The organism is Streptomyces sp. NPDC051561, assembly GCF_044454195.1.
GTDB lineage: Bacteria > Actinomycetota > Actinomycetes > Streptomycetales > Streptomycetaceae > Streptomyces.
Map to the genome: position 1 here is coordinate 397,556 of NZ_JBITDM010000002.1, position 422,929 is coordinate 820,484.

377 protein-coding genes, 4 pseudogenes and 1 riboswitch are annotated in these 422,929 nt (G+C 70.8%); of the genes and pseudogenes, 150 read left to right on the forward strand and 231 right to left on the reverse strand.

The window, feature by feature from the left end; all coding sequences use genetic code 11:
* Positions 1-126: 126 nt before the first annotated feature.
* From ACIA73_RS06115 to sigE, 5 genes are all read right to left on the reverse strand, one after another.
* Positions 127-801 carry a hypothetical protein gene (locus ACIA73_RS06115; RefSeq protein WP_399437084.1) on the reverse strand — a complete coding sequence of 225 codons (675 nt, stop codon included), beginning with the start codon at positions 799-801 and terminating at the stop codon, positions 127-129.
* Between the two features lie 278 nt (positions 802-1,079).
* The gene (locus ACIA73_RS06120; protein WP_399437085.1) at positions 1,080-1,592 is read right to left on the reverse strand and encodes a sec-independent translocase; all 513 of its coding nucleotides are present in this window, start codon (positions 1,590-1,592) and stop codon (positions 1,080-1,082) included.
* Between the two features lie 117 nt (positions 1,593-1,709).
* Positions 1,710-3,512 (reverse strand): trypsin-like peptidase domain-containing protein, encoded by a 1,803-nt coding sequence (locus tag ACIA73_RS06125; RefSeq protein WP_399437086.1) that lies wholly within the window; start codon positions 3,510-3,512, stop codon positions 1,710-1,712.
* Positions 3,513-3,635: 123 nt separating this feature from the next.
* Positions 3,636-4,649, reverse strand: coding sequence for a zf-HC2 domain-containing protein (locus ACIA73_RS06130; RefSeq protein ID WP_399437087.1), 1,014 nt, complete (start codon positions 4,647-4,649; stop codon positions 3,636-3,638).
* Positions 4,646-5,422 (reverse strand): RNA polymerase sigma factor SigE, encoded by a 777-nt coding sequence (gene sigE / locus ACIA73_RS06135; RefSeq protein ID WP_399437088.1) that lies wholly within the window; start codon positions 5,420-5,422, stop codon positions 4,646-4,648. Before sigE ends, ACIA73_RS06130 begins: the two co-directional genes overlap by 4 nt.
* A 152-nt stretch (positions 5,423-5,574) precedes the next feature.
* Between sigE and ACIA73_RS06140 the strand changes: the two genes are divergently transcribed.
* Entirely contained in the window at positions 5,575-6,240 is a 666-nt protein-coding gene (locus tag ACIA73_RS06140) for an O-methyltransferase (RefSeq protein WP_399437089.1), read from the forward strand.
* 170 nt (positions 6,241-6,410) lie between these two features.
* Here ACIA73_RS06140 and ACIA73_RS06145 read toward each other — a convergent pair whose 3' ends face one another.
* Complete coding sequence (locus tag ACIA73_RS06145) at positions 6,411-6,578, reverse strand: DUF3117 domain-containing protein (protein WP_003966491.1); 168 nt, start codon at positions 6,576-6,578, stop codon at positions 6,411-6,413.
* Positions 6,579-6,902: 324 nt separating this feature from the next.
* On the opposite strand from ACIA73_RS06145, the gene ACIA73_RS06150 reads away from it, so the two are divergent.
* Positions 6,903-7,703, forward strand: a complete 801-nt coding sequence (locus tag ACIA73_RS06150) for an enoyl-CoA hydratase/isomerase family protein (RefSeq protein WP_399437466.1) — start codon at positions 6,903-6,905, stop codon at positions 7,701-7,703.
* Between the two features lie 12 nt (positions 7,704-7,715).
* Here ACIA73_RS06150 and ACIA73_RS06155 read toward each other — a convergent pair whose 3' ends face one another.
* Both ACIA73_RS06155 and ACIA73_RS06160 read right to left on the reverse strand, forming a co-directional pair.
* Complete coding sequence (locus ACIA73_RS06155) at positions 7,716-8,372, reverse strand: DNA-3-methyladenine glycosylase I (RefSeq protein ID WP_399437090.1); 657 nt, start codon at positions 8,370-8,372, stop codon at positions 7,716-7,718.
* Positions 8,369-8,896, reverse strand: coding sequence for a DivIVA domain-containing protein (locus ACIA73_RS06160; RefSeq protein WP_399437091.1), 528 nt, complete (start codon positions 8,894-8,896; stop codon positions 8,369-8,371). The genes ACIA73_RS06155 and ACIA73_RS06160 overlap by 4 nt, the downstream gene beginning before the upstream one ends.
* 178 nt (positions 8,897-9,074) lie before the next feature.
* On the opposite strand from ACIA73_RS06160, the gene folP reads away from it, so the two are divergent.
* The gene (folP, locus tag ACIA73_RS06165; protein ID WP_399437092.1) at positions 9,075-9,935 is read left to right on the forward strand and encodes a dihydropteroate synthase; all 861 of its coding nucleotides are present in this window, start codon (positions 9,075-9,077) and stop codon (positions 9,933-9,935) included.
* 193 nt (positions 9,936-10,128) lie between these two features.
* Here folP and ACIA73_RS06170 read toward each other — a convergent pair whose 3' ends face one another.
* Both ACIA73_RS06170 and dapE read right to left on the reverse strand, forming a co-directional pair.
* Positions 10,129-10,914: a TIGR00730 family Rossman fold protein gene (locus ACIA73_RS06170; RefSeq protein WP_399437093.1), complete on the reverse strand. Its 786-nt coding sequence runs from the start codon at positions 10,912-10,914 to the stop codon at positions 10,129-10,131.
* A 69-nt stretch (positions 10,915-10,983) separates the two neighbouring features.
* The gene (gene dapE / locus ACIA73_RS06175) at positions 10,984-12,063 is read right to left on the reverse strand and encodes a succinyl-diaminopimelate desuccinylase (protein WP_399437094.1); all 1,080 of its coding nucleotides are present in this window, start codon (positions 12,061-12,063) and stop codon (positions 10,984-10,986) included.
* A 129-nt stretch (positions 12,064-12,192) separates the two neighbouring features.
* On the opposite strand from dapE, the gene ACIA73_RS06180 reads away from it, so the two are divergent.
* On the forward strand, positions 12,193-13,194 hold the full coding sequence (locus ACIA73_RS06180; protein WP_399437095.1) for a hypothetical protein: 1,002 nt from the start codon (positions 12,193-12,195) through the stop codon (positions 13,192-13,194).
* A gap of 373 nt (positions 13,195-13,567) precedes the next feature.
* Positions 13,568-14,032: an ATP-binding protein gene (locus tag ACIA73_RS06185; protein WP_399437096.1), complete on the forward strand. Its 465-nt coding sequence runs from the start codon at positions 13,568-13,570 to the stop codon at positions 14,030-14,032.
* A 165-nt stretch (positions 14,033-14,197) separates the two neighbouring features.
* Here the strand turns inward: ACIA73_RS06185 and dapC are convergent, their stop codons facing one another.
* Both dapC and fdxA read right to left on the reverse strand, forming a co-directional pair.
* Entirely contained in the window at positions 14,198-15,295 is a 1,098-nt protein-coding gene (gene dapC, locus ACIA73_RS06190) for a succinyldiaminopimelate transaminase (protein WP_399437097.1), read from the reverse strand.
* Positions 15,296-15,542: 247 nt separating this feature from the next.
* Positions 15,543-15,863, reverse strand: a complete 321-nt coding sequence (fdxA, locus tag ACIA73_RS06195; RefSeq protein WP_014154250.1) for a ferredoxin — start codon at positions 15,861-15,863, stop codon at positions 15,543-15,545.
* 143 nt (positions 15,864-16,006) lie between these two features.
* Here fdxA and ACIA73_RS06200 point away from each other — a divergent pair, with 143 nt between their 5' ends.
* The gene (locus ACIA73_RS06200; protein WP_399437098.1) at positions 16,007-17,005 is read left to right on the forward strand and encodes a GNAT family N-acetyltransferase; all 999 of its coding nucleotides are present in this window, start codon (positions 16,007-16,009) and stop codon (positions 17,003-17,005) included.
* Between the two features lie 18 nt (positions 17,006-17,023).
* Positions 17,024-17,893, forward strand: a complete 870-nt coding sequence (locus ACIA73_RS06205; protein WP_399437099.1) for a tetratricopeptide repeat protein — start codon at positions 17,024-17,026, stop codon at positions 17,891-17,893.
* Positions 17,894-17,968: 75 nt separating this feature from the next.
* On the opposite strand, the gene ACIA73_RS06210 is transcribed toward ACIA73_RS06205, so the two are convergent.
* The 22 genes from ACIA73_RS06210 to ACIA73_RS06315 form a co-directional block, all read right to left on the reverse strand.
* Entirely contained in the window at positions 17,969-18,613 is a 645-nt protein-coding gene (locus ACIA73_RS06210) for a response regulator (protein ID WP_399437100.1), read from the reverse strand.
* Positions 18,610-19,875, reverse strand: a complete 1,266-nt coding sequence (locus ACIA73_RS06215) for a sensor histidine kinase (protein WP_399437101.1) — start codon at positions 19,873-19,875, stop codon at positions 18,610-18,612. The genes ACIA73_RS06210 and ACIA73_RS06215 overlap by 4 nt, the downstream gene beginning before the upstream one ends.
* A complete protein-coding gene (locus tag ACIA73_RS06220) occupies positions 19,872-20,609 on the reverse strand; it encodes an ABC transporter permease (RefSeq protein ID WP_399437102.1) in 738 nt (245 codons plus the stop codon). Before ACIA73_RS06220 ends, ACIA73_RS06215 begins: the two co-directional genes overlap by 4 nt.
* Complete coding sequence (locus tag ACIA73_RS06225) at positions 20,606-21,514, reverse strand: ABC transporter ATP-binding protein (protein WP_399437103.1); 909 nt, start codon at positions 21,512-21,514, stop codon at positions 20,606-20,608. The genes ACIA73_RS06220 and ACIA73_RS06225 overlap by 4 nt, the downstream gene beginning before the upstream one ends.
* Positions 21,515-21,667: 153 nt before the next feature.
* Positions 21,668-23,923, reverse strand: coding sequence for a hypothetical protein (locus ACIA73_RS06230; protein WP_399437104.1), 2,256 nt, complete (start codon positions 23,921-23,923; stop codon positions 21,668-21,670).
* A 206-nt stretch (positions 23,924-24,129) separates the two neighbouring features.
* Complete coding sequence (locus tag ACIA73_RS06235) at positions 24,130-24,510, reverse strand: DUF6113 family protein (protein WP_399437105.1); 381 nt, start codon at positions 24,508-24,510, stop codon at positions 24,130-24,132.
* Positions 24,507-25,400, reverse strand: a complete 894-nt coding sequence (gene mshB, locus ACIA73_RS06240) for an N-acetyl-1-D-myo-inositol-2-amino-2-deoxy-alpha-D-glucopyranoside deacetylase (RefSeq protein ID WP_399437106.1) — start codon at positions 25,398-25,400, stop codon at positions 24,507-24,509. Before mshB ends, ACIA73_RS06235 begins: the two co-directional genes overlap by 4 nt.
* A gap of 130 nt (positions 25,401-25,530) precedes the next feature.
* Positions 25,531-25,725 carry a hypothetical protein gene (locus ACIA73_RS06245; protein WP_398422716.1) on the reverse strand — a complete coding sequence of 65 codons (195 nt, stop codon included), beginning with the start codon at positions 25,723-25,725 and terminating at the stop codon, positions 25,531-25,533.
* A 276-nt stretch (positions 25,726-26,001) separates the two neighbouring features.
* The gene (locus tag ACIA73_RS06250) at positions 26,002-27,054 is read right to left on the reverse strand and encodes a hypothetical protein (protein WP_399437107.1); all 1,053 of its coding nucleotides are present in this window, start codon (positions 27,052-27,054) and stop codon (positions 26,002-26,004) included.
* Positions 27,055-27,350: 296 nt separating this feature from the next.
* A complete protein-coding gene (locus ACIA73_RS06255; protein WP_399437467.1) occupies positions 27,351-28,454 on the reverse strand; it encodes an ABC transporter ATP-binding protein in 1,104 nt (367 codons plus the stop codon).
* 1 nt (position 28,455) lies between these two features.
* Complete coding sequence (locus tag ACIA73_RS06260) at positions 28,456-29,430, reverse strand: ABC transporter ATP-binding protein (protein ID WP_399437108.1); 975 nt, start codon at positions 29,428-29,430, stop codon at positions 28,456-28,458.
* Between the two features lie 14 nt (positions 29,431-29,444).
* Complete coding sequence (locus ACIA73_RS06265; RefSeq protein ID WP_399437109.1) at positions 29,445-30,431, reverse strand: ABC transporter permease; 987 nt, start codon at positions 30,429-30,431, stop codon at positions 29,445-29,447.
* Positions 30,424-31,347 (reverse strand): ABC transporter permease, encoded by a 924-nt coding sequence (locus tag ACIA73_RS06270; RefSeq protein WP_399437110.1) that lies wholly within the window; start codon positions 31,345-31,347, stop codon positions 30,424-30,426. Before ACIA73_RS06270 ends, ACIA73_RS06265 begins: the two co-directional genes overlap by 8 nt.
* Before the next feature lie 39 nt (positions 31,348-31,386).
* Positions 31,387-33,003: an ABC transporter substrate-binding protein gene (locus tag ACIA73_RS06275; protein ID WP_399437111.1), complete on the reverse strand. Its 1,617-nt coding sequence runs from the start codon at positions 33,001-33,003 to the stop codon at positions 31,387-31,389.
* 59 nt (positions 33,004-33,062) lie between these two features.
* A complete protein-coding gene (locus ACIA73_RS06280; protein WP_399437112.1) occupies positions 33,063-33,680 on the reverse strand; it encodes a GNAT family N-acetyltransferase in 618 nt (205 codons plus the stop codon).
* A gap of 115 nt (positions 33,681-33,795) precedes the next feature.
* Positions 33,796-34,941 carry an ABC transporter ATP-binding protein gene (locus tag ACIA73_RS06285; RefSeq protein ID WP_399437113.1) on the reverse strand — a complete coding sequence of 382 codons (1,146 nt, stop codon included), beginning with the start codon at positions 34,939-34,941 and terminating at the stop codon, positions 33,796-33,798.
* Positions 34,934-35,989 carry an ABC transporter ATP-binding protein gene (locus ACIA73_RS06290; protein ID WP_399437114.1) on the reverse strand — a complete coding sequence of 352 codons (1,056 nt, stop codon included), beginning with the start codon at positions 35,987-35,989 and terminating at the stop codon, positions 34,934-34,936. The genes ACIA73_RS06285 and ACIA73_RS06290 overlap by 8 nt, the downstream gene beginning before the upstream one ends.
* Before the next feature lie 11 nt (positions 35,990-36,000).
* A complete protein-coding gene (locus tag ACIA73_RS06295; protein ID WP_399437115.1) occupies positions 36,001-36,948 on the reverse strand; it encodes an ABC transporter permease in 948 nt (315 codons plus the stop codon).
* Positions 36,941-37,870 (reverse strand): ABC transporter permease, encoded by a 930-nt coding sequence (locus ACIA73_RS06300; RefSeq protein WP_399437116.1) that lies wholly within the window; start codon positions 37,868-37,870, stop codon positions 36,941-36,943. Before ACIA73_RS06300 ends, ACIA73_RS06295 begins: the two co-directional genes overlap by 8 nt.
* 123 nt (positions 37,871-37,993) lie before the next feature.
* The gene (locus ACIA73_RS06305; protein WP_399437117.1) at positions 37,994-39,616 is read right to left on the reverse strand and encodes an ABC transporter substrate-binding protein; all 1,623 of its coding nucleotides are present in this window, start codon (positions 39,614-39,616) and stop codon (positions 37,994-37,996) included.
* A gap of 558 nt (positions 39,617-40,174) precedes the next feature.
* Positions 40,175-42,079, reverse strand: a complete 1,905-nt coding sequence (typA, locus tag ACIA73_RS06310; protein ID WP_399437118.1) for a translational GTPase TypA — start codon at positions 42,077-42,079, stop codon at positions 40,175-40,177.
* Between the two features lie 326 nt (positions 42,080-42,405).
* The gene (locus ACIA73_RS06315; protein ID WP_399437119.1) at positions 42,406-44,766 is read right to left on the reverse strand and encodes an ABC transporter family substrate-binding protein; all 2,361 of its coding nucleotides are present in this window, start codon (positions 44,764-44,766) and stop codon (positions 42,406-42,408) included.
* A gap of 334 nt (positions 44,767-45,100) precedes the next feature.
* Between ACIA73_RS06315 and ACIA73_RS06320 the strand changes: the two genes are divergently transcribed.
* From ACIA73_RS06320 to ACIA73_RS06350, 7 genes are all read left to right on the forward strand, one after another.
* Positions 45,101-45,409, forward strand: coding sequence for a hypothetical protein (locus ACIA73_RS06320; RefSeq protein WP_399437120.1), 309 nt, complete (start codon positions 45,101-45,103; stop codon positions 45,407-45,409).
* 167 nt (positions 45,410-45,576) lie between these two features.
* Entirely contained in the window at positions 45,577-46,431 is an 855-nt protein-coding gene (locus ACIA73_RS06325) for a hypothetical protein (protein ID WP_399437121.1), read from the forward strand.
* Complete coding sequence (locus ACIA73_RS06330; RefSeq protein WP_399437122.1) at positions 46,431-48,422, forward strand: fumarate reductase/succinate dehydrogenase flavoprotein subunit; 1,992 nt, start codon at positions 46,431-46,433, stop codon at positions 48,420-48,422. The genes ACIA73_RS06325 and ACIA73_RS06330 overlap by 1 nt, the downstream gene beginning before the upstream one ends.
* On the forward strand, positions 48,419-49,189 hold the full coding sequence (locus tag ACIA73_RS06335) for a succinate dehydrogenase/fumarate reductase iron-sulfur subunit (protein WP_399437123.1): 771 nt from the start codon (positions 48,419-48,421) through the stop codon (positions 49,187-49,189). The genes ACIA73_RS06330 and ACIA73_RS06335 overlap by 4 nt, the downstream gene beginning before the upstream one ends.
* Before the next feature lie 57 nt (positions 49,190-49,246).
* Positions 49,247-50,113, forward strand: coding sequence for an arylamine N-acetyltransferase (locus tag ACIA73_RS06340; RefSeq protein ID WP_399437124.1), 867 nt, complete (start codon positions 49,247-49,249; stop codon positions 50,111-50,113).
* Positions 50,114-50,299: 186 nt separating this feature from the next.
* Positions 50,300-52,372 carry a TPM domain-containing protein gene (locus ACIA73_RS06345; RefSeq protein WP_399437468.1) on the forward strand — a complete coding sequence of 691 codons (2,073 nt, stop codon included), beginning with the start codon at positions 50,300-50,302 and terminating at the stop codon, positions 52,370-52,372.
* A gap of 185 nt (positions 52,373-52,557) precedes the next feature.
* A complete protein-coding gene (locus tag ACIA73_RS06350) occupies positions 52,558-53,268 on the forward strand; it encodes a PspA/IM30 family protein (protein WP_399437125.1) in 711 nt (236 codons plus the stop codon).
* A 5-nt stretch (positions 53,269-53,273) separates the two neighbouring features.
* On the opposite strand, the gene ACIA73_RS06355 is transcribed toward ACIA73_RS06350, so the two are convergent.
* The 6 genes from ACIA73_RS06355 to ACIA73_RS06380 form a co-directional block, all read right to left on the reverse strand.
* Positions 53,274-55,991, reverse strand: a complete 2,718-nt coding sequence (locus tag ACIA73_RS06355) for a SpoIIE family protein phosphatase (RefSeq protein ID WP_399437126.1) — start codon at positions 55,989-55,991, stop codon at positions 53,274-53,276.
* 190 nt (positions 55,992-56,181) lie between these two features.
* A complete protein-coding gene (locus ACIA73_RS06360) occupies positions 56,182-56,619 on the reverse strand; it encodes an ATP-binding protein (RefSeq protein ID WP_399437469.1) in 438 nt (145 codons plus the stop codon).
* A gap of 158 nt (positions 56,620-56,777) precedes the next feature.
* Positions 56,778-57,188, reverse strand: a complete 411-nt coding sequence (locus ACIA73_RS06365; RefSeq protein WP_399437127.1) for a (deoxy)nucleoside triphosphate pyrophosphohydrolase — start codon at positions 57,186-57,188, stop codon at positions 56,778-56,780.
* A 101-nt stretch (positions 57,189-57,289) separates the two neighbouring features.
* Positions 57,290-57,466: an SPOR domain-containing protein gene (locus ACIA73_RS06370; protein ID WP_399437128.1), complete on the reverse strand. Its 177-nt coding sequence runs from the start codon at positions 57,464-57,466 to the stop codon at positions 57,290-57,292.
* Between the two features lie 313 nt (positions 57,467-57,779).
* The gene (locus tag ACIA73_RS06375) at positions 57,780-58,532 is read right to left on the reverse strand and encodes a GntR family transcriptional regulator (protein WP_399437129.1); all 753 of its coding nucleotides are present in this window, start codon (positions 58,530-58,532) and stop codon (positions 57,780-57,782) included.
* A gap of 175 nt (positions 58,533-58,707) precedes the next feature.
* Positions 58,708-59,565 carry a DUF4190 domain-containing protein gene (locus ACIA73_RS06380; protein ID WP_399437130.1) on the reverse strand — a complete coding sequence of 286 codons (858 nt, stop codon included), beginning with the start codon at positions 59,563-59,565 and terminating at the stop codon, positions 58,708-58,710.
* Positions 59,566-59,764: 199 nt separating this feature from the next.
* Here ACIA73_RS06380 and ACIA73_RS06385 point away from each other — a divergent pair, with 199 nt between their 5' ends.
* Positions 59,765-60,631: an isocitrate lyase/phosphoenolpyruvate mutase family protein gene (locus ACIA73_RS06385; protein WP_399437131.1), complete on the forward strand. Its 867-nt coding sequence runs from the start codon at positions 59,765-59,767 to the stop codon at positions 60,629-60,631.
* A 16-nt stretch (positions 60,632-60,647) separates the two neighbouring features.
* On the opposite strand, the gene ACIA73_RS06390 is transcribed toward ACIA73_RS06385, so the two are convergent.
* The 4 genes from ACIA73_RS06390 to ACIA73_RS06405 form a co-directional block, all read right to left on the reverse strand.
* A complete protein-coding gene (locus ACIA73_RS06390; protein ID WP_399437132.1) occupies positions 60,648-62,477 on the reverse strand; it encodes a sigma-70 family RNA polymerase sigma factor in 1,830 nt (609 codons plus the stop codon).
* A 311-nt stretch (positions 62,478-62,788) separates the two neighbouring features.
* Positions 62,789-63,019, reverse strand: a complete 231-nt coding sequence (locus ACIA73_RS06395; protein ID WP_399437133.1) for an exodeoxyribonuclease VII small subunit — start codon at positions 63,017-63,019, stop codon at positions 62,789-62,791.
* A gap of 123 nt (positions 63,020-63,142) precedes the next feature.
* Positions 63,143-64,354 carry an exodeoxyribonuclease VII large subunit gene (gene xseA / locus ACIA73_RS06400; RefSeq protein WP_399437134.1) on the reverse strand — a complete coding sequence of 404 codons (1,212 nt, stop codon included), beginning with the start codon at positions 64,352-64,354 and terminating at the stop codon, positions 63,143-63,145.
* A gap of 9 nt (positions 64,355-64,363) precedes the next feature.
* Positions 64,364-65,917, reverse strand: a complete 1,554-nt coding sequence (locus tag ACIA73_RS06405; protein ID WP_399437135.1) for an APC family permease — start codon at positions 65,915-65,917, stop codon at positions 64,364-64,366.
* Between the two features lie 79 nt (positions 65,918-65,996).
* On the opposite strand from ACIA73_RS06405, the gene ACIA73_RS06410 reads away from it, so the two are divergent.
* A complete protein-coding gene (locus ACIA73_RS06410) occupies positions 65,997-66,998 on the forward strand; it encodes a 4-hydroxy-3-methylbut-2-enyl diphosphate reductase (protein WP_399437136.1) in 1,002 nt (333 codons plus the stop codon).
* A gap of 65 nt (positions 66,999-67,063) precedes the next feature.
* Complete coding sequence (gene ppgK, locus ACIA73_RS06415) at positions 67,064-67,801, forward strand: polyphosphate--glucose phosphotransferase (RefSeq protein ID WP_399437137.1); 738 nt, start codon at positions 67,064-67,066, stop codon at positions 67,799-67,801.
* Positions 67,802-67,891: 90 nt separating this feature from the next.
* Here ppgK and ACIA73_RS06420 read toward each other — a convergent pair whose 3' ends face one another.
* A complete protein-coding gene (locus tag ACIA73_RS06420) occupies positions 67,892-68,566 on the reverse strand; it encodes a DUF6542 domain-containing protein (protein WP_399437138.1) in 675 nt (224 codons plus the stop codon).
* 237 nt (positions 68,567-68,803) lie between these two features.
* Here ACIA73_RS06420 and ychF point away from each other — a divergent pair, with 237 nt between their 5' ends.
* The gene (gene ychF / locus ACIA73_RS06425) at positions 68,804-69,892 is read left to right on the forward strand and encodes a redox-regulated ATPase YchF (protein WP_399437139.1); all 1,089 of its coding nucleotides are present in this window, start codon (positions 68,804-68,806) and stop codon (positions 69,890-69,892) included.
* A gap of 474 nt (positions 69,893-70,366) precedes the next feature.
* Here ychF and ACIA73_RS06430 read toward each other — a convergent pair whose 3' ends face one another.
* Together ACIA73_RS06430 and ACIA73_RS06435 are read right to left on the reverse strand one after the other, a co-directional pair.
* On the reverse strand, positions 70,367-71,494 hold the full coding sequence (locus ACIA73_RS06430; RefSeq protein ID WP_399437140.1) for an ABC transporter permease: 1,128 nt from the start codon (positions 71,492-71,494) through the stop codon (positions 70,367-70,369).
* Complete coding sequence (locus ACIA73_RS06435) at positions 71,491-72,501, reverse strand: ABC transporter ATP-binding protein (RefSeq protein WP_399437470.1); 1,011 nt, start codon at positions 72,499-72,501, stop codon at positions 71,491-71,493. Before ACIA73_RS06435 ends, ACIA73_RS06430 begins: the two co-directional genes overlap by 4 nt.
* A 193-nt stretch (positions 72,502-72,694) precedes the next feature.
* On the opposite strand from ACIA73_RS06435, the gene ACIA73_RS06440 reads away from it, so the two are divergent.
* The 4 genes from ACIA73_RS06440 (at position 72,695) to ACIA73_RS06455 (ending at position 77,934) form a co-directional block, all read left to right on the forward strand.
* On the forward strand, positions 72,695-74,131 hold the full coding sequence (locus ACIA73_RS06440; protein ID WP_399437141.1) for a histidine kinase: 1,437 nt from the start codon (positions 72,695-72,697) through the stop codon (positions 74,129-74,131).
* 124 nt (positions 74,132-74,255) lie between these two features.
* Positions 74,256-74,912, forward strand: coding sequence for a response regulator (locus ACIA73_RS06445; RefSeq protein WP_399437142.1), 657 nt, complete (start codon positions 74,256-74,258; stop codon positions 74,910-74,912).
* A 259-nt stretch (positions 74,913-75,171) separates the two neighbouring features.
* Positions 75,172-77,088, forward strand: a complete 1,917-nt coding sequence (locus ACIA73_RS06450; protein WP_399437143.1) for a transglycosylase domain-containing protein — start codon at positions 75,172-75,174, stop codon at positions 77,086-77,088.
* A gap of 255 nt (positions 77,089-77,343) precedes the next feature.
* On the forward strand, positions 77,344-77,934 hold the full coding sequence (locus ACIA73_RS06455; protein ID WP_399437144.1) for a malonic semialdehyde reductase: 591 nt from the start codon (positions 77,344-77,346) through the stop codon (positions 77,932-77,934).
* 100 nt (positions 77,935-78,034) lie between these two features.
* On the opposite strand, the gene ACIA73_RS06460 is transcribed toward ACIA73_RS06455, so the two are convergent.
* Entirely contained in the window at positions 78,035-78,568 is a 534-nt protein-coding gene (locus ACIA73_RS06460) for a DUF4245 domain-containing protein (protein WP_399437145.1), read from the reverse strand.
* 300 nt (positions 78,569-78,868) lie between these two features.
* Between ACIA73_RS06460 and glpX the strand changes: the two genes are divergently transcribed.
* Positions 78,869-79,900, forward strand: a complete 1,032-nt coding sequence (gene glpX, locus ACIA73_RS06465) for a class II fructose-bisphosphatase (protein WP_399437146.1) — start codon at positions 78,869-78,871, stop codon at positions 79,898-79,900.
* Positions 79,901-79,977: 77 nt separating this feature from the next.
* Here glpX and ACIA73_RS06470 read toward each other — a convergent pair whose 3' ends face one another.
* Both ACIA73_RS06470 and ACIA73_RS06475 read right to left on the reverse strand, forming a co-directional pair.
* On the reverse strand, positions 79,978-80,361 hold the full coding sequence (locus ACIA73_RS06470; RefSeq protein ID WP_399437147.1) for a WhiB family transcriptional regulator: 384 nt from the start codon (positions 80,359-80,361) through the stop codon (positions 79,978-79,980).
* Positions 80,362-80,549: 188 nt separating this feature from the next.
* Complete coding sequence (locus ACIA73_RS06475) at positions 80,550-81,287, reverse strand: DUF1707 domain-containing protein (RefSeq protein WP_399437148.1); 738 nt, start codon at positions 81,285-81,287, stop codon at positions 80,550-80,552.
* Positions 81,288-81,488: 201 nt separating this feature from the next.
* On the opposite strand from ACIA73_RS06475, the gene ACIA73_RS06480 reads away from it, so the two are divergent.
* Positions 81,489-83,180, forward strand: a complete 1,692-nt coding sequence (locus ACIA73_RS06480) for a fumarate hydratase (protein ID WP_399437149.1) — start codon at positions 81,489-81,491, stop codon at positions 83,178-83,180.
* A 234-nt stretch (positions 83,181-83,414) separates the two neighbouring features.
* The gene (locus ACIA73_RS06485; RefSeq protein WP_399437150.1) at positions 83,415-84,731 is read left to right on the forward strand and encodes a hypothetical protein; all 1,317 of its coding nucleotides are present in this window, start codon (positions 83,415-83,417) and stop codon (positions 84,729-84,731) included.
* Here the strand turns inward: ACIA73_RS06485 and ACIA73_RS06490 are convergent.
* Positions 84,706-85,632 (reverse strand): NAD(P)-dependent oxidoreductase, encoded by a 927-nt coding sequence (locus ACIA73_RS06490; RefSeq protein ID WP_399437151.1) that lies wholly within the window; start codon positions 85,630-85,632, stop codon positions 84,706-84,708. The two genes, ACIA73_RS06485 and ACIA73_RS06490, sit on opposite strands and share 26 nt — an antisense overlap.
* Positions 85,633-85,693: 61 nt before the next feature.
* Here ACIA73_RS06490 and ACIA73_RS06495 point away from each other — a divergent pair, with 61 nt between their 5' ends.
* Complete coding sequence (locus tag ACIA73_RS06495) at positions 85,694-86,029, forward strand: winged helix-turn-helix transcriptional regulator (protein ID WP_399437471.1); 336 nt, start codon at positions 85,694-85,696, stop codon at positions 86,027-86,029.
* Between the two features lie 192 nt (positions 86,030-86,221).
* A complete protein-coding gene (locus tag ACIA73_RS06500; RefSeq protein WP_399437152.1) occupies positions 86,222-86,749 on the forward strand; it encodes a hypothetical protein in 528 nt (175 codons plus the stop codon).
* An 88-nt stretch (positions 86,750-86,837) separates the two neighbouring features.
* Here the strand turns inward: ACIA73_RS06500 and ACIA73_RS06505 are convergent, their stop codons facing one another.
* Both ACIA73_RS06505 and ACIA73_RS06510 read right to left on the reverse strand, forming a co-directional pair.
* Positions 86,838-87,101: a DUF397 domain-containing protein gene (locus ACIA73_RS06505; RefSeq protein ID WP_399437153.1), complete on the reverse strand. Its 264-nt coding sequence runs from the start codon at positions 87,099-87,101 to the stop codon at positions 86,838-86,840.
* Complete coding sequence (locus ACIA73_RS06510) at positions 87,098-87,919, reverse strand: Scr1 family TA system antitoxin-like transcriptional regulator (RefSeq protein WP_399437154.1); 822 nt, start codon at positions 87,917-87,919, stop codon at positions 87,098-87,100. Before ACIA73_RS06510 ends, ACIA73_RS06505 begins: the two co-directional genes overlap by 4 nt.
* Before the next feature lie 171 nt (positions 87,920-88,090).
* On the opposite strand from ACIA73_RS06510, the gene ACIA73_RS06515 reads away from it, so the two are divergent.
* Both ACIA73_RS06515 and ACIA73_RS06520 read left to right on the forward strand, forming a co-directional pair.
* Complete coding sequence (locus ACIA73_RS06515) at positions 88,091-88,552, forward strand: ATP-binding protein (RefSeq protein ID WP_399437155.1); 462 nt, start codon at positions 88,091-88,093, stop codon at positions 88,550-88,552.
* A gap of 381 nt (positions 88,553-88,933) precedes the next feature.
* Complete coding sequence (locus ACIA73_RS06520; protein ID WP_399437156.1) at positions 88,934-89,857, forward strand: helix-turn-helix domain-containing protein; 924 nt, start codon at positions 88,934-88,936, stop codon at positions 89,855-89,857.
* Positions 89,858-89,888: 31 nt separating this feature from the next.
* On the opposite strand, the gene ACIA73_RS06525 is transcribed toward ACIA73_RS06520, so the two are convergent.
* From ACIA73_RS06525 to ACIA73_RS06535, 3 genes are all read right to left on the reverse strand, one after another.
* Positions 89,889-90,308 carry an SdpI family protein gene (locus tag ACIA73_RS06525; RefSeq protein WP_399437157.1) on the reverse strand — a complete coding sequence of 140 codons (420 nt, stop codon included), beginning with the start codon at positions 90,306-90,308 and terminating at the stop codon, positions 89,889-89,891.
* 124 nt (positions 90,309-90,432) lie between these two features.
* On the reverse strand, positions 90,433-91,314 hold the full coding sequence (locus ACIA73_RS06530) for a trypsin-like serine peptidase (protein ID WP_399437158.1): 882 nt from the start codon (positions 91,312-91,314) through the stop codon (positions 90,433-90,435).
* 67 nt (positions 91,315-91,381) lie between these two features.
* Positions 91,382-92,941, reverse strand: coding sequence for a ricin-type beta-trefoil lectin domain protein (locus tag ACIA73_RS06535; RefSeq protein ID WP_399437159.1), 1,560 nt, complete (start codon positions 92,939-92,941; stop codon positions 91,382-91,384).
* 107 nt (positions 92,942-93,048) lie between these two features.
* On the opposite strand from ACIA73_RS06535, the gene ACIA73_RS06540 reads away from it, so the two are divergent.
* The 4 genes from ACIA73_RS06540 to ACIA73_RS06555 all read left to right on the forward strand — a co-directional run bounded on the left by ACIA73_RS06540 (position 93,049) and on the right by ACIA73_RS06555 (position 99,115).
* Positions 93,049-94,464, forward strand: a complete 1,416-nt coding sequence (locus ACIA73_RS06540; protein WP_399437160.1) for a class II fumarate hydratase — start codon at positions 93,049-93,051, stop codon at positions 94,462-94,464.
* Between the two features lie 110 nt (positions 94,465-94,574).
* Entirely contained in the window at positions 94,575-95,264 is a 690-nt protein-coding gene (locus ACIA73_RS06545) for a DUF402 domain-containing protein (RefSeq protein ID WP_399437161.1), read from the forward strand.
* Positions 95,265-95,539: 275 nt separating this feature from the next.
* Entirely contained in the window at positions 95,540-97,498 is a 1,959-nt protein-coding gene (locus tag ACIA73_RS06550) for a SpoIIE family protein phosphatase (protein WP_399437162.1), read from the forward strand.
* Between the two features lie 129 nt (positions 97,499-97,627).
* Complete coding sequence (locus tag ACIA73_RS06555) at positions 97,628-99,115, forward strand: catalase (RefSeq protein ID WP_399437163.1); 1,488 nt, start codon at positions 97,628-97,630, stop codon at positions 99,113-99,115.
* A gap of 185 nt (positions 99,116-99,300) precedes the next feature.
* Here the strand turns inward: ACIA73_RS06555 and ACIA73_RS06560 are convergent, their stop codons facing one another.
* Positions 99,301-101,643 carry a transglycosylase domain-containing protein gene (locus ACIA73_RS06560; RefSeq protein ID WP_399437164.1) on the reverse strand — a complete coding sequence of 781 codons (2,343 nt, stop codon included), beginning with the start codon at positions 101,641-101,643 and terminating at the stop codon, positions 99,301-99,303.
* Positions 101,644-101,968: 325 nt separating this feature from the next.
* Between ACIA73_RS06560 and ACIA73_RS06565 the strand changes: the two genes are divergently transcribed.
* Positions 101,969-102,931, forward strand: coding sequence for an SPFH domain-containing protein (locus tag ACIA73_RS06565; protein ID WP_399437165.1), 963 nt, complete (start codon positions 101,969-101,971; stop codon positions 102,929-102,931).
* A complete protein-coding gene (locus ACIA73_RS06570) occupies positions 102,928-103,227 on the forward strand; it encodes a hypothetical protein (protein WP_399437166.1) in 300 nt (99 codons plus the stop codon). Before ACIA73_RS06565 ends, ACIA73_RS06570 begins: the two co-directional genes overlap by 4 nt.
* 63 nt (positions 103,228-103,290) lie before the next feature.
* Here ACIA73_RS06570 and ACIA73_RS06575 read toward each other — a convergent pair whose 3' ends face one another.
* The 5 genes and pseudogenes from ACIA73_RS06575 to ACIA73_RS06595 form a co-directional block, all read right to left on the reverse strand.
* Positions 103,291-103,830, reverse strand: a complete 540-nt coding sequence (locus tag ACIA73_RS06575) for an FtsX-like permease family protein (RefSeq protein WP_399437472.1) — start codon at positions 103,828-103,830, stop codon at positions 103,291-103,293.
* Positions 103,831-104,709: 879 nt separating this feature from the next.
* Positions 104,710-105,654, reverse strand: a pseudogene (locus ACIA73_RS06580) (FtsX-like permease family protein); the annotation flags it as partial.
* Positions 105,651-106,349, reverse strand: a complete 699-nt coding sequence (locus tag ACIA73_RS06585; protein ID WP_399437167.1) for an ABC transporter ATP-binding protein — start codon at positions 106,347-106,349, stop codon at positions 105,651-105,653. The pseudogene ACIA73_RS06580 and the gene ACIA73_RS06585, both read right to left, overlap by 4 nt.
* The gene (locus ACIA73_RS06590; protein ID WP_399437168.1) at positions 106,346-106,870 is read right to left on the reverse strand and encodes a PadR family transcriptional regulator; all 525 of its coding nucleotides are present in this window, start codon (positions 106,868-106,870) and stop codon (positions 106,346-106,348) included. The genes ACIA73_RS06585 and ACIA73_RS06590 overlap by 4 nt, the downstream gene beginning before the upstream one ends.
* 115 nt (positions 106,871-106,985) lie before the next feature.
* The gene (locus ACIA73_RS06595; RefSeq protein ID WP_399437473.1) at positions 106,986-107,945 is read right to left on the reverse strand and encodes a hydrogen peroxide-inducible genes activator; all 960 of its coding nucleotides are present in this window, start codon (positions 107,943-107,945) and stop codon (positions 106,986-106,988) included.
* A gap of 167 nt (positions 107,946-108,112) precedes the next feature.
* Here ACIA73_RS06595 and ACIA73_RS06600 point away from each other — a divergent pair, with 167 nt between their 5' ends.
* The 3 genes from ACIA73_RS06600 to ACIA73_RS06610 all read left to right on the forward strand — a co-directional run bounded on the left by ACIA73_RS06600 (position 108,113) and on the right by ACIA73_RS06610 (position 110,900).
* Positions 108,113-109,696 (forward strand): recombinase family protein, encoded by a 1,584-nt coding sequence (locus ACIA73_RS06600; RefSeq protein WP_399437169.1) that lies wholly within the window; start codon positions 108,113-108,115, stop codon positions 109,694-109,696.
* Positions 109,697-109,759: 63 nt separating this feature from the next.
* A complete protein-coding gene (locus ACIA73_RS06605) occupies positions 109,760-110,314 on the forward strand; it encodes a peroxiredoxin (RefSeq protein WP_399437170.1) in 555 nt (184 codons plus the stop codon).
* 52 nt (positions 110,315-110,366) lie between these two features.
* Positions 110,367-110,900, forward strand: a complete 534-nt coding sequence (locus ACIA73_RS06610; protein WP_399437171.1) for an alkyl hydroperoxide reductase — start codon at positions 110,367-110,369, stop codon at positions 110,898-110,900.
* A gap of 95 nt (positions 110,901-110,995) precedes the next feature.
* Here ACIA73_RS06610 and ACIA73_RS06615 read toward each other — a convergent pair whose 3' ends face one another.
* The 5 genes from ACIA73_RS06615 to ACIA73_RS06635 all read right to left on the reverse strand — a co-directional run bounded on the left by ACIA73_RS06615 (position 110,996) and on the right by ACIA73_RS06635 (position 116,766).
* Complete coding sequence (locus ACIA73_RS06615; RefSeq protein WP_399437172.1) at positions 110,996-111,754, reverse strand: hypothetical protein; 759 nt, start codon at positions 111,752-111,754, stop codon at positions 110,996-110,998.
* Entirely contained in the window at positions 111,751-113,097 is a 1,347-nt protein-coding gene (locus ACIA73_RS06620) for an AI-2E family transporter (RefSeq protein WP_399437173.1), read from the reverse strand. Before ACIA73_RS06620 ends, ACIA73_RS06615 begins: the two co-directional genes overlap by 4 nt.
* Before the next feature lie 131 nt (positions 113,098-113,228).
* A complete protein-coding gene (locus ACIA73_RS06625; RefSeq protein ID WP_399437174.1) occupies positions 113,229-113,972 on the reverse strand; it encodes a transglycosylase SLT domain-containing protein in 744 nt (247 codons plus the stop codon).
* A gap of 384 nt (positions 113,973-114,356) precedes the next feature.
* A complete protein-coding gene (locus ACIA73_RS06630; protein ID WP_399437175.1) occupies positions 114,357-115,679 on the reverse strand; it encodes a PhoH family protein in 1,323 nt (440 codons plus the stop codon).
* Between the two features lie 325 nt (positions 115,680-116,004).
* Complete coding sequence (locus ACIA73_RS06635; RefSeq protein ID WP_399437176.1) at positions 116,005-116,766, reverse strand: isoprenyl transferase; 762 nt, start codon at positions 116,764-116,766, stop codon at positions 116,005-116,007.
* 132 nt (positions 116,767-116,898) lie between these two features.
* Here ACIA73_RS06635 and mgrA point away from each other — a divergent pair, with 132 nt between their 5' ends.
* A complete protein-coding gene (gene mgrA / locus ACIA73_RS06640) occupies positions 116,899-117,945 on the forward strand; it encodes an L-glyceraldehyde 3-phosphate reductase (protein WP_399437177.1) in 1,047 nt (348 codons plus the stop codon).
* Positions 117,946-118,257: 312 nt separating this feature from the next.
* Here the strand turns inward: mgrA and ACIA73_RS06645 are convergent, their stop codons facing one another.
* Positions 118,258-119,367, reverse strand: a complete 1,110-nt coding sequence (locus ACIA73_RS06645) for a chemotaxis protein (protein WP_399437178.1) — start codon at positions 119,365-119,367, stop codon at positions 118,258-118,260.
* A 164-nt stretch (positions 119,368-119,531) separates the two neighbouring features.
* Complete coding sequence (locus ACIA73_RS06650) at positions 119,532-120,338, reverse strand: prepilin peptidase (RefSeq protein ID WP_399437179.1); 807 nt, start codon at positions 120,336-120,338, stop codon at positions 119,532-119,534.
* Positions 120,339-120,429: 91 nt separating this feature from the next.
* On the opposite strand from ACIA73_RS06650, the gene ACIA73_RS06655 reads away from it, so the two are divergent.
* A complete protein-coding gene (locus tag ACIA73_RS06655) occupies positions 120,430-120,855 on the forward strand; it encodes a DUF192 domain-containing protein (RefSeq protein WP_399437180.1) in 426 nt (141 codons plus the stop codon).
* Positions 120,856-120,898: 43 nt separating this feature from the next.
* On the opposite strand, the gene ACIA73_RS06660 is transcribed toward ACIA73_RS06655, so the two are convergent.
* The gene (locus tag ACIA73_RS06660) at positions 120,899-121,516 is read right to left on the reverse strand and encodes a DUF1707 domain-containing protein (protein WP_399437181.1); all 618 of its coding nucleotides are present in this window, start codon (positions 121,514-121,516) and stop codon (positions 120,899-120,901) included.
* Positions 121,517-121,647: 131 nt separating this feature from the next.
* On the opposite strand from ACIA73_RS06660, the gene ACIA73_RS06665 reads away from it, so the two are divergent.
* The 3 genes from ACIA73_RS06665 to ACIA73_RS06675 all read left to right on the forward strand — a co-directional run bounded on the left by ACIA73_RS06665 (position 121,648) and on the right by ACIA73_RS06675 (position 123,603).
* Positions 121,648-122,292: a hypothetical protein gene (locus tag ACIA73_RS06665; protein ID WP_399437182.1), complete on the forward strand. Its 645-nt coding sequence runs from the start codon at positions 121,648-121,650 to the stop codon at positions 122,290-122,292.
* A gap of 244 nt (positions 122,293-122,536) precedes the next feature.
* The gene (locus ACIA73_RS06670; RefSeq protein WP_399437183.1) at positions 122,537-123,001 is read left to right on the forward strand and encodes a hypothetical protein; all 465 of its coding nucleotides are present in this window, start codon (positions 122,537-122,539) and stop codon (positions 122,999-123,001) included.
* Between the two features lie 32 nt (positions 123,002-123,033).
* Positions 123,034-123,603 carry a GNAT family N-acetyltransferase gene (locus ACIA73_RS06675; RefSeq protein ID WP_399437184.1) on the forward strand — a complete coding sequence of 190 codons (570 nt, stop codon included), beginning with the start codon at positions 123,034-123,036 and terminating at the stop codon, positions 123,601-123,603.
* Positions 123,604-123,681: 78 nt separating this feature from the next.
* On the opposite strand, the gene ACIA73_RS06680 is transcribed toward ACIA73_RS06675, so the two are convergent.
* Positions 123,682-124,383: a DUF6585 family protein gene (locus tag ACIA73_RS06680; protein WP_399437185.1), complete on the reverse strand. Its 702-nt coding sequence runs from the start codon at positions 124,381-124,383 to the stop codon at positions 123,682-123,684.
* A gap of 195 nt (positions 124,384-124,578) precedes the next feature.
* On the opposite strand from ACIA73_RS06680, the gene ACIA73_RS06685 reads away from it, so the two are divergent.
* Positions 124,579-126,105 carry an alpha/beta fold hydrolase gene (locus ACIA73_RS06685; protein ID WP_399437186.1) on the forward strand — a complete coding sequence of 509 codons (1,527 nt, stop codon included), beginning with the start codon at positions 124,579-124,581 and terminating at the stop codon, positions 126,103-126,105.
* A 95-nt stretch (positions 126,106-126,200) separates the two neighbouring features.
* Here ACIA73_RS06685 and ACIA73_RS06690 read toward each other — a convergent pair whose 3' ends face one another.
* Complete coding sequence (locus tag ACIA73_RS06690) at positions 126,201-127,295, reverse strand: serine hydrolase domain-containing protein (protein WP_399437187.1); 1,095 nt, start codon at positions 127,293-127,295, stop codon at positions 126,201-126,203.
* A 113-nt stretch (positions 127,296-127,408) separates the two neighbouring features.
* Here ACIA73_RS06690 and ACIA73_RS06695 point away from each other — a divergent pair, with 113 nt between their 5' ends.
* Positions 127,409-127,948 carry an HAD domain-containing protein gene (locus tag ACIA73_RS06695; protein WP_399437188.1) on the forward strand — a complete coding sequence of 180 codons (540 nt, stop codon included), beginning with the start codon at positions 127,409-127,411 and terminating at the stop codon, positions 127,946-127,948.
* A 27-nt stretch (positions 127,949-127,975) separates the two neighbouring features.
* Here ACIA73_RS06695 and ACIA73_RS06700 read toward each other — a convergent pair whose 3' ends face one another.
* The 4 genes from ACIA73_RS06700 to ACIA73_RS06715 form a co-directional block, all read right to left on the reverse strand.
* The gene (locus tag ACIA73_RS06700; RefSeq protein ID WP_399437189.1) at positions 127,976-128,104 is read right to left on the reverse strand and encodes a hypothetical protein; all 129 of its coding nucleotides are present in this window, start codon (positions 128,102-128,104) and stop codon (positions 127,976-127,978) included.
* 100 nt (positions 128,105-128,204) lie between these two features.
* Complete coding sequence (locus tag ACIA73_RS06705; RefSeq protein WP_399437190.1) at positions 128,205-129,107, reverse strand: hypothetical protein; 903 nt, start codon at positions 129,105-129,107, stop codon at positions 128,205-128,207.
* Positions 129,108-129,206: 99 nt separating this feature from the next.
* Entirely contained in the window at positions 129,207-129,425 is a 219-nt protein-coding gene (locus ACIA73_RS06710; protein ID WP_399437191.1) for a hypothetical protein, read from the reverse strand.
* A gap of 49 nt (positions 129,426-129,474) precedes the next feature.
* Entirely contained in the window at positions 129,475-130,329 is an 855-nt protein-coding gene (locus ACIA73_RS06715) for an NAD-dependent epimerase/dehydratase family protein (RefSeq protein ID WP_399437192.1), read from the reverse strand.
* A 180-nt stretch (positions 130,330-130,509) separates the two neighbouring features.
* On the opposite strand from ACIA73_RS06715, the gene ACIA73_RS06720 reads away from it, so the two are divergent.
* A complete protein-coding gene (locus tag ACIA73_RS06720; RefSeq protein ID WP_399437193.1) occupies positions 130,510-131,358 on the forward strand; it encodes a helix-turn-helix transcriptional regulator in 849 nt (282 codons plus the stop codon).
* Positions 131,359-131,386: 28 nt separating this feature from the next.
* On the opposite strand, the gene ACIA73_RS06725 is transcribed toward ACIA73_RS06720, so the two are convergent.
* The 3 genes from ACIA73_RS06725 to ACIA73_RS06735 all read right to left on the reverse strand — a co-directional run bounded on the left by ACIA73_RS06725 (position 131,387) and on the right by ACIA73_RS06735 (position 133,422).
* The gene (locus ACIA73_RS06725) at positions 131,387-131,821 is read right to left on the reverse strand and encodes a VOC family protein (protein ID WP_399437194.1); all 435 of its coding nucleotides are present in this window, start codon (positions 131,819-131,821) and stop codon (positions 131,387-131,389) included.
* A 95-nt stretch (positions 131,822-131,916) separates the two neighbouring features.
* A complete protein-coding gene (locus tag ACIA73_RS06730; RefSeq protein WP_399437195.1) occupies positions 131,917-132,648 on the reverse strand; it encodes a hypothetical protein in 732 nt (243 codons plus the stop codon).
* Between the two features lie 327 nt (positions 132,649-132,975).
* The gene (locus ACIA73_RS06735) at positions 132,976-133,422 is read right to left on the reverse strand and encodes an anthrone oxygenase family protein (protein WP_399437196.1); all 447 of its coding nucleotides are present in this window, start codon (positions 133,420-133,422) and stop codon (positions 132,976-132,978) included.
* Between the two features lie 101 nt (positions 133,423-133,523).
* On the opposite strand from ACIA73_RS06735, the gene ACIA73_RS06740 reads away from it, so the two are divergent.
* Entirely contained in the window at positions 133,524-134,102 is a 579-nt protein-coding gene (locus tag ACIA73_RS06740; protein ID WP_399437197.1) for a TetR/AcrR family transcriptional regulator, read from the forward strand.
* A gap of 63 nt (positions 134,103-134,165) precedes the next feature.
* On the opposite strand, the gene ACIA73_RS06745 is transcribed toward ACIA73_RS06740, so the two are convergent.
* A complete protein-coding gene (locus tag ACIA73_RS06745; protein ID WP_399437198.1) occupies positions 134,166-134,852 on the reverse strand; it encodes a helix-turn-helix domain-containing protein in 687 nt (228 codons plus the stop codon).
* Between the two features lie 63 nt (positions 134,853-134,915).
* On the opposite strand from ACIA73_RS06745, the gene ACIA73_RS06750 reads away from it, so the two are divergent.
* Positions 134,916-135,737, forward strand: coding sequence for an NAD(P)H-binding protein (locus ACIA73_RS06750; RefSeq protein WP_399437199.1), 822 nt, complete (start codon positions 134,916-134,918; stop codon positions 135,735-135,737).
* Between the two features lie 17 nt (positions 135,738-135,754).
* On the forward strand, positions 135,755-135,895 hold the full coding sequence (locus ACIA73_RS06755) for a hypothetical protein (RefSeq protein WP_399437200.1): 141 nt from the start codon (positions 135,755-135,757) through the stop codon (positions 135,893-135,895).
* A gap of 34 nt (positions 135,896-135,929) precedes the next feature.
* Here the strand turns inward: ACIA73_RS06755 and ACIA73_RS06760 are convergent, their stop codons facing one another.
* The 3 genes from ACIA73_RS06760 to ACIA73_RS06770 all read right to left on the reverse strand — a co-directional run bounded on the left by ACIA73_RS06760 (position 135,930) and on the right by ACIA73_RS06770 (position 138,221).
* Positions 135,930-136,895: a VOC family protein gene (locus tag ACIA73_RS06760; protein ID WP_399437201.1), complete on the reverse strand. Its 966-nt coding sequence runs from the start codon at positions 136,893-136,895 to the stop codon at positions 135,930-135,932.
* A 103-nt stretch (positions 136,896-136,998) separates the two neighbouring features.
* On the reverse strand, positions 136,999-137,349 hold the full coding sequence (locus tag ACIA73_RS06765; RefSeq protein WP_399437202.1) for a hypothetical protein: 351 nt from the start codon (positions 137,347-137,349) through the stop codon (positions 136,999-137,001).
* A gap of 380 nt (positions 137,350-137,729) precedes the next feature.
* A complete protein-coding gene (locus ACIA73_RS06770; protein WP_399437203.1) occupies positions 137,730-138,221 on the reverse strand; it encodes an ATP-binding protein in 492 nt (163 codons plus the stop codon).
* 228 nt (positions 138,222-138,449) lie between these two features.
* Here ACIA73_RS06770 and ACIA73_RS06775 point away from each other — a divergent pair, with 228 nt between their 5' ends.
* Positions 138,450-139,301, forward strand: coding sequence for a helix-turn-helix domain-containing protein (locus tag ACIA73_RS06775; RefSeq protein ID WP_399437204.1), 852 nt, complete (start codon positions 138,450-138,452; stop codon positions 139,299-139,301).
* A gap of 11 nt (positions 139,302-139,312) precedes the next feature.
* Positions 139,313-139,504, forward strand: coding sequence for a hypothetical protein (locus tag ACIA73_RS06780; RefSeq protein ID WP_399437205.1), 192 nt, complete (start codon positions 139,313-139,315; stop codon positions 139,502-139,504).
* Positions 139,505-139,508: 4 nt separating this feature from the next.
* Here the strand turns inward: ACIA73_RS06780 and ACIA73_RS06785 are convergent, their stop codons facing one another.
* From ACIA73_RS06785 to ACIA73_RS06850, 14 genes are all read right to left on the reverse strand, one after another.
* Positions 139,509-139,799: a hypothetical protein gene (locus tag ACIA73_RS06785; RefSeq protein WP_399437206.1), complete on the reverse strand. Its 291-nt coding sequence runs from the start codon at positions 139,797-139,799 to the stop codon at positions 139,509-139,511.
* 86 nt (positions 139,800-139,885) lie between these two features.
* Positions 139,886-140,563 carry an OmpA family protein gene (locus ACIA73_RS06790; protein ID WP_399437207.1) on the reverse strand — a complete coding sequence of 226 codons (678 nt, stop codon included), beginning with the start codon at positions 140,561-140,563 and terminating at the stop codon, positions 139,886-139,888.
* 7 nt (positions 140,564-140,570) lie between these two features.
* On the reverse strand, positions 140,571-141,170 hold the full coding sequence (locus ACIA73_RS06795) for a hypothetical protein (RefSeq protein WP_399437208.1): 600 nt from the start codon (positions 141,168-141,170) through the stop codon (positions 140,571-140,573).
* Positions 141,171-141,202: 32 nt separating this feature from the next.
* Positions 141,203-141,820, reverse strand: a complete 618-nt coding sequence (locus ACIA73_RS06800; protein ID WP_399437474.1) for a pilus assembly protein TadG-related protein — start codon at positions 141,818-141,820, stop codon at positions 141,203-141,205.
* Entirely contained in the window at positions 141,817-142,125 is a 309-nt protein-coding gene (locus tag ACIA73_RS06805; protein ID WP_399437209.1) for a hypothetical protein, read from the reverse strand. Before ACIA73_RS06805 ends, ACIA73_RS06800 begins: the two co-directional genes overlap by 4 nt.
* A 143-nt stretch (positions 142,126-142,268) precedes the next feature.
* Complete coding sequence (locus ACIA73_RS06810) at positions 142,269-143,333, reverse strand: response regulator (protein WP_399437210.1); 1,065 nt, start codon at positions 143,331-143,333, stop codon at positions 142,269-142,271.
* Between the two features lie 57 nt (positions 143,334-143,390).
* Complete coding sequence (locus ACIA73_RS06815) at positions 143,391-145,013, reverse strand: sensor histidine kinase (protein ID WP_399437211.1); 1,623 nt, start codon at positions 145,011-145,013, stop codon at positions 143,391-143,393.
* 5 nt (positions 145,014-145,018) lie between these two features.
* Positions 145,019-145,918 (reverse strand): DUF5936 domain-containing protein, encoded by a 900-nt coding sequence (locus ACIA73_RS06820; RefSeq protein WP_399437212.1) that lies wholly within the window; start codon positions 145,916-145,918, stop codon positions 145,019-145,021.
* 20 nt (positions 145,919-145,938) lie between these two features.
* Positions 145,939-146,874 (reverse strand): type II secretion system F family protein, encoded by a 936-nt coding sequence (locus tag ACIA73_RS06825; protein ID WP_399437475.1) that lies wholly within the window; start codon positions 146,872-146,874, stop codon positions 145,939-145,941.
* 84 nt (positions 146,875-146,958) lie between these two features.
* Positions 146,959-148,302 (reverse strand): CpaF family protein, encoded by a 1,344-nt coding sequence (locus ACIA73_RS06830; protein WP_399437213.1) that lies wholly within the window; start codon positions 148,300-148,302, stop codon positions 146,959-146,961.
* Between the two features lie 249 nt (positions 148,303-148,551).
* Positions 148,552-148,965, reverse strand: a complete 414-nt coding sequence (locus tag ACIA73_RS06835) for a TadE/TadG family type IV pilus assembly protein (RefSeq protein ID WP_399437214.1) — start codon at positions 148,963-148,965, stop codon at positions 148,552-148,554.
* Positions 148,965-150,608 carry an AAA family ATPase gene (locus ACIA73_RS06840; RefSeq protein ID WP_399437215.1) on the reverse strand — a complete coding sequence of 548 codons (1,644 nt, stop codon included), beginning with the start codon at positions 150,606-150,608 and terminating at the stop codon, positions 148,965-148,967. The genes ACIA73_RS06835 and ACIA73_RS06840 overlap by 1 nt, the downstream gene beginning before the upstream one ends.
* Before the next feature lie 148 nt (positions 150,609-150,756).
* A complete protein-coding gene (cpaB, locus tag ACIA73_RS06845; RefSeq protein WP_399437216.1) occupies positions 150,757-151,482 on the reverse strand; it encodes a Flp pilus assembly protein CpaB in 726 nt (241 codons plus the stop codon).
* Positions 151,483-151,591: 109 nt separating this feature from the next.
* The gene (locus ACIA73_RS06850; protein ID WP_399437217.1) at positions 151,592-152,458 is read right to left on the reverse strand and encodes a hypothetical protein; all 867 of its coding nucleotides are present in this window, start codon (positions 152,456-152,458) and stop codon (positions 151,592-151,594) included.
* A gap of 467 nt (positions 152,459-152,925) precedes the next feature.
* Between ACIA73_RS06850 and ACIA73_RS06855 the strand changes: the two genes are divergently transcribed.
* Entirely contained in the window at positions 152,926-153,960 is a 1,035-nt protein-coding gene (locus ACIA73_RS06855; protein WP_399437218.1) for a chitinase, read from the forward strand.
* A gap of 116 nt (positions 153,961-154,076) precedes the next feature.
* Here the strand turns inward: ACIA73_RS06855 and ACIA73_RS06860 are convergent, their stop codons facing one another.
* The 6 genes from ACIA73_RS06860 to ACIA73_RS06885 form a co-directional block, all read right to left on the reverse strand.
* Positions 154,077-155,411 (reverse strand): Nramp family divalent metal transporter, encoded by a 1,335-nt coding sequence (locus ACIA73_RS06860; RefSeq protein ID WP_399437219.1) that lies wholly within the window; start codon positions 155,409-155,411, stop codon positions 154,077-154,079.
* Positions 155,412-155,536: 125 nt separating this feature from the next.
* Complete coding sequence (locus tag ACIA73_RS06865; RefSeq protein ID WP_399437220.1) at positions 155,537-155,971, reverse strand: hypothetical protein; 435 nt, start codon at positions 155,969-155,971, stop codon at positions 155,537-155,539.
* A gap of 46 nt (positions 155,972-156,017) precedes the next feature.
* Positions 156,018-157,514 carry a GntP family permease gene (locus ACIA73_RS06870; protein WP_399437221.1) on the reverse strand — a complete coding sequence of 499 codons (1,497 nt, stop codon included), beginning with the start codon at positions 157,512-157,514 and terminating at the stop codon, positions 156,018-156,020.
* A gap of 278 nt (positions 157,515-157,792) precedes the next feature.
* Positions 157,793-158,203: a RidA family protein gene (locus ACIA73_RS06875; protein WP_399437222.1), complete on the reverse strand. Its 411-nt coding sequence runs from the start codon at positions 158,201-158,203 to the stop codon at positions 157,793-157,795.
* Positions 158,200-159,012 carry an IclR family transcriptional regulator gene (locus tag ACIA73_RS06880; protein ID WP_399437223.1) on the reverse strand — a complete coding sequence of 271 codons (813 nt, stop codon included), beginning with the start codon at positions 159,010-159,012 and terminating at the stop codon, positions 158,200-158,202. Before ACIA73_RS06880 ends, ACIA73_RS06875 begins: the two co-directional genes overlap by 4 nt.
* Positions 159,009-160,076, reverse strand: a complete 1,068-nt coding sequence (locus ACIA73_RS06885; protein ID WP_399437224.1) for a sugar kinase — start codon at positions 160,074-160,076, stop codon at positions 159,009-159,011. Before ACIA73_RS06885 ends, ACIA73_RS06880 begins: the two co-directional genes overlap by 4 nt.
* A gap of 63 nt (positions 160,077-160,139) precedes the next feature.
* Here ACIA73_RS06885 and ACIA73_RS06890 point away from each other — a divergent pair, with 63 nt between their 5' ends.
* From ACIA73_RS06890 to ACIA73_RS06925, 8 genes are all read left to right on the forward strand, one after another.
* Complete coding sequence (locus ACIA73_RS06890; protein ID WP_399437225.1) at positions 160,140-161,429, forward strand: amino acid deaminase; 1,290 nt, start codon at positions 160,140-160,142, stop codon at positions 161,427-161,429.
* A gap of 10 nt (positions 161,430-161,439) precedes the next feature.
* Positions 161,440-163,047: an amidohydrolase family protein gene (locus tag ACIA73_RS06895; protein WP_399437226.1), complete on the forward strand. Its 1,608-nt coding sequence runs from the start codon at positions 161,440-161,442 to the stop codon at positions 163,045-163,047.
* A gap of 233 nt (positions 163,048-163,280) precedes the next feature.
* The gene (locus ACIA73_RS06900; RefSeq protein WP_399437228.1) at positions 163,281-164,492 is read left to right on the forward strand and encodes a pyridoxal phosphate-dependent aminotransferase; all 1,212 of its coding nucleotides are present in this window, start codon (positions 163,281-163,283) and stop codon (positions 164,490-164,492) included.
* Between the two features lie 177 nt (positions 164,493-164,669).
* Positions 164,670-165,053 carry a hypothetical protein gene (locus ACIA73_RS06905; protein ID WP_399437229.1) on the forward strand — a complete coding sequence of 128 codons (384 nt, stop codon included), beginning with the start codon at positions 164,670-164,672 and terminating at the stop codon, positions 165,051-165,053.
* 138 nt (positions 165,054-165,191) lie between these two features.
* Positions 165,192-166,313, forward strand: a complete 1,122-nt coding sequence (locus ACIA73_RS06910; protein ID WP_399437230.1) for a hypothetical protein — start codon at positions 165,192-165,194, stop codon at positions 166,311-166,313.
* Positions 166,313-167,491 carry a toxic anion resistance protein gene (locus ACIA73_RS06915; protein ID WP_399437231.1) on the forward strand — a complete coding sequence of 393 codons (1,179 nt, stop codon included), beginning with the start codon at positions 166,313-166,315 and terminating at the stop codon, positions 167,489-167,491. Before ACIA73_RS06910 ends, ACIA73_RS06915 begins: the two co-directional genes overlap by 1 nt.
* An 8-nt stretch (positions 167,492-167,499) precedes the next feature.
* Positions 167,500-169,083, forward strand: a complete 1,584-nt coding sequence (locus ACIA73_RS06920; RefSeq protein ID WP_399437232.1) for a substrate-binding domain-containing protein — start codon at positions 167,500-167,502, stop codon at positions 169,081-169,083.
* Positions 169,070-169,759 (forward strand): hypothetical protein, encoded by a 690-nt coding sequence (locus ACIA73_RS06925; protein WP_399437233.1) that lies wholly within the window; start codon positions 169,070-169,072, stop codon positions 169,757-169,759. Before ACIA73_RS06920 ends, ACIA73_RS06925 begins: the two co-directional genes overlap by 14 nt.
* A gap of 404 nt (positions 169,760-170,163) precedes the next feature.
* On the opposite strand, the gene ACIA73_RS06930 is transcribed toward ACIA73_RS06925, so the two are convergent.
* Positions 170,164-171,996, reverse strand: coding sequence for a phosphoenolpyruvate carboxykinase (GTP) (locus ACIA73_RS06930; RefSeq protein ID WP_399437234.1), 1,833 nt, complete (start codon positions 171,994-171,996; stop codon positions 170,164-170,166).
* Positions 171,997-172,259: 263 nt separating this feature from the next.
* Here ACIA73_RS06930 and ACIA73_RS06935 point away from each other — a divergent pair, with 263 nt between their 5' ends.
* Both ACIA73_RS06935 and ACIA73_RS06940 read left to right on the forward strand, forming a co-directional pair.
* The gene (locus ACIA73_RS06935) at positions 172,260-172,943 is read left to right on the forward strand and encodes a hemolysin III family protein (RefSeq protein ID WP_399437235.1); all 684 of its coding nucleotides are present in this window, start codon (positions 172,260-172,262) and stop codon (positions 172,941-172,943) included.
* 402 nt (positions 172,944-173,345) lie between these two features.
* Positions 173,346-173,978 carry a TetR/AcrR family transcriptional regulator gene (locus ACIA73_RS06940; protein ID WP_399437236.1) on the forward strand — a complete coding sequence of 211 codons (633 nt, stop codon included), beginning with the start codon at positions 173,346-173,348 and terminating at the stop codon, positions 173,976-173,978.
* Positions 173,979-174,009: 31 nt separating this feature from the next.
* Here ACIA73_RS06940 and ACIA73_RS06945 read toward each other — a convergent pair whose 3' ends face one another.
* Positions 174,010-176,094 (reverse strand): thioredoxin domain-containing protein, encoded by a 2,085-nt coding sequence (locus ACIA73_RS06945; protein WP_399437237.1) that lies wholly within the window; start codon positions 176,092-176,094, stop codon positions 174,010-174,012.
* Positions 176,095-176,244: 150 nt separating this feature from the next.
* Here ACIA73_RS06945 and ACIA73_RS06950 point away from each other — a divergent pair, with 150 nt between their 5' ends.
* A complete protein-coding gene (locus ACIA73_RS06950; protein WP_399437238.1) occupies positions 176,245-179,517 on the forward strand; it encodes a tetratricopeptide repeat protein in 3,273 nt (1,090 codons plus the stop codon).
* 97 nt (positions 179,518-179,614) lie between these two features.
* Here the strand turns inward: ACIA73_RS06950 and ACIA73_RS06955 are convergent, their stop codons facing one another.
* Both ACIA73_RS06955 and mca read right to left on the reverse strand, forming a co-directional pair.
* Entirely contained in the window at positions 179,615-179,893 is a 279-nt protein-coding gene (locus tag ACIA73_RS06955) for a hypothetical protein (protein WP_399437239.1), read from the reverse strand.
* Entirely contained in the window at positions 179,894-180,775 is an 882-nt protein-coding gene (mca, locus tag ACIA73_RS06960; protein WP_399437240.1) for a mycothiol conjugate amidase Mca, read from the reverse strand.
* A 175-nt stretch (positions 180,776-180,950) separates the two neighbouring features.
* Between mca and ACIA73_RS06965 the strand changes: the two genes are divergently transcribed.
* Entirely contained in the window at positions 180,951-181,391 is a 441-nt protein-coding gene (locus tag ACIA73_RS06965; protein ID WP_399437241.1) for a DUF4307 domain-containing protein, read from the forward strand.
* 176 nt (positions 181,392-181,567) lie between these two features.
* Entirely contained in the window at positions 181,568-182,065 is a 498-nt protein-coding gene (greA, locus tag ACIA73_RS06970; RefSeq protein WP_399437242.1) for a transcription elongation factor GreA, read from the forward strand.
* Between the two features lie 132 nt (positions 182,066-182,197).
* On the opposite strand, the gene ACIA73_RS06975 is transcribed toward greA, so the two are convergent.
* From ACIA73_RS06975 to ilvA, 3 genes are all read right to left on the reverse strand, one after another.
* Positions 182,198-183,061: an ABC transporter permease gene (locus ACIA73_RS06975; RefSeq protein WP_399437243.1), complete on the reverse strand. Its 864-nt coding sequence runs from the start codon at positions 183,059-183,061 to the stop codon at positions 182,198-182,200.
* The gene (locus tag ACIA73_RS06980; protein ID WP_399437244.1) at positions 183,058-184,062 is read right to left on the reverse strand and encodes an ATP-binding cassette domain-containing protein; all 1,005 of its coding nucleotides are present in this window, start codon (positions 184,060-184,062) and stop codon (positions 183,058-183,060) included. Before ACIA73_RS06980 ends, ACIA73_RS06975 begins: the two co-directional genes overlap by 4 nt.
* 146 nt (positions 184,063-184,208) lie before the next feature.
* A complete protein-coding gene (ilvA, locus tag ACIA73_RS06985) occupies positions 184,209-185,432 on the reverse strand; it encodes a threonine ammonia-lyase (RefSeq protein WP_399437245.1) in 1,224 nt (407 codons plus the stop codon).
* Between the two features lie 235 nt (positions 185,433-185,667).
* On the opposite strand from ilvA, the gene ACIA73_RS06990 reads away from it, so the two are divergent.
* The 3 genes from ACIA73_RS06990 to ACIA73_RS07000 all read left to right on the forward strand — a co-directional run bounded on the left by ACIA73_RS06990 (position 185,668) and on the right by ACIA73_RS07000 (position 187,088).
* Positions 185,668-186,171, forward strand: a complete 504-nt coding sequence (locus ACIA73_RS06990) for a MarR family winged helix-turn-helix transcriptional regulator (protein ID WP_399437246.1) — start codon at positions 185,668-185,670, stop codon at positions 186,169-186,171.
* A gap of 165 nt (positions 186,172-186,336) precedes the next feature.
* Entirely contained in the window at positions 186,337-186,837 is a 501-nt protein-coding gene (locus ACIA73_RS06995; protein ID WP_399437247.1) for a sigma factor-like helix-turn-helix DNA-binding protein, read from the forward strand.
* Positions 186,834-187,088, forward strand: a complete 255-nt coding sequence (locus ACIA73_RS07000; protein WP_399437248.1) for a hypothetical protein — start codon at positions 186,834-186,836, stop codon at positions 187,086-187,088. Before ACIA73_RS06995 ends, ACIA73_RS07000 begins: the two co-directional genes overlap by 4 nt.
* Before the next feature lie 34 nt (positions 187,089-187,122).
* Here the strand turns inward: ACIA73_RS07000 and ACIA73_RS07005 are convergent, their stop codons facing one another.
* On the reverse strand, positions 187,123-188,280 hold the full coding sequence (locus tag ACIA73_RS07005) for a cystathionine gamma-synthase (protein ID WP_399437249.1): 1,158 nt from the start codon (positions 188,278-188,280) through the stop codon (positions 187,123-187,125).
* A gap of 254 nt (positions 188,281-188,534) precedes the next feature.
* On the opposite strand from ACIA73_RS07005, the gene ACIA73_RS07010 reads away from it, so the two are divergent.
* The 4 genes from ACIA73_RS07010 (at position 188,535) to msrA (ending at position 193,455) form a co-directional block, all read left to right on the forward strand.
* A complete protein-coding gene (locus tag ACIA73_RS07010; RefSeq protein WP_399437250.1) occupies positions 188,535-189,638 on the forward strand; it encodes a hypothetical protein in 1,104 nt (367 codons plus the stop codon).
* A 164-nt stretch (positions 189,639-189,802) separates the two neighbouring features.
* Positions 189,803-191,455 carry a M48 family metalloprotease gene (locus ACIA73_RS07015; protein WP_399437251.1) on the forward strand — a complete coding sequence of 551 codons (1,653 nt, stop codon included), beginning with the start codon at positions 189,803-189,805 and terminating at the stop codon, positions 191,453-191,455.
* A gap of 14 nt (positions 191,456-191,469) precedes the next feature.
* Positions 191,470-192,561 carry a hypothetical protein gene (locus tag ACIA73_RS07020; protein WP_399437253.1) on the forward strand — a complete coding sequence of 364 codons (1,092 nt, stop codon included), beginning with the start codon at positions 191,470-191,472 and terminating at the stop codon, positions 192,559-192,561.
* 192 nt (positions 192,562-192,753) lie between these two features.
* Positions 192,754-193,455 carry a peptide-methionine (S)-S-oxide reductase MsrA gene (msrA, locus tag ACIA73_RS07025; protein ID WP_399437254.1) on the forward strand — a complete coding sequence of 234 codons (702 nt, stop codon included), beginning with the start codon at positions 192,754-192,756 and terminating at the stop codon, positions 193,453-193,455.
* On the opposite strand, the pseudogene ACIA73_RS07030 reads toward msrA, so the two are convergent.
* The 3 genes and pseudogenes from ACIA73_RS07030 to ACIA73_RS07040 form a co-directional block, all read right to left on the reverse strand.
* A pseudogene (locus ACIA73_RS07030) lies at positions 193,353-193,586 on the reverse strand (DUF6879 family protein); the annotation flags it as partial. The gene msrA and the pseudogene ACIA73_RS07030 sit on opposite strands and share 103 nt — an antisense overlap.
* Positions 193,587-193,688: 102 nt before the next feature.
* Positions 193,689-195,020 (reverse strand): alpha/beta hydrolase family protein, encoded by a 1,332-nt coding sequence (locus tag ACIA73_RS07035; protein WP_399437255.1) that lies wholly within the window; start codon positions 195,018-195,020, stop codon positions 193,689-193,691.
* An 8-nt stretch (positions 195,021-195,028) separates the two neighbouring features.
* Positions 195,029-196,543 (reverse strand): MFS transporter, encoded by a 1,515-nt coding sequence (locus ACIA73_RS07040; protein WP_399437476.1) that lies wholly within the window; start codon positions 196,541-196,543, stop codon positions 195,029-195,031.
* A gap of 272 nt (positions 196,544-196,815) precedes the next feature.
* Here ACIA73_RS07040 and ACIA73_RS07045 point away from each other — a divergent pair, with 272 nt between their 5' ends.
* Positions 196,816-197,751 (forward strand): TetR/AcrR family transcriptional regulator C-terminal domain-containing protein, encoded by a 936-nt coding sequence (locus tag ACIA73_RS07045; RefSeq protein ID WP_399437256.1) that lies wholly within the window; start codon positions 196,816-196,818, stop codon positions 197,749-197,751.
* 29 nt (positions 197,752-197,780) lie between these two features.
* On the opposite strand, the gene ACIA73_RS07050 is transcribed toward ACIA73_RS07045, so the two are convergent.
* Positions 197,781-198,128 (reverse strand): DUF1330 domain-containing protein, encoded by a 348-nt coding sequence (locus ACIA73_RS07050; protein WP_399437257.1) that lies wholly within the window; start codon positions 198,126-198,128, stop codon positions 197,781-197,783.
* A 121-nt stretch (positions 198,129-198,249) separates the two neighbouring features.
* Here ACIA73_RS07050 and ACIA73_RS07055 point away from each other — a divergent pair, with 121 nt between their 5' ends.
* Positions 198,250-198,720 (forward strand): GNAT family N-acetyltransferase, encoded by a 471-nt coding sequence (locus ACIA73_RS07055; RefSeq protein ID WP_399437258.1) that lies wholly within the window; start codon positions 198,250-198,252, stop codon positions 198,718-198,720.
* Positions 198,721-198,884: 164 nt separating this feature from the next.
* Here ACIA73_RS07055 and ACIA73_RS07060 read toward each other — a convergent pair whose 3' ends face one another.
* Complete coding sequence (locus tag ACIA73_RS07060) at positions 198,885-200,150, reverse strand: Ig-like domain-containing protein (RefSeq protein WP_399437259.1); 1,266 nt, start codon at positions 200,148-200,150, stop codon at positions 198,885-198,887.
* A 440-nt stretch (positions 200,151-200,590) separates the two neighbouring features.
* Between ACIA73_RS07060 and ACIA73_RS07065 the strand changes: the two genes are divergently transcribed.
* Entirely contained in the window at positions 200,591-200,905 is a 315-nt protein-coding gene (locus tag ACIA73_RS07065) for a hypothetical protein (protein ID WP_399437260.1), read from the forward strand.
* A gap of 65 nt (positions 200,906-200,970) precedes the next feature.
* On the opposite strand, the gene ACIA73_RS07070 is transcribed toward ACIA73_RS07065, so the two are convergent.
* The 5 genes from ACIA73_RS07070 to ACIA73_RS07090 form a co-directional block, all read right to left on the reverse strand.
* Positions 200,971-201,576, reverse strand: a complete 606-nt coding sequence (locus tag ACIA73_RS07070; protein ID WP_399437261.1) for a MarR family winged helix-turn-helix transcriptional regulator — start codon at positions 201,574-201,576, stop codon at positions 200,971-200,973.
* 70 nt (positions 201,577-201,646) lie between these two features.
* Positions 201,647-203,302 (reverse strand): DHA2 family efflux MFS transporter permease subunit, encoded by a 1,656-nt coding sequence (locus tag ACIA73_RS07075; RefSeq protein ID WP_399437262.1) that lies wholly within the window; start codon positions 203,300-203,302, stop codon positions 201,647-201,649.
* A 159-nt stretch (positions 203,303-203,461) separates the two neighbouring features.
* Entirely contained in the window at positions 203,462-205,027 is a 1,566-nt protein-coding gene (hutH, locus tag ACIA73_RS07080; RefSeq protein WP_399437477.1) for a histidine ammonia-lyase, read from the reverse strand.
* A gap of 64 nt (positions 205,028-205,091) precedes the next feature.
* Positions 205,092-206,858, reverse strand: a complete 1,767-nt coding sequence (locus tag ACIA73_RS07085; RefSeq protein WP_399437263.1) for a sensor histidine kinase — start codon at positions 206,856-206,858, stop codon at positions 205,092-205,094.
* Complete coding sequence (locus tag ACIA73_RS07090) at positions 206,824-207,501, reverse strand: response regulator transcription factor (RefSeq protein ID WP_399437264.1); 678 nt, start codon at positions 207,499-207,501, stop codon at positions 206,824-206,826. The genes ACIA73_RS07085 and ACIA73_RS07090 overlap by 35 nt, the downstream gene beginning before the upstream one ends.
* A 95-nt stretch (positions 207,502-207,596) precedes the next feature.
* Here ACIA73_RS07090 and ACIA73_RS07095 point away from each other — a divergent pair, with 95 nt between their 5' ends.
* Entirely contained in the window at positions 207,597-208,979 is a 1,383-nt protein-coding gene (locus tag ACIA73_RS07095; protein ID WP_399437265.1) for a DUF2079 domain-containing protein, read from the forward strand.
* Here the strand turns inward: ACIA73_RS07095 and ACIA73_RS07100 are convergent, their stop codons facing one another.
* The gene (locus tag ACIA73_RS07100) at positions 208,980-210,161 is read right to left on the reverse strand and encodes a helix-turn-helix domain-containing protein (RefSeq protein WP_399437266.1); all 1,182 of its coding nucleotides are present in this window, start codon (positions 210,159-210,161) and stop codon (positions 208,980-208,982) included.
* Positions 210,162-210,706: 545 nt separating this feature from the next.
* Here ACIA73_RS07100 and ACIA73_RS07105 point away from each other — a divergent pair.
* Positions 210,707-211,105 (forward strand): ATP-binding protein, encoded by a 399-nt coding sequence (locus ACIA73_RS07105; RefSeq protein ID WP_399437267.1) that lies wholly within the window; start codon positions 210,707-210,709, stop codon positions 211,103-211,105.
* Between the two features lie 109 nt (positions 211,106-211,214).
* Here ACIA73_RS07105 and ACIA73_RS07110 read toward each other — a convergent pair whose 3' ends face one another.
* The 5 genes from ACIA73_RS07110 to ACIA73_RS07130 form a co-directional block, all read right to left on the reverse strand.
* Complete coding sequence (locus tag ACIA73_RS07110; RefSeq protein WP_399437268.1) at positions 211,215-212,003, reverse strand: class I SAM-dependent methyltransferase; 789 nt, start codon at positions 212,001-212,003, stop codon at positions 211,215-211,217.
* A gap of 327 nt (positions 212,004-212,330) precedes the next feature.
* Entirely contained in the window at positions 212,331-213,533 is a 1,203-nt protein-coding gene (locus ACIA73_RS07115; protein WP_399437269.1) for a diguanylate cyclase domain-containing protein, read from the reverse strand.
* Positions 213,534-213,617: 84 nt separating this feature from the next.
* Positions 213,618-214,424, reverse strand: a complete 807-nt coding sequence (locus ACIA73_RS07120; protein WP_399437270.1) for an enoyl-CoA hydratase/isomerase family protein — start codon at positions 214,422-214,424, stop codon at positions 213,618-213,620.
* Positions 214,425-214,501: 77 nt separating this feature from the next.
* Complete coding sequence (locus ACIA73_RS07125) at positions 214,502-215,695, reverse strand: adenylate/guanylate cyclase domain-containing protein (RefSeq protein WP_399437271.1); 1,194 nt, start codon at positions 215,693-215,695, stop codon at positions 214,502-214,504.
* 223 nt (positions 215,696-215,918) lie between these two features.
* The gene (locus tag ACIA73_RS07130; RefSeq protein ID WP_399437272.1) at positions 215,919-216,797 is read right to left on the reverse strand and encodes a biotin--[acetyl-CoA-carboxylase] ligase; all 879 of its coding nucleotides are present in this window, start codon (positions 216,795-216,797) and stop codon (positions 215,919-215,921) included.
* A 154-nt stretch (positions 216,798-216,951) separates the two neighbouring features.
* Here ACIA73_RS07130 and ACIA73_RS07135 point away from each other — a divergent pair, with 154 nt between their 5' ends.
* From ACIA73_RS07135 to ACIA73_RS07150, 4 genes are all read left to right on the forward strand, one after another.
* Complete coding sequence (locus tag ACIA73_RS07135; RefSeq protein ID WP_399437273.1) at positions 216,952-218,553, forward strand: acyl-CoA carboxylase subunit beta; 1,602 nt, start codon at positions 216,952-216,954, stop codon at positions 218,551-218,553.
* Between the two features lie 65 nt (positions 218,554-218,618).
* On the forward strand, positions 218,619-218,825 hold the full coding sequence (locus tag ACIA73_RS07140; RefSeq protein ID WP_399437479.1) for an acyl-CoA carboxylase epsilon subunit: 207 nt from the start codon (positions 218,619-218,621) through the stop codon (positions 218,823-218,825).
* A gap of 94 nt (positions 218,826-218,919) precedes the next feature.
* Entirely contained in the window at positions 218,920-219,048 is a 129-nt protein-coding gene (gene mmpB, locus ACIA73_RS07145; protein ID WP_399437274.1) for a morphogenic membrane protein MmpB, read from the forward strand.
* A gap of 76 nt (positions 219,049-219,124) precedes the next feature.
* Positions 219,125-219,727 carry a Maf family protein gene (locus tag ACIA73_RS07150; RefSeq protein WP_399437275.1) on the forward strand — a complete coding sequence of 201 codons (603 nt, stop codon included), beginning with the start codon at positions 219,125-219,127 and terminating at the stop codon, positions 219,725-219,727.
* 30 nt (positions 219,728-219,757) lie between these two features.
* On the opposite strand, the gene ACIA73_RS07155 is transcribed toward ACIA73_RS07150, so the two are convergent.
* A complete protein-coding gene (locus tag ACIA73_RS07155) occupies positions 219,758-220,264 on the reverse strand; it encodes a hypothetical protein (RefSeq protein WP_399437276.1) in 507 nt (168 codons plus the stop codon).
* A 470-nt stretch (positions 220,265-220,734) separates the two neighbouring features.
* Between ACIA73_RS07155 and ACIA73_RS07160 the strand changes: the two genes are divergently transcribed.
* The gene (locus tag ACIA73_RS07160; RefSeq protein WP_399437480.1) at positions 220,735-222,489 is read left to right on the forward strand and encodes an acetyl/propionyl/methylcrotonyl-CoA carboxylase subunit alpha; all 1,755 of its coding nucleotides are present in this window, start codon (positions 220,735-220,737) and stop codon (positions 222,487-222,489) included.
* A 457-nt stretch (positions 222,490-222,946) separates the two neighbouring features.
* Entirely contained in the window at positions 222,947-223,513 is a 567-nt protein-coding gene (locus ACIA73_RS07165) for a TetR/AcrR family transcriptional regulator (RefSeq protein ID WP_399437481.1), read from the forward strand.
* A gap of 56 nt (positions 223,514-223,569) precedes the next feature.
* Here the strand turns inward: ACIA73_RS07165 and ACIA73_RS07170 are convergent, their stop codons facing one another.
* Both ACIA73_RS07170 and ACIA73_RS07175 read right to left on the reverse strand, forming a co-directional pair.
* The gene (locus tag ACIA73_RS07170) at positions 223,570-224,544 is read right to left on the reverse strand and encodes a DeoR/GlpR family DNA-binding transcription regulator (RefSeq protein WP_399437277.1); all 975 of its coding nucleotides are present in this window, start codon (positions 224,542-224,544) and stop codon (positions 223,570-223,572) included.
* A 148-nt stretch (positions 224,545-224,692) separates the two neighbouring features.
* Positions 224,693-226,132, reverse strand: coding sequence for an NAD(P)H-quinone dehydrogenase (locus ACIA73_RS07175; protein ID WP_399437278.1), 1,440 nt, complete (start codon positions 226,130-226,132; stop codon positions 224,693-224,695).
* Positions 226,133-226,395: 263 nt separating this feature from the next.
* Here ACIA73_RS07175 and ACIA73_RS07180 point away from each other — a divergent pair, with 263 nt between their 5' ends.
* The 3 genes from ACIA73_RS07180 to ACIA73_RS07190 all read left to right on the forward strand — a co-directional run bounded on the left by ACIA73_RS07180 (position 226,396) and on the right by ACIA73_RS07190 (position 229,729).
* Entirely contained in the window at positions 226,396-226,833 is a 438-nt protein-coding gene (locus ACIA73_RS07180) for a gamma-glutamylcyclotransferase (protein ID WP_399437279.1), read from the forward strand.
* Between the two features lie 133 nt (positions 226,834-226,966).
* Positions 226,967-227,776, forward strand: coding sequence for a purine-nucleoside phosphorylase (locus tag ACIA73_RS07185; protein ID WP_399437280.1), 810 nt, complete (start codon positions 226,967-226,969; stop codon positions 227,774-227,776).
* Between the two features lie 243 nt (positions 227,777-228,019).
* A complete protein-coding gene (locus ACIA73_RS07190; protein WP_399437281.1) occupies positions 228,020-229,729 on the forward strand; it encodes a phospho-sugar mutase in 1,710 nt (569 codons plus the stop codon).
* A gap of 212 nt (positions 229,730-229,941) precedes the next feature.
* On the opposite strand, the gene ACIA73_RS07195 is transcribed toward ACIA73_RS07190, so the two are convergent.
* Together ACIA73_RS07195 and ACIA73_RS07200 are read right to left on the reverse strand one after the other, a co-directional pair.
* A complete protein-coding gene (locus ACIA73_RS07195) occupies positions 229,942-230,868 on the reverse strand; it encodes an MBL fold metallo-hydrolase (RefSeq protein WP_399437282.1) in 927 nt (308 codons plus the stop codon).
* A 94-nt stretch (positions 230,869-230,962) separates the two neighbouring features.
* Positions 230,963-231,553, reverse strand: a complete 591-nt coding sequence (locus ACIA73_RS07200; protein ID WP_399437283.1) for a cysteine hydrolase family protein — start codon at positions 231,551-231,553, stop codon at positions 230,963-230,965.
* A gap of 152 nt (positions 231,554-231,705) precedes the next feature.
* Here ACIA73_RS07200 and ACIA73_RS07205 point away from each other — a divergent pair, with 152 nt between their 5' ends.
* The gene (locus ACIA73_RS07205) at positions 231,706-232,719 is read left to right on the forward strand and encodes a GlxA family transcriptional regulator (protein ID WP_399437284.1); all 1,014 of its coding nucleotides are present in this window, start codon (positions 231,706-231,708) and stop codon (positions 232,717-232,719) included.
* A 24-nt stretch (positions 232,720-232,743) separates the two neighbouring features.
* On the opposite strand, the gene ACIA73_RS07210 is transcribed toward ACIA73_RS07205, so the two are convergent.
* The 6 genes from ACIA73_RS07210 to deoC form a co-directional block, all read right to left on the reverse strand.
* Positions 232,744-233,049 carry a hypothetical protein gene (locus ACIA73_RS07210; protein WP_399437285.1) on the reverse strand — a complete coding sequence of 102 codons (306 nt, stop codon included), beginning with the start codon at positions 233,047-233,049 and terminating at the stop codon, positions 232,744-232,746.
* Positions 233,046-233,492: a hypothetical protein gene (locus ACIA73_RS07215; protein ID WP_399437286.1), complete on the reverse strand. Its 447-nt coding sequence runs from the start codon at positions 233,490-233,492 to the stop codon at positions 233,046-233,048. The genes ACIA73_RS07210 and ACIA73_RS07215 overlap by 4 nt, the downstream gene beginning before the upstream one ends.
* Before the next feature lie 8 nt (positions 233,493-233,500).
* Entirely contained in the window at positions 233,501-234,376 is an 876-nt protein-coding gene (locus ACIA73_RS07220; protein WP_399437287.1) for a hypothetical protein, read from the reverse strand.
* Positions 234,377-234,619: 243 nt separating this feature from the next.
* The gene (locus ACIA73_RS07225; protein WP_399437288.1) at positions 234,620-235,528 is read right to left on the reverse strand and encodes an aldehyde dehydrogenase family protein; all 909 of its coding nucleotides are present in this window, start codon (positions 235,526-235,528) and stop codon (positions 234,620-234,622) included.
* On the reverse strand, positions 235,521-236,957 hold the full coding sequence (locus ACIA73_RS07230; RefSeq protein ID WP_399437482.1) for an aldehyde dehydrogenase family protein: 1,437 nt from the start codon (positions 236,955-236,957) through the stop codon (positions 235,521-235,523). The genes ACIA73_RS07225 and ACIA73_RS07230 overlap by 8 nt, the downstream gene beginning before the upstream one ends.
* Positions 236,957-237,919 carry a deoxyribose-phosphate aldolase gene (gene deoC / locus ACIA73_RS07235; protein ID WP_399437289.1) on the reverse strand — a complete coding sequence of 321 codons (963 nt, stop codon included), beginning with the start codon at positions 237,917-237,919 and terminating at the stop codon, positions 236,957-236,959. The genes ACIA73_RS07230 and deoC overlap by 1 nt, the downstream gene beginning before the upstream one ends.
* A 213-nt stretch (positions 237,920-238,132) precedes the next feature.
* On the opposite strand from deoC, the gene ACIA73_RS07240 reads away from it, so the two are divergent.
* Positions 238,133-238,837 (forward strand): PH domain-containing protein, encoded by a 705-nt coding sequence (locus tag ACIA73_RS07240; RefSeq protein ID WP_399437290.1) that lies wholly within the window; start codon positions 238,133-238,135, stop codon positions 238,835-238,837.
* Positions 238,838-238,904: 67 nt separating this feature from the next.
* Here the strand turns inward: ACIA73_RS07240 and ACIA73_RS07245 are convergent, their stop codons facing one another.
* Positions 238,905-239,312, reverse strand: a complete 408-nt coding sequence (locus ACIA73_RS07245; protein ID WP_399437291.1) for a hypothetical protein — start codon at positions 239,310-239,312, stop codon at positions 238,905-238,907.
* A gap of 132 nt (positions 239,313-239,444) precedes the next feature.
* Between ACIA73_RS07245 and ACIA73_RS07250 the strand changes: the two genes are divergently transcribed.
* Positions 239,445-240,146, forward strand: a complete 702-nt coding sequence (locus ACIA73_RS07250; RefSeq protein ID WP_399437292.1) for a uridine kinase — start codon at positions 239,445-239,447, stop codon at positions 240,144-240,146.
* Positions 240,147-240,378: 232 nt separating this feature from the next.
* Here ACIA73_RS07250 and ACIA73_RS07255 read toward each other — a convergent pair whose 3' ends face one another.
* Positions 240,379-241,206, reverse strand: a complete 828-nt coding sequence (locus tag ACIA73_RS07255) for a SigE family RNA polymerase sigma factor (protein WP_399437293.1) — start codon at positions 241,204-241,206, stop codon at positions 240,379-240,381.
* Between the two features lie 225 nt (positions 241,207-241,431).
* Between ACIA73_RS07255 and afsQ1 the strand changes: the two genes are divergently transcribed.
* The 5 genes from afsQ1 (at position 241,432) to ACIA73_RS07280 (ending at position 245,407) form a co-directional block, all read left to right on the forward strand.
* On the forward strand, positions 241,432-242,109 hold the full coding sequence (gene afsQ1 / locus ACIA73_RS07260) for a two-component system response regulator AfsQ1 (protein WP_185028289.1): 678 nt from the start codon (positions 241,432-241,434) through the stop codon (positions 242,107-242,109).
* Entirely contained in the window at positions 242,106-243,725 is a 1,620-nt protein-coding gene (locus ACIA73_RS07265; protein ID WP_399437294.1) for an ATP-binding protein, read from the forward strand. The genes afsQ1 and ACIA73_RS07265 overlap by 4 nt, the downstream gene beginning before the upstream one ends.
* Positions 243,725-244,369, forward strand: coding sequence for a hypothetical protein (locus tag ACIA73_RS07270; protein WP_399437295.1), 645 nt, complete (start codon positions 243,725-243,727; stop codon positions 244,367-244,369). The genes ACIA73_RS07265 and ACIA73_RS07270 overlap by 1 nt, the downstream gene beginning before the upstream one ends.
* A 175-nt stretch (positions 244,370-244,544) precedes the next feature.
* Positions 244,545-245,105 carry a VanZ family protein gene (locus ACIA73_RS07275; protein ID WP_399437296.1) on the forward strand — a complete coding sequence of 187 codons (561 nt, stop codon included), beginning with the start codon at positions 244,545-244,547 and terminating at the stop codon, positions 245,103-245,105.
* Between the two features lie 101 nt (positions 245,106-245,206).
* On the forward strand, positions 245,207-245,407 hold the full coding sequence (locus ACIA73_RS07280; RefSeq protein WP_398417384.1) for a PspC domain-containing protein: 201 nt from the start codon (positions 245,207-245,209) through the stop codon (positions 245,405-245,407).
* On the opposite strand, the gene ACIA73_RS07285 is transcribed toward ACIA73_RS07280, so the two are convergent.
* Positions 245,350-245,835 (reverse strand): ATP-binding protein, encoded by a 486-nt coding sequence (locus ACIA73_RS07285; protein WP_399437297.1) that lies wholly within the window; start codon positions 245,833-245,835, stop codon positions 245,350-245,352. The two genes, ACIA73_RS07280 and ACIA73_RS07285, sit on opposite strands and share 58 nt — an antisense overlap.
* A 167-nt stretch (positions 245,836-246,002) precedes the next feature.
* Positions 246,003-247,178, reverse strand: coding sequence for an adenosine deaminase (locus ACIA73_RS07290; RefSeq protein WP_399437298.1), 1,176 nt, complete (start codon positions 247,176-247,178; stop codon positions 246,003-246,005).
* Between the two features lie 103 nt (positions 247,179-247,281).
* Here ACIA73_RS07290 and ACIA73_RS07295 point away from each other — a divergent pair, with 103 nt between their 5' ends.
* Both ACIA73_RS07295 and ACIA73_RS07300 read left to right on the forward strand, forming a co-directional pair.
* Positions 247,282-248,028: an alpha/beta hydrolase gene (locus tag ACIA73_RS07295; protein WP_399437299.1), complete on the forward strand. Its 747-nt coding sequence runs from the start codon at positions 247,282-247,284 to the stop codon at positions 248,026-248,028.
* A 113-nt stretch (positions 248,029-248,141) separates the two neighbouring features.
* Positions 248,142-249,197 carry a calcium:proton antiporter gene (locus tag ACIA73_RS07300; RefSeq protein WP_399437300.1) on the forward strand — a complete coding sequence of 352 codons (1,056 nt, stop codon included), beginning with the start codon at positions 248,142-248,144 and terminating at the stop codon, positions 249,195-249,197.
* Here the strand turns inward: ACIA73_RS07300 and ACIA73_RS07305 are convergent.
* Positions 249,187-250,236, reverse strand: a complete 1,050-nt coding sequence (locus tag ACIA73_RS07305) for a LysR family transcriptional regulator (RefSeq protein ID WP_399437301.1) — start codon at positions 250,234-250,236, stop codon at positions 249,187-249,189. The genes ACIA73_RS07300 and ACIA73_RS07305 overlap by 11 nt on opposite strands.
* Positions 250,237-250,298: 62 nt before the next feature.
* On the opposite strand from ACIA73_RS07305, the gene ACIA73_RS07310 reads away from it, so the two are divergent.
* The 3 genes from ACIA73_RS07310 to ACIA73_RS07320 all read left to right on the forward strand — a co-directional run bounded on the left by ACIA73_RS07310 (position 250,299) and on the right by ACIA73_RS07320 (position 253,726).
* Complete coding sequence (locus ACIA73_RS07310) at positions 250,299-251,618, forward strand: MFS transporter (protein ID WP_399437302.1); 1,320 nt, start codon at positions 250,299-250,301, stop codon at positions 251,616-251,618.
* Positions 251,619-251,833: 215 nt separating this feature from the next.
* On the forward strand, positions 251,834-252,487 hold the full coding sequence (locus tag ACIA73_RS07315) for a L,D-transpeptidase family protein (RefSeq protein WP_399437483.1): 654 nt from the start codon (positions 251,834-251,836) through the stop codon (positions 252,485-252,487).
* 111 nt (positions 252,488-252,598) lie between these two features.
* Positions 252,599-253,726, forward strand: coding sequence for a sigma-70 family RNA polymerase sigma factor (locus ACIA73_RS07320; protein WP_399437303.1), 1,128 nt, complete (start codon positions 252,599-252,601; stop codon positions 253,724-253,726).
* 39 nt (positions 253,727-253,765) lie between these two features.
* On the opposite strand, the pseudogene ACIA73_RS07325 reads toward ACIA73_RS07320, so the two are convergent.
* Together ACIA73_RS07325 and ACIA73_RS07330 are read right to left on the reverse strand one after the other, a co-directional pair.
* Positions 253,766-253,948, reverse strand: a pseudogene (locus ACIA73_RS07325) (hypothetical protein); the annotation flags it as partial.
* Between the two features lie 136 nt (positions 253,949-254,084).
* Positions 254,085-254,933 carry a DUF6597 domain-containing transcriptional factor gene (locus ACIA73_RS07330; RefSeq protein WP_399437304.1) on the reverse strand — a complete coding sequence of 283 codons (849 nt, stop codon included), beginning with the start codon at positions 254,931-254,933 and terminating at the stop codon, positions 254,085-254,087.
* A 95-nt stretch (positions 254,934-255,028) separates the two neighbouring features.
* Between ACIA73_RS07330 and ACIA73_RS07335 the strand changes: the two genes are divergently transcribed.
* Positions 255,029-255,616 (forward strand): TIGR03086 family metal-binding protein, encoded by a 588-nt coding sequence (locus ACIA73_RS07335; RefSeq protein ID WP_399437305.1) that lies wholly within the window; start codon positions 255,029-255,031, stop codon positions 255,614-255,616.
* Positions 255,617-255,632: 16 nt separating this feature from the next.
* Here ACIA73_RS07335 and ACIA73_RS07340 read toward each other — a convergent pair whose 3' ends face one another.
* From ACIA73_RS07340 to ACIA73_RS07350, 3 genes are all read right to left on the reverse strand, one after another.
* On the reverse strand, positions 255,633-257,195 hold the full coding sequence (locus ACIA73_RS07340) for a mannosyltransferase family protein (protein WP_399437306.1): 1,563 nt from the start codon (positions 257,193-257,195) through the stop codon (positions 255,633-255,635).
* 344 nt (positions 257,196-257,539) lie between these two features.
* Positions 257,540-258,829, reverse strand: a complete 1,290-nt coding sequence (locus tag ACIA73_RS07345; protein WP_399437307.1) for a thymidine phosphorylase — start codon at positions 258,827-258,829, stop codon at positions 257,540-257,542.
* Between the two features lie 143 nt (positions 258,830-258,972).
* Positions 258,973-259,317, reverse strand: a complete 345-nt coding sequence (locus ACIA73_RS07350) for a hypothetical protein (protein ID WP_399437308.1) — start codon at positions 259,315-259,317, stop codon at positions 258,973-258,975.
* A 95-nt stretch (positions 259,318-259,412) separates the two neighbouring features.
* Here ACIA73_RS07350 and ACIA73_RS07355 point away from each other — a divergent pair, with 95 nt between their 5' ends.
* Positions 259,413-259,634 (forward strand): DUF397 domain-containing protein, encoded by a 222-nt coding sequence (locus ACIA73_RS07355; protein WP_399437309.1) that lies wholly within the window; start codon positions 259,413-259,415, stop codon positions 259,632-259,634.
* Positions 259,635-259,751: 117 nt separating this feature from the next.
* The gene (locus ACIA73_RS07360) at positions 259,752-261,779 is read left to right on the forward strand and encodes a protein kinase (RefSeq protein ID WP_399437310.1); all 2,028 of its coding nucleotides are present in this window, start codon (positions 259,752-259,754) and stop codon (positions 261,777-261,779) included.
* 86 nt (positions 261,780-261,865) lie between these two features.
* Here ACIA73_RS07360 and ACIA73_RS07365 read toward each other — a convergent pair whose 3' ends face one another.
* The 10 genes from ACIA73_RS07365 to ACIA73_RS07410 all read right to left on the reverse strand — a co-directional run bounded on the left by ACIA73_RS07365 (position 261,866) and on the right by ACIA73_RS07410 (position 274,452).
* On the reverse strand, positions 261,866-262,258 hold the full coding sequence (locus tag ACIA73_RS07365; RefSeq protein WP_399437311.1) for a cytidine deaminase: 393 nt from the start codon (positions 262,256-262,258) through the stop codon (positions 261,866-261,868).
* Positions 262,255-263,547, reverse strand: coding sequence for an ABC transporter permease (locus ACIA73_RS07370; RefSeq protein ID WP_399437312.1), 1,293 nt, complete (start codon positions 263,545-263,547; stop codon positions 262,255-262,257). The genes ACIA73_RS07365 and ACIA73_RS07370 overlap by 4 nt, the downstream gene beginning before the upstream one ends.
* Positions 263,544-264,656, reverse strand: coding sequence for an ABC transporter permease (locus ACIA73_RS07375; protein ID WP_399437313.1), 1,113 nt, complete (start codon positions 264,654-264,656; stop codon positions 263,544-263,546). The genes ACIA73_RS07370 and ACIA73_RS07375 overlap by 4 nt, the downstream gene beginning before the upstream one ends.
* Positions 264,653-266,371 carry an ABC transporter ATP-binding protein gene (locus ACIA73_RS07380; RefSeq protein ID WP_399437484.1) on the reverse strand — a complete coding sequence of 573 codons (1,719 nt, stop codon included), beginning with the start codon at positions 266,369-266,371 and terminating at the stop codon, positions 264,653-264,655. Before ACIA73_RS07380 ends, ACIA73_RS07375 begins: the two co-directional genes overlap by 4 nt.
* Positions 266,372-266,723: 352 nt before the next feature.
* Positions 266,724-267,770, reverse strand: a complete 1,047-nt coding sequence (locus ACIA73_RS07385; RefSeq protein WP_399437314.1) for a BMP family protein — start codon at positions 267,768-267,770, stop codon at positions 266,724-266,726.
* A gap of 286 nt (positions 267,771-268,056) precedes the next feature.
* Positions 268,057-269,292, reverse strand: a complete 1,236-nt coding sequence (locus ACIA73_RS07390) for an amidohydrolase (protein WP_399437315.1) — start codon at positions 269,290-269,292, stop codon at positions 268,057-268,059.
* Between the two features lie 136 nt (positions 269,293-269,428).
* Positions 269,429-270,517, reverse strand: a complete 1,089-nt coding sequence (locus ACIA73_RS07395; protein ID WP_399437316.1) for a hypothetical protein — start codon at positions 270,515-270,517, stop codon at positions 269,429-269,431.
* A gap of 4 nt (positions 270,518-270,521) precedes the next feature.
* Positions 270,522-271,505 carry an N-acetylneuraminate synthase family protein gene (locus tag ACIA73_RS07400; protein ID WP_399437317.1) on the reverse strand — a complete coding sequence of 328 codons (984 nt, stop codon included), beginning with the start codon at positions 271,503-271,505 and terminating at the stop codon, positions 270,522-270,524.
* 11 nt (positions 271,506-271,516) lie between these two features.
* Positions 271,517-273,022, reverse strand: coding sequence for a cytidylyltransferase domain-containing protein (locus ACIA73_RS07405; RefSeq protein WP_399437485.1), 1,506 nt, complete (start codon positions 273,020-273,022; stop codon positions 271,517-271,519).
* A gap of 122 nt (positions 273,023-273,144) precedes the next feature.
* Positions 273,145-274,452 carry a DUF6716 putative glycosyltransferase gene (locus tag ACIA73_RS07410; RefSeq protein ID WP_399437318.1) on the reverse strand — a complete coding sequence of 436 codons (1,308 nt, stop codon included), beginning with the start codon at positions 274,450-274,452 and terminating at the stop codon, positions 273,145-273,147.
* Positions 274,453-274,679: 227 nt separating this feature from the next.
* Here ACIA73_RS07410 and ACIA73_RS07415 point away from each other — a divergent pair, with 227 nt between their 5' ends.
* The 4 genes from ACIA73_RS07415 to ACIA73_RS07430 all read left to right on the forward strand — a co-directional run bounded on the left by ACIA73_RS07415 (position 274,680) and on the right by ACIA73_RS07430 (position 278,219).
* Positions 274,680-275,717 carry a glycosyltransferase family 2 protein gene (locus ACIA73_RS07415; RefSeq protein WP_399437319.1) on the forward strand — a complete coding sequence of 346 codons (1,038 nt, stop codon included), beginning with the start codon at positions 274,680-274,682 and terminating at the stop codon, positions 275,715-275,717.
* On the forward strand, positions 275,717-277,105 hold the full coding sequence (locus ACIA73_RS07420) for an alpha-2,8-polysialyltransferase family protein (RefSeq protein WP_399437320.1): 1,389 nt from the start codon (positions 275,717-275,719) through the stop codon (positions 277,103-277,105). Before ACIA73_RS07415 ends, ACIA73_RS07420 begins: the two co-directional genes overlap by 1 nt.
* A gap of 30 nt (positions 277,106-277,135) precedes the next feature.
* Entirely contained in the window at positions 277,136-277,606 is a 471-nt protein-coding gene (locus ACIA73_RS07425; protein WP_399437321.1) for a cytidine deaminase family protein, read from the forward strand.
* A 178-nt stretch (positions 277,607-277,784) separates the two neighbouring features.
* On the forward strand, positions 277,785-278,219 hold the full coding sequence (locus ACIA73_RS07430) for a nitroreductase family deazaflavin-dependent oxidoreductase (RefSeq protein WP_399437322.1): 435 nt from the start codon (positions 277,785-277,787) through the stop codon (positions 278,217-278,219).
* 13 nt (positions 278,220-278,232) lie between these two features.
* On the opposite strand, the gene ACIA73_RS07435 is transcribed toward ACIA73_RS07430, so the two are convergent.
* Complete coding sequence (locus ACIA73_RS07435) at positions 278,233-278,964, reverse strand: TetR/AcrR family transcriptional regulator C-terminal domain-containing protein (RefSeq protein WP_399437323.1); 732 nt, start codon at positions 278,962-278,964, stop codon at positions 278,233-278,235.
* A gap of 61 nt (positions 278,965-279,025) precedes the next feature.
* On the opposite strand from ACIA73_RS07435, the gene ACIA73_RS07440 reads away from it, so the two are divergent.
* Complete coding sequence (locus ACIA73_RS07440; protein WP_399437324.1) at positions 279,026-280,570, forward strand: FAD-dependent oxidoreductase; 1,545 nt, start codon at positions 279,026-279,028, stop codon at positions 280,568-280,570.
* Here the strand turns inward: ACIA73_RS07440 and ACIA73_RS07445 are convergent.
* The 3 genes from ACIA73_RS07445 to ACIA73_RS07455 all read right to left on the reverse strand — a co-directional run bounded on the left by ACIA73_RS07445 (position 280,509) and on the right by ACIA73_RS07455 (position 284,084).
* The gene (locus ACIA73_RS07445) at positions 280,509-281,492 is read right to left on the reverse strand and encodes a nitroreductase/quinone reductase family protein (protein WP_399437325.1); all 984 of its coding nucleotides are present in this window, start codon (positions 281,490-281,492) and stop codon (positions 280,509-280,511) included. The genes ACIA73_RS07440 and ACIA73_RS07445 overlap by 62 nt on opposite strands.
* 565 nt (positions 281,493-282,057) lie before the next feature.
* Positions 282,058-283,236: a hypothetical protein gene (locus ACIA73_RS07450; RefSeq protein WP_399437326.1), complete on the reverse strand. Its 1,179-nt coding sequence runs from the start codon at positions 283,234-283,236 to the stop codon at positions 282,058-282,060.
* A complete protein-coding gene (locus tag ACIA73_RS07455; RefSeq protein WP_399437327.1) occupies positions 283,236-284,084 on the reverse strand; it encodes a sigma-70 family RNA polymerase sigma factor in 849 nt (282 codons plus the stop codon). Before ACIA73_RS07455 ends, ACIA73_RS07450 begins: the two co-directional genes overlap by 1 nt.
* Positions 284,085-284,767: 683 nt before the next feature.
* On the opposite strand from ACIA73_RS07455, the gene ACIA73_RS07460 reads away from it, so the two are divergent.
* Together ACIA73_RS07460 and ACIA73_RS07465 are read left to right on the forward strand one after the other, a co-directional pair.
* Entirely contained in the window at positions 284,768-287,527 is a 2,760-nt protein-coding gene (locus ACIA73_RS07460; protein ID WP_399437328.1) for a CDP-glycerol glycerophosphotransferase family protein, read from the forward strand.
* On the forward strand, positions 287,520-288,677 hold the full coding sequence (locus tag ACIA73_RS07465; RefSeq protein WP_399437329.1) for a glycosyltransferase: 1,158 nt from the start codon (positions 287,520-287,522) through the stop codon (positions 288,675-288,677). The genes ACIA73_RS07460 and ACIA73_RS07465 overlap by 8 nt, the downstream gene beginning before the upstream one ends.
* A 132-nt stretch (positions 288,678-288,809) precedes the next feature.
* Here the strand turns inward: ACIA73_RS07465 and ACIA73_RS07470 are convergent, their stop codons facing one another.
* From ACIA73_RS07470 to ACIA73_RS07480, 3 genes are all read right to left on the reverse strand, one after another.
* Positions 288,810-289,409 (reverse strand): hypothetical protein, encoded by a 600-nt coding sequence (locus ACIA73_RS07470; RefSeq protein ID WP_399437330.1) that lies wholly within the window; start codon positions 289,407-289,409, stop codon positions 288,810-288,812.
* 144 nt (positions 289,410-289,553) lie between these two features.
* Positions 289,554-290,063, reverse strand: coding sequence for a hypothetical protein (locus ACIA73_RS07475; RefSeq protein WP_399437331.1), 510 nt, complete (start codon positions 290,061-290,063; stop codon positions 289,554-289,556).
* A 225-nt stretch (positions 290,064-290,288) separates the two neighbouring features.
* Positions 290,289-292,022: a glycoside hydrolase family 20 protein gene (locus ACIA73_RS07480; RefSeq protein WP_399437332.1), complete on the reverse strand. Its 1,734-nt coding sequence runs from the start codon at positions 292,020-292,022 to the stop codon at positions 290,289-290,291.
* Positions 292,023-292,201: 179 nt separating this feature from the next.
* Here ACIA73_RS07480 and ACIA73_RS07485 point away from each other — a divergent pair, with 179 nt between their 5' ends.
* The 5 genes from ACIA73_RS07485 to ACIA73_RS07505 all read left to right on the forward strand — a co-directional run bounded on the left by ACIA73_RS07485 (position 292,202) and on the right by ACIA73_RS07505 (position 296,465).
* Complete coding sequence (locus tag ACIA73_RS07485; RefSeq protein ID WP_399437333.1) at positions 292,202-292,822, forward strand: 2-oxo-4-hydroxy-4-carboxy-5-ureidoimidazoline decarboxylase; 621 nt, start codon at positions 292,202-292,204, stop codon at positions 292,820-292,822.
* 214 nt (positions 292,823-293,036) lie between these two features.
* Positions 293,037-293,417, forward strand: a complete 381-nt coding sequence (gene sdhC, locus ACIA73_RS07490; protein ID WP_399437334.1) for a succinate dehydrogenase, cytochrome b556 subunit — start codon at positions 293,037-293,039, stop codon at positions 293,415-293,417.
* 8 nt (positions 293,418-293,425) lie between these two features.
* On the forward strand, positions 293,426-293,905 hold the full coding sequence (locus ACIA73_RS07495) for a succinate dehydrogenase hydrophobic membrane anchor subunit (RefSeq protein WP_399437335.1): 480 nt from the start codon (positions 293,426-293,428) through the stop codon (positions 293,903-293,905).
* 23 nt (positions 293,906-293,928) lie between these two features.
* Positions 293,929-295,683 (forward strand): succinate dehydrogenase flavoprotein subunit, encoded by a 1,755-nt coding sequence (gene sdhA, locus ACIA73_RS07500; protein WP_399437336.1) that lies wholly within the window; start codon positions 293,929-293,931, stop codon positions 295,681-295,683.
* Positions 295,683-296,465, forward strand: coding sequence for a succinate dehydrogenase iron-sulfur subunit (locus ACIA73_RS07505; protein WP_399437337.1), 783 nt, complete (start codon positions 295,683-295,685; stop codon positions 296,463-296,465). Before sdhA ends, ACIA73_RS07505 begins: the two co-directional genes overlap by 1 nt.
* A gap of 81 nt (positions 296,466-296,546) precedes the next feature.
* On the opposite strand, the pseudogene ACIA73_RS07510 reads toward ACIA73_RS07505, so the two are convergent.
* The 4 genes and pseudogenes from ACIA73_RS07510 to ACIA73_RS07525 all read right to left on the reverse strand — a co-directional run.
* Positions 296,547-298,730: pseudogene (locus tag ACIA73_RS07510) on the reverse strand (alpha-N-acetylglucosaminidase); the annotation flags it as partial.
* Positions 298,731-298,929: 199 nt separating this feature from the next.
* Positions 298,930-300,495, reverse strand: coding sequence for an ABC transporter substrate-binding protein (locus ACIA73_RS07515; protein WP_399437338.1), 1,566 nt, complete (start codon positions 300,493-300,495; stop codon positions 298,930-298,932).
* 161 nt (positions 300,496-300,656) lie between these two features.
* Complete coding sequence (locus tag ACIA73_RS07520) at positions 300,657-302,042, reverse strand: metallophosphoesterase (RefSeq protein ID WP_399437339.1); 1,386 nt, start codon at positions 302,040-302,042, stop codon at positions 300,657-300,659.
* 133 nt (positions 302,043-302,175) lie between these two features.
* Positions 302,176-302,436, reverse strand: coding sequence for an SCO4848 family membrane protein (locus tag ACIA73_RS07525; protein WP_399437340.1), 261 nt, complete (start codon positions 302,434-302,436; stop codon positions 302,176-302,178).
* Positions 302,437-302,650: 214 nt separating this feature from the next.
* Between ACIA73_RS07525 and ACIA73_RS07530 the strand changes: the two genes are divergently transcribed.
* Positions 302,651-303,889, forward strand: coding sequence for a D-alanyl-D-alanine carboxypeptidase family protein (locus tag ACIA73_RS07530; RefSeq protein ID WP_399437341.1), 1,239 nt, complete (start codon positions 302,651-302,653; stop codon positions 303,887-303,889).
* Here the strand turns inward: ACIA73_RS07530 and ACIA73_RS07535 are convergent.
* Positions 303,837-304,781 carry a YihY/virulence factor BrkB family protein gene (locus ACIA73_RS07535; protein WP_399437342.1) on the reverse strand — a complete coding sequence of 315 codons (945 nt, stop codon included), beginning with the start codon at positions 304,779-304,781 and terminating at the stop codon, positions 303,837-303,839. The genes ACIA73_RS07530 and ACIA73_RS07535 overlap by 53 nt on opposite strands.
* Positions 304,782-304,952: 171 nt before the next feature.
* Between ACIA73_RS07535 and ACIA73_RS07540 the strand changes: the two genes are divergently transcribed.
* The gene (locus tag ACIA73_RS07540; protein WP_399437343.1) at positions 304,953-306,368 is read left to right on the forward strand and encodes an FAD-binding protein; all 1,416 of its coding nucleotides are present in this window, start codon (positions 304,953-304,955) and stop codon (positions 306,366-306,368) included.
* 38 nt (positions 306,369-306,406) lie between these two features.
* Positions 306,407-307,162: a decaprenylphospho-beta-D-erythro-pentofuranosid-2-ulose 2-reductase gene (locus ACIA73_RS07545; RefSeq protein WP_399437344.1), complete on the forward strand. Its 756-nt coding sequence runs from the start codon at positions 306,407-306,409 to the stop codon at positions 307,160-307,162.
* Between the two features lie 61 nt (positions 307,163-307,223).
* On the opposite strand, the gene ACIA73_RS07550 is transcribed toward ACIA73_RS07545, so the two are convergent.
* Positions 307,224-307,805, reverse strand: a complete 582-nt coding sequence (locus tag ACIA73_RS07550) for a 2'-5' RNA ligase family protein (protein WP_399437345.1) — start codon at positions 307,803-307,805, stop codon at positions 307,224-307,226.
* Between the two features lie 172 nt (positions 307,806-307,977).
* Positions 307,978-308,988: a tryptophan--tRNA ligase gene (gene trpS, locus ACIA73_RS07555; protein WP_399437346.1), complete on the reverse strand. Its 1,011-nt coding sequence runs from the start codon at positions 308,986-308,988 to the stop codon at positions 307,978-307,980.
* A gap of 94 nt (positions 308,989-309,082) precedes the next feature.
* On the opposite strand from trpS, the gene ACIA73_RS07560 reads away from it, so the two are divergent.
* Both ACIA73_RS07560 and rocD read left to right on the forward strand, forming a co-directional pair.
* Positions 309,083-309,766, forward strand: a complete 684-nt coding sequence (locus tag ACIA73_RS07560; RefSeq protein WP_399437347.1) for a hypothetical protein — start codon at positions 309,083-309,085, stop codon at positions 309,764-309,766.
* Positions 309,767-310,023: 257 nt separating this feature from the next.
* Positions 310,024-311,286 carry an ornithine--oxo-acid transaminase gene (gene rocD / locus ACIA73_RS07565; protein ID WP_399437348.1) on the forward strand — a complete coding sequence of 421 codons (1,263 nt, stop codon included), beginning with the start codon at positions 310,024-310,026 and terminating at the stop codon, positions 311,284-311,286.
* Positions 311,287-311,325: 39 nt separating this feature from the next.
* Here rocD and ACIA73_RS07570 read toward each other — a convergent pair whose 3' ends face one another.
* Together ACIA73_RS07570 and ACIA73_RS07575 are read right to left on the reverse strand one after the other, a co-directional pair.
* Positions 311,326-312,516, reverse strand: a complete 1,191-nt coding sequence (locus tag ACIA73_RS07570) for a glutathionylspermidine synthase family protein (RefSeq protein WP_399437349.1) — start codon at positions 312,514-312,516, stop codon at positions 311,326-311,328.
* A 74-nt stretch (positions 312,517-312,590) separates the two neighbouring features.
* Positions 312,591-312,908: a hypothetical protein gene (locus tag ACIA73_RS07575; RefSeq protein WP_399437350.1), complete on the reverse strand. Its 318-nt coding sequence runs from the start codon at positions 312,906-312,908 to the stop codon at positions 312,591-312,593.
* 329 nt (positions 312,909-313,237) lie between these two features.
* Between ACIA73_RS07575 and ACIA73_RS07580 the strand changes: the two genes are divergently transcribed.
* Positions 313,238-313,696 carry an STAS domain-containing protein gene (locus tag ACIA73_RS07580; RefSeq protein ID WP_399437351.1) on the forward strand — a complete coding sequence of 153 codons (459 nt, stop codon included), beginning with the start codon at positions 313,238-313,240 and terminating at the stop codon, positions 313,694-313,696.
* A 112-nt stretch (positions 313,697-313,808) separates the two neighbouring features.
* Here the strand turns inward: ACIA73_RS07580 and ACIA73_RS07585 are convergent, their stop codons facing one another.
* A complete protein-coding gene (locus ACIA73_RS07585) occupies positions 313,809-315,290 on the reverse strand; it encodes a PLP-dependent aminotransferase family protein (protein WP_399437352.1) in 1,482 nt (493 codons plus the stop codon).
* 47 nt (positions 315,291-315,337) lie between these two features.
* Here ACIA73_RS07585 and ACIA73_RS07590 point away from each other — a divergent pair, with 47 nt between their 5' ends.
* Together ACIA73_RS07590 and ACIA73_RS07595 are read left to right on the forward strand one after the other, a co-directional pair.
* Entirely contained in the window at positions 315,338-315,838 is a 501-nt protein-coding gene (locus ACIA73_RS07590; protein WP_399437354.1) for a carboxymuconolactone decarboxylase family protein, read from the forward strand.
* 87 nt (positions 315,839-315,925) lie between these two features.
* Positions 315,926-316,597, forward strand: a complete 672-nt coding sequence (locus ACIA73_RS07595) for a formylglycine-generating enzyme family protein (RefSeq protein ID WP_399437355.1) — start codon at positions 315,926-315,928, stop codon at positions 316,595-316,597.
* Positions 316,598-316,614: 17 nt separating this feature from the next.
* Here the strand turns inward: ACIA73_RS07595 and ACIA73_RS07600 are convergent, their stop codons facing one another.
* Both ACIA73_RS07600 and ACIA73_RS07605 read right to left on the reverse strand, forming a co-directional pair.
* A complete protein-coding gene (locus ACIA73_RS07600) occupies positions 316,615-316,794 on the reverse strand; it encodes a DUF397 domain-containing protein (RefSeq protein WP_399437356.1) in 180 nt (59 codons plus the stop codon).
* 3 nt (positions 316,795-316,797) lie between these two features.
* Positions 316,798-317,646 carry a helix-turn-helix domain-containing protein gene (locus ACIA73_RS07605; protein WP_399437357.1) on the reverse strand — a complete coding sequence of 283 codons (849 nt, stop codon included), beginning with the start codon at positions 317,644-317,646 and terminating at the stop codon, positions 316,798-316,800.
* A gap of 231 nt (positions 317,647-317,877) precedes the next feature.
* Here ACIA73_RS07605 and ACIA73_RS07610 point away from each other — a divergent pair, with 231 nt between their 5' ends.
* Positions 317,878-318,306, forward strand: coding sequence for an ATP-binding protein (locus ACIA73_RS07610; RefSeq protein WP_399437358.1), 429 nt, complete (start codon positions 317,878-317,880; stop codon positions 318,304-318,306).
* 212 nt (positions 318,307-318,518) lie between these two features.
* On the opposite strand, the gene ACIA73_RS07615 is transcribed toward ACIA73_RS07610, so the two are convergent.
* From ACIA73_RS07615 to ACIA73_RS07665, 11 genes are all read right to left on the reverse strand, one after another.
* Entirely contained in the window at positions 318,519-319,502 is a 984-nt protein-coding gene (locus ACIA73_RS07615) for an ABC transporter substrate-binding protein (protein WP_399437359.1), read from the reverse strand.
* A complete protein-coding gene (locus tag ACIA73_RS07620) occupies positions 319,499-321,463 on the reverse strand; it encodes an ABC transporter permease (protein WP_399437361.1) in 1,965 nt (654 codons plus the stop codon). Before ACIA73_RS07620 ends, ACIA73_RS07615 begins: the two co-directional genes overlap by 4 nt.
* A 67-nt stretch (positions 321,464-321,530) precedes the next feature.
* A complete protein-coding gene (locus ACIA73_RS07625) occupies positions 321,531-322,634 on the reverse strand; it encodes a glycine betaine/L-proline ABC transporter ATP-binding protein (protein ID WP_399437362.1) in 1,104 nt (367 codons plus the stop codon).
* Entirely contained in the window at positions 322,634-324,244 is a 1,611-nt protein-coding gene (locus ACIA73_RS07630; protein WP_399437363.1) for a GMC family oxidoreductase, read from the reverse strand. The genes ACIA73_RS07625 and ACIA73_RS07630 overlap by 1 nt, the downstream gene beginning before the upstream one ends.
* Before the next feature lie 411 nt (positions 324,245-324,655).
* Entirely contained in the window at positions 324,656-326,155 is a 1,500-nt protein-coding gene (locus ACIA73_RS07635) for an aldehyde dehydrogenase family protein (protein WP_399437364.1), read from the reverse strand.
* A gap of 249 nt (positions 326,156-326,404) precedes the next feature.
* A complete protein-coding gene (locus tag ACIA73_RS07640; RefSeq protein WP_399437365.1) occupies positions 326,405-326,740 on the reverse strand; it encodes a hypothetical protein in 336 nt (111 codons plus the stop codon).
* Positions 326,741-326,904: 164 nt separating this feature from the next.
* Positions 326,905-327,672, reverse strand: a complete 768-nt coding sequence (locus tag ACIA73_RS07645; protein ID WP_399437366.1) for a hypothetical protein — start codon at positions 327,670-327,672, stop codon at positions 326,905-326,907.
* A 684-nt stretch (positions 327,673-328,356) separates the two neighbouring features.
* A complete protein-coding gene (locus ACIA73_RS07650; protein ID WP_399437367.1) occupies positions 328,357-328,779 on the reverse strand; it encodes a hypothetical protein in 423 nt (140 codons plus the stop codon).
* Positions 328,763-330,544 carry a hypothetical protein gene (locus ACIA73_RS07655; RefSeq protein ID WP_399437368.1) on the reverse strand — a complete coding sequence of 594 codons (1,782 nt, stop codon included), beginning with the start codon at positions 330,542-330,544 and terminating at the stop codon, positions 328,763-328,765. The genes ACIA73_RS07650 and ACIA73_RS07655 overlap by 17 nt, the downstream gene beginning before the upstream one ends.
* Before the next feature lie 318 nt (positions 330,545-330,862).
* A complete protein-coding gene (locus ACIA73_RS07660; RefSeq protein ID WP_399437369.1) occupies positions 330,863-331,015 on the reverse strand; it encodes a hypothetical protein in 153 nt (50 codons plus the stop codon).
* A gap of 63 nt (positions 331,016-331,078) precedes the next feature.
* Positions 331,079-331,405, reverse strand: coding sequence for a hypothetical protein (locus ACIA73_RS07665; RefSeq protein ID WP_399437370.1), 327 nt, complete (start codon positions 331,403-331,405; stop codon positions 331,079-331,081).
* Positions 331,406-331,442: 37 nt separating this feature from the next.
* Between ACIA73_RS07665 and ACIA73_RS07670 the strand changes: the two genes are divergently transcribed.
* Positions 331,443-332,402 (forward strand): phosphotransferase family protein, encoded by a 960-nt coding sequence (locus tag ACIA73_RS07670; RefSeq protein WP_399437371.1) that lies wholly within the window; start codon positions 331,443-331,445, stop codon positions 332,400-332,402.
* On the opposite strand, the gene ACIA73_RS07675 is transcribed toward ACIA73_RS07670, so the two are convergent.
* The 5 genes from ACIA73_RS07675 to ACIA73_RS07695 form a co-directional block, all read right to left on the reverse strand.
* On the reverse strand, positions 332,353-333,159 hold the full coding sequence (locus tag ACIA73_RS07675; protein ID WP_399437372.1) for a hypothetical protein: 807 nt from the start codon (positions 333,157-333,159) through the stop codon (positions 332,353-332,355). The genes ACIA73_RS07670 and ACIA73_RS07675 overlap by 50 nt on opposite strands.
* Before the next feature lie 186 nt (positions 333,160-333,345).
* Complete coding sequence (locus ACIA73_RS07680) at positions 333,346-334,335, reverse strand: malate dehydrogenase (RefSeq protein ID WP_399437373.1); 990 nt, start codon at positions 334,333-334,335, stop codon at positions 333,346-333,348.
* A 339-nt stretch (positions 334,336-334,674) separates the two neighbouring features.
* A complete protein-coding gene (locus tag ACIA73_RS07685; protein ID WP_399437374.1) occupies positions 334,675-336,051 on the reverse strand; it encodes a DUF2690 domain-containing protein in 1,377 nt (458 codons plus the stop codon).
* A gap of 413 nt (positions 336,052-336,464) precedes the next feature.
* A complete protein-coding gene (locus tag ACIA73_RS07690; protein WP_399437375.1) occupies positions 336,465-337,568 on the reverse strand; it encodes a helix-turn-helix domain-containing protein in 1,104 nt (367 codons plus the stop codon).
* Positions 337,565-338,377 carry a peptidoglycan-binding protein gene (locus ACIA73_RS07695; protein WP_399437376.1) on the reverse strand — a complete coding sequence of 271 codons (813 nt, stop codon included), beginning with the start codon at positions 338,375-338,377 and terminating at the stop codon, positions 337,565-337,567. The genes ACIA73_RS07690 and ACIA73_RS07695 overlap by 4 nt, the downstream gene beginning before the upstream one ends.
* Positions 338,378-338,716: 339 nt before the next feature.
* Between ACIA73_RS07695 and ACIA73_RS07700 the strand changes: the two genes are divergently transcribed.
* Entirely contained in the window at positions 338,717-339,178 is a 462-nt protein-coding gene (locus tag ACIA73_RS07700) for a hypothetical protein (RefSeq protein WP_399437377.1), read from the forward strand.
* Between the two features lie 139 nt (positions 339,179-339,317).
* On the opposite strand, the gene ACIA73_RS07705 is transcribed toward ACIA73_RS07700, so the two are convergent.
* The gene (locus ACIA73_RS07705) at positions 339,318-340,076 is read right to left on the reverse strand and encodes a DUF3017 domain-containing protein (protein ID WP_399437378.1); all 759 of its coding nucleotides are present in this window, start codon (positions 340,074-340,076) and stop codon (positions 339,318-339,320) included.
* 31 nt (positions 340,077-340,107) lie between these two features.
* The gene (locus tag ACIA73_RS07710) at positions 340,108-340,977 is read right to left on the reverse strand and encodes a bifunctional methylenetetrahydrofolate dehydrogenase/methenyltetrahydrofolate cyclohydrolase (protein ID WP_399437379.1); all 870 of its coding nucleotides are present in this window, start codon (positions 340,975-340,977) and stop codon (positions 340,108-340,110) included.
* A gap of 255 nt (positions 340,978-341,232) precedes the next feature.
* On the opposite strand from ACIA73_RS07710, the gene ACIA73_RS07715 reads away from it, so the two are divergent.
* A complete protein-coding gene (locus ACIA73_RS07715; RefSeq protein WP_399437380.1) occupies positions 341,233-341,826 on the forward strand; it encodes a hypothetical protein in 594 nt (197 codons plus the stop codon).
* A gap of 297 nt (positions 341,827-342,123) precedes the next feature.
* Here the strand turns inward: ACIA73_RS07715 and purH are convergent, their stop codons facing one another.
* Complete coding sequence (gene purH, locus ACIA73_RS07720; RefSeq protein WP_399437382.1) at positions 342,124-343,680, reverse strand: bifunctional phosphoribosylaminoimidazolecarboxamide formyltransferase/IMP cyclohydrolase; 1,557 nt, start codon at positions 343,678-343,680, stop codon at positions 342,124-342,126.
* On the reverse strand, positions 343,677-344,354 hold the full coding sequence (gene purN / locus ACIA73_RS07725) for a phosphoribosylglycinamide formyltransferase (RefSeq protein ID WP_399437383.1): 678 nt from the start codon (positions 344,352-344,354) through the stop codon (positions 343,677-343,679). Before purN ends, purH begins: the two co-directional genes overlap by 4 nt.
* 303 nt (positions 344,355-344,657) lie before the next feature.
* Between purN and ACIA73_RS07730 the strand changes: the two genes are divergently transcribed.
* On the forward strand, positions 344,658-345,542 hold the full coding sequence (locus ACIA73_RS07730; protein WP_399437385.1) for a hypothetical protein: 885 nt from the start codon (positions 344,658-344,660) through the stop codon (positions 345,540-345,542).
* A gap of 162 nt (positions 345,543-345,704) precedes the next feature.
* On the opposite strand, the gene ACIA73_RS07735 is transcribed toward ACIA73_RS07730, so the two are convergent.
* Complete coding sequence (locus tag ACIA73_RS07735; protein WP_399437386.1) at positions 345,705-347,822, reverse strand: DUF6350 family protein; 2,118 nt, start codon at positions 347,820-347,822, stop codon at positions 345,705-345,707.
* Positions 347,823-347,974: 152 nt separating this feature from the next.
* Here ACIA73_RS07735 and ACIA73_RS07740 point away from each other — a divergent pair, with 152 nt between their 5' ends.
* A complete protein-coding gene (locus tag ACIA73_RS07740) occupies positions 347,975-349,783 on the forward strand; it encodes a helix-turn-helix domain-containing protein (protein WP_399437388.1) in 1,809 nt (602 codons plus the stop codon).
* Between the two features lie 150 nt (positions 349,784-349,933).
* Here ACIA73_RS07740 and sucD read toward each other — a convergent pair whose 3' ends face one another.
* The 6 genes from sucD to ACIA73_RS07770 form a co-directional block, all read right to left on the reverse strand.
* The gene (gene sucD, locus ACIA73_RS07745; protein WP_399437389.1) at positions 349,934-350,818 is read right to left on the reverse strand and encodes a succinate--CoA ligase subunit alpha; all 885 of its coding nucleotides are present in this window, start codon (positions 350,816-350,818) and stop codon (positions 349,934-349,936) included.
* Positions 350,819-350,839: 21 nt separating this feature from the next.
* Positions 350,840-352,021 (reverse strand): ADP-forming succinate--CoA ligase subunit beta, encoded by a 1,182-nt coding sequence (gene sucC / locus ACIA73_RS07750; RefSeq protein WP_399437390.1) that lies wholly within the window; start codon positions 352,019-352,021, stop codon positions 350,840-350,842.
* Positions 352,022-352,245: 224 nt separating this feature from the next.
* Positions 352,246-353,481, reverse strand: a complete 1,236-nt coding sequence (locus tag ACIA73_RS07755) for a vWA domain-containing protein (RefSeq protein WP_399437391.1) — start codon at positions 353,479-353,481, stop codon at positions 352,246-352,248.
* Positions 353,478-355,949: a DUF5682 family protein gene (locus tag ACIA73_RS07760; protein ID WP_399437392.1), complete on the reverse strand. Its 2,472-nt coding sequence runs from the start codon at positions 355,947-355,949 to the stop codon at positions 353,478-353,480. The genes ACIA73_RS07755 and ACIA73_RS07760 overlap by 4 nt, the downstream gene beginning before the upstream one ends.
* Positions 355,946-357,082 (reverse strand): AAA family ATPase, encoded by a 1,137-nt coding sequence (locus tag ACIA73_RS07765; RefSeq protein ID WP_399437393.1) that lies wholly within the window; start codon positions 357,080-357,082, stop codon positions 355,946-355,948. Before ACIA73_RS07765 ends, ACIA73_RS07760 begins: the two co-directional genes overlap by 4 nt.
* A gap of 158 nt (positions 357,083-357,240) precedes the next feature.
* A complete protein-coding gene (locus tag ACIA73_RS07770; protein ID WP_399437394.1) occupies positions 357,241-357,714 on the reverse strand; it encodes a hypothetical protein in 474 nt (157 codons plus the stop codon).
* Positions 357,715-357,847: 133 nt separating this feature from the next.
* Here ACIA73_RS07770 and ACIA73_RS07775 point away from each other — a divergent pair, with 133 nt between their 5' ends.
* A complete protein-coding gene (locus ACIA73_RS07775) occupies positions 357,848-359,221 on the forward strand; it encodes an SWIM zinc finger domain-containing protein (RefSeq protein ID WP_399437395.1) in 1,374 nt (457 codons plus the stop codon).
* A gap of 152 nt (positions 359,222-359,373) precedes the next feature.
* Entirely contained in the window at positions 359,374-360,993 is a 1,620-nt protein-coding gene (locus tag ACIA73_RS07780) for a DUF5691 domain-containing protein (protein ID WP_399437396.1), read from the forward strand.
* A gap of 179 nt (positions 360,994-361,172) precedes the next feature.
* On the opposite strand, the gene ACIA73_RS07785 is transcribed toward ACIA73_RS07780, so the two are convergent.
* On the reverse strand, positions 361,173-361,586 hold the full coding sequence (locus tag ACIA73_RS07785; RefSeq protein WP_399437397.1) for a cobalamin B12-binding domain-containing protein: 414 nt from the start codon (positions 361,584-361,586) through the stop codon (positions 361,173-361,175).
* 420 nt (positions 361,587-362,006) lie between these two features.
* Between ACIA73_RS07785 and ACIA73_RS07790 the strand changes: the two genes are divergently transcribed.
* Both ACIA73_RS07790 and ACIA73_RS07795 read left to right on the forward strand, forming a co-directional pair.
* On the forward strand, positions 362,007-362,825 hold the full coding sequence (locus ACIA73_RS07790) for an esterase/lipase family protein (protein WP_399437398.1): 819 nt from the start codon (positions 362,007-362,009) through the stop codon (positions 362,823-362,825).
* 270 nt (positions 362,826-363,095) lie between these two features.
* Positions 363,096-364,715, forward strand: a complete 1,620-nt coding sequence (locus tag ACIA73_RS07795) for a M23 family metallopeptidase (RefSeq protein ID WP_399437399.1) — start codon at positions 363,096-363,098, stop codon at positions 364,713-364,715.
* Between the two features lie 97 nt (positions 364,716-364,812).
* On the opposite strand, the gene pcrA is transcribed toward ACIA73_RS07795, so the two are convergent.
* Complete coding sequence (gene pcrA, locus ACIA73_RS07800; protein WP_399437400.1) at positions 364,813-367,296, reverse strand: DNA helicase PcrA; 2,484 nt, start codon at positions 367,294-367,296, stop codon at positions 364,813-364,815.
* Between the two features lie 268 nt (positions 367,297-367,564).
* Positions 367,565-367,733, forward strand: a riboswitch (cyclic di-AMP (ydaO/yuaA leader).
* Between pcrA and ACIA73_RS07805 the strand changes: the two genes are divergently transcribed.
* Positions 367,731-368,960 (forward strand): NlpC/P60 family protein, encoded by a 1,230-nt coding sequence (locus ACIA73_RS07805; RefSeq protein WP_399437401.1) that lies wholly within the window; start codon positions 367,731-367,733, stop codon positions 368,958-368,960. (Overlaps the previous riboswitch by 3 nt.)
* A gap of 49 nt (positions 368,961-369,009) precedes the next feature.
* Here ACIA73_RS07805 and ACIA73_RS07810 read toward each other — a convergent pair whose 3' ends face one another.
* Entirely contained in the window at positions 369,010-369,363 is a 354-nt protein-coding gene (locus ACIA73_RS07810) for a hypothetical protein (RefSeq protein WP_399437402.1), read from the reverse strand.
* 374 nt (positions 369,364-369,737) lie between these two features.
* Between ACIA73_RS07810 and ACIA73_RS07815 the strand changes: the two genes are divergently transcribed.
* Positions 369,738-370,805 (forward strand): NlpC/P60 family protein, encoded by a 1,068-nt coding sequence (locus ACIA73_RS07815; RefSeq protein ID WP_399437403.1) that lies wholly within the window; start codon positions 369,738-369,740, stop codon positions 370,803-370,805.
* Between the two features lie 105 nt (positions 370,806-370,910).
* A complete protein-coding gene (locus ACIA73_RS07820) occupies positions 370,911-371,078 on the forward strand; it encodes a hypothetical protein (RefSeq protein WP_399437404.1) in 168 nt (55 codons plus the stop codon).
* 47 nt (positions 371,079-371,125) lie between these two features.
* Here the strand turns inward: ACIA73_RS07820 and ACIA73_RS07825 are convergent, their stop codons facing one another.
* The 3 genes from ACIA73_RS07825 to ACIA73_RS07835 all read right to left on the reverse strand — a co-directional run bounded on the left by ACIA73_RS07825 (position 371,126) and on the right by ACIA73_RS07835 (position 374,378).
* Positions 371,126-372,244: an alpha/beta hydrolase gene (locus tag ACIA73_RS07825; RefSeq protein ID WP_399437405.1), complete on the reverse strand. Its 1,119-nt coding sequence runs from the start codon at positions 372,242-372,244 to the stop codon at positions 371,126-371,128.
* Between the two features lie 125 nt (positions 372,245-372,369).
* On the reverse strand, positions 372,370-373,062 hold the full coding sequence (locus ACIA73_RS07830; RefSeq protein WP_399437406.1) for a LuxR C-terminal-related transcriptional regulator: 693 nt from the start codon (positions 373,060-373,062) through the stop codon (positions 372,370-372,372).
* A gap of 11 nt (positions 373,063-373,073) precedes the next feature.
* Complete coding sequence (locus tag ACIA73_RS07835; protein ID WP_399437407.1) at positions 373,074-374,378, reverse strand: PspC domain-containing protein; 1,305 nt, start codon at positions 374,376-374,378, stop codon at positions 373,074-373,076.
* A 153-nt stretch (positions 374,379-374,531) separates the two neighbouring features.
* On the opposite strand from ACIA73_RS07835, the gene ACIA73_RS07840 reads away from it, so the two are divergent.
* Entirely contained in the window at positions 374,532-376,067 is a 1,536-nt protein-coding gene (locus ACIA73_RS07840) for a PspC domain-containing protein (RefSeq protein ID WP_399437408.1), read from the forward strand.
* A gap of 156 nt (positions 376,068-376,223) precedes the next feature.
* Here ACIA73_RS07840 and ACIA73_RS07845 read toward each other — a convergent pair whose 3' ends face one another.
* From ACIA73_RS07845 to guaA, 4 genes are all read right to left on the reverse strand, one after another.
* Entirely contained in the window at positions 376,224-376,748 is a 525-nt protein-coding gene (locus ACIA73_RS07845; RefSeq protein ID WP_399437409.1) for a DoxX family protein, read from the reverse strand.
* Between the two features lie 86 nt (positions 376,749-376,834).
* Complete coding sequence (locus ACIA73_RS07850) at positions 376,835-378,100, reverse strand: hypothetical protein (protein ID WP_399437411.1); 1,266 nt, start codon at positions 378,098-378,100, stop codon at positions 376,835-376,837.
* 218 nt (positions 378,101-378,318) lie between these two features.
* Positions 378,319-379,125 (reverse strand): class II aldolase/adducin family protein, encoded by an 807-nt coding sequence (locus ACIA73_RS07855; RefSeq protein WP_399437412.1) that lies wholly within the window; start codon positions 379,123-379,125, stop codon positions 378,319-378,321.
* Positions 379,126-379,265: 140 nt separating this feature from the next.
* Entirely contained in the window at positions 379,266-380,843 is a 1,578-nt protein-coding gene (gene guaA / locus ACIA73_RS07860; RefSeq protein ID WP_399437413.1) for a glutamine-hydrolyzing GMP synthase, read from the reverse strand.
* Positions 380,844-381,203: 360 nt separating this feature from the next.
* Between guaA and ACIA73_RS07865 the strand changes: the two genes are divergently transcribed.
* Entirely contained in the window at positions 381,204-381,509 is a 306-nt protein-coding gene (locus ACIA73_RS07865; protein WP_399437414.1) for a chorismate mutase, read from the forward strand.
* A gap of 441 nt (positions 381,510-381,950) precedes the next feature.
* Positions 381,951-383,057 carry an LPXTG cell wall anchor domain-containing protein gene (locus ACIA73_RS07870; protein WP_399437415.1) on the forward strand — a complete coding sequence of 369 codons (1,107 nt, stop codon included), beginning with the start codon at positions 381,951-381,953 and terminating at the stop codon, positions 383,055-383,057.
* Positions 383,058-383,179: 122 nt separating this feature from the next.
* On the opposite strand, the gene ACIA73_RS07875 is transcribed toward ACIA73_RS07870, so the two are convergent.
* The 7 genes from ACIA73_RS07875 to ACIA73_RS07905 form a co-directional block, all read right to left on the reverse strand.
* Positions 383,180-385,126: a GMC oxidoreductase gene (locus tag ACIA73_RS07875; protein ID WP_399437416.1), complete on the reverse strand. Its 1,947-nt coding sequence runs from the start codon at positions 385,124-385,126 to the stop codon at positions 383,180-383,182.
* A 74-nt stretch (positions 385,127-385,200) separates the two neighbouring features.
* On the reverse strand, positions 385,201-386,817 hold the full coding sequence (locus tag ACIA73_RS07880; RefSeq protein ID WP_399437417.1) for a succinic semialdehyde dehydrogenase: 1,617 nt from the start codon (positions 386,815-386,817) through the stop codon (positions 385,201-385,203).
* A 121-nt stretch (positions 386,818-386,938) separates the two neighbouring features.
* Entirely contained in the window at positions 386,939-388,585 is a 1,647-nt protein-coding gene (locus ACIA73_RS07885; RefSeq protein ID WP_399437418.1) for a serine/threonine-protein kinase, read from the reverse strand.
* A 127-nt stretch (positions 388,586-388,712) separates the two neighbouring features.
* Positions 388,713-390,395 carry a serine/threonine-protein kinase gene (locus ACIA73_RS07890; RefSeq protein ID WP_399437486.1) on the reverse strand — a complete coding sequence of 561 codons (1,683 nt, stop codon included), beginning with the start codon at positions 390,393-390,395 and terminating at the stop codon, positions 388,713-388,715.
* A 285-nt stretch (positions 390,396-390,680) separates the two neighbouring features.
* Positions 390,681-393,722, reverse strand: a complete 3,042-nt coding sequence (locus ACIA73_RS07895) for a protein kinase (protein ID WP_399437419.1) — start codon at positions 393,720-393,722, stop codon at positions 390,681-390,683.
* 210 nt (positions 393,723-393,932) lie between these two features.
* Entirely contained in the window at positions 393,933-396,065 is a 2,133-nt protein-coding gene (locus ACIA73_RS07900) for a serine/threonine-protein kinase (protein WP_399437420.1), read from the reverse strand.
* Positions 396,066-396,317: 252 nt separating this feature from the next.
* Positions 396,318-398,024 carry a glycerol-3-phosphate dehydrogenase/oxidase gene (locus ACIA73_RS07905; RefSeq protein WP_399437421.1) on the reverse strand — a complete coding sequence of 569 codons (1,707 nt, stop codon included), beginning with the start codon at positions 398,022-398,024 and terminating at the stop codon, positions 396,318-396,320.
* A 311-nt stretch (positions 398,025-398,335) separates the two neighbouring features.
* Here ACIA73_RS07905 and ACIA73_RS07910 point away from each other — a divergent pair, with 311 nt between their 5' ends.
* Together ACIA73_RS07910 and ACIA73_RS07915 are read left to right on the forward strand one after the other, a co-directional pair.
* Positions 398,336-399,598 (forward strand): nucleotide sugar dehydrogenase, encoded by a 1,263-nt coding sequence (locus ACIA73_RS07910; RefSeq protein WP_399437422.1) that lies wholly within the window; start codon positions 398,336-398,338, stop codon positions 399,596-399,598.
* A gap of 125 nt (positions 399,599-399,723) precedes the next feature.
* Complete coding sequence (locus tag ACIA73_RS07915) at positions 399,724-400,320, forward strand: hypothetical protein (RefSeq protein WP_399437423.1); 597 nt, start codon at positions 399,724-399,726, stop codon at positions 400,318-400,320.
* Positions 400,321-400,405: 85 nt separating this feature from the next.
* On the opposite strand, the gene ACIA73_RS07920 is transcribed toward ACIA73_RS07915, so the two are convergent.
* From ACIA73_RS07920 to ACIA73_RS07935, 4 genes are all read right to left on the reverse strand, one after another.
* Entirely contained in the window at positions 400,406-401,533 is a 1,128-nt protein-coding gene (locus ACIA73_RS07920) for a GuaB3 family IMP dehydrogenase-related protein (RefSeq protein ID WP_399437424.1), read from the reverse strand.
* Between the two features lie 103 nt (positions 401,534-401,636).
* Positions 401,637-403,139 (reverse strand): IMP dehydrogenase, encoded by a 1,503-nt coding sequence (guaB, locus tag ACIA73_RS07925; protein ID WP_399437425.1) that lies wholly within the window; start codon positions 403,137-403,139, stop codon positions 401,637-401,639.
* 177 nt (positions 403,140-403,316) lie between these two features.
* Positions 403,317-403,904 carry a sigma-70 family RNA polymerase sigma factor gene (locus tag ACIA73_RS07930; RefSeq protein ID WP_399437426.1) on the reverse strand — a complete coding sequence of 196 codons (588 nt, stop codon included), beginning with the start codon at positions 403,902-403,904 and terminating at the stop codon, positions 403,317-403,319.
* Positions 403,905-404,147: 243 nt separating this feature from the next.
* Positions 404,148-404,759: a response regulator transcription factor gene (locus tag ACIA73_RS07935; RefSeq protein WP_003948568.1), complete on the reverse strand. Its 612-nt coding sequence runs from the start codon at positions 404,757-404,759 to the stop codon at positions 404,148-404,150.
* 330 nt (positions 404,760-405,089) lie between these two features.
* On the opposite strand from ACIA73_RS07935, the gene ACIA73_RS07940 reads away from it, so the two are divergent.
* Positions 405,090-405,467 carry a WhiB family transcriptional regulator gene (locus ACIA73_RS07940; protein ID WP_399437427.1) on the forward strand — a complete coding sequence of 126 codons (378 nt, stop codon included), beginning with the start codon at positions 405,090-405,092 and terminating at the stop codon, positions 405,465-405,467.
* A gap of 252 nt (positions 405,468-405,719) precedes the next feature.
* Here ACIA73_RS07940 and ACIA73_RS07945 read toward each other — a convergent pair whose 3' ends face one another.
* Positions 405,720-406,616, reverse strand: a complete 897-nt coding sequence (locus tag ACIA73_RS07945; protein WP_399437428.1) for a LysR family transcriptional regulator — start codon at positions 406,614-406,616, stop codon at positions 405,720-405,722.
* A gap of 83 nt (positions 406,617-406,699) precedes the next feature.
* On the opposite strand from ACIA73_RS07945, the gene ACIA73_RS07950 reads away from it, so the two are divergent.
* The 3 genes from ACIA73_RS07950 to ACIA73_RS07960 all read left to right on the forward strand — a co-directional run bounded on the left by ACIA73_RS07950 (position 406,700) and on the right by ACIA73_RS07960 (position 409,781).
* Positions 406,700-407,374: an MOSC domain-containing protein gene (locus ACIA73_RS07950; RefSeq protein ID WP_399437429.1), complete on the forward strand. Its 675-nt coding sequence runs from the start codon at positions 406,700-406,702 to the stop codon at positions 407,372-407,374.
* Positions 407,375-407,485: 111 nt separating this feature from the next.
* Complete coding sequence (locus ACIA73_RS07955; protein ID WP_399437431.1) at positions 407,486-408,997, forward strand: multicopper oxidase family protein; 1,512 nt, start codon at positions 407,486-407,488, stop codon at positions 408,995-408,997.
* A gap of 10 nt (positions 408,998-409,007) precedes the next feature.
* On the forward strand, positions 409,008-409,781 hold the full coding sequence (locus ACIA73_RS07960) for an SDR family NAD(P)-dependent oxidoreductase (RefSeq protein ID WP_399437432.1): 774 nt from the start codon (positions 409,008-409,010) through the stop codon (positions 409,779-409,781).
* Between the two features lie 22 nt (positions 409,782-409,803).
* Here ACIA73_RS07960 and ACIA73_RS07965 read toward each other — a convergent pair whose 3' ends face one another.
* Entirely contained in the window at positions 409,804-411,384 is a 1,581-nt protein-coding gene (locus ACIA73_RS07965; protein WP_399437433.1) for a right-handed parallel beta-helix repeat-containing protein, read from the reverse strand.
* Entirely contained in the window at positions 411,381-413,222 is a 1,842-nt protein-coding gene (locus ACIA73_RS07970) for a DUF2264 domain-containing protein (RefSeq protein WP_399437487.1), read from the reverse strand. Before ACIA73_RS07970 ends, ACIA73_RS07965 begins: the two co-directional genes overlap by 4 nt.
* Positions 413,223-413,405: 183 nt before the next feature.
* Between ACIA73_RS07970 and ACIA73_RS07975 the strand changes: the two genes are divergently transcribed.
* The 5 genes from ACIA73_RS07975 to ACIA73_RS07995 all read left to right on the forward strand — a co-directional run bounded on the left by ACIA73_RS07975 (position 413,406) and on the right by ACIA73_RS07995 (position 419,041).
* Positions 413,406-414,548, forward strand: coding sequence for a substrate-binding domain-containing protein (locus ACIA73_RS07975; protein WP_399437434.1), 1,143 nt, complete (start codon positions 413,406-413,408; stop codon positions 414,546-414,548).
* A gap of 137 nt (positions 414,549-414,685) precedes the next feature.
* Positions 414,686-416,011 carry an ABC transporter substrate-binding protein gene (locus ACIA73_RS07980; RefSeq protein ID WP_399437435.1) on the forward strand — a complete coding sequence of 442 codons (1,326 nt, stop codon included), beginning with the start codon at positions 414,686-414,688 and terminating at the stop codon, positions 416,009-416,011.
* 8 nt (positions 416,012-416,019) lie between these two features.
* A complete protein-coding gene (locus ACIA73_RS07985) occupies positions 416,020-417,027 on the forward strand; it encodes a carbohydrate ABC transporter permease (protein ID WP_399437436.1) in 1,008 nt (335 codons plus the stop codon).
* A complete protein-coding gene (locus ACIA73_RS07990; RefSeq protein ID WP_399437437.1) occupies positions 417,024-417,941 on the forward strand; it encodes a carbohydrate ABC transporter permease in 918 nt (305 codons plus the stop codon). Before ACIA73_RS07985 ends, ACIA73_RS07990 begins: the two co-directional genes overlap by 4 nt.
* A 50-nt stretch (positions 417,942-417,991) precedes the next feature.
* Positions 417,992-419,041: a hydroxyacid dehydrogenase gene (locus ACIA73_RS07995; protein WP_399437438.1), complete on the forward strand. Its 1,050-nt coding sequence runs from the start codon at positions 417,992-417,994 to the stop codon at positions 419,039-419,041.
* A 111-nt stretch (positions 419,042-419,152) separates the two neighbouring features.
* Here ACIA73_RS07995 and groL read toward each other — a convergent pair whose 3' ends face one another.
* Together groL and groES are read right to left on the reverse strand one after the other, a co-directional pair.
* Positions 419,153-420,778 (reverse strand): chaperonin GroEL, encoded by a 1,626-nt coding sequence (groL, locus tag ACIA73_RS08000; protein WP_399437439.1) that lies wholly within the window; start codon positions 420,776-420,778, stop codon positions 419,153-419,155.
* Positions 420,779-420,907: 129 nt separating this feature from the next.
* A complete protein-coding gene (gene groES, locus ACIA73_RS08005; RefSeq protein ID WP_399437440.1) occupies positions 420,908-421,216 on the reverse strand; it encodes a co-chaperone GroES in 309 nt (102 codons plus the stop codon).
* Positions 421,217-421,529: 313 nt separating this feature from the next.
* Here groES and ACIA73_RS08010 point away from each other — a divergent pair, with 313 nt between their 5' ends.
* Positions 421,530-422,009, forward strand: coding sequence for a DUF6234 family protein (locus ACIA73_RS08010; protein ID WP_399437441.1), 480 nt, complete (start codon positions 421,530-421,532; stop codon positions 422,007-422,009).
* 51 nt (positions 422,010-422,060) lie between these two features.
* Here the strand turns inward: ACIA73_RS08010 and ACIA73_RS08015 are convergent, their stop codons facing one another.
* Entirely contained in the window at positions 422,061-422,747 is a 687-nt protein-coding gene (locus ACIA73_RS08015; protein ID WP_399437442.1) for a polysaccharide deacetylase family protein, read from the reverse strand.
* Between the last annotated feature and the right edge of the window lie 182 nt (positions 422,748-422,929).

A 422,929-nucleotide genomic window follows, 5' to 3' on the forward strand; every position in this document is an offset into this window, starting at 1 on the left:
ACACCCCCCTCGTTGGCGCCCCCCGGCCCCCCCGCCCCCCCCCCCCCCCCCCCCCCCCCCCCCCCCCCCCCCCCCCCCCCCCGCTCTGGGCGTACGCCGTGCTCTCGCGCGTCTTTCGTGCGCGCCCTAGGCGTACGTCGTGATGTCCTTGACCACCGAGAAGCCCAGGCCGTACGCGCTCATGCCGCGCCCGTACGCGCCCAGGTGGACGCCCTCCCCTGTGGACCCGGCGAGTACCCAGCCGTACTCGGACTCGCGGTAGTGGAACGGCGTCGGCACTCCGTCGACCGGCAGCGACAGCGCGGACCAGTCGGGGCCTTCGAGGTCGTCGGCCAGCTCGAAGGAGACCTCGGTCTGCTGGTCGAGCCAGTTGTCGCGCATCGAGTGGTCGAGCTGCGCGGGCCAGGTCTGCGACAGCAGTCCGGATCCGGCGAGCCAGGCGGCGGACGACACCGAGGTGGCCTCCAGCGTGCCGGTGCCGTCGCCACTGCGGCGTACCGGGTTGGCGGCGACCGTGACCACGACAGCGAACCGTTCCTTGTCCGGCCCCTCCTCCCCCGAGGTCTTTATGGTCGGCTCGTCGCCGTGGCCCACCGCACCGTGCTGCACGGTGCCGTCGGCGCCGTCGGTGACCTGCATCAGCCAACGCGGCCCGGTGAAAGCCTCGTCCAGTCCGTACCAGGGAAACGGGGCGCGGAGATAGCCGTCGACCGTACGCCGGGTTGCCGGCACCCCTTCCGCGGTGGACCCACCGGGCGCACCGGAATTCCCCTGCGCCCCTACCCGACTCGTCGTCTCCATCTGCCCGGCCGCCTCCTCTGATCGTCAGGGTCCGGAGCGGCCCGCCCCCCTCGGGCGTCCTGCAAGCCGGACAGATGGAGGATAGCCACACCGGTCGTGGACGGCGGGCAGGGCCGGGGGTTGACGCAGGTGTTTCCGGAAACGCAGTAACAGATGACAGCTGACAGATATTGAAATCTGTCATCTGTTATCTGAAATCTGCCACCTGGGAGCTTTCAGCTGAGATCTGTCAGGTGATATCTGCCAGTTGATATCTGTCATCCGTCAACCGACGGATGTCAGGTCGCGTCCGGGTCGAACAGCGGGCGGTCGTCCTTGCGGAGGTTCGCCGGCTCCTTGTCCGTCGGCTCCTTGCTGAGGTTCGCCGCTCCGGCGGGCTTCTTCAGCAGGTCGGGGGCCTCGGAGGAGGCTTCGGCGGGGGCGTCGTCCTTGGTGAGGTTGGCGCGGCCGCCCGGCTTGGAGCGGGTGTTCACCGCCTCCGTCACTTCCTGGAGTTCCCCGCGCAGGTCGAAGCTCTCGCGGATCTCCTTGAGGCCGAGGTCGTCCCCGCCGTGCTCCGCCAGCTGCTTGCGGACGAAGTTCTTGGGGTTGAGGTCCTCGAACTCGAAGTCCTTGAACTCCGGGCCCAGCTCGTTGCGGATGTCGTCCTTCGCGCTGTCCGAGAAATCACGGATCTTGCGGATGAAGCGCGTGGTGTCCTGGATCAGCTTCGGCAGCTTGTCCGGGCCGAAGATGAGCACGGCGAGGACCGCGAGCGTCAGCAGCTCAAGTCCGCCTATGTCTGTGAACACCTTGCAGCTCCTTGGATTCTCCGGGCGCGTTCCACGGTACCCGCCCCAGCTGTCCGGACGGTACCTTCAGGTGACACCCATGTGCCGTCCGCGCGGCCGTTGCGGATTCCCGGCTTCTCAGGAGTCCCCGGCCGAGCCCAGCGTGAGGGACACCTCGCGATCCGTGCCGTCGCGTCGCACGGTCATCCGCAGCAGCTCGCCGGGCTTGCGCGAGCGGATCTTGACGATCAGCTCCTCCCCGCTGTGCACGCGCTGGCCGTCGACCTTGGTGATCACGTCACCGGGCTTGATGCCCGCCTTCGCGCCGGGGCCGCCGGGGGTGACCGAGGGAGTGTTGTCCGCACCCTTGTCGCCGACCTGCGCGCCGTCGCCGGTGAACTTCATGTCGAGCGAGACACCGATCACCGGGTGGGTGGCCTTGCCGGTGTTGATGATCTCTTCGGCGACCCGCTTGGCCTGATTGATGGGGATCGCGAAGCCCAGTCCGATGCTGCCGCCCTGGCCGCCTTCGAGGCCGCCGCCGCTGTCGGGGCCACGGATGGCGCTGTTGACGCCGATCACCCGGGCCTGGGCGTCGACCAGCGGGCCACCGGAGTTGCCCGGGTTGATCGGGGCGTCGGTCTGCAGGGCGTCGACATAGCTGACGTCGCTGCCGTCCCCCTTCTCGCCGCCCGCGGTGATCGGCCGCTGCTTGGCGCTGATGATGCCCGCGGTCACGGTGTTCTGGAGGTCGAAGGGGGCGCCGATCGCGACCACCGGATCGCCGACCCGGACGTTGTCCGAGTTGCCGAGCGGCAGCGGCTTGAGGCCGGAGACGCCCGAGACCTTGACGACGGCGAGGTCGTATCCGCCGTCCTTGCCGACGAGTTTGGCCTTCGCGGTCTCACCGCTGCTGAAGGTGATGGAGATGACGCCCGAGGTCCCGGCCGGTTCCACCACATGGTTGTTGGTGAGGATGTGGCCCTGGTTGTCGAGCACGAAGCCGGTGCCGGTGCCCTTGCCGCTGGGGCCGCTGACGTGGAAGGTCACCACGCTGGGCAGGGCGCTGGCGGCGATGCCCGCGACGGTGTCCGGAGCGCGGTCACCCGCCGCCTTGGAGGCCTGCGGGAGCTTGACCGGGTTGTTGAGCCCGTTGTTCCGCTCGATGTACGCACCCACGCCGCCACCGATTCCGCCGGCGAGCAGGGCGATCAGCAGCGCCCCGACGAGCAGCCCCCCACGCCCCCGCTTCTTGGGAGCCGGCACGGCAAACGTCAGCGGCTGCTGCGGCGCGGCACTCCACGGGTCGTAACTCAGCCACTGCGACGGCGGATACGGCTGAGGCTGCCCGTGCTGGTGGGGTTGCGGCTGCTGCGGAGGCTGCGGGTGCTGCTGAGGGGGCTGGTGGGCCGGGACGTGGTGCGGATGCGGTGCGCTGAACTGCGGCGCCGCGGGGGCACCCTGGCCCCCGGACTGAGCATGAGGAGGAGGCACCTGGCCGCCGTGCCCCTGAGTCGGCTGCGGGGGCGGCACCTGCGTGCCGTGGGCCGGCGTCGGCCGCTGCACCGGCGGCGCGGGGGCCCAGGGCCCGGGGCCCCCGTAGGGCGGTGTGCCGTACGGGTCGGGGTCGTGCAGGGGCTTCGGCCGCTCCTGCACGGGGGCAGCCGGGGCCGGGGCCACCGGGGCCGGGGCGTCATGGGGCTCCGGCGGTATATCGCGTGGCGGGGCGGGCGTGGTGTCCGGGTAGTGCCCGGCCGGGCCCTGGAGGTCCGGTCGGTCCGCCTGCGTATCCCCCGCGTCCCCGTCCACCCGGTTCCCACCGTCACCCGCGCCCGTCGGGCCGTCGGCTGCCCGAGCCGGGTCGGCCTGGCTGCCGGGCCGCCCGGGTTCGGGGCGGCTCCACCACTTTGCCCGTGGTCCGGCGGACTTCCCCTCGTCCATGCTCTCCCCGCAACTGCCCTCGGTCCGTACGGGAATCCGTACGGAACCTTCTCTCCGCGCCCGTGGCGGGCACCCCTTCCCTGGATTCAACCAGGTTTGCGATTGCGTGCGCAGAGGGCCGGGTCAGCGGCCGGGAGAAACCGCGAGCCCGGGAGTCACCGGAACGGCCAGGTGGCTGGGCGCCGTCGGCGGGGCGGTGACCGGTGCCGTGGGCGCCGGACGTATCAGCGAGGGCGCGGAAACGTCTTGCGGATAGGCCGGGAAGGAGCGCGTCCGGTACTGCCCCGACGGGCCCTGCCCGGTGCCGGGTGACTGGCTCTGGGCGAGCGCGATCGGGAAGATCCTCAGCCCGGTGCCGTACGGAGCCGGAGGGGCCGTGGGCGCACCCGAGTTGGTCGCGCTGCCCCCGGTGGAGGAGAGGGTCGTCACACCGCTGTCCGCACCGAACGTGCTGCCCGTACTGCTCGTGCCCGCGCCGACGCCGGTGGCACCGCCGCCGTTGCGGCGGCTGCTGTCGGTGCCGCTGGCCGGGGTCGCGGCCCTGGCCGGGGCGACGCCGCCGGTGCGCTCGCCCCGCACCGAGGGGGCACCGCCGTCCAGCGGAAAGGTGCCGCCCAGTGCGATGGCCGCCATCGAGACGGCGCTGGCCGCGGCGAAGGCGAACCTGCGCTGCTTGCGCGCGCCGCCCCGCTCGCTATCCGGCCGGCCTACCTCGTGGATACGGAAGCCCCGGTCACCGGAGCCGCCGGGGAACATGCCCCGGTGGGCGCTCGGTGCCTCGTAACCGATCCGGCCGCCGAATCCCGGTCCGTCGTCCGTCCCGAAGACCCCGAGGGAGGAGTCGCCGAATCTTCCCCGTCCGAACGGCCCGTCCTCTGCCGAGTCGTCCTCGTCGGCGGAACCGCCGGGAAGGCCCTGGAGACGGGCCAGGAAGCCCTCGGAGGGGCCGGGGGACGCGGTCTGCGCGAACACGTCCTTGAGCCTGCGCTGGGCGTCCGCCTCGGCCTTGCACTTGGGACAGGTCGCCAGGTGGGCCAGGACCCGCTCCCGCGAGTCGTGGTTCAACTCGCCGTCCACCAGTGCGGCGAGACGGTCCCCGAGGTGCTGCTCCGCCGGGGTGGGTCGTGATCCGCTCACCCGAGTCCGCCCTCTCCGACCGCCGCCGGGAAGCCCTCTCCCGTACCCACGGAGGCCATCGCGCGCTGCTCGGCGCGGGCTTCGGGGGAACGGTGCTTGAGCGCCTTGCGCAGGTGGGAGCGGCCGCGGTGGATGCGGCTGCGCACGGTCCCGAGCTTGACGCCGAGCGTGGCGGCGATCTCCTCGTAGGAAAGACCCTCGATGTCACAGAGCACGACCGCGGCGCGGAACTCGGGCGCGAGGGTGTCCAGCGCCTGCTGTACGTCCGCGTCGAAGTGGGTGTCCTGGAACGCCTGCTGGGGCGAGGGGTCGCGGCTGGGCAGCCGCTCCGCCGCGTCGTCGCCGAGCGAGTCGAAGCGGATGCGCTGCTTGCGGCGCACCATGTCCAGGAAGAGATTGGTCGTGATCCGGTGCAGCCAGCCCTCGAAGGTGCCGGGCGTGTACGTCGACAGCGAGCGGAAGACCCGGACGAAGACTTCCTGCGTCAGGTCCTCGGCGTCGTGCTGGTTGCCGGTGAGGCGGTACGCCAGGCGGTAGACGCGAGTGCTGTGCGTGCTGACGATCTCCTCCCAGGTGGGAGGGGTCCACGCCTCTTCAGCGTCAGAGAACTCTGCGAAGGTCGCCGTGGTGGAGGCGGAACGGTCAGCGGTGTCGGTCACGGATTTCGGCTCGCCCGCAGACCTGAGAATGCGCCGAAGCACCCCTCTCCGATCACCGGCCGCAGCCGCACCTCCCCTGTCGGCTCTGGTGGTGTCCAGTGGAGCCCCTACCATAACCACCTCGCCCGTTAGCTCCGGATAAGAGTCTTTGCGTGAATTTTGGGACCGATGCCGGTCCCGCTTCCTGTGATCCATCGGTCCCCCCTGTCCCCTCATAACGACCGGTCCCATCTGCGAGTTCCCGACTCCAGCGGATACAGTCACCGTTGCGCCAACTACGGGGACAGGAGAGGGTCATTACCGCCAACCGGCAGACGAGCTGGGCGTTCGCCGACGCCTTTGTCGCCGAGGACGACACTCTGCGCTGGGCCCGGGACCGGGCCCGGGACGCGGGCGTGCCCTCGGTGTCCCCGGGCACCGGCGCCGCGCTGCGGCTGCTGGCCGGGACCGCGGACGCCAAGGCCGTCGCCGAAATCGGTACGGGCACGGGCGTGTCCGGCATCTATCTGCTGCACGGCATGCGGCCCGACGGCGTGCTGACCACCGTCGACATGGAGCCGGAGCGGCAGACCTTCGCCAAGCAGGCGTTCCGCTCGGCCGGCTTCGCCGGGAACCGGGCCCGCTTCATCCCCGGCCGCGCCCTGGACGTACTCCCCCGTCTCGCGGACGGCGGATACGACCTGGTCTTCTGCGACGGCGACCGGCTGGAGTCGCTGGACTACCTCGCCGAATCGTTGCGCCTGCTGCGCCCCGGCGGTCTGGTCTGCTTCGCGGGCGTCTTCGCCGAGGGCCGCACCGTCGACTCCGCCGCCCAGCCCGCCGAGGTGCTGCGCCTGCGCGAACTGCTGCGCACGGTGCGGGAGTCGCAGGAGCTGGTGTCCTCGCTGCTGCCGGTGGGCGACGGGCTGCTGTGCGCGGTGCGGCGAGGCTGAGGCCCGCCCCGCGCCCGTACGCACACGCCGTGAGGCCCCCGCCGCCGTACGCACGCGGCGGCCGTACGCACGTGAAAACATCACGCACTCGAAAAACACCACTGCCCCGGTCATGCTCGCGCATGGCCGGGGCAGTGGAGAGATGAGAGCGCTATTCCGCCTTCAGGCAGTTAGCCGACGACCTTCTTCAGGGCGTCGCCGAGTGCATCGGCCTCGTCCGGAGTCAGTTCGACGACAAGTCGACCGCCGCCTTCGAGCGGAACGCGCATGACGATGCCCCGCCCCTCCTTGGTCACCTCGAGCGGGCCGTCGCCCGTTCGCGGCTTCATGGCCGCCATGCTCGTTCCCCTTCCTGAAACCAGCTCACGCAGCCGACAACCCAGGTGTCACCGGCATCGAACACATTGCTTCCAGGCCATTATCCCGCATCGTTGGACCCAATGACCAACATCGGTTGGCATCGCTTGTGCAACGCGCAGCCACAAAACCACTCAATTCGGCGATCAGGCTGCGATACTTCGCCGCTTCTCACCCGTCGCGGGGGTCGGATTGTTTGACGCAGCTCACATGTCCAGGGTGCGAGATCTCCGCCATGCTGGCCTGTGCATGCCCATCGGCATGCGTTTTGCGGACGTGCTGGACGTGCTGAGGGGATGACGACGATGGCCGACACCGTGCTCTACGAGGTGACCGACGGACTCGGGACGATCACGATCAATCGTCCCGACGCCATGAACGCGATGAACACCGAGGCCAAGGTCGCGCTCCGGGAGGCGGTGCGGGCCGCGGCCGCCGATACGGCCGTACGGGCGGTGCTGCTCACCGCGACCGGGCGGGCCTTCTGTGTCGGGCAGGACCTCAAGGAGCACATCAACTCGCTCACCGCCGACCGCGAGGCCGGCACCGGGCAGACCATGAGCACCGTGCAGGAGCACTACAACCCGGTACTGCGGGCGCTGACCGAGATGCCCAAGCCGGTCGTCGCCGGGATCAACGGGGTCGCGGCCGGGGCGGGCTTCGGGTTCGCGCTCGCCGCGGACTACCGGATCGTCGCCGAGACCGCGTCCTTCAACACTTCTTTCGCCGGGGTCGCTCTGACGGCGGACTCGGGTGTGTCCTGGACGCTGCCGCGGCTGATCGGGCAGGGGCGCGCCGCCGACCTGCTGCTCTTCCCGCGGACGATCTCCGCGCAGGAGGCCTTCGAGCTGGGGATCGCCAACCGGGTGGTGCCGACCGCAGCCCTCGCGGCCGAGGCGACCGCGGTGGCGCGGGCGCTGGCCGAGGGGCCGACGGTCGCGTACGCCGCGCTGAAGGCGTCGCTGGCGTACGGGGCCGATCACTCGCTGGCCGAGACGCTGGAGAAGGAGGACGAACTCCAGACCCTGGCGGGCGCGTCGGAGGACCACGCGATCGCGGTACAGGCGTTCATCGACAAGGCGCGGCCGAAGTATCTGGGGCGCTGAGAGCCTCCAGGGTCACGCCTTGCCGCCGCCTCCCCGGGCCACGCACGTCGCGAGGTGGTCGTCGACCAGGCCGCACGCCTGCATCAGGGCGTAGGCCGTGGTCGGGCCGACGAAGCGGATGCCGCGCTTCTTGAGGTCCTTGGCGAGGGCGGTGGACTCCGGGGTGACGGCGGGCACGTCCGCGAGGGTGCGGGGAGCCTTGCGGCGCTTGGCCTCGGGGGCGTACGACCAGATCAGCCGGTCGAGTTCGCCCTCGGGCCAGCCGGCGATGACGCGTGCGTTGGCGAGGGTCGCCGTGATCTTGGCGCGATTGCGGATGATCCCGGGGTCGGCGAGCAGACGGGTCGCGTCGGCGTCGGTGAAGGCGGCGACCTCGGCGATCTCGAAACCGGCGAAGGCGGTACGGAAGCCCTCGCGGCGGCGCAGGATCGTCAGCCAGGACAGACCGGACTGGAACGCCTCCAGGCACAGGCGCTCGTAGAGGGCGTCGTCGCCGTGGACCGGACGGCCCCATTCGGTGTCGTGGTAGGCCGTGTAGTCCTCGGTGGCCAGGCCCCAGGGGCAGCGGAGGGCGCCGTCGGGGCCGGAGGTGGCGGCTCGGGGGTCGGCGGGTGTGGCCGGGGGCTTGGTGGCGGGCTCTGCCGAGGACTTGGCGGCGGGTGTGGTCATGGCTTGGGCTCCTCGGTCGGGCAGGGGCCGGATTCCGGTTCGATGCCGGGGGCTGGTTCCGGTTCCGGGGCCGGTGCCTTGGTGAGGCGGGTTCGCGGCTCCGCGTCCTGTACGAGGCCGGCTTCCGGTTCCGGTGGCCGTACGGGATCCGGTTCCTGCTCGGTCAGGAGCTGGTCCGTGGCGGCCGGGGCCGGCTGCGCGAAGAGGTCGGGGCCGCCGACGGAGGTGGCCTGGGCGCCTGCGAGGGCGGCTTCCAGTTCGGCGATACGGGAGTCCCGCTCAGCCAGTTCGGCGCCGACCCGGCCCAGTACGTCGTCCACGTCCGCCATCCGGTAGCCGCGGGGGGCCAGCGGCAGCCGCAGTGCCTCGATGTCGGCGCGGCCGACCGGGCGGGAGAGCGGAAGCGGATCGGTGAGGTGATCGGGGGCGGCCTCCGGGAGGGGCCCGTCGTCACCGCCACCGACGACGGCGAGCGTCACGGCGGCGACGACCACCACCATCGCCAAGAGCAAGAACCAGAACACGATCGTCTCCCCGGGCCACACCGACACTTGAAAGTCCTGAGCGTTCGAACATCAGGAACGACCTGATCGGAAGTCGGAAACCTTCCGGCCCTGATCGTGCCATGCGGGTACGACAGTTAAGGTCGCAGACGGCCTGCCGGAGGTGCGGCGGGCGCCCGTCACGAGGAGGAATGTTCGGATGCTGCGGCTGGGACGGCGTGTTTTCGAGACGCATGAGCCGGTGATCATGGCGATCGTGAACCGCACCCCGGACTCCTTCTACGACCAGGGAGCCACCTTCCGCGACGAGCCCGCGCTGGCCCGCGTGGAACAGGCGGTGTCGGAGGGGGCCGCCATCATCGACATCGGAGGGGTCAAGGCGGGCCCCGGCGAGGAGGTGAGCGCCGAGGAGGAGGCGCGGCGGACGGTCGGTTTCGTCGCCGAGGTGCGGCGGCGGTATCCGGACGTGGTGATCAGTGTGGACACCTGGCGGCACGAGGTCGGCGAGGCGGTCTGCGAGGTGGGCGCGGACCTGCTCAACGACGCGTGGGGCGGGGTGGATCCCAAGCTGGCGGAGGTCGCGGCACGCTACGACGTCGGGCTGGTGTGCACGCACGCGGGTGGGGCCGAGCCGCGGACCCGGCCGCACCGGGTGACGTACGAGGACGTGATGGCGGACATTCTCGATGTCACGGTGGGGCTGGCGGAACGGGCGGTTTCGCTGGGGGTGCGGCGGGATGCGGTGATGATCGACCCGGGGCACGACTTCGGGAAGAACACCCGGCACAGTCTGGAGGCGACCAGGCGGCTGGGGGAGATGGCGGCGACGGGGTGGCCGGTGCTGGTGTCGTTGTCCAACAAGGATTTCGTCGGGGAGACGTTGGACCGGCCGGTGAAGGAGAGGGTGATCGGGACGCTGGCGACCACGGCGGTTTCGGCGTGGTTGGGGGCGCGGGTCTACCGGGTGCATGAGGTGGCGGAGACGCGGCAGGTGTTGGAGATGGTGGGGGCGATCGCGGGGTGGCGGGGGCCGGCGGTGGCGCGGAGGGGGTTGGCGTAGTCCGGGGGGCGTTACCGGTGGCGTGGGTGGGCCGGGGCGGGTGGGTGCGACTCCGTCGGGGGCCGCCCCCTTGCCCGCCCGTTCCGCCCCCGGGGGGCGGCCCCGCCGCCCAAGGCGACGACGGCATAGCGAGCGGGGTGAGGCCCCGCCGCCCGAGCGGGCCGGGGATGGCGAGAGGCGGCGGGGCCGGGGGTTACTTGCCGGTTTCTTTGGTTACCAGGGCTACTGCTTCGTCCACGTCGTCCGTGACGTGGAAGAGGAGGAGGTCCTTGGCGGAGGCCTTGCCCTGGGCGATGACCGTGTCGCGGAGCCAGTCGATCAGGCCGCCCCAGTAGGCCGTGCCGAAGAGCACGATGGGGAAGCGGGTGACCTTGCGGGTCTGGACCAGGGTGAGCGCCTCGAAGAGTTCGTCGAGGGTGCCGAGGCCACCGGGGAGGACGACGAAGCCCTGGGCGTACTTCACGAACATCGTCTTGCGGACGAAGAAGTAACGGAAGTTGACGCCGATGTCGACGTGGCGGTTGAGGCCCTGCTCGAAGGGGAGCTCGATGCCCAGGCCGACGGAGACGCCGTTGGCCTCGCGGGCGCCCTTGTTGGCGGCCTCCATGGCTCCCGGACCACCGCCGGTGATCACGGCGAAGCCCGCCTCCACGAGGGCGCGTCCGATGCGTACCCCCGCGTCGTACTCGGGCGTGTCCTCCTGGGTCCGTGCCGAACCGAACACGCTGATCGCGCTGGGGAGTTCGGCCAGTGCGCCGAAGCCCTCCACGAACTCCGACTGGATGCGCATGACCCGCCAGGGGTCGGTGTGCACCCATTGCGTGTCGCCGCCCTCGGTGTCGAGGAGGCGCTGGTCGGTGGTGCCGGGCTGGATCTGTTCCCGGCGGCGGACCACCGGTCCGAGCCGCTGTTCCTCGGGCGACCGCAGCGTCTCCTCGGGTGCCTCTTCGGGCGTCAGGCCCTCTTCAGGATGCGTCATGCCGTACTCCCTCCGCTGCCGTGCGTTGTCCGGTCAGGTTAGGTCCCCGGATGTGACGAACGGTGAAATTCAGGCCGACAGCCAGGCGTGGAGTCGTTCCTCGGCCTGATGAATCCTGGCGATCTCGACGTGCTCGTCCCGCTTGTGGGCGAACAGCGGGTCACCGGGCCCGTAGTTGACGGCGGGGACGCCGACCGCGCTGAAGCGGGCCACGTCGGTCCAGCCGAACTTGGGCTTGGCGGTGCCGCCGACCGCCTTCATGAAGGCGACCGCGGAGGGGTGCGAGAGGCCGGGCATGGCCGCCGGGGAGTGGTCGTCGATGACGAACTCGGCGATGTCGCAGTCGGCGAAGACCTCGCGGACGTGGGCGATGGCCTCGTCGCCGGAGAGGTCGGGGGCGTAGCGGTAGTTGACGGTGACCGTGCAGGCGTCGGGGATCACGTTCGTGGCGACGAAGCCCTCGATCTTCACCGCGTTGAGGCCCTCGTGGTATTCGAGTCCGTCGATGACCGGGCGGCGCGGGAGGTACCCGGCGAGCTTGGCGAGGATCGGGCCCGCCTTGTGGACCGCGTTGGAGCCCATCCAGCTGCGGGCGGAGTGGGCGCGTTCGCCGGTCGTGCGGAGCAGCACACGCAGGGTGCCCTGGCAGCCGCCCTCGACCTCGCCGTAGGAGGGTTCGAGGAGGATCGCGAAGTCGCCGGCCAGCCAGTCGGGGTGGGCCTCGGCGAGGTGGCCGAGGCCGTTGAGGTGGGCGGCGACCTCCTCGTTGTCGTAGAAGACGTAGGTGAGGTCGCGGTTGGGGTTCGTCACCGTGGCCGCCATACGGAGCTGGAGGGCGACCCCGGACTTCATGTCACTCGTCCCGCAGCCCCACAGCACGCCGTTCTCGTCCAGGCGCGAGGGGACGTTGCCGGCGATCGGGACGGTGTCGATGTGCCCGGCGAGGATCACGCGCTCGGCGAGGCCGAGGTCGGTGCGGGCGACGACGTTGTTGCCGTACCGGTCGACCCTCAGGTGCGGGAGGGCACGCAGGGCCTGCTCGATGGCGTCGGCGAGGGGCTTCTCGGTGCCGCTCACGGACGGGAAGTCGACGAGCTGCGCGGTTACCCCGGCGGCGTCGCGGCTGAGGTCAAGAGTGTTCTCGGGCATACGTCCGACCCTAATCCCCCGCCCGTCCGGCCCCCCGGAATCCTCTTCCCCCTTCCGTCGCCACTCCGCCGAATCCTTCCCTCCGCTCCGGCGGACGGACTGGTGTGCGGGCTCCAGTACCTTGGCTGTGTGCCTCAGCTCCCCCCTCACTCCCCGCTCCGTGGCCGTCCCCTTCGCCTTGCCGCAGGTGTCGTCGTCCTGCTGGCGCTGGCCGGATACGTGGTGGCTCAGTACCTGGGCGGCAAGCCCGCCGACACCCGTTGCGTCGTACGCGGCGGGGACGGTGCGCAGGACAGCGGCGCCCGGTACCAACTGACCGCCGAGCAGGCCGAGAACGCCGCGGTGATCTCCTCCGTCGGCACCCAGCGGGGCATGCCGGAGCGCGCGGTGACCATCGCCCTGGCCACCGCCCTCCAGGAGTCCGCGCTGCGCAACATCCAGCACGGCGACCGCGATTCGCTCGGCCTCTTCCAGCAGCGGCCCTCGCAGGGCTGGGGCACCGGCGAGCAGATCCTCGACCCCGCGTACTCGGCGGCCCGCTTCTACCAGCACCTCACCGAGGTCCCCGGCTACTCGCGGCTGCCGCTGACGGTGGCGGCCCAGCGGGTGCAGCGCAGTGGGTATCCGCAGGCGTACGCGAAGCACGAGCCGGACGCGGCGCTGCTGGCTTCGGCGTTGACGGGCCGTACGCCCGCGTCTCTTTCGTGTGACGCGAGTGCGGGGGCGGCGGACGGCGCGACCGGGGATCCGGCGAAGGTACGCAAGGAACTGACCGGGGCGTTCGGGCCGGGGGTGGTGCCGCGGGAAGGAGCGGCGGGGGCACCCGCGGCGGCGAAGGGGGCCGGGGACGCGAAGGTGGTCGTCGTTCCCGTGGCGGGAGCCAGGGCGGCGGGTCCGGGTTCAGGTTCGGGCTCTGATTCCGGTTCCGGTTCCGGTTCCGGTTCCGGTTCCGGTGAGGAGCGGGGCTGGGAGTTGGCGCACTGGGCGATGGCGCACTCGGCCGAATTGCGGATCACGCGGATCGCTTACGCGGGGCGTGAGTGGAGTACGCAGCAGGCGAAGCAGGGGTGGCGTCGGGTGGCACCCGGGAGCGCCGGGACCGGAGAGGTCCGGATCAGCACGGGCCGGTAGGGGCAACAGCCTCGGGCAAATGACCGATAACGGGCAGATCACCCCGCGGTCACCACTCGATCACTGGGCGATCATCCGTCCACCCATTCACCCGAAGGGGGCGGTCCGGCCTCCAGGAACGGTCGCCCGGACCAGCTATGGGCACGCCCCGCCCCAGCAGCCCGGATCCCTTGGGAATCAAGGGGAGCGGGACCTTCGCCGCACCTCACCCTCTTTCGCGGATGCGAGCTGTTTGCCCGTCTTTATGCACAGCAGATTATGCGCCGCATTGCAAACTCTTTACCTCGCCGCACCGCAACCTCTCCCCTCCCCCGAGCGGTTGTCATGGCGTCTCAACCACACGACACCATGTCTTCTCCCGCTAAGGAGCACCATGTCCCTCCCCCTGGCTCGTCGGATTGCCCGTGCCGCACTGCTCGGCGCCGCAGGCGCGGTGTCCGTGGTCGGTGCCGCCGGAGCGGCCAGCGCAGCCGACCTTCCGGCCACGCCGAACCTCGGTGGCCTGACCGCGCTGGACGGCGCCGGTCTCGGTGACACCGTCGACGGTGCGTCGCAGAAGGCCTCGAACGTGGCGGGCGACACCAGCAGCGCTGCCGTGAAGAAGGCCGTCCCGGCCGCCGGCAAGACCGTAGGCAAGGCCGGCAAGACGGCCACCCCGGCCGCCCAGAAGGCCGCCGGCGACATCGCGGGCAGCACCGGTGACGTTCTCGGCGAGACCGCCAAGACGGCGACCGAGGGCGGCCTGCCCACCGGTGGTCTGCCCACCGGCGCCCTGCCGACCGGTGGCGGCCTGCCCGGCGCCGGCACCCTCCCGGTCCAGGGCCTGCCGCTCGGCTAGTCCGCGGCACCCAGCACAGCCATACGCACGGAGGGGCCCCGGGAGCACGAACTCCCGGGGCCCCTCCGTGCGTACAGCCCCTCCGCGCGCGTACGGCCCGGACCTCGCATGTACGGCCCGGACCTCGCACGTGGCCAAGATCTGCGCACGTACGGCCAAAAAAGATCAGGTCAGCCGTGCGACCGCCGCCGCCACCCGCTCGTCCGTGGCCGTGAAGGCGACCCGGACGTACTCCGCGCCCGCCTCGCCGTAGAAGTCGCCGGGCGCCACCAGAATGCCCAGTTCCGCGAGGTGCGCCACCGTCTCCCAGCAGCTCTCGCCACGGGTGACCCAGAGGTAGAGGCTCGCCTCGCTGTGCTCGATGCGGAAACCGTGGGCTTCCAGGGCGGTGCGCAGTGCGGTGCGCCGGGCCGCGTACCGCGCCCGCTGCTCGGCCACATGGGTGTCGTCGCCGAGGGCGGCGACGGTGGCCGCCTGCACCGGGGCCGCGGTCATCATGCCGCCGTGCTTGCGGAGTTGGAGCAGATCGCCCAGCACACCCGCGTCGCCCGCGATGAAGGCCGCGCGGTAGCCCGCCAGGTTGGAGCGCTTGGAGAGGGAGTGGACGGCGATGACGCCGTCGAAGGAGCCGCCGCAGACGTCCTCGTGCAGGACCGAGACCGGGTCGGCCTCCCAGCCAAGCTCCAGGTAACACTCGTCGGCGACCAGCAGCACGCCGTGCTCACGGGCCCAGGCCACGATCCGGGTCAGCTCGTCCTTGCCCAGGACCTTGCCGGTCGGGTTGGACGGCGTGTTGAGCCAGAGGAGCCCCAGGCGGGTGGGGTCGAGGTCGGCGATCGGGTCGTCGTAGACCACTGATTCGGCGCGGGCCAGGCGGGCGCCGACGTCGTACGTGGGGTAGGCGAGGCGGGGGAAGGCGACCTGATCGCCCTCGCCGAGGCCGAGCTGGGTCGGCAGCCAGGCCACCAGCTCCTTGGATCCGACCACCGGCAGGACGTTGGTGTGCGCCACGTCCTTGGCACCGAGTCGCTGCGCCACCCACCGCACCAGCGCGTCCCGCAGCTCGACCGTGCCCCAGACCGTCGGATAGCCCGGCGAGTCCGCGGCCGCGACGAGGGCCTTCTGGATCAGCTCGGGGACCGGGTCGACGGGGGTGCCCACCGAGAGGTCGACGATGCCGTCGGGGTGGGCCGCGGCCGTCTTCTTGTACGGCTCCAGCTTGTCCCAGGGGAAGGTGGGCAGGCGGTCGGTGACTGTCGACACGGGCGGGTCACTTTCTCGTGCGTACGGCTAAGTGCGACGGGCTGCTCCGGTCCGGGTACGGCGGGCTGCTCCGGTCCGGGTGCGGCGGGCCGCTCCGGGTGCGACGGGCGTACAGCTGCGTGCACCGGGCGTGCAGCTGTACGAGGTGGTCGCACAACTGCCTGAGGCGGGGTCCGGGAAACGCCTCGGTCCCGTACGGCGGCCAAGGCCGTACGGGACCGGGGCGACGCTCTGTGCCGCGCAGCGCCTACTGGTTCTGCGGCGGCAGTGCTGCGATGAAGGCGTGGTCGCGCTCGATCAGGCCGAGCTTGGAGGCACCACCGGGCGAACCGAGATCGTCGAAGAACTCGACGTTCGCCTTGTAGTAGTCCTTCCACTCCTCCGGAGTGTCGTCCTCGTAGAAGATGGCCTCGACCGGGCAGACCGGCTCACAGGCACCACAGTCGACGCATTCGTCCGGGTGGATGTACAAGGACCGGGAGCCCTCGTAGATGCAGTCGACCGGGCACTCCTCGATGCACGCCTTGTCCTTGACGTCGACACAAGGCTGCGCGATGACGTAGGTCACGCTGTCGTTCCTCCTCGATAGGGCGCGGCGGGCCGAGCTCTCCGGCTCCGTCCACGGGCGCGCGGGAGCGCGGCGTCGTGCGATGCCCGCACCTAGTATCTCCGTTCCCTGACACGATCCGAACAGGAGGGGTGGGCAGAGCTGTGGAATTCACTGCCGGCGGACAACTTGAGGTGCGCCTGACGCCGGAGGACGTGGGCAAACGGGTATCAGTCCGGCGCCTGACCGGGGCGTCCACTGCGGGCGAGCGCTTCACCGACGTGGTCGGGGTGCTCGCTTCGTGGGACGCCGGTGTGCTCTCGATCACACGAAGGAGTGGCGAGACGGTACGGGTCGACGCGTCCTCGCTGGTCGCGGCGAAGGTGGTGCCCGCGGCGCCCGCGCGGCGACGTGGCCCGGCGGCGAATTTCACCGAACTCGCGGGCGTCACGGCGCGCGCCTGGCAGCCGGTGGAGAGCGAGCCGCTCGGGGGGTGGACGCTGCGGGCGTCGCGCGGATTCACCCGGCGGGCGAACTCGGTGCTGCCGCTCGGGGACCCCGGCATGCCGCTGGACGAGGCCCTGCCGTACGTCCGCGAGTGGTACGCGGAGCGAGGTCTTCCGGCATACGTCCAGGTGGGCACCGGGGCCGAGGGGGCCCAGGAGGTCCTGGCGGCCGAACTGGACTCGCGGGGCTGGGTTCTTGAGGTGTCGGCGGAGGTACGGATCGGGGCGCTGGCCCCGATCGGCGACCTGGACACCGGTGACTGGCAGGTGACGCTGGGGCGGGCGGCGGACGAGGCGTGGATGTCGCGCTACCAGCGGTCCGGGGAACCGGCGGCGCATGTGGCGCAGGTGCTGGAGGGCGGGCCCTCGGTGTGGTTCGCGACCGTGGCGGGCGCGGAGGGGGGTACTCCGGCCGCGATCGGGCGGTGTGTGGTGGACGGGCGGTGGGCCGGGTTCGCTGCCGTCGAGGTCGATCCGGCGTACCGGCGGCGGGGACTCGCCAGGGCCGTGATGGCGGTACTGGCACGCCGGGCGCTCGACGAGGGGGCGTCTGCGGCGTGGCTCCAGGTGGAGTCGGACAACCAGGGGGCGCGTGCGCTCTACGACGGGATGGGTTTTGCGACCCACCACCGTTACCACCACTACCGATCTGCGTAGGGCGGGTACGAGGAAGACATGCGCGAGGACACTCCGATGAACCCGGGCGACGGCGAACCGCCGGACTGGCGAAGGCAGTTCGCCGAGGAGGCGCGGGCCGAGAAGCCCGATCTGGCGACGCTGTGTCTGCTGATCGGCGCGGTGGCGGACCCCGCTCTCGGGCAGCCCGGACTGGACGAGGCGCAGATCGAGCTGGACCGGCTGGCCGGACTGCTGCCGTTCCGGCCTGCCGGACCCCGGTCCTGGGCCACCGCTCTGGCCGAACTCCTGGGCGCGGGCTGCGGTTTCGAGGGTGCCCCTGGCGACTACCGCCGACTGGGCTCCTCACTGCTGCCGGAGGTGCTGCGGCGGCGCCGGGGGCTGCCGATCCTGTTGTCGGTGGTGTGGATCGAGGTGGCCAGACGGGCCGGGGCGCCGGTGTACGGGGTGGCCCTGCCGGGGCACTTCGTCGTCGGGTTCGGCACGCCGGGCGGCGGAACCGGGGAGGGGGTGCTGGTCGACCCCTTCGACGGGGGGCGGCTGTTGACCGGGGCGGACGCGGAGCTGCTGGTGGCCGGTGCCACCGGGGAGCCGCTGGATCCGGCGATGCTGCGGGCGGCGGACCCGCTCGACATCGTGCTGCGGATCCTCAACAACATCCGGGCCTGGGCGTCTGCCCGCCCCGAGCGCACGGACGTCCAGCTGTGGGCGGTGGAACTGTCGCTGCTGCTCCCGGCGCACCCGGCCCGACTGCGGTACGAGAGGGCGCAGTTGCTGGTCCAGCGGGGCGACTTCCTGGGCGGGGCAAGGGAGTTGGAGGGTTACGCCGAGGTGGTGGAGGCCGTGGAACCGGCGACGGCGGAGACGTTGAGGGGGCGGGCGAAGGCGGCTCGGGCCCGGCTGAACTGAGACGCTCACGCCCGGGCCCGGCTGAACTGAGAGAAGCTCACGCCGCCGGTTGACCCCTCCCCCCACCAGCTTTGCTCAGAGCCATCCCTTCTCCCTGGCCACCCGTACCGCTTCCGCCCTGTTGCGGGTGGCGAGTTTCTGGATGGCGGTGGAGAGGTAGTTGCGGACGGTGCCCTGGGAGAGCTGGAGGGTGCCGGCGATCTCGGCGTTGGTGGAGCCGTCCGCGGCCACCCGCAGGACGTCGCGTTCCCGGTCGGTGAGGGGGTTGGCGCCCTCGGCGAGGGCGGCTGCCGCCAGGGTGGGATCGATGACGCGTTCACCGGTCAGGACCTTGCGGACGGCGGCGGCGAGTTGGGCTGCCGGGGCGTCCTTGACCAGGAAGGCACGGGCGCCCGCCTCCATCGCCGTACGGAGGTAGCCGGGGCGGCCGAAGGTGGTGAGGACGACGATCTTCACCTCCGGGAGCTCCGCGGTGAGCCGGGCGGCGGCCTCGATGCCGGTCATGCCGGGCATCTCGATGTCCAGCAGCGCCACGTCGACGCCCGCTTCCCGGGCCGCCGCCAGCACCTCGTCACCGCGGGCCACTTGGGCGACCACTTCGATGTCCGGTTCCAGGCCGAGCAGCGCGGCCAGTGCCTCGCGGACCATCGACTGGTCCTCGGCGAGCAGCAGCCGGATCGGGGCGGGGCTGGGGGTGGGGGTGGGGTTTCCGCTGGTCATGAGGCGGATCCTAGAGGGGCCGTGGCGGTGAGGGTGAAGCCGGGAGACGCGGCGGTGGTGCGGACGGCACCGCCGACGGCCGCGAGGCGTTCGGTCATGCCGGTGAGGCCGTTGCCGGGTGAGTGGGCGGGGGTTCCCCTGCCGTCGTCCTGGACGGTGAGTTCGACGAGGGGGCCGTCGAGGGTCTGGGCCGCGCGGAGGCGGACCGTACAGTTCCGGGCGCCACTGTGCCGTACGACATTGGTGACCGCCTCGCGCAACGCCCAGGCCAGGGCTTCTTCGGTCCGCGGGGGTACGTCGGCGAGGTCGTCCGGCAGCCGGGCGGGGACCTGGGCGGTGATGCCGGAGGCCGCCAGCGCGGTGCGGGCGCCCGCGAGTTCGGCCGGGAGGGTGGCACGGCGGTAGCCGCTGACCGCTTCGCGTACGTCGACCAGGGCCTGTCGGCTGACCCGTTCGATGTCGGCGACCTGCTGGGCGGCCTGTTCGGGATGGTCGGGGAGCATCCGGCCGGCCAGTTCGCTCTTGATGGTGACCAGCGAGAGGGAGTGGCCGAGCAGGTCGTGCAGGTCGCGGGCGAGGCGCAGGCGTTCCTCGTTGGCGGCGAGCTGGGCGACGGTGGCGCGGGCCTCGCGCAGTTCGATGGTGGTGCGGATCAGGTGGCGCACGCCGGTCATGGTGAATCCGGCGAGGAGGGCGGCGAGGGCGCTGCCGGTGAGGGAGTCCACCGTTCCGCCTTCGTACAGGCCGATCAGGCACATCAGCAGGGTGGCCGCGGGCACGATCCAGCGGGCGATCGCGAACGGCAGGGAGACGCCGGCCGACACGGCGACGTACACGAAGAGGACCAGCCAGGGCGGGCCGAGGGTCAGTGACAGCATGGCGGCGAGCACGCTGAGGGTGGACAGGACGACGACGGTGGCGCGGCGGGCCAGCGGACTGCTGCTGTTGTAGCGGAAGACCAGGGCGAGGTAGACGCCGATGAAGGCGAGCAGTCCCAGGGTGCCCGCCACCAGGGCGGGCGTGGTGTGGCGGCCGGTCAGCAGGTCGGTCACCGGGGCGCTCATGAAGACCAGCCAGACGCTGACGAACAGCAGCTTGGTCAGGATCTGGCGGCGGCTGGTGGGGCGGACGCCGATCGACGCGAAGGCCTGCTCGCCCTCCGCGTCGAAGGGGACGTTGTCGGTGCCGCGCGGGGGCATGCCGGGACCCGGCGCGGTGGGGGTGCCACCGGCCGGGCCTTCGGGGGTCGGGTGGGTGCTCACGCCTTCAGGGTGTCCTTCCGGTACAGCCAGGCCGCTCCCGCGGCGAACAGTACGAAGTATCCGGCGAGGGTCAGCACGTCCTGGGCAGTGGGGGCGCTGCCGAGTACGACCGACTGGCCGAGTCCGGCGTAGGCGTGGGTGGGCAGCCATTGGGCGATGTCCTGGAGCCACTGGGGGTAGACGGTGGCGGGCATCCACAGGCCGCCCAGGATGGAGAGCCCGAAGTAGATGATCATCGTGACGGGGCGGACCGCGTCGCCGCTGACCAGGTAGCCGAGGGCGACGCCGAGCGCGGCGAAGCAGAGGCTGCCGATCCAGATCACGGCGGTGAGGGCGATCCACCGCCAGGCCCCCAGGTGGACGTCCTTGGTGAGCGAGCCGACCACGAAGACGATCACGATCGAGGGGAGGGTGACCACGGCCGCCCCGGCGATCTTGGCGAGGACATAGCCCCGGCCCGGCAGGGTGGTGAGCCGCAGCTGGCGGGTCCAGCCCTTCTCGCGCTCCTTGGCGATGCGCTCGCTGTTGCCCATCAGTACGGCGGTCAGGGCGCCGAAGGAGGCCATGGCGACGACGTAGAACGCGCCCATGCTCAGGTCGGTGTGCGGGACCTTTCCGTTGCCCTGCGGGCCCGCGATCATCAGGAAGAGGGCCGAGGGGTAGATGATCGAGAAGAAGAGGAACTTCTTGTTCCGCAGCGACCTGCGGATCTCCAGGGAGATGAGCGCCTTCATGCTGCTGCGGCCTCCTCGGCCTCGGTGATCGCGACGAACGCCTGCTCCAGGCCGAGCCCGGAGACTTCGAGGTTGTGCGGGTAGAAGCCTCGCGAGTAGAGCGCGTGGACGGTCTCGTCGGCGTCGTGGGACTGGATGCGGACGGTGCGGCCGGAGACGTCGAGCCGGGCGAGGGCGGGGAGTTTTCGCAGGCCGGCCTCGTCGAGGAGGTGCGGGTCCAGGTCGAAGGAGACCCGGCGGGCGCCCGCCTTGGCCTTGATCTCGGCGGCGGTGCCGTCCGCGAGCAGCCGGCCCCGGTGCAGGACCAGGACGCGGTCGGCGACGGCGTCGGCCTCTTCGAGGTAGTGGGTGGCGAACAGGACGGTGCGGCCCTGGTCGGCCTCCTCGCGCATGGTGGCCCAGAAGGCGTGCCGGGCGGAGACGTCCATTCCGGTGGTGGGTTCGTCCAGGACGATCAGGTCGGACGCGCCCGCGGTGGCGAGGGCGAAGCGGACGCGCTGTTCCTGGCCGCCGGAGAGTTTGTTGACCATACGGTCGGCGAAGGAGGCGACACCCGCGCGGGCCATCACGTCCTCGACGGCGTACGGCCTCGGATGCAGCGCACAGGCGAGGGCTACCAGTTCGCGCACCCGCACCTCCTCCATCAGCCCGCCGCTCTGCAGCATCGCGCCGACCCGGCCGGTCGCGATGGCCTCCCGGGGCGTACCGCCGAAGAGGGAGACGGTGCCGGAGTCGCTCTGGCGGAGGCCGAGCAGCAGGTCCAGGGTGGTGGACTTGCCCGCGCCGTTGGGGCCCAGGAGGGCGACGGTCTCGCCGGGGTGGAGGTCCAGGGAGAGACCGGCCACGGCCTGCACCTGGCCGTAGGACTTGCTCACCCCGTCGAAGTGAACCGCTGTCGTTGTCATGCTTCAAGCATCGCGAGCGGCGCCCCCGCGCGGCAGAGACGTCCGTCCGGTCCTCCCCATGACGGATGTCACGGCCGCGCCCATGACGAAGCCCCCGTCCCGGTGCGGGAACGGGGGCTTCCAATAACACAGCGAGGTTGAACTACCGCTGATTCAGGACGACTTGGCGCCGATGGTCTGGGTGCGCTCGGTCCTGGTCTTGCCGACCAGGGCGACCCGCATCGCGTCGCGGACGTCCTCCATGGTGACCGGGCGCTGGGCACCGTCGGCGCCGGTGACCAGGGCGCCGTCGAACGCGCCGTCGCTCAGCGTCCTGATGGCCTCCAGGTCGTAGACCTCGACCAGCTTTCCGTTGACCGCCTTCATCGACAGGATCTGCGGCAGCGACTTCGCCGGGCCGAACTCGATGGACTTCACACCGGCGACGATCTTCACCTTGGCGGACATGGCCGGCTCGGCGAACTCCTTCATGGCGCGGTCCAGTTCGGCCTGGGTGATGGTCGGCTGCTTGGCGGTGACCGGCAGTTCGACGGGGACGGTCTTCCCGCTCTGCACCTGTGCGCGGTAGGCGTCGCGGACCTTCGCCATCGACGCCTTGACGTCAAGTGCCTTGCCGGGCTTGCCCGGTACGGCGGTGGCCTTGTTGGGGGCGAAGGTGATGGTGCCGTCGGACGCGGTGCCCGAGGTGCCCGCCAGCGAGTTCAGCGCGACGCTCAGCTTCTCCTCGTCGACCGGGATGGCCGGCTCGGCGACGCGCTCGCCGCCGAAGAGCGAGCCGACCACGGAGACCGGGTTGTAGTCGGTGCCCGAGGCGCCGCGCACGGTCTCCTGGCCGTCCAGGGACAGGCCCGCGTTGCCCGGGGCCAGTTCGGTCTTCTTGCCGTCGACGACCAGCTGGAGCGGCAGCGCGGCCCGCTTGCCGAGGGCCGCGTCCAGCTTGACGACGGCCTCGTCCTTGGTGCCGCCGCCGATGTCGACACCGAGGACCGTGGTGCCCTTGGGTACGTCGGAGTGGTTGAGCAGCAGTCCCGCGCCGTAGACACCACCGGCGATGACGACCGCACCGGCCGCGAGCAGGACCAGCTTGGACCGGCCCTTCTTGGCGGGGGCGGCGGGCTTGGGCGCGGGCGGCGGAGCCTGCTCGTCGCGTACCGGGCCGCCGGGGGCGCCGGGCCCGAAGGCGGAGGCGCCGGGCGGGTCGGGCAGCCGGGGGGTGAGGTTGGGGCCGTTCGGGAACGCGGGGCGCGGGCCCTCGGGCTGGACCACCGGGACACCACTGGTGAGGGTGTCGCCGGAGACGTATCCGGGCGGCGTCATGGGGCCGGGGCCCGGAGTGCCGGGGCCGGGGCCCGTGCCGAGGCCGGGGAGGTCGTCGCGCGGGTCGGTCTGCGGGGTGAGCACGGCGGTGTCGTCGGTCATCCCGGCGGCGCCGTACGGGGCGGTGCCCGGCTTCGTCCCGTACGGGGACTCGGCGGCGGGGCCGGACCGGGACGTGGGACCGCCGGGGGTGGCGCGGCCGCCCGGGGCCGAGGGACCACCCGAGGCCGAGGGACCACCCGGGCCCGTAGGACCGCCGACCGGACCGGACTTCACCTCGGGCCAGGGGCTCGATCCACCCGAAGCGGAGGGCGAAGCGGAAGGCGCACGGGGGCCCTTGGGCGTGAGTGTGCTGTTACCGGTGGCCGGGCCCGTGGTCGGGCCGGACGGAGCGCCGGCGTCCGGGGAGGCGGCGCCGTCCGTGAAGTAGGGCAGCCCGTCGCGCGGTGCGTCGGCCGGTGCCCCCGCGTCCGGCGCGCCGGACTGGCCGGAGGCCGAAGGCTGGGGCGTGACAGGGGACTTGCGGGGCGAGAACCAGTCGCTGGTCTTCTCGTCGGCCCCACCGGATCCGGAACCCGAAGCGGAATCCCCGGCCGGACCCGCATCCCGCACCGTGGCACCCTGCACACGCGTCGGCAGCGGCGGCTGCCCGGACCCGTTCGGCGGGCCGTCGGCCGACGGCCCGGCCGCGGGCCGGCCGGCCGAACCGACTGCGGAGGGTGCGGCGGACAGCGGCTCGGACGGCGGCCACGCCATCTCGCCGGTGGTCTCGGAGTCACCGCGGGCAGCGCCGCCGCCCGACCCCCCGTCAGCTTCGCCGTCCGTCATCGGCTTGCGCATGACGACCGGCGGAATGGGCCGCGATCCGGGGATGTTGATCCGGATACGGGTCGTCAGGGTCGTCTCGGTCCTGGGCTCGTCCGACTCAGGCACCTGAGCGGGCTCGTCGTCCTTGCCCGCGCCGTTGAGGCCGTCCTGGCCCTCCGGCTGCGAGGGGTACGGACCGGCCCCGTACGGCGGCGTCCCCGAGGGGTACGCGGTTCCGCCGCGCCCCTGCGCGCCGGAGGACGAACTGTCAGTTTCACGACTCAAGGCAGGTTCTCCCGGTTGGCTCCACCGCTCGTTCTCTTGACCATGTGCTGCGGGCGGCTCGGCGGCGCGCACCACCATACTGGCCGCCGTCACCGCACCACCCCGCGGCCGTGGCAAGCGTGATGCCCGCACGGCCGCCGGAGTCCGGCCGGTGATCGGGGTTCCCGGTCCCGGTCCGAGCGGAAATCACAGAAGGAAGTGGTACGTCAGTTGCCAAGTCGGGCGGTGGAGACGCCCGGTTGCGGCAACTGCGGCATGGTGGCACAGATCACAGCCAGTGCGATGCCGCCGATGAGAAAGACGCTCGACGCGGTGGAACCGCCGATCAGGAGGTCCCCTTCACCACGGCCCAAGGTGACCAGCAGTACGGCGGCCACCCAGCCGATGGCGGGGGCCAGCGCACCACTGCGGGTGCCCAGCGCGTACGTACCCCCGTAGAAGAGGCAGCCCGCGGCGAGCAGCGCGAGCAGCAGCCCGAGCGGCATCAGGGCGCCGTGGAGCAGGGCGCCCGCGAGGCCGGTGAGGGTGCCGGCCACGAGGAGCGCGACGTACACCGGCAGACGCCTCCAGTTGATGTCGAGGGTCATGACGCGGCCCCCGTGACCGGAGCGAAGAGGTCGCTCTCGCGCTCCTCGTCCTCGTGGCGGGGCGGCAGCACCCGCTCGTAGTACTCGGTGGTGAAGACGGGCTGGGCCAGCTGGTTGGAGAGCAGGAACCAGGGCTCGTGGACGCTGATCTGGGTGGCGTGCGCGCGCATCGCGGCAGCCTTCGCGGCGCCGTACGCCGAGCCGTCGATCTCGGTGGTGAGGTGCTCCTCGTCCACCACTCCGGGAACGTCGTCGACCGGGGCGATGCCGGGGAAGCCGGGGTCCTCCTCGCGCAGGCGGGCGAAGGCGGCCTCGGCCACGGGGCGGGGCACCCGGTTCCAGTACACCTTTTCCACCGCGTGCGGAACGCCGAAATCCGGCCGGTAGGTGGGCTCCGCGGCGAGTTCCGCGGCGCGCATCGCGACCCGGTGCGCCTGGATGTGGTCGGGGTGGCCGTAGCCGCCGTCCGGGTCGTAGGTGATCAGCACCTGGGGGCGCACCTCGCGGATCACCTCGACGAGGTACGGGGCGGCGGAGTCGACCTCGGCGTGCCAGAAGGCGCCCTCGCGGTGGTTCTGCGGGGCGCCCATCATTCCGGAGTCGCGGAAGTGGCCAGGGCCGCCGAGGAAGCGGTGGTCGCTGACGCCCAGCTCCTTCATGGCGGCGGCCAGCTCCAGCGCCCGGTGCGGGCCGAGGGTGTCGTCGCGGTCGGCGGCGAGGTGGGCGAGGCCCGGCGGGATGATCTCGCCCTCCTCGCCCAGGGTGCAGGTCACCAGGGTGACGTGCGCGCCCTCGGCCGCGTACTTGGCCATGGTGGCGCCATTGTTGATCGACTCGTCGTCGGGGTGCGCGTGCACCAGGAGCAGGCGACGGGTGGGGAGCGAGGTCATGGGGCCAGCGTACGAGGTCCGGTCCGCGGTTCCCCAGGGGCGCCGCGATCCGGGGGACGGCCCGGATCGCGGCCCGGGGCCGGTGTCCGGACCCCGGCTCCCGGGAACGCGGCGGACCGGAAGCGACGGATCAGAAGTGGAAGCCGCCCAGGACCCCCGCCACATTGGTGGTGACGTCCTTGATCGTGGGGGCGATGGACGAGCTGGCGAGATAGAACCCGAGCAGCATGCAGACCACCGCGTGTCCGGCCTTCAGTCCGGACTTCCGGACCAGCAGGAAGACGACGATCGCCAGCAGCACCACCGCCGAGATCGAGAGTGCCATGGCGGTTCACCTCCACTTGAGTACGGTCGGAACATGGGCAGCACGACAGGTACCAGCGGGTCTATACCCACCTAGCGCTACGGATCATAACTATCCGCATCCACGCATTGATCGGTGCACGGCAGCACGAGGGGCGCACAGGGGGCGGGTAGTTGGTGATCGTGGCCGGAAATCGCCGCTCCTGGAGACGGAGTTGAGGGCGCGGGGCGGCGGGTGTGCGCCCCTGGCGCCCTGCTGTGGGCCGGCGGAGGTCGGCTGTCGGCCCTGTGGAGGGGGTTACCAGCCCGGGGGGCGCGAGGAGGGCGGGGGCGGGCCGAAGCCGCCGCCCGGGCCGCCCGGCCCTCCCGTGCCGCCGTGGGGGCCCGGGGGGCCGTATCCGTAGCCGTCGTAGACGTTGGGGGCGAGCCTGGGGCCGCCGGTCACCGGCTCGCCGCGCCGGGCCAGGACCAGGGCCGCCACTCCCCCGAGCAGCAGGGCGCCCACCCACCAGGCGACGGTGAGCTGCTCGACCGGGCCGAGGCGGCCGAACTCGGTGAACAGGTCGGCGTCGACCGCGACCGAGACCCCGGACGCCCCGGTCATCGCCAGCAACGCGGCTCCCACCAGCCCCAGCGGTCGTGAGTGCACCGCGCCGAGGAGTGCGCCGAGGGCGGCGGTCAGCGTCACGGCGGTGACCACCAGGGCGGCCCAGCCCGCGGGCATGCCCAGGAGTTGGAGGGCCCCGCCGCTGCCGGTCAGGCGCTCGGCGTACAGCGAGAAGGGGCCGGGGGTCTGGGTGTAGGCGTAGACCTCCCAGGCGGCGGTGATCACCCCGGCGGTGCCGAGCAGCAGGAACGCGGTGATGCCGACGCCGCGGGTGGGGCGGGTGGGCCCGGTGCCGTGACCGCGGGCCGGGCGCCTGCCCGCCGCGACCAGGATCAGCAGGGCGGCGGCCAGACCGAGCGCCACGAAGGTGGAGACCATCGCCCACATCCGCAGTCCGTGCGGATACACCTCGGCGAACCCGTCGGCCCACAGGGTGGGGGCGCGCACGGCAAGGGTGAGGAATCCGGTCACGCCGAGGGCGGCGGCGGCCACGGGTGAGCGGGGTACGGCGAAGGCCACGACGACGTAGACGCACAGCAGTACGAGGTCGGGGAGGGTGGTGGCGGTGAGGAAGCGGTCGGGGCCGCTGCCGGCCCAGGCCCACCAGAGGCGGGTGGGCTCGTCGACGAGGCGGAGGTCTCGGGCTATCCAGAGCCCGGTGAGCAGGGCGAGGAGGAGGCAGAGTCCGCTGCCGGTGAAGCGGGCGGCGCGTGCGAGTGACTGAGGGTGCCCCGTCGGGTCCATGGGGTCAATGGTCCACGCTGGTGCGGGAGTTGAACAGGGGGTGGGGTGACCGGCCGGGGCGACATGGCGCACCCCGGCCGGCCGACGGCACCCGCACGGCCGCACGGGGAACAGCCTGGGGGGTGGGCGTGTCGGGGGTGGGTCGGGGTGGTTGCCTCGGCGTTACGGGGTCGGGGGTGGGCCGGGGCGGGTGGGGGTGCGACTCCGTCGGGGGCCGCCCCCTTGCCCGCCCGTTCCGCCCCGGGGGCGGCCCCGCCGCCCAAGGGGACGGCGGTGGAGCGAAGGGGGGCGGCCCCCTACCCCGGGACCACTACGCGTTCTTCTGCGAAGTGGCAGGCGGAGTCGTGGGCGGCCGGGGTGGTCGTGTTCTGGAAGACGGCGGGGATCGCGAGCAGGGGGACCTCTTGGGCGCAGCGGTCCTGGGCCTTCCAGCAGCGGGTGCGGAAGCGGCAGCCGGAGGGAGGGTTGGCCGGGGAGGGGACGTCTCCGGAGAGGATGATGCGGTCGCGGCGTTCGCGGGCCGAGGGGTCCGGGACCGGGACGGCGGAGAGGAGCGCCTGGGTGTAGGGGTGGGTGGGGTGTTCGTAGATCTCCTCGTCGGTGCCGATTTCGACGAGGCGCCCCAGGTACATCACGCCGACCCGGTCGGAGATGTGGCGCACGATCGAGAGGTCGTGGGCGATGAAGACGTAGGAGAGGCCGAATTCCTGCTGGAGCCCCTCCAGCAGGTTGATGACCTGGGCCTGGACGGAGACGTCGAGTGCGGAGACCGGTTCGTCGGCGACGATGATCTCCGGGTTGAGGGCGAGCCCCCGGGCGATGCCGATGCGCTGGCGCTGGCCGCCGGAGAACTGGTGCGGGTAGCGGTTGATGTACTCGGGGTTGAGGCCGACCACGTCCAGCAGGTCCTGGACCTTGCGGCGGCGGTCCCCCTTGGGGGCGACCTCCGGGTGGATCTCGTACGGTTCGCCGATGATGTCGCCGACCGTCATCCGGGGGTTCAGCGAGGTGTACGGGTCCTGGAAGACCATCTGGATGTTGCGGCGGACCGCCTTCAGCGCGCGCCCGGACAGCTTGGTGATGTCCTCGCCCTTGTAGCGGATGGCGCCCGCGGTGGGGTGCTCCAGCTGGACCAGCATCTTGGCGACGGTGGACTTCCCGCAGCCGGACTCGCCGACGACGCCGAGCGTCTCGCCCGCGCCGAGGTCGAAGGAGACACCGTCGACGGCCTTGACCGCGCCGACCACCCGCTTGCGGACGATGCCCTGGGTGAGCGGGTAGTGCTTGACCAGGTCCCGCACTTCCAGGATGGGTTCGCCCTTGAGCACCGGTGCGACCGGTGAGACCGGCGCCGTGCCGGGCGCGGAGGCCTCCGTACCGTCCTCGTCGAATTCGACCATGTCAGCCACGGAGCGTCTCCTTCCAGAAGTGGCAGGCGCTCCGGCGGCCCTCGGCCACGTCGAACAGCGGCGGCACGTCGGTCCGGCAGATGTCCTGGGCCATCGGGCAGCGCGGGTTGAAGGCGCAGCCCGGTGGGATGCGGAGCAGGTTGGGCGGCAGGCCCTTGATCGCGTACAGCTCCTGGCCCTTCTGGTCCAGGCGCGGGATCGATTCGAGGAGGCCCTGGGTGTACGGGTGGGCGGGGTTCTTGTAGATCTCGTGGACGGGCGCGGTTTCCACGATCCGGCCCGCGTACATCACCGCGATCTTGTCGGCGACGTCGGCGACCACGCCGAGGTCGTGGGTGATGAGGATCAGGCCCATGTTGAGTTCGCGCTGGAGCTCGGCGAGCAGGTCCATGACCTGGGCCTGGACCGTCACGTCGAGCGCCGTGGTCGGCTCGTCCGCGATGATCAGCTTCGGTTCCAGCGCGAGCGCCATCGCGATCATGATGCGCTGGCGCATACCTCCGGAGAACTGGTGCGGGTACTGGCCGACCCGCTCCTTGGCGGCCGGGATCCGCACCCGGTCCATCAGTTCGACGGCCTTGGCCCGGGCGTCCTTCTTGGACATTCCCCGGTGGACGACGTACATCTCGCCGAGCTGTTCGCCGACGCTCAGCACCGGGTTGAGCGAGGACAGCGCGTCCTGGAAGATCATGGCCATCCTGGCGCCGCGGATCTTCCTGCGCCGGTCCTCCTTGATCGTGAGGAGGTCCTCGCCCTCGAAGAGGATCTCGCCCTGCGGGATGCGTCCCGGCGGCATGTCGAGGATGCCCATGACGGCCTGTGCGGTGACGGACTTCCCGGAGCCCGACTCGCCGAGGACGGCCAGGGTCTCGCCCTCGTCGACGCTGTAGTCGACCCCGTTGACGGCCTTGACGATGCCGTCGCGGGTCTTGAACTCCACGTGCAGATCGCGTACTTCGAGCAGCATGTCAGCAGCACCCTCTATCGCAGCTTGGGGTCGAGGGCGTCGCGCACCGCGTCGCCGAGCATGATGAACGCGAGGACCGTGATGGCGAGCGCACCGGCCGGCCAGAGCAGCATGTGGGGCGCGTTGCGGACGTAGGCGGAGGCCGAGGAGATGTCGATGCCCCAGGAGACGGTGGGCGGCCGCAGACCGACGCCGAGGTACGAGAGCGTGGCCTCCAGCGCGATGTAGGTGCCCAGCGCGATGGTGGCGACGACGATGACCGGGGCGATCGCGTTCGGCGTGATGTGCCGCAGCAGCATCCGGGAGTTGCCGGCGCCGAGCGCCCTGGCCGCCTGGACGTAGTCGTTCTGCTTGGCGGTGATCACCGAGCCGCGGGCGATACGGGCGATCTGCGGCCAGCCGAGCAGCACGATGAAGGTGACGACCGGCCAGACGGTGGTGCCCTTGACGACGGACAGGTAGACCAGACCGCCGAGGACCACCGGGATCGCGAAGAACACGTCGGTGATCCGGGAGAGCAGCGAGTCGAACCAGCCGCCGAAGAATCCGGCCAGCCCGCCGAGCAGCGAGCCGAGCAGGGCGACGCCGAGGGTGGCGCAGACGCCGACCGTGACGGAGGCGCGGGCGCCGTACACCGTCCGCGTGTAGACGTCGCAGCCCTGGCCGTTGAAGCCGAAGGGGTGGCCCGGCTCGGAGCCCTTCTGGGCGTCGGCGAGGTTGCAGGCGAGCGGGTCGCCGGAGGCGATGACCGAGGGCCACAGCGAGATGAACACCAGGAACGCGATGATCAGCCCGGAGACGATGAAGACGGGGTTGCGGCGCAGGTCGTGCCAGGCGTCCGACCAGAGGCTGCGGGCCTTGTCGCCGCCCCGCTGCTCGTGCCCGGGGGGCTTCTCCAGGCTGGTGCCCTCGGAGACCGCGAGGTCCATCGCGCCGCCGGCGCCCGCACCGGAGAGGGCGCCCTCGTCGCGCGGGGTGTTCGGGTTCTTGGGCTCAGGCATACCGGATCCTCGGGTCGAGAACGGCGTACAAGAGGTCGACGATCAGGTTCGCCACCAGGAAGACCAGGACCAGGACGGTCACGAAGCCGACGACGGTCTGCGAGCTCTGCCGGACGATGCCCTGGTAGAGCTGGTAGCCGACGCCGTGGATGTTGAAGATCCGCTCGGTGACGATCGCACCGCCCATCAGGGCGCCGATGTCGGTGCCGATGAAGGTGACCACCGGGATCAGGGAGTTGCGCAGCAGGTGCCGGGAGATGACCCGGCGGCGCGGCAGGCCCTTGGCGACGGCGGTTCGTACGTAGTCGGCACGGGCGTTCTCGGCCACCGAGGTACGGGTGAGCCGGGTGACGTACGCCAGTGAGACCGACGCCAGGACCAGCCCCGGGATCAGCAGTTCGTCGAAGGTCGCGGCCGGGGAGACGGCCGGTTTGATCCAGCCCCACTTCACCCCGAGCAGCAGTTGGAGCAGCAGACCGGTGACGAAGGTGGGGATGGAGATGACCACGAGGGTCAGCAGCAGCACCCCGGTGTCGATGGGGCGGCCCCGGCGCAGTCCGGTCAGGACACCGAGGCTGATGCCGATGACGACCTCGAAGACGATCGCCACCACGGTGAGGCGGGCGGTGACCGGGAAGGCGGTGGCCATCAGCTCGGTGACCGGCTGGCCGTTGAAGGCGCGGCCGAAGTCACCGGTGAACAGGTTGCCCATGTAGATCAGGTATTGCTGCCACACCGGCTTGTCGAGGCCGAAGTCCGCCTGGAGCTGTGCGGCGGTCGCCGGGTCGCACTTGCGGTCGCCGCACAGCCCTGCCACGGGGTCGCCCATGACGTTGACCATCAGGAAGATCAGCAGGGTTGCGCCGAAGAAGACCGGGATCATCTGGAGCAGACGCCGGATCACATAACGTCCCATGAAGGGCTCCCGTGGTCGTTGGTGGGTTCCCTGCGAGGGTCAGTTGACCTTCATCTGGTTGTAGACCGGGATGCTGAACGGGTTCAGGGCCACGTTCGTGGTGCGCTCGGAGTAGGCGGCGCTGCCGTTCTGGTACCAGAGCGGAATGGCGGCCATCTGCTCGGCGAGGACCTTCTCGGCGGCCTGGAAGGTGGTGGTGGCCTTCGCGATGTCGGTCTCCGCGTTGGCCGCCTTCAGCAGGCCGTCGAAGGCCTTGCTGGAGAACTGGCCGTCGTTGGAGGAGGCACCGGTGGCGTACAGCGGCTCCAGGAAGTTCTGGATCAGCGGGTAGTCCATCTGCCAGCCGGCCCGGAAGGGGCCGGTGAACTTCTGCTGGCTGGCCTGGCTGCGGAAGTCGGCGAAGGTGCCGATCGGGTTGCCGACGCAGGCCTTGTTGTTGTCGAGCGCGTTGTTGATGCTGTTGCAGACGGCGTCCACCCACTCCTTGTGGGAGCCGGTGTCCGCGTTGTACGAGATCGACATCTGGCCGCCGGGGATGCCGCCGCCCTCGGCGACCATCTTCTTGGCCTCGGCCGCGTTGTACTCGCAGGAGGCGCCGCACAGTCCGGCCTTGTAGCCGCCCGCCGCGCCGAGCACCGGCGAGGTCCAGTCGGTGGCGGGGGTGCGGGTCTTCTGGAAGATGGTGTCGGTGATCTGGGCCCGGTTGATCGCCATCGACAGGCCCTTGCGGACCTTCTCGGAGCCGGGCTTGTTCCAGTCGGCGTCGTAGAACGGGAAGGCGAGGGTCTGGATGATGCCCGCCGGGGTGTTGAGGTAGCGGCCGCCGAGGTCGTTCTTGACGTTCTTGAGCTGGGCCGCGGGCACGTCGTCGAGCAGGTCGAGGTTGCCGGCCGTCAGGTCGGTGTAGGCGGTGCCGTAGTCGGTGTAGACCTTGAGGTCCACGCCCTCGTTCTGCGCCTTGTCGGTGCCCGGGTAGTCCGCCCACTTGCGCAGGCTCATCACCGAGCCCTTGTCGTAGGACTTGATGGTGTACGGGCCGTTGCCGACCGGCGTCTGCAGGTAGCTGTCGTGGTCGTCGAAGAAGACCTTGGGCAGCGGGGCGAACGCGGCGTAGCCGAGGGTGTCGGGCCAGGTGGAGAACTTCTGGGTGAGCTTGACGGTGAACGTCTGCTCGCCCGTGACCTTGAGGCCGGAGAGGGTCTCGGCGGAGGGCTCGCCCTTCTCGGGGTGCACCTTGTCGTAGCCCTCGATGTAGCCGAAGAAGGGCGCGTTCTTCTGCTTGTTCTTCAGGTGGGCGCCGTAGTTCCAGGCGTCCACGAAGGACTTGGCGGTGACCTTCTCGCCGTTGGAGAACGTCCAGCCGTCCTTGACGGTGACGGTGAAGTTCTGCGAGTCGGTGGTGTCGATCTTCTCGGCAAGCATGTCCTCTGCCGCGCCGGTCTTCGGGTTGTACCGCTTGAGGCCGCGGAACAGCATCTCCAGGACCTTGCCGCCCTGGACCTCGTTGGTGTTCGCGGGCTCCAGGGGGTTCTGCGGGTCTCCCCACGACGCGCTGAGCACACCCGCCTCGCCGCTGCTCCCGCCACCGCAGGCGGTCGCGGCGAGTGCTACGGCGGCCGCGACCGCGGCCCACTTGGCGTGCCTGGCTCCGCGCATGGAGTACCTCCTAGAGTCCCAAAGACGACTTAGGGACTCATATCACCCCATACGCAGCGTTATCGCATGTTCACCGCGTCCGTCCGCGCGTCACCCCCCCCGATCGCGGGCGCCGGGTCCGTCGCCAGCCGGGCGTGCACGTGCATGTCGTGGTGCGCGCCCGGGGCCGGGGCGGGAAGTCCGCCGCGGGCGGTGCCCTCCAGGAGGTAGCCGGAGCGGACGGCGACCCGGCAGGACGCCTCGTTCGCCACGGCGTGGCCGAGTTCGATGCGGTGCAGGGCGAGACGCTCGAAGCCCCAGCGGGTGCAGAGTTCGACGGCCCTGGTGACCACGCCCCTCCCCCGCGCCTCGGGCAGCAGCCAGTAGCCGATGCCCGCGCACTCCCGCCGGAACTCGATCTTGTGCAGGCCGACCGCCCCGAGCACCTCGCCACTCGCCTCGTCGGTGACGCAGAACTGGGCCAGGTCCCCCCGCTCCCACCCCTCGGCCCGCGAGCGTACGTACGCCAGCGCCGCCTCCTCGTCCACCGGCTCCCCCGGCTCCCAGCGCCGGACCTCCGGGTCGCCCAGCCCGCGCAGGATCGCCGGAACGTCCCGCTCGGTCCAGGCCCGCAGCCGCAGCCCGAGCCCGGAGAGCTCGGCGAAGGTCAGGGGGGAGGCCGCCGCGCCTCGGATCATGGCTGTACCTGCTTCCTCATGTGTACGTACGGGACGGAGAACGGGCGCCGCCCCCGGCCCCGACGAATCGGGGACGGGGGCGGCGCCCGGAAAGCGGAGGCAACGCGGTCGGTGCTCAGACCGCGTGCACCACGTCCTTCTCCTCGGCGAAGTGGCACGCCGACTCGTGTGCGGCCGGGGTGTCCTGGCCGACGAAGCGGGTCGGGATGGCGAGCAGCGGCTCCTCCTTGGAGCACTTGTCCTCGGCCTTCCAGCAGCGGGTGCGGAAGCGGCAGCCCGACGGCGGGTTGGCCGGCGAGGGCACGTCGCCGGTGAGGATGATCCGGTCGCGGTGTTCGCGGGCGGTGGGGTCCGGGACCGGGACCGCCGACAGCAGCGCCTGGGTGTAGGGGTGCGTCGGGTGGTCGTAGATCTCCTCGTCGGAGCCGATCTCCGCCATCTTGCCCAGGTACATCACACCGACGCGGTCGGAGATGTGCCGGACGATGGACAGGTCGTGCGCGATGAAGAGGTAGGACAGGTTGAACTCGTCCTGGAGCTTCTCCATCAGGTTGATCACCTGCGCCTGGACGGACACGTCCAGGGCCGAGACGGGCTCGTCGCAGATGATGATCTCCGGGTTGAGCGCGAGGCCGCGGGCGATGCCGATGCGCTGGCGCTGACCGCCGGAGAACTGGTGCGGGTAGCGGTTGATGTACTCCGGGTTGAGACCGACCACGTCCAGCAGGTCCTGGACCTTCTGCCGGCGCTGGCCCTTGGGAGCCACCTCCGGGTGGATGTCGAAGGTCTCGCCGATGATGTCGCCGACCGTCATACGCGGGTTCAGCGAGGTGTACGGGTCCTGGAAGACCATCTGGATGTTGCGGCGGACGGCCTTCAGCGCGCGCCCGGACAGCTTGGTGATGTCCTGGCCCTTGTAGAAGACCTCGCCCGCGGTCGCCTTCTCCAGCGTCATCAGCAGCTTGGCGACGGTGGACTTGCCACAGCCGGACTCGCCCACGATGCCCAGGGTCTCGCCCTGGTACAGGTCGAAGGAGATGCCGTCGACGGCCTTGACCGCGCCGACCTGCTTCTTGAAGAGGATGCCCTGGGTCAGCGGGAAGTGCTTGACCAGGTTGCGGACCTGGAGGATCGGCTCGCCCCGCTCGGCCGGCCGCTCGATCGCCGCGACCGCGGCGGTCTCGCTGGCGGCGTCGAGCACCTCGACCTCGGTCGTGTTGGGGGTCGCGTCCACGGCCTCGGTCTTGTTGAGGTCAGCCATGGAGCTGCTCCTTCCAGAAGTGGCAGGCGCTGCCACGGCCGGCCAGGTCGACGCCGTCGCGCGTGGTGACCTGCACCAGCGCGGGGACGTCCGTACGGCAGATGTCCTGTGCCTTGGGGCAGCGCGGGTTGAAGGCGCAGCCGGCCGGCACGCGGGTCAGGTTGGGCGGCAGGCCCTTGATCGCGTACAGCTCCTGGCCCTTCTGGTCCAGGCGCGGAATCGAGTCCAGCAGACCCCGGGTGTAGGGGTGCGCGGGGTTCTTGTAGATGTCGTGGACCGGTGCGGTCTCGACGATCCGGCCCGCGTACATCACCGCGATCTTGTCCGCGACGTCGGCGACCACGCCGAGGTCGTGGGTGATCAGGATCAGGCCCATGTTGTACTCGCGCTGGAGCTCGGCCAGCAGGTCCATGACCTGGGCCTGGACCGTCACGTCGAGCGCGGTGGTCGGCTCGTCCGCGATGATCAGGTCCGGCTCCAGGGCCAGTGCCATGGCGATCATGATGCGCTGGCGCATACCGCCGGAGAACTGGTGCGGGTAGTCGTTGACCCGCTCCTTGGCGGCCGGGATGCGCACCCGGTCCATCAGCTCGATGGCCTTGGCCTTGGCCGCCTTCTTGTCCAGCGCCTGGTGCACGCGGAACATCTCGGCGAGCTGGTAGCCCACGGAGAGCACCGGGTTGAGCGAGGAGAGCGCGTCCTGGAAGATCATCGCGATCTTCTGGCCGCGGATCCTGCGCCGCTCCTCGTAGCCCATCTTGAGCATGTCCTGGCCGCGGAAGAGGATCTCTCCCTGCGGGATGCTGCCCGGCGGCATGTCCAGGATGCCCATGATCGCCTGCGCGGTCACGGACTTGCCGGAGCCGGACTCGCCGAGGACGGCGAGGGTCTCGCCGGCGCTGACGCTGTAGTTGACGCCGTTGACGGCCTTGACGATGCCGTCGCGGGTCTTGAACTCCACATGGAGGTTACGGACGTCGAGCAGCGGACCGCTGTCTTCGCCGGACGCTCCGGGGGCGGGAACCGCCGCTGTATCGATGATGGTCATGTACGCCTCCCTCAGCGCAGCTTGGGGTCGAGGGCGTTGCGTACCGCATCGCCGAGCATGATGAACGCGAGGACGGTGATCGACACCATGACCGACGGGACGATCAGGACGAAGGCCGCGTTACGCAGCTGTTCCTGGCCCGAGGAGATGTCGACGCCCCACGAAACGGTGGGCTCTGCCAGACCGATACCGAGGAAGGACAGGGTGGCCTCCGCCGCGATGTATCCGCCGAGTGCGATCGTCGCGACGACGATCACCGGGGCGATGGCGTTGGGCACGATGTGCTTGAGCATGATCCGGGTGGTCGAGGCGCCGAGCGCCTTGGCCGCCATCACGTAGTCCGCGTTCTTGATGGTGAGCACCGAACCGCGGGCGACACGGGCGATCTGGGTCCAGCCGAGGAAGGCGAGGGCCAGGATGACCACGTACAGCTTGCGGTCCTCGAACGAGGTCAGGACGACCATCGCGCCGAGGATGAACGGAACGCCGAAGAAGACGTCGGTGATACGGGAGAGGATCGTGTCGATCCAGCCGCCGAAGTAGCCGGCCAGCATGCCGACCACGGTGCCCAGGACGGTCACGATCGCGGTCACGCAGATCGCGACGGCGATGGAGGCACGGGCGCCGTAGATGACGCGGGCGTAGATGGAGCGGCCCTGGACGTCGTAGCCGAACCAGTCCTCGCCGAAGAAGTTGCCCCAGTTCGGCTTGCCCAGGTAGTGCTTGGCGAGGTCCGCGTAACGGGGGTCGGCGCTGGTGAACAGGCCCGGTGCTATCGCCATCGTCAGCAGCACCACGATCAGTACCGCGGAGACCACGAACATCGGGTTGCGCCGCAGGTCGTGCCAGGCGTCGGACCAGAGGCTGCGCGGCTTGCCGACCTTGGGTACGGCGGACTCGGCGGCCGGCGTACCGGTGGCCTTGGTGTCCTTGTCGGTCACTTCGAGTGCCTCAGGCATAACGGATCCTCGGGTCCAGGACCGCGTAGAGCAGGTCGACGATCAGGCTGGCGACAAGGTAGACGACCACGATCAGCGTCACGATGCCGACGACGGTGGCGCCTTCACGGTGCTTCAGCGCGTCGAAGACCGCGTTGCCGACGCCCTTGACGTTGAAGATGCCCTCGGTCACGACGGCGCCGCCGAGCAGCGCACCCAGGTCGGTGCCGAGGAAGGTGACCACGGGGATCAGCGAGTTGCGCATCAGGTGCACACCGATGATCCGGCGCTTGGGCAGCCCCTTGGCGACGGCGGTGCGCATGTAGTCCGCGCGCAGGTTCTCCGCGACCGAGGTACGGGTCAGTCGGGCGACGTACGCCAGTGAGAGTGAGCCCAGCACCACAGCGGGCAGCAACAACTCGTCCCACGAGGCGACTTCACTGACGTTCGGATCCACCCAGCCGAGCTGGAAGGCGAAGGTGTACTGCATCAGGAAGCCCAGGACGAACGAGGGGACCGAGATCAGTACGAGGGTGAAGAGGAGCAGTCCGCGGTCGCGCAGTGTGTCGGCCTTGAGACCGGCGAAGATGCCGATCGAGATGCCGAGCACGACCGTGAAGGTGAAGGCGAACAGGGCCAGCCGTACGGTGACCGGGAACGCGTCCGTGATGACATCGGCGATGGGCCGGCCGCTCGCGATCTGCGTGCCGAAATCGCCCTGGAACAAGTTGCCCAGATAGTTCGCGTACTGGTGCCAGAGCGGAAGATCGAGACCGAGGTCCTTCTTCATTGCCGCGATCTGCGCCGGGTCGACCGTCTGCTCTCCCGCGAGCGCGCGCACGGGGTCGCCGGGCAGCGCGTACATCATGGCAAAAACGAGCAGGGTGGACCCGATGAAGACCGGGATCATCTGGAGCAGTCGCCGCGCGACATAACGCCCCATGTTTGCCTCCGTGTGAATACTGCGGCGCAGGGGCCGCTCCCGGGATGTGGGGAGCGGCCCCTGGGCCTACCGCCAGTGCGGTGGCGGGTTACGGCCGAGTGGGGATGGGCCCGTGGGCAGTGACTACTTGACGGTGACGTCGGTCACGTTGTAGTCGCCGTGGAAGTCGACGGTGACGTTGTCGACTGCCTTGGAGTGGCCACCGTTGGTGCGGTACTGCCACAGCGGGATGGCCGGCATCTTCTCCAGGAGGAGCTTCTCGGCGTCCTGGTAGGCCTTGACCGAGTCCTCCAGGGACTTCGCGTTGTCGCCCTTGCGGAACGCCGCGTCGATGTCCTTGTCGGAGAAGCGGCCGTTGTTGGACTCGGCCGTCGTGTCGTACAGCTCGCGCATGAAGTTGGCGTTGATCGGGTAGTCGGCCACCCAGCCACCGCGGTAGAACGCCTTGACCTTGTCGGCGTCACGCGCCTCCAGGTCGGTCTGGAAGTCCGGCTTGGCGTCGCCGACGCAGTCCACGCCGGTGGCGTTGCGGATCGACTCGCAGACGGCCGTGATCCACTCCTTGTGGCCACCGTCCGCGTTGTACTGGATGGTGAGCTTGTTGCCGGGGACGCCACCGTTCTTGGTGACGAGCTCCTTGGCCTTCTTCGGGTCGTACTTGAAGATGTCCGTGCCGAGGTCCTGGTTGCCCTGGACGCCGCTCGGCGTGAAGCTGGTGGCCGGCTTGCGGGAGCCGTTGAGGACCGTCTTGGTGATGGTCTCCCGGTCGATGGCCATCGACAGGCCCTGCATGACCTTCGGGTTGATGCCCTTGAAGGTCGGGCTGTACATGGCGGGGACCAGGGACTGGATCGCCGCGTACTCCTGGTCGATCGCGCGGTCGCCGAGGTCCTGCTTGTACTTCGGCAGGTCCTTCGGGCCGACCTGGCGGATCATGTCCAGGTTGCCGGACAGGAGGTCCTGGTACGCGGCCTCGACGGTCGCGTAGTTCTTGAAGAGGACACCCTTGTTCTTGGCCTTGTTCGGGCCGAGGTAGCTCTCGTTGGCCTTGACCTGGATGAGCTTCTTGTGGTTCCACTTCTCGAAGATGTACGGGCCGTTGCCGACCGGCGCCTGAGCGAAGGCCTTCGGGTCGTTGTAGAAGACCTTGGGCAGCGGGGCGAAGGTGGCGTAGCCGAGCTTGTACTCGAAGTACGGAACCGGCTTGCTCAGCTCGATGGTGAAGGTGGTCTCGTCGACGACCTTCAGACCCGACATCTTGTCGGCCTTCGGCTCACCCTTGGCGACGTTGACGTCCCCGTAGCCCTTGATGTCGGAGAACCAGACAGCGTTCTGCATCTTGTTCTTGCTGTTGGCGTACCAGTTCCACGCGTTGACGTACGACTCGGCCGTCACGGCCTCGCCGTTGTGGAACTTCCAGCCCTTCTTGAGCTTGACGGTCCACGTCTTGGAGTCGGTCGACTTCACCGACTCGGCGTTCGTGTAGACGATCGCGCCCTTGGCGTCGAAGTCGAGCAGCTGCGTGAACAGCGACTGGATGACGTAGCTGCCGAGGGACTCGTTCGTGTCCGCGGGGTTCAGCGGCTTCTGCGGCTCGCCGACGTCGATCGAGACATAGCCCGCGGGCTTGCCCTTCTCGGTGCCACCCTTGCTGCCGGTGTCGTCCTTCGAACCACCGCAAGCCGTCACGGCCATGGCCACGGCTATTGCGCCTGCAGCCCACTTGGCACTCTTGGCACCGCGCATGGGTTCCTCCTCATGAGTCCACTGATCACTTAAGAAGGGGCCCGAGTGCACTCGCCGACACCCCTGACGGCGAGAATTTTCAGTACCCCAGTGTGCTCGTGAGTCGGCGCTCCCCACAGCGCATGACCCATTGACCCGAGCTCAATGGAGCCAACTATTAAGTACGTCCGGACCGTAAACCACACTTAAAGGGTCTCGTTTTGACAACATCACTTGCCCCTCAGTGACCGAAATCCGGACAAAATGAGTCCAGACAGACACCCCCGAAACGGACTGTTAACGCAACTTCCGGAGAGTGTTGATCGATATCCGGACACTCGGGTCATGAAAACGACTTGACCGGCCGTCGCCCGAGGGGCAGTTGGATCTTGGCCGGAGATCGGCCCGGCGACCTTCGCGACGGCCGGCGCACGGGGTGGGCACGCGCACCGAGAGCCCTTGGCCCGGCACCCAGCGTGATCGCCGAAGGCCCGGCACCCCGAGATGATGCGGGGTGCCGGGCCTTCGGTCAACAGGTCCGCCGGGCAGCCCCGTTGAGAGGCTGCCCGGGGTCTGCTGCTAGCGCTTGGCGCGCGAAGCCGTACGACCGCGCTCCTTGGCGTCCAGGACGACCTTGCGGATGCGCACGGCCTCCGGGGTCACCTCGACGCACTCGTCGTCACGGCAGAACTCCAGCGACTGCTCCAGCGAGAGCTTGCGCGGCGGCACGACGTTCTCGGTCGTGTCCGCGGAAGCCGCACGCATGTTGGTGAGCTTCTTCTCCTTGGTGATGTTCACGTCCATGTCGTCGGCGCGCGAGTTCTCGCCGACGATCATGCCCTCGTACACCTCGGTGCCGGGGTCGGTGAACAGGACACCGCGCTCCTGGAGGTTGATCATCGCGAACGGCGTGACCGTACCGGAGCGGTCGGCGACCAGGGAGCCGTTGTTACGGGTGACCAGCGGGCCGAACCACGGCTCGTGGCCCTCGTGGATGGAGTGGGCGATGCCCGTACCACGGGTGTTGGTCAGGAACTCCGTACGGAAGCCGATGAGGCCGCGGGACGGGACGACGAACTCCATGCGGACCCAGCCGGAGCCGTGGTTGGCCATGTTGTCCATCCGGCCCTTGCGGACGCCCATGAGCTGCGTGACCGCGCCCATGTGCTCCTCGGGGACGTCGACCGTCATGCGCTCGACCGGCTCGTGCACCTTGCCGTCGACGAGCTGGGTGACGACCTGCGGCTTGCCGATGGTCAGCTCGAAGCCCTCGCGGCGCATCTGCTCGACCAGGATGGCCAGCGCGAGCTCACCGCGGCCCTGGACCTCCCAGGCGTCGGGACGCTCGGTCTCCAGGACGCGCAGCGAGACGTTACCGATCAGCTCGCGGTCCAGGCGGTCCTTGACCTGGCGGGCGGTGACCTTGCGGTCCTTGACCGCGGACTTGGCGTCCGCGCCCTTGCCGGTGCCGCCGCGGCCGACCATCGGCGAGTTGTTGGTGCCGATGGTCATGGAGATGGCCGGCTCGTCGACCGTGATGAGCGGCAGCGCGACCGGGTTCTCCGGGTCGGCCAGCGTCTCGCCGATGGTGATGTCCGGGATACCGGCCACGGCGCAGATGTCACCGGGGCCCGCGACCTCGGCGGGCTTGCGGGTGAGCGCCTCGGTCATCATCAGCTCGGAGATGCGGACGTTGGAGACGGTGCCGTCACGCTTGATCCAGGCCACGGTCTGGCCCTTGCGCAGCTCGCCCTGCTCGACGCGGAGCAGCGCGATGCGGCCGAGGAAGTTGTCGGCGTCGAGGTTGGTGACGTGCGCCTGGAGCGGCGCGTTGTCCTCGTACGTCGGGGCCGGGACGTGCTCCAGGATGGCGGAGAAGAACGGCTCCAGGCTGTCGCTGTCCGCGGGGACGGTGCCGTCCGCCGGCTTGGTCAGCGAGGCGACACCGTCACGGCCACAGGCGTAGACGATGGGGAACTCGATCTGGTCCTCGTCCGCGTCCAGGTCCAGGAACAGGTCGTACGTCTCGTTGACGACCTCGTCGATCCGGGAGTCCGGGCGGTCGGTCTTGTTGATGCAGAGGATCACGGGCAGCCGCTGCTGGAGCGCCTTGCGGAGCACGAAGCGGGTCTGCGGCAGCGGGCCCTCGGAGGCGTCGACCAGCAGGACGACCGCGTCCACCATCGACAGGCCGCGCTCGACCTCACCGCCGAAGTCGGCGTGGCCGGGGGTGTCGATGATGTTGATCGTGACGACGTCGCCGCCGTCCTTGGGGTGGTACTTGACCGCGGTGTTCTTGGCCAGGATCGTGATGCCCTTCTCACGCTCCAGGTCATTCGAGTCCATCATGCGGTCGTCGAGGCTCTCGGCGGCGTGCGCGGCGAACGCGCCCGCCTGCTTGAGCATGGCGTCGACGATGGTCGTCTTGCCGTGGTCGACGTGGGCGACGATGGCTACGTTACGGATGTCGTGGCGCGTGGGCATGGGTTGCTTAACGCTTCTCTCGATCGTGGGATTGGCGTCTCGTTCCTCGTACGCCCACCGGGCGGACGCGCCACGGCTAACCCCCATGGTACGGGGCGGCTGCGGGACGGGCTTCCCGGGCGATCGGTCGTGCGTGCGCAGGGGGCTGCTATGAGGACTGGCGCCGGGCCTGTGCGAGGGGTGGGGGGAATGCTTGAGTCCGGGTCAGGGAGTCGTATCCGACCTTGCCCGCCACGGAAGTGACGGGCAAGGAATTTGAGCTGATTCTGAGCCGATTCTCAGATCCCGAGATGGCCTGTGACCTGCGGCTCAGCCCTTATGTGCGCTTACTTTGTGGCATCCCCCGCCGAACCGGACTTCTTGAATCCGATGTCCTGGTAGCGGGGTGCGGCGAAACCGAAGGCACCCGCGTTCACCACCGTCGGCTTCACCGCGACCAGCTCCGGGCGCTGGAAGAGCGGAATCGAGCCGGCCGCCGCCCAGATCCTGGCGTCGGCCTTCTTCACCAGCTCCCGGGCGGCCTCGTCGTCCAGCTCGCCGGCGGCCTGGTCGAAGAGCTGGTCGATGTGGTCGGTGCCGACCCGGCTGTAGTTCTGCTCGACGGTCAGCGAACCGTCGGCGGCGGGCTCGGGCTTGGCGAAGATCGGCCGCCCGTCGGTCGCGGGGTAGGCGGTGCCGGGCCAGGAGTAGAGCGCCAGGTCGAAGTCGCCGGAGGCGATGTAGTCCTTGAAGTAGCTCCGGTCCTTCACCAGGGTCGTCTCGGTCCGTACGCCGACGGCGTCCAGCATCTTCGAGATCCGGGTGCCGACGGTACGCAGCGGGGCCGACTCGGGGTCGGCGGGCAGCACGAAGCGCAGGGTCAGCGGCTTGCCGTCCTTGGCGACCAGCCGGGAGGCACCGGCCGCGCCGCGGGCTGCGGGTGCGCCGGCCCGGACGGCCGCGGGGGCCGCGGTGCCGCGCGGGGCGTACGCACCGGCCATGCCGCCCTTCTTCTTCTCCTGTGCCTCGGTCTTGCTGTCGGAGCTGTCTCCGCGCTCCTCGCGGACACCGGTGCGCCGGTCCAGCCCGAGGGTGTGCCGGGGGCCCGCCGCGGGCGCCAGGATGTAGACACCGGTCTCGGTGCGGAAACCGTGGATGCCGGTCTCGGTGCGGAAGCCGTTGATGCCGGTGTCGGTGGGCTTGCCGTCGTCGGTTCCGGGCTTGTCGTCGCCGACGATGTAGAGCCCCTCGTCGGAGGCCGCCTCGTCGCCCTGGCCCTGCTTCCCGGACTGTTCGCGCTTCTTCTCCGCCTCCGAGGTGCTGCCCGCGTTGGTGCCCTGCTTGCGGACGGGCGTCCCGCCGGGCTTCCAGCCGGCCTCGGCGAGCAGGGTCTGCGCGGCCTGGGCGTCCTGGCCGCCGAGTGCGCTGCTGCCGTCGGCGTACGCCTGCTGCCCGGCCAGCGCGAGGTGGCTGCCGAGCGGGGCCGCGGGTAGCCCCAGCGGCTTCAGTACGGCGTCGGCGAGCTCCTGCCGGTTCAGGGCGCGGGCGACCGCGCGGCGGACCCGGTCGTCCGCGAGGGGGCCCGAGGCGCCGTTCAGGGCGAGCTGGGTGTAGGCCGGTTCCAGGGACTTGCGGACGGAGAAGCCGCGCAGGGCGCGCTGCTCGGCGGCGTACTTCTGGGTCTGCTCACGGGCCTTGGCACGGGCCCACTGCTCGGCCTCGGCCTGCTCCTCGTCGACCGCGCCGTTCGCCCGTGCCCAGGACCGCAGTGCCTGGGAGCCGGTGACCGTGGAGCCGGGGCCGTGGGCGACCGGGGGCTTGCCGCCGTCCTTGACGGCGCGGGCGATGCGCTCCATCGCGCCCCGGTCGACCTCGGCGAGGTCGAGGCGGCCGGCGGCCAGGGCGGCGGCGCGCTCCTCGCGGGGCACCGCGCGCAGCACCAGCCGGTCGAGCTTGGCGGGCTTGCCCCACCAGCGCGGGTTGCGGGCCAGGACGACCGAGCCGTCCTTGCGGTCCACCTTCCACGGGCAGAAGGGGCCTGCCGTGGACTTCAGTCCGGTGCGGGCACCCTCGTTGAAGGCCTGCGGGGTGCCCATCACCTCCTTGGGATACAGCGGGGTGAACAGGGCGCGCCAGTCGGCGTACGGCTTGGCGAAGGTGACCTTGACCTGGAGGTCGTTGGCGCCGCGCTCGATCTTCTCGATGCGCTCGTACCCGGCGTTGCGGGCGGTCCAGTACGCGGAGTCCTTGCCGCGCAGTGCCCGCCACTGGGCGACGAAGTCGGCGGCGCCGATCTCCCGGCCGTCGCCCCACACCGCCTGCTGGTTGATCTTGTAGAGGACGACCTGCTTGGGCTCGCGCTCGATGACCGAGGCGTCCTCAAGGAAGTCCGGGTTGCGCTGCGCGTTCCCCTGCTCGTCAGTGACGAACAGGGCGGGCATCACGGCGGCGGCGATGCGCGCGGTGGTGGAGTCGGAGTCCGCCTGGAAGGTGTTGAAGGTGGCGGGCACCGAGTCGACGGCCCAGTGCAGGGTGCCGCCGTCGGCGACCTGCTCGCGGTCCACGGCGGCGAGATCGGCCGCCACCGGCGTCACCCCCGCGGCGTCGTCGTCCTCGGACCCGCCGCATCCGGTCAGCACCGGGAGGGCGAGCACCCCCGTGGTGAGGAGGGCGACACCACGACGGGCGCGCGCAGAGACGTCGGACATGGCTGGACCTCCAGGCTGACCGGCCCTCTCCTACCGGAACGGGCCGTTAACTTCACTTTTGGGGGCTTATTGAGCTGATCACATTTGTGGGTACTGCTGGCCCACTGAAAGGGACCTCGCGCGGGAGGTGGTGCCGACACGTCGGGCATCCGGGGAAGCCCACCCGTGCGGCCCAACGGGCGGATCCGGGGGTGTCGCGCGGGTGCGGGGAGGGGCGCACGGGGCGGGCGCGCTTCGCGCGGGGCGGTACGCACCCTTCACAACAGAGATGTGACGCGCGACACTCGCAGGCGCATGAACGTTGCCGACCGCACTGCGGAAGTGAGAGCAATTCATGTCCCTGCACGATGAGTTGACGGACATTCAGCAGTGTCTGGACCGGCTCGACGGAGCGGTTTCGAGGATGTCCCGCGAGGTCGGGGACGGCTTGGAGCTGCGGCGGGTCCGGCTGGACGCGGCGCATCTGCGCGAGAGTGTCGCGCTGTTGGGCGCGGTGGGTCAGGGGGGCCTGGGGCCGCCTCCACAGCCGCCGCCGGGTCCTCGGCCGGAGCTGATCACGATCCCGGACGCGCCGTACGACAGTGCGCTGTGGACGGACTCGGACGACGAAGGCCTCGGAGTCAAGGACCGGCACGCACCGTAGGCGCAGGTGAGCGGCGGGGGGGGTACATCGGGTGCGACTCCGTCGGGGGCCGCCCCCTTGCCCGCCCGTTCCGCCCCCGGGGGGCGGCCCCGCCGCCCAAGGGAGCGGCGGCACAGCGGCCCCCACCCCCACCCACACCCACCCAACCGCCCCCGCTGGAGCCCCCGTTGGCCACAGGCACAGACCCCTCAGCACGCGCCGCAGGCAACGGCGCACCCGACTCCGGCCCACACACCGGCGTCCACTCCCCGACCCGCCCCAGAATCACCGCCCGCCACCTCCGCACCGACCGGTGGTGGCTCTCACCCGCGCTGACCGCCGCCGGCCTCCTCGCGTTCGTCGTCTACTCGACCTGGCGCGCCTTCGCCAATGACGACTACTACGCGGCCCCCTACGTCTCCCCCTTCTACTCCCCCTGCATCGCGGAGAACTGCATCCCCATGAAGGGCGGCCCCAACTGGGAGATCTTCGGCTCCTGGTGGGGCCTCTCCCCCGCCCTGCTCATCCTGATCTTCCCGCTCGGCTTCCGCCTGACCTGCTACTACTACCGCAAGGCCTACTACCGGGGCTTCTGGGCCTCGCCCCCCGCCTGCGCGGTCGCCGAACCGCACAAGAAGTACTCCGGCGAGACCCGTTTCCCGCTGATCCTGCAGAACATCCACCGGTACTTCTTCTACGCCGCGGTCCCGGTCGCCGGCATCCTCACGTACGACACCGTCCTCGCCTTCCGCGACGAGAACTACGAGTGGGGCCACATGGGCCTCGGCACCCTCGTCTTCCTGATCAACATCGCGCTGATCTGGGCGTACACCTTCTCCTGCCACTCGTGCCGGCACATCATCGGCGGCCGCCTCAAGCACTTCTCCAAGCACCCGGTGCGCTACCGCCTGTGGGGCTGGGTCGGAAAGCTGAATGACCGTCACATGCAGCTCGCCTGGGCGTCGTTGCTCAGCGTGGCGCTCGCGGACTTCTATGTGTTTCTTGTCTCGTCCGGCGCTTTCGACGACCCGAGGTTCTTCTGATGACACAACTGGAACGCCAGGACTGGGACGTCGTGGTGGTCGGCGCGGGCGGAGCGGGACTGCGGGCCGCGATCGAGGCGCGCGAGCGGGGCGCCCGTACGGCGGTGATCTGCAAGTCGCTGTTCGGCAAGGCGCACACCGTGATGGCCGAGGGCGGCATCGCCGCGTCCATGGGCAATGTGAACTCGGGCGACAACTGGCAGGTGCACTTCCGGGACACCATGCGCGGCGGGAAGTTCCTGAACCAGTGGCGGATGGCGGAACTCCACGCGCGGGAGGCTCCGGACCGGGTCTGGGAGCTGGAGACCTGGGGCGCGCTCTTCGACCGCACACCGGACGGGCGGATCTCGCAGCGGAACTTCGGCGGCCACGAGTACCCGCGTCTCGCGCATGTCGGCGACCGTACCGGGCTGGAGCTGATCCGCACCCTCCAGCAGAAGATCGTGCAGCTTCAGCAGGAGGACTTCGCCGCGACGGGCGACTACGAGTCGCGCCTGAAGGTCTTTCAGGAGTGCACGGTCACAAGGGTGTTGACCGTTCCGGTCACCGGCTCCGCCGCGGGCGAGGAGCGCGTCTCGGGGACGTTCTGCTACGAGCGCGAGTCCGGCCGGTTCTTCGTGCTGCGGGCGCCGAGCGTGGTGCTCGCCACCGGCGGTATCGGCAAGTCCTTCAAGGTGACGTCGAACTCGTGGGAGTACACGGGTGACGGACATGCGCTGGCCCTGCTGGCCGGGGCGCCGCTGCTGAACATGGAGTTCGTGCAGTTCCATCCGACGGGGATGGTCTGGCCGCCTTCGGTGAAGGGGATCCTGGTCACCGAATCGGTGCGCGGCGACGGCGGCGTACTGAAGAACTCCGAGGGCAAGCGGTTCATGTTCGACTACATCCCCGACGTCTTCAAGGAGAAGTACGCGGAGTCGGAGGCCGAGGGTGACCGCTGGTACGAGGACCCGGACAACAACCGGCGTCCGCCCGAGCTGCTCCCCCGCGACGAGGTCGCCCGCGCCATCAACTCCGAGGTCAAGGCCGGGCGCGGGACGCCGCACGGCGGGGTGTTCCTGGACGTCTCGACGCGGATGCCCGCCGAGACCATCCGGCGCCGGCTGCCGTCCATGTACCACCAGTTCAAGGAGCTGGCGGATGTGGACATCACGGCGGAGGCGATGGAGGTCGGGCCGACCTGTCACTACGTGATGGGCGGGATCGCCGTCGACTCGGACACCGCGGCGACCCGCGGGGTGCCGGGGCTGTTCGCGGCCGGGGAGGTGGCCGGCGGGATGCACGGCTCCAACCGGCTCGGCGGGAACTCGCTCTCCGACCTGCTGGTCTTCGGACGGCGGGCCGGGCTGTACGCCGCCCAGTACGCGGCCGAGCACGCCGGGCCGCTCCGGCCCGAGGTGGACGAGGAGCAGGTGGACGCGGCGGCGGCCGAGGCGCTGCGCCCGTTCAGCGCGGAGGGCCCCTTCAGCGCGCAGGACGCCGCACAGGACTCGGTCACTCCGGGCCGCCCGCCGGAGAACCCGTACACCCTCCACCAGGAACTCCAGCAGACCATGAACGACCTGGTCGGGATCATCCGGCGGGAGGCCGAGATGGCCGAGGCGCTGGAGAGGCTGGCCGAGTTGCGGGTACGGGCGCGACGCGCCGGGGTGGAGGGGCACCGCCAGTTCAACCCGGGCTGGCACCTCGCCCTGGATCTGCGCAACATGCTGCTGGTCAGCGAGTGCATCGCCCGCGCCGCCCTGGAGCGCACCGAGAGCCGGGGCGGTCACACCCGCGAGGACTTCCCCGCGATGGACAACGCCTGGCGGCCGGTGAACCTGCTGTGCCGGCCCACGGACCCGACCGGCGGGCTCGCGGCCACCGACCCGGTGCGCGGGCAGATCGAGCTCGTACGTACGACGACCGAACCCATCCGCCCGGACCTGCTCGCCCTCTTCGAGAAGGAGGAGCTGGTCAAGTACCTCGCCGAAGAGGAGCTCTACGAATGACGTCCTACAAGGCCAACTTCCGGGTCTGGCGGGGTGATGCGGACGGGGGCGGCCTGGAGGACTTCTCGGTCACCAGCAACGAGGGCGAGGTCGTCCTCGACCTCATCCATCGCCTCCAGGCCACCCAGGCACCCGACCTGGCGGTCCGCTGGAACTGCAAGGCGGGCAAGTGCGGTTCGTGCAGTGCGGAGATCAACGGGCGGCCGCGGCTGATGTGCATGACGCGGATGTCGACGTTCGAACCGTCGGACACGATCACCGTGACGCCGCTGCGGGCCTTCCCGGTGGTACGGGATCTGGTGACGGATGTGTCGTTCAACTACCACAAGGCGCGGGAGGTGCCGGCCTTCGTGCCGCCGAAGGGGGTGGCGGCGGGCGAATACCGGATGCAGCAGGTGGATGTGGAGCGGTCGCAGGAGTTCCGCAAGTGCATCGAGTGCTTCCTGTGCCAGGACACCTGTCATGTGGTGCGCGACCACGAGGAGAACAAGGAGTCCTTCGCCGGGCCGCGCTTCCTGATGCGGGTGGCGGAGCTGGACATGCATCCGCTGGACGCGGCGGAGGAGTCCGGGCTCGACCGGAAGAAGTCCGCCCAGGAGGAGCACGGGCTCGGCCTGTGCAACATCACCAAGTGCTGCACGGAGGTGTGCCCGGAGCACATCCGGATCACGGACAACGCGCTGATTCCGCTGAAGGAGAGGGCGGTGGACCGGAAGTACGATCCGCTGGTCTGGCTGGGGAACAAGATCCGGCGGCGGGGGGAGTGAGCGTGGCGGGAGAGGTGGAATAGCTCCGGGGCGGGGCGTGCTGCATTCTGCATGACCATGTGGAGCAGTGAAGAACTCGATCTCGACGGCTATCTCGCCCGGATCGGGTACGAGGGGGACCGCACCCCCACCCTGGAGAACCTGCGTGCCCTGCACCGGGGCCATGTGCTGTCGCTGCGGTGGAGCAATCTCTCCTCGTACCTCTTCCAGGACGTCCCCCTGGACCTGCCCACCCTCCAGAACAAGATGATCACCCACCGGGGCGGCGGTTACTGCTACGAGCACGTGACGCTGTTCGCGGCGCTGCTCGAAGCCCTGGGCTACCGGTTCTTCGCGGTGCAGGGGCGGGTGGTGATGGGTGCGCCCGAGGACAAGATCCTGCCGACGACGCACGCGATGCTGGTGGTGGAGTTCGGGGACGGGCGCCGGTGGCTGGCCGACGTCGGTTTCGGCTCCAGCATGCTGGAGCCGATGGAACTGGTGGAGGGGCCCGAGGGCGTCGAGGCGAAGCAGGACGCGTGGAAGTACTGGCTGCGGCAGCAGGAGGTCACGCCGGGGGCGGTGGGCTTCGCGCTGCATCAGCCGGCGCTCGGGGCGGAACCCGGTGGGGACGGCTGGATGGTGCGGCACACGGTGGTGCTCACCCCGCAGTACCCGGTCGACTTCCGCACCGCGAACCACTTCGTGGCGACCAGCGCGCACTCGCCCTTCAGCAGCCGGCTGTTCGTCCAGCGGGTGCTGCCGGAGGCCTCCCACACCCTGGACCGTCTGAAGCTCTCGACAGTCCGCCCGGGGTCAGGGCTCCCGCCCGAGGTACGGGAACTGGAGGCCGGGGAGGTGCCGGAGGTTCTGCGGGAGGTCTTCGGGATCGAGCAGAGCGAGGGCGAGGCGAAGGTACTGGTCGAACGGCTCTCGGGGGCCTGAGGGGGCTGCGGCTCCGGCCGGCCACTCCCCCGGCCCCCGCCCAGGTCGCGACCCCCACAACCCCGGCATAGCCTCACAAAGGTGACGCCCTCCGAGAGTCGTAGCGGAATATCCGGCGCAGCCAAGGCCCGCCCCCTCGCGGGCAGGGCCGCGAGGCTGGCCGCGGCGATGGCTGCCGCCTGGGCCATGACCACCGCCCCGGCCGCGCACGCGGCGGACGGCGGCGACCCCCCGGCCGCCGCCCCCCGGCCCCCCGCCGAAGACCCCGGGCCGCTCTCGGCCGACGGCCAGATCACCGACAGGGCGGGCGCACTCGGCAACAAGCGGGGAGCCGTCGCCACGGCCCTCAACCAGCTCTACACCGAGCACCGGATCCAGCTCTTCGTCGTGTACGTCCGCGACTTCTCCGGCCGCGCCTCCCAGAGCTGGGCCGACACCACCGCGTCCCGCAACGGCCTCGGACGGGACGACGTACTGCTCGCCGTCGCCACCCAGGACCGGCAGTTCGCCTACTCCGTGGGCAATGACTCACGCCTCACCGACGCCCAGCTCGCCGACGTCTCCGACACCGCGATCAAACCCGCCCTGCGGCAGAACGACTGGGCGGGAGCGGCCATCGGCGCCGCGAACGGTTACGGCGCGGTCCTCTCCGGAAGCCCGGTCCCCACCCCCACGATCACCCCCGGCACCCGCGACACCGGCGGTGAGGACGGGGTGGCGGGCGACCTGGTGCTTCCGGTGGTGGCGGTGGGCGGCGCGGGCGCGCTGGCGGCGTACGCGTACAGCAGGAGGAAGAAGAAGGATCAGAGGGAGGGGAAGAGGGAGGGGGCGGGGGCTGCGGGGCCTGTACTCGTTCCGCTGGCCGAGTTGGATACGCGGGCCAGGAAGGCGCTGGTGGAGACCGATGACGCGGCGCGGACGAGCGAGGAGGAACTCGGCTTTGCCACGGCGCAGTTCGGGGAGGAGGCCGCGCGGCCGTTCAGTGAGGCGCTGGACTGTGCGAAGGGGGAGCTGACCGCCGCGTTCCGGATCCGGCAGCAGCTCGACGACGCGTTTCCGGAGGACGATCCGACCAAGCGGCGGATGCTGGACGAGATCCTGACGCGGTGTGCGGAGGCCAACCGGCGGCTGGACGCGGAGTCGGAGGACTTCGACCGGCTGCGGGAGCTGGAGCGCAACGCGCCCGCCGCACTGGAGAGCGCGGAGGCGGCCTTCCGCGAGCTGACCGGAAGGACGAGTACCGCCGAGGCCACCCTCACCGCCATGACTGGGCGTTACGCCGATTCGGCCGCGGCCCCCGTGGCCGGGCATGTCGAGCAGGCCAAGGACCGGCTGGTCTTCGCGACCACCAACCTCAACCAGGCCCGCCAGTCATTGGTGGCGGGCGACAACAGCAAGGCGGCGGTGTTCGTACGGGCCGCCGAGGGCGCCGTCGACCAGGTGGGCACCCTGGTGGACTCGGTGGAGCGACGGGCACTCGAACTGGCAGAAGCCGCGGGCAAGCTGGAGGGTGCGCTGACCGAGACGGAGACGGATCTGGCCGATGCCGGAGGGCTGGTCGGGGGTACGTCGCCGGGCACCGGCACCGCCGATCTCCAGGGGCGCATCGCCCGCGCGCAGGCCGTCGTCCGTGACGTACGCCAGGAAGTGCAAGCGGGGCGCTACGACCCGATCGACGCCCTGCGCCGGGTCGAGGAGGCGGATGCCGCGCTCGACGAGGCACTGTCCGGGACGAGGGAGCGGGAGAACGCGTCGCGGCGGGCCCGGGACCTGCTCGGGCAGGCGACGCTGACCGCCCGCGCCACGATCGGCGCCGCCGCCGACTACATCTCCACCCACCGGGGCGCCGTCGGCAGCCACGCCCGCACCCGGCTCGCGGAGGCCCAGCGCCACCTGGAGCAGTCCGCCGCACTGGCCGCGGACGACGACGCGTCGGCCGCACTCACCGAGGCGCAGCAGGCGGACTCACTGGCCCGGCAGGCGCAGGAACTGGCCCAGCGGGACGTCCAGGGGTACGGCGGAGGCGGCTTCGGTGGAGGCGGAGGCCGGGGCGGGGGCGGCCAGGGCGGCGGTCTCAACGGCGCGGTCCTCGGCGGCATCATCCTGGGCGGCATCCTCAACGGCGGCCGCGGCGGCGGTGGTTACGGCGGCGGAGGATTCGGAGGGGGCGGCTTCGGCGGCGGTGGCTTCGGCGGTGGGCCCGGCAGCTTCGGCGGTGGGGACACCAGGGGGCGGCGGGGCGGTGGCGGCCGGTTCTAGAGACGTGACCCCCGCCGGCGTACTCGCGGATCCCCCGTCGGCGTACCCGCCGATCCGCCGGCGACGTACCCGCAGATCCATCCACAGACCGTCCGCCGACCATTCGCAGTCCATTCGACGACCCACGCACAGGTGACCGGACACCCGGAAGCCGGAACACGTCCTCACGACCTCAGGAGCACGCCATGTCCAAGCAGTCCATCCTCGGCCGTGTCACTCAGCTCGCCAAGGCAAACATCAATGCCCTCCTCGACCAGGCCGAGGACCCGCAGAAGATGCTCGACCAGCTGATCCGCGACTACACCAGCAACATCTCGGAGGCCGAGGAGGCCGTCGCCACCACCATCGGCAATCTGCGGCTGCTCGAACAGGACCACCGCGAGGACGTGGACGCCGCCAACGAGTGGGGCGGGAAGGCACTGGCCGCCAGCAGGAAGGCGGACGAGCTGCGCACGGGCGGCTCGGCGGCGGAGGCGGACAAGTTCGACGGCCTGGCCAAGGTGGCGCTGCAACGGCAGCTCCAGTCGGAGAAGGAGGCGAAGACCGCCGAGCCGACGATCGCTTCGCAGACCGAGGTGGTCACCGGGCTCAAGGACGGCCTCACCAGGATGAAGTCGAAGCTGACCGAGCTGACGTCCAAGCGCGACGAGTTGGTGGCCCGCGCCAAGTCCGCGCAGGCGCAGAACACCATGAGCGACGCGGTGAAGAACATCAACGTCCTCGACCCGACCAGCGAGTTGAGCCGCTTCGAGGACAAGGTGCGGCGCGAGGAGGCGCGGGCGCTGGGCAAGCAGGAGCTGGCCGCCTCGTCCCTGGACGCACAGTTCGAGGAGCTGGACAGCCTGGGCGACGACGCGGAGATCGAGGCCCGGCTGGCCGCGCTGAAGAGCAGGTAGACCGTTCAGTACATGCTCAGCAGCTGCTCCACACTCAGCTCGGCCGCACCCTCCGACTCCCCGTCGGGCAGGGCGAGTTCGAACCAGACCGTCTTGCCCCGGGGGGTGCGCCTGGCCCCCCACGCCGCACTGAGCAGCCCCACCAGCTGGAGCCCCCGGCCGCCCTCGTCGGTGTCGCGGGCGCGGCGCCGCCTGGGCTGGACATGCCCGGCGTCCCACACCTCGCAGACCAGGGTGCGGTCGCGCAGCAGCCGGAGCCTGACCTCGCCCTCGCCGTACCGCAGGGCGTTGGTCACCAGCTCGCTGACCAGCAACTCCGTGGTGTCGACCAGGTCTTCGAGGTCCCAGGAGACCAGCTGGGCGCGGGCCAGTTCGCGGGCCCGGCCCACCGAGCGGGGTTCGCGCGGCAGCCGCCAGTCACCGACGGCCTCGGCGGGCAGCCCCTGGATGCGGGCCATCAGGAGGGCGATGTCGTCCTCGCCGTGGCGGGTGTCCAAAGTGGTGAGGACGTGGTCGCAGACGTCTTCCAGCGACCGGAAGGGGCCGCCGCGCGGCGGTGTCGTCGCGGGATGCTCCCCGGGCGACGGGCGGGCGGGCCCCGACATGGCGGTACGGAGATCGCGCAGCCCTTCGTCCAGCGGGTGCTCGCGGGACTCGACCAGACCGTCCGTGAAGAGCGCCAGCAGCGACCCCTCCGCCAGCTCGACCTCGACCTCCTCGAAGGGTTCGCCGCCCACTCCCAGTGGCATTCCCGGCGGTACGTCGAGGAGCAGTGGCTCCTCCCCCGGCTCGACCACCATCGGCGGCAGGTGGCCCGCGTTGGCGAACGTACATCGACGGGTGACCGGGTCGTAGACCGCGTAGATACAGGTCGCGAGGTACACCTCGGAGAGATCGGCCTCGCGGGACTTGTTGGTGGCGCGGGAGGCCTGCTGGGCGCCGCTGGGGGTGCCCAGGCCACGGGCGATCTCGTCCAGGGCGGAGAGCACCTCGGCCGGTTCGAGGTCGAGCAGGGCCAAGGTCCTTACGGCGGTGCGCAGTTCGCCCATGGCGACGGCGGCGCGCAGACCGCGTCCCATGACGTCGCCGACGACCAGCGCGGTGCGGTGGCCCGGCAGCTCGATGACGTCGAACCAGTCGCCGCCGACCTCGGTGGCGGTGTTGCCGGGGAGGTAGCGGCAGGCGATGTCCAGGCCGGCCGCCTCGGGGTCGCCGGGGGGCAGCAGGCTGCGCTGGAGGATCAGTGCGCGCTCGTGCTCGCGGCGGTAGAGGCGGGCGTTGTCCATGCAGACGGCGGCCCGGGAGGCGAGTTCGGTGGCCAGTGCGCGGTCGCGTTCGCCGAAGGACTCGCTGCCCTTGGTACGGGAGAACTGGACGAGCCCGATCACGGTGTCGTGCGCCACCATCGGCACGGCGAGGGTGGAGTGCACCAGGTCGCCTTCCTCGCCCTGCACCGCCCTGGCCCGGCCGGTGCGCAGCGCCTTGGCGCAGGGCGTCCCGGACGGATAGCGGTGCACCGCGCCGACGGTGATGTCCGCCGGGTCCTCGCCGGGGCCCACGCAGCCGGGTGCGGCGAGAGGGGCGTCGGAGACGGCGCTGGAGAAGGCGACCCTGCGGAGTTCGGCGCTGCCGTCGGTGACTCCGGGCGGGGACTCGTCGCCGGTGAGCAGACCTTGGTAGAGGTCGACGGAGGCGAGGTCGCAGAAGCCGGGGACGGCGACGTCGAGGAGTTCGCGGGCGGTGGTTTCGAGGTCGAGGGAATTGCCTATGCGGGCGCCCGCCTCGTTGAGAAGGGCCAGATTGCGCCGGGCGTCGGCGGCCTCGCGGGTGGCCCGCTGGCGGCGGGTGACATCGGTGGCCAGACCCGCGACGCCGATGGGGCGGCCGGATCCGCTGTGCACCCGGTAGAGGTTGACCGACCAGTGGCGGCGCTCGTCGGAGCCGGGTTCGGTGCCGCTGATCTGGATGTCGGTGATGGATTCGCCGGTGGCCAGTACCCGGGCGAGCGCGTCGGCCACCCGGTCCGCCTCGGGCGGCGCCAGGTAGTCGTGGACGGTACGTCCGCGATGGTCCTCGGCGGCGCCGCCGAAGACGGTGGCGAAGCGGCGGTTGGTGCGCAGCACGGTGAGGTCCGTACCGAACAGCAGGAAGCCGAACGGAGATTGACCGAAAATGGCCTGTGAGGCGGCCAGGTCGGTTTCGATCCGGCGCAGTGCCGTGACATCCACCACGAGGCACACCGCACCCCGCGCACCGGCCGCGGTCTCGCTGGGCATCACATAGATCTCGGCCATGCCCTCGGCGCCGCCGACACCCACCGCGGTTTCCGGCATCCGGAACGGGACCAGGCCCGTCCACTCCTTGCCGTCGAGGATCTCCGCCACCTGTTCGTGGCCGCGCGCGCGGTACTCCGGGTCCACGAAGACCTGCACCGGGTCCCGGCCCACGACGTCCCGCGAGGGCATCCCGAAGAGTTCCTCGGCCCGACGGCTCCACTGCTCGACCCGGCCGTCGGGGCCGAGCGAGAAGGACGCCATCCGGATGTAGTCGTAGATCGACCCGGGCGGGCTGCTCTGCCAGAGGGTGCCGCCGGACACACCCGGGGCGCCCGGGGAAACCGGAACGCCCGGGGCGTCGCCCGTCGCACCGACCGCACCGGGAGCACCCGGGGCGTTGTACGCCCCGTCTCCGGGCTGTCGGCCCTCGGCTGGTATCTCGTTCACACGACCGTCCCCTCCAGCTCACCTCACCGGAACCGGCCTTGACCGCAGTATTCAGCACTACGGCCCCAACCGGCACGGCGTTCACGATCGCGACGTGCTCCCGGCGCTCACCCGGCCCTTTTCGGCCGGATTCGTCACCTGATCCGTACCCCAGCGGGGCTGTCGTGATCGCTCAAGTCCCTTCACACTTCTAACCGGGCTGGGCCAGCTCGAACCACACCGTCTTGCCGGTCTTTCCGCGCCGGGTCCCCCAGCGCTGTGCGGAGCACGCCACCAGCTGGATTCCGCGCCCTCCCTCGTCGTCGGGGCCCGCCGCTCGCTCACGGGGCGGATCCGGAAGCGGATCCGACACCTCCACCCGCAGGACGGCAGGGGCCCCTTCGGCGGTTCCGGGAAGGGGTACCGGGGTGGCGAGCCTCACCAACCGAACGTCGATGGGCCCCGAGGCGTGCCGCAGGGAATTGGTCACCAGCTCGCTGACCAGCAGCACGCTCACATCGCTGACCTCGTCGAGACCCCAGAGGGCCAGGGTGTCGCGGACGGCGTGCCGTGCGGTGCGGACCGCGTTGGGCTCGGCAGGAAAGGTCCACTCGGCGCAGGCGCCTTCAGTGTCGAGCACGCCGACCACATCCCAGAACAGCAGCAGCGGACCCCAAAAAGGAACATCCCATTTCGGGGGGTTAATCAGCACATACCCGATATCGGAGCCCGGCTACCCAGCGAATAGGCGCACTGTGGCACGAACGGCGTACGGACTCCCCCGTGCGCCGCGCCCTGTTGCCCCGTTCAGCCCTCTGCGGGACTCCCCGTACGCAGCAGCCGCACCGCTTCGGCGACCGCCGGGCGGTCCTGGTCAAGCCAGTTCACCGTGTCGCGCTCCTCGGGGGCGAGCCAGCGCAGTTCGTCGTGGTCCTCCAGCGGACGGGGGTCGCCGGAGAGCAGCCGGGCGGTCCACACCTGAAGGACGTAACCGGGTTTCAGCGGCCACTCGCCGGGGATGCGCTCCAGGGGCTCGGCCTCGATGCCCAGTTCCTCGCGCAGTTCCCGCACCAGGGCCTGCTCGGGCGTCTCGCCCGGTTCGCACTTGCCGCCGGGCAGCTCCCAGCGGCCGGCCAGCTCGGGCGGGGCGCTGCGGCGGGCGGCCAGCAGTCGCCCGCGGTGAAAGAGGGCTCCGCCCACGACCAGTCGTTCCGTCATGGGGCGGAGCCTAAGCCGTGGTGGCCGGCCGCCCCGCATCGCGTCCGGGGCCGAGACCGATCCCCGTTACCGATCCCGTTACCGGCCCCGGGACCGGGGTCTCAGGTCCGCTTCGCCGCCTGTTCGATCAGATAGAGCTGCTTGTGGCCGCGCTGGTCCAGCATTTCGGCGCGCCGCTCGGCCTCCGCGCGCGTGGCGTAGGCGCCGACGCGGTAGCGGTTGCCGTTGTCGTCCTGCCGCACCACCAACCACGGAAGCCGGTTTGCACCGTCGTTCATCGCGCGCCTCCGTCCGCCGGCGTATACGCCGTCAAGGATCCCCAGGAAACCTCAGTACGCATATGCCCGAGCCTACGCCTGACCTTTACTCACCGGATATGACTTTTCACAAAGAGACACCGATCTGGCCAAGAAGCACAGGTGGGTTGACGAAGCAATGACGACAACGGGGGCGCATCCTTGTGGATGCGCCCCCGAGGGAACCCAACTTACCGCTCTGCATACCCGGTTGGCACCGGAATCGCTGTGGCCGGCCCGGCCCGCAGGGCTCGTTCGGTCCGCGGCGTACGCCTCAACTCACCTCACTGAGCCGTCATTTCACCGGCAGGTGGTAGGCGACCCGGTACCGGTCGGCCGGAACCACCAGGTCGGCCGTCTCCACCGCCCGGCCCGAGGCGTAGTACGTCCGCTCGATGACCAGCACCACATGCCCCGGCACACCACCCAGTTCGGCCAGCTCCTCCGCCAGCCCCGGCCGGGCACCGACCTCCTCCGCCACGTTGTCCACCACGACATCGATGGCGGCCATCCGCTCGACCACCCCGCAGCCGCCCAGCGGCCCCTCCTCGGGCAGCATCACCGGGGTGCGCCCGGTGACCGCGAGGGGCTCCCAGGAGGTGGAGAGCATCATGGCCTCGCCCGCGTCCCGGTAGACGTACCGGGTGCACATCACTCGGTCGCCGGGCTCGATGCCGAGCCGTGCCGCGACCGCCTCGGGCGCCGGGGTCTGCTCGCTGCGCGATGCCCAGGTGCCGCGCGCCCCCTCGGCGGCCTGCTCCTGCTTGAAGGGCGTGGTGGAACCCGCACCGCGGTAGGCGGAGCGGGACACACTGCGCGGGACCGGCCGCTCCCTGACGTACGTCCCCGAACCGGAGCGCCCCTCGACCAGGCCCTCCGCCATCAGCACCTTCCGCGCCTCCAGCGCCACGGTGTCCGAGACGCCGTAGACCTCGCGGATGCGCGCCTGCGAGGGGAGCCGGGTGTGCGGCGGCAGCTTCCCGTCGGCGATCTGCTCCCGGAGGTCCCTCGCCACGCGCAGATATGCCGGCTGCTCACCGAATGTCACTGGCCACTCCCATCAGGTTGACAGACAGCAACAGCGTGGCAACCGTGGGTTGTTCAGCACAAGCAAAGGCCAGAGTTTCACTCGATGTGATGATTCGGCTTTACCCAGGCATGTTTCCCCGGGTAAGGCGCGCGGGGGTGCGAGCCCCTCGCGCCCCTGGTTTCCCGGGGGCCTCTCAGACCTCTTCGCCCACATCACCTTCGATGGCCCCACCGGTGTCTCCCGTACCGCCGGTGTCACCGGTGTCCCCCGTACCGCTGCCGCGAAGCGATCCGGTGAGCTTCTTGCCCGACTCGTTACCGAAGACGCAGGAGACTCCCCGGTCACCGAGCCGCCACCCGCGCCGGTCCGGCATCAGATAGAACGAGTCCACGTCGACCGTGCCGCCGCCGACGTACTTGTCCTGCGCGGTGGCGCACCGGGTGTCGGCGATGGCACCGATCTTGGCGTCGCCGGGGTACTCCGAGGAGTCGGGCAGCCTGAAGGTGCCGAACACCTCGCTGTCGTGCGGCCCCGCGCAGTCAACGACCTCGACGTCGTAGGTGGTGCCCTCCAGCGATCCGTCGGGGGTGTTGAAGCACTGCCCGGTGCGCAGCTTCTCGACGGACTGGCCGCCCTTCGCCGCCTCCTCGAAGCCCTTCTTGAAGTCGGAGATCCCGCCGGTGAGGAGGGTGACCAGGACCAGCACCACGCTGAGCGAGGAGAGCACGATGCCCGCGACCGCCAGTCCCTTGCCGCCGTCGCCGCGCTTCCTGATCTGATTGAGGGCGACGATGCCGAGGATCAGGCCGAGCGGCGGGACGCAGCAGACGATGCCGGTGACCAGGGAGGCGATGGCCAGCCCGTTGGTCTTGGGCGCGGCGGGCGGCATGCCGTAGGGCTGAGGGGCGCCGTAGGGCCCGCCGCCGTAGGGCTGCTGCGGGCTGCCGTAGGGCTGGGAGCCGTACGGGGGCTGCTGCCCGTAGGGGCCGGGCCGGGGCGGCCGCTGCGGCTCGTTCCAGGGCTGCTCGGGGGGCGGCGGCGGTATCGCCATCGGTACGGTGCTCCTCGTCGGGGTGGTGCGGGGGGTGCCGGGCGAATCGTACGTGCCGGGTGTGACACCGGGCCGGGGCCGCTCGCCGGGGTGCGGCGCGGGAGCCGGGGCAAAGGCCGAGACCGGGGCGGAGGCCGAGGCCTAAGGTGATGTCGGAAAATCGCCTGCCCCGCAAGCCGCGAGCTGCTCAACTGTGCCCATGACTTCACCGACCGCACAGCCCGCACCCGCACAGCCCGCATCCGCGCAGCCCGTATCCGCCCAGCACGAGAAGGCCACCCTCCTTCACTCCCTGCACCGCACCCCCGGTGCCCCGCTGCTGCTCCCCAACGCCTGGGACGTGGCCAGTGCCCTGGTGATCGAGCAGGCCGGGGCGTCCGCCGTGGCCACCACCAGCGCGGGGGTCGCCTGGAGCCTGGGGTTCCCGGACGGTGACGCGCTCGACCGGGACCGTGCGGTGGAGCTGATCGCCCGGGTCGCGGCGGCCGTGCGGGTGCCGGTGACCGCCGACATCGAGGGCGGGTTCGCGGAGAGTGCCGAGGGCGTCGGCGAGACGGTCGCCGCGGTGATCGCAGCGGGCGCGGTCGGGGTGAACCTGGAGGACGGCAACCGTACGCCGATGGAGCAGACCGGCCGGATCGCCGCCGCCAGGGCCGCCGCCGACAAGGCCGGCATCCCGCTCTTCCTCAACGCCCGGATCGACACCTTCCTGTTCGGCCTCGGCGAGGAGTCGGGCCGCCTCCAGGAGACCATCGGGCGGATGCACGCCTATGTCGGCGCGGGCGCCGACGGCGTATTCGTCCCCGGCGTCACCGACCCGGAGACCATCGCCGCACTGGTCGCGGCCATCGACGTACCGCTGAACCTGCTGGTGGGCCCGGGCGCCCCCACGGTCGCCGAGCTGGCCGAGCTGGGGGTGTCCAGGATCAGTCTGGGCGGGGCGGTGTCGGGCGCCGCGTACGCGGTGGCGCGCCGCGCCACCGAGGAGCTGCTGACGGCGGGAACGTACGAGTCGGTGGCGGGCGCGGTGCCGCACAACGACCTCAACTCGCTCTTCCAGAGGTGAGGTTGATCAGGCGGGGCTAGCGGGCGCCGAACACCTGGGTCCAGTGCGGGCCGCCGGAGGGGCCGGCGATGCCGATGCCGACCTCCTTGAAGGCGCAGTTGAGGATGTTGGCGCGGTGCCCCGAGCTGTTCATCCAGGCCTCCATGACCTTGGCAGGGGTGGACTGACCTGCGGCGATGTTCTCGCCGTAGGTCATCCACCTGTACCCGGCGGCGGTGATCCGCTTGCCGGGGTCGGTGCCGTCCGGACTGGTGTGGTCGAAGTAGCCGCGGGCGATCATGTCCTCGGAGTGCCGCTGGGCGGCGGTACGCAGCAGGCCGTTGCTCGTCACCGGTGAGCAACCCCCCTTTGCCCGCTCGGAGTTGAGCAGGGCGATGACCTCCTGCGCGGGCCCTGCGGGAGCGGGCGGCGGGGCCGGCTTGTCGGGAGCCTTGGTACGGGTGGGCTTGGGCGCCGGCGGCGGGGCGGGCCGCGAGCTGGTCCGGGTGGGGGTGGGCGTCTTGCGGGTGACGGTGGCGCTCGGCGAGGCCGTGGCGGTGGGCGACGCGGTGGTCGCCGAGGGCGCGGGGCTGCTCGCGCTGGGGAGCGCCGGGGCGGAGGTCCGGGCGGCGTCGGCCACCGCGGTGCTGGGTTCCTTGTCCGTGCCGCCGGAGAAGAGCTGGTAGGCCCCTGTGCCACCGCCGACGAGGAGCAGCACGACTGCGGCGCCCGTGACTTGGCGGCGTCGACGGGAGCGCCGACGACGGAGGTCGGTGCGGGTGGGGCCGGTGGGTATGGGGGCGGTGGGGGTGCCGTGGGTGTCCGGGGTGCCGTGCATGTTCGGGTGGGCTCCTGCGAAGGGGTCGGTACCGGGGGTGGGGTGGCCGGTCGGAGTGGGGCCGGAGTGCGGCGCGAGGGACGGGTGCGGGGCGAGGGTGGGGTCCGGGGCGAAGGTGGGGTCCGGGTGCGGGGGCCCGCCGGGGTGGGGGGACGCGTACGGGAAGGGTTCCGGGTACGGGGCCGGGTGGGCGGGGGACGTGTGGGCCGCGGTCTCCCAGGTCCCGGCCGCGCCCCCCTCACGTATCGCCGACCGCACCAGTTCCACCAGCACACCCGCCACCGGCACCAGCCCGAACCCGGCGAGCAGGCCCTCGGCCGGGACCAGTCCGCTGCGATGGCCCGCACACACCGCGCACTCCTTCGCGTGCCGCGATATCCGCTTCCGCCAGAGGGCGGACGGCGCGCCGTCCCACGGCGCGATCACATCCCTCAGCTGCCCGCACAGCGGCACCGCGGCCAGTGCCCGCACCACCACCCGGGCCGCCTCCAGCTGGGCCTTCATCCGCTGCACCCGCACGGCGGTGTGGTCCGGCGCCAGTTCCAGGGCGGTCGCCACCTCGGCCCTGGTCAGTTCACCCGCCGCTTCCAGCCACCACAGGGAGAGCAGCGCGCGGTCGTCGGCGTCCAGCCAGCGAGTGGCCTCCACGGTCTCCCTGCGCTGACCGGAGAGCCCCATCCGCACCAGGGTCAGCCCGACGAAGTCGGCGTCGGGGTCGGCGAGTTCGCGCCCCTCCGGCAGCGGTGCACCCACCGGCTGCTGCTCGCGCTGCCAGTGCCGGCGCACCTCGTTCATCGCGATGGCCACCAGCCACGACCGGAAACTCTCCGGGATGCGCAGGGCGGGCAGCCCGTCGAGCGCCCGCAGCATCGTCTCCTGCACCACGTCGTCGACGTCCGTGTGCCCGTTCAGCGCCCGGCCGACGATGTTGTAGACGAGCGGCAGATAAGAGGCGACGAGCGCGTCCTGCGCCTGCGGATCCCCGCTCTGCGCCGCCACGATCGTCGCGACTCCGTGTTCCCTGTTCACGGTCTCCCGCCCCTTCTCCGCCAGCTCGGTCCTACGGCATCTTGCTCCACGCCATGGGAGACCGGGGGCGGATGGCCCCATAACAAAAATCACCCCCTGGACTTCATCGAAGAAGTCACCTGGGGGCGGAGGCCCGGAGTGCCAGGCCAGGGACGCGAGTGATTACTTCAGGGGCGTGAGGAACTGCGCGATCAGCCACCACGCACCCGTGGGTCCCCACCAGCCCCGCGGCCAGCGGTTCAGGAAAGGGGCGTGGAGGGGCAGACCCCACAGACCCCGCAAATCCCACAGACCCCGCCGTCGGCGCGACCTCAGCCCTGCTCGCCCTCGCCCTCCCCCAACGCCGCGTTCAACCGCGCCCGAGCCCCCTCCAGCCACCGTCGGCACACCTTCGCCAGCTCCTCCCCCCGCTCCCAGAGGGCCAGCGACTCCTCCAGGGTCGTGCCACCCATCTCAAGGCGCCGCACCACCTCGATCAACTCGTCCCGCGCCTGCTCGTAACCGACTTCGGTCCCGGCTCCGGCTTCGTCCGTCTTCGCCATGCGATTCACCTTATGTTCGAGGCCCGACACCAACAGCAGAGCTGCTCAACAGCAACGGGACAGATCAACAGCAACAGCAACAGGGCAGCTCAACAGCACCCGCACGCCCCACCCGCCTCACCCTCACTCCACCACCCGCACCACAAACTCCCCCTCCGCCACCCGCGCCCGCAGCTCCTCGCCCCCGGCCACCTCCCCGGCCGCCCGCACCACTCCCCCGTTTCCCTTCTGCAACACCGCGTACCCGCGCTCCAACGTCGCCGCCGGCGACAACGCCACCACCCGCGCCCGGGTGTGCGACAGCTCCGAGTCCGCCCGGTCGAGCAGGTGCCCCAGCGTCCGCCTGCTCCGCGCCACCAGCGCGTCGACCTCCGCCTCCCGCTCCTCCACCATCCGCTGCGGCCGCTCCATCACTGGCCTGGCCAGCGCGGACGCCAGCCCCCGCTCCTCCCGGTCGAGCAGCCCCTGCACGGTCCGCAGCGCCCGGTCGCGCAGTCCCTGCACCCGGTCCAGCTCCTCACCCACGTCCGGTACGACCTTCTTGGCCGCGTCCGTGGGCGTCGAGGCCCGCAGGTCCGCCACCAGATCCAGCAGCGGTGAGTCCGGTTCGTGGCCGATGGCGGAGACGACCGGGGTACGGGCCGCGGCCACCGCCCGTACCAACTGCTCGTCGGAGAACGGCAACAGGTCCTCCACACTGCCGCCGCCCCGCGCCACGATGATCACGTCGACCTCGGGCAGCGCGTCCAGTTCCTTGATCGCCTGCACGACCTGCGGCACCGCGTGCACCCCCTGCACCGCCACCTGCCGTACCTCGAAACGGACGGCCGGCCAGCGCCGCCGCGCGTTCTCCAGTACGTCCCGCTCGGCGGCCGAGGCACGCCCGGTCACCAGGCCGATCAGCTGCGGCAGGAACGGAAGCTGCCGCTTGCGGTCCAGCGCGAACAGCCCCTCCCCCGCCAAGGACTTCTTCAACTGCTCCAGCCGGGCGAGCAGTTCACCGATCCCGACCGGCTTGATCTCGGAGGCCCGCAGCGAGAGCTGCCCCCTCGGCGCGTACCACTCGGGCTTCGCGAGCACCACGACGCGCGCACCCTCCGACACCACGTCGGCCACCGCGTCGAACACCTGCCGGTAGCAGGTCACCGACACCGAGATGTCGTGCGACGGATCGCGCAGCGTCAGAAAGACCACCCCGGCTCCCGGCCGCCGGGACAGCTGGGTGATCTGTCCCTCGACCCAGATCGCACCGAGCCTGTCGATCCATCCCCCGATCAGCCGGGAGACCTGACCGACCGGCAGAGGAGCATCCGCTGACGACGTATTGAGAGCCATGTACGAAGGCTAGCCGCGACCACCGACAACAGCCCCGGGCCCAGCCCCCGGACCGGCCCCGGATCCCGCACCGGCGCCAGCCCCCGGACCGGCCCCCCGCCTCCCCCGCTGAGCCACCAGCACCGCCAGCCCCACCACCAGCCACACCGCTCCCACCAACTGCGCGGTCCTGCTCGCCTCGAAGATCACCGCGAGCGCGATCGCCGCACCGGCCACCGGCACCAGCACATGCCGCCACCACACCGGCGGCCCCTCCTCACGGCGTACCGCGAACCAGCCGATCACCGAGGCGTGCAGCAGCACGAACGCGGTCAGCGCGCCGATGTCCACGACCGACACCAGGTGGTCCATTCCGTCACCGCGCCTGGCCGCCCAGACGGCCGCCACCAGCGTGACCACCGCTGCCAGACCGAGCGCCACCCTCGGCACCCCGGACTTCGCGTCCACCTTGGCCAGCACGCCCGGCAGCCGCCGCTCGCGCGCCATCGCGAACAGCAGCCGCCCGGCCGCCGCCTGCCCTGCCAGCGCCGCGAACGCCGCCCCGATCGCCTTGCTCACCGCCACCAGATCGTGCAGCCACGCCCCCACCGCCCCGTCCACCGCGTCGTAGAACGCCGTCCCCTGCTTCGACGGATCGGCGGCGAGATCGGCCGCCGAGACCGGCGAGAGCAGCGCCACCAGATACGTCTGTACGACGAAGAGCACGCCGACCAGCACCAGGCACAGCAGCACCGCCCTGGCGACCTTCGCGGAACCCCCGGTGACCTCCTCGGCGAAGGAGGCGATCGCGTCGAAGCCCAGATAGGAGAGCACCGCCACCGAGACCGCGCTCAGCACGGCCGCCAGCGAGAAGGACCCCATGGACCCGTCACCGGTCAGCGGCGACAGCCAGTCACGGGCAGCCCCGTTGCGTACCAGCACCACCACCGCCGCCACCACGAACACCACCAGCACGGCGATCTCCAGCGCGAGCACCGCGAAGCCGACCCGGGCGGCGGCCCGCACGCCCCACATGTTGAGCGCGGTCGTTACCAGCACGGCGATCGCCGTCCACACCCACTGCGACACCGACGGAATCAGCGCGTGCAGGGCGATCCCGGAGAAGAGGTAGGCGACCGCCGGGATCAGCAGGTAGTCGAGCATCGCCATCCACCCGGCGACGAATCCGGGGCCCTCACCGAGCGCCGCCCGCGCATAGGCGAAGACGGAACCCGCCTGAGGGACGACGCGGACCATCTGCGCGTAGCTGAACGCGGTGAACGCCATCGCGATGGTCGCGACGAGATAGACCAGGGCTACGGCGCCGTGCGACTTGGCGTCCAGGGTGCCGAAGACGCCGACCGGGGCCATCGGGGCGATGAACAGCAGCCCGTACACCACCAGGTCCCGGAAAGTGAGGCTCCGCTTGAGCCCCGGGCGCCCTGCCCCACCGGTGCCGCCGACGCCATCCACCGCACCGACACCGACTGCTCCACCCACACCACCCGTGCCGCCGTCCCCACGCCTCTCGCCGGCGCCACCCCCCTCGGTGGCTCCTGTCTGCCCGTCAGCGGTCCCCGGCATCTTTCCTCCGCACGTTTGTCGGCTACCCGCTCAGTCTTGCCCCCTGGCTGATCTTTGGCCTGTCGGGCACGGCCTTACGATGGGAGGCATGACTTCTACGCCTGCCCGCCCGTCTGCCAAGCGTGTGCTGCTTGCCGCTCCCCGCGGCTACTGCGCGGGCGTGGACCGCGCCGTCATCGCTGTTGAGAAGGCCCTTGAGCAGTACGGTGCGCCGATCTACGTCCGGCACGAGATCGTCCACAACAAGTACGTCGTCCAGACCCTGGAGAAGAAGGGTGCGATCTTCGTCGAGCAGACGGCGGAGGTCCCCGAGGGCTCCATCGTGATGTTCTCCGCGCACGGCGTCGCCCCGACCGTGCACGCCGAGGCCGCCGAGCGGAAGCTCGCGACGATCGACGCGACCTGCCCGCTGGTCACCAAGGTGCACAAGGAAGCCGTCCGGTACGCGAAGGACGACTACGACATCCTGCTGATCGGCCACGAGGGCCACGAGGAGGTCATCGGCACCTCCGGCGAGGCCCCCGACCACATCACCCTGGTCGACGGCCCCGAGGACGTCGCCAACGTCACCGTCCGCGACGAGTCGAAGGTCGTCTGGCTCTCCCAGACCACCCTCTCGGTCGACGAGACGATGGAGACGGTCGACGCCCTCAAGTCCAAGTTCCCCAACCTCCTCTCGCCGCCCAGCGACGACATCTGCTACGCCACCCAGAACCGCCAGATCGCGGTGAAGAAGCTGGCCGAGGACGCCGAGCTGGTCATCGTGGTGGGCTCCAAGAACTCCTCGAACTCGATCCGCATGGTCGAGGTCGCCCTGGACGCCGGCGCCCCCGCCGCGCACCTGGTGGACTTCGCCGACGAGATCGACGAGGCGTGGCTGGAGGGTGTGACGACGGTCGGCCTGACCTCGGGCGCCTCGGTGCCTGACGTGCTGGTCGACGGCGTACTGGAGTACCTCTCCGAGCGCGGTTACGGCGACGTGGAGACGGTGAAGACGGCCGACGAGTCGATCACCTTCTCGCTGCCGAAGGAGCTCCGCCGCGACCTGCGCCAGGAGGCTGCCGCGCTCGGCAGCAAGTAGTCGTTGAGAGGTCCTTCTTCCGTACCCCTCCGGTGACTGTCAGTGGTCCGTCGTACCGTGGATCCATGAACGTCTTCGGAGTGGACATCGGCGGTTCCGGCATCAAGGGCGCTCCCGTGGATCTGGAGCGGGGCGACCTGGCCGAGCCGCGGCACAAGGTGCTGACCCCGCACCCGGCCACGCCGGACAGCGTGATCGACGGCGTCAAGGAGGTCGTCGATCACTTCGGCTGGTCGGGCCCGGTCGGCATCACCTTCCCCGGCGTCGTCACGGACGGCATCACACGCACGGCGGCCAATGTCGACAAGGGCTGGGTGGACCTGGACGCCCGGGACCTGCTCGGCAAGCGCCTCGGCCTGCCGGTCACCGTGCTGAACGACGCGGACGCCGCGGGCGTCGCCGAAATGACCTTCGGCGCGGGCGCGAACCGCAAGGGCACCGTCTTCCTGCTCACCTTCGGCACCGGCATCGGCAGCGCCCTCTTCCTCGACGGCAAGCTGGTCCCCAACACCGAGCTGGGCCATCTGGAGCTGCACGGCCACGACGCGGAGAAGCACGCGTCGACCAAGGCCAAGGAGGACGAGGACCTGTCCTGGGAGCACTGGGCCAAGCGCGTCACCAAGTACCTGGCCCACGTCGAGATGCTCTTCTCCCCCTCCCTCTTCATCATCGGCGGCGGGGTCAGCCGCAAGGCCGACAAGTTCCTCCCCCTCATCGAGGGCATCCGGGCCGAGATCGTCCCGGCCCAGCTGCAGAACAACGCGGGGATCGTCGGAGCGGCGATGGCCGCGGCGAAGAGGTAGCGCCGGCGGCACCGAGAAGGCCCTTGCGCGCCTGTTCGCCTGCGCGCCTTCCGCCGCCCGTTCGCTTACTCGCTGCCGCCGCCCGTTCGCTTACTCGCTGCGCGGCCGCTGACGGCGTACGGCGGCAGGCTTGGGGCGTGTCCGTACGTCGCCGGGGGCGGCCTGCGGGCGGGACCCGGCCGCGGCCACCGCGGGCACCTCGGCGGCCGCCGGTGCCACAGCGGCCGGGGCGTGCGCACGGGCGCGCCTGCGCTGTCCCACCAGCCGGATCTTCCGTACGCCCACGATCAGTCCGGCGCCGAGCGTGCCCCCGTACAACCACCCCGCATGCACGGCCAGCGCGGTCACCACGGCCATGAACCGGCTGCCCACCCCGTCGCTGCCGCCCGCGATGGGCACCAGTCCGCAGACGAAGGCGATCGGCAGGCTGACCGGTGCGGTCACCAGGTCGGCGGGCCGCACCCACAGCGCGGTCAGCACGCTGACCGGCAGGAACAGCACGCCGTACACCACTGGCGACCCGTCGAACAGCAGCCGGTCGAGCAGCGCCAGCACCACCATGCTCAGCGAGGCGAACAGCCCGCCGCCGAGCCCGGTCAGCCGGGGATTGGGCAGCCGCCGCAGTGCGAGCACCACCGGCGCCACCGGCCGCGCGGGCCGTACGCTCCCCCGGTAGACGGTCGAGGTCTCGGCGGTGACCCCCTGCGCGGCGATGTGGTGCGGCCGGCGCTGAGGGGGGCGGGGACGGGTCCTGGGTTGCTCCACCGGACCAACGTAGGTCGCCGGACTGACGGATTCCGGGCTTGGACACGCCCTTTGGACGAGCTTGGGCTTGAGTTCGAGGGCGTACGGGAGCGGAACGGGCGCCGCAGGCGTGAAAGCGGGTCCAAAGCACCACGTCCCGCCCCGTACGACACCCTCACGCACCGCCCGTAAACTGGGGGATCGGTCGGCCCACTCCGGGCCGGTGCCACCCCCTCTCCGCTACGGGAAGTCGCCAACGTGTCGCTCACGATCGGAATCGTCGGTCTGCCGAATGTCGGCAAGTCGACCCTGTTCAACGCCCTGACCAAGAACGACGTGCTGGCGGCCAACTACCCGTTCGCCACCATCGAGCCGAACGTCGGCGTCGTGGGCGTCCCGGACCCCCGCCTGGCCGTCCTCGCGGGCATCTTCAACTCCCAGAAGATCCTCCCCGCCACGGTCGACTTCGTCGACATCGCCGGGATCGTCCGCGGCGCCTCGGAGGGCGAGGGCCTCGGCAACAAGTTCCTCGCGAACATCCGTGAGTCCGACGCGATCTGCCAGGTCATCCGCGCCTTCAAGGACGAGAACGTCGTCCACGTCGACGGCAAGGTGTCCCCCAAGGACGACATCGAGACGATCAACACCGAGCTGATCCTCGCCGACCTCCAGTCCGTCGAGAAGGCCGTCCCGCGCCTGACCAAGGAGTCCCGCCTCCAGAAGGAGAAGATCCTGGTCCTCGCCGCCGTCGAGAAGGCCCAGAAGATCCTGGAATCCGGCGAGACCCTCTTCTCCGCCGGCATCACCAAGGGCACCGAGACCGGCGACCTGCTCCACGAGCTGCACCTCCTCACCACGAAGCCGTTCCTCTACGTCTTCAACGTCGACGAGGACGAGCTGGTCGACGAAGACTTCAAGAACGAGCAGCGCGCGATCGTCGCCCCCGCCGAGGCCATCTTCCTCAACGCCAAGATCGAGTCCGAGCTCATCGAACTCGACGACGACGAGGCCCTCGAACTCCTCCAGTCGATGGGCCAGGAAGAGCCCGGCCTGGCCACCCTCGGCCGCGTCGGCTTCGACATCCTCGGCCTCCAGACCTACCTCACGGCAGGCCCCAAGGAGACCCGCGCCTGGACCATCCCCAAGGGCGCCACCGCCCCCGAGGCCGCCGGTGTCATCCACACCGACTTCCAGAAGGGCTTCATCAAGGCCGAGGTCATCTCCTTCGCCGACCTGGTCGAAACCGGGTCCGTCGCCGAAGCCCGCGCCAAGGGCAAGGCCCGCATGGAGGGCAAGGAATACGTCATGCAGGACGGCGACGTGGTGGAGTTCCGCTTCAACGTCTGAGGTTTTCGAACAGTGGCCCCCTGATCTGCGTCTTCGCGGTTCAGGGGGTCTTTCGCGTTCCGGTGCGGTGGAATTCCTGCGGAATGTTCAAGGGTGCGATTCGCGAGATGACCGGATGGATTCCCGCAGGTCAGGGCACTATGGGGGCTGCGACTTGGCGCCGTTCGGGAAACGTACGCTGGATTCCGGCTGGACGGTGCTGATCGATGAGCCAGTGTCTACTTGGTCACGGACCAGGAGATGGTGATCCTGGCGGCTCGATACCACTACTGAGTACGGCAGCACGCCAGGAACCCGTGCCGGCCCTCCTCCGGATCAAGCGTGGTCGGCCGATCGCCACGACACGCCCTTTCCGGCGGCTGGAACCTGGCTGGATCCCTATGTGAGTGGTTGCGCGCCTGCGGGCTCGCAGTCGGCGAGGGGCCGGCTCCTTCGGGAGTCGGCCCCTCGTGCTGTGCGGACGTTGCTCGTGGGTCACAGGAGGCGCTTGCGGGTCCATGGGACGAGGAAGGCGACGAGGGCGACGGTGAGGGTGAACATGATGCCCGCGCCGAGCCACTGCATGGTGGGCATCTGGGAGACCGGGAGGTAGTCGATGGCCCGGCCGACGATGTGGTGGGAGTCCAGGCAGGCGGCGTGGGCCTGAGCGTTGTCCAGTTTGTCGGTGCAGGTGAGCCAGTCCAGGCGCTCGCCGGAGCTGGTGAGGAAGGAGGTGCCCTGGCCCTGTTGGATGGCCTCGGCGGGCAGCTTCGGGAGGGCGGAATCGGGGCCGGCTCCGTGGTGGGTGGTGGCGGTCACGAGGTGGCCCAGGTCCAGCTTGAAGCGTCCCCAGAGCAGGCTGATGGCTCCGATGATGCCGAGAGTGACCACCATCGACACCAGTGTGCGGCGCAGCAGTACGCCGACGGTGACACCGACGGTGAAGGTGAGCAGGGCGTAGGCGACCGGCATGATCCCGGTGACGTTGAAGATGGCGGCGCTGGTCCACTCCAGGACGTCGGTGCGCCCCCTGACCGGGGTCCACCACCAGCGGAACACGATGCCGAGCAGGCCGGTGCACAGGGCGATCAGCGCGGCGGGCAGAGCGAACTTCATGGTGAGCCAGCGCAGTCGGCTGACCGACTGCGCGGTCACCAGCTTGGCGGTGCCGGTCTCCAGGTCGCCCGCGACGAGTGGGGCGCCGAGGAAGACGCCGACCAGGATCGGGGCGTAACCGAGGAAGTCCCCGGCCTGGGTCAGCCGGTCGAGGTAGGTCTCGAACTCGGCGGGCAGGCCGCCGGACCCCTGGGGGAGCGAGTCCAGGTAGTCCGTCATCCGGTCGCGCAGGAAGACCATGGCGGCCACCCCGATGAGGGTGAGGGCGATGAGGGTCCAGAACGCGGCGCGGTGCTGGCGCCAGACCAGCCAGGCCGTTCCGCCGAGGCGGAGGGGGCCGGACTTCGGGGGATTCGGTCCGCCGCTCGGGTGCCCGGCAGGGGGCTGGTGGGTTTGGTGGGGCTCATAGATCTCGTGGGTCTGATTGGTCTGCTGAGGCTGGTGGGCTCGCTGGGCCTCCTCGGCCTGCTCGGCCTGATTGCCCTGGTCGCGGAGGTGCGTGGTCATGCGGTCACAGCCTTCTGCCGGTCGTGGGTGAGGATGTCGTGGATGTCGCCGACGCGGGCGCTGGGGGCGATCAGCGGGGGTGCGTCGGGGGCTTCCAGATAGGCGAGCAGCAGTTCCTCCAGGGTGGGCGGTTCGGCCTGGGTGCCGTACTCGACCGGTCCGCCGAGGCGTGCCAGGACGCCGGGACGGCCTTCGCCAGGACGCCCTTCGCCAGGGCGGGAGTCACGGGATCCGATGACCGTGTGCGGCGCGAGGGCGGCGGGCGAGCTGTTGGCCGGGGCGGTGAACAGGGCGTGGGCGGCGCGGAGTTCGCTGACCTCGCCCGCGAGGCGCAGGCCTCCGTTCGCGATCACGAGGAGGTAGTCGCAGATGTACTGAAGCTCGGCGAGCATGTGGGAGGAGACCAGCACCGTGGTGCCGTGCTGGGCGGCCTCCGTGATCAGGGTCGCCATCAGTTCGCGGCGGACCAGCGGGTCCAGGTCGGACATCGGCTCGTCGAGGATGAGCAGGTCGGGGCGCTTGCCGAAGGCCAGGGCGAAGGCGACCCGGGTGCGCTGCCCGCCGGACAGGGTGCCGATCTTCGCTTCCATCGGCACCTGGCCCGCGCGGACGATGCCCTCCGCGATCCCCTGGTCCCAGCGGGGGTTGAGCTCACGGCCCAGCCGCAGCGTCTCGGCCACGGTGAAGCGCCGGAACAGCGGCTTCTCCTGGGTCAGGAACGCCGTGCGCAGCACCGCCTCCCGCGTCCCCGGTTCCGCGCCGAACACCCGCAGGGAGCCCGTCGTCGGCCGGATCATGTACGTGGCGAGGCTCATCAGCGTGCTCTTGCCGGCGCCGTTGGGGCCGACCAGGCCGCACACCCGGCCGGCCGGCAGCCGGAAGGAGACGTCCCTGAGGGCCCAGCCGCGCCGGTACTGCTTGCCGAGCCCACGGGCTTCGACGGCCGACTCGCCGCCGGGGTGTGCGTAGCCCGTCCCGGTTCCGTGCTGCGTGGGTGAATGGCCCATGGGGGACGCCGAGGGGGGCCGGACCGTGGTCATGACATGCTCCCTGTGGGGTGAAACCTGTGTGGTGGGAGGCGGGTGCCGCCCGGTGGACACCACTCTTCCCAGCCGTGTCGCACGGCGGATCGGGAGAAAGACGGATCATGCGCGGCCGGCTACGACTTTCGGCCGGTCGGCAGGAGGGACGGTGAGCGGGATGACCCGGGCAACGCACTCGGCGGCCACACCCACGGCGGCTGAGGGCACGACCAGACCCTCGGCGGCGGAGGCCACGGCCACACCCTCGGCGGCTGGAGGCACGGCCAGCTCCACAGCGGCGGGGAGCACGGCCAGATCCACGGCGGCGGAGGACGCCGCACCCGCAGGGGACGCAGCCGCACCCGCAGTGGCCGCAGGGGACGCAGCCGCACCCGCAGTGGCCGCAGGGGACGCGGCCACCCGCACAGCCGCGAAGCACAGGGACCGCACGCGCCCACTGCCCCCCATCGCCTGGCTGCTGCTGGTCGGCGGGCCGCTCGCTCTCGTCCTGCTCGACTGGACGGGTGGCCTCTACTGGGCCGACGGCGAGGGCCTCATCGTGGCCAAGGTGGCCGGCGTCGCGCCCGCCGTCGCACTCGTCGTCCTCTCGCCCCGGCTGGGCAGCCGGGCGCTGCCGAGGGCCGCCGGTGTCCTCGCCCTCGTGTCGCTGTGCATCTCGGTCCTGCTGCACTTCCGGATGTCGGTCGGCTCAATGGCGCTGGGATTCGCCGAGCCGGCCTGCCTCGGGTGGCTCCTGCTGGAGACCGCCCGGCGCGGAAAGCCGTCGTGGGCGGCACCGGCCGCCCTCCTGCTGTGCACGGCGATCGTGCTGCGGCCGGTGTCGGTCAACGCGAAGCAGTCGACGCTCATCGTGTCGCTGCTGTACGCCCTGGGAGCTGTCACAGCACTGGGTATCGGCCTGGGCATACGGCTGCTCCGGCAGGACCGGCGGCGGCAGGCGGCGGCTCTCAAGCTGGAGCAGCGCGCGGAGTTCGCCCGGGACCTGCACGACTTCGTCGCCCACCATGTCACCGGCATCGTGGTCCAGGCACAGGGCGCCCAGGCGGTCGCGGACCGGCGGCCGGAACTGGTGCCTCCCGCGCTGCGGCGGATCGAACAGGCCGGCTCGGAGGCACTGACCTCGATGCGGCACATGGTGGGGATGCTGCGCGCCGCCGACGGTGAACTGGCGCTGACCCCGCTGGCGGGCATCGGCGAACTGCGCGCCCTCGTCGAGGAGTTCTCGGCCGTCGGCGGTGCCCGGGCGCACCTCGCCCTGGAGGGAACCTTCGACGATCTACCGGTGGAGGTGACCACCACCGCACACCGGGTGGTGATGGAAGCCCTCACCAACGTACGCAAGCACGCCCAGGGCTGCACCGAGGTACGGGTCCGGGTGGAGCGCTCGGGCGAGCGGCTGACCGTCCGGGTCAGCGACGACGGACGGTCCCGTCACGCCTCCGGAATCGGTGGTTCCGGGGGCTTCGGGCTGAAGGGCCTGGCCGAGCGGGTGGACCTGATCGGCGGCACCATCCAGGCGGGCCCGACGACCGGGGGCGGCTGGGGCGTCGAGGCGTCGCTGCCGGTGGCCCCGGCGGGGGTGGCCGCGCGATGACCGTCCCTCACGTCCCACAACAGGCCCTGCCCACAACACAACAGGCACTCCCCACAACACAACAGGCACTGCCCACAACAGGAGTGACCACAACAGATGTGACCCCAACAGGAGTGACCACCCCATGACGATCCGAGTACTCCTCGCCGACGACCAGGCCATGGTCCGCGCCGGGTTCGCGATGATCCTCGCCGCCGAGGACGACATCGAGGTCGTCGGCGAGGCCACGGACGGGGTGCACGCCGTGGAACTCGCCGAGCGCCACCGGCCCGACGTCGTCCTGATGGACATCCGGATGCCCCGCATGGACGGACTGGAGGCGTTGCGCAGACTGACCCGCCCCGGCACCGTGAACCCGCCGAAGGTCGTCGTGGTCACCACCTTCGACGACGACGAGTACGTCCAACGCGCCCTGGCCGACGGCGCGTCCGGCTTCCTGCTCAAGGACTCGGGCCCCGCCCTCCTCGTCGAAGCCATCAGAGCCGCCTACTCCGGCGAGGCCCTGGTCAGCCCCGCCATCACCGTCCGGCTGCTGCGCCGCCTCCGCCCCACCACCCCCACCACCCACGAGCCGCACACCGCCCTCTCCGCCCGCGAGACGAGCCTCGTCCGCCTGGTGGCCCGAGGCCTGACCAACGCCGAGATCGCCACCGAACTCACCATCTCGGTCGGCACCGTGAAAACCCACCTCGGTAACGTCCAGAGCAAACTCGCCGCCCGCAACCGCGTCGAGATCGCCGCCTGGGCCTGGGAGTCGGGCCTGGTGAACGGCCGGGATTAGAGCCCCGGCAGAGACAACCTCCGCCCCGTCGAACCCCTCATTCCATATATCCGCGTCAGAACGCCGCGGGCCGTGACCGAGGAGTTGCCGGAGCATGGTTTCCCCCACCCACACACGCGCACACGGCGCCGAGTCCCCACGTCGCAAGAGGGTCGGCGCGGGCCGGGAGAAGGGCGGGCGGGGGCGGAGACGGGTGGTGGTGGGGCGCCGGAGGAAGGGGGCGAAGTCGCGGCCGGCGAGGGTGGGTTGGCGTAGGTGGGTGCCGACACGGCGGATGGTGCTGGGTGGGTTCGGGGGTGGATTCGCGCTGCTGGTGGGGGTCTTCGTCTTCGGTTATGTGAGCGTGGACATTCCGTTGGAGAACGCGCAGGCGCGGAAGCAGTCGACGGACTATCTGTGGGCGGACGGCAGCCATATGGTGAGCGTCGGGTCGGTCCACCGGCGTGACATCTCCCTTTCCGAGATACCCGATTCGGTGGAACAGGCGGTGGTCGCCGCCGAGAACGACACGTTCTACGAGGACCTGGGGATCTCGTTCTCCGGGCTGGGCCGGGCCCTCAAGTCGGCCTTCGCGGGTGGTGAGGTGCAGGGCGGTTCCACCATCACCCAGCAGTATGTGAAGAACACCTATCTCACGCAGGAGCAGACGCTCACCCGCAAGGCCAAGGAATTCTTCATCGCGCTGAAGGTGAGCAGGGAGAAGGAAAAGGGTGAGATTCTCCAGGGGTATCTGAATACGAGTTACTTCGGGCGCAACGCGTACGGGATCCAGGCGGCGGCCCGTGTCTACTACGGGATTCCGGCGAAGGACCTCGATCCGAGCCAGGCGGCCATGCTTGCCGCGCTGCTCAAGGGTGCGGAGGAGTACGACCCGGCGGGCAGTGACGCCAACCACCAGCGTGCCGTGCAGCGTTGGGCGTGGATCCTGGACCGGCAGGTGCAGCTGGGGAAGATGCCGCAGGCGCAGCGGGACTCGTACAAGATCTTCCCCGAGCCGCAGAAGGAGACCCGTCCGACCAGCCTCGGCGGCCAGACCGGCTATCTGGTCGACATCGCCAACAAGCACATCAAGAAGGCGTCCGGGCTGACCGGAAAGGACCTCGCGCGCGGGGGCTACCGCATCCGGACCACCTTCGAGAAGGGCAAGGTGCGGGAGCTGGAGGAGTCGGTGAAGCGGGCCCGGGCGAAGGGGCTCGACCCGAAGAAGCGCAAGGAGGACCAGCACGTCGAGGTGGGGGCGGCCACGGTGCGGCCCTCCGACGGGGCGCTGGTCGCCGCGTACGGCGGCGAGGACGCGGTCCGGCGGTTCAGCAACAACGCGGACACGGCAGGGGTTCCGGCGGGGTCGGCGTTCAAGCCGTTCGTGCTGGCGGCGGCCCTCGAACACGGCACCTCCGACAACCGGTTCGTCAGCTCGAACAGTTTCTACGACCGTTCCGGCATCCGTAACCCGGACGATCCGATGCTGCCGGCCGAGATGCGACTGCTGGGACCGCAGGCCGCGGCGGTCGCCCGCGCGGACCGCACCAGCCTGCGCGAGGTGCTGGCCGAGGGCGGTGGCAGGGTCACCTTCACCCGGCTCAGCAAGGACGTCGGCCCGCAGACGGTCAAGGCCACGGCGGTCGCGGCCGGTCTGCACGAGGCGAGCATGCCGCACCCCGAGGCCAAGGACTTCCCCCGGGGCACCTCCACTCCCAGTGCGATCCGGATGGCGTCCGCGTACGGGACCTTCGGCAACGGGGGCGACAGCTTCGAGCCGTACTCGGTGACCAAGGTCGAGACGGAGGGCCGCGAACTCCCCGGATTCGGGAAGCCGAAGCCGCGCCACGCCCTCCAGCCGAAGGTGGCCGCCGATGTGCAGCAGACCCTGCGCGACATCGGCAGGTCCGCGATGTCCCGCACGGCGCTGACCCCCGAGGAGCGGTACTCGCTCGGCCCCGTCGCCGCGGGCCGGACCGGCAGTGACGACTATCTCCAGTCGGCGTGGTTCGTCGGCCGGACGCACGAGCTGTCGACGGCCGTCACCCTCTTCCGCACCAAGCCCGACGTGCCCCAACTGCTGTCGATGCGCAATGTCGGCGGCCCCCGCGCGGACAACGGCAACGACCTCGCCCTGCGGATCTGGGAGAGGTACACCCTCGCGACGACGAAACCGGGCACGGAGCCGGGCTGGTAGACGGGTCGACAGAGCGGCCGGTGGGCGAGCCGGAAGCCGGGGGCGGCCGACGGGAATGCCCGCCGGCCGGCCGGCGTTGCGCCGGTACCGTCCCCGCCGGGGTCGGCGGGACCTTCTGGTGGCGCACCGATGAGGCACCCATGAGGCTCCGATGTGACCCCGGCCACGATCATCACGCATTAGTTGAAACTTAACCTAATGCTGATCTACGGTGATGTCATCGCTTGATCCACCGCATTCTGGAAGGCACCACGCATGTCCCTCGTTCTTGACCCCGCCGCCCAGGACCTCCTCTTCCGTGAGGCCCGCACCGCCAACACGTTCACCGACGAGCCGGTGACCGAGGAGCAGGTCCAGGCGATCTACGACCTGGTCAAGTTCGGCCCGACCGCGTTCAACCAGTCGCCGCTGCGCATCACGCTGGTCCGCTCCCCCGAGGCCCGCGAGCGCCTGGTGGCCCACATGGCCGAGGGCAACCAGCCCAAGACCGCCGCAGCCCCGCTGGTCGCGATCCTCTCCGCCGACAACGAGTTCCACGACGAGCTCCCGGCCCTGCTGCCGCACTTCCCGCAGGCCAAGGACATGTTCTTCTCGGAGCGTCCGGTCCGCGAGCAGGCCGCGCTGGTCAACGCCACCCTCCAGGCCGGCTACTTCATCGTCGGCGTCCGCGCCGCCGGTCTGGCCGCGGGCCCGATGACCGGCTTCGACTTCGCCGGTGTCCAGAAGGAGTTCCTGGACGACGACCACACCCCGCTGATGATCGTCAACATCGGCAAGCCGGGCGAGGACGCCTGGTTCCCGCGCTCCCCGCGCCTGTCGCTGGACGAGGTCATCACGACCGTCTGAGCCCGGTAACCCCCAGGGGTACGCCGAAGGGGCCGCCGCACCGGATCGGTGCGGCGGCCCCTTCGGCGTACCCGCGAAGAAGAACCCGAGGGCCGCCCCCTCAGCCCTGCTTCGGCTTGAGGGACGTCGCCATCAGCTCCAGGTTCGCGTCCGAGGCGGTACCCAGGACGACCGTGGTCGCGTTCTTGTCGGCGCGGACCAGGGCGTCGTACTTCTCGCCCTTCCACACCTGCCAGGACGCTCCGCCGATCTGCTTGGTCCGCCCGGTGTTCTTGGCGCTCATGGTGATCTTGGGCACGTACTTGGCCGGGTCGGCGGTGGACTGCTCGACCGCGACGTACTCCTTCTGCGGGTCGAGGAACCCGAGGTGCCAGGCCTTGCCGTCGGGGCCCCGGTACGTCACCGAGGTCGCGCGCCAGTCCTTGGGCAGACCCTGCGGGGCCAGCACCGGGTACGGGGCGGACCGCTGCGCCGTGCTGAGCTCGACGCGGTAGTCGACCGTCTGGAGGGGGTCGGCGTCCTCGTCGTGCGGGATCACCGTGTAGACGACGGCGACCACGCCGCCGATGACCGCCATCGAGAGCACCATGTCCCGGATCTTCTGATTGCCACGCTTCGCTGCCACGTGTTCCATCGTCCCCCATGCCCCCGGTCACCCGGCAGGGAGCCCCCGCCCGACAACCCATGACATCGCGATTCAAACCCCCGGGCGGCCCGGGGCGTGCCCGATATGCCGCTCATACGTGCCCCGCTCTGCTCATTTTGTCGATGTACGGATAGAGTCACAGGACCGTCCACACCGTCTTCACCCCGGAGCACACCCGGATCGCACCCGGATTCGCACCCGGGCCACCTCCGGATCACGTCCCGGATTCCCGGCCGTCGCCGCAGCCGGACAGAGACAGCCGTCGCCGTACAGAAAGGTCCGCATCCGATGACCGAGCACCAGCTCCCGTCGCCGCTCGAAGTCGCCCCCGAGGCCCCCGACCGCAACCTGGCCCTCGAACTGGTCCGCGTCACCGAGGCCGCCGCCATGGCCGCCGGCCGCTGGGTCGGCCGCGGCGACAAGATCGGCGCGGACGGTGCGGCGGTCAACGCCATGCGCACCCTGGTCTCCACCGTCTCGATGAACGGCATCGTCGTGATCGGCGAGGGCGAGAAGGACGAAGCCCCGATGCTGTTCAACGGGGAGCGGATCGGCGACGGCACCGGCGCCGAGGTCGACATCGCGGTCGACCCGATCGACGGCACCACGCTGAACGCGAAGGGCATGCCCAACGCGATCGCGGTGCTGGCCGCCGCCGACCGCGGGACGATGTTCGACCCGTCGGCCGTCTTCTACATGGACAAGCTGGTCACCGGCCCCGAGGCCGCCGACTTCGTCGACATCAACGCCCCCGTCTCGGTCAACATCCGCCGGGTCGCCAAGGCGAAGAACTCCACCCCCGAAGACGTCACGGTGATGATCCTGGACCGTCCCCGGCACGAGGGGATAGTGAAGGAGATCCGGGAGACCGGCGCGCGCATCAAGTTCATCTCGGACGGCGACGTCGCCGGTTCGATCATGGCGGTACGCGAGGGCACCGGCGTCGACCTGCTGATGGGCGTCGGCGGCACCCCCGAGGGCATCATCAGCGCCTGTGCGATCAAGTGCCTGGGCGGCACGATCCAGGGCAAGCTCTGGCCCAAGGACGAGGCCGAGAAGCAGCGCGCGCTGGACGCCGGTCACGACCTGGACCGCGTGCTGCACACCAATGACCTGGTCAGCGGCGAGAACGTGTTCTTCGTCGCCACCGGCATCACCGACGGCGAGCTGCTGCGCGGCGTCCGCTACCGCTCGGCGACCGCCACCACCCAGTCCCTGGTGATGCGCTCCAAGTCGGGCACCATCCGCCAGATCGACTCCACGCACCGCCTCTCGAAGCTGCGCGCGTACAGCGCGATCGACTTCGACCGCGCCAAGTAGGGTCCGCAGTAAGACAGTTGGGGCGGTCACCTCCGATGAGGTGACCGCCCCGACTCATGCGTACGTACGCCGCGGGCTCAGCCCGCGATGCGGTGGTCCCCCGCCCCGGGGGCCGTCTGGAGCTCTATCTCCCGGCGGCGCCGCCTGGCCAGCACCACCCGGCGCTCGGCCGCGGTGAGCCCGCCCCAGACGCCGTACGGTTCGGGCTGGAGCAGAGCGTGCTCCCGGCAGAGCATCATCACGGGACAGCGGGCGCAGACCCGCTTCGCGGCCTCCTCACGTGCCAGCCTGGAGGCGGTCGGCTCCTTCGACGGGGCGAAGAACAGCCCGGCTTCGTCCCGGCGGCACACCGCCTCCGTGTGCCATGGGCCGGCCTGGTCCCGCTGATCACGGACCGGTGCCGGCGCGCGCTGCGCGGGCACGGCGGCGACCTGCAAGGACTGATGCGGCGGTTGCAGCACGGTCTACTCCTGACGACGGCTTCGCGAGCGAGCGACGATGCAGCAGTCCCTACCCGCTGTGCGCACGCCTAAGCACAGGGTTTCGAACCATGTCCAGTACGCCTCGGGCGTGTTGGGGCCCCATCGGGGTCTTTTCACGCGCCCCGGCGCCGGTGCTGGGCCATCCGACCAGCGCCCCGATGCACCGATCAGTGCCCGAGGTGCTTGCGCAACCGGTCGTGGAGGTCGGCGATGAGCTTGCCGCGCTTTGGCTTGGCCTCGATGTTCCCGAAGACCGAGAGGCCGTTGACGACCACGACGGGGGCTTCGGGGTCGGCGGACTCCAGGGTGCGGACCTCGAAGTTGCCGAAGATCCCGTTGCCGTTGCCGCGCAGCGTGATGTTCTCCGGGACACGGACCTCCACATTGCCGAAAATGGAGGTCGCGTTGATGGTGGTGAGCCGCTGGGCGAACAACGCCTCGGTCAGGTCGATCTCGATGTTGCCGAAGAGCGAGAAGGCGTTGATGCGGGAGGCGACCCGCCAGCGGCCCTTGCGGGTGGAGCTGCTGAAGATCGCGACCAGGCTCTCGGCGGGCCGGTCGTCCTGGCCGCTGTCGTACGAGGCGGACGCGGACGGGGCCGGGGACTGGGGCCGGGCGCCGGGCACCGGCAAGTCCCGTACCAGCGGCTCCAGTTCGGCCACGGTCTTGGCGCGGTAGACGGCGTCGATCCGCTCGCCGTGCTCCTCCGCGTCCAGTCTGCCCTCGGCCATGGCCTCGCGCAGGATGTCGGCGACCCGGTCCCGGTCGGCGTCGGAGGCGCGCAGCGAGGGGGCCGACGCGGACTGCGGCACCGGCTCCGCGAACTCGGGCAGGGACTGTGGCACCGGCGGCTTGGCGGGCTGCGGTGCCGGCAGGGGCGGCTGAGGCTTCTTCTCAAGGTCCACCCCCTCACCGTACCCAAACGCGATAGATCGCGACTACCCCCCAGCACCCGGCATCCGGCGCCCCGCACCCGGGGCCCGGCCCTCCCCCACTGAGCCTTACCTCACTCACACCGGAGCCCGCGACCGTTCTACGCTGGTGGGCGCGCCGTACCAATGGAGGTACGAGCACGCCGTCTGCCTGCTTAGTGAGGAATGGCCGAAATGCCAGAGTTCGCGTACTCCGATCTGCTGCCGCTGGGAGAGGACTCCACGCCGTACCGGCTGGTGACCTCCGAGGGTGTGTCCACCTTCGAGGCCGACGGGCGTACGTTCCTCAAGGTGGAGCCCGAGGCGCTGCGCACCCTGGCTGCCGAGGCCATGCACGACATCTCGCACTACCTGCGCCCCGCGCACCTCGCCCAGCTGCGCCGCATCATCGATGACCCGGAGGCCTCCGGCAACGACAAGTTCGTCGCCCTGGACCTCCTCAAGAACGCGAACATCGCGGCGGCCGGCGTGCTCCCGATGTGCCAGGACACCGGCACCGCGATCGTGATGGGCAAGCGCGGCCAGAACGTACTGACGTCGGGCGAGGACGAGAAGGCCCTCTCGCACGGCATCTTCGACGCGTACACCAAGCTCAACCTGCGCTACTCGCAGATGGCCCCGCTGACCATGTGGGACGAGAAGAACACCGGCTCCAACCTCCCCGCGCAGATCGAGCTGTACGCGACCGACGGCGGCGCCTACAAGTTCCTCTTCATGGCGAAGGGCGGCGGCTCGGCCAACAAGTCGTTCCTCTTCCAGGAGACGAAGGCGGTGCTCAATGAGGCCTCCATGATGAAGTTCCTGGAGGAGAAGATCCGCTCGCTGGGTACGGCCGCCTGCCCGCCGTACCACCTGGCGATCGTGGTCGGCGGCACCTCCGCCGAGTTCGCGCTGAAGACCGCGAAGTACGCCTCCGCGCACTACCTGGACGAGCTGCCCTCCGAGGGCTCCGAGACCGGGCACGGCTTCCGTGACCAGGAGCTGGAGCAGAAGGTCTTCGAGCTGACGCAGAAGATCGGCATCGGCGCCCAGTTCGGCGGCAAGTACTTCTGCCACGACGTACGCGTGGTGCGCCTCCCCCGCCACGGGGCCTCGCTCCCCGTCGCGATCGCCGTGTCCTGCTCGGCGGACCGTCAGGCCACCGCGAAGATCACCGCCGAGGGCGTCTTCCTGGAGGAGCTGGAGAAGGACCCGGCGCGCTTCCTCCCGGACACCACGGACGAGCACTTGGACGAGGACGGGGACGCCCGCGGCGAAGCCGCTCAAGGACCGGTGCGGATCGACCTCAACCGCCCCATGGACGAGATCCTCGCCGAGCTGACCAAGTACCCGGTCAAGACCCGCCTCTCGCTCACCGGCCCGCTGGTCGTCGCCCGCGACATCGCGCACGCCAAGATCAAGGAGCGGCTGGACGCGGGCGAGGAGATGCCGCAGTACCTGAAGGACCACCCGGTCTACTACGCCGGTCCTGCCAAGACCCCCGAGGGCTACGCCTCCGGCTCCTTCGGCCCGACCACGGCCGGCCGGATGGACTCCTACGTCGAGCAGTTCCAGGCGGCCGGCGGCTCCAAGGTGATGCTGGCCAAGGGCAACCGGTCCAAGCAGGTCACCGACGCCTGTGACGCACACGGCGGCTTCTACCTGGGCTCCATCGGCGGCCCGGCCGCGCGCCTCGCGCAGGACTGCATCAAGAAGGTCGAGGTCGTCGAGTACGAGGAGCTCGGCATGGAGGCGGTCTGGAGGATCGAGGTCGAGGACTTCCCCGCGTTCGTCGTCGTCGACGACAAGGGCAACGACTTCTTCACCGCGCCCGCCGCACCCCCGCTGGTCACGAGCATCCCGGTACGGGGCCCCGGCCTGGCGTAACCGCCACGGCCGACCGGCCCTGGCCCACCCGCCCGGCGCGACCCACCCGCCCGGCGCGACCCACCCGGCGCGGCTCCCCCGCCCCGGCGCGGTCCTCCCGCAATCGGACCACCCCCCGCAATCCTCCGATTGCGGGGGGTGTTTGCGTGTCCCAGGGTGGGTTCATGATCACTTCTGCGCTGATTCCGGCCTGAGCCGCCCATGATGCCGTCGCGCACTTCGAGGCGTTCCGATGTGCCGACGCCCGGCTGGGTGCGGAAGGCGGGGCGGCTGAACCTCCTGTTCCTGGGAGTGTCCGTGACGGCGGTGGTGCTCTGCGGGCTCCGGTTCTTCGGCGGTGACGCCCGGCCGGGGCACACCCTGCGGGAGGGGTGGGCGCCGTTCGTGGTGGCCTGTGCGCTGGTGGCGCTGTTCGGGGCGGCGGCGGTGTTCAAGCCGTACCGGATGACGCTGCACCGGTGTGCGTGGATGGCGGCGGTGGCGAGTCTGGTCTTCCTGACCGGTATCGCCACCGTCTGGCAGCTGGTCTCCGGCGACCGGGTGACGGACACCATCGTGGGCACGCCCGTGATGAACGACCGCGATGTCTCCGCGCACTTCGGCAAGACCCTGCCGGGCGTGCAGCTGCGGAAGATCCCCACCGGTCTCTTCATCCAGGGCGCCAAGTTCACCGGCCCGCAGGAGGTCGAGGTCAGCGGCTATGTCTGGCAGCGGTACGGCAAGGGCGTACCCGAGTCCAGCATGGGCGTCGTCTTCCCGGAGGCCCCCGACGGCTACGAGCTGACCGACGCGTACGACACCACCAACACCGAGGGGCAGCGTCTCAAGGGCTGGCACTTCAATCTCACCCTCCGGCAGAAGTTCACCTACCGGCAGTACCCGCTGGACAAGCAGAACATCTGGCTGCGCCTGTGGTCGAGGGCGAACTTCACCAATGACGTGCTGGTGCCCGACTTCGCCTCGTACCCGCCCTGGCAGTACGGCAGGATCGGCCTCGACCAGGACACCCTGACGTCGGGCTGGAACCCGTACTTCACCGGCTGGAGCTTCGGCCAGCACGACTACACGATGACGCAGGGCCTCACCGACTGGAACAAACCCTTCAAGTCCGCGCCCGAGCTGTACTTCAACATGGGCATGGAGCGGGAGTGGGCCGGCCCGCTGACCGGCCGGCTCATCCAGTCGTTCTTCATCTCCGCCGTGATGTTCCTGACCCTGTTCGTGAACACCCGCGACGACAGCAAGAATCCGCGCTACGGCTTCTCGACCTGGACCGCGATCTCCTTCGCGGTGACCGTGCTGCTGGTCGTGGTCGTCGACCAGCAGCAGATCCGGGAGATCGCGGGTGATACGTCGCTGACGTATCTCGAATACTTCGCCATCGCCCAGTATGTGGTCATCACCGGCGTCTTCGTCAACGCCATCCTGATCGGCTCGGACACCAAGGTGCGGGCGCTGGAGTGGCGGGACAACATGCTGCCGACGCTGTTGTACTGGCCGGTGCTGCTGGGGCTGTTCTTCGCGTTCACGCTGTTGGTGTTCGCGACGTGAGGTCCCCCTCCCCCGCGATCGTGCCCATCATCCGCAGGACGCCCTGGCTGCCGTAGCCGTCCGCGACGGTGCGGTCCGCGAGCGCCTGGGCGGCGCGGAGCACCGAGGCGTCCAGGCCGGACTCCTCCGAGGCGTGGGCGATGTGGGCGAGTGCGGTGGCGGTGGACCTCAGGTCGCTCACGTCGTCCTGGTAGTCCCCCGCGTCCGCGGCCTTCGCCATGTCGTCGATGGTGCTCGCGAGGAGGTTGCCGATGTTCTTGGCGTACGGGGCCAGCTCGGTGGCCGCGACGCCCTGGGAGCGCGCGAGGGCGAAGCTGTGGACCAGCCCGCTGACGGAGGTCCACCAGAGGTCGAGCAGGGCCACGTCGTAGGAGGCGGCCCCGGCCGGGTCCGCACCGAGGTAAGTCGCCGTACCCGCAAGGGCGTTGAGGGTGGGCAGGTGCGTCTCGTAGACGTCCCGGGGGCCACTGTGGAGGAAGACGGCATCCGGAGTGCCGATGGTGTACGCCGGGGTCATGATCGCGCCGTCGAGGTACGTCACCCCGTGCGCCTCGGCCCAGCCGGCGGCCTCGCGGGCCCGGCCCGGGGTGTCAGCGGTGAGGTTGAGGACGGTACGGCCCCTGGTGGCGTCGCCCGCCGCGTCCAGGACGGCGAGGGCGGCGTCGTAGTTGAGGACGCAGACCACGATCAGCTCGGCGGCGCGTACCGCTTCGGCGGGGTCGGCGGCGAGCACGGCACCTCGGGCGACGAGGGAATCAGCGCGGGACGCGGTGCGGTTCCACACAGTGGTGGGGTGTCCCGCCGCGAGGAACGCCCCGGCGAGGGCTTGGCCCATCGGGCCGAGACCGAGGACGGTGACGGGGGGTTTGGCGGGGGTGACGTGATCGTCGGGGGCGCTCATGATGGTCTCCAGGCGTGGTGAACGTACGTAACGGACGGGCAGGAGTGGCGAGTTGAGGAACATGCCGTATCAGTGCGGGCTGGACGCCGGCATAGACGTGGTCGACGGCAAGTGGAAGGTGCTGATCCTGTGGGAGCTGCACGAGCGGCCCCGGCGCTTCGGTGTGATCCGGCGCGGGCTGCCGGGAATCAGCGAAAAGGTCCTGGCCCAGCAACTGCGTGAGCTGGAAACCGACCTGGTGGTACGCCGCAAGGCCTACACGGACAGTGCGGTGCCACGGGTCGAGTACTCACTGACCGACTTCGGCCAGGAGCTGCACAAGGCACTGGAGCCGCTGGGGGCGTGGGGTCGGCGCCGCATGGAGGTACTGGCAGAACTGAGGGAGGAAGCCTCCTAGGAGGTGGGAGCCGGGCCCCCGCTGCGGGGTTGCCCTCAGCCTCTCCCGGACGAATGTGCCGCTCAAGTACGCACTAATTAGTGGGTGGTTACCTCGGCGTAAGGGGTGTGGGCGGGCAGCGGGGAGGGCCGGATTCGATCACGGCCGAATCTGCTCTACCCGGAAGGGCCTGCACCGGAGAAGATCTCCGGCATGGCCGATTCCGCCCTCTGGTTCTCATCGCTGACCGCCGGCACCGCAGTCCTGGCGAGCTGGGTGACCAGCCGGGGCACGGCGCGAGCCGCCAGGATCCAGGTGACTGCCGCAGAGCGGATGCAGCGCTCCGCCCGGGTGAGCGAGGTGCGGCGCTCCGCCTATGTGAGTCTCATCGAGCAGGCTCACAAGATGGCCGAGCTGTACTGGGCGGTGTCGGACATCAGCGCATCGGGGGGCACCCGCGCGGAGCAGGTGCCCGCACTCAAGGAGATCCGGGCCAGCCTCCGCGAGGAGTACGGGCGCCTGCGCCACTGCATATGGGTGATCAGCCTCGAAGGCCCCGACGAGGTCGCCGAGGCTGCGGAGGCACTGCGCCTCGCCACCAGGCCGCCCTACCGGGTGCTCGCCGCATCGATCGCGGGCAGCCCGGGAGCGCTGGAGACCTTCGACCAGTGTTACGCCCCCTTCTGGGACTCCGTCCTGGCCTTCGTCTCGACGGCGCGGGCTGCGGTGCACGATCTGTGACCTGGGCGTCCGGCGGGTGCCGTCAGAAAAGTGGGACACCCTCCGCCGAGAATGCCCCACTCTTCCGCGCACCCGCCTGGGCACCCGTTCAGACGGTCGACGCCGCCGCGAACGCCGCGAACGCCGCCCACGCGGCGGGCTTCACATCGAAGGTCGGGGACGCACTGCCGAGCTTGCTGTCCCGGACGTGGACGTCGGAGCAGGCGCACGTGGCGACCTCGACGCAATCGCCGCCCTGGTTGCCGCTGTACGACGACTTGTGCCAGCCGTACGCGACCTCGATGCAAGCGCCGCCTTCGTTGCCGCTGTAACTCGACTTGAACCAGGCCGAGTTCGGGGGTCGATTTTTCATAGTTCTCCAGCCAGTTTCTCGATGAACGCAAGCGATTCGGGAGCTCGGAGGGCCTGCGACCGGATCATCGCATACCGCTGATCGAGCGCGTTGACCTCTTTCGCCGTCGTGTAGAAGGCCGACCCGCCGCCCTGCCACTCGACGTACGCGAGCGACTGATCCTCGGCGGTGTCCAGCAGCGTCATGAAGCCGTCGAGACCCACATGAGTCTCGACATCGGTCGGCATGACGTGGATGGACACATTGCGCGTCCGGCCGCACTCCGCGATGTGGAGCAACTGGCTGCGGTGCACTTCCCTACCACCGATCGGCCGCCGCACAACGTGCTCTTCGATCACAAACACAAGCGTGGGAGGAGGCTTGCGGCCGAGGAGTGACTGCCGGTCAAGGCGGCCCTCGATGTTGGCCTCGATCTCCTCGTCCCCCAGCAACGGAATGCGGGCACTCAGCACCGCACGGGCATGTGCTTCTGTCTGAAGCAGGCCATTGATGGACAAGGCGTCATACGCGTACAGCCGCTTCACCAGCTTCTCCGTATCCGCGTACCGCTGGAAGAAATGCGGATACCGGAGGACTTTCAGCTTGCTGGTGATGGCGACCAACACGCCATCCGCCTCTAGGGCGTTGTCAATCGCCTGGACATACTCGGGCTGCGGCTTCTGCTTGCCCGCCTCGATCTTCTGCACCAGCGACTCCGAGTAACCGGCCGCCAGTGCCAGCGCCGCCTGCGACATGCCGCGCCGTTCTCGCAGCGACGCCTGTTGGAGTCCGAAGACCGTCCAGATGATCGGGTACTCGTCGCTCTGATCCCTCGTCACATCGACTCCCCACCGTTCCTTGCCCGTCGCTCCACCGCACCCCACCGGGTCCGTACGGGAAATTGATGACTCCCCACCGAACGCCCATCGGACACCGGGCCCGTCCACACCGTTGTTGTCTGCGAGCGGATGGGGTACCGACGGTAGTCGCCCGGTGACAGGGTTTTACCCATGAAAAGCAGATCTGCGCTTCCTCAACTACCAGTATTCGAACAGGAGTTGAGGGCATCCGCGCGTCAGGCGGCGCGAGGGTTCCCCACCGAGCCCGCCTCGGTGAAGAGGGCCCGCGACCTCACCCGAAGCACACTCGCGGCCTGGCGGCTTCCCGCAGCCGTGGACGACGCGGTCACGGTGGTCTCGGAGTTGATGGGGAACGCGGTCCGGCACGCGGCCGGGGAGCGGGTGGAGTTGGTTCTCACGCACGGGGGCGGGCTGCTGTTGGTCGAAGTACGCGACGGGGGCGCGCGTCCGCCCGTACCCGCCCGCCCCACGGGCGACGACGAGAGCGGCCGGGGCCTCCAGCTGGTGCACGCGCTCGCGAGTGACTGGGGCTGGCTGCCGCTCCGGGGCGGAGGCAAGGCGGTGTGGGCACTGCTGGAGGCCCACCACGCGGCGGCGGGGTGCGGCGCATGAGGAGCAGGGCGCGGGCGGAGCTGCGGCGGTTGATCACCGAGTACGGGTGCGACGGAATGCTGTATCTCGAACACGGCGATCAGGACAGGGGTTTCCGCAGGTCCGACCGGGTCGTGGAGAACCCCGATCCGGTGACCGCCGACGTACAAACACTTAACCACTCAGCGATAGAAACCCCTGCCCAACCGCCGTTTTAAGCGTGCGGGAGGGCGCATGCGCGAGTGGCCACCCGTTTGGGTGATTGGGTCAAGTTTGGTGCAGTGAAGGGGAATTGGGTCGCTAGGGTCGCGCAAAGACCTCACAACCAAACAGAAGCGGCCTCAGCCGGGACTCTGAATCCCGGCCAAGGCCTCGCCACAGTAGGAAGCAGAACCCTTCCCCATGGTTGAAAAGAACCTTAGCCCGCGCGCGGGCGTCCATCATGTGAAGTACCGCCACACCGACCGGTTCACGGTCGTCGGCAACCACCTCTCCCAGCACGCCGAACTGTCGCTGACGGCCATCGGCCTGGCCGTGCACATCCAGTCGCTGCCCGACGGGAAACGCATCGGCATCAAGGAGCTGACGGAGAAGTTCCCCGAGGGCGAGCTGCGGATCGCCGCCGCGCTGCGGGAGTTGGTGCTGTACGGATACCTGGAGCGGGTGCGGCGGCGCGGTGCGGACGGCAGGTTCGTGACCTGTACGACGTATTTCGAGCATCCCTCGATGAAGCTGCGCGCGGAGTTCGCGGTACTTCCGCCTCCGCCTCCGCCTCCGCCCGCGCCCGCACTCGCACCCCTGCCCGCACCCTCATCGGAGGACACAGAGCCCACGCAGGAGATCCGCCTCTCCCCCACCCCTCTCCGCCTGCCACTGCCCGTGCCGCGCACAGAGGTCACACCCGATCGGCTGCGGACCGCCCACAAGGTGCTCGCCGAACTGCGGACGCACGACCCCCGACTGCTGCTCTCCGCGCGGGACGTCGAACGCCTCGCCCCGGCCGTGTGCGCATGGCTGGAACGGCACTTCTCGCCGTTCCACGTGCAGGACGTGCTGGTGAAGGGGCTGGGAGAGGGGCCGGTACGGCACCCGGCGGGGCTGGTGGAGTGGCGGCTGTCCGAGCTGTTGCCGTACGAGTCGCTGGAGCCGCCGCGCCCGCTCTACGGCACCCCGCCGGTGGTGGAGCGACGCGACCCGCTCCAGACCTGCGAGAGCTGCGGACTGGCCTACCGGGCACCCGAACGCGGCGGCCTGTGCCGCACCTGCCAGGAAGAGTCGGACGCGGACCTGGCGGCCTTCGTCCGCGCGGGCGGCCTCGCGTCCTGAGCGGGGCCTGCGGGGAGTACGGGGAGTCGAGTCAGCGTGACGCCTCCCGTTTCACCGCCGTGTTGCCCCGGAGGGTGCCGATCATCAGCAGGCACACCGAGAGTGCCGTCCCGCCGGTCACGGCAGCGAGGAAGGCCATCGGCTTGCCCGGCAGTGCGAAGGCGAGTGCGCCCCCCAAGGCCATCGCGGCCCCACCCGCGTACGACCACGGGGCGGCGACCCGGTGCATCGTGGCCCAGGCCGCGTCGCTGGACAGGGACCACTTGGTCCGGAAGCCGTAGAGGTGGTTGCGGTGGACCGTGCCGTGCGCGCCCTGCCACCCCAGGAAGAGCAGCAGCAGTCCCCCCAGGACCAGGGTGCCCCCACACAGCACCAGCACCCCGAGCGGCATCGGCTCGTTCGTCGCGAGCGCCACCGCCAGGATCTCCCCGGCCCCGCTCTCCCCGTGCATGCCCTCAACTCCTCATATGGGTCTCCCCCATGAGAGTGCACCCCTGCCGCCACCACAGTGCCCCCGCCCGGCAGCGAAGCCAGCACTGTCGCTGCCCGGCAGGGGCACATTTCCGATCAGCGGCTCAGAGCCGGGACTGGGTGTTGTAGAGGCCCTTCGCGGTCGCGTCCAGCACCGCGCCCCAGGCCACCTCGGCCTCCCCTCGCGGGCGGGAGCTGGTGACCGCGACCTGGATGTCCTCGCCGTTGGCGGTGCGGGCGTACCAGGGGCCGCCGCTGGCGCCGTTGGTCATGCGGCAGGGGCGCAGTTGGCTGCCGCCCAGCAGGCGGTCGTCCTTGACGGGGGTGGCGCGGGACTCGCAGTACTGGAGGGATTCGCCGTCGTACGGCTTGACGTAGGGGTAGCCGAGCGCGGTGCGCGGACCCGCCGGGCCGTGGCCGAAGATCGCCCGGCGGGCGCCCACCACGTCCTGGACGTGGCGGCCCTTCTCGTCGCGGGCGAGGGTGACGAAGGCGAAGTCGGCCTTGTGGTCCTCGGAATTCTTCCAGGCGTCGGCGACGCCGACCGAGCGGGCCGGGTAACTGCCGTACGGCTTCTGACCGTTGGCGTAGCCGGGGACGAAGAGGAGGGATTTCATGGCGCCGCCGACCGCCTTGAGGTGGACGCAGTGACCGGCGGTGGAGATGACGTCGCGGTTCTTGGCATAGACGACGGCTGCCGTGCAGGTGGCCTTCTGGCCGCCGGGCAGGACCATGAAGAGGCGGCCGATGTGGGCGACGGGCGCGGTGGAGCGGATCCAGGGGACGCCGTCCGGGGGGCGGGGGGCGGCCGGCGCCCGGAGCCCGTCCAGCGGAGACGTCGAGGCGGCCTCGCGCATGCGTTCCGGGGTCCAGTAGGCGCGGGTGGCCTCTGTGCCGTCCACGGGAGAGGGAGAGGGAGAGGTGGGCGTCAGGAGGGTGGCGGTCGCGGCCAGGGTCGCGCCGGCCAGCGTGAGTGCGGTGATCATGCGGTGAACGTAAGGGCCCGGTCCCTCGCTCGCGCGGCGGACCGGGCCCCTACGGAGGTGGATCAGGTCACGCGAACTGCTGGCTCGCCGAGCCGTCGCACGCCCTCAGCCTCAGCGGCTCCTTTGCCGCCGACAGGGTGACGCAGAGGGTGGTCGCGGCGGCCGGGCGCAGGGTGCCGGACTGCCGTACGAACTTCTGGTTGGCCGCGCCCGAGCAGTTCCACAGGACGAGGCCCGCGCCGGGCTCGTACTTGGCGCCGGGTACGTCCAGGCAGCGGTCGTGGCTCAGTTCGGTACGCAGTGACCTCTGGGTGTCGTCGTACCACCAGCCCTGGTTGCGGCCGCCGTGGCAGTCCCAGCCGCCGACCGCGGTGCCGTTGCGGGTGACGGAGCCGGGGGCGTCCAGACAGGTGCCGGTGGCCGCGTTCTTCAGTGGCCGGAACTTGTCGTCCCAGGCGCCGGTGGTCAGGACCGGCTGTCCGGTGGAAGCCGGGTCCGCGCAACTGCCTTCACGTACAGGCGCGTTGTAGAGCTGGGTGAGGCAGGAGGCGAAGGCGGCGTGGCCTCGGATGTTGGGGTGGAAGGACTGGCGGACCGAGTTCGCGTCCGGCGGGCCCGGCTTGCTCAGGTCGATGTACAGGCCGCGCGCCCAGGGGTCCTCGCTGCACACCTCGTGGCCCTGGAAGAGGCGCGAGTTGTCGAGGTACGTCGCTCCGGTGGACGTCGCCGCCCTGCGCATCCCGCGTTCGAAGGCGGGCACGGCCACATTGCGGCCCCAGGCGGTGTCGGAGTCGTAGCCGAGGCCGCCGCAGGCGACCTTGCCGGGGAAGTTCGGGTTGTCCTTGAAGTCGGGGCCGATCGGGCTCGGGTAGCCCATCACGACCAGCTTGTAGTCGCCGTCCGCGTACCCGGCGTTGGTCATGGTGGTCTTCAGGTCGCGGACGGTCTGCTCGACCTTGGGGACCAGGGCGTCGACGCGGGCCTGCCAGCCGCCCGCGTACTTGGACTCGCAGGGGCCCTGGAGGGTGAGGTAGCGGGTCACGCAGTCGGTCATGACCGGGCCGAACTGGAGGTCGTCGTTGGCCCCGGCGACCAGCACCACCATCTTGATCCTGGTGTTGCGGGCCTTGATGGCGAGGTTGTCGCTCTGGACCAGCTCGTCGGCGTACTGCTTGCTGCCGCCGATCTTGATGTTTCCGCTGTAGCCGCCGGAGCAGGAGACGTTGTACGTCACATCGGCGGCGATGGCGGTCTTGTGGATCGCGGCGTCGGGCGAGCGGTGGCACCAGTTGGTGGGGCCGTTGGTCGGGGCCTCGTAGGTGCCGGTGCCCTCGCCGGAGATCTCGCTGTCGCCGAGCGAGATCAGCCCGGTCTTGCGCTCGCCCATCGGCCGCTCGGCCGGACTGCCGTACAGCTTGGTGGCCTCGGCCGCGCGGATCGCCTCCAGCTCGGGCGGGAGCGGGGTGGAGGCCTGTGCGGAGGGTGCGACGAGTGCCTGTGCGGAGGGTGCCTGTACGGCGGCGTACGCGGCGGTGGTGGTCGTGGCCGACAGTCCGCCGAGCGCCGCCGCCGTCGCGGCGACGGCCGCGACGGAACAACGGAGGGTTCTGTGCCTGGTGCGCGCCATTGCGCCTCCCCGGTTGGTTGTTACCCGAGGTATTTACTGGCCGGTAGTCGAGATGGGAATACCCACAACCGGACAACTGCTCAACTTTTACAGGAGGTACGACAACGATGACGACCGACGAGAACCAGGGCGAGAACCGGGGCGAGTACCGGATCGAGCACGACTCCATGGGCGAGGTGCGCGTCCCCGCGCACGCCAAGTGGCGCGCGCAGACCCAGCGGGCCGTGCAGAACTTCCCGATCTCCGGGCAGCGCCTGGAGCGCGCCCACATCGAGGCGCTGGCGCGGATCAAGGCCGCCGCCGCCAAGGTCAACGCCGAACTGGGCGTCCTGGACAAGGACTTGGCGGGCGCCGTCGCGGACGCGGCGGGCGAGGTGGCCCGTGGCGACTGGGACGAGCACTTCCCGGTCGACGTCTTCCAGACCGGCTCAGGCACCTCCTCCAACATGAACATGAACGAGGTCGTCGCCACCCTCGCCACCGAGCGCCTGGGCTCCCCGGTCCACCCGAACGACCACGTCAACGCCTCGCAGTCGTCCAACGACGTCTTCCCGTCCTCGATCCACATCGCCGCCACGGCCGCCGTGACCGCCGACCTGATCCCGGCCCTGGAGCACCTGGCGGCCTCCCTGGAGCGCAAGTCCGCCGAGTTCGCGGACGTGGTGAAGTCGGGCCGTACGCACCTGATGGACGCCACCCCGGTGACCCTGGGCCAGGAGTTCGGCGGGTACGCGGCAGCCGTCCGCTACGGCGTCGAGCGGCTGCACGCCTCCCTCCCCCGCCTCGCCGAACTCCCCCTCGGCGGCACCGCCGTGGGCACCGGCATCAACACCCCGCCCGGCTTCTCCGCCGCCGTGATCGCCGAGGTCGCCCGCACCACAGGACTGCCCCTCACCGAGGCCCGCGACCACTTCGAGGCGCAGGGCGCGCGGGACGGCCTGGTGGAGACGTCGGGCCAGCTCCGTACCATCGCGGTGTCCCTCACGAAGATCGCCAACGATCTGCGGTGGATGTCCAGCGGCCCGCGCACCGGACTGGCCGAAATCAATCTCCCGGACCTCCAGCCGGGCTCCTCGATCATGCCGGGGAAGGTCAACCCGGTCGTTCCGGAGGCCGTGCTGATGGTCGCCGCCCAGGTGACCGGAAACGACGCGACGGTCGCCGTGGCGGGCGCGGCCGGCAACTTCGAGCTCAATGTGATGCTCCCGGTGATCGCCAAGAACGTCCTGGAGTCGGTCCGGCTGCTCGCCAACTCCACCCGGCTGCTCGCCGACCGCACCATCGACGGCATCACCGCCAACCGTGAGCGGGCCCTGGAGTACGCCGAGTCCTCGCCGTCCGTGGTGACCCCGCTGAACAAGTACATCGGCTACGAGGAGGCGGCCAAGGTCGCCAAGAAGTCGGTGGCCGAGCGCAAAACCATCCGCGAGGTGGTCATCGAGGGCGGATACGTCGAGCGGGGCGACCTCACGGAGGAGCAGCTCGACGCGGCCCTGGACGTACTGGGCATGACCCGTCCGTAATCGGCCATCAGGGATCAGAACAAGCCACACCCGGGGCGCCGCACCACGCGGCGCCCCGCCCCGTGATCCAAATCGCTGCGGCCCCCACCTCATCCTCCTAAAATCCGCTCATGACAGAGCACGTGGATGTGAGAAGCAACGGCGGCACCGCGAAGGACCGATGGGCGCCCGGGGAGCAGATCCTCTGGCGGTACCGGGACAACGCCTCCCCGCACATCCACATCTGCCGTCCGGTGACCGTCGTCCAGGACACCGCCGACCTGCTCGCGGTGTGGATGGCGCCCGGCACCGAGTGCGTCAAACCGGTCCTCTCGGACGGCACCTCGGTGCACCAGGAGCCGCTCGCAACCCGCTACACCAAGCCCCGCACCACCACCACGTCCCAGTGGTTCGGCACCGGCGTGCTCAAGCTGGCGCGGCCCGGTGACCCGTGGTCGGTGTGGCTGTTCTGGGACCGGGGCTGGCAGTTCAGGAACTGGTATGTGAACCTGGAGGAACCGCAGGTCAGGTGGGCAGGCGGGGTGGATTCGCTGGACCACTTCCTGGACATCGCGGTGGGGCCCGACCGGCGCTGGCAGTGGCTGGACGAGGACGAGTTCGCCGAGGCGCGGCGGGTCGGACTGCTGGACGAGCGGACGGCCAAGGGCGTACGGGAGGCGGGCAACGCGGCCGTACGGCAGATCGAGTCGTGGGGGGCGCCGTTCGCCGACGGGTGGGAGAACTGGCGGCCGGAATCCGGGTGGGCGGTGCCCGCGCTGCCGGATGACTGGGACCGCACCCCGGCGCACATGACGACGTGAGACTCTTGATGCGCCCCCAGGGTCCAACCGTAGGATCGTCCTCCGGAAGGCTGCGTACCGGATAGGGCGGGAAGCAACTACCGGGCGTGGAGCAGGACCTGACCGTATGTCACTACAGGGGGTGGATCTGTGAAGCGATGCGTGAACCCGCACGGAAGCGCGCCGGACTCTGTAACGTTCACAGGCCACCTTTCTGTCGACGCCGCCCGCAGAGCGGGTATATCGCCTTCAGCGATTGCATCGCACAAGCTCCCCGGACGGACGGAAACCCACGCGTGACGGAGCAGCAGTCCACCTCGCACGAAGGCCGGCAGCCCCTGGTTGCCGGGCCGCACGAACGCACCCGGCCCCGGCAGGAAGAGGGACCCCAGGAGGAGAGCGCGGCGGCTGCTGCCACCGTGCCCACCCCCGCGGGCCCCGGCCGGCCCGGTGGCCCCGGCCGCCCTTCCGGACCGGGCGGGCCCTCCGGCCCGGCCGAGGGGAGCGCTCCCGGCCGGCCGCCGGTGGGACCGGCCCGCACCGAGGGCGACCGGCTGCGCTTCGTCGGCGCCGCCACCCGCAGGATCGCCCGGGGCATAGACCTGGACGAGATCGTGCTGGGCCTGTGCCGGGCGACCGTGCCCACCTTCTCGGACACGATCCTGGTGTATCTGCGGGACCCGTTGCCGGTCGGCGACGAGCGGCCCGCGGTGCCCTTCGTGATGCGGCTGCGGCGCACCGATCGGCTGCGGCCCAGTGATCTCGGGGAGCTGGTGCCCGGCGAGGAGCTGGACGCCTCGCTGGGCGAGGGTTCGCCCGCGCAGCAGCTGTGCCCGGTGCTGTCCGGGGGCGCGCTGGCGGAGGTGCTGCGAGGGGTACGTCCGGTCTTCGGCGACGCGTCGGCCGCCCGGATCGCACTGCCCGAACTGCTCGGCGCGGACTGTTCGCTGCCGGACGGCCGGCGCGCGATACTCGCCCCGCTCCGGGGCCGCCGCCGGGTGATCGGCGCGGCCGTCTTCCTGCGCAGGCCGGACCGGAACGCGTTCGAGGGCAACGACCTCCTCGTCGCCGCCCAGCTGGCCACCCACACCGCGCTCGGCATCGACAAGGCCGTGCTGTACGGGCGTGAGGCGTACATCGCGGACGAGTTGCAGCGCACCATGCTCCCCGACTCGCTCCCCCGCCCCACCGGCGTGAAGCTCGCCTCCCGCTATCTCCCGGCCGCCGAGACCGCCAGGGTCGGCGGCGACTGGTACGACGCGATCCCGCTGCCGGGCAGCCGGGTGGCGCTGGTGGTCGGCGACGTGATGGGCCACTCGATGACCTCGGCCGCGATCATGGGCCAGTTCCGGACCACCGCCCAGACCCTCGCCGGGCTCGACCTGCCCCCGCAGGAGGTCCTGCACCATCTGGACGAGCAGGCCCAGCGCCTGGGCACCGACCGGATGGCGACCTGTATGTACGCCGTCTACGACCCGGTCTCGCACCGGATCACCATTGCCAACGCCGGCCATCCGCCGCCCATCCTGCTCCACCTGGGCGGCCGCGCCGAGGTGCTGCGGGTGCCGCCCGGCGCCCCGATCGGCGTCGGCGGCGTGGACTTCGAGGCGGTCGAGCTGGACGCCCCCGCCGGGGCCACCCTGCTGCTCTACACGGACGGTCTGGTGGAGTCCCGGCTGCGGGACGTCTGGACCGGCATCGAGCAGTTGCGGGAACGCCTCGCCGCCACCGCGCAACTGACAGGCCCGGACCACCCGCCGCCCCTGGAAGCCCTCTGCGACGACGTACTGGACATGCTCGGACCCGGGGACCGGGACGACGACATCGCGCTGCTGGCCGCCCGCTTCGACGGGATCGCGCCGAGCGACGTGGCGTACTGGTTCCTGGAACCGGAGGAGCAGGCTCCGGGGCGGGCGCGCAGGCTGGCCAGGCGGGCACTGGAGCGATGGGGCCTGGAGGAGCTCAGCGAGTCGGTGGAACTGCTGGTGAGCGAGGTCGTCACGAACGCCGTCCGGTATGCCGAACGGCCGGTGACGCTGCGGCTGCTGCGCACCGACGTGCTGCGCTGCGAGGTCGGTGACGATTCGCCGCAGCTGCCGAGGCAGCGCAGGGCGCGGGACACCGACGAGGGCGGGCGCGGGCTGTTCCTGGTGAACCGGCTGACGCGGAAGTGGGGGGCGACCCGGCTGAGCAGCGGAAAGGTGGTCTGGTTCGAGCTGGGACTGCCCGGCGGCGCACCGGATCAGCGGGGCTGAGCGGCGTACGGTCAGGATCCGGTCCAGGGATGGACCGGGTCCAGATGTTGCCGACGTCGTGTCGGAGCGGTTGACTGGGGCAGTCGGACGTAGCGACCCATTCCCCCACCGATCTCCGGGAGGACGCTCGTGACCGAGGTATCCCGCAAGGCCCAGGCGCCCGGCAAGGGCCCCGAAACCGCTCCGTACACCACCAACAACGCCGGCATCCCGGTGGAGAGCGACGAACATTCGCTCACCGTCGGGCCCGACGGGCCGATCCTGCTCCAGGACCATTACCTCATCGAGAAGATGGCCCAGTTCAACCGCGAGCGGGTTCCCGAGCGGGTGGTGCACGCCAAGGGTTCCGGCGCCTACGGCACCTTCGAAGTAACCAATGACGTCAGCCAGTTCACCAAGGCGGACCTGTTCCAGCCGGGCAAGCGGACCGACATGCTGGCCCGCTTCTCGACGGTCGCCGGTGAGCAGGGCTCGCCTGACACCTGGCGCGACCCGCGCGGCTTCGCGCTCAAGTTCTATACCGAGCACGGCAATTACGACCTGGTGGGCAACAACACCCCGGTCTTCTTCGTCCGTGACCCGATGAAGTTCCAGGACTTCATCCGCTCGCAGAAGCGCACACCCGACAGCGGGGTGCGCGACCACGACATGCAGTGGGACTTCTGGACCCTGTCGCCGGAGTCGGCGCACCAGGTGACCTGGCTGATGGGCGACCGGGGCATCCCCAGGACGTACCGGAACATGGACGGCTTCAGCTCGCACACCTACATGTGGGTGAACGCGGGCGGCGAGCGGTTCTGGGTGAAGTACCGCTTCAAGACCGAGCAGGGCATCGAGTTCTTCACCCAGGAAGAGGGCGATGCGATGGCGGGGAGCGACGGTGACGTGCACCGCCGGGACCTGTTCGACTCGATCAAGCGGGGCGATCACCCCAGCTGGAAGCTGTACGTCCAGGTGATGCCGTTCGACGACGCACCCGACTACCGCTTCAACCCCTTCGATCTCACCAAGGTGTGGCCGCACGCGGACTACCCCGAGATCGAGGTCGGCCGGATGACCCTCAACGAGAACCCCGAGGACTTCTTCGTCCACATCGAGCAAGCGTCGTTCGAACCCTCGAACATGGTTCCCGGTATCGGTCCGTCGCCGGACAAGATGCTGCTCGGCCGGCTCTTCTCGTACCCGGACACCCACCGCTACCGGATCGGCCCCAACTACGCGCAGCTGCCCCCGAACCGCCCCCGGTTCCAGGTCAACTCGTACGCCAAGGACGGCCCGATGCGGTACGAGCCCTCGCGGGCGAGCGCGGTGTACGCCCCGAACTCGTACGGCGGCCCGGCGGCCGATACCGCCCGCTTCGGCGAACCGGCGGGCTGGCAGACGGCCGGCGAGATGGTCCACCACGCGTACACCCTGCACAGCGAGGACGACGACTGGGGCCAGCCCGGCACCCTGGTCCGCGACGTCCTCGACGACGCGGCCCGCGAACGCCTGGTCGGCAACATCGCCGGCCACCTCGCCGACGGCGTGAGCCGCCCGGTCCTGGAACGGGCGTTCACCTACTGGCGGAACGTGGACAAGGAGCTGGGCGAGCGGGTGGCGGCGCGGTTCCACTAGGGAGCTCGGCTCTGCGGCTCCTGCTCCTGACTCCTGCTCCTGCTCCGTTACGACGACGGCGGGCCCCACCCTCGATGGGTGGGGCCCGCCGTCGTCGTACCTGTCGTACCTACCGTCGGCCGCTCACGTAACCGCTCACGTAACCGCGCACGTAGCCGCGCACGGGTACCGCTACGGCCGACCGGCTACGGCTTTGGTGGCCACTGGCCGCCGCCGTCGCCGCCGGCGTCGTTGCCACCGTTGGCGTCACCGCCGGTGTCGTTGCCGCCGTTGGCGTCGCCGCCGGGGTCGGTGCCCGGATCGGTGCCGGGGTCCGTGCCCGGGTCGGTGCCGGGATCAGTGCCGCCCTGGCCGCCGTCCTGACCGCCGTTCTGGCCGCCGTTGGCGGGGGGCAGCGTCTGGGTCGGCGGGGTGGTCTGCTTGGGCGGTTCCGGAGTGTGCTGCGGGGGCTTGGTGGGCTCCGGCGGCTCCGTCTCCTCGGGCTCGGTGGGGGTCGGGGTGGGGGTCGGGGTCGGGGTCGGCGTCTGGTAATCGGCACCCTCCTTGACCTCCAGGTCGAACTCGGCCGCCTTGTCCTTCGCGCTCAGCGCGCCCAGCGTGTAGTCACGCCAGATCTGGGCGGGGAAACCGCCACCGTTGGCGCGGCCCGCGTGGGCGGTGCCGGTGAGGGTGACCTGGGCGCCGGTCTTGGGGTCCTGGCCGAAGAGGCCGACGGCGGTGGCCAGCTTCGGGGTGTACCCGGTGAACCAGGCGGAACGGTTGTTCTCGGAGGTACCGGTCTTGCCCGCAGCCTGGTACTCGTCGCTGTCGGCCTTGCGGCCCGAGCCGTCCTTCATCACGTTCTGCAGGACGGAGGTGACGGTGTCGGCGGTCTCCCGCTGGAGTCCGTCGGCGTCCTTCATGCCCGGCGGGACGATGTCCTCGCGGTCCTTCTGCTCGGCCTTCTTGACGATCGACGGGGTGATCGTCCTGCCGTGGGCGGCCAGCGAGGCGTAGGCGCCCGCCATGTCCATGGTGTTGGCCCGCATGGTGCCCAGCGACATCGCCGGGTTGGCGCCGAAGTCACCGCGGTCCTGCATGCCCGCCCGGAGCGCGGTCTCCTTGGTCAGCTTGGGGCCGACGTCCACGATCATCTGCGCGAAGACGGAGTTGATCGACTTGGCCATGCCCTCCTGGACGGTGACGTCGCCGTAGCTCCGGTCGTCCTCGTTCTCCGGGGCGAACGGGACCTCGCCGCCGACGGTCTTGCGCTTGCTGGTGCCGTCGTAGACCGTGTTGGCGGTGATCGGCTCGCCGTCCTGGGTCTCCGAGCCGTTCTCCAGGGCCGCCGCGAAGACGAACGGCTTGAAGGTGGAGGCGGGCTGGTAGTCGGTACGGGTCGCGTTGCTGACCTGGTGGGTCAGGTACTCCGCACCGCCGTACAGCGCGACCACCGCGCCCGTCTTCGGGTCGACGGAGGTGGCACCGGCCTGGACGTTGGCGTCCTGCTTGTTGCCCTTGCGGTCGAGCTTGGACTCCAGCTGCCGCTGGACCGCCTTCTCCAGTGCCTGCTGACGCTTCTTGTCGATGTTGAGGGTGATCGTCCAGCCGCCGGCCGCGAGCTCCTTCTCGTCGATCTTCTCGCGCACCATCAGCTGCTGCTTGGCCGCTTCGACGAGATAGCCGGTCTGCCCCTTGAGGCCCGGGTCGGACTGCACAGGCAGGGGCATCGGGAACTTCATCCCGGCCCGCTTGGCCTGGTCCAGCTCGCCCATCTTCACCATGTTGTCCAGCACGTAGTTCCAGCGGTCCATGACGAGCTTCTTGTTCGTCGGGGTCGCGGTCAGTACGTCGTAGCTGCTGGGCGCCTGGAGCAGCGCGGCCAGATAGGCGCCCTGCTCGACGGTGAGCTTCTTGGCGTCGGTCCGGTAGTACGCCTGGGCGGCGGCCTGGATCCCGGCGGCGCCACGGCCGTAGTAGCTGGTGTTGATGTACCCGAGGAGGATCGTCTCCTTGGAGTACTTGTCGTCCACCTTGAGCGAGATCACCAGCTCCTTGAGCTTGCGGGATACCGTCTGCTCGCTGGTGAGGTAGTAGTTCTTCACGTACTGCTGGGTGATCGTCGAGCCGCCCTGCTTGCCCTTGCCCGAAAGGGTGTTGAGCAGGCCTCGGGCGGTGCCCTTGAAGTCGATGCCGTTGTCTTCGTAGAACGACATGTTCTCGGCGGCGACGAAGGTCTTCTGGACCTTCTCGGGGATGTTGTCCAGCGCCACGTTCTCGCGGTCGTACGACCCGGCGGTTCCGGTCCGCGCCAGGATCGAGCCGTCGCTGTACTTGTAGACGTTGCTCTGGGTCTTCGCCGAGGCGTTGCCCGGGGGTATCTCGATCAGCATGTACAGGGCGGCGAAGCCCGCCATGCCGAGCAGGCAGAGCCCGAAGAACGTACCGAGCACCTTCTTGATGGTGAAGAAGCGGCGTATGCCTTTCTTCTCTCCCTGTGCCCGGCGCGACCCACGCTGCCGGGCCCTTCGCGCATCCGCACGGCCCATTGGTCAGTTGCTCCGCTTCTTGAGACTTCGCTCGCCATACTCGCCGGGTCAGCTAGGAAAGCTAACACCGCCGATCGGGACAAAAAGGCGCCAATCACGCTTTTTACGGGCGTGACAATCAGCACCTCCCCTCAGGGAACCGACGAATGGGAAGGCCAGAAGGTTGCCGTGCGTGAAAGAAGTTGAGGAAAGTCGTCCGGTTTACGTCCGTATGTGGTCGACACGTGGCCGACGCGACGGTATGCAGTCGCGCCGAACCGCGATAAAGTGATATCACTTTGCTAGACCGAGCAAGGTACGGACGGACAGAGAAACGGGGATCCTCATGTCGACCACCTCCTCCCACAGCCCGGGGAACACCCCCGCGGACGACACCGCGGACAGCCTCCCGGAGATGCCCGCGCCACGGGTCACCGAGTTCCCGGCGCACAGCATCGGCGGCGGACTCGCCCTGCTGCTCGGTCTGCTCGGCATCGTCGTCGCGGCCGGTCTGATCGCCCTGGGCGTCGCCGTCACCGCGGTCGGCGGGAAGGTCGCGCTGATCGTCGCCGGCATCCTGCTCTTCTTCGGCGCGCTGCTCGCGATGAGCGGACTGAACATGGTCTCGCCCGGCGAGGCACGCGTCGTCCAGCTCTTCGGCCGCTACCGGGGCACCATCCGCACCGACGGCCTGCGCTGGGTGAACCCGCTCACCACCCGTAACAAGATCTCCACCAGGGTCCGCAACCACGAGACCGCCGTCCTCAAGGTCAACGACGCGTACGGCAACCCGATCGAGCTGGCCGCGGTCGTGGTCTGGCGGGTCGAGGACACCGCGCAGGCGCTCTTCGAGGTGGACGACTTCCTGGAGTTCGTCTCCACCCAGGCGGAGGCGGCGGTACGGCACATCGCCATCGAGTACCCGTACGACGCCCACGAGGAGGAGGGCCTGTCCCTGCGCGGCAACGCGGAGGAGATCACCCAGAAGCTGGACGTCGAGCTGCGCGCCCGGGTCGAGGCGGCCGGTGTGCACATCATCGAGTCCCGCTTCACCCACCTCGCGTACGCTCCGGAGATCGCCTCCGCGATGCTCCAGCGCCAGCAGGCCGGCGCAGTGGTGGCGGCCAGGAAGCTGATCGTGGAGGGCGCGGTGGGCATGGTCGAGCAGGCGCTCGCCCGGATCTCCGAACAGGACATCGTCGAACTGGACGAGGAGCGCAAGGCGGCCATGGTGAGCAACCTCCTGGTGGTGCTGTGCGGCGACCGCGCGACCCAGCCGGTCATCAACACGGGTTCGCTCTACCAGTGAGTGACACCGGATCCGGGCCCGCGGCGGACCCGGCGGAAGGCGGCCCCGAGGACTCCCCCGAGGACGTACCGCCGTCGGCCAAGCCCCGCAAGGAGCCGCGCAAGCAGGTACTGCTGCGGCTCGACCCCAAGGTGTACGACGCGCTGTCCCGCTGGGCCTCGGACGAGCTGCGCAGCGCCAACGCCCAGATCGAGTTCCTGCTGCGCAAGTCGCTGCTGGACTCGGGCCGGCTGCCGAAGAACACCGGGCCGCTGCCGCGCAGGGGGCGCCCGCCGAAGGACGCGGCCCCGGAATAGCGCGACGAGGGGGCTGCCGTACTCACCCGTACGGCAGCCCCCTCGTCGTTCAGGCACCCGGTCTCACTCCGTTCGCAGCCCGTCCGGCCGCATCAGCCGCCACAGCGGCGGCAGGCTGAGCAGGCCGACGAGGAGGACCACTCCCCCGCCGATGCCCGCCATCGCGGCGACCCCGGCCCAGTCGACGGCGAGCCGGACGTCGCTCATCCTGAGCAGGACCAGACCGAGGCCGACCCCCACGGCCACCGCGAGCACCAGCCCGAGGACCATCGGGACGGCGGTCTGCCACAGCACGGACCGGCCGAGCGTGGACCTGCGGGTGCCGAACGCGACGAGCACCGAGAGCAGCTTGCGGCGCTCGCGCAGCTGCTCCAGCTGGGAGACCAGCAGGCTGACCCCGATCAGCAGCAGTACGCAGGCAGCGCCCGCGTACAGCGCCTTCTGGACGGTGGCGAAGCGCCGGTCGCTGACGCTCGCCGTCGTGTTGTACGCGCTGACGTTCGGGTCTGCGGCGGCGAGTACGTTGCGCACCCGCTCGATGGCGTCCGGGTCGGCCGGATCGACCTTCACGTACACCGAGTACGCCAGGCTGCCGGGGGCCATCCTCGGCAGTGCGCCGGGGGTGGCGAGCAGTCCGCCGCGCTTGCCGCCGCCGGGGTCCGGGATGGCCTGGGCGGCACGCACCTGTGCGGGCAGGGTCCACCGGACGGGCGGCGGGTTGCTGACGGCGTTCCCGGTCCTGGGCATGCCCTCGAACTCCTCGGGCCGCAGGACGACCGTGCGGCCGGCCCCGAAGACGTCCGAGGGTGCGGGCCGGTCCGCACCGGTGGCGGCGAAGACGTCCCCGTCCTTGCAGGTGGGGAGCTTCGCCACCTCGCGCAGGGTGGCGCAGTCGGCGACGGTGACCTCGTCGCGCTCCTTCGGCGACTTGGCCCGGTCGCCCATGCTGACCGCGCCGAGTCCGATGTACTGCCGCACGCCCTCGGTCCGGGCGATGTCGGCGCCCAGCCGGTCGGCGTTGCGTGCGGCCGGGCTGGACTCGGGAATGACGGTCGACAGCTGGGCGCGGCCCGGGTCGGCGCCTGTCTCCGTGACGTAGCGGTCGTCGATGCCGCCCAGCAGCATGTGCAGGGCGATGGCCCCGGCCACCGCGACGGCGATGCCGTTGACCGTGCGGGCGGCCATGGCGCCGTTCAACTGGAGCCTGCGGACGGCGAGTTGCCAGGAGGGGGTGCCTCCACCGAGACGGGCGACGAAGGCTTCCACCAGCCAGGGCAGCAGCGCGGTGACGCCCAGCAGGATCAGGACGGTGCCGCCGATCAGTTTGGTCTGGTCGACCGGAACTCCGGTTCCCTGGCGGACCAGGGGCACCAGCAGGGCGAGTCCTCCGGCCGGCAGCAGCAGCCGCCACCACAGCCTGCGGCGCACCGGCCTGGCGGTGCGGACCACGCCCAGGGGTTCGATGACGACACCGCGCAGCGCCAGGAGCGCCACCCCCACGGCGGCGGCCGGGACTGCCAGGACCACCAGGACCACCAGCGCGGGCGCCGGGGTCAGGTCCGAGGGGAAGAGTCCGGCTCCGGCGGCGCCGAAGGTGATCAGACCGGCCATCGAGCGGGCGAGGAGGAAGAGCCCGGCACCGACCGCGAGTCCGAGCAGTGCGCCCGCGAGCGCCTCCCCGGCCGCGACCAGCCGCACCGTACGGCTGTCCGCGCCCACCAGGCGCATCGCGGCCAGTCTGCGGTCGCGCCGCTCACCGCCGAAGCGGACGGCGGCCGCGATGAACACCCCGATGGGTACGAGCAGGACGACGAAGGTGACCACGATCAGCAGGAGCAGGGTGGGGTCGTACGCGAGATGACCGCGTGCGGTGAAGCCCGCGACGCGGGACACCCCGGGGGTGTCCGCCTTCAGTGTGGAGTCGCCCCGGTAGTAGGCGAGTTCGGCGGGGCCGAACAGCCCCTCGTCGCCGATGACGGCGGTGACCTTGCCGGGCAGCCGCTCGCGCAGCAGTCTGCCGTCGTCGGACTTGAGCAGGGTGTCGAGCGCGGGCGAAACGGCGAGTTCGCCGTTACCCGGGTATGCGGCGAGACCCGGCGGCAGCGGTACGTCGGCCCCTTCGGGCTTGACGAGTCGGCCGCGCACACCGGCGTCCCGGTACTGGGTCTCCGCGTTGGCGATGAGCAACGTGCCCCGTCCCGCCCCCGCGCTGCCCCCGGCGGGCATCTCCATTCGGGAGGCGTTGCGGTCGTCGCGTGCCGACATCGCGTGCGGCACGGCCACCGAGACCAGCAGCAGCGTCACCCCAAGCCCGACACCCAGGGCGGTCAGCGCGGTGCGCACCCACCCCTCACGCCCGCCGCCCAGGGCGAAGCGCATGCCGAGCCCCAACGCCCGTGCGATCTCGGCGGGCTGCCCCTTGCTCATACCGCGTACTCCGTACTGCGTGACTTGCCGTCCCGTACGACGACCTCGCGGTCGGAGTAGGCGGCGACCCGCGCCTCGTGGGTGACGAGCACGACGGCGGCGTTGGTGGAGCGGGCGGCCTCGGTGAACAGCTCCATCACCCGCTCCCCGTTGAGGGAGTCCAGCGCACCGGTCGGTTCGTCGGCGAAGAGCACCCGGGGGCCGGTGACCAGGGCGCGGGCCACGGCGACCCGCTGCCCCTGTCCGCCGGAGACCTCGCCGGGCCGCTTGGCGGCGAGGTCGTCGACCTCCAGCTTCCGCATCCAGCCGAGAGCCTGCTGTTCGGCCTCGCGGCGCTTGACGCCGTTCAGCCTGAGCGGCAGCGCGACGTTCTCCACGCAGGTCAGCTCGGGCACCAGCTGCCCGAACTGGAAGACGAAGCCGAACTCACTGCGGCGCAGGGCGCTGCGTTCGCGGTCGGGCATCGAGGACAGTTCGCGGCCCTGGTAGCTGATGGACCCCGAGTCCGGGGTGACGATCCCGGCGAGGCAGTGCAGCAGCGTCGACTTGCCGGACCCCGAGGGGCCCATGACGGCGACGACCTCACCGGGGTGGATGGAGAAGTGGGCGCCGTCGAGGGCGGGGGTGGCGCCGTAGGTCTTGTGCAGGTCGGACGCGGCGAGGAGGGACCCTGCCGGTATCGCGGGGGGCTTCACTTGCGTACCTCCGCGGCGAGGCGGTCGAGCCGGGCACCTGTCAGTTCCAGCCAGCGCAGGTCCGCCTCCAGGTGGAACAGGGCGTGGTCGCAGACCAGTTGGTCGGCGAGGTCGCCGCCGCGCTTGCGGTCGGTGAGGACGCGCATCAGGCGCAGGTGTTCGGCGCGCTGCACGTCGAGGAGGTCGGCGGCGCCGCGGCCGGTGAGGAGCGCCAGGACGACCTTGGTGTACAGGGTCGACTGGAGGTACGGCTCGGGCTTCTCCGGCTGCGCCAGCCACTGCTCGACGTCGGTGATGCCCGCGTCGGTGATGGCGTACGTCTTGCGCTCGGGGCCGCTGCCCGGCTCGGTTCCGTCGACTTCGACGAGGCCGTTCTTGAGGAGCCGGGACATGGTCGAGTAGACCTGGCCGTAGTGCAGCGGCCGGTCGTGCCCGAATTTTTCGTCGAAGGTCCGCTTGAGGTCGTAGCCGTGGCGGGGGCCCGCCTCAAGGAGGCCGAGCAAAGTGTGCCCGATTGACATGCGGAGCACTGTACACGGCGTGTATACGTGGGGTGTATAGCCGAAGTGCATAGCTGCTGCGGAGGCGCGTTCCGGGCTTACGGGGTGGGGGTTGCCCGCGCGGTTCCTCGTGCCCCTAGAGGCACACCCGCACCGGCAGCCCCCCGACCGCCCCCCTCAACGCCCCTGCGAACTCCTCGAACTCCTCACCCCTGGCCGCGCCTGCCCGCATCGCCAGCGCGATCCGGCGTGACGGGGCCGGGGACGCGAACTCCCCGGTCACCAACGCCACGTTCCGCGACGTCTCCACCTCCACCGCCGTACGCGGCAACAACGTCACCCCCAGCCCACCCGCGACCAGCTGCACCAGGGTGGAAAGGCCGGCCGCCGTCGTCGTCACCGGCACCCCGTCCCCCCGCCCCGCCTCCCGGCACACATCCAGCGCCTGATCCCGCAGACAGTGCCCCTCGTCCAGCAGCAGCAGATCCAGTTCCCGCAGCGACTCCCGCGGGATGTCGGCCCGTCCGCCCAGCCAGTGGTCCGCCGGAGCCACCAGTACGAAGTCCTCCTCGTACAAGGGGAGTTCCAGCACGCCCGGAACCCCCAGCGGCACCGCGAGCAGCAGCAGATCCAGCCGCCCCGCCGCCAGCCCCTCCAGCAGCGACGAGGTCTGCTCCTCATGCACCTGAAGATCCAGCTCCGGATACCGCTCGTGCACGAGCCGCAGCACGGTCGGCAGCAGATACGGCGCCACCGTGGGAATCACCCCGAGCCGCAGCACCCCGGTGAACGGCGCCCGCACCGCCTCCGCCTCCTCCAGCAGCGCCCCCACCGCCGCCAGCACCACCCGCGCCCGTACCGCCAGCCGCTCCCCCGCCGCCGACAGCAGCACCTTGCGCGTGGTCCGCTCCACGAGCTGCACACCCAGCGCCTCCTCCAGCGCGGACACCGCCCCCGACAGCGCGGGCTGACTCATCCCGATCGCGGCTGCGGCGTCCCGGAAGTGCAGCGACTCGGCCACCGCGACGAAGGCCCTGAGCTGGGCGAGGGTGGGCTGCTTCTTGGCGTTGCTGGCGGCGATGACTGTGCTCCGTATCGATGGTTCGGCATACGTACCGAAATCCGAACAGACACCCGAGCGGACCACCGTTCGGATCTCTCTTCCCCGCAGAGAAGAACGTTCGACCCCAGGTGGCGTTTGGCATATCAACCCACCGCATCAAGCGCACCGGGACCCACACGAACCACCAGGGGGCGGGATCCATGATCACAGTTGGCGCGTATGTCCGCATGTCCCAGGACGACGACCTCGGCAGCCCGGAACAGCGCCGCGAGGGAGTCCTGCGCCAGGCCGAGGACTGCGCCGCCCTCGCCCGGGAACGCGGTCTGCTGATGGGCAAGGTGTACGAGGACAACGACACCTCCGCTTTCAAGGAGCGCAGACACCGCCCCGCCTTCGAGGAGTTGCTGCACGATCTCGCGGACGGCGTGGTCGACGGCGTGATCGTGTACGCCCTGGACCGGGTGGCCCGGCAGCCCCTTGACCTGGAGCGGCTGATCGAGGTGTACGACCTTTCACGGCGCCCACTGGTCTTCGCAAGTTGCGTCGAAGCCTTCTGCCTGTCGGACGAGGAGGGACAGATGGCCGCCCGCCACCAAGTCCTGGTGGCCCTCGCGGAGAGCCAGAACATGTCCCGCCGCATCGCCCGGGTGAACAAGGCCCGCGCCGCCACGGGCAAGGCCCATCTGGGCGGGCGCCGCCCCTTCGGCTGGCAGCAGGGCGGCGCACGCGTCGACCCGACCGAGGCCGGTCTGATCCGCAAGGCTTACGCGGACCTCCTCGGCGGCGCGCTGATCGGCCACATTCGTGCGGACTGGATCGCGCAGGGCCTCCGGCCCCGCACCCGGGAAACCTCTGAGGGCCGCCCCCGCCCGCTCTCTCACGGCACGGTCCTGTCGCGGCTGGTGAACCCCCGGCTCTGCGGCTACCGCGCCTACGCACCCCAGACCTTCCGCGAGAGCGAACGGCGCGCCCTCTGGCTGCCCGACCACCTCGTACGCGCCGCAAGCGGCGAACCGGTGACCGGTGACTGGGAGACCATCGTCACCGTGGAGGAGTGGGAGCAGGTCACGGCCCTCCTTCACCAGCGCAAGCAGGACCGCGCCATGCCGCCACGGAGCACCGCACCCTCCCACCTCCTGTCGGGCATCGCCCGGTGCGGCAACTGCGGAGCTGCCATGTATCCCACGGACTACGTCAAGGGAACCCCGGCCCACTCGCGGCACGGATTCCGCTACTGCTGCCTGCCCAGCAATGGCGGGTGCGGGTCGTGCTCACGGGTCGGCCCGTCAACGGACACCGTCGTGGAGGCGGCTCTGCTCAGCCGTCTGCACCAGTCCCTCCACGAGCCGTATCCGCAGTTCGCGCCCGGCGTGTACGGGCAGTTGCGCACATCCCTGCGCACCCGCACTCACCTCGGAGAAGCCCGGCAACGCGGGGAGCTGACAGCGGCCGACCTCCACGCGCGGCTCGACGCCCTGCGGGTCCACAACGCGCCCCACCTGGTCGAGCTGCACAGCTCCATGGCCGGACACCGCCGGACCCTCGCACGCTTCGGCGAAGCCGCCGAGCGATGGGACGACCTCGATGTCCAGCAGAAGCGTGCTCTGCTCCGGGAGACAGCGACGCACGTGGTCATCCGCCCTGCGGGACGAGGCAAGCGGTTCGACCCGGACAAGATCGAAGTCACCTGGCCGTCTGGACCGACACTCGACACCGATAGGGCGTGGCAATCAAAGTCCACTCTTAAGCCGATTTCACTGATCAGTGACTCCATGGCAGGCTGATCACAGTCCAACCCTGTAGAAATGCCGCGAAGCGGCCTTTCCTCTCCGTCCAAGAGGAGCCCCATGCTTACCGTTGGTGACAAGTTCCCCGAGTTCGAGCTCAACGCCTGTGTCTCGCTGGAGGCCGGCAAGGAGTTCGAGCAGATTACGCACAAAACGCATGAAGGTGCCTGGAAAGTATATTTTTCGTGGCCGCTTGACTTCACCTTCGTATGCCCGACCGAGATCGCTGCCTTCGGCAAGCTGAACGACGAGTTCAAGGACCGCGACACCCAGATCCTCGGCTTCTCCCTGGACTCGGAGTTCGTGCACCACGCTTGGCGCAAGGACCACGCCGATCTGCGTGACCTGCCGTTCCCGATGATGTCCGACATCAAGCGTGAGCTCAGCTCGGACCTCGGCACCCTGGGCGCCGACGGCCTGCCGATGCGCGCCGTCTTCATCGTCGACCAGAACAACGAGATCCAGTTCTCCATGGTCACCGCCGGTTCCGTAGGCCGTAACCCCAAGGAGGTCCTCCGGGTCCTCGACGCGCTCCAGACCGACGAGCTGTGCCCGTGCAACTGGAGCAAGGGCGACGAGACCCTGGACCCGGTCGCGCTCCTCTCGGGCGAGTAAGAACCCCGGCAGACAGCCCGACCGTACGGACCACAGAACGGAACGATCTGACATGGCTCTCGACGAACTCAAGTCCGCCATACCGGACTTCGCCAAGGACCTGCGCCTGAACCTGGGCTCGGTCATCGGCAACAGCGACCTCCCGCAGCAGCAGCTGTGGGGCACCGTACTGGCCTGCGCGATCGCCTCGCGCTCGCCGAAGGTACTGCGTGAGCTGGAGCCGGAGGCGAAGGCCAACCTCTCCCCCGAGGCGTACACGGCCGCCAAGTCGGCCGCCGCCATCATGGCGATGAACAACGTCTTCTACCGCACCCGCCACCTGCTGTCCGACCCGGAGTACGGGACGATGCGGGCCGGCCTGCGGATGAACGTCATCGGCAACCCGGGCGTCGAGAAGGTCGACTTCGAGCTGTGGTCCCTCGCGGTCTCCGCGATCAACGGCTGCGGCCAGTGCCTGGACTCGCACGAGCAGGTGCTGCGCAAGGCGGACGTCTCCCGCGAGACCATCCAGGAGGCCGTGAAGATCGCCGCGGTCATCCAGGCGGTCGGCGTGACCATCGACTCCGAGGCCGTCCTCGCGGAGTAGCGGAGCAGTACGTACGTGAAGGGGCCCGCCGGCATCGCATGCCGACGGGCCCCTTCACGCGTACCGGCCCAGGCGCACCGGTCCAGGCGCACCGGCTACTTCTTGAGCACCGCCATGAGCTCCCGCATGTCGCTCTCCATCAGCTTCGGCACCCCCGTGTAGTCCGGCTTGAGATCCTTCGGGTCCACATCCGACACGTTGTCGCTGAAGTCGACGTTCCCGGCGACCGACAGCGTGAGGACCACGCCCCCGTCCTGGACCACCAGGCGCAGGTCCGCTTCCAGGTAGCCGTGCTCCGGGGCCGTCACGAAGAAGGCCCGGTCGCCCAGCCCGGCAACCGAGGTCACCACGGGATCGTCGGCACCGTACCGGCCCGAGGTGAGCCGGGCTCCCAGTTCCGGTCCCGGATCGGTCTTCAGGTGCTCCTCGACCAGCAGCTCGGCCGTGTACGTCGTCACCCTGCCCGCGGTGCGCGCCCCGGACGACTTCAGCCCCATGTGGCACTCGGTCCTGCGGAAGGCCGGGTCGTCCGACCGGTCGGTGGCGTCCGTGGGCCGGTACCTCTCCCCCAGCCTCTTGCTGATCCCGCTCAGCGGCACCTTGTCGCAGGACTCCGCCGTGATCCGGTATCCGCGCTGGTCCGGGCCCTGGTCCCGGAACGCGTAGAGCCCGCCTGCCCACACCGCCGACGCCACGACCGCCCCGCCCAGCGCCCACACCCACGGCAGCTTCGCCAGCGACCGCGCACGCTCGCCCAGCGAGGGCCCCTCGCGTTCGGGGGCGCCGCCCTCGTCCAGGAGTTCGGGGTGCGGGGCGCCGCCCGGTCCCCCGACCAGTTCCGGCTCGGATATCACGCGGGATCGGTGTCCGTGGTGCGGTCCTGTGCGGCGGGGGAGCCCGGCGCCGGGGTCGGCGCGACCTCGTGTGCGGTCGCCCCGTGCGGTTTGGCCGAGGCCCGCAGCGCGCTCTCCTTGGAGTACGCCCGCAGATAGCCGACCGCCGTGTTCAGCACGGCGACCAGCGGTACGGCGACCACCGCGCCGCCGATGCCGGAGACCAGTCCGCCGGCCGCCACCGAGAGCACCACGGCGAGCGGGTGCACCCGTACCGCACGGCCGAGGATGAACGGCTGGAGGATGTGGCCCTCGATCTGCTGCACCGCGAGCACCACGACCAGTACCCACAGCGCGTTGAACGGACCGTTGGCGACCAGTGCCACCACCACCGCGAGGGCGCCGGAGATCACCGCACCGACCAGCGGGATGAACGCGAACAGGAAGATCAGTACGGCGAGCGGCACCGCGACCGGCACATTGAGGAAGTACAGGCCGAGCCCGATGAAGATGGCGTCGATCATGGCCACTATCACCGTCCCGCGGACGTACGCGGTGAGCGTGTGCCAGGCGCGCGGGCCGGCGCCCGCCATGCCCGGACGGGCCTGCGCGGGAAGGAGCTTGAGGGTCCACTGCCAGATCTTCTTGCCGTCGTAGAGCAGGAAGAGGGTGGAGAACATCGCCAGGAGCAGGCCGGTCATCATCTCCAGCAGGACGGTGACGCCCTGGAGCCCGGCGGTGGTGAGCTGCTGGGTGTTGGTGCCGACGGCGTCGCTGAGGTTCTTGGCGATGTCGTTGATCTGCTGCTCGGTCACGTGGAACGGGCTGTTGAGCAGCCAGTCCTTGGTGTCGCCGATGCCCTGCTGGACCCGCTGGGCGAGGTCGTCGGCGTTGTCCATGATCTGCCAGACCACGAACCAGCCGATCAGTCCCATGATCACGAAGCCGAGTCCGGCCGTGAGCACGGTGGCGAGCGCGCGCGGTACGCCCTTGTTGCGCAGCCAGGCCACGGTCGGCTGGAGGAGTGCGGTGATCAGCAGGGCGGCCATGAAGGCGAAGGCCACCAGCTGGACCTGACTGATGATCTGGCCGAGCACCCAGATGGTGCCCGCGAGGACCAGCAGTCGCCAGCCGGCCTCGGCCGCGACCCGCATGCCCCAGGGGACGGCGTCCACGGGGTCCGGCCTGGCTGCTATGGCCGGCGCGTAGTCGGGCGGCGGGGGTACGTGATCGGGCACCTCGACCTCCGGAACGGCAACTGAGTCGGGATCGTGCTGGGCCTGCGCCCGCTTCTCCTCCAGCCGCTCTCCCATATGGGTCAGCCGGGCTCCGAGACCGCCGAGCCACCCCGGTGTCTTCGACATGATGCTTCCTCTTCCCCCCACGGCGCCCCCCGGGCGAATTTGTCGACCTGACGGTACACGTGCGAAGCCCCCCACCGTAGGACGGTGGGGGGCTCCGTGAGGTTGAGCGCCGCTGCGAGGACCCGGGGGGCCTAGTACCAGCGGTTGTCCTGCCAGAAGTCCCAGGCGCCACAGGGGCTGCCGTAGCGGACGTTCATGTAGTTGAGGCCCCACTTGATCTGGGTGGCCGGGTTGGTCGCCCAGTCGGGTGCGACGTCGGCCATCTTGCTGCCCGGGTTCGCCTGGACCAGGCCGTAGGCGTCCGAGGTGGGGTTGTCGGCCTGGTAGTTCCAGGTCGACTCGTGGTTCACGATCGTGCTGAAGCACTGGAACTGGTCGGCCGGGACGATGCCCCGGGCGATGGCCTTGACCTCGGCGACCGTGTAGGAGGACTTCACGGGGCCGATGGGGGCGTCCGCGCGCTCGGTGGAGCGGCTGGCGACCTCTTCGGCGATCTCGCGGTCCTTGGCCTCCTTCTCGGCCTTCTCCTCGGCGGCCTTGTCGTCGGCCGCCTTCTTCTTCGCCTTGGCGTCGGAGGCGGCCTTCAGACGGGCCGATTCCTCGGCGGTCTTCTTGGCTGCCTCGTCGGCGACGGCGGCCTGGGCGTCGGCCTGCTGGGTCAGCGACTGGGTCGCGACCTGGGCCTGCTGGCCGACCGGGATGTCCATGAGGAGCGTCGAGTCGGCGGCGGCTGCCTCGAAGTTGTTGTCGCCCGACGACTGAGGGTCGCCCGATGCGACGCCCACGACGGCGCCGACTGTGGTGACCGCGGTGGCGGAGGCCACTGCGAATCCCCGAACCGAAATCCGGCTCACACGGTTTCCTTCCAGCAGCATCCGACTGGTGACCCTCGCGGACGCAATCGCACCCCTGGCGCGGGCCTCCCTGCGTGCTGTGTCACGGGAGGCACTGACCCGGTGGGCAACTCCCGTGGGAGTGCTCCGTGTTACTCGGGCGGCATACGGCAAAGCTGTTGAATTGTGTGGTGTTGCACCTCTGGAGGTGCAGGTGTGCCGTATGCGGGGCCTGACGGAAGCAAGACTCTGCCGGATCGCCGGGCAGGTAATCAATTCTTGGTTACGTGTGAAACGTCACACCGCGTTTGTGGCCGGTGTTTTACGGAAGTACCCGCGCGGCACGACGCCGCCCGGCTAGGCTCTCGCGTTTCCCGCGAGTCCGGCCGGGCGGCGCCAACTGCTGTGCGGCTCGTACCCCTTGGGTCAGTGGTGCCCGTCCTCCAGCATCTCGGTCACCAGGGCGGCGATCTGTGAACGCTCGGACCGGGTGAGGGTCACGTGCGCGAACAGCGGGTGTCCCTTGAGCTTCTCGACGACGGCGACGACACCGTCGTAGCGCCCGACCCTCAGGTTGTCGCGCTGGGCGACGTCATGAGTCAGGACAACCCGGGAATTAGCCCCGATCCTGGACAGAACCGTCAACAGGACGTTCCGTTCCAGCGATTGGGCCTCGTCCACGATCACGAACGCGTCGTGCAGCGAGCGCCCCCGGATGTGGGTGAGCGGGAGGACCTCCAGCATCCCGCGCCCGAGCACCTCCTCGATGACCTCCTTGCCCGCGACCGCCGACAGGGTGTCGAAGACGGCCTGCGCCCACGGCGACATCTTCTCGGCCTCGGAGCCCGGCAGGTAGCCGAGTTCCTGGCCGCCGACCGCGTACAGCGGACGGAAGACCATCACCTTCTTGTGCTCCTGCCGCTCCAGTACGGCCTCCAGGCCGGCGCACAGCGCGAGCGCGGACTTGCCGGTACCGGCCCGTCCGCCCATCGACACAATGCCGACCTCGGGGTCGAGGAGGAGGTCCAGGGCGATCCGCTGCTCGGCGCTGCGGCCGTGGATGCCGAAGGCACCGCGGTCGCCCCGTACGAGACGGACGTTGCCGTCCGGGGTGACCCGGCCCAGCGCCTTGCCCCGCTCGGACTGGAGGACCAGGCCGGTGTGCACGGGGAGGTCCGCCGCCTCCGGGACGTACACCCGCTCCTCGGTGAAGAGGAGGTCCACCTGGTCGGCCTCCAGGGTCAGCTCCGCCATCCCGGTCCAGCCGGAGTCGGTGATGGCGAGTTCGGCCCGGTACTCCTCGGCGAGCAGGCCCACCGAGGACGCCTTGATGCGCAGCGGCAGGTCCTTGGAGACGACGGTGACGTCGTACCCCTCGGCCTGGAGGTTTCGTGCGACTGCCAGGATCCGTGAGTCGTTGTCCCCCAACCGGTAGCCGGCGGGAAGTACGCCGGGATCGGAGTGGTTGAGCTCGACACGGAGCGATCCGCCGAGGTCCCCGATCGGAATCGGGGCGTCGAGACGGCCGTGCCGGATGCGGTAGTCGTCCAGCATGCGCAGGGCCTGCCGGGCGAAGTAACCGAGTTCCGGATGGTGCCGCTTGGCCTCCAGTTCGGTGATGACCACGATCGGGAGCACGACTTCGTGCTCCTCGAAGCGGGTCATGGAGCTGGGGTCGGCCAGCAGGACGCTGGTGTCGAGAACGTAGGTGCGCCTGTCGGGAAGGCGGCGCTTAGAGCTGTTCACCACGGAAGGACGTACCCCCTCGGACTGAGGTTGGGGTGCGACGACGTCGCGCGCGGAGGGACCGGGCAGGAATCCGCGAAGCGCGGACCGAGCACCGGCCCTCGCATCGCCACTGAGTCGTCCGCGCGGAATGGTGCGCGGTCGTCCTGGTGCAAAGGGCCTCCCGGGCGAGCGGCATCGAGCCGCTCACTGAGATGCGGCGTCCGTGGACCGGGCGCCGACCTGGAGGTGGTATTCCCTCGAACACGCGCGGCCATGCCTGGTCATGGCCAGGGCATATGACGTCGTTTCACGCGTATGCGGTACGTCGGGTGGGTACGGGCGGCGGTCAGGATCCGTAACGCCGGTGCCTGGCCGCGTAGTCACGCAGTGCGCGCAGGAAGTCGACCTTGCGGAAGGCGGGCCAGAAAACCTCGCAGAAGTAGTACTCCGAGTGGGCGCTCTGCCAGAGCATGAACCCGGAGAGCCGCTGCTCACCACTGGTGCGGATGACGAGGTCCGGGTCGGGCTGGCCGCGGGTGTAGAGGTGTTCCGAGATGTGCTCGACGTCGACGATCTCGGCGAGCTCCTCGAAGGAGGTGCCCTTGTCCGCGTGTTCGAGGAGCAGCGAGCGGACCGCGTCGGCGATTTCCTGGCGGCCGCCGTAGCCCACGGCGACGTTCACCAGTATTCCCTTGTTGCCCGCCGTCGACTGCTCGGCCTCCTTCAGTACACCCTGCGTACGGGCGGGAAGGATGTCCATGGTGCCGACGTGGTGCACCCGCCAGCGGCCGTCCGCGGCGAGGGCCTCGACGGCGCCCTCGATGATGGAGAGCAGCGGGAGGAGTTCCTTGTCGGGGCGGTCGAGGTTCTCCGTGGAGAGCATCCACAGCGTCACCACCTCGACGTCCGTCTCCGCGCACCAGCCGAGCAGTTCCTGGATCTTGCTGGCACCGGCCTTGTGACCCTGCTCGGTGGTGCCGCCCGCCGCCTTCGCCCAGCGTCTGTTGCCGTCGAGGATGACGCCGATGTGCTTGGGCACCTGGGCGTGGTCGAGGCGTCCTTCCACGCGGCGTGCGTAGAGCCGGTACACCAGGTCGCGCAGGTTCACAGCGTTTCACCCTCTCGTCTTTCCGGGCCCGGGAAGTCTGCGGTTTTCCGGGGGGCCCGAGCGCGCCACATTACTGCGCACGGGTCACCTGGGCCCAACCCGGTCTGTGAGGAGTACGTACGTGATAGGGAGATGTGCGTGACTGACGACTCCTTGCACTACCGCCCCGCCGACCACCGCTACGACACCATGGAGTACCGGCGCTCGGGCCGCAGTGGCCTCAAGCTCCCCGCGCTCTCCCTGGGCCTCTGGCACAACTTCGGCGACGACCGCTCGATCGACTCGCAGCGCGCGATCCTGCGCCGCGCCTTCGACCTCGGCGTCACCCACTTCGACCTGGCGAACAACTACGGCCCGCCGCCCGGCTCCGCCGAGTCGAACTTCGGCAAGATCTTCGCCCAGGACTTCGCCCCGTACCGCGACGAGCTGATCGTCTCCACCAAGGCGGGTTACGGGATGCACCCCGGCCCGTACGGCGAATGGGGTTCGCGCAAGTACCTGATGTCCTCGCTCGACGCCTCGCTGAAGCGGATGGGCCTCGACTACGTCGACATCTTCTACTCGCACCGCTTCGACCCGGACACTCCTCTTGAGGAGACGATGGGCGCACTCGCCTCGGCCGTCCAGCAGGGCAAGGCGCTGTACGTAGGCGTCTCCTCCTACAACAGCGAGCAGACCGCCGAAGCGGCCCGCCTGCTGCGGGAGATGGGCGTACGTCCGCTCATCCACCAGCCCTCGTACTCGATGATCAACCGCTGGACCGAGGACGACGGCCTGCTGGACACCCTGGAGGAGGCCGGCATGGGCTGCATCTCCTTCGTGCCGCTCGCGCAGGGGCTGCTGACGAACAAGTACCTCAAGGGCATTCCGGAGGGCTCGCGGGCCACTCAGGGCAAGTCCCTGGACCCGGACCTGCTGAGCGAGGAGGTGGTGCGCCGCCTCAACGGCCTGAACGACATCGCCACCAAGCGCGGCCAGTCCCTGGCCCAGCTCGCGATCGCGTGGGTGCTGCGGGACGAGCGGATGACGTCGGCGCTCATCGGGGCGTCCAGCGTGAAGCAGCTGGAGGAGAACGTGGCGGCGCTGGGAGCTCCCGCGCTCACCGAGGCGGAACTGAAGGAGATCGACTCCTTCGCCGTCTCCACCCCCGGCACGAACATCTGGGCCGGACGGGGCTGAGGAGCACCCGTGGGGGTGCGGATGCGTACTGAGGCACCCCGGAAATGAAAAAACGGGCCGGTCCGTGGGGGGGATACGGACCGGCCCGAGGGGGGGTTTCCACCATAACCCTTCGTAAGTGATGCCGCGCACCAAGCGGCGAAATAATTACTCTCCGCAATCGGGGATGTGCGCCACGCAAGGGGCTAAATCCCTTGTGCCACTTGGCATCCGGGGTGTTTTCGGCGGATCGGCGGCGGGCCACGACTTCCACCGTTCGGGGGTGTGGCCCGTGTCGCCGGATTGACGTTTCTGCACCGGGTGGTAACCCGGTCAGTACCGCAGCGCCGCCGCGAGGCCGTCCGCCTCGGCCAGTTCGCCGTCGGCGACGAAGGTGACCGCACCGTCGGCGGCCAGGACCATTTCGACGAGCGAGTCGACGATGTCGTCCTCGGCTCCCTCGGTCCCGGGCTCGGTCAGCACCAGGGAGGCGCGGACGGCGCCCTCGACCTCTTGTGGCCTGGCGGTGATCAGCAGCGACTCCTCGACCACCAGGTGGCCGACCCGTCCTTCCCTGGCGGCCTGCCAGCAGTCCTGCGCGCCGGCCGCGTACCGCTTGCCGCTGCGGGCCGCGTCGAGCGCCTTCATCGCCTCCTCGGCGTCGATGGCGGCGAGCTGGGCGCGGGCCGGGGCGAGCTGCTCGACCAGCTCCGGGGCGGTGGTGTGGAGCAGTCCGCCGACCTCCAGATCGGCGGCGAGCACCGCACCGTGCTTGGAGAGCTCGCGGTAGGTGGCGATGTGCTGACGCAGCCCGACCACCACCACCGGAAGCACCGCTTCCTGGAGCAGCGGGGTGAGCTTGCGGTCCGCCTCGGTGAGCATGTTGCGGAAGTCCTGGGTGGCGCCGTGGTCGCCGGTCCTGTTCGGGGGGCCGTCGCGGTCCGCTCCCGAGGAGATGACCGGAAATCCGGCCTCCGCGTGGTCGAGCTCGTTCAGCTCGTACCCGACGCCGTGCCACAGCCGGACCTCGCCGGTGGACAGGATCAGCGCGAGGTAGGGGATCTGGCGGGCGGAGGCGGCGACCAGGTTGCGCGTCAGATAGGTCTCGCCGATCACGATCCGCTCCGGGACGGTGGCGCTGACCAGGTACGTCCTGGCCTCGTCGGCCGACGCGTACAGCACGAGCCCTTCCAGGAAGTGCTCCGGGTCCAGCGCGTCCGCCGCCTCGTTCAGCTGCTGGACGACGGCGACGGCCTGGTCGCGGCCGATCCGGGGGTCGTCGAGCAGGCGCTTCTCGGCCTCGGAGAGGAGGTTGCGCAGCCGGATGTGGTCCTGCTGGTTCTCCGGCCGGTGGCGGTGGGTGGGGAGGGTGATGGAGACCGCCGGGTAGGGGCGCGGGCGGCGCAGTTCGGCAAGCAGGTCCGACTCGTCCTCGTCACTCATGGGGCACTCCACTCGGGCCGTGGGGGTGGGGTCCGGGGCCGTCCGAGGTCGTGGGGACAGCCCTCTCTAGTGGCAATTTCTCACGAATGCCCTCATCCCGCCCCTGGGGTGGGGCCGTTTCCGGCCTTCGCCGAGAGCGTCTTCAGCCCGCGCCGAGGGCGCCGTCAGCCCGCACCGAGGGCGCCGATGAGGAGGCCGGCCCAGGTGCCGGTGAGCATGAAGGGGCCGAAGGGGATGGCGGTCTTACGGCCGCCCCTGCGGGTGATCATGAGGCCGACGCCGTACAGCGCCCCCAGTACGAATCCGGCCAGTGCGCCGACGAACAGCACCGGCCATCCGTACCACCCCAGCGCCACGCCGATGCCGAGTGCGAGCTTCACGTCGCCGAAGCCCATCCCGTTGGGATTGACCAGGAAGAGCACGAAGTACGTCGCCCCGAGGCCGGCCCCGCCGATCAGCGCGGACACCCAGGACCCGCCGTCCCCCGGCAGCAGCTCGGCCGCCCCCAGCAGCAGGACGGCCGCCCCCGCCAGCGGAAACGTCAGTACGTCCGGCAGCCGGTGCACCCGCCGGTCCACGACCGCGAGCAGCAGGGCGAAGGGCGCGAGCAGCAGCCACACGGCGAGCTCGGGGCGCGGGCCGGTGGCGGCGGCGAGGGCGGCGCAGACGGCGGCGGCGACGAGGACGTACCGGAGGGTCTTGAGGGCCGGGGCGGGGTGTGGGGTTGGTGCGGGGGGCGTGGCCGGGGTGGGGGCCGGGGCTCCCACCGGTACCGCCGTCGCGCACCGTGCGCACCGTGCCGTGCCGATCCAGCCGCGCGCCGGGCCGTGGAACGCGTGCCCGGCGGGGCACGTCCGCCGCCACTCCTCCTCCGGCTCAACTGCCAGCCGGTACGCGGCCCGTGGCACCAGGAGTCCGGCGGCGGCGCCCCAGAGCGCGGCGGCCACGGTCAGCACACCAGTGACAAGCACCCGGCCAACCCTAGGCGGGAGCGGGGGTGGGGGGCATGGGCCCGTGGGCCCAAGGCGTCCGGATACGGAGCACCGGGATACGGTGACCGCCATGGGGCGCCAACAGGGTTATCTCCGCCAACAGGGTTATCTCGACGGGCACTTCGTGATGTCGGTCGGCGAGGGCGAGGGGCGGGCGTCTCAGGACGTGCGGGTGCCGCCGGTCGTGCGGGTGCCGCTGGAGGTGGCCGCCTCGGCCCGTGCGCGTTCGCGCGGGCTGTTGGGGCGTACCGGTATCGAAGGGGCTATTCTGCTGACCCGGACCAGCAGTGTGCACACGCTGGGGATGCGATTCGCGATCGACGTGGCCTTCCTGGACCGGGAGTTGAGGGTGCTCGCGGTGCGGACCATGCCTCCGAGTCGCCTCGCGCTCCCCCGCCGGGGCGCCCGGCACGTGATGGAGGCCGAGGTGGGGTCGTGGGCCCGGTGGGGAGTGCGGCCGGGAGTGTCCGTACGCGTCGCGGGCCCGGCGGCGTAACCCTCCAGGCGTCCCCGGCCCCCGGGCCCCCCGGCGGGCGGCGTCAGCCCTGTTCGCGGCGGATCTTGCGGCGTTCCAGCGCGTTGCGGTGGCGCACTACGACGCCCGCCATCCCCGGCGTCCCCACCAGCCGGATCAGCGGTGCTCCCGGTTCCCGTTCGCCGACGGTACGGTCGCGGAGTTTGCCCGCGCCGGGTTCCAGGCCTTCGGCGTCGAGGCCCCACCCCTCGGGGACGACCAGGGTGACCCCGGCCATCTCCCCGTACACCTCCACCTCGATCTCCCGCAGCCGCACCTCGGCGCGGGTGAAGTCGATGCGTACCCCGGCCATGCCCGCGTGCGCGACGATCCGGGAGGGCACCTGCCACCTGCCTTCGCGGACGGCCCCGTACATGCCGCCCTTGAGGACCAGGGGCTCGCCCGCCGACGGGGCGACCAACCCGAGGGCGTCGTGCCCCTCAGGAACCAGGTCCTCCACCAGTGGGCCGAGTTCGGCGACCGTCTTGGCGCCGAGCGCGAGGCCGAGGCGTTCGTCGAGCTCTTCGAGGTCGATGCGGCCTTCGGCGGCCGCTTCCCGGAGCTGTTCGACGATGACCTCGCGGTCGGCGTCGGAGGCGCGAAGCGGCTTGCGGGCGGGAGTTGCGGCGGGTTCGGCGGTCATGGTGCCGATGATACGAAGTGCTCGCGTCCGGGCTCCTGCGGTCAATGCCGGACACCCGTTACGGGGCCCGGGGCGGGCTGTGTAGGTTGCCGGATGAATGCACTTGGTGAAGAGATGAAGAGGTACGTGTGATGGGCTCCCGGAGAATCTGGGCGGGCGTGGCCTCGGCCGCGCTGCTGCTGACCGTGTCGGCGTGCAGCGGCGACTCCGGGACGGGCGGGAACGGAGGCGCTTCCGGTGACGGCGGGAACGGCGACCGGGCCTCCGCCGCCCAGGCCCAACTCTCGGACCCCGACACCCCGTTGAGGAACGTCAAGGCTCTGGACGACGCCCTGCTCCGCGCCAAGGACCTCCCCAGGGGCTGGGCCGAGGACGCCCAGGGCGACAACGGCGGCATCAAGGCCCAGGCCGCCTCCTGCGAGGGGCCGTGCGACGGCCTGACCTTCGAGGGTGTCGGTAATTACCAGGACTCCACCGGCGCCCTGGTCGGCACCAGCGTCAAGGCGTACGGCAGCAAGGCAGCGGCCCAGGCCGGATACACGGAGGAGAGCAAGCTCGCCGAGGACGCGCACAAGGAGGACGGCGCCCCGGTCGGCAACGCGTACACCTATGTGAAGTCGGGCGAGAGCGACGACAGCGCGCTGCGGGTGCTGCACTTCCGGGTCGGCACGGTGGTGGTGGCGGTTTCGCAGGAGTACCGGAGCAAGGACACCGAGGGCCTGGAGCGCTTCGCGGCGGACCAGGCGAAGCGACTGGAGGGGGCGCTGCGGGGGTGAGGGGGCGCTGCGGGGGGTGAGGGGTCGCTGCGGGGGTGAAGGGGCGCTGCGATCGTCCCGCATCCCCCTCGTGCGGGACGGGGGTCCTCCGCCCCCGGCGAGCCCGGCCGGGACCGGCCAGGCCCCGCACCACCAGTAGCACCGGAGGCACGGGGCACACCGCGCCACCACGCCCCCGTACCGCCGCTCCGACGGCCGTGCGGGGGCGTTCCCGTGCCCCCGCACGGCGAGTAACGTCCCGTACATGGCCGGCCGGATGCGCCGCGTGTTCAGCCCCGCCACCATCGGCGTTCTGGTGGCATTGCTGGTGGTGGCCGGCTGCCTGTCGGCGGCGGCCAGGGAGTGGCGGGCGGGGGATCTCATCGATGCCTCGCCGCTTCGGGTGACGGGTCGGATCACATCGGCCGCGCCGCGCGACAGCGGTACGGAGTTCTACGTCAACTACCGTGTGGGCAGGCGGAGTTACCGCACCGACACGACCACCCTCAGCCTTGAACGCCTCTCCCCCTCCCCCTCGGTCGGCGCCGCCGTCCCCCTGGAGGTGGCGGCCGCCGATCCTTCCGTGGCGCGGGTCCGGGGCGCGTCCTCGCCGGACGAGAGCCTGCCACCCGCGTTCCTCTTCGGGGCGGGGTGCGGGGTGGTGTGGCTGGCGACCGCGTTCCGGGCGGCGGTACGCAAGAGGGGGCAGCGGCGGGGGAAAAAGGGCTGAGCACCGGGACGTCACCGTATGAGAATCGGACCATGCCGATCTTCCTGGAGACCGACCGCCTCGCCCTGCGCCCCCTGACCGGCGACGAGGCCGACGTCGAGCGCCTCTACGCACTGGACAGCGACCCCGAGGTCACCCGCTTCCTCACCGGCGGCCGCCCCACCTCTCGCGAGACGATCCGGGCGGACATCATCCCCCGCCATCTCCACACCCACCCCTGCACCGGCACCCGTGGCTACTGGTCGGCCGAGGAGAAGGCCACCGGGACCTGGCTGGGCTGGTTCGAGTTCCGCCCGCTGAGCGAGGAGAGCCCCGCCGCAGTCGAACTCGGATACCGCCTCAACAGGGCTGCCTGGGGCCGGGGTTACGCCACCGAGGGCTCCCGCGCGCTGATCGACAAGGGGTTCACGGAGCACCCCGGCCTGGAGCGGGTCACCGCCGACACCATGGCCGTGAACCTCGGCTCCCGCCGCGTGATGGAGAAGTCGGGCCTGACCCTGCTGCGCCACTTCACCGCCGACTGGCCGGACGTCATCGAAGGTTCGGAGCACGGCGAGGTCGAGTACCAGCTCACCCGCGAGGACTGGGAGCGCAACCGCTGACCTCCTCTCCCCTCTCCCTCCTCCCGCCCCCCTCACTCTTCCCGCCCCTCCCTCCCTCCCGCCCTCCCTCCCGCCACTTCAGCCGGACGCCGACCCGGACATGTGGTGACAGAGGGAGTAGAAGACCTTGAAGTTGGGGATGTGCGCGATCATTTCCGGGTCGATGGCACTGCGTCCGCGCGCGTTGTCGAAGTTCACCCGGCCGTCGTACGTCGTCACCTTGGCCACCTCCGCCCAGGTCGCTCTGCGTTTGCGTGTGATGATCCCGTTCGGGCCGAGCTTGAACTCGCCGAAGTCGAGGGTCTCGCCGCGCTGGAGGCGGGCGGCGTCGAGCGGCAGCTGGACCTGGGTGATGCAGGTGTCGAGGTAGGTGCCCCAGTCATTGGGGTAGTAGAAGGCGGCGCCGTTGACGACGTCCTCGAAGCCGATCATCTGCCGGGTGCTCCTGGGGATGGCATTGATGCCGGGCCCGATGTTCACGCCGTCGCCGCGCGGGTCGAGGAGGGTGTAACGAGCGTCCGTCAGACCGCCGTTGAGGGTGCGGTGGTACGACAGGACGCGGGTGTCCCGCCATCCGAACGCGCCCTCGTACCCCTCGTCGCCCCCGGTCACCGTCACTCCGCCCACATACAGGGTGAGCCGCCAGTCCCGGAACCTCCCGTGTCCGAGGCCCTGCGGCGGGGAGTAGGTGTAGCCCTTCCATTCGCCGAGCCCCGCCTGCTGGGCAAGCGCGGTTGATCTGGCGGAGGGGGGCTGGGAGGTGGGGAGCGGCTTGGCCACGAGAGGTCCTCAAAGTCGACTGAGATCAAGGTAATTGACAGATACATGGTCAGCGAGGGATTGCGCGGCCACCACGGAGGCCACCTCCGGGGCACCCCCCGGGGGCACCCCCGGGACCGCCCCTGGGGTTACCCCCACCCCAACCCACCAGCGGTCCGCATGTCCAACTGGCACCCCAGCAACCAGAGTTGCCCCATGACCAAGACCACCACCCGCACCGCCCTCGCCCTCCTCCTCTCCACCTCCGCGACCGCCGCCACCCTCGGCGCCACCTTCGCCCCTACGGCCACGGTAGCCCCCGCCACCTCCCCGCTCACCGCCTGGCGGGCCTGCGCCACCACCGAGGGCCCCACCGGCCAGGAGTGCGCGGAACTCACCGTCCCGGTCGACCACTCCGACCCCACCGGCCCCACCCTCACCCTCGCCGTGACCCGTGCGGTCAGCACGAAGGCGTCCGAGCGGCGCGGCACCCTCGCGGTGCTTCCGGGCGGCCCCGGGGGCTCCGGGGTGCAGAAGCTCACCTCGAAGGGCAAGGCGCTTCAGCAGCAACTGGGCGGCCGTTACGACCTGGTGGCGTTCGACCCGCGTGGCGTCGGCGGCAGCACCAAGGCCCACTGTGGAATCGCCGAGACGGACCGGCACCTGGTCAACCAGCGCTCGTGGCCGTCCGCTGACGGACGTATCGACGAGAACATCGACCGCTCCCGCCGGATAGCCGAAGCCTGCGCCCGCAACGGTGGTCCGCTCCTGCGCAGCTTCTCGGCCGAGAACGAGGTCAAGGACCTGGAGAGCCTGCGGATCGCGCTCGGCGAGCGGAAGCTGTCGACGTGGGCGACGAGTTACGGTGCGTACGTCGGGGCCGTCTACGCCACCCGCTACCCGCACCGCACCGACCGCTGGGTCCTGGACAGCGTCGCCGACCCCAACCCCCGCCTCCTCAACCGGGGTTGGATGGCGAACACTTCACGCGGCACCGAGGACCGCTTTCCCGACTTCGCCGCGTGGGCCGCCGACCCGGCCCGCACCACCCCCACCGAGGACCTCCGGCTGGCCACCACCCCCGCCCAGATCCGACCGCTCTTCCTCCGGCTGGCCGCCCAACTCGACCGCACACCACGCCAGTCGACCACCCCGGGCGTTCCGCTCACCGGCAACCGGCTGCGCCAGTCCCTCCAGGTCCAGCTCTACAGCGACAAGTCCTTCCCCGGCCTCGCCCGGATGATGAAGGCGGCCCTCGGCCCGGCGGGCACCCCCGCCGGTACGCCGGTCCTCACCCCCGAGATCACCGGCCCGACGTCCGACGCCGACGCCTCGGTCGTCATGGCCGGCGTCTGCAACGACACGGCCTGGCCCACCGACGTCTCCTCCTACCCCCGGGCCGTCGCCCGCGACCGCGCCCGCCACCCCCTGACCGCCGGTATGCCCGCCAACGTCAGTCCCTGCAACTTCTGGAAGCCCTCCCCCACCCACACCCCGACCCGCATCACCGACCGGGGCCCCTCCAACATCCTCATCACCCAGAGCCTCCGTGACCCCACCACCCCGTACTTCGGCTCCCTCAAGCTGCGCCAGGCGCTCGGCCAGCGAGCCCGGATGATCGCCAACGACGCCGGCGGCCACGGGATGTACCTGGCCAACGGGACCGCCTGCGGCGACCGCGCGGTCACGACGTTCCTCCGGGAGGGGATGCGGCCGGCCACGGACATCCGCTGCGGCAAGTGACGTCAGGGGTACGGGGAGGAGCGCGGCCCCCTCGGCGCGGGCGGCGCCCCTCCCCGTACCCCCTCGGTGCGGGCACCGTCTCTCCCCGTAACCCCTCACCCCGCTTCCCCCACCTCTCCCACTTCTCCCACCTCTCCCACCGCCTCCTCCACCCCCACCAGCAGCTTCTCCACCTCGGCACCCCACCGCGAGCTGACGACCAACTCCCGCGCCGGGTCGACCCAGAGCAGATGAGCGCCCCCGTTTCCGCGCGCGCAGCGACCGGTCCTCGAAGCTCCGGGCCAGACCGTCCGGTGATCGTTCAGCCACCACGACAAGCCGTAGTTGTCCTTGACGGGACAGGGCGTCCACATCTCCCCGACCCACTCCCCGGACACCACCTGCCGCCCGCCCCACCGCCCGCCGCGCAGACAGAGCTGTCCGATCCGTGCCATGTCCAGCGCACTGATCCACAGCCCGCCGCCCCAGTGCGCGCCCCCGGAGACCACCTCCAGCCGGCGCCCGCCGACCTCCACCACCGAGTTCTCGTACCCGTGCCACGACCAGTCCCCCGAGGCTCCGATCGGGTCCATCACCCGCTCCCGCAGCACCTCGGGCAGCGGCCTGCGCAACAGCACGGTCAGTGCCAGAGCCGCCAGATTCACCCGTACGTCGTTGTACGCCCAGCCCTCGCCGGGCGGCCCACCCGCCGACTCCGTACCCTCGCGGGTGCTCTGGGCGTCGACCCGGGTGGGCTTGTCCCAGAGTTCCCCCTCCCACTGGCTGGTCTGGTCGAGCAGGTGCCGCCAGGTGACCGCCCGCCCGTGCGCGCCCCCGAACTGCGGCAGGTCGACACTCTCCCGTACCGCCTCGTCCAGCCTCAACAGCCCGTCGTCATAGGCCACTCCGGCCGTCAGCGCCAGCACGCTCTTGGTCGCGCTGTACGCCATCTCGACCCGCCCCGGCTCCCCCCACCCGGCGAGCACGACCCCACGGCGCACCACGACTCCGCTCGCCCCTCCCCCGTCGAGCAGCGGCCCCACCACCTCCCGGTGGGAGGCGTCATCGACCTGCGCATCGAGGTACGCCGCCATGTCCCCCACCCCCAGAACCGACCGCGCGGCCTGCTCCGCCACCACCTCCGCCAGCCGCTCCTGGTCCACCCCCGCCCAAGCGCCTCCGCCCTCGACACCCTCCCCGAAGCTGCCCACCCACCCACCCCTTGCTCGCCACCGAGACCCCGGCCCATCCTCACGCCCACCACCCCTATCCCAAGATCGTCCGCCTGACCAGCCCCCTCTTGCCGGAGCGCTACGGTTCCGGCGTGACCTCACCTCCGCCCCTCCTCTTCCTCGATGTCGACGGCCCCCTGATCCCCTTCGGGGCGACACCCCGGCAACTCCCCGACGGCTACCCGACGTACCAGCCCACCCACCACTCCCCAGCAGCCGACGCCCACCCCCTGATCTCCCGGATCAACCCCGCCCACGGCCCCCGCCTGCTGGCCCTGCCCTGCGAGCTGATGTGGGCCACCACCTGGATGGCCGACGCCAACGACTGCGTGTCCCCCTGGCTCGGCCTGCCCGAACTACCAGTGGTCGACTGGCCGGACCCCTCCGACGAGGACACCAGCGGTGGCCTCCACTGGAAGACCCGGGCCTTGGTCGACCGCGCGGCGGGACGACCGTTCGCCTGGGTCGACGACGAGATCGGCGACGCGGACCGCGCATGGGTCGAGTCGCACCATCCGGACCGTGCGCTACTGCTGCGCGTGGATCCTCAACTCGGGCTCACCGAAGCCGACTTCGGCACCCTGGAGGGCTGGTTTCGTCGGCGGCCCTCGGGCGAAGCCCGGGAGGCGTAGCTGGTCACGTCAGTGGGGCGCGCGCCATCAGGCGGGCGGAGCCGGGGGGCCCCGCGCCTCCCTGCCCGGGGTGGTGATGTCGGTGACGCCGTGCAGGATCGCCACCACCTCGTACTGTCCGGGGTCCGACCACACCTCGCGCCAACTCGTGGGCACGCAGGCGTGTTGCGCGAGGCCGCCCATGCTCAATGGTTCCGTGTCGATGCACGCGTGCCGGAGGCCGGTCGCCGCGCCTCGCGCCGGGCTGTCGCGGGCACTACGCGGATCCGTACCCCGGCTCGTAGGGGAGGGGGCGGCCGGTGACGGCGTCGAGGAGGACGCGGTCGCCCAGGGGGCGGGTCAGCTTGACCGTCACTGACTGGATCAGCCCCTGCTTTGCGCAGAGTTCCTCGTTCTCCCGCTCCTTGACGGAGGGCGAGAGGACCACGCTGCCGGCTGTCTCCAGTACGTCGACGACGGCGCCGTCGTCGCAGGCGCCGTGCAGGGCGATCACGGTCAACGAGCGTGCGTCCGTGGTGATTTGGCTCAGGTGGTGGAGGGGGACGCCGAGTTCGCCGCTCGCGTCGTCGATGGGTGGGCGGGGCGGCTTGGACGGGAGGACGGCGGCGTACTTCAGGGGTGTGTCGTAGCCGGCCAGGGTGAAGTGCCAGGCGGGGACGGTGGCCGGGCCGCGGGTGGTGGTGAGGGTCATGGTGCCCGGCTTCACTCCGGTCACCGTGAGGTGCGGGTCGTCGGCCGCGCGGTCGCCGGTCCCGCCGTTCCTTCCTTTCAGGGCTTTCAGCGAGTCCTCCACCCTCTGGAGAGAAAGGGTGAGCGTCTTCTTGGCGCTCGCCGCCCACGTCACGTGGCCGGCCTTGGGAAGGGTGGCGTTCAGCTTGCCCGACGGAATCAGGCTGCGGCCTCCCCAGGCGTGCTCGTCGGCCTTGTTACGGAGTCCACCTCGCGGGAGCTGGAACACGTCCTCCATGGGGTGGTATCCGCCCCGCCACTCCGCCGCCGCGGCCGACCCGTCCCAGGCCTCGGCCACCTGCCGGGCGCGCTCCGCCGGCCGCTGCGCGTGGTCGTCGCTCCCGGCGCAGGCGGAGGTGGCGCCCAGGCACGAGGCAAGCAGGAACAGGGCCACGGGTCTGCCGGTGGAACGGGACGACCTGACGCGCATGCGAACTCCCGGTGGTGTGACGGAGGGATGGTGTGATGGCTCGCTCCGTCTGACGCGTCCACCCCGGGTCGGGTTTCACCCGGCGCGGGAGGAGCGGGACTACTCCGAGGGCGGCGGCGTGCGCGGCGTACGGCCCGCCGACTTCAGCTGCCGTACACCCAGCACCAGCGCGGCCGCCCCCGTCACCGCGCTCACCACCCCCGCGACCTGGCTCGGCCCCTCCAGATCGGCGACCAGCACCCACGCCAACAGCCCCGCCGCCACCACCGCGCCGACCCCGGCCAACGCCCAGCAGAACGACCTCAGTCCACCTGTCATGCGGCCAGTCTCGCGTAATGGGGGTGCGAGGGCGGAACCGGAGCGCCCCCTACAGCACCCCCGCCTCCCGTGCCGTCCACACCGACGGGATCAGCGGGCGGTAGCCGAGTTCGTGGCGGATGCGGGTCGTGGACATCACGCTGTGCCAGGGGTCGGCGGCCTCCTTGTCGTACGCCTCCTGCGGGATGGGTGTGCCGTGGAGCTGGTAGAGGTCGACCGTGGTGACGGGGGTGTCGTCGGCGATGTTGTAGACGCCGTGCGCCCCGGGGGCGTACAGCAGGCGTCGCAGGCCCTGGGCGACGTCGAGATGGTGGCCCATGTGCAGGCGTTGCAGGGCGGGCCAGTGGAGTGCCCATTGCATGACGTCGGTGAGGTGCGGGTCGCCGTCGCCGTAGACGAAGGGCAACCGTGCGATACGGAGATCATCGAGGCCCTCCACGGCCCCGAGCGCACGCTCCGCCTCCCACTTGGACTCGGGGTAGGCGCCCCAGAGCTGACCGCCCGGCACCGTCTCGTCGCTCTCGACCAGCATCCGGCCGCGCCCGGCGCCGTACACGAGCCCCGTGCTGACCTGCACGAACCTCCGCACACCCGAAGCCACCGCGGCCCGCCCCAGCTCGACGGCCGCGTCCCGGTTGACCGCCCACGCCTCCTCGTCCGGCACCCCTCGGAACGCCGCGGCCACATTCACCACCGCGTCCGCGCCCGCCGTCGCCTTGGCCAGCGCCTGCCCGTCGCGCAGATCGCCGACCACCACCTGGGCGCCGAGCTCCGCGAACCGCTCGCCGCGTGCCGCGTCCCGCACCAGTACCCGCACCTCGTCGCCGGGCGCCGCGCTCTGCAACAGCCGCGGTACGAAACGTCGCCCGACCTGCCCCGTCGCACCCGTCACCAATGTCAGCATGGCCGCCTCCTCGTTGTCATAGCCAGTCGTGGCCAGTGGTGGCCGTGTCCGACTCGCTGCCGTAGCCGGTCGTAGCCATGTCCGAAGCGTGCGCGGCCGACGGCAGCGGCGGGAGGGACGCGGTTGTCCAGGGACCGGCGCTCCCTGGCTACGCGTCCCGCCCTGACGCATCCTCGTAGCGTGAACCGCACCGAACTCGCCGACTTCCTGCGCCGTGCCCGCAGCCGCCTGGCCCCCTCCGACGTGGGCCTGAGCGCGGGTCCGCGCCGCCGCACCCCCGGTCTGCGCCGCGAGGAGGTCGCGCAGCTCACTGGCATGTCCACGGACTACTACACCCGCCTGGAACAGCGCCGCGGCTCGCACCCCTCCCGCCAGATGCTCACCGCACTGGCCCGCGCCCTGCGCCTCACGGACACCGAACGCGACCACCTGTTCCACCTGGCCGGCCAGGAACCACCGCGCTCCGGCGGCTCCTCGGACCACGTCCGCCCGGGACTGCTGCTGATCCTGGACCGGCTGTACGACCTCCCGGCGTCGGTGCTCAACGACTGGGGCGGGGTCCTCGCCCAGAACGCGATGTCGATCGCGCTCACCGGCGACCACACCGGCCGCAACCTGATCCGCCACTGGTTCACGGACCCCGGCGCGCGGGACCTCTTCCCTCGCGAAGCGCACGAGCGGCACGCCCGCACCCACGTGGCCGGCCTGCGGTCGGTCACCGCGGCCCGCCCCGACGCCCCTGGCCCCGCCGCCCTGGCCTCCGAACTCCGCGCCAAATCGGCGGAGTTCGCATCCCTCTGGCAGTCCCACGAAGTCCTCACGCGCCGCCCCACCACCAAGCGGTTCCTCCACCCGGTGGTCGGCACCCTCGACCTCGACTGCGAGGTCCTGCTCAGCGGCGGCCACGACCAGCTTCTCGTGGTCCACTCCGCCCGGCCGGGCACGGCCACTTACGAGCGTCTCGAACTCCTGCGGGTGGTCGGGCTCCAGGACCTGAGCCCGAGCCCGACCCCGCCCCCGACCCCGTGAGGGAACCGGCGGCTGCCCCTCGGTCGAGTCAGTCGAGGCAGAACTCGTTGCCCTCGATGTCCCGCATGTTGATGCACGACTCGTTCTCCTCGTCGGCGTACAACACCTGATCGCACACCGCCCCGAGGGCGACCAGGCGGTCGCATTCCGCCTGGAGGACGGCGAGGCGTTCGGCGCCGACCAGACCGGTGCCGGCGCGGACGTCGACGTGGACGCGGTTCTTCGCGGTCTTGCCCTCGGGCACGCGCTGGAAGTAGAAGCGGGGTCCCGCGCCGGTGGGGTCCTGAGCCACCGCCCACGCGTCCCGCTCCTTGGGCGGGAGTGATGCGTGGTACTCCTCCCAGGTGCCGAAGTCATCCGGCACGGAAGGGAGTTCATACCCCAGCACCTCGCACCAGAAGCGGGCAACGCGCCCCGGCGACGCACAGTCGAAGGTGATCTGGACCTGCCTGAGAGTTGTCATCGGGTCAACCTAGCGGGGGTGCCGGGGAGCGGTGACGCTGGGGAGTGGTGACGTGGGGACGAGGGTCTGCCCGGGTGACCTGGAGTTCTGGCTGTTCAGCTGGAGTTCTGGCTGTTCAGGGTCCGCAGCCGTTCCGCGGTGCGGGTCAGTACCCGCTTGGCAGGTGGGGAGTCCGGGCCGTAGGAGGCCTGCGACAGGTCCCAGCCCGAGAGGCTGACGAGGGCGACGTAGTTGCCCTCGCGGAGCAGGTAGAGCGCCTCGTCGCTGCTCAGCAGGTCGGCGGCGAAGAGTTCGGGGATGCGGGCCCGGTGCAGGCCGATGCTGCGGTCGCCGAGTTCGGGAGGCAGGGGGAGGGATTGCGTCGCGACGGTGAGGACCGGGTTCTCGCCGTTCTCGCGGAGGACGGGGATCTCCAGGCCGGAGCAGGTCAGGGGGGCGTCGACCATGGCCCTGGTCAGGCGGTTGATTTCCGCGTCGGGGAGGTGGGCCACCTGGATGCTGAGCTGGAGGTTGCTGTCGGTGAGGAAGTTGGCGTACGCCGCGGGGCGGATCTCGTCGGACTCGACCCGCAACCGCCAGTCCCGCAGGGTGCTCTCGTCGCGGTAGCACTCCGCGCTGAGGGACTGCGGCACCTCGGTCACGTACTCCTTCGTGGGGAGCGACGGGTCGCTCGGCTTCCACAGGTTGCCCAGGGCGGCCAGGGTGGGCAGACCGTACCGCCGGAGGTCCTTGGAGGGGGCCTGGCCGGAGTGGGTGACGAGGAAGGGGGTGGCGACCAGGAGCGCGAGGGCTGCTACGGCGAGACGTACGGAACGCACAGAGCGCACGGAAAGCACGGAAGGCACGGGACGTATTCGCCGGGGGGCTCGTGAGTGCGCTTCGTCGGAGGGCATCCGTGGATCGTATGCATGCGCCGCGCGGGCCGCCCCGACTTCCGGGCCGGGCATGCCGGGGTGCGGGACGGGGAGGGTTCAGACACAGGCTCTCAGTCGATGGTCGATGGGCGTCACCGGGTCGTTGACCGGGCGGCTGGACCCCGATGGGTCTGCCGGGGAGTACATGCATTCAGCGGTGCCCATATCGCATGAAAAATTCACGAAGACAGGCAAAAACGCCCCATACGGGGCGTTCTCGTCTTCACCGGGCCGGTGGGCTCAGGAGAGGGCGGTTGCCAGCAGGGCGAAGGCGGCGATGATGACGGCGACGCGGACGTAGTGGAAGCGGTCCCAGCGGGCCGACTGCTCCTTCCAGTCCGCGGGCCGGTTCTCGGGGGTCCAGGTCTTGCTCCGGTTGTTGATCGGGACGAGCAGCAGGATCGACATGACCACGCTGACGATCAGCAGTGCGGCGGCGATGACGACGAGGCCGGAGCCGGGTTCGTTCCATCCGGTGATGGCCCAGACCGCGCTCAGGGCGAGCGAGGCGAAGTACCAGAAGGGCATCAGCGCGCCGAGCATCCGGCCGCCGTGGGCGCGGCCGAGCTGGCCGCTGTCCTCCGGGAGCGCGCCGAGTATCCGGTTGACGATGAAGGCGACGGAGAACTCCACCCCCACCATCAGGCCGACGAACACGGTGGTGAAGACCTCAAGTGCGTTGAGCATGACGGCCCCTCTGCAGATGCTGGAATCTAGCGTTGCTAGGTGATGGAGGTGACGCTAGTACTACTGCCGCTTGTTTGTCTAGCGGTGCTAGGATCCGAGTTATGTCGGTCAAGGAACGCAAGGAACGTGAACGGGCGGCCCGTGAGCGCCTCATCGTGGCGACGGCCCGCGAACTCGCCGAGCAGCAGGGCTGGGACGCGGTCACCACCCGCCGGCTCGCCGAGCGCATCGAGTACAGCCAGCCCGTCCTCTACAGCCACTTCCGCGGCAAACGGGAGATCATCGGCGCCGTCGCCATGGAAGGCGCCACCGAGATGGCGGCGGCTCTGCGCGCCGCGGTCGCCACCGCCGATGCCCCGCGTGAGCGGGTCTCCGCCCTCGCCCGCGCCTATCTCGACTTCGCCGCCCGCAACCCGGCGGTCTACGACGCCCTGTTCCAGCTCGACGGCGGCCTCGCCTTCGCGCACGAGGACACTCCGGAGCCGCTGAAGGACGCCTTCGCCGCACTCCTTGAGACACTCGGCGAGGTCGCCGGGGACGGGGTCCACCCGGGGCTGTTCACCGAGGTGTTCTGGGCGGCACTGCACGGCCAGGCCACCCTGACCCGGGCGGGACGGCTGCCGCCGGAGGAGACCGCACGGAGGGTGGAGCTGGTGGTGGAGCGGCTGGCTGTGCTCTGACGTACCGGACGGGCGTGGGCCGCCCCTCCCCCGTACGAGCCGTGATGCTTCCGGTCCTCGGCCTCAGGCGGTGCACGCGGTCGCGGCGGGGCGTCGCCCAGCGGCGAACGCCGCCGGTGGGACACCCATGAAGTGCCGGAACTCGGCCGTCATGTGGGACTGGTCGTAGTAGCCGGCCGTCGCGGCGATGTCCGACCAGCGGCCCGCGTCGGCCGCGAGCACGGCGCGCACGCGGGCGATGCGTGCGAAGCGCTTCGGGGACAGGCCGGTGGCGTCGGTGAACAGGGCGTGCAGGCGGCGCTCACTGAGGTGCAGCCGGGCGGCGGTCTCGGTGACGGTGGCGCCGACCAGGAGCCGCGCCGCCTCCTCGACCCGCTCCGACGGCTCCGGAAGCCCGGCCAGTGCTTCTTCGAGTGCGGTGGCGGGGTCGGCGGCGAGCTGGTCGACGTCCAGGCCGTGCAGTTCAGCGAGCGGCAGTACGCGGTCGGCGAGATCCCGCAGCGGACGGCCGAGCAACGCCTGGGCCCGGCCCGGCCGCATGCGCACCCGCACGCACGAGTGGCCGGGCGCGGCGGCGTGATAGGCGGCCTGGGTACGGGGCCCCATGACGACCAGTTCGCGCTTGTCCGTACGCAGCAGAAGCGTGGTGGCGTGATCGGGTACGTCGAACCCCGGCGAAGCGTCCGCCGTGGCGACCTCGATCCCGCTCACCCAACGCCCGAGCGAGCGCGGCACGTTGAGAGAACTCACCCGCCCCACGATAGTGCCGAAACTTCCTATTCCGAGGTGGGAGGTCACTGTCATCGTCGGAACATGATTCTTGTAACCGGTGCCACGGGCACCGTCGGTAGCCACGTCGTCCGCCTGCTCACCGATCAGGGCGTGCCGTTCCGGGCGATGTCCCGCCGCGAGCTGCCCGGCGGGGTACGGGCCGACTCCTGGGTACGGGCCGACTTCGACGACCCGGCGTCGCTGGCGCGTGCGGTGGCCGGTGTCGACACGGTCTTCCTCGTCTCCGTACCTCCCGTCCCGACCCCGGACCACGACCTCGCCCTGCTGACAGCCGCACGGGCGGCGGGCGTCCGCAAGATCGTCAAGCTGTCCGCCATCGGCAGCGGCGAGCGGTTCGAGGGGTCGACCGTCGGCGCCTGGCACCTCGCCGCCGAAGAAGCGATCGAGGCCAGCGGGCTCGCCTGGACGATGCTCCGCCCGACGAGCTTCGCCTCGAACTTCCTGTGGCACCGCACGCCCATCCTGGCCGGAGACCCGCTACCCAACCTGACCGGCGACTCCCAACAAGCCGTCGTCGACCCGAGGGACGTCGCCGCAGTAGCCGTCACCGCCCTGACCAGCGACGGCCACAACGGCCACCGCTACGACCTGACCGGCCCCCAACTGCTGACCTTCCCGGACCAGGCGGCGATCCTGGAGGGCGTCCTCGAACGCCCAATCAAGATCGCCGACGTGCACGCGCTCGACCAACTGCCGCCCGCGATGGCCACTGGCGTCGGCTGGGCACGCGCCGGTGGTGCGTCCTACGTCACCGCCCACGTCCCGCAACTGCTCGGCCGCCCGGCGGGCACGTTCGAGCAGTGGGTTCGCGACCACCGGGAGGCGTTCGCGGCGACGCCGTAACCCGGGCTGCGGGAGGGGTGATCCTCGGGACCGGCGGAATCAAGAACTGCACCTGCGGGCAGAAGCAGACAACGATGACGAGCACCAAGGCACGTACGACCGCGCTGATCACCCCCGTCGAGCAGGACGCCCAGAACGAAGCGAAGGCGTTCGCCTAGGGCGGGCGGGCAAGACCACTCGCCGACTGCTTGATCAGCTCCTCCAGGGCGCCGTTGACGGTGGCCGCCTCGGTCCTGGTACCTCCCGGAAGATCAGAGCTGCTCCGAGGGCCGCTCCGGCCGGAACGAAGAGTTCCGCTCGGCCCGTCTCGCGTACGGGAAGTCCGTTCTCTGCAAGCAGCGCACGCACCCGCGCGAGGTCAGGGACGGAAACCGTGCAGGCGACGAGCGCCGGGAGCGCGGGCGGATCCTCACCCGGCAGCAGCTCTGGGAGATCGGCCTCGGTCAGGAGGGTGACCGGCCCCTCCGTGGGGATCGGCCCGCCTAGATATCGCTCGTACCGCTCGCGAAACAAGGGGAGTTGACCGTCAGGTACGCACAGCACCGCCTCGACGAGGTCCTGGGCGCCGTTGGGGTGGTCGAGGTGACGGGTGTGCTGGAATTCGGGGTCCAAGTCGGCGACGACGCCGACCCGCCCTTCCGGCGCACCGCCGAACTCCAGGTAGCGGACGGGCTCCGTGCGCGTCCCCTCGGGCGTCTCGACCGGTCTGCCGACGGTGTTCACCCCGCCGTGTCCTACGCCGCCAGCGGTGAGCCGGTTCCCCGTGCCGTCGATGTCCGGCGAGGAGAACATCAGGATGTGGAGCCCTTCGAAGCGATCGCACCATCCGCCGAGCTGGGCGCTGGTCTCCTCGATCCGCGCCATGACCAGGGAGAGCTTCTCCGGCGGCACCTGGAGCGGAACGATCCGCGCGTCGGGCGGGAGGCCCGCCGCGTCCCCAGGCCTCACCGGCGTCACCAACTCGATGAAGCTCCGGGAGAAGTCGGCGTGGGTGTTCGCTGTCCCGAAGGGCTCCGGCGCGGCACCCTCGCGGGGTGCCAGGGCCGGCACGCTGGGCGGCGGAACACGAAATCCGAGCCGACGGTAGAGCGCTATGGCCTGTGCCATGTCGCTGACCACGTGACCAACGTGATGTAAGCGTGCGATGTCATGAGGCATGACCTCACCGTAGGCCGAGAAATAGAGGCCGGTGGCGGCTCGCGCACCGAATGGCGCTCGACCTGATGCGCGAAGTGGCCCGGGTGATCGGCTCTGACGAACCCTAGAGTCGGCGTTGTGCCGTCTCGACGCTGTCCTCACCACTGGTGTTGAACGCGATGGCGGCCTGTGGCGCATGGCGGTGGATCAGATTCACGATCTGCTCGAAGAGCGGAAGCAACTGCTCCGTCTTGCGGATTCCGGCCCCGACAACCACCACGTCCCAGGCACGCTCGGCCAACGACGCGACGAGCGTGGGCTCGGCCGACTCGCCGAACACGACCAACGTCATGGCGGCTTCGATGCCGTGCTCCCCGAACCGGGTCAGCTCCCGGTCCAGGGCCGCACGAAGGCCCTCCGCGTCGACGCCGGGTATTGCCTGCGGGTCATAACCAACAACAAGTACGCAAGACATGCGGCCAACCTACTCACGCCTCTCCGAGCATGACCCGCCGGACAGGACAGGACAGGACCGGATCGCGATGGCCGGCTTCGACGACGCAGCCGGCTTGTGGCGTTGGCTGCGGGGGACTTTCGGAGAGTGCGGGGGCCGGTGGGGGCGGGCTGAAACACCCCCACCGGGAAGGTCAGGCGGCGTTGGCGGGCGAGGGCGAGGGCTCCGCAGTGGGTGCGGATGTGACGCCCCTCTGCTTGCCCTTCCGACGAAGCCGACGGTCTTGAGCACCTTGCCCCTCTGTTCAGTACGCAGCACAGCCTGAACAGCGGGTCCGTGCCGAGCTTTCGCTCGCGGTGGACCGGGTCGGGTGTCCCATTCCGCGAGGAGGAGCGCGGGAGTCAACTGGGGAGGTTCACCCAAGTCTTGGTGCCTTGGTGGGGTGGGGTGGAGGGGGTGATTCCCCATTCGCCGCCCCAGTCTTCGACGGTGACGGAGAGGAGCCAGAGAGAGCGGATGCGGCGGGTGGTGCAGACGGTGCGGGTGTCGGGGTCGAGGTGGGGTGGGTGCTGGTCCCAGAGGACGAGGCGGAGGATGTCGTCGCGGTGGCGGAGAGAGAGGTAGAGGTCGGTGTGGGGGGCGAGTCTGGCGGCCGTCGCGATGAGTTCGGTGATCACGAGGGTGGCGGCGAGGGTGTGGCGGTCGAGGTGGTAGGCGTCCAGGGCGGCGGCCACGGCGGTACGGGCGATGGCGGCGGACCGGGGCTCGGCGGGGAGGGTGACGCTGAGCGCGAGGGCGTCTGCCGGGTTCTCGTCGGGTGGGTCGAGGGCCGGGCAGAGCGGTGGGTTGCTGGGCGGCGAGTAGTCCGGCGACAAGCTGAGGGTGATCGACATTGAACACACGCTCCCTTGAGTGAGGGCGAAGTCGGCTGCACCGGTGCGTGGACGAGTGGTGGCAATGTCGCCTTGCGGCTGGGCGCGGCAGGGCGGTGCGCTTCCAACTCGGTTGCGTAGCTGGTGCGTTACTGAATGTAGAGCATCAGGGAGTACGTGTACTACCTTTGACGGGAAGCGTCACTCCATAGGTGGACCTCCCTCCGACCGCCGGGGCAGACTGACCCCATGCCGCCGAGGAGCACACCCACCGAACGTCAGCGACGACTCGGAGCCGAGTTGCGCAAGATGCGCATAGCGGCTGGCATGACCACCGAGTACGCCGCCGGGCTGCTCGGCGTACCGCGCACCAACGTGCCGAACATGGAATCCGGCAGGTCCGGCATCAGCTCTGACCGCGTGCGCACGCTGGCCTGCAACTACGGCTGCGCTGACCAGAGTTACGTCGACGCGCTGGCCGACATGGCCGGGCGGGCCGAGAAGGGCTGGTGGGAGGCGTACCGGGGCAAGCTGCCCACCTCGTTCCTCGACATCGCGGAGACCGAGTGGCACGCGCGCTCCCTGCGCATCGCGCTGTCCGTCCACATGCCCGGCCTGCTGGACACCGAGGAGCACGCCCGCGCCGTGTTCGACCAGGTGATTCCTCCGCTACCGACGGCCGACATCGATGTACGGCTCGCGCATCGCATGGACCGCAAGCGGGTTCTGGAGCGGCCGAATCCTCCGTCCGTCGACCTGGTCGTCCACGAGGCGGCGCTGCGCATGGAGTTCGGCGGAACCGAGGTCACCCGCAAGCAACTGGCCCACCTACACGCCGTATCGGAGCAGGAGAACGTGACCGTGCGGGTCATCCCGTTCAAGGCGGGCGGATTCCCCGGTGCCGGTCAGTCGATCACGTACGCCGAGGCCGCAGCCCCACAGCTCGACACCGTGCAGTTGGACAGCACCCACGGTCCCGAGTTCATCGACTCGGAGATGCAGCTCCACAAGTACCGCGCCCAGCTCGACCGGATGCGCGAAGTGGCTCTCTCGCCCGACGCGTCCCGAGACTTCATCCAGACCTTGGCCAACGACCTCTAGGAGATTCCGCCGTGCCCCTCATCAACTGGGACGAACCCTTCTGCGGCGAAGGAGCCAACTGCTTCCGGCTCGGGACGGATGAGGAGGGCAACGGGTACATCGCCGTACTCGGGCAGGAGGACACCCCGCTGACCGACACCCGCGAGGCTCTGCGGAATCTGATTCTCGACATCAAGGCGGGCAAGGCGGACCACCTTCTCTGACCGGTCAGGATGGCAACGTCTGGTGGCCGGCCAGGCAGAGGCGGAAGCGGGTCTGGTCCTCGGGCTCGATGAAGACCTGCTGGCCCCAGTGGGCGGTGAGGCGGGCGGCCACCTCGATGAGGCGGCGGCGTTCCTCCGGGGTGTGGGCCGGGTAGCGGGCCCAGCCGTCGTCGGCGATCTTGTTGCCGAGTTCGGTGAAGAGGAGGTTGCGGTAGCGGGCTTCCTCTTCGGCGCTGAGTGGAGTGGGCGCGTCCGGGGCGGGCTGGTGCCGGACGTTGCGGAGGTCACGGGTCACGGTGGGGCTCGCTTTCCGTGGGGGAAGAGAAGAAGGGACGGACCCGGATGGTAGTCCGGGTCCGTCCCTTCGTGGTGCCGGTTTGGTCAGGTGCTGGGGGAATCGGCCGCGTTGGGGGCTTCGCCGCGCGGGAAGGTGACTTCCACTCGGCGGTTCTTCTTGCGGCCCTCTTCGCTGGAGTTGTCCGCGATCGGGTAGTCCTCGCTGTAGCCGCGGACCTCGAAGGTGACGTCGGAGCCGAGGGTCTTGGCGAGTTCGTTCTGGACCATGTCGGCGCGCTTCTTCGAGAGCACCTTGCCGTGCTCGTAGGAGCCGAGGTCGTCGGTGAAGCCGAAGACGCGGATCTTGGTCGCCTTGTTGGTCAGCGCCTCCTGGGCGATGGCCTTGATGCGCGAGGTCGCCTCGGGCTGGAGCTTGGCGCTGTCCTTGGGGAAGAGGACCTCGGCCTGGAGGGCGAACTTGACGTCGGAGTTGGTGTCCTCGCGTCGTTCCTCGCCGCCGAGGTCTTCGACGATGGACTTGATGTCGAGGACGCGGGCGGGGGCCAGGGTGGCGCCCTCGCTCATCTTCAGACCGGGCGCGTTGGCGTCGATCTTGGGCGGCGGCGACGTGGTCGTACTGCCCGGGGGCGTGCTGGGGCCGTCGCCTGCCGGTGGGGTGGGATCGGCGTGGGCCCCGGTGGCGGAGAGCGCCAGGACCAGGGCGGTGGCCGAGAGGGTCGCGGCCCATGCGGCTGGGCGACCTCGGGAGTGGATTACAGACATGTGCTGCTCAGCCCTCCGAGATCTCGATGGTGGCGGGGGGCATGTCGGCGATTTGGAAGTCGACCTTGGTGGCGGTGGTGGGGGGCGCCGGGAACTGTGCGTAGAAGGTCTTCTCTTCGCCGCGCTTAAAGCCGCCTGAGAAGTTGGTGCAGAGGCAGCGGCCGTCGGTGTCGCGGAGGATCAGGTACTTCTTCTTACCCGCTCGGTCTACCAGGGCGGCACCCGCCATTGAGGCAGAGTTAGCACGCAGTTCTTTCTCATCTCCGCGCCAGTTGGTCGGATTCCAGGCTCCGTCTTTTCCGTTTACCGCCTTGCCCGTGACAGTGACGAAACCCGCGGAATCCCGTACGGCAGAATTGACCACCAGTGTGTGACCATCTCCGTTCTTCACCTCGGCCAGGACGTTGTCGCCTGCTGGCGGCTGCGCCGAGGTTTCCTGCGGTTTCGCGTCGGGCTTCTTGTCCGGCGTGGGTACAGAAGAGGCCGACGTGTTCGGCTTCTCGACGCCAGGGTCACCGCCGCATCCGACCACCGAGACGGCCAGACCAGTCGTGATCGCTACAGCGGTCAGTGCCCTTCGGGCCTTCGTGGTGTGCCGCATGCTCATCAACAGCTCTTCCTTTGCTTGTCGTTCGCTCGCTACTTGACCAGATGGACGGAGAAGAGATCCTTCGGCTCGGGCAGCAGGCCGGGGAATTCGACGATCTTCTTGGGGTCGATCGTCCAGACCATGCCGTCCTTGCAGTGGACGAACACCAATTTGGTCGGGTCGCTCTCCGGGCCGATGATGCACCGGGGCTCAATCACCGCAGTAGCTTTCGCCTTGGCGTGCTTGTTCTCCGTACCGGGGATGACGGAATCGCCCACTGTGAAACGTGTTTCGATCTCTACCGAACGGGTGGCGAACCCCTTGGAGGAGAGACCCATATTGGGGCCGCCAATGAGGTTCGAGTCGTTCTGGTTGGCGAGTGCCGTCGCACTTCCCGCACCGTTGGCCACGGGCCCTTCACCAGTCAGCCAGATCAACCACATCGCGGGATTGGCAATGTCCCGGAAGAAGTTGTCGGTCAACTCGTCCCGGGACTCCTGGGCTGCGGCAAGTGCAGATGCGTCGGCAGCAGACTGACCGCCACTGCGAGCAGAGGCGGCCTGGGCGAAGGCGAAGAGCGCAAACGCGACAAAGAGCAGGAGCCCCACCACCATGATGTAGATGGGGAACGCCTGCCCTCGGTCGCCGCTTGCGCTGCTGGCGATCAGCCGCCGACGATGTCGTCGACCGCGTCGCTGATTGCCTCCGAGATCGTGGTGTCCAAGTCCAGCTCGTTCACCGCGACCACGATCAGCGCGATGATGACGACCAGGCCCGCGTACTCCACCACGCTCGCGCCACGGTCCTGGCGCTCCCGCATGTTCTGGACGGTGGCCTTGCTCCACATGGTGAGCGAGATGTACGCCTTGGTCATCTGAGTCTTCATGATGTGGCCCTCCGGGTCGGAACGTCTGTTGGTCAGCAGCGCCACCCGCGTCCCCGTCGGCGTCCCGGCCGGTCTCGCTTGCGACACCAGAAACGTACGTCCAAGAGGGGGATTCCCCTGAGGGCCCCTGGGCCCAACTGCGGGCCCAAAGGGGGAGTTGGGCCCCACGGCCCACCGCACCCACCACCCTCACGGCTACGCCGGCCTCGTCTTCCCGCACCATCAGTCGCTCAGCCACGACCGATCACCCCTCCCCCGTTGAAACCGCTGCTGCCGTTGCCGCCCCTCGCCGTCCTGGTCCCGATCCACATCGCGATGGCTTCGCTCCGGCTGACACTGTGCAGCTTTGCGAAGATGCGGTTGATGTGGTTCTTGACCGTTTTCTCGCTGATGAAGCAGGTGGCGGCGATTTGCTGATTGCTCATACCGGCTGCTATCAGGTCCATGACCTCCACCTCCCTCGAACTCAGTCCAAACTGCTGCCTGTTGACCGTACCCGGCTCAGGCCCCGCCGGATAATGTGCCACAGCCGGTTGCGATTGCGAAGGGGTTTGGTGATGTCGATCAGAAGTTGAGACAGGTGGCCCCGGATCGCGGTGTGCGGTGTCCGGGGCGATTGCGCTGCGACCGGTGTAAGGGACGCCTGTGGAGTAGACCGAGCCGAGGCCCTCGGGTAGGGGGCGTACGTCCTGGCCCGCCTGGTTGCCTGCCCGCACGTGGGCGAGCAGGGCGTTCTGGGCGGAGGTGGTGAAGTAGGCCCGCCCGGCCTTCAAGTCACGGACCGCGCTGATCAGTTGCTCGGCGGTGAACTCGCCGTGGACCACATATCCACCCGCGCCGAGCCGCAGCGCCTCCTGCACGATCTCGCTCTCGCGGCTGTACGTCAGCATCATCACCGGGGCGACCTTCACCAGGTGCGGGAGGGCGGAGATGCCGTCGACACCCGGCATACGGACATCCAGGAGGACGACGTCCGGGCGGTGGTTCTGGGCGGCGGCCAGGGCCTCTCGGCCGTCGGTGGCCTCTGCGACGACCTCGATGTCGTCTCGGGTGCCGAGGAGGGCAGTGAGACCGGCCCTTACGACGGGGTTGTCGTCGGCGACGACCACTCGTAGGACGGGTGGGGGGCCGAAGAGGTCGTACGAGGACTCGGGGGGGATGGGGAATGCCGCCGCCGGAGGGGGGACGGGGATTCCGTTGGGGGTGTGTTCCGAGCGGGGAACCACCGAGTGTGACGAGGTGTGGGTCGAGGGAACGGTTTGGGGGCCTGAGCGGTAGGGGCTTGGGTCCGGCATGGTGCGGCCTCCTCTCGGAGTTGGGGGACGGGGGTTTGGTGGGGCGGGAGCGGTGGCTTAGGTGGGCCAGAGTGGGGTTTGGGCGGGTTGGTGGTCAGGGGTGGGCCGGGGCGGGAGGGGTGCGACTCCGTCGGGGGCCGCCCCCTTGCCCACCCGTTCCGCCCCCGGGGGGCGGCCCCGCTGCCCAAGGGAGCTACCGGGAGCGGGGAGGGGAGGCGGGCCCTGCTGCCCAAGGGGGCTACCGGGAGCGGGGAGGGGAGGCGGGCTCTGCTGCCCGAGGGGGCTACCGGGGGTGGAACTACCGGGGGTCGCCGGGGACCGGCCCAGGGCGGAGGTGGGGAGTTCCAGGCGGACTTCGGTGCCGTTGTGGCTTCGGCCTCGGCCGATGCGGATGCGGGCGCCGATTCCGGCGGCTCGTTCGACCATGCCGACCAGGCCGAAGTGGCCGGCCTTGCGGAGGTCTTCGAGGTTGAGGGAGGAGGGGAGGCCCAGGCCGTCGTCGAGAATGCTGAGCTTCAACATGCCGTTGGATACGCCCAGTTCGAGGGTGACGCGGGCGGCTCGGGCGTGGCGGTGGCTGTTCTCCATGGCTTCGGAGGCGATGGTGATCAGAGGGCGGGCGACGGCGCTGGGGACGGCGGGCACCGGTGCGTCGCCGGTGGGCAGGAGGGTGGCGCGGACTCCCGTACGGGAGGAGAAGTCGGCGACCCGGGCGGCGAGCTCGGAGGCGACGTCCACTCCCCCGCCCTCGTAGTCGGCCTGGCGGCGGAGGTCGGAGAGGATCTCCCGGGACTCCGCTGCCGCGCGGCGGGCCGAGCGGGCGACCATGCCTGCCTGGTGCTTGACCGTGAGCGGGTCCATGCGGTCGGCGGACTGGGCGAGGGCGTCGGCGGAGAGGGCGACTCCGTGCAGGGTCTTGGCGACGGAGTCGTGCATCTCGCGGGCCAGGCGGGCGCGTTCCTCGTCGACGGCGCCGGTGACCGCCAGGCGGGCCTTGGCCTCGGAGAGGGCCTGGGTGGCTTCGCCGAAGCGGAACATCAGGTTGCGGAGGGTCACGCCGATGACTCCGGCAGCGACACAGAAACCGCAGATGAGGAGGGTGGCGGTGGGACCGTTGAGGCGGGCGGACCAGGCACCGTACGCGAGGGCGAGAAGCAGGATCTGGACGGCGGCGAAGATGCCCGCGCCGCGCCAGCCGTAGAGCAGGCCCGCGAGGAGGGGGGTGCAGACCGTGGCGTAGCCGAGTACGGAATCGGGGGACGCGGTCAGCAGGAGTACCGAGCCGAAGACCAGGTCGGCGGCCATCAGCGAGCGGTACTTGATGAGGAGAGGGGCGAAGGTCTCCCAGTCGCGGAGCATCGCGTAGGCGCCGACGAAGGTGACGATTATGGCGCCGCCTACGAGCCAGGAGCCGAACTGGCCCTGGGCGCGGTTCAGGGCGAGCGGGGCGCCGATGGCGATCATCGCGAGGCGGAAGGCGAAGACCTGGCGGCAGAGGGCCTGGAGTGCGTTGATCTGGATGGGGAGGCTGGGCGCGGGTACGTCGTCGGAGAACGCGGAGGCCGGTAGGGCGGCGGCGCGGTCGTCGGGGTCGCCGTGCAGGTGGCTGTCCACGGTGGAGGGCCCGGTGTCCCGCCGTCGGAGCTTCGCCGTGAACGCGGTCAGCGTGGTGGGGGGCATGGGCATCAGCCGCCGAAGATCGAGCCGACGTCCGCGCCGGATCCGAGGAACATGTTCGCCACGATCAGGATCAGCGTGGCCGGGACCATGAAGACGAGGGTGACCACCGTGGTCTTGGGGATGGCCTTGGCGGCGCGGCGCCGGGAGTTCTGGGCGTCGGTGCGGCGCATGTCGTTGGCGATCTGGATGAGGGTGTCGGCGATGGGGGCACCGAGTTCCTCGCCCTGCTGGAGCGCGGTGACGAACTGCGAGACCTGCTCGGACTCGTTGCGCTTGCGCATCTCCTCGAAGGCGATGCGGCGGCTGACGCCCATGTCCATCTGGCGCAGGGTGATGCGGAGTTCGTCGGCCCACGGGCCTTCGTACTTCTCGGCGACCCGGTCGAGCGCCTGACGGAAGCCGAGGCCCGCGCTGACGACGACGGCGAGTACGTCGAGGAAGTCGGGGAGGGTGCGTTCAATGACGTCCTTGCGGGCGCGGATGGCCTGCCAGATCAGCAGGTCGGCCGCGAACCAGCCGTACGCCAGGCAGAAGACGGCGAACAGGTTGTAGCCGCTGATCAGGCAGAGCAGACCGGTCAGACCGCCGAAGATGCCGTACGCGGCACGCCTGGCCGCATAGCGGTCGAGGGTGAGACCGCCGGGGTTGCCGGCCATGTCGATCTTGCGGCGCTTCTTGTCGACGAGCTTGGGGCCCATCGTGGAGAGCACGGTGGGGGCGAAGCGCATGCCCGCCCGGTCGATCGCCGAGTCCTTGGCGGAGACGCGGGACGCGCCGATCTCCAGGGCTATGGCGAGGTCGGTGGGGACCTTGGCCTCTGCGCGGTAGAGCTTGATGCCGTAGGCGATTCCGGCGACGCTCAGGCCGACCACCAGGGCGAGGCCGAGGCCGATGAGTGCTGACATTTCCTTTTCTCCCCGTCCCCTCAGACGTCGATCTTGCCGATGCGGCGCATGGCCACGAAGCCGAGTGCGTACAGGGCGACCGAGACGGCGACGACGATCTGGCCGATGGGATGGCCGGTCATCTTCTCCATGGAGCCCGGGGTCATCGAATTCAGCATGATCATGGCGCCGAGGCCCATCAGCGGGACGGTGTACGCCGTCGCGTTGACCTCGGAGAGCATGGTGCGGACCTCGCGCCGGGTCTCCTTGCGTTCCTCAAGGGTCTCGGTGAGGTTGCGCAGCGAGCCGACGACCGTACCGCCCGCCTTGTTGGAGAGGACCAGGGTGGTGACCAGAACGACCAGTTCCCGGGAGGGGAGCCGGTCGGCGAGCTCACCGAGAGCCTCGTCGATCGAGCGGCCGACCGCCAACTGGTTCGCCACGGTGGCGAGTTCCTCGCCCGCCGGGGCCTCCAGCTCCTCCGCCGCCATGCCGAGTGCGGTACGCAGGGCCAGGCCCGCCGCCGTCGCGTTGGCGAGGATGCGGGACAGGTCGGGGAGCTGGTTGATGAAGGCTTCGATGCGCTTCTGGCGCTGCCAGTTGAGGAAGGTGACCGAGGACCAGATGGCGACCACGGCGGCGATCGGACCGAAGAAGGGAGCCAGGACCGAGGTGGCGATCAGCCAGAGTCCGGCGGCGCCCACCACGACGTACACGAAGAACTCGCCGGGGGTGACGTCCAGCCCGGTGGCGGAGAGCCTGAGCTGGAGCTTCTTGCCGAAGGTGGTCTTGCGGAGGCGGCGGTCCACTCCCCGGAAGTAACGGCTGCGGCCGGTCTCGGTGGCGGCGGTGAGGGCGAGGCGGTTCTCCAGGGCGGCGCGCTCGGCTCGGCCCGACGAGAAGATGTGCAGGCCGATGGTGGCGAGCACGCAGGTGAGGAGCGTGGCGCCGACGGTGAGCAGGGCGGGGTTGCTCAGCTCGCCGAAGACGGCGGCCAGCTCTGTGGGTGCCGGCCCGGTGGGTGCTGTGGGTGCGGTGGATTGGGTGACCATGGCCGGTACCTACTGAGCCTCTCGGACGTAGAGCGAGTCTTGGAGCGGGTCGTTCTGGACGCCGAAGGCAGGCGGGATCGGCTCGTTGGTGAGGTAGAGGCGTTCCGCGATGCGGCGGGGCAGCGGGAGGTGCTCGAACTGGCCGTGCACCAGGCGGTCCGGGCTCATCGGCTGGGCGTTGAAGCGGGAGACCGTGGCGATCTGGAACTGTTCGCGGCCGTGGGACACCAGGATGACGATCTCGGTGATCTTGCGGGAGCCGTCGGCCATGCGGCTGAGCTGGACGATCACGTCGATGGCGCTGTTGATCTGGTCCTTGAGCGCCTCGAAGGGGATCTCCACCTCCGACATGGAGCCCAGGGTCTGGAGACGCATCAGGGCGTCCTGGGCGCTGTTGGAGTGGACGGTGGCGAGGGAGCCGTCGTGGCCGGTGGACATGGCCTGGAGCATGTCGAGGGTCTCGCCGCCTCGGACCTCACCGACGATGATGCGGTCGGGGCGCATACGCAGGGAGTTGCGGACGAGGTCGCGGATGGTGATCTGGCCCTTGCCCTCGACGTTGGGGGGCCGGGTTTCCAGGCGGATGACGTGGGCCTGCTGGAGCTGGAGTTCGGCGGCGTCCTCGACGGTGATGATGCGCTCGTGGTCGGGGATGAGGCCGGAGAGGGCGTTGAGCAGGGTGGTCTTTCCGGAGCCGGTTCCGCCGGAGACGATGAGGTTGAAGCGGGCCCGGACGAAGGCGCTCAGGAGCATGAGCATGTTGTGGTCGAGCGTGCCGAGGGCGATCAGCTCGTCGAGGCGGTACGCCTTGGGGAACCGGCGGATGGTGAGGGTGGCGCCGGTGAGGGAGAGCGGCGGGATGATGACGTTGACGCGCTCGCCGGAGGGGAGGCGGGCGTCGACCATCGGGTTGGACTCGTCGACGCGGCGGTTGACGGTGGAGACGATGCGCTCGATGGTCTGCATGAGCTGCTCGTTGGAGGCGAAGCGCATGGGGAGTTGTTCGACCCGGCCGGCGCGCTCGACGAAGATGGAGTCGGGGCCGTTCACCATGATTTCGGTGATGGAGGCGTCTTCGAGGAGGGGTTCCAGGACGCCGAGTCCAAGGGCTTCGTCGACCACCCGGCGGATGAGCTGGGAGCGCTCGGAGGTGGAGAGGACGGGGCCTTCGCGGCTGATGATGTGGCCCAGGACGCGCTCCAGGCGGGCCCTTCGCTCGGCCGCCGCGAGGCTGGACATCTCGGCCAGGTCGATTTCTTCGAGGAGTTTGGCCCGGTAGGTGGCGACCAGGTGGCCGTCCTCCCGCCCCCCGGAGTTTTCCTCGGGGGCGGCGATGCGTTGCCGCAGGCTCATGGGGCGGGCTCCTTGGGTGGGGCGGGTTGCTGTACGGGTCCTGCGGGGGTACGGGGTCGGGGTGGGCCGGGGTGGGTGGGGTGCGACTCCGTGGGGGGCCGCCCCCTTGCCCGCCCGTTCCGCCCCCGGAGGGCGGCCCCGCCGCCCAAGCGGGCTACCGGGGGTGGGAGGGAAGGGCGGCCCCGCCGCCCAAGCGGGCTACCGGGGGTGGGAGGGGGCGGCCCGGTCTGCCGTCGGGGCGGGGTCGGGTTAGTCGTCGGAGGGCATGGAGACGGATTTGGTGATGGTGGCTACGTCGAAGACGGGGATGAGGGCGGGGACGGTGACGGTGGCGGTGGCGGTGACGACGTCGCCGCCGAAGCAGGTGACGTCGGTGCGGTTGGCGAGCCAGCCACTCATGGATTCGCGGGCGGCGGCCTGGCACTGGCCCCGGGTGTCCTCCTGGGACTCGACCCGGGCGGCTGCCCGCGCTGCGGAGCCCGCCTGGCTGGCGGCGTAACCGACGAGGCCCAACTGGAGGGCGGCCACGGCTATCAGGAGGAGAAGCGGAAGAAACCCCGCGAATTCGAGCGCGGCCACACCTTTGTCGCGGTCGGGGCCGGTCATGGCCCGGAGGCGGGTGCGGAGGGAGGCGCGGAGGGCCAACTCGGGTGCGTTCGGCATTAGTTGCCTCCTTCCAGGGCGGCGCCGGCCTCGCCGTCCGTGTCCCAGCCGAAGTTGCCTGCGCCGGGGAAGAGGATGGGGGTGGTGAGGGTGACGCGGGCCTTGTAGAGGTTGCCCTCGGGGTTGCAGGTGGCGTTGCTGACGTCCCAGGCTCCGGGGAGGCGTTCGCGGATGGCGGCCTGGCATTCGGGGACGCCGGAGCCGCCGTCGCCGTATGCCGCCGTGCCGGCGCGCGCGCCCTCGTCGGCCGCGTTGCCCGCGAGGGAGTACGTGTAGCCCCAGACGGCGGCCTGCCACATGATCACCATGACGATGAGGATCAGCGGGAACATTCCGGCGAGTTCGGCAGTGACCGCGCCCCGGTCGCCGTGCTCCCGGTGGTCCCGGTGCTCGCGGTCCTTTCGGCCTCGCAGGCCGATCGAGCCGCGGTCGTTGTGTTTGGAGTTGCGGCCTCTGCCGCCCGACGATTCCGTGGTTTTCACGAGTCCCAGCTCCCCTGCGAGTGCCCAGAGTGCTTGCTTGACCGTGCTCCGACTGTCGAGGTCCTGAAGGCGGCCGGCGTCGGCTGCCGACTGGAGTTCCTTGTAGTGGGACGGGATCGCACTGCGGGCGACCCGGGTGCCGGTGATCTTCTCGACCAGGGGCGGCTGGATCTCGGTGTTACGGGTGTGGCGGTTGACGACGGTGGTGGTCTCCTCCGCCTTGCGGATCTGGAGGCGGTCCCAGAGGCGGACCATGCGCTTGGCGGCCCGTACCGCCACGACGTCGGGGGTGACGACCAGGATGGCCTGGTCGGCCATTTCGATCGCGGCGGCGTTGGCGCTGTTCATCTGTGTACCGCAGTCGACGACCACGATCTCGTAGCGGTTGCGGAGAGCGCTGACCACCTGGCGGGCGACCCGGTCGGTGACCTCCTCGCCGCGTTCGCCCTCGGCGGGGGCGAGCAGCAGGCCGAGACCGGTGGCGTGGGTGTAGAGGGCGTCCTGGAGGACGCGGGGGGAGATGTCGGAGATCCCGGCGAGGTCCACGATGGAGCGGCGGAACTGTACGTCGAGGTAGGAGGCGACGTCACCGGACTGGAGGTCGAGGTCGACCAGGGCGACGGTACGGCCGGACGCCCTTGCCGCGAGGGCGAGTTGGACGGCGCACAGGGTGGCGCCCATGCCGCCCTTGGCGCCGGTGACGGTGACCACGGTGCCGCCGGGGCCCGAGAAGACGTCGGGGCCCGCGCCGAGATGGCGGCGGACGCCGACGGACCAGGAGGCGGCGTTCTGGACCCGGCCGGCCAGTTCCTCGTAACTGAGCGGAAGGCCGACGAGGCCCCGGGCGCCGGAGTCCATGGCGGCGGTGAAGAGATGGGGGCTGGCGTCCGCCGAGATGAGGACGACGCCGACGGCGGGGAAGCGCAGGGCTACCTCGCGGATCAGCTCCAACGCGGGGACCGGGCCGATGCGTTCGTGGACGAGGACGACCTCGGGCAGCTCGTCCAGGGACTCCTGGGCGAGGCGCGCGAGGGTGTCCAGGAGCGCGGTCGAGTCCGTGACCGGGTTCGCGGGTTCGGCGTCCGGGAGCTGGCTGAGGAGGGTGATGACGGCGCGGGCGGCGTCCGGGTCGCCCACGGCGGGGAGGATGCGGGTCGTCATGGGGCCGTCCTCACGTTGGGCCGGGGCGGGTGGGGTGCGACTCCGTCGGGGGCCGCCCCCTTGCCCGCCCGTTCCGCCCCCGGGGGGCGGCCCCGCCGCCCAAGCGGGCTGACGAGGGCGGAGGGGGTCGTGGTGGCCGTGGGGTGCACTACTTGTCCCCGGGGAGGTTGTAGATGCGGTCGCGGGGGGTGATGTTGGGGTCGCTGCCGTCGGGGATGCGGGCGAGGCGGACGTGCTGGGCGAAGGATTCGGAGTAGGCGACCCGCTGCGCGTCCAGGGTGGTGAGCGCGAAGGTGATCGGCACGGCTTCCTTCGCCTTGCGGCTGGCGTTGCGCTCGGTGGGCTTGGGCTCCAGGGCGGTGATCTTGCCGACGTCGATGACGCGCGCGCCGGAGACGATGACGCGGGACTCGGCGTTGCCCTTGATGCCCTGCGCGCCGACGACGCCGTCGAAGGTGGCGTAGATGTTGACCCGCGAGCCAGGAGTGATCTTGCCGGCGACGCCCGTCTCGGCGTCGATCATGATGGCGATCTCCTGCTCCCCCTCCTGGAGTTGGGGCTTCCTGACCAGCATGTCGGTCTGGAGGAGCGAGCCCGCCTTGAGCTGGGTGACGGCGATCTTGCCGCGGATCTCGGCCATGTCGGTGATCGCGTTCTGCGAGAGCCAGCGTTTGGGCATCTCGACCTTCTCGAACTGGGCCTCGGTGAGGGTCCGGTACGGGGCGACGTCGCCCTTCAGCCGGTACGCGGTGACCTCGGGGCCGACCTTGGAGTTCACGTCGCGGATCACCGAGAGCACGCCGACGAACGCGCCGATGGCGCACAGGACCGACAGAAGCAGCAGGATGATGCCGCGGCGCTGGCGTGAGTTCATTGTGCGTGCAACCTCGATCAGGAACGTCGGAGCAGGTCAACTGACTGTGCGGAACAGAACAACGGACATTGCGGACCACGGACTTGGAGCGTGGTGGTGCCCGTGGGCGTTACGTGGACCCACGGTTCAGGACACCGGCGGCGTGCTTTTGGTTCTCGGCAGGGGCCACCGGGGCGGAACAGAATCCGCAGCGGTCCCCTATCAGCTGTATTCCGCACCAGTGGCACTGCTCGCGCCGTACCGAGGACACCAGTTGGTAGAGGACCGAGATATCGGGCAGGAACGCCGCGAACTCGACCACCTTGGGCGTCCCCCACCAGGCGGCGGACCCGGCGGGCAGCCCGACCTCGTGAGCGGTCTGGATCTTCCAGGAGGGCGCGAGGGTGTCGGTGACGTACGTGGAGCTCAGCTGACCCCGCCCGAAGGCGAGTTGGGTGGAGAACTCCGGTCCGGCCAGGGTCTCCTCACCGCCGACCTTGATCAACTGCGGTTCGGGATTGGCCAGTACGGCGAACTGGGCGCCCGGCATCCAAGACTTCGCGTGCGCCTTCAGGCTGACCGGAATGCGGTCCAGCTTGGCGACCGTGCCGAGCAGGGCGCCGGCGTACACGTAGTGCGAGAGCAGCCGGGCCGCGGAGGCGACGACACCCGCGCTGAAGTCACAGATGGAGAGCTGGCGGAGCTGGCGGGCGAGGACGGCCACCCCGAGCGGGGGCAGGTCCAGCTTGAGCAGGGCGATGCGGTCGGTCTCCAGGACGGAGCGGACCGCGTGCATGCGCCGTTCGTGGGCGGCCGGGATCGAGGCCGGGTAGAGGGCGACGACGTAACCGTGCCGCTCCAGATGGACGTTCATGTCGGCGAGCGCGGCGTCGAAGGACTGGGCGCTCGGTGGCTGGAGCACGGCTGCCGTCGGGGTCTGGTGATCGCTCGGACTCAGTACCAGGTCGGCACTGGTCACGGCTATCGCTGTCGGCACGTCGATGTCCCCGTTCCCCGTCGCACGCCTACTGCACGTCGCTCACCTGTGGCGCTTGTTGCCGTTCGCTCGCCCGTTCCCCTCACATGTGCTGCCTCAGCACTTTAACCACGTCATACGTGGTAGAGAACCGCTTCCATGGATCCCGCACGCCTCCGTAACTGACTTGAGTCGCACAGAAGTTGCCTCACGGAGCGGGTTCATCCCACTCCGCTTAGATACCGGAAGGCGGGATGACAGCATGTCGTGAATGGGCTACCGCTTGTGATCATGGGTTCCGTTTAGGACCAGCGGGAGAGACTTTCCGGCCATACTTCAGGCCCCGGGGGCCGGTGATCCGCTTGACATCGGGAGGGGGGCGAACAAATTTTGGGTATTCCGTCCCGTCGCACCCGTTTTGGAGCCATCAAGTGGTCAGAACCCTCCGCCGCCGTCCTCACTCCCCTTCCCGGTTCGCGGTCGGCGCCGTGGCGACGACCGTAACGGCCGTGCTGGTGGGGGTGTTGGGGGCGTGTTCGGACGGGGGCGGCGGGGGTAACGGGGGCGGGGGCAATGGGGGCGGCAGCAAGGAACCCGTCCGGAAGGCCGCCGGGGCGCCCCAGGTCCCCGCGCACGCGCTCACCGGCTACTGGCAGAACTTCACCAGCGAGGGCACCAAGGCCCAGAAGCTGTCCGAGGTCCCCGACGCGTACGACATCATCGCGGTCTCCTTCGCGGACGCCGCCGGGAAGGACGCCCCGAGCGGCGAGGTCGGCTTCGAGCTGGCCTCGGACGCGCTGGGCGGGTACACCGTCGACGAGTTCAAGGCGGACATCAAGGCCAAGCACGACAAGGGCAGGATGGTGATCGTCTCGGTCGGCGGCGAGCACGGCACGGTCGAGGTGAAGGACAAGGCGGCCGCGGACCGGTTCGCGGCCTCGGTGCACCGGCTGATGACGGTGTACGGCTTCGACGGGGTCGACATCGACACCGAGAACGACGGCTTCGAGGCCGAGTTCATGATCGACGCGCTGAAGTCGCTGCGCGCGAAGGCGGGCGAGCGCTTCGTGCTGACGATGGCCCCGCAGACCGTCGACATGCAGGACACCAAGAGCGAGTACTTCAAGGCCGCGCTCGGCACCAAGGACTTCCTGACGGCTGTCAACACCCAGTACTACAACAGCGGTTCGATGCTCGGCTGCGACGGCGAGTCCTACCAGCAGGGCTCGGTGGACTTCATCGTCGCGCTCGCCTGCATCCCGCTGAAGAGCGGCCTCGACCCGTCCCAGGTGGGCCTCGGCCTGCCCACCAACAAGGACAGCGCCGAGGCGGGTTACGTCGAACCGGCGACGGTCACCCGGGCGCTGGACTGCCTGACCAGGGGCACCGGCTGCGGCAAGTTCAAGCCGGAGAAGACGTACCCGACGCTGCGCGGGGCGATGGCGTGGTCGACGAACTGGGACGCGACGTACGGCAATGAGTGGTCGAAGGCGGTCGGGGGGCATGTGCGGCGGCTGCCGTAGATCCATGCGCTCCTGGGGTACGCCGGAGGGGCCCACCGCGGGTGTGCGGCGGGCCCCTCCGGTTTCGTACCACTCAGTCTTCGTACCACTCGGTGTTCGTACCACTCGGAACGGTCTCAGAACAGGTCGATGATCTGCTGCACGCACAACACCACGAACAGCAGCCCGCTCACCGCGAGCAGCACATTGCTGAGGATGCCGTTGCGCCACTCGGACGGCGTGCGCGAGGAGTTGAGCAGCCAGAGCAGGGTCAGCGCGAGGAACGGCATGAAGAACGCGCCGAGCACGCCGTAGACCACGACCAGGCCGAACGGCTGGTCCAGCCAGAGCAGCGCCATCGGCGGGAAGGTCAGCCAGAGCGCGTACGCCCGGAACGGGACGGACTTCTCGCGCTTGCCCTCCGCGACCTCGGCCGCGGCGCCCGCCTCGACCGGCACCCCTGCCCGCTCCTTGCGGAACCGCTCCACGAAGTCCGCGAACATCAGGCTCACCCCGTGCCACACCCCGATCAGGGACGAGAAGGAGGTGGCGAAGAAGCCGACGAGGAAGAGCTTGGCGGTGGTCGCCCCGAAGCGCTGTTCCAGGATCTTGCCGAGATCGATCAGCCCCTTGTCGCCCTTGGTGAGCGCCAGGTGGGAGGAGTGCAGCAGCTCGGCGCCGACGATCAGCATGGCGACGACGAAGATGCCGGTGGTGATGTAGGCGACCCGGTTGTCGAGGCGCATCACCTTCATCCAGGAGGAGTTGGTCCAGCCCTTGGCGTTCACCCAGTAGCCGTACGCGGCCATGGTGATGGTTCCGCCGACGCCGCCGATGAGACCGAGGGTGTAGAGCAGCGACCCGTCCGGCAGGACCGGCGCGAGGCCCGCGAAGGACTTGCCGACGGACGGGCCGACCCGGATCGCGACGTACACCACGACCACGAACATGACGCCGACCAGCACCGTCATGACCTTCTCGAACACCGCGTACCGGTTGAACCAGACGAAGGCCAGTCCGATCACACCGCAGAGGATCGCCCAGAACTTGAGGCTCGGCCCCTCCGGGAAGAGCGCCACGATCGGCAGGGCGGAGGACGACATGGCGGTCGCGCCGTAGATGAAGCCCCAGATGACGACGTAGATCGCGAAGTACCAGGTGGTCCACTGCCCGAGGGTGCGCCATCCTTCGAAGAGGGTGCGTCCGGTGGCCAGGTGCCAGCGGCCGGTGGCCTCGGCCAGTGCGATCTTGACGACGCAGCCGATGACGGCGGCCCACATGAGCGTGTAGCCGAACTTGCTGCCCGCGATGAGGGTGGCGACGAGGTCGCCGGCGCCGACACCGGTGGCGGCCACGACGATGCCGGGACCGATGTACTTCCAACTGGATTTACGAGGGCTGCCGGCGGCGGTCTCCGGGGGCGCCGTACCGCCAACTCCCCGGCTGCCACTGCCCTGCACACTGTCCGCCATGCTGCCGTACCTCCCGCTCGTCCCCCTGATGAACTTCGATCACCAAAGCGGGCGGGGACGGTGAGATGCAAGGGGCCGGGCCGATTCGTCTCCGGATCGCAGTACCGGATCGCCGTCGTGGCTGGTCAGTGCGGGCGGTAAACGCTGATGACATACGAAATCTCGGCCAGCCACCGCTGGAGGATCTGCGCCTTGCGGGCATCCACCACGCACTCGAAGAAGCGGCCGTCGGGCAGGATCACCGCGACCATCAGCATCTGTCCGGCGGGGCTGGGCCGGAACTGGACGTTGCTCAGGTCCCGCCAACCGAAGTCGATCGTGCGGCCGTTGGCCTCGAAGGAGACACCGGCGGAGTCGATGACAACGGCGCGGTGCTTGTCGGCGGCGAGGAAGTCGGGGCCGGGGGGCGGGGGTGCGGGGGCGCCGTAGGCGGGGGCCGGGTTGTTGTACGGGTGGGGCTGGGGGGTTTGGTGCGGGTGGGGCTGGGGGGTTCCGTACGGGGTGCTCGGGGGACCGTACGCGGGGGGCGGCGGGCCGAACCCGTCCGGGGGGAGAGACATGGTGGCCAGTATGGCGGGCGGGGTCGTCGGACCCCGCCCGCCCCCGCTAGAGGACCAGCGTCAGGAGGGCCGCGACCGCGAAGCCGGCGACGGAGAGGACGGTTTCGAGGACGGTCCAGGACTTCAGGGTGTCTCGTTCCGAGATGCCGAAGTACTTGGCGACCATCCAGAAGCCGCCGTCGTTGACGTGCGAGGCGAAGATCGAACCGGCCGAGATCGCCATGATGATCAGGGCGAGCTGAGGCTGGGAGAGGTCCTGGCCTTCGACCAGGGGGACGACGATGCCGGCGGTGGTGACGATGGCGACCGTTGCCGAGCCCTGGGCGACCCTCAGGACCACCGAGATCAGGTAGGCCAGGACGATGACGGGGAGGCCGACGTCGTTGAAGGTCTTGGCGAGGGCGTCGGCGATGCCGCTGCCCTTGAGGACCGCGCCGAAGATGCCGCCCGCGCCGACGACCAGAAGGATGTTGCCGATCGGCTTGAGGGAGGCGGTGGAGACCTGTTCCAGGGACTTGCGCGACCAGCCGCGGCGGATGCCGAGCAGGTAGTAGGCGAGGAACAGGGCGATGGTGAGGGCGACGAAGGGGTTGCCGAAGAACTCGATCACCGAGCGGAGGGTGGACTCCGCCATGGAGATGGAGGAGAAGGTGGCGCCCAGGATGAGGACCAGGGGGGTGCCGATGATGGCGAGGACGGTGCCGAGGGAGACCGGGGTCTCGCGGGGCTCGATGCCGGAGGCCTGCTGTTCGGCGACGACTGCCGCCTTGGCGTCCTCGGCGGCCTCGACCATGTCCTGCGGGACGGGGACGAAGATCCGCTTGCCGATCCAGGCGCCGTACGCCCAGGCGGCGAGGACGGCCGGGATGCCGACCACGATGCCCATCATGATGACCCAGCCGAGGGACACCTTGAACAGGCCGGCCGCGGCGACCGGGCCCGGGTGCGGGGGCAGGAACGCGTGGGTCATCGAGAGACCGGCGAGCAGCGGCATCGCGTAGAGGAGCACCGACTTGCCGGAGCGCTTGGCGGCGGCGTAGACGAGCGGCGCGAGGACGAAGATGCCGACGTCGAAGAAGACCGGGATGCCGAAGATGAGGCCGGTCATGCCCATCGCGAGGGGGGCGCGCTTCTCGCCGAAGAGGGCGAGCAGGCGGGAGGCCAGTACCTGGGCGCCGCCGCTGACTTCGAGGATCGCGCCGAGCATGGTGCCGAGGCCGATGATGATCGCCACGTGGCCGAGGATGCCGCCCATTCCGGATTCGATCACGGAGGGGATGGCGGACTTCTGGACCGTGCCGAAGAGCTCGGTGACGGAGAGTCCGGCGGCGAGGCCGACGGCTATGGAGACCGCCAGGAGGGCCACGAAGGGCTGGAGCCTGATCTTGATGATCAGGAGGAGGAGCAGGGCGATACCCAGGGCGGCCACGGTGAGGAGGCCGGGGGTGCCGGGGATCAGGGTGAGGAGGCCGCCGGTGTGGGGCGTCTTGGGTGGGTCGGCGGCGGCGAGGGGGAGGAGGGAGAGTGGTGCCGTGAGGTGCATGTGCGGTCAACTCCGGTCGGTCCGGGGGGACTTCGGGGCAGGGAGGAGCACGGGACGGCGGTCCGCGGTGGGGGAGGCGGGGTGTCGTACCGGGGTGCATGCGGGTCAGCGGGGGTGGGGTGTGGTGCGGGGGTACGGGGGCGGGGTGGGCCGGGGCGGGCGGGGTGCGACTCCCTGGGGGCCGCCCCCTTGCCCGCCCGTTCCCCCCCCCGGGGGGGGCGGCCCCGCCGCCCAAGCGGGCTGAGGTAATGCGGGGCCGCGGGGAAGGGAGAAGGGGCTCAGCCCAGGACCGCGAGGGCGTCGATTTCGATGAGGAGGCCGGCGGGGAGGCCGACGTAGACGGTGGTGCGGGCGGAGGGGGCTTCCTTGAGGTCCGCGAAGTACTCGTTGTAGAGCGCGTTGAGCTCGGCGAAGTGCGAGGTGTCGGTGAGGTAGACGCGCATCATCATCACGTCGTCCCAGGTGGCGCCGCCCTCTTCGAGGATCGCCTTGACGTTGGCGAAGGTCTGGAGGGTCTGCTCGCGCAGGGTGGGACCGGCCGGGGTGGGGGCCTGGCCCTCGACGGCCGGGAGGAAGCCGACCTGACCGGCGACCTGGAGGATGTTGCCCTTGCGCACACCGTGCGAGAACCTGGCCGGCGGGGCGGTGTGGGTGGAGGGGGTGAGCGCGGTCTTTTCGAGCTTGGTCATGAACTTGCCTTTTTCTGGGGAGTGTCGGGGGAACCGGTGGTGTGGGACACGGCTCCGGAGGGAGATTCCCCGGAGCCGGAGTATTCGCGGCTGATGGCTTCAGCGGTACGGCGGACCAGCGGGAGGAGGGTGAGGAGTTCCTCCGCGGTGACGACCACATTGGGCGCGGACATCGACATGGCGGCGATCACCTTGCCGTCCGCACCCCGGATGGGGGCCCCGATGCAGTTGATGGACTCCTCGTGGCCACCGAGGTCGGTGGCCCAGCCCTGCTCCCGCACCAGGGTCAACTCGCGCAGGAACGCCGTGGAGTTGAGGATGGAGCGGGCCGTGTACCTGGGGTATTCGAGCTTCTCGGCGATGGCGCGCCGCTCCGGCTCGGGGAGGTCCGCGAGGAGGAGCTTGGCCACGGCGGCGACGGTGATCGCGACCGGTTTGCCGATGCGCGAGTACATCCGCACCGGGTAGCGGCTTTCCACCTTGTCGATGTACAGAACCTCACCCTCCTCGCGCACCGCGAGGTGGATGGTGTGCCCGCACTCGGCGTTCAGCTCCTGGAGGTACGGGTGCGCGATGTCCCGTACGTCCAGGTTCTCCACCGCCTCCTGGGCGAGTGCGAAGAGGCGCGCGCCGAGGCGGTAGCGCTGGTCCTGCTGGCGGTGGACCAGGCCGTGCTCGTGGAGGGTGCGGAGCAGGCGCAGGGCGGTGGACTTGTGGACACCAAGCCGCTCGGCGACCTGACCGAGGTCGGCGGGACCCTGCGCGAGCAGGGGCAGGATGCTGAGTGCGCGGTCGACTGTCTGACTCATGCCGTACGTACCTCCTGATGCTGCCGACCGGTCCACCCGGGGCCGAGACGAAGTGTCTCCCAGGCGTCGGGGGCGAGTGCGGCCAGTTGATCCGCGTGGGCGCGGACGGGGGGTTCGGCCACGTCGCCGGGGACGGTGAGCGCGGCGGCGGCCATCAGGTGGCCGTGCCGCAGCCGCAGCGGTACGTCGAGATCGCGGAGGGTCGCGGAGAGGAACCCGGCGGCGAAGGCGTCGCCCGCCCCGACCGGGGCCACCACGTCGACCACGGGTGCGGGGACGGCGTACACCTCCCCCTCCCCCACGAAGGCCGTCGCGCCCGACGCGCCCTGCTTGACCACCAGGACCGCCGGTTCCGGCAGCGCCGCGCGGACCGCGTGCACCCCGCCCCGTATCCCCCAGGCAGCCTCCGCCTCGTCCTCTCCGACGAAGACCAGGTCCGCGCGGCGGGCCAGGTCGAGGAGTACGGAGGCGCCGTCGCAGTCCGGACCCTCGCCACCGGCCGGGCCCCACAGGCTGGGCCGGTAGTTGACGTCGAAGGAGAGGAGGGGGCGGCCGGCCGAGGGCTCGCACAGGGTGCGCATCAGGGCGAGGCAGTCGGGCGAGAGGGCGGCGGTGATGCCGGAGAGGTGGAGGATGCGGGTGGCGTGCACGGACGCGCGCGGGACGGTGTCCGGGGACATGGCGGAGGCGGCGGATCCGGCCCGGTAGTAGACCACCTCGTGGTCGGCGTCCTCACGGTCGTCGGCCGTGCGGAAGTAGACACCGGTGGGGCGGTGCGGGTCGCGGGTGACGGAGGTGACATCGACCCCGTACGCCCCGATCGCTTCGAGGAGGTGGGTGCCGAAGCCGTCCGCACCCACCCGGCTGACCCACTTCGCCGCATGCCCGGTCAGGGCGAGCGCGCAGGCCACATTGGACTCGGCGCCGCCGATGGTGCGGCCGAAGGACGGGACGTCGGCGAGACGTCCCGGGCGGGAGGGGAGGAAGGTGACCATGGACTCGCCGAGACAGGCGACGTCGGTGGCTCCTGGCTGTTGTGCAGGCACGGCTCGGATGTTAGACATCGGTGAGCGATATACGCAATGGCCGTTGCATTATTTGCAACGGTCTGGAGGGAGGCACCCGCCATGGGAGTTACGTCGGACGCTGTGCAGCGGCTCGCGCAGGAACCCGTGACCCACCGCTTCAAGGCGCTCCCGCCGGACGCGGAGGCCGCCGGTCTCACCGTCGGCGCACTGGCCGCCGAACGCCGCAGCGTCTTCGACGGCGGTTTCACCACTCCCCTGCTGGCCCTCTCCGCCGAGTCCCTCGACCACAACCTGGCACTCCTGGAGACCTACGCCGAGCGCCACTCCCTGGCCTTCGCCCCGCACGGCAAGACCTCCATGTCCCCGCAGCTCTTCGAGCGCCAACTGGCGCGCGGAGCCTGGGGAATCACGGCCGCCGTCCCGCACCAGGCGCGGGTCTACCGGGCGTACGGAATCCAGCGGATCTTCCTCGCCAACGAGGTCGTCGACGCGGCCGCGCTGCGCTGGATCGCGGGCGAGCTGGACGCCGACCCCGACTTCCGGATGGTCGTGTACGTCGACTCGGTGCGCGGCGTCGAGCTGATGGACGAGGCGCTGCGCACGGCCGGGGCCTCGCGCCCGCTGGACGTGGTGGTGGAGCTGGGCGCCGGCGAGGGCGCGCGCACCGGGGTCCGTACCGTCGCGGAGTGCGGGGAGGTCGCCGACGCGGTGGCCGCCACCGGCACGCTGCGGCTGGTGGGTGTCGCCGGGTACGAGGGCGAGGTGCCGCAGGCGGACGGCGAACGGGTCCGCACCTGGCTGCGCCAACTGGTGTCGCTGGCGCGGGAGTTCGACCTCCGCAGGCGGTTCGACGGGGTCGACGAGATCGTGATCAGCGCGGGCGGCAGCGCCTGGTTCGACGCGGTCGCCGAGGTCTTCGCTCAGATCCCGGAGCTGTCGCGGCCGGTGCTGAAGCTGCTGCGCTCGGGTGCGTACGTCTCGCACGACGACGGCCACTACAAGGAGCTGACCCCCTTCAACCGGGTACCGGAGGAAGGCTCGCTGCAGCCCGCGTTCCGGCTGTGGGCGCAGGTGGTGTCGCGGCCGACCCCGGCGCAGGCCTTCATCAACGCGGGGAAGCGGGACGCGGCGTACGACCTGCATCTTCCCGAGGCCCAGGTGGTCCGCTCGGCGCGCGACGGCAAGATCCGCCCGGCGGACGGGATCGCCGTCACCGGCCTCTCCGACCAGCACGGCTGGCTGACCACGGACGCGGGCGCACGCCTGGAGGTGGGCGACTGGGTCGGTCTCGGGATGTCCCACCCGTGCACGATCTTCGACAAGTGGCAGCTGATTCCGGTGGTGGACGCGGACGGCACGGTCGTCGAGTTCGTCCGCACGTTCTTCTAGGAGGGTTGTCGTGGATCTCGCAATACGTGGGGCACGGGTCGTCGACGGGTCGGGCGGGGAGTCGTACCTCGCCGACGTGGGCATCACCGACGGCCGCATCACCACCATCGCCCGTGGCGAACGGCTGACCGCCCGGCGGGTGCTGGACGCCGACGGGCTCGCCCTCTCCCCCGGCTTCATCGACATGCACGCCCACTCCGACCTGGCACTCCTGCGCGACCCCGACCACAGCGCGAAGGCCGCGCAGGGGGTCACCCTGGAGGTCCTGGGGCAGGACGGGCTCAGTTACGCCCCGGTGGACGACCGCACCCTCACCGAGGTCCGCGCGGCGATCACCGGCTGGAACGGTGACGGCTCGGACATCGATTTCGACTGGCGCACGGTCGGCGAGTACCTGGACCGCCTCGACCGCAACTTCGGCGGACAGGGCATCGCGGTCAACGCCGCGTACCTGATCCCGCAGGGGACGGTACGGATGTACGCCGTCGGCTGGGACGACCGGCCCACCACCCCCGAACAGCTCGCCCTGATGCGGCAGTTGGTCGCGGAGGGCATGGAGCAGGGGGCGGTCGGCATGTCGTCCGGGCTGACCTACACGCCTGGCATGTACGCCGACGACGCCGAGCTGACCGAGCTGTGCCGGGTGGTGGCGTCGTACGACGGCTACTACTGCCCGCACCACCGCTCCTACGGGGCGGGCGCGCTGGCGGCGTACGAGGAAATGGTGGAGCTGACCCGCAGTGCGGGCTGTGCGCTGCACCTGGCGCACGCCACCATGAACTTCGGCGTGAACAAGGGGAAGGCACCGGACCTCCTCGCCCTGCTGGACGCGGCACTGGCGGGCGGGGCGGACATCAGCCTCGACACCTACCCCTACACCCCCGGCTGTACGACGCTGGCGGCGATGCTGCCGAGCTGGGCGAGCGAGGGCGGGCCCGAGGCGATTCTGGGGCGGCTGCGGGACGACGGGACGGCGGAGAAGATCCGCCACCACCTGGAGGAGATCGGGTCCGACGGGTGCCACGGGGTGCCGATCGAGTGGGACACCATCGAGATCTCCGGGGTGTCGGACCCGGGGCTGGCGGGATGCGTCGGCAAGACGATCGCGGATTCGGCGGTGGCACGCGGCGAGACGCCGTGGACCACCGCGCGGCGGCTGCTGCTCAACGACCGGCTCGGGTCGACGATCCTTCAGCACGTCGGGCACGAGGAGAACGTGCGGGCGATCATGCAGCACCGGGTGCACACCGGGGGCAGCGACGGAATTCTCCAGGGCTACAAACCGCACCCGCGCGCCTATGGCACCTTCCCGCAGTATCTCGGCCGCTACGCAAGGGAGTTGGGAATCCTCTCCCTTGAGGAGACGGTCGCCCATCTGACGTCCCGGCCGGCGGCCCGGCTGCGGCTGGCGGACCGGGGGCTGGTGCGGGAGGGGTACCGGGCGGACCTGGTGCTCTTTGATCCGCAGACGGTGGCGGCGGGGTCGACCTTCGAGGCGCCGAGGACCCTGCCGACCGGAATTCCGCATGTGCTGATCGACGGGAAGTTCGTGATCGAGGACGGGCGTCGCACGGACGTGCTGGCGGGGCGGGCGGTGCGGAGGGCGACGAGGACATAAGAGGTGCCCGGGGGCGGCCGGCGCCTCGCCGCGGGGGGCGTGATGTATGCCACCCGGGCGGGGCGCGGCGGGTGGATTCTTAGCCGACCGGTGGGCGGGCCCTGAGTTTCGGCGGGCCGGGGCGGGCGTGCACTTTGCGATGGAAGACGTGAAGTGGGCGGTTCCCACGATGGTGGGGGGAACGGGTACGTAATCCCGGGCATGGCTGGTCACACGCCCGTAAGCTCGCCGTCATGCAGGTGATCCAGTCAACGAAGCTCGCCAACGTCTGTTACGAAATCCGGGGACCGGTGCTTGAGGAGGCGATGCGGCTGGAGGCGGCCGGACACCGCATTCTCAAGCTGAACACCGGGAACCCGGCGGCCTTCGGGTTCGAGTGCCCGCCCGAGATCCTGGAGGACATCCTCCGCAATCTCGGCACGGCGCACGGGTACGGGGACGCGAAGGGGCTGCTGTCCGCACGGCGGGCGGTGATGCAGCACTACCAGACCAAGAACATCGACCTCGACGTCGAGGACATTTACCTTGGCAACGGGGTCTCCGAGCTGATCCAGATGTCGATGCAGGCGCTGCTCGACGACGGCGACGAGGTGCTGGTCCCGGCGCCGGACTATCCGCTGTGGACGGCGTCGGTCTCGCTGGCCGGCGGTACGGCCGTGCACTACCGGTGCGACGAGCAGGCCGACTGGATGCCGGATCTCGCGGACATCGAGCGGAAGATCACGGACCGCACCAAGGCACTCGTCATCATCAACCCGAACAATCCGACGGGTGCGGTGTACGACGACGAGATGCTCCGGGGGCTGACGGAGATCGCTCGCCGGCACAACCTGATCGTGTGCTCCGACGAGATCTACGACCGCATCCTGTACGACGGTGCGACGCACACGCCGACTGCGGCGATCGCTCCCGACCTGATGGTGCTGACCTTCAACGGGCTGTCGAAGAACTACCGGGTGGCCGGGTACCGCAGCGGCTGGATGGCGGTGTGCGGGCCCAAGGCCCACGCCTCCTCCTACATCGAGGGTCTGACGATCCTCGCCAATATGCGGCTCTGCGCCAACATGCCCTCGCAGCACGCGGTGGCCACCGCACTCGGCGGGCGGCAGTCGATCGACGATCTGGTGCTGCCCGGCGGGCGGATCCTGGAGCAGCGGGACACGGCGTACGACCTGCTCACCCGGATTCCGGGCGTGACGTGCGTCAAGCCGAAGGGGGCGCTGTACCTCTTCCCGCGCCTCGACCCGAAGGTCTACAAGATCAAGGACGACCGGCAGATGGTCCTGGACCTGCTGCGGGCCGAGAAGATCATGGTGGTGCACGGGACCGGGTTCAACTGGCCGGAGCCGGACCACTTCCGCGTGGTGACGCTGCCCGCGGCGGCGGAACTGGCGGACGCGGTGACCCGGATCGGGAACTTCCTGGAGGGTTACGGGCAGCACTGAGGGCGCCCTGTGCCGGGAGTCGCGCTCCGGCGGCACCCCTCTTCCGGCCTTCTGCTCGGACACCTCCCCACGGCCCTCTGTTCCGGTCCCTCCCCCACTTTCCTGACTTCGGTCAACTTTAGACACGTTCTAAGCTAGGATGGTCTCCTGTCGCTCGACGCCAGGAGGCCATCCGTCATGTACGAACCGATCCGCACCAAGTCGGTCCACTCCATGGGCGCCGACGACTCCCGCTATCCGCACCGCTCGCGCGAGGAGGAGCTGGACATCCAGCTCGCCGGGCACCTGTCGGCACTGCTCGCGGTGACCGACGAGCTGGGCCTGGACGCCGAGGCCGACCGGATCGCCGTACAGGTGGCCCGGCTGCGGGGCGCCCCGCCGGCCAGGCATGCGGGCCACCGCCGTGACACTCCGGCGTCCCTGCACCGCCGCGCCCACGCCCTGGCCGGACGCGCCCTGGTCGTCGCCGCCTCCCGCGCGGACACGGCCGCCGCGATTCTCGCCGCCCAGCGCATGGACGCCCACTCCGCCGCGACCGAGGCACCGGTCGCCACCCCCTGATCGGCCCCGGCCCGCGCCCGCGGAGGCGCGCGGGCCGGGTGCCACCCCCTCCCCCGCCCCGGCATCCCCGAAGGGCCCGCTCCGGTTGCGTTCCGGGATCGGACGTACACCCCGCGTTCATCCAAGTCCGTCCGGAATGTGGGTTTCCGGGAGCACTCTGCGGGTGTGAGACGCATTCTGGGAATCGTCCTGGCGGTGCTGTTGGTCGGCGGTGTGGCAGTGGCCGTCGTGGCAGGTCGCGGTGAACAGGGCACGGGCACAGGCCCGGGCACGGCAACGAAGACCGTGCGTGGAGTGGTGGGGTCGGAGAAGGCGGAGTTCTTCGCCGACCCCGAGGTGGTGGAAGCCCTTGCTGCCGAGGGTTACACCGTGAAGGCGGAGACTTCGGGCTCTTGGGCCATGGAGCAACTGCCCCTGAAGGGCTATGACTTCGTGTTTCCGGCGAGCAAGGGGCCGGCCGACGAACTGCGGAGGAAGACGGGGGCGGGCGGGGGGCCGATACGGCCGTTCTACTCGCCGCTGGTGGTGGTCGCGCACGGGAGCGCCGCGAAGGTGCTGGCCGATGCGGGTCTTGTGACGTTACGGGGGAAGAGCTCCGGGACGTTGCGGATGAAGCGGTTTCTGGACGCGGCGGGCCAGGGGCGGACCTGGCAGCAGCTCAAGGGGGCTGAGAAGTACGGGGAGTTGGGCGGCACGGTGTTCGTGTCGACGACGGATCCGGGGGCTTCGAGTTCGGGAGCGTTGTATCTGGCGGCCGCTTCGTACGTCGCGGACGGCGGGCGGGTGGCCGACGGGGACGCGGCGGTGGGGCGGACGGCTCCGCTGCTGCGCCGGCTCATCTCCGTACAGGGGGCTCAGCAGACCAGCAGTGACGCACCGTTCCGGGACTTCGTGAGCGGGGTGGGCAATCCGCTGGTGCTGGTCTACGAGTCGCAGGTGGCTTCCCTGCTGATGAAGCGCCAGGGGGCCGGGGACCTGGTCGTGCTGTATCCGGACACGACGGTGAGCAGCGACCACACGGTGGTGCCGATTACTCAACTCGGGCGCGAGGTCGGGGAGTTGCTGGTGAGTGACGCCCGGTTGCGGAAGCTGGCCGTGCGGCACGGGTTCCGGCCGCAGGGGGCGCCGGGTGAGTTCGCGGCGGCGACCGCGCCGTACGACGCACATCTGAATCGGACGTTGAGCGGAGTGCGCCAGGCGCCCGTGCCCACCTCGGTGGTGCTGCACGCACTGGCCCGGCGCGCACAGGGGGGTTCGTGATGACGACAGCCGAGACACCGCTGGTGCTGACACCGCCGGAGCCGGTGGCGCCGGTGCGGGTGGAGCAGGCCGCCGGGCTGGTACCGGTGGACGCGGGCGTACGGGAGGAGATGGCGCGGCGGGCCGCCGAGTACGTGGACTCGCTGGCCGGGCTGGACGCGCGGTCACCGGAGTTCGCGTCGCGGATCGGGGAGATCGCCACGCTGGGAGGCGGCGAGATCCGGGGGGCCGCACAGCAGTCGAACCGGATGCTGGACCGGACCCTCAGGTCCCTGGCGGGCGAGGGCGAGGACGCGCAGACACGGGTCGGCTCCTCGCTGGCCGAACTGCGGCGCACGGTCGAGGACCTGGACCCGAGGGACAGTCCGGCGCGTGGCGCGAGGAAGCTGCTCGCGAAGCTGCCGGGTGGCAATCGGCTGCGGGACCACGTCGCCAAGTACGCCTCCGCACAAGCGACGTTGAACCGGATCGTGGGGTCGCTCAAGGGCGGCCAGGACGAGCTGCGGCGCGACAACGCCGCGCTGCACACCGAGCGGGGGCGCCTGTGGGACACCATGGGCAAGCTCCAGGAGTACGTGGTGCTGACCGAGGCGCTGGACGCGGCGGTCGAACAGCGGGTGGTGGCCGTGGAGACGGCCGGGGACGCGGGGCAGGCGGACGCGCTGCGGGTCGATGTGCTGTTCCCGGTGCGGCAGAAGCAGCAGGATCTGCTGACGCAGCTGGCCGTGTGCGCCCAGGGATACCTGGCCATGGATGTGGTGCGGCGCAACAACGACGAGCTGATCAAGGGCGTCGACCGGGCCGCGACCACCACCGTGACCGCGCTGCGGATCGCCGTGATGCTGGCCGCCGCGCTGGAGAACCAGAAGAAGGTGGTCGAGCAGGTCAACGCCCTGCGCGGGACGACCGAGGGGCTGATCAGGGACAACGCGACGATGCTGGGCGACAGGAGCGGGGAGATCCAGCGGATCGCGGCCGATCCGGCGGTGGGCGCGGAGACCCTGCGGGTCGCGTTCCGGGAGATCTTCTCGACGCTGGACACCATCGACACGTACAAGCTGCGGGCGACCGAGGCGATGGCGACGACGGTGGAGTCGCTGTCGGGCGAACTGGCGGCCGCCAGTGATTACTTGGAGCGCTCGCGCAACCGCGAGTCCGGCGAGGGGCGTCCGCGGTGAGGCCTGCGGTGAGGGGACGTGCGTGGGCGGGCGCCCTGGCGCTCGTACTGCTGGGGGCGGCCGGCTGCTCGGGAGACGGCGGGGGCGGGGGCGGTGCGCCGCCCGATGACCGGTCGGCACGGGCCGGCACGCTGCGGGTGCTGGCGTCGAGCGAGCTGGCCGACATGGCTCCGGTACTCGAAAATGCCAGGCGCAGTACGGGAGTTGAGGTACGTCCCACCTGGACCGGGACGCTCGACGCGGTCGAGCAGATCGCTTCCGGGAAGGCGGACGGGGCGTACGACGCGGTCTGGCTGTCGTCCAACGACTCGCTGCGGCTGCGGCCGGAAGCGGCCGGGAGGCTGACCTCGGAGACCTCGGTGATGACCTCGCCGGTGGCGATCGGGGTGCGGGACTCGGCCATCCGCCGGCTGGGGTGGTCGACGGACCGGGTGAGCTGGGCGGATGTGCACCGGGCGGTGGCGCAGAAGCGGCTGACGTACGGAATGAGTGACCCGGTGCGTTCCCACTCGGGCTTCGCGGCGCTGGTTTCGGTGGCCTCCGCGCTGTCCGGGGCGCAGGGGGCGCTGAGCGACGCGGACGTGCGGAAGGCGGCGCCCCGGATGAAGGAGTTCTTCGCCGGGCAGGAGCTGACCTCGGGTTCCTCCGGGTGGCTGGCACAGGCGTACACCCGGCGCGGGAACGTGGACGCGCTGATCAACTACGAGTCCGTACTGCTGAGCATGGACCGGGACGGCCGGAGCGACCGGGACGGGCTGACCGTGATCCGCCCCAAGGACGGGGTGGTGACGGCCGACTACCCGTTCTCGACCCTGACTTCGGCGTCCGCGCGGGCCAAGGAGGACGGGGCGAAGCTGACCGGGTATCTGCGGTCGGCGGCGGCGCAGCGGGAGCTGGCGTCGACGACGTTCCGGCGGCCGGTGGTCGGGGCGACCGGTGCCGCCGACCGGCGGGAGCTGCCGTTCCCGGGGTCGCGGTCGGTGGCGGACGGGCTGCTCGCCTCGTACGAGAACGTACTGCGGCGGCCCTCGCGCACCGTGTACGTGCTGGACACCTCCGGGTCGATGAGGGGCAAGCGGCTGGAGGAACTGAAGGACGCGCTCGGCCGGCTGACCGGGACCGCCGGTTCCCCGGTGGGGCGGCGGTTCCGGGATCGTGAGGAGGTGACGCTGATGCCGTTCGGGTCGGCGGTCAAGGAGGTGGTGCGGCAGACGGTGGACCCGGTGCGGCCCGCCGCCGCACTCGACGCGATCCGGGGGGCCTCGCAGGCGCTGGAGGCAGCGGGCGGCACCGCGATCTACAGCAGTCTGCGCGAGGCGTACGAGCGGCTGGGCCCGCGCGGCGCCGCCTTCACCAGCGTCGTGCTGATGACGGACGGCCAGAACACCGGCGGGGCGTCGGCTTCCGACTTCGACGCGTACTACGCGGGGCTGCCCGCCGACCGGCGCGGCACCCCGGTGTTCCCGGTGCTGTTCGGGGACTCCGACCGCAAGGAGCTGGAGCACCTCGCCGCTCTGACCGGAGGGCAGCTCTTCGACGCGCGGTCGGGGTCGCTGGACCGGGCCTTCGAGGAGATCCGTGGATACCAGTAGGCGGCGGGTGTCGCGGGACAAGGGGCGGGTGTGGCGGTACGTGGAGTCCGGCAGGAACCTCGCCGGCTGCGCGGGCGGCCTCGCCGGGCTCGCGCTGACCTTCACCGGGGTGTCCGGGGCGTACTGGCCGCTGGTCGTCGTCGGACTCTACGGGGCGGGCGCGCTGATCGCCCCGCCCGAGCGGCTCGCCGTACCGCACTTCCCCGACGCGGCCGAGCAACTGGGGGTTCTGCGCGAGGACTTCGGGCGTTTGCGGGAGTACGTGGCTTCGGTGGAGCTGCCGCCCGCCGCGCACGGGAGGGCGGTGGAGCTGGACGGGCTGCTCGGCGCGCTGCTCGGCCACGAGGAGTGGGCGAGCGACCCGGACGGGTTCCATGTGCTGACGCGGGCGGTGCGGGAGGACGTGCCGGAGGCGGTGGACACGTATCTGCGGGCGCGGTGGTGGACCCGGTTCACGGCGTCGGGTGAGCCACCGGAGCGGCTGCTGGAGCATCAACTGGGTTTGGTGCAAAGGGAGTTGGCGGGGGTGGCGGAGGGGCTGCGGGACGCGGTGGAGCGGCAGCGGGAGTCGCACACCTATGTGCTGGAGGAGCGGAGTGACACCGGGGGTGGGGGTGCCAGTGGGGCCGGGCTGCGTGGTCCTGCCGGGAAAAGGAGGCGGCCCCCGATGCCGTGAGGGGGCTCCGGGGGCCGTGCCGCTGCTCGTTCCGGTGGGATCCCACAGGTCAGGGCGGATTCGTGACGATGCGAGTCGCGGCTTTCCACACCCCGGCCGGGTGTTCGTGCACCCGGCCGGGGAGAGGTGGCCGGCGCCGGGGGACAGGCCCGGCGTCGGCACGTACAGCGGAAGCCGTTCGACGGGCTTCCGGAGCGGTGGTCCCGGCCGCGCACGCCATTGTGCGGGGGCCGGTCTCACCACAGTGGAGGGGGCCGAGGGTCGGCCCGGGTACTGCGGCAGGCTGGAGTCAGTCCTGGTCCTGCGGCAGGGCTGGAGTCAGTCCTGGTACTGCGGCAGGGCTGGAGTCAGTCCTGGTACTGCGGCAGGGCTGGGGTCAGTCCTGGTCCTGCGGGGCGCCGGGGTCAGCCCAGGCGCTTGACCAGCGCGCGGTACTCGTCCCACAGCTCCTTGGGGGCGTGGTCGCCGAAGGTGTTGAGGTGCTCGGGGACCAGGGCGGCCTCCTCGCGCCAGGCCTCCTTGTCGACGGTGAGGAGGAAGTCGAGGTCGGCCTCGGGGAGGTCGAGCCCGTCGGTGTCGAGGGACGCCATGGTCGGCAGGATGCCGATGGGGGTCTCGACGCCGTCCGCCTTGCCGTCGAGGCGCTCGACGATCCACTTCAGGACGCGGCTGTTCTCACCGAAGCCGGGCCACACGAACTTGCCCGCGTCGTTCTTGCGGAACCAGTTGACGTAGTAGATCTTCGGCAGCTTGGACTGGTCCTTGTCGGCGCCGACCTTGACCCAGTGGTTCATGTAGTCGCCCATGTTGTAGCCGCAGAACGGCAGCATGGCGAACGGGTCGCGGCGCAGCTCGCCGACCTTGCCCTCGGCGGCGGCGGTCTTCTCGGAGGCGACGTTCGCACCGAGGAAGACACCGTGCTGCCAGTCGAAGGACTCGGTGACCAGCGGGACCGCGGTGGCGCGGCGGCCGCCGAAGAGGATGGCCGAGATCGGCACACCCTTCGGGTCCTCCCACTCCGGGGCGATCGTCGGGCACTGGGCGGCCGGGACGGTGAAGCGGGCGTTGGGGTGGGCGGCCGGGGTGGCGGACTCCGGCGTCCAGTCGTTGCCCTTCCAGTCCGTGAGGTGGGCGGGCGCCTCCTCGGTCATGCCCTCCCACCAGACGTCGCCGTCGTCGGTGAGCGCGACGTTGGTGAAGACGGAGTTGCCCCAGAGGGTCTTCATGGCGTTGGCATTGGTGTGCTCGCCTGTGCCGGGCGCGACGCCGAAGAAACCGGCCTCGGGGTTGATCGCGTAGAGGCGGCCGTCCTCGCCGAAGCGCATCCAGGCGATGTCGTCGCCGACGGTCTCGACCGTCCAGCCGGAGATCGTGGGCTCCAGCATGGCGAGGTTGGTCTTGCCACAGGCGGACGGGAAGGCGGCGGCGACGTACTTCGACTCACCCTGCGGGGGCGTCAGCTTGAGGATGAGCATGTGCTCGGCCAGCCAGCCCTCGTCGCGGGCCATCACGGAGGCGATGCGCAGCGCGTAGCACTTCTTGCCGAGCAGGGCGTTGCCGCCGTAGCCCGAGCCGTAGGACCAGATCTCACGGTCCTCGGGGAAGTGCGAGATGTACTTGGTGGTGTTGCACGGCCACGGGACGTCGGCCTCGCCCTCCTGGAGGGGGGCGCCCAGGGTGTGCACGGCCTTGACGAAGAAGCCGTCGGTGCCGAGCTCGTCGAGGACGGCCTGGCCCATGCGGGTCATGGTGCGCATCGAGACGGCGACGTACGCCGAGTCGGTGATCTCCACGCCGATCGCGGACAGCTCCGAGCCGAGCGGCCCCATGCAGAAGGGGACGACGTACATCGTGCGGCCGCGCATCGAGCCGCGGAAGAGGCCCTCCTGGCCGTCCTTGCCCTGGAACAGCTCCCGCATCTCGGCGGGGGCCTTCCAGTGGTTGGTCGGGCCCGCGTCCTCCTCCTTCTCGGAGCAGATGAAAGTCCGGTCCTCGACGCGTGCGACGTCGGAGGGGTCGGAGGCCGCGTAGTAGGAATTCGGGCGCTTGGTCTCATCGAGCTTCTTGAACGTGCCCTTGACGACGAGCTCTTCGGCCAGCCGGTGGTACTCGGCCTCGGACCCGTCGCACCACACGACACGGTCGGGCCGGGTGAGGGCTGCGATCTCGTCGACCCAGGAGAGAAGCTCCTGGTGGTTGGTGGGGACGGTGGTGGGAGCCGCGATGTCGCGCGCCACGATTGCTCCTAAACGAGGGAAGTGTTGGTTTCTGCCCCGTGGGGGCTGCGACCCGGATGCTTCACTTTTGTTCCCTGGCGCTCATCCGGTGCCGACCGCACTCATTTGATCATCGGGGTGATCCGCCCATATGTCCAGGGGGCCGCACACGTGAGCATCGCCACTACGTCACAAGTGGGGCGGCAAGCCGACGTCGACGTGAGCATTGCCACTCATCTCCGCTCACAGCCGGAACTTACGGAACCGTAGGTAGCATTCCTGGCATGACGTCGTCGCATGCCGTGCCCGCGCAGGTAACCGAGATCGACCCGCATCCGATCAAGCCCCGGCTGCGTGGCTGGCTGCACGCCGGCATGTTCCCGGCGGTCGTGATCGCGGGCATCGCGCTCATCGCGCTCGCCGACTCCACCAGAGCGAAGATCGCGTGCACCGTCTTCGTCCTCACCGCGTGCATGCTCTTCGGCGTGAGCGCCGTCTACCACCGGGGCACCTGGGGCCCGCGCGGCGAAGCCGTACTGCGCCGCCTGGACCACGCGAACATCTTTCTGATCATCGCGGGCACCTACACACCGCTCACGCTGCTGCTGCTCCCCGAGGAGACCGGCCCGACGCTGCTGTGGGCGATCTGGCTGGCGGCCGGCGCGGGCATCGCCTTCCGGGTCTTCTGGGTCGGCGCCCCGCGCTGGCTCTACACCCCCTGCTACATCGCGATGGGCTGGGCCGCCGTCTTCTTCCTGCCCGACTTCATGCGGGCGGGCGGCGTCGCGGTGCTGGTGCTGGTGGTCGTCGGCGGGCTGCTCTACAGCGCGGGCGGTGTGATCTACGGCCTCAAGCGCCCCAACCCGTCACCGCAGTGGTTCGGCTTCCACGAGGTCTTCCATTCCCTCACCCTCGCCGCGTTCGCCGCGCACTACGTGGCCATTTCGCTGGTGGCCTATTCGTCCTGAGCCCCAGATCCTCTCCGGCCCCGAGCCCCGGCCCCTCCCGGCTCCCGAGCCCAGGGCCCTCCCCGTACGACGCAGTGGCCGTGGCCTCGACGCCGCGGCCACTTGCCATGCCAGCACCGCCACCACGATCAGCACCACCCCGAGCACCGCCCCCGCTCCCCCGAGCAGGAAGCCCAGTACACACAGCACCGCCACCGCTCCGGTCAGCGCGTTCACGATTCTCCTCATGTCCGCCTCCTTCTCCGTACGCCTGCCTCCGCTTGGGCCCTCACTCCGCACGTCTGTCGCAATTTCACGGACCGTTCACCTACCCACAACGCATCGTGACATGCCGCACTGACAACCAGCACTGACAATCAGCACTGCCCCTCCAGGCCCGCGAAGATGGCCGACAATGGCGCCATGCCCGCCGCGCGCACCTCCCCCAGCACTCCGGAAACCCGCCCCGGCCTGCGCGAACGCAAAAAGATCAAGACCCGCGCGGAGATTCGGCGGGCCACCTTCCGGCTGGTCTCCGCCCAGGGCTGGGACGCCACCACGATCGACCAGATCGCCGAGGAGGCGGAGTTCTCTCCCAGTACCGTGCTGCGCTACTTCCCGGTGAAGGAGGACATCGTCCTCACCGACGAGTACGACCCGGTGATGGAGAGCGCACTGCGCTCGCGCCCCGCCGATGAGCCACTGCTCCAATCGGTGCGCGCGGTGGTGACCGCCGCGATGCGCAGATCGCTCGACGAGCATCCCGACGAAGTGCTCCTGCGCACCCGCCTGATGCTGGAAGTGCCCGCCGTAAGGGCCCGCATGGTGGAGAGCGTGAGCGTCACCAGCCGCATGCTCTGCCGGGTGATCGCCGAACGCACCGGCCGCGACGCGAACGAGCTGGAGGTCCGCATCTTCGCCACCGGCCTCCTGGCCGCCGTCCTGGAAACCACGCTGTACTGGGCCGAACGGGGCCAGCGCGACGACCTGGTGGACCTGATCGACCGCATGCTCCGCACCTTCGAGGAGGGGGGCCTCAGCCGCATCGACGGCTGAGACCCTGCGTCCCCCCTCCCGGAGCCCGCGCCTAGACCCCGGCAGCCCCCACCTGCTCCGCCAGCACCCCCGGGTCCGACGTCGGCGCCGCACACACGAAGTGACGGCAGACGTAGGCCCCGGCCGGCCGGTCCGCCAGCAGCGGGAACTCACCGGCCGCCGGGTCACCGAAGGCCACCACCGCACCCGGCGCCGTCCCCAGCAGCGCCGTCCGGTGCAAGGCCTTCGCGGCCGGGTCGGCGGACGACCCCACCACGGCGATCTCCCGGGGCCCGTCCAGCGCCGCCTCGGCCACCGCGAGACCCCACCCGATGAACCGCGGGGCCCGCGACCCCAGCGCCTTCACCACACCGAGCGCCCCCTCGGCCGCCTGCCGGTGCGCCTGGGACCCGGTGTGCGCGGCGTACGACAGCAACGCCCCCGCCGCCGCCGTCCACCCGGAGGGCGTCGCGTTGTCCGTCGGGTCCTGCGGCCGCCGGATCAGCTTCTCCGCGTCGTGCGCGGTGTCGTACAGCGACCCCTCCTCCCCCACGAACCGCATCAGTACGTGGTCGAGCAGGAAGCCCGCGAACTCCAGCCAGGCACCCTCCCCGGTGACCGCGGCAAGCGCGAGGAAGCCCTCGGAGACGTTCGCGTAGTCCTCCAGCACACCGGCGTTGGCGCCGACTTGGCCGTCCTTGGAGGTGCGGGACAGCCGGGCGTGATCGTCCAGGTGGAGGCGTACGAGAAGGTCGGCGGCCTCCGTCGCGCGCTCGACGAGGTCGGGGCGGTCGAAGTAGGCGCCGGTCTCGGCGAGGGCCGCGATGGCCAGACCGTTCCAGGAAGCGACCACCTTGTCGTCCCGGCCGGGCGCGGGACGCTGCGCACGGGCGGCGAGAAGGCGCGTACGGATGGACTCGACACGCTCGGCGTCGGCCACCACCCCGTCCCCCTGCGGGAGTTGAAGCACCGAGGCACCCTCCTCGAAGGTCCCCTCCGGAGTCACCCCGAAGTACGCCGCCGCCAGCCCCGCGTCCTCCTCCCCGAGCACCTCACGCAGTTGCTCCGGCGTCCACACGTAATAGACGCCCTCGACATGCCGCCCGGTGCCGTCATCGCTGTCGGCATCCAGCGCCGAGGCGAACCCGCCCTCGTTGGTGCGCAGTTCGTCGACCAGGAAGTCAGCGGTCTCCAGCGCGACCCGGCGCGCCAGGTCGGAGCCTGTGGCGCGCCACAGGTGGGCGTAGACGCGGCAGAGCAGCGCGTTGTCGTAGAGCATCTTCTCGAAGTGCGGGACCACCCACTCACGGTCCACCGAATAGCGGGCGAAGCCGCCGCCGAGCTGGTCGTAGATGCCGCCGCGGGCCATCGCCTCACAGGTGTCGGAGGCCATTTGCAGGGCACCCTCGGAGCCCGTGCGGGCCGCGTGCCTCAGCAGGAACTCCAGCACCATGGACGGCGGGAACTTGGGTGCACCCCCGAATCCGCCGCGCGCCGCGTCGTACTCCCTGGTCAGCCCGAGCAGCGCGGCGGCCAGGTCCTCCTCGCCGGGGAGGCCGGAGGAGGCGAAGGCCAGGGAGCGCTCGCCCAGATCCTTGACGATCTTCCCGGCGACCTCGTCGACCTCGCTCCTGCGGTCGGTCCAGGCGGCCCGCACACCGTCCAGGACCTGCGGGAACGACGGCATTCCGTGCTTGGGCTCGGGCGGGAAGTACGTACCGAAGTAGAAGGGCTCGGCGTCCGGGGTGAGGAAGACGGTCATCGGCCAGCCGCCCTGCCCGGTGGCGGCCTGGACCGCCTCCATGTACACGGCGTCGACGTCCGGGCGCTCCTCGCGGTCGACCTTCACCGGGACGAAGTTCTCGTTCATCAGGGCGGCCGTCGCCTCGTCCTCGAAGGACTCGTGCGCCATCACGTGACACCAGTGGCAGGAGCTGTACCCCACGCTCAGCAGCACCGGCACCCCGCGTCGCCGCGCCTCCTCGAAGGCCTCGGGCGACCAGGGCCACCAGTCGACCGGGTTGTCGGCGTGCTGGAGGAGATAGGGGGAGGTCTCGTGTCCCAGCCGGTTGCGGGCGGGGGCGGTGGGCTGCGCGTCGGGGGCGGTGGGACGGTCCGGGCTGCTGCTGTTCGGCATGATTCCCATCCTGCCCCAGGTGGCGCGGGGCAGCCCGGTGCGCCGCCGCTCCCTGCCCGGCCTGTGCCTTTCTTCCCGGTCCCTCGCATCCCGACCCGTCTGGCAGGACACTTGACACATCCGGGCAGGTGCTTGGCGAGGGGGACGCACATGAGGGAAGACCATCGGGCTGAAGCGATGCGGCTGTTGGAGCGGGCCGTCGAGGAGGAAGTGCGGCGGTCGGGCGGGCGGACCGACGGGCGGGCGCTGCTGGTGCGGGCGCGCGGGGTGCTGGACGAGCTGGCCGCTCCGGCGGCCGAGGAGTACGCGGCGTACGTACGGGCGCTGGACGCGGCGGGGGCCGGGCATCAGCCCCTGTCGGAACGATTCAGCAGGGCGAGTGTAGGAACTCCTGTGCTGGTCACGGGAGTTGCGGCGATCAGCGCCGCGGTGGCGGATCTGGCCCTGGGGACGGCGACCGGGACGGCGTTCGCCGTCGGGGCCGTGGTGGCCGTCGCCGGGGCCGGGGCCACGGTCGCCAAGGTGACCGCCTCGCACTGGCCGGCCGCGCACCGGCGGGCGGGTGCGCTGGGGCAGCCGGGCGGGCCCGAGCAGCTGAAGTTGCAGTGGCTGACGGCGCTGGAGGTGCGTGGGGTACGCCCGTACCTCGACCAGCAGCGGATGCTGGCGGCCGCGTCACGGGGGCCGTCCACGACCAGGAAGCGGGCGCCGGGGCAGCTCGTCGGGACGGCCGGCGGCGGCAACCGCAGTGCGGCGGCCCGGCGCAGGACCGTACTGGAGCAGTCGTTCGGTCATCTGCCGGACGTGGAGGGGCCGTTCGCGGGGCGCCGGAGCGAGATGGCGCAGATCGCGCAGTGGGTGCACGCGGCGCGGGCGCACACCGAGACCCGGCCGACCGTGGTGGTGCTGTACGGGCAGCCGGGGTCGGGGCGTTCCACCCTGGCCGTGCGGGCGACGCATCAGCTGCGGGACCAGTTCCGGGGCGCCTGCGTGGTGGACCTGCGCAGCGGCGCACCGGGTCGCACCGAGACGCCGCGCCCCACCCGCGACGCCCTGCTGCACCTCCTCAACCGGCTCGGCGCACCGCGCGACCAGCTCCTCTTCCGCGAGCCGAGGTCCGAACGGGCCAACCAGGAACAGCAGTTGAAGCGCCTGGTGGAGCTCTACCACCAGCACCTGACCGGGCTGCCGGTCACCGTCGTACTGGAGGACGCCAGCGACCCCGAGCAGGTGCGGACGCTGATCCCGGAGCGTTCGGACAGTCTGGTGCTGGTGACCGCGCGAGGTCCCCTCGACCTGCCCGCCGACACCCCCGCCTGGGTGCACCAGCTGGCGGTCGATCCGCTGGACGAGGCGGGCGCCGAGGAGCTGATGCGGTTGGAGGCGGTCGAGCCGGACGGACGGTACGGGCTGTACGACGGCGAAGCGGCGGACCGGATCACCCGGTTGTGCGGCGGGCTGCCGCTGGCGCTGCGTATCGCCGCCTCCTCGCTGGCCGGGCGGCGCAGTGCGCGCAACCTGGCCGCCGACCTCGACGTGTACGGGCCGCTGGACGCGATCGGTCCGGTGGACCGGGCGCTGTCACTGCGCTACGCCGACCAGTCCGAGCAGGGGCGGCGGCTGCTGCGGCGGCTCTCCCTCGCCGGGCGGGCCAGCCTGGGCGGGGCGGCGGCCGCCGCCCTGCTCGCCACCGACGAGCAGGAGGCCAGGCGGCTGCTCGCCGAGCTGGCCGGGGCAGGGCTCATCGACCACGTCCGCGGCAGCCGTTACCGGCTGCACGACCTGGTCCGCTCCTTCGCGTACACCCGCCTCATCGACGAGGAGGAACCCGCGGAGCGGACCGCCGCGCAGGAACGTCTCATCCAGAACTACGGCGAGCTGGCCGACTCCGTGATCCGCCTGGTCGACGGCAAGAACTCCACCCGCGCCGACCATTTCGGCCCGCACGGCTTCACCTCCCTGGACTCGGCGCTGCGCTGGCTCGACGACGAGTCCTCGTTCATCACGGCGGCGCTCAGGCACGCCGAGGGCGTCGACCAGGGTCTCGTACTCAATCTGCTCGGCGCACTGTGCGACTACTGCCTGCTGCGCGGCGACCTGTACCGCCTCGGCGAGATCAGCGAGCTGACGCAGGCGGTCGATCAGGGCCTGCTCGTACGTTCCGTGCAGTGGCGGACCGGCATCGCGGCCCGCCAGCTGGGCGAACTCGACAAGGCCCGCACCACTCTGTCCTCGGTGGTCGACCTCTACTTCGAGGCGCAGCACGAGGCGGGCGCGGCACGGGCGCTGGGCTCGCTCGGCATCACCCTGCATCACCAGGGCAACCTCCCCGAGGCCGCCGCCAAGCTGAACGAGGCCCTGGACCTCCAGTCCGCCCCGTCCCTGGCCGGCGACCGCGCCTGGAACCTGCACGCACTGGCCGCCGTCGAACGCGACCGGGCCAATCTCACGGTGGCGCAGGAACTCCTCACCGAGTCCCTCGCCCTGCACCGCGAGAGCGAGTCCCTGCACGGGCAGGCGTGGGCACACTTCCAGCTCGGGCAGGTCTATCTGCGTATGGGTGAAGTGGCGCGCGCCGAGGCGGAGTTGGGGGCCGGTCTCGATCTGTACGGGCGCACCCAGGACTCCCGCGGCGAGGCGTGGGCGATGACCCAGCTGGCCCGCGCACGGCTGGTCGCGGGCGATCCGGACCCGGCCGTGGACGGCCTGCGCCAGGCCCTTTCCCGGCACCGCGACAACGAGGACGCGCGCGGTGAGGCCTGGACCCTCTACTACCTGGGCCAGGCCCTGGAGGAGCGCGGCGATCACGATCAGGCGGTACGGGAGCTGGAGCGGGCCCGGACGATGTTCTCCCGGATGCGGGACGTGTACGGGCTGGCCTGCGCCCGGCACCACTCGGGCCGGGTGACCCGCGACCAGCGGGCGGTCCAGACCGGGAACCTGCGCAACTCCGGATTCGCCAGGCAGCTGCTGACGGACGCCCGGCAGGACTTCCGGCGGATCAAAGTCGCCCACGGAGAGGCGTGGACCGTCCTCGAACTGGTCGTCATCGACGCCGGCAACAGCCGCCCCGGCCAGGCCCTCTCGCTCTGCGACGAGGCGATCACCCTGTTCGGTTCGTACGACGACCGACGCGGCGGCGACTGGGCCCGCTTCCTGCGCTGCACCCTGCTGCCCTACACGGACCCGGCAGGTCCGGAGGCCGGCACCCAGCGGGCACTGGCCGAACTCGCCGGCCTGCCGGCAGACCCCCACCCGACCAGGGACGACCGCCTCGCCGACTGCGCGGAGGCCTACCGCGCGGTACTGGCGCGGGGACCGGACCCCGCTGCGGGATGGCAGGCATGGCGGCTGGGCATGGTGCCGAACCGGCATTCACGGGAGGTGATGGGGGTGCCGGTGGGGGCGGTGAAGTCGCCCTGAGGAGCAGTGGCTCCTCAGCCCCGCGGGCCGTCGGCAGCACCCGGCGGAGTCGCACCCCACCGGCCCCGGACGGCCTCCGCCCCCGTACCCTCCCCGCCTACTTCTCCGGCTCGGCCTTCTTCACCGAGGCCGCCGCCCCCTCCGGGGAAGGTGCCGCGTCCGTCGGTGAGGCCTTGGTCTCGCGCGAGCCGGACTCCGGTGCCTCCTCGAAGGAGACCCGCCCCATGTGCCGGTTCATCGACTTCATCAGCGCCCACACTCCGAGCGCCAGCGCCGCGAACACGAGGAAGCCGAGAATGCCCGGCGTGACCTTGTTCTTGTCGAAGGTGTCGGCGGCAAGCGGGACGTACTGAGTCATTGCCTGGGAAACGTTCACCTACACAGTGTCGCGGATGCCCGCGAAGAGGTCTGCCTCGGGGAGGGAGGTGGGCACCAGAGCCTTTGCCAGTTCGTACTCCTCGGTCGGCCAGATCTCCCGCTGGACGTCCAGCGGGATGCGGAACCAGCCGCCGTCGGGGTCGATCTGCGTGGCGTGCGCGAGCAGCGCCTTGTCGCGGATCTCGAAGAACTCGCCGCAGGGCACGAAGGTGGTCAGGGTCCGCTCCTCGCGCTCGAACTCCTCCCAGCGCTTCAGCCAGTCCCCGTACGGCGACTCCATGCCGCGGGCGAGCAGCGCCTCGTGCAGGGCGACCGTGCGGGGCTTGTTGAAGCCCTGGTTGTAGTAGAGCTTCAGGGGCTGCCAGACCGGGCCGAACTCCTCCTCGGAGAAGGCCGCCGGGTCGCCCGCACCCTCGAACGCCACCATCGTGATCTTGTGGGTCATGATGTGGTCGGGGTGCGGGTAGCCGCCGTTCTCGTCGTACGTCGTGACGACCTGCGGACGGAACGCGCGGATGGACCGCACCAGGCGGCCGGCCGCCTCGGTCACGTCCTCCAGGGCGAAGCAGCCCTCCGGAAGCGGCGGCAGCGGGTCGCCCTCGGGCAGCCCGGAGTCGACGAAACCGAGCCACTCCTGCTTGACGCCGAGGATCTCGCGGGCCTCGTCCATCTCCCGCTGGCGTACCTCGTGGATGTGCTCCTCGATGTACTTGTCGCCCTGGAGCTTCGGATTGAGGATGGAGCCGCGTTCGCCGCCCGTGCAGGTCACGACGTGGACGTCCACCCCCTCGGACACGTACTTCGCCATGGTGGCCGCACCCTTGCTCGACTCGTCGTCGGGGTGGGCGTGCACGGCCATCAAGCGCAGCTGTTCAGACAAGTTCTTGGTCCTCGGTGATCGGGGCGCCCTCGGTGATCCGGCGCGCATAACAGGGGTCGTCCCGCAGGGCCGTCGATGAGGGGCGGGGGTCGGGCGACGGGTGGGCGGCTTCTATAGTGACCGAACCGGGGGCGGGAATTATTCCTGGACCCTGGGTACAGCGGAGGATCATCACATGAACGCGGTACGTGACGGAGCGACGGGCCCCGCCGGTGTGCCCGAGGGCCGTTACGGCCGCTCGGCGGGCACCGCCGACCAGCAGGCGGACCGCAAGCTGAAGATCCTGGGCGCGGTGCTCGGGGCGCTGCTGCTCCTCCTGGTCGGCTGGATCGGGTACGGCTACATCTCCAAGCAGCAGATCAGCGCCGAGATGATCAAGTTCGACCTGAACTCGTCGCAGACCGAGGTGCGGGTGCACCTGGAGATCCGCAAGGACGCCGACGCCACCGGTACGTGCACGGTGCGCGCGATCGCCGAGAGCGGCGCGGAGGTCGGCCGCAAGGACGTCAGGATCACTCAGCGGGGCGTGAGCCGGATCGACGAGATCTATCCGATCCGCACGACGGCGAAGGCCACCAGCGCGGAGTTGCTGAACTGCACTCCCGACCAGCCGTGACGCGGCGCCCCCGATACCCCTCTGACCAGCGCTGACCTGCATTGATACAGCTCTGACAGTTTTACTCCTCCCCCTCGGGGCATCGAATTGTTAGGCTCGTGGTTTCGCCCGCCCGTGGAGGCACATCCTTCTGGGGTAGGGCGATGCTTTGTTATCCGTAACTTCGAGGAGCACCTGTGACCCAGACCAGCGACGACGTCACCTGGCTGACCCAGGAGTCGTACAACAAGCTCGTGGAAGAGCTGGAGTACCTGTCGGGTCCGGCGCGCGGTGAGATCACTGCGAAGATCGCTGCTGCCCGCGAGGAGGGTGACCTCCGGGAGAACGGCGGGTACCACGCGGCCAAGGAGGAGCAGGGCAAGCAGGAGCTCCGCATCCGCCAGCTGAAGCAGCTCCTGGAGCGCGCCAAGGTCGGCGAGGCCCCGTCCACGAGCGGTGAAGCGGCTCCCGGCATGGTCGTGAAGATCGCCTTCGACGGCGACGAGGACGACACCATGACGTTCCTGCTCGCCTCCCGCGAGTACCCGACCTCCGACATCGAGACCTACTCGCCGCAGTCCCCCCTCGGCACGGGCGTGATCGGCAAGAAGGTCGGCGAGGACGCCGAGTACGAACTGCCGAACGGGAAGAAGGCCATGGTCCGCATCCTGGAGGCGACGCCCTACCAGGGCTGAGTTCGCTCACGAGTTCACGGGCTGTCTTCGCCGTACGTACGGCAGTGCCCCCGGCCGCCACTGCTGGCCGGGGGCACTGCCGTGTGCGCTCGTGGGTGGGTGACCGGCGCGGGGTGGCCGGGCGGTGGCCGGTCAGGCGGTGGCCGAGCGGTACTTGCGGACGGCGAGGGTCCGGAAGACCAGGATGATCAGGATCGACCAGATCAGGGACGCCCAGACCGGGTGTTCCATCGGCCAGGCTCCGGTGACGGAGACCGGCCTGCCCTCGATGGTGTTGCCGAAGAGCTCGCGGGCCGCCTGCACGGTGGCGCTGAACGGGTTCCACTCGGCGACGTGCTGGAGGAAGGGCGGCATGCCGTCGACCGGCACGAAGGCGTTCGAGATGAACGTCAGCGGGAAGAGCCAGATCAGCCCGCCGGAGGTGGCCGCCTCCGGGGTGCGGACGGAGAGGCCGATCAGGGCGCCGATCCAGGAGAAGGCGTATCCGAGCAGGAGCAGCAGGGCGAAACCCGCCAGCACCTTGGGTATCGCCTCGTGGGTGCGCCAGCCGATCAGCAGCGCCACCACGGCCAGTACGACCAGGGTGAGCGCGGTCTGTACGAGGTCGGCGAGGGTGCGGCCGGTGAGGACCGCGCCACGGGCCATGGGCAGCGACCGGAAGCGGTCGATGAGGCCCTTGTGCATGTCGTCGGCGATGCCCGCTCCCGCGCCGGCTGTCGCGAAGGTGACGGTCTGCGCGAAGATGCCCGCCATCAGGAAGTCTTTGTATGCCTGGGCGCTGCCGGCCGGGGCTCCGGGGATGTTGATCGAGCCGCCGAAGACGTACGTGAACAGCACCACGAACATGACCGGCTGGATGACCCCGAACAGGATCATCTCGGGGATGCGCATCATCCTGATCAGATTGCGCTTGGCCACCACGAGCGAGTCGGTGACCGACTGGGTGAAGGCGCTCTTCGTCAAAGGCGCCGGTGTGCGTTCCGCAACGATGCTCACTTCTTCGCCACCTCTCGCAGCGCCTTGTCCTCGGTCGCGCCCTCCGACTCCGCGTCGTCGACCTCCGCCGCATGCCCGGTCAGCGAGATGAACACGTCGTCCAGGGTCGGCCTGCGCAGTCCGATGTCGTCGATCTCCACGCCACGGGCGTCGAGTTCGCGGATGACCTCGGCGAGGAGTTTGGCGCCGCCGGTGACCGGGACGGTGAGTTTGCGGGTGTGGTGCTCGACCTTGGTGCCGCCCTTGCCGAAGCCGCGGAGCACCTCGTCGGCGAGGGCGATGTGCTCGCGTTCGTGGACGACGACCTCGATGCGTTCGCCGCCGGTGCGGGCCTTGAGCTGGTCGGAGGTGCCGCGTTCGATGACCTTGCCGTGGTCGATGACGCAGATGTCGTGGGCGAGGTGGTCGGCCTCCTCCAGGTACTGGGTGGTGAGCAGGAGGGTGGTGCCGCCGGCGACCAGGTCCTGGATCACTTCCCAGAGTTGCTGGCGGTTGCGCGGGTCGAGGCCGGTGGTGGGCTCGTCCATGAACATGACCGGCGGGGAGACCACCAGGGCCGCCGCGAGGTCGAGGCGGCGGCGCATGCCGCCGGAGTAGGTCTTGGCGGGGCGGTCGGCGGCGTCGGCCAGGTTGAACCGCTCCAGCAGCTCGGCCGCGCGGACCTTGGCCGCCTTGGCGGGCATCTGGTAGAGCCTGCCGACCATCTGGAGGTTCTCGCGGCCGGTGAGGTATTCGTCGACGGCGGCGAACTGGCCGGAGAGGCCGATCGAGCGGCGCACGTCGTTGGGGTGCTTCAGTACGTCGATCCCGGCGACCACGGCCTTGCCGCTGTCGGGCTGGAGCAGGGTGGTGAGCACCCGGACGGTGGTGGTCTTGCCTGCCCCGTTCGGCCCGAGCAGGCCGAGGACGGTGCCCTCCGGGACATCGAGATCGACGCCGTCCAGAGCCTTTACGTTGCCGAAGGTCTTGACCAGACCCTCGGCGTAGATGGCGCCTGGCATAAGGGTTCCCCCATAGGTGTGGGTGGGTTCCTACGCGAAATTTTAGGTTTGCCGGACGGCATCCGCCCGGCGAGACCATGACGAGAGAGCGCGAGACACACCATAACGCGATACATCGCGTGCGGGGAGGGGTTGGTTACACCGCCCTACGACACGACCAGATACCCCGCGTTCACCAACGCCTCCCGTACCTCCGTGCAGTGCTTCGGCCCCTTCGTCTCCAGCTGCAACTCGACCTCCACCTCCGTGAGTCCGAGCCGCGGGTCGGTCCGTGCGTGACTCACATCAACGACGTTAGCGTCCGCCACTGACAACACCCCGAGGAGATGCGCGAGCGCCCCCGGACGGTCCGTCAGCCGCAATCTCAGTGACAGATACCGACCGGCTGCGGCCATTCCGTGCCGCAAAGTGCGCTGCATCAGGAGGGGGTCGACGTTTCCGCCGGAGAGGACGGCGACGACCGGGCCCTGGAACGACTCGGGGCGGCTGAGGAGGGCGGCGACGGGGCTGGCGCCCGCCGGTTCCACGACCAGCTTGGCGCGTTCCAGGCACAGGAGGAGGGCGGAGGAGAGTTCGTCCTCGCTCACCGTGCGCACCTCGTCGACGAGTTCCGCGATGATCTCGAACGGTACGTCGCCGGGGCGGCCCACCTTGATCCCGTCGGCCATGGTCTGGAGACGGTCGAGAGAGGTGGGCCGGCCGGCCGCGAGGGACGGCGGGTAGGCGGCCGCACCCTCCGCCTGTACGCCGATGATCCTGACGTCCGGGCGCAGCGCCTTCACCGCGACCGCGACGCCCGCCGCGAGACCGCCGCCGCCGATCCCGACCAGGATGGTGCGCACCTCGGGGCACTGCTCCAGGATCTCCAGGCCGACGGTGCCCTGACCGGCGATGATGTCGGGGTGGTCGAAGGGGTGGATGAAGACCGCGCCGGAGTCGCGGGCGTACTGCTGGGCGGCGGCCAGCGTCTCGTCGACGACCTGCCCGTGCAGCCTCACCTCCGCGCCGTACTCCCGGGTGGCCGCCACCTTCGGCAGGGGTGCGCCGACCGGCATGAAGACGGTGGAGCGCACTCCGAGGAGGGACGAGGCGAGGGCGACGCCCTGGGCGTGGTTCCCGGCGCTGGCGGCGACGACGCCGGCCGCACGCTCCTCCGGGGAGAGCCCGGCGATGCGGATGTAGGCGCCGCGCAGCTTGAAGGACCCGGTGCGCTGGAGGTTCTCGCACTTCAGGTGGACGGGGGCGCCGACCAGGCGGGTGAGGTAGCGGCTGCCCTCCATGGGGGTGCACCTGGCGACCCCGGAGAGCATCTTCTGTGCCCCGCGCACGTCGTCCAGGATCAAGGCGGGTGCGTGGCTGCGGTAGTTCATGGCCGTCAGTCTGGCAGCCGGGGTGGGCCCGGGCTCGCCCGGGAGCGGGCGGGGGCGGCCCTTCCGGTGCGGGAAAGCCGCACGTCAGGCCGGGATTTTCGGGCCTGGGCCGGTCCGGTGGGGTACTTCGGTCACCCGAGTTATCCACAGGTTTGCGCAGCGCAGGTACGGGCAGGGCGGCATCCGCGTACCCTTGGCCCACCAACCCGACCGACGCACGAAGAGAGCCCGAGCCATGCCCCCGACCCAGGACATGACGACCGACCCCGCCGCCGGTCTCCTCGATGCCCTTCAGCACCAGGTGGCCGTCTTCGCCCGGCGTGCGGAGCAGACCCGCCTCGGCGGCGTCGGCCAGGTCCGCAATTCGATGGACCGCGCCGCGTATCTGCTGCTCAACCGCCTCGACCAGGAAGGCCCGATGGGCGTCAAGGCGCTCGCCGCGGGCATGGGCATCGACTCCTCGACGGTGACCCGGCAGGTCGCACCGCTGGTCGACGGCGGTCTGGTGAAGCGCACCTCGCACCCGGAGGACGGGCGCGCGGTGGTGCTTCAACTGTCCCCGCGCGGGCAGGCCCGGCTGGACGAAGTGCGTTCCTCGCGGCGTGAGTTGATGGCGCAGGTGACGGACGGCTGGAGCGAGGACGAGCGGGAGGCGTTCACCACGCTGCTGACCCGGTTCAACTCGGCGCTGTCGGCCCGGCAGTCGGCGAGCACGGGCGAGGGTTCGCCCGCTTCCTGACCCCGTCGCGAGCGGCTTTCCGGCCCGGTCGCGGGCGGCTTTCCGGCCCGTTCGCGCAGGCTCGCGCCACCAGCCTCATGATTTGTGCAGGCTCGCGCCGCCAACCTCTTGACCTGGTCTGCCCCCTGTCCTCATATGAGGACGTGAGGACAGTCTGGAGGCACGGTGCGCGAGCGTGAGGCGGTCCAACAGCGGCGCCACGCCAAGGAGTTCGAGGCTTTCGTCGCAGGTGCGGCGGGCCGGATGCTGCATGCCGCGACCCTGCTGACGGCCGAGCCCGCGGACGCCAACCCGCGCGCCCAGCAGCTCCTTGCCGCCTCCCTGGCCACCACGTACGCCCGCTGGGAGGGGCTGCGCGGCGAGGACCCGTACGACCGCACCCGCCAGGAGCTGTCCGCCCGCTTCGCCCGCACCGCCTGGCACCACCGGGCCTGGCGGCGCCGGGACCGGCGCGGCGGACTGCTGGAGTCGCTCACCCCGCAGGAGCGGCTGATCGTGGTGCTGCGGCTGTACGAGGGCGTCCAGGAGGAGCAGACCGCCGCCCAGCTGGGGCTGCCCGTCCAGCGGGTGCGGGCCATCTGCGCCCGCGCGGTGTCCCAGGTGTACGACGAGCACCGGGGCGTACGGAAAAGGGCGGCGCGGCAGGAGGCGGTGGCCGCGCCGTGAGCATCCGCAGGCAGAAGGAGGACGAGGTGCGGCTGCTCCTGGAGCAAACGCCGCACCCCGTCGTACCCGCGGATCTGCTGCCACGGGCGACGGAGCGCGGCGAACGCAGACAGCGGCGGCGCCGGATGGTGCGGCGGTTGTGGTGGGTGCTGGCGGTACTGGCGGTGGCGGCGTTCCTGGTGTGGGCGTCGATCGCCCAGCCGTGGCTGGCCCCGCCGTCGAACAGCACGCCGCCGGTGGAGGGCTTCTAGCCTCCCCCGCACCACCACTACCCGCCCGACTCTCCTATCCCAGCGCCTGCTTGAGGTCCGCCAGGAGGTCGTCGCCGGACTCGATGCCGACCGAGAGCCGCACGAGGTCGCCGGGCACCTCCAGCGCGGAACCGGTCACCGAGGCGTGCGTCATCCGGCCCGGGTGCTCGATCAGGGACTCCACCCCGCCCAGCGACTCACCGAGCGTGAAGAGCCGCGCCCGGTTGCACACCTCGACCGCCGCCTCCTCGCCGCCCTTGATCCGGAAGGACACCATGCCGCCGAAGGCCTTCATCTGCTTGGCGGCGGTCTCGTGCCCGGCGTGCTCGGGGAGCCCCGGGTAGAGGACCTGGGTGACCTTGGGGTGCGCGGTGAGCATGTCGGCGACGCGGGTGGCGTTCTCGCTGTGGCGGTCCATCCGGACGGCGAGGGTCTTGATGCCGCGCAGTACCAGCCAGGCGTCGAAGGGGCCGGCGACGGCGCCCATCGCGTTCTGGTGGAAGACCAGTTCCTCGGCGATCGCCGCGTCGTTGGTGACCAGCGCGCCGCCGACGACGTCCGAGTGCCCGCCCATGTACTTGGTCGTCGAGTGCACCACGACGTCGGCGCCCAGCGCGAGCGGCTGCTGGAGGTAGGGGCTGGCGAAGGTGTTGTCGACGACGAGGCGGGCCCCGGCCGAGCGGGCGATCTCGGCGACGGCGGCGATGTCGGTGATGCCGAGGAGGGGGTTGGAGGGGGTCTCCACCCAGATGACCTTGGTACGGGGGGTGAGCGCGGCCCGTACCGCCGCCGCGTCGGAGGTGTCGGCCACCGACCACTCGACGCCCCAGCGGGCGATCACCTTGGCGAAGAGGCGGAAGGTGCCGCCGTACGCGTCGTTGGGGATCACCACGTGGTCGCCGGGCGAGAGCAGCGTGCGCAGCAGGCAGTCCTCGGCGGCCAGTCCCGAGGCGAAGGCGAGGCCGCGCCGGCCGCCCTCCAGGGCCGCGAGGTTCTCCTCCAGAGCGGTGCGGGTGGGGTTGGCGCTGCGGCTGTACTCGTAACCGCCGCGCAGACCGCCCACCCCGTCCTGCTTGTAGGTGGACACCTGGTAGATCGGCGGGACGACGGCGCCGGTCAGCGGATCGGCGGTGTTGCCGGCGTGGATGGCGAGGGTCTCGAAGGCGCGCTCCGCGCCGTTGTCGTGGCTCATGGGGCCGAGGGTAGTTCGCTGACCGGGGCGTCACGTCCGTATCCGGCCGAGGTGAATCCGTGGGTGGCCGCCGCGGAGCCGTTCGGCAGCCCGTCGCGGACCCGTTCGGCAGCCCGTCGCGGGACCCGTTGCCGGCCGCCGCGGAGCCGTCCCGGAGCCGTCGCCGGACGTCGCTGATCCGTGGGCGGCCGTCGCAGGCCCGGTCGCCGGCGGCCACCCGTCCGCCGCCGCCCGCCGTCCGGGACAATGGCCGTATGGAGATTCTCTGGTTCCTGATCGCGGCGGTCATGCTGGGCGCCGCCCTCGGCCCTTTCCTGATGCGCAGGAGGGGCGGTATCCGGCTGGCCGCGCCCGGGTCGCCCGACGCTGCGGACCCGGAGGAGTACGGGTTCGTACGGCAGGAGGAGCTCGACGTCCGTCTGCCCGGCCCCGACCAGGACCTCCTTGACGTACTGGACGTCGTACAGCGCACCCAGGACTGGCGGGCGGCCTCCCAGCTGCTGGCCGGGACACCCAAGGAGGGTGAGGTGCGCTGGCAGCGGGTGCAGTCCTTCGCGGGCGCCGCGTCCCTGGAACTGGCCCAGCGTCCTGGCGAGGGCGGGCGATGGCTGCGCGACTGGCGCTCCGAGGCGCCGAAGGACGCGGGGGCCGCACAAGTTCACGCAGAATTCTTGGTGCAGCAGGCCTGGCGGTCCTCGTCCTCCGGCAAGGACGACTTCCGGATCATCCTGGAGGAGGCCAAGGCGCTCTGTGCGCAGGCGGCGCTGCTCGCTCCCGGTGACCCGGTTCCGTACATCATCGAGCTTTCGATCGCGCGCGGACTCAGCTATCCGCGACCGGAGTTCGACCAGCTGTGGGCGAAACTGATCGACCGCGCACCGACGCATCTGGGGGCGCACCTGGTCGCCCTGCACTACCTCTCGGAGAAGTGGCACGGCTCGCGCGCCGAGGCGGACACCTTCGCGACCCATGCGGCGTCGCGCGCCCCGCAGGGTTCACTGCTCGCCGCCCTCCCCCTCTTCTCGGTCTACGACCATCTCCCCGACGTCATCCTGGTCAGCAGCTTCTACCAGAGCGCGGTGGTGTCCCGGGCCGTGGAGGGCGCCCTCTTCGCTGTGCACGCCGCACGCCCGGACGACCCGATGCTGGCGCACGTCCGCCACATGCTGATCCTGTTCCTGGTGCGTTCGGAGCGGTGGGCGGAGGCGGTCAAGCAGGTGGTCGCCGTGGACGGCTATGTGGGCGCCCTGCCCTGGACCCACAACCCGGACCCGGCCGCCACCTACACCGTGCACCGCAACCTGGCGGTGGCGGGCTACGAGTCCAACGGGGGAAACCCGGCGACACTGCGCGGGTGACGGCCGGCGGTGGCATCACAGCCCCCTTCCTCCCCAAATCCCCACAACTCCCGCACGCCCCACCCCTTCCCCCCGCCAACTCCAGTCCCCGATAATCTCCGGCTCCCCCCACCGCGTATCTTTACGAGGCTCTTATCTCTGTTCCCGTGGGGGGATCCGTCCGGATGGGCTCTTCTCTGCGCGCCCTGCGCGCGCTCCTGTTGCTGGCCGGTTTCTATCTGGTCGGCTTCGCACTGCTCGGCTCGCTGGTCGCCGTCGCCTGGGCGGCGACGGTGTGGACGACCGCCGCGGTGTTCCTGAAGCTGTACGTCGTCACGGCCCTGGTGGCGTTCCCGGTCCTGCGCAGCATGTTCCAGTTGCGCCGGGCCTCGCGGACCGGCGTGGACCGTGCCGGCCTGCGCGTCACGCCCGCACAGGAGCCCGAACTGTGGTCTCTCGTAAGGGAGTTGGCGTCTTCCACCGGCACCCGGGCCCCCGACGAGCTGTACCTCGACGGCGAGGTGAACGCCTCCGTCCAGGAGGACTCCCGCTTTCTGGGGCTGCGGACCGGCACCCGCCGGATGTATCTGGGCGTCCCCCTGATGTCCGGGCTGACCGAGCCGCAGCTGCGGGCCGTGCTGGCCCACGAGTTCGGGCACTTCGGCAACCGGGACACCCGATACGCGACGATCACCCTGCGCGGCCGGGAGAGTGTGGTCCGTACCGTCTCCGCCCTCCACGAACGCTCCTTGGCCAAGGTCGCCAAGGAGACCGCCAAGCAGCGCGAGAAGCAGGCGAAGGCCCTCGCCAGGGGCCGCAAGCCCAAGTCCCATGACCTCAACCTGGGCTCCGCGGGTCTCACCTACCGGCTGGCCGCCCGCCCGTTCCTCGCCTACGGCGGCTTCTACCTGCGCTCCTCGCTGGGCGTGGGCCGCGCGCAGGAGCTGGCCGCCGACCTCACGGCCGTACGGGTCGCGGGCCGCGACGCCACCGCGTCCGCGCTGCGGGAGATACCCGTGCTGGACTCCGCACACGACTTCTACCTCTCCGCGTACGCCACCGTGGGCGCCGGGGCGGGGCTGCTGCCGCCCCGGGGCGAGATGTTCGGCGGGCTGCACCAGTTGATGGCGGCGCGGGCCGGAGAGATGGCGGAGCTGCGGGCCGCGATCCCGCACCAGGAGCAGTCGCCGTACGACTCCCATCCGCCGATCGCGGAGCGGGTGGCGCGCATCGAGGCGCTGCCCGCCGACGCCTGGTCCGCGTACGCCGCCGAGGCCGCCCCCGCCACCGGCCTGCTGCGCGACCTGCGCCGCACCCTCGTCGACCTGGAGGACGCGGTACTGGCCCCCGAGACGCTGGCGATGCGCCGGGCGGCGAGCTGGCCCGACCTGCTGAGCGAGGGCATGGCCGCCCACTACGCGGACGAGGCGCGCCCGCTGCGCGAGGCGACCGCCGAACTCACCTCCACCCGGGGCGACTTCACCGACGTACTGGACGCGATCGACAAGGGAATGCTGTGGCAGCTCGCCGACCGCCTCCCCAAGTCCCCCGAGGCGGCGGCCGCCCAGGGCCGGGTGGCCCGCGAGCTCACCCGCCCGGTACTGCGCGAGTGCCTCTCCCGGCTGGCCGTCCTGCACCTGCTGCACACGGGCCACGCCCAGTGGCACCTGTCCTGGTCCCAGACCCCCCGCCCGGTCTTCCCCGAGGGGTACGAGGCCCAGCTGACCTCCGCCCTGAACGCGGCGATCGCGGACCACCCGCGGACCACTCCCCTTCGCGACCTCGCCTCGTCCCCCTCCCCTGTCTCCCCCGCCTCCTCCCCCTCCCTCTCCTCCTGAAGGAACCACCCCCCATGCTCCGCCTCATAGTGATCGTGGTCGTCGTGACCGCGGTCTGGCTCATCGTCCGCGCCCGCACCACCCCCTCCATCGGAGCCGAACTCAGCGACTCCAACGGCAAGTTGTCCAAGCGCGCCGCCGCGCTGGGCCTGCTCCCCAAGACGCACCTCAACACCGAGCTCTCCTGCCCGCCCGACCCGTCCCTGGTCGCCCTCTGCCAGTCGGCCCGCTCCGGTGACTGGCGGCCCGCGTCCCACGCACTCGCGCTCACGCTGCACCACCGCGACTGGCACCGCCGTACCCGCGTCGCCTCCGCACTGGGCGAAGCCGCGGCCGTGGACGACACCTGGCTGCTGGCCTGGGAGCAGGAGGCCCCCAACGATCCGGGGGCGGCGCTGGTACGCGGCGACGGCTCGGTCACCCTGGCCTGGCAGATCCGGGGCGGCGGCTGGGGCTCCACGGTCGGCCAGGAGCGCGCGACGGCCTTCCTGCGCACCGCCGAGCACGCCCAGCAGGAGCTGCGGCGCGCGATCGCCCTGGCGCCGGGCGACCCGACCCCGTACAGCAGCCTGATCTGGACGGTCACCGCGCTGGGCGGTTCGCACGACGAGCTGCGGGCGGTGTGGGCGGAGCTCAAGGCCTCCGCCGACCCGTACGACTACCACGCGCACCATGCGGCACTCCAGTACTGGTGCCGCAAGTGGCACGGCTCGGAGCCGCTGGCCACCGGGTTCGCCACGGGTGCGGCGGGCGGCGCCCCGGCCGGCACGCTGCTCGGCATGCTGCCGCTGATCAGCTGGTACGAGCACGAGGACGACGACGCCAAGGACGACGACTTCCGCCACCCGGTGCTGATCGCGGCCGTGGACTGGCTCCTCACGGATGTGGCGGCGGCCCCGCCGACGCACCCCAGCCTGGCGTCCGCCCGCCACCTCCTCGCCTACTTCCTGGTCCGCCAGCGGCGGTACGAGGCGGCCCTCGAACAGTTCCGGCTGGTCGACGGCTATGTGGACGCGGCCCCGTGGCGGTACTTCGGTGACCCGGCGGGGATCTACTGCGCGACGCGCGAGGTGGCGGTGAAGGGCGCTGCGAAGGGGCGCGGCTAGCGGCCGACCGGCGGCCAGGGGAATCCCAGCCGCCCACCGGACGTCCCACGGCCCGGGGAATCTCAGCCGCCCACCGGACGTCCCACGGCCCGGGGAATCTCAGCCGCCCACCGGACGTTCCCCCCATGCGGGGCATCCCAGCCATGCACTGCGCCCTACGTACACACCACCCCGCCCGCCTGGAGGAACCCCATGCTCTTCGGCCGTACGCCGCAGCTCCCCACCCCCGAGCAGGCCCTGAAGGGCCGCGCGACCCCGGAATTCGAGGTCCCCTCGCGGCACACGGTCCTCGGCAACCCGCTCCTGGGCCCCTACCCCGCCCACCTTGAGGTCGCGGACTTCGGCCTGGGCTGTTTCTGGGGCGCCGAGCGAAAGTTCTGGCAGACCAAGGGCGTCTGGACGACCCTGGCCGGTTACCAGGGCGGCTCCACCGTCAACCCGGCGTACGAGGAGGTCTGCTCCGGCCTGACCGGCCACACCGAGGTCGTCCGAGTCGTCTTCGACCCGGCCGTCACCTCCTACGCCGCCCTCCTCAAGCTCTTCTGGGAGTCCCACAACCCCACCCAGGGCTTCCGCCAGGGCAACGACGTCGGCACCCAGTACCGCTCCGCGATCTACACCCACACCCCCGACCAGGCCGCCATCGCCGAGGCCTCCCGCCAGGCCTACCAGGAAGTCCTCACCGGCTCCGGCTTCAAGACCATCACCACCGAAATCCTCCCGGCCGCCGACAACCCCTTCTTCCCGGCCGAGCCCTACCACCAGCAGTATCTCGACAAGAACCCCGACGGCTACTGCGGCATCGGCGGCACAGGCGTCACCCTGGCCGCCCCCTTCGAAACCAACTGGGGTGTGTCCTGCCCGACCGGAATCGCCCCGGCACCGGAGGCGTAGGCGACGGGGGCGTCGCCCATGAAGAGGTTCCACATGACCAGGCGTCCGTCGAACAGCCAGAAGTCGTTGCCCGGCAGGGCGAGATCGGATGCCATGCGCCGGGGCAGCCAACGGACCTCCTCACCTGCGGCTCCCCGGGCCCCTGCCGGCGGTGGTCACGGACGTACCCGTACCGGACGAGTTCCTTCTTCGTTTTCTTGTGCACCCCGGTCTTCAGCCCCACGCCGGTGGGGCTACGTCCCGGTCGGGAAGGTTCGGGCCACGTCCAGGACGGAGTGCTGGAGGACGCCGAAGTGGTCGGCGGTCGGGCCGTGGTCGATGACCTTGACGGGGACGCCGCGCTGCTTCAACTGGCGTGCGCAGCTGTGGGTGTTGCCGATCGGGGCCTCGTGATCACCGGAGGCGCTGTAGAGGGTGACCGGGACGGGGGACGTCCAGGCGCAGGAGGTGTCGATGCGGCGGATGGCGGCGAGGAAGGGGCCGGACGGGTTGCGGAGCTGCTCGTACCAGGCGTCGGTGAAGAGTTCGCGGAGTGAGCCAGGGAGTTGGGGGATGATCTCCTCTTCCTTGTGGGTGCCGTCGAAGAGGGCTTCGGCGCGGGCCGCGTAGGGGGCGCGGAAGGCTTCGGCCGGGTCGCGGTAGAGGGGTGGGGTGCTGAGGGGGTTCTGGGCGGTGATCACGTACGAGAGGAGCAGTACGGCCGCGCGGCCGGGGACCGTGCCCGCCAGCATGGCCGGGATCTCCTCGTTGAGGATGTCGTACGGGCCGGCTCCGGAGCGCAGTCCGGCAAGTCGGGCGTGCGGGACCTGGCCGGCGGCGACCGCCCGGCCGACCGACATCGCGACCTGGCCGCCCTGCGAGAAGCCGACGGCGTAGGTACGGGGGGACAGCCGGGGGCCGACGGCGGGGAGGGTGCGGACCGCCCTCAGGAGGTCCAGGGTGGCGGAGACGGAGGACGCGTTGTCCATGAAGGGATGACGGCCGGGGCCCTCGCCGAGGCCGAGGTAGTCAGGGGTGAGGACGGCGCGGCCGCCCGCCGCGAACAGTTGGGCCGCGGTGCCGTCCGGTCCCTGCGGAGATACCGAGGGGGCGCGGCCGCGGAAGGTCATGGAGCCGTGGGTGTGGAGGACGGTGGGGAGGGGGCGGTGGGCGCGGGGGCCGTTGGGGACGGCGGGGAGGGAGAGGAGGCCGGAGGCGGTGGTGGGGGTACCGGGGGTGCCGTTGGTGGCGGCTGCGGTGGTGCGGTAGATGAGGCGGTAGGTGGTGACGTGGTAGCGGGTTACGGCCAGCATCTCCGCCTCGGTCCCCTTGAAGCCGTGGGTGAGGGCCGTTTCGACGATCTGGGTGCGGGTGCGGGTACCGAGTGGGGTGATCGACACCACGCGGGCGGGGCGCGCGGTGGCGGTGGAGGGTGACACGGGCGGGGAGGCCGCTGTGGACGGGTCCGGCGGGGCGGCTCCCGCCGGGGCGACGGCGAGGGCCGCGAGTACCGCCGCCGCCCCCGCCGCGATCGTTCGCGTCGCCCAACTCCCGTACGCTGAGGCTCTCTTGGTGGTTGTACGCACCTGTGGGGTCATACCCCACAGGACGACTCGACAGGTACGGACGGTTGAGCCGGTTCGCTCGGTTCGCCCTTGCCGTCGCCCCGGTTCCGCAGCACCGTGAAGGCGAATCCCGCCGCCAGCAGCATGAAGACGGCCGCGCCCAGGGCCGCGTGGTTGAGGCTGTGGGTGAAGGCCTCGCGGGCGGTGGTGAGGAGTGACTGCGCCTGTACGGGCGGGAGTTGCTGGGCGGCGGCGAGTGCCCCGCCCAGGGTTTCCCGTACCGTGTCGGGGCCCGGCACCGAGCCCGCCCCCATGTCGCGGGTGTAGACCGCCGCGCCGATGCTGCCCAGGATCGCCATGCCGAGTGCGCCGCCGAACTCGGTGCCCGACTCGACGACCGCGGCTGCCGCGCCCGCGCGCTCCGGCGGGGCCGCGCCCAGGGCCATTTCGTTGGCGAGGGTCATCGCGGTGATGATGCCGCCGACGTAGATCGCGGAGCCGGTGAGGACGAACCACAGCGGGGAGTCCACCCGGACCTGGGTCAGCCACAGGAAGCCCGCCGTGGCGAGCACGAAACCGCCGGTGATGACGTACGCCCGGTCGATCCGGGAGGCCAGCGCCGCTCCCACCGGGGCGCACAGGAACGCCGCTCCCGACGGCACCAGACTCCACAGCGCGGCCTCCAACGGCCGCATTCCCAGGACGGACTGGAGGTACTGGTTGAAGAAGACGGAGAAGCCGATGGTGGCGAACATGGCGAGGATGTTGGTCAGGACCGCCCCGCCGAAGGCCCGGCGCCGGATCAGCGCGAGGTCGATCATCGGGTGGCCCCCGGTACGGGCCAGGGCCCGCTGGCGGCGGACGAAGAGCAGACCGACGGCGACGCCCACGGCGACGTACAGCAGCGGAAGGGCCTCGATACCGGACTTCGCGATCTCCTTGATGCCGTAGACGACGGGCAGCACGGTGGCCAGCGACAGCAGTGCGCTGAGTGCGTCGAAGCGGGGGCGCTCGGGGCTCTTGAACTCGGGGAGGAGGAAGGGGGCGAGGGCCAGGAGCAGCAGCATGGCGGGGAGGTTGATGAGGAAGAGCGAGCCCCACCAGAAGTGTTCGAGGAGTACGCCGCTGAGGACCGGGCCGAGCGAGATGCCCGCCGCCATCACCGCCGTCCACAGGGTGACGGCCTTGGTGCGCTGGCCGGGGTCACGGAAGAGATTGCGGATGAGGGCAAGGGTGGAGGGCATCAGGGTGGCGCCGCCGATGCCGAGCAACGCCCTTACGGCGACGAGCATTTCGGGGGTCGATGCGTACGCGGCCGCCACGGATGCCGCACCGAAGGCTATAGCGCCGCAGAGGAGGAGCTTGCGTCGGCCGATGCGGTCTCCGAGGGCGCCCATGGTGATGAGGAGACCGGCCAGGACGAAGCCGTAGACGTCCAGGATCCAGAGTTGCTCGGTGGCGCTGGGGGCCAGGTCCTGGCTGATGAAGGGAATGGCGAAGTAGAGGACGGAGACGTCCATGGAGACCAGCAGGAGGGGCAGCATCAGGACGGCGAGTGCGGTCCACTCCTTACGGCTCGCGAGGGGTGGGACGGCTGGGGTAGGTGGGCCGGCGGGGTTCGGGTGGGTGGGCGTGGTGGTCACGGTGGGCTCCTCGGAGTGGGTGTCTGTACGCCGTACGCGGTGCGCTGCGTACGACATAAACAGCCCCTGTGGAGGGTGGCAATGAGTGACCTAGTGCACCGCAGCGCAGGTTCAGCCGGGCGGGCTGGGTATGGGTTGGTGCACTAGTGCACAGGCGGCGGTACGCTGCCCCGATGACCGCCACCCCCTCGGCCTCGGCCCGAATCGCCGACGAGCTCCGCCGCCGTATCTCCTCCGGCGACCTCTCCCCCGGCGACAAGGTGCCCTCCACCCGGCGGATCACCCAGCAGTGGGGTGTCGCGATGGCGACCGCGAGCAAGGCGCTGGCCGCGCTGGCACAGGAGGGGCTGGTGCGGGCGGTGCCCGGCATCGGCACGGTCGTGGTGGGGCCGGCGGGCCCGTCCGCGCGCCACGACCGGACACCCGGCGGACTGACCCGGACCAGGATCGTGCGCACCGCGCTCGTCCTCGCGGACACCGAGGGCCTGGCCACGCTCACCATGCGGCGGGTGGCGACCGAACTCGGGGTCTCCACCATGGCCCTGTACCGGCACGTTCCCGGCAAGGCGGACCTGGTGCATCTGATGTCGGAGGCGGTGTTCGCCGAGCGGCCGCTGGAGGGACCGGGCGGCGACGGCAAGGGCGAGTGGCGGTCCGAACTCGCTTATGCGGCAGGCTGGTTGTGGCAGGTTTATGTGCGTCACCCGTGGATGGCGCAGGCCATGGCGTCGCTCACCCGGCCGAACGCGGCCCCGGAGGCGATGCGGTACACGGAGTGGGTGCTGCGCGCGCTGAGCGGGCAGGGTCTGAGCTCGCACGAGATGCTGTACGCGCACCTCACCCTGTTCGGGCACGTCCAGGGGCTGGCCGCCGCGATCGAGCTGGAGAACCGGGCCCGGCAGGACACCGGGATGTCACCGGAGGAGTGGATGGCCTCCAACGAACCGCGCGCGGAGGCCGTCCAGGCTGCGGGGGGCTATCCGATCCTCGGCCGGCTCTTCGAGCAGGACGAGTTCGAGCTCGATCTGGACACCCTTTTCGAGTTCGGGGTGGGGCGGATCCTGGATGGGGTGGAGGTGCTCATCTCCCGCAAGAGGAAGGCGGGTTGAGGTGGGAGCGGGCCGGGGCGGGCGGGGGCTTACGCCTGGGCCTCGCGTATCTGCGCCGCCGTGACCCCCGCGTCGTAGCCCTCCCCGACGCCCTCCACCAGGATGATGTCGCCGGGCAGGTGGCGGGTGCGCAGCGGGATGATCTCCTGGTAGTCGGCGGACTTGTACCAGCCGCGCGCCGCCTCCATGTCCGGGAAGGCGACCAGCACGGGGGCGCCGTGCCACTTTCCCTCCACCACCTCGTGCTGCTTGAAGTGGACGAGGAAGCGGCCGCCGAAGGGGGCGAAGGTGTCCTGGATGCGCTCCATGTAGCGCAGGACCTCCTCGTGGAGAGGACCGTCGACGGGGCCGATGTGGGCGATGGCGTACGCGGTCATGATGTCCTCTTTCGGCGGGTGAGGGACGCTTTTCGGCGGGTAAGTGGCGTTGTTGTGCGGTGAGTTACAGCTTGCCGGAGGGCGGGGCGCACGTCGATTACCCCGGAGGTAGGTTGTCCGGATGGATCTTGTGAGTGGTGGAGAGCGGTTCGCGTTGCGCCCGGCCACCGAGGGGGACGCGGAGGCCGCCGCGAACGTCTGGCTGCGGTCGTACGACGCCGCGCTGCCGAGTGTGCGGCGGGCGCACGACGACGACGGGGTGCGGGCGTGGTTCCGGTACGTCGTGGTGCCGGAGTGCGAGACCTGGGTCGCGGAGGACGGCGGCGGTGCGCTGGCCGGGGTGATGGTGCTGGACGAGGCCGGGATCGATCAGCTCTATCTGGAACCGGAGCGTCGCGGGCACGGGCTCGGCGACCTCTTCGTCGCGAAGGCCAAGGAACTGCGGCCCGGCGGGCTGGAGTTGTGGACGTTCCAGGTGAACGAGAGCGCCCACCGCTTCTATCTGCGCCACGGCTTCACCGAGGCCGAGCGGACGGACGGCTCCCGCAACGAGGAGCGGGAGCCGGACGTCCGGTTCGTCTGGCAGCCGTAGGGGCTGGAAGACGTGGAGCCCGGGAGTCGTGGAGCCCGGGTGCCGTGGAGCCCGGGAGTCGTGGAGCCCGGGGAACGCCGAAGGCGGGCGCCACCCACGTGACGTGGGTGGCGCCCGCCTTCGTACACCCGCCGTCGTGCGGCGGGAGAGGCCGGGGGGGCGAATCAGACCGCCGAGCCCGCCTTCCAGGCCGACCAGTCCAGGTTCCAGCCGTTGAGGCCGTTGTCCGGCTTGATGGTCTTGTCCGGGGAGTTCTTCACGATGACGACGTCGCCGACGATCGAGTTGTTGAAGAACCACGAACCGGGGGTGTTCGGGTCGTTGGCGCCCTGGGCGTCCTGGAGGCCGACGCAGCCGTGGCTGGTGTTGGCGCTGCCGAAGATGCCCTTGCCCCAGTAGTTGCCGTGGATGAAGGTGCCCGAGGTGGACAGCCGCATGGCGTGCGGGACGTCCTTGATGTCGTACTCGCCCTTGCCGTCGTCGTCCGTGAAGCCGACGGTGGAGCCGTCCATCCGGGTCTCCTTGAACTTCTCGGAGATCACCATCTTGCCGTTGTACGTCGGGTTGTCGGGCGAGCCGGCCGAGATCGGGATGGTCTTGATGACCTTGCCGTCCTTGGTGACGGTCATCTGCTTGGTCTTGGCGTCGACGGTGGAGACCTGGTTGCGGCCGATGGTGAAGTTCACCGTCTTGTCCTGGACACCCATCACGCCGTCCGCGCCCTCGACGCCGTCGAGATCGAGCTTCATGGTGACCTCGGAGCCGCCCTTCCAGTAGTCCTGGGGGCGGAAGTCGAGGCGCTGGGAGTCGAACCAGTGGCCGACGACCTCCTGGCCACTGCTGGAGGTGACGCTGACGCCCTCCTGGACGGCCTTCTTGTTGGTGATCGGCTTGTCGAAGCGGATCGAGACCGGCATGCCGACGCCGACCTTGGAGCCGTCCTCGGGGGTGAAGTTGCCGATGAAGCTGTTCTTCTGGGAAACGGTGGTGAACGACCGGTTCTCGTGCGCAGAGCGCTTGTCGGCGTCCACGGCGGTGGCGCTCAGCTTGTAGACGGTGGCGCGCTGGAGGCGGCCGTCCGGCTTCCAGCTGGTGCCGTCGGCGGAGATGCTGCCCTTGACGGCGGTGCCGTCGGCGGCGGTCAGCTTGACCTCGGTCAGCTTGCCGTCGGCGACGGTGACCTTGGCGTCGTTGTTGATGCCGACGTTGGTGGCGCCTGCCTTGGGGGTGATCTCTATTCGGGCCTTGGAGGTGTCCTTGGCGGCCGCCGCGTCGGACTGCTCCTGCGACTTCTTCGGGGTGTCGGCCTTCTCGCCGTCACCGTCGCCGTCCCCGCCGCAGCCCGAAAGCACCAGAACGCCGCCGAGCAGCGCGGACGCGACTGTCAGACCCCTGCGTCGCTTGCTGTTCGTGATCACACGCTTCTCCATCGTCGCCGATTCCCCACGATCTCCCCGGGGCTGCTGCCCGGGTACCCCGGCAGCATGCCGCCCAGGCCCTGACGGGCAGCACTTCCCCTGTCAATGCTGTAGCAACCCCAAACGGGGCGCCATGGTTCCACTTCCAGCGAAAGTGTGGGCAACGCCACTGCCGGGGGCCTATGCCATTCAGCACGCTCAGTTCCGACGCTACGCCGTCCCTTTTGCCCCTGCCAGGGCGGGGTCATACGAGTGCGAGAGGGCGGAGGGATGGATTCCGAGGTAGGTGGGGAGACCCTTCGTACCCCTTTCCTCCCGGTACGAGGGGGCGGAACACAGAGTTCCACCTCCACATCCCTTTCCTCGGGCACGCTGCTTTCATTAGCATCGGCGCGCACGACCAATTCGCGAGTGCCCCAAGTTCGCGAGTGCCTTCAAGGGGGATCGATACCGTGTCCGCACTCCGACCGCTGCTGACCGCCACCGCCGCCGGTGGACTGCTGGCCGCGCTGTGGTTCGTACCGTCGGCGAATGCGACGGGCGAGACCCCGGAGCAGGCACGCCATGTCGAGCAGGTCCAGCAGGCGCAGGACCGTGCCGGTGCCGGCACTGCCCCCGCTTCCGCTTCCGCCGAGCTCGCCCTCGCCGACACGGGCAGCGTCGACACCACGCCCTACCTCATCGGAGGTACGGCGTTCCTGGGGATCGGCGCGGGCTTCGTGACGTACTCGGTGCGGCGGAGGGGCGCGGGCGGCGCACTGACCTGAGGGCAGGGGCTCGGAGGGCAGGGGCTCGGAGGGCAGAGGCGCTGAGGTCAGGGGCGCCGAGGTCCCTACCCCTGTTGCTCCTCGTCGAGCGCGGCCAAGTGCTCGTTCAGCGTCACGTGCAGATCGCCGAGGAACTCCTCGAACTGCCGCAGCTGTTCGGCCGGGTAGCGGGACAGCATGGCGTCCATCCGTTCACCCAGTGGCCGGAAGAACTCGTCGGTGAGCTGCTGTACGTGCTCGCTGCCGCGCAATGTGACGATGCGGCGGTCCGCGTGCTCACGGCTGCGGACGATGTGCCCGGCCTTCTCCAGCCGGTTGAGCAGGGCGGTGGTGGCGCCGGAGGAGAGGGAGATGCGTTCGCTGAGGCGGGCCGGGGAGAGTGGGGCGCCGCGCTCCTCGCCGTACAGGATCTGCACGAGGGCGTCGGCGTCGGTGGTGTGCAGGCCCAGCCAGGTGGCGAACCTGCGACCGACCTCCTGGTAGTCCGCGCCGTACAGCCGCAGGCCCTCGGTGAGGCGGTCGCGCTGCTCGGCGAGAGGGCCGGGGACCTCGCCCTCGGTGGGGCGGATGCGGGGGCGGTCGTCGTGGCGTCGTGAACCCCCGGGCGGGGCCGGCGCCGGGTCCGTGGGGCGTGCTGCGTCCTGCGGCCGTACCGCGTCCGTCGCGTCCATCGGTGCAGTCCGCTCCCTCTCCCGTGCCGGCGTCGCCGGGTGGTCACCGGTCCCGCTTCTCCCCGTCAACCTACCGGCCGCCGCCCGCCGGGCTCTCTTCCAGGTTCTCCGTCGCCGAGGTCGCCGCGTGGACCCCCGCCGAGGGGATCAGCGCGGTGGCGATCAGCCCGAGGACGACGAAGCCTGCCGCGACGTATCCCCCCAGCGTGATGCCCTCGGTCATGGCCCAGCGGGCGGCGTCGGCGACCGGGGCGGTCCGCGGGTTCTGGGCGAGCGGGCCGATGGCGGCGCCCGCGCTGTCGGTGACGGCCCGGGTGAGCCCGTCGGCGTGCGCCGCGGGCATCCCCGCCGCGTCCAGCTTGTCGTTGAGTTTGCTGCCGAGGGTGGTGAAGAACAGCGTGGTCAGTACGGCGATGCCCAGCGCCGACCCCAGCTGCCGGAAGGCGCTCTGGATGCCGGAGCCCTGCCCCGCGCTCTGCTCGGGGATCTCGGCGAGCACCACATTGGTCACCTGCGCGGTGGCGAAGCCGACTCCGATTCCGTACAGGAAGAGCACCAGCGCGACCGTCCACCACGGGCTGTCGGTGGCGGCGATCAGTCCGAGTCCGGCCAGCCCCACGACTTCGAGGGCGAGTCCGATACGGAGCTGGGAGAGCGCCCCCAGCTTGGCGGCCAGCCCGAAGCTCGCCCCACTGGCGACGAAGCTGCCGATCGCGATGGGCACCAGGGCGAGCCCGGCCTGTACGGCGCTGTAGTCCAGCGTGAACTGGAGCCACAGCGGCAGCACCGCCACGATCCCGAACTCGCCGAGGCCGATGATCAGCGTCGCCACGTTGCCGTTGCGGAAGGACGAGATCGAGAACAGCCGGACGTCCATCAGGGCACGGGAGGGGTCGTCGCTCCTGGTCAGAGTCCTCTGCCGGGTGACGAAGGCGGCCATCGCGGCGACGGAGAGCAGCAGCGCGACGAGGACGGGCGAGGGTCCGCCGGTCCAGTGGAAGCCGAACAGGTCCAGGGGCCGGGTGGTGGTGATCCAGCCGTACGTCCGTCCCTCCACCAGCCCGAAGGCGAGCAGCCCGAGGCTGAGGACGGACAGGATCGCACCGATGACGTCGATACGGCCCTTGGTGCGCGGGGACGGGGCCAGGTAGAGCACCGCGCCGGCCACGATCAGCGCGGAGAGCGGGACGTTGATGCCGAACGCCCAGCGCCAGGAGGCGTGTTCGGCCAGCCAGCCGCCGAGCAGCGGGCCGAGTGCGGAGGCCGCGCCGATGGTGGAGCCCCAGACCGCGAAGGCCTGGCCACGGGCCTTGCCGGTGAAGGTGGCGTTGAGGAGGGACAGGGAGGTGGGCAGGATCATCGCCCCTGCGGCGCCCTGGAGGAAGCGGGCGGCGATCAGGAGGCCGCCGTTCGGGGCGAGGCCGGCGAGGACGCTGGTGACGCCGAAGAGGACGGTGCCGGCGATGAAGATGCGGCGGGCCCCGATGATGTCCGCGAACCGGCCGACCAGCAGGAGGAGCGCCGCGAAGACGATCGCGTAGGACTCCTGGATCCACTGCGCCTGAACGGAGTTGACGTCCAGGTCCTCGATGACCGAGGGGACGATCACATTCACGATCGTCGTATCCACCACGATGAGGGCCACCCCCAGGGCGATGGCGATGAGACCCAGCCAGCGGGCGAGGGGGGTGGCGGACCGGGCGGGGGGTGGAGTTTGCGCGCTCAAGATTCCTCCATCGTGAAGTAATTCCACGGTGAAGGTAATTTGTGGGCGCGCGGAAGTCAAAGGCTCGGGCTGCTCCGGTACGCCGAAGGGGCGCCCGACAGCTCGCCGGACGCCCCTTCGGACTGCGTAACCCTGGTCCTGCCTACCGCCTACCGCCCATTACGCCAGCACACCCGTCACCGGCTCCACCGCCGCCACCAGCGCCCCGCTGCGCACGAACCCGTCCGCCGCCGCCAGATCCGGCGCCAGGAAGCGATCCGGGCCCGGCCCCTGCACACCCGCCGCCCGCACCGACGCGATGACCGCCTGCGACGCCGGCGCCGGCGTCAGCCCGTGCCGCAGTTCGATGGCCCGCGTCGCCGCGTAAAGCTCCACAGCCACGATCCGCGTCAGATTGTCGATCGTCGTACGGAGCTTGCGCGCCGCCGACCACCCCATCGAGACATGGTCCTCCTGCATCGCGGAGGACGGGATCGAGTCCACCGAGGCCGGGTTCGCGAGCCGCTTCATCTCGCTGACCAGCGCGGCCTGGGTGTACTGGGCGATCATCAGACCCGAGTCCACGCCCGCGTCGTCGGCCAGGAACGCCGGCAGCCCGTGGCTGCGGTTCTTGTCGAGCAGCCGGTCGGTGCGCCGCTCGGCGATCGATCCGAGGTCGGCGGCGGCGATGGCCAGGAAGTCCAGGACGTACGCGACCGGCGCACCGTGGAAGTTGCCGTTCGACTCCACCCGCCCGTCGGGCAGCACCACCGGGTTGTCCACCGCGGCCGCCAGCTCCCGCTCGGCGACGGTGATCGCGTACGAGATCGTGTCGCGCCCCGCCCCCGCCACCTGCGGCGCACACCGCACCGAGTACGCGTCCTGGACGCGCGGCGCGTCGTCCTGGTGGTGCCCGGTCAGCTCGGATCCGGCCAGCACCCGCAGCATGTTGTCGGCGGACGCGCCCTGCCCGGGGTGCGGGCGGATCACGTGCAGCTCGGGCGCGAGCACCTTCTCGGTGCCGAGCAGCGCCTCCAGGCTCAGCGCGGCGGTGATGTCCGCCGACGTGTACAGCCGCTTCAGGTCGGCGATCGCCATGATCAGCATGCCGAGCATGCCGTCGGTGCCGTTGAGGAGGGCGAGCCCCTCCTTCTCCTTCAGCTCGACGGGCACGATCCCGTGCTCGGCCAGCAGCTCACCGGCCGGGCGTACGACGCCGTCGGGGCCCTCCGCGTCGCCCTCCCCCATCAGCGCCAGCGCACAGTGCGACAGCGGCGCGAGGTCGCCGGAACAGCCCAGCGAGCCGAACTCGTGCACCACCGGCGTGATCCCGGCGTTCAGGACGTCGGCCATGGTCTGCGCGACCTCGGGGCGTACACCGGTGTGCCCGGAGGCCACCGTCTTCAGCCGCAGGAACATCAGGGCCCGCACCACTTCGCGCTCCACCCGCGGACCCATGCCCGCCGCGTGCGAGCGCACGATGTTGCGCTGCAGCTGCGCCCGCAGCTCGTGCCCGATGTGCCGACTGGCGAGCGCGCCGAACCCGGTCGAAACCCCGTACACCGGCTCGGGCTTGGCGGCCAGCGCGTCCACGATCTCCCGTGCGGCGGCCAGCGCGGCGACGGCCTCGGTGGAGAGTTCGATCCGGGCGTTGCCCCGGGCCACCGCGATGACGTCGTCGACGGTGGTACCGGAGGTGCTGAGCACGACCGTGGCGGATGTTCCGGGAGCGGCGAGGGTGTGCATATCCATATTCAGGAGCCTACGTTTTGAATGCCCGCCTGTCACTAGTGGTGGGCGGGTTGAACCCTTACCCGGCCGAGGTCGGCTCCGGCGCCCAGCTCTGCGGCGGGGTGGACTCCGGGACCTCCTGCACGGACGGTGCCGGGACCGGGCTCGGAGTGCCCCCCACCCCGTCCGGCCCCTGCGGACCCCTGCTCATCGCCGTCGCGAAACCCACCACCAGCAGCGGAACGGCGACCGCGACCGCTGCCGCCACGAACCATCCGGGGATACGCCGCCGGGCCGCGTCCGGCACTTCCTCCGCACCGGATTCCGGCTCCTCCCGCACCGCTCCTACGGGCAGTTCCACGATGAGCACCGCGCCGCACCCCTGCTCCCGCTCGCCCACCACCAGCGTCCCGCCCTGCCGCGTCGCGATCTCGCGCGCGATGGCGAGGCCGAGGCCCGCGCCGCCGCCGTCGGCCCGGGTACGGGAGTCGTCGAGGCGGGTGAAGCGTTCGAAGACGCGCTCGCGGTCGGCGGGCGGGATGCCGGGGCCGTCGTCCCGCACTTCCACCCGCACGGTCCGGCGTGCGGCGTCCGTACTCAAAACGGCCTCGACCTCGCTGCGGGCATGTCGGCAGGCGTTGTCGAGGAGGTTGCGCAACAGCCGCTCCAGGCGGACCGGGCTACCGGTGAGGGGCGGCAGGGCGACGGGGGCGGTGCAGGTGACGCGCAGCGCCCCGTTGCGGCACAGGTGGCGCAACTCTTCGACCAAGTCACTTGCCAGATCGTCGAGCTGGACGCTCTCGTCGGCATAAGGGGCGGGGCCGTCGATCCGGGTGAGCAGGAGGAGGTCATCGGTGAGGTGCTGGATCCGCGCGATGTCGGCAAGGGCGCCGCGTACCGTGTGCGGCCAGTCGACGCCTTCGGGGTGGGCGAGCGAGGACTCCAGGGAGGCGCGGAGGCTGGCGATGGGGCTGCGGAGCTCGTGCGAGGCGTCGGCGACGAAGCGGGCCTGCCGGTCGGCGGCGGACTGGAGGCGGTCGAGAGTGGCATTGAGGGTGCGCGCGAGCTTCTGGAGGCCGCCGCCGATGGCGGGCACCGGAACGCGGCGGTCCAGGGAACGGGCGGTGATGTCGGCGAGTTCGGCGCGCATGGCCTCGACGGGGCGCAGCGTGAGGCGGCCGGCGGCCCAGCCGGTGACGACCAGGACCAGCGTGCCGCCGGTGAGGAGCAGCCACAGGGTGTGGCCGTTGTCCTCGACATAGGTCGGCATACGGTCCCATGGCTGTACGACGCCCCACACCACCCCCGCCGCGACAATCACCGCACCGAGCGCAACGGGCGCCCGCCACACGCCCTTCCGCCACGGCACGAGCCGGCCCAACGGGTCGGCCGCCACCCACGCGGCGAAGACCACGACCAGCGTGGTCACGGGCACGGCGAACCCGAAGCCGGTACGCAGGGCCGCGGCGGGGGTGTCCCACGGAGCGTGCTGATTGAAGTGCTCGGCCCAGACGGCGTGCGCCCGCAGCATGGCAGCGGTCACTCCGCCCGCCACCAGCGCCACCCGCCACCGTCGCGCGACGCCCCACACGGCTCCCCCGACGAGCAACGCCCCGCCCGGCACCCCGAACCAGGTCATCCCCTGGACGACGGGCCACAGGCGGCGGAACGGGTCGGTGGAGGGGCCCCACCCCGCGACCCGGTCGGCGATCAGCCAGGCGGCAGCGAGAAGGGCGGTAACGAGCCCGGCGGCGCACCCCGCGACGAGGGCGGTCCGGAGCCGAAAGTGGCCTCCCCGCTCACCCCGCCCCTCACCCACCATCGCCCGCCACCCGGTATCCCCCACCCCGCACCGTCCCGATCGCCGCCCTCCCGAACGGGACGTCGATCTTCTTCCGCAGCGCACTCACATACACCTCGACGATGTTGAGGTCGCCTTCGTACGACGCGTCCCACACCTCGTCCACCACGTCCACCTTGGGCACCACCTCCCCCGCTCGCCGTGCCAGACACTCCAGCACCGCGAACTCCTTTCCCGTCAGAGGTATTCGGGTCTCCCCCCGCCCGCACTCCCGCCCCGCCGGGTCCAGCCACAGATCCCCGAGCCGCAGCACACTGCCCCGCTTGGCCCCGCCCCGCCGCAGCAGGGCGCGCAGCCGCGCCTCCAGCACCACGTACGAGAACGGCTTCGCCAGATAGTCGTCCGCGCCCGTGTCGAGCGCCTCCGCCTCGTCGTACTCCCCGTTCTTGGCCGTCAGCATCAGGATCGGGGTATCGATCCGGGCCCGCCGCAGCCGCTCGCACACCCGGTAGCCGTTGAGGCCGGGCAGCATGATGTCGAGGACGATCGCGCTGTACGGATACTCGGTCGCCCGCCACAGTCCGTCGAGGCCGTCGTGCGCCACGTCGACGGCGTACCCGGCCGCGCCGAGCCCCCGTTTCAGGGACGCGGCGAGACGCTCCTCGTCCTCCACCACCAGCAGTCTCATGCCTTTCAGTATTCACGGGTGCCGGCCCGGGTTCCTGAAGATCACTTCAGCCGGCTTCAGCGTCGTCTCAGCAGGTGGCGGCCATGCTCCCGGGCATGCCGAGCCCCTTTCCGCGTCTCGTTCCCCCGCCGGAGCAAGAGACGTCCGCCCGAGCCCTCCGTGGTGGTGCGCGGCTCCCCGCCCCCGGAGCCCGGGGAGCCGCAGCCCTCACCGCCGTGCTCGCCTTTCTCGCGTACACCGCCTACGCACTCCGGATGCACGCGAGCTTCCGCACCACCGGCTACGACCTCGGCATCTTCGGCCAGGCGATCCGCTCGTACGCCGAACTCGCCCTCCCCGCCTCGGAGATCAGAGCCACCACCGGCCCCGACCCCGACACCCCCTTCCCCCTCCTCGGTGACCACTTCCACCCCCTCCTGGCCGTCCTCGCCCCGCTCTACCGCCTCATCCCTCACGTCGAAACCCTGCTCGTCGCGCAAGCGGCCCTCGCCGCCTGGTCCGTGTACGTGGTGACCCGCGCCGGGGGCCGCCGGATCGGGGTCGCGTACGCGCTCTCCTGGGGCGTCCAGAAGCTGATCGGCTTCGACTTCCACGAGGTGGCCCTCGCACTGCCGCTCCTCGCACTGTCCCTCGCCGCGTACCGCGACGGTCGCTGGCGGGCGTGCGCGGCGTGGGCGGCGGGGCTCGTCCTGGTCAAGGAGGACCTGGGTGCGACGGTCCTCGTACTGGGTCTGCTGCTGCTCCGCCGCAACCGGAGGGCAGGACTGGCACTGTGCGTACTGGGGCCGGCGGCGGCAGCCCTGGCCGTCCTCGTTGTCCTCCCGCACTTCAACCCCAGCGGCGGCTACACCTACCTCTCCACCCCGGGTGGCGCGACCACCGGCATCCCGTCCGGCCTGGACACCAAGGCCACCACCCTGTTCGTCCTGCTCCTCCCCACCCTCTTCCTCGTCCTGCGCAGCCCGCTGATCCTGCTCGTACTCCCCACCCTGGCCTGGAGGTTCGCCTCCTCCAACCCCATGTACTGGGACACCGACCACCACTACTCGGCCGTCCTGATGCCGATCCTCTTCTTCGCCCTGACAGACGCCCTGGACCGCCCGCACCCACCGATCCCCCACGCCCGCACAGCAGTTGTCACAGTCGCCGCCCTGCTGTCGACCGCCCTGCCCCTCGCCGAGTCCCTGCGCCCCTCGTACTGGCAGGACCCGCCCCGCGCCGCCGCGGCCCGCCAGGCGCTCGCCCATGTCCCCGACGGCGCCCGGGTGGCCACCACGAACCGCCTCGCCCCCCACCTCACCGACCGGACGACGGTCTACCTCCACCTACCGGGCCGCCCGGACGCGACGGTCGACTGGATGGTGCTGGACCTGACGGACACCACGTTCTCGGCGGACCCCCCCGATGCGTCCCAGCAGGGCTTCCGCCCGGTGTACGAGCGGGAGGGGTATGTGGTGCTGCGCCGCGGGGCCAGGTAGCTACTCCGCCAGGCCGCTTCTCTTCGCCATGGTCATGAGGTGGGGGCGTGCCCTCTGGTGGAGGACGAAGAGGACCCGGATCACTTCCCTGGCCATGGGGTGCACTTCGGTCATCTGCGGGGCGACGCCGAATGCCTTCTCCAGGGCTTCTTCCGCTCCGGCGTAGTCCTTGGTGTCGAGCCGGGCTCGGGCTATGTCGATGTGCATCCGGCCCAGCCGGTTCGGGGTCAGTGTGGTGGGAGGCGTCCGCAGGAGGCTGCCTCCCATGCTTGCGGCTCTGCCCGGCTCCCCGAGTTCGATGTGGGCTGCCAGTTCGTAGAGAGCCGTATTTTCCTGCCCGAAGGTCAGGTTGTGTTTCAGGATGTCGCGCGGAATGCCCCGCGCATGGCGCTTTGCCTTCTGAAGATGGTCCTCCGTGGCGCCGGCGTCCCTGTGGCGGGAAGCGAGGACGACTCCTCGAAGGTGCAGCGAGCCCAGGGCGAGTGCGCGAGCGGGGCTGCCGTCGCCCGGTGCGCTTTCGTACCGGCTGATGGCTCGTTCGACGATGGCGAGGCCGTCTTCGTACTGTCCGGCGGACTGGTAGGTACCGGCTTCGTTCCAGGCCGCTGACACCTCGGCTCCCGGGTTCCAGGTTTGCTGTGCCGCCCAGGCCTGACGAGAGACGATCATGTCGGCCAGGTCCGGTTGCGACAGGCGGTGGGCGGCCGCGTACGCACATCCGTACACATCGCTCACCTGAGTCCAGGCGCCCGCTTCTCCTGGTGACGAGAGAGCCGCGGCAGTGACTTGCCCCAGAAGCTGGGGAAGCAGCCCGAGCAGTTCCAGGTACCGGGTTTCGGCCCGGAGCTTCATTGCCCTGTCGACATCGGCCGCCAGCAGGGCGGGGTCGGGGACGTCCTCCTTCGGGAGGGTGTACCTGCGTACCGCGCCCCGAAGGTCGTTCAGAAGATCGGCCTGTTCGGACGGGCCGAGGAACGGCTGACCGTAGATCCGTTGGACCGGGACGTGCATCGCCTTGGCGAGGGCTGCCGCGACCGGTGGGGTCGTCGGCCTGACCCCGACCTCAATCTTGGTCAGGTACGACACGGAGATGCCTGCCAAGCGGGCCAGCTTGGCCTGTCCGAGCCCTCTGGCCTTACGCAGGACGGCAACGTTCTCGCCGGGTGCGGGGGTGCTCTCCATGTACTTACTCTTCCACGCCTGAGCGCCCTGGCTCACTCAAAGCCCTTTCGGACGGCCTCAGTTGTGAAAGAGCTGTGCCAGCTGATCCTGGATGTGCGGAGTTGACTGGTCCGACAAGACAGAGACCCCCGCGACGCGCGAACGTCCGGGGGCGTGGCCAACGCTTACGAGGAGCGTCAGCGTGCGAAATCCTATCGTCCAACTCTTCGAACTGCTGAGGCGGTTCCTGCCCCGGGTGGCTGGAGGGCACCGACTGGCGCAGCGATCGGCGCCCGGGCCGACGCCCCGCCGCCTGCGCGTCGTGATCTGCCGTACCGTGCCCCCTTTCGACCCCGTCCACTTCCCTCCACTCCGCTCAGCCACCGGGGCCCTCGTGCGGTCGCGCGCGCAGATCGAGTACGAGCGGTGGGTTCGGGTGAACCAAAGGCTTCAGCAGCGACGGCGGCGGGAACTCCTGCTCGCCCTGCACGGCATCGACACCGGGCCCCCCGTGAGCCGGATCCACAGAGCGGTGGCGACCCGATGACAATTAGGAGAGCGAGGGCGTGGTGGTCCTGCGCTGGGGGTACGGGCCGCGCGAGATCGGTACGGCACGGGCGGAACTCCGTAAAGTGCTGGCGAGTTGGGGCACGGCGGCATCCGTCGAAGACTCCGCACTCCTGGTGCTCTCCGAGCTTCTGACCAACGCGCAGCGGCACGGCCGCATCCCGGGCCGGGAGGTCGAGACCCGCTTCCTGCGGCTGAACGGGGGAGCCGGGGTCCGACTGGAGGTGCACGACACCTCGCCCAGGCGGCCCGCACCGGGGGCGCCGGATCCGTACTCCTGCGAGGGTCGCGGCCTGCTGCTGGTCGACGGGGTCGCCGACCGGTGGGGCGTCAACGACCGGAGCGGCCCCGGCAAGACGGTCTGGGCCGAGTGCACGGCGGATGGAGGTGCCATGTGACAGGGCCTCGGGGCCGTGGCCGACGCGGACCCGGATGTGCAGGGGGCGGTAGCCGGTGGGGCAGGGGGCGTCGGGGGTGCGGGTGTGGCCGACCGGGGCGTAGGAGAAGTCAGACACGGCGGAAGAGTGCGGCCCAGAGGAAGCTCTCGCCGAAGCGGGGGGAGTCGGCGGGCTCGTCGTGCATGCGGCGGAGTTCGACCTCGGTGAGGCCGGGGACGGTGGTGAAGATGTCGCGGAGGGCTTCGGGGGTGTAGGCGAGGCCGCCGTGGAGTTGGGGGGCGGCGGCGCCGTAGAGGTCGGCGTCGGGGAGTTCGCAGCCCATGCCGCCCTCGCCGGCCGCGAAGCAGGTGAGGGAGAAGTGGCCGCCGGGGGCAAGGAGGCGGCCGATCAGGGCGAGGTAGGGGATGCGGCGGTGCGGGGGGAGGTGGTGGAAGCAGCCGGAGTCATGGATGAGGTCGTACGGTCCGGACAGTTCACCGGCGCTGAGCAGGAAGGCGTCGCCCTGGTGGAGTCGGAGGCGGGAGCGGACCTCGGGGGTGGCTTCGGCGGCGCGCTCCTGGGCCCAGGAAATGGCCGTCGGGGAGAGGTCGACGGCGTCCACGTCGTACCCGGCGGCGGCGAGGTGGAGGGCGTTGCGGCCGGGGCCGCAGCCGAGGTCGAGGGCGCGGCCCGCGGGGCGCAACAGGCCGCTCGCCAGGTACGAGGCCAGGTTCTCGTCCGGCTTGGAGACGAAGAAGGGGACGGGCTTGTCGCGGTCCGCGTAGAAGCTGTCCCACCAGTCGGAGGCGTCGTCCGTCCAGCGGTCGGCCTCCTTGGCGAAGAGGCCGTCGAGCAGGTCGAGTACGTCGTCGACGGTGCGGATGCCACGGGCGTGGGTTTGGGTATGGATGTGGTTCACAGAAGCCCCCCGGCGGGTGTCATGGTGATAGGTGAATTTTACGAGGGGGGAAGGGAAAAGGCCAGGTCAGAGGACTTATGGGGGTGGTGACTGAGGCTCTGGGCGGGCGGCTGAGGGGCTGCCGCGGGGGGTGTGGGCGCGGGAGGTCGCGAGGGTGGGGGCGGCGCCTTCGTGCACCCCCGTGAGGGCGTTACGGGGCCTCGCAGGGGGTTCGCGGGGACATCTTTCGCGGGGGCGGGCAGGGGGGTGCCGGGGCCCGCCTCGGCCCCGGCCCGGTACCGCCCCGGTGATGCCTCAGCCCCAGCGCGGTACCACCCCGGTGCCGCCTCAGTCCCGGCCCCGGCCCGCGTCCCGCCCCGCACCCCGGAAGCGGCGTCTGTCGCCGCCGGGTGCCGTGTCGCCGCCGCGTACCGACTCCACGAGCGGGACCACTTCGCCGTCGCGGCCCGCGACCACCGGTTCACGGGAGCGGGCGGCCTTGGCGCGGTACTGGGCGGCGTCGGCGAGGCGGAACAGGCGGCGGGCGGAGGTGACTTCGCCGATCGGGTCGCCGGTCGAGGCGACCCCGCAGGCGACGCCCTCGCCGTGCTCCAACTCCGAGGCGCGTACGCACAGTTCGTCCGCCACCGCGACCACCTCGTCCGCCCCGGGACCGACCGACAGCAGACAGAACTCGTCGCCGCCGAGGCGGGCGGCCAGTGCGCCGGGCAGCATCGCGCCGCACAGGGACAGCACACAGCCGAAGCGTTCCAGGAGGCGGTCGCCGGTGGCGTGGCCGTGGGTGTCGTTGACCTGTTTGAGGCCGTTGACGTCGCAGACGACCAGGCTCACCACGGCGCCGGACGAGCGGTGCGCCTCCAGCGCCTCGTCGAGACGTATGTCGACGGCGCGGCGGTTGGCGAGGCCGGTCAGGGGGTCGGTGAAGGCCAGCTTCCGTACCTCTTCGAGGCGTTCGGTCTGGACGATCCCGGCGGCGATCACCGAGGCCAGTACGGTCGCGAAGTCGGCGTCCGCACGGTCGAAGACCGGCTCCCTGGGCCGCCGGGCGACGTACAGCTCGCCCCAGGCCCGCCCGTGCAGCACGATCGGCGCGACCACACAGCAGCCCCTTCCCCGGCGGCGCAGCGCGGCCACCCGCTGATGGCAGTAGCCGCCCGAGCCGCCGGCGGCGGGGCTGCCGGTCACCGACGCGCAGTCGCCCCCCGTCCCCTCCGCCGTCTCCACCCACGCGTCCGGCTCGCCGCCGCCCGCCCACTGCTCGTGGAGGAATTCGGTGATCTCGGGGAACTGATGGACGGGGTAGGTCTCGTCGTCCGGGAACTCCGCTTCGCCGGGGGCGCGCTCGCCCTCGTTGACCAGGACCCGGAGGCGGCCGGCCTCGCGTTCCCAGACGGAGAGGGCCGCGAAGCTGCCGCCCAGGGCGTCCCTGGCCCCCAGCGCGGCCGCCCGCCAGCTCTCGCGCGGGGTGTGTGCCGCAGCCATCGCCTGTGCCAGCGCGACCACGGCACGCAAACGTACATCCTCACCCATTCGTACAGGTTAGGCCGGTTTTGTACGTTCCCCTAGTGGGACGGCCGTGGGACGGCGGATGCCCACCGCCTCAGAGCCTGTGCCTCACTCGCCCGGCCAGTTCGGCTTCCGCTTCTCGTTGAAGGCGGCGACACCCTCGGCGCGGTCACCGGAGAAGGCGACCGAGCGCCAGGCCGCGTCCTCGACCTCCAGGCCGGCCCGCAGGTCCAGGCCCTGGCCCAGGCGCAGCGCCTTCTTCGCCGCGCGCAGGCCGACGGGTGAGTTGGCGGCCATCCGGGCGGCCAGGGCGAGGGCCTCCCCACGGGCGTCGCCGGACTCCGTCAGTACGTCGACCAGGCCCAGCTGCTCGGCCTCCTCCGCCTCCACCCGGCGGGCGGTGAACACCAGCTCCGCCGCCCTGGCCGCACCGACCCGGCGCGGCAGCAGCTGCGTACCGCCGCCGCCGGGGATGACACCGACGGACACCTCGGGCAGGCCGACCACGGCGGAGAAGTCGGCGACGATCACGTCGCAGGCGAGGGCGAGCTCGAAGCCGCCGCCCAGCGCGTAGCCGTGGACGGCGGCGATGGTCGGCATCGGGAGTTCGAGGACACCGGTGTAGGCGGCGCGCGCGGTGGGGCGCTGGCGGACCAGTTCGGCGTCGGTGAAGGAGTTGCGCTCCTTGAGGTCGGCGCCGACGCAGAAGGCGCGGTCGTTGGAGGAGGTGACCACCGTGGTGCGGACGGTGGGGTCGGCGGCCAGGGCGTCACAGGCGGCGGCGATGGCGACAGCCATCGCGCTGGACACCGCGTTCATCGCCTTGGGGCGGTCCAGGACCAGTTCGGCGACATGCCCGCCGTCGCCGTGCCGTCGTACCGCCACGAATTCGCCGAAGCGCCGCGCGTCGTCCATGTCCGTACCCCTGCCGTCGGTTAACGATCGTTTCCCGGGGTGATCCTAGGCACGGGCCCGCGCGCGCAGGAAGGGGCTCAGGAGGACTCGGAGCCCGGCTTGGCGCGGCGATTGAGCATCCACGGCTCCACTATTCCGAGCCCACGGACCGGCCGCTGCCACATCGGCTGGAGGCCGAAGCGGTACGTCGGTGCCTCGGTGCCCTCCTGGGCGGCCTTCTCCGCCTCGGTGGCGGCCTCCGCCTCGGAGACGGGGGCGTCGCCGGTGCGGGACAGTTCCTCGGCGAGCGCGCCGTCGACCAGGACGGTGTCCTTGGGAGCTATCGAGGTGAGCCGGGAGGCCAGGTTCACCGTCGTACCGAAGACGTCGCCCATGCGGGTCGTGACGGTGCCGAAGGCGATGCCGACGCGCAGCGAGGGCATGGTCTGGTCGTGCGAGAGGGTCTCGATGAGGCGCAGGGCGATCTCCGCCGCCGTACCGGCGTCGTCGGCGCAGTAGAGGACCTCGTCGCCGAGGGTCTTGATGAGGCGGCCGCCGTGGGCGGCGACCAGGTCGGCGCAGGTGGTCTCGAAGGCCTCGACGAGCTCGCCGAGTTCCTCCTCCTCCAGGCGGCGGGTCAGGCGGGTGAAGCCGACCAAGTCCGCGAAACCGACGGCCAGCCGGCGGTCGACCATCTCGTCGTCGTCGGCGGCCTGGACGACCCGGCCGGTGGCGGCGGCGAGCTGGCGGCGCCAGACGTAGACCAGGAACTCCTCCAGCTCGGGCAGGAGGAGCTCGATGAGGGGGTAGGTCACCTCGGTGCGGGTCATGCCGGGCTCGGGGGGTTCGGTGAGCCCTTCGAGGAAACTGTCGATCTGCCACTCGGCCAGACGGGCGGTGGTCTGACCGGTGGAACGGGCCACCTGGACGGCCATCGGCTCACTGAGCAGCCCGGCCTCGACGAGGCCCGCGAGGCGGCGCAGGGCCAGCACGTCGGCCTCGGTGAGGGCCTTGGCCTGGCCGATGTCGGGGAAGCCCATGGCGCGCCAGAAGCGGGAGGCGAGATCCATGGAGACGCCGGCGGTGCGGGCGGCCTGGAAGGGGGTGTAGCGGCGCTCGGCCCCGAGGATGAGCTGTTCGAGGCGGATGGCGAGGGGGTCGTCGGAGGGTTCGGCGGTGTGGTCGACCTCGTGGAACACGGGGGAGACGGCTTCCCTGGGGGGCGCAGGGGTCGCCGGAGTGGGGGGGTGGGGGTCCGAGTCCCCGCCGGACGTGGTGTCGTCGACGGTCACCTGCCGCCTCCTGCCCGTTCCCTGCGCACTGCCGTACCGCCGCCTGTCGATCTGTCGCCCGACCCTGGTCCCCGGCCCCGGGTGGTCCGCGTGGGGCCGGTGGCCGGGTGGGTGGACCCAACGATACGGCAGATGTGCTGTGGCTCACTCATGGTGGCGGGTGGGGTTTGCGGGTCGGGGGTGTGCGGGGCGGGGGTGTGTGCGGTTCGGCGGGCGGGCGTGGTCAGGTGCTCGGGCGCAGGTGTACGACGTCGCCGGCGCCCACCGGGTGCTGGAGGCCCTCGGCGGTGGCGAGGACCAGGCGGCCGTCGCCGTCGACGGCCACGGCTTCGCCGGTGAGGGCGTGGCCGCCGGGGAGTTCGGCGCGGACCATCCGGCCGAGGGTGGAGCAGCCGGCGGCGTACGCCTCCTGGAGGCCGCTGACGGCCGGGTCGCCGTCGGCCGCGCGCCAGTCGACGTACCGCTGCTCGACGGAGCGCAGGACGGCGCGCAGCAGGGGGTCGCGGTCGGTGGAGACGGCGCCGGCGAGGGCGAGGGAGGCGGCGGCGGGGACGGGGAGTTCGTCGGCGCGCAGGGAGACGTTGAGGCCGATGCCGATGACGACGCCGTCACCGACGCGCTCCGCGAGGATGCCGCCCGCCTTGCGTTCCTCGCCGGCGACGGTGATCAGGAGGTCGTTGGGCCACTTCAGGGCCGTGTCGACGCCGGCCGTACGGGAGACCGCGGTGGCGACGGCGACGCCGGTGAGGAGCGGGAGCCAGCCCCAGCGTTCCACCGGGACGTCCTCGCCCGGCTCCAGGTAGACGGAGAAGAACAGGCCGGAGCGGGCCGGGGCGGACCAGGTGCGGTCGAGGCGACCGCGGCCCTTGGTCTGCTCCTCGGCGATCAGTACCGCGCCCTCGCCCAGCTCCGCGGCGCGTCCGGCCAGGTCGCTGTTGGTCGACCCGGTGGAGGTGACGACGTCGAGCGAGGTCCACAGGGCGCCTTCGCGAACCAGCGCGCGCCGCAGTCCCGTCGCGTTGAGCGGGGGGCGTTCGAGGTCGTTCCAGCGGTGGGGTCCGGAGCCCTGCGGGCCACTGCCTGAATCATCGGAAGGCATCATGCAACCCAGACTAGGTGTGGCAAACGACGCACTGCCGAGGGACGGTCCCGCCGTTACGCTACGGACCAGTAGCCGCCCGTACCGTCTCCACCGTCAGCACGTGCAGTTGACATCGACCGAGGCGTACGCAGTCGAAGCAGGGAGCCGCACCCTCGTGTCCGCAGCCGCAGAGCCCGCAGAGTCCGCAGAGGTCGACGTCCACACCACCGCCGGGAAGATCGCCGATCTGAGTCGCCGTATCGAGGAGGCGACGCACGCGGGTTCCGAGCGCGCGGTCGAAAAGCAGCACGCCAAGGGCAAGTTGACCGCCCGGGAGCGGATCGACCTGCTCATGGACGAGGGCTCCTTCGTCGAGCTGGACGAGTTCGCCCGGCACCGCTCCACCAACTTCGGCATCGAGAAGAACCGCCCGTACGGCGACGGCGTCGTCACCGGGTACGGAACGGTCGACGGCCGCCCGGTCTGCGTCTACTCCCAGGACTTCACCATCTTCGGCGGCTCGCTCGGCGAGGTGTACGGCGAGAAGATCGTCAAGGTCATGGACTTCGCGCTGAAGACCGGCTGCCCGGTCATCGGCATCAACGACGGTGGCGGCGCCCGCATTCAGGAGGGCGTCGCGGCGCTGGGTCTGTTCGCGGAGATCTTCCGGCGGAACGTGCACGCCTCCGGCGTCGTACCGCAGATCTCGCTGATCGTCGGCCCGTGCGCGGGCGGCGCGGTCTACTCCCCCGCGATCACCGACTTCACGGTGATGGTGGATCAGACCTCGCACATGTTCATCACCGGACCCGACGTCATCAAGACCGTCACCGGCGAGGACGTCGGCTTCGAGGACCTCGGCGGCGCGCGCACCCACAACACCACCTCCGGTGTCGCGCACCACATGGCGGGTGACGAGAAGGACGCCATCGAGTACGTCAAATCGCTGCTCTCCTACCTGCCTTCGAACAACCTCAGCGAGGCCCCGGCCTTCCCCGAGGAGGCGGACCTGGAGACCTCCGACGAGGACCGCGAGCTGGACACCCTCATCCCGGACAGCGCCAACCAGCCGTACGACATGCACACGGCGATCGAGCACGTCCTGGACGAGGGCGAGTTCCTGGAGACCCAGGCCCTGTTCGCGCCGAACATCCTCACCGGCTTCGGCCGGGTGGAGGGCCACCCGGTGGGCATCGTCGCCAACCAGCCGATGCAGTACGCCGGTTGCCTCGACATCAACGCCAGCGAGAAGGCCGCCCGCTTCGTCCGCACCTGCGACGCCTTCAACGTGCCGGTGCTGACCTTCGTGGACGTTCCCGGCTTCCTGCCGGGCGTCGACCAGGAGTACGGCGGCATCATCCGCCGCGGCGCCAAGCTGATCTACGCGTACGCCGAGGCGACCGTCCCGCTCATCACGGTCATCACCCGCAAGGCCTTCGGCGGCGCGTACGACGTCATGGGTTCCAAGCACCTGGGCGCCGACCTCAACCTGGCCTGGCCGACCGCCCAGATCGCCGTGATGGGCGCCCAGGGCGCGGTGAACATCCTGCACCGCCGCACCATCGCCGCCGCCGACGACCCGGAGGCCACCCGCGCCGAACTGATCGCCGACTACGAGGACGCCCTCCTCAACCCGTACGTCGCGGCCGAACGCGGTTACGTCGACGCGGTGATCATGCCCTCGGAGACCCGCCGTCACATCGTCCGCGGGCTGCGCCAGCTGCGTACCAAGCGCGAGTCCCTGCCGCCGAAGAAGCACGGCAACATCCCGCTCTAGGCCGACCGCCCGCTCCCGCGCGACACCCCTCTCCAGGAAGGGACTTGGTGACCTCGATGAACGACATGATCAAGGTGGTACGGGGCAATCCGACCCCGGAGGAGCTGGCCGCCGCACTGGCGGTGGTCCAGGCCCGCGCCGCGGCCTCGGGCACCGCGGCGCCCGGCCCCGACGCCCCCCGCCCGGCCTGGTCCGACCCGGCCAGGGTGGCCGCCCACCGGCTGCCGCAGCCGGGGCCGTCCGCCTGGGGGCGCACGTACTGGCCCGGATAGGCCGGACGTGCCTCATGAATTAGTCATTCCGCACCGTGGCGCCTGAGTACATGTACTCAGGCGCCACGGTCGTCCCGGCAGCACTATCAAAGGCATGCTGTGGTCCGACCCGAAGAATGAGCCGCCCAAGGAGCTCCGCGACATGCAGGCGATGCTGCGCCGCGCGGGGCTGCTGCTGGCGTTGGCGATGGTGGTGGCGATGATCGTGGCGGGGGTGCGGTGAGGATCCCCGCCCGGCCCCAGGAGCGTGCGTCCGACGCGGGCTCCGAGCACCCCCGCCCACTCACTAGCCTGGTGGCATGACTTCTTCGCGCCGCCTCGTGCTCGGTTCCGCTTCTCCCGCCCGGCTGGGCCTGCTGCGACAGGCGGGGCTCGCACCCGAGGTGATCGTCAGCGGGGTCGACGAGGACGCGCTGAGCGCCCCGACGCCGGGCGAGCTGGCCCTCGTACTGGCGACCGCGAAGGCGGACGTGGTGGCGGCCCTCCCCGAGGCGTCCGGAGCCCTGGTCATCGGCTGCGACTCCGTACTGGAACTGGACGGCCGGGCCCTCGGCAAGCCGGACGACGCCGAGGACGCCACCGCCCGCTGGAAGGCCATGCGCGGCCGTTCCGGAATCCTCCGGACCGGCCACTGCGTCATCGATACGTCGACGGGCCGGCGGGCCTCCGCCACCGCCTCCACCACCGTCCACTTCGCCGAGCCGTCGGACGCGGAGATCGCCGCGTACGTGGCGAGCGGTGAACCCCTGCACGTGGCAGGGGCGTTCACTCTGGACGGCCGGTCCGCGCCCTTCGTGAAGGGCGTCGAGGGCGACCCGGGCAATGTCATCGGACTCTCGCTGCCGCTGCTGCGGACGCTGCTCGCGGAACTGGACGTGGCGATCACCGATCTGTGGGCCTGAGCGGCCCCCCAGGGCGGTGCCGGACCGCCCCTACACGGTTGCGGGCGAGCCGTTCCCCGGCGGGGCCGCGGGCTTCTCCGGGGACGGGGGCGGGGCGGGCGGGCCGTCCGCGGCCGGGTCGTGCAGGCGGTCGTCCGCGCTCCCGTACAGCAGCAGGCTCAGCACGATCAGGCCGAGCACGATCATCATGTACGCGAACGCCCACCAGCTCACCAGGCCCACCGCCAGTGCGCCCAGCACCCCGTGGATCACGGCGGCCACGATCAGCAGGATGCGGCCGAAGCGGCCGGGCGCGCGGCCGGTGACGGCGGCGCGGATCAGGAAGAAGGCGCAGACGGCGAGATAGAGGCCGGAGACCGCGCCCAGGATGAACGTGGCGGTGGACACCGCGTCGGGGTCTGAGCCCGCCAGGGACATCGTCTGGTTCCGCACGACCTTGCCGAGCACGATGTTGACGAAGACGATCGCGACCGCCTCCACGATCAGCACCGCGCCGGTCAGAGCGCCGGTCGCCACGGCTATCGGCCTGCGGGCCATCCGCCCCCACCTGCTTCCCGGGTGTTACCCGTCGTTACGTCGCTGTACCGCGCAGGCTACTAACCAGTAATGGGCTGTACAAGGGGTTGAGCAAGGCTCGTAACTCGCTCACGGCCGGGCAAAGAAACCCTTGGCCTCTCGTAGGGATCCCACAAAGAATGCCCCCGCCCCGCTGGCCGCCAGGACAGAGACCTTGACCACATCGCGGCACTACTGTGCGAGGTACCAAGCCGCCGTACCGTGGTGCGACAAGGGTTTTCCCGACTCCAGCGATCCTCGAATCACCCTGTGTGTGGGCAAGCTCACCATTGGGGGCCGCTCGTGCGGTCGTGTCGGCAGTCCCTAAACTCAGCATGTTTCAGCGAAGCCTTTCGGCACGATGATCCGCCGAGCTCCCCGGCTCGGGTGCATCCGGCCGGGAGCCCCGGGTGCAACCCCCGGGACACAGACACAGCATGGAGGGAGCCATCGTGCGCAAGGTGCTCATCGCCAACCGAGGCGAGATCGCTGTCCGCGTCGCCCGCGCCTGCAGCGACGCCGGTATTGCGAGCGTCGCCGTGTACGCCGATCCGGACCGGGACGCTCTGCACGTCCGGGTTGCCGACGAGGCGTTCGCCCTGGGCGGTGACACTCCGGCCGCGTCGTACCTGGACATGGCCAAGGTGCTCCAGGCGGCCAAGGACTCGGGGGCGGACGCGATCCACCCCGGTTACGGATTCCTGTCCGAGAACGCGGAGTTCGCGCAGGCGGTGCTCGACGCGGGTCTGACCTGGATCGGTCCGCCGCCGCAGGCCATCCGCGACCTCGGTGACAAGGTGGCGGCCCGTCACATCGCGCAGCGTGCCGGTGCGCCGCTGGTCGCGGGCACCCCCGACCCGGTCTCCGGTTCGCAGGAGGTCGTCGCCTTCGCCGAGGAGCACGGCCTTCCCATCGCCATCAAGGCCGCCTTCGGTGGCGGCGGCCGTGGCCTGAAGGTCGCGCGCACCCTCGAAGAGGTCCCGGAGCTGTACGACTCGGCGGTCCGCGAGGCCGTCGCCGCCTTCGGCCGCGGCGAGTGCTTCGTCGAGCGCTACCTCGACAAGCCGCGCCACGTCGAGACCCAGTGCCTGGCCGACACCCACGGCAACGTCGTGGTCGTCTCCACCCGCGACTGCTCGCTCCAGCGCCGCCACCAGAAGCTGGTGGAGGAGGCCCCGGCCCCCTTCCTCTCCGAGGCGCAGAACGCCGAGCTGTACGCCTCCTCGAAGGCGATCCTGAAGGAGGCCGGCTACGTCGGCGCCGGCACGGTCGAGTTCCTGGTCGGCGCGGACGGCACAATCTCCTTCCTGGAGGTCAACACCCGTCTCCAGGTGGAGCACCCGGTCACCGAAGAGGTCACCGGCATCGACCTGGTCCGCGAGATGTTCCGCATCGCCGACGGCGAGGAACTCGGTTACGGCGACCCGGCGGTGCGCGGCCACAGCTTCGAGTTCCGCATCAACGGCGAGGACCCGGGCCGCGGTTTCCTCCCGGCCCCCGGCACGGTCACGAACTTCGCCCCGCCGACCGGTCCCGGTGTCCGCCTGGACGCCGGTGTCGAGACGGGCTCGGTCATCGGCCCGGCGTGGGACTCCCTCCTCGCCAAGCTGATCGTCACCGGCGCCACCCGTGAGCAGGCCCTGCAGCGGGCCGCCCGTGCGCTCGCCGAGTTCAACGTCGAGGGCATGGCGACGGCGATCCCCTTCCACCGCGCGGTGGTGGTGGACCCGGCGTTCACCGCCGACCCCTTCCGCATCCACACCCGGTGGATCGAGACCGAATTCGTCAACGAGATCCCGCCGTTCACCGTGCCGGGTGCCGAGGGCGACGAGGACGAGTCGGGCCGCGAGACCATCGTCGTCGAGGTCGGCGGCAAGCGGCTCGAAGTCTCCCTGCCGTCCTCCCTGGGCATGACGCTGGCCCGTACCGGCCTGGCCGCCGGTGCCAAGCCGAAGCGCCGCGCGGCGAAGAAGGCGGGCTCGGCAGCCTCCGGCGACAGCCTCGCCTCGCCCATGCAGGGCACCATCGTCAAGGTCGCGGTCGAGGAGGGGCAGCAGGTCAACGAGGGTGACCTGATCGTCGTCCTCGAAGCCATGAAGATGGAGCAGCCGTTGAACGCGCACCGCGCGGGGACGGTGAAGGGGCTTGCGGCGGAGGTGGGGGCGTCCGTCACCTCCGGCGCCCTGATCTGCGAAATCAAGGACTGAGTGGGGCTCGCACGGCTCGTACGCAGTGAAACGGCCCGCCCTTCCCTCCGGGGAAGGGCGGGCCGTTCTTGTGCGGGCGACCGCGTGCCGTGGGAGGACACCTGGCCGCGAGCCCCCAAACCCCTCCGGCCGCGGCGGGCTATGGCCCCTCCCCGCCCCTTCCCTGAACCGCTGGCCGCGGGGCTGGTGGGTACGTGCGGGGGCGTCGTGGTCGCTCGCGCAGTTCCTCGCGCCCCTGGAAGGCGGCCTGCGACCGCCCCAGGGGGCGGGACGGGCGGGCAAGGGGGCCGCCCACTCCGCCATGCCTCGCCGCCCGCTTGGAGTCACACCCTGTCTGTCTGGGTCCGGCTCCGCCATCGTCCCGGCGCCGTACCCCCGCCTCGCCCCCAATGGCATGCTGGTCCGCATGGCGACCACCAGTCCCCCCACCACCAGCACCGTCCCCGGCCCCCGCCCCATGCGTGCCGACGCGCGGCGCAACTACGAGAAGCTGCTCGCCGAGGCGCGGACCGCGTTCGCCGAGCACGGCACCGACGCCTCGCTGGAAGAGGTCGCACGCCGCGCAGGCGTCGGCATCGGCACGCTGTACCGCCGCTTCCCCACCCGGCACGCCCTGCTGAGTGCCGTCTTCCAGGACGCGGTGGACGAACTGCTCGCCCACGCGCAGGAGTTGGAGAAGTCCCCCGCCCCGTGCGAGGCACTCGTCACCTGGCTGCGCGCCATCATCACTCATACGGGTGAGTACCGAGGGCTGGCGAGGGCCCTCATGACCGCCTCCGCATGCCCGGACGGCACCGGAGAGGGCACCGCCATGGCCGCGTGCAGCATCCCGATGCGGGAGGCCGGCACAGCCCTGCTGGCACGGGCGCAGGAGGCGGGTACGGTACGGGCCGACGTACCGATCCGGGACCTGATGCAGCTGACCAACGCGATCGCACTGGCCGCCGAGCAGTCCCCGGACGACCCCGAGTTGGCCGACCGCCTGCTCTCCCTGGCGGTACGCGGACTGCGCCCCCGGCAGTAACCGGGGCGCTCCCGCACAACCGCCCTCCCGCGCGCCTGCGTCGGCCCAGCCTCCCGCTAACGCCTCCGCATGTCCGCCACCCGGGCCCGCTCCCCCGGCGACTGCTGCTCGGCCAGCGCGGCCGCACTGCGCAGCTGCGCCCCCGGTGCACCCGGGTGGGTCCGGCGCTGGCCCGGCAACGGCACTTCCCGACGGGGCTGTTGGCGCCCCGCCGGGGCCCCGTCACCCCCCGGGCCGGCCGCTCCCGCACCCGAGCCCGCGACGGCGATCTGGACACCCTGGTCGGCGAGCGCCTGCAACTCCGTCGCCGCCCGTTCGTCATGAGCCGGCGGCTCATCGGTGACGAGACGGGTGATGACGTCGGTGGGCACTGTCTGGAACATGGTGTCGGTGCCGAGCTTGGTGTGGTCGGCGAGGACCACCACCTCCGCGGCGGCCTGTACCAGCGCCCGGTCCACGCTCGCGGAGAGCATGTTGGACGTGGAGAGCCCGCGCTCGGCGGTCAGGCCACTGCCGGAGAGGAAGGCGCGGGAGACGCGCAGCCCCTGGAGGGACTGCTCCGCGCCGCTGCCGACAAGGGCGTAGTTGGAACCCCGCAGGGTCCCACCCGTCATGACGACTTCGACACGGTTGGCGTGTGCCAACGCCTGGGCGACCAGCAGGGAGTTGGTGACGACGGTCAGCCCGGGGACCCGGGCCAGGCGTCTCGCCAGCTCCTGCGTGGTCGTACCGGCGCCGACGACGATGGCCTCCCCCTCCTCCACGAGTCCTGCGGCGAGGTCGGCGATGGCCGTCTTCTCCGCGGTCGCGAGGTGGGATTTCTGCGGAAAGCCGGATTCACGGGTGAACCCGCCCGGCAGTACCGCACCGCCGTGCCGACGGTCGAGGAGTCCTTCTGCCTCCAGCGCCCGCACGTCCCGCCGTACGGTCACTTCGGAGGTCTGGACGACGCGGGCGAGCTCACGGAGCGAAACCGCCCCGTTGGCCCGCACCATTTCGAGGATCAATTGGCGACGTTCTGCAGCGAACACGAAACTGACAGTAACCTGACCGGCCGATAGTTTTCAGCAGTTTGCGCCGAATAACAGAAGTTGGTCGCAAACAGCTGTCCGGAGTGGTATATGGCCTCCGGCCGGGGCAAGTTCCGGCCCCGGCCGGTCAAGTGGCCGTCACACCGGGTCAGTTCTCGCCCGCGACCTTACGGGTGTGCAGCTGCCGTGCCACCTCGGCGATCGAACCCGACAGGGACGGGTACACCGTGAACGCCTTCGCGATCTGCTCGACGGTCAGGCTGTTGTCGACGGCGATCGAGATCGGGTGGATGAGTTCACTCGCGCGCGGGGCCACCACCACACCACCGACGACGATCCCGGTGCCGGGGCGGCAGAACAGCTTCACGAAGCCGTCCCGGATGCCCTGCATCTTGGCGCGGGGGTTGCGCAGCAGGGGGAGCTTGACGCCCCGGGCGTCGATCCGGCCCGCGTCCACGTCGGCCTGGGTGTAACCGACGGTGGCGATCTCCGGGTCGGTGAAGACGTTGGAGGAGACCGTCTTGAGGTCCAGCGGGGCCACCGCGTCGCCGAGGAAGTGGTACATGGCGATACGTCCCTGCATGGCGGCGACGGAGGCGAGCGCGAAGACGCCCGTCACGTCACCGGCCGCGTAGACGCCGGGCGCGGAGGTGCGGGAGACCCGGTCGGTCCAGATGTGGCCGCTGTCCTTGACCTTGACCCCGGCCTCCTCCAGGCCCATGCCCGCGGAGTTGGGGATGGCGCCGACGGCCATCAGGCAGTGCGAGCCGGAGATGACGCGGCCGTCGGCCAGAGTGACCTCGACGCGGTCGCCGACCCGCTTGGCGGACTGGGCGCGGGAGCGGGCCATCACGTTCATGCCGCGACGGCGGAAGACGTCTTCGAGGACGGCGGCGGCGTCCGGGTCCTCGCCGGGGAGGACCCGGTCACGGGAGGAGACGAGGGTGACGCGCGAACCGAGCGCCTGGTAGGCGCCCGCGAACTCGGCACCCGTCACACCGGAACCGACCACGATCAGCTCGTCGGGGAGCTCGTCGAGGTCGTACACCTGCGTCCAGTTGAGGATCCGCTCGCCGTCGGGCTGGGCGTCCGGGATCTCACGGGGATGGCCGCCGGTCGCGATCAGTACGGCGTCGGCGGTCAGCCGCTCCTCGGTGCCGTCGGCGGAGGTGACCACCACGGTCCGCGAACCGTCGTTGGCCTGCTGGCCCTCAAGCCGTCCCCGGCCGCGCACCACGCGGGCGCCGGCCCGGGTCACGGAGGCGGTGATGTCGTGCGACTGCGCGAGCGCGAGCCGCTTCACCCTCCTGTTGACCTTGCCGAGGTCCACGCCGACGACACGCGCGGACTGCTCCTCGGGCGGGGTGTCGTCGGCCACGAGGATGCCCAGCTCCTCGTACGAGGAGTCGAAGGTCGTCATCACCTCGGCCGTGGCGATCAGAGTCTTGGACGGTACGCAGTCGGTGAGAACCGACGCCCCGCCGAGTCCGTCGCAGTCGACGACGGTCACCTCTGCGCCGAGCTGGGCGCCCACCAGGGCCGCCTCGTACCCGCCGGGTCCGCCGCCGATGATCACGATCCGGGTCACGAAAAGTCCGCCTCGCGTTCGCTTGAGTCGCGTCTGTCCCCCCGGGCCGTCTGCCCGCCCCGGACGGGGTGCCGGGGGGTCGCCCCGGCGTAATGCAGTACGTACCTCATTGTCCCGCACGCGGACGCGGGCTTCGCCCCGGGGCCCTCCAGACGGGAACTCGGACGGGGGGACGGTCGTTGTAGGTGGCCCGGCGGCCTTCCGGGCGTACGGGATCGCCTCCCTTCCTACGGGACCCGCCCCCCTCCCGTACCCTCGGACCCATGTCGCTCTACGCCGCGTACGCCGGCAACCTCGACGCGCGGCTGATGTCCCGCCGCGCCCCGCACTCGCCGCTGCGCGGCACGGGCTGGCTCAACGACTGGAGACTGACCTTCGGCGGTGAGCAGATGGGCTGGGAGGGCTCGCTCGCCACACTGGTGGAGGCGCCCCGCTCCCAGGTGTTCGTGGCGCTCTACGACATCGCCCCCATGGACGAGGACTCCATGGACCGCTGGGAGGGCGTGGGCCTGGACATCTACCGCCGGATGCGGGTCCGCGTACACACCCTGGACGGTGAGGAAGCGGCCTGGATGTACGTCCTGAACGGGTACGAGGGCGGGCTGCCCTCCGCGCGCTACCTGGGCGAACTGGCGGACGCGGCGGAGTCCGCGGGGGCGCCGCACGACTATGTGATGGAGCTCCGCAAGCGTCCCTGCTGACGCCCGGTACGGGTTCGGCTTATGTACGGAGGGGGCCCGGGCCACTTTTCGTGGCTTCCTCCAACGCAACAATCGCATTGCCGTCCGCGAGGACATCTACGCGCGTAGGGCTGAACCGGCTACCCTCTTCCGCGTGAACGCATCTGTTATTTCGGACCCCCAAGCCGCCGCCGACGCCGCGGCCACGCGCCTGCGTGAACTCACCGGCGCCGACACCCACGACGTCGCCCTCGTGATGGGCTCCGGCTGGGCGCCCGCCGTGGATGCCCTCGGCGAGCCCGAGGCCGAGTTCCCGGTCACCGAGCTGCCCGGCTTCCCGCCTCCGGCCGTTGAAGGACACGGCGGCAAGATCCGCTCGTACAAGATCGGCGACAAGCGCGCGCTGGTCTTCCTCGGGCGCACGCACTTCTACGAGGGCCGTGGGGTGGCCGCCGTCGCGCACGGCGTCCGCACCGCCGTCGCCGCGGGCTGCAAGACCATCGTGCTGACCAACGGCTGCGGCGGTCTGCGCGAGGGCATGCGCCCCGGCCAGCCGGTCCTCATCAGCGACCACCTGAACCTGACCGCCGCCTCCCCCATCATCGGCGCCAACTTCGTCGACCTCACCGACCTCTACTCGCCGCGGCTGCGCGCGCTGTGCAAGGAGGTGGACGAGACGCTGGAGGAGGGCGTGTACGTCCAGTTCCCCGGCCCGCACTACGAGACGCCGGCCGAGATCAACATGGTGCGGGTCATGGGCGGCGACCTCGTCGGCATGTCCACCGTGCTGGAGGCCATCGCGGCGCGCGAGGCGGGGGCCGAGGTGCTCGGCATCTCCCTGGTCACCAACCTCGCCGCAGGCCTCTCGGGCGAGCCCCTCAACCACGAGGAGGTCCTCCAGGCCGGACGCGACTCGGCGGCCCGCATGGGGTCGTTGCTGGCACGGGTGCTGGAGCGCATCTAGCGGTTGCTCCGCCGGGGTGCGGGTACGGGTGCATGACCCTGCGGGGCGGGCTCCCCCACCCCGCCCCTTCCCGAAACCGCTGCGCGGGCTGGGTACGCGTGTGCGGGTCGAGTGTGGCTGGCCGCGCAGTTCCCCGCGCCCCTTGAGGGGCGCGGGGAACTGCGCGAGCAACCACGACGTACCACCGGATACCCACCCACCCCACCCCACCGCCCCCGACCTCGACCCCCGAAAGGCGACCCCGTGACCCAGGCACCCCCCTCACCCACCTCCTCCGACCTCCTCACCCGCGCTCGCGCCTGGCTCTCCGAGGATCCCGACGCCGAGACCCGGGACGAGCTCGCCAAGCTCATCGACACCGCCGCAGCCGGTGACCCCGACGCCCTCGCCGACCTCGCCGACCGCTTCTCCGGCACCCTCCAGTTCGGCACCGCCGGCCTCCGTGGCGAGCTGGGCGCAGGCCCTCAGCGCATGAACCGCGCCGTCGTCATCCGCGCCGCCGCCGGCCTCGCCGCGTACCTGAAGCAGCAGCCCGCCCATCCCCGCTCCACCGACGACCTGGTCGTCATCGGCTACGACGCGCGCTACAAGTCCGCCGACTTCGCCCGCGACACGGCCGCCGTGATGACCGGCGCCGGCCTCCGCGCGGCCGTGCTCAACCGGCCGCTGCCCACCCCCGTACTGGCCTTCGCCATAAGGCACCTGGGTGCCGTAGCGGGTGTCGAGGTCACCGCCAGCCACAACCCGCCCCGCGACAACGGCTACAAGGTCTACCTGGGCGACGGCTCCCAGATCGTGCCGCCCGCCGACGCGGAGATCGCCGCCGAGATCGACGCCGTCCGGGCACTCGCCGACGTACCGCGCCCGGAGGAGGGCTGGTTCACGCTGGACGAGGAGGTCCTGGAGGCCTATCTCGCCCGTACGGACGCGGTCCTCACCGCCGGTTCCCCGCGTACCGCCCGCACCGTCTACACCGCGATGCACGGCGTCGGCAAGGACGTCCTGCTCGCCGCCTTCGCCCGCGCGGGCTTCCCCGCCCCGGTGCTGGTCGCCGAACAGGCCGAGCCCGACCCGGACTTCCCCACCGTCGCCTTCCCCAACCCGGAAGAGCCCGGCGCCATGGACCTCGCCTTCGCGGCGGCCCGCCGCGCCGCCCCGGACCTGGTCATCGCCAACGACCCCGACGCCGACCGCTGTGCCGTCGCCGTCCCGGACGCCTCCGTCGAAGGCGGCTGGCGGATGCTGCGCGGCGACGAGGTGGGCGCACTGCTGGCCGCCCGCATCGTCCGCAAGGGCGAGCCCGCTGACGGCAACGCGGGCGTCTTCGCCGAGTCGATCGTCTCGTCCTCCCTGCTCGGCCGTATCGCCGAGAGGGCGGGCATCGGGTACGAGGAGACGCTGACCGGCTTCAAGTGGATCGCCCGCGTCGAGAACCTTCGCTACGGGTACGAGGAAGCCCTCGGCTACTGCGTCGACCCGGCCGGCGTGCGCGACAAGGACGGCATCACCGCAGCCCTCGCCATCACCGAACTCGCCTCCGAGCTCAAGGAGGAGGGCCGCACCCTCCTCGACCTCCTGGACGACCTCGCCGTCGCCCACGGTCTGCACGCCACCGACCAGCTCTCGGTCCGCGTCGAGGACCTCAGCATCATCGCCAACGCCATGACGCGGCTGCGCGAGAACCCGCCGACCGCACTGGCCGGCCTCGCCGTCGTATCCGCCGAGGACCTCACCAAGGGCACCGAGTCCCTTCCGCCCACCGACGGCCTGCGCTACCACCTCGAAGGCGCCCGGGTCATCGTCCGCCCGAGCGGCACCGAGCCCAAGCTGAAGTGCTACCTGGAGGTCGTCGTTCCGGTCGCGGACACCGGCGCCCTTCCGGCGGCCCGTGCGCGGGCGGCCGAAACGCTTGCCGCGATCAAGCGGGACCTGTCGGCGGCGGCGGGCATCTGACGGGATCGTCGTACGTACGACGCGGACGTACGACGCGGACGTACGACGCGGACGTACGTCCAACGAAAGACGCGGCCGTACGTCCAACGAAAAGGGAGCGCAGCCCCGTGTCTGCGCTCCCTTTTCCATTCCCCCGTTCCCCCCTCTTTTCCCCCGTTCCCCCCTGCTCCCCCCTCTTTTCCCCCGTTCCCCCCTGTTTCCCCTCGAAGCCGCTACGACAGCCGCTTCGTGGAGCCATTCGGCTGGAGATTCACCAGCTTGTGCGCGACGCCCTGTTCCCGGAACGCCTTGACCAGGGACTTCATGTCCTCCGAGTAGATGTTCCAGCTGTCGGTGTGCACCGCGACCACCTTGCGCGGGTCGATGGCCCTGGCCACCTTGGCGGCGTCCTTCGACGTCAGCGTCAGCGGCGCGTTGTCGAGGATCGCGGGGGTGCGGGCTGCACCGGCGAAGAGGACGGCCGTGTCGATCCGGCCGAACTGCTTCCTGATCCGCTTCCCGGCCTCCGCTGCGACCTTCACCGAGGCGTTGTCGCCGGAGATGTACGTCGTCGGTACGCCCCGGCCACTCAGCACGAACCCGGTGACCTCTCCGTCCGCACCCCGGTCCACCCCGTCGGGGCCGTGCAGGGCGGGGACCGCGGTGACCTTCACGCTGCCGCCACTGGTCCGGATCGTCCGGGAGTCCCAGCTCTTCAGTCCGGTGACGTGGGAGCCGAGGCGCCGGTGCGCGCCGGGCGTGGAGTAGACGGCCGGAATGTCCTTGAGAAGTGCACGGCCCGAGTCGTCGAGGTTGTCGTCGTGCTGGTCGTGCGAGAGCAGTACGGCGTCGATCCGGCCGAGCTTGTCGATCCCGAAGGCCGGGGCCTGCTGCTTCTCCAGGCCGCTCGGATACTTCTTCGGCCGGTCGAAGGTCGGGTCGAGCAGGATGCGGGCGCCGCCTATCTCGATGACGGTGGTCGGACCGCCTATGTGGGTGGCGGTGAAGGGGGTACGTCCGTGCCCGGACCCACCCTTGGCAGTGGCCTGCCCTGCCGTCCCGCTCCCCGTCCCGCTGCCGCCCTGCTGCTCCTTCGCGGTGGCGGCACCGCCGCACGCGGAGAGGAGCGCCATGCCGGCGGCAGCCGCGAGAGCGGTCACGCCGGTACGGGAAAGGGAGGCCTGGCGGGTCACGAAATTACCAACTCTCTTGAAATGTAAGGATGTTGTACGTCTGGGAGGTCTACCGGCCGGCTCAGGCAAGCGACTTCCCGTCCGGTACGACGACGCCGTAGATGTCACCGATGGTGGCCAGCGCGCTGCGGTGCATCTGCTCGGCGGGCACGGCGCCCCTCACGGACGGCAGCGCCCGCGTGGCGCACGCGTCGGCGACGACCGTGGGCCGGTTGCCGCGGAGGAACGCGCCCTCCGCCGTGAACGTCACGCACATGTGCGTCATGAAGCCCGCGATGACGACGTCCTCGTTGCCCGCCGCGTCGACGTGCTCGCCCAGATCGGTGTTGAAGAAGCCGTTCGGCGCGGTCTTGACGACGACCGGCTCGCCCTCGGCCGGGGCGACCTTCGGGTGGATCTGCCCGATCTCCGCGCGGATGTCGTACGGCGAGCCCTCACCGCTGTCGTGCATGACGTGGATGACCCTGGCGCCGGCCTCCCGGGCCCGGCCCAGGAGTTCGGCGGCGGAGTCGAGGGCGGCCTGCCAGCCCTCAAGTTCCATCACGCCGCGCACGTAGGTGTTCTGGTAGTCGACGAGGATCAGGGTGGAGCCGGCGAGAGACGCGGGCGTCTCGTCGAGGCCGCTGATCGTACGCAGGGTGGTGCTGGGCATGGGTGTACCGCCTCGTTCTCGTCGGGGGATCCGCCGCCCGCCGTCACCGGCGAGCTGCACACACCACGCTAGGAGCCCTCCCGGATGTCGGCAATGGCATCTAACATGCAGATACCGACATCGAGCTCACCCCTCCCACCACCGGAGACACCATGAGTCCCACAGATCCGGACGACCCCCTCGGCACCGTGAAACGTACCGTCGTCATCCTCCTCTTCGAGGGCGTCGACCTCCTCGACGTCACTGGGCCTCCGGAGGTCTTCGCCCTCCTGAGCCGGGAGCTGGGGGGCGCGTCGACGGGCTACGAGGTGCTCCTCGCCGCGGAGACCACCGCTCCGGTCACCACCTCCGCGGGCGTACGGATCCTCCCCGACGCCACCTTCGACGAGGTCGCCGCACTCCCCATCGACACCCTCCTGGTCCCCGGCTCCGTGGCCGTCGACAGCGACCGGCGCGTTCAGGCGCTCACGGATCCGCAAGTCGTCGCCTGGGTCAAGAAGCTCGCCGCCCGCTCCCGCCGCATCACCTCCGTCTGCGTCGGCGCCCACCTCCTCGCCGCCGCCGGCCTCCTCGACGGCAAGCGGGCCACCACCCACTGGTCGACCGCCCAACAGCTGGCCTCGGAGAACCCGTTGGTCGAGGTCGACGCCGACCCGATCTTCATCCGCGAGGGGAACGTCTGGACCGGCGCGGGCATCAGCGCCTGCCTGGACCTCTCGCTGGCCCTGGTCGCCGACGATCACGGCGAGGCCATCGCCCTGAGCATCGCCCGTCAGCTGGTCATGTACCTCAAACGCCCCAGCGGCCAGAGCCAGTTCAGCATCCCGCTCCAGCCGGTCGCCACCACCCGCCGGATCGAGGACCTCCGCCTCCACATCATGGACAACATCGACCAGCCGCTGACCGTGGCCCATCTCGCCGCCCACGCCCACGTGGGCGACCGGCAGCTCACCCGCATCTTCAAGAACGAACTCGGCATGACACCGAGCGCCTACGTCGAATCCGTCCGCGTCGAACGCGCCCGCAACCAGCTCGAATCCACCGACGCCACCCTCGACCGCATCGCCACCACCTGCGGCTTCGGAACCACCGACACCCTCATCCGGGCCTTCCGCCGGGTCCTGAACACGACCCCGACGGAGTACCGCCACCGCTTCCGTGCGTAGCGCCTCGGCCAGCACGGGAGCAGATCAGAGCAGTACGCTCCACAGCACGATCGCCGCAGCGGCCAGCGAAGCCGCGCCGAGCAGGGCGTTGGCCGCACCTGCCACGATGTTGTTGTCGTGGAAGGCCCCCGAGACGCTGAAGCACAGCCACCCTCCCCAGCCCAGTTCCAGCAGCCCGAACGCGAAGAGCCCGCAGACGGCCGCTGCCGCGTCCCAGTTCGCGGACATCCCGTCCGCCACACTGCTGCCCCTGGCGACAGCCACCACCGCACTGGGGACCAGGAAACTCGCCACTCCGGCCAGGGCCACGAAAGCCAGCAGCCGCTTCATCGCCACCCCCCTCTCTGCTCGATCGAAAACCGGGCCAGGCGCTCCCGGGTGGTCCTGACGCGGGACTGCTCCCACCGTTCCTGGCGTGACACATGCACGAAGACCTCACGCAGCATGCCGACGGTCTGCTCCAACTGCGCCACGCTGTCGTCGAGTTCGCGCCGGGTGGCGCGTTCCACCCGGGTCCGCGCCGCGGCCGCGGCGGCCAGGGCGGCCACCATCACGGCCAGCGCCCAGCCCCCTTCGCCGGTCACGACGAGCACGACGAGCGGCGCCAGCACGGCCGGGGCTGACAGTGCCAGCCGCACGCCGTGCAGCCTCAGCCGGAGACGGCCGGTGCTCCTCAGCAGCTCCTCCGCGCCACGCAGGGCCTGCTCGAAAGTGCTGCCGTCGCGCGCGACAGCCTCGCGCTCCCCTTCGTACTCCCCTTGGTGCTCCTGCACGCCGCGCCTCACATCAGTCGTTGCAGGGACCGGTAGAAACCCTCACGCAGTCTTCCCACCCCCACGCTGTCGATCTGGCTGAACCGGGGCCGCAGGGAATCGCTGAAGCTGTGCCGGATGAGCTGCGAGCTCATGGGGAGGACGGCGACCCTCAGCCGGTCGTTGTGGTCGATGAGGTCGCGCAGCATGGCGCAGAACCCCGATTCCGCGGATTGGTACTGCCTCGACAGACCGCTGCCCGGAATGTAGTAGTCACGCGCCTCGTCGATCCGGTCCCAGAACAGGTCGGTCTTGGTCACCGCGACGATCACCCAGCGCAGGCTGCGGGTGGCGGCTCCCGTCTCCATGATCCGGTCGCAGAGCTTCTCGAAGTCCGCGAGCTCCTTCTCCAGGTGCCATTCGCGCGTACGGTCGGGGCTGATCGTGCCGTCGGGCGCACGCACGTTGCGCTCCAGGGCGCGCTGCCCGGTGCGGTCCCAGACCTTGTTGTGCCCCCAGCACACCACGTGGATGAGCCCCTGGGCGGAGGTCTTCTCACTCAGGATCAGGTTCATGGCGCGTTCGCGCTGAATGGACTCCTGACCGGGTACGACCACTCCGGAGATCCGTACCTTCCTGGCTCCGAGGAGGAAGGTACGGTGCCCCTCCTCGCGGTCCGGGCTGCGGCGCGACTCGACGTCACCGACGCCCACCAGGCCGGAGAGCGCGTCGAAGAGTACGGATTTGCCCGCGCCGGGCTCACCGGTCAGCGCGACGGGGTACTGGGAGAGCCCCAGTCCGCCGCTGACCGCTCCGAACTCTTCCGTGGATCTGGACCGGTCGCTGTCCACGAGTTGTACCGCGCTGTCCCAGTGGGCCCGGATCTCGTCCCAGGTATCGGCCATGGCGTCATTCCCCTGTCGCCCCATGGGTTGATGAGCGTCCCAGGGTAGTGGGGCCGCACTGATCGCGAAGGGAGTTGACCACACCCGTGACCAGCCACGCACAGAATCGACGGCACGCCGTGACACGGCCCGGGTGCCCCCCCCCCCCCGGCGCACGGGCGAGCCCCCGTACCCCGCCGGAATCCACGGCGGGGTACGGGGGCTCCGGACGAACGGGAGTACGGGGAGTTCGGGGAGTACCGCTCAGTAGGCCGAGCCCGACGCCCCCAGTGAACCCGTCGGGTGCCAGACCGTCTTGGTCTCCAGGAACGCGGTCAGGCGCTCGGTGCCCTGGGGGTCGGTCCAGTCGGTGGAGGCCGACGGGCGCAGTACCCGCTTGAGGTTGTCGGCCGCCGCGATCTCCAGATCACGGGCCAGGTCGGAGCCCGCACCCGCGCCCGTCAGGTCGATGGCGTTGACGTCCTGGTGGGCGGCGAGGGAGGGGGCGATCTCCGAAGCCCTGCCTGTCAGGATGTTGATGACACCGCCGGGGAGGTCGGAGGTGGCCAGCACCTCACCCAGCGAGAGAGCGGGCAGCGGGGCCTTCTCCGAGGCGATCACCACGGTGGTGTTGCCGGTCGCGATGACCGGGGCGAGCACCGAGACCAGGCCCAGGAAGGAGGAGTCCTGGGGGGCGACGACGGCGACGACACCGGTGGGCTCGGGGGTGGAGAGGTTGAAGAACGGGCCCGCCACCGGGTTCCCGCCACCCGCGATCTGGGCGATCTTGTCGGTCCAGCCCGCGTACCAGACCCAGCGGTCGATCGCGGCGTCGACGACCGCGCCCGCCTTGGACTTCGACAGTCCCTCGGCCTCGCCGATCTCGCGGACGAACTGCTCGCGGCGGCCCTCCAGCATCTCGGCGACGCGGTAGAGGATCTGGCCGCGGTTGTACGCCGTGGCGCCCGACCAGCCGCCGAAGGCCTTGCGGGCGGCGACGACCGCATCACGGGCGTCCTTGCGGGACGCGAGGGGCGCGTTGGCGAGCCAGTTGCCCTTGTTGTCGTCCACCTCGTACACCCGGCCGCTCTCGGAACGCGGGAACTTGCCGCCCACGTACAGCTTGTAGGTCTTGAAAACGCTCAGGCGCTTCACGTCGGTCGACTCAGACATCGAGGTACGCCTCCAGGCCGTGGCGGCCGCCCTCGCGGCCGTAACCCGACTCCTTGTAACCGCCGAACGGCGAGGTGGGGTCGAACTTGTTGAATGTGTTGGCCCAGACGACGCCCGCACGGAGCTTGTTCGCGACCGCGAGGATGCGCGAGCCCTTCTCCGTCCAGATGCCGGCGGAGAGGCCGTACTGGGTGTTGTTGGCCTTGGCGACTGCTTCGTCCGGCGTACGGAAGGACAGCACGGAGAGCACCGGGCCGAAGATCTCGTCGCGGGCCACCGTGTGCGCCTGGGTGACGTTGGTGAACAGCGTCGGGGCGAACCAGTAGCCGGAGGAAGGGAGTTCGCAGGGCGCGGACCAGCGCTCGGCGCCCTCCGCCTCGCCGGTGTCGGCGACGGCCTTGATCCGGGCGAGCTGCTCGGCGGAGTTGATCGCGCCGATGTCGGTGTTCTTGTCGAGCGGGTCACCGAGGCGCAGCGTGGAAAGGCGGCGCTTGAGGGCGTCCAGCAGCTCGTCCTGGATCGACTCCTGGACCAGCAGGCGCGAGCCCGCGCAGCAGACCTGGCCCTGGTTGAAGAAGATGCCGGTGACGATGCCCTCGACGGCCTGGTCGATGGGGGCGTCGTCGAAGACGATGTTGGCGCCCTTGCCGCCCAGTTCGAGGGTGACCTTCTTGTTGGTGCCCGCCACCGCGCGGGCGATGGCCTTGCCGACGCCGGTGGAGCCGGTGAAGGCGACCTTGTTGACGTCCGGGTGGCCGACCAGGGCGGCACCCGTTTCGCCGTATCCGGGGAGGATGTTGACGACACCGCGCGGCAGACCGGCCTGGCGGCAGATGTCGGCGAAGAAGAGCGCGGAGAGCGGGGTGGTCTCGGCGGGCTTCAGCACGACGGTGTTGCCGGTGGCGAGCGCCGGGGCGATCTTCCAGGCCAGCATCAGCAGCGGGAAGTTCCAGGGGATGACCTGGCCCGCGACGCCCAGCGGCTTCGGGTTGGCGCCGTAGCCGGCGTGGTCGAGCTTGTCGGCCCAGCCCGCGTAGTAGAAGAAGTGCGCGGCGACCAGCGGGAGGTCCGCGTCGCGGGTCTCCTTGATGGGCTTGCCGTTGTCCAGGGTCTCCAGGACGGCCAGTTCGCGGCTGCGCTCCTGGATGATCCTGGCGATCCGGAAGAGGTACTTCGCCCTCTGGGCGCCCGGCAGCGCGGACCAGCTGCCGAACGCCTTGCGGGCCGCCTTCACGGCGCGGTCCACGTCGTCCTGTCCCGCCAGGGCCACCTCGGACAGGACCTCCTCGGTCGACGGGGAAACGGTCTTGAAGACCTTGCCGTCGGCCGCCTCGGTGAACTCGCCGTCGATGAACAGGCCGTAGCTCGGCGCGATGTCGACGACCGCGCGGGACTCCGGCGCGGGTGCGTACTCAAAAGTCATGCGGATCAGTCCACCGTCACGTAGTCGGGGCCGGAGTAACGGCCCGTGCTGAGCTTCTGACGCTGCATCAGCAGGTCGTTGAGCAGGCTGGATGCGCCGAAGCGGAACCAGTGGTTGTCCAGCCAGTCCTCGCCCACGGTCTCGTTGACCAGCACCAGGAACTTGATGGCGTCCTTGGTGGTGCGGATGCCGCCGGCCGGCTTCACACCGATCTGGACGCCGGTCTGCGCGCGGAAGTCCCGTACGGCTTCGAGCATCAGGAGGGTGTTGGGCGGGGTCGCGTTGACGCCGACCTTGCCGGTCGAGGTCTTGATGAAGTCGGCGCCGGCCATCATGCCGAGCCAGGAGGCACGGCGGATGTTGTCGTACGTCGACAGCTCGCCGGTCTCGAAGATCACCTTGAGGCGGGCGCGGTCCCCGCACTCCGCCTTCACGGCGACGATCTCCTCGTAGACCTTCAGGTAGTGCCCGGCGAGGAAGGCACCCCGGTCGATCACCATGTCGATCTCGTCCGCGCCCGCCTCGACGGCGTCGCGCACATCGGCCAGCTTGACCGGGAGGGCGGCACGGCCCGCCGGGAAGGCGGTGGCCACCGAGGCGACCTTGATGCCGGTACCGGCCAGCGCCTCCTTGGCGGTGGCCGCCATGTCGGGATACACGCAGATCGCGGCGACCCTCGGGGTCGTCCGATCGGTGGGGTCCGGGTGGGCGCCCTTGGCGCACAGTGCCCGGACCTTGCCCGGGGTGTCCGCGCCTTCGAGCGTGGTCAGGTCGATCATCGAGATGGCCAGGTCGATGGCGTACGCCTTGGCCGTGGTCTTGATCGAGCGCGTACCGAGCGCGGCGGCGCGGGCCTCCAGGCCGACGGCGTCGACGCCGGGCAGCCCGTGCAGGAAGCGGCGCAGTGCGCTGTCGGACGCGGTCGCGTCGACAAAAGCGGATGCGGGAGCGGATGCAGAGAGGGGCATGGTCACCACTGGAGCATATCTACGCGCGTAGCGGCCTGTACAGCCTGAGGAGGTACGTGGTTCCTTCGGCCCCCGGCACGGGCCCCTGCGCGGTGGCGGCGCGACACCGGTGCGGCGCCGGCCGGTACCGGTGCGGCCTCGGCCCGGTGCCGACCAGGTCACGGCCCGGGTCCCGTACTGGCATCCGAACCGCCGTCGGGCAGAATCGGCCTCATGACAAGCACCGGCCCCTCTCCCGCCGCCGACGGCCCCGACAAGTCGAAGGGCAAGCCGGCGAAGGCGTCCACGGACGATACGACGGTCTATGCCGACCGGGTCTTCCGCTCCGGCGCCAACGTCTTCTGGGGCGTTCTGATGCTCGCGGTCGCCCTCTGGCTGGGCATCGACGCGATGGTCAAGTCCGATGCGCGGACGGTGTGGACGGTGGTGGCGGGGCTGGCCCTCGTGGTGCCCCTGGTGACGGCCTTCCTGCTGCGGCCTGCGGTGTACGCGAACGAGGACCGGCTGCGGATCCGGAACCCGTTCCGGACGGTCGTGCTGCCGTGGGCGAAGGTGGACGCGGTCAGGACCGGGTACTCCAGCGAGGTGCTGGCGGACGGCGCGAAGTACCAGTTGTGGGCGGTCCCGGTGTCCCTGCGCCACCGGAAGAAGGCGCTGCGGAACCAGGCGAAGGCGGCGGCGTCCGACGATCCGAACGCGGTGCGGACGCCGTTCGGGCGAGGGTCGGCGGCGGGGAGCTCCGGGCCGGACGGCCATCTCGCCGGGGGCGACCAGGCGGTGCGTGACCTCCAGGAGCTCGCGGAGCGGAACGCGGGGCGGCCGGAGGCACAGGGCGAGGCTTCCGTGCGGTGGGCCTGGGAGATTCTGGTGCCGTGCCTGGTGGGGCTGGTCGGAGTGATCGTGCTGCTGGCCCTCTGAGCCGCGGGGCCCGGCTCCGCCGCCGGGGCCCCACCCCTGGGCCCCCGGGCGGCGGAGCCGACCGGCGTCAGCCCGGGATGATGCCGGTGAGGCCGCCTGCCAGGGGGAGGTCCTTCAGGGCTCCGCCGCTGGTGAGGGGGGCCGTGGCCACCCCGGTGGAGACCGGCTTGAAGTCGGCCACCTGGGTGCCGATGGTGTTGTTGAGGGGGTCGACGTCGGTGCCTGCCAGCGGGTTGAGACGCATGTTCTTGGCCGGGCCGAGACCGGCCGCCGCGGAGTGCGTGACCGCGTCGGTCAGGGCCTGCCCGGGAGTGGGGGCGTCATCGGCCGTCTGGCCGACGCCGGCCGGCGCGGGCGCGGGTGCCGCCTGGGCCGCTCCGGCACCCGCCGAGAGGGCCGCGCCGACCGCGGTCACCGTGAGTCCGGCCTGGAGGAGGGCGCGGCGCGGGGGCTTGGGGGCTGCGTGACGTGCCATGTGCGGGGACCATCTCTCTGCATGAGTGACGAGTAATCGTGAAGATACGCAGCGTAGTTGAGTGGGCGGGCCGGAGCCGTCCGTGTCGCCCGGGGAGTCCTCCCGGGGGACCATGCCGCACACTTGTCTCCCGTGAGCTCATCTCCCCTACCCGCCCGCGTCGTCCTCCTCGCAGGCCCCTCCGGCTCCGGGAAGTCCTCCCTCGCCGCGCGCGCGGGCCTGCCCGTGCTGCGGCTCGACGACTTCTACAAGGAGGCCGGCGACCCGACCCTGCCGCAGGTCGCGGGCTCCAGCGACATCGACTGGGACTCGCCGCTGTCGTGGGACGCGGACGCGGCGGTCGCCGCCGTCGCGCAACTCTGCCGGACCGGACGTACCACCGTTCCCGTGTATGACATCTCCATCAGCGCACGGGTGGACGAGGAGGCGCTCGACATCGAGCGCACGCCCCTGTTCATCGCGGAGGGCATCTTCGCGGCGGACATCGTGTCCCGCTGCCGGGAGCTCGGCATGCTGGCGGACGCGCTGTGTCTGCGCGGGCGGCCGTCGACGACCTTCCGGCGGCGGCTGGCGCGCGATCTGCGCGAGGGCCGCAAGTCGGTGGCGTTCCTGCTGCGGCGGGGGTGGCGGCTGATGCGCTCCGAGCGCGGGATCGTGGCACGGCAGGTGGCGCTGGGTGCGCACGCGTGCGGCAAGGAGGAGGCGCTGGGGCGGCTGGCGGCGGCGGCCGCGGGCCGTTGCCCCGGGGCGGTCGCCCGGACGGGGACGGTGCGCCCGGAGGCGACGGCCTCCGCCCCCGTACCGACGACCAGCACGGCGGAGCCCGCGGCGTAACGGCAATACCCGCGGCGCAATAGCGGTACCCGCGGCGAAACGGCAGCCAGGGCGGCCACGCCCCGGCGCACGACCGGGAAAACGAAAACGGGACCTCGTCAGACCCCCCGGCCGACGTGGTCCCGCTCCGTTTTCCCCGTACCCCCGTGCTCCCCGCCGTCTCCCCCGAAACGAGCGGGTTCCCCCGTGACTCGGGGACGACCAGCTCTCGTCCCCGAGCACCTCATGCCCTTCAGGCGACCAGCTCGCCGAAGGACTCTTCCTCGTCACGGCCGAAGCTGAGGACCTCGTCCTCGCGCAGCCGGCGCAGCGAGCGCCAGATGCTGGACTTGACCGTGCCGACACTGATGTCGAGGATGTCCGCGATCTCGGGATCGGTGCGGCCCTCGTAGTAGCGCAGGACGAGCATCGTGCGCTGGAGTTCGGGGAGGCGGGCCAGGGCCTGCCACAGGACCGCGCGCAGTTCGGTGCCGCGCATGGCGTCCGTGTCGAGTGCCGTCTCCGGCAGCTCCTCCGTCGGGTACTCGTTCAGCTTGCGGCGACGCCACTGGCTGATGTGCAGATTGGTCATGGTGCGGCGGAGATAGCCCCCGACCGCGGCCTTGTCGCTGATCCTGTCCCAGGCGCGGTACGTCGAGAAGAGGGCGCTCTGCAGCAGATCCTCGGCCTCGAAGCGGTCGCCGGTCAGGTGGTAGGCGGTTGCGTACAGGGAGGCGCGGCGCTCCTGGACGTAGGCGGTGAATTCCGCCTCCGCCGCAGTCGCGTGCGCCCGCTCCCCCGAGCTCTCCCCGTACGTCGCCGTCTGCGCTGCCGACGCTCCTGCGAGCGTCCCCCCGGCAGCTTCCCCGTTCCCCCCGTTGGTCCCCCCCTGGGGCCCCCCGGTGTTCCCCCCCGGTACGTCGACGATCGTCATGTACGTGGTGTACGAAGACGACCGCTGACGCCCGGTGCCGCGACCGCACCCCCGCCCGGTCACAGCACCGGACTTCTCGATGCTCCGTACGACGTCGTGGAGACGCGTGACAACTGCGCTTGAGTTGGTGCTGTGCAGTGCGTTCATCTCGCGCCCCCCGTCGGTGGAGTTCGTATCGGTCCGTGTGATGAAGACTTTGCCCGCGCAGTTTCATCACGGTGTCCGGCGACTGTCACAGGCGCGTCACAGGGGGCCGTAAAGGCTCAAGGTCGAAGCGGAACGCACCGTTCGTACCGTGTGTGACATGCGCCGGGAGCGATGGGAGCGCTCCAACTGTCGAACTCGCACGCCCCCATGGGCCAGAATGAGCCCGTGCCCTTCCTGTTGCTGATCGAGGACGACGACGCCATCCGTACGGCGCTTGAGCTGTCGCTCACGCGCCAGGGACACCGTGTTGCCACGGCGGCAACCGGTGAGGACGGTTTGAAGCTGCTGCGCGAACAGCGGCCCGATCTGATCGTGCTGGATGTGATGCTGCCCGGAATTGACGGTTTCGAGGTGTGCCGTCGCATCAGACGCACGGATCAGCTGCCGATCATTCTGCTGACCGCACGCAGTGATGACATCGATGTGGTGGTCGGCCTGGAGTCGGGCGCGGACGACTACGTGGTCAAGCCGGTGCAGGGGCGGGTGCTCGACGCCCGGATCAGGGCCGTGCTGCGGCGGGGCGAGCGGGAGGCCAACGACGCGGCGTCGTTCGGCTCGCTGGTGATCGACCGGTCCGCGATGACCGTGACGAAGAACGGCGAGGACCTGCAACTGACACCGACCGAGCTGCGGTTGCTGCTGGAGCTCAGCCGGCGGCCGGGACAGGCGCTGTCCCGGCAGCAGTTGCTGCGGCTGGTGTGGGAACACGACTACCTCGGGGACTCCCGGCTGGTGGACGCGTGCGTCCAGCGGCTGCGGGCGAAGGTGGAGGACGTGCCGTCCTCGCCGACGCTGATCCGCACGGTCCGTGGCGTGGGCTACCGGCTGGACTCGCCTTCGTGAGTACGAAGGTGAAGCGCGCCCTGATCGCCGGGCTGCGCTGGACCAGCCTGCGGCTGCGGCTGGTGGTGGTCTTCGCGCTGGTGGCGCTCACCGCCGCGGTGTCGGTGGCGGGGATCGCGTACTGGCTCAACCGCGAGGCCGTCCTGACGCGCACCCAGGACAGCGCCCTCAACGACTTCCGCCAGTCCATGCAGAGCCGGGTCGCCACCCTGCCGCTCCATCCCACCCAGTCTGAACTCCAGAACTCCGCCGAGCAGATGGCGGTGATGAGCAGCAGCCCCGGCTACAACGTGCTGCTGGTCGGCAGCATGGAGGGCGGCAAGCCGGTCGTCGGGTACTCCGACCTGAACGCCTTCACCCTGGACGACGTACCGCCGAAACTCAGGGACCAGGTCAACCGGGCCCAGCCGGTCACCGCCGGGAACGCCTACCCGTACCACCTGTTCTGGGTCCGTACGACGCTGCGCGGCACCCCGTATCTGGTGGGCGGGACCAAGGTGATCGGCGGCGGGCCCACCGGTTACATGCTGACCTCGCTCAAGCAGGAGCGGGACGATCTGAATTCGCTGGCCTGGTCGTTGGGGATCGCGACGGGGCTGGCGCTGCTGGGCTCCGCGCTGCTGGCGCAGGCTGCGGCGACCACCGTGCTGAAGCCGGTGCAGCGGCTGGGCGACGCGGCGCGGCGGCTGGGCGAGGGGAAGCTGGACACCCGGCTGCGGGTGTCCGGGACCGATGAACTTGCCGATCTCTCACGCACCTTCAACCGGACGGCCGCCCAGCTGGAGAAGAAGGTCGCGGACATGAGTGCGCGGGAGGAGGCGAGCCGCCGCTTCGTCGCCGACATGTCGCACGAGCTGCGGACGCCGCTGACCGCGATCACGGCGGTGGCGGAGGTACTGGAGGACGAGGCGGACAGTCTCGATCCGATGATCGCCCCCGCCGTGCATCTGGTGGTCAGCGAGACGCGGCGGCTGAACGATCTGGTCGAGAACCTGATGGAGGTCACGCGCTTCGACGCGGGGACGGCCAGGCTGGTGCTCGACGACGTGGATGTGGTCGAGCAGGTGATGGCCTGTCTGGACACCCGGGCGTGGCTGGACGCGGTCGAGCTGGACGCCGAGCGCGGGCTGATGGTGCGGCTGGATCCTCGGCGGCTGGATGTGATCCTGGCGAATTTGGTGGGCAATGCGCTCAAGCACGGGGGTTCGCCGGTGGGGGTCTCCGTGCGGGCCGTGGACGACGAGCTGGTGATCGAGGTACGGGACCACGGTCCCGGCATCCCCGCCGACGTGCTGCCGCATGTCTTCGACCGGTTCTACAAGGCGAGTGCGTCGCGGCCGCGTTCGGAGGGCAGCGGGCTCGGGCTCTCGATCGCTTCGGAGAACGCGCGGATCCACGGCGGCACCATCAGCGCGGCCAACTCTCCCGAGGCGGGTGCGGTGTTCACCCTGCGGCTGCCCAGGGACCTCTCGCCGGAGGAGCCGGCGGAGGGGGATGCGGAGGGTGGCAGGGCCGGCCCGGGGCCGCAAGGGTCTCGTGGGTCGCACGGGTCTCGTGGGTCGCACGGGTCTCAGGGGTCGCACGGGTCTCAGGGCTCGGCCCGGGGGGAGAGCTGATGAGGTGGGACGCGGTTGCGGTACGTCGGCGGGGTGCGGTCGCCGTCGCGGCGCTGGCCGTGCTCGCGGGCACGGCGGGGTGCGGGATCCGGACCACTCAGGTGCCGGTGGACGCGGGGGCGGCGCCGTCCCGGGTGTCCTGCGACGTCCCCGCGGTGACGGACGCGGAGCGGTCCCAGTCGGCCAGCACGGTGCGGGTCTTCCTGGTCTGCGGGGCCGGGCTGGTCTCCGTGCAGCGGAAGATCGATGTGTCGGCCGAGGCCATGGCGGCGGACCGGATGCGGGCCGCGCGGGCGCTGCTGGACGAGCTGCGCGAGGAGCCGTCGGAGCAGGAGCAGCGGGCCGGGTTCAGCACGGACGTGCGGGGGTCGCTGACGGTGAGCGGGCCGCGGCCGGGGGACCCGGCCGAGACGCTGCGGCTGAGCAGGCAGCCGGATGATCTGCCGCCGCACGGGCTGGCGCAGATCGTGTGCACGTTTTCGGGGAGTGCGGCGGACGATGGCGGGGGGTCGGTGGAGCTGGGGGGTCCTTCGGAGGACCCGCCGCGGAAGTATCAGTGCACGGCGGCGTTGAAGGCGCGGCCGGAGGGGGTGCCGGCGGTGGGGGACTTGCGGCCTACGGGGGCGACGCCGTCGATGCGGTAGGGGGTACGGGGGCGTAGGTGGGCCGGGGCGGGCAAGGGGGCGGGGGTATCGGGAGTGGGGGGCGGCCCCGCCGTCCGAGGGGGCTGACGGGGGTGGGGGCTGGGTCTAAACCTCTTCGGGGGGCTGGGTGGGGCTTGGTGGAACCAATTTGTGCGCACCCGGCGTCTTGGGGGGCGTGCGTCCAGGTCTGAGCGGCAGTGCCGTCATCCGCTTCCGCGTGACGGGGAGTCTTCTCCTCCTCGCGCATCTGCTGCTCGTCTCCTGGGTGACGTTGCGTCCCCTCGACGATGTGCTCTGGGTGACCGCACCCAATTTCCGGCCGCTGGCCGGCATCCGGGCCGATCTGGCGCTCGGTCCCCTCCAGGCGGCCCGCCTCATCGGTGAGGGGCTGCTGCTGCTCGCCCCGCTCGGGGTACTGCTGCCCATGGTGGGCGGGCGGCTCTTCGTGTCCCCGTTCGCCTCCCTCGTACGTACCGTGGCCGCCGGCGCCCTGCTGTCGCTCGGCATCGAGCTGTGGCAGACCGGGGTGCCGGGTCAGGTCGTGGACGTGGACTCGCTGCTGCTGAACACGGTGGGGGTGGCGTTCGCCCATCTCCTCGTCGTACCCCTGACAAGGTCACGGCTGCGGCGCAGGTGGGGGACGTCTCGTACCCGGGTAGGGGGTGCGCCCCTGACTGGGGAGGAGACCAGGCTCGGGGCTACCCCGAGTATTTCCAGGGTTGGCGTCGCCCCGTAGAGCGATGCCCGGCGGGAGCCTTCCGAGGAGTATTGAGTACATCGGGAGCCCACGACGGAGGCTCCCCCACTGAGCCTCAGATGCTCGCGAAGGAGCCCGCAATGACCGCACTTGTCCGCCCCCGTGACGGCCGTGTGATCGGCGGAGTGTGCGCAGCGCTGGCACGGCGCTTCGGCACCTCCGCGACCACCATGCGCGTGATCTTCCTGGCCTCGTGTCTGCTGCCGGGACCGCAGTTCCTGATCTACCTGGGCCTGTGGGTGTTCCTGCCGGGCGAGAAGACCGCGAAGACCGCCTGGTAAGGAACGGTTACAGCCCTGCGCAGAGGGCCGCACGCGTACGGTACGACGCCGAGGCCGGGGACCGCACCGGTGGGCAGGCCCTGGGTCGGCAGGCCCTGGGTCGGCAGGCCCTTGGTGGGCAGGCCGCCGAGGAGACCGCTGACCGGGTCCGCGCCTTCACCGGCGGGGAGGCTCTGCGCGGCGGTGGTGGGGGCGGTCGCGGCGCTCCTGCCCAGCGCGTCCTTGCCGGCGTTCAGGGCCTCCGGGGCACCGGCCGGGAGCTTGCTGGTGGCCTGGTCGACCGGGAGGGCGGAGGTGACGGCGGTCAGCGCACCGGCCGCGTCCGGTACGGAGGGACCCACGGCCGCGGCGGCGGAACCGGCGGCGGTGGCGGCGAAGGCCGCACCGAGCGCGGCGACACCGAGGGTCTTGGCAGCAGACTGCTTCATGAAAACAACGTCCTCAGGGTGGGGGGAAGTGAGCGGCTCTGCAAGCTAGCCAGAGCCCCACACACCCCGCAAACACCCCGGCGCGGCCGCGAGTTGATATTCGCGGCCGCATATGTTCCGCGTGAGATCAACTTGGCAACCTCCGGAAAACCCCTGATCAGAGCGGGTTACTGGAAGAGCCACTCCGATTTCAGCTCGGCATAACCGGGCTTGATGACGTCGCTGATCATGGCGAGACGTTCATCGAAAGGAATGAAGGCGCTCTTCATCGCATTGACCGTGGTCCACAACATGTCGTCGAGCGTGTAACCGAAAGCGCCGATCAGGTGCTCGAACTCGCGGCTCATGCTGGTGCCGGACATCAGGCGGTTGTCGGTGTTCACCGTGACGCGGAACTGCAGCTTGCGCAGGAGACCGAAGGGGTGCTCCGCGTAGGAGGTGGCGGCCCCGGTCTGGAGGTTGGAGGTGGGGCACATCTCCAGCGGGATGCGCTTGTCACGGACGTACGCGGCCAGCCGGCCGAGCTTCACCTCGCCGTCGTCGGCGACCTGGATGTCGTCGATGATGCGCACTCCGTGACCGAGGCGGTCGGCGCCGCACCACTGGAGGGCCTGCCAGATGGAGGGCAGGCCGAAGGCCTCGCCGGCGTGGATGGTGAAGTGGTTGTTCTCGCGCTTGAGGTACTCGAAGGCGTCGAGGTGGCGGGTGGGGGGGAAGCCCGCCTCGGCGCCCGCGATGTCGAAGCCGACCACTCCGCTCTGGGGACCGGGGCCGCGGTAGCGGTTGGCGAGTTCGGCGATCTCCAGGGCGCGGGCGGCGTGCCGCATCGCGGTCAGGAGGGCGCCCACGCGGATGCGGTGACCGTTGGCCTTTGCGCGCTTCTCGCCCTCCCGGAAGCCGTCGTTGACCGCTTCGACCACCTCTTCGAGGGTGAGTCCGCCCTCCAGGTGCTGCTCGGGGGCGTACCGGATCTCGGCGTAGACGACGCCGTCCTCGGCGAGGTCCTCGGCGCACTCGGCGGCGACCCGGAAGAGGGCTTCGCGGGTCTGCATGACGGCGCAGGTGTGCGCGAAGGTCTCCAGGTAGCGCTCCAGCGAACCGGAGTCGGCCGCCTCGCGGAACCAGATGCCCAGCTTGTCGGCATCCGTCTCGGGGAGGTTCTGGTAACCACAGTCGCGGGCGAGCTCGACGATGGTGCCCGGGCGGAGCCCGCCGTCGAGGTGGTCGTGCAGCAGCACCTTCGGTGCGCGGCGAATCTGGTCCGCGGTGGGCGTGTTGAGGGCCTGGGCGGTGTGGGGGCCGGTGCTCTTGCCCGTGCTCGGGCGCGTGGTCTGGCTCGTCATCTGCGCACTCTAAGCCCTACGCGCGTAGATCGCGCCCGGTCGATACGTAACAGTGACCGTGCGGACGGGTGGAGTCCATCTCGGGTTCTGAGACTGTTCTGTTATGACACAGCAAGTCGAGCCGGGCCCGACTGCCCGGCTGGGGCGGGCCGTTGGGACTCCGGGCACGGTGGGCGGAGTGGCGCTGGTACTGCCCGGCGGGGAGCCTCAGTCCGCACGCGGACCTTCTCCATGGGCCCGGGCGGTGGTGCGCCCGCTGGCCCGCGACCTCGCCTCGGCGGGCGCCGGGGCGGGACTGGCGGTGCACGTGGTGCGGTACCGCGGGCGCGGCTGGAACGGGGACGACGCCCGGCTGGCGGCCGACGCCGACTGGGCGGTGGACGAGGTCGTACGGCGGTACGGGGACGTACCGGTGAGCCTGATCGGGCTGGACATGGGCGGCCGGGCGGCACTGCGGGCGGGCGGGCACCAGGCGGTGAGCTCGGTGGTGGCGCTGGCGCCGTGGCTGCCGGCAGAGGGTGCGGGGGCCGATGCGGAACCCGTACGGCAGCTGGTCGGGCGGCGGGTGCTGATCGCGCACGGGACGAACGACGAGCGGGCGGATCCCGAGCTGTCGTTCCGGCTCGCGGAGCGGGCGAAGAAGGCGAACCGGGACACCTGCCGTTTCGAGGTGCACTCGGACGGGCACGGAATGCGGCAGCACCGGTCGGAGGTGCGGGCGCTGGTGTCGGACTTCGTGCTGGGGGCGGTGTTCGGGCGGCCGTTCGCCCGGCCGGTGGCGGACGCGCTGGCGGCGCCGCCGCCGTTGGGGCTGCGGATGCCGTTGGCGCTGGGGTTCGGGCAGAAGTAGGGGCGGCGTCCGGAACGGGACCCGCCGTGCGCGGCGTGGAGGCTGCCACTCATACTCGAATCATGAGTAATGCGAGTATTGACCGGGTTCGGGTAACGCATTGGGCGACTTTCATGCCCCTCTTGGCACTGGTCCTGCTCGCCTTCTCGTGGGGGCGGGACATGCCGGGTGCGGTGGTCGCGCTGCTCGCGGTCTTCCTCGGCGGGGCCGTGCTGGCTGCCGTGCACCACGCCGAAGTGGTGGCGCACCGGGTCGGGGAGCCCTTCGGCTCGCTGGTGCTGGCGGTGGCGGTCACCATCATCGAGGTGGCGCTGATCGTCACGCTGATGGCCGATGGCGGCGAGAAGAGCGCGTCGCTGGCCCGGGACACCGTCTTCGCCGCCGTGATGATCACGCTCAACGGCATCGTCGGCATCTCGCTGCTGGTGGGGGCGCTCAAGCGGAAGGTGGCCGTCTTCAACCCGGAGGGGTCGGTGTCCGCCTTCGGAGCGGTGGCGACGCTGGCCGGGCTGAGCCTGGCGCTGCCGACGTTCACGACGAGTGCGCCGGGTCCTGAGTTCTCACCGACCCAGCTGATCTTCGCGGCGCTGGCCGCGGTGGTGATCTACGGACTGTTCGTCCTGACGCAGACCGTGCGCCACCGTGACTACTTCCTGCCGGTGACCCAGGAGGGCGAGGTCATCGACGAGGACGAGCACGCGGATCCGCCGTCCGCGCGGGTGGCCGCGGTCAGCCTCGGGCTGCTCGCGGTGTCGCTGGTGGCGGTCGTCGGACTGGCCAAGGGGGTCTCGCCCACCATCGAGGCCGGGGTGGACGCCGCCGGGCTGCCCGCTTCGGTGGTCGGTGTGGTGATCGCGCTGATGGTGCTGCTGCCGGAGTCGATCGCCGCGGTACGGGCGGCCAGGCGCGACCGCGTACAGACGAGTCTGAACCTGGGCCTGGGGTCGGCGATGGCCAGCATCGGCCTGACGATTCCGGCGGTCGCGGTGGCGTCGATCTGGATGGACGGGCCACTGCTGCTCGGCCTCGGGGCCACCCACATGGTGCTGCTGGTGCTGACCGTGGCGGTGGGCACGCTGACCCTCGTACCGGGTCGGGCGACGACGCTCCAGGGCGGGGTGCATCTGTCGCTGTTCGCGGCGTATCTGGTGCTGGCGGTCAGTCCGTAGGGGCGGAGGCGGGTCGGTCCGTGGGAGGTGCGGGTGCGGGGCCGTCCGGGGGGACGGACATGACCTGCATGACTTCCGGGAGCAGGTGGCCCCGGCGGGACAGCAGGAAGCGTTTGAAGGCGGCGACCGGCGGGGTGTCCGGGTGGCCGTCGAGCCAGGCGACGCCGATCTCGCGGGCGGCGCGGGGAGCGGTGACGGTCAGTTCCACGACGCCGGGGCGGGCGACCGCGGGCGGGGGCAGCAGGGCGACGCCGAGGCCGGCCGCGACCAGACCGCGCAGGGTTTCCGCCTCCTCTCCCTCGAAGGCGACCTTGGGGCGGAAGCCGGCCTCGGCGCACAGGTCGTCGGTGATCCGGCGCAGGCCGTAGCCGGGCTCCAGGGTGACGAAGGTTTCGTCGGCGGCCTCGGCGAGACGGATGCGTTTGCGGGCGGCGAGGCGGTGGTCGTCGGGGACGACCAGGCGCAGGCGCTGTTCGTCCAGGCGGCGGGAGACCAGGTCGGGGGCCTCCGGGACCGGTGAGGTCAGACAGAGGTCGAGGTCTCCGGCGCGCAGGCGCTCCAGCATGGCTTCGCCGTAGTTCTGGACGAGCTGGAAACGGATGTGGGGGTGGTCGGCGCGGAACGCGCGGATCAGGGCCGGCACGGTTTCCGAGCCCATGGTGTGCAGGAAGCCGAAGGCGACCTTGCCGGTGGTGGGGTCCGCGTCCGCGCGCACCGCGTCGGCCGCCTTCTCGACCTCGGCCAGCGCGCGCTCGACGGTGGTGAGGAAGGTGCGGCCCGCCGGGGTGAGGGAGACGGTGCGGCCCTTGCGGGCGAACAGGGCGACGTCGAGGTCCTGTTCGAGGCGGACCATGGCGCGGGAGAGGGTCGACTGCGGTACGCCGAGCTCGTGCGCGGCCCGGGTGACGTGCTCGTGGCGGGCGACCGCCGCGAACTGGGCGAGACGCGGCGCCAGCACCCCGGCCGCACTGGGATACCGAATGTCTTCTGTGTAACTGCTCGGTGACAGGCGACCCTGTGAGCTGTACTGATGCTGCATGGGATGAAGTATCGCGGTTTTGTGCATTGGACGCATGAGAAGGCGGGATCTACTTTCTAGGCATGCCTTCCGCCAGTACCACGGCGTCCATACCTGTTGTTGTGGGCGCCGCGCCTTCCGTTTCCTTCGATTCCTCTGTTTCGGGTGGGTCTCACGCGCCCATTGATGCGCGCATCGCCCCCTCCTCCCCCGGTTTCCGCCGGATGAGCTTCGCGCTCTTCGCGGCCGGGATGGCGGCCTTCGCCCTCCTCTACTCCACGCAGGCGCTGCTGCCCGCGATCTCCGCCGACCTCAACGTCACTGCCGCGCAGGCGAGTTGGACGGTGTCGGCGGCGACCGGGGCGCTCGCCCTGTTCGTGCTGCCGCTGAGCGCGCTCTCCGAGCGGTTCGGGCGGCGCACCCTGATGACGTACTCGCTGGCGATCGCGGTGGCGGTCGCCCTGCTGATCCCGCTGGCCCCGAACGTGGGCTGGCTGATCGCGCTGCGTGCGGTGCAGGGTGCCGCGCTGGCCGGACTGCCGGCCTCCGCGATGGCGTACCTGGCGGAGGAGGTGCGGCCGAAGGCGCTGGTGGCGGCGATCGGGCTGTTCGTGGCGGGCAACTCCATCGGTGGGATGAGCGGCCGGATCGTGACCGGCTGGGTCGCCCAGCTGTGGGGGTGGCGGGCGGCGCTCGCGGCCGTCGCGCTGATGGCGCTGGTGTGCGCCGTGGTCTTCCGGCTGATGCTGCCGAAGGCGCGCAACTTCCGGCCCGGGACGCTGAACCCGAAGGTGCTGGCGAAGACGGTCGGCGGCCATCTGGCCGATCCGCTGCTGCGGCGGCTTTACGCGATCGGGGCGCTCTTCATGACCGTCTTCGGCGCGGTCTACACGGTGATCGGCTACCGGCTGGTCGAGGCGCCGTTCAGCCTGCCGCAGGGCGTGGTGGGTTCGATCTTCCTGGTCTATCTGGTGGGCACCGTGTCGTCCGCGGGAGCGGGCAAGCTGGTGGCGCGGACAGGACGCCGCGGGGCGCTCTACCTGGCGGTGTCCACGACGACCGTCGGACTGCTGCTCTCGCTCTCCGACTCGCTCGTGGGGGTGCTGGCCGGGCTGGTGCTGATCACGGCAGGCTTCTTCGCCGGGCACGCGGTCGCCTCCTCGTCCGTGAGCCACACCGCGAAGTCGGGCCGCGCCCAGGCCTCCGCGCTCTACCAGTCGGCGTACTACCTCGGCTCCAGCGTCGGCGGCACGCTCGGCGCGACGGCCTTCCACGCGGGCGGCTGGGACGCGACGGTGGCGCTCGGCCTGCTGGCCGTGGCCGGCGTCGCCGGGATCACGCTGTACGGCACACGGTGCGCGCGGGTAGAGCGGCGCAGCTCCCTCGTTGTTGCCAATTCATGACACGTGAACCGCCTTGTCCGTACAACCGGTTAGCCTCCCCCGCCGTCTAGGTGGACATACGTGCAGCACGGCACGCCATGCGCGTCCTGCACGGCTGGGGAAAGGGAACGGCCATGGAGATCACGGGGTCCACGGGGGACCGTGGAAACGTAAGGACGGGATCGCTGCGGAGCGCTCTGCGCACCCGCACCGGGATAGCCGTCGGGGTCACCGCGATGGTGGTCCCGGCGGTACTGACCGTGGGGGCGGCAGCCGCTCCCGCGCAGGCGGCTTCCTGCACGACGAGCACGGGGCCGTACCAGAAGCAGGTGGAGAAGTACCTCGGGCTGAAGGTCGACGGCAAGCAGTCGGCGGCCGACTGCAAGAAGATCCGCACCTTCCAGTCGCAGCACGGCATCACCCCCACCATCGGCTACGCGGGTCCGGTGACCTGGCGTGCGATGGAGGCGATCACGAAGCAGCGGGCCGCCGCCCGCAACCCCAACGCGGCGGGCAAGTGCCCGGTGAACAAGGGCCGGATCGCCTGTGTCGACCTCAGCAGGCAGCTGACCTGGATCCAGGACGGCAAGAAGGTCAAGTACGGCCCGGTTCCGATCCGTTCGGGGCGCAACGGCTTCGAGACGCGGACCGGACTGAAGAAGGTCTATCTGCGCAGCATCAACCACTACTCGACGCTCTACCACGTGCGGATGCCGTACTCGCAGTTCTTCGACGGCGGCATCGCCTTCCACGCGGTGAGCCTGCCGATGTCGGCGCCGCCCGGCTCACACGGATGCGTCAACATGCGGACGGCGGACGCCAAGCAGTACTGGGGGCTGCTCAAGAAGGGCAGCAACGTCTTCGTGTACGGGCGCAAGCCCGGGACGTGATCCCGCTGCCGGCGCGGCAGTTCACGGCATTCCCGGTCCCGTTGTCAGACCTCTCCCGTAAAGTTCCACAGCAGACAGGCAGTGGGTGGATGAGCGGGTGGGGTGGACCCTGTGAGTGATGTCGCAACGCCAGGTGTGGATGCACAACTGGAGGACTACCGGACCGAGTTGACCGGGTTCTGCTACCGGATGCTCGGCTCCGCCTTCGAGGCGGAGGATGCCGTGCAGGACACGATGGTGCGCGCATGGCGCAGCCAGGACCGCTTCGAGGGCCGTTCCTCGCTGCGGTCCTGGCTGTACCGGATCGCCACCAATGTGTGCCTGGACATGCTGGGCAGCAGCAAGAAGCGGGCCCGGCCGATGGACTTCACGGACTCCCGGCCGCTCGCCCAGGCGCAGTTGAACCCGCAGCCGGAGGCGACCTGGCTGGAGCCGGTCCCGGACGGCCGGGTGCTGACCGTCGTCGCGGACCCGGCGGAGACCGCCGTCGCCCGTGAGTCGGTACGGCTCGCCTTCGTGGCCGCACTCCAGCATCTGCCCCCCAAGCAGCGGGCGGTGCTGATCCTGCGCGAGGTCCTCGCCTGGAAGGCGAGCGAGGTCGCGGAGCTCCTGGAGACGAGCGTCGCCTCGGTCAACTCGGCCTTGCAGCGCGCCAGGGCGACCCTGGCCGAGTCCAAGACCGCCGGGTCGGACACCGTGAAACCGATGGACGAGGAACAGCAGAAACTCCTCGAACGGTATGTCGCGGCCTTCGAGGGCTACGACATGAAGACGCTGACGGCGCTGCTCCACGAAGACGCCATCATGTCCATGCCCCCGTTCGACCTGTGGCTGGTCGGCGCGCCGGACATCACCGGCTTCATGGTCACGCACGGTGCGGCCTGCAACGGTTCGCGGATGCTGGCCACGGTGGCCAACGGCACCCCGGCGTTCGCCCAGTACCACCCGACGCCCGAGGGCCACTACCTGCCGTGGGCGCTCCAGGTCATCGAGATCTCAGACGGCCGGATCTCCCACATCAACACGTTCCTCGACACCAAGGTGTGGTTCCCACTGTTCGGCCTCCCGGCCACCCTGCTGCCGGACGGCAGTCCCGGGCCGGTCGCCGAGCCCGGGGGGATCTCCGGATTCGAAGCTGCCTTCGCCGCTGCGGCCGCCGCTGGTGCGGGCGCTCCTGGTGGGGGCGCTGGGGCTGCTCCCGGGGCCGGGGGTGAAGGACAGGCCGACCAGGTCGAGTAGGGCGGTCAGTTCGCGGCTGGGGTGCCCGAGCAGGAGCCGGCACCCCAGCCTGCGGGCGGTGAGCCGCATCCGGGCCAGCGCCTCGACGGCGGGCAGCGCGGGATCGGTGAGCGCGGAGACGTCACAGGTGAGCTCCGTCGCCCCGGTGGCCAGGATGAGTGCGTGCAGCCGCTCGCACAGGTGCGGTACGTCGGCCCTGGTCACCGGGGAGACGATCGCCATGGGGTGGTTCGTCGCAGAGTGTTCCACGGGGACTAGGACTGCCGGCCTGCCCGAAACTCATCGGTAGCGGCTGGAACGGGACCGCCGCACACCTTCAGCGTGCCCTGTTCAGCGTGTGCGGTTCAGCGTGTGCGGTTCAACGTGTCCGGCGCCCGGAGGCGTAGGCAGTCGGCGGCACTCCCAGCGTCGCCGTGAAGTCCCGTACCAAATGCGCCTGATCGGCATACCCAAGGTCGGCCGCGAGCCGCGCCCAGTCCACGTGGGCCTCCGCGTCCACGTCCACGGCGGTCGCGGACTCGGCGTACTCCAGGGCCTCCAGCATCCGGTAGCGCAGGATCACCCACTTGGGGCCGACGCCGATCCGGCCCGCGAAGAGCCGTTGCAGGGTGCGCAGCGACATCCCCTCGTCCCGGGCGAGATCACCGGCCCGGCGGATGGTGCGGTCGTGGCGGATGCGGTCGGCCAGCGCCATGGCCAGCTCGGCCCCGGGGTCGGGTCGCGGTCCGAGCGCGAGCAGAAACGCATCGAGTGCCGCCACCCGCGCGTGCTCGTCGGGCGGATCGAGTACGTCGCCGGAGGGGTCACCCTCCCCGTCGAGTCCCGGGAACACCTCCGCGAGCGGCACCTGCCGCCCGGTCCACTCCGACACCGCCGACCCGGGCACGAAGGGCCCGAAGCCTCCCGGCTTGAACTGGACGCCGCAGACCCGCCCGGCCCCCTCCAGCTTCCTGGTGAACATGCCCCTGCCGACCCCGGCGACCTCCCCGGAGCAGGGCCGCCCGGCATCCCGCTGGAAGACGACGTTCACCGACGGGTGCGGGACCAGATGGGAGGCGTACGGCTCCGGGAGGTCCCAGTCGATGAACCAGTAGTGCTCCAGGAAGGGACGGAGTTCCGGGGCCGGTTCGTGGCGCCGGAAGCGCACCCGGGCCATCAGTCCCGCCGCGTCGACAATGCCTCGGGTGTCCCTGCGCGGCGCTGCCATGAACAGGATTCTAGGTCTCCGCCCGGACGCCGGACCGACCCCGGTTGGCGCGTTTTTACAAGCCTTCGGCCCTCTCGTCTCCGTACCGTCGGACCATGACCCAGAAGATCAGCGAACCCAAGATCAGCGAACTGCTCGAAGCCTCCGCCGCCCGCGCCCTCACCGTGCTCGAAGGCATCGACGACGGCCGGCTCGGCGACCCCACGCCCTGCGCCGAGTACGACGTGCGCGCCCTGGTGAACCACCTCTTCCAGGTCGTCGTCCAGTTCCAGGCACTCGCGGCCAAGCGCGACGCGGAGTTCTCCGAGAGCGTGGACTACCTCGGCCAGGGCCCCGACTGGCGGCAGCGTTTCGCCGCCGAAACCGACCGGCTCGTCTCGGCATGGGCCGCACCCGGCGCGGAAGAGGGAACCTCAGGACAGATGGGCTTCCCCGCCCGCACCGTCGGCCAAATGGTCCTCGGCGACCTCACCCTGCACGCCTGGGACCTGGCCAGGGCCACCGGCCACCCCTACACCCCGGACCCGGCAGTCGTCGCCGACCTGACGCCCTGCGTCAAGGCGATGGCCCCCGGGGCCCGCAAGGCGGGGGTCTACGGCACACCGGTCGAGGTGCCCGAGGACGCCTCCGACTTCGACGTCGTACTGGCGACGACGGGCCGGGACCCGCACTGGAAGGCCTGAGGCGGTCCGGATTCCCTCAGCCCGTCCAGCGGCCCGAGAGGAAGGACACCGCGAAGACGACCATGAGGGGGGCGGCCACGGCGAGGTAGGCCGTCTTGACGCGGGGGGTGCGCAGGCTCCAGGCCGCCAGGAGGGTCCACAGGGGCCACCAGAGCAGGGTGGCCCGGGGGACGGAGGTGAACCAGTAGGAGGTGCTCAGGGCCCAGAGGCTGAGGGCGATGTAGACGGCTTCGGGCCAGCGGCGGAGTCGGAGCAGGACGCCGAGCAGGATCAGGCCGACGACCATCGCGACGAGTTCGGCCTGCCACATGAAGGCGTAGCCGGCGCTGTACTCGCCGCCGAAGGCCGCCTTCCAGGTGGTGCCCCATGACTCCCAGGGGGTGTGGAACTCGCGGAACCAGCCGCGTTCCTGGGCGTGCTTCCAGGCCATCCAGTCGCCGGTGCCGGCATGCAGATAGGCGCTGTAGAAGAGGGCGGGGAGGGCCGGGACCAGGGTCCAGCCGAGGGGGCGCCAGGCCCGGGAGGAGCGGGCCCGCCAGGCGGTGATCAGGAAGTGCACGCCGATCGCCGCCGCGACGAAGAGGCCGCTGATGCGGACGGTGGTGGCGAGGGCGGTCAGGATTGCGGCCGTGGCCCAGTGGTGGCGCTGGGCGGCCAGCCAGGCGGGCAGCGCGAGGGCGAGGAAGAGGGTCTCGGTGTACCCGGCGGCGAGGAAGATCGCGCACGGGGACAGGAGGAGGAAGAGGACGGTGCGATGCCCCTTCTCCGGAGTACCGCTCTCGGCGGAGGTACGTCGCTGGGGGGCGGGGGCAAGGACGGGGGCGGGGGCGGTGCCGTTGCGGCCGTCGCGGGCGGAGCGCTGTACCGCTTCGAGTGCGACGCTGCCGCCCTCGTAACGCTGCTCGACCACGGGAGCGCGGCTGCCGCCCTCGTCATGCTGTACCGGCACGTGGGCGCCGGAGCCCGCGTGACGGGGCTCGACCACGCGGGCGCCGGAGCCCGTTCCGGTGCGGAGGGCGCGTCGTACCGGGCCGAGGGCGGTGCCCTCGCCCGGCAGGTGCAGTCGGGCTGTTCGGGCCAGCGCGAGGACGACCACCGCGCCCGCGACGAAGGAGATCAGCAGGCCGGCCAGTGTCCAGTTCGGGATGACGACGTGGACGGCGCGCAGGAGGAGCGGGAAGCCGGGGAAGAAGGCCTCCCGGTTGTCCCAGCCCTCGGTGCCGGGGCCGGAGCCGGGTGGGAAGTAGCCCTCCTGGGCTATGTGGAGGAAGTGGGTCCAGTCCCATTGGGCCCAGCGGGAGAGGGCGGAGGGGGCGTTCCTGGCCTCGCCGTCGGCGGGGAAGAGCCAGGCGACGCTGTACGAGGTGACCCAGAGGCCGACCCGGGTGAGGAGGTAGAGCCAGAGGATGTCGCGGTCGGCGCCGTTCAGGGGGAGCGGCAGCCGCTGCCGGGCGGAACGCAGCAGGTGCGGCCACCGCCGGGGCCCCTCGCCCGGTGCGGGCGCGGTGGACCGGCGGCCCGTGTCGGGCTGCGGCGGCTTGTGCCGTCCGGTCCGCTGCGGTGGTGGCGCGACGGTCATGGTCCGGGTCTCCTGGGCGGTTCGGGTCGGGTTCGGCTGCGAGGTCGAAGGCGGCGGTACGGGCAGGGGCACACGTGCCGCCCCCTCGTACATGCGTACGCGAAGCAGGTCTCGTACGGAAGACGGCTGGAGCTCGGCGAACCGTTCCGTCTGCCCGCCGAAACCTTCCTGCACGACCGCAACACCCGCACATCCCGGCCCCGCACACACCCCGGCCCCGCACACATCCCGCCCCCGCACACATCCCGGCCCCGTACACACCACAGGACCGGCAGGACGCGCATCCACGCGCACCCCACCGGCCCCATGTGTCACAGAGCTAGGCACTCCCAGAGTGCCCCGACTCAGGCGATCCGGTCCAGCACGATCGGCGCCGGGACGAAGTTACGGGCGGCCTCGCTGCCCTCCTCGGCGGTGAGAACGCCCCCGTCCAGGGCCTGAAGCGCGTACGCGAACTTCTCCGGGGTGTCGGTGTGGAGGGTCATCAGGGGCTGGCCCGCGGTGACGCGGTCACCGGGCTTGGCGTGCAGTTCGATGCCCGCGCCCGCCTGCACGACGTCCTCCTTGCGGGCGCGCCCCGCGCCCAGGCGCCAGGCGGCGACGCCCACCGCGTACGCGTCCAGTTCGGTGAGCACACCGGTCGAGGAGGCGTTGATCACATGCTGCTCACGGGCGACCGGAAGGGCCGCGTCAGGGTCGCCGCCCTGCGCCTTGATCATGCGCCGCCAGACGTCCATCGCGGAGCCGTCGCGCAGGGCCTTCTCCGGGTCGGCGTCCGGCAGACCGGCGGCGGTCAGCATCTCGCGGGCGAGCGCCAGGGTAAGCTCCACGACGTCGGCGGGGCCGCCACCGGCGAGGACCTCGACCGACTCCCGTACCTCCAGGGCGTTTCCGGCGGTCAGGCCGAGCGGGGTCGCCATGTCGGTCAGCAGCGCGACCGTCTTGACGCCGTGGTCGGTGCCCAGGCCGACCATCGTGGAGGCCAGCTCGCGGGCGTCCTCGATGTTCTTCATGAAGGCGCCGGAGCCGACCTTCACGTCCAGGACCAGCGAGCCGGTGCCCTCGGCGATCTTCTTCGACATGATCGAGGAGGCGATCAGCGGGATGGCCTCGACGGTGCCGGTCACGTCGCGCAGCGCGTAGAGCTTCTTGTCGGCGGGCGCGAGGCCGTCACCGGCGGCGCAGATGACCGCGCCGGTCGACTCCAGGACGTCCAGCATCTCGGCGTTGGAGAGCAGCGCCCGCCAGCCCGGGATGGACTCCAGCTTGTCGAGGGTGCCGCCGGTGTGGCCGAGGCCCCGGCCGGAGAGCTGCGGGACGGCCGCACCGCAGGCGGCGACCAGCGGGGCGAGCGGCAGGGTGATCTTGTCGCCGACGCCGCCGGTGGAGTGCTTGTCGGCGGTGGGGCGGGAGAGCTGGTCGAAGTTCATCCGCTCGCCCGAGGCGATCATGGCGGCGGTCCAGCGGGCGATCTCGGTGCGGTTCATGCCGTTCAGCAGGATCGCCATGGCCAGCGCGGACATCTGCTCGTCGGCGACCGCACCGCGCGTGTACGCGTCGATGACCCAGTCGATCTGCTCGGGGCTCAGCTCGCCGCGGTCACGCTTGGTGCGGATGACGGAGATGACGTCCATGGGGACAAGGTTCCTTCCGGTCGAACGGCTCTAGGGGGTCAATCTACGCGCGTCACGCCGGTTACGAGAACGGGCGAGAGTAACAATCCGACCCGGGGAACGGGAGTTCCGACACCCCTCCCCCGGGTCGGAGGCCACGGCGACTACCGAGTCGCACCCGGCCCCGCCCCCGCCCTCCGCGAAAGCCGCTCGGCCACCTCCCAGGTGTGCCGGCCGTCGTGGTCGGCGAACAGACAGCACGCGTCGCGCGAGGGCGAGGGGCGGGCGGCGTCGCAGACCCGCAACTCCACCAACTCGGCATCCTCTTCGGTGCGCTTGGCCCACAGCGCGTGTCCGTAGTGCAGTGAGTCGATGAGACCGAAGTGGGTGCCGTACTCGTGCGGGGCCAGGTCGCAGCGCACCCAGCCGTCCCCGAGCGGTCCGCCGCAGCGTGCGGACGCCGCCTCCACCAGTACGTCCGGGAGCTCGACCCGGTCCGTGCAGCGCATCAGACGGCCGGTCGCATCGAACGGGCGGGGCGGGTCCGGCCGCCCGGACAGCGTGCACAGAGCATGATCAAGAGAGCAAGCGAGGAGCACGGACAGTGAAGAGCACCCACGCGGGAACCCTGAGCGGCGCCGACTGGTTCAGGTCCAGCTACAGCGACAACCAGGGCGGCGACTGCGTCGAGGGCGCCCACCTCGCCCACGGCACCCTCATGGCCGTCCGCGACTGCAAGGTCCCGAACGGCCCCGCCTTCGTCGTCCACGCCGACACCTGGGCCGCCTTCATCGACGGCGTGCGCACCGAGACGGCCCACTCCTGACCCACCACCCCACCGGGGAAGGGGGGCCCTCACCAAGGGGCGCCCCTACCCCGGCGGTCCCGCCAACGCCAGCAACCCCCCTCTCTCCACAAGGCAGTTGGGCTACCCTCCTCCCTCGTGGACCAGTTGATCGCCGAAGATCCGCCTCACATAGGCCCCTACCGCCTCATCGCCCGCCTGGGAGCCGGCGGCATGGGCCGGGTCTACCTCGCCCGGTCCGAGGGCGGCCGCACCGTCGCGGTGAAGGTCGTACAGAACGAGTACGCCCAACACACCGAATTCCGGGCTCGCTTCGCCCGCGAGGTCACTGCGGCGAGGCGGGTCGGCGGGAGCTGGACCGCGGCCGTGCTCGACGCCGACACGGACGCGCAGACGCCCTGGGTCGCGACGCAGTACGTCCCCGGGCCCGATCTGCACGCCGTCGTCACCGAGCAGCACGGCCCCTTGCCCGAGCACTCGGTCCGGGTCCTGGCCAACCGGCTCGCGCTCGCCCTCCAGGCCATCCACGAGGCGGGCCTCGTCCACCGCGACCTCAAACCGTCCAACGTCCTGGTGACCGTGGACGGCCCCCGGGTCATCGACTTCGGTATCGCCCGCGCCCTGGACAGCATGACCGGGGACAGCCTCCAGACCCGTACGGGCATGCTCATCGGCTCGCCCGGCTTCATGTCGCCGGAACAGGTCCGGGGACTCCACGTCACCGCCGCATCCGACGTGTTCTGCCTGGGCTCGGTCCTCGCCTACGCGGCCACCGGACGCCAGCCCTTCGGCGCGACCGGCAACGGGCTGCACGCCCAACTCTTCCGGATCGCCGAGGAGGAACCGGACCTGGCCGGGGTGCCACAGGCGCTCCTGGGACTCGTACGGGAATGCCTGCACAAGGACCCGGCCCGGCGCCCCACACCACAGCAGATCGCGGCCCGCACGGCCACCGAAGGCACGGACGAGTGGCTTCCGGGCTCACTGCTCGGCCAACTCGGCCGCCAGGCCGCACAGTTGCTGGACTTCGACCCCCTGCGCCCGCACACCGCCCTCGCACCGACCCCGGTCCGCGCCCCGGCCCGAACTCCCCTCCCTGCTCCGGTCCGCACTCCACCGGAGCCCGCCGAATCCGAGAAGGCACCTGCGCCGATCGCCCTCGCGGACGCCCCCACGCTCGACCCGGAGAACGCCGTAACAGCACCCTCGTACGGGAAGGAGCAGGCCCCGCAGGAGCGGCGCCGCCCGGCCTTCGCGGTGTGGGCGGCAGCCGGTGTGGTGGTCGCCGTCGTCGGCGGGCTGCTCGCGCTCCGCCTCCTGGAGGTCGGCACCCAAGGGGCCGGGGCGTCGCCGTCGGTGAGTGCGCCGAAGGCGTTGCAGGGGAGCTGGCAGGCGGACCTTGAGCGAGAGGGCGGGGACGGCATGGGCATCGACGGGATCACCGCACGCCTGTCCATCGGCGCGAAGGGTGCTGTGGAGTACTCCGTGTTGAACGAGTACCGGCTGTGCGTCTGGGAGAGCACCATCACCGACGCCAGGACCGGCTCCGAGGGCGACGCGATCAGACTCAGCTCGAAACGGTTGAAGAGCGCGATCCCGAAGTCCGAGGCGAGTGGCTGCAAGGACAGCACCACTGACTACGGCTCCTCCACCCCGCCGGACGGCACGGGAGCGTTCGTCACCAGCTTGAACGGGTGGTCCCAGTGGGAGGACGATCCGGGCTACTTCGACCACGGCAACGACGGGAAGACTCTCTACAAGCCCGACACGTTCAACAAGGCAGCGTCCGCCAAGGGCCCACTGCCGGAGAAGTTCCGGGGCTCGTGGAGCGGCCGGGGGCAGGAAGGCAGCTACCGGCTGGAAGCCACGTTGGGTACGGGAGCGGCGAAGGACGACGTCCGTCTCGTGTCCATCGGCGCGGTCGGGCAGAAGTGCGTGTACACGGCTGCGGTGTTCTCCCGGGAGTCGCACCTGGTCCGCACCGCGCCCGGGGAGCCCGCCGACAGCAAGCAGCCGTCGGGCTGCGCCAAGAGTGCCCCTTCGTTGTCCTTCCGGTTGGACGAGGACAAGGGGAAGCGGAAACTGTGGCTGGACCCCATCGGCGGTGCCACCACCCCCATCTTCGAGGCTCAGCGCTGGGCGGCAAAGCTGAACCCGGGCGGCTGAGGGGTGGATGCGCAACGGCGAGAGCCCTCCGGCCTCCCCCGTGAAGTGGGAGGCCGGAGGGCTCTCAGTACCGCTCGATAAACCAGTCAGGCCAGGTGCTGCGGGCCGAACGCGTCCGGCAGCATCTCCCCCAGGGTGCGCACCCCCGACGAGGTCTCCAGCAGGAGCTCCGGGCCGCCGAATTCGTACAGCAGCTGGCGGCAGCGGCCGCACGGCATCAGGTTCTCACCCCGGCCGTCCACGCAGGTGAAGTGCGTGAGGCGACCACCGCCGCTCGCCTGAAGCGCGGAGACGAGGCCGCACTCCGCGCACAGCGAGAGGCCGTAGGAGGCGTTCTCGACGTTGCAGCCGGAGACGGTGCGGCCGTCTTCCACCAGGGCGGCCGCGCCGACCGGGTACTTCGAGTACGGGACGTACGCCCGGGACATCGCGTCCCTGGCTGCGGCCCGCAGCGCCTCCCAGTCAACGGCGGACGTCACTTGCCCTGCCCCTTGCGGTAGCGCATGCCGTCCGCCTTGGGCATCCGCAGCCGCTGTGCGGACAGCGAGAGGACGAGGAGGGTGACGATGTACGGCGTCGCGCTCACGAACTCGGTGGGCACGGTGTCCGTACCGAGGTACCAGACCAGCACGCCCGCCGCGATGACGGCGGAGATGGCGGCCGTGAGGTACGACTTCTTGTACGCCTTCCAGAGCGCCAGTCCGGCGAGCAGGACCACCAGCAGCAGGAGCAGCGCGTGGACCGAGGAGCCGCCGTTGCGGAGCTGGAGGGCGTCCGCGAAGCCGAACAGGCCCGCGCCCATGGCGAGGCCGCCCGGACGCCAGTTGCCGAAGATCATCGCCGCGAGGCCGATGTAACCACGGCCGCCGGTCTGGCCCTCGTTGTAGATGTGCGAGGTGACCAGGGAGAGGAAGGCGCCGCCGAGGCCGGCCATGCCGCCCGAGACGATCACGGCGATGTACTTGTACTTGTAGACGTTGACGCCGAGCGACTCGGCGGCGATCGGGTTCTCGCCGCAGGAGCGCAGCCGCAGGCCGAACGAGGTCTTCCAGAGCACCCAGAAGGTCAGGGCGAAGAGCAGGACCGCGACGATCGTCAGCAGCGAGACCTTGGTGACCAGGCCGCCGAGGATGCCCGCGACGTCGGAGACGAAGAACCAGTGGTGCTTCTCGATGTCGTGGAGCCAGTCGGAGATCCCGGGCAGGCTCACCGAGCCGATGCTGTCGGCGGGCGGGGACTGCTTGGGGCTGCCGCCCGCGGCCAGTGCCTCGCCGGTGTTGAACCACAGCTTGGCGAAGTACGTGGTGATGCCCAGCGCCAGGATGTTGATCGCGATGCCGGAGATGATGTGGTCGACGCCGAAGGTGACGGTGGCGATGGCGTGCAGCAGGCCGCCGAACATGCCGCCGAGGACGCCCGCGAGGACACCGATCCACGGGTTGCTCTGCCAGCCCGCCCAGGCACCGAAGAAGGTGCCGAGGATCATCATGCCTTCGAGGCCGATGTTGACGACGCCCGCGCGCTCGGCCCACAGGCCGCCGAGTCCGGCGAGGCCGATCGGCACCGCCATGGAGAGCGCCGCACTGATCTGGCCGGCCGAGGTGATGTCCTGCGCACCGGTGATGGCACGCACCGCCGAGAGCGCGATCAGCGCGCCCGCGATGATCAGCAGGACGACCGGGAACGACAGACGGGGCTTGCCCGTCTTCTTGCCCCGGGAGGCCCGGGAGCCCTTGGGGGCCGCCGGGGTGGAAGTCGCCGTACTCACGCCGACACCTCCTGCTTCTGGGAGTTGTTGGCCTGGGCGGCGAGCTTCTCGCCCACCTGGCGCTGCTGGCGCTTGAGTCCGTAGCGGCGGACGACCTCGTAGGCGATGACGACGCACAGGACGATGACGCCCTGGATGACGCCGACGATCTCCTTGTCGTAACCCTCGAATTCGAGCTTTCCTGCGCCGCGCTCCAGGAAGCCCCAGAGGAGGGCGCCGAGCGCGATGCCGATGGGGTGGTTGCGGCCCAGGAGGGCGATGGCGATACCGGTGAAGCCGATGCCGGTGGGGAAGTCGCCGCCGTACTCGAAGGAGTCGTTGAGCAGCGTCGGCATGCCGACCAGGCCGGCCACCAGGCCGGAGATCAGCATCGAGGTGACGACCATCTTCTTCACGTTCACACCGCTGGCGTCGGCCGCGGACTCGGACTGGCCGACCGTCCGCAGGTCGAAGCCGAAGCGGGTGCGGGTGAGGAAGAACCAGTAGGCGACGCCCGCGATGGCGGCGACCACGATGAAGCCCCAGATCGGGTCGGGCATCGTCGGGATCAGGAAGAAGTGCGAGGACTCCGGCAGCGGCTTGGTGGCGACCTTGGTGCCCGCGCTGTCCAGGTGGCCGAGGCGGCCCTGCTGGAGGAGGTAGCCGATGATCGCGGTGGCGATCATGTTCAGCATGATCGTGGAGACGACCTCGGAGACACCCCGGGTGACCTTCAGGACACCGGCGATACCGGCCCACATGGCGCCGACGATCATCGCGGTGAGGATGATCAGCGGGATCTGGACGATGCCGGGCAGGGTCAGCGCACCACCGACGGCGGCGGCGAAGAAGGCCGCGAGACGGTACTGGCCGTCGACGCCGATGTTGAACAGGTTCATCCGGAAGCCGATGGCGACCGCCAGACCTGCCAGGTAGTACGTCGTCGCCTTGTTCAGGATGTAGACCTGGCTGTCCGACTTCATGCCGTAGTCGAACATGATGCCGAAGGCGCTGAACGGCTCCTTGCCGGTGGCGAGCAGCACCACGGCGGTGACCACGAAGGCGGCCACGATCGCGAGCAGCGGGGCCGCGATACCCAGGAGCAGACGCTCCTTGTCGAACTTCTTCATCGGTCCTCTCCCCCGTTCAGGGGGTGGGTGTCGGTCGGTGCCTGGGCACGCCCGGGTTCGGTCGGTGCCTGGGCACGCCCGTGGGCGGGCTCCGCGGTGGTGCCCGCGGCGGCGTCGGCCCGGGCCTGCGCCAGGTCCTCGGCGGAGGCCTCCAGGCGTCCGGTGGCGGCGCCGGTCATGGCCGAGCCGAGCTCCTCCGGAGTGATGGTGGCGGGGTCCGCGTGCGCGACCAGGCGGCCGCGGTACATGACCCGCAGGGTGTCCGAGAGGCCGATCAGCTCGTCGAGGTCGGCCGAGATCAGCAGGACGGCCAGGCCCTCGCGGCGCGCCTCGCGGATCTGGTCCCAGATCTGCGCCTGCGCGCCGACGTCCACACCACGGGTGGGGTGGGCGGCGATGAGCAGCTTGGGCGCGTGGCTCATCTCGCGGCCGACGATCAGCTTCTGCTGGTTGCCGCCGGAGAGGGAGGCCGCGGTGACGTCGATGCCGGGGGTGCGGACGTCGTACTCGCGGACGATGCGCTGGGTGTCGGCGCGGGCGGCCTTCAGGTCCAGGAGGCCCTTGTTGCTGTTGGGCTTCTCGGTGACGTGGCCGAGGATGCGGTTCTCCCACAGCGGGGACTCCAGCAGGAGGCCGTGCTTGTGGCGGTCCTCGGGGATGTACCCGATGCCGTCCTCGCGCCGCTTGCGGGTGGGCGCGGTGGAGATGTCGGTGGCGTCCAGGGTGACGCCGCCGGTGTCCGGCGTACGCATGCCCATGATCGCTTCGACGAGCTCGGCCTGGCCGTTGCCCTCCACACCCGCGATGCCCAGGACTTCGCCCTTGTGGATGGTGAAGGCGATGTCGTCGAGCACGGTCCGCTGCACACCGTCCGGGTCCACGGCGCTCAGCCGCAGGTCGGAGACGGTCAGCATCGGTACGTCGGTGACGGTCGACTCGCGCGTCTCGGGGGACGGCAGCTCGCTGCCCACCATCAGCTCGGCGAGCTGCTTGGGGGTGGTGTTCGCCGGGTCGGCCGTGCCCACGGTGGTACCGCGGCGGATGACCGTGATGTCGTCGGCGACCGAGAGCACCTCGCCCAGCTTGTGCGAGATGAAGATGACGGTCAGGCCCTCGGCCTTGAGCTCGCGCAGGTTCGCGAAGAGCGCGTCGACCTCCTGCGGCACCAGGACCGCGGTCGGCTCGTCGAGGATCAGGGTGCGGGCGCCGCGGTAGAGGACCTTGAGGATCTCCACGCGCTGGCGATCGGCGACACCCAGGTCCTCGACGACGGCGTCCGGGCGGATGTTCAGGCCGTAGGCGTCCGAGATCTCCTTGATCCTGGCGCGGGCCCTGTCACCGATGCCGTACAGCTTCTCCGAGCCGAGCACGACGTTTTCGAGGACCGTGAGGTAGTCCGCGAGCATGAAGTGCTGGTGCACCATGCCGATGCCGCGGGCGATGGCGTCGCCGGGGCTGTTGAAGGTGACCTGCTCGCCGTCGACGGCGATGGTGCCCTCGTCCGGCTTCTGCATGCCGTAGAGGATCTTCATCAGCGTGGACTTGCCCGCGCCGTTCTCACCCACCAGGGCGTGCACGGTGCCGCGGTGAACGGTGATGGCGATGTCGTGGTTGGCCACGACACCGGGGAATCGCTTGGTGATGCCGCGCAGTTCCACAGCGGGGGTGGCTGCTGCGGAACCGGGGGCGGCATGGGGACTGCTGGACGCTTTGATGGCGCACTCTCCTAGGCAGGAGGCGGAGGAGCTGAAGGCGAGGGCAAGGGCCGGGGCGGGCTGGAGCTGGGTCTGGCGGCTGACTGACGTACGTAAGTTCCTTCTCGGACGTACGAGCGTCAAGTATCGGCCGTACGTACGGGAACGTCATGTCGCGGCGTGTGGCGGAAAGTTACCGCGCGCCGCGCGAGCTACGCGCGTAGCTTCGCCAAATTGTGGAGCAGCCCGGCCCAAAAGTGAAGCACGGGGGAGAGCAGAAAGCGGGGCCCGGAGAGCAGCCGAAGCTTCTCTGCGGGCCCCGATTCCACCGGGGCCGGTCCCCAGGCGCCCCCGGGCCGGCCCAAGGGGTCGGTCAGAGCGTGGACTTGACCGTGATCGAGCCGTCGACGATCTTCTTCTTCGCCTCGTCCAGCTTGGCCTGGACGTCCTTGAGGTGGTCACCCGTGGTGGTCAGGGTGACGCCGTTCTCGGCGAGGGAGAAGGTGGTGGTGCCGGTGCGCGGCTTGCCGTCCTTGATGGACTTGGCGAGCTCGAAGACGCCGGTGTCGACGTTCTTGACCACCGAGGTCAGGATCGACGCCTTGTACTTGGAGAGCGACGGGTCCAGGGCCTGGTCGGAGTCGACGCCGATCGCCCAGGAGCCCTTCTTGTTCGCGACGGCCTCGATGGCGCCGGCGCCGGAGCCGCCCGCGGCGGCGAAGACGACGTCCGCACCCTTGTCGAGCATGCCCTTGGCGGCTTCCTTGCCCTTGTCCGGGCTACCGAAGCCGGACAGGTCCGAGCCGGTGGACAGGTACTGGATGGAGACCTTGGCGTCGGGCTTGGTCTCCTTGACGCCCTGCTGGAAGCCTGCGGCGAACTTCTTGATCAGCGGGATGTCGACACCGCCGATGAAGCCGATCTCACCGGACTTGGACTTCAGCGCGGCGGCGACACCGGCGAGGTAGGAGCCCTGCTCCTCGGTGAAGACGATGCTGTTGATGTTCTTGGCGTCGGCGACCGAGTCGACCAGGCCGAAGTGGGTCTTCGGGTACTTCTTGGCGACCTTGTCCAGGGCGTCCTTGTACGCGAAGCCGACGGCGACGACCGGGTTGAAGCCGCCCTCCGCGAGGGAGGCCAGGCGCTGCTCGCGGTCGGCCGGGGTCTCGCCGGCCTTCGCGGTGAGCTCCTTGGTCTCGGCGCCGAGCTCCTTCTTGGCCTTGTCCAGGCCACGGGCGGCGGAGTCGTTGAACGAGTTGTCGCCACGGCCGCCGACGTCGTAGGCCATGCCCATCTTGAGCTTGCCGTCACCGCCGGAGCCCGAGGGGCTCTCGGTGGAAGACTCGCCACACGCGGTGGCGGCGAAAACGAGGGCTGCGGTGGTGACACTCGCAGCGGCGATCTTGGATACCCGGCGCACGGGACGCTCCTTCAACCTGACCGAAGCGCCTCTGAACGGCGCTGGTTTCGCGGCGATCGTAACGCGCGTAGATGTCGCGTAAAGACCTGTTCATCAGTCGTTACCGGATCGACGCGCGTTCGATTTGCCAGGGGATGACGTACATAAGCAATGTACATACTCACAACGGACATAGCTAACCCCCTTGGAGGATGCTACGAAAAGGCGCCCCACGGTGCCTTCACGGCCACCGGGGACGCCCCTCGTCACTCTTGTCCCGGCGGGTCACCAACCTCGCCGCCTGCGGTTATCCCCGGACAGCATCCATCAGGGCGGCCGCCGTGAACAGCTCCACACCCACAGTGATCGCGCTTTCGTCGGCGTCGAAGTCACCCCGGTGCAGATCACGCTTGACCGTGTCACCAGGGGTACGCACGCCGAGGCGGGCCATCGCGCCCGGCACGTGTTCGAGGTACCAGGAGAAGTCCTCGCCACCCAGGCTCTGTTCGGTGTCCTCGATGGAGTGCACCCCGCGGCGGGCGGCCATCGCGCCCGCCATCAGCTCGACGACCGCGCCGTCGTTGACCACCGGCGGGACACCCCGGATGTAGTTGATCTGCGACTTGGCACCGTGCAGGTCGGCGATGTCGGCGACGGCCGCGTGGATCAGGTCGGGGGCCTCGCGCCAGGCGTCCAGGTTGAGGCAGCGGACCGTGCCGGACAGTTCGGCGTGCATCGGGATGACGTTGCAGGCGTGGCCGGACTCGATGCGGCCCCAGGTGATGGAGAGGCCGGAGCGGGCGTCGATCCGCCGGGAGATCACGGCCGGCACCTCGGTGGCCACCTTCGCCACGGCCGTCACCAGGTCGGTGGTGAGATGCGGGCGGGCGGTATGGCCGCCGGGCCCGTCAAGAGCGATTTCCAGCCGGTCGCAGGCCGACGTGATCGGCCCGGTGCGGAGGCCGATCTTCCCCGCGTCGACCTTGGGGTCGCAGTGCACGGCGATCATGCGGCCGACACCTTCCAGCACCCCGCACTTGATCGCGTCCGCCGCGCCGCCGGGCAGCACTTCCTCGGCGGGCTGGAACAACAGCCTTACCGGGCGTGGCAGTTGACCCCTGCGGTGCAGGTCCGCGAGTACCAGTCCGGCCCCGAGGACGACAGTGGTGTGTACGTCGTGCCCGCAGGCGTGCGCCCGGTCCGGGACGGTCGAGCGGTACGGCACACCGACCTTGGCGTCCGGAATGGGCAGCGCGTCGATGTCCGCCCGCAGCGCGAGCATGGGAGCCGTACCGTCCCAGTCGCCGATGTCACAGACGAGACCGGTGCCCGAGCCGAGCACCCGCGGCGTCAGACCGGCCTGCTCCAGGCGGGCCTTGATCGCGGCGGTGGTGCGGAACTCCTGGTTGCCCAGCTCGGGGTGCATGTGCAAGTCCCGCCGGAAGGCGATCAGTTCGGCACGCAGCGCTTCGGGCAGCGTGCCGGGGAGATCGTCTCCGGCGTCGGGACCGGCTTCGGACACGAGGGAGATCAACTGGTTCACCCCGTCAACGGTAGGCCCACACCACCCCCAACTGCCTACCCATCAACAAAACTTCAGCCCGATAGGCGTAAGAAAAACGGCGGTTCGAGGATTGCCCACGATGTGAGACGGGTATCTAAGGGAGTTACCCGGAGGGCTACGTCACCGGCAGCACCCGGAGTTTGCGCACGTCACGCGCTGTTTCTGCGACCCCTGACAGAAACCCCCGGGCGCGCGGCGACGCAGTGGCCGACAGCCACTCGGGGTCGATGTCGCAGACGGCCACCTTCACGTCCGTACCCACAAGTGCCCTGGGGAGGGTGTGTACGACCGTGGACGGGAAACTCAGGATGGTACGCCCGATGGGCCCCCGGCGGGCGATGACTTCGAGGGGAAGATCCGGGCGGACGATCTCCAGGCCGGTTTCCACGGCCAGCCGGTGCAGCTTGTCCGCGCTCTCGCGGCGGTGCGCGAAGTAGCGGGTGGCGCCGTGGCTGCGGGTGAGCGAACGGACGGCCCGCAGGTAGTGGTCCGGGTCGACCACGCCGGTCTCCACCAGGGAGGTGCCGACCAGGTCGGCGGTGCGGGTGAGGCGCGGCGGGCCGAAGCGGGCACGGGTCCAGTTCAGGTCGTTGGCGGTGACCGTGATGCCGGGGAGGGACTCCGTGACGGGCATCGCGGTGAAGAGTTCCACGGTGCGCCGGGGGGTGGGGGCGAGGCGGCGGCGTGCGGAGGTGGTGACGGGCGCGAGGAGGAGTTCGCGCGCTCCGGGGCGTCCGCCGCGCCGGTGCCAGCGCACCAGACGCTCGCCCCGCGCGAGCTGGCCGGCGAACTCCATGGTGGCCGTCCCGTCGTCCACCACCACCAGCGACGGCGCCCTGACCAGCGTCAGCAGCAGCTGCACATAGCGGGAGAAGGGGTCGCCGATCACGACACGCTCGGCCCTGCGCAGTGCCCCGGCCAGTCCGCCGACGGTACGCAGCGGCGCCCCCATCCCGTCCCTGGCGTCCTCCCAGCGCACCACGCACCCCTCGTCACGGGCCAGCTCGGCCATCCGGCGGAGCTGCCCGCGTGACATGGGGTCGGTGGGCGAGAGCACGACGACGGTCACTTCGGTCATGTCGTACGTCGCGGTGTGGGCCCACTCCAGGACGTTGAGCAGCTGGACGGGGCTTTCGACGAAGGCGAGGGTGTTGGTGGCGCGGGGGGCGCGTGTTGCGCGGGGGGCGCCGCTGCGTGGGGTCATGGCGTCAGACCCCCACGGGGTGTTCGGCCTGGGCGGAACGGTCGGCCTGGGCGGCGGACTCAGCGGCCTGGTCTGCGGACTGGGCGACGACGCCCGGGACGCGGCGCAGCTTGCGCATCGGGGCGAGCTCGGACTCGTACACCCGCTTGATCCCGTCGCCGAGGGACGCCTCGATGGTGCGGATGTCGCGGACGAGGCGGGTGAGGCCGCCGGGCTCGACGGAGGCGGCCTGGTCGGAGCCCCACATCGCACGGTCCAGGGTGATGTGCCGCTCGACGAAGGCGGCGCCGAGGGCCACGGCTGCCAGGGTGGTCTGGAGGCCGGTCTCGTGGCCGCTGTAGCCGATCGGGACGTTGGGGTACTCGGCCTGGAGGGTGTTGATGACACGGAGGTTGAGCTCGTCGGCGACGGCCGGGTAGGTCGACGTGGCGTGGCAGAGCAGGATGTTGGCGCTGCCGAGGACCTCGACGGCGTGCCGGATCTGGGCGGGTGTGGACATCCCCGTCGAGAGGATGACGGTGCGCCCGGTGGCGCGCAGCTCGCGGAGGAGTTCGTCGTCCGTGAGGGAGGCGGAGGCGACCTTGTGGGCCGGCACGTCGAACTTCTCCAGGAAGGCCACGGCCTCGGTGTCCCACGGGGAGGCGAACCAGTCGATGCCGCGCTTCCCGCAGTGCGCGTCGATGGTCCGGTACTCGTCCTCGCCGAACTCCACGCGGTGGCGGTAGTCGATGTACGTCATCCGGCCCCAGGGAGTGTCGCGCTCGACGTCCCACTGGTCGCGCGGGGTGCAGATCTCCGGTGTCCGCTTCTGGAACTTCACCGCGTCGCAGCCGGCCTCGGCGGCCGCGTCGATCAGGGCGAGGGCCTTGTCGAGGTCACCGTTGTGATTGATACCGATCTCACCGGTGATGTACACGGGGTGTCCCGGCCCGGCGGTCTTCGCCCCAAGGCTGCGGAGGCGGCTGGTGGGGTTGGCTGCGTTGCTCATGTGGTGCGTCCTTAGAGGGAGTTGGGGAGTGTGGGGGTGGAGAGGGGGGTGGGGGTGGATACGGAGGTGGGGATGAGCGGGGTGTCGGGTCGGGTCAGGGGGCTCGGGGTGTGGGAGGAGGGGCTTGGGGCGCTGGGGCTTGGGGTGTGGGTGCCGGGGTCGGGAATCGGGGTGTGGATTCCCGGCCCCGGGGTGTCGGGGTCCGGCCTTGTGGGCCGGAGGTCGGGGTGGCTGGGCAGGGTGGGGTGGGTGGGCCGGAGGCCGGGGCCCAGGAGCCAGCCCGCGATTTCGCGGATGGCGCCGCTGCCGCCCGGGAGGGTGGTCACTGCGCGGGCGGCCGAGCGGACGTGGGCGTGGGCGTTGGCGACGGCGATCGGCCAGCCCGCGAGGGCGAAGCAGCCGAGGTCGTTGACGTCATTGCCGACGTAGAGGACGCGGGCGGGGTCGATGCCCTGCTGCTCGCACCACTGCTTGAGGGCGAGGTCCTTGCGGTCGACGCCGTGCAGCACCGGAATACGGAGCTTGCGGGCGCGGGCGGCGACCACCGGGTTCTGCTCGGTGGAGAGGGTGAGCAGCGGGATCCCGGCCTTGCGGAGGGCGGCGATGCCGAGGCCGTCGCCCCGGTGGACGGCGACGGTCTCGTGTCCGTCGGCGTCGACGAGGACCCGGTCGTCGGTCTGGGTGCCGTCGAAGTCCATGACCACGGCGTCGACTTCACTGCGGGTGGGGTGTGCGGCCGTATCGAGGAGGGGCGCGAGGGCGCGGGCCCGGTCGAGGTCGTGCGGGTCGTCGATTTCGAGGACCCGCGCGGGGTCGGTACGGACCAGGGCGGTGCGCCCGAAGAAGCGGTGCCGGTGAGCCCGGAAGCCGGACACGTCCATGGCGTAGGCGGCCCCCGTTTCAAGGAGGTCCTGTGGGCGGTCCTGACGTCGGGGGCGGGTGGCGGGGTCGTGGTTGACGCCTAGGGCGGTGGGCGCGGTGGGCGCCACGGGGGCGGCGGATCCGTGGAGCTCGGTGGGGCCTGCGGGCCCAGTGGACTCCCGCCATACGAAGCCGTGGAACGGGGCCACCGTCACCGCCGTGTCCGCGCCCTCCAGGACCGCCGCCGCGACGCCCTCCACGTCCTCGCGGGACACGAACGGGCTGGTGCACTGGACGAGCAGCACCACATCCGCCGGTGCCGAGCGGGCCTCGCAGGCGTCCAGCGCGTGCAGCAGGGCCGCCTCGCTGGTGGCCGTGTCGTGGGCCAGCTCCCTCGGGCGTACGACCACTTCGGCACCCGCAGTACGGGCCGTCGCCGCGATCGTCTCGTCGTCCGTGGAGACCACGACCTCGGTGACATGGCGCGCCGCCAAGCAGGCCCGTACCGCGCGGACCAGCAGCGGGACGCCCCCGACGGCGGTCAGGTTCTTGCCGGGGACACCCTTGGAGCCACCCCGGGCGGGAATCACGGCCAGAACGCGGCGGGCGGGACGGTCGGGCCCGCCGGCGCGGTCGGTGTAACCGGGGTGGCCCAGGTGGTCCAGATGGCCCACATGGTCCGCGTGGCCCAGGTGGTCCGAGTGGCTGAGATGGCCTGAGTGGCTGAGATGGCCGGATAGGCCTGTTGGCCCCGTCCCCTCGATGTCGTGCGGCGTGCTCACAGCTCTCCCATGCGTCGGATTGCCGGGGCCACCCGCTGCACCCCGTGCCGGTACGCCCCCCGGGCCGCGTCCCGCAGTGCGTCGCGGATGACCCGGCGGACGCCGGTCACCTGCTCGGGCGGGGTCTCGTCGAGACGGTGGCGGGCGAGGATGCCGGGGAGGTAGCCGGTGGCGGTGGTAGGGGTGTAGTAGGGGGCGGGGGGCGGGAGTTGGGGGTGGGCGAGAAGGTCGTCGATGCGGGTGCGGACGGAGACGTACGGGTCGGACGCGTGCGTCACCCCGTGCCGGGCCAGCCAGTCGGGGTCGGCCGTCGGGCGGTGCCCCTCGTCGAGGCGGTCCCAGGAGGTGAGGCAGCCGGAGCCGAGGAAGTAGTGGTTGCCGAGGGGCTCGCGGATGCCGAGGTCGGTGAGGAGTGCGGTCGGGATGCCCCGGTGCAGGGACTCCAGAGCGGCGGTGGAGCTGACGGTGACCAGGAGTCCGGCGCGGTCCAGGACCTCGTCCATACGGCCGTACACGAGGCGGAAGTTGGGCGGCGGGGCGAGGTCGCGGACCAGTCGCTGGTAGGGCAACTCCTCGATGTGGGTGGTGTGTTCGCCCGGCTTGCTGCGGAGTTTGAGGATCACCTCGCGGTCCGGGTGGAGACGGGCGTGGCCCACCAGGCGGCGCAGCAGATACGCGCGGTCGGCCCGCTTCTCCGGTACGGAGGGCTGCGCGGCGAAGACCACCGCGTCGGCGACCCCGCCGTAGGGCGCGCCGCCGAGGAACGGCAGGGCGGCCCCGGTCACCGAGGAGGCGTCGGCGCCCACCCCGGCGTACACCTCTCTGAACCTGGCTTCGTCGTGAGGGGAGTTCGCCAGGACGAGGTCAGCACCGTGCCGCAGCAGCAGGCCGTCGGCGAGCTTTTCGTATACGACGCCGACGTACCCGGTCACCAGGACCGGCCGCCGCACCGGCTGCGGCCAGAGCCTGGCGAGCCCGTGCAGCATGGCCTGGACCGAGCCGCCGACCAGGGCGAGCACGACCACGTCGTACGGACCCGTGCGCACCAGGTCGATGAACTCGGTGCCCGTCACCTCGCGCGGCGCCGGGACCCCGCTCGCCACCTCGGAGAGCTGGCGGGAAGTAGGCGTCGCCCGCCCCCGCAGCAGAAAGCCGGTGATCTCACCACGGGAGCCACGGGAGCCACGGGCACGGGAACCATCGGAATCATCCGCACCACCGGACTTCTCCCCGACAATCCGGCTGGCCGTAAGCGCACCCCATTTCCAACGGGTGTCCGAATCCGCGAGTACGGCAACTCGCATTGAATTACTCGTCCTTGTTCTGGCTGGCACGACGAAAAAGCTAGAGAACGGTTCCGGAGCGCGGCCCAACTCGGCAGCAACAGCCGGTTAACAGCAATCGACAGCCGGACACAGCGGGCCGCGAAAGGGCTTTCGGGAGACTTCCGGACGACTTCGAGCGGAGCGATTCACCTCTGCGACACGGGCAGTTCACCGCTCATCCGTCCCCGCGCCCTAATGTCCGGCGAGTGGTCAAGCTCTCCGTCGTCGTGCCGTTCTACAACGTGCAGACATACGCGCCCGATGCCCTCAGAAGTCTGCGTGCCAACGCGCGCGAGGACTTCGAATTCCTTCTCGTCGACGACTGTTCGACGGACGAGACCCCGGAGCTGCTGCGCCGTGCGGAACGTGATCTTCCGGGTGCGGTCCTGCTGAGACACCAGCGCAACGGCGGCCTCGCGACGGCACGCAACACCGGGCTCGACGCGGCGCGCGGCGAGTACCTGACGTTCCTGGACGGGGACGACTGGGTGGCCCCGGGCTTCTACTCCCAACTGGTGGACTCCATCGACGACTTGGGGTGCGACTTCGTCCGTACGGACCATGTGGTGTGCACCGGGAGGACCCGTACCGTGCAGCGCGTCCCGCACGGCAGGAGAGGGGTGTCGATGCCGCCGCGCGAGGCGATCCTGCCCGCCGACCGGTCGACCTCCGTCGACTACGCGTACGCCTGGGCGGGCATCTACCACCGCCGTCTGCTGGACGCGGGACTGCTGCACTTCACCGACGGGCTGCGCACGGCGGAGGACCGGCCGTGGATCTGGCGGCTGCACCGGGAGGCGGAATCCTTCGCGGTGGTCGGCCTGCTGGGGATTTTCTACCGAAGAGGAATTTCCTCCTCGCTCACCCAGATCGGGGATGTACGACAACTGGATTTCATCCGCGCTTTCGACCAGGTACTGGCGGAAACCGCACGCGACGCGGACGCGCGTTCCCTTCTGCCGAAGGCGGTACGCACCTACTGCGCGATCATTTCCCACCACCTCGGTAATGCGGAGGAATCGAAACGGTTCGAACCGGCGGTGGCCAGGAAATTGCGCACCATGAGCGCGGCGGCCCTGCGCCGAATGCCCCAGGGAATCCTGGCCGACGCCCTCAACTCCATGGACGCCGACCGGGCCGGCCGCCTGCGCAGGCTACGGCGCGGCCTGAGCGGAATCAGCACCTCAGGAGCCAACTGCACCGCCGGGACCGCCGGCACCACCACCAAAGGGGCGGCCGTCTGATGCCTCGTACCCCTCAATCCCCTCGTACCCCTCAAACCCCGCACCCCACCCGCACCACCCAACTCTTCCTCGCCTCCACCCCCTACGGCACCGCCACCCTCGCCGCCGCCCTGGACAGCGGCGCCTTCCCGCCCGCCGACCGCCGCATCCTCCTGACCAGCAACAACGCGGCCACCCCGGAGACCACCCCGGCCCTCACCGACTCCCCCGGCTTCGCCCGGCTGCGTACCCGCTTCGACGACGTACTCGACTGGAACGCGACCATCGCCCCGATGCACCCGGGCGGCTGGTCCCCCCGCCCGGACGACGTACCGCTCTGGGAGAGGCAGTTGAGGCGCGCATGGGGCCTCGCCCCCGACGAACACCTCACCCTGATCCTGGAATCCCTCCAGGTCTCCCCCGCCCAGGCCGTCGCCCAGCTCTTTCCCGACGCCCCGATCGACGTCTACGCCGACGGCCTGATGAGCTACGGCCCCACCCGCAACAAACTCGACCCCCTGATCGGCGGCCGGGTCCGCCGCCTCCTCCACCTGGACCTGGTCCCCGGTCTCCGCCCCCTCCTCCTCCGCGAGTTCGACGTCCCCGCCGAGCTCGTCCCCTCGGAAGCCTTCCTGAAGGTCCTCACCGAGCTGACCGAGGACGCGGGCGACACCGGAGACCTCGCGGCACCCTCCGAACCCCCGGCCCTCCTCCTCGGCCAGTACCTCTCCGCCCTCTCGATCCTCACCCCCGAGGAGGAAGAGGCCCTGCACGTACGGATGCTGCGCGGCGCGGTCGCCCACGGCCACCGCCACATCGTCTTCAAGCCGCACCCCTCCGCCCCGGCCCGTTGGTCCCACCTCCTGGAGCGCGAGGCCCACCTCCTCGGCGCCCAACTCACCGTCTTCGAAGCCCCGTTGCTCGCCGAGGTGCTCTACCGTCGGCTCAACCCCGCGCTGGTCGTCGGCTGCTTCTCCACCGCCCTGTTCACCGCCCACGCCCTGTACGGAATCCCGGTCGCCCGCGTCGGCACCGAACTGCTCCTCGAACGCCTCACCCCGTACGAGAACAGCAACCGCATCCCGGTCACCCTGGCCGACGCCCTGCTCCCCGACCTGGAGGACCCGGAGAGCCCGGAGAACCTGCGGACCACCACTCCCCCGCGCCCCCCGGCCGACCCGGCCCCTCTGGTCGCCGCCGTCGGCTACGCCATGCAGCCGCAGCTCCTGACCTCCCAACGCCCGTACGCCGAAAGCTACTTGCGCACCCACTTCGCCCGCCGCTACTTCAAACGCCGCCGCCTGACCGCCCTGGGCCTGCCGGGCGGCCTGCCCCGCCGCCTGGCGTTCGTACCCCGCAACCCGACCGTCCGCAGGGTGGCCCGGCGCGCCCGCCGCCTGCTGAACTGACCACCCCAGCCCCGTCCCTACCATTCCCCCATGCGCCTGCACCCCCTCACCCCCGAAGACCACGCCCTGATCGCCCTCGCCCGGGAGACCGTCGACGCCCAGACCGACGCACCCGCCCCCGGCACCGACGGCATCCACACCATGGGGGCGGCCGTCCGCGCCGCCGACGGCCGGATGTTCCCGGGCATCAACCTCTTCCACTTCCTCGGCGGCCCCTGCGCCGAGCTGGTCGCCCTCGGGCATGCGCGGGCGTCCGGGGCGCGGGAGCTGACGACGATCGTGGCGGTCGGCAACCACGGGCGTGGCCCGGTCGGCCCCTGCGGCCGGGACCGGCAGATCCTCTTCGACTACCACCCGGGCATCAGGGTGCTGCTCCCCACCCCCGAGGGCGTGCGTGGCGTCCGCATCCAGGAGCTGATGCCACTGGCCGCCCTGTGGACCCCGGAAGAAGGAGTACGTCCCTTCGACGCGGACCTCTTCACGGAGCCCGACGAGGACTGACCGCCCCGGCAGCCGGGGACGGCACGCCCGGGTACGGCCGGTGCCGGTTACGCCAAGGGAGCGTCCGGGCCTGACGAGCCACACCCCGGCGCGAAGTGCCACAGTGGCAGTGGCTCGCGCCCAAGGACGGGCTTGGGCATGGACAGGGCACGACCAGCAACCGCAACAGGAGGCGCCCATGAGTGAGAAGGTCGAGATCAGCCCCACCGGCTGGGTCGCGAAGCAGGCCGAGCTGTACGAGTCGTCGGGCGGCACGAAGGGCACCACCATCCAGGGCGCCCCGTGCCTGCTGCTCGATTACGTCGGCCGCCGGACCGGCACCCTGCGCCGCACCGTCCTCATCTACGGCAAGGACGGCGACGACTACCTGATCGTCGCCTCCGCCGGCGGGGCGGACGCCCACCCGAAGTGGTTCCTGAACCTCCAGGAGAACCCGGACGTCCAGCTCCGGGTGGAGACGGAACGGTTCGCGGCCCGCGCCGAGACCCTGTCCCCCGAGGACAAGGAGCGGGTCTGGCCCGGCCTGGTCGAGCTGTTCGCCCCGTACGCGGAGTACCGGAAGAAGACAAAGCGCGATATTCCGGTGGTGCGGCTCCGGCGGGTGCAGGGCTGAGACCTGCGGTGACTCAGCGAGGATCGGGGCGGGCGCCGCCCGTGCGCAGTACCGCCCCGATCCCCGTGACCACCGCCGCCAGACCCAGTTCGAAGCCCTCGTCGGCGGCGACGAAGAGGGCGGGGCCGGAGGCGGCGGCCAGGGGGAAGGCGGCGAGGCGTTCGGCGCGGGCGGCGAGGTCGTAACCCTGGGAGTCCTTGGGGCCCTGGGACTCCTTGGAGCCCTTGGAGCCGTCGGTTCCCCCGGGGCCCCCGGCAGACCCGGCGCCCGGGGCCGGCCGCATCGACTGTTCCTCGATGACGTAGCCGATGGTGTAGCCGTACGCGGTGAACCAGGCGCGGCCCGCCCCCTCCGGCGTGAAGCCGCCGGCCACCAGGACTTGGAGATGCGCCTCCATGGGGGCCGCGTACGACATATCGGTGAAGTGGGTTCCGCTGTAGACCTTGGCGCCGTCGCGGTAGCGCAGCAGGTGCTCCCGCATTCCGCGCATCGCGGCGGTCAGGGCGTCGTCCCAAGTCTGGCCGTCCGTGTGGCCCAGGAACTCGGCAGCCATCCGGCGCAGCATCTCGGTGGCCATCTCGTCGAGCAACGCCTGCTTGTTCTTGAAGTGCCAGTAGAGGGCGGGGGCCTTGACGCCCAGCTCATCGGCGATGGCGCGCAGCGTCAGCCCCTCCAGGCCCACCTCGTTGAGGAGGCTCAGGGCGGTCTCCGCGAGGAGCTTCCGGTCGAGTTTCGTCGTAGCCACAGAGACAACCTAGCGTGCGCCTCCTTGACAACTTAACAGCGTTAAGCGGACACTCCGACGCATGGAACTTAACAGCGTTAAGGGCGCCGCGCCGGACTCCCCGCGCACGGACACCCAGGTCGACGCCCAGGTCATCGTGGTCGGCGCCGGGCCCACCGGGCTCGCCCTCGCCTGCGACCTCGCCCGCCGGGGCGTGTCCGTTCTCGTTCTGGAACGGGCGGACCGGCTCTTCCCCGGCTCGCGCGGCAAGGGGATCCAGCCCCGCACCATGGAGGTCCTCGACGACCTCGGGGTGATCGGCGAGGTACTCGCGAGCGGCGGCCCGGCACCGGTCTCGATGGCCTGGCGGGCGAGCGGGGAACGGCTCGGCCCGTACGACATGTTCGAGCCGACGCAGCCGACCGAGGCCGAGCCGTACGCCGGGCGGCCGTGGATGCTGGCGCAGTGGCGGACCCAGGAGATCCTGCACGCGCGGCTGCACAAGCTCGGCGGTGAGGTCGAATTCGAAGCGGACGTAAGGGAGTTGACGCAGGACGCGGGCGGAGTGAGCGTCCGGCTCGGGGACGGCAGGACCGTGCGCGGCGCGTACGCCGTCGCCGCCGACGGGGGCCGCAGCACCGTACGGACCGCGCTAGGCATCCGCATGAAGGGCGAGACCGTCGACCCGGCACCCGCGCTCGTCGCCGACGTCCGCATCCGCCCCCGGGCCCTGGACCGCGACAACTGGCACCTGTTCCCGCAGACCCCCGGCGGACTGCTCGCCCTGTGCCCGCTGCCGGGCACGGAAGACTTCCAGCTGATGGCCCAGTACGCCGACGAGTCGGCCACCCCGGACACCTCGCCCGAAGGTGTACGTCAACTCATCGCCACCCGGAGCCACTTGGCCGCCGACGACGTCACCGAGGTCCGGTGGGCCTCCGACTTCCGGCCGCGCACCGCCCTCGCCGACTCCTTCCGCTCCGGCCGCGTCTTCCTCGCCGGGGACGCCGCCCACATCCATTCCCCGGCCGGCGGCCAGGGTCTGAACACCTCGGTCCAGGACGCCTACAACCTGGGCTGGAAGCTCGGCCAGGTGCTGCGGCACGGCGCCGACCCCGCCCTCCTCGACACCTACGAGGCCGAACGCAGGCCCCTGGCCGCCGAGATGCTCGGCCTGAGCACCCGGGTCCACCGGGGTGAACAGCGACGCGGCGCGGCCACCCAGCAGCTGGGCCTCGGCTACCGGGGCGGGCCGCTCTCCTCCGGTGCCGCCGGGGTGCTGGTGGCGGGCGACCGGGCGCCGGACGGGGTACTGCCGGACGGCAGCCGCCTCTTCGACGCGTACCGGGGGCCGCACTTCACGCTGCTCGCGGTGGGCGGCGCCACCGGTATCACCCCGGAGGCCTACGGGAGTGCGTGGCTGCGCACCGCACAGATCCCCGCCTGCGAGGCGTACGGCGACGGGATCTTCCTCGTACGGCCGGACGGGTATGTCGCCTGGGCGGGTAGCGAGGTGTCGCCCGAACTGCCCCTGATCCTGAGGCAGTTCGGTGACGCACTCGCCGCTACTCGCCGGCCGGGGGCGGTCCCGACGGCAGGGGGATGTCGTTCAGTACGGGGAAGATGACCGACTCCTCGTAGTCCAGGTGAGCGGTCAACTCCTCGGACATACGGATGAGTTCTGCGAGGAAGGTCTGCGGGTCGGCGCTGCGGTACTCGCTGAGGTGGCCGATCAGGGAGGCCTTGAGGGTGGCCATCTTGCGGTGCTCCTCGCCGAGTTGGGCGATCGGGTCCGCGAGGTGGGGGTGGTGGCGGACGATCTGCGGGAGGACGGCGGAGTCCTCGGCCTTGTGGTGGAAGTCGAGGGTGTCGCAGAAGGCCAGGCAGTGCTGCCGGATCTGGAGACCCAGGCCCGGGAGGGTGGGGGCGCCGGGGTCCGTACCGGCGGTGGCTGCCGCGAAGTGGGCCTCGGCGTCGGCGCGTACCCGCTGGAGCTGGCCGCGCAGCCAGGTGTGGATCTCCATGAGTTTGTCGCCGACGCTCAGGACGGGGCGGGGGCCGCCGTCCGGGGCGTACGGCCCGTACTCGACGTGCTGGAGGACCACCACCGGCAGCACACGGGTGGTCTGCCGCTGGTAGTCGGCGTAGCCGGGGGCGGCGGCGACCATGCGGGCGAAGAGCCGGTCCCGGTGCTCGCCCTCGGCCGGGACGGCGATGAGGGAGAGGTGTTCGGTGCCGATCTCGACCTCGACGGCGGGGCGGGCGAGGAGGTTGCGGTACCAGTCGGGGTGCCGGCCGGAGCCCGAGTTGGATGCGGTGACGAGGAGTTGGCCGTCCTCGTCGCGGGCGTAACCGAGCGGGACCGTGCTGCGCCTGCCGGACCTGGCGCCGGTGGTGGTGAGGAGGAGCAGGTCACCGCCCTCGAAGGGGCCGCCGACCTTGCCCTTGTTGGCGCGGAACTCGTCGATGACGGACTGGTTGAAGCCGAGGGGGGCCGCGGGAGTGGTGGTGGAGGCGGGTGCGATGGGCTGCTGTGCTGTGGACGACATGCGGTGTCGGCACTCCTGAACAGGTGTGGGTGAACTCCGCGGCAGGCGAGGCGCAGGGCGCGCTCGTGCGGCACGGAGGAGATGAGGAGGGTGGCGAAGAGGTGCTGCGGACGCGGTACGGGGCTGCCCGGTACGGCGTCAGCGGAGGGGTCCGGAGTCTGGACTCATCACACGGGCCCCTTGCGGAGAAGGTGCTGGCTCGGCTGCCGGCCGGCCCACTTCTCTGTGGCCGACGCCGCGCTGCACGCCGCCCATTACAGCCATCCCCGTGGCGAGGTGTCAACCACGGGAGGGGGAAGGAGGAGGCGCGGGCGGGACCGGGGGAACGAATCCCGCCCGCGCCAGGTGCGCAGAGCCGAAGGTACGGGGGGAACCCCGGCTCATGCGCAGCCGATGACCAGTCGGCTCACTCTCTTCAGCGCCACCGCCCCGAAAAACGTCACACCTCGTGCGCCGCACGGGGCAAATGCTCCGCAGGTCACACTCGGCGCGGAGCTGATGTGACGGATGGTGCGCGCGAGGTCACGGACCGGGGGCACGCGTACTCGGCCCCCGCGTACCAGGGCTACGCGTACGCCGGCTCCCCAGCCGGAGCGAAGGCGGCGGGCGGTGCGGTCCACAGGGCGCGGCCGACCGGGGTGCGGGTGTCGGTGGCGGAGCGCGGTGGGGCCAGGACGTTGCTTCCGGACCGGCCGTCGTTCTTGCCGCCGGAGCCGTCCTCGCTCCCGCCGTCGCCTCCGTTCGCACCGCCGGGTGCGCTTCCGTTTCCGGGTGCCCCGCCGCCCTGCCCGTCGTCGCTCTCTCCGCCGCCGCCCTGGGACGCCCCCGGGGCGGGTGCGCCGCCCTGGCCGTCCAGCAGTCGGTCGCAGAAGCGGGTGACGTTGTCGGCGCCCTTGGCCTGGGTCTCCAGGTACTTCTTGAGGTGGTGCGGCAGTCGGTCGGCCCGGTAGTCCTGACAGGCCTTGACGGTGCGTCTACGCCACTCCTCGGGGGACGTTTTGCCCTTGTTTCCTCCGGCTTGGGAGGTGTCGGTGCCCGAGCCGTCGGTACCGGAGGTGCCGTCCGTCCCGGTGGTGCCCGCCGGTGCGGACGTATCGGAGCTGTCGCCCGAGCCGTGCGCGGAGCCCGGCCCTGAGCCCGGCTCCCGGGTGTCTCCGGTCGTCCCCGTACCGACTGAGGGGTCGGTGTCCGGGGCGTCCGGGGTGCCGCCGCCGGAGGTGGGGGCGGGCTGCTCGGTGCGTTCCGGATCGGCGTCCGCCCGGGCGTCAGGATCGTCCTCGCCGATCTCCTGGCCGCCAGGACTGGCGGCCGCCGAGACGGAGACGGCGGGCTCGGGCTCGGAGCCGCCGAACAGGAACGGCGCCGGCAGGACGCCCGACCCGGCCGCCACGGCCACCCCGCCGAGCGCACCGGCCGCGAGCGCGGTCACCAGCCCGAGGCGCAGCGGACGGCCCCACGGTGCGCGCCGGCGGACCCGCACGGTACTGGCCGCGGACTTCCGGTACGCGGCCAACGCGGCTGCCTCGCCCGGGAGTTCACCCGTACCGGAGCCGGTCACGGAGGCCGCGCCCGACGACGTGTCCGCACCGGGGAACGAGCCCGCGTCCGCGCGCAACGCGTCGAGTGCCGCAGTGAGCCGCTCGGCCTCGGGTACGCCGCCGGAACCGAGGCCGGCGCCCGCGGCGCCGCCCAGCAGCCGCTCCGCCGCGTCCTCGTCAAGCCACTCGTAGCGCTCGTCGGCCATCACATGTCCTTCTGCGTCCGCGCGCGCGATTGCGTCACACCGTTCACGCCACCCGCACCGCTCGCGCCGCCCGGACCGCCCAGCCCGTGCGGTGCGAAACCGTGCCCGCGCCCGTGGTCGTAACCATGGTCGTACCCGTGCTCATGGCTGTGGTCGTGGTCCTGCTCGTGTCCGTGCGCCCGGAGGATCGCGCGGGCGGCCGCCACCCCCGACGCCGCCGCCGGACGCCGGTCACGCTGCGCGGGTACGGCGTCCAGCTCGGCCACCGGCAGTGGCGGGCGGCCCTCGCCGGACGGGCCCTGGCTGCCCAGGAGTTCCGCGAGCCGCTTCAGCCCCCGGTGGGCGGCCGTCCGTACCGCACCCGGACGCTTGCCCAGGGTCTGCGCGGCACTCTTCGCGTCCAGGCCCACCACCACGCGCAGCACCACGGCCTCGGCCTGGTCCTGCGGAAGCTGTGCGATCAGCGCCATGGTGTGTCCGGTGGCGAGGGATTCCAGTGCCTCGCCCGCGGTGTCCGACGCGGCCGGCTCGTCGCTGAGTTCGGTGTCGTCGCCGCCGACGGCCGGGCGACGGCCCCTCATCCGTATGTGATCGAGTGCGCGATTGCGGCCGATCCGCGCGGCCCACCCCCTGAACCGGTCCGCGTCGCCGCTGAACCGGTGCAGGTCACGGGCGATCTGCAACCAGGCCTCGGACGCCACGTCCTCGGCCTCCGGCTCGCCGACCAGTGTGCGTATGTAGCCGAGCAGCCGTGGATGCACGGCGCGGTACACAGTCCGGAAGGCCTGCTCGTTCCCGTCCTGTGCCGCGAGCACCGCGGCGGTCAGCTCCGCGTCGTCCCCCAGCACTACCTCAACCTGTCCCCAGTCGATGCTGGTCTCTCCTGCGCACCACCCCAGCGCGAATGTGCACGCTACGGCGTGGAAGGGCGATAAGTCCATAACCAGTACAACGTGCAACGACCTGCTGACCGAGCGAGGTGTGACAGAAAACGCACTCCCGGCGCTGAAGTGAGTACGGGCTCGTCGCACAGCCCGTACGGAAGACGGCCGGGGTCACTCCTGTGGGGGGTGGCGGCCCCGGCCGTCCTCCTCGCTCCCTTCCTCCGGAGCGCACGGACGGCGCCGGACGAGGCCACCCGGGCAAGGGCCCGGCAGTCCACCGGTCGACCGTGCGGGTGATTCTCTCCCCGCCCCACGCGCCGCCCGCACGCCTCCCGACGCCCCTGCCCGGCGGGCCCCGGCCCCGTGGGCAATGCGAAGGCGTGTGCGGGGTCGCCTTGAGCCGTCTGCGCCGTCGCCTCACCGGACAAGGCAGTCAAAACCCGACAATTCTCGAAATACCGCCACTCGCGCGGTAACTTGTCGGTCGCCAAGCGGCCCGGCCCGCCACGGGCCCCCTCCCCCCACCAGGGCCCTTCGGGTGCCGCGACGGCGAGCGAAGCCTCGTACCGGAATCCGGCACTCCTACCCCCACTCGCTGCGTCCGCACTGCTGATAGGACTCGTATGCCGACTAGTGATGCCCCTGACGTGAGCGTTGTCCTCATCGTCTACAACGATGCGCAACGGCTCCCCAGAGCAGTCCGGTCGGTGCTCGACCAGACCCTCGGCAACCTCGAACTGATCATCGCGGACGACTGTTCGACCGATGGCACCGAGCAGGTCGCCCGCGAACTGGAGTCCACCGACCCCCGCGTCCGCTACCTGCGCCTGGAGCGGAACAGCGGTGGTTGCAGCGCCCCGCGCAACCGGGGCATCGAGGCGGCCCGCGCACCGCACGTCATGTTCCTCGACAGTGACGACGAGTTGCCCCGGCACTCCTGCAAGAGCCTGCTGCTCGTCGCCGAGGAGACCGGCGCCGACTTCGTCACCGGCGCCGTCACCCGGTACTACGAGGAGAGCGGCACCGTCGGCTCCTGGTACCCGAACCTGTTCACCGAGCAGCGTCTCGTCCAGGGCATCGGCGAGCAGCCCGAGTACTTCTTCGACCACCTCTCCACCAACAAGCTGTACCGGACCGCCTTCATCCGTGACCACGCGCTCACCTTCCCCGAAGGCATCCACTACGAGGACCAGCTGTTCTCCGCGCAGGCCTTCACCCTCGCCGAGTCCTTCGCCGTCGTCCCGTGGCCCGTCTACACCTGGCGGCTCGCCCCCGCGAGCGCGTCCATCTCGTCCAGCCGGCACAAGATCCAGAACGTGTGCGACCGGATCCACGTGGCCCGTCTCATCGACAGCTACCTCGACGAGCACGGACACGCGGAGCTCCGCGACGCCAAGGACTACAAGTTCCTGCGCCACGACTTCCGCCTCTACCTCGGTGACCTCCCGTTCCGCGACGCACGGTGGCTCGCCGAGTTCGCCGAGGCCGTCACCCCGTACCTGAGCCGGATCGCTCCCGGGACGTACGCCCGTCTCTCCCGCGAGGAGCGCGTCTGCATCCACCTCCTGCGCACCGGCCGGCTCTCCGAACTCGCGGTCGCGGCACGCCAGTTGGGCCATCCGCGGGTCGCTCCGCGGTACGCCACCGAGGACGGCGAGCACACCTACTGGGGTGCCGGGGTTCCGGCCGGCGCCGAGGCCCGCGACGAGCTGGACATCAGCGAGTGGTGCCTGCGCGACCAGGAATTCGGCAGCGCCCGCATCCGGCACGAGCTGGTGTCGCTGCAACCTCGGGGCACCGTGCTCCGGATGGAGATCCGTACGTACGACCCGGCCGGACTGATCGGTGAGGGCGTCACCGCCTCCCTCGACCTGACCGCCTACGGCAAGCCCCTCACGGTGCCGTTCACGATGGCCCCCGAGGGTGAGGGCCAGTACGTCGCCACCGTCGACGTCGACCTGCGGAAGATCCCCGTCGGCCGGGCCGGGGTGTCCACCCGGCGCCACCCCGTGGTCTCCGTCGAGAAGGACGGCGTCCACCGCTTCGACCTGCTGCTGGCCCCGCACGACCTGCCGGAGCACCGGACAGGTGTCAGCTACGGCAGGCTCGGGGCGCACCGGGTCACCGTCCGCCCCGAGCAGCGTGGCGCCGGACGCCTCGAAGTGGTCTGGGAGCGGTCGGGAGTGCTGCGCACCCTGGAGCCGTTGGGGCCGCGGGTCCGCAAGGCGAAGAAGAAGGTCAACGGGGTCAAGAAGGTCCTGGTCGGCAACGAGGGCAAGGCCACCGTCTACGACCTCGTCTCCAAGCTGCCGCGCAAGCGCCAGCTCGCCGTCTTCGAGGCCCACGAGGGCCGTGGCTACGCCGACAACCCCCGTTACATCTACGAGGAGTTGCGCCGCCGCGATCTGCCCATCGACGTGGTGTGGTCGCACAGCGGGGACACCTCGTCGTTTCCGGACGACGTCACCCTGGTACGACGGGGCAGCTGGGCGTACGGCCGGGCGCTGGCCCGCGCCCGCTACTGGGTCGACTCGCACAACCTGCCCTATCTGTACGGGAAGCCGAAGGGCACCAAGTACCTCCAGACCTGGCACGGCCAGACCCTGAAGGCCATGGGCTTCGACATGCCCTCGCACCGCACCGCCCCCGCCGACACGCAGGAACGCTTCCGCGCGGCGGTCGGCCGCTGGGACGCACTGGTCTGCCCCAGCGCCGAGTTCGAACGCACCTTCGTACCCGCCTTCGAGGTCAGGGCCGACCTGATCCACTCCGGCTACCCGCGCAACGACGCCCTGGTGCGCTGGGACGAGCCGGCGCAGCAGACCCGCGCGCAGGCCACCCGTGCGGCGCTGGAGATCCCGGACGGCAAGAAGGTCCTGCTGTACGCGCCGACGTACCGCGACGCCGCGCGCGGCACCGGCAGGTCGATCCGCGTGGACCTCGCCGAGCTGGCCGAGAGCGTCGGCGACGACTGGGTCGTGGTCGTACGGGCCCACCCCTACGACCGCTTCGAGGTCGCCCCCGAGCTGGTGCGCTTCCTGCGTGACGGCTCCCCGTTCGCCGACATCAACGACGTGATGCTCGCCTCCGACGCGGTCCTCACCGACTACTCGTCGCTGATGTTCGACTACGCCAACACCGGCCGCCCGATCCTCCTCTACACCGACGACTACGAGGACTACCGGCGGGGCGAGCGCCGCCCGTACTACGACCTGGCGGAGATCGCCCCGGGCCCGATGCTGACGACCACCGGCGAACTGGCCGCCGCCATGGCCGACATCGACGGCGTCGCCGACCGGCACGCGGAGCGTTACGAGCACTTCCGGCAACTGTTCTGTCTGTACGAGACCGGCCACGCGAGCAAGCTGGTGGTCGACGCATTCTTCGAAGGCGGCACCCATGGCTGAGGCCACCCCTGTCCGCAATGTGTTCTTCATCGGCATCGAGGTCGACTCGATGGGCGGCTCGCAGCGGGTGCTGCACACCCTCGCCCAGGGAATGGGCGAGCGGGGGCACCGCGTCGAGCTGATCGGCATCCGGCCCAGCCCCGACCCGTTCCCGTACAACAGCGGCACGCGCACCTACCAGCACTCCACCCTGTACACCGAGCCGAACAGGCCGAAGCCGAAGGCGCGCACCGTGGGTGAGCGGTTCGGGCCGGCCCGCCGCGCGGAGGGCCGCAGGGCACGGGCCGAGCGGGACCGGGCGCGGCGGGAGCTGACCGCGAAGCTGGGCTCGGTACGCGACGGGTACATCGTCTTCGGTTCGCCGTGGGCGGTGGACTGGACGGTCAGCCTGGACTGGGGCCGTCTCAAGGGCATCGGGCAGTACCACGAATCGTTCGCCCAGGCCCGGCGCGGCCCCAACCTCGGTCTGATCAAGCGGCATTACCCGAAGCTGGAGAAGACCCTGGTCCTCAGCCAGGGCGACGCCGTGGAGTTCCGCAACCAGCGGGTGCCCAACGTCAGGGTCATGCCGAACCCGCTGCCGTTCGTCCCGGACTCGGTGGCGCCACTGGACACCAGGAAGATCGGCGCGGTGGGCCGGTTCGACCCGATCAAGCGGTACGACCGGCTGATCGAGTCCTTCGCCGCGGCCGTGCGCAGCCGCCCCGGCTGGGAACTGCACCTCTTCGGCGAGGGTCCGCTGGAGGCGGAGCTCAAGCAGACCGCCGCCCAACTCGGCGTCGCCGGGCAGGTGTTCTTCCGGGGCACCACCACGGACATGGCCGCCGCGTACCGCGAGCTGTCGCTCCTCGCGCTCAGCAGCGAGCGGGAGGGCTGGGGGATGGTCCTCGCCGAGGCCGCCGCCTGCGGTGTGCCGTGCGTCAGCTTCGACATGTCCAGCGGTGTCCGCGAGCTGATCGCGCACGGCCGCACCGGCACGCTGGTGCCGCCCGCCGACGTACCGGCGCTGGCGGAGGCACTCGGCGAGCTGATGGACGACAACGCGCTCCGCGCCAGGTACGGGGCGGCGGGCCGGGACCACGTCGCGACATGGTCGCTCCCCAAGGTGCTGGACCGGTGGGACCGGGTCTTCGAGGAGATCGAGCGGTAGCACGCCCGGGCTCCTGGCAGGAGCCGCCGAGGTGACGAGGCCCCGCCCGGTCCGGGCGGGGCTCTTTCGGCTACCGCCGGGGCCGGGGGGGGCTTCTTCGGTCACCGCCAGGACCGGGCGCGGCCGCTTCCGCTACCGCCGTCGCGCCCTGCGCGCCGCCGCCGCTCGCAGGACCCGCTTGCCCTCGTCGGACTGGGCCATGACCGCCCGCAGGCCGTCGCCGCCGCCCGCGAGAAGGTCCAGCAGGCGCTCCTGGCGGCGCAGTTCGCCGGTGGCCAGTGGGCCGGCGTCACGGTCACCGTCCAGATGCCGGTGTACGGCGAGGGAGGCGGCCGAGCACTCGGTGGCCCAGCGCCGCAGGGCCTCCGGCTCGTACACCCGGGGTACGTCCGCCGCCCGGCGCAGCGCCGCGGCGGGACCGAAGTCGGTGGGGGCGGCCGTCCGTACGACGTCGGCCGCGGCCCTGCGCAGCCGGCCCAGCCACGCCTCGCCGCCCTCGGCCGCCTCCCAGAGGGGGCGCAGCGCGGCGTGGGTGTCGACGGCGGGCGGAGCGACCCCGGCATCCGCGTCCGCGTCCAGCCCCACGAAGCCGTCCGCCCCGTTGTACTCGACGTATTCGAGCAACGGGACGCAACGGTCCAGGCAGGCCAGTGCGCTCACCGCGAGACCGCGCTCGTCCGCACGGTCGAGCCGCTCCGTCAGTTTCGCCAGTTCCGCGAATGGCAGGCTCACACGCTCTCCTCGGCACGACGACCGCACGGCGGCGGTCCGGCCCGCTGGGTGCGGGCCCCTGCATCCGTCTGCGTGCCGATGCCGGATTACGTCACAGCAGCCGCCGGTCTGCCCCCTGAAAGGCCCCCGGCGGCTGCCGGCCTCTCACTGCCGCTGAAGCCCCAGCGCGTCCAGGAACTGCCCGAAGAGTTCCTCGGCCACCGGGTCCGCCTCGGACTTGAACACCTCGACGAGCGGGCCGAGTTCCACGTCCCGGCCGGTGTCCGCCGCCCAGGAGACGGCCTTGGCCGCGGCGTCCTCGGCCGACAGGAACAGGTCCTCCAGGAGGAGGCCGTCCGCCTGGAGGTATCCGGCCATCGCCTCACGGCCCAGACAGGCGAACCATGAACCGCCGTCCGGATCCGCGGCCTCCACGACCACGCAGTCGCTGCCCATGACGAAGGCGAACAGCGCCGGCGCCCCCGTGTCCCGGGACACGCCGCGCGCCAGCGCGCCCATGTCGCCGACCTCCGGCTCGCTCGGCCTTTCCCACACCTGCCAGCCGCCCGCGCGCTCGTCGTAGAGCGCCAGGTCCTCTCTGACCTCGGCCAATGCTTCCAGTTCCGAGAGCGGCCCGGTGCTCTTCCCTACGACGAAGTAACCCCAGAAACCCATTTGCTCCACTCCCCCCACGCGCTGACCTCAAGAGGCTCAAGCCTCACCCGGACTGAGCCGGAACGGCCAGTTGCGCACCTATCCACCACAGTCCTGGCACATTGTGCCCACATGACGGATGGTCATGACCATGAGGGGCCGACTGCGGCCTGAATCACATGCCGATTGTGGCTGGAAGAGCCGCAGGGGCCGCCCCGGGGCGGGCCGCCCGCCCCGGGCACACCCCTACTCCAGCTCCCCCGCCAGCCCCTTGAACCCGTCCCAGCTCAGCCCCGGCCGCCGTTCGTCCCACAGCTTCTGCGCCACCGCCCGCAGCGGCAGCCGCACCCCCCGGGCCACCTGCTGCTGGGTCTGCGCGTTGCTGTAGTCGCACCAGACCGCGAACTGCCCGCCGGTGATCTGCGCGTCGTACCGCGCCGGGACGCTCTCGCTGTGCCGCAGCACCCTCGGCGTCCACTCGTCGTAGATCCGGCGGCCGGTCGGGTACTGGAAGGTGTTGGGCTCGCCGAGGACGTAGTACAGGTACTCGTCGTTCACGTTGAGCACCTTGCGGCCCTCCCGCAGGTACTCCTGCGGCTTGCGGGCGCCGATCTCCTTGCCGGTCCAGTACGCGACCTCGCGGGACTTGGGCGCGTCGACGACGCCGCCCTCGAAGTAGCCGTCGTTCCAGGCCCGGATGTCGGTCTTGCCGTGCCGCCCGACGGCCTTGGCGCGGTCGTTCAGCCAGCCCGTGGCCAGGTCCTGGACGCGGGCCCGGGGGCCGTACTTCCGCTTGGCCTCGGCCGCCAGCTTCGGGTACGTCGCCTCCGGGTCGCTGACCGTCAGCGCGCGGTACTCGTCACCGCCCAGGTGCCAGTACGCGCCGGGGAACAGCTCCGCGTACTCGCCGAGCAGCTCGTCCACGATCCGGGCCGCCTTTGGGTCGGCGATGTCGACGGCGCCGCGCGAGGGCTTGCCGGAGACGCTGCGCAGCTGGAGACCGGGGTGGGCGGCGATGACCGCGCCCAGGTGACCCGGGGAGTCGATCTCGGGGATCACCCGGATGTGCCGGGAGGCAGCGAGGGCCAGGATGCGGCGGATCTCGGCCTTGGTCAGGTGGTCCTTGGAGACGATCTCGGGATGGGAGGCGGAGGCGATCCGGAATCCCTGGTCGTCGGAGAAGTGCAGGCCGAACTCGTTCAGCTTGAGGTCGCCCATCTCGCGGATGCGGTCCTCGATCCAGGCGGCGTCGAAGTGCTTGCGGGCGGTGTCCAGCGCGAAGCCCCGGCGGGGCTTCGCGGGGGCGTCCCTCAGGACCCCGTCCGCGAGGCCGCCGCCGGAACGGACCGCCTGCTTGAGGGTGCGGGTGCCGTAGAAGACCCCGGCCTGGTCGCCGCCGGTGATCCGGACCCGGCCGCCACGGGTGGTCACGGTGTACGACTCGGGGGCGGACGCGTCGGCCGCCCCGCCCATCGCGAGCTCCACATCGCCGGGCCTGGCCGCCACGCCCTGGGCGTACCCCCTCTTCAGCTCACTCGCGAGCAGCCGGCCCTCGTCGGCGAGCGCCGCCTCGCTGCCGGCGGCGACGACGACCCGGGTGGTGGCGGACGGACGCCAGCCGGTGCCACGGCCGGTCGTGCGCACCTCCCGGACGAAGGGGATGGTGCGCGGCGCCCCGGTCACCGGGCGGGTCGGGGACACGGCGGGGGCGGGCGGCTTGGCGTCGTCCGGGGCTCCGCCGGCCCGCGCCGAGGCGGCGGCGGAGGACGAGGACGCCGGCGAGGTGGCGGCAGGCGCACCCGACTGCCCCGCCGGGTCCGGCCAGGCGGCCACCGTGACCGTGGTCGCGGTGGCGATCGCCACGACGGCACCGGCCACCAGCGCCCCGCGCGGCGCCCCCGCCCGCCAGGCCCGCCGCTTCCCGGCCCTGTGCGACCCGTGCGACCCGCGCGTCCCCTGCGTCCCTCGGAAATCACTCATCCGTGCCCAATCTACGCCTTCGACGCAAACAACCATGAACTCGCCCGAAAGTACGAGACCTTGAGCGATCATCCGTCTATCCCGCGCCCGCAAACCCTCCCGTTCGGATGAAATTCGTGCACCCGTCGGACACTTTCCCCACCCTCTCGATAACGTTTGCGGCCCTGCCGTCCCGTCCCGTGTACTTCCCCCCGTACTCCCCCCACCCGAACAAAGGAAGCCCGCTGCACCCCTCCGCCTCCCTGACAACGAGCGACAGTGACGGTCCGTCGCTCAGGCCCGGAGCGCCCCGGCCCGGAGCACCCCGGCCCGAGGGCCCCGGCACCCCGTCCGCCCTGGAGCTGTTCAACGCGGCCCCGGCGCACCTCGCCGAGGCGACCCTGCTCACCTGCTGCCGCAGTCACCGCTGGGCCGAGCGTCTCGCCGCACACCGCCCCTACCCCGATCCGGCCGCCCTGTTCGCCGCCGCCGACGAGGCCTCGTACGACCTCTCGGTAATGGAGATCGCGGACGCACTGGCCTGCGAGGACTCGCCCGGGACCGGCGCGGACACCCCGCACGCCGCGCTCACCGCACTGCGCGCCGCGCACGCCGCGTACGAGAGCCGGTTCGGGCACGCCTTCGTGATCTGCCTGGACTCCCACGCACCGGGCGAGCGGCTGGACCAGATCCTGACCGGAATCCGCTTCCGGCTGGGCAACGAGCAGGACGAGGAACGTGCGGTGGCCGCCGATGAGCTGCGCAGGCTGGCCCGTGGCCGGCTGGCGCGCGTGGTGGGCGCGGAAGCGGAATCCCGGTAGCGGGGAGGTCGCCGGAGCGGCGGGCCGGGCGGGGGCGGCACAGTAGCCCGTCCGAGGCTGTTTGATTGCCTGTTTGATCACACCGGAGGCCCCCGGGCGAGGGAACCGACAAGTCGTCGCTACGATGACCGGGGCCGGTGGACCGTACCCGGCCGGGTCAGACCGACATAACCAAGCCGGCCGACCCCAATCCCCGCTCCCGGAGGGTATTTCCGTGCCGGCTGGAACGCTGTATCGCGGCCGGGAAGGTATGTGGTCCTGGGTGGCTCATCGAGTCACCGGCGTCCTCATCTTCTTCTTCCTGTTCGTACACGTCCTCGACACCGCTCTCGTCCGCGTCTCTCCCGAGGCGTACGACGATGTCGTGGCCACCTACAAGACCCCGCTCGTAGCGCTGCTTGAGTACGGGCTTGTCGCCGCCATCCTGTTCCACGCGCTGAACGGCCTTCGGGTCATCGCCGTGGACTTCTGGTCCAAGGGCCCCCGCTACCAGAAGCAGATGCTCTGGACCGTGCTGGGCGTCTGGATCGTGCTGATGGTCGGCGCCCTGTACCCCGTGCTCGGTCACGCCGTACGCGAAGTCTTCGGGAGCTGAGTCAAGAAATGTCCACTGAGACTTCCCCCGCAGGCGTCGGCCCCGTCGAGGGCGTCAGCCTGTACGACGCCGACAACCCGGCGCCCGTCATCGAGCCCCCGCGCCAGCGCACCTCGAAGACGCCCCGCTCGACCCGCACCAACTTCGAGCTGTACGGCTGGCTGTTCATGCGCCTGTCCGGCGTCGTGCTCGTCGTGCTGGTCCTCGGCCACCTCCTCATCCAGCTGGTGCTGGACGGCGGCGTGAGCAAGATCGGCTTCGCCTTCGTGGCCGGCCGCTGGGCCTCGCCGTTCTGGCAGGCCTGGGACCTGATCATGCTGTGGCTGGCCATGCTGCACGGCGCCAACGGCCTGCGTACCGTCATCAACGACTACGCGGAGAAGCCCAAGACGCGCTTCTGGCTGAAGAACCTGCTGTACACCGCCACGGTGTTCACCGTCCTTCTGGGCACGCTGGTGATCTTCACCTTCGACCCGAACATCCGCTAGGCCCGGGGCTGAGGCAACCACTCATGAAGATTCACAAGTACGACACCGTCATCGTCGGCGCCGGTGGCGCGGGCATGCGCGCGGCCATCGAGTCGACCAAGCGCAGCCGCACCGCCGTGCTGACGAAGCTGTACCCCACCAGGTCCCACACGGGCGCCGCGCAGGGCGGCATGGCCGCAGCGCTGGCGAACGTGGAGGAGGACAACTGGGAGTGGCACACCTTCGACACCATCAAGGGCGGCGACTACCTGGTCGACCAGGACGCCGCCGAGATCCTGGCGAAGGAGGCCATCGACGCGGTCCTCGACCTGGAGAAGATGGGCCTGCCGTTCGGCCGTACGCCGGACGGCACCATCGACCAGCGCCGTTTCGGCGGTCACTCCCGTAACCACGGCGAGGCCCCCGTCCGCCGGTCCTGCTACTCGGGCGACCGCACCGGCCACATGATCCTCCAGACCCTCTACCAGAACTGCATCAAGGAGGGTGTGGAGTTCTTCAACGAGTTCTACGTCCTCGATCAGCTCATCGTGGAGGAGGACGGCGTAAAGAAGTCCGCGGGTGTCATCGCGTACGAGCTGGCCACCGGCGAGATCCACATCTTCCAGTCCAAGTCGGTCATCTACGCCTCGGGCGGCACCGGCAAGTTCTTCAAGGTGACGTCCAACGCGCACACCCTGACCGGTGACGGCCAGGCCGCGTGCTACCGCCGCGGTCTGCCGCTGGAGGACATGGAGTTCTTCCAGTTCCACCCGACGGGCATCTGGCGCATGGGCATCCTGCTGACGGAGGGCGCCCGCGGTGAGGGCGGCATCCTCCGCAACAAGGACGGCGAGCGCTTCATGGAGAAGTACGCGCCGGTCATGAAGGACCTCGCGTCCCGTGACGTCGTGTCCCGCTCCATCTACACCGAGATCCGTGAGGGCCGCGGCTGTGGTCCCGAGGGCGACCACGTCTACCTCGACCTCACGCACCTCCCGCCGGAGCAGCTCGACGCCAAGCTCCCGGACATCACCGAGTTCGCGCGTACGTACCTGGGCATCGAGCCGTACACGGACCCGATCCCGATCCAGCCGACCGCGCACTACGCCATGGGCGGCATCCCGACGAACGTCCAGGGTGAGGTCCTCCGCGACAACACCACCGTCGTCCCGGGCCTGTACGCCGCCGGCGAGGTCGCCTGCGTCTCGGTGCACGGCGCCAACCGCCTCGGCACCAACTCGCTGCTCGACATCAACGTCTTCGGGCGTCGTGCGGGCATCGCTGCCGCCGAGTACAGCCACAAGAGCGAGTTCATCGAGCTGCCGGAGAACCCGGCCCAGCTCGTCGTCGACCAGGTCGAGCGGCTGCGCAACTCCACCGGCACCGAGCGCGTCGCCGCGCTCCGCCTGGAGCTGCAGGAGTGCATGGACGCCAACGTGATGGTGTTCCGCACCGAGCAGACGATCAAGACGGCCGTCGAGAAGATCGCCGAGCTGCGCGAGCGCTACCTAAACGTGTCCATCGAGGACAAGGGCAAGCGCTTCAACACGGACCTCCTGGAGGCCATCGAGCTGGGCAACCTGCTCGACCTGGCCGAGGTCATGGCCGTCTCGGCCCTGGCGCGCAAGGAGTCCCGCGGCGGTCACTACCGCGAGGACTTCCCGACCCGCGACGACGTCAACTTCATGCGCCACACCATGGCGTACCGCGAGGTCGCGGCCGACGGCACCGAGTCGATCCGGCTCGACTACAAGCCGGTCGTCCAGACCCGCTACCAGCCGATGGAGCGTAAGTACTGATGGCTACCCCGACCATGGACAAGGTGGAGAAGGACGGCAAGGGCGCGCCCGAGCCCGGCTTCGCCGACACTCCGTACATCAAGGTCACCTTTCGGATCCGACGGTTCAACCCGGAGGTCTCCGAGGACGCCGAGTGGCAGGACTTCGAGGTCGACATGGACCCGAAGGAGCGCGTGCTCGACGCCCTGCACAAGATCAAGTGGGACCAGGACGGCACGCTCACCTTCCGCCGCTCCTGCGCCCACGGCATCTGCGGCTCCGACGCGATGCGGATCAACGGCAAGAACAGGCTCGCCTGCAAGACGCTGATCAAGGACATCAACCCGCAGAAGCCGATCACGGTCGAGGCCATCAAGGGCCTGACGGTCCTCAAGGACCTGATCGTGGACATGGACCCGTTCTTCCAGGCCTACCGCGACGTGATGCCCTTCCTGATCACCAAGGGCAACGAGCCGACCCGCGAGCGCCTGCAGTCCGCCGAGGACCGCGAGCGCTTCGACGACACCACCAAGTGCATCCTGTGCGCCGCGTGCACCTCCTCGTGCCCGGTGTTCTGGAACGACGGCCAGTACTTCGGCCCGGCGGCGATCGTCAACGCGCACCGCTTCATCTTCGACAGCCGTGACGAGGGTGGCGAGCAGCGTCTCGAAATCCTCAACGACAAGGACGGTGTGTGGCGCTGCCGCACCACGTTCAACTGCACGGACGCCTGCCCGCGTGGCATCGAGGTCACCAAGGCGATCCAGGAAGTGAAGCGCGCGCTGATCACGCGTCGCTTCTGACCGCTTCCGCGAGCGCTCCACGCGAGGGCCCGTCCCCGTACTTCTCGTACGGGGACGGGCCCTCGTGCCGTGTGCGGCTCACAGAGCCCGCTGGACCTCGCGCGCGATCGCGACGATGTCGCCCGTGGGAGTCGTGCGGTACGGGGGGTGGGTGCGCACCCAGCGCTCCTCCAGGGCGTACCAGTCGACCGGGTTCGGGGCGCGGCCCTCGGCGAGGGCGGCGTCCAGCTCCGTGAAGTACGTCCGCCAGCGCAGGGTGTAGAGTCCGCCGATCAGACCCGCCCACTCCCGGTTGGCGTAGTCGCGCAGTCCGCCGTCGTCGGCGCCGGAGCGGTGGCCCCAGACGGTGAGCAGCGAGAGGGCGTCGTGGGCCAGGCGGTCCTTCTCGGCGCGGTCGGCGCCCCAGGAGCGGGCGTCGTTGATCCAGCGGCCGACGAGGTGGCGGGCGTCGGTGGACACCGCCTTCTCCAGCAGCCGCATCCACTCGAACCATTCGGCGGTGAGCCGGCCAAGCAGTGCCCGGTCCCGGGAGTCGTAGGCGGCTTTGATACGGGGCAGCAGCTCGCGGGAGCGGTGCGAGAGGGTCTGACGGGTGACGTCCATGAGGTCGTAGCGGTACGCCGGTGAGTCCCTCAACCGGCTTGCCACGCGCAGGAGTTCGGGGAGCGCCTTGGCGAACTCGGCCGGGTCGTAGCGGAGTTCCGCGGGCGACCAGGACGCGGCGGAGCTCGCCGTGAGGGAGGGGCGGGCGCCGAAGAGACCGTCGTGGCCCTCGGCCCAGGAGTCGGCGCGGGTGGTGCCGTAGGCGGTGCGGCGCAGGATGTCCCAGGCGTTCGCCGCGTGCGCGTCCTCGGCTCCGTACCGTTGGACGGACCACTCCTGGAACCACTTCTCCAGGGAGAGCGGGCCCTCGGTCCAGGGCAGGTCGGAGAAGAGGGCGAACGCGGCCGGGTTGTTGTCGGCGGCCTCGGGCATCAGGGCGATGCCGGCCAGGGTGGAGCCGGGTTTGGTGCGCCACTGCTCGTAGAGGCGGGCCCAGTCGGGGGTGTTGGCGCCCATCGTCGTATGGCCGCCGAAGTTCCAGATGGAGCCGAAGGCGTAGGGGGTGGACGCCCAGGTGGCCTCGCGGTCGGTGACGTCCGGGAAGCGGTCGGAGAGGCCGTCGACGATCAGCATCCGGCCCTTGTCGACGGCGTCGACGATCTCGCGGCGGGGGTTGGTCTGCCAGCCGAGGATGTTCCAGATGGCGTGCGGGTGGGCGGCGCGCAGGGCCTTCTCGACGGCCTTCGCGGCTTCGCCGACGGGGACGTCGCCCGGCTTTCCTCCCTCGTGGAGCAGGTCGATCTTGTACATGGTAGCGGCGCCGAGCAGCTCTTCCTGGACGCGGTAGAAGGTGGCGGCGACGGCCGTGAACTCCTTGCCGCGCGGGTCCAGCCAGTCCGGGCGCCGGAAGCCGACCCAGTCACCCTGCTCGACGAGGTGCGCGCCGGGGTGGCGGTCGGCGAAGCCGGGCGGGACGGTGCCGAAGTAGCCGGGGAACACCGGGGTCATGCCCAGCTCGCGCAGCCGGTCCGCGACACGGCGGCCGAGGCGGGCGCGGGCGGCGAGCAGTCGGGCGGAAACCGGGCCGCCGAAGCCGGACATGTTCTGCAGGAGCCACCAGGGCTGGTGGGCGGGGCCGGGGATCCAGCCCGCCAACTCGGCCTCCGTATAGCCGTGTTGGCGGAACGTCTGCTGGTAGACGGAGTCCGCACCGAGGTACACGAGCACCTCGTTGTAGCCGTGCAGGGCGAGCAGGTCGAGCTCGCGTTCCCAGTAGTCCCAGCCGTGGTACGGGCCGGTGTAGCCGTCGTTGGTGTCGTTGAGGGCGAACCGGTGGGCGACGTTGGCGGCCCTGGTGAGCGGGGCGGGTACGGCGGGGAGCCGGTCGGGGAGGCGGGTCTGTTCGCCGTTCCAGGAGAGGTGGGCGTGGGCGACGGTGCGCAGGTAGGTGTGGAAGCCGGTGAGCTGGACGGCCGGGGTGCTGCCCTCGACCAGGATGCGGCCGGTGCGGCCGGTCACCCGGAAGACGTCCGCGCCGTCCTTGCGAGGGACGGTACGGAAGGTGACCTGACGGTGGTGGCGGGGCAGCAGCCGGGCCAGCGCCCGCGCGGCGGCGCCGGTACCTTGCCGGGGTGCGGCGGCGGCCGCCGGTCCCGCACCGAGGGCGGCGGCGCCGAGTGCGACGGGGGTGGCGCTCAGCAGCGTACGGCGGGAGAGACGCATGATTCCTCCGGGACGGCGAGGGCGGCAGGGGCGGCAGGGGTGACGCAGGCGGTTGCCCCGAAGGAACCAGCGCCACCCCGGAAGGTCAATGGACCCCACCCGTACGGCACTTGGACTCTCCCACCGCGCGCCGCGCACTGTGCCGTGCTGGCCGTGCCGTGCCGTGCCGTGCCGTGCCGTGCCGTGCCATGCCATGCCCTCAGAGTCGCTTGAGCTCCCACAGGCGCCACACGCCCGTGCCGTCCGAGAGGTACTCCACGCCGCCGAAGCGGCCGCTGGTCAGGACGTAGTCCTTGCTCTGCCACAGGGGGGCCAGCGGGACGTCCCGCGCGACGATCCGCTGCATCGCCTTGAAGTCGTCGATCGCGTCGCTGCGTATCGCGGTGCCCTGCGTCTTGACGATCAGCCGGTCGACCTCCGGGTTCGCGTACGCGTTGGCGTTGCTGTTGTCCTTGCCGACGAGGGGCTGGCTGTAGTTGTCCGGGTCGGGGAAGTCGGCGACCCAGCCGACGTTGTACGCGTCGAACTTGCCTTCCTTGTAGTCCTGCTGGAACTCCTCCCAGACCTCCTTCTCCACCAGCTCGACGGAGAAGAGGCCGCCGGACTCCAGCTGCTTCTTGAGCTCCTTCGCCTCGGCCTGGGAGGCCCCGTTGATGAAGTACCCGAGGGTGAACCTCACCGGGAGCTGGACGCCCGCCTCGGTCAGCTCCTGCTTCGCCTTCACCGGGTCGACCTTGGTGGAGACGTCGAAGAAGGGAGTGCTGTGGCCGATGATGCCCTTGGGGATGGCGTCGTAGAGCGGCTCGACGGTGTTGTAGTAGACGTCCCTGACCAGCTTCGGCCGGTCGATGAGGTACGCGGCGGCCCGGCGCACCTCGGCGTTGGCGAACGGCGAGCTCTTGCGCACATTGAAGACGGTGTTGCGGGTCTCGGACGCCTGGACCTCGCTGATCCGGACGTTCGGGTCGCCGACCTTGAGCTCCGAGAGCGTCTTCGGCGGCAGCTTCCGGTGCGTGACGTCGACTTCCTCGCCCTCCCAGGCCGCCAGGAGGTCGTCGGCCTTCTTGTAGTACCGCACATCGACCGGCTGACCGGCCTTCTGCACGGCCCCCCGGTAGCGCGGGTTGGGCCTGAGACTGGCCACCTGCTCCTTCGAGAAAGCGGCCATCACATACGGCCCGGAGCCGTCGACCCCGCCGTCCGTGCGCTCGCCCGCCGCCGGGTACTTCGAACGGTCGACGATCGCGCCGGCCCCCGAGGCGATCTTGAGCGGGAAGGTGGCGTCACCGGACAGCAGATTGAAGGTGATCTTGTTGCCGCTGACCTGGACCGACTTCAGCGAGGCGAAGAGCGAGCGCGGACCGACCGTCATCTTGTTGCGCAGGATCCGGTCGAAGCTGAACTTGACGTCCTCGGCGGTGACCTTGCCGCCGTTGGAGAAGACCACGTTGTCGTTCAGCTCGCACTGGTACGTCACCAGCTTCTTCCCGACGAAGCCGCAGCTCTTGGCAGCGTCCGGAATCGGTGTCGGAATGCCCGACTTCAGGGTCAGCAGCGACTGATACACATTGCTGAAGATCGCCCAGGAACCCGCGTCGTACGCGTAGGCCGGGTCGAGCGACGTCACCCGGTCCGTCGTTCCCACCCTGATCGGCGCCACCTCGTCGTCGTCCGACGGCAGCAACTGCAGTCCCCCGACCGCGGCGGCGGCCACGACGGCCGCGGTGACGATGATCCGCAGGCGAATGGACCCCTTCGACGGCATGTGCGCTCTCCTCGCAATACCCACCCCCAGGGCAGGACGGAAGCACTGCACGCCCTCCCCACAATGTGTTCACCTAAGCACACACAGTGGGGCTGAGGAAGGGTCAAATTGCTGATGTGGCCCCTGTGAAAGGGGAGGGCCAGCGACCGCTTTGCGCGGAATCAAGCCTTCCGCGATGCCAGCTGTACGACGGTGATGTCGGACGGCGCCCCGACCCGCACCGGCGGGCCCCAGGCGCCCGCGCCGCGCGAGACGTAGAGCTGTGTGTCGCCGTACTGCTCCAGCCCCGCCACGGTCGGGTTGGCCAGCTCCGCGATGAGGTTTCCCGGCCACAGCTGGCCGCCGTGGGTGTGCCCGGAGAGCTGGAGATCGACGCCGTGCCGTACGGCCTGGTGGATCTGCACCGGCTGGTGCGCGAGCAGCACCGTGGCACGGGAGCGGTCACGGTCTCCCAGCGCGGCGGCGAAGTCCGGGCCCTGGCCGAACGCCTCGCCGCCCACGTCATTGACCCCCGCCAGGTCGAAGCCGGGGATCTCGACGCGGGCGTTCTCCAGCGGACGCAGCCCCAGCTCACGGACGTGGGCCAGCCAGGGGGCGGCGCCCGCGTAGTACTCGTGATTGCCGGTCACGAAGAAGTTGCCGTGCGGGGCGCGGAGTTGGGCGAGCGGCTCGGCGGCGCGGCCGAGGTCGGCCACGCTCCCGTCGACCATGTCGCCGACGACCGCGATCAGGTCGGGCTGGGTGGAGTTGATGGCGTCGACGATGCGCTGGGTGTGGGCGCGGCCGAGGAGGGGGCCGAGGTGGATGTCGCTCACCACGGCGATGCGGAATCCGTGGGCGGACCGGGGGAGGCGGGCGAGGGGGACGGTCACGCGTTTGACGCTGGGGCCGCGGAGGACGTTGTGGGTGCCGTATCCGACGGTGGCCAGGGCGGCGGCGGTGGCGGCGGTGGCGAGGGTGCGGGAGATGAGGAGGCGGCGGGTGAGGGTGGGGGTGGCGGGGGGTGTTGGGGTGGGGGTCGGGGGTGTGGGTGGGTCGGGAGTGAGGGTGGCGACTCCGTCGGGGGCCGCCCCCTTGCCCGCCCGTTCCGCCTCCGGGGGACGGCCCCGCCGCCCAAGCGGGCTGCTACCAGGGAGGTCGGACGGTGCGGCGGGGTCCGGGGTGAGGGCGTCCGGGATGAGGGTGTCCGGGGTGACGGTGTTACCGGCCGTGGCGTCGCGTCTCCGGAGCCATCGGCTGAGCAGGGGGCGCAGTGCCTCGGCTGCCAGCAGGGAGAGGGTGAGGTAGAGGAGTACGGCGAGCCAGAGGAATCCGGGCCAGGCCAGCACCTGTTGCAGCCAGAAGGGGGCACCCACGCGGCCCGAGGTCACCGCTCCCAGGGACACCAGCGGCAGCACCACGACGGCCACCGCCCCGGCCCGGCGTGTCCGACGTCCACGGGCCCCCGGCCCGGTGGTGTCCCGGACCAGCCGCTTCCAGACGTACCAGTGCACGACTCCCAGAAGCGCGAGCACACAGACCACGACCACCACGACGACCGCCACCACGGATCCCCTCCCCTCGACCCCGACGACCCCGACCAGCCAGAACCCTCAAGGTACGAGGTCCCCTCCGCCCGCCCGGCCCCGGGTCCCGGCCACCGGCCGGAGCTCCACCAAGGTCAGGAACGGCACGTTCCGGTCAGACCCGTCGCTCCTCGGCCTGTTCCCGACGCAACGTCCGCACCGAACGGAACCCGATGAGGCCGATGCCCGTCCCCAGGAGAAAGGACGTCACGGCGAGCAGCAGGTGGACCCAGAAGTAGGGGGTCGGATCGCCGGCGTCATCGAAGGCGAGCCCGCTCCCGTCCTTCGTCAAGTTCTTGATGAAAGTGATCCAGATGACCCAGCTCCACACGCCGAACGCGAGCAGGAACCAGGACAGAGTGCGGTTGAGCTTCATGGGCTCAGTATCGCCGCCGTCCGGGAGCCGGGCCCGGCGGGGGGACGGTGGCGGGGACGACGGCGCCGGAGCCGACGGGGGCCGCGGATCTGACGGTGTGTCGGGTGGGGAAGGGGCCGGTGGGGTGGATGGGTTTGGGCTGTATCAGCGGCTGTCGCGGCGGGTCAGCGACTCGGTGACCGGAAGCACAGTCGGGCCCTGTACGTTCACGTCCGTGCCTGCCGTGAAAAGGACCGCCGTAGCGGTCGCCTCCGCTGCCCTGCTGCTGCCCGTGTGCGTCGCCGTGCCCGTCGCCCATGCCGACGGAAAGGGGCCGGAGTCGGACGACAAGCCGAAGCCGCCCGCTTCGATGTCGGCGGTGGGCGGGGACCGGCTCGGGAAGCCGGGTACCCAAGTGAATCTGGCCCCGGGAGTCCCGGTGCTGCCCAAGGAGCTGTCGGGGCGTTCGTGGATCGTGGCGGACGCGGAGAGCGGTGAGGTGCTGGCGTCGCACAACGCGCACTGGCGGCTCGCCCCGGCGTCCACGCTGAAGATGCTGTTCGCGGACACGGTGCTGCCCCGGCTGCCCAAGGACCAGGTCTACAAGGTGCAGCCGAAGGACCTGGAGGGGATGGGCGAGGGCAGCAGTTCGGTGGGCGTCAAGGAGAACCTGTCGTACAAGGTCCATGACCTGTGGCTCGGGGTGTTCCTCAAATCGGGCAATGACGCCGTGCACGTGTTGACGGCCATGAACGGCGGCCTGACCAAGACGGTCGGCGACATGAACGCGCACGCACGCGAGCTCCAGGCCGTGGACACCCAGGTGGTGTCGCCCGACGGGTACGACGCCCCCAACCAGGTCAGCAGCGCGTACGACCTGACGCTGATCGCCCGCTCGGGCATGCAGAAGAAGGACTTCCGGGAGTACGCGGCCACCGTGCGCGCCCAGTTCCCCGGTGAGGCGCTGCCCGGCGGCAAGCGGGACTCCTTCGAGATCCAGAGCACCAACCGGCTGCTGACCGGCGAGAACGGGGTCACCCCGTACCCCGGTGTCGCGGGCGTGAAGAACGGCAACACCACCCACGCCGGCGCCACCTTCACCGGTGTCGCCCAGCGCGGCGAGCGGGTCCTGCTGGTGACGGTCATGAACCCGGAGTCGGACGAGAGCCAGGCGGTCTACAAGGAGACCGCCCGGCTCTTCGACTGGGGCTTCGCGGCTTCCGGGAAGGTGAAGCCGGTGGGTGAGCTGGTCGCGCCGCGTTCGGTGGACACCAGCTCCGGCAAGAACGCTCCGCCGGCCGCGAAGAAGAGCGCCGCGCCGGTGAAGCTGGCGGCCGCCGAGGAGGGTTCCAGCGGGGCCGGGATCGCGCTGGCGATCGCGGGCGGGGCGCTGGTGTTCCTGGCGGGTGCGGTGTTCCTGGTCAACCGGAGGTGGCCGGTGCCTGCGTTGACCCGCCGCCTTCCGCGCCGCTGACCGCTCCGGAGTCCGCGGAGGATTCCGGCGAGGCGCCCTTCGACGCGTGTGGCGCCGCCGTCCAGGCGGCGCAGCACAGCATCAGTTTGGCCGTGAAGTTGATCCACAGGAGCAGGGCCACGGGGACGCCGAAGGCCCCGTACATGCTCTTGGAGGCGACGCCGCTCATATAGCCGCCGAGCAGCATCTTGAGGAGTTCGAAGCCGACCGCGCCGATCAGGGCCGCGGTGATGAGGCGGTGCCGCTCGGGGTGAACGCCCGGGAGCAGCGTCAGAACGTACAGCAGGAGCAGGAAGTCGGCGGCGACGGCGACCAGCAGGGCGGCGACACGCAGCAGTACGCCGCCGGCGCCGGATTCGGCGATGTCGAGGGTACGGGCCAGCCAGCCGACCGCCGTGGAGCCGACGGTGGAGGCGAGCATCGAGGCGAGGCCGGTGCCGCCGAGGCCGAGCAGGACCAGGGCGTCCTTGCCCTTGCGGAGGATCGGGTTGCCCTCGTCGGCGTCGTCCAACTGCCATACGGTACGCAGGCATTCCCTTATCGAGCCGACCCACCCGATCCCGGTGAAGAGCAGCAGGGCGCCGGCGACGAGGCCGACGGTGCCCGCGTTGTCGATCAGTTTGTCGATGTCGATCTGGTCGGAGATGCCGGGGACCTGCTCGGCGAGCTGACTCTTGATGCTGCCGATCTGGCTCGTGCTGAGGAAGGCGGCGGCGACCGCGGCGGCCACCGTGATCAGCGGGAAGAGCGCCAGGAAGCTGATGAAGGTGATGGCGGCGGCGAGCCTGCTCCATTTCGCCCGGTCGAGGGTCTCGTACGCGCGCCAGGCGTGCGTCCCCATCAGGCGCGTGACGAGCGGCCCGATGAGTGGGAGTGATTTCAGCCAGTCCATGCTCTTTGTCTACCTGCCTGCCGGTGTGTACGGAAAACCAGCGTGCGTGTACCCCGGATTCGCGGGCGGGTCGCCACGCCAGGGCCGAGGGTGCGGGAGTTGGGGACCTGTTCCGCCGAAACGGCACATATCTCAGCAAAGCAGCGCACTTTCAGCGATACCGTCGCGCCCATGCCTGAGACCTCCGTGCCCGCGACCCCCGCGCCCGGGACTTCCGTGCCCGAACACGACGCCCTCGCCGCCGACCCCTTCCGCTCCGTGACCGGCTGGGGCCGCACCGCCCCGACCACCGCGATGGTGGTCCGCCCCCGCAGTTACGAGGAGGCGGCAGCGGCGGTACGCGGCTGCGGGGCGCGCGGCGGTATCGCCCGGGGGCTGGGCCGGGCGTACGGGGATGCCGCCCAGAACGCGGGCGGCTCGGTCCTCGACATGACCGCTCTGGACCGCATCCGCACCGTCGACGCCGGGGCCGGGACCGTGGTGTGCGACGCGGGGGTGAGCCTGCACCGTCTGATGGAGGTACTGCTGCCGCTGGGCTGGTTCGTGCCGGTGACGCCCGGGACGAGGTACGTCACCGTCGGCGGGGCGATCGGCGCCGACATCCACGGCAGGAACCACCATGTCTCGGGCGGCTTCACCCGTCATGTGCGCGCCCTGGATCTGCTGTGCGCGGACGGGGAGGTACGGACCGTCCTGCCCGGCACCGAGCTGTTCGACGCGACGGCGGGCGGCATGGGGCTGACCGGCGTCATCCTGTCGGCGACCCTCCAACTCCTTCCCGTCGAGACCTCGTTGATGTCGGTGGACACCGAACGGGCCACCGACCTCGACGACCTGATGACCCGCCTCACCGAGACCGACCACCTCTACCGCTACTCGGTCGCCTGGATCGACCTGCTCGCCAGGGGCGCCGCGCTGGGCCGCGCGGTACTGACCCGTGGCGACCACGCCCCCCTCGACGTGCTGCCGCCCCGGGCCCGCCGCCACCCCCTGGTCTTCCGCCCGGGGCAACTGCCGTCCGCGCCCGCCTTCGTACCCGAAGGACTCCTCGGCAGGCGGTCGGTGGGGCTCTTCAACGAGCTCTGGTACCGGCTGGCGCCGCGCTCCCGGGTGGGCGAACTCCAGAAGCTCCCGGCCTTCTTCCACCCGCTGGACGGGGTCCCGCACTGGAACCGGATCTACGGGCGCAGCGGTTTCGTCCAGTACCAGTTCGTGGTGCCGTTCGGGCAGGAGGAGGCGCTGCGGCGGATCGTGGGGCGGATCTCGCGGCGCGGCTGCCCGTCCTTCCTCGCGGTGCTGAAGCGGTTCGGCGACAGCGACCCGGGGTGGCTGTCCTTCCCGGTGCCCGGCTGGTCGCTGGCCCTGGACATCCCGGCGCGCCTGCCGCGCCTGGGCGCCTTCCTCGACGAACTCGACGGGGAGGTGCTCGCCGCCGGGGGCCGCCTCAACCTGGCCAAGGACTCCCGGGTGCGGCCAAAAACGCTGGCCGCGATGTACCCGCGCCTGGACCAATTCCGTGCACTGCGGGCCGAGTTGGACCCGCGCGGGGTCTTCACCTCGGATCTGTCGCGCCGTCTCGGCCTGTAAGAGCCCGTGTCCAACCCCCCTCACCCAGGAGCATTGTCATGAAGGACGCCTTCGGCACCCCGCAGTCCCTGCTCGTCCTCGGCGGTACGTCCGAGATCGCTCTCGCCACCGCCCGCCGCCTGGTCGCCCGCCGCACCCGCACGGTGTGGCTGGCGGGCCGCCCCTCGCCCGCCCTGGACGCGGCGGCCGCCCAGCTGCGCGACCTCGGCGCGGAGGTCCGCACGGTCGCCTTCGACGCACTCGACAGCGGTGCGCACGAGGAGGTGCTCGGCAAGGTCTTCACCGAGGGCGACATCGACATGGTGCTGGTCGCCTTCGGGCTGCTCGGCGACCAGGCCCGCGACGAGGCCGACCCGATGGCGGCGGTACGGGTCGCCCAGACCAACTACACCGGCGCCGTCTCGGCGGGTCTGGTGTGCGCGAACGCCCTCCAGGGGCAGGGGCACGGGTCGCTGGTGGTGCTGTCGTCGGTGGCCGGTGAGCGGGCCCGGCGGGCGGACTTCATCTACGGCTCCAGCAAGGCCGGCCTGGACGCCTTCACCCAGGGCCTGGGCGACGCGCTGCACGGCACCGGGGTGCACGTGATGGTGGTCAGGCCCGGATTCGTACGGACGAAGATGACCGAGGGCCGGGAGGAGTCCCCCCTCGCCACCACCCCGGAGGCGGTCGCCGAGGCGATCGAGGCGGGGCTGCGGCGGCGGGCCGAGGTGGTGTGGGTGCCGGGGGCGCTGCGCGCGGTGATGTCGGCGCTGCGGCACGTGCCGCGGCCGTTGTTCAGGCGGCTGCCGGTCTGAGTGCCGGTATTCCGCCCCCGGTCGGGCGCTCCGCCCCGTACCGCCGGTGCTCCCCGTGCCGCTAGTGCAGGGCGGGGGTGCCCTGCGGCATCCCCTGCGGGGGTACGCCGCCCTCGGTGGCGCCGCCGAAGGCGTAGTCGCGGAGTTTGCGCCAGATGCCGTCGGGGCCCTGCTCGTAGAGGGCGAAGGAGGCGCAGGACCACTGGGCGGCGTACGTGGAGAGTTCCTCGTACGCGCGGTCCATGCCCTCCTCGCTGATGCCGTGGGCGACGGTGACGTGCGGGTGGTACGGGAACTGGAGCTCGCGCACCAGCGGGCCCGACGCGTCCCGGACCCGCTTCTGGAGCCAGGCGCAGGCCGCCGCGCCCTCGACGACCTTCACGAAGACGACCGGGGAGAGCGGGCGGAAGGTGCCGGTGCCGGAGAGCCGCATCGGGAACGGCCGCACCGACCGTGCGAGGGCCGCCAGGTGGGCCTCCACCCCGGGCAGCGCGTCCGCGTCGATCTCGGTCGGCGGCAGCAGCGTGACATGGGTGGGGATGCCGTGAGCGGCAGGGTCCCCGAAGGCCGCGCGCCGCTCCTGGAGCAGGCTGCCGTACGGCTCCGGGACCGCGATCGAAACGCCGAGCGTTACGGTCCCCACGTCCATCTCCTCCGTCGGTGAGTGTTGCTGTCGAAGTGCAGTGTGGCGCGCGCAGGGCCCTCGGGGCCAGAGTCCAAGGTCCGGGGCTCGTGGGACCTGCGCCACCGCACGTGTTCCGGTGACCGGCCGGTGACTCTTGCGTCGACCGGCCGGCGGTTCCCGCGGTGACCGGTCAGTGCTTGGCGGGGAGGAAGCCGATCTTCTCGTAGGCCTGGGCGAGGGTCTCGGCGGCGACCGCGCGGGCCTTCTCGGCGCCCTTGGCGAGGATCGCGTCCAGGGTCTCCGGGTCGTCCAGGTACTGCTGGGTGCGGGTGCGGAACGGGGTCACGAAGTCGACCATGATCTGCGCGAGGTCGGTCTTCAGTGCGCCGTACATCTTGCCCTCGTACTCGGCCTCCAGCTCGGCGATGGACCTGCCGGTGAGGGTGGAGGTGAGGGAGAGCAGATTGGAGACGCCGGGCTTGTTCTCCGGGTCGAACCGGATGACGGTGTCGGTGTCGGTGACCGCGCTCCTGACCTTCTTGGCGGTGACCTTCGGGTCGTCCAGGAGGTTGATCAGGCCCTTCGGCGTGGAGGCCGACTTGCTCATCTTGATCGACGGGTCCTGGAGGTCGTAGATCTTCGCCGTCTCCTTGAGGATGTACGGCGCCGGGACGGTGAAGGTCTCACCGAGGCGGCTGTTGAAGCGCTCGGCGAGGTCACGGGTCAGCTCGATGTGCTGGCGCTGGTCCTCGCCGACCGGGACCTGGTTGGCCTGGTAGAGCAGGATGTCGGCGACCTGGAGGACGGGGTACGTGAAGAGGCCGACGGTCGTCCGGTCGGAGCCCTGCTTGGCGGACTTGTCCTTGAACTGGGTCATCCGGGACGCCTCGCCGAAGCCGGTGAGGCAGTTCATCACCCAGCCGAGCTGGGTGTGCTCGGGGACGTGGCTCTGCACGAAGAGGGTGCAGCGGTCCGGGTCGAGCCCGGCGGCGAGCAGCTGGGCCACCGCGAGGCGGGTGTTGGCACGCAGCTCGGCGGGGTCCTGCGGGATGGTGATGGCGTGCAGGTCCACGACCATGTAGAAGGCGTCGTGCGTCTCCTGGAGGGCCACCCACTGGCGCACCGCGCCGAGGTAGTTGCCGAGGTGGAACGAGCCTGCGGTGGGCTGGATACCGGAAAGCACACGGGGTCGAGAGGCCATGTACGTCATTCTCTCAGGTACGGGACCGGCGCTTCGCCGGGGTCGCCCGCCGGCCGCTGGGGGAACCGTGCGAGGTCGAACGGTACTGCTGGTCATGCTCATGGCACTCACGCTCGCCTTCCCGGGGGCCCCGGGCGCGGCGGCGGACGACCCGCCCGACGTCCTCCTGACGTCTCCCGCCACCGGGCGGACCACCGCCCTCCACTCGACCGCCGCCGAGTACACGCTGCTGCGGACACTGCTGGACGACCCGGCACGGGCCGATCCCGGGGTGGCCGCGGAGCCGGGGCAGGGTCCGCGGCCCTCGCTGGAGGTGGTCATGGGTCTTCAGCAGATCGACGTCGCCTGGCTGGGCGCCGAGCGGCGCCCGTGGATGCTGCACCGGGTGTACGCGGCGGAGGGCAGTCAGCCGTGGGTGCACACCGCTCCCCGGGTCCCCCTGTCCTACAACGGGACCTGGCACCGGCCGGCCCGGCCCGAGCGGCTGATGGACCTGCTGTCGAAGTTCGGTCTGCTGCTGCCGCCGGCCCGCAGCGATCAGGACGGGGAGCCGGTGGTGGCAGGCAGTCCGCCTCCGTCGCCGGTGACGTCCGGCGGCCCGCCGTCCGCCCGGAGTGCCACCGGGGGACGGCTGCCGGACGGCTGGTGGTGGGCGCTGCCGGGGGCCGGGCTGGGGGCCTTGGCTGCGGCACTGTTCCTGCGGCACCGGGCGGGCCGGCGGGGCGGCTCCGGCGACCAGGACCCACCGGGCCCGCGCGGCCGGCTCATCGACCTCTGATCACCGGCCTCCGATCACCGGTCTCCGGTCATCGACCTCTGATCACCGGCCCCTGCTCCCCCTCCTTCGAATCCTTCGAACGAACGGAGGTACGGGCCCGACCGGTATGGGCGGAACTTCTACGACCGGCGGCAAGGTTTCCGCGCCTTCCCCGTGACCGACGATAGAAAGGGGCGCCGTCCGCACCTTCCACCGGACGGACTCCTCCCGGCTTCTCGGCCTCCCGGCTTCCGGGCTTCTCGACGATCGGAGTTCCCGTGTCCACGGATGTCACGACCACCGACAGCGCCACCACCCCCGCCGCGACCGCCGCCGCCCTCGCCTCCGCCGAGGCGCACAGCGCGCACAACTACCACCCGCTGCCCGTGGTGGTCGCCGAGGCCGAGGGCGCCTGGATGACCGATGTGGAGGGCCGTCGCTATCTCGACATGCTCGCCGGGTACTCGGCCCTCAACTTCGGCCACGGCAACCGCCGGCTGATCGACGCGGCCAAGGCCCAGCTGGAGCGGGTGACCCTCACCTCCCGGGCCTTCCACCACGACCGGTTCGCCGCCTTCTGCGCGGAGCTCGCCGAGCTGTGCGGCAAGGAGATGGTGCTGCCGATGAACACCGGCGCTGAGGCCGTCGAGACCGCCGTGAAGACCGCCCGCAAGTGGGGCTACCGGGTCAAGGGCGTGCCGGACGGGCAGGCCCGCATCATCGTCGCGTCCGACAACTTCCACGGACGTACGACCACCATCGTCAGCTTCTCCACCGACCCCGAGGCCCGCGCCGACTACGGGCCCTACACCCCCGGCTTCGACATCGTCCCGTACGGCGACCTGGCCGCCCTCGAAGCGGCGATGACCGACGAGACGGTCGCCGTACTGCTGGAGCCCATCCAGGGTGAGGCGGGGGTGCTGGTTCCGCCGCCCGGATACCTCACCGGCGTACGGGAGCTGACCCGCGAGCGGAACGTCCTGTTCATCGCGGACGAGATCCAGTCCGGGCTCGGCCGCACCGGCCGGACCTTCGCCTGCGAGCACGAGGGCGTGGTCCCCGATGTGTACGTCCTGGGCAAGGCGCTCGGCGGCGGGGTGGTGCCGGTGTCCGCGGTGGTCGCGTCGGCGGACGTGCTCGGGGTGTTCAAACCCGGCGAGCACGGGTCCACCTTCGGCGGGAACCCGCTCGCCTGCGCGGTCGCGCTCGAAGTGATCGCGATGCTGCGCGGCGGCGAGTACCAGCAGCGCGCAGACGAACTGGGCGAGCATCTGCACCACGAGCTGAACCTGCTGGTCGGCGAGGGCGCGGTGCGGGCGGTGCGCGGGCGCGGGCTGTGGGCGGGCGTGGACATCGACCCGGCGCTCGGCACCGGCCGGGAGATCTCGGAGAAGCTCATGGAGCGCGGGGTGCTGGTGAAGGACACCCACGGGTCGACCATCCGGATCGCCCCGCCGCTGGTGATCAGCAAGGAGGACCTGGACTGGGGTCTGGAGCAGCTCCGCGACGTACTCGGCGCCCGGGACGTACCCGGCGCATGAGACGCACCCGGCACACCTGCCGCACCCGGCACGCAGTCGCTAGCGGATCACGTGCGGCAGGAAGCGGGCGTACTCGTCCGTGACCGGGCCGGACGATTCCCGGATGCCCAGCCCCGCCGCCTCGTCCTCGACGACCCAGGCGCCCAGCACCGTGCGGTTGCCGTCGAAGTCGGGCAGCGGGGCCAGCTCCTGGTAGCAGACCGGGTCGTCACCGGGGGCGGGCGGCTCGGAACCCGCCTCGTGGAGGGTCACCCCGGCGCCCTCGCGGCCGAGCAGCGGCTTGGCGACGTAACCGGGACCGCCGTCGGCGGCCAGTTCGCGCGGGCCGTCGAGGTAGGAGGCGAGGAGGTTGGGGTGGCCGGGGTAGAGCTCCCAGAGGATGGCGAGCAGGGCCTTGTTGGAGAGGAGCATCTTCCAGGCGGGCTCGATCCAGCAGGTGGTGCCGGTGCCGCCGCCGTTGTCCAGGGTGGACAGCACATGCGGGCCGAAGCGGTCGGTGGCCAGCCACTCCCAGGGGTAGAGCTTGAAGCAGCTGCGGATGAAGCGCAGCTTCTCGTCGACGAAGCGGCGCGAGAGCCGGTCCCAGCCGATCTGCTCGACCGAGAGCGCCTCGGTGCGGATCCCGGCCTGCTCGGCGGTCTCCCGGAGGTAGGCGACCGTCATCAGGTCCTCGCCCAGCTCGTCACCGTCGGAGTGGGCGAAGTGCAGCGGGCCCGGCGGGAGCAGCCTGGCCTGCTTCTTCCAGGCGTCGACCAGGCGCTCGTGGAGTGAGTTCCACTGGTCGGCGCCGGGGAACAGCTCCTCCATCCAGAACCACTGCGGGCTGGCCGCCTCGACCAGCGAGGTGGGGGTGTCGGCGTTGTACTCCAACATCTTCGCCGGGCCGCTGCCGTCGTAGCGCAGGTCGAACCGGCCGTACAGGGAGGGGAGTTCGGCCCGCCGCCGCCATGACTCGGCGATCAGTTTGACCAGCTTCGGATCGGTGATCCCCAGATCCGCGAAACGGTCCTCGGCCACGATGTGCCCGGCTGCCGCCAGGCACATCCCGTGCAGTTCCTCGACGACCTCTTCGAGCGCCTCGACCTCGGGCAGCGTGAAGGAGTAGTACGCGCTCTCGTCCCAGTACGGGCGCAGCGAGTCGTCGGGGTAGCGGGTCAGCGGGTAGATGACCCCCTGCTCCTCGACGATCCGCTGCCAGTCGGGGCGGGGGTCGATGGTGTGGCGCTTCATGATCCGTGGGACCCGTTCTGTTTCGGCCTGGCCGGTCGGTTCAGCCGGCCGTCACCGGGCCGGCCGTCAACGCGTCAGCCGCCGCTGGAGCCGGAGCAGCCGAATCCGCCGCGGTCGACCGCCTGCTTGTCGAAGCTGCCGCCGGAGACGCGCTTGTTGGAGGAGCTGCCGCCGTAGTAGTAGACGCCGTGGTGCGAACTGCTGCTTCCGCTGCTGCCGCCGCCGTCATCGTCGTCGTCTTCGCACTCGTAGGTGGGCAGCTCTTCCTGGGTGACCGGGTCCACGCACCGCCTGTCCGGTTCGGAGCTGCAGGCGGACAGCGTCAGGGCCAGCATTCCCATGCCGCCGAGCACCACTGTGCTGGACCTCAGTTTGCGCGGTCGCGCTGCCATGGCCGGCCACTCCCCCGTACTAGCACTGCTTACTCACTCCGGACCGTCGACAGACTAGAGGCCCACCCGGCCCAGAGGAACTCCGGAGAGAGCCCGAAGGGCGAGCGCGTACCAAGTGGGTGGATTTGCCCGCAGGGAGCGCTTACCCAGGGGATGGTTTATTCTTCATCTATGCGCGGGAGTTTCACCCCGCCTCCCCATACCGCCCCGGCCGGCCTCCCCCGTCCGGCCGGGGCTTCTGCTCTCCCCCGGGCCGCGCGGGTTCGCGCGGCCGGGTGATCCCTCGGCACGGGCAGTGCCCGAGCGGGCCGGGGCTCGTTGCAGACGGCGTGAACACCACCGCAGGCCCCTCTCACATACTGCCGACGTCGATCCCGATCTCGTTCCGCACCTGTCGCGCCCTGCCGGGCCGTGGCACCGCACGTCCGCAGTTCTCGAAAACGCCGCAGTTCCCGAAAACGCCGCAGTCGCACCAGTCGCCGCCCGTGATCGCTTCCTGCCGCGCCGAGGGCACCACCCTCAAGGTCGCCGTCCAGGGTGAGATCGACCACTTCTCGGCGGCCCCGCTGAGCGCGATGCTCGCCTCGGCGGCCGCGTTCGGACACACCCGTCTGGTGGTCGACGCGTCCCGGGTCACCTTCTGCGACTCCGGCTTCCTCAACGCGCTGCTGGCCTGGCGGCGCGGAGGCCGACGGCTGATCCTGGCCGCCACGTCGGCCGCCGTACGACGGCTGCTGGCCGCCAGCCGGAGCGGGAGACTGCTGGCCCGGGAGTCACTGAGGCCCTAGCCCAGGAGCTGAGGCCCTGGTCCGGACACGGCGTGTCCGCTTCTCCGGCCCCCTGTTCCGTACGAAGGCGTACGGGGCGGGGGGCCGGCCCACGTCCGGGGCCCCCCGCCCCTTACGACAGCGACCGGATCAGCGCCCGCAGCGTCGGCGCCCACGCGCTGTCCGTCGGCGTCGCGTACCCGACCATCAGGCCGTCCCTGCCCTCGCCCGGCGCGTCCGGGTGACGGTAGCGGGAGAGGCCCTCGACCGCGAGGCCCTGCCAGTGGGCGGCGCGTATCACCGACCGCTCGGTGCCCGGCGGGAGTTCGAGGATGGCGTGCAGTCCGGCGGCGATGCCGGTGACCTTCACCTGCGGGGCGTGTGCGGCGAGGGCGGCCATCAGGTCGTCGCGCCGGCGGCGGTAGCGCAGCCGTACCGCCCGTACATGACGGTCGTACGCCCCCGAGTCGATGAACTCCGCGAGCGCCAGCTGCTCCAGCGCACTGGAGGTGCCCTCGTGCGGCGAGAGCATCCCCACCAGTTCCTCCGGCAGCACCGCCCACGACAGCCGCAGCCCCGGGGCCAGACTCTTGCTGGCCGTCCCGAGGTAGACGACCCGCTCCGGGTCCAGCCCCTGGAGCGCGCCGACCGGCTGCCTGTCGTACCGGAACTCGCCGTCGTAGTCGTCCTCCAGCACCACCCCGCCCGTCCGCCGCGCCCAGTCGACGACGGCGCTGCGCCGGTCCGGGTGCAGGGCCGCCCCGGTCGGGAACTGGTGCGCGGCCGTCAACAGGACCGCCCCCACACCGGCCATCCCGTCCAACTCCCCGACCCTGGCGCCCAGTTCGTCGAGCCCGAGCGGCGGAATCCGCAGTCCGGCCGACCGGAAGCACTCCCAGTGGTGGTCCAGCCCGTACGACTCGACGGCGACGGCCCTGGCCGCCGGGGTACGGGCGCGGAGGGCACGGGCCAGGAAGGTCAGCGCGCTGACGTAACCGGACCGGATGACGATGCGCTCCGGGTCGGCGTGCACGCCGCGCGCCCGCGCCAGGTACTCGGCGAGGACGCCGCGCAGCTCGGGCCGGCCGCGCGGGTCGCTGTACCCGAAGGCCTCGTACGGGGCGGCGGTGAGCGCCTTCCGGTAGGCCTTGAGCCATTCGGGGCACGGAAAGGAGGAGAGCTCCGGGGTGCCCGGGAAGAGGCTGAGTGCGGGGCGGGTGGCCGGGCGGCGGGCGGGGTGCGCGGGCTTTCCGGGTTTGCGGGTGACGGCGGCGGCCCGGTCGGCCACCCGGGTCCCCGAGCCCTGGCGGGCGGTGAGCCAGCCCTCCGCGACGAGTTCCGCGTAGGCGTCGGCGACCGTGTTACGGGCGATGCCCAGGTCGGCGGCGAGGGTACGGGAGGAGGGCAGCCGGGTCCCGGGAGCGAGGCGGCCGGTGCGGACGGCCTCGCGCAGGGCGTCACGCAGACCGGTACGCAGGCCGGACCGTGCCCGTGCTCCCGCCCCCGTCCCTGCCCGAACCCCTGCCTCACTCCCTGGTTCCGCACCGGTCCCGTGGAGGTCCAGGTGCAGGTCGGCGCCGACTTCGGCCTTGAAATTGGCCCAGGAATCCGTCACGGGAATGGACCATACCGCTGGTCCTTCACCCCCGTAGCGTCAATGTCATGACGACCAACGAGAACACCCCCGCCACCACCGTCCCCGAGCACACCCCCCGGATGAACTGGTCCGAGCACGCCCCCGAGGTCTTCAAGGCGATGCTCCAGCTGGAGAAGGCCACCCGGAAGCACCTCGACCCGGTGATCGCCGAACTGGTCAAGATCCGCGCCTCGCAGCTCAACCACTGCGCGTTCTGCCTGGACATGCACACCAAGGACGCACTCGCGGCGGGCGAGAGCGTGGAGCGGATCATTCAGCTGTCCGCCTGGGAGGAGTCGCAGCACTTCTACACGGCGAAGGAGATCGCGGCGATCGAGCTCGCCGAGGCCATCACCGTGCTGACCGACGGCTTCGTCCCCGACGAGACGTACGAGAAGGCCGCCAAGCAATTCGACGAGGTCGAGCTGGCCCACCTGATCGCCGCCATCAACACCATCAACGTCTGGAACCGCTTCGCCGTCTCCACCCGCATGGTCCCGGGGCACTACGTGGCGGGCTCCCACTGACCAAGTGCGGAAGCTCCGGTGGCTGCGGAAGTGCGCGAGCCGCACCTCCGCACTCACCCCGCCGGCCCTCGCTAGAGTGCCTTGATCATGGACGTAATGACGGGCGACGAGATGATCGCCGTACCGCCGGGGCAGGTGACGCTGTCGGACCGGCGGACGCAGCGCAGTTGGTCCGTCGAGCTCGCGGCCTACCGGATCGGGGCGGTGCCGGTCACCCAGGCGTGGTACGCCGAGGTCACCGGTGAGCGGCCGAGCGCCGCCGGGGGAGACCGGCTGCCCGTGGAGAGCGTCTCGTGGTGGGACGCCGTACGGTTCTGCAACTCCCTTTCCCGGGATGCCGGGTTGACGCCCGCGTACCACGTGGGCGCCGACGACGACGGCGTCGAGTGGGACACCTCCGCCGACGGGTACCGGCTGCCGACCGAGGCCGAGTGGGAGTACGCGTGCCGCGCCGGTACGGCCGGGCCGCAGTACGCGCCCCTCGACGAGATCGCCTGGTACCGCGACAACTCGCAGGAGCGCGTCCACCCCGTGGGCGGCAAACTCCCCAACGCATGGGGCGCCCACGACATGCTCGGCAACGTCTGGGACTGGTGCTGGGACGTCTACGACGCCGAGGTCTACGGCAGCTACCGGGTACTGCGCGGCGGCGGCTGGTTCGACGAACACTGGAGCTGCCGGGCCTCTGCACGCCGCCGCAGCCACCCGACGTTCCGGGTCGACGACGTGGGGTTCCGCGTCGCACGTTCCGTCGCGTGAGACTCGCGCGAGGAGGCTCAGCCGGCGTCGGCGCGCACCTGACGCAGGAGTGCGGCGAGGGCGGATCCGGTCGTGGCGAGGACCTGGGCGGGCTCGTCGCTCTCGCGGAGGAGGAGGGCGTGCCCCTCGGGGGCTATTTCCACGCACGAACCGCCGTCCGAGCCGTTGGAGTAGGAGGACTTCTGCCACTGGGTCATGTCTCAGATTTCCTTCGCCAGACGATGGATGTAGTCCCGCGACCGGCTGGGATCGAGCGCGGCGGACGTCACCTTCTCGAAGATCGACCGCAACAACCGGAGCTGCGCGACGGAATCCACGCAGACCCCACCGCTCACGGTGTCCATGTGCACGGTGTCCAGCGCAGGTACGGAACCACCTGCATACATCATCGTCGTGCCCGCTCCGGCGAAGTTGTCCACGTCGAAGGGGATGACGCGGACCGTCACATCGGGCTTCACCGAGTGCACGAGAATTCGGTCGAGTTGAGCCCGGGCAACACGCCTGTCCGCGACGCGCGTACGCAGCACCGACTCGTGCAGCACCGCTTCATACGGCATCGGCTCCGCACGATCGAGGAGCGCTGCACGGCGCATACGGTGCGCCACCCGCGGCTCCAGTTCACTGCTCGGCAGCTCGGGACGCCAGTACGTGAAGACCGCTCGCGCGTAGTCCTCCGACTGAAGCAGCCCCGGTACGTGGTCGGTACCCACCTCCCGGATGAAGCGGGCGTGGTGCTCAAGCTCCGACAGGTCGAGGAACGCCACCGGCAGTACGCCGCGATACTCCTCCCACCAGCCGCGCGTGCGGTCCGTCGCCATGACCGCGAGCGCATCGATCAACTCCGCGTCCGCACAGGAGTAATGAGCAGCCAGTCTCCGCACGCGGGCCTCGCTCACACCCGCGACCCCCGACTCGATCTGGCTCATCATCACCGAGCTCGAACCCAGTAGCCCCGCAGCCTCGCGTGCGGTCAGGTCGGCCGCCTCACGCAACCTGCGGAGCTCGCGCCCCACCCGTTCCTGCCGAGCCGTTGGCTGCTTGCGCGGCATCCTCAACCCTTCTCACCCGTACGGAAGTTGTCACCGATTCGGGTGCAAGATTACGGCAATGGGTTGCGCCATACTAAATTTAGTATCTACCGTCAGTGACGCGTCGCACACGCAGTGAGTCCAGGGATTCCGGAAGTGCACCGTCCCGTCATGCCATGACGGGGACGCCAATGCCACCGCCCAACGGACCGCCGCGCAGTCCAACTCATTTTCCAAAAACCGGAGTTGACCATGCTGCGAATCGAGCCCAACCCTGCCCCCGACCACACCTGGGAGTACGCCCTGTACATCCCCCACGACCCCCGCGCCGTCACCGTCAGCCGCCGCACCCTCCGCCTGATCCTCACCCTGCACGGCCTCGCCCACCTCGCGGACCTGGCGGAACTCCTCGCCACCGAGCTGATCAGCAACGCCGTACGCCACACCAAGGGCCCCGCCGCACTCCGGGTCCGATGTACCGGAGACATCCTGCGCATCGGCGCCTGGGACGCCGACCCGACCCCGCCCGCTCCCCCACTCCGCACCGCGACGGAGGACGCCGAGGAGGGCCGGGGGCTCGCCCTCGTGCGGAGCTGCGCCGACGGCTGGGGCTGGCATCCGCTGACCAGCAGCGGCGACGGCGGCAAGTACGTGTGGTGCGAGCTGGCCGCAGCCGCCTGACCCCCGTCAGCCGTACGCGAGTGGCCCAGCGCGTGGCGGTGGCGCGGACCGGAGCCTCGGTGACGTGCGGGCCAGTGAGGTCGGGCCACGCCCACTGCCGGGGCTCGGGTTGGTGGTGCGAAGCCCTCGTGTGCACGACCGCGCCGGGCCCGACGGAGTGGTTCGTTCCGTCGGGCCCGGCGCGTTGGTGCGGAGTCGGTGAGGGCGAGCGCCTACTTGGGCAGCCACGCCTTCCAGGTCTTCTCGTTGTCCGCGACCCACTTCTCGGCGGCCGCTTCGGGGGAGAGTTTCTGGTCGGCGATCATCAGGGAGACCTTGTTCTGCTGGTCGGCGTTCCAGTTGAAGTTCTTGAGGAAGGTGGCCGCCTTGCCGCCCTTCTTGGCGAACTTGGCGTTCATGAACTTCATCAGGGGGGTGGTGGGGTACTCGCAGTCGATGGCCTCGGGGGCCTTGGCCGCGCACTCGTCGGAGTACTTGGGAAGTTTGACCTCGACCATGGGGACCTGCTCGAACAGCCACTGGGGCTTGTACCAGTAGGTGAGGAAGGGCTTCTTCTCCTTGGCGAAGCGCTGGATCTGGGTGATCTGGGCGGCTTCGGAGCCGGAGAAGACGACCTGGTAGTCCAGTTTGAGGTTGTTGACGAGGGCCTTGTCGTTGGTGACGTAGGACGGGGAGCCGTCCAGGAGTTGGCCCTTGCCGCCGCTCTCGGGGGTCTTGAACTCGTCGGCGTACTTGTTGAGGTTGCGCCAGTCGGTGACGTCCGGGTGCTTGTCGGCGAAGTACTTGGGGACGAACCAGCCGATGTGGCCGATGACGCCGACCTCGCCCGCGGGGACGATGGTCTTCTTGTCGTCGACGTAGAGCTTCTCCTGGTCGGGGTGGCCCCAGTCCTCCATGATCATGTCGACCCGGCCCTGGCTGAGCGCGTCCCAGGCGGGGACCTCGTCGACCTGGATGGTGTCGACGCGGTAGCCGAGTTCGCGCTCCAGGATGATCTTGGCGACGGCCACGTCCGCCTGGGCGCCGACCCAGGACTGGACGGAGAGGGTGACGGTCTTCGCGCCCTCGGCGTTGGCGTACGGGGAGGCCTGCTGGGTCATGTCGGCCGCCCCGCAGCCGGTGAGTCCGGTGAGGAGCAGGGCGCTCGCGCCGAGTGCGGTGGCGGACTTGAGTGCCGTACGGCGGGAGATGTTCACGCGTCCTCCTTGCGGGCGGCCTGCGAGGGCTGCGTAACACGGTCGAGCATCAGGCCGAGGCAGACGATCGCGGCACCTGCGACGAGACCGGTGGCCAGGTCGCCCTGGGCGAGGCCGAAGACGACGTCGTAACCGAGGGCGCCACCGCCGACCAGGCCGCCGATGATGACGACGGCGAGGACCAGGACGACGCCCTGGTTGACGGCGAGCAGCAGGGAGGGCCTGGCCAGCGGGAGTTGGACCTGGCGGAGTTGCTGACCGCTGGTGGCACCGAGGGAGCGGGCCGATTCGAGGGCGGCCGGGCTGACCTGCTGGAGGCCCTGGGTGGTGATGCGGACGACGGCGGGGAGGGCGTAGACCACGGCTGCCGCCGCGGCCGGGGCGCGGCCGACGCCGAAGAGGGCGACGACGGGGATGAGGTAGACGAATTGCGGCATCGTCTGCATCACGTCGAGGACCGGGCGCAGGACGCGCTCCAGGCGGGTGCTGCGGGCGGCGCCGACGGCGATCGCGAAGCCGAGGACGAGGGTGAGCGCGACGGCCGCGAGGACCTGGGAGAGCGTGTCCATGGACGGCTTCCAGACGCCGAGCACACCGATGGCGGCCATGGCGAGGGTGGCCGTGAGGGCCGACTTCCAGGTGCCGATCAGCCAGGCGAGGGCGGCGACCAGGAGGAGTACGGCGTACCAGGGCAGGCTCTGGAGGCCGGAGCGGACCGGGTCGAGGATGAAGGTGGTGAAGTGACCGGCCCAGTCCGCGGTGCCGCCGATGACGGGGACGCCGGAGTAGAGGTGGTCGGTCATCCAGGCGACGGCCTTGTTGACGGTGGGGGCGATCTCGATGGACCAGGAGGAGGGCCACAGGAGGGCGTCCGTGAGGCGGGTGGCGACGGCGACGGCCGCTACGGCGAGTGCGCCGAGGGCGGCGGGGAGCCAGGAACGGTTCGGCTCGCGGTCGCCCGCGCCGGCGGCGGCGGTGACGCGGTCGAGGACGATCGCGATCAGCACGATGGGCAGACCGGCTGCCAGCGCCTGGCCGACGTCGACGGAGGCGAGCGCCTGGTAGACGCGGTCACCGAGCCCCGCGGCACCGATGACGGAGGCGATGACGGCCATCGAGAGGGCCATCATGATCGTCTGGTTGAGGCCGAGCAGGAGCTGCTTGCGGGCCAGCGGCAGGCGGGCGGTGAGGAGGCGCTGGGGCGCTGTGGCACCCAGGGACTCGACCGCTTCGAGTACGCCCTTGTCGGCGCCGCGCAGTCCGAGGGCCGTGAGGCGGGCCATCGGCGGGGCGGCGTAGACGACCGTCGCCAGGACGGCCGCCGGGACGCCGATGCCGAAGATCAGGACCACGGGCAGCAGGTACGCGAAGGCCGGGAGCACCTGCATGGTGTCCAGGACCGGGCGCAGGATGCGGAACGTGCGGTCCGAGAGGCCCGCGGCGAGGCCGAGGAGCGCACCGAGGACGACGGAGGCGCCGACGGCGACGGCCATCAGGGCCAGGGTCTGCATGGTCGGCACCCACATGCCGAGGAGCCCGCAGGTGGCGAGGGCGGCGACGGTGCCGGCGGCCAGCTTCACGCCGGCGGCGCGCCAGGCGACGAGGGCTGCCAGGGCGGTGGTGCCGGCCCAGCCGAGGGCGAGCAGAACCAGGTAGACGGCTCGCACCGAGAGGACGACCGCGTTGGAGATGTGGCCGAAGAAGTAGAGGAAGAGGGGGTGGCCGTCGCGGTTGTCGATGATCCAGTCGCTGACCTTGCCGAGGGGTTCGGCGAGGTCCACGGTGAGTGCGGCCGGCCAGGTTCCGCTTGCCCAGCGGGAGTGGGCGAGGGGGATGAGGACGGCGGCGAGGAGGACGAGGGCGGTGAGTTTGAGGAGGGCGGGGCGGCGGGTGAGGCGCTCGCGCCAACTGGACCGGCCGTCCAGGGAATTGGCGTTCGCGGTGGCGGTCACGGCGGTCATGCGGCGACCACCTTGCCCGTGCTGCTGACTGTCTTGCCCGTGCTGCGGACCGTACTGACGTACCTCATCAGGCGGTCACCGCCGACGACGTACCGGCAACCACGTTCAGGAGGCACTCACGGTCGACGATGCCGAGGAGTTTGCCGTCCCGCATGACGCGGGCCTTGGGTTCGCCGGTGCGGGCGAGGGCTTCGATGGCCTCGGAGACGACGGCGTCGGGGGCGACCGCGGGGCCGGATTCGGCGTCGCCCGCCTCGGGGGTGCGCATCGCGGAGGCGACGGTCAGGACCTGCTCGCGGGGGACGTCGCGGACGAAGTCACGGACGTACTCGTCGGCGGGTGAGCCGACGATCTCCTCGGGCGTGCCCAGCTGGACTATCTCGCCGTCGCGCATCAGGGCGATGCGGTCGCCGAGGCGCAGGGCCTCGCTGAGGTCGTGGGTGATGAAGACCATGGTGCGGCCCTCCTCGCGGTGCAGGCGGATGACTTCTTCCTGCATGTCGCGGCGGATGAGCGGGTCCAGCGCGCTGAACGGCTCGTCGAAGAGGAGGACGGAGGGGTCGACGGCGAGTGCGCGGGCCAGGCCGACGCGCTGCTGCTGGCCGCCGGAGAGCTGGCCGGGGCGGCGGTCCTCCAGTCCGTCGAGGCCGACCTTGGCGACGACCTCGGCGGCCTTCGCACGGCGTTCGGCCTTGCCCATGCCCTGGACTTCGAGGCCGTACGCCACGTTGTCGAGAACGCTGCGGTGCGGCAGCAGGCCGAAGTGCTGGAAGACCATCGCGGCGCGGTGGCGGCGCAGTTCACGCAGCCGGGACTTGTCCATGGCGAGGACGTCCTCGCCGTCGATGGCGAGGCTGCCGGAGGTCGGCTCGATCAGCCGGGTCAGGCAGCGGACCAGGGTGGACTTGCCGGAGCCGGAGAGGCCCATCACGACGAAGACCTCGCCCTTGCGGACGTCGAAGGACACATCGCGGACGGCGGCCGTGCAGCCGGTGCGCGCACGGAGTTCGGGGACGGAGAGCGCGGTGAGCTCCGGGTCACCGGGGATCTTCTCGGCCTTGGGGCCGAAGACCTTCCAGAGGTTCTTGACGGAGAACACCGGCGGGGTGGACGAGGCGGAGGAGGGCTTGCTCGCCTCGGCCTCGGTCTTCACATCGGTCGTCGTACTCATTACGCGGCACCTCCGGAAATGGTCGGTTGCTGCTGCGTCAGCAGCTCTGCGCACTTCTCGCCGACCATGAGGACGCCGATCATCGGGTTCACGGCGGTCATGGTCGGGAACACGGAGGCGTCCGCGATGCGGATGCCGTCCAGGCCCTTGATCTTCAAGTCGGGGGTGACGACCGCGAGCCGGTCGTCGGCGGCGCCCATCCGGCAGGTCCCGGCCGGGTGGTACACGGTGTGGGCGACCTTGCGGGCGTACTCGCTGATGTCCTCGTCCGAGGTCACCTCGGGGCCCGGGCAGACCTCGCGCTTGAGCCAGCCGGCCAGCGGCTCGGACTTGGCTATCTCGCGGGCGATCTTGATGCCGTCGACCAGGGTGCGGCCGTCGTAGTCGTCCTCGTCGGTGAAGTACCGGAAGTCGAGGGCGGGCTTCACGGCCGGGTCGGCGCTGGTGAGGAAGAGGCGGCCGCGGCTGCGGGGCTTGGGGATGTTGGGGGTCATCGACACGCCGTGCGCGGGGCGTTCGTAGCCGAGGCGCTCGGGGTTGTCGGTGAACGGGATTTGGTAGAAGTGGAACATCAGGTCGGGGCCCGCGTGCTCCGGGTCCCGTTTCACGAAGAGGCCCGCGTCGGAGTCCATCGCCGAGTTCTCGGGGATCGGCCCGTGGGTCTCCCAGACGATGACCGACTCGGGGTGGTCGAGGAGGTTCTCGCCGACGCCGGGGAGGTCGACGGCGACGGGTATACCGAGGGCTTCGAGGTCGGCGGCCGGGCCTATGCCGGAATGCATGAGCAGGCGCGGGGTGTCCACGGCGCCGGCGCAGACGAGCACCTCGCGGGTGGCGCGGACGAGGACTTCCTGGCCGTCCTTGGTGCGGACGTGGACGCCGCGGGCACGGGTGCCGGTACCGGTACCGGCTCCTCCCTCTTCCAGCTCCAGCTTGTGTGCCCAGGTCTCCAGCATGATGTGGAGGTTGGGGCGGTCCAGGAACGGGTGGAGGTACGCCACCGACGCGGACGAACGCTTGTTGTTCTCCGGGTGGTAGGCCAGGTCGAAGAAGCCGACACCGTCCTCGAAGGGCTTGCGGTTGAAGCCCTCCACGCGCGGGACGTCGAGGGTCGCGAGGGCGGCGTCCACGAAGTCGCGGGCGATGGCGTTGCGGTCCTTCTCGTCGACCGGGACGACGTTGTTGCGGAGCTTGGAGAAGTACGGGTCCATGGCCGACGCGCCCCAGCCCGTGGCGCCGTTGGCCTCCCACTCGTCCCAGTCGGACGGCAGGGGCTTGAAGGCGATCAGGGTGTTGTGCGAGGAGCAGCCGCCGAGTACGCGGGCGCGGCTGTGGCGGATGTGGGAGTTGCCGCGGGGCTGCTCGGTGGTGGGGTAGTCGTAGTCGAGCTCGCCGCCGAGGAGGCCCATCCAGCGGCGCAGGGTGAGGACTTCGGGGCGGTCGATGTCCGAGGGCCCGCCCTCGATGACGGCCACCTTGACGGTGGGGTCCTCGGTGAGGCGCGAGGCGATGACGGATCCGGCGGTGCCACCGCCGACGACTACGTAGTCGTACTCGTGAACGTGCTCGTGGACGTGCTCGCCTACGCGGTCGTGTACGTGGTCGGACATGGATGCTGCTCCTGTTCGTGTACTTGGAAGGTGCTGCGCGTAATGGGGTTGTGGGGGGGGCGGTGGCGGTGAGGGTGCGACTCCGTCGGGGGGCCGCCCCCTTGCCCGCCCGTCCCGCCCCGGGGGGCGGCCCCGCCGCCCAAGGGAGCGACGGCACAGCGGGAGGGGCGGCCGGAGGCCGCATTCAGGGGCGCGGGGAACTGCGCGAGCAACCACGACGCTCCCGCACCACCCCACCCCGCCCCAGCGGGCCCGCCCCCCGGGGGCCCGGGGGCAACGCCCCCGGTTTCGGGAAGGGGCGGGGTGGGGAATGGCCCCGCGCAGCGGCACCACACCCAAGTCCGGCACCACCCCGAGCACCACGCCCAAGTCCGGCACCACCCCGGGCCGGCCGCCCAGGGCCAGGGCCCATTACCCCGCGAACCACCGCACCGCCCGCGGCGCCAAGTTCTCGTAGACGTGCTTCGACTCGCGGTACTCCGCCAGCCCTGCCGGCCCGAGCTCCCGGCCGATGCCGGACTTCCCGAAGCCGCCCCATTCCGCCTGCGGAAGGTAGGGGTGGAAGTCGTTGATCCACACCGTCCCGTGCCGCAGCCTGGCCGCGACCCTCCGTGCCCGACCCGTGTCCGCGGACCAGACACCCCCCGCCAGGCCGTACTCGGTGTCATTGGCGAGGGCGATCGCCTCCGCCTCCGTCGTGAAGGTCTCCACGGTGAGGATCGGCCCGAACGTCTCCTCCCGGACGACCCGCATCTCACGGTGGCAGCCGTCCAGCACCGTCGGGCGGTAGAAGTAGCCCTCGTAGCCCGGCCCTTCGGGACGCGTGCCGCCCGCCCGCAGCACCGCCCCCTCCTCCAGCGCGGCGGCGACGTAGTACTCCGTCTTCTCCAACTGCTGCGCGGAGACCAGCGGTCCGCACTCGACACCCTTCCCGGTGCCCCGCCCGATCCGTATCTTCTCGGCCCGGCGCGCGAGTTCGGCCACGAAGCGTTCGCGGACCGACTCCTCCACGATCAGGCGCGAGCCTGCCGAGCAGACCTGCCCGCTGTGGATGAAGGCCGCGTTCAGCGCCTGGTCGACGGCGGTGTCGAAGCCCTCCTCGGTGGCGCAGGCGTCGGCGAACACCACATTGGGGTTCTTGCCGCCCAGCTCCAGGGCCACCTTCTTGACCGTCTCGGCGGCCGCCTGCATCACCTTCGTACCGCTGAGCAGGCCACCCGTGAAGGAGACCAGGTCGACGTCGGGGTGCTCGGACATCCGGGCGCCGACGGAGGCCCCGGGTCCGGTGACAACGTTGGCGACCCCCTCGGGCAGCCCCGCCTCGACCAGCAGCGCGATCAGCGCGACCGTGGTCATCGGCGTGATCTCACTCGGCTTGACCACGAAGGTGTTGCCCGCCGCGAGGGCCGGTGCGATCTTCCAACTCGCTTGCAGCAGCGGGTAGTTCCACGGCGTGATGAGCGCGCAGACACCCACCGGCTCGTGCACCACGATGGAGTGGATCTCCGGCGAACCGGCGTCCACCACCCGGCCGCCACTCTCGTTCATGACGAGGTCCGCGAAGTAGCGGAAGGCGTCGGTGACGCAGTCGATGTCGACGCGCCCCTCCTCCACCGTCTTGCCGGCGTCCTGCGCCTCCAGGCGGCCGAGGTCCTCGCGGTCACGCTGGAGGAGGTCGGCCACCCGGCGCAGCAGGGCGGCCCGCTCCGCGGTGGGGGTCTGCGGCCAGGCGCCCTGCCCGCCGTCGAACGCCCGGTGCGCGGCGGCCACGGCTGCGTCGACGTCTTCGGCCCCACCCTCGGACACCACGGCGAACGGCTTGGCGTCCGCCGGGTCGAGGATGTCGCGCGTGGCGCCGGAGATGGCTGCCTGCCACACCCCGCCCACATGGATGGTCTTTTCAGCCGACACGTCGTTTTTGCCTTCCGTTACCGATTTGTTCCCTGCCAGCGGAACTGGCGGCAGGACCCCTCCCCCGGGGCTCGGAAAGCATGCCGATTACGTCACCGAAAGTGCCATGAGTCACTTACAGCAAGGACATAAGGCCTGATCGGGGCCGATATGAACCCAGAGCCCATCCAGAGCCCGTCCAGACCCTGATCAGAGCCCGATCAGAGCCCGATCAGAGTTCGTCCAGAGCCTGTGTCCCGGCGCAGGGCCTCAGCGCGGGGTAACGGCCGCCGCTTCCTTGGTGAGGGCCACCGCCTGGACCAGGCTCAGTCCGGGCTCGGCCTTGCGGAGCGCCCTGACGGCGACGACCGAATCGGCCTTGACCTCGGTCCCGGCCGCTTCGATACGTTCCCGGGCCCAGTGGCCGCGAAGCTCGGCGGGGGCAGGGGCGGGGGCGGCCTCGACCAGCGCCACGGCCCGCTCCAGACCGGGACGCTCGGCGTCGTCGGCGGTGGCGAGGGCGGTGCGGAGGACGTCGAGGAGCTCGGGCCGGTCGCTCAGCGCGACGAGAAGGGTTTCGGGCCGGCTGCGGAAGATGCTTGCCATGGGGGGCTCCCGGGTGTGGGCGGCAAAGGCTGCTGCGTACGGCCCCCAGCCTGCCAGGGGGCACCCCCGCACCGCCCGGGACTTGATCAATTTCTGAGGTACGGGGAAGAGGTACGGGGGCAGGGGCGGCGCATCAGCTGCCCCTGCCCCCGTACCTCCGCCGGTCAGGACGTCCCGTCCCCCGGCGGCGCGAAGTGATCCAGCGCCGTGAGCAGCCGGTCGCGCTGGGCCGGCCACTCCTCGGCCGGGCCGCCGCCCAGGAACGCGTAGTGCCTGCCGTCCGAGGCGAGGAACACCCGCTCGACCATCCGCATCAGCCGCCCCAGTTCCTTGTGGCGGAACTCGTACACCAGCTCCGCGCTCTCGGAGAGCCGCTCCCCGGGCAGGGAGGTCAGCGAGACCTGCCGGAAGCCCTGCTTGCCCCGGTTGTCGAACACGGTCCGCTCCAGCGCCTGCCGGGAGGTGTACTCGGTCTCCCCGATCGGCCACACCTGGACGAGGTGCAGGTCGAGGGGTTCCCCGGGCGGGCGGAAGTACGTCACCGTGGGCTTCTCCTCCTCCCCGCGCCACCCGTCCGGCACGGCGAGAGCCATCCCGGAAGAGGTCTGGGCCAGGGCGAACCCGGACGGCGGCGAACCGGCGGGAGCGGGCGAGGAACCCCCTTCCGTGCCGGTGTCCGTGTCCGTCGGTACGTCTGTCGGTACGTCCGTCGGTACGTCCGTCGGCGCGTCCGTGGGGACGCCGGACACCCCGTCCGTCGACGTCTGCGTCGGTACGCCGGTGGAGGTACCCGGCACCCCCGGCAACGGAATCACCGCAGGCGAACTCGCCGCCGTGGAAGGCGACTTGCCCACACCCTCGTGCAGGAACCAGGCCGTACCCCCGCCCACCAGCAGCGCCCCGACCACCACCCCGACCCCGACCGGCGTCACCCGGGCCAGCACTCCCCCGCGCCCCGGCTCGGACCGCGAAGCCCTGTCAGGCCCGACCGGACCACCCGGCCCCACCGGACCCGTCGGCGCCACCGGCACAGTCGGCGCCCCCGGGTGGACGGGCCCGCCCGTCACCGTCGGCATCGGAGGCGGAAGCGGAGGCAGGGGCGACCGGTCGCCGGAGGGCTCGTGGAACGAGTCGGCATAGGGACCGGGATACGGATTCGCATAGGGATCCGCGTACGGATACACAGCGGGGTACGGGTCCACGGAGGTCTCCCCAGGCCCTCCGGGCACCCCCGGCTCTCCGGGCACTCCCAGATCCGACGGCACCCCCGACCCTCCGGGCACCCCCGACCCTCCGGACTCCGACGGCACCCTCGGCCCTCCCGGCGCTCCGGACTCCGAAGCCGCCCCCGGCCTACCCGGCGCCCCCTGCCCTCCAGGCCCTCCGGACTCCGAAGCCACTCCCGGCACTCCCGACCCTCCCGGCACCCCCGGCACCCCCGGCTCCGGAGGCCCCAACGGCTCCGGGGGCCCCCACGCCTCCCCCTCAGACCCCCGCCCCTCCCCTTCCTCCCGCTCCAGATCCCGCCCCCGCCTCCCCCGAGCCACCTTCCGCGTGTCCCAGCTCTGCGTCTCCTCGTTCCAGAACGAGTCGCCGCCACCCCGTCCGCTCACCTCTCAGCCCCCCAGCAGCCCGCGCACCGTCTCCGCGACCGCCGCCCCCGAGGCGAGCATCGCGGTGACGCCTTCCGCGCCGGTCAGCGCGGCACGCAACCGTTCCAGCCGGGTCGCTCCGGCCTCGCCGACGGCCGCGATCTCCCCCTCGACCTCGACCAGTTCGGCGTCCAGCACCTCCAGCCGCTCCGTGCGCCGCAGCCGCAGCAGATCCGCCCGCAGCTCCGCCACCTCGGCGAGCAGCCTGCGCTGGGTCTCGTCGACCGGCGCCTGCCCCTCGTGGCTCTCGTAACTGACCTCGTTGTGGTCCCCGATCGCGAAGGCACTGCGGTCCACCGACCCGAAGTGCACGCCCGGCCCGGACCCGCCACCACCGGTACCCGGTCCGGTTTTGGCCCCGCCGTCCCGTTCATCCTGCTGCGCCATGTCCGCCGCCTCCCCGTGTTCCTGGTCCGGATCCGCTTCCCGGTCCCGGACCGCCGTTCCCTGCCGGCCGGTGGGTGACCTGGTTGCCGCCGCCGACGGCGAAGGCACTGTCCCGTACCGATCCGATGTTCACTCCGCCGTTGATCACGTTGGTGATCTGCGCGGAGAACTCCTCGGTCTGCCAGCCCGCGTCCCGCAGCGCCGCCGTCACCCCGTCGGCGACCCGGTCCTCGATCGTTTTCAGATACCGGTCGAAATCCATCTCCTGGAACAAGGACGACGTCCATGCGGAACCCAGTTCCCGGACCGACAGGGCGGGCCCGTCCGGCAGTGCGCCCGCCTGCCCGCCGGTCAGCAGCCGCCAACCGGAGTTCATCGCCCCGATCAGCGTGACCAGTGCCCCGCCGATCGAGGTCGGGGTGTGCGCGAGGGCCCAAGCGGCCTTGCCCACCGGGTTGTTGTGCAGATACCGGTGGGCGATCCGGTCCGCCGACTGGAAGTCGCGGCGCACCGGATGCAGTACGTGCGGCGCCACCTCCAGCATCAGCATCCCGCCCTGGGTGTGCACCCGGACGAAGACCGTGACGACGACCTCCTCCTCCCAGGCACCCACCCTGATCCGCAGGAAGTGCCGGCGCGCCTCGCCGCCCTCCTCCACCGACCGGCTGCGATGTCCCTCGAACTGCTCGCGTGCGTACGGCGCCAGGGCCCGCCCCGGAAGTCCGTCGACCGGCAGGAACACACACTCGTCGATCACCAGCTCACGCAGCCGGTCCCGCACCCCGCGGGCCCGCTCCGGCGTTCCCGACGGCACCCGCAGGCCCTCCACCAGGGGCCGGACGCGGCGCAGGATCTGCGCGTTGTCGATGGGTTCGGGGCTGCGGTCGGCCTGCGGCCTCAGTTCCACGGCCAGTGACCACGGCCGGAACGGCACTCCCGCCCCGCAGAACGGGTCGTCCGCCCGGTACATGATCGTCGGGGAGTACTGTTCCGCCGCGATCCGCGCCCGCAGCCGGTTCAGCCGCCGTCCGGTCAACGCCTCGGCCGGATCCGACCGACGGTTGCCGAAACCGGCCGGCCCCGGGGCGAGTTCGCGGATCATCACGCGGGCGAAGAAGCCGCGCTGGAGGGCCACCGTGACCGCGATCGCGGTGAACAGCACCAGCGTCAGCCAGGCCCGCGCGGGCTCACCCGTCAGCGTCGGCGCGGCCAGCCCCTCGGGGAGGAAGAACCACAGCAGGCCGGTCACCACCTCCAGCAGGCCGCCGACCAGCCCGCCCGATCCCCCGTCGCCGAAGCCCAGCAACAGCAGCCCCAGCAGCGTCAGCGCCAGCAGCACCCGCCCGAACCACCGCACCAGGAAGGCGCCGGCGATCCGGGCCCACGGCGGCCGCTCCTGCTTCCCCCGCACCGCCCGGGCGAACGCCAGCAGCAGGCACGGCACCCACAGCGACAGAAAGAGGTTCCTGGTCAGCGGTACCGCCACCACCCACAGCACCAGGAGCCCCAGTGCCCACCCGGTCTCCGCCCGCCGCGCCCGCATGGCGTGCGAGAGGACCCGTGTCGCGTCGAATCCGAATGAGGGGGCGGGCAGCCGTTCCTCGTGGACGTACAACTCGTCGATCACCGTTTCGCGGTACCGGGGGTCGAGGTATGCCCCGGCGCACAGCAGCCGGGTCGCCTCGCTCACCGCGGGATCGACCGGAGCCCTGCCCGCCGGTTCGGCGGGTGCTCCGCTCGGTCTGGGTACGAAGGGCTGGGTCATCGGCGACCACCCTGGCTTCCTGCGCGGCCGCGCCTGAGGAGGAGCCCGAAGGGGTGGACAGCGTAGAGCCGCCGCGTCCCTCCGGTAACCCTTCGCGGAGTGCCCCGGTCCTGCCGGAGTACGGCTGGCTGGCTCACGGGAGCCTCGATTTCTGCGAACTCCCGAACTTATGAGGAGAGTTGTCGCAAACGGTGGCTTACGGGGCGGACAGAGATGAGGACCGACCCCGTGGCCGTCCAGTTCCCGTGCGCGAAAAACGCCCCCGGACGAGTGACCGGGGGCGTTCAACCGTGCGAAGTACGTGCACCAGGCGGAGGGTTACGGGGCGACGCCCGCCACACCCGGGCCGCCCAGCCCGCCCAGCCCGTCCAGCCCGTCCAGCCCGTCCAGCTCATCCAGTTCGTCCGCAGGCGCGTCCTGTGCCAGCAGCGCCGCCGTCCACAGCGGCATCAGCCAGAGCAGTACGAACACACCGGCGAGCAGGGGCGCGACGTACGCCCGGCTGAGCTGCCCGTCCGTGGCGATCGTGGTCAGCTACAGCCCGGCCGCCGCGCCGAGCACCAGCGCGCCGGTCATCTTGTGGGCGGCGCCCCGTGCCCGGTCCCGCTCCATCAACTGGCGTTCGTCCAGGACCCGGGAGCGGAGTTCGAGGATGCCCTGGGTGGCGCCGTTGAGCACCCCGGTGAAGAAGCACCAGGGCAGGAGCACACCGATCAGCGCGAAGGCGGCCCACCTCTGGTCGTGGGCGAACATCAGCACCACCAGCCACACCGCGCCCACAGTGAGGACGGCATGCGCCGCGACCGCCGCCCTGCGCCGCCCGGCGGTGGCGTGCAGGGCCTTTCCCCTGGGGTCGTTCATCAGTGCCTGCATACGGTGCGGCGACTAACCTGCGGGGATGGTGAACAGCAGGGGTGACAGCGTGAGTTGGCGGGCGACCCGCATCTGGGCCGAGAAGCAGCTGGCCACGGGGGAACGCCTGGTGGACGCGGTGCGGCTTCGTGGCGGCTGGAGTTCGGACATGCGCCGGCTGTACGTGGAGGGCCCCGGCGGCCCGCGCTCACTGGTCCTGCGCTCCTTCACCAAGCCGTTCTATCTGCCGCACGCCCAGGCCCTGCTGACCCGGGAGGCGGACATCCTCGGACTGCTCGGCGGCACCGGCGTACCGGTGGCGCGACCGGTGGCACTGGACGCCACGGCCGCACACTGCGACCACCCGTCCCTGCTGATGACCCTGCTGCCGGGCTCGATACGGCTGGCTGACGACACCGAGGCGGACGCCCGAGCCGACCTGCTGGCCCGGCAGCTCGCCGCCATCCACCGCACCCCGGTCACCGACGCCACCCGCCCCCGCGCCTACCAGCCCTGGGCCTCCCCGGACCGGGTGACCGTCCCCGCCCGGACCACCCGCCCGGAGCTCTGGGCACGCTCCATCGACGCCCTGCGCCGGCAGCCCCCGGCCCACCGGGGCCGGTTCCTGCACCGCGACTTCCACCCCGGCAACGTCCTGTTCACCGGCACCGGCCCGGACCTCCGTATCAGCGGAGTCGTCGACTGGGTGGAAACCTCCTGGGGCCCCACCGACCTCGATGTCGCCCACTGCTCCACCGCCCTCGCCCTGCTGCACGGCGCCGACGCGGGCATGCGCTTCGCCGACCGCTACACCGCCGCCGGAGGCACCCTCACCGAGTCCCCCTCCGACCACCTCCACTGGCGCCTGCTGGACGCCCTCGGCTTCGCCCCGGACGCCGAGAAGGTCGCCGTACCGTGGCGCGAGGTCGGCCGCGGCGACCTGACTCCCGAGCTCCTCACTCGTCGCCTGGAGGACTACCTCCAGTCTCTGTGGGACCGGTACTGATCTCGGCCCCCGTGGGGTCGGCCCCGGCTTCGAAGGGTGCCAGCACGGCCGTGAGCGTGGTCCGCTGCCACGGCCACTCGGACGCCGGGCCGACCACGGCGAAGGCGTACCGCTGCCCGTCCCCCGCCGTGAACACCCGCTGGAGCAGGGTGAGCCGCTTGCCGGTGCGGGTGCTGTCGTACGAGTAACGGAGTTCGGCGGCGCCGCGGCCGGTCGGGTGCAGCGCCTCCAGCTCGAAGCCGGGCAGGTTCCGGTGGGTGGCGACCGTGATCCGCAGTGCCCGCGTCACGCTGATGTCCCGCTCGGCAAGTGGCCAGAACTGGAGGAACCTGCTGTACGGGGCGTCCCCCGACCGGTAGTACACGGACGCCCCCTCGGTCCGCCGCCACCCGGCGGGAACGGCCAGGGTGACCTCGGACGCATCGCGCACCACGGCGAAGTCGGCCGGGACGGTGGGGGTGGGCGAGGCGGCCGGTGTGGGGGTCACTACGGGCGTGGGTCTCGGCGGCTGCTGGGACTGTGAGGGCTGCTGGGACTGCTGGGGCTGGGCGAGCCGAGTGGCCGGCGGTGGCGACGTACCCCCGCTCCCACCGTTGACCAGCCACCCGGTACCCACCCCGAGCACCAGCCCGCCCGCCACCATCAGCGCGGCCGTCGGGGTCACCCGGCGGCGGGCGCTGCCCGTACTGAACGGCGAACGAGGGGCGGGGAGTTCACCCCCGCCGGGCCCCGCGGGGCCCTCTTCGTACTCCACCACCGGACCCCCTCCGTAGGAACTCCCGTACGAGCGGGGGGACATCGTAGGTCGGCGAGGGCCGGAGAGTAAGGCGATTCGTCGAGACGCGGGCTCCGGGGGCGAGACACGGGCTCCGCGTACGTCCGGGCATGACACCGCCCCCGGTGGCCGGAGCTGCCGGGGGCGGTGTCGGTGAAGCGACTTGGCTCAGATCAGGCCGAGCTCGCGCACGGCGTCGCGCTCTTCCTTGAGCTCCTGGACCGAGGCGTCGATCCGGGTGCGGGAGAAGTCGTTGATCTCCAGGCCCTGGACGATCTCGTACTTGCCGTCGGTGCAGGTGACCGGGAAGGACGAGATGAGGCCCTCGGGGACGCCGTAGGAACCGTCCGAGGGGATACCCATGGAGGTCCAGTCGCCGGCGGCGGTGCCGTTGACCCAGGTGTGGACGTGGTCGATGGCGGCGTTGGCGGCCGAGGCGGCGGAGGACGCGCCACGGGCCTCGATGATCGCGGCGCCGCGCTTGGCGACGGTCGGGATGAAGGTGTCGGCCAGCCACTGCTCGTCGTTGACGACCTCGGCGGCGTTCTTGCCCGCGACCTCGGCGTGGAAGATGTCCGGGTACTGGGTGGCCGAGTGGTTGCCCCAGATGGTGAGCTTCTTCAGCTCGGAGACCGGGGTGCCGGTCTTCTTCGAGAGCTGCGAGAGCGCGCGGTTGTGGTCCAGGCGGGTCATCGCGGTGAAGCGCTCGGCCGGTACGTCCGGGGCGGCGGCCTGCGCGATGAGCGCGTTGGTGTTGGCCGGGTTGCCGACGACCAGGACGCGGATGTCGTCCGCGGCGTTGTCGTTGATGGCCTTGCCCTGGGGCTTGAAGATGCCGCCGTTGGCCGAGAGCAGGTCGCCGCGCTCCATGCCCTTGGTGCGGGGGCGGGCGCCGACGAGGAGGGCGACGTTGGCGCCGTCGAAGCCGACGTTCGGGTCGTCGGTGATCTCGATGCCCTGGAGCAGCGGGAAGGCGCAGTCGTCGAGCTCCATGGCGGTGCCCTCAGCGGCCTTCAGGCCCTGCGGGATCTCCAGGAGACGCAGCTTGACCGGCACGTCCTGGCCGAGCAGGTGACCGGAGGCGATGCGGAAGAGCAGCGCGTAGCCGATCTGTCCGGCCGCGCCGGTGACGGTGACATTCACGGGAGTGCGGGTCATGGCGATCTCCGTAAGACAAGCGAAGTGGCGGGGGTTCCTGCCCCTGAGTGCGGGATATCTCGATGTGGAGAGACATCCGCCGGTCAGGCTATCGGACCCGGGAGGGGCCCGGCCCCCGGACCCGTGTGGGACCGCGCACACCGGGACGTACGGGCGTCCGGCACGGGGGCGCAGGGGCGTCCAGCACGGGGACGTACGGGCGTCTCGCGTCCGGAAAGCCCGACGGCCGCCCGCGCCAGGGGGGATAGCGCGGACGGCCGTCTCGGGTTGTGCACCCGTGGGGGGATGTGATGCCTCTGCCCCGAGGAGCGGAGGCCATTCCTCCCTTCTTGCAGGTTTTTACTCGGCGACCGTGCAGCCCTTCTTGCCGGTCTTCAGGGTCGCGCAGGCCTTCGCCTCGTCGGCGGTGGCCGCGGCCACCATCGGGGTGTAGGCGTCGGAGGCGGCGTTGACCAGGCCCTTCTGGCCGGCCGCCGAGGTGTCCGAGGAGACGGTCACCTTGTCGCCGTTGGCGGCGCCGGTGATCCGGGCCCAGGCCGCACCGCAGGTCTTGCTGTAGCGGACCTCGATGTTGGTGGTGCCGACCGTGCCCCGGGCGGAGGTGATGGCGTACTGGCCGCCGCAGCCCATCGCTTCGGGGTCCTTGCCCTCGCAGGCGTCACCGCTGCACTTGACGCCCGCGGGGAGCTTGGGTGCGGTGGTCTTGGCCTTCGAGGGCGCCGGGGTGTTGCCCGCCTTCGGCTTGTCGTCACCGCCACCGGTCAGCAGCACCGCGGCGACGATCACCAGGAGTGCGCCGACGACGCCCGCCAGGAACATCGTCAGCTTGCGCCGCTGACGCTGGCGGTCCGGCGCCGAGTTGGGCGGCGGCGGGGTGCTGGAACGAGCGGCCGCGGCACCCGGCGGGCGACCGTAGGTCGGGTCGTCGAGAGCCGGGTTGGCGGACGAGGAGGACGGCTTGGACGAGCTGTTGTAGCTCTGGCCCTGGTGGAAGCCGCGCTCGAAGTCGCTGGCGTAGTCCCGCTCGTGCTCGGGACGGCCGGTGCTCCTGGCGCCCGCACCGACACCCGTGCCCGCACCCGCACCCGCCGCGGGGCGTCCCGCTCCGGAACCGGAGGCGGGGCGCTGCTTGGGCAGGCCGGTGGAGAGATTGGTGGTCATGTCGAACGCGTCGCTGTTCGCCGGGCTCTGCGGCCGGGCGGCGCGCGGCGTCTCGGACGTACGGGAAGAACCCGACGCACCCGATGCCCCCGGGCGGGCGGCACGGTCGGAGACCGCGCCGGGACCGGCCGCGCGCGCGGACGACGACGCGGACGACGGCGGGGCGGCGCTCGACTGCTTGCGGGCGCGCCCGTTCTTCGCCGCCGCGGGCTGGCCGAACTCACCCAGGGCGGCACGCGCCTGGGAGATCCGGATGGCTTCCATGGTCATGTCGTGGCGCATCTCGGAGCGGCTCCAGGCGCGCTCCGCGAGTTCCCACATGGTGGTGAGGTGAACGGGATTGGTCCCGGTCACCTCGGACAGCGCGACGACCGCGCCCTTGGGTGCGAGCAGCCGTCCATTGAGATAGCGATCCCAGGACGTCTTGCTGTACCCGGTGCGGTCCGCGACGGCCGCGACGCTCAAGCCGCTTCGGTCCACGAGCCTGCGCAACTGGTTCGCGAACTCCCTGACCTGCGGGTCGAGTCCCTCCGGCAGCGCTTTCCAACGAGGCATTGCTTCCCCCTTGTCCCCCCGTACGTTCCTGATGTGCCCCGCGCTCTTTCCCCTGCCCCCTGCCCAGGTCCCTACGGACCTGGGGAAAACCTGGCTACCCAGAGAGGGATGCGCGAAGCCAGGATGTCAGTTCCTGGGGTGGGAGCGCACGGGAGCAAATCGGAACTCTGGCGCACCCCATTGCGCGCTCCCGTTCCGATCGCCTGTATCAGTGTCCCATCGTTGCTGTGTGCGGATTGCCGGAGCCCTGGGCTCTCGCCCCGGTAACCCACTATGTCCCAACAAGTCGCCTCTTCCACCTTCTTCGCACAAAACAAGATCATTGCGGTGATCCATTCCGGAACGCCGGACCTCAAGACGTCCCTCAATCCCGAAATGGTTCCCTCCAGTTGTGCTTGTCGATCACTTTTGGATCACCTGTCGAAGCACTCCGGAGCACCCCCCGCCGCAGGCTCCAGACAGACCCGCGCACCGGCGGGATCACGTGGCGCGGTCATCGGCGTGACGACGTAACTTGTGGCATCCCCCACATCAACCGCCTCCGCACGCATCACCTTTCGACCATTTTCGCCCGATTCATTCCCAGCTTCACCCTTGCCGCCGCCCTCTACTTCCGCACCCTCGTCCTCGCCCTCGTCCGCGAGTGCCGGGTACAGCGCGACCTTGTCCCCCACCTTCAGGTTCGAGGCCCGCACCCACATCGACCGGCAGACCTCGCTGTACCTGATCTCCAGCCGCTGCCCGCCCTTCGCGTACCGGTCCACCAGCGAGGTGGCCGCCCCCTGCTGCCCGCACCCCATCCCCCTGGGCATCCGCCCCTCGCACCGCGCACCGAGACAGCCCGCCTCCACACCGGTCGCCCCGGCCGCGCCCGTCGGCCGCCTGGTCGGCTCGCCGCCCTCGACGACCTGCGGGTTTCCCGCCCCAAAGGCGGCCAGCCCGATGAATACGGCCGCCGCACCGGCCAGCGCCCCGACCCCGATCAGGGTGTGCGGCCGCCACCTCCGCCGACGTACGGCATCCGGCGCCTCGGGCTCCCTGGATACCTCCGGCACCTCGGGCACATCGGACACCGGACCGTCACATGGCGGCGCCCCCGCCTCCGGGCTCCCCGACCGCCCGCTCCACGCCGCGTCCGCCAGCTCCCAGAGCGCCAACATCCGAGGGCACGGCGCGCCGGCCACCGCGCACAGCGCCTCCACGGCCTGCCTGGGGACCGGCTTCTTCCCGTTGAGATAGCGCTCCCAGGAGGACTTGCTGTACGGAGTCCGCTCGGCCAGCGCGGCCAGGCTGAGACCGGTACCGGCCTTCAACTCCCGCAATTCCTGTGCGAGATGGGCACAGTCACCGCCCATCCCGGTCACGTGTCGAGCGGGTCGCCGGGGCCTTTCGGGGCGCTCGGTCGGCTCTGCCCGCTCTGTCCGCTCGGCCTGCTGGGGCCGCTCGGTCGGCTCGGTCCGCTCCGGGCGCTCGGTCGGCTCGGCCCGCTCCGGGCGCTCGGCCCGCTCGGTACTCATCGGCGCAGCTCCCGCCAGGTGTTCTCCCCGACGATTCCGTCCACGACCAGTTTGTGCCGTCGCTGGAAGGCCTTGACCGCGTCCTCGGCCCTGGTCCCGTAGAGCCCGTCGGCCGTGCCGGGATCCAGCCCGTGGTGACGCAGCAGGCACTGCGCCTCGACCACGTCCCAGCCCTCGGTGTTGGGCATCAGGAGGGCGTCCCGGCTGACGCTGTGTCCGGCGTAGAGACCGCCGTCCTTGCGGCCGGTCCCGCAGGGATAGGTACGGCCTTCCCGGTAGGTGTAGGTGTACGACCCGGGGTCGGCCGCCTCGTCGCGGGCCGCCTCGGCGAGGGCGTACCCGGCGGCGAGGCCGACGAGCAGGGCGAGGGCGAGGACGCTCAGGAGGGGCGGGCCGAGGGGGAGGGTGCGGGTGGACGGGCCGCCGGCGGGCGGCTCCTGCGGCTGGCCGGGTGCCTGCCTCTTCGGCAGGCCGCCCTCCGGTACGCCGCCCTCCGGTACGCCTTCGTCAGGTACGCCCTCCTCCGTCAGGCCGCGTGCTCGCCCCTCCCGCTCGCGGGCCGCGACGTCGTGCAGGACCAGCAGCCGGGTGGGGTCACTGCCGCAGACCCGGGCCAGTTCCCCGACCGCCTCTCTGGGGGCGGGTGTGCGGCCGTTGAGATAACGCTCCCAGGAGGAGCGGCTGCTGGCGGTCCTGGACTCCAGGGCGGCCAGACTGAGGCCACTGTGGTCCTTCAACCGCCTGAGCTGGACGACCAGTTGACGGTCCCGTTCGCCCAGCTGTGACGGCAGTGCCTTCCAACGCGACATGTTCACCCCGTACGCGTTTGTGCTTCTCCGGGCACACCGCGCCCGGACCCCCGAACCGGGGCGAACTCCTACCCCCGGCAGTCCCCACTCAGGATGCGGAGGGCCGCCGGGAGGGTTCCCGGTCACGGCGCACCGAGGCATGTTCCGGACATTCTCCGGGCGCCCCCACCATCCCGCGCATCCCCTCCGGACGTCCTGGGACGAGGTGTCCCCGCAGGTGACGGCGTGGGACGTCCCACCTTGACCCGGGGGCGGCGACCGCTCTGGCGGCGACCGGAAGTGGACCCGCACCGTGGTGGACGTACCGCGAATCGCAGTACGGCAACGGGGAGGAACCACATGCGAGCCCACACCCACAAGCGAGCCGTCGCGCTCACCACGGCGGTCCTGTCGGTCGGCGGTCTGTTCGCCGTCGGCCCGGCGTCCGGCGCCGCGGCCGCACCGGCCCAGGCCCGGACCGTGCAGTCCGCCGGCGCGACTTCGGCGCAGGCCGGGTCCGAGGTCGCCACCACCGGCGTCAACGCCCAGGCCCGCTGCAACTGGCCGCGCGTCTGCTTCTACCGGTACGGCACCCTCAAGGCGGCTTACAAGGACAAGGGATTCCAGTACCTGGGCGCGCGCGGCCGCTCGTCCAACCGGATCGTCAACACCCGCCGCGACGACGGCGCCCGCATCTACGTCCAGCGCTACAACGGCTCCGGGAAGCACTGGGAGTGCGCCAGGCCCGGCAGGAGCTACGGGCTGAAGGCCGGATGGATGCCGTACGCGATCAACATCCGCAACAGCCCGACCTGCCGCTGAGGGCCGCTGACGGCGGCTGACGGCGGCTGACGGCTGATCGCCGGCCGGTAGGCGGTACGTCGATGGCCCGGTCCCCCCTCGGGGGAGGGACCGGGCCATCGTCCAGTGCGGGTGCGACCGTTCCGTACGGACGCGCCTGTCAGCGCACCGTGAAGCGGACCGCCGTCTCCAGGACCGGGATCGTCAGCCAGGGGTCCGGCTGCGTCATCATCGCCAGCATCGTGATGGCCAGACCCAGCACTCCGTACGTCACGATGTCGGTGAACCGGGAGCGGACCGCCAGCATCCCCACCGAGGGCAGCACCCAACGCATCGCTCCCCCGGTGAGCATGGCGACGCCGATCAGCACGGTACCGAGGCGGAACCCCATGTCGAACGCGTCGACCGCCACCAGCAGCAGCCCGACGCCGGCCATGCCGAGCACCGTGATCAACGGCCACTGTCTGGCGGGCGCGGGCGCGTCCCCGCCGGCAGCCCGGCCACCGCCCTCGGGCCTGGCGGTGTCCCTGGTGAGCATCGGGAACCGCCGGGACGACTTCACCGGACCGTCGGGACCGGGAGCACTGACGGCACCTTTGGCGGCGGGCTCGGGGTCCGCTTCGGGGGCGGCGGGCTCGGGATCCGCCTTGGGGGCGGGCTCGGGATCCGCTTCGGGTTCACTGTGGGACGAGGGCTCACCGTCGGACGAGGGCGCGACCTCCGCAGCCCCCGGACCGGCAGCCTCCGCAACGGACTTGGGCTCCGTCACCGCACCGGCCGCGCGCGCGGACTCCACCCCCGGGCCGGAACCATTCCCGGGCGTGGACGCCGGCTCTCCCCCGGTCACCTGCCCCGGAGCGGCCGTCGCCCGGTCCTCGGCTCCCACGGAGCCACCCTCGTTCGCTGCCTTGCCGGCCATCGTCCTCGCTCCTCGTCCGTACGGTGGTGGCTCAGCCCGCGGACGCGGAACCGGCTGCCCGCTCCGCCGCCTCAACGACGTTGACCAGGAGCTGGGCACGGGTCATCGGACCGACGCCACCCGGGTTGGGGGCGACCCAGCCCGCGACCTCCGCGACGCCCGGGTGGACATCGCCGACGATCTTTCCGTTCTCGTCGCGGCTGACGCCGACGTCCAGAACGGCCGCGCCCGGCTTGACGTCCTCGGGCTTGATCAGGTGCGGCACACCCGCGGCGGCCACGATGATGTCGGCCTGGCGCAGGTGGGAGGAGAGGTCCCGGGTGCCGGTGTGGCACTGGGTGACCGTGGCGTTCTCGGACTTGCGGGTGAGGACCAGCGGCATCGGGCGGCCGATGGTGATGCCGCGCCCGACGACGACCACATGGGCGCCGGCGATCTCGACACCGTGGTGACGGAGCAGCTGGACGATGCCGTACGGGGTGCAGGGCAGCGGACCGGGCTCACCGATGACGAGCCGGCCCAGGCTCATCGGGTGCAGGCCGTCGGCGTCCTTGGCCGGGTCCATCAGTTCCAGGACGCGGTTGGTGTCGATGCCCTTGGGGAGCGGGAGTTGAACGATGTAGCCGGTGCACGCGGGGTCCTCGTTGAGTTCCCGTACCACCGCCTCGATCTCCTCCTGGGTTGCGGTGCTGGGCAGTTCGCGCTGGATGGAGGCGATGCCCACCTGGGCACAGTCGCGGTGCTTGCCCGCGACGTACCACTTGCTGCCCGGGTCGTCACCGACCAGCAGGGTTCCAAGCCCGGGAACGATTCCCCGGCTGATCAGGGCCGCGACGCGGCCGTTGAGTTCGGACTTGATCGCGGCTGCGGTGGCCTTGCCGTCGAGAATCTGGGCGGTCATGGACCCATCTTCGCGGAAGACCGGGCCAGGGTTCCAATTCGGCCCCGCCCCTGTGCCGTCCGTCATGTCACCAGCTGGAATCAAACGTTGCACTTACACAACACATAGAACATTCGGCTGGACAAAAAGCCGACCGTAATACAACGATGTGGCGCGCAGTTACGCGGCAGCACAGGGGGGAACACCGCTCGATCCACGTACTTCCTCCGCTTGGCCCGCACCGTCCCCAAAGCACCACCAACGGAGGAATCGCACGTGAGCTTCGGCGACCCCAACAACCCTTACGGCCAGCCCCAGCAGCCCCAGGGCCAGCAGCCCGGTTACGGCTACCCCCAGCAGCAGCCCGGATACGGCTACCCGCAGCAGGCCCCGCAGGGCGGGCCGATGTACGGCGGCGGCTTCACCCCGATGGAGATGCCGAGCGGGGTGAAGGCGGCCCGCGTGATGCTCTTCATCCTGGGCGGTCTCCAGGCCATCGGTGGCGTCATCATGATGGCCGCCAGCGCCTGGTTCAGCGAGCTGATGGCGGACTCCGGCAACACCCAGGGCCTCAACAGCGAAGACATCGACACCGTCAGCGGCGTCGGCGCGGGCATCATGATCTTCTTCGGTGTGATCATGATCGGCGTGGCGCTGTGGGCCATCCTCACCGCCGCCAAGTTCGGCACCGGCCGCGGTGGCATCCGTGTCTCGGCGATCATCTACGCCTCGATCCTCACGCTGCTCAGCGTATTCAGCCTGCTGACGATGAACATCTTCGCGCTGATCAGCCTGGCGCTGGGCATCATGATCATCGTCTTCTGCGCCAACACGGCCGGCGGCCAGTGGTTCAACCGCCCGCGCGGCTGACCGCAGAGCCGAGCTGACACAGCACGGACACCCCTCCGGTCCCGTACCGGAAACCGGGCCGCCACTTCCTCGCTCGTCGCGAGGAGTTGGCGGCCTTTTGTCCGCCGCCGCGCTGCTGAGTCGCTGAGCCCGCGGAGAGCAGGACTGACAGATAACAGCTGACAGATTTCAATATCCGTCAGCTGTTATCTGTCATCTGATATCTGACATCCGTCAACTCATACCCGTCAGCGGATATCCGTCAACTGACAGCTGACAGCTCTCAGTTGTCAGCTGTCAGCTGTCAGCTGTCAGCTGTCAGTGGAAGAAGTGACGCGTGCCCGTGAAGTACATCGTCACGCCGGCCTTCTTCGCCGCCTCGACGACCAACTCGTCGCGGACCGAACCACCCGGCTGGACCACGGCCTTGATGCCCGCGTTCAGCAGGATCTCCAGGCCGTCCGGGAACGGGAAGAACGCGTCGGACGCGGCGTACGAGCCGCGCGCCCGCTCCTCGCCCGCCCTCTCGACGGCCAGCTTGGCGGAGTCGACGCGGTTGACCTGGCCCATGCCGACGCCGACGGACGCGCCGCCCTTGGCGAGCAGGATGGCGTTGGACTTGACGGCACGGGAGGCCTTCCAGGCGAAGGAGAGCTCGTTCAGCTCGTCCGCCGAGAGGGCTTCGCCGGTGGCCAGCGTCCAGTTGGCCGGGTTGTCGCCGTCGGCCTGGAGGCGGTCGGTGACCTGGAGGAGGGCGCCGCCGTCGATCGGCTTCACCTCGACGGTGTCCGAGGGGGCGCCGTCGCAGCGCAGTACCCGGATGTTCTTCTTGCGGGCCAGGACCTCGACGGCCCCGTCCTCGTAACCCGGGGCGACGATCACCTCGGTGAAGATCTCCGCGACCTGCTCGGCCATGGCGACCGACACCGGGCGGTTGACGGCGATCACGCCGCCGAACGCCGAGAGCGGGTCGCAGGCGTGCGCCTTGCGGTGCGCCTCGGCGACGTCGTCACCGATCGCGATGCCGCACGGGTTGGCGTGCTTGATGATCGCGACGCAGGGCTCGGTGTGGTCGTAGGCGGCGCGGCGGGCGGCGTCGGTGTCGGTGAAGTTGTTGTAGCTCATCTCCTTGCCGTGCAGCTGCTCGGCCTCCGCGAGACCGCCGTTGCCGTTGACGTACAGCGCGGCACCCTGGTGGGGGTTCTCGCCGTAGCGCAGGACGTTGTTGCGGCTGTACGTCCGGCCGATGAAGTCCGGGAAGCCACTGTCGTCGGCGGCGGCGTAGTCGTCGGCGAACCAGGCGGCGACCGCGACGTCGTACGCGGCCGTGTGCTGGAAGGCCTCACCGGCGAGGCGCTTGCGGGCGGTGAGGTCGAAGCCGCCGCCGGAAGCGGCCGCGAGTACATCGGCGTACCGCTCGGGGCTGGTGACCACGGCGACCGACGGGTGGTTCTTGGCGGCGGCGCGGACCATCGAGGGGCCGCCGATGTCGATCTGCTCGACGCACTCGTCGGGGCTCGCGCCCGAGGCGACGGTCTGGGTGAAGGGGTAGAGGTTCACCACGACCAGGTCGAACGGCTTGATCTCCAGCTCGGCGAGCTGCCGCTGGTGGTCCTCCAGGCGCAGGTCGGCGAGGATGCCGGCGTGCACCCGGGGGTGCAGGGTCTTGACCCGGCCGTCCAGGCACTCGGGGAACCCGGTGAGCTCCTCGACCTTGGTGACCGGCACCCCGGCCGCAGCGATCTTCGACGCGGTGGAGCCGGTCGAGACCAGCTCGACGCCCGCCGCGTGGAGGCCCTTGGCGAGCTCCTCCAGACCGGTCTTGTCGTAGACGCTGATCAGCGCGCGACGGATGGGCTTCAGCACCGTGCTCACGGAATTAGTACCTTTCGTCCCTCTATGCGGTAGCCGTGCCGGGCCAGACGCCCCACGACCTCGACGAGCAGCGTGCGCTCGACTTCCTTGATGCGCTCATGGAGAGCGGCTTCGTCGTCCTCACTCCGCACCTCGACCACGCCCTGGGCGATGATCGGGCCGGTGTCGACGCCGTCGTCGACGAAGTGGACCGTGCACCCGGTGACCTTGGCGCCGTACGCGAGTGCGTCGCGGACGCCGTGGGCTCCGGGAAAACTGGGGAGCAGGGCGGGGTGCGTATTGACCGTCCGCCCGCCGAACAGGGCGAGGAACTCCTTGCCCACGATCTTCATGAAGCCCGCCGAGACGACGAGATCCGGGGCGTACGCCGCGATGGTGGCGGCCAGCACCCGGTCCCACTCCTCACGGGTGGCGTGGTCCTTCACCTTGACGACGAAGGTGGGCAGCCCGGCCTTCGCCGCCCTTTCGAGGCCCGCGATGTTGTCCCGGTCCGCGCCGACGGCGACGACCTGGGCGCCGTAACCCTGAGGGTCGGCGGCGATGGCATCGAGCAGCGCTTGGAGGTTCGTACCGGAGCCGGAGACGAGTACGACCAGCCGGGCGCGGGTCCGGGGGTGCTCGTCGGGGGTGTTCTGCATGGTTCCGGGGGTGACGGAGGGGGGCGGGGAGGCCACGGCGGGTCTCTTTCTCGCGGGTGGTGCGGTTTGTATGGTCGTACGAACGAGTCGCACCCTGCGATACGGGGAACCCTACGAAGGCGCCGACCGCTCGCAACGATACCGGCACACCGGGACGCCCCCACGGGACGGGTGCACGCACGGGAGGTAGCGTCAGGGCAGGACTCCGTCCCATTGCCGCCCCGCCCGCGCGCGGGAGTACGGCAACGGAAGCGGAGCCGGCCGACACAAGACCTTCCGCAGTGCGGAGCACAACGCTCCGGGAACTGCCGGAGGGCCCGAGGGGAAGACGTTCACCTGATGACGGACCGACGCCGCCGCATCGCGGCTCTCCGCCGCCCGCTCCTGCTCCCGCCGCTGCCGGCGGCGGACGGCGGACTCCCCGCCGACCGCCCGGGAGCGGGACGGTCGCTCCGGGAAGGACCGTCCTCCTCTTCCTCGTCCTCCTCCTCGTCCCCGCAGGCACCCGAGGGGCAGGCACCCGAGGGCACTCCTCGCGAGGGCACCTCCACGGACGAGACGAACCCGTTCGCGCCGCCGCCCGAGGGCAGGCCGGATCAGCCGTGGCGGCCCCGTAAGCGGGCGCAGGACGGCAACTCCGCCCCGGACTCCCCCGATTCCACCTCCGGATCCTCCTGGGGCGGTCAGTGGAGCAACCGCCAGCCGGGCCGGGCCGACGGCGGCTTCGGCGGTACGGGCGGCAACGGCCCGGGGCGCGGTCAGGGCGGACCCGAGGGCCCCGGCGCCGGTCCCGGTGCCGGGCTGCGCTGGGACCCGACGGATCCGGCGCAGCGGCGGGCCCGCTATGCGCTGCTCGCGGGCATGTGGGCCTTCTTCTTCGCGGTGTTCACCCAGCGGGAGATCGCCATGCTGCTCGGGGCGCTGGCGCTGTACTGGGGCATCAGTGCGCTCCGCGACAAGAAGAAGCCAGAAGACGCTTCGGCCACCGCCGTGAGCCCCGCACCGGCGACGCCCGCCTCCACCAGGCCGCAGACGACGGCCGCGGTGAGCGGGCTGGTGACGGCGGTGCTGGCGCTGGCGATCGTGGCGGCGACGTTCACCGTGCAGATGGTGTATCGGGACTACTACACCTGTGTGGCGGACTCCCTGACCAAGTCGGCCCAGATGTCGTGCAACGACGAGCTGCCGAAGTCCTTGGTACCGGTCTTCGGCGTGAAGGAGTAGCGGGCGCCCCTCAGTTGGGGCGCACGCGGGATTCGCAGAGCGGGCGGGGTTCGCAGAGCGGGCGGGGTTCGCAGAGCGGGCGGGGTTCGCAGAGCGGGCGGGGTTCGCAGAGCGGGCGGGGTTCGCAGAGCGGGCGGGGTCCGCGTTGGGGCGTGGGCCCCGCTACTGATCGGTCGGCCCGGGCCGGGGTGCCTCTTCCTCATCAGGGAGATCGGCCATCAGCCCACCGGACGCCTCCCGCAGCGCGGCCCACCGCACCTCGCGTGCTCCGCTGTCGTGCCATGCGGACTCCGCTTCGACGGGGAACGCGGGGGCGGGCGCGGGAGTGGATGGGGGAGTGGACGCCGTGACATCGGCGGCCGGGGCCGCGACAGGGGGCGGGGGCACAGCTGTGGGCGGGGGCAGGTACGGCGCCGGAGCCGATGCGGGGAACCCGGTGAACTCCCGGGCCGGGGAAGGCACTTCCGTACCACCGCCGAAGCCGAAGACACCGAGCGCGCCCGCGCCCCTGCGGACCACCTGCAACGGCGATCTCTCCCGCACCCGCCACCCCCGCAGCAGCAACGCCACCGGCACCCCCACCACCACCGTCCACACCACGGACCCCAGCCCCGCCTGCCACCACACCGGCCCGAACTCCGCCAGCCGTTCCACGCCGAGCGACCCGCCCGCCGCCGACGCGAGCACCGCCGTCGACACCCCGCAGCCCACCGCCCCCAGGGCCACGGCACCCGCCGTCTGCCGCCGCCCCCACGCCTCTTCGCGTACGGAATAGGCCGGCGCGGCCACTCGTACGGTGAACCAGGCGACTGTCAGCGCGGCGGCCAACGGCACCGCGGCCACCGCCCAGTTGAGAGGTGTGCCGCGCCCGTCCTGCGGGACGGCGGCCAGCAGCGGGAAGTGCGGCAGAGCCGCCGTGCCCGCGCTGCCCAGGGGGGTCGCGGCCGCTCCCGTACCGAGGCCGAAGCCGGTTCCGATGCCGTACGACGCCGCCCAGATCGCGGCGTTGGGCACCAGCAGCAGCGCGAGGAGCAGTACGGCGAAACGCCCCGACCACTCCCCCGCCAGGTCCAGGAACGACTCCTGTGCCAGGTCGATGTGCATGGCCAGCGACACCCCGACGGCCAGCGCACCGCCCCCCATCAGCACGGCAGTCCCGGCCACCGCGGCGCGCGCCGCGGCCGTGAGCCGGGGGTGGGTGAGCGCACGCCGTACGCCCCGGGGCGCCCACCGGGGAAGCGGTGCGTGCGGGCGGCCGAACGCGGTCCACACTCCGGCCGCGGCTGCCAGGCAGACGACCAGCGGGAGTTGCACCGCGGCACTGACGGGCACAGCGGGCAGCGGGCCCCCGGCCGCGTACAGCGCGGCGGCAGCCCCGACGGCCAGATACCCGAGAGTTACGCCGCCGAAGGCCGCCCAGCCCGACGGCACGTTACGGACGACCTCTGCCCCGTCGCCGTCCTCGGCCTCCTCCTCCAGCGCGTCGCGGGCCGCCCGATGGGCCAGCCACAGGGGCAGTGCGGTGCAGAGCAACGGCGTCAGCCCCACAGGCGCGGCGCCACCGTTCAGAGTCTCCGTGCGCACGAGATCGGCGCCGTGCGCGAGCAGCCACAACCCAGCGGCAATATGCAGCGCCGCCCCGGCCCCCGCGTCCGGATACGGCGAACTGATCCACAACACCATCACCACCACAGCAAACCCCCCGAGCCCCAGCCCAGCAGCCAACACCCCCCGCAGCAAACAGACAGCCCAGGCGGATTGACGATTCCGGGTGGCATGGGGGGAGGGGGACGCGGAGGAGGGCGGGGCCGAGATCGAGGGGCCTCCGGGGGCGAGTGGGGCGGAGGGGGCTGCGAACTCGGAGCGGTCGGGCCGCGCGAGGGGCCCGGAGGGGGCGGCGCGCTCGGAGGAGCCGGAGGGGCCCGCGTGCTCGGAGGAGCCGGAGGGGCCCGCGTGCTCGGAGCGCTCGGAGCGCGCGACAGGTTCGGAGGGCTCGGGGGGCCGGGAGTGCTGAGGGTGCTGGGGGTGTGCGAGCGGTTCGGGCGGGCCGGGTGCCGCCGCCACCGCCGAACTGTGCCGCTGCTTCCCCTTCCCGCGCCGGCCCACGCCCTCGTGCGCCCCCTCGCCCCCGTACACGTCCTCGCTCCCGTACACGTCCTCGCCCCCGCGCGCGTCGTCGCCCCCGTGCTGCTGGGGGCCCTGGGGGTCGTACTCGTGCCGGTGCTCGTGCGCGTGCGGGTGCTGCTGGCCCTGCCGCTCGACCGCTGGGTTCGGATTCACGCGGCCATGCTGCCCACGACACGCGCCATCTTCGCGTAACGGGCGAATGGCCGACGTGTCGCCCAATATACGTTTATGTACTTTTTCGCCCGGCGCAGCACTACGGGGATCGCGGGGGTCACCGGGACCGCGGGAATCACGGGGGTACTGCCATGAGCCCGAGCTACCAGGACTCCTCCCTCACCACCACCCCACCCGCCACCGGCACACCGGTACCGCTGCCGCCCCCGAAGGAACGCCGCAGACTGCGCGAGGCGAAGACGCTCTCCCAGGCCCAGGTCGCGGCGATCGTCGGCGTCACCCGCGAAACGGTCCGCTCCTGGGAGAACGGCCGCACCAGCCCACGCGGCCGCAAGCGCGAAACATACGCCCGCCTCCTGGTCGGCATCGCCGAAGAGCTCCGCACCACGGGCACGGCCACTCCGGTCCGCACCCCGACACGCCCCACGAACAACCCCTCACCTCACGAAGCACCCACCCAGGGCGCCCCGGCCCCCCCGGCGAAGAACCGGACTCGCAACACGAGCGACTCCCCCGCCCCGTCCAGCACCACACCCAGCCCGTCAAGCCCGGCCCGCGGCACAGCCACCCCCGACGACTCGGCCCACAGCACGGCAGCCCCAGCCCGTTCGGCACGCGGCGCGAAGAAACGGGCCCGTGCCGCGAAGCACCCGGCCGCCCCCGGCCGCACCTCGCAAGACGCAGCCGCCCCGGCCGCCCCTGCGCGGGCCACGACCGACCCGGCGGACCTCTCCCTCGCGGTGAAAAGCGCGGTCGGCCCAACGGTCCCGGCAAGCCAGGCAACTCCGGTAACTCCCGTAACTCCCGTAACTCCGTCAAGCCTGGCTCCGACTGCCCCGAATCCACCGGCGGCACCGGTGGCACCGGCGGCACCGGCAACCTTGGCCACTCCGCCTACCCCAGCCGCCCCGGAAACGTCCGTAGCAACTCCCACCCCAACCACCCCGGCCGCACCCCCCGTCGCCCTCGACGCCCCCGCCGCCTCGGCAGACCCGTCGGACCCGGCCGCCCCAGCCAACCCCGACGACACCCTCACCGACCCCGCCGCCCCCGCCCACGCCTTCGACCAGCTGTACGCCCACACCGCCCCCTCCCTCCTCCGCCAGGCCTACCTCCTCACCGGCCGCCACCGCCTCTCCCACGAGTCGGTCCAGCACGCCTTCGACCTGGCCTGGCAGCGTTGGCCGGAAGTCGCGACTGATCGCGACCCAGCCGGCTGGGTACGCGCGGCGGCGTACGAGTACGCGATGTCCCCCTGGCACCGCCTCCGCCGCAGCCACCGCCGCATCGACCCCCCGACCGCACCGCACCCACCCGGCAAGGACGGCGAAGCCGAAAGCAACACCGGGACCCAGCCGGCGTCCGACCCCACCCCCACCCCTGGCCCCGGCGAACTCGCCCTCCTCAACGCCCTCCTGGAACTCCCGCCCCCGTACCGCCGCACCCTCGTCCTCTATGACGGACTCGGTCTCGACCTCCCCGAGACCGCCGCCGAGACCGAGGCCACCACCCCGGCCACCGCCAACCGCCTCGAACACGCCCGTACCGTCATCGCCCGCGAGCTGCCGGAACTGGCCGAGGCACGTACCCCCGCAGAGCAGTCCACCCTTGTGCAGGAACGTCTCAGCAACCTCGCCAGGGCACAGCGCACGGACGACCTCCCACCCGGCGAGAGAGTCCGCATCAGGAGCGAGCGCCGAACCCGCTTCTGGACCAGGGCGGCCATCGCGTTCACCACGCTGATCGTCGGCGCGACCGCGTTCACGCTGGCCACGGCCCCCACCGAGTACCAGTCCGCGCGCCCGCCCGGCGAACCCGTCGGCGGCCTCCCCGCGCTCAGCGGTCCGCAACGGCTGTCGACGTACGACAAGCAACTCCGCGCCAAGCTCCGCGCCGAACCCTCCAACGGTCCGGAACGGCTGCTTCCACAGCCCCGCTGAGCCGAGCCTCCCGCGCAACCAGGCACCGCGCACAACCAGCCACCGACCGCAACGCGGAAGGCCCGCACCCCGGCAAAGGGGTGCGGGCCTTCCGCGTACAACGAGCAGGTACTACAGGTGCTACAGGCCGAAGCCGCAGTGCCGCGAACCTCAGCCCGCGAGGATCGCGCGCGCCAGCTTCGCCGTCTCGGTCGGCGTCTTGCCGACCTTGACGCCGGCGGCCTCAAGGGCCTCCTTCTTCGCCTGGGCGGTGCCCGACGAACCGGAGACGATCGCGCCGGCGTGACCCATCGTCTTGCCCTCGGGGGCGGTGAAGCCCGCGACGTAGCCGACGACCGGCTTGGTCACGTTCTTCGCGATGTAGTCGGCCGCACGCTCCTCGGCGTCGCCACCGATCTCGCCGATCATGACGATCAGGTCGGTCTCGGGGTCGGCCTCGAACGCGGCGAGCGCGTCGATGTGCGTCGTACCGATGACCGGGTCGCCACCGATGCCGACGGCGGACGAGAAGCCGAGGTCACGGAGCTCGTACATCATCTGGTACGTCAGCGTGCCGGACTTCGAGACCAGGCCGATGCGGCCCGGCTTCGTGATGTCGCCCGGGATGATGCCGGCGTTGGACTGGCCCGGGGTGATGAGACCGGGGCAGTTCGGGCCGATGATGCGGGTCTTGTTGCCCTTGGCCGAGGCGTACGCCCAGAAGGCGGCGGAGTCGTGCACCGCGATGCCCTCGGTGATGACGACAGCGAGGGGGATCTCGGCGTCGATCGCCTCGACGACGGCGGCCTTGGAGAACGCCGGCGGCACGAAGAGCACGGACACGTCGGCGCCCGTCTTCTCCATGGCCTCGGCCACGGAGCCGAAGACCGGGACCTCGGTGCCGTCGAAGTCGACGGTCGTGCCGGCCTTGCGCGGGTTGACGCCACCGACGATGTTGGTGCCGTCGGCCAGCATGAGCTTGGTGTGCTTCATGCCCGTGGCACCGGTCATGCCCTGGACGATGACCTTGCTGTCCTTGGTGAGGAAGATAGCCATGGTGTTTGGATTCCCTCTTCCTTACTTCGCAGCTGCGGCGAGCTCGGCGGCCTTGTCGGCCGCACCGTCCATGGTGTCCACGCGCTGGACCAGCGGGTGGTTGGCGTCGGAGAGGATCTTGCGACCCAGCTCCGCGTTGTTGCCGTCGAGACGGACAACGAGGGGCTTGGTGACTTCCTCGCCCTTCGACTTCAGCAGCTCCAGAGCCTGGACGATGCCGTTGGCGACCTCGTCACAAGCGGTGATGCCACCGAAGACGTTGACGAACACGGACTTGACGTCCGGGTCGCCGAGGATGATCTCCAGGCCGTTCGCCATGACCTCTGCGGAGGCGCCGCCACCGATGTCGAGGAAGTTGGCGGGCTTCACGTTGCCGTGGTTCTCACCGGCGTACGCGACGACGTCCAGGGTCGACATGACCAGGCCGGCGCCGTTGCCGATGATGCCGACCTCGCCGTCCAGCTTGACGTAGTTGAGGTTCTTGGCCTTGGCAGCGGCTTCGAGCGGGTTGGCCGCTGCCTTGTCCTCAAGCGCCTCGTGGTCGGCCTGGCGGAAGTCGGCGTTCTCGTCGAGCGAGACCTTGCCGTCGAGGGCCAGAATGCGGCCGTCCTTGGTCTTCACCAGCGGGTTGACCTCGACGAGGAGGGCGTCCTCGGCGACGAAGGTGTCCCACAGGGTCACCATGGCCTCGGCGACACCCTCGGCCACGTCGGCCGGGAACTTCGCCAGGGCGACGATCTCGCGCGCCTTGACGATGTCCACGCCGTCCACGGCGTTGACCGGGACCTTCGCGAGGGCCTCGGGGGTCTTCTCCGCGACCTCCTCGATGTCCATGCCGCCCTGCACCGAGGCCATGGCCAGGAAGGTGCGGTTGGTGCGGTCGAGGAGGTACGAGACGTAGTACTCCGCCTCGATCTCGGGCGACAGCTCGGCGATCATCACCTTGTTGACCGTGTGGCCCTTGATGTCCATGCCGAGGATGTCCGTCGCGCGAGCGACGGCCTCGTCGGGGGTGGCGGCGAGCTTCACGCCACCGGCCTTGCCACGGCCGCCGACCTTCACCTGAGCCTTGACGACGGACTTGCCGCCCATCTCCTCAGTGGCCTTGCGCGCCGCCTCAGGCGTGTCAATGACTTCACCGGCCAGCACCGGTACACCGTGCTTGGCGAAGAGGTCCCTCGCCTGGTACTCGAACAGGTCCACGCGCGTCCGTCCCTTTTCTACTGATCGCGGTTCGTTGCGTTGAATGCGATGGGCGTGCCGCGAAGGCAACGTGACGGCGCTGTCACAGAGGGAGGCGTACACGGTGTCGGTACGCGGCATGTCCGTCTCGCAGGTTATCCCCGAGGGACGTAGGTCCCTAAATCGCAGGTCACACCTGCGCGGTGATACCTGTCACAGAGTGCCACTCGCAGCCATGATCCATGTCACGCAGTGTCGGGCACCGGTATCGGACGTTTCTCTATCGCCGCCGCCATGACCTCGGGAAACAGGTCCGGGGTGCAGGCGAAGGCCGGCGCCCCGAGCTCGGCCAGAGCGGCCGCGTGCTCACGGTCGTAGGCGGGCGCGCCCTCGTCGGAGAGTGCGAGCAGTGCGACGAACTGCACACCCGACGCCTTCATCGCGGCCACCCGCTTCAGCATCTCGTGACGTATCCCGCCCTCGTACAAGTCGCTGATGAGTACGACGACGGTGTCGGCGGGGCGGGTGATCTTCGACTGGCAGTAGGCCAGCGCCCGGTTGATGTCGGTCCCGCCGCCGAGCTGGGTACCGAAGAGCACGTCGACCGGGTCGTCCAGCTGGTCGGTGAGGTCGACGACGGCGGTGTCGAAGACGACCAGCCGGGTGTCGATGGCACGCATGGAGGCGAGCACTGCCCCGAAGACGGAGGCGTAGACGACGGAGGCGGCCATCGATCCGGACTGGTCGATGCAGAGCACGACCTCCTTCTTGACGGACTGCGACGCCCGCCCGTACCCGATGAGCCGCTCGGGGACGACGGTGCCGGCCCCGCTGTCGCCCGGAATCTCCAGGTAGTTCTTGAGGTTGGCGCGAATCGTGCGGTCCCAGTCGATGTCCCGGTGGCGGGGCCGGTTGATCCGGGCGCTGCGGTCCAGGGCGCCGGTGAGGGTGGCGCGGGTGCGGGTCGCGAGGCGCTGCTCCAGGTCCTCGACCACCTTGCGCACAACGGCCCGCGCGGTCTCCTTGGTCGTCTCGGGCATCGCCTTGTTGAGCGAGAGCAGTGTGCCGACCAGGTGGACGTCGGCCTCCACCGCTTCCAGCATCTCGGGTTCGAGGAGCATCGCGGACAGGCCCAGCCGCTCGATGGCGTCACGCTGCATGACCTGCACGACGGAACTCGGGAAGTACGTCCTGATGTCACCGAGCCAGCGCGCGACGGACGGTGCGGACGCCCCGAGTCCGGCGGACCGGTCGCCGTTCCTGTTGCCGGTACGTCCGCCACCGCCGGCCCCTTCGTTGCCGTAGAGGGCGGTGAGGGCACCGTCCATCGCGGCGTCCTTGCCTTCGAGCGCGCACCCGGTCCCGTCGGCGGAGTCCCCGCCGAGCACCATCCGCCAACGGCGCAGCCGCTCCTGTCCCGGAGTCCCCGTCGTTCCTGCGCCTGTGTCCGCGCCCGCGCTCGTACCTGTACCGGTGCTCATCGTGCTGCCACCCCCTGGTCGTCGTTCTCGTCCCTCTCGCCCTGGCCGCCGGGTTTTCCGGGTCCTCCGGGCAGCTCGGCACGGCCGAGGATCAGGTCCAGCAGCGGGAGTACGGCGTCCGCCCGCGCCGGATCGAGTGCGGCACCGAACCCGGGCTGCGCCACCTCCGCACCGCCGGCCCCCGCACCGGGACCGTCCCCGGACACCACCGGCCCGCGCCGGACCAGCTCGCCGAGAGTGCGTCGCACACCCGGCTCGTACGCCGAGAACGTCCTTCGCAGCAGCGGCAGTACGTCGGTGAAGGCGTCCGGCGTGACCCCGGTGAGCCAGGCGTCGACCAGCCCGAGGAGCCGCTCATCGTGGATCAGGAGCATGCCGGACCCCGAGGCGCCTCCGACGAACCCCTCGATCCAGGCGGCGGCCTCGGCGGGTTCCGTACCGACCGACAGGGCGAGTCCCATCAGCCGTGCGGCTTCGTCCTCGCCCAGTCGCCCGTCGTCGAGCAGCAGCCGCACCGCCCGCCCCCGGATCACCCCGGCCACGGCATCCCGTCCGGCCAGCCTGCGCAGCACCGCGTCCCAACGGCCGCGCAGGTCGGGCGACCTGTCCGCGTCCTCGGGCCGCCCTCTTCCGTCCAGCAGACCGATCGCGGTGTGCACCGCGTCGACATGGCCCCGCATTTCGGCGGCCCCGTCCGCGTCCAGCCCCGTACAGGCTGGCGGCAGTCCGACGCAGATGCGCTCCGCGAGTCCGGCGGCGACCTCACCGAGCGCCGCCGTACCGGTCCCCCGCACATCGCCGTACCTGAGGGTGCGGGCCAGGGCGGGCAACGCCTGCGCGAGGTGGCCGACGTCGCTGTCCAGCGCCGCCCTGTCGGCGAGCGCCCGCATCACCACCGGGAGTGCGTCGGGCAGTTCGGCCAGCAGGCACTGCTCGGCCAGCGCGGTGATGTCGACCAGCGCGGTGGCCGAGACGGCCTGCGACTGCGCCTTGGCGGTGGCGGCGGCCAGGACGGTCGTCCCCCACACGCCCGCCTCCGCGACCCGCACCGACAGCTCCGGTTCCCAGCGCAGCCGCCACCCCTCCCGGAACGTCCCGGTGCTCCCCCGCGACCTGTCCCGCTCACCCCAGTCGACACCGAGCAGGGCCAGCCGGTGCAGCAGCCGACTGCGGGCGGAGTCGGTGTCCTTGCGCAGGTCGAGGTCCAACTCCCGGTCCTGGGCCTCCGGTTTGAGCCGCAGGGTGCGCTGCTGCCGGGTGAGGTCGCGTTGCAGCGGTACGACGGGGGCGCCGTCCGGGACCTCGCCGAGGACGTCGCCGACGATCAGCCGGTCCCGCACCAGCGAGAGCGGTACATCGGAGCCGTCGCACATGACGGCTCGGATCGCATCCGTGGTCTCGGTGAGCCCGGCGAGCGGCCGGCCCCGCATCACGGCGAGGGACTCGGCGAGCCGTACCGCCTCGATGACGTGCGCGGAGGAAACCGGCCGGCCCTCGTCCCGGAGCAGCCCCGCGACCTTGGTCATCCACCGCACCACGGGCCGGTCTCCCGCGCCGAACAGGTGGGCGTACCAGCCCGGCGAGTCGATCCCGGCCCCGTACCCGCTGCGGCGGGCGAGCCTGCGGTGGGTCCAGGGCACCCAGGTCAGTTCGGCCTTGACCTTGGGGAGTCCTTTGAGCAGGGCGCGGTCCGCGGTGACGGTCGGCGGCTTCCCGGTCAGCGCGGGCACGTGCCACGCCCCGCAGACCACGGCCACCTGATCCCCGAACTCCTTCCTGGCGGACCGTAGTTGGATCCGCATGTACGCCTCCCGCACAGGGTCGCGGCGGTGTCCCCCGTCCCCGTACTCCTGCCGCAACGCCCCCATGGCGTCGGCGACCGCCTCGAAGGGCGCGAACGGATCGCCGCCCGGCTCCCCACGGTGCTCGACCATGTCCTCCCACCACCGCTCGGGGTCGTCGTATCCGGCGGCCTCGGCGAGCACGGCGAGCGGGTCGACGGCGAGCGCCCCGGCGTCCCCCGCCCCGGGGCGGCCCGGCTCCCCGTCTTCCCCGAACCCCTCGCCCTCGGTCCCCTCCTCCTCCCGCAGCGCCAGCGAGTGGGCAGCGGGCAGGTCGACGAAGCGCACCGGCACGCCGTGCGCCAGTGCCCAGCGGATCGCGACCCACTCCGGGGAGAACTCCGCGAGCGGCCAGAACGAAGCCCGTCCCGGGTCGTCCAGCACATGACCGAGCAGAGCCACCGGCGGCCGCATCTGCGGGTCGGCGGCGAGCGGCAGCAGTACGTCGGCCTCCGGCGGTCCTTCGATCAGTACGACGCGGGGGCGCGCGGCGTCGAGCGCGTCGCGCACCGCCCGGGCCGATCCGGGCCCGTGGTGGCGGATCCCCAGCAGCCAAGGCCCTTGCGGTACGGCGCTCCTGGGCGCCTCGGCGGAGTCGATCGCGGCCGGCGCCGGGGTGGTCGTCATACGCCCACCTCGCGGCAGGCGCGGTAGAAGTCCTTCCAGCCGTCGCGCTCGCGGACGACCGTCTCCAGGTACTCCTGCCAGATGACCCGGTCCGCCGCCGGGTCGCGGACCACCGCGCCGAGGATTCCGGCGGCGACGTCCCCGGCGCGCAGCACGCCGTCGCCGAAGTGGGCGGCCAGCGCGAGTCCGCCGGTGACCACGGAGATCGCCTCGGCCGTGGACAGCGTCCCCGAGGGGGACTTGAGCTTGGTACGGCCGTCCTCGGTGACCCCGGAACGCAGTTCGCGGAAGACGGTGACGACGCGGCGGATCTCGTCGACGGCGTCCGCGCCGCCCGGCAGTTCGAGGGAGCGCCCCATCTGGTCGACCCGCCGGGACACGATGTCGACCTCCATCTCCGGCGTCGCGGGCAGCGGCAGCACCACCGTGTTGAACCGGCGGCGCAGGGCGCTGGAGAGGTCGTTGACGCCGCGGTCGCGGTCGTTGGCGGTGGCGATGAGGTTGAAGCCGCTCACCGCCTGGCACTCCTGGCCCAGCTCGGGGATGGGCAGGGTCTTCTCGGACAGGATCGTGATCAGGGAGTCCTGCACGTCCGCCGGAATGCGGGTCAGTTCCTCGACGCGGGCGGTCATGCCCTCGGACATGGCCCGCATGACGGGGCTGGGCACGAGTGCGTCGCGGCTGGGGCCGTGGGCGAGGAGCTGGGCGTAGTTCCACCCGTATCTGATGGCCTCCTCGGGTGTCCCCGCGGTGCCCTGGACGAGCAGGGTGGAGTCGCCACTGACGGCGGCGGCGAGGTGCTCGGAGACCCAGGTCTTGGCGGTGCCGGGAACCCCGAGCAGCAGCAGGGCGCGGTCGGTGGCGAGCGTGGTGACGGCGACCTCGACGACGCGGCGCGGGCCCACGTATTTCGGGGTGATCACCGTGCCGTCGGGGAGTGTGCCGCCGAGCAGATAGGTGGCCACGGCCCACGGCGAGAGCCGCCAACGGGCGGGGCGCGGCCGGTCGTCGGCCGCGGCCAGCGCCTTGAGCTCTCCGGCGAACGCGTCCTCGGCGTGCGGCCGGAGCGCCTCGGGCGCCTCGTCGGCACCGGCCCCCGGTGCTCCGGTCGTGTCGAATGCGGGCGTGGTCATGGAATCCCCCTCCAGATTTCCCGGATGTGGTTTCCACGGTGCACCATGCCACTGACAATCAAGCGTCGCCGCAGGTCAGGACCCCAATTGGGTGCTGCGGGGCGGTACTTCGCACGCGCCGCCCGCCGTCTTTCGCACGGGGGCGGCCGACGTGTCGGCTACTGGCCGACGGGCGCCGGGGCGATGCAGCCGCCGGCCATGGCCTTCTCGCCGGAGGCCTCCTTGAGGACCTTGCCCTTGTAGACGATCTTGCAGGTGAGGTCGGGGACGGTGACGACCTTGTCGGTCATCGGGATGACGGCCGGGGGCATCAGGCCCTTGAGCTTCACCGTCTTCTTCCACGGCAGGGCCGGCTTCTTGACCGACTCGTTCTTGGGCGCCGTCGCGGTGCCCGCCCCGCCGGCGAACTCGATGGAGTCGACGTCCTTGCCGGTGACTTCGTAGGTCACCTCGAACTCCGTCTTCAGCGCCTTGTCCACCTGATCGATCTTGTCGAGCTCCTTGGCGGAGTCCTCGGCCGCCGCGGAGGCACCGGACTTGACGGCCTTCTCCGCTTCGGCGCACGCACCGAGGCCGAACAGGAGGCCGGTGACGGCGGTGGCGCAAAGGGCGGTGCGAGCAGTGCGGTTCATATGCGTGATCCCCCGGATCGAAAGCTGTGAGAGCTCGCACTCAATCGCAAAGAGAAGGTAAAGTCAATCTGACCCTCGGGGGCCGAATCGCAGGTCAGAGCGATTGTCAGTGGTGGCGTCTAACGTCGGTGACATGAATCAGACGGGGGTGCGCTGGACGTCGGATCAGGTGCTGGCACTGGCTCCTGACGACGCCTCACGCAAAGCGGGAAGCAGGCTCGGCACCGCCGGGCCGTGGTCGGACGCGGGGTGCCGGGACGGGGGTGTGCTGTGGGGGCAGTGCAAGGGGAGCGGCAACCGGCCGTACCGCACGGTCGTCGATCTGTCGGGGCCGGGGGCGGCCTCGAAGTGCAGTTGCCCGAGCCGGAAGTTCCCCTGCAAGCACGCGGTGGGGCTGCTCCTGCTCTGGGCGGCCCAGGACCCGGTGGTGCAAGGGGGCACGGAGCCTCCGGACTGGGCATCGGAGTGGATCGAGGACCGACGGGAGCGCACGGCCAAGGCCGGGGAGAAGGCCAGGGACAAGCAGTCCGAAGGGGGTTCGGCGCCGGCCGGGACCGCTGATCCGGAGGCCGCCAGGCGGCGGGCCGAGCGCCGGGAAGCGCGGATCACCTCGGGTGCGACGGAGCTGGAGCAGCGACTGACGGACCTGTTGCGCGGCGGACTGGCCGCCGCAGAGCGGGCGGGGTACGGAATGTGGGAGGAGACCGCGGCACGCATGGTCGATGCCCAGGCGCCCGGGCTGGCCGCCAGGGTGCGGGAGTTGGGTTCGATACCGTCGTCCGGGCCCGGCTGGCCGGTGCGGCTCCTGGAGGAGTGCGCACTGCTGCACCTGCTGGACGAGGCCTGGCTTGGACGCGACCGACTGCCCGGCGCGCTGGCGACGACGGTACGGACCAGGGTCGGCCTGCCGTCCTCGCCGCAGGGCCCGGCGGTCCGCGACCGCTGGACGGTGCTCGCCCAGTACGACCAGGCGGACAGCAAGGTCACCACCCGCCGGATCTGGCTGTACGGGCAGGGGTCGGGCCGCACCGCACTGGTGCTGTCCTTCGGAGCGGCCGGCCGGGCACCCGAGGCCAGCCTCCCGGTGGGACTCTCGGTCGACGCCGAACTGCTGCCGCACGGCGGGGCGGGGCAGCTGAGAGCGACGCTGGGCGAGCAGTTCGGGGCACCGGTCCCGGCCACCGGCCCGCCGCCGGGCGGCAGCATCACGGACGCGGTCGAGGCTCATGGCCGCGCCCTGTCCGAGGACCCCTGGCTGGAGTCCTGGCCGGTCACCCTGACCGCGGCGATACCGGCCCCCGGCACCGGGGGCTGGCAACTCACCGACCCCGAGGGCGAGTCGGCCCTGCCCGTCGCCTCCAGAGCCCTGAACCGGCCGGCTCTGTGGAAGCTCGCCGCCCTCTCCGGCGGCACGCCCGTCACCGTCTTCGGCGAGTCCGGCCACCAGGGCTTCCACCCGCTGACCGCCTGGTCGCCGTCCTCCCCGGTGCCGGTGCCGCTCACCTAGCGGTGGCGCGGGCGGACCGACATCGCCCCGCAGCTCCGTGGGCGGGCCCGCCGCCTCACCGTCACTCCATGGGCGGGCCGCCATCGCCCTCCCCCGGCACGACACACAGGCACCTGCCGACCACGTAATTCTCGTACCTCAGGAGGGTTTTGATGACCGAGACCACCGAGGCTCCCGCCTGGGAGGAACTGCTCACCTCTGCCCTGCTGGGCACCGACCGGCGTCCGCCGGCCTTCGGTTCAGGACCGGCATCCGGACCGGCCAAGGACGCCCCGCTCGCCCTCCTCGACGCCGCCGCCCGCCACACGTTGCGCCGTCGGGCCGCGCTGACTCCGACGGCCGCGGGCAACCCGGTTCCCCTCGCGCCGCCGGACGACCGGGCCGCGCTCCCTGCCGCCGCCCGCCGCCGCCTGGCCCTGCTGCTGGCGGACCGGGCGGCTCCGGCCCAGTCGGGCGGCCGTCGTGGCAGCGCGCCCGACCTGACGGAACTGCTGCCGCAGTGGCTCGCGGCGGCCAACCGGCGCCGGTTCCAGGCTCCGCCCGCCCTGCTTCCTGCGCTGCTCGACGCGGCCCGCGCCAGGACCGATCTGCGTCCGCAGACACTGGAGTTCGCCGGATCGCGCGGTCTGTGGCTGGCCCGGCTCAATCCGGAGTGGAAGTTCGCCCTCAGGGGTACGTCGGGCGGGACCACGCTGCCCGACGTACGGGACGCCGAAGCCGTACGGAACCTCTGGGAGGAAGGACTGTTCGCCGAACGGGTCGCACTCCTCGGCGCCGTACGGGCCGACGATCCGCCCGCCGCGCGGGCACTGCTCGCCGGCACCTGGGGGACGGAGCGGGCCGAGGACCGTCTGATGTTCCTGGACTCGTTGCGGACCGGGCTCGGCGCGGACGACGAGGACTTTCTGGAAGCGGCGCTGGCCGACCGGAGCCGCAACGTGCGGGCGGTCGCGGCCGAGTTGCTGTCCGCGCTGCCTGCCTCCGCGTTCGCCGGGCGGATGTCGGGCCGGGCCGTCTCCTGCGTCAGCCTGGACCGTACCGGCGACGGCGGCGGCATCGTGGTGGAGGCACCTCATGAGTGCGACGCGGCGATGCAGCGGGACGGGATCGTCGCCAAACCGCCGGCCGGGCGAGGTGAACGGTCGTGGTGGCTAGGCCAGTTGGTGGAGTCGGCGCCGCTGGGGGCATGGCGCGCTCGGCTCGGGGGGCGCACGGAACGGGAGATCGTCGCACTGCCCGTCACCGACGGCTGGAGCGAGGAACTGCACGCGGCCTGGTGCCGGGCGGCGATACGGCAGCGGAACTCCGAGTGGGCGCGGGCGCTGCTCGGGGAGCCCGCACTGCCACCGGACTCCGGCCCGGGGACGGCCTCGCTGGCCGAGCGGGCTCAGCTCCTCGCGACTCTGCCGGATGAGGAACGGGCGCAGTGGGTGGCCGAGTTCGTGTCGGCGCACGGGCTGTCGGAGGCGTTTCAGCTGCTCGGGGTGTGTGTGGTGCCGTGGTCGGGGGTGCTGGGGAGGGCGGTGGTCGACGCGCTGGACATCGCGCGGGACGCGGGGAGCTATCCGTGGAGTTTCAGTGGGGTGATGGGGCTCGCGGAGCGGTGTCTGGACTCGGGGGAGGCGGACCGACTGGAGGTACTGACCACCACGCCGGAGGAGGCGGAGGGGGCGACTCCGGGGGCGGCGGGGTATTGGTCCGAGGCGTTTCAGCGACTGGTGGGGACGTTGCGCTTGCGCGCGGCCATGCTGGAAGAACTAAACGGGACGTGAGGCAGTGTTCGGCCGGGGCCGGCCCTCCACTCCCTCATCCGCACCTCCCGCGCAGGCAGCGGGCCCGCACCTCCCGCTATGCCACCACCCCCAGCCCCTTTGGGCTGCGGGGCCGCCCCCCCCCGGCCGCACGGGGACCCAGACCCGCGTCCCTTGAAGGAGCAGGTGGGAGGTGGGGGCTAGGCGTCCGAGGGTTGCCTGACGTTTGCTCGGACCCAGTCGACGATGGCCGTTGTCGTCGCGCCCGGCGTGAAGATCTCGGCCACCCCCTTCGCCTTCAGGGGAGCGATGTCGTCCTCGGGGATGATCCCGCCCCCGAAGACCTTGATGTCTGCGGCGTCGCGCTCCCTCAGCAGGTCGATGACCTTGACGAAGAGGGTGTTGTGGGCGCCGGAGAGGATCGACATGCCGATCGCGTCCGCGTCCTCCTGGATCGCGGTATCGACGATCTGCTCGGGGGTCTGGTGCAGACCGGTGTAGATGACCTCCATGCCGGCGTCCCGCAGGGCCCGCGCGATGACCTTCGCTCCGCGATCGTGCCCGTCGAGGCCCGGCTTCGCGACCACCACACGGATCGGTCCAGTAACACCCATCGCTGCTGCCTCCCAGTACGCACCGCGCCGCCGTTGGCGCGCAACGTCCCCCGCCCCAGAAGGGGCAGGGAAGTGAACGAACGTTATCTACAGCATCGCCCATGCCGCCGTTTCACGGAGACCGGGGAGGGGGAAATCACACGTTGGGACATGTTCACTGTGCGTCGTACCCGCACCGGCCGGCACCGCAGTCACCGCGCTGCGACCGCCAGCGGGACGTCGCACGGGGAGCCGCAACGAGGTCGCCGTACCACCGCGCCGTCAGCCGCACGGCACGGTGGTACGGCCCACTCCGTTCATCGGGGCCCGGTTCGGAAGTCTTCCGAGGCCGCCGCCACCGACCTCCGTCACGGCACCCCAAATGAGGGCACACGGGGGACAAGGCCGTCCCCCCGCGTGCCGTTCGGGAGGTCGGCCGCCATGAAGTTCTTCCCGGTTCCATCCCTATCCCTCTCCGCCCTCTCCCCACTGCTGCGCGCCACCACCCTCGAACTGGCCATCCTCTTCGGGCACTTGCTCCTCTACCCCTCGGGCATCCGGCCGGAGCGCACCGCCGGATCCGCCGGGCCCGCGCTCTCGGCGGAACTCCCCAGCACCGGACGGGACCGCCCGCCTGTCGTCCTGCTGCACGGATTCATCGACAACCGCTCGGTGTTCGTGCTGCTCCGCCGCTCGCTGGCCCGGCACGGCTGGTGCCACCTCACCTCGCTCAACTACTCGCCGCTCACCTGCGACCTGCGCACGGCGGCCGAACTGCTCGGCCGCCATGTCGAGGAGATCTGCGCCAGGACCGGGCACCGCCAGGTCGACATCGTCGGGCACAGCCTGGGCGGCCTGATCGCCCGCTATTACGCGCAGCGACTGGGCGGCGACACGCGGGTACGCACGCTCATCACTCTCGGAACTCCGCACGAGGGAACACGTGTAGCCCCGCCACTGAGCGCACATCCGCTGGTGCGTCAGATGCGTCCCGGATCTTCGGTGATCGAAGAACTCTCCCGGCCCGCCCCGGGCTGCCGCACCCGCTTCGTGAGTTTCTGGAGCGACCTTGATCAATTGATGCTTCCGGTGGAAACGGCCCGCATCCACCACCCCGATCTGATCGCGCAGAACGTGCAGGTCAGCGGGATCGGTCATCTGGCGATGCCGGTTCACCCGGCCGTCGCCGCCGAAATCCGGCAGGTGTTGCAGGCCCGGGAGACGGCCGATGCGACCGCCGGTAGCTTCTCGGTGGCTTAACCCGGCGACGTAAACCGAAGAGGCCGTGCACGCACAGTGAAAGTGGCGTGATCAAGAACGTCGCATTTCTCGAACATTCGCCGAACGCAGCGCCAAAGCGATGCCCGGCGTCCACCAGAAGACGGCCGAATGCCCGTTTCCTGAATGCCTAAAACCTGCCGGAGATTGTCGTCGCCGCATACCGCCGGGTACAGTCGCGCCACTGCTTTCACTCTGGGTATCCCGTTACCCCGGAAAGCACGTCCTACTGCCGAGGCGAGAGAGACGTTGGTGAACGACCAGCAACCCCACGCCGGGTACGACACGTACCCCACCGGTAGTTTCGAGACCGATCCACTCTTCGGCGGGCTGCCCGGCACGGACTCCGGCGGGCACAGCGGCCAGTACGACACCACGCACTGGGACACGGGCTCGCACCAGAACGTCGGGTACGACGCCTACGGAGCCCACTCCCAGCAGCAGGTCCAGGACCAGGGCCACGACGGCACCGGCAGCTGGACCCAGCTCGGGGGCTACCAGCAGAGCGCGGACATCCCGGCCCAAACCGCTTATGCCGCCGACTCGCTGACCACCGGTCAGTGGGACGCGGACGCCTGGAACCAGGCGGACCAGATCCACCAGCCCCACCAGGCGCACCAGTCGTCCTTCGAGACGGGCCAGTTCGAGGCGGGGCAGTTCGAGGCGGGGCAGTTCGACACCGCTCAGTTCGGACACGCGGGCGACACCTCGTACGGCAACCAGTGGCAGCCGTACGACCCGAGCCTGGAGACCGGCAGCTTCGACACCACCGGCTTCGACACCACCAGCTTCGACACCGGCTCCTTCGCGACCACCACCTTCGATGCAGGCAGCTTCGAGAGGGGCGCCCCCGAGACGGGGACCTTCGACGCCACCGCGTGGAACACCGGTACAGCAGCCCCGGAACCCGAACTCACCGACGTACACGGAGAGTTCGACGGCGCGACGGATCGCGGGACCCATGAGTTCCCCGTCGTGAAGCTGGACTCCCCCAGCTCGGACGACTCGCACGGCTCACACGGCTCACACGGCTCCGACGACTCACACGGTTCCGACGGCTCAGGCCCCGGCCCCGAGCCCGAACCCACGGCGGTCGGCCCCCGCGCCGCCCGCCGAGCCCCCGCAAGCCGCAGCCGCCGCCGGACCCCCGCCAAGCGTTCCGCACTCCTCACCGTCGCCGTGCCCTCCGCCTGTGTCATGGGCGTCGCAGGAATCGCGGCCGCCTCGGTCAGCGGAATCGCCGGGGCCGACGAGGCGAAGGCCAAACCGGTCGCGATGACCGCCGCCGATCCGGCCACCGTGAAGCCCGTCGCCGTGAACAACAAGCTGGACACCCAGCTCGCCGGTGTCAGCACCAACGCCCGCGACTTCGGCGACCGCGCCAGCCGTACGCAGGAGCGCATCGACCTCAAGGAACGCCAGGACGCCGAGAAGAAGCGCAAGGAGGCAGAGGCCAAGCGCAAGGAGGCGGCCCGCCCGAAGTTCGCGCTTCCGGTCGCCGAGCACGGACTGAGCGCCTACTACGGTCAGGCCGGCGTCAACTGGGCGGCCGTACACACCGGCATCGACTTCCCCGTCGACCTCGGTACGCCCGTGATGGCGGCGACCGACGGTGAAGTCAGCGCCGAGTACAACGTCGCATACGGAAACATGATGAAGGTCGTCTCGCCGAGCGGTGTGGAGACCTGGTACTGCCACCTCTCCACCACCAAGATCCGCTCCGGCCCGGTGAAGGCCGGCGACGTCATCGGCTACTCCGGCAGCTCCGGCAACTCCACCGGCCCCCACCTGCACTTCGAAGTGCGTCCCGGTGGCGACTCGGCAGTCGACCCGCTGGCCTGGTTCCGCAGCCACGGGCTGGACCCGACGTAAGCAACACCACCAGGAAGGGCCCGCACCGACTCCGGCGCGGGCCCTTTCTGGTAGGTACGCAGACGCAAACCCAGGCGTGGGCGCAGAGCAGCAGCGACTACAGCTTCTCGACCGGCGCGTACCGCAGCAGCAGCTTCTTCGGGCGGTCGCCGCCGAAGTCGATCGTCGCCTGGGCGTCCGAGCCGGAGCCGGTCACCGTCATCACCGTGCCGAGACCGAACTGGTCGTGGGTGACGCGGTCACCGACGGCAAGATTGATCACCGGCTTGTCCTTCGCCCTGCCGGTCGCGAAACCGGACGGGCCACCGCGCGCCTTCTGCGCGTTGAGCGTGGAGGACAGCGAGGCGGCGACGCCATCGCCCGAGCCACCGCGACGCGAGCCCGACACCGGACCGGCCGGGATCTGCGCGCCGGTCCGCTTCCAGGTCAGGTGCTCCTCGGGGATCTCCTCCAGGAAGCGCGAGGCCGGGTTGTACGAGGGCTGACCCCAGGCGCTGCGCAGGGTGGAGCGGGTGAGGTAGAGCCGTTCGCGGGCACGGGTGATGCCGACGTAGGCGAGCCTGCGCTCCTCCTCCAGCTCCTTGACCTGGCCGAGCGCGCGCATGTGCGGGAAGACGCCGTCCTCCATGCCGGTCAGGAAGACCACCGGGAATTCGAGGCCCTTGGCGGTGTGCAGAGTCATCAGCGTGATGACACCGGAGCCGTCCTCCTCCTCGTCGGGGATCTGATCGGAGTCGGCGACCAGCGCGACCTTCTCCAGGAAGTCGGCGAGGGTGCCGGGCTCGTCGCCCTCGCGCTCCTGCTCGAACTCCAGGGCCACGGCGGCGAGTTCCTGGAGGTTCTCGACGCGGGTCTCGTCCTGGGGGTCGGTGGAGGCCTGGAGTTCGGCGAGGTAGCCGGTGCGCTCCATCACGGCTTCGAGGACGACGGCCGGTCCGGCGCCGGACTCGACGATCGTCCGGAGCTCCTCCATCAGCGTGTTGAAACGCTTGACGGCGTTGGTCGAGCGGGCGGCCATGCCGTACGCCTCGTCCACCCGGCGCAGCGCCTGCGGGAAGCTGATCCGCTCGCGCATCGAGAGGGCGTCGATCATCGCCTCGGCGCGGTCGCCGATGCCGCGCTTGGGGACGTTGAGGATGCGGCGCAGCGGGACGGTGTCCTCGGGGTTCGAGAGAACGCGCAGGTAGGCCAGGATGTCCCGGACCTCCTTGCGCTCGTAGAAGCGGACGCCGCCGACGACCTTGTAGGGCAGACCGACCCGGATGAAGATCTCTTCGAAGACTCGGGACTGCGCGTTCGTACGGTAGAAGACGGCGACGTCACCGGCCTTGGCGTCGCCCGCGTCGGTGAGGCGGTCGATCTCCTCGGCGATGAACTGGGCCTCGTCGTGCTCGGTGTCCGCGACGTAACCCGTGATCAGTGATCCGGCGCCGGCGTCGGTCCAGAGGTTCTTGGCGCGGCGGTTCTCGTTGCGCTCGATGACGGCGTTGGCGGCGGTGAGGATCGTCTGGGTGGAGCGGTAGTTCTGCTCCAGGAGGATCGTGGTCGCATCCGGGTAGTCCTCCTCGAACTGGAGGATGTTGCGGATGGTGGCGCCGCGGAAGGCGTAGATCGACTGGTCGGCGTCGCCGACGACGCACAGTTCGCCGGGGGCGGTACCGGGGCCCGAGGGGCCGACCAGCTCACGGACCAGGGTGTACTGGGCGTGGTTGGTGTCCTGGTACTCGTCGACCATGACGTGCCGGAAGCGCATCCGGTAGTGCTCGGCGACGTCCGGGAACGCCTGGAGGAGGTGCACCGTGGTCATGATGATGTCGTCGAAGTCCAGCGCGTTCGCCTCGCTGAGGCGGGACTGGTACATCGTGTATGCCTGGGCGAGGGTCTTCTCGAAGCCGTCCGCGGCCTGGCCGGCGAAGGTCTCGGGGTCTATCAGTTCGTTCTTGAGGTTGGAGACCTTGGCGCTGAAGGACTTCGGCGGGAAGCGCTTGGGGTCGAGGTCCAGATCGCGGCAGACCAGCGACATCAGGCGCTTGGAGTCGGCGGCGTCGTAGATCGAGAACGAGCTGGTGAAGCCGAGCTTCTTGGATTCGCGGCGCAGGATGCGCACGCACGCGCTGTGGAAGGTGGAGACCCACATGGCGCCCGCGCGCGGGCCGACCAGGGCCTCGACGCGCTCCTTCATCTCGGCGGCGGCCTTGTTGGTGAAGGTGATCGCCAGGATCTGGCCCGGGTGCACACCGCGGGCGGCAAGCAGGTGCGCGATGCGGTGGGTCAGCACACGGGTCTTGCCGGAGCCGGCGCCGGCCACGATGAGCAGCGGGGTGTCCTTGTGGACGACGGCGGCGCGCTGGTTCTCGTTCAGCCCGTCCAGGAGGGCCGCGGCGTCGACCACCGGGCGGGGGGCACCGTTCCGGTAATGGGCGTCGCGGGGCGGCGGCGGGCCGTCGAACCTGCCCCCGAAGAGGTCGTGCGGGACCTCCTCCGGAGGGGCACCTTCTTCGGTGTCCTCCGGGGGCGGCGGGGCCGGGTCGTCCTTGGACTGGAGATCGGCCAGGAAGCTGTCGTCAAAGAGGCTGCTCATCGCCTACCGAGTCTAGGCGGCCCCACTGACAGCCCGGTCCGGATTCCGCCAGAACGAATTCCGCACCCTCTGCCGGTGACGCGTCGACCTGTCCACACATGCCCCTGGGTCGACTCTCCGTGGCTCTCTGTGAGGGCTTTGTCGACATCACAGCCAGGTCACGAAAATGTATCGGGCATATCGAACATCAGGCTTCCCACCCGTCACAGCGATTGGCTACGGTGCTGCGCGAGCAGCCCGTACCCCCCTCGGCGAACCGCGCCGAAGCGGGCCGCTCACGCCGAATTCGCGCCACCCACCCGGTGGTTCGGAACCGGGGACCCACACGCACGACCGGGGTGAATCGGCCCGTACCCCCACGACCTGGGCCGTAGGGCGCCTTCCGTTTCCTGCCCGAACCCGACAGCTAACCCGGTAGGCGGTCCACGGAAGGAATGCCTGTCTTGGCATCGCATCGCAAGCCGCGCCCCAGCGCGTCGTCCTTGATCCGGTCCTCCGCGCCCGGCATCGGCGTGACGACCGCCGCGCTGGTCACGGTCGGTCTGGTCACCCAGTCCGCGCAGGCCGCGCCCGCCGCGCCCAAGCCCTCCGTCGAGGAAGTACAGAAGAAGGTCGACGACCTGTACCGGCAGGCCGGGGTTGCCACCCAGAAGTACAACCAGTCCAAGGAGGCCACCGCGCAGCAGCGCGAGAAGGTCTCGGGACTGCTCGACGACGTCGCCAAGCGCACCGACAAGCTGAACGAGGCCCGGCGCGCGCTCGGTTCCTTCGCCGCCTCGCAGTACCGCAGCGGCTCGGTCGGCTCGACGGCGGCGATGCTGCTGGCCAAGGACCCGCAGTCGTACTTCGAGTCGCGCCGGCTGATGTCCCGGGCCACCGACCGGCAGAAGAAGCTGGTCGGCCAGTACAGCGAGCAGCAGAGGTCCGCGGCGGCGAAGCGGGCCGAGGCGACCGGCAGCCTGGAACGGCTGACCACCTCGCAGGCCGCGCTGCGCCGGTCCAAGCAGGAGGTGCAGGACAAGCTCGGGCAGGCGCGCGATCTGCTCGCGCGGCTGAACGCCCAGGAGAAGGCGAAGCTCGCGCAGCTGGAGCGCCAGCGCGAGGCGGAGGCCAAGCGCAAGGCGGACGAGCTGGCACGGAAGCAGGCCGCGGCGGAGGCGGAGCGGCAGAAGCAGGAGGAGGCCGCCGCCGAGAAGGAGAAGGAGAAGGACCAGGGCGGCGGAGGCGCGGACAGCGGCTCCGGCACGGGCACGGGTTCCGGCGGCGGTACGGGCACGGGTTCCGGTACGGGCACGGGCAGCGACAGCTCGTACGACACCAAGGCCGCGAAGGTGCTGGCCTTCGCGCGGGCCCAGATCGGCAAGCCGTACGTCTGGGGGGCGACCGGCCCCGGCTCGTACGACTGCTCGGGGCTGACGCAGGCCGCCTGGCGGGACGCCGGGGTGAATCTGCCGCGCACCACCTGGGACCAGGTGGAGGTCGGCACCCGGGTCGCGACCAAGGACCTCAAGCCGGGTGACCTGGTGTTCTTCTACGACGACATCAGCCACGTCGGCATCTACAAGGGCAACGGGATGATGATCCACGCACCGAAGCCGGGCGCGAATGTGCGCGAGGAGTCGATCTACTACATGCCGATCTACGGCAGCGTGCGGCCCGCCTGAGGACGCTGGTCGCGCGGGACGGGCCGGTCGCCGGAGGCGGGCCGGCCCGTCAGGTCCAGAGGACGGCGATGAAGATGTTGACGATGGTCAGCCCGCCGACCGCGCCGAACACGGCCTTCTCCACCTTCTCCTCGTCGCGCTTGACGTAGACGAGACCCAGGATCACCACCAGGATCGCCAGCTTGACGCCGATCTTGATGTTGTTGACGGAGTGGTCCTGGGCCTGGTTGAGGCCGACCAGGATCATGCCGGTGACCAGCATCGTCAGCGCACCGTGCAGCATCGCGGGGCCGAAGCGCGCGGTACCGGTGCCCATCGCCTTCATCTGGGTGAGGAAGCCGCCGAGGAGCGCGGCGATGCCGATGATGTGCAGGCCCACGAAGACATGGGTGAGTACGTCCATGGGGCGGAGCCTAACGAGGCGATAGCAGGCTTCTTGCGGCAGGGCGGGAACTTCCGTCCCCTCGGTCACAGAGAGCGCGGAAGTACATATTCCACCTCGTGGCGCCCGATCACTCCTGATCATTGGTGCGCCACTTTCACTCAACTACGGCCATTCGAAGGCTGTGCCGTGACGGCCAGGTTTAGCGTCCCTCCCCAGGTGGCCGACACCCCACGCCGTTCCGACCCCGGAACGGTCGTCGGTCGCCACCGCCGAGAGAATCCGGCGGCGGTCCCGCTCCCCCCTGTACGGGACCGCCGCCGGACGCGTTCGGAGAGTGCGCACCACTCGTGCGTACGCGACGGACGTACCCGTGGAAGGACGTGAACGCCCTCGTGGCAGCGCACCGGAAGCCCAAGCAGCGCTCACTGGCCGGCAGCACCGCCCGCACCACAGCGGTCGCCCTCGCACTGGCGGGGGCCGCGGGCACCACCGCCCTGGAAGGCACCGCACAGGCGGAGCCGAACCTCACCCCGGCGCAGATCAAGTCCAAGGTCGACGCGCTGTACCACGACGCGGAGACCGCGACCGAGACGTACAACGGGGTGAAGGAGAAGTCCGAGCGCACCAAGAAGTCCCTGGACGCGCTGCGGGACCAGGCGGCCCGCAGGACCGAGAAGCTCAACGAGGCCCGCGAGTCGCTCGGCTCGCTGGCCGCCGCGCAGTACCGCACCGGGGGCATGGAACCCGCGCTCCAGGTCGCGCTGACCTCGGACCCCGACGGCTATCTGGAGCGGGCCGCGCGCGCCGGACGGGCGGGCGAACGGCAGTCGGTGAAGGTGCAGGGCGCGCGCAGGCAACTCGCCGAGATCACCCGGCTGCGCGGGGCCGCCCACCAGCGCTTCACCGAACTCGCCTCGGAACAGGCAGAGTTGAAGAAGCACAAGGCGGAGATCCAGCAGAAGATCGCGGGCGCGGAGGAGCTGCTGGCCCGGCTCTCCGGCGACGACCGCGCCCGGTACGCCGCCCAGGACGGGCACGGTGACGGCGAGCGCGCCGACCGGTCGGGGTCCGCGCGCACCGAGATGCCCCGGGGCGGCACCAGGGCGCCCAACGCCCGTGCCGCGCAAGCCGTTTCGTTCGCCTACTCGGCGCTCGGCAAGCCCTATGTCTGGGGTGCCACGGGCCCCTCCTCCTTCGACTGCTCCGGTCTGACGCAGGCCGCTTGGCGCTCGGCGGGAGTGGCGCTGCCGCGAACCACGTACACCCAGATCAACGCGGGGCAGCGGGTGTCGAGTTCCCAACTGGCGCCGGGAGATCTGCTGTTCTTCTACTCGGGCATCACCCATGTCGGCCTGTACATCGGCGACGGCAAGATGATTCACGCGCCGCGTCCCGGCGCCCCGGTACGGATCGCGCCGATCGACCAGATGCCGTTGACGGGGGCCACGCGGCCGGCGTGACCGTCGGTGTGACCAGCGGCGTGATCGACAGGGTCGGGCGCCCAAGTCGGGGTAGTCGCTTCGTCGAGGACGCATCCGATGCGTCCTCGACGAGGGAGGATTCTCATGCCCGGCATCATCAGCAAGCTGAAGAACTACGCCCGGAGCCCGCAGGGTCGTCGCACCATCGCCCGGGGCCGCCGCGAGGCCGCCGACCCGCGCAGGCGTTCCCAGGCCAGGCAGCTCCTGGGCCGTCTGCGCGGCGGACGTGCCGGTCGCGGCGGACGGTACTGACACCGCTCCTTGCACTGACACCGCTACTTGTACTTGCACTGACACCGCTACTTGCCGAGCTGCTCCGACAGCCACCGGAAGACCTCCGGCACCTGCTGCTTCCACACGCTGGTGCCGTGGGGCCCGGTCAGCTTCACGGTCCGTACCGTCGTCGGCGCCTTCGCCACGCCCTTCAGAGCGGTGCCGCTCTCGTAGCCGTCGCCCGCCGCACCCGAGACGAACAGTGCGGTGCGCGGCGGCTTTCCGGCCGCGGTCGCCTTCTTGAGCAGGAGGTACGGGTTGTTGGCGCGCCGCAGTTCCGGGGTAGCGGCGGTGAGGGCGGCGGGTTCACCGCTGGGGTCGTTGAAGCCGGAGAGGCTGACGCCGGCCCGGTAGCGGTCGGGGTGGGCGACGGCCAGCTTGGCGGCGCAGTGCGCGCCCGCCGAGTAGCCGCCGACGGCCCAGTCGGCCGCCCGGTCCGAGGCGCGGAAGGTGTCGGTGACCATCTTGCGTACGTCCACACTCAGCCAGGTCTCGGCGTTGACCTTGCCGGGGGTGTTGGTGCAGCCGGTGTCCTGCTGGTCACCGAGCAGGGTGGTGCGCGGCGAGACCAGGATGAACGGCTTGACCGTGCCCTGTTCCATCAGCGGCTTGAGCTGCTTGTTGACCTGGAGGGTGCCGAACCAGGCCTTCGCGGAGCCCGGGTAGCCGGGCAGCAGCTCGACCACCGGGAACTTCTTGTCCTTGTGGGCGGGGTCGTCGTACTGCGGCGGCAGCCACACATACACCTCGCCCTCGACTCCCGAGATCCGGCCCTTGAGCTGGGTGACCTGCACGCCCTCGCCCATCCTGGCGTCACCGGCGGGCCTGAAGCTCGCCCGCTGCTTCGGCTGCTCGGACAGCTTCTGGCCGCCTGTGCCGTCGGGGCCCAGGTCCGCGGCGGTCCCCGCGTGGTCGCCGGTGCCGAGCAGGTCCTCCCAGGTGTCGTACAGGCCGTTGGCGTTGTTGACCGAGACGAAAACCAGGGTGATGGCGGTGACCTGCGCGAACAGCAGCATCAGCAGCCGCAGCGCACCGCGCACCACGGCGGGCCCCCGCAGTCGGCTCCAGAGCGCCAGCGGCAGCACGAACGCCACCACCAGCAGGGCTGCCGCGGTCACGAGGAAGGGGGTCCCGGTCAGACTCATCACATGAGTACTAGAGGCGCGGGTGCGGGACCCGGTTGCCCCGATTCACGTCACTGTCACGTGCCTCACACCCGCACCACACGCCCCGCCGGATTACCTTCGCAGGTCAGAGCCATCACCGATCATCAGACCAGTCGGCGTGCCGTCGCCCACCGGGTCAGCTCGTGCCGGTTGGAGAGCTGAAGCTTGCGGAGCACGGCGGAGACGTGCGACTCCACCGTCTTCACCGAGATGAAGAGCTGCTTCGCGATCTCCTTGTACGCATAGCCGCGCGCGATCAGCCGCAGCACCTCGCGCTCCCGCTGGGTGAGCCGGTCCATGTCCTCGTCGACCGGCGGCGCATCCGTCGACGCGAACGCGTCGAGCACGAACCCGGCCAGCCGCGGCGAGAACACCGCGTCCCCGTCCTGCACCCGGAACACCGAGTTGATCAGGTCGGTCCCGGTGATCGTCTTGGTGACGTATCCCCGCGCCCCGCCCCGGATGACCCCGATGACGTCCTCGGCCGCGTCGGACACCGAGAGCGCCAGGAACCTTACGGGCCGCTCGGCGTCCGACATCAACGGCGCACACCTGCGCAGCACTTCGACCCCGCCGCCGCCCGGCAGATGGACGTCCAGGAGTACGACCTCGGGCCGGGTCGCCGTGATGACGGTGACCGCCTGGTCCACATCGGCGGCCTCTCCGACCACCTCGACACCGGTGGTCGCGGTCTGCCCGATCTCCGCCTGCACCCCGGTGCGGAACATCCGGTGGTCGTCGACCAGCACCACCCGCACGTGCCGCTCCGGTGCCGCCGCGTCCGTGCCCTCGCTCATGCCCTGCTCCGTCATGCGTCCGCCGCCCTCTCCATGTCCAGCTCGACCACCGTGCCCCCGTCGGGCGCGGACCGCAGTCGCGCGGAGCCGCCGTGGCGCTCCATCCGGCCGATGATCGATTCTCGTACGCCCATCCGGTCGTCCGGAATGGTGTCGAGGTCGAAGCCCGGTCCCCGGTCCCTCACGGACACGAACACCGAACGGCCTTCCACTTCCGCGAAAACCTGCACCGCTCCGCCCTCGCCACCGTACTTGGCGGCGTTCACCATTGCCTCGCGTGCTGCCTGCATCTGTGCGGTCAGCTTTTCGTCGAGCGGGCAGTCGCCGACGACCACGACCTCCAGCGGTACCCCGTGCTTGTCCTCGACCTCGGCCGCCGACCGCTTCACGGCTTCGGCGAGGGTGGTGGGTTCCTCGGCGGCGTCCTTGCCGGTGCCCTCCGGCTTGTACAGCCAGTTGCGCAGTTCGCGCTCCTGGGCGCGGGCAAGCCGTCGTACCTCCGAGCCGTCGTCCGCGTTGCGCTGGATCAGGGTGAGGGTGTGCAGTACGGAGTCGTGGACGTGGGCGGCGACCTCGGCGCGCTCCTGGGCGCGGATGCGCATCAGCCGCTCCTCGGAGAGGTCCTGGGTCATCCGGACCAGATAGGGCCCCGCCAGCAGCCCGACCCCGGCGATCACAGCGAGCGCGGCCGTCAGTACGTTCCCCAGCTGGGCCACCGAGCCGCGGACCACCAGGAAGACCGTCAGACCCACCCCGACCAGGGCCACACCCGCGAGTCCGCGCAGCACCTGGAGCATCCGGCGGCGGCTGCCGCCGTCCTCCTGCCAGTGCGCACGGCGGGCGTTGTCGGCCTGTCGCCAGACGAGCACGACACCCGCGCCGGTCAGCAGCAGCGGCCAGACATAGCGGCCGGTGCCGGCCGTGTCGACGCTGCCGACGAAGATCGAGGCACCGATGCACAGCGCGATCAGGGCGAAGATCTGCCCCTTGTCGGGCATCCGCAGCCTGCGCCGCCCGTCGGGCCCGATCTCGAAGGCACTGCGCGGCTGGGCCCCGACCCCTCCGACGCCCAGGGGGACGAAGAACCAGAACACCGCGTAGAGCAGCGCCCCGAGCCCCTGCATCAGGAACAGCGCGAAGAACGCGATCCGCACCCAGGTGACCGGCAGCCCCAGATGCCCCGCGAGGCCCCGGGCGACCCCGCCGAGCATCCGCCCGTCCGCGCTGCGGTAGAGCTTGCGCGGTGGCGGGCCCGCCGAGTCCTGCTCGGAGGCGAGTGTGCGAGCCGCTCGGCGGCCCGGGGCAATGGACGACATGACTTGATGGTCACACGGTCCAGTGGCCCGGCACATGGGGGAAAACCCCAGAATCCCCTGAGGGAAACCGCAGGGTGCACCCCACGGAAATCAGGGATCAGCCAGGGTTGTCCCAGGTGCCGCACGCCGTGAAAGCCCCTCACCATGGGGCGTATGACAGAAGTCCACGACGAGGGGTCCGGCCGGGAGCCGGAGGATCGCGCACCGGGCAGCCTCAAGGCGGCCGGGCCGGTACCGGACGACGGCCGCGGGCCGACGGACGCGGCGGAGCGAGCGGGCACCGGCGGCCCGGCCGGCCACCGGGCCGACCCCACAGGCAGCGCCGGCACCACAGCCCATGTCGCCTCCACAGGCAGCACCGGCTCCACGAGGAGCGTCGATGGCGCCAGCAGCGTCGATGCCGCGAGCAGCACCGCCTCCAACAACAGCACCGCCTCCGCCGACCCCCGCCCCCACCTGCGCCGCAGCCGCCGTCACAAGACCCTCGGCGGGGTCTGCGGCGGCCTCGGCGAGCACTTCGACGTCGACCCGGTGATCTTCCGGGTCGTCCTCGGCGTGACCGCCGTGACCGGTGGCATCGGGCTGATCGCCTACGGCTTCGCCTGGCTGCTGATCCCGCTGGAACGCGACGAGGAGAACGAGGCGAAGCGGCTGCTGACCGGCCGCGTCGACGGCCCCGCGCTGGTCGCCGTGCTGCTCGCGCTGGTCGGCTGCGGCATGTTCCTGTCAATGCTGAACAACGGTGGTGCCTTCGGCTTCTCCGTGATGCTTCTGCTGGTCGTCGGGGCCAGCACCATGTGGTCCCGGCAGCGCCGGGCCGCCGCGGCCTCCGACGAGCACGGCATGCCCCAGGCCGCCGATGTGGCGGCACCTCCGGAGACCAAGGCCCCGCCGATTCCGGGCGCCCCTTCCTGGTGGCGCGACCCGATCGTCAAGGACGGCACCACCGGTCCGGTCCCGCACGGCTACCTCTGGGGTCCGGCCGACGACGACCCGCCCGCCGACCGGCGCCCCGCCGCCAAGAAGTACGGCGGGCAGGTCCGTCACCACGAGCCCCGCCCCCGTTCCATCGGCGGCATCACCTTCCTCGCCGCTCTGCTCGCGGGTGCCGCCGGGACCTATTTGACCTGGCACGACCACCCGCTGGGCACCAGCCTGGCGACCGGTCTCGCCTGCGCGCTCGCGGTCTTCGGTCTGGGTCTGGTGCTGGCGTCCTTCCTCGGACGTATCGGCGCGGGCACCATCTTCCTGGCGCTGGTCACCGCGGGTCTGCTGACGGCCGCCGCCACGATCCCGAAGGACATCACCACCGACCTGGGCGTCTCCAACTGGCGCCCCACGACCGCCGCATCGGTCCTGCCGGTCTACGAACTCGGCGCCGGCGAGGGCAATCTCGACCTCGGCCGGGTCCCGGTGCCGAAGGGAGAGACCGTGACCACCAGTGCGGAGGTCGGGGCCGGTGTGCTGCGTGTCGTGGTCCCCAAGGACGTGACCGTGCAGCTCGACCTGGAGGTCGGCCTGGGCAACATCCAGTTGCCGGAGCCCAACGCCACGGACCACGCCGTGCGCGGCGACGCCAAGGAGAACGTCACCCTGGCCCCGCCGGCCGGCGCGAAACCGGCGGGCACCCTGAAGCTCAAGCTCGAAGTGGGCCTCGGACAGGTGGAGGTGCGCCGTGCCGTTTCATGAGTTCCAGCCGGGCCGCGCGATCCTCGGCCTGACCTTCCTGGGCGCGGCCGGGCTGTACGCGGCGGATGCCACCGGCTCCTGGGACACCCCGTGGTGGGCGCTGATCCCGGTGGTCGCCGTCGGTGTGTGCCTGGCGTCGTTCGCCGGAATGACCGTCTACAGCATCCGTCGGCGCCGCCGCAGGAGGCCCATCGAGTCCAGCGAGAACACGGTCGGGCCTGCCAGCACCAGCGGGAGCCACGCCATCAGGTAGGCGAGGTCGTTGCCGTAGTAGTAGGGCGTGACCTGCCAGCTGACGGTGAGCCACAGACTGAGCGAGATCAGGGCCCCGCCGATGGCGGCCACCCGCGAGAAGAGCCCGAGCAGGGTGCCGATGCCGACCAGGAGTTCACCCACGGCGATCGCGGTGCCGAAGCCCACCGGGGCCTTCAGCGCCAGGTCGACCAGCCACGGCACGGCGGAACTGTCGCGCACCGCGCGCATGGTCTCGCCGATCGAGCCGTTGCCGGTCGCGGACAGGAAGGCGCTGTCGGTGATCTTGTCCAGGCCCGCGTAGACGAAGGTGATACCGAGGAAGAGACGCAGCGGGAGCAGGGCGAAGCGGCTCGCGCTGTGCTTCCAGCCCCGCTGTTCGTTCGTCCCGTAAGCCCGCGTGCCCGCCGTCCCGTATCCGTATGCCATCTGCCCCGGCCTGCCTTTCTGGTGCTCGCCGCGTCCGCGTCACTTTGACCATACGTTCGACGGGTGGACCGGGCTCTGGGCGGGGCTCAGTCGGTGACGTCGATCCGGCAGCGGTTGGTCTCGACCCCCGCCGCCGTCACCACCTGTACGTCGACCTCCCCCGGCTCCACCTCGACCGGCACCGGCACGGTCAGCACACCGTCGGTCGGGTTGGCGAACCCACCCGGCACCGGCACCAGAGGCACATGGACGTGCACCGTCCCGATGCGCACCACCATCCGCGCCAGCCGGTCCGGCGTCTGCGCCCCCGGCGGTACGAATCCGGCGCCCCGGATCTCGATGTCGTCACCGGTGCGGATCGGGCCGTCGAGGTCCCCGGCTTCCCTGGCCCTTACGACGGACAGCACGACGGGACGGCCGCCCTCGGCGAACTTCCCTGCGAAGTACGTCGCCGCCGACACCACCACGAGCAGGGCCAGCCCCCATGGCAGATCGGGCAGTTGCTCCGGCCGCCGGGCGAGGCGTACAGCGGCGAAGAGCACTGCCACGGTCGACATCACAACGAACTGGATGTCCCCGAAGTTCCCGCGCCCCGAGTCGTCGGTGAGCAGATCGGCGGTGCGCGGCCGGTCCGCCCGCACCTTCTGCAGGGTCTGCCTCAGCACCCGGACACCCACCACGCGACGTACCACCACGGCGATCGCGCAGGTCAGCGCGAGGACCGTCAACACACCGGCGCCACGCGCGAGTTCGAGTCCTGCGATCAGCGCGTCCCGGTCCGCCGGGCCGGAGGCACCGGCCAGCTGCACGGCCAGCACCAGCACCGCGAAGACGGCGAGCAGCACCCAGGAGGCGGCGACCGCGCGCGAGGTGGAGAGCCGGTTGTCCTCGCCGATGAGCGGGGCGAGCAGTCCGCCGCGCGCCCGGTGCACCCTGGCCGCGCCGGTCAGCAGGCCCGCGGTGACCAGGGCGGCGACGAGTCCTGCCGTACGGGCGACGGTCCAGCCGGCCCCGATCGCGGTGAACGCCTCGCCGAGCAGCAGGAGCACCACGGCCCCCCAGACCACCACCAGCGTCCTGCGCCACAGCTGTCGCAGCCAGACCTCCCCGGCCTCACGGGACCGTTCGGCCACCACCCGTGCGGACTCGGTCAGTTCGTCGGACACCCACTGCCGGGACGCCCCCGCCGAGTGCGCGACGGCCGCCGGCAGACCCTCCCCCGTGGCGAGTTCGTCCCGCTTCGCGAGGAATGCCGCCACCGCACGCCGGTGTCCCTCACGGGATCCGTGCGGGCAGTCGCCACACGTACAGCCCCCGCCGTGCGTGCTCTCTCCGGCCTCTTGCACCGCCACGACGAGTGCCGCCCTTCCCCCGACCGGCCCACGGTGGGCCCGGCTCACTATGAACCTTTGAACGTGCATGTGATGAAAGGGAATTGTGCCGTACGGAGGGGCCGGCGCGGCGCTTGGGGAGGCGGTCAGGGGTGAGGGCGCGGTCAGCGGGTTGACGTCATCCGGCACCGGATGCCGCTCCGTCGAACACGGCATCCGGATGCCGCCCCGTCGAGCACCTACCCCAACAGCTCGGGCTCCGCCCGGCTGATGCGCCGCCACATCGCCTGGTGGTTGATCCACGCCACCAGATCGCTCCCGATCTGATCCCGGGTCTCGACCGCCTCCTTGTGCCCGATCAGCACCGGTTTTCCCGCCGCCCTCGCCGCCAACTGCACCTGGCAGGACCGCTCCAGCGTGTGGAACCACCAGGCGGCGGCGTCCACCGAGTCCCCCACCGTCAGCAGCCCGTGGTTGCGCAGCACCACCGCCTTGTGGCTGCCGAGCGCCCCGGCGATCCAGCGGCCCTCGGTGGGGTCGACCGCGACGCCCGTGTACGCGTCGTACAGCGAATGCGACTCGTAGAAGGCGCACGCCTCCTGGGTGATCGGGTCGAGGAGTTCGCCGAGCGCGCTGAAGGCCCGCCCGTGGACGGAGTGCGTGTGGGCGACCGCGACGATATCGGGGCGTGCCTTGTGGACCTGCGCGTGGACGGTGAACGCGGCCTGGTTGACGTGCCGTCGGCCCTGCACGACCTGGCCGTTCCCGTTCACCAGGATCAGATCGCTGACGGTGACATCGGCGAAGGCGAGCCCGAAGGGGTTCACCCAGTAGCAGTCGGCGTACTCGGGATCGCGGGCGGTGATGTGCCCCGAGACGCCTTCCTCATAGCCGTACGAGCCGAAGATCCGCAGCGCTCCGGCCAGCCGCTCCTTGCGATAGCGACGCTCGTCCGCCGGGTCCTCGTGGACGGGCGGCATCGCGAAGTCGAGCTGGTCGACGGGGACGGGCGGGGGCGCGGGCAGCGCGGGTATCTCGGCGGTCATGGGGCGGAAGCTACCGCTTGGTACGTGAGGTGGAAAGGGGGCGGCGTGCGGGCCGGGTTCGTCGACGTACGGCAATGCCGCCACCCACACGAGAGAGTGACGGCATCGGCGTTGACCTACAGAGTTGACCTACCGAAAGGTCACTCCCACTCGATCGTCCCCGGCGGCTTGCTCGTCACGTCGAGCACTACGCGGTTGACGTCGGCCACCTCGTTGGTGATCCGCGTCGAGATCTTGGCGAGCACGTCGTACGGCATCCGGGTCCAGTCCGCCGTCATGGCGTCCTCGGACGAGACCGGGCGGAGCACGATCGGGTGGCCGTACGTCCGGCCGTCGCCCTGCACGCCCACCGAGCGCACATCGGCGAGCAGCACGACCGGGCACTGCCAGATCTCGCGGTCGAGACCGGCCGCCGACAGCTCCTCGCGGGCGATCGCGTCGGCGTCACGGAGCAGGTCGAGCCGCTCCTTGGTGACGTCGCCGACGATGCGGATGCCCAGGCCGGGGCCGGGGAACGGCTGGCGCTGGACGATCTCCTCCGGGAGGCCAAGCTCCTGGCCGACCATCCGGACCTCGTCCTTGAACAGCTGACGCAGCGGCTCGACGAGCTCGAACTCGATGTCGTCGGGGAGGCCGCCCACGTTGTGGTGCGACTTGATGTTGGCGGTGCCGGTGCCGCCGCCGGACTCGACGACGTCCGGGTACAGGGTGCCCTGTACCAGGAACGCGACGTCGGGGCCCGCCTCCTGCATGATCTCCAGCTGGGCCTGCTCGAAGACGCGGATGAACTCGCGGCCGATGATCTTCCGCTTGGTCTCCGGGTCGGAGACGCCGGCCAGCGCGTCCAGGAAGCGCTTCTCGGCGTCGACGACCACCAGACGGGCGCCGGTGGCGGCTACGAAGTCCTTCTCGACCTGCTCGGTCTCGCCCTTGCGCATCAGCCCGTGGTCGACGTAAACGCAGGTCAGCTGGGAGCCGATGGCCTTCTGCACGAGGGCCGCGGCGACCGCGGAGTCGACACCTCCGGAGAGGCCGCAGATGGCGCGCTTGTCGCCGACCTGCTCGCGGATGAGGGCGACCTGCTCCTCGATGACGTTGCCGGTCGTCCAGGTGGGCTCGATGCCGGCGCCGCGGTAGAGGAAGTGCTCCAGGACCTGCTGGCCGTGCGTGGAGTGCAGCACCTCGGGGTGGTACTGGACGCCGTACAGCTTCTTCTCGTCGTTCTCGAAGGCGGCGACCGGGACCACGTCGGTGGAGGCGGTGACGGTGAAGCCCTCGGGAGCGGCGGAGCAGGCGTCGCCGTGCGACATCCAGACCGACTGGTCGTCGGGGGTGCCTTCGAAGAGGGTGGAGCCGGAGCGGGTGACCTTCAGCGGCGTACGGCCGTACTCACGGGCACCGTTGTCGTCGACGGTGCCACCGAGCGTGGTGGCCATGATCTGGAAGCCGTAGCACATGCCGAAGACCGGGACACCGGCCTCGAAGAGCGCGCGGTCGATGGACGGGGCGCCCTCGGCGTACACCGAGGAGGGGCCGCCGGAGAGGATGATCGCCTTCGGGTTCTTGGCCAGCATCTCGGCCACCGGCATGGTGCTGGGGACGATCTCGCTGTAGATCCGGGCCTCTCGGACGCGGCGGGCGATGAGCTGGGCGTACTGGGCACCGAAGTCGACGACGAGAACGACGTCGGGCGCGGCAGCGGGGGACGCAGATGACACTGGCGGCCTTCCGGCGGTGGGAGCAGGGGGTCGGTTTTGTCGATTCTACCGGCGCGCCGGGGGCCCGCTCCCGTCTCACCGTACGAACCGGCTTGACGCTGCGCGCGGGGCCTGGGCAATACTGAACCCATGCGCAAGCACCAGACCTTCGTCTTTACCTATGGCACCCGGCCCGTCCGGCTGCCACGGTCGTGCTGCTTGTAGCAACTGACAAGCGACTTCCCAGGCGCCCCGGGCCGACAGGCTCGGGGCGCTTGTCGTTTTCCGGACCTGAACGGCCGCGGCGCTGTCCACGACAAACACGTCACGACAAACACGTCACGACAAACACTTCACGACCGACACCTCAGGAGTACGGACATGAGCAGCACCGCTTCCCCCGCCCAGCCCGCCACCGAGATCACCGGCGCCCGCACCGAGGACGCCGCCACCCTCATCACCGGGGCCCGCGAGCGGATCGACGGTCTCGACGACCGGATCATCGGCCTCGTCCAGGAGCGGATGGCCGTCTCGGCGGTCATCCAGGAGGCCCGGATCACCTCGGGCGGCCGCCGGGTCAACCTCTCCCGCGAGATGGATGTGCTGGCCCACTACAGGGACGCCCTCGGCAAGCCCGGCACCACGCTCGCGATGACGCTGCTGGAGCTGTGCCGCGGCCGCGTCTGAGCCCGGTGCGGGATGCGAGCGGGAGCGCGTGCGTTCCCGCACTCACTCGTACGGCGCGTGACCGCCGGGGCGGCAGCTTCGTTGGTCCCGGTGCCACGCGTGGCCCGGCTGGGGCGTGTGACGTACGGGCCTGTGGGCCTGTTCGTCGTGGGACCTCGCTCCAGCATGTGTGACCGGAGGGCAGGGGACAGCCATACCGGTCGCCCCAGGCGGTCGGCTCCGGGGACGCTCGGAGCCGGTCGGCAGGGATCCGCCGCCCACTGTGACGCAGCCCACGCCACCTGCGTGAAGATTTCGTGAGTGCACCTACAACCTTCGTCCACGGACAACGGTCTCCCCTGCGTAACCACAGGTATCTCCGGTGCACTTTCGCACCGCAGGCCCCTCACATCTCGCGCCGAGCCGCCACAGCGATCGGTGCGCCAGACTTTCTGAGGTCCCATGAAGCTTCGCCGTTCCCTGGCCCTCGCGGCCGCCACGGCCGTCATAGCCCCGGTCTCGCTGCTCTCGGCCACGGCCGTGCACGCCGAGACCACCGTCACCACCACGCCGACGCCGTCGGCGACGGCCACGCCGTCCGCCACGCCGAGCAAGCCCGCCGACGTACCGGCGAAGGACGAGAAGCCCGCGCCGGGAGAGGCGCAGAAGCCCGAGCAGCCGAAGGGCGAGGAGCCCAAGAAGGACGACGGCTCCGCCCCGAAGCCGGTCACCCCGCCGAAGGACAAGCCGGTCACCCCGCCGAAGGACGAGCTCGGCGGCGAGGACGAGACCGGCGGCGAGGACGGTGACCTGGAGGACTTCTGCACCGAGGAGACCGTCAGCGTCGCGCTGACCGGCTTCCCGAACAAGATCGTCGCGGGCAGTGGCTGGAAGGAGTTCACCTACACGGTCACCAACCACACCAAGAAGGACATCGCCGAAATGGAGGCGTCCGTCTTCGCGTTCTCCGCGAGCGACGAGGAGGAGAAGGCGGAGGACCTGGTCACCAAGTTCGCGCACTTCGAGATGTTCGACCCGGTCAAGAAGGTGTGGACGAACGACTACCTGCTGGAGGGCATGCCGGACGGCCTGTTCGTCGGTACGTTCGCGCTGAAGGCGGGCGCCACCGAGAACGTCAAGCTGCGCGTCAGCCTCGACAAGGCGACCCCGGCGGGCAGCAGTGTCGCCGTGGCAGCCGGCATGGACCTCTCCGAGGCCGACGAGTCGCTGTGCAACTCGGGCGGTGACTTCTACGAGTTCGAGATCGTCGCGGCCGGTAAGAACCCGGGCCAGATCGACGACTCCAAGCCGACCGGCGAGCGCCCCGGCAAGCCGGGCAAGCCCGGTGGGAACGACAAGCCCGGGAAGCCGGACAACGGCAAGCCCGGCACCAAGCCGGTCCCGGACGTCAAGCCGCAGGGCGGCGCCAAGGAGATCCCGGTGACCGGCGACCTCGCCCAGACCGGCGCCTCCTCGCAGCTGCCGATCTTCGGCATCGCGGGCGGCACGGCCGTGGTGCTGGGTGCCGGTGCGCTGGTGCTGGTGCGACGCAGGAAGACCAACGCCTAGTCAGCTGCTAGTCAGCTGTAGGTGTACGCACGCGACTGGAGCGTGACCCAAGAGGGCTGCATTCGGAGGGGGATGCAGCCCTCTTGGCGTACGGCGGCACCTCGCGGCGTACGCCGGAACCGTCAGCCCCGCTTCTCCTTCTCACCCTTTTCCGGCTTCGGCGGCACCGTCGGCATCCCCAGGAACGGCAGCTTCAGGGCCCCGAACGCATCCGCCGGAACGGCCGGATTCTTCGGTTCCACCGCGGCCAGCCGGACGTACCCGCAGCCCTGCTCGGGCCGGGTGTCCTGGTCCCCCTTGTTGGGCCACAGCGACATCGCCCGCTCGGCCTGCGCCGTGATCGTCAGCGACGGGTTGACGCCGAGGTTCGCGGAGACCGCGGAGCCGTCGACGACGGAGATCCCCGGGTGCCCGTAGAGGCGGTGGTACGGGTCGATGACGCCCTCCTGGGGACTCGCGCCGATCGGGCAGCCACCCAGGAAGTGCGCGGTGAGCGGGGTGCCCATCAGCTCGCCGATGTTGCTGCCCGCGAACCCGTTGATCTCCTTGGCGAGCAGGGAGGCCGCGCGGGATGCCTCGGGGATCTGCTTGGGGTTGGGCGCGCCATGGCCCTGGCGGGCGGTGAGCAGGCCCTTTCCGACACCGCTCGGCTTGCGGTAGGTGATCAGGGAGTTGTCGAGGGACTGCATGACGAGCCCGATGATGGTCTTCTCCGACCAGCGGTGGTTGGAGAGCGACCGGGCCGCCAGGGACGGGTGCCGGACCACGTTCGCCACCCAGCCGAGTGCGCGCGGGAACTTCTCGGCGTACGGCACCTGGAGGATCGACATCGCGCCCATGGCGTTGGAGCCGCGGCCGTAACGCACCGGCTCGATGTGGGTGTTGGCGTCCGGGTGGATGGAGGAGGTGATGGCGACACCTCGGGTGAAGTCGACTTTCTTCCTGCCGCTGGAGGCGCCGAGCTGGGGGCCGTGTGCCTTGCGGTAGCGGCGGTCGGTGGTCTGGGACCCCACCAGGGCCTCGGAGTTGGTACGTGTCAGCTCGCCGAGCCGGGAGGAGATGTGCGGCAGGTGGCCGTCGTCCTTCATGGCGTGCAGCAGGGTCTGGGTGCCGTACGTTCCGGCGGCGACCACCACGCGGTGGGCGCGGTAGATCTTGCGGGTGCCCTTGCGGCGGGCGTCGGTGGGGGCGGTGGCGACGCGGTAGCCGCCGTCCGGGTGCTCGGAGATGCCGAGGACGGAGGTCATCGGGTGGATGACGGCGCCGGCCTGTTCGGCGAGGTGGAGATAGTTCTCGTTGAGGGTGTTCTTGGCGCCGTGGCGGCAGCCCGTCATGCACTCGCCGCACTCGGTGCAGGCGGTGCGGGCCGGACCTTTGCCTCCGAAGTACGGATCGGGAACTTCTCTGCCGGGGCCGGTCGTTGCAGAGGCAGACGTACCGTCGGCGTCCCGCCCGTCGCCGTAGAAGACGCCCACCGGGGCGAGATGGAAGGTGTCGCCGACCCCCATCGCCTCGGCGGTCGCCTTCAGGTGGACGTCGGACGGGGTCATGGTCGGGTTGAGGCGTACGCCCAGCATCCGCTTGGCCTGGTCGTAGTACGGAGCGAGTTCGTCCTGCCAGTCGGTGATGCCCGCCCACTGCTGGTCCTCGAAGAAGGGAGCGGGAGGTACGTAGAGGGTGTTGGCGTAGTTCAGTGAGCCGCCGCCGACGCCCGCGCCTGCCAGGACCATGACGTTTCCCAGCAGGTGCACCCGCTGGATGCCGAAGAGGCCCAGCGCGGGAGCCCACAGGTAGTTCTTCAGGTCCCAGGAAGTCTTGGGCAGGGTCTCGCGGGTGAAGCGGCGCCCGGCCTCCAGGACGCCGATGCGGTACCCCTTCTCCGTGAGCCGGAGCGCGGAGACGGCACCGCCGAAGCCGGAGCCGACGACGAGGACGTCGTAGTCGTACGAGGCGTCGTCGTACGGAGCGTCGTCGTACGGAGCGTCGCCGTACGGAGCGTCATCGACCGGGGCGCCGTCGGCCGGCTCCCCCTCGCCGGAGGGATTTTGGGCAGAGCTCTCCTGGGACACGTGCACTCCTCGTTCTTTGAAAAGTGAATAGAGAGACGCGAAGGGCCCGGACCGGCGGTCCGGGCCCCCTGGCCTCAGCGCAGGCGCAGTGCCTTCATGACCTTCAGGCTGGTGGTCATGAACGCCGCGTACTTCTCGTCGTCCATCCCGAAGGACGGGGCGAGCGGGATCAGACGCTGGTGGGCGACGTTCTGCGCCTCGGTGTACTTGAGGATGCCCTCGGAGCCGTGCCGGCGGCTCAGTCCGGACTCCTTCATGCCGCCCATCGGGGCGCGGACGCTGGCGTACGCGGCGCCGTAGCCCTCGTTGATGTTGACGGTGCCGGTGCGCAGTCGGGCGGCGACGGCATGGCCGCGCTTGCCGCTCTTGGTCCAGACGCTCGAATTGAGGCCGTAGGGCGTGCCGTTGGCCTCCGCGATGACCTCGTCCTCGTCGCGGAACCGGTAGATGGAGACGACCGGGCCGAAGGTCTCCTCGGAGCAGACCGCCATCGGGGCCTCGACGCCCTCCAGGACGGTGGGCTCGTAGAAGTACGGACCGATGTCCGGGCGGGGGGTGCCGCCGGTGAGGACGGTGGCGCCCTTGGTGACGGCCTCCTCGACGTGCCGGGTGACGGTCTCCAACTGGCGCGGGCCTACCAGGGAGCCCAAGTCGGCGCCGTACGCGAGGGAGTTGCCGAGGCGCATCGCCCTGGTGCGGGCGACGAAGCGCTGCACGAAGTCGTCGGCGATCGACTCGTGGACGTACAGCCGCTCGATGGAGATGCAGAGCTGGCCGGCCGAGGCGAAGCAGGCACGGACGGCACCGGCGGCGGCCTTCTCGACGTCGGCGTCCTCCAGGACCAGCATGGCGTTCTTGCCGCCGAGTTCGAGGGAGACGCCGACCAGCCGGGCGCCGGCGCTCTGGGCGATCTCGCGGCCGGTGCGGGTGGAGCCGGTGAAGGAGACGTAGTCGGCGTGCTTGACCACCTCGGGGCCGACCACCGGGCCCTCGCCGAGGACGACCTGGAAGACCTCGGGCGGCAGCCCTGCCTCGATCAGCAGATCGCGGCCCCACAGGGCGGACAGCGCGGTCTCCGTGTCGGGCTTCATCACCAGGGCGTTGCCCGCGACCAGGGCGGGCAGGCAGTCGCCGACGGACAGCTCGAAGGGGTAGTTCCACGGCGAGATCTGGCCGACCACACCGCGCGGCTGGCGCTGCTCGGTGACCTTGGTGAGGGTCGGCACCGCGCCCTGGTGGCGCTTGGGCTTGAGGTAGCTCGCGGCGGCGCGGCCGTAGTGCCTGGCCGCCATCGCGACGGCCTGGATCTCCTCGTGCGCGTGCAGCCTGGCCTTGCCGGTCTCCAGCTGGATCAGGTCGAGGATCTCGGCCTGCCGCTGGAGGACCAGGTCGTGGAAGCGCAGCAGGATCGCGGCCCGCTGCTTGACCGGGACGGTCTGCCAGGCGACCTGGGCGGCGCGGGCCCGCTCGAAGGCGATGGCGACGTCCTCGGGGGTGGACTCCGGCAGGTCGGCGAGCTTCTCGCCGGTCAGCGGCCCGTGGTTGGCGGTCCGCCCGGAACCGACCACGCCCCGGGTCAGCTGGGCGATCACCTCAGGGGTGATCACGTCCGCGGCCGTACGCGCGCCGGTGGGCGGGGTGGCCACGGGGTTGGTGCCGAGGGGTGCCGTGAGAGCCTGGGAGTCCGTCATACGGGCGAGCGTATGGCCCACCGGACTGTTTTGGTACCCATCGGTAATGGCTTTTCACCGGGCTCTCACGACCGTGCCAGCGATTGCTGGCACATAAGGCCTGATCAGGGGCGCTTCCCGATCAGGGGGTCTTGAGTTCGAGGATCTCCAGGTACTTGGTGACGTCCGCGAAGAGCTGCTCGCCCTCGTCGCGGAACTTGCCGTTGGACGGCATGGTCACGGTGATCCGCCAGTACGCCTTCTTGGACTCGCCGACCACGACCCGCTCGTGCAGTCGGCGCCGGACCGGGTCCTCGTCGGAATCCGAGTAGCCGGTGTAGTCGACGACGGCGTCGAACGCGGGGCGGCCCTGCTGGGTGCTGTCGGAGACCTTGGCCTCGGCGTCCTTCATCTCCGTCTTGTCCTTGCCACCCGCCGTGTAGTACGCCTCGCGGTCGCCCTTGGCCGGCGGCTGGTTGTCCTTGTCGATGACGACGCGGACCACATAGACCTGGAAGACGTTGCCCGGCTCGTAGAAGTTCTCGGTGTTGTCGGTGCTGTCGTCGTACGACTTGTAGTCGTTCGGCAGATAGATCCTGGAGGTGACGCTCTGGAGGGCCTGGTGCACCTTCCAGTTCTCCGGCGGGGCGTCGCCCGCGAAGGGGTTCACCAGGATCAGCACCAGGGCGAACGCGAGGACGAGCGCACCACCGAGCAGCCCGAACCGCGCCTTCCTGCTGCGCTGGAGGACCGGCGGCACCCAGCCGGAGCCGGTGCCCGGCTGCATCACTCTGGTGTACGCGACCGGGGGCGGCGGCGTCTGCCCGGCGGCCTTCTCCAGCTCGGCGCGCACGGTCGCCGTGTCCGGTCGGGCGGCCGGGTCCTTGTGCAGCAGCCGCACGACCAGCGCACCGAAGGCGCCGTTGCCCCGGGCGGGGTTCTGCGGTTCGGCGGACAGCACGGCCTGGAGGGTGGCGGGGGTGTTGGAACGCCGGTACGGCGACATGCCCTCGACGGCGGCGTACAGCACCACACCCAGCGACCACAGGTCGGAGGCGGGACCGGGGCGCTGGCCCAGCACCCGCTCGGGGGCGATGAACTCGGGCGAGCCGACGAAGCCGCCGGTCTCGGTCAGCCCCTGTTCGCCCTCGACCTGGGCGATGCCGAAGTCGCTCAGGACGACCCGGTCGTTCTCGCCGAGCAGGACGTTGTCGGGCTTGACGTCGCGGTGCAGGACGCCGACCCGGTGCGCGGCCTCCAGCGCGCCCAGCACGCCGAGCCCGATCCGGGCGGCGTCGCGGACGTCGAGGGTGCCCTCCTGGAGACGGTCACCGAGGGAGTGGCCGGGGACCAGCTCCATGACGATCCACGGCTTGCCCTCCTCCACCACCACGTCGTGCATGGTGACCACCGAGGGATGGGTGATCCTGGCGGCGGCGCGGGCCTCGCGCTGCATCCGCAGATAGACGTTCTGCCGCTCGCGCTCGGGCAGATGGTCGGGGACCCGGGGCTCCTTCACCGCGACGTCCCGGTCCACCACCTGGTCGTGCGCCCGCCAGACCGTGCCCATGCCGCCGTGCCCGAGCCGGGAGACCAGCCGGTAGCGGCCACCGATGACCCGGCCGACCTCGGGGTCGGTCAACTGGGTCGCCCGGGTCGGCACATGGACCTGGGTGGGCTGCTCGCCCGGGGCTCCGGGGTGCTGCGGATGTGGCTGCTGCGGCGTGTGCTGTGGCGGCTGGAGCCCGTAGCTGGTGGGCTCGTACGCCTGTCCCCCGTCGTTCGTCATGCCCCCATCCTGGCGGGCGTGCGCTCCCCGGTACCACCGGGGCGGTTGAGCGATGCAGACCCGTAACAGACCCCACACCGCATCCACGACGACCCGTCACCGGGCCGCCCGCGCCCGGCGTTGGCCGCTAACCGTCGTTCTGCCAGCCCCGTGCCACCGTGTTGAACCGCTCCCGGGTCTTCTCCCGGTCCTCCCACGGGCCCGACACATAGATCGCGTACTCGGGTCCGTTCTTGCCGCCGAAGTGCATCTGATCGATGGCGAACCGCTTGCCGGGGTTGTCGGTCTTCTCCCGGTAAGTGAATTCCAGCACGCCGCTCGCCCGGTCCCGGTAGTTGATCGGTGCCAGCCGCACCCGGCGGAACTCGGGCAGGCTCTTGGAGATCGCCCGCTCCAGGTCCGTCAAGTGCTGGTAGGGGGTGGCGAAGTCGGGTTCCGGGTCGACGTTGACGCGGATGCGGTTGCGGCCGTTGTCCCGGGTGTAGTCGAACTGGCCCGGCCCGGTCTCCTCACGCTGCCAGCCCTTGGGGACGGGGAGGCTGAAGCCTTCCTCCTGCACCATGCGCCAGTCGGCGGGCAGACCCGTGTCGGGCTCGGTGTCCCCGTTCTTGGGGTCCTCCGTGGTGCCGCCGGTGTCCTTGCCCTGGTCCTTCTTCGGGTCGCCCTGCGTGCCGTTCGGGTCCTGCTTGCCGCCCTGACCGTCGTTCGGGCCGGCGGAGTCCGCGGGCAGGCTGCCCAGGCCCGGGTCCCGCTCCTCCAGGAACTGGTTCACCCCGAAGGCCACCCCGCCGCCGAGCACCGCCGCCGCGACGACGCCCAGCACGATCTTGCTGCGCCGGTTGCCCTTCGAGGGTGACGGCGGGTGCGGCTGGGGGTGCTGGTGTGCGTGGGTCTGCGAGTGCGGTTGCGGGTACGCCGCTTCGTCCGGGTACGCGGGGACCGCCGGTCCCGGCGGGGGCACCGCCATCGGAGTCGTCGGAGCCGCGGGGGCCACCGCGTACAGCTCCTCCTCGGACACCTGCCGCGTCGGGATGTGTGCCTGCGCCTGCTGCGGCTGCCGCCCCTCCATCGCGTCCAGCAGCATCCGCTCGGCCTCGGCCGCCCCCGGCCGCTCCCCGGCCTCCTTGCGGAGCAGCGCCACGATCACCGGGGCCAGCGCCCCCGCGTGGTACGTCGGTTCGGGTTCCTCCGCGATCACCGCCTGGAGGGTGCCGATCGGCGAGGTACGGCGGAACGGCGAGCGCTCCTCGACCGCCGTGTACAGCGTCGCGCCCAGTGCCCACAGGTCCGAGGCCGGCCCCGGGTCCTCGCCCCGGATCCGCTCGGGCGCCAAGTAGTCGATGGAGCCGACCAGTTCACCGGTCCTGGTGATGGTGGAGTCGCCCTCGATGGCGGCGATGCCGAAGTCGGTGAGCAGCACCCGGCCGTCCCTGGCCAGCATGACGTTGCCCGGCTTGACGTCCCGGTGCAGTACGCCGACGGTGTGCGCGGCGCGCAGTGCGCCGAGCACGTGCAGGCCGATCCTCGCGGCCTCGCGCGGGTCGAAGCTCCCGGTCTGCTTGAGCGCGTCCGCGAGCGAGGGCCCGTCGACGTACTCCATGACGATCCACGGCCGGTCGTCGTGCTCCAGTACGTCGTGGACGGTGACGACCCCGGGGTGGTTGATCCGGGCGGCGGCCCGCGCCTCCTTCTGGGTGCGCGCGTGCAGTACGGCGCGGTCGGCCTCGGCCGCGTACAGCCCGGCCCGCAACTCCTTGACCGCGACGGTGCGGTGCAGCACCTCGTCGCGGGCGCGCCAGACGCGGCCCATCCCGCCGCTGCCGAGGATGTCGCCCAGCCGGTAGCGGCCGGCGAGGAGATGCCCCTCGCTGATGCCGCTGCCGGACCCGCCGACCCCGCTCGTACCGCCCGTATTGCTGTTGGCGTTCTCCACGTTTCCAGCCCACCACCCCGTGTCTCAGGGGACCAAGGTTACGGATCAGGGTTGCGGAGGTGGAACACAGGGGCGATCACGAGACCGCACTGTGACCGGGCGGCCGACACCGCGGCACGCGGCTGCCGGAGGCCCGGTAACGCTATGGAGGAGAGGGTGCGTTCACTTGGTGGAGCGGTAGTGAAGGACCGCGGCCTCGTACACCCGGGTCACCTCGTCGCGCTGCGACTCCGGGCCGATGACCTGGACGATGTGGTACTTCCCGTCGACGATCATCGCCCGGTTGCGCACGAAGACGTCCCGGCCGCTGCTGTCCTTCCAGGTGAACTGGCCCTCCGCCATCGCCTGCTGGCCGACGCTGATGCGGCGCAGACCGCCCGAGGAGGCCCAGGTGGAGTCGCGCAGCGGCTGCAACTCGCGCTCCTCCTTGAGCTGATAGGCCATCGGGTCGCTGCCCTTGTCCTTGACGGTGTCGCGGCCGGGAACGATGAGCAGCTCGATGTCGTTCCCCTGGTAACGGACCTGCCGGCTGTCGTTCATCGGCGAGCGCTGCCAGCTCTTGTCGACGGCGACCCGGAATCCGTCCCGGGGCTCGGTGAGGGTGTAGTTGGGCGGCAGGTCGGACGCGGGGTTCTGCTGGGCGGGCGGTTCCTGGGCGGTCGGGGTGTTGCTGGCCTCGCCCTGGTCGCCCTTGCCGTCGGCGGGCGGCTGACCGGCCGACGGGTCGTCGGATCGCCCGGGTGCGGGCTGCTGCGGCTGCCCGGACCGCGCGGGCTGTCCACTGCCCGTGTTCTGCCCGCCCGGCGACCCGGCCTTGTCCTTCGGCAGCACCATCACGGCATAGACGACCGCCGCCACCAGCCCCACCATGATCAACAGCAGCAGCCACTTCCCCAGCGACCGCGGCTGCCGCGCGCCGATCCGGGGCTCGCGCTGCACCCGTGGCGCGCGCGGCGGCTTCGCGGGCCGCTCCCGCCCCTTGGCCTGCTTGTTGCGGTGCCGCCCGTGCTGCGAGCCGCCCTTGCGCTTGCGTACCAGTTCGCCCCTGCGCCGCACGATCGGCAGCCTGGCAGCGTCCGGCGGCGACGGCAGCGGTACGACCTTGGTGCCGCCCTCCGGCTCCGGCGCCGAACGCACCAGCGAGCGCAGCCAGCCGCGCAGCTCCTCGAAGTCCGGACGCTCGGTGGGGTCCTGGCGCAGCAGCGACTCCACGACGGGGCGCAGCGGACCGCACTCCTCCGCGAAGGCGGGCGGCTCCGCACACACCATCTGCACCAGCTCGGCGGTGCTGTCCTCGGGATAGGGCGCATGCCCCTGTACGACGCGGAACAGCAGCGCACCGAGTGCCCACAGGTCGGTGGCGGGCCCGATCGGCGGCGCCAGCTGCCAGTTCTCGTACACCGGACCGGCCTGTTCGGGCGCCCAGCGCTCGGTGACCGCGCCGACGACCGCGATCCGGGTCTGCCGGGAGCGCTCGGCGGCGAGCGGGGTGCTGGGGCCGCGATACGGCAGCCCGGCGATGACGTCGTCCCAACGGCCGCCGCCCGGCGACTTGGGGGCGGGGGTCAGGTCGGTTCCGGGCCGGTCGGCCGGGGCGCCCTGGGCGTAGGGGCCGGCCCCGATGCGGTCCATGCCCCGGGTGCGGCCGGCGTCGGCGGAGTGTCCTGCGACACGTCCCTGGCCCGCCGTACGTCCCGGAGCGTGGTCCGGCGCGTGAGCCGGGCCCGGCTGGCTGTGCCGGAGCTCGTCGGCGCGCAGGGCCTCGCCACCCGCACCGCTCCCGGCCCTGGGCAGCGCCCCGTGCCAACTCCCGCCGGACGTCTGCCCGGTGACCCGCTCGACGCCTTCGCCACGCTCGCTGCGGGGCTGCTCGCCGTACGGGGACACGGCCCGGCCCGGCTGCCCGTACGGGGAGACCGCCCCGGGGCGGGTGCTGCTCCCGGCACCGCCCGGCCCGGCGCCGCGCGTCCCTGCACCACTGGTCCCGGCACCGCTCGTCCCGGCACCGCTGGTTCCCGCTCCACCGCTGCCTGGCCCGGGCTCCGGACCGCTGCCCGTTCCGTACGGTGCGATGGCGCGCGAGCCGGGGCCGGTCGCGCTCGGCGTCGTACCGTACGGAGAGACCGCGCCGGACCCCTCGCCGCTCCCGGAGTCCTGGAGGTACGGGCTGCGCGAAGGCTCCACTCCCTGGCGGCGCTGCTCCTCGGTGGCCTTGGCCGCCGCCCTGGCACCCGCCCGGTACGCGGCGATGGCACCGGCACGGGCCGCCCGCGCGTCCGTCGCAGGAAAGGCGGGGCCGGTCCCGGAGGCACCACCGGCACCCGGAGGACTCCCGAACCCCGACGCCCCCGCAGGCCCCATGAACCCCGCATGCCCCTCAGGAACTCCCGTTCCCCCACCCGACGGCAACGCCTGCCGCTCCTGCGGCTGCTCCGCCGGACGCCCCAGAAAGTCGGTCGGCAACGCGGGCAGGCCCGCGTCGGGCCCCCCGAACTCCCCGTCCCCCGACGCCACATGCCCCCGGGGCACCGGCACCGAAGCCTCGCCCCAGCCGCCGCCCTGCGCCCCACCCGCACCCGGCGCCCCAGCAGCCGCTCCCCCGGCGACCGCCCCGGGGATCGGCGCATAGCCGCACAGCGCCTCCTCGGCTGCGCCTGCCGCGAGCCCGGTCAGCACGATGCGCCCGTCGTCACAGACGAGCACCGTCCGGACGGTGATGTTCCGGTGGGTCCAGCCATGGGCGTGCAGCACGCGCAGCGCGGTCAGTACGTCGGAGGCGACCTCGGCCGCCCGGTAGGGGCTGAGCGGCGCCTCGGCGAGCAGGGCGGCCAGCGGCCGTGCCGCCACCAGCTCGCTCACTATCCAGAGGGAGCCGTCCTCCTCGAAGACGTCGAAGACCTGGTCGAGGCGGGGGTGGTCGGGAATCTGCGCGGCGGCCTGGGCAGCCTCGATCGCGCGCCGTACGGCCGGATCGCCCGAGCGACGCGCGGTGCCCCGCCCGCCGGCCGGACGCCGGTGCACCGGACCGCCGTCGGCGTCCAGGAACTCCGCGTCCACCACCTCGGGCAGCGGCACCTGGCGGACCAGGACCTCCTGCCCGCTGAACGTGTCGAAGGCCCGCGTCTCCACGAGGTCGTACTCGTCGGAGGGTGGCAACGGCAGGCGGTAGCGGTCGGCAAGCACCCGACCCGCGTAGTCGTCCACGTCGCCTCCCCGAAGCGCGCTCTTCCCCGCTGTCCCCGGCCCCCGGCGACCGGCCCTCGAAGGGCGGCCGCCGGTCCCGGGGCTGACCCTCGGACGTACCCGAAACCATCAATTCCGGTCGTTTACCGGCGTATTGCGGCTGCGTACGGTCCGCGAGGTCTCACGATACGTGGCAATACCCCGTCGCGAGGCAGTGTCAACGCATCCCGGTCAGTCAGTCGGCTTGAACGTGGCGAACGCCGTCTCGCGGAGCTTGGTGCACTCCTCGCCGTTCCAGGCGTCGGCCGGGCAGCTCACCATGATCGAGTAGCCGCGCTTGTCATCGACCTTGAAGCCGCGGTTGAGGACGTGAATACGCTGGCCGCGCTGGTCGCGTGCGAACTCCCAGTCGGCGGTGGTGGGGTAGCCGTTGTACTCGACGGGGTTGATACCGATGTGCTCGTAGCCCTTGCTGGTGGCGGCCACCACGGCACGCGCGGCGGTCCAGGCGGCCGCCGCGTCCGACTTCGGGCTGTCGTTGAAGTCGACCTGAACGCGCGGGAATCCGCCGTCCTTGCTGTATATCCCGCCCGAATTCTTGCCCGCTATGTCCGTCCGCTTGAACCCGGCGGGCATCGCCATAGTGAAGTGGAACCGCGAGTCGGTGACCGTCTCGAACCCGGCGGGCAGCGCGCCGTCGGCAGGCTTGCCGGTGGCGGGGGCGCTCGGCTTCGTACCGCCGGAGCCGCCCGTGGCGGTGCCCTTGTCCGGGTCGGTGCCCTTCTCGGGGTCCTTGTTCTTGCCGGCTTCCTTGCCGCCGTCCTTGCCGCTGCTCTTGCCGTCACCGCCGGCCGTGGCGCCGCTCGAACTCGACGGGTTGCCGCCGTCCTTGTTCTTGCCCTCGGGGGTGTCGTTGTTCAGCGCGAGTGCGAGGACCGTGCCGAGCACCGCGAGCGTCGCCACCAGCGCGGCCACCAGCAGCGCCCGCTTGCGCCCGGCGGACGACATCCCGCCGACCGTCCCCGGCGACGTGCCCCCGCCGCCCGAACCGGAACCCATCGCGGTGGTCGCCGCACCCGCGGCCGCAGCACCGGCCACCGCGGGCGTGGCAGCCGCCGTCGCGGCGGGCAGCACCTTCGCGGGCTTCTCGCGCTTCGGCTTCTTCCCCGAACCCGAGGGCACCACGGGCGGCACCGGCGGAAGCGGAACCACCTTGGTGGCGTCCGCCCCGGCCAGTACGTCACCGGCGGCGTCCGCCGCGTCGAGCTGCCGCAGTACGTCGATGAGGAGCGCCCGCGCACCCCGGTCGTCGAGCCGCTGTTCCGGGTCCTTGGCGAGCAGGCCGTAGATGACCTCCTCCAGCGGGCCCGCGTGCTTGGGCGGGTCCACCGGTTCGGTCATCACGGCGGTCAGGGTGGCGATGGCCGAGCCCTTGTCGTACGGCGGAACTCCCTCCACCGACGCGTAGATCAGTCCGCCGAGGGACCACAGGTCGGCGGCGGGACCGGGCTTGTGGCCGCGGGCGCGCTCGGGGGAGATGTAGGAGGGGGCGCCGACGAGCATGCCGGTGGAGGTGATGGAGGGGTCGCCCTCCACCTGGGCGATGCCGAAGTCGGTCAGGACGACCCGGCCGTCCTCGGAGATCAGCACGTTGGACGGCTTCACGTCGCGGTGCAGGATGCCCTGGTTGTGCGCGGCCCTGAGGACGTCGAGGATGGCCAGGCCCACCTCGGCGGCCCGACGCGGCGTCAGCAGCCCGTCCTCGCGGACGGCTTCGGCGAGGGATTTGCCCTCGATGAGCTCCATCACGATCCACGGGCGGTCGTCCTCGTCGACGACGTCGAAGACGGTGACGGCGCCGCTGTTGCGGATCCGGGCGATGGCCTTGGCCTCGCGCAGGGTCCGGGTGATCAGACGGCGCTTCTCGTCCTCGTAGATGGCGGTCGGGAAGCGGAGTTCCTTGACCGCGACGGTCCGGCCGAGCGTCTCGTCGACGGCCCGCCAGACGGTGCCCATGCCACCTCGGCCGAGCACCTCGCCCAGGCGGTAGCGGCCGGCCAGCAGACGGCCCTCGACCTCCGCGGAGGTGTCCGACGCGGCATCCTTGGCGGCCTCGACGGCTTCGGCCTCGGCGACGGCCGCTGCCGCGGCACTCCGGTCCGCGGCGGCCTTGTCCCCGGCAGCCTTGCTCCCGGCGGCCTTGTCCGCGACAGCCCTGTCCGCGACGGCCTCGTCCGCGACGGCCTTGCCCTCAACGGCCTTGTCCGCAGTGGTGCCGTCCGCGGCGGCCTTGTGCGCGGTGGCCTTCTCGTCGGACACCGCGTCCTGCGTGCTGTTCCGCGACTGCTCCGGCTCGTCCGACATGCGTCCCCTCTGCGATCCCTGATCTTCGCCCCGTGCCCGGCCGTCCTGCATCTCCGTGGCGCATGTCCACCCATGTGCGTACATGGCTGTACGTGCATCACGTGGCCGCTACGGCGGTTTCCCCGGCGATGCGGCAACCCGCCCTGGCAGAGCCCCCATTGTCCCCCACGCGCGGAGCGCCAACACCCCCGGGGCAGGGCGCACAATCGAGCCGCGCCCCACCCTGCTTCCGCCTACCCCCGCTGCCGTCCCCTACAACGGCACGATGTCCGGCGCCCCCAGCCTGGCCGCATCCGCCGTCAGATCGTCGGGCTGGCGCTGCGACTCCCGCTCCGACTCCACTCGCTTCTCGTAGTGCTCCACCTCCCGCTCCACCTGCCCCTTGTCCCACCCCAGCACCGGAGCCATCAACTCCGCACATTCCAGGGCACTCCGGGTGCCCCGGTCGAAGGTCTCGATCGAGATCCGGGTACGGCGTGTCAGTACGTCGTCCAGGTGCCGGGCCCCCTCGTGCGAGGCCGCGTAGACGATCTCCGCCCGCAGATAGTCCTCGGCGCCGGTCAGCGGCTCCCCGAGGCCCGGGTCGGCGGCGATCAGCTCCAGGAGTTCCTCGGCGAGGGATCCGTACCGGTTCAACAGGTGCTCCACCCGCACCACATGAAGCCCGGTCCGCGCCGCGATCCTGGCCCGCGCGTTCCACAGCGCCCGGTAACCCTCCGCCCCGACCAGCGGCACGTCCTCCGTGACGCACTCCGCGACCCGTACATCCAGCGCGTGCACCGCCTCGTCGACCGCGTCCTTGGCCATCACCCGGTACGTCGTGTACTTGCCGCCCGCGACCACCACCAGCCCCGGCACCGGATGCGCCACCGTGTGCTCGCGCGACAGCTTGCTGGTGGCGTCCGACTCACCGGCCAGCAACGGCCGCAGCCCGGCGTACACCCCCTGCACGTCATCCCTGGTCAGCGGCACCGCGAGCACCGAGTTCACATGTTCGAGCAGATAGTCGATGTCCGCACTGGACGCCGCCGGGTGCGCCTTGTCCAGGTCCCAGTCGGTGTCCGTCGTGCCCACGATCCAGTGCCGCCCCCACGGAATGACGAACAGCACCGACTTCTCGGTGCGCAGGATCAGCCCGGTCGAGGAGTGGATGCGGTCCTTGGGAACCACCAGGTGGATGCCCTTGGACGCCCGTACGTGGAACTGCCCGCGCTCCCCGATCAGCGCCTGGGTGTCGTCCGTCCACACCCCGGTCGCGTTGACGACCTGCTTCGCCCGGATCTCGTACTCGCCCCGCGCCTCGACGTCCTCCACCCGTACGCCGACAACCCGCTCGCCCTCCCGGAGGAAGCCGATCACCCGCGCCCGGTTCGCCACCTGCGCCCCGTAAGCGGCGGCGGTCCGCACCAGCGTCGCCACATATCGGGCGTCGTCCATCTGTGCGTCGTAGTACTGGAGCGCCCCGGTCAGCGCGTCCTTCTTCAACGCGGGCGCGACCCGCAGCGCATGACGCCGCGACAGGTGCCGGTGCATCGGCAGCCCGCGCCCGTGCCCGGAGGACACCGACATCGCGTCGTACAGCGCCACGCCCGAGCCCGCGTACCAGCGCTCCCACCCCTTGTGCTGGAGCGGATAGAGGAACGGCACCGGCTTCACCAGGTGCGGGGCCAGCCGTTCGAGCAGCAGCCCGCGTTCCTTCAGTGCTTCGCGTACGAGGGCGAAGTCGAGCATCTCCAGATAGCGCAGCCCGCCGTGGATGAGCTTGCTGGAGCGGCTGGAGGTGCCGGACGCCCAGTCCCGCGCCTCGACCAGACCGGTGGACAGGCCCCGGGTCACGGCGTCCAGGGCCGTCCCGGCCCCGACCACGCCCGCGCCCACCACCAGCACGTCCAGTTCCCGCTCGGCCATCGCGGCGAGCGCTTGCGCGCGCTCCGCCGGTCCCAGTGTCGCTGTCCTCACTGCTGCCTCCCGTTGGTGCGGTTGGTGCGGTCGGTACGGCTCGCGCTTCCTGTGGAGGGGTCTACCCGGGGCCACTCCCCCGATTCTCAACCCAGGCTCCCGTCTCAGCCACCGCCTGTGGACAACCCGGGGAAGGGGCGGCTCCACCAGGCCACCCCGAAATCCCTCAAAACGTTCATATTTACGCCTAGTCTGACATTTCCTCGGCTCGAATTGTCCACAGGGCTTGCGCGCCGCCCCACCTCCCCTTATAGGAGGTGCCGGGAAAATCCGCAGGTCACAGGGGACCCAAGGGAAGGACGGCTCACGCCATGCCCGCAGATCTCGCCGTCATCGGACTCGGCCACCTCGGTCTCCCCCTCGCCCAGGCCGCCGTCGCCGTCGGCATCACCACCCTCGGTTACGACTGTGACCCGCGCCCGGTCGCCGAGCTGGCGGCGGGCCGCCCACCCGTGGACGGCTCGCTCTCCGCCGCCGAGATCCGCCGGATGCTTGCCGGTGGTTTCCGCCCGACGACCGACCCCGCCGAGCTGGGCCGGGTCCGTACCGCCGTCATCTGCGCGCCCGCCCGGCTCGGCCAGGACCGCACCCTGGACCTGACCGCCGTCGCCGACGCCGCCCGCACCCTGGCCGCCCGGCTGCGCCCGCACACCACCGTGCTGGTGGAGTCCGCGGTCCACCCCGGCGCCACCGAGGACTTCGTACGCCCCCTCCTCGAAGCGGGCTCCGGGCTGCGCGCCGGACGCGACTTCCACCTGGCGTACTCCCCCAGCCGGCTGGACCCCGGCAACCGCACCCGCGGCTACGACCGCACCCCCAAGGTGATCGGCGGCCTCACCCCCGCCTGCACCGAGTCCGCCGCCGCCTTCTACGGCCGCCTCACCGACAAGGTGGTCCGCGCCCGCGGCCCGCGCGAGGCAGAGACCGTCGGCGTCCTGGAGACCAACTACCGGCACGTCAACATCGCCCTCGCCAACGAGATGGCCGTCCTCTGCCACGACCTCGGCGTCGACCTCTGGGACGTCATCCGCTGCGCCGAGACCAAGCCGTACGGCTTCCAGGCCTTCCGCCCGGGCCCCGGCGTCGGCGGCCACAGCGTCCCCGTAGACCCCAATTACCTCTCCTACAACAGCCGCACCCCCGGCCACCCACTGCGCATGGTCGGCCTGGCCCAGGAGATCAACAGCCGGATGCCGAGTTACGTACTCCAGCGCTCCGCCACGCTCCTCAACGAGCACGGCAAGTCCGCCCGCGGCGCCCGCGTCCTGCTCCTCGGCGTCACCTACAAGCCCGACCTCGCCGACCAGGAGAACTCCCCCGCCCCCGAAATCGCCTCCCGGCTGCACGACATGGGCGCCCAGCTCACCTACCACGACCCCCATGTCCCGTACTGGCGCGTACGCGACGTCCCGGTCCCCCGCGCCGACTCCCTCTACGAGGCCGCGGCCGCCGCCGACCTGACGATCCTGCTCCAGCACCACCGCACCTACGACCTCCAGGGACTGGCCGTGAAGGCCCAGCTCCTGCTGGACACCAGGGGTGCCAGCCCGGCGGGCGCGGCGTTCCGCTTGTAAAGAAAGGGGGTGGAAATCCAGCCAGGAATCCCACCCCCAACTGTCCCACCTGGCTGCTACCGTCAACGCGCACTACCGAACTTATGCGCGCTTTACGCCACACGCTCCCAGGGGGGAACCCGCTCATGTCCTATCCCGCTCAGCCGCCTCAGCAGCCCGGAGGCAACCCGTACGCCCAGAACCAGCCCCCGCAGCCCGGAGGCAACCCGTACGGCCAGAACCAGCCCCCGCAGGGTGGTCCGAACCAGTTCCCCGGCGGCCAGTTCCCTCCGCAGCAGGGCCAGTTCGGCGGCGGCTTCCCGGCGCCCACCCCGGCACCGAGCCGCGGCAACCTGGGTCTCGGCATCCTGGCCGCCCTCGTGATCACGCTGGTCGCGGCCGGTATCTACGGCGCGATCATGGGCGCCGTCGAGGCCGAGGTCGGCTACGCCGCGGTCGGCGTGGGCTTCCTGATCGGCTTCCTGGCCGCCAAGGCCGGCGGCGCGAGCCCTGCGGTCATCGTGGTGAGCGCGGTCCTCTCGCTGGCCGCCGTCTACCTCGGCCAGATCCTGGGCCTGGCGATCTACATCTCGAAGTCCTCGCCGATCGGCGTGATGGAGATCCTCACCCAGCACTTCGGCGATCTGTCCGCCGGCTGGAAGGAGGAGCTGGACTTCCTGTCCTTCGTCTTCCTCGCACTCGGCCCCATCGGCGCCATCTCCGGCGCCAAGAAGGCCGGCTAGCGGCAGCGGTACGACAGCCGGGTGGCCCGGCACCTTCTCCGCGGAGAAGGTGCCGGGCCACCCGGCCGGGTACGTGCCCGCAGGGTCAGCGGCGGTGCTGCGAGTCCGCGACGGTGACCTCGACGCGCTGGAACTCCTTGAGCTCGCTGTAGCCCGTGGTCGCCATCGAGCGGCGCAGTGCGCCGAAGAGGTTCATCGAACCGTCCGGGATGTGCGCCGGGCCGGTCAGGATCTCCTCGGTGGAGCCGACCACGCCCAGGTTCATCCGCTTGCCGCGCGGCACGTCCTCGTGGACGGCCTCCATGCCCCAGTGGTGGCCCTGGCCGGGCGCGTCGGTGGCACGGGCCAGCGGGGAGCCCATCATGACGGCGTCGGCACCGCAGGCGATGGCCTTGGGGAGGTCGCCGGACCAGCCCACGCCGCCGTCGGCGATGACGTGGACGTAACGGCCGCCGGACTCGTCCATGTAGTCACGACGCGCGGCAGCGACGTCCGCGACGGCCGTGGCCATCGGGACCTGGATGCCCAGCACGTTACGGGTGGTGTGCGCGGCGCCGCCGCCGAAGCCCACCAGCACACCGGCGGCGCCGGTCCGCATCAGGTGCAGGGCCGCGGTGTAGGTGGCACAGCCACCGACGATGACCGGGACGTCCAGCTCGTAGATGAACTGCTTGAGGTTCAGCGGCTCGGCCGCGCCGGAGACGTGCTCGGCGGAGACGGTCGTACCGCGGATCACGAAGAGGTCCACACCGGCATCGACGACGGCCTTGGAGAACTCGGCGGTGCGCTGCGGGGAGAGCGCCGCGGCGGTGACCACACCCGAGTCGCGGACCTCCTTGATGCGCTGCCCGATCAGCTCGGCCTTGATCGGCTCCGCGTAGATCTCCTGGAGGCGGCGGGTGGCCGCACCCTCGTCGTTCAGCTCGCGGATCTCTTCGAGGAGGGGCTCCGGGTTCTCGTACCGGGTCCACAGGCCTTCGAGGTTCAGTACGCCGAGGCCGCCGAGCTGCCCGATGCGGATCGCGGTCTCGGGCGAGACGACCGAGTCCATGGGGGCCGCCAGGAAGGGCAGCTCGAAGCGGTAGGCGTCGATCTGCCAGGCGATCGAGACCTCCTTCGGGTCCCGCGTACGCCGGCTCGGCACGATGGCGATGTCGTCGAACGCGTACGCCCTGCGGCCGCGCTTGCCGCGCCCGATCTCGATCTCAGTCACGTTGTGTGGCCTTTCCCTCTTGGTCTGCCGTTCCAGTATCCCCGACACGCACGAAAGGGGCGGTCCCGGTGTTCCGGGGCCGCCCCTGAGCGTCTTCGGGGACTTACTTCCTGCTGTAGTTCGGTGCCTCGACCGTCATCTGGATGTCGTGCGGGTGGCTCTCCTTGAGGCCCGCCGAGGTGATCCGGACGAAGCGGCCCTTGGTCTCCATCTCGTCGACCGAGGCGGCGCCCACGTAGCCCATCGTCTGGCGCAGTCCGCCGACGAGCTGGTGCAGCACGTTGGCGAGCGGGCCGCGGTAGGGCACCTGGCCCTCGATGCCCTCGGGGACGAGCTTGTCGTCGGAGGACACCTCGGCCTGGAAGTAGCGGTCCTTGGAGTACGAGCGGCCCTGGCCGCGGGACTGCATCGCACCCAGCGAGCCCATGCCGCGGTACGACTTGAACTGCTTGCCGTTGATGAACTGCAGCTCGCCCGGGGACTCCTCGCAGCCCGCGAGCAGCGAGCCCAGCATCACGCTGTCGGCGCCCGCGGCGAGCGCCTTGCCGATGTCGCCGGAGTACTGGAGGCCGCCGTCACCGATGACCGGCACGCCCGCCGCACGGGCGGCCAGCGCGGCTTCGTAGATCGCGGTGACCTGCGGGACACCGATGCCGGCGACCACACGGGTGGTGCAGATCGAGCCGGGGCCCACGCCGACCTTGACGCCGTCCACGCCGGCGTCGATCAGTGCCTGGGCGCCGTCACGGGTCGCGACGTTGCCGCCGATGACGTCCACGTGCACGGCCGACTTGATCTTCGCCATCCAGTCGAGGGCGTTGCTGTTGTGGCCGTGCGAGGTGTCGACGATAAGGAAGTCCACCCCCGCGCCCGCCAGCGCCTGGGCGCGGTCCAGCGCCTCGGGGCTGGCACCGACGGCCGCGCCGACGAGCAGCCGGCCCTCGGCGTCCTTCGCCGCGTTGGGGTACTGCTCGGCCTTCTTGAAGTCCTTGACCGTGATGAGGCCCTTGAGCACGCCCGCCTCGTCGACCAGCGGAAGCTTCTCGATCTTGTGGCGGCGCAGCAGCTCCATGGCGTCCACGCCGGAGATGCCGACCCGGCCGGTGACCAGCGGCATCGGCGTCATGACCTCGCGCACCTGGCGCGAGCGGTCCGACTCGAAGGCCATGTCGCGGTTGGTGACGATGCCGAGCAGCTTGCCCGCCGGGTCGGTGACCGGGACACCGCTGATGCGGAACTTGGCGCAGAGCGCGTCGGCCTCGCCCAGCGTGGCGTCCGGGCTGACCGTGATCGGGTCGGTGACCATGCCCGACTCGGAACGCTTCACGAGGTCGACCTGGTTGACCTGGTCCGCGATGGACAGGTTGCGGTGCAGCACACCGACACCGCCCTGACGGGCCATGGCGATGGCCATGCGGGACTCGGTGACCTTGTCCATCGCGGCGGACAGCAGCGGGATGTTCACGCGCACGTTCCGCGAGATGAGCGACGAGGTGTCGACCGCGTTGGGCAGCACTTCAGATGCACCCGGAAGCAGCAGCACGTCGTCGTAGGTCAGCCCGAGCATCGCGAATTTCTCCGGCACTCCATCGACGTTCGCAGTCATGACACCTTCCAAATGGTCTTGCTCGGCGCGGATGTCCATGCTAACGGGAACCTGGGGTGTCGGATTCCACGATCATGACAAGCGACCGAGTTTGTACGTTTCTCCGGTGCGGCGGTACGTCGATGCGCTAAGCGGCGTCGAGGCGGGGGACGGCACGGAGCGGGACGGGGGCCGGGCCTATTGCTCGGCGAGGGCGCGGAGCCGGCTCAGCGCCCTGTGCTGTGCAACACGCACGGCGCCCGGGGACATTCCGAGCTTCTGCCCGGTCTCCTCCGCGGTCAGTCCGACCGCGACCCGCAGCACCAGCAGCTCGCGCTGGTGCTCGGGGAGATTGGCGAGCAGCTTCTTGGCCCAGGCGGCGTCGCTGCTGAGCAGCGCCCGCTCCTCGGGGCCGAGGGAGTCGTCGGGCCGCTCCGGCATCTCGTCGGAGGGCACTGCGGTGGATCCGGGGTGGCGCATCGCGGCGCGCTGGAGGTCGGCGACCTTGTGCGCGGCGATGGCGAACACGAACGCCTCGAAGGGGCGCCCGGTGTCCTTGTAGCGCGGCAGTGCCATCAGCACCGCGACGCAGACCTCCTGGGCCAGGTCCTCCACGAAGTGACGAGCGTCACCGGGCAGCCGGGACAGCCGCGACCTGCAGTAGCGCAGGGCCAGGGGATGAACGTGGGCAAGCAGGTCGTGGGTGGCCTGCTCGTCCCCCTCGACGGCGTGGTGCACCAGTGCACCGATGGCCCCGTGGGCCGCCACCGCCTCGTCGTCGCGCATCGGTCCATGGTGCCTCGGAGTTCCGGCATCCGCGCCGCCGCGCCCGTAGTTGTGCACTGAAGCGTTATGAGCAGGTACGCCAGGACTCATCTCCCGCGCCCTCCCCTTCCGCTCGACCGATCCGTTCCCGAGGAACCCCATCCCTCAAGGATGCGGCATCGGTCGCCGAACCGGGATCGGGCGTCCTGCACCCCGCCCGCGCGAAAGCGGACGGGGGACCATCTCACGCAGACAAAACCGGTCCTATCGGACCAGGCCCCAGCGGAAGCCGAGCGCCACCGCGTGCGCGCGGTCCGAGGCGCCGAGCTTCTTGAACAGCCTCCTGGCGTGCGTCTTCACCGTGTCCTCGGAGAGGAACAGCTCGCGGCCGATCTCCGCGTTGGAGCGTCCGTGGCTCATGCCTTCCAGCACCTGGATCTCGCGCGCGGTGAGCGTCGGAGCAGCACCCATCTCGGCGGACCGCAGCCGGCGCGGGGCAAGCCGCCAGGTCGGGTCGGCCAGCGCCTGGGTGACGGTCGCGCGCAGCTCGGCGCGGGACGCGTCCTTGTGCAGATAACCGCGGGCCCCCGCGGCGACCGCCAGCGCGACCCCGTCGAGGTCCTCCGCGACCGTCAGCATGATGATCCGGGCGCCGGGGTCGGCGGACAGGAGCCGGCGGACCGTCTCGACACCACCGAGACCGGGCATCCGTACGTCCATCAGAATCAGGTCCGAACGGTCGGCACCCCAGCGGCGGAGGACTTCCTCGCCGTTGGCCGCCGTCGTTACGCGCTCGACGCCGGGCACGGTCGCGACCGCGCGGCGAAGCGCTTCTCGGGCAAGCGGGGAGTCGTCGCAGACGAGGACGGATGTCATGACCGACCTCCACCGCTCGCACAGCTGATGCGCGTCACCTTGGGCCTCCAGGCTGAATACAAGTCGTCACCTGTGCGGTTGACGCTCTCGGACACCTGCCCGATCGCTCTTTCCTTCAACCGCCTCTGCCAACTCAACGACGGTCACTCGAAAGAGTTACGGCCCCGGATGCGGACTCTCGCAGCCACAGTGCCCCATTTAGTCCGATTCCTTCCTTTTTGCTGGTGTCTGTGGCTACATTTCCAATGAGTCATATTTTCATCTATCCACACGGTAGATGTACGGCTTCGCTCAAATTTCCGCCTCAGCACAGACGCAAGGGGACAACCAATGGCAGATTTCTCCCGCCTTCCCGGACCCAACGCCGACCTGTGGGACTGGCAGCTCCTGGCCGCCTGCCGCGGAGTCGACAGCTCGCTGTTCTTCCACCCGGAGGGCGAGCGCGGGGCCGCGCGAAGCGCACGTGAGAACTCGGCGAAGGAGGTCTGCATGAGGTGCCCGGTGCGCGCACAGTGCACGGCACACGCACTCCAGGTCCGCGAGCCCTACGGGGTGTGGGGCGGCCTCACGGAGGACGAGCGCGAGGAACTGATGGGCCGCGCGAGGCACCGCCTGGTGCCGGGCGGCGCGACACCGGCGAAAAAGCCCGGAACGGCGCCGACCGCACACAGCGGCGGACACACCCGCCGGGTCACCCTCGTGAAGTAACCACCCCCGCCAAACCTCCGAAGGAACGTTTCTGCGCAGGTGTACCCAGGCGGGGGTACGGGGGCACCCCCGGTAGCCCACTTGGGCGGCGGGGGCCGCCCCTCCCCGCAGCCCCCGGTAGCCCACTTGGGCGGAGGGGCCGCTTCCCGGGGGCGGAACGGGCGGGCAAGGGGGCGGCCCCCGACGGAGTCGCACCCCACCCGCCCCGGCCGGCCCCGACCCCGTACCCCCGCCCTCTCACCTCGCCTCACCTCACCTCGCCGCAGCCCGCTCCAACTGATCCAGCGTCGCCGCCACCGCCGGCACCTGCGCCAGATCCGGCAGTGTCAGCGCCACAATCTCCCGCTGCACAGCCGGCTCGACCGCCACCGTGCGCACCGCCTTGTGCTGCACCGACTCCATGGCCAGCGACGGCAGGACCGCCACCCCCAGCCCCGCCCCGACCAGCCCGATCACCGCCGGGTAGTCGTCCGTGGCGAAGTCGATCCGCGGCGCGAACCCGGCGCTCTCGCAGACCTCGACCAGCTGACGGCGGCACCGCGGGCAGCCCGCGATCCACGGCTCCCCGGCCAGTTCGCCGATGCCGACCGTGCCCGCACCGTCCAGCCGGTGGCCCTCCGGGACCAGACCGACGAGGCGGTCGGTGAGCAGCGGACGTACGACCAGATCGGACCAGTCCTCGGTGGCCCCGCCCGGCCCGTACCGGAAGGCCAGCGCCACGTCGCAGTCGCCCTCGCGGAGCATCTCCACCGAGCGCGGCGGCTCCGCGTCGACGAGCGAGACGCGGGTGCCGGGGTGGGCGGCGCGCAGGGCGGCCAGCGCGGTGGGGACCAGGGTGGAGCTGCCGGAGGGGAAGGAGACCAGGCGGACCCGGCCGGCCCGGAGGCCCGCGATGGCGGCGACCTCCTCCTCGGCGGCCGTGAGCCCGGCCAGGATGCCCGCCGCATGCCTGACCAGGACCTCGCCGGCCTGAGTGAGGCGCATTTCGCGGGCGGCACGGATCAGGAGCGGGGTGCCCGCCGACTGCTCCAGGGCCTTCATCTGCTGACTGACGGCCGGCTGCGTGCACCCGAGTTCGCGGGCGGCGGCGGAGAAGGATCCGGTGGAGGCGACCGCGCGCAGGACGCGGAGGTGGCGGGCTTCGATCATACGGTCAAGCATAAGTCAGGCTTGTACCGCACGGCGAATATTCGCTGGAGGCTTTGAGATCGGCTGGGCTAGCGTTCGGTTCCATGGAATTGCTGAGTGTGAATCTGGGACGGGCCACGGCCAGCGAGTACACCGACCAGAGCGAGGGAGTGACGGGCATCGGCAAACGGCCGGTGGAGGGGGCCGTACGGGTCACCGACCCGGGTCCCAAGGGGTCCGCCGGCAGCGGACTCGCCGGGGACGCGGTGTGCGACCTGCGTCATCACGGCGGTACCCACCAAGCGGTCTACGCGTACGCCCGCGAGGACCTGGACCACTGGGAGGCCGAGCTGGGCCGGGAGCTGACCGGCGGGCAGTTCGGCGAGAACCTGACCACCCGGGGCCTGGACGTGAACGGCGCCAGGATCGGCGAACGCTGGCGGATCGGCGACGAACTGGTGCTTGAGGTGACCAGCCCGCGCATCCCGTGCCGCACCTTCGCGGCCGCACTCGACGAGAAGGCCTGGGTGAAGCGCTTCACCCAGGCAGGCATACCGGGGGCGTACCTCAGGGTGGTCGAGCCCGGTTCCGTACGGGCCGGGGACACCATCGAGGTGGTGCACCGGCCCGAGCACGACATCACGGTGAACCTCTTCTTCCGGGCCTACACGCTGGAACGGGAACTGCTGCCGCGGCTCCTGGAGGCGGGCGAGGCACTGGAGCCCGAGGTGCGGGCCAAGGTGCTGGAGTACGTCGAGAAGCAGGACCGGGTCGCGTAGGCCCGCCACGCGCTGGGGGAAATCCCTTAGGCGGTACGGGGGTTGGGTTCGGGGGCGGGCGGGGGGCCGCCCCCGATGCCCGGGGACGGGGTGCGGCGCGAGGGTCGTGTCATGTCCCGATTCAAGCGAGTCCTCATCTTTCTCGGCACGCTCGCAGCCGTGTTCGTCGCCGCCGTGGGCGGTCTGTTCCTGACGCAGTGGACGGGGGCTCAGGTCAGCACGGCCGGGCAGGTCGAGTTCAGGAACGCGCTGAAGGTGCCGCCGCTGGCGAGGTCGACCGTGGAGAAGGACGGCACCCGGGTCTTCGATCTGCGGATGCAGGCGGGGACCACGGAGTTCGAGGCCGGGAAGCAGACTCCGACCTGGGGTTTCAACGGCTCGTATCTGGGGCCGACACTGCGGGCCGCGCGCGGCGAGAAGGTGAAGGTACGGGTCGCCAACGGGCTCGACGAGGCGTCCGGCGTCCACTGGCACGGGATGCACGTTCCCGCGCGGATGGACGGCGGGCCGCACCAGGAGGTCGGGGCGGGGAAGACCTGGACTCCGTACTGGAAGGTCGATCAGCCGGCCGCGACGCTCTGGTACCACCCGCATCCGCACGGGAGGTCAGAGACGCACGTCCAGCGGGGCCTGGCGGGCATGTTCCTGGTGGACGACGCGAAGGCGGGGGCGCTGAGGCTGCCGAAGCGGTACGGGGTGGACGACGTGCCGGTGGTGGTGCAGGACGTGAGTTTCGACGGTGCGGAGTTCGACCACGGGAAGGGGTTCTTGCAGAGCACCGGGTTCCTGGGCGAGCGGACGATGGTGAACGGGACGCTGGATCCGTACCAGGTGGTCGGGGACGAGCTGGTGCGGCTGCGGCTGCTGAACGCCTCGACGGCGCGGATCTATGACTTCGGGTTCTCCGACGACCGCGGCTTCGCGCTGATCGGGACCGACGGCGGGCTGCTGGAGAAGCCGGAGACCCTGCGGCGGGTGCAGCTCTCGACGGGTGAGCGGGCGGAGGTCGTGGTGCGGATGCGGGCCGGGGAGAAAACCGTGCTGCGCAGCTTTCCGCAGGACAACTACGGGGACGGATGGCAGCGGCGCTTCGGGGGCGGCGACGACTCCTTCGACGTACTGGAGCTGAGGGCGCAGCAGACCTTGCGGAAGTCGGGCCCGCTTCCTGACGTGCTCACGAAGTTAGAGGTCCCGGACGGGAAGGACTCGGCGCGGGGGCGGTACTTCGGGCTGAAGATGTCCGGGATCAACGGGCGGAAGATGGACATGGGGCGGGTCGACGAGACGGTGACGCGCGGGACGTCGGAGACGTGGACGGTCCGCAACGAGGACGGCGTGCCGCACAACTTCCATGTGCACGACGTGCAGTTCAGGGTGCTTGAGGTGGACGGCAGGCCGCCGCAGGCCGCGCTGCGCGGGGCCAAGGACACGGTGTTCGTGCCGGGCGGGAGCACGGTGAAGCTGGCGATGCGGTTCGACGGGCCGGCCGATCCGAGCACGCCGTACATGTACCACTGTCATCTGCTGTACCACGAGGACCAGGGAATGATGGGTCAGTTCGTGGTCGTGGAGAAGGGGCAGACGTCGTCGGTGAAGGCGGGGGGCGAGCACGGTGGGCACTAACGTGGGCCGTATGACGACTGCACTGATCACGGGCGCGACCGCGGGCATCGGCGCCGCCTTCGCACGGCGACTGGCCTCCGACGGACACAACCTGGTGTTGGTGGCACGCAACCTCGACCGGCTCCAGGAGCAGGCGACCGAACTGCACGACAAGCACGCGGTCGAGGTGGAGGTGCTGAGCGCCGACCTGGCCACCGAGGAGGGCATCGGCGCCGTCGAGAGCCGGCTCGCGGACCGTACGCACCCGGTGGATCTGCTGGTGAACAACGCGGGCTTCGGCAACAAGGGCGAGTTCCTGGACGTGCCGATGGCCGATGAGCTGGCGATGCTGAAGGTGCACTGCGAGGCGGTGCTGCGGCTGACCTCGTCGGCGGTGGCCGGGATGAAGGAGCGGCGCAGGGGCGGTGTGGTGAACGTGGCTTCGGTGGCTGCCTTCGTGCCGCGAGGGACGTACGGGGCGAGCAAGGCGTGGGTGGTGCAGTTCACCCAGGGTGTCGCGAAGGACATGACGGGGAGCGGGGTGCGGCTGATGGCGCTGTGCCCGGGGTTCGTCCGCACGGAGTTCCACGAGCGGGCCGGGATGGGAACGGACAACATCCCTTCCTGGATGTGGCTGGACGCGGACAAGCTGGTGGCGGAGGCGCTGAAGGACCTGGCGCGCGGCAAGTCGCTGTCGATTCCGGACCCGCGCTACAAGGCGCTGATGGGTGTGGTGAAGGTGGCGCCTCGCGGCCTGCTCGGGGGGATGACCTCCCGGACAGGCCGCAAGTACGGGCCTCAGTAAGGATTGTGGTGCGTACGCCGGGTCAGCGGCCGGGGCCCGCGTACGCGCCGAGGTTGGGTGCTCCGGCCGGGATCCGGTTGCCGAAGTAGTCCTTGCCGCCGTTGTCGGGGATCTCGACCCCGGCGGTGAGGGCGGGTGAGCCCTTGCCCAGGCGGAAGTCGGGGCGGACCTTGGGGTCGGTGGTGATGCCGCCGGGGTTGGGCCGGGTCATCGGGACGCCGTGGAAGGCGTTGTGGTCGAAGGTGAGCCCGGCGGTGGGGTTCTTGAAGGCGTAACCGCCGGTGCCGGTGCCGACGAAGAGGTTGTTGCGGAACGTCAGCTCGTGCTGGGTGGTGTCGGGCTTGGTGGCGTCGTCCTGCACCAGGTAGTTGGGCACCTTGGCGCGGTTGACGAAGGTGTTGTTGTAGATCTGGGTGTTGAGGATGGGGCCCCAGCAGTTCTGGATGAGGCGCTCGCCGTCGTCCTCGCTGACGTTGTAGCGGACGGTCGTGTCGACGGTCTTCGCGCCGCTGTACGGGCAGATCAGCAGGAACCCGCCCAGGTTGTCGTGGCTGTAGTTGTACTGGAAGACCGTGCGCCGGGAGGCGCCGTCGGCGTCGAAGGACATCCCGTCGCGGGTGCCGCCGCCACCGGAGACCTCGTTGTACTGGACCAGGGTGTCGTCCGTGTTGAAGGTCCAGAGCCCGGCGTTGGCCTCCTTGGAGCGGAGCTGGAAGCCGTCGATGCGGTTGTGCTCGATGACCGCGCCTGCCGTGGTGTCGACCTTGATGCCGTCGCCCGCCATGGACTTCAGGGTGTTGCGGTGGATGTGGACGCGGGTGGAGGGGGTCCACTCGCCCGGGTAGGCGACGGGGTCCTGCTGGTTGCCGACCAGGTCGCGCTTTGAGTAGGTCGACTTGAAGTAAATGCCTTCGCGGTCGACGTCCTCGATGCGGTTGTGGTGGATGTTCAGGCCGTCGTACTTGCTGGCCCTGGCCGTGCCCTCGACCGCGATGTGGATGCCGCTGGAGCCGGTGAGCTTCTTGGCGTCGCCACCGCGGACGTCGTGGATGTAGAGGTTGCTCAGCTCGAAGTTCCGGGCGGTGCCGTAGTCGGTGAGACGGAGGCGGACACCGTTGCGCTCGGAGTTGGTGTTGGGGAGGGTCGCATTGGTGATTTCGAGGCTGTTGAGCTTGATGTGCTGGGTGTTGCTGAGGAGTACGACGTCATGGGCGCCGTTGCCCGCGAGCTTGGCGCGGTCCTTGGAGCGGCCGTAGTCGGAGATGGTGAAGGGGGCTGCCGCTGATCCGGCGCCCTTGGGTTCCAGGGAACCTTCGCAGGTGGCTCCGCGTTGGAAGAGCAAGCGGTCACCGGGGCCGAAGGTGTGGGAGTTGGCCTCGGCGAGGGTGGTCCAAGGGGCGGCGCGGGTGCCGGAGTTGGGGGTGGTGGAGCTGGGCGTGGTGGAGTCGGCTTTGGAGTTGGTGGCTCCGGTGGCCGAGCAGTCGACGTAGTACGTCTTGCCCGGGGACTTGGGGGCGGCCTGGGCGGCGCCCTGGGTGAGGGTGGCCAGTCCGGCGGTGGCGGTCAGGGCGGCGAGTGCGGCGGTGCTGAAGCGGTGTCTCACAGTTCCTCCGGGATGAGGCGGAGCAGGGTGGTGGTGCCGTTCTGCCAGGTCACGCGGACTTCGACGCCGGGTGACTGGACGGTTGCGCGGACCTGGGCGAGGTCGGCCACAGGTGCCGGGTCGGGGTCTCCGGTGAGGGAGGCCAGGGCGACGAAGAGGGAGGGCTCGGCGGTGGTACGCCCGTGGAGGGCGAGCAACTCGGCGGCCGGCCCGAACTGGGTCGGGCCGCACCGGAGTTGCTCCGGCCCGCTCGCGTAGCCGTGGACCGGGTGGAGCTGGGCGGTGGGGGCGTCCGGGTCCGGTGTGGTGGCCCAGCCGGTCTGGCGGACGCGGGTGCCGGGCGGAGCGCCGGTGACCAGGTGGGCGCGGACCTCGGTGCGGCCGTGGGCGGCGGTGGCGGAGAGGACGCGGACGCCGGGGGCGGGAGTGTGGGCGGAGGCGGCCCAGTCGGGGCCGTGCGAGAGCGGTTCGGCGCGGCCGCGCCCGGTGTGCGTGCCGTCGAGGACGAGCGAGAAGTGGTTGTCAGCCGTCTCGTGGGACGGTCCGGTGCGGGTGGAGTAGGCGAAGCGGGCGTAGCCGGGGTCCTCCTCGGGGCCGACGTGGTTGCTGCCGTGGTTGTGCAGGCGGACCAGGCCGTCGGAGACGGTGGACTGAAGGAGGAAGTTGGGCGGGCCGACGGGGAGGACGGCGTCCGAGGTCTCGGAGGGGAGTGGTTCCTCGGGGGCGGTCCAGGCGGGGTGGCCGGCGGGGAGGAGGAGGCCGAGGAAGCCCTTGGAGGCCCAGTACGGCGAGGCGGGGCCCGAGTACGGCTGGATGATCGGGTCGTACGGGCCGTACCAGCCGAGGGTGAGCAGGCCGTGCGGGTCGGTGGCGCCCCGGTCGAGGAAGTGGCGGAGGCTGCCCGAGGCGAGGCGGCGGGTGGCGCCCGGGGTGAGCGGGGTGTGGCCGGTGAGGGCGCCGAGCCAGGGGGCGGCGGCCGCGGCGAAGCGGTAGGTGAGGGAGCGGCCGTAGGGCATGGGGGCGCCGTTGGTGTCGAACAGGCGGGTGGCGGTGGCGAGTTGGTCGTGCAGGCGGGGACCATAGAGGCCGAGGAGCTGCTTGCCGCGTGCGTCGTCGGGGCCGCTGAGGTGGGCGTGCAGGACGGGGTAGAAGTGCATCGCCCAGGCGTTGTAGTGGTCGAAGGAGCGGTTGGGTCCGTCGCTGTACCAGCCGTCGCCGAGGTGCCACTCCTCGATGTGGGCCAGCGCGGTGTCGATGGTGGCCTCCGCGCGCTCGGTCTCGATGCCGGCGTCGCGGAGGAAGCCTGCGACGGTGAGGCCGAAGAGCCACCAGTTGTTGTTGACCGGGGAGGGGCCGAGGGCGGGAAGCAGCCAGTCGACGACGCGTTGCCGGGTGGCGTCGTCGAGGGTGTCCCAGAGCCAGGGGCGGGTGAGGCGCAGCGAGAGGGCTATGGAGGCGGACTCCACGACGGCCTGGCGTACGTCGGCCATCAGCGGCCAGGATTCGGGGTCGGTGGCACTCAACTGGCTGCTGGAGGTGGGATTCCGGGTTCCGGCGGCGAGGCCCTCGGCGTAGCGCGGGAGGTGGCCGTGCGGATCGTCGCCCCGGGCTCCGGCGACGCGGAGGGCCGCCAGGAGGAACGTACGGGCGAAGCCTTCGAGGCCGTCGGAGCGGGGGCCGGAGACACTGGGGCGGGGTCCCGGGAGGTTGATCAGTCCGTGGCGGGGGGTGCTGTACGGGCGTACGTCCAGCAGGAGTTGGTCGGCGGCGTGCTCCCAGTGGGCGCGGGTCCAGCCGGTGCGAGGGCTGAGGTCGCGGTCTTCGGGCGGCGTGGGCATGCTGCTCCCCTGGAGGCGTACGGCTTCGTCGGCGTCGCCGGAATCATTGACTTCCACTGATCGAAGGTCAATGGATTGCGGTCGAATGATCGAAACTTCTGTCGTTCGATCACGACTGCTGGTCTAGGGTCGGAGCGAATCACCGACGCGGAATGTGGATTTACATCCCTGGGGGAGGCAGCCGTGCGTGAGAGCGCAGCTGAACGTCATGACCGACTGCTGGAGCTGGTGCGCCGGCACGGCACCGCACGGGTCTCCGACCTGGCCGGACTGCTCGGGGTCTCCCCGGTGACCGCCCGCCGGGACGTCGAAGTACTGGCGGGCAAGGGCCTGCTGGACCGGGTGCACGGGTCGGTGTCGTGGCCCGCGGCGCAGCCGGCGGGGCGCCAGGAGCCGCCGGACGCGCTGGTGCTGGGGCTGCTCGCGCCCTCCGCCACGTACTACTTCGCCGAGGTCATCCGGGGTGCGCACGAGGCGGCGGCGCGGGCCGGGGCGCGGCTGATCCTGCGCATCTCGGACTACCGGCCGGAGGAGGACCACGCCCGGGTGGAGGGGCTGTTGGCCGCCGGGGCGCAGGGGCTGCTGGTGGCGCCGGGGTGGCGGCGGCCACAGGATCCGGCGGAGCACGGGCAGTGGATCGCGGGGCTGCCGGTACCGGCCGTGCTGCTTGAGCGGCAGCCCGGGCCGGGGACGCCCGCGGACGCGCTGGACCGGGTGTGCTCGGACCACCGGCACGGGGTGCTGCTCGCGGTGCGGCATCTGGTGGGGCTGGGGCACGGGGCTCCGGTGCTGGTGGCGCGGGCGGACAGTCCGACGGCGCTTTCGGTGCGGGCCGGGTATGCAGCGGCGCTGGGGGCGCTGGGGCTCTCCGCGCCGCGTGGGGCCATCGACTCCGTACCGGCGGAGCTGGATCCGGAGGGGTTCGAGGCGGCGGTGGGGGCGTTGCGGGAGGCGGTGACTGCCGGGGCGACGGCGGCGCTGGTGCACAACGACGTGGATGCGATCCAGATCGTGCAGCGGCTGGCCGAGCTGGGGGTCCGGGTTCCGGAGGACCTGGCGGTGGTGGCTTACGACGATGAGGTAGCGGCATTGGCGGATACGCCGTTGACGGCGGTGGCGCCGCCCAAGCGGGAGGTGGGGAGGCATGCGGCGGAGTTGCTGGTGGAGCGGTTGAACGAGGGGTTCGGGGAGGCGGCGCGGCGGCATCTGACGTTGCTGCCACGGCTGCGGGTGCGGGCTTCGTGCGGGGCGCCGAGCGGTGTCCGGCCGACGGAAGTTGGGGTTCCGGGGCCCGGTCGCGGGGGCGCTCCGCACACACTCGCTTGATCTAATTTCGATCAATCGCTCATTCGCTCTTGACTTCGGTCAAGGCTGGTTCCAGGATCGCGGCCATCCCCACACGGCAGTTGTGCCCTACGCCGTGTCGCCATCCGTAGCGTCGCCTTCCGTACAGGAGCCGTGCCGTGAGCCGCAGTTGGAACCGTACGACCCATGCCATAGCCGGTGCCGCCACCGCCCTCGCCGTGCTCACGGCGTGCGGCGGCGGGGGTGACGGTGACACCGCCGCCCCCGGTGCGGACGGCAAGCCCGTCGAGATCACCTTCTGGGGCTGGGCGAAGGGAACCAAGGACGTCGTCGACGCCTTCAACTCCTCGCAGAAGAACGTCAAGGTGAAGTTCGAGGAGATCCCGTCCGGCAACGCCGGCGGCTACGCGAAGATCTCCAACGCGGTGAAGGCGGACAACGCCCCCGACCTGGTGTCCATCGAGTACCCGATGCTTCCGGAGTTCGTCAGCCAGGGCTCGGTGCAGGACATCGGCGCGCTGTTCGGCGACGACGTGAAGAAGAAGTTCCTGCCGCAGGCGGTCGAACTGACCTCGCTGGGCGGGAAGTCGTGGGCCGTGCCCTTCGACGCGGCACCGCAGGCCTTCTTCTACCGGAAGGACCTCTTCACCAAGTACGGCGTCGAGGTGCCGAAGACCTGGGACGAGTTCCGGGCGGCGGCCGAGAAGGTGAAGAAGGCGGACGCCAAGGCGCGGATCGGCACCTTCTTCCCGGACGACCCGACCACCTTCCAGGCGATGGCCTGGCAGGCGGGCGCCCAGTGGTTCAAGGCCGAGGGCGACACCTGGAAGGTGAACACCACCGACGCGTCGACGTCGAAGGTCTCCGCGTACTGGCAGAAACTCCTCGACGACGACCTGATCCGCAACAACGCCTCCTTCAGCCCGGAGTGGACCAACTCCTTGAAGAGCGGCGGCACTATCGGGTATCTCGGTGCGGCCTGGGGCGCGGGCGTACTGAAGGGCACGCTGCCCGAGCAGGACGGCAAGTGGGCGGTGGCGCCGATTCCCAGCTGGGACGGCAAGGCCGCCAGCGGAATGCTCGGCGGGTCGACGTTCGCGGTGACCAAGGGCAGCAAGAAGGCGGCCGCCGCGGTCGAGTTCGCCAAGTGGATGACGACGACCGAGGCGGGCGTCAAGGCCCGTATCGCGTCCGGCACGTCGAGCGCCTTTCCGGCGGCGACCGAGCTGCGGCCGGTGGCGAAGAAGGCCTTCGACGCGAAGTTCTACGGCGGCCAGGACATCTACCAGGTCTTCGAGAACGCCGGTACGTCGATCAACCCGAACTGGTCGTGGGGCCCGAGCACCGGCACCACCAACAGCATCATCAAGGACCAGTTCGGCAAGGTCTCCGGAGGCGGCGCCACCCTCGCCGACGCGGTGAAGGCCGGGCACGACGCGACGGTCGCCGAGCTCAAGAAGCGCGGCCTGAAGGTCGAGGGCTGAGCCGCACCATGACCACCAGCACGAACACGACGAAGGCGGGCCCCCGGGCCCGCTCGGGTGCACGGGCCCGTACCAATGCCGCTGCCGCCCTCCTGCTGACCCCCTTCTTCGTGCTGTTCGTGCTGGTCATGGTGGTGCCCATCGGGTACGCCGTCTGGCTCAGCCTGTTCAGCGAGAAGCAGTCGGGGCTGGGCTTCGGCGGGGTGGAGACCGTGTTCAGCGGGCTCGGGAACTACTCAGCGGCGCTGGGTGATCCGGCCTTCCGCGAGGGCTTCCTCGTCCTCCTCGGATACTGCGCGTTCTACATTCCGCTGATGATCGGCGGAGCCCTCGCACTGGCACTGCTGCTCGACTCGGCGCTGGCCAGGGCCCGCCGGTTCTTCCAGCTCGCGCTGTTCCTGCCGCACGCCGTGCCGGGCATCATCGCCGCGCTGATCTGGGTGTATCTCTACACACCCCAGCTCAGCCCGGTGGTCGACGCGATGGAGGCCGGCGGGATCGGCTTCGACTTCTTCTCACCGTCGGGGGCGCTGCCCTCGGTGGTGAACATCGCGCTCTGGGAGTGGCTCGGCTACAACATGGTGATCTTCTACGCCGCGTTGCAGGCCGTGGACCGCTCGATCCTGGAGGCGGCCACCGTGGACGGGGCCGGGGCCTGGCGGACCGCGTTCAGCATCAAGGTGCCGCTGATCAAGGCTTCCGTGGTGATGGTCGCCCTGTTCACCGTGATCGGCTCGCTCCAGCTGTTCACCGAGCCGCTGATCCTCAACAAGGGCACCGGGTCCGCGGTCTCCTCGACCTGGACACCGAACATGTACGCCTACACCGCCGCCTTCGACCGCAACGACTACGGGCTCGCCGCCGCCGCCTCCGTACTCCTCGCCCTGACGGCCGCGCTGCTGTCGTTCGTGGTGACGCGACTGTCGGCGGGACGCAAGCCCAAGAAGCAGAAGCACCCGAAGGCCGCCGCGCAGCAGACCACCACGTCGCAGGCCAGAGAGGAGAGCACGGTATGACCACGACCGTCTCCCCCGCCGCCCGAGCCACCTCGGGCGGAGTCACCCCGGTCTCCCCGACCGCCCCCTCAGGCCCCGCGAACCGCTGGCTGTCGCGGACCGCGGTCAACGGCGCACTCGTGCTGGCCACCCTCTACATGCTCTTCCCGCTGGTCTGGCTGCTCACCGCCGCCACCAAGGACGCCGGCGGGCTGCTCGCGGGCAACGCCTTCTCCTTCGAGGGCTTCGACCTGGGCGCCAACCTCTCCGCACTGGCCGAGCACGGCGACGGCATCTACTTCCGCTGGTACGCCAACTCCCTGCTCTACGCGGGCGTCGGGGCGGTCCTCAGCTCGCTGGTGAGCGTCGCGGCGGGCTACGCCTTCGACAAGTACGCCTTCCGGGGCAAGGAGAAGCTGTTCTCCACGGTGCTGCTCGGGGTGCTCGTCCCGACCACCGCGCTCGCACTGCCCATGTACCTCCTCGCCAGCAAGATCGGCCTGGTCAACACCTACTGGTCGGTGCTGCTGCCGGTCCTGGTCCACCCCTTCGGCGTCTACCTCTCCCGGGTCTTCAGCGCGGGCTACATCCCGAACGAGGCCCTGGAGGCCGCCCGTATCGACGGCGCGGGCGAGCTGCGGATCTTCGTCTCGATCGGGCTGCCCATGATCATGCCGGGCTTCGTGACCGTCTTCCTCTTCCAGTTCACCGCGATCTGGAACAACTTCTTCCTCCCCCTGGTGATGCTCTCCGACCAGAAGCTCTTCCCCTTGAGCCTGGGCCTGTACGCCTGGAACTCCAACGCGCACGCCGAGCCGACCTACCTCCCGATGGTCGTCACCGGATCGCTCCTCGCCGTCATCCCCCTGATCGTCGCCTTCGTCTCCCTCCAGCGGCACTGGAAGGCCGGGCTCACCGCCGGCAGCGTCAAGTGACGGGCAGTTCCTTAGCGCCGAACGACCCGATGAGGAGCCCGAGTTCCACCATGCACCACGCCACTGACAATCGCCCCGAAGCCCCGTCTCCGCACCGCCCCGCCACCCTGCTCGCGATGGGCCCCGGCATCGCGGAACGCCTGCTCAGCGACGACCGGCGGACCCGCCTCGCCCAGCTCGCCCGCACCGACCCCCACCTGGTCGCCCACGACCTGCACGCCCCCGAGTTCGCGGCGGCACTCGCCGAGGCCGAGGTGCTCCTCACCTGCTGGGGTGCCACCCCGCTCACCCCCGACATCCTGGCCCGGGCCCCGAAGCTGCGCGCCGTCGTGCACGCGGCCGGATCGGTCAAGCACCACATCACCCCGGCCTGCTGGGAACGCGGCCTGGCGGTCAGCTCGGCCGCCGGGGCCAACGCCCTGCCCGTCGCCGAGTACACGCTCGCCGCGATCCTCTTCGCCGGAAAACATGTCGCCAGAGCCGCCCGCACCTACCGCGGCCTCGACGGCTCCGACCACGACTGGCGCACCGACCTGCACACCTCCGGCAACTACCGGCGCACCGTCGGCATCGTCGGCGCCTCCCGCATCGGCCGGCGCGTCATCGAGCTGCTGGCCCCCTTCGACGTGCACACGCTCCTGTACGACCCGTACGTCACCCCGGCCGAAGCGGCCCGCCTGGGCGTCGAGCCGACGGATCTGCTGACCCTGTGCACCCGCAGCACGATCGTCTCCGTGCACGCCCCCCAGCTCCCGGAGACCCGGCACATGATCGGCGCCGCCCAGCTCGCCGCCATGCCCGACGGGGCGACCCTGATCAACACCTCGCGCGGCTCCCTCGTCGACGAGTCCGCGCTGCTCGGGCACCTGGAGTCCGGCCGCCTGGACGCCGTACTGGACGTCACGGACCCCGAGGTCCCGCCGCCCGGCTCGGCGTTCTACACCCTGCCCAACGTCCTGCTCACCCCGCATCTGGCCGGGTCCTTCGGCAACGAGCTGCACCGGATGGCCGATCACGCGCTGGCCGAGCTGGAGCGGTACGCGGCGGGGGTGCCTTTCGCGGAGGCGGTACGTCCGGACGTACTGGACCACTCCGCGTAGCCCCTGCGGGAAACGCGCCGAGGCCCGGCACCCCCGAAGGGGCGCCGGGCCTCGGCGTTCAACCGGCTACTGGTCCAGCCGGCTACTGGTTCAACCGGCTACTGACGGAGGTCAGTGGGAGTGGCCGTGGCCACCGTGACCGGCGTCGCCCTCGTCCTCGGCCGGCTTCTCGACGACCAGGGTCTCGGTCGTGAGCAGCAGCGAGGCGATGGAAGCGGCGTTCTCCAGCGCGGAGCGGGTGACCTTGACCGGGTCGATGACACCGGCCTTGACCAGGTCGCCGTACTCGCCGGTGGCGGCGTTGAAGCCCTGGCCGGCCTCCAGGTCGGCGACCTTGGAGGTGATGACGTAGCCCTCAAGGCCGGCGTTCTCGGCGATCCAGCGCAGCGGCTCGACGGCGGCGCGGCGGACGACCGCGACACCCGTGGCCTCGTCGCCGGTCTTGCCGAGGTTGCCCTCAAGGACCTTGACGGCGTGGACGAGCGCGGAGCCACCACCGGAGACGATGCCCTCCTCGACCGCGGCGCGGGTCGCGGAGATGGCGTCCTCCAGACGGTGCTTCTTCTCCTTGAGCTCGACCTCGGTCGCGGCGCCGACCTTGATCACGCAGACGCCACCGGCGAGCTTCGCCAGGCGCTCCTGCAGCTTCTCGCGGTCCCAGTCGGAGTCCGTGGACTCGATCTCGGCCTTGATCTGGTTGACGCGGCCCTTGACGTCGTCGGAGTTGCCCCCGCCGTCGACGATGACCGTGTCGTCCTTGGAGATGGTGACGCGGCGGGCGGTGCCCAGTACGTCCAGACCGGCCTGGTCGAGCTTGAGGCCGACCTCTTCGGCGATGACGGTGGCACCGGTGAGGGTGGCCATGTCGCCGAGCATCGCCTTGCGGCGGTCGCCGAAGCCCGGGGCCTTGACGGCCACGGCGTTGAACGTGCCACGGATCTTGTTGACGACGAGGGTGGAGAGCGCCTCGCCCTCGACGTCCTCGGCGATGATCAGCAGCGGCTTGGAGCCACCGGCCTGGATGACCTTCTCAAGGAGGGGCAGCAGGTCCTGGATGGAGCCGATCTTGCCCTGGTGGATCAGGATGTACGGGTCGTCGAGGACGGCCTCCATACGCTCCTGGTCGGTCACCATGTACGGCGAGAGGTAGCCCTTGTCGAAGGCCATGCCCTCGGTGAAGTCGAGCTCCAGGCCGAAGGTGTTGGACTCCTCGACGGTGATGACACCGTCCTTGCCGACCTTGTCCATCGCCTCGGCGATGAGCTCGCCGACCTGCTGGTCCTGCGCGGAGAGCGCGGCCACGGCGGCGATGTCGGACTTGTCCTCGATCGGGCGGGCGGTCGCGAGGAGCTCCTCGGACACGGCCTTGACCGCGGCGTCGATGCCCTTCTTCAGGGCGGCCGGGGAAGCACCCGCGGCGACGTTGCGCAGACCCTCGCGGACGAGCGCCTGGGCCAGCACGGTGGCGGTGGTCGTACCGTCACCCGCGATGTCGTTGGTCTTGGTCGCCACCTCCTTCACCAGCTGGGCGCCGAGGTTCTCGTACGGGTCGTCGAGCTCGACCTCACGCGCGATGGTGACACCGTCGTTGGTGATGGTCGGGGCGCCGAACTTCTTGTCGATGACGACGTTGCGGCCGCGGGGGCCGATCGTCACCTTCACGGTGTCGGCAAGCTTGTTGACGCCGCGCTCAAGGGCGCGACGGGCGTCCTCGTCGAACTTCAGGATCTTCGCCATGGAGCTTTTCAAGTCCTCTCGGAATTACGAACTGCGCAAAATGAACTACGCCCCCAGCCACCCGGCGTGTATGCGGGGGCCAGGGGCGCGGTTCAACAAATGCGGGAAGTGAGTTACTCCCCGGCCTGCTTACTTCTCGACGATGGCGAGAACGTCGCGGGCCGAGAGGACGAGGTACTCCTCGCCGTTGTACTTCACTTCGGTGCCGCCGTACTTGCTGTACAGCACTACGTTGCCGACGGTCACGTCGAGCGGCAGACGCTCGCCGTTCTCGAAGCGGCCCGGGCCCACGGCGAGGACGACGCCCTCCTGGGGCTTCTCCTTCGCGGTGTCCGGGATGACCAGGCCAGAGGCGGTGGTCTGCTCGGCGTCGAGCGGCTGGACCACGATGCGGTCCTCAAGCGGCTTGATGGCAACCTTGGAGCTTGCGGTCGTCACGATCCGGTCTCCCCCTTCGGAGATCTCACGGGGTTAACAGTCTGGGGTGGCGACCAGGTGGATCCGTCGTCGCGGGTGCCGGACCTGCCCGTCGCTGTGTTGGCACTCTCCAGTGGTGAGTGCCAGAGCCGAGACTATGACGCGGTTAGCACTCGGTCAAGCGGAGTGCCAATTGAGGACCGCCGGGAGTGAGCGAGCCCGGCCCCGACAGGGCCCCGGGGCGGGCCGGGGGACGTCGCGGTACGGGGCCGGAAGGGTCTCGGTACGGACAACGCACCGGCCGCCTCTCCGGTTCCGTACGACAGTGCGAGCCATGGCATCCGACTCCGAACCGGCCCGTAACCCGCCCGGAGGAAAAGGCCGCCGACCGGATCGTGACCGTCCGAGCCGGTGGGGCGATGCGGCGCTGGCCGTGCTGTTCCTCGTCACGGACGCCGTCGTGGTGGCCGGGACGGTCGTGTTCTTCGCCTTCCGGTCCCTGCCGGGAGTTGAGAAGGGCCGGACGGCCACGGGGCCGGCGCACCCGGAGTCGCTCCGGACGGTGGACTGGGCCCCGGTGATCACCTTCGGCGTCGTGGCCGCGGTCGTGCTCGTGACCGGCGTGGTCCTCCTGCGCGGCAGGCTGGTGATCACCGGCACCGTCCAGGCCGTGGTGGCGGTACTGATCGCGGCCGGCACCGTCCACGGCGGAGCGCACTCCTGGCGGACCGCCCACCTTGACCCCGCCCCCGTCATCCAGCCGGCCTGCGTCTGCCGCAGCGCGGGAGGCGGCTGCGACTGCCCCGGCGGGTAGGGGGCGGGGCCCGGGGGCGGCCGGGGCCTCGCCCCAGAGGCAGTCCTCCGGCTAGAGGTAGTCCTCCAGCCGGGCCACCGTGAAGCCCTGGTCCTGGATGCGGCGGAGCATGCGGGTGGTCATCTCGGTGATCGTCGATCCCTTGAGCTCGGCGGGGCCGCGGAAGTGCGCGAGGACGATGTCGCCGGGCTTCAGGCGGTCGCCCTCCGAGTACCGCATGTTGTGGATCTGCATCGACTCCCGCCACAGGACGAGCGCCTTCACCCCGCAACTGCCCGCCGCGCGCACGGTGTCCGCGTTGTAGTTGCCGTAGGGCGGGCGGAAGAGCGTGGGCCGCTTGCCGAACCGGCTCTGCAACCGGTCCTGCTGACCGCAGATCTGGGCGCGCTGGCCCTCGTAGGAGAGGGTGCGCAGGTTCTCGTGCCCGGTGGTGTGATTCTGGACGGTGCCGCCGCCCGCGTCACGGAGCTGCTCGAAGTGCCCGTAGTCGCTCCCGGCCACACTGTCGGTCAGGAACATGCTGATCGGCAGCTTCAACTCCCGCACCATCCGCACGAATGCGGGGTCCTTCTCCGCCCCGTCGTCGAAGGTCAGGAAGACCACCTTGTCGCGGGTGCGGACCCGGTCGAGAACGACGGGCGGCCCGGAGGCCCTGAGGACGGGCGTACGGTCCGGCTTCGCCGGGAGCGGAGCCAGCGGCTTCGGCAGACCCCAGCGGGTGTACGCCTTGAGCGGCACGCCACGGGTGTCGGCGGGGGGTGCGGCGAGGGGGGCTGCGGGGTCGGGGGTGGTGGGACGGGACGGCGAACGGTCCGCTCCCGTCCCGGGGGGGGGGGGGGGGGGGGGGGGGGGGGGGGGGGGGGGGGGGGGGGGGGGGGGGGGGGGGGGGGGGGGGGGGGGGGGGGGGGGGGGGGGGGGGG

What these genes read in the sequence shown, in the direction of transcription:
- ACIA73_RS07420 (WP_399437320.1), top strand. Translation starts at nt 275,717, where the DNA reads ATGCCTCGTACCCCTCAATCCCCTCGTACCCCTCAAACCCCGCACCCC.
- ACIA73_RS06515 (WP_399437155.1), top strand. Translation starts at nt 88,091, where the DNA reads ATGAAAAGCAGATCTGCGCTTCCTCAACTACCAGTATTCGAACAGGAG.
- ACIA73_RS06115 (WP_399437084.1), bottom strand. Translation starts at nt 801, where the DNA reads ATGGAGACGACGAGTCGGGTAGGGGCGCAGGGGAATTCCGGTGCGCCC.
- ACIA73_RS06945 (WP_399437237.1), bottom strand. Translation starts at nt 176,094, where the DNA reads ATGCCGAACAGCAGCAGCCCGGACCGTCCCACCGCCCCCGACGCGCAG.
- ACIA73_RS07050 (WP_399437257.1), bottom strand. Translation starts at nt 198,128, where the DNA reads ATGACCGCGTACGCCATCGCCCACATCGGCCCCGTCGACGGTCCTCTC.
- ACIA73_RS07540 (WP_399437343.1), top strand. Translation starts at nt 304,953, where the DNA reads ATGCCTGAGACCTCCGTGCCCGCGACCCCCGCGCCCGGGACTTCCGTG.
- ACIA73_RS06875 (WP_399437222.1), bottom strand. Translation starts at nt 158,203, where the DNA reads ATGACCAAGCTCGAAAAGACCGCGCTCACCCCCTCCACCCACACCGCC.
- ACIA73_RS06765 (WP_399437202.1), bottom strand. Translation starts at nt 137,349, where the DNA reads ATGTCTTGCGTACTTGTTGTTGGTTATGACCCGCAGGCAATACCCGGC.
- ACIA73_RS07130 (WP_399437272.1), bottom strand. Translation starts at nt 216,797, where the DNA reads ATGATGCCTTCCGATGATTCAGGCAGTGGCCCGCAGGGCTCCGGACCC.
- mmpB (WP_399437274.1), top strand. Translation starts at nt 218,920, where the DNA reads ATGCTGTGGTCCGACCCGAAGAATGAGCCGCCCAAGGAGCTCCGCGAC.
- hutH (WP_399437477.1), bottom strand. Translation starts at nt 205,027, where the DNA reads ATGCACACCCTCGCCGCTCCCGGAACATCCGCCACGGTCGTGCTCAGC.
- ACIA73_RS07960 (WP_399437432.1), top strand. Translation starts at nt 409,008, where the DNA reads ATGACGACTGCACTGATCACGGGCGCGACCGCGGGCATCGGCGCCGCC.
- ACIA73_RS07700 (WP_399437377.1), top strand. Translation starts at nt 338,717, where the DNA reads ATGCGAGCCCACACCCACAAGCGAGCCGTCGCGCTCACCACGGCGGTC.
- ACIA73_RS07430 (WP_399437322.1), top strand. Translation starts at nt 277,785, where the DNA reads ATGAGTGAGAAGGTCGAGATCAGCCCCACCGGCTGGGTCGCGAAGCAG.
- ACIA73_RS07930 (WP_399437426.1), bottom strand. Translation starts at nt 403,904, where the DNA reads ATGCGCGACGACGAGGCGGTGGCGGCCCACGGGGCCATCGGTGCACTG.
- ACIA73_RS07480 (WP_399437332.1), bottom strand. Translation starts at nt 292,022, where the DNA reads ATGAGTGATTTCCGAGGGACGCAGGGGACGCGCGGGTCGCACGGGTCG.
- ACIA73_RS06260 (WP_399437108.1), bottom strand. Translation starts at nt 29,430, where the DNA reads ATGCTGCTCGAAGTACGCGATCTGCACGTGGAGTTCAAGACCCGCGAC.
- ACIA73_RS07855 (WP_399437412.1), bottom strand. Translation starts at nt 379,125, where the DNA reads ATGACCGCCGAGATACCCGCGCTGCCCGCGCCCCCGCCCGTCCCCGTC.
- ACIA73_RS07655 (WP_399437368.1), bottom strand. Translation starts at nt 330,544, where the DNA reads ATGACCCAGCCCTTCGTACCCAGACCGAGCGGAGCACCCGCCGAACCG.
- ACIA73_RS07945 (WP_399437428.1), bottom strand. Translation starts at nt 406,616, where the DNA reads ATGATCGAAGCCCGCCACCTCCGCGTCCTGCGCGCGGTCGCCTCCACC.
- ACIA73_RS07280 (WP_398417384.1), top strand. Translation starts at nt 245,207, where the DNA reads ATGACCGCACTTGTCCGCCCCCGTGACGGCCGTGTGATCGGCGGAGTG.
- ACIA73_RS06545 (WP_399437161.1), top strand. Translation starts at nt 94,575, where the DNA reads ATGACAGAGCACGTGGATGTGAGAAGCAACGGCGGCACCGCGAAGGAC.
- ACIA73_RS07885 (WP_399437418.1), bottom strand. Translation starts at nt 388,585, where the DNA reads ATGACGAACGACGGGGGACAGGCGTACGAGCCCACCAGCTACGGGCTC.
- ACIA73_RS07990 (WP_399437437.1), top strand. Translation starts at nt 417,024, where the DNA reads ATGACCACGACCGTCTCCCCCGCCGCCCGAGCCACCTCGGGCGGAGTC.
- ACIA73_RS07845 (WP_399437409.1), bottom strand. Translation starts at nt 376,748, where the DNA reads ATGGCATACGGATACGGGACGGCGGGCACGCGGGCTTACGGGACGAAC.
- ACIA73_RS06610 (WP_399437171.1), top strand. Translation starts at nt 110,367, where the DNA reads ATGGCTCTCGACGAACTCAAGTCCGCCATACCGGACTTCGCCAAGGAC.
- cpaB (WP_399437216.1), bottom strand. Translation starts at nt 151,482, where the DNA reads ATGAACTCACGCCAGCGCCGCGGCATCATCCTGCTGCTTCTGTCGGTC.
- ACIA73_RS07305 (WP_399437301.1), bottom strand. Translation starts at nt 250,236, where the DNA reads ATGCAGCATCAGTACAGCTCACAGGGTCGCCTGTCACCGAGCAGTTAC.
- ACIA73_RS06670 (WP_399437183.1), top strand. Translation starts at nt 122,537, where the DNA reads ATGGCCGGCCGGATGCGCCGCGTGTTCAGCCCCGCCACCATCGGCGTT.
- ACIA73_RS06155 (WP_399437090.1), bottom strand. Translation starts at nt 8,372, where the DNA reads ATGACCACACCCGCCGCCAAGTCCTCGGCAGAGCCCGCCACCAAGCCC.
- ACIA73_RS06890 (WP_399437225.1), top strand. Translation starts at nt 160,140, where the DNA reads ATGGGAGTTACGTCGGACGCTGTGCAGCGGCTCGCGCAGGAACCCGTG.
- ACIA73_RS07010 (WP_399437250.1), top strand. Translation starts at nt 188,535, where the DNA reads ATGGAGATTCTCTGGTTCCTGATCGCGGCGGTCATGCTGGGCGCCGCC.
- ACIA73_RS07525 (WP_399437340.1), bottom strand. Translation starts at nt 302,436, where the DNA reads ATGAAGCTCAACCGCACTCTGTCCTGGTTCCTGCTCGCGTTCGGCGTG.
- ACIA73_RS07600 (WP_399437356.1), bottom strand. Translation starts at nt 316,794, where the DNA reads ATGACCCAGTGGCAGAAGTCCTCCTACTCCAACGGCTCGGACGGCGGT.
- sdhA (WP_399437336.1), top strand. Translation starts at nt 293,929, where the DNA reads ATGAAGATTCACAAGTACGACACCGTCATCGTCGGCGCCGGTGGCGCG.
- ACIA73_RS06600 (WP_399437169.1), top strand. Translation starts at nt 108,113, where the DNA reads ATGATCACAGTTGGCGCGTATGTCCGCATGTCCCAGGACGACGACCTC.
- xseA (WP_399437134.1), bottom strand. Translation starts at nt 64,354, where the DNA reads ATGGCTCTCAATACGTCGTCAGCGGATGCTCCTCTGCCGGTCGGTCAG.
- ACIA73_RS07880 (WP_399437417.1), bottom strand. Translation starts at nt 386,817, where the DNA reads ATGACGGACTCCCAGGCTCTCACGGCACCCCTCGGCACCAACCCCGTG.
- ACIA73_RS06830 (WP_399437213.1), bottom strand. Translation starts at nt 148,302, where the DNA reads ATGAGCCTGCGGCAACGCATCGCCGCCCCCGAGGAAAACTCCGGGGGG.
- ACIA73_RS06770 (WP_399437203.1), bottom strand. Translation starts at nt 138,221, where the DNA reads ATGTCGATCACCCTCAGCTTGTCGCCGGACTACTCGCCGCCCAGCAAC.
- ACIA73_RS06335 (WP_399437123.1), top strand. Translation starts at nt 48,419, where the DNA reads ATGACGTCCTACAAGGCCAACTTCCGGGTCTGGCGGGGTGATGCGGAC.
- ACIA73_RS07810 (WP_399437402.1), bottom strand. Translation starts at nt 369,363, where the DNA reads ATGGACGTACTCACCCATGTCTTCGTGGGCCTGCACATCATCGGCATC.
- ACIA73_RS06710 (WP_399437191.1), bottom strand. Translation starts at nt 129,425, where the DNA reads ATGACAGGTGGACTGAGGTCGTTCTGCTGGGCGTTGGCCGGGGTCGGC.
- ACIA73_RS06270 (WP_399437110.1), bottom strand. Translation starts at nt 31,347, where the DNA reads ATGGGACGTTATGTGATCCGGCGTCTGCTCCAGATGATCCCGGTCTTC.
- ACIA73_RS07270 (WP_399437295.1), top strand. Translation starts at nt 243,725, where the DNA reads ATGAGGTGGGACGCGGTTGCGGTACGTCGGCGGGGTGCGGTCGCCGTC.
- groL (WP_399437439.1), bottom strand. Translation starts at nt 420,778, where the DNA reads ATGGCGAAGATCCTGAAGTTCGACGAGGACGCCCGTCGCGCCCTTGAG.
- ACIA73_RS07255 (WP_399437293.1), bottom strand. Translation starts at nt 241,206, where the DNA reads ATGAACGCACTGCACAGCACCAACTCAAGCGCAGTTGTCACGCGTCTC.
- ACIA73_RS07690 (WP_399437375.1), bottom strand. Translation starts at nt 337,568, where the DNA reads ATGAGTACCGAGCGGGCCGAGCGCCCGGAGCGGGCCGAGCCGACCGAG.
- ACIA73_RS07495 (WP_399437335.1), top strand. Translation starts at nt 293,426, where the DNA reads ATGTCCACTGAGACTTCCCCCGCAGGCGTCGGCCCCGTCGAGGGCGTC.
- ACIA73_RS06575 (WP_399437472.1), bottom strand. Translation starts at nt 103,830, where the DNA reads ATGGCCCCCGGCAGCCTGGCGTACTCGGTGTACGTGAAGGTCGATCCG.
- ACIA73_RS07955 (WP_399437431.1), top strand. Translation starts at nt 407,486, where the DNA reads ATGTCCCGATTCAAGCGAGTCCTCATCTTTCTCGGCACGCTCGCAGCC.
- ACIA73_RS06380 (WP_399437130.1), bottom strand. Translation starts at nt 59,565, where the DNA reads ATGGCGATACCGCCGCCGCCCCCCGAGCAGCCCTGGAACGAGCCGCAG.
- ACIA73_RS06685 (WP_399437186.1), top strand. Translation starts at nt 124,579, where the DNA reads ATGACCAAGACCACCACCCGCACCGCCCTCGCCCTCCTCCTCTCCACC.
- ACIA73_RS06365 (WP_399437127.1), bottom strand. Translation starts at nt 57,188, where the DNA reads ATGACGGAACGACTGGTCGTGGGCGGAGCCCTCTTTCACCGCGGGCGA.
- ACIA73_RS07090 (WP_399437264.1), bottom strand. Translation starts at nt 207,501, where the DNA reads ATGAGACTGCTGGTGGTGGAGGACGAGGAGCGTCTCGCCGCGTCCCTG.
- ACIA73_RS07575 (WP_399437350.1), bottom strand. Translation starts at nt 312,908, where the DNA reads ATGGCAGCGCGACCGCGCAAACTGAGGTCCAGCACAGTGGTGCTCGGC.
- ACIA73_RS06715 (WP_399437192.1), bottom strand. Translation starts at nt 130,329, where the DNA reads ATGCTGACATTGGTGACGGGTGCGACGGGGCAGGTCGGGCGACGTTTC.
- ACIA73_RS06255 (WP_399437467.1), bottom strand. Translation starts at nt 28,454, where the DNA reads ATGGTCGAATTCGACGAGGACGGTACGGAGGCCTCCGCGCCCGGCACG.
- ACIA73_RS06865 (WP_399437220.1), bottom strand. Translation starts at nt 155,971, where the DNA reads ATGTCTCTCCCCCCGGACGGGTTCGGCCCGCCGCCCCCCGCGTACGGT.
- ACIA73_RS07915 (WP_399437423.1), top strand. Translation starts at nt 399,724, where the DNA reads ATGTCCTATCCCGCTCAGCCGCCTCAGCAGCCCGGAGGCAACCCGTAC.
- ACIA73_RS07865 (WP_399437414.1), top strand. Translation starts at nt 381,204, where the DNA reads ATGAGCAGCACCGCTTCCCCCGCCCAGCCCGCCACCGAGATCACCGGC.
- ACIA73_RS06885 (WP_399437224.1), bottom strand. Translation starts at nt 160,076, where the DNA reads ATGTCTAACATCCGAGCCGTGCCTGCACAACAGCCAGGAGCCACCGAC.
- ACIA73_RS07395 (WP_399437316.1), bottom strand. Translation starts at nt 270,517, where the DNA reads ATGACCCCACGCAGCGGCGCCCCCCGCGCAACACGCGCCCCCCGCGCC.
- ACIA73_RS06560 (WP_399437164.1), bottom strand. Translation starts at nt 101,643, where the DNA reads ATGGGCCGTGCGGATGCGCGAAGGGCCCGGCAGCGTGGGTCGCGCCGG.
- ACIA73_RS07400 (WP_399437317.1), bottom strand. Translation starts at nt 271,505, where the DNA reads ATGAGCAACGCAGCCAACCCCACCAGCCGCCTCCGCAGCCTTGGGGCG.
- ACIA73_RS07830 (WP_399437406.1), bottom strand. Translation starts at nt 373,062, where the DNA reads ATGAGCGAGGGCACGGACGCGGCGGCACCGGAGCGGCACGTGCGGGTG.
- ACIA73_RS06295 (WP_399437115.1), bottom strand. Translation starts at nt 36,948, where the DNA reads ATGCCTGAGGCACTCGAAGTGACCGACAAGGACACCAAGGCCACCGGT.
- ACIA73_RS06530 (WP_399437158.1), bottom strand. Translation starts at nt 91,314, where the DNA reads ATGATCACCGCACTCACGCTGGCCGGCGCGACCCTGGCCGCGACCGCC.
- ACIA73_RS06410 (WP_399437136.1), top strand. Translation starts at nt 65,997, where the DNA reads ATGGGAGGCATGACTTCTACGCCTGCCCGCCCGTCTGCCAAGCGTGTG.
- ACIA73_RS06480 (WP_399437149.1), top strand. Translation starts at nt 81,489, where the DNA reads ATGCCAGAGTTCGCGTACTCCGATCTGCTGCCGCTGGGAGAGGACTCC.
- ACIA73_RS06980 (WP_399437244.1), bottom strand. Translation starts at nt 184,062, where the DNA reads ATGCCAGGCGCCATCTACGCCGAGGGTCTGGTCAAGACCTTCGGCAAC.
- ACIA73_RS07155 (WP_399437276.1), bottom strand. Translation starts at nt 220,264, where the DNA reads ATGGCCCGCAGGCCGATAGCCGTGGCGACCGGCGCTCTGACCGGCGCG.
- ACIA73_RS06440 (WP_399437141.1), top strand. Translation starts at nt 72,695, where the DNA reads ATGACCCGGGCAACGCACTCGGCGGCCACACCCACGGCGGCTGAGGGC.
- ACIA73_RS07605 (WP_399437357.1), bottom strand. Translation starts at nt 317,646, where the DNA reads ATGCCGCGCAAGCAGCCAACGGCTCGGCAGGAACGGGTGGGGCGCGAG.
- ACIA73_RS06990 (WP_399437246.1), top strand. Translation starts at nt 185,668, where the DNA reads ATGCCCCCGACCCAGGACATGACGACCGACCCCGCCGCCGGTCTCCTC.
- ACIA73_RS06675 (WP_399437184.1), top strand. Translation starts at nt 123,034, where the DNA reads ATGCCGATCTTCCTGGAGACCGACCGCCTCGCCCTGCGCCCCCTGACC.
- ACIA73_RS07205 (WP_399437284.1), top strand. Translation starts at nt 231,706, where the DNA reads ATGAGTCCCACAGATCCGGACGACCCCCTCGGCACCGTGAAACGTACC.
- ACIA73_RS06815 (WP_399437211.1), bottom strand. Translation starts at nt 145,013, where the DNA reads ATGCCCCCCACCACGCTGACCGCGTTCACGGCGAAGCTCCGACGGCGG.
- trpS (WP_399437346.1), bottom strand. Translation starts at nt 308,988, where the DNA reads ATGGCCTCTCGACCCCGTGTGCTTTCCGGTATCCAGCCCACCGCAGGC.
- ACIA73_RS06660 (WP_399437181.1), bottom strand. Translation starts at nt 121,516, where the DNA reads ATGACCGCCGAACCCGCCGCAACTCCCGCCCGCAAGCCGCTTCGCGCC.
- ACIA73_RS06445 (WP_399437142.1), top strand. Translation starts at nt 74,256, where the DNA reads ATGACGATCCGAGTACTCCTCGCCGACGACCAGGCCATGGTCCGCGCC.
- ACIA73_RS06460 (WP_399437145.1), bottom strand. Translation starts at nt 78,568, where the DNA reads ATGGAACACGTGGCAGCGAAGCGTGGCAATCAGAAGATCCGGGACATG.
- ACIA73_RS06280 (WP_399437112.1), bottom strand. Translation starts at nt 33,680, where the DNA reads ATGATCCGAGGCGCGGCGGCCTCCCCCCTGACCTTCGCCGAGCTCTCC.
- ACIA73_RS06940 (WP_399437236.1), top strand. Translation starts at nt 173,346, where the DNA reads ATGCCCGCCGCGCGCACCTCCCCCAGCACTCCGGAAACCCGCCCCGGC.
- ACIA73_RS06525 (WP_399437157.1), bottom strand. Translation starts at nt 90,308, where the DNA reads ATGCACGGGGAGAGCGGGGCCGGGGAGATCCTGGCGGTGGCGCTCGCG.
- ACIA73_RS06170 (WP_399437093.1), bottom strand. Translation starts at nt 10,914, where the DNA reads ATGACGCATCCTGAAGAGGGCCTGACGCCCGAAGAGGCACCCGAGGAG.
- ACIA73_RS07995 (WP_399437438.1), top strand. Translation starts at nt 417,992, where the DNA reads ATGCACCACGCCACTGACAATCGCCCCGAAGCCCCGTCTCCGCACCGC.
- ACIA73_RS07630 (WP_399437363.1), bottom strand. Translation starts at nt 324,244, where the DNA reads ATGTCCGACCACGTACACGACCGCGTAGGCGAGCACGTCCACGAGCAC.
- ACIA73_RS06495 (WP_399437471.1), top strand. Translation starts at nt 85,694, where the DNA reads ATGCCGTATCAGTGCGGGCTGGACGCCGGCATAGACGTGGTCGACGGC.
- ACIA73_RS06285 (WP_399437113.1), bottom strand. Translation starts at nt 34,941, where the DNA reads ATGGCTGACCTCAACAAGACCGAGGCCGTGGACGCGACCCCCAACACG.
- ACIA73_RS06725 (WP_399437194.1), bottom strand. Translation starts at nt 131,821, where the DNA reads ATGACAACTCTCAGGCAGGTCCAGATCACCTTCGACTGTGCGTCGCCG.
- sucD (WP_399437389.1), bottom strand. Translation starts at nt 350,818, where the DNA reads ATGGCTATCTTCCTCACCAAGGACAGCAAGGTCATCGTCCAGGGCATG.
- ACIA73_RS07140 (WP_399437479.1), top strand. Translation starts at nt 218,619, where the DNA reads ATGATCAAGGTGGTACGGGGCAATCCGACCCCGGAGGAGCTGGCCGCC.
- ACIA73_RS07730 (WP_399437385.1), top strand. Translation starts at nt 344,658, where the DNA reads ATGACGGACCGACGCCGCCGCATCGCGGCTCTCCGCCGCCCGCTCCTG.
- ACIA73_RS08010 (WP_399437441.1), top strand. Translation starts at nt 421,530, where the DNA reads ATGGCATCCGACTCCGAACCGGCCCGTAACCCGCCCGGAGGAAAAGGC.
- ACIA73_RS06350 (WP_399437125.1), top strand. Translation starts at nt 52,558, where the DNA reads ATGTCCAAGCAGTCCATCCTCGGCCGTGTCACTCAGCTCGCCAAGGCA.
- msrA (WP_399437254.1), top strand. Translation starts at nt 192,754, where the DNA reads ATGCTCTTCGGCCGTACGCCGCAGCTCCCCACCCCCGAGCAGGCCCTG.
- ACIA73_RS07685 (WP_399437374.1), bottom strand. Translation starts at nt 336,051, where the DNA reads ATGCCTCGTTGGAAAGCGCTGCCGGAGGGACTCGACCCGCAGGTCAGG.
- mshB (WP_399437106.1), bottom strand. Translation starts at nt 25,400, where the DNA reads ATGACCTCGCTCCCCACCCGTCGCCTGCTCCTGGTGCACGCGCACCCC.
- ACIA73_RS07560 (WP_399437347.1), top strand. Translation starts at nt 309,083, where the DNA reads ATGCTCATGGCACTCACGCTCGCCTTCCCGGGGGCCCCGGGCGCGGCG.
- ACIA73_RS07970 (WP_399437487.1), bottom strand. Translation starts at nt 413,222, where the DNA reads ATGCCCACGCCGCCCGAAGACCGCGACCTCAGCCCTCGCACCGGCTGG.
- ACIA73_RS06795 (WP_399437208.1), bottom strand. Translation starts at nt 141,170, where the DNA reads ATGAGCATGCGGCACACCACGAAGGCCCGAAGGGCACTGACCGCTGTA.
- ACIA73_RS07210 (WP_399437285.1), bottom strand. Translation starts at nt 233,049, where the DNA reads ATGAAGCGGCTGCTGGCTTTCGTGGCCCTGGCCGGAGTGGCGAGTTTC.
- ACIA73_RS07425 (WP_399437321.1), top strand. Translation starts at nt 277,136, where the DNA reads ATGCGCCTGCACCCCCTCACCCCCGAAGACCACGCCCTGATCGCCCTC.
- ACIA73_RS07985 (WP_399437436.1), top strand. Translation starts at nt 416,020, where the DNA reads ATGACCACCAGCACGAACACGACGAAGGCGGGCCCCCGGGCCCGCTCG.
- ilvA (WP_399437245.1), bottom strand. Translation starts at nt 185,432, where the DNA reads ATGAACTACCGCAGCCACGCACCCGCCTTGATCCTGGACGACGTGCGC.
- ACIA73_RS06705 (WP_399437190.1), bottom strand. Translation starts at nt 129,107, where the DNA reads ATGCGCGTCAGGTCGTCCCGTTCCACCGGCAGACCCGTGGCCCTGTTC.
- guaB (WP_399437425.1), bottom strand. Translation starts at nt 403,139, where the DNA reads ATGACTGCGAACGTCGATGGAGTGCCGGAGAAATTCGCGATGCTCGGG.
- ACIA73_RS06520 (WP_399437156.1), top strand. Translation starts at nt 88,934, where the DNA reads ATGGTTGAAAAGAACCTTAGCCCGCGCGCGGGCGTCCATCATGTGAAG.
- mgrA (WP_399437177.1), top strand. Translation starts at nt 116,899, where the DNA reads ATGTGCGTGACTGACGACTCCTTGCACTACCGCCCCGCCGACCACCGC.
- ACIA73_RS07625 (WP_399437362.1), bottom strand. Translation starts at nt 322,634, where the DNA reads ATGAGTACGACGACCGATGTGAAGACCGAGGCCGAGGCGAGCAAGCCC.
- ACIA73_RS07180 (WP_399437279.1), top strand. Translation starts at nt 226,396, where the DNA reads ATGTCGCTCTACGCCGCGTACGCCGGCAACCTCGACGCGCGGCTGATG.
- ACIA73_RS06385 (WP_399437131.1), top strand. Translation starts at nt 59,765, where the DNA reads ATGACTTCACCGACCGCACAGCCCGCACCCGCACAGCCCGCATCCGCG.
- ACIA73_RS07345 (WP_399437307.1), bottom strand. Translation starts at nt 258,829, where the DNA reads ATGGACGTCATCTCCGTCATCCGCACCAAGCGTGACCGCGGCGAGCTG.
- ACIA73_RS06500 (WP_399437152.1), top strand. Translation starts at nt 86,222, where the DNA reads ATGGCCGATTCCGCCCTCTGGTTCTCATCGCTGACCGCCGGCACCGCA.
- ACIA73_RS06880 (WP_399437223.1), bottom strand. Translation starts at nt 159,012, where the DNA reads ATGAGTCAGACAGTCGACCGCGCACTCAGCATCCTGCCCCTGCTCGCG.
- ACIA73_RS06505 (WP_399437153.1), bottom strand. Translation starts at nt 87,101, where the DNA reads ATGAAAAATCGACCCCCGAACTCGGCCTGGTTCAAGTCGAGTTACAGC.
- pcrA (WP_399437400.1), bottom strand. Translation starts at nt 367,296, where the DNA reads ATGAGCAGCCTCTTTGACGACAGCTTCCTGGCCGATCTCCAGTCCAAG.
- ACIA73_RS07475 (WP_399437331.1), bottom strand. Translation starts at nt 290,063, where the DNA reads ATGGGTTTCTGGGGTTACTTCGTCGTAGGGAAGAGCACCGGGCCGCTC.
- ACIA73_RS06620 (WP_399437173.1), bottom strand. Translation starts at nt 113,097, where the DNA reads ATGTCGAAGACACCGGGGTGGCTCGGCGGTCTCGGAGCCCGGCTGACC.
- ACIA73_RS06225 (WP_399437103.1), bottom strand. Translation starts at nt 21,514, where the DNA reads ATGACAACGACAGCGGTTCACTTCGACGGGGTGAGCAAGTCCTACGGC.
- ACIA73_RS06645 (WP_399437178.1), bottom strand. Translation starts at nt 119,367, where the DNA reads ATGAGTGACGAGGACGAGTCGGACCTGCTTGCCGAACTGCGCCGCCCG.
- ACIA73_RS06220 (WP_399437102.1), bottom strand. Translation starts at nt 20,609, where the DNA reads ATGAAGGCGCTCATCTCCCTGGAGATCCGCAGGTCGCTGCGGAACAAG.
- ACIA73_RS07055 (WP_399437258.1), top strand. Translation starts at nt 198,250, where the DNA reads ATGGATCTTGTGAGTGGTGGAGAGCGGTTCGCGTTGCGCCCGGCCACC.
- ACIA73_RS07245 (WP_399437291.1), bottom strand. Translation starts at nt 239,312, where the DNA reads ATGGCACGTCACGCAGCCCCCAAGCCCCCGCGCCGCGCCCTCCTCCAG.
- ACIA73_RS06535 (WP_399437159.1), bottom strand. Translation starts at nt 92,941, where the DNA reads ATGGCGCGCACCAGGCACAGAACCCTCCGTTGTTCCGTCGCGGCCGTC.
- ACIA73_RS06950 (WP_399437238.1), top strand. Translation starts at nt 176,245, where the DNA reads ATGAGGGAAGACCATCGGGCTGAAGCGATGCGGCTGTTGGAGCGGGCC.
- ACIA73_RS07465 (WP_399437329.1), top strand. Translation starts at nt 287,520, where the DNA reads ATGGCTGAGGCCACCCCTGTCCGCAATGTGTTCTTCATCGGCATCGAG.
- ACIA73_RS07220 (WP_399437287.1), bottom strand. Translation starts at nt 234,376, where the DNA reads ATGGCCGATACCTGGGACGAGATCCGGGCCCACTGGGACAGCGCGGTA.
- ACIA73_RS07680 (WP_399437373.1), bottom strand. Translation starts at nt 334,335, where the DNA reads ATGACCCGCACTCCCGTGAATGTCACCGTCACCGGCGCGGCCGGACAG.
- ACIA73_RS06210 (WP_399437100.1), bottom strand. Translation starts at nt 18,613, where the DNA reads ATGACCAGCGGAAACCCCACCCCCACCCCCAGCCCCGCCCCGATCCGG.
- ACIA73_RS06245 (WP_398422716.1), bottom strand. Translation starts at nt 25,725, where the DNA reads ATGGCACTCTCGATCTCGGCGGTGGTGCTGCTGGCGATCGTCGTCTTC.
- ACIA73_RS07315 (WP_399437483.1), top strand. Translation starts at nt 251,834, where the DNA reads ATGGTGGTCCCGGCGGTACTGACCGTGGGGGCGGCAGCCGCTCCCGCG.
- ACIA73_RS06345 (WP_399437468.1), top strand. Translation starts at nt 50,300, where the DNA reads ATGACCACCGCCCCGGCCGCGCACGCGGCGGACGGCGGCGACCCCCCG.
- ACIA73_RS06860 (WP_399437219.1), bottom strand. Translation starts at nt 155,411, where the DNA reads ATGGCGGACAGTGTGCAGGGCAGTGGCAGCCGGGGAGTTGGCGGTACG.
- ACIA73_RS06605 (WP_399437170.1), top strand. Translation starts at nt 109,760, where the DNA reads ATGCTTACCGTTGGTGACAAGTTCCCCGAGTTCGAGCTCAACGCCTGT.
- ACIA73_RS07005 (WP_399437249.1), bottom strand. Translation starts at nt 188,280, where the DNA reads ATGAGCCACGACAACGGCGCGGAGCGCGCCTTCGAGACCCTCGCCATC.
- dapE (WP_399437094.1), bottom strand. Translation starts at nt 12,063, where the DNA reads ATGCCCGAGAACACTCTTGACCTCAGCCGCGACGCCGCCGGGGTAACC.
- ACIA73_RS07040 (WP_399437476.1), bottom strand. Translation starts at nt 196,543, where the DNA reads ATGCTGCCCCTCCTGCTGGTCTCCATGGACGTCTCCGTCCTCTACTTC.
- ACIA73_RS07295 (WP_399437299.1), top strand. Translation starts at nt 247,282, where the DNA reads ATGACACAGCAAGTCGAGCCGGGCCCGACTGCCCGGCTGGGGCGGGCC.
- ACIA73_RS06905 (WP_399437229.1), top strand. Translation starts at nt 164,670, where the DNA reads ATGTACGAACCGATCCGCACCAAGTCGGTCCACTCCATGGGCGCCGAC.
- ACIA73_RS07775 (WP_399437395.1), top strand. Translation starts at nt 357,848, where the DNA reads ATGAATCAGACGGGGGTGCGCTGGACGTCGGATCAGGTGCTGGCACTG.
- ACIA73_RS07165 (WP_399437481.1), top strand. Translation starts at nt 222,947, where the DNA reads ATGCGTGCCGACGCGCGGCGCAACTACGAGAAGCTGCTCGCCGAGGCG.
- ACIA73_RS07535 (WP_399437342.1), bottom strand. Translation starts at nt 304,781, where the DNA reads ATGGACTGGCTGAAATCACTCCCACTCATCGGGCCGCTCGTCACGCGC.
- ACIA73_RS07330 (WP_399437304.1), bottom strand. Translation starts at nt 254,933, where the DNA reads ATGGCAGCGCCGCGCAGGGACACCCGAGGCATTGTCGACGCGGCGGGA.
- ACIA73_RS07375 (WP_399437313.1), bottom strand. Translation starts at nt 264,656, where the DNA reads ATGAAGAAGTTCGACAAGGAGCGTCTGCTCCTGGGTATCGCGGCCCCG.
- ACIA73_RS07910 (WP_399437422.1), top strand. Translation starts at nt 398,336, where the DNA reads ATGCCCGCAGATCTCGCCGTCATCGGACTCGGCCACCTCGGTCTCCCC.
- ACIA73_RS06490 (WP_399437151.1), bottom strand. Translation starts at nt 85,632, where the DNA reads ATGAGCGCCCCCGACGATCACGTCACCCCCGCCAAACCCCCCGTCACC.
- ACIA73_RS06900 (WP_399437228.1), top strand. Translation starts at nt 163,281, where the DNA reads ATGCAGGTGATCCAGTCAACGAAGCTCGCCAACGTCTGTTACGAAATC.
- ACIA73_RS07310 (WP_399437302.1), top strand. Translation starts at nt 250,299, where the DNA reads ATGCCTTCCGCCAGTACCACGGCGTCCATACCTGTTGTTGTGGGCGCC.
- ACIA73_RS06810 (WP_399437210.1), bottom strand. Translation starts at nt 143,333, where the DNA reads ATGCCGGACCCAAGCCCCTACCGCTCAGGCCCCCAAACCGTTCCCTCG.
- ACIA73_RS06790 (WP_399437207.1), bottom strand. Translation starts at nt 140,563, where the DNA reads ATGTCTGTAATCCACTCCCGAGGTCGCCCAGCCGCATGGGCCGCGACC.
- ACIA73_RS07665 (WP_399437370.1), bottom strand. Translation starts at nt 331,405, where the DNA reads ATGAACGACCCCAGGGGAAAGGCCCTGCACGCCACCGCCGGGCGGCGC.
- ACIA73_RS07740 (WP_399437388.1), top strand. Translation starts at nt 347,975, where the DNA reads ATGAGCCCGAGCTACCAGGACTCCTCCCTCACCACCACCCCACCCGCC.
- ACIA73_RS07045 (WP_399437256.1), top strand. Translation starts at nt 196,816, where the DNA reads ATGACCGCCACCCCCTCGGCCTCGGCCCGAATCGCCGACGAGCTCCGC.
- ACIA73_RS06265 (WP_399437109.1), bottom strand. Translation starts at nt 30,431, where the DNA reads ATGCCTGAGCCCAAGAACCCGAACACCCCGCGCGACGAGGGCGCCCTC.
- glpX (WP_399437146.1), top strand. Translation starts at nt 78,869, where the DNA reads ATGACCGAGCACCAGCTCCCGTCGCCGCTCGAAGTCGCCCCCGAGGCC.
- ACIA73_RS07440 (WP_399437324.1), top strand. Translation starts at nt 279,026, where the DNA reads ATGGAACTTAACAGCGTTAAGGGCGCCGCGCCGGACTCCCCGCGCACG.
- ACIA73_RS07940 (WP_399437427.1), top strand. Translation starts at nt 405,090, where the DNA reads ATGGCAGATTTCTCCCGCCTTCCCGGACCCAACGCCGACCTGTGGGAC.
- ACIA73_RS07755 (WP_399437391.1), bottom strand. Translation starts at nt 353,481, where the DNA reads ATGAGCACCGGTACAGGTACGAGCGCGGGCGCGGACACAGGCGCAGGA.
- ACIA73_RS07870 (WP_399437415.1), top strand. Translation starts at nt 381,951, where the DNA reads ATGAAGCTTCGCCGTTCCCTGGCCCTCGCGGCCGCCACGGCCGTCATA.
- ppgK (WP_399437137.1), top strand. Translation starts at nt 67,064, where the DNA reads ATGAACGTCTTCGGAGTGGACATCGGCGGTTCCGGCATCAAGGGCGCT.
- ACIA73_RS06840 (WP_399437215.1), bottom strand. Translation starts at nt 150,608, where the DNA reads ATGACGACCCGCATCCTCCCCGCCGTGGGCGACCCGGACGCCGCCCGC.
- ACIA73_RS07200 (WP_399437283.1), bottom strand. Translation starts at nt 231,553, where the DNA reads ATGCCCAGCACCACCCTGCGTACGATCAGCGGCCTCGACGAGACGCCC.
- ACIA73_RS07670 (WP_399437371.1), top strand. Translation starts at nt 331,443, where the DNA reads ATGGTGAACAGCAGGGGTGACAGCGTGAGTTGGCGGGCGACCCGCATC.
- ACIA73_RS07070 (WP_399437261.1), bottom strand. Translation starts at nt 201,576, where the DNA reads ATGGACGCGACGGACGCGGTACGGCCGCAGGACGCAGCACGCCCCACG.
- ACIA73_RS06870 (WP_399437221.1), bottom strand. Translation starts at nt 157,514, where the DNA reads ATGCACCTCACGGCACCACTCTCCCTCCTCCCCCTCGCCGCCGCCGAC.
- ACIA73_RS07100 (WP_399437266.1), bottom strand. Translation starts at nt 210,161, where the DNA reads ATGGAGAGCACCCCCGCACCCGGCGAGAACGTTGCCGTCCTGCGTAAG.
- ACIA73_RS06540 (WP_399437160.1), top strand. Translation starts at nt 93,049, where the DNA reads ATGACGACCGACGAGAACCAGGGCGAGAACCGGGGCGAGTACCGGATC.
- ACIA73_RS06205 (WP_399437099.1), top strand. Translation starts at nt 17,024, where the DNA reads ATGCGCGAGGACACTCCGATGAACCCGGGCGACGGCGAACCGCCGGAC.
- ACIA73_RS07060 (WP_399437259.1), bottom strand. Translation starts at nt 200,150, where the DNA reads ATGGAGAAGCGTGTGATCACGAACAGCAAGCGACGCAGGGGTCTGACA.
- ACIA73_RS06655 (WP_399437180.1), top strand. Translation starts at nt 120,430, where the DNA reads ATGGGGCGCCAACAGGGTTATCTCCGCCAACAGGGTTATCTCGACGGG.
- ACIA73_RS06145 (WP_003966491.1), bottom strand. Translation starts at nt 6,578, where the DNA reads ATGGCGGCCATGAAGCCGCGAACGGGCGACGGCCCGCTCGAGGTGACC.
- ACIA73_RS06740 (WP_399437197.1), top strand. Translation starts at nt 133,524, where the DNA reads ATGTCGGTCAAGGAACGCAAGGAACGTGAACGGGCGGCCCGTGAGCGC.
- ACIA73_RS06590 (WP_399437168.1), bottom strand. Translation starts at nt 106,870, where the DNA reads ATGTCAATCGGGCACACTTTGCTCGGCCTCCTTGAGGCGGGCCCCCGC.
- ACIA73_RS07935 (WP_003948568.1), bottom strand. Translation starts at nt 404,759, where the DNA reads ATGACATCCGTCCTCGTCTGCGACGACTCCCCGCTTGCCCGAGAAGCG.
- ACIA73_RS07610 (WP_399437358.1), top strand. Translation starts at nt 317,878, where the DNA reads ATGCTGCGAATCGAGCCCAACCCTGCCCCCGACCACACCTGGGAGTAC.
- ACIA73_RS07505 (WP_399437337.1), top strand. Translation starts at nt 295,683, where the DNA reads ATGGCTACCCCGACCATGGACAAGGTGGAGAAGGACGGCAAGGGCGCG.
- ACIA73_RS07015 (WP_399437251.1), top strand. Translation starts at nt 189,803, where the DNA reads ATGGGCTCTTCTCTGCGCGCCCTGCGCGCGCTCCTGTTGCTGGCCGGT.
- ACIA73_RS06185 (WP_399437096.1), top strand. Translation starts at nt 13,568, where the DNA reads ATGTCCCTCCCCCTGGCTCGTCGGATTGCCCGTGCCGCACTGCTCGGC.
- ACIA73_RS06320 (WP_399437120.1), top strand. Translation starts at nt 45,101, where the DNA reads ATGTCCCTGCACGATGAGTTGACGGACATTCAGCAGTGTCTGGACCGG.
- ACIA73_RS06300 (WP_399437116.1), bottom strand. Translation starts at nt 37,870, where the DNA reads ATGGGGCGTTATGTCGCGCGGCGACTGCTCCAGATGATCCCGGTCTTC.
- ACIA73_RS06735 (WP_399437196.1), bottom strand. Translation starts at nt 133,422, where the DNA reads ATGCTCAACGCACTTGAGGTCTTCACCACCGTGTTCGTCGGCCTGATG.
- ACIA73_RS07900 (WP_399437420.1), bottom strand. Translation starts at nt 396,065, where the DNA reads ATGTCGGACGAGCCGGAGCAGTCGCGGAACAGCACGCAGGACGCGGTG.
- ACIA73_RS07240 (WP_399437290.1), top strand. Translation starts at nt 238,133, where the DNA reads ATGACAAGCACCGGCCCCTCTCCCGCCGCCGACGGCCCCGACAAGTCG.
- ACIA73_RS06405 (WP_399437135.1), bottom strand. Translation starts at nt 65,917, where the DNA reads ATGCCGGGGACCGCTGACGGGCAGACAGGAGCCACCGAGGGGGGTGGC.
- typA (WP_399437118.1), bottom strand. Translation starts at nt 42,079, where the DNA reads ATGCCCACGCGCCACGACATCCGTAACGTAGCCATCGTCGCCCACGTC.
- ACIA73_RS07650 (WP_399437367.1), bottom strand. Translation starts at nt 328,779, where the DNA reads ATGGCGCAGCAGGATGAACGGGACGGCGGGGCCAAAACCGGACCGGGT.
- ACIA73_RS07290 (WP_399437298.1), bottom strand. Translation starts at nt 247,178, where the DNA reads ATGACGAGCCAGACCACGCGCCCGAGCACGGGCAAGAGCACCGGCCCC.
- ACIA73_RS07590 (WP_399437354.1), top strand. Translation starts at nt 315,338, where the DNA reads ATGACGACCAACGAGAACACCCCCGCCACCACCGTCCCCGAGCACACC.
- ACIA73_RS07150 (WP_399437275.1), top strand. Translation starts at nt 219,125, where the DNA reads ATGACTTCTTCGCGCCGCCTCGTGCTCGGTTCCGCTTCTCCCGCCCGG.
- ACIA73_RS07760 (WP_399437392.1), bottom strand. Translation starts at nt 355,949, where the DNA reads ATGACGACCACCCCGGCGCCGGCCGCGATCGACTCCGCCGAGGCGCCC.
- ACIA73_RS07825 (WP_399437405.1), bottom strand. Translation starts at nt 372,244, where the DNA reads ATGAGTCTGACCGGGACCCCCTTCCTCGTGACCGCGGCAGCCCTGCTG.
- ACIA73_RS07020 (WP_399437253.1), top strand. Translation starts at nt 191,470, where the DNA reads ATGCTCCGCCTCATAGTGATCGTGGTCGTCGTGACCGCGGTCTGGCTC.
- ACIA73_RS07595 (WP_399437355.1), top strand. Translation starts at nt 315,926, where the DNA reads ATGGACGTAATGACGGGCGACGAGATGATCGCCGTACCGCCGGGGCAG.
- ACIA73_RS07095 (WP_399437265.1), top strand. Translation starts at nt 207,597, where the DNA reads ATGCCGAGCCCCTTTCCGCGTCTCGTTCCCCCGCCGGAGCAAGAGACG.
- ACIA73_RS06305 (WP_399437117.1), bottom strand. Translation starts at nt 39,616, where the DNA reads ATGCGCGGTGCCAAGAGTGCCAAGTGGGCTGCAGGCGCAATAGCCGTG.
- ACIA73_RS06965 (WP_399437241.1), top strand. Translation starts at nt 180,951, where the DNA reads ATGAACGCGGTACGTGACGGAGCGACGGGCCCCGCCGGTGTGCCCGAG.
- ACIA73_RS06250 (WP_399437107.1), bottom strand. Translation starts at nt 27,054, where the DNA reads ATGGACCCGACGGGGCACCCTCAGTCACTCGCACGCGCCGCCCGCTTC.
- folP (WP_399437092.1), top strand. Translation starts at nt 9,075, where the DNA reads ATGCTGCGGCTGGGACGGCGTGTTTTCGAGACGCATGAGCCGGTGATC.
- ACIA73_RS06625 (WP_399437174.1), bottom strand. Translation starts at nt 113,972, where the DNA reads ATGCTGCTGGAAGGAAACCGTGTGAGCCGGATTTCGGTTCGGGGATTC.
- ACIA73_RS07115 (WP_399437269.1), bottom strand. Translation starts at nt 213,533, where the DNA reads ATGGGTGAGGATGTACGTTTGCGTGCCGTGGTCGCGCTGGCACAGGCG.
- ACIA73_RS07350 (WP_399437308.1), bottom strand. Translation starts at nt 259,317, where the DNA reads ATGCGCTGCACGGACCGGGTCGAGCTCCCGGACGTACTGGTGGAGGCG.
- ACIA73_RS06915 (WP_399437231.1), top strand. Translation starts at nt 166,313, where the DNA reads ATGACGACAGCCGAGACACCGCTGGTGCTGACACCGCCGGAGCCGGTG.
- ACIA73_RS06330 (WP_399437122.1), top strand. Translation starts at nt 46,431, where the DNA reads ATGACACAACTGGAACGCCAGGACTGGGACGTCGTGGTGGTCGGCGCG.
- ACIA73_RS06835 (WP_399437214.1), bottom strand. Translation starts at nt 148,965, where the DNA reads ATGCCGAACGCACCCGAGTTGGCCCTCCGCGCCTCCCTCCGCACCCGC.
- ACIA73_RS07445 (WP_399437325.1), bottom strand. Translation starts at nt 281,492, where the DNA reads ATGTCGTCCACAGCACAGCAGCCCATCGCACCCGCCTCCACCACCACT.
- ACIA73_RS07570 (WP_399437349.1), bottom strand. Translation starts at nt 312,516, where the DNA reads ATGAAGCGCCACACCATCGACCCCCGCCCCGACTGGCAGCGGATCGTC.
- ACIA73_RS06935 (WP_399437235.1), top strand. Translation starts at nt 172,260, where the DNA reads ATGACGTCGTCGCATGCCGTGCCCGCGCAGGTAACCGAGATCGACCCG.
- ACIA73_RS06315 (WP_399437119.1), bottom strand. Translation starts at nt 44,766, where the DNA reads ATGTCCGACGTCTCTGCGCGCGCCCGTCGTGGTGTCGCCCTCCTCACC.
- ACIA73_RS07515 (WP_399437338.1), bottom strand. Translation starts at nt 300,495, where the DNA reads ATGCCGTCGAAGGGGTCCATTCGCCTGCGGATCATCGTCACCGCGGCC.
- ACIA73_RS07710 (WP_399437379.1), bottom strand. Translation starts at nt 340,977, where the DNA reads ATGACCGCCCAGATTCTCGACGGCAAGGCCACCGCAGCCGCGATCAAG.
- ACIA73_RS07450 (WP_399437326.1), bottom strand. Translation starts at nt 283,236, where the DNA reads ATGGCCGACGAGCGCTACGAGTGGCTTGACGAGGACGCGGCGGAGCGG.
- ACIA73_RS06125 (WP_399437086.1), bottom strand. Translation starts at nt 3,512, where the DNA reads ATGGACGAGGGGAAGTCCGCCGGACCACGGGCAAAGTGGTGGAGCCGC.
- ACIA73_RS06150 (WP_399437466.1), top strand. Translation starts at nt 6,903, where the DNA reads ATGGCCGACACCGTGCTCTACGAGGTGACCGACGGACTCGGGACGATC.
- ACIA73_RS07225 (WP_399437288.1), bottom strand. Translation starts at nt 235,528, where the DNA reads ATGTCTGAGTCGACCGACGTGAAGCGCCTGAGCGTTTTCAAGACCTAC.
- ACIA73_RS07890 (WP_399437486.1), bottom strand. Translation starts at nt 390,395, where the DNA reads ATGGGCCGCGTCTGGCGCGCCCGCGACGAGGTGCTGCACCGCACCGTC.
- ACIA73_RS06775 (WP_399437204.1), top strand. Translation starts at nt 138,450, where the DNA reads ATGCCGCCGAGGAGCACACCCACCGAACGTCAGCGACGACTCGGAGCC.
- ACIA73_RS07545 (WP_399437344.1), top strand. Translation starts at nt 306,407, where the DNA reads ATGAAGGACGCCTTCGGCACCCCGCAGTCCCTGCTCGTCCTCGGCGGT.
- ACIA73_RS07765 (WP_399437393.1), bottom strand. Translation starts at nt 357,082, where the DNA reads ATGACCACGCCCGCATTCGACACGACCGGAGCACCGGGGGCCGGTGCC.
- sigE (WP_399437088.1), bottom strand. Translation starts at nt 5,422, where the DNA reads ATGGTAGGGGCTCCACTGGACACCACCAGAGCCGACAGGGGAGGTGCG.
- ACIA73_RS07705 (WP_399437378.1), bottom strand. Translation starts at nt 340,076, where the DNA reads ATGGCCGGCAAGGCAGCGAACGAGGGTGGCTCCGTGGGAGCCGAGGAC.
- ACIA73_RS07820 (WP_399437404.1), top strand. Translation starts at nt 370,911, where the DNA reads ATGCCCGGCATCATCAGCAAGCTGAAGAACTACGCCCGGAGCCCGCAG.
- ACIA73_RS07695 (WP_399437376.1), bottom strand. Translation starts at nt 338,377, where the DNA reads ATGTCGCGTTGGAAGGCACTGCCGTCACAGCTGGGCGAACGGGACCGT.
- ACIA73_RS06235 (WP_399437105.1), bottom strand. Translation starts at nt 24,510, where the DNA reads ATGACCCTCGACATCAACTGGAGGCGTCTGCCGGTGTACGTCGCGCTC.
- ACIA73_RS07780 (WP_399437396.1), top strand. Translation starts at nt 359,374, where the DNA reads ATGACCGAGACCACCGAGGCTCCCGCCTGGGAGGAACTGCTCACCTCT.
- ACIA73_RS06430 (WP_399437140.1), bottom strand. Translation starts at nt 71,494, where the DNA reads ATGACCACGCACCTCCGCGACCAGGGCAATCAGGCCGAGCAGGCCGAG.
- ACIA73_RS07640 (WP_399437365.1), bottom strand. Translation starts at nt 326,740, where the DNA reads ATGGCAAGCATCTTCCGCAGCCGGCCCGAAACCCTTCTCGTCGCGCTG.
- ACIA73_RS06750 (WP_399437199.1), top strand. Translation starts at nt 134,916, where the DNA reads ATGATTCTTGTAACCGGTGCCACGGGCACCGTCGGTAGCCACGTCGTC.
- ACIA73_RS07340 (WP_399437306.1), bottom strand. Translation starts at nt 257,195, where the DNA reads ATGACCGTCGCGCCACCACCGCAGCGGACCGGACGGCACAAGCCGCCG.
- ACIA73_RS07410 (WP_399437318.1), bottom strand. Translation starts at nt 274,452, where the DNA reads ATGCGAGTTGCCGTACTCGCGGATTCGGACACCCGTTGGAAATGGGGT.
- ACIA73_RS07120 (WP_399437270.1), bottom strand. Translation starts at nt 214,424, where the DNA reads ATGGACGACGCGCGGCGCTTCGGCGAATTCGTGGCGGTACGACGGCAC.
- ACIA73_RS07285 (WP_399437297.1), bottom strand. Translation starts at nt 245,835, where the DNA reads ATGAAGCAGTCTGCTGCCAAGACCCTCGGTGTCGCCGCGCTCGGTGCG.
- ACIA73_RS07335 (WP_399437305.1), top strand. Translation starts at nt 255,029, where the DNA reads ATGACCCAGAAGATCAGCGAACCCAAGATCAGCGAACTGCTCGAAGCC.
- ACIA73_RS07790 (WP_399437398.1), top strand. Translation starts at nt 362,007, where the DNA reads ATGAAGTTCTTCCCGGTTCCATCCCTATCCCTCTCCGCCCTCTCCCCA.
- ACIA73_RS06760 (WP_399437201.1), bottom strand. Translation starts at nt 136,895, where the DNA reads ATGCCTCATGACATCGCACGCTTACATCACGTTGGTCACGTGGTCAGC.
- ACIA73_RS07300 (WP_399437300.1), top strand. Translation starts at nt 248,142, where the DNA reads ATGCCCCTCTTGGCACTGGTCCTGCTCGCCTTCTCGTGGGGGCGGGAC.
- ACIA73_RS07840 (WP_399437408.1), top strand. Translation starts at nt 374,532, where the DNA reads ATGACAGAAGTCCACGACGAGGGGTCCGGCCGGGAGCCGGAGGATCGC.
- ACIA73_RS06340 (WP_399437124.1), top strand. Translation starts at nt 49,247, where the DNA reads ATGTGGAGCAGTGAAGAACTCGATCTCGACGGCTATCTCGCCCGGATC.
- deoC (WP_399437289.1), bottom strand. Translation starts at nt 237,919, where the DNA reads ATGCCCCTCTCTGCATCCGCTCCCGCATCCGCTTTTGTCGACGCGACC.
- ACIA73_RS06290 (WP_399437114.1), bottom strand. Translation starts at nt 35,989, where the DNA reads ATGACCATCATCGATACAGCGGCGGTTCCCGCCCCCGGAGCGTCCGGC.
- ACIA73_RS07805 (WP_399437401.1), top strand. Translation starts at nt 367,731, where the DNA reads ATGCCTGTCTTGGCATCGCATCGCAAGCCGCGCCCCAGCGCGTCGTCC.
- ACIA73_RS06395 (WP_399437133.1), bottom strand. Translation starts at nt 63,019, where the DNA reads ATGGCGAAGACGGACGAAGCCGGAGCCGGGACCGAAGTCGGTTACGAG.
- ACIA73_RS07620 (WP_399437361.1), bottom strand. Translation starts at nt 321,463, where the DNA reads ATGACCGCCGTGACCGCCACCGCGAACGCCAATTCCCTGGACGGCCGG.
- ACIA73_RS06565 (WP_399437165.1), top strand. Translation starts at nt 101,969, where the DNA reads ATGTCGACCACCTCCTCCCACAGCCCGGGGAACACCCCCGCGGACGAC.
- ACIA73_RS06455 (WP_399437144.1), top strand. Translation starts at nt 77,344, where the DNA reads ATGTCCCTCGTTCTTGACCCCGCCGCCCAGGACCTCCTCTTCCGTGAG.
- ACIA73_RS07785 (WP_399437397.1), bottom strand. Translation starts at nt 361,586, where the DNA reads ATGGGTGTTACTGGACCGATCCGTGTGGTGGTCGCGAAGCCGGGCCTC.
- ACIA73_RS07835 (WP_399437407.1), bottom strand. Translation starts at nt 374,378, where the DNA reads ATGTCGTCCATTGCCCCGGGCCGCCGAGCGGCTCGCACACTCGCCTCC.
- ACIA73_RS06435 (WP_399437470.1), bottom strand. Translation starts at nt 72,501, where the DNA reads ATGGGCCATTCACCCACGCAGCACGGAACCGGGACGGGCTACGCACAC.
- ACIA73_RS06275 (WP_399437111.1), bottom strand. Translation starts at nt 33,003, where the DNA reads ATGCGCGGAGCCAGGCACGCCAAGTGGGCCGCGGTCGCGGCCGCCGTA.
- ACIA73_RS06370 (WP_399437128.1), bottom strand. Translation starts at nt 57,466, where the DNA reads ATGAACGACGGTGCAAACCGGCTTCCGTGGTTGGTGGTGCGGCAGGAC.
- ACIA73_RS07950 (WP_399437429.1), top strand. Translation starts at nt 406,700, where the DNA reads ATGGAATTGCTGAGTGTGAATCTGGGACGGGCCACGGCCAGCGAGTAC.
- ACIA73_RS06820 (WP_399437212.1), bottom strand. Translation starts at nt 145,918, where the DNA reads ATGTCAGCACTCATCGGCCTCGGCCTCGCCCTGGTGGTCGGCCTGAGC.
- ACIA73_RS07770 (WP_399437394.1), bottom strand. Translation starts at nt 357,714, where the DNA reads ATGAACCGCACTGCTCGCACCGCCCTTTGCGCCACCGCCGTCACCGGC.
- ACIA73_RS06665 (WP_399437182.1), top strand. Translation starts at nt 121,648, where the DNA reads ATGGGCTCCCGGAGAATCTGGGCGGGCGTGGCCTCGGCCGCGCTGCTG.